General features: G+C 62.0%; 398 protein-coding genes, 8 tRNA genes, 3 other RNA genes and 2 pseudogenes (2 of these 411 running past the window's edge). 165 read left to right on the plus strand and 246 right to left on the minus strand.

Annotated features, from left to right (window positions below; genetic code table 11):
* The 10 genes from J7I12_RS00940 to J7I12_RS00985 form a co-directional block, all read right to left on the minus strand.
* A protein-coding gene (locus J7I12_RS00940) for a branched-chain amino acid ABC transporter permease (RefSeq protein ID WP_118229213.1) crosses the window boundary here: on the minus strand, nt 1-208 show its beginning. It extends 701 nt beyond the left edge of the window; only the first 208 of its 909 coding nucleotides appear in the window; the start codon lies at nt 206-208; the stop codon falls past the left edge of the window.
* Nucleotides 209-388: 180 nt separating this feature from the next.
* Nucleotides 389-1522 carry a branched-chain amino acid ABC transporter substrate-binding protein gene (locus J7I12_RS00945; protein ID WP_302548884.1) on the minus strand — a complete coding sequence of 378 codons (1134 nt, stop codon included), beginning with the start codon at nt 1520-1522 and terminating at the stop codon, nt 389-391.
* A 94-nt stretch (nt 1523-1616) separates the two neighbouring features.
* The gene (gene der, locus J7I12_RS00950; protein ID WP_118229211.1) at nt 1617-3014 is read right to left on the minus strand and encodes a ribosome biogenesis GTPase Der; all 1398 of its coding nucleotides are present in this window, start codon (nt 3012-3014) and stop codon (nt 1617-1619) included.
* Nucleotides 3015-3109: 95 nt separating this feature from the next.
* A complete protein-coding gene (locus tag J7I12_RS00955) occupies nt 3110-4111 on the minus strand; it encodes a pseudouridine synthase (protein ID WP_498793866.1) in 1002 nt (333 codons plus the stop codon).
* Between the two features lie 255 nt (nt 4112-4366).
* The gene (locus tag J7I12_RS00960) at nt 4367-5740 is read right to left on the minus strand and encodes a sensor domain-containing diguanylate cyclase (protein ID WP_118229210.1); all 1374 of its coding nucleotides are present in this window, start codon (nt 5738-5740) and stop codon (nt 4367-4369) included.
* Between the two features lie 140 nt (nt 5741-5880).
* Complete coding sequence (locus J7I12_RS00965) at nt 5881-6630, minus strand: energy-coupling factor ABC transporter ATP-binding protein (protein WP_302548886.1); 750 nt, start codon at nt 6628-6630, stop codon at nt 5881-5883.
* Nucleotides 6623-7384: a cobalt ECF transporter T component CbiQ gene (cbiQ, locus tag J7I12_RS00970; RefSeq protein ID WP_118229208.1), complete on the minus strand. Its 762-nt coding sequence runs from the start codon at nt 7382-7384 to the stop codon at nt 6623-6625. Before cbiQ ends, J7I12_RS00965 begins: the two co-directional genes overlap by 8 nt.
* 10 nt (nt 7385-7394) lie before the next feature.
* On the minus strand, nt 7395-8099 hold the full coding sequence (locus tag J7I12_RS00975; protein ID WP_303193178.1) for a NikL family nickel/cobalt ECF transporter subunit: 705 nt from the start codon (nt 8097-8099) through the stop codon (nt 7395-7397).
* Nucleotides 8100-8127: 28 nt separating this feature from the next.
* A complete protein-coding gene (cbiM, locus tag J7I12_RS00980; RefSeq protein WP_118229207.1) occupies nt 8128-8736 on the minus strand; it encodes a cobalt transporter CbiM in 609 nt (202 codons plus the stop codon).
* Nucleotides 8737-8807: 71 nt separating this feature from the next.
* Nucleotides 8808-9578, minus strand: a complete 771-nt coding sequence (locus J7I12_RS00985) for a DUF4198 domain-containing protein (RefSeq protein ID WP_302548771.1) — start codon at nt 9576-9578, stop codon at nt 8808-8810.
* Between the two features lie 266 nt (nt 9579-9844).
* Here J7I12_RS00985 and J7I12_RS00990 point away from each other — a divergent pair, with 266 nt between their 5' ends.
* The 22 genes from J7I12_RS00990 (at nt 9845) to J7I12_RS01095 (ending at nt 38772) form a co-directional block, all read left to right on the plus strand.
* Nucleotides 9845-10546: a glutamine amidotransferase gene (locus tag J7I12_RS00990; RefSeq protein ID WP_288908264.1), complete on the plus strand. Its 702-nt coding sequence runs from the start codon at nt 9845-9847 to the stop codon at nt 10544-10546.
* A gap of 750 nt (nt 10547-11296) precedes the next feature.
* A complete protein-coding gene (gene hutW, locus J7I12_RS00995) occupies nt 11297-12859 on the plus strand; it encodes a heme anaerobic degradation radical SAM methyltransferase ChuW/HutW (protein WP_302548772.1) in 1563 nt (520 codons plus the stop codon).
* A 2-nt stretch (nt 12860-12861) separates the two neighbouring features.
* Nucleotides 12862-13428: an MptD family putative ECF transporter S component gene (locus tag J7I12_RS01000; protein ID WP_302413197.1), complete on the plus strand. Its 567-nt coding sequence runs from the start codon at nt 12862-12864 to the stop codon at nt 13426-13428.
* Entirely contained in the window at nt 13409-14173 is a 765-nt protein-coding gene (locus tag J7I12_RS01005) for an energy-coupling factor transporter transmembrane component T family protein (RefSeq protein ID WP_302413198.1), read from the plus strand. The genes J7I12_RS01000 and J7I12_RS01005 overlap by 20 nt, the downstream gene beginning before the upstream one ends.
* A 10-nt stretch (nt 14174-14183) precedes the next feature.
* Nucleotides 14184-15608: an ABC transporter ATP-binding protein gene (locus J7I12_RS01010; RefSeq protein ID WP_302413199.1), complete on the plus strand. Its 1425-nt coding sequence runs from the start codon at nt 14184-14186 to the stop codon at nt 15606-15608.
* Nucleotides 15609-15746: 138 nt separating this feature from the next.
* Nucleotides 15747-16250: a heme utilization cystosolic carrier protein HutX gene (hutX, locus tag J7I12_RS01015; protein ID WP_302548773.1), complete on the plus strand. Its 504-nt coding sequence runs from the start codon at nt 15747-15749 to the stop codon at nt 16248-16250.
* Between the two features lie 49 nt (nt 16251-16299).
* Nucleotides 16300-16848, plus strand: coding sequence for a flavodoxin family protein (locus tag J7I12_RS01020; protein WP_302413201.1), 549 nt, complete (start codon nt 16300-16302; stop codon nt 16846-16848).
* Between the two features lie 78 nt (nt 16849-16926).
* A complete protein-coding gene (locus tag J7I12_RS01025; RefSeq protein WP_302413202.1) occupies nt 16927-17133 on the plus strand; it encodes a Flp family type IVb pilin in 207 nt (68 codons plus the stop codon).
* On the plus strand, nt 17133-17564 hold the full coding sequence (locus J7I12_RS01030; RefSeq protein ID WP_302413203.1) for a prepilin peptidase: 432 nt from the start codon (nt 17133-17135) through the stop codon (nt 17562-17564). Before J7I12_RS01025 ends, J7I12_RS01030 begins: the two co-directional genes overlap by 1 nt.
* A gap of 44 nt (nt 17565-17608) precedes the next feature.
* Entirely contained in the window at nt 17609-18445 is an 837-nt protein-coding gene (cpaB, locus tag J7I12_RS01035) for a Flp pilus assembly protein CpaB (protein ID WP_302413204.1), read from the plus strand.
* A 113-nt stretch (nt 18446-18558) separates the two neighbouring features.
* Nucleotides 18559-20010, plus strand: coding sequence for a type II and III secretion system protein family protein (locus tag J7I12_RS01040; RefSeq protein WP_302413205.1), 1452 nt, complete (start codon nt 18559-18561; stop codon nt 20008-20010).
* A 75-nt stretch (nt 20011-20085) separates the two neighbouring features.
* A complete protein-coding gene (locus J7I12_RS01045) occupies nt 20086-20679 on the plus strand; it encodes a hypothetical protein (protein WP_302413206.1) in 594 nt (197 codons plus the stop codon).
* 8 nt (nt 20680-20687) lie between these two features.
* The gene (locus J7I12_RS01050) at nt 20688-21899 is read left to right on the plus strand and encodes a CpaE/TadZ family protein (protein WP_303193184.1); all 1212 of its coding nucleotides are present in this window, start codon (nt 20688-20690) and stop codon (nt 21897-21899) included.
* Nucleotides 21900-21901: 2 nt separating this feature from the next.
* On the plus strand, nt 21902-23170 hold the full coding sequence (locus J7I12_RS01055; RefSeq protein ID WP_498793872.1) for a TadA family conjugal transfer-associated ATPase: 1269 nt from the start codon (nt 21902-21904) through the stop codon (nt 23168-23170).
* Nucleotides 23157-24020: a type II secretion system F family protein gene (locus J7I12_RS01060; RefSeq protein ID WP_302548831.1), complete on the plus strand. Its 864-nt coding sequence runs from the start codon at nt 23157-23159 to the stop codon at nt 24018-24020. Before J7I12_RS01055 ends, J7I12_RS01060 begins: the two co-directional genes overlap by 14 nt.
* 2 nt (nt 24021-24022) lie before the next feature.
* On the plus strand, nt 24023-24919 hold the full coding sequence (locus J7I12_RS01065; RefSeq protein ID WP_302413210.1) for a type II secretion system F family protein: 897 nt from the start codon (nt 24023-24025) through the stop codon (nt 24917-24919).
* 9 nt (nt 24920-24928) lie between these two features.
* Entirely contained in the window at nt 24929-25669 is a 741-nt protein-coding gene (locus tag J7I12_RS01070; protein ID WP_302413211.1) for a tetratricopeptide repeat protein, read from the plus strand.
* Nucleotides 25666-26124: a TadE/TadG family type IV pilus assembly protein gene (locus tag J7I12_RS01075; RefSeq protein ID WP_302413212.1), complete on the plus strand. Its 459-nt coding sequence runs from the start codon at nt 25666-25668 to the stop codon at nt 26122-26124. Before J7I12_RS01070 ends, J7I12_RS01075 begins: the two co-directional genes overlap by 4 nt.
* A gap of 11 nt (nt 26125-26135) precedes the next feature.
* Nucleotides 26136-26711: a TadE/TadG family type IV pilus assembly protein gene (locus J7I12_RS01080; protein ID WP_302413213.1), complete on the plus strand. Its 576-nt coding sequence runs from the start codon at nt 26136-26138 to the stop codon at nt 26709-26711.
* Nucleotides 26712-26727: 16 nt separating this feature from the next.
* The gene (locus tag J7I12_RS01085; protein WP_302548833.1) at nt 26728-28122 is read left to right on the plus strand and encodes a glycosyltransferase; all 1395 of its coding nucleotides are present in this window, start codon (nt 26728-26730) and stop codon (nt 28120-28122) included.
* An 802-nt stretch (nt 28123-28924) separates the two neighbouring features.
* A complete protein-coding gene (locus tag J7I12_RS01090; protein ID WP_487125606.1) occupies nt 28925-36982 on the plus strand; it encodes a beta strand repeat-containing protein in 8058 nt (2685 codons plus the stop codon).
* 83 nt (nt 36983-37065) lie between these two features.
* A complete protein-coding gene (locus J7I12_RS01095) occupies nt 37066-38772 on the plus strand; it encodes a hypothetical protein (protein ID WP_303193138.1) in 1707 nt (568 codons plus the stop codon).
* 209 nt (nt 38773-38981) lie between these two features.
* On the opposite strand, the gene J7I12_RS01100 is transcribed toward J7I12_RS01095, so the two are convergent.
* The 12 genes from J7I12_RS01100 to J7I12_RS01155 form a co-directional block, all read right to left on the minus strand.
* Nucleotides 38982-40619, minus strand: coding sequence for a TadE/TadG family type IV pilus assembly protein (locus tag J7I12_RS01100; RefSeq protein ID WP_487125604.1), 1638 nt, complete (start codon nt 40617-40619; stop codon nt 38982-38984).
* Between the two features lie 87 nt (nt 40620-40706).
* Nucleotides 40707-49133: a beta strand repeat-containing protein gene (locus J7I12_RS01105; RefSeq protein WP_487125602.1), complete on the minus strand. Its 8427-nt coding sequence runs from the start codon at nt 49131-49133 to the stop codon at nt 40707-40709.
* Between the two features lie 245 nt (nt 49134-49378).
* Nucleotides 49379-50566 (minus strand): site-specific integrase, encoded by a 1188-nt coding sequence (locus J7I12_RS01110; RefSeq protein ID WP_487125601.1) that lies wholly within the window; start codon nt 50564-50566, stop codon nt 49379-49381.
* A 307-nt stretch (nt 50567-50873) separates the two neighbouring features.
* Complete coding sequence (locus tag J7I12_RS01115) at nt 50874-51578, minus strand: TetR family transcriptional regulator (protein WP_302413224.1); 705 nt, start codon at nt 51576-51578, stop codon at nt 50874-50876.
* A 535-nt stretch (nt 51579-52113) separates the two neighbouring features.
* Nucleotides 52114-52827 carry a ferrous iron transport protein A gene (locus J7I12_RS01120; RefSeq protein WP_118229204.1) on the minus strand — a complete coding sequence of 238 codons (714 nt, stop codon included), beginning with the start codon at nt 52825-52827 and terminating at the stop codon, nt 52114-52116.
* On the minus strand, nt 52821-54983 hold the full coding sequence (locus J7I12_RS01125) for a heavy metal translocating P-type ATPase (protein ID WP_302548822.1): 2163 nt from the start codon (nt 54981-54983) through the stop codon (nt 52821-52823). The genes J7I12_RS01120 and J7I12_RS01125 overlap by 7 nt, the downstream gene beginning before the upstream one ends.
* The gene (locus tag J7I12_RS01130) at nt 54980-55213 is read right to left on the minus strand and encodes a hypothetical protein (RefSeq protein WP_118229202.1); all 234 of its coding nucleotides are present in this window, start codon (nt 55211-55213) and stop codon (nt 54980-54982) included. The genes J7I12_RS01125 and J7I12_RS01130 overlap by 4 nt, the downstream gene beginning before the upstream one ends.
* Nucleotides 55197-55541: a YtxH domain-containing protein gene (locus J7I12_RS01135; RefSeq protein WP_118229201.1), complete on the minus strand. Its 345-nt coding sequence runs from the start codon at nt 55539-55541 to the stop codon at nt 55197-55199. Before J7I12_RS01135 ends, J7I12_RS01130 begins: the two co-directional genes overlap by 17 nt.
* Before the next feature lie 13 nt (nt 55542-55554).
* Nucleotides 55555-55947 carry a magnetosome protein MamC family protein gene (locus tag J7I12_RS01140; RefSeq protein ID WP_302548823.1) on the minus strand — a complete coding sequence of 131 codons (393 nt, stop codon included), beginning with the start codon at nt 55945-55947 and terminating at the stop codon, nt 55555-55557.
* A gap of 37 nt (nt 55948-55984) precedes the next feature.
* Complete coding sequence (locus tag J7I12_RS01145) at nt 55985-57154, minus strand: hypothetical protein (protein ID WP_118229199.1); 1170 nt, start codon at nt 57152-57154, stop codon at nt 55985-55987.
* Nucleotides 57155-57167: 13 nt separating this feature from the next.
* Nucleotides 57168-57485 carry a hypothetical protein gene (locus J7I12_RS01150; protein ID WP_207287325.1) on the minus strand — a complete coding sequence of 106 codons (318 nt, stop codon included), beginning with the start codon at nt 57483-57485 and terminating at the stop codon, nt 57168-57170.
* Nucleotides 57482-59695, minus strand: coding sequence for a heavy metal translocating P-type ATPase (locus J7I12_RS01155; RefSeq protein ID WP_302548826.1), 2214 nt, complete (start codon nt 59693-59695; stop codon nt 57482-57484). Before J7I12_RS01155 ends, J7I12_RS01150 begins: the two co-directional genes overlap by 4 nt.
* Nucleotides 59696-60243: 548 nt before the next feature.
* Here J7I12_RS01155 and J7I12_RS01160 point away from each other — a divergent pair.
* A complete protein-coding gene (locus J7I12_RS01160) occupies nt 60244-60462 on the plus strand; it encodes a type II toxin-antitoxin system HicA family toxin (RefSeq protein ID WP_302548827.1) in 219 nt (72 codons plus the stop codon).
* Nucleotides 60463-60470: 8 nt separating this feature from the next.
* Nucleotides 60471-60797 carry a type II toxin-antitoxin system HicB family antitoxin gene (locus J7I12_RS01165; RefSeq protein ID WP_288907392.1) on the plus strand — a complete coding sequence of 109 codons (327 nt, stop codon included), beginning with the start codon at nt 60471-60473 and terminating at the stop codon, nt 60795-60797.
* Between the two features lie 78 nt (nt 60798-60875).
* Here the strand turns inward: J7I12_RS01165 and J7I12_RS01170 are convergent, their stop codons facing one another.
* The 19 genes from J7I12_RS01170 to J7I12_RS01260 all read right to left on the minus strand — a co-directional run bounded on the left by J7I12_RS01170 (nt 60876) and on the right by J7I12_RS01260 (nt 76931).
* On the minus strand, nt 60876-61037 hold the full coding sequence (locus J7I12_RS01170) for a hypothetical protein (protein WP_288907393.1): 162 nt from the start codon (nt 61035-61037) through the stop codon (nt 60876-60878).
* Nucleotides 61038-61129: 92 nt separating this feature from the next.
* Nucleotides 61130-61205: transfer RNA gene (locus tag J7I12_RS01175), tRNA-Val, on the minus strand.
* Between the two features lie 21 nt (nt 61206-61226).
* Nucleotides 61227-61658, minus strand: a complete 432-nt coding sequence (locus J7I12_RS01180; protein ID WP_118229196.1) for an ACT domain-containing protein — start codon at nt 61656-61658, stop codon at nt 61227-61229.
* Nucleotides 61659-61685: 27 nt separating this feature from the next.
* A complete protein-coding gene (locus J7I12_RS01185) occupies nt 61686-61898 on the minus strand; it encodes a twin-arginine translocase TatA/TatE family subunit (protein ID WP_118229195.1) in 213 nt (70 codons plus the stop codon).
* A gap of 141 nt (nt 61899-62039) precedes the next feature.
* On the minus strand, nt 62040-63335 hold the full coding sequence (rho, locus tag J7I12_RS01190) for a transcription termination factor Rho (RefSeq protein ID WP_118229194.1): 1296 nt from the start codon (nt 63333-63335) through the stop codon (nt 62040-62042).
* A 177-nt stretch (nt 63336-63512) separates the two neighbouring features.
* Nucleotides 63513-64037, minus strand: coding sequence for a CarD family transcriptional regulator (locus J7I12_RS01195; protein WP_118229193.1), 525 nt, complete (start codon nt 64035-64037; stop codon nt 63513-63515).
* Between the two features lie 396 nt (nt 64038-64433).
* Nucleotides 64434-65033, minus strand: a complete 600-nt coding sequence (gene pth, locus J7I12_RS01200; protein WP_302413230.1) for an aminoacyl-tRNA hydrolase — start codon at nt 65031-65033, stop codon at nt 64434-64436.
* A 133-nt stretch (nt 65034-65166) separates the two neighbouring features.
* Nucleotides 65167-66069, minus strand: a complete 903-nt coding sequence (locus J7I12_RS01205) for an alpha/beta fold hydrolase (RefSeq protein WP_288907394.1) — start codon at nt 66067-66069, stop codon at nt 65167-65169.
* Between the two features lie 88 nt (nt 66070-66157).
* A complete protein-coding gene (locus J7I12_RS01210; protein WP_118229191.1) occupies nt 66158-66763 on the minus strand; it encodes a 50S ribosomal protein L25/general stress protein Ctc in 606 nt (201 codons plus the stop codon).
* Between the two features lie 74 nt (nt 66764-66837).
* Nucleotides 66838-67785: a ribose-phosphate diphosphokinase gene (locus tag J7I12_RS01215; protein WP_118229190.1), complete on the minus strand. Its 948-nt coding sequence runs from the start codon at nt 67783-67785 to the stop codon at nt 66838-66840.
* A gap of 95 nt (nt 67786-67880) precedes the next feature.
* Nucleotides 67881-67955: transfer RNA gene (locus tag J7I12_RS01220), tRNA-Gln, on the minus strand.
* A 5-nt stretch (nt 67956-67960) separates the two neighbouring features.
* Complete coding sequence (gene ispE, locus J7I12_RS01225; protein ID WP_303192739.1) at nt 67961-68866, minus strand: 4-(cytidine 5'-diphospho)-2-C-methyl-D-erythritol kinase; 906 nt, start codon at nt 68864-68866, stop codon at nt 67961-67963.
* A 26-nt stretch (nt 68867-68892) separates the two neighbouring features.
* On the minus strand, nt 68893-69426 hold the full coding sequence (gene hslV / locus J7I12_RS01230) for an ATP-dependent protease subunit HslV (protein WP_118229188.1): 534 nt from the start codon (nt 69424-69426) through the stop codon (nt 68893-68895).
* Nucleotides 69426-70835, minus strand: coding sequence for a beta-barrel assembly-enhancing protease (locus J7I12_RS01235; protein WP_242621218.1), 1410 nt, complete (start codon nt 70833-70835; stop codon nt 69426-69428). Before J7I12_RS01235 ends, hslV begins: the two co-directional genes overlap by 1 nt.
* Nucleotides 70836-71152: 317 nt before the next feature.
* A complete protein-coding gene (gene cysS, locus J7I12_RS01240) occupies nt 71153-72604 on the minus strand; it encodes a cysteine--tRNA ligase (RefSeq protein ID WP_118229187.1) in 1452 nt (483 codons plus the stop codon).
* 27 nt (nt 72605-72631) lie between these two features.
* The gene (gene rpiB, locus J7I12_RS01245) at nt 72632-73069 is read right to left on the minus strand and encodes a ribose 5-phosphate isomerase B (RefSeq protein WP_118229186.1); all 438 of its coding nucleotides are present in this window, start codon (nt 73067-73069) and stop codon (nt 72632-72634) included.
* 44 nt (nt 73070-73113) lie between these two features.
* On the minus strand, nt 73114-73908 hold the full coding sequence (locus tag J7I12_RS01250; RefSeq protein ID WP_302548960.1) for a hypothetical protein: 795 nt from the start codon (nt 73906-73908) through the stop codon (nt 73114-73116).
* Complete coding sequence (locus J7I12_RS01255; protein WP_118229184.1) at nt 73905-75668, minus strand: tetratricopeptide repeat protein; 1764 nt, start codon at nt 75666-75668, stop codon at nt 73905-73907. The genes J7I12_RS01250 and J7I12_RS01255 overlap by 4 nt, the downstream gene beginning before the upstream one ends.
* Nucleotides 75669-76931, minus strand: coding sequence for a sigma-70 family RNA polymerase sigma factor (locus J7I12_RS01260; RefSeq protein ID WP_270229140.1), 1263 nt, complete (start codon nt 76929-76931; stop codon nt 75669-75671).
* 199 nt (nt 76932-77130) lie between these two features.
* On the opposite strand from J7I12_RS01260, the gene J7I12_RS01265 reads away from it, so the two are divergent.
* The 6 genes from J7I12_RS01265 (at nt 77131) to J7I12_RS01290 (ending at nt 83365) form a co-directional block, all read left to right on the plus strand.
* Nucleotides 77131-79539 (plus strand): homocysteine S-methyltransferase family protein, encoded by a 2409-nt coding sequence (locus J7I12_RS01265; protein WP_288907516.1) that lies wholly within the window; start codon nt 77131-77133, stop codon nt 79537-79539.
* A gap of 88 nt (nt 79540-79627) precedes the next feature.
* Nucleotides 79628-80098, plus strand: coding sequence for a TlpA family protein disulfide reductase (locus J7I12_RS01270; RefSeq protein ID WP_118229182.1), 471 nt, complete (start codon nt 79628-79630; stop codon nt 80096-80098).
* Nucleotides 80095-80598 carry an N-acetyltransferase gene (locus tag J7I12_RS01275; RefSeq protein ID WP_118229181.1) on the plus strand — a complete coding sequence of 168 codons (504 nt, stop codon included), beginning with the start codon at nt 80095-80097 and terminating at the stop codon, nt 80596-80598. The genes J7I12_RS01270 and J7I12_RS01275 overlap by 4 nt, the downstream gene beginning before the upstream one ends.
* A complete protein-coding gene (gene hpt / locus J7I12_RS01280; protein WP_118229180.1) occupies nt 80591-81139 on the plus strand; it encodes a hypoxanthine phosphoribosyltransferase in 549 nt (182 codons plus the stop codon). Before J7I12_RS01275 ends, hpt begins: the two co-directional genes overlap by 8 nt.
* Nucleotides 81140-81223: 84 nt before the next feature.
* The gene (locus tag J7I12_RS01285; RefSeq protein WP_130957944.1) at nt 81224-81937 is read left to right on the plus strand and encodes a zinc-ribbon and DUF3426 domain-containing protein; all 714 of its coding nucleotides are present in this window, start codon (nt 81224-81226) and stop codon (nt 81935-81937) included.
* A 36-nt stretch (nt 81938-81973) separates the two neighbouring features.
* Nucleotides 81974-83365 (plus strand): amino acid permease, encoded by a 1392-nt coding sequence (locus J7I12_RS01290; protein WP_118229178.1) that lies wholly within the window; start codon nt 81974-81976, stop codon nt 83363-83365.
* A gap of 327 nt (nt 83366-83692) precedes the next feature.
* Here J7I12_RS01290 and J7I12_RS01295 read toward each other — a convergent pair whose 3' ends face one another.
* The 7 genes and pseudogenes from J7I12_RS01295 to J7I12_RS01325 all read right to left on the minus strand — a co-directional run bounded on the left by J7I12_RS01295 (nt 83693) and on the right by J7I12_RS01325 (nt 90719).
* Nucleotides 83693-84895: a cyclic di-GMP phosphodiesterase gene (locus J7I12_RS01295; RefSeq protein ID WP_270229138.1), complete on the minus strand. Its 1203-nt coding sequence runs from the start codon at nt 84893-84895 to the stop codon at nt 83693-83695.
* Between the two features lie 206 nt (nt 84896-85101).
* Nucleotides 85102-86286 carry an HD-GYP domain-containing protein gene (locus tag J7I12_RS01300; RefSeq protein ID WP_118229176.1) on the minus strand — a complete coding sequence of 395 codons (1185 nt, stop codon included), beginning with the start codon at nt 86284-86286 and terminating at the stop codon, nt 85102-85104.
* A gap of 478 nt (nt 86287-86764) precedes the next feature.
* Nucleotides 86765-87988: an aspartate kinase gene (locus J7I12_RS01305; RefSeq protein ID WP_118229175.1), complete on the minus strand. Its 1224-nt coding sequence runs from the start codon at nt 87986-87988 to the stop codon at nt 86765-86767.
* Nucleotides 87989-88095: 107 nt separating this feature from the next.
* Entirely contained in the window at nt 88096-88578 is a 483-nt protein-coding gene (gene tsaE / locus J7I12_RS01310) for a tRNA (adenosine(37)-N6)-threonylcarbamoyltransferase complex ATPase subunit type 1 TsaE (protein WP_118229174.1), read from the minus strand.
* Nucleotides 88566-89084, minus strand: coding sequence for an NAD(P)H-hydrate dehydratase (locus J7I12_RS01315; RefSeq protein ID WP_498794150.1), 519 nt, complete (start codon nt 89082-89084; stop codon nt 88566-88568). Before J7I12_RS01315 ends, tsaE begins: the two co-directional genes overlap by 13 nt.
* Before the next feature lie 220 nt (nt 89085-89304).
* A pseudogene (locus tag J7I12_RS01320) lies at nt 89305-90345 on the minus strand (NAD(P)H-hydrate epimerase); the annotation flags it as partial.
* A gap of 2 nt (nt 90346-90347) precedes the next feature.
* Entirely contained in the window at nt 90348-90719 is a 372-nt protein-coding gene (locus tag J7I12_RS01325; RefSeq protein ID WP_288907511.1) for a holo-[acyl-carrier-protein] synthase, read from the minus strand.
* A gap of 149 nt (nt 90720-90868) precedes the next feature.
* Here J7I12_RS01325 and J7I12_RS01330 point away from each other — a divergent pair, with 149 nt between their 5' ends.
* The 6 genes and pseudogenes from J7I12_RS01330 (at nt 90869) to J7I12_RS01355 (ending at nt 95823) form a co-directional block, all read left to right on the plus strand.
* Complete coding sequence (locus J7I12_RS01330) at nt 90869-92200, plus strand: UDP-glucose dehydrogenase family protein (protein ID WP_498793889.1); 1332 nt, start codon at nt 90869-90871, stop codon at nt 92198-92200.
* A 163-nt stretch (nt 92201-92363) separates the two neighbouring features.
* The gene (locus tag J7I12_RS01335; protein ID WP_118229170.1) at nt 92364-92567 is read left to right on the plus strand and encodes a dual CXXC motif small (seleno)protein; all 204 of its coding nucleotides are present in this window, start codon (nt 92364-92366) and stop codon (nt 92565-92567) included.
* Between the two features lie 187 nt (nt 92568-92754).
* On the plus strand, nt 92755-93747 hold the full coding sequence (locus tag J7I12_RS01340; protein WP_302548722.1) for an ATP-binding protein: 993 nt from the start codon (nt 92755-92757) through the stop codon (nt 93745-93747).
* 64 nt (nt 93748-93811) lie between these two features.
* Nucleotides 93812-94156, plus strand: a pseudogene (locus J7I12_RS01345) (DUF2201 family putative metallopeptidase); the annotation flags it as partial.
* Nucleotides 94157-94290: 134 nt separating this feature from the next.
* Nucleotides 94291-95148, plus strand: coding sequence for a VWA-like domain-containing protein (locus J7I12_RS01350; RefSeq protein ID WP_498793891.1), 858 nt, complete (start codon nt 94291-94293; stop codon nt 95146-95148).
* A gap of 192 nt (nt 95149-95340) precedes the next feature.
* Nucleotides 95341-95823, plus strand: coding sequence for a hypothetical protein (locus J7I12_RS01355; protein WP_288907506.1), 483 nt, complete (start codon nt 95341-95343; stop codon nt 95821-95823).
* Nucleotides 95824-95831: 8 nt separating this feature from the next.
* Here the strand turns inward: J7I12_RS01355 and J7I12_RS01360 are convergent, their stop codons facing one another.
* Nucleotides 95832-96068, minus strand: a complete 237-nt coding sequence (locus J7I12_RS01360) for a zinc ribbon domain-containing protein (protein WP_118229166.1) — start codon at nt 96066-96068, stop codon at nt 95832-95834.
* Between the two features lie 151 nt (nt 96069-96219).
* Here J7I12_RS01360 and J7I12_RS01365 point away from each other — a divergent pair, with 151 nt between their 5' ends.
* Entirely contained in the window at nt 96220-96801 is a 582-nt protein-coding gene (locus J7I12_RS01365; RefSeq protein WP_118229165.1) for a DJ-1/PfpI family protein, read from the plus strand.
* A 243-nt stretch (nt 96802-97044) separates the two neighbouring features.
* Here J7I12_RS01365 and J7I12_RS01370 read toward each other — a convergent pair whose 3' ends face one another.
* The 5 genes from J7I12_RS01370 to J7I12_RS01390 all read right to left on the minus strand — a co-directional run bounded on the left by J7I12_RS01370 (nt 97045) and on the right by J7I12_RS01390 (nt 101906).
* On the minus strand, nt 97045-97764 hold the full coding sequence (locus J7I12_RS01370) for a flagellar basal body L-ring protein FlgH (protein WP_118229164.1): 720 nt from the start codon (nt 97762-97764) through the stop codon (nt 97045-97047).
* A 47-nt stretch (nt 97765-97811) separates the two neighbouring features.
* Nucleotides 97812-99083, minus strand: a complete 1272-nt coding sequence (gene flgA / locus J7I12_RS01375; RefSeq protein ID WP_303193108.1) for a flagellar basal body P-ring formation chaperone FlgA — start codon at nt 99081-99083, stop codon at nt 97812-97814.
* 14 nt (nt 99084-99097) lie between these two features.
* The gene (flgG, locus tag J7I12_RS01380) at nt 99098-99883 is read right to left on the minus strand and encodes a flagellar basal-body rod protein FlgG (protein ID WP_118229162.1); all 786 of its coding nucleotides are present in this window, start codon (nt 99881-99883) and stop codon (nt 99098-99100) included.
* 33 nt (nt 99884-99916) lie between these two features.
* Nucleotides 99917-100714 (minus strand): flagellar basal-body rod protein FlgF, encoded by a 798-nt coding sequence (gene flgF / locus J7I12_RS01385; RefSeq protein WP_118229161.1) that lies wholly within the window; start codon nt 100712-100714, stop codon nt 99917-99919.
* Nucleotides 100715-100913: 199 nt separating this feature from the next.
* On the minus strand, nt 100914-101906 hold the full coding sequence (locus J7I12_RS01390; protein WP_302548956.1) for a spidroin-2: 993 nt from the start codon (nt 101904-101906) through the stop codon (nt 100914-100916).
* Between the two features lie 335 nt (nt 101907-102241).
* Here J7I12_RS01390 and J7I12_RS01395 point away from each other — a divergent pair, with 335 nt between their 5' ends.
* The 9 genes from J7I12_RS01395 (at nt 102242) to J7I12_RS01435 (ending at nt 108517) form a co-directional block, all read left to right on the plus strand.
* Nucleotides 102242-102826 (plus strand): manganese efflux pump MntP, encoded by a 585-nt coding sequence (locus J7I12_RS01395; protein WP_302413552.1) that lies wholly within the window; start codon nt 102242-102244, stop codon nt 102824-102826.
* 58 nt (nt 102827-102884) lie between these two features.
* On the plus strand, nt 102885-103295 hold the full coding sequence (locus J7I12_RS01400; RefSeq protein ID WP_118229158.1) for an OsmC family protein: 411 nt from the start codon (nt 102885-102887) through the stop codon (nt 103293-103295).
* Nucleotides 103296-103361: 66 nt separating this feature from the next.
* Complete coding sequence (locus tag J7I12_RS01405; RefSeq protein ID WP_118229157.1) at nt 103362-103775, plus strand: OsmC family protein; 414 nt, start codon at nt 103362-103364, stop codon at nt 103773-103775.
* A 36-nt stretch (nt 103776-103811) separates the two neighbouring features.
* Nucleotides 103812-105164, plus strand: coding sequence for a bifunctional UDP-N-acetylglucosamine diphosphorylase/glucosamine-1-phosphate N-acetyltransferase GlmU (gene glmU / locus J7I12_RS01410; RefSeq protein ID WP_118229156.1), 1353 nt, complete (start codon nt 103812-103814; stop codon nt 105162-105164).
* Between the two features lie 269 nt (nt 105165-105433).
* Nucleotides 105434-105679, plus strand: coding sequence for a cell division protein ZapB (gene zapB / locus J7I12_RS01415; RefSeq protein ID WP_092153856.1), 246 nt, complete (start codon nt 105434-105436; stop codon nt 105677-105679).
* A 6-nt stretch (nt 105680-105685) separates the two neighbouring features.
* A complete protein-coding gene (zapA, locus tag J7I12_RS01420; protein WP_118229155.1) occupies nt 105686-105958 on the plus strand; it encodes a cell division protein ZapA in 273 nt (90 codons plus the stop codon).
* Between the two features lie 8 nt (nt 105959-105966).
* A non-coding RNA gene (ssrS, locus tag J7I12_RS01425) (6S RNA) lies at nt 105967-106151 on the plus strand.
* A gap of 210 nt (nt 106152-106361) precedes the next feature.
* Nucleotides 106362-107921: a ribonuclease Y gene (gene rny / locus J7I12_RS01430; protein ID WP_118229154.1), complete on the plus strand. Its 1560-nt coding sequence runs from the start codon at nt 106362-106364 to the stop codon at nt 107919-107921.
* Nucleotides 107918-108517 (plus strand): TRIC cation channel family protein, encoded by a 600-nt coding sequence (locus J7I12_RS01435; protein WP_498793897.1) that lies wholly within the window; start codon nt 107918-107920, stop codon nt 108515-108517. The genes rny and J7I12_RS01435 overlap by 4 nt, the downstream gene beginning before the upstream one ends.
* Before the next feature lie 308 nt (nt 108518-108825).
* On the opposite strand, the gene J7I12_RS01440 is transcribed toward J7I12_RS01435, so the two are convergent.
* On the minus strand, nt 108826-109293 hold the full coding sequence (locus J7I12_RS01440) for a hypothetical protein (protein WP_118229152.1): 468 nt from the start codon (nt 109291-109293) through the stop codon (nt 108826-108828).
* Nucleotides 109294-109556: 263 nt separating this feature from the next.
* On the opposite strand from J7I12_RS01440, the gene J7I12_RS01445 reads away from it, so the two are divergent.
* Nucleotides 109557-109832, plus strand: a complete 276-nt coding sequence (locus J7I12_RS01445; RefSeq protein WP_118229151.1) for a DUF2325 domain-containing protein — start codon at nt 109557-109559, stop codon at nt 109830-109832.
* 165 nt (nt 109833-109997) lie between these two features.
* On the opposite strand, the gene J7I12_RS01450 is transcribed toward J7I12_RS01445, so the two are convergent.
* Nucleotides 109998-111431, minus strand: coding sequence for a radical SAM protein (locus J7I12_RS01450; RefSeq protein WP_464246945.1), 1434 nt, complete (start codon nt 111429-111431; stop codon nt 109998-110000).
* 60 nt (nt 111432-111491) lie between these two features.
* Here J7I12_RS01450 and J7I12_RS01455 point away from each other — a divergent pair, with 60 nt between their 5' ends.
* A complete protein-coding gene (locus tag J7I12_RS01455) occupies nt 111492-112394 on the plus strand; it encodes a M15 family metallopeptidase (RefSeq protein WP_302413590.1) in 903 nt (300 codons plus the stop codon).
* Between the two features lie 174 nt (nt 112395-112568).
* Here the strand turns inward: J7I12_RS01455 and J7I12_RS01460 are convergent, their stop codons facing one another.
* From J7I12_RS01460 to J7I12_RS01490, 7 genes are all read right to left on the minus strand, one after another.
* Nucleotides 112569-113639, minus strand: a complete 1071-nt coding sequence (locus J7I12_RS01460) for an acyltransferase (RefSeq protein WP_303193129.1) — start codon at nt 113637-113639, stop codon at nt 112569-112571.
* Nucleotides 113611-114987 (minus strand): ABC transporter ATP-binding protein, encoded by a 1377-nt coding sequence (locus tag J7I12_RS01465; RefSeq protein WP_303193128.1) that lies wholly within the window; start codon nt 114985-114987, stop codon nt 113611-113613. Before J7I12_RS01465 ends, J7I12_RS01460 begins: the two co-directional genes overlap by 29 nt.
* Complete coding sequence (locus J7I12_RS01470) at nt 114977-115711, minus strand: ABC transporter permease (protein WP_498793900.1); 735 nt, start codon at nt 115709-115711, stop codon at nt 114977-114979. Before J7I12_RS01470 ends, J7I12_RS01465 begins: the two co-directional genes overlap by 11 nt.
* 86 nt (nt 115712-115797) lie before the next feature.
* Complete coding sequence (locus J7I12_RS01475) at nt 115798-118272, minus strand: glycosyltransferase (protein ID WP_483203573.1); 2475 nt, start codon at nt 118270-118272, stop codon at nt 115798-115800.
* Nucleotides 118273-118566: 294 nt separating this feature from the next.
* Entirely contained in the window at nt 118567-119499 is a 933-nt protein-coding gene (locus tag J7I12_RS01480) for a class I SAM-dependent methyltransferase (RefSeq protein ID WP_498793902.1), read from the minus strand.
* Nucleotides 119500-119908: 409 nt separating this feature from the next.
* Nucleotides 119909-123262 carry a beta strand repeat-containing protein gene (locus J7I12_RS01485; protein WP_498793904.1) on the minus strand — a complete coding sequence of 1118 codons (3354 nt, stop codon included), beginning with the start codon at nt 123260-123262 and terminating at the stop codon, nt 119909-119911.
* Nucleotides 123263-123921: 659 nt separating this feature from the next.
* Entirely contained in the window at nt 123922-124512 is a 591-nt protein-coding gene (locus J7I12_RS01490) for a recombinase family protein (RefSeq protein WP_498793905.1), read from the minus strand.
* A gap of 573 nt (nt 124513-125085) precedes the next feature.
* Between J7I12_RS01490 and J7I12_RS01495 the strand changes: the two genes are divergently transcribed.
* The 4 genes from J7I12_RS01495 to J7I12_RS01510 all read left to right on the plus strand — a co-directional run bounded on the left by J7I12_RS01495 (nt 125086) and on the right by J7I12_RS01510 (nt 130805).
* A complete protein-coding gene (locus tag J7I12_RS01495; RefSeq protein WP_464246950.1) occupies nt 125086-126858 on the plus strand; it encodes a type I secretion system permease/ATPase in 1773 nt (590 codons plus the stop codon).
* A complete protein-coding gene (locus J7I12_RS01500; protein WP_302413436.1) occupies nt 126851-128227 on the plus strand; it encodes an HlyD family type I secretion periplasmic adaptor subunit in 1377 nt (458 codons plus the stop codon). The genes J7I12_RS01495 and J7I12_RS01500 overlap by 8 nt, the downstream gene beginning before the upstream one ends.
* Before the next feature lie 2 nt (nt 128228-128229).
* Nucleotides 128230-129300: a hypothetical protein gene (locus J7I12_RS01505; RefSeq protein WP_302413435.1), complete on the plus strand. Its 1071-nt coding sequence runs from the start codon at nt 128230-128232 to the stop codon at nt 129298-129300.
* Between the two features lie 185 nt (nt 129301-129485).
* Nucleotides 129486-130805 carry a TolC family protein gene (locus tag J7I12_RS01510; RefSeq protein WP_302413434.1) on the plus strand — a complete coding sequence of 440 codons (1320 nt, stop codon included), beginning with the start codon at nt 129486-129488 and terminating at the stop codon, nt 130803-130805.
* 226 nt (nt 130806-131031) lie between these two features.
* On the opposite strand, the gene J7I12_RS01515 is transcribed toward J7I12_RS01510, so the two are convergent.
* The 3 genes from J7I12_RS01515 to J7I12_RS01525 form a co-directional block, all read right to left on the minus strand.
* Nucleotides 131032-132303 carry a DUF2207 family protein gene (locus J7I12_RS01515; RefSeq protein WP_302548556.1) on the minus strand — a complete coding sequence of 424 codons (1272 nt, stop codon included), beginning with the start codon at nt 132301-132303 and terminating at the stop codon, nt 131032-131034.
* A 340-nt stretch (nt 132304-132643) separates the two neighbouring features.
* Entirely contained in the window at nt 132644-134473 is a 1830-nt protein-coding gene (gene typA, locus J7I12_RS01520; protein WP_118229147.1) for a translational GTPase TypA, read from the minus strand.
* A 57-nt stretch (nt 134474-134530) separates the two neighbouring features.
* Nucleotides 134531-135409 (minus strand): purine-nucleoside phosphorylase, encoded by an 879-nt coding sequence (locus J7I12_RS01525; protein WP_118229146.1) that lies wholly within the window; start codon nt 135407-135409, stop codon nt 134531-134533.
* A gap of 326 nt (nt 135410-135735) precedes the next feature.
* Here J7I12_RS01525 and J7I12_RS01530 point away from each other — a divergent pair, with 326 nt between their 5' ends.
* From J7I12_RS01530 to J7I12_RS01550, 5 genes are all read left to right on the plus strand, one after another.
* Nucleotides 135736-137103: an ATP-binding protein gene (locus J7I12_RS01530; RefSeq protein WP_242621230.1), complete on the plus strand. Its 1368-nt coding sequence runs from the start codon at nt 135736-135738 to the stop codon at nt 137101-137103.
* A 91-nt stretch (nt 137104-137194) separates the two neighbouring features.
* Nucleotides 137195-139447: an acetyl-CoA carboxylase carboxyl transferase subunit alpha/beta gene (locus tag J7I12_RS01535; protein WP_118229145.1), complete on the plus strand. Its 2253-nt coding sequence runs from the start codon at nt 137195-137197 to the stop codon at nt 139445-139447.
* A gap of 6 nt (nt 139448-139453) precedes the next feature.
* Entirely contained in the window at nt 139454-140104 is a 651-nt protein-coding gene (locus tag J7I12_RS01540; RefSeq protein ID WP_130957949.1) for a biotin attachment protein, read from the plus strand.
* Between the two features lie 62 nt (nt 140105-140166).
* Entirely contained in the window at nt 140167-140505 is a 339-nt protein-coding gene (locus J7I12_RS01545; protein WP_118229143.1) for a hypothetical protein, read from the plus strand.
* Between the two features lie 127 nt (nt 140506-140632).
* Complete coding sequence (locus J7I12_RS01550; RefSeq protein WP_130957950.1) at nt 140633-141193, plus strand: single-stranded DNA-binding protein; 561 nt, start codon at nt 140633-140635, stop codon at nt 141191-141193.
* Nucleotides 141194-141399: 206 nt separating this feature from the next.
* Here the strand turns inward: J7I12_RS01550 and J7I12_RS01555 are convergent, their stop codons facing one another.
* The 4 genes from J7I12_RS01555 to J7I12_RS01570 all read right to left on the minus strand — a co-directional run bounded on the left by J7I12_RS01555 (nt 141400) and on the right by J7I12_RS01570 (nt 150057).
* Complete coding sequence (locus tag J7I12_RS01555) at nt 141400-143727, minus strand: sensor domain-containing diguanylate cyclase (RefSeq protein WP_302413431.1); 2328 nt, start codon at nt 143725-143727, stop codon at nt 141400-141402.
* Between the two features lie 789 nt (nt 143728-144516).
* The gene (locus J7I12_RS01560; RefSeq protein WP_302413430.1) at nt 144517-145713 is read right to left on the minus strand and encodes an aspartate aminotransferase family protein; all 1197 of its coding nucleotides are present in this window, start codon (nt 145711-145713) and stop codon (nt 144517-144519) included.
* A gap of 80 nt (nt 145714-145793) precedes the next feature.
* A complete protein-coding gene (gene dut / locus J7I12_RS01565) occupies nt 145794-146525 on the minus strand; it encodes a dUTP diphosphatase (RefSeq protein ID WP_380059455.1) in 732 nt (243 codons plus the stop codon).
* Between the two features lie 262 nt (nt 146526-146787).
* Nucleotides 146788-150057 carry a DEAD/DEAH box helicase gene (locus tag J7I12_RS01570; RefSeq protein WP_118229139.1) on the minus strand — a complete coding sequence of 1090 codons (3270 nt, stop codon included), beginning with the start codon at nt 150055-150057 and terminating at the stop codon, nt 146788-146790.
* A gap of 118 nt (nt 150058-150175) precedes the next feature.
* Here J7I12_RS01570 and J7I12_RS01575 point away from each other — a divergent pair, with 118 nt between their 5' ends.
* Both J7I12_RS01575 and J7I12_RS01580 read left to right on the plus strand, forming a co-directional pair.
* Nucleotides 150176-151840, plus strand: a complete 1665-nt coding sequence (locus J7I12_RS01575) for a peptide-binding protein (protein WP_464246954.1) — start codon at nt 150176-150178, stop codon at nt 151838-151840.
* 105 nt (nt 151841-151945) lie between these two features.
* Nucleotides 151946-154105, plus strand: coding sequence for a RelA/SpoT family protein (locus tag J7I12_RS01580; protein ID WP_118229137.1), 2160 nt, complete (start codon nt 151946-151948; stop codon nt 154103-154105).
* 198 nt (nt 154106-154303) lie between these two features.
* On the opposite strand, the gene recJ is transcribed toward J7I12_RS01580, so the two are convergent.
* The 7 genes from recJ to J7I12_RS01615 all read right to left on the minus strand — a co-directional run bounded on the left by recJ (nt 154304) and on the right by J7I12_RS01615 (nt 160142).
* On the minus strand, nt 154304-156037 hold the full coding sequence (gene recJ, locus J7I12_RS01585) for a single-stranded-DNA-specific exonuclease RecJ (RefSeq protein ID WP_118229136.1): 1734 nt from the start codon (nt 156035-156037) through the stop codon (nt 154304-154306).
* A complete protein-coding gene (locus J7I12_RS01590) occupies nt 156034-156969 on the minus strand; it encodes a tetratricopeptide repeat protein (RefSeq protein ID WP_118229135.1) in 936 nt (311 codons plus the stop codon). Before J7I12_RS01590 ends, recJ begins: the two co-directional genes overlap by 4 nt.
* Before the next feature lie 87 nt (nt 156970-157056).
* Nucleotides 157057-157818 (minus strand): orotidine-5'-phosphate decarboxylase, encoded by a 762-nt coding sequence (gene pyrF, locus J7I12_RS01595; protein ID WP_130957952.1) that lies wholly within the window; start codon nt 157816-157818, stop codon nt 157057-157059.
* A gap of 21 nt (nt 157819-157839) precedes the next feature.
* Nucleotides 157840-158448 carry a guanylate kinase gene (gene gmk / locus J7I12_RS01600; protein ID WP_118229134.1) on the minus strand — a complete coding sequence of 203 codons (609 nt, stop codon included), beginning with the start codon at nt 158446-158448 and terminating at the stop codon, nt 157840-157842.
* Nucleotides 158445-158702: a DUF370 domain-containing protein gene (locus tag J7I12_RS01605; RefSeq protein ID WP_118229133.1), complete on the minus strand. Its 258-nt coding sequence runs from the start codon at nt 158700-158702 to the stop codon at nt 158445-158447. Before J7I12_RS01605 ends, gmk begins: the two co-directional genes overlap by 4 nt.
* Nucleotides 158703-158705: 3 nt before the next feature.
* Complete coding sequence (locus tag J7I12_RS01610; RefSeq protein ID WP_118229132.1) at nt 158706-159587, minus strand: YicC/YloC family endoribonuclease; 882 nt, start codon at nt 159585-159587, stop codon at nt 158706-158708.
* 479 nt (nt 159588-160066) lie between these two features.
* Nucleotides 160067-160142: transfer RNA gene (locus J7I12_RS01615), tRNA-Lys, on the minus strand.
* 167 nt (nt 160143-160309) lie between these two features.
* On the opposite strand from J7I12_RS01615, the gene J7I12_RS01620 reads away from it, so the two are divergent.
* Together J7I12_RS01620 and J7I12_RS01625 are read left to right on the plus strand one after the other, a co-directional pair.
* Entirely contained in the window at nt 160310-162178 is a 1869-nt protein-coding gene (locus J7I12_RS01620) for a protein-disulfide reductase DsbD family protein (RefSeq protein ID WP_288908256.1), read from the plus strand.
* 140 nt (nt 162179-162318) lie between these two features.
* Nucleotides 162319-162795: a chemotaxis protein CheW gene (locus J7I12_RS01625; RefSeq protein ID WP_118229131.1), complete on the plus strand. Its 477-nt coding sequence runs from the start codon at nt 162319-162321 to the stop codon at nt 162793-162795.
* Nucleotides 162796-163486: 691 nt separating this feature from the next.
* Here the strand turns inward: J7I12_RS01625 and J7I12_RS01630 are convergent.
* The 4 genes from J7I12_RS01630 to J7I12_RS01645 form a co-directional block, all read right to left on the minus strand.
* Entirely contained in the window at nt 163487-163735 is a 249-nt protein-coding gene (locus J7I12_RS01630) for a hypothetical protein (protein WP_118229129.1), read from the minus strand.
* A gap of 2 nt (nt 163736-163737) precedes the next feature.
* Nucleotides 163738-164358, minus strand: a complete 621-nt coding sequence (locus tag J7I12_RS01635; protein WP_118229128.1) for a GDSL-type esterase/lipase family protein — start codon at nt 164356-164358, stop codon at nt 163738-163740.
* Nucleotides 164359-164365: 7 nt separating this feature from the next.
* The gene (locus J7I12_RS01640; protein WP_130957953.1) at nt 164366-167113 is read right to left on the minus strand and encodes a TIGR03960 family B12-binding radical SAM protein; all 2748 of its coding nucleotides are present in this window, start codon (nt 167111-167113) and stop codon (nt 164366-164368) included.
* Between the two features lie 239 nt (nt 167114-167352).
* Nucleotides 167353-167700, minus strand: coding sequence for a hypothetical protein (locus J7I12_RS01645; protein WP_118229126.1), 348 nt, complete (start codon nt 167698-167700; stop codon nt 167353-167355).
* Nucleotides 167701-167802: 102 nt separating this feature from the next.
* Here J7I12_RS01645 and rnc point away from each other — a divergent pair, with 102 nt between their 5' ends.
* Nucleotides 167803-168522 (plus strand): ribonuclease III, encoded by a 720-nt coding sequence (rnc, locus tag J7I12_RS01650; protein ID WP_118229125.1) that lies wholly within the window; start codon nt 167803-167805, stop codon nt 168520-168522.
* A 119-nt stretch (nt 168523-168641) separates the two neighbouring features.
* Here rnc and J7I12_RS01655 read toward each other — a convergent pair whose 3' ends face one another.
* The 14 genes from J7I12_RS01655 to J7I12_RS01720 form a co-directional block, all read right to left on the minus strand.
* Nucleotides 168642-169538, minus strand: coding sequence for a flagellin N-terminal helical domain-containing protein (locus J7I12_RS01655; protein WP_118229124.1), 897 nt, complete (start codon nt 169536-169538; stop codon nt 168642-168644).
* A gap of 303 nt (nt 169539-169841) precedes the next feature.
* On the minus strand, nt 169842-172241 hold the full coding sequence (locus J7I12_RS01660; RefSeq protein ID WP_118229123.1) for a flagellar hook-basal body complex protein: 2400 nt from the start codon (nt 172239-172241) through the stop codon (nt 169842-169844).
* A gap of 89 nt (nt 172242-172330) precedes the next feature.
* Nucleotides 172331-173086 (minus strand): flagellar hook assembly protein FlgD, encoded by a 756-nt coding sequence (locus J7I12_RS01665; RefSeq protein WP_118229122.1) that lies wholly within the window; start codon nt 173084-173086, stop codon nt 172331-172333.
* A 17-nt stretch (nt 173087-173103) separates the two neighbouring features.
* Nucleotides 173104-174963, minus strand: coding sequence for a flagellar hook-length control protein FliK (locus J7I12_RS01670; protein WP_118229121.1), 1860 nt, complete (start codon nt 174961-174963; stop codon nt 173104-173106).
* Between the two features lie 116 nt (nt 174964-175079).
* A complete protein-coding gene (locus J7I12_RS01675) occupies nt 175080-175868 on the minus strand; it encodes a glycosyltransferase family 9 protein (RefSeq protein WP_498793914.1) in 789 nt (262 codons plus the stop codon).
* Nucleotides 175869-176483: 615 nt separating this feature from the next.
* Nucleotides 176484-178274 carry a CgeB family protein gene (locus J7I12_RS01680; protein ID WP_302413010.1) on the minus strand — a complete coding sequence of 597 codons (1791 nt, stop codon included), beginning with the start codon at nt 178272-178274 and terminating at the stop codon, nt 176484-176486.
* Nucleotides 178275-178324: 50 nt separating this feature from the next.
* Nucleotides 178325-179458 (minus strand): FapA family protein, encoded by a 1134-nt coding sequence (locus J7I12_RS01685; protein WP_118229119.1) that lies wholly within the window; start codon nt 179456-179458, stop codon nt 178325-178327.
* 58 nt (nt 179459-179516) lie between these two features.
* On the minus strand, nt 179517-179870 hold the full coding sequence (locus J7I12_RS01690; RefSeq protein WP_118229118.1) for an STAS domain-containing protein: 354 nt from the start codon (nt 179868-179870) through the stop codon (nt 179517-179519).
* A 292-nt stretch (nt 179871-180162) separates the two neighbouring features.
* Nucleotides 180163-181923 carry a long-chain-fatty-acid--CoA ligase gene (locus tag J7I12_RS01695; protein WP_498793917.1) on the minus strand — a complete coding sequence of 587 codons (1761 nt, stop codon included), beginning with the start codon at nt 181921-181923 and terminating at the stop codon, nt 180163-180165.
* Nucleotides 181920-183188 carry a 2-C-methyl-D-erythritol 4-phosphate cytidylyltransferase gene (ispD, locus tag J7I12_RS01700; protein ID WP_118229260.1) on the minus strand — a complete coding sequence of 423 codons (1269 nt, stop codon included), beginning with the start codon at nt 183186-183188 and terminating at the stop codon, nt 181920-181922. Before ispD ends, J7I12_RS01695 begins: the two co-directional genes overlap by 4 nt.
* A gap of 23 nt (nt 183189-183211) precedes the next feature.
* Nucleotides 183212-183572: RNase P RNA component class A (rnpB, locus tag J7I12_RS01705), an RNA gene on the minus strand.
* A gap of 324 nt (nt 183573-183896) precedes the next feature.
* Nucleotides 183897-184676 carry a zinc ribbon domain-containing protein gene (locus tag J7I12_RS01710; RefSeq protein WP_118229116.1) on the minus strand — a complete coding sequence of 260 codons (780 nt, stop codon included), beginning with the start codon at nt 184674-184676 and terminating at the stop codon, nt 183897-183899.
* Nucleotides 184677-184697: 21 nt separating this feature from the next.
* Nucleotides 184698-185489, minus strand: a complete 792-nt coding sequence (locus J7I12_RS01715; RefSeq protein WP_118229115.1) for a Nif3-like dinuclear metal center hexameric protein — start codon at nt 185487-185489, stop codon at nt 184698-184700.
* Between the two features lie 242 nt (nt 185490-185731).
* On the minus strand, nt 185732-186541 hold the full coding sequence (locus tag J7I12_RS01720; protein ID WP_118229114.1) for a phosphoribosylformylglycinamidine synthase subunit PurQ: 810 nt from the start codon (nt 186539-186541) through the stop codon (nt 185732-185734).
* Nucleotides 186542-186800: 259 nt separating this feature from the next.
* Here J7I12_RS01720 and pyrG point away from each other — a divergent pair, with 259 nt between their 5' ends.
* The 9 genes from pyrG to J7I12_RS01765 all read left to right on the plus strand — a co-directional run bounded on the left by pyrG (nt 186801) and on the right by J7I12_RS01765 (nt 194192).
* Nucleotides 186801-188456 carry a CTP synthase gene (gene pyrG / locus J7I12_RS01725; protein ID WP_118229113.1) on the plus strand — a complete coding sequence of 552 codons (1656 nt, stop codon included), beginning with the start codon at nt 186801-186803 and terminating at the stop codon, nt 188454-188456.
* A 269-nt stretch (nt 188457-188725) separates the two neighbouring features.
* Nucleotides 188726-190153 carry an RNA polymerase factor sigma-54 gene (gene rpoN, locus J7I12_RS01730; RefSeq protein ID WP_118229112.1) on the plus strand — a complete coding sequence of 476 codons (1428 nt, stop codon included), beginning with the start codon at nt 188726-188728 and terminating at the stop codon, nt 190151-190153.
* 54 nt (nt 190154-190207) lie between these two features.
* Complete coding sequence (hpf, locus tag J7I12_RS01735; RefSeq protein WP_118229111.1) at nt 190208-190747, plus strand: ribosome hibernation-promoting factor, HPF/YfiA family; 540 nt, start codon at nt 190208-190210, stop codon at nt 190745-190747.
* Nucleotides 190748-190914: 167 nt separating this feature from the next.
* Nucleotides 190915-191844: an RNase adapter RapZ gene (gene rapZ / locus J7I12_RS01740; protein WP_118229110.1), complete on the plus strand. Its 930-nt coding sequence runs from the start codon at nt 190915-190917 to the stop codon at nt 191842-191844.
* A 34-nt stretch (nt 191845-191878) separates the two neighbouring features.
* Nucleotides 191879-192352: a PTS sugar transporter subunit IIA gene (locus J7I12_RS01745; RefSeq protein ID WP_118229109.1), complete on the plus strand. Its 474-nt coding sequence runs from the start codon at nt 191879-191881 to the stop codon at nt 192350-192352.
* Nucleotide 192353: 1 nt separating this feature from the next.
* Nucleotides 192354-192812, plus strand: a complete 459-nt coding sequence (locus J7I12_RS01750) for a PTS sugar transporter subunit IIB (protein WP_118229108.1) — start codon at nt 192354-192356, stop codon at nt 192810-192812.
* Between the two features lie 96 nt (nt 192813-192908).
* Entirely contained in the window at nt 192909-193508 is a 600-nt protein-coding gene (locus J7I12_RS01755) for a hypothetical protein (RefSeq protein ID WP_242621223.1), read from the plus strand.
* A 202-nt stretch (nt 193509-193710) separates the two neighbouring features.
* Entirely contained in the window at nt 193711-193782 is a 72-nt protein-coding gene (locus tag J7I12_RS01760; RefSeq protein ID WP_498794152.1) for a hypothetical protein, read from the plus strand.
* A gap of 122 nt (nt 193783-193904) precedes the next feature.
* Nucleotides 193905-194192, plus strand: coding sequence for a hypothetical protein (locus J7I12_RS01765; RefSeq protein WP_165450904.1), 288 nt, complete (start codon nt 193905-193907; stop codon nt 194190-194192).
* Between the two features lie 9 nt (nt 194193-194201).
* On the opposite strand, the gene J7I12_RS01770 is transcribed toward J7I12_RS01765, so the two are convergent.
* The 14 genes from J7I12_RS01770 to J7I12_RS01835 all read right to left on the minus strand — a co-directional run bounded on the left by J7I12_RS01770 (nt 194202) and on the right by J7I12_RS01835 (nt 207888).
* Nucleotides 194202-194834 (minus strand): protein phosphatase CheZ, encoded by a 633-nt coding sequence (locus J7I12_RS01770; protein ID WP_118229106.1) that lies wholly within the window; start codon nt 194832-194834, stop codon nt 194202-194204.
* Nucleotides 194835-194916: 82 nt separating this feature from the next.
* A complete protein-coding gene (ybgF, locus tag J7I12_RS01775) occupies nt 194917-195921 on the minus strand; it encodes a tol-pal system protein YbgF (protein WP_118229105.1) in 1005 nt (334 codons plus the stop codon).
* A 55-nt stretch (nt 195922-195976) separates the two neighbouring features.
* A complete protein-coding gene (locus J7I12_RS01780; RefSeq protein ID WP_118229104.1) occupies nt 195977-196183 on the minus strand; it encodes a PLDc N-terminal domain-containing protein in 207 nt (68 codons plus the stop codon).
* Nucleotides 196184-196433: 250 nt separating this feature from the next.
* Nucleotides 196434-196916 carry a signal peptidase II gene (gene lspA / locus J7I12_RS01785; RefSeq protein ID WP_118229103.1) on the minus strand — a complete coding sequence of 161 codons (483 nt, stop codon included), beginning with the start codon at nt 196914-196916 and terminating at the stop codon, nt 196434-196436.
* Nucleotide 196917: 1 nt separating this feature from the next.
* Complete coding sequence (ileS, locus tag J7I12_RS01790; protein WP_302548763.1) at nt 196918-199746, minus strand: isoleucine--tRNA ligase; 2829 nt, start codon at nt 199744-199746, stop codon at nt 196918-196920.
* 320 nt (nt 199747-200066) lie between these two features.
* A complete protein-coding gene (locus tag J7I12_RS01795; RefSeq protein ID WP_118229101.1) occupies nt 200067-200318 on the minus strand; it encodes a HypC/HybG/HupF family hydrogenase formation chaperone in 252 nt (83 codons plus the stop codon).
* Between the two features lie 120 nt (nt 200319-200438).
* The gene (locus tag J7I12_RS01800; RefSeq protein ID WP_165450905.1) at nt 200439-200579 is read right to left on the minus strand and encodes a hypothetical protein; all 141 of its coding nucleotides are present in this window, start codon (nt 200577-200579) and stop codon (nt 200439-200441) included.
* Nucleotides 200580-200598: 19 nt separating this feature from the next.
* Complete coding sequence (gene hmcC, locus J7I12_RS01805) at nt 200599-201810, minus strand: sulfate respiration complex protein HmcC (RefSeq protein ID WP_118229100.1); 1212 nt, start codon at nt 201808-201810, stop codon at nt 200599-200601.
* A complete protein-coding gene (locus J7I12_RS01810; protein WP_118229099.1) occupies nt 201811-202929 on the minus strand; it encodes a 4Fe-4S dicluster domain-containing protein in 1119 nt (372 codons plus the stop codon). It abuts the gene before it with no gap.
* 27 nt (nt 202930-202956) lie between these two features.
* The gene (locus J7I12_RS01815) at nt 202957-203928 is read right to left on the minus strand and encodes a nine-heme cytochrome c (protein WP_288907449.1); all 972 of its coding nucleotides are present in this window, start codon (nt 203926-203928) and stop codon (nt 202957-202959) included.
* A 293-nt stretch (nt 203929-204221) separates the two neighbouring features.
* Nucleotides 204222-205181 (minus strand): tRNA (adenosine(37)-N6)-dimethylallyltransferase MiaA, encoded by a 960-nt coding sequence (gene miaA, locus J7I12_RS01820; protein WP_302548836.1) that lies wholly within the window; start codon nt 205179-205181, stop codon nt 204222-204224.
* Nucleotides 205181-205720 carry a pantetheine-phosphate adenylyltransferase gene (gene coaD, locus J7I12_RS01825; RefSeq protein WP_118229096.1) on the minus strand — a complete coding sequence of 180 codons (540 nt, stop codon included), beginning with the start codon at nt 205718-205720 and terminating at the stop codon, nt 205181-205183. Before coaD ends, miaA begins: the two co-directional genes overlap by 1 nt.
* Nucleotides 205717-206268, minus strand: coding sequence for a 16S rRNA (guanine(966)-N(2))-methyltransferase RsmD (gene rsmD, locus J7I12_RS01830; protein WP_118229095.1), 552 nt, complete (start codon nt 206266-206268; stop codon nt 205717-205719). The genes coaD and rsmD overlap by 4 nt, the downstream gene beginning before the upstream one ends.
* Nucleotides 206269-206274: 6 nt before the next feature.
* Nucleotides 206275-207888, minus strand: coding sequence for an MBL fold metallo-hydrolase RNA specificity domain-containing protein (locus J7I12_RS01835; RefSeq protein ID WP_118229094.1), 1614 nt, complete (start codon nt 207886-207888; stop codon nt 206275-206277).
* 199 nt (nt 207889-208087) lie between these two features.
* Between J7I12_RS01835 and J7I12_RS01840 the strand changes: the two genes are divergently transcribed.
* The 5 genes from J7I12_RS01840 to trmFO all read left to right on the plus strand — a co-directional run bounded on the left by J7I12_RS01840 (nt 208088) and on the right by trmFO (nt 211612).
* Nucleotides 208088-208756, plus strand: a complete 669-nt coding sequence (locus J7I12_RS01840) for an LOG family protein (RefSeq protein WP_118229093.1) — start codon at nt 208088-208090, stop codon at nt 208754-208756.
* A gap of 71 nt (nt 208757-208827) precedes the next feature.
* On the plus strand, nt 208828-209262 hold the full coding sequence (locus tag J7I12_RS01845; protein WP_118229092.1) for a nucleoside deaminase: 435 nt from the start codon (nt 208828-208830) through the stop codon (nt 209260-209262).
* A 61-nt stretch (nt 209263-209323) separates the two neighbouring features.
* On the plus strand, nt 209324-209554 hold the full coding sequence (locus J7I12_RS01850) for a hypothetical protein (protein WP_118229091.1): 231 nt from the start codon (nt 209324-209326) through the stop codon (nt 209552-209554).
* Between the two features lie 124 nt (nt 209555-209678).
* Nucleotides 209679-209960: a hypothetical protein gene (locus J7I12_RS01855; RefSeq protein WP_118229090.1), complete on the plus strand. Its 282-nt coding sequence runs from the start codon at nt 209679-209681 to the stop codon at nt 209958-209960.
* A 293-nt stretch (nt 209961-210253) separates the two neighbouring features.
* Complete coding sequence (gene trmFO / locus J7I12_RS01860) at nt 210254-211612, plus strand: methylenetetrahydrofolate--tRNA-(uracil(54)-C(5))-methyltransferase (FADH(2)-oxidizing) TrmFO (RefSeq protein ID WP_242621225.1); 1359 nt, start codon at nt 210254-210256, stop codon at nt 211610-211612.
* Between the two features lie 240 nt (nt 211613-211852).
* On the opposite strand, the gene J7I12_RS01865 is transcribed toward trmFO, so the two are convergent.
* The gene (locus J7I12_RS01865) at nt 211853-213439 is read right to left on the minus strand and encodes an outer membrane homotrimeric porin (RefSeq protein WP_270229203.1); all 1587 of its coding nucleotides are present in this window, start codon (nt 213437-213439) and stop codon (nt 211853-211855) included.
* 517 nt (nt 213440-213956) lie between these two features.
* On the opposite strand from J7I12_RS01865, the gene J7I12_RS01870 reads away from it, so the two are divergent.
* A complete protein-coding gene (locus tag J7I12_RS01870) occupies nt 213957-215486 on the plus strand; it encodes an outer membrane homotrimeric porin (protein WP_302413012.1) in 1530 nt (509 codons plus the stop codon).
* 609 nt (nt 215487-216095) lie between these two features.
* Nucleotides 216096-216284, plus strand: coding sequence for a hypothetical protein (locus J7I12_RS01875; protein WP_288907446.1), 189 nt, complete (start codon nt 216096-216098; stop codon nt 216282-216284).
* 218 nt (nt 216285-216502) lie between these two features.
* On the opposite strand, the gene J7I12_RS01880 is transcribed toward J7I12_RS01875, so the two are convergent.
* The 4 genes from J7I12_RS01880 to hrpB form a co-directional block, all read right to left on the minus strand.
* Nucleotides 216503-217324, minus strand: a complete 822-nt coding sequence (locus J7I12_RS01880) for an MBL fold metallo-hydrolase (protein WP_288907445.1) — start codon at nt 217322-217324, stop codon at nt 216503-216505.
* 13 nt (nt 217325-217337) lie between these two features.
* Nucleotides 217338-217784, minus strand: coding sequence for a MarR family transcriptional regulator (locus J7I12_RS01885; protein WP_288907444.1), 447 nt, complete (start codon nt 217782-217784; stop codon nt 217338-217340).
* Nucleotides 217785-218058: 274 nt separating this feature from the next.
* Nucleotides 218059-218135, minus strand: a tRNA-Arg gene (locus tag J7I12_RS01890).
* A gap of 78 nt (nt 218136-218213) precedes the next feature.
* On the minus strand, nt 218214-220901 hold the full coding sequence (hrpB, locus tag J7I12_RS01895; RefSeq protein ID WP_303192696.1) for an ATP-dependent helicase HrpB: 2688 nt from the start codon (nt 220899-220901) through the stop codon (nt 218214-218216).
* 95 nt (nt 220902-220996) lie between these two features.
* Between hrpB and J7I12_RS01900 the strand changes: the two genes are divergently transcribed.
* The 6 genes from J7I12_RS01900 (at nt 220997) to dapB (ending at nt 231433) form a co-directional block, all read left to right on the plus strand.
* Complete coding sequence (locus J7I12_RS01900; RefSeq protein ID WP_118228735.1) at nt 220997-222076, plus strand: sigma-54 interaction domain-containing protein; 1080 nt, start codon at nt 220997-220999, stop codon at nt 222074-222076.
* Between the two features lie 639 nt (nt 222077-222715).
* The gene (locus J7I12_RS01905; protein ID WP_242621227.1) at nt 222716-225031 is read left to right on the plus strand and encodes a tetratricopeptide repeat protein; all 2316 of its coding nucleotides are present in this window, start codon (nt 222716-222718) and stop codon (nt 225029-225031) included.
* Between the two features lie 367 nt (nt 225032-225398).
* The gene (gene aat, locus J7I12_RS01910) at nt 225399-226208 is read left to right on the plus strand and encodes a leucyl/phenylalanyl-tRNA--protein transferase (protein ID WP_302548575.1); all 810 of its coding nucleotides are present in this window, start codon (nt 225399-225401) and stop codon (nt 226206-226208) included.
* 207 nt (nt 226209-226415) lie between these two features.
* Nucleotides 226416-228449 (plus strand): excinuclease ABC subunit UvrB, encoded by a 2034-nt coding sequence (uvrB, locus tag J7I12_RS01915; protein ID WP_498793927.1) that lies wholly within the window; start codon nt 226416-226418, stop codon nt 228447-228449.
* A gap of 74 nt (nt 228450-228523) precedes the next feature.
* Nucleotides 228524-230638, plus strand: coding sequence for an NAD-dependent DNA ligase LigA (gene ligA / locus J7I12_RS01920; protein WP_118228738.1), 2115 nt, complete (start codon nt 228524-228526; stop codon nt 230636-230638).
* A 15-nt stretch (nt 230639-230653) separates the two neighbouring features.
* A complete protein-coding gene (dapB, locus tag J7I12_RS01925; RefSeq protein ID WP_118228739.1) occupies nt 230654-231433 on the plus strand; it encodes a 4-hydroxy-tetrahydrodipicolinate reductase in 780 nt (259 codons plus the stop codon).
* Between the two features lie 21 nt (nt 231434-231454).
* Here the strand turns inward: dapB and J7I12_RS01930 are convergent, their stop codons facing one another.
* Nucleotides 231455-232333: a DMT family transporter gene (locus J7I12_RS01930; RefSeq protein ID WP_498793929.1), complete on the minus strand. Its 879-nt coding sequence runs from the start codon at nt 232331-232333 to the stop codon at nt 231455-231457.
* Nucleotides 232334-232685: 352 nt separating this feature from the next.
* On the opposite strand from J7I12_RS01930, the gene J7I12_RS01935 reads away from it, so the two are divergent.
* Both J7I12_RS01935 and panD read left to right on the plus strand, forming a co-directional pair.
* Nucleotides 232686-233108 carry a hypothetical protein gene (locus J7I12_RS01935; RefSeq protein ID WP_118228741.1) on the plus strand — a complete coding sequence of 141 codons (423 nt, stop codon included), beginning with the start codon at nt 232686-232688 and terminating at the stop codon, nt 233106-233108.
* A gap of 129 nt (nt 233109-233237) precedes the next feature.
* A complete protein-coding gene (panD, locus tag J7I12_RS01940) occupies nt 233238-233663 on the plus strand; it encodes an aspartate 1-decarboxylase (protein ID WP_118228742.1) in 426 nt (141 codons plus the stop codon).
* 323 nt (nt 233664-233986) lie between these two features.
* Here the strand turns inward: panD and J7I12_RS01945 are convergent, their stop codons facing one another.
* Together J7I12_RS01945 and J7I12_RS01950 are read right to left on the minus strand one after the other, a co-directional pair.
* Nucleotides 233987-235594, minus strand: a complete 1608-nt coding sequence (locus J7I12_RS01945) for a (Fe-S)-binding protein (protein WP_118228743.1) — start codon at nt 235592-235594, stop codon at nt 233987-233989.
* 10 nt (nt 235595-235604) lie between these two features.
* Nucleotides 235605-236543, minus strand: a complete 939-nt coding sequence (locus tag J7I12_RS01950; protein WP_118228744.1) for a respiratory nitrate reductase subunit gamma — start codon at nt 236541-236543, stop codon at nt 235605-235607.
* A gap of 763 nt (nt 236544-237306) precedes the next feature.
* Between J7I12_RS01950 and dapF the strand changes: the two genes are divergently transcribed.
* From dapF to J7I12_RS01985, 7 genes are all read left to right on the plus strand, one after another.
* Nucleotides 237307-238164 (plus strand): diaminopimelate epimerase, encoded by an 858-nt coding sequence (gene dapF / locus J7I12_RS01955; protein ID WP_118228745.1) that lies wholly within the window; start codon nt 237307-237309, stop codon nt 238162-238164.
* 98 nt (nt 238165-238262) lie between these two features.
* Nucleotides 238263-239492 carry an LL-diaminopimelate aminotransferase gene (locus J7I12_RS01960; protein ID WP_130957991.1) on the plus strand — a complete coding sequence of 410 codons (1230 nt, stop codon included), beginning with the start codon at nt 238263-238265 and terminating at the stop codon, nt 239490-239492.
* Between the two features lie 467 nt (nt 239493-239959).
* Nucleotides 239960-241066: a class II glutamine amidotransferase domain-containing protein gene (locus tag J7I12_RS01965; protein ID WP_118228747.1), complete on the plus strand. Its 1107-nt coding sequence runs from the start codon at nt 239960-239962 to the stop codon at nt 241064-241066.
* Nucleotides 241054-242685, plus strand: coding sequence for a glutamate synthase-related protein (locus J7I12_RS01970; RefSeq protein WP_118228748.1), 1632 nt, complete (start codon nt 241054-241056; stop codon nt 242683-242685). Before J7I12_RS01965 ends, J7I12_RS01970 begins: the two co-directional genes overlap by 13 nt.
* 45 nt (nt 242686-242730) lie before the next feature.
* Nucleotides 242731-245031 carry an FAD-dependent oxidoreductase gene (locus tag J7I12_RS01975; protein ID WP_288908091.1) on the plus strand — a complete coding sequence of 767 codons (2301 nt, stop codon included), beginning with the start codon at nt 242731-242733 and terminating at the stop codon, nt 245029-245031.
* 445 nt (nt 245032-245476) lie between these two features.
* Nucleotides 245477-245986, plus strand: a complete 510-nt coding sequence (locus tag J7I12_RS01980; protein WP_118228750.1) for a nitroreductase family protein — start codon at nt 245477-245479, stop codon at nt 245984-245986.
* Between the two features lie 436 nt (nt 245987-246422).
* Nucleotides 246423-247379 carry a UDP-glucuronic acid decarboxylase family protein gene (locus tag J7I12_RS01985; protein ID WP_288908089.1) on the plus strand — a complete coding sequence of 319 codons (957 nt, stop codon included), beginning with the start codon at nt 246423-246425 and terminating at the stop codon, nt 247377-247379.
* A gap of 114 nt (nt 247380-247493) precedes the next feature.
* On the opposite strand, the gene J7I12_RS01990 is transcribed toward J7I12_RS01985, so the two are convergent.
* The 3 genes from J7I12_RS01990 to J7I12_RS02000 all read right to left on the minus strand — a co-directional run bounded on the left by J7I12_RS01990 (nt 247494) and on the right by J7I12_RS02000 (nt 250470).
* Entirely contained in the window at nt 247494-248354 is an 861-nt protein-coding gene (locus J7I12_RS01990; protein ID WP_118228752.1) for a glycine betaine ABC transporter substrate-binding protein, read from the minus strand.
* A 72-nt stretch (nt 248355-248426) separates the two neighbouring features.
* Nucleotides 248427-249269 (minus strand): ABC transporter permease, encoded by an 843-nt coding sequence (locus tag J7I12_RS01995; RefSeq protein WP_118228753.1) that lies wholly within the window; start codon nt 249267-249269, stop codon nt 248427-248429.
* On the minus strand, nt 249259-250470 hold the full coding sequence (locus tag J7I12_RS02000; protein WP_118228754.1) for a quaternary amine ABC transporter ATP-binding protein: 1212 nt from the start codon (nt 250468-250470) through the stop codon (nt 249259-249261). The genes J7I12_RS01995 and J7I12_RS02000 overlap by 11 nt, the downstream gene beginning before the upstream one ends.
* 758 nt (nt 250471-251228) lie before the next feature.
* Here J7I12_RS02000 and J7I12_RS02005 point away from each other — a divergent pair.
* The 3 genes from J7I12_RS02005 to J7I12_RS02015 all read left to right on the plus strand — a co-directional run bounded on the left by J7I12_RS02005 (nt 251229) and on the right by J7I12_RS02015 (nt 252950).
* A complete protein-coding gene (locus J7I12_RS02005) occupies nt 251229-251924 on the plus strand; it encodes a LexA family transcriptional regulator (protein WP_118228756.1) in 696 nt (231 codons plus the stop codon).
* 281 nt (nt 251925-252205) lie between these two features.
* Nucleotides 252206-252826: a lysozyme inhibitor LprI family protein gene (locus tag J7I12_RS02010; RefSeq protein ID WP_130957989.1), complete on the plus strand. Its 621-nt coding sequence runs from the start codon at nt 252206-252208 to the stop codon at nt 252824-252826.
* A complete protein-coding gene (locus J7I12_RS02015) occupies nt 252816-252950 on the plus strand; it encodes a hypothetical protein (protein WP_288908088.1) in 135 nt (44 codons plus the stop codon). The genes J7I12_RS02010 and J7I12_RS02015 overlap by 11 nt, the downstream gene beginning before the upstream one ends.
* Before the next feature lie 214 nt (nt 252951-253164).
* Here J7I12_RS02015 and J7I12_RS02020 read toward each other — a convergent pair whose 3' ends face one another.
* The 11 genes from J7I12_RS02020 to nifH form a co-directional block, all read right to left on the minus strand.
* Nucleotides 253165-254118, minus strand: coding sequence for a hypothetical protein (locus J7I12_RS02020; protein ID WP_302548912.1), 954 nt, complete (start codon nt 254116-254118; stop codon nt 253165-253167).
* Nucleotides 254119-254130: 12 nt separating this feature from the next.
* Nucleotides 254131-254775, minus strand: a complete 645-nt coding sequence (locus tag J7I12_RS02025) for a Fe-only nitrogenase accessory AnfO family protein (RefSeq protein WP_288908086.1) — start codon at nt 254773-254775, stop codon at nt 254131-254133.
* Between the two features lie 303 nt (nt 254776-255078).
* The gene (locus tag J7I12_RS02030) at nt 255079-255927 is read right to left on the minus strand and encodes a hydroxymethylglutaryl-CoA lyase-like TIM-barrel protein (RefSeq protein ID WP_118228760.1); all 849 of its coding nucleotides are present in this window, start codon (nt 255925-255927) and stop codon (nt 255079-255081) included.
* On the minus strand, nt 255920-256840 hold the full coding sequence (locus J7I12_RS02035) for a homocitrate synthase/isopropylmalate synthase family protein (RefSeq protein WP_302548705.1): 921 nt from the start codon (nt 256838-256840) through the stop codon (nt 255920-255922). Before J7I12_RS02035 ends, J7I12_RS02030 begins: the two co-directional genes overlap by 8 nt.
* Before the next feature lie 88 nt (nt 256841-256928).
* On the minus strand, nt 256929-259637 hold the full coding sequence (gene nifB, locus J7I12_RS02040; protein ID WP_118228762.1) for a nitrogenase cofactor biosynthesis protein NifB: 2709 nt from the start codon (nt 259635-259637) through the stop codon (nt 256929-256931).
* A gap of 70 nt (nt 259638-259707) precedes the next feature.
* Complete coding sequence (nifE, locus tag J7I12_RS02045) at nt 259708-261117, minus strand: nitrogenase iron-molybdenum cofactor biosynthesis protein NifE (protein WP_302413020.1); 1410 nt, start codon at nt 261115-261117, stop codon at nt 259708-259710.
* Between the two features lie 77 nt (nt 261118-261194).
* A complete protein-coding gene (locus J7I12_RS02050; protein ID WP_118228764.1) occupies nt 261195-262559 on the minus strand; it encodes a nitrogenase component 1 in 1365 nt (454 codons plus the stop codon).
* Nucleotides 262559-264151 carry a nitrogenase component I subunit alpha gene (locus J7I12_RS02055; protein WP_207287335.1) on the minus strand — a complete coding sequence of 531 codons (1593 nt, stop codon included), beginning with the start codon at nt 264149-264151 and terminating at the stop codon, nt 262559-262561. Before J7I12_RS02055 ends, J7I12_RS02050 begins: the two co-directional genes overlap by 1 nt.
* A gap of 14 nt (nt 264152-264165) precedes the next feature.
* On the minus strand, nt 264166-264543 hold the full coding sequence (locus J7I12_RS02060; protein ID WP_130957981.1) for a P-II family nitrogen regulator: 378 nt from the start codon (nt 264541-264543) through the stop codon (nt 264166-264168).
* Nucleotides 264544-264552: 9 nt separating this feature from the next.
* On the minus strand, nt 264553-264876 hold the full coding sequence (locus tag J7I12_RS02065; RefSeq protein ID WP_118228766.1) for a P-II family nitrogen regulator: 324 nt from the start codon (nt 264874-264876) through the stop codon (nt 264553-264555).
* Between the two features lie 28 nt (nt 264877-264904).
* The gene (nifH, locus tag J7I12_RS02070; protein ID WP_118228767.1) at nt 264905-265726 is read right to left on the minus strand and encodes a nitrogenase iron protein; all 822 of its coding nucleotides are present in this window, start codon (nt 265724-265726) and stop codon (nt 264905-264907) included.
* Nucleotides 265727-266159: 433 nt separating this feature from the next.
* On the opposite strand from nifH, the gene J7I12_RS02075 reads away from it, so the two are divergent.
* Nucleotides 266160-268259 carry a methyl-accepting chemotaxis protein gene (locus tag J7I12_RS02075; protein ID WP_303192968.1) on the plus strand — a complete coding sequence of 700 codons (2100 nt, stop codon included), beginning with the start codon at nt 266160-266162 and terminating at the stop codon, nt 268257-268259.
* 101 nt (nt 268260-268360) lie between these two features.
* On the opposite strand, the gene J7I12_RS02080 is transcribed toward J7I12_RS02075, so the two are convergent.
* The 15 genes from J7I12_RS02080 to J7I12_RS02150 all read right to left on the minus strand — a co-directional run bounded on the left by J7I12_RS02080 (nt 268361) and on the right by J7I12_RS02150 (nt 285772).
* Entirely contained in the window at nt 268361-269641 is a 1281-nt protein-coding gene (locus J7I12_RS02080) for a nickel pincer cofactor-dependent isomerase, group 22 (protein ID WP_303192969.1), read from the minus strand.
* Nucleotides 269642-269659: 18 nt separating this feature from the next.
* Nucleotides 269660-271123 (minus strand): SLC13 family permease, encoded by a 1464-nt coding sequence (locus J7I12_RS02085; protein ID WP_118228770.1) that lies wholly within the window; start codon nt 271121-271123, stop codon nt 269660-269662.
* A 68-nt stretch (nt 271124-271191) separates the two neighbouring features.
* Entirely contained in the window at nt 271192-272343 is a 1152-nt protein-coding gene (locus tag J7I12_RS02090) for a (Fe-S)-binding protein (RefSeq protein ID WP_118228771.1), read from the minus strand.
* A 1-nt stretch (nt 272344) separates the two neighbouring features.
* On the minus strand, nt 272345-273724 hold the full coding sequence (locus J7I12_RS02095; protein WP_118228772.1) for an FAD-binding oxidoreductase: 1380 nt from the start codon (nt 273722-273724) through the stop codon (nt 272345-272347).
* 50 nt (nt 273725-273774) lie between these two features.
* On the minus strand, nt 273775-274533 hold the full coding sequence (locus tag J7I12_RS02100) for an MBL fold metallo-hydrolase (RefSeq protein ID WP_118228773.1): 759 nt from the start codon (nt 274531-274533) through the stop codon (nt 273775-273777).
* Nucleotides 274530-275396, minus strand: coding sequence for a DUF6282 family protein (locus J7I12_RS02105; RefSeq protein ID WP_302549088.1), 867 nt, complete (start codon nt 275394-275396; stop codon nt 274530-274532). Before J7I12_RS02105 ends, J7I12_RS02100 begins: the two co-directional genes overlap by 4 nt.
* Nucleotides 275393-276649, minus strand: a complete 1257-nt coding sequence (locus J7I12_RS02110; RefSeq protein ID WP_270229187.1) for an MFS transporter — start codon at nt 276647-276649, stop codon at nt 275393-275395. Before J7I12_RS02110 ends, J7I12_RS02105 begins: the two co-directional genes overlap by 4 nt.
* A 157-nt stretch (nt 276650-276806) precedes the next feature.
* Nucleotides 276807-278213 carry an SLC13 family permease gene (locus J7I12_RS02115; RefSeq protein WP_118228775.1) on the minus strand — a complete coding sequence of 469 codons (1407 nt, stop codon included), beginning with the start codon at nt 278211-278213 and terminating at the stop codon, nt 276807-276809.
* A 262-nt stretch (nt 278214-278475) separates the two neighbouring features.
* Entirely contained in the window at nt 278476-279351 is an 876-nt protein-coding gene (gene sucD / locus J7I12_RS02120) for a succinate--CoA ligase subunit alpha (RefSeq protein ID WP_302549115.1), read from the minus strand.
* A complete protein-coding gene (gene sucC, locus J7I12_RS02125; protein WP_302413025.1) occupies nt 279348-280544 on the minus strand; it encodes an ADP-forming succinate--CoA ligase subunit beta in 1197 nt (398 codons plus the stop codon). Before sucC ends, sucD begins: the two co-directional genes overlap by 4 nt.
* Before the next feature lie 336 nt (nt 280545-280880).
* Nucleotides 280881-281435, minus strand: a complete 555-nt coding sequence (locus tag J7I12_RS02130) for a 2-oxoacid:acceptor oxidoreductase family protein (RefSeq protein ID WP_118228778.1) — start codon at nt 281433-281435, stop codon at nt 280881-280883.
* Between the two features lie 4 nt (nt 281436-281439).
* The gene (locus J7I12_RS02135) at nt 281440-282237 is read right to left on the minus strand and encodes a 2-oxoacid:ferredoxin oxidoreductase subunit beta (RefSeq protein ID WP_118228779.1); all 798 of its coding nucleotides are present in this window, start codon (nt 282235-282237) and stop codon (nt 281440-281442) included.
* Nucleotide 282238: 1 nt separating this feature from the next.
* Entirely contained in the window at nt 282239-283390 is a 1152-nt protein-coding gene (locus tag J7I12_RS02140; protein ID WP_208360690.1) for a 2-oxoacid:acceptor oxidoreductase subunit alpha, read from the minus strand.
* A complete protein-coding gene (locus J7I12_RS02145) occupies nt 283387-283605 on the minus strand; it encodes a ferredoxin family protein (RefSeq protein ID WP_207287333.1) in 219 nt (72 codons plus the stop codon). The genes J7I12_RS02140 and J7I12_RS02145 overlap by 4 nt, the downstream gene beginning before the upstream one ends.
* Nucleotides 283606-283879: 274 nt before the next feature.
* The gene (locus J7I12_RS02150; RefSeq protein WP_208360688.1) at nt 283880-285772 is read right to left on the minus strand and encodes a sigma 54-interacting transcriptional regulator; all 1893 of its coding nucleotides are present in this window, start codon (nt 285770-285772) and stop codon (nt 283880-283882) included.
* 223 nt (nt 285773-285995) lie between these two features.
* Here J7I12_RS02150 and J7I12_RS02155 point away from each other — a divergent pair, with 223 nt between their 5' ends.
* Nucleotides 285996-286994 carry an Ldh family oxidoreductase gene (locus J7I12_RS02155; RefSeq protein ID WP_130957975.1) on the plus strand — a complete coding sequence of 333 codons (999 nt, stop codon included), beginning with the start codon at nt 285996-285998 and terminating at the stop codon, nt 286992-286994.
* 151 nt (nt 286995-287145) lie between these two features.
* On the opposite strand, the gene J7I12_RS02160 is transcribed toward J7I12_RS02155, so the two are convergent.
* Together J7I12_RS02160 and J7I12_RS02165 are read right to left on the minus strand one after the other, a co-directional pair.
* Nucleotides 287146-291123 carry an AAA family ATPase gene (locus J7I12_RS02160; RefSeq protein WP_208360686.1) on the minus strand — a complete coding sequence of 1326 codons (3978 nt, stop codon included), beginning with the start codon at nt 291121-291123 and terminating at the stop codon, nt 287146-287148.
* Nucleotides 291123-292406 (minus strand): metallophosphoesterase family protein, encoded by a 1284-nt coding sequence (locus J7I12_RS02165; protein WP_208360684.1) that lies wholly within the window; start codon nt 292404-292406, stop codon nt 291123-291125. Before J7I12_RS02165 ends, J7I12_RS02160 begins: the two co-directional genes overlap by 1 nt.
* Before the next feature lie 489 nt (nt 292407-292895).
* Between J7I12_RS02165 and J7I12_RS02170 the strand changes: the two genes are divergently transcribed.
* The 5 genes from J7I12_RS02170 to J7I12_RS02190 all read left to right on the plus strand — a co-directional run bounded on the left by J7I12_RS02170 (nt 292896) and on the right by J7I12_RS02190 (nt 298105).
* A complete protein-coding gene (locus tag J7I12_RS02170; RefSeq protein WP_208360682.1) occupies nt 292896-294992 on the plus strand; it encodes a molybdopterin-dependent oxidoreductase in 2097 nt (698 codons plus the stop codon).
* A gap of 35 nt (nt 294993-295027) precedes the next feature.
* Nucleotides 295028-295486: a 4Fe-4S dicluster domain-containing protein gene (locus J7I12_RS02175; protein WP_207287331.1), complete on the plus strand. Its 459-nt coding sequence runs from the start codon at nt 295028-295030 to the stop codon at nt 295484-295486.
* 221 nt (nt 295487-295707) lie between these two features.
* A complete protein-coding gene (locus tag J7I12_RS02180) occupies nt 295708-296874 on the plus strand; it encodes a sulfite exporter TauE/SafE family protein (protein ID WP_208360680.1) in 1167 nt (388 codons plus the stop codon).
* Nucleotides 296875-297008: 134 nt separating this feature from the next.
* Nucleotides 297009-297545, plus strand: coding sequence for a hypothetical protein (locus J7I12_RS02185; protein WP_208360678.1), 537 nt, complete (start codon nt 297009-297011; stop codon nt 297543-297545).
* A gap of 254 nt (nt 297546-297799) precedes the next feature.
* The gene (locus tag J7I12_RS02190) at nt 297800-298105 is read left to right on the plus strand and encodes a hypothetical protein (protein WP_118228788.1); all 306 of its coding nucleotides are present in this window, start codon (nt 297800-297802) and stop codon (nt 298103-298105) included.
* A 272-nt stretch (nt 298106-298377) separates the two neighbouring features.
* Here the strand turns inward: J7I12_RS02190 and J7I12_RS02195 are convergent, their stop codons facing one another.
* From J7I12_RS02195 to J7I12_RS02230, 8 genes are all read right to left on the minus strand, one after another.
* Complete coding sequence (locus tag J7I12_RS02195) at nt 298378-299478, minus strand: NADH:flavin oxidoreductase/NADH oxidase (protein ID WP_118228789.1); 1101 nt, start codon at nt 299476-299478, stop codon at nt 298378-298380.
* 262 nt (nt 299479-299740) lie between these two features.
* Entirely contained in the window at nt 299741-300610 is an 870-nt protein-coding gene (locus J7I12_RS02200) for an MBL fold metallo-hydrolase (RefSeq protein ID WP_118228790.1), read from the minus strand.
* Between the two features lie 31 nt (nt 300611-300641).
* Nucleotides 300642-301253 (minus strand): rhodanese-like domain-containing protein, encoded by a 612-nt coding sequence (locus J7I12_RS02205; RefSeq protein WP_118228791.1) that lies wholly within the window; start codon nt 301251-301253, stop codon nt 300642-300644.
* A gap of 237 nt (nt 301254-301490) precedes the next feature.
* Nucleotides 301491-303134, minus strand: coding sequence for a chaperonin GroEL (gene groL, locus J7I12_RS02210; RefSeq protein ID WP_130957967.1), 1644 nt, complete (start codon nt 303132-303134; stop codon nt 301491-301493).
* A 42-nt stretch (nt 303135-303176) separates the two neighbouring features.
* Nucleotides 303177-303464, minus strand: coding sequence for a co-chaperone GroES (gene groES / locus J7I12_RS02215; protein ID WP_130957966.1), 288 nt, complete (start codon nt 303462-303464; stop codon nt 303177-303179).
* 266 nt (nt 303465-303730) lie between these two features.
* A complete protein-coding gene (locus J7I12_RS02220) occupies nt 303731-306853 on the minus strand; it encodes a hypothetical protein (RefSeq protein WP_208360676.1) in 3123 nt (1040 codons plus the stop codon).
* A 3-nt stretch (nt 306854-306856) separates the two neighbouring features.
* Nucleotides 306857-307744 carry a DUF3298 and DUF4163 domain-containing protein gene (locus tag J7I12_RS02225; protein ID WP_130957965.1) on the minus strand — a complete coding sequence of 296 codons (888 nt, stop codon included), beginning with the start codon at nt 307742-307744 and terminating at the stop codon, nt 306857-306859.
* 90 nt (nt 307745-307834) lie between these two features.
* Complete coding sequence (locus J7I12_RS02230) at nt 307835-309058, minus strand: calcium:cation antiporter family protein (protein WP_118228795.1); 1224 nt, start codon at nt 309056-309058, stop codon at nt 307835-307837.
* Between the two features lie 439 nt (nt 309059-309497).
* On the opposite strand from J7I12_RS02230, the gene J7I12_RS02235 reads away from it, so the two are divergent.
* The 3 genes from J7I12_RS02235 (at nt 309498) to J7I12_RS02245 (ending at nt 311693) form a co-directional block, all read left to right on the plus strand.
* On the plus strand, nt 309498-310574 hold the full coding sequence (locus tag J7I12_RS02235; RefSeq protein WP_208360674.1) for a YIP1 family protein: 1077 nt from the start codon (nt 309498-309500) through the stop codon (nt 310572-310574).
* A gap of 7 nt (nt 310575-310581) precedes the next feature.
* Nucleotides 310582-310896: a hypothetical protein gene (locus J7I12_RS02240; RefSeq protein ID WP_208360672.1), complete on the plus strand. Its 315-nt coding sequence runs from the start codon at nt 310582-310584 to the stop codon at nt 310894-310896.
* 77 nt (nt 310897-310973) lie between these two features.
* Nucleotides 310974-311693 carry a hypothetical protein gene (locus J7I12_RS02245; protein ID WP_236031354.1) on the plus strand — a complete coding sequence of 240 codons (720 nt, stop codon included), beginning with the start codon at nt 310974-310976 and terminating at the stop codon, nt 311691-311693.
* A 263-nt stretch (nt 311694-311956) separates the two neighbouring features.
* Here J7I12_RS02245 and J7I12_RS02250 read toward each other — a convergent pair whose 3' ends face one another.
* The 11 genes from J7I12_RS02250 to J7I12_RS02300 all read right to left on the minus strand — a co-directional run bounded on the left by J7I12_RS02250 (nt 311957) and on the right by J7I12_RS02300 (nt 323287).
* Nucleotides 311957-312706 (minus strand): ABC transporter ATP-binding protein, encoded by a 750-nt coding sequence (locus tag J7I12_RS02250; RefSeq protein WP_208360670.1) that lies wholly within the window; start codon nt 312704-312706, stop codon nt 311957-311959.
* Nucleotides 312690-313802 carry a FecCD family ABC transporter permease gene (locus J7I12_RS02255; protein ID WP_236031352.1) on the minus strand — a complete coding sequence of 371 codons (1113 nt, stop codon included), beginning with the start codon at nt 313800-313802 and terminating at the stop codon, nt 312690-312692. Before J7I12_RS02255 ends, J7I12_RS02250 begins: the two co-directional genes overlap by 17 nt.
* A complete protein-coding gene (locus J7I12_RS02260) occupies nt 313786-314934 on the minus strand; it encodes an ABC transporter substrate-binding protein (protein ID WP_236031346.1) in 1149 nt (382 codons plus the stop codon). The genes J7I12_RS02255 and J7I12_RS02260 overlap by 17 nt, the downstream gene beginning before the upstream one ends.
* Nucleotides 314919-315671, minus strand: coding sequence for a class I SAM-dependent methyltransferase (locus J7I12_RS02265; protein WP_236031344.1), 753 nt, complete (start codon nt 315669-315671; stop codon nt 314919-314921). The genes J7I12_RS02260 and J7I12_RS02265 overlap by 16 nt, the downstream gene beginning before the upstream one ends.
* On the minus strand, nt 315671-317887 hold the full coding sequence (locus J7I12_RS02270) for a TonB-dependent receptor plug domain-containing protein (protein WP_208360668.1): 2217 nt from the start codon (nt 317885-317887) through the stop codon (nt 315671-315673). The genes J7I12_RS02265 and J7I12_RS02270 overlap by 1 nt, the downstream gene beginning before the upstream one ends.
* Nucleotides 317888-318035: 148 nt before the next feature.
* A complete protein-coding gene (locus J7I12_RS02275) occupies nt 318036-318563 on the minus strand; it encodes an FmdE family protein (protein ID WP_208360666.1) in 528 nt (175 codons plus the stop codon).
* Between the two features lie 191 nt (nt 318564-318754).
* A complete protein-coding gene (gene tilS / locus J7I12_RS02280) occupies nt 318755-319996 on the minus strand; it encodes a tRNA lysidine(34) synthetase TilS (RefSeq protein ID WP_208360664.1) in 1242 nt (413 codons plus the stop codon).
* 149 nt (nt 319997-320145) lie between these two features.
* Nucleotides 320146-320481: a hypothetical protein gene (locus J7I12_RS02285; protein ID WP_208360662.1), complete on the minus strand. Its 336-nt coding sequence runs from the start codon at nt 320479-320481 to the stop codon at nt 320146-320148.
* Nucleotides 320481-321773 (minus strand): glutamyl-tRNA reductase, encoded by a 1293-nt coding sequence (hemA, locus tag J7I12_RS02290; protein ID WP_130957964.1) that lies wholly within the window; start codon nt 321771-321773, stop codon nt 320481-320483. The genes J7I12_RS02285 and hemA overlap by 1 nt, the downstream gene beginning before the upstream one ends.
* 13 nt (nt 321774-321786) lie before the next feature.
* On the minus strand, nt 321787-322614 hold the full coding sequence (gene ccsA / locus J7I12_RS02295; protein ID WP_118228805.1) for a cytochrome c biogenesis protein CcsA: 828 nt from the start codon (nt 322612-322614) through the stop codon (nt 321787-321789).
* Nucleotides 322601-323287 carry a precorrin-2 dehydrogenase/sirohydrochlorin ferrochelatase family protein gene (locus J7I12_RS02300; RefSeq protein ID WP_118228806.1) on the minus strand — a complete coding sequence of 229 codons (687 nt, stop codon included), beginning with the start codon at nt 323285-323287 and terminating at the stop codon, nt 322601-322603. Before J7I12_RS02300 ends, ccsA begins: the two co-directional genes overlap by 14 nt.
* Nucleotides 323288-323601: 314 nt before the next feature.
* Between J7I12_RS02300 and flgB the strand changes: the two genes are divergently transcribed.
* The 13 genes from flgB (at nt 323602) to J7I12_RS02365 (ending at nt 339334) form a co-directional block, all read left to right on the plus strand.
* Entirely contained in the window at nt 323602-324015 is a 414-nt protein-coding gene (flgB, locus tag J7I12_RS02305; protein ID WP_118228807.1) for a flagellar basal body rod protein FlgB, read from the plus strand.
* Between the two features lie 24 nt (nt 324016-324039).
* The gene (gene flgC / locus J7I12_RS02310; RefSeq protein ID WP_118228808.1) at nt 324040-324477 is read left to right on the plus strand and encodes a flagellar basal body rod protein FlgC; all 438 of its coding nucleotides are present in this window, start codon (nt 324040-324042) and stop codon (nt 324475-324477) included.
* Nucleotides 324478-324512: 35 nt separating this feature from the next.
* Nucleotides 324513-324959 carry a flagellar hook-basal body complex protein FliE gene (fliE, locus tag J7I12_RS02315; RefSeq protein WP_118228809.1) on the plus strand — a complete coding sequence of 149 codons (447 nt, stop codon included), beginning with the start codon at nt 324513-324515 and terminating at the stop codon, nt 324957-324959.
* A 285-nt stretch (nt 324960-325244) separates the two neighbouring features.
* Complete coding sequence (fliF, locus tag J7I12_RS02320; protein ID WP_118228810.1) at nt 325245-326882, plus strand: flagellar basal-body MS-ring/collar protein FliF; 1638 nt, start codon at nt 325245-325247, stop codon at nt 326880-326882.
* Nucleotides 326869-327081 (plus strand): flagellar M-ring protein FliF, encoded by a 213-nt coding sequence (locus J7I12_RS02325; RefSeq protein ID WP_236031341.1) that lies wholly within the window; start codon nt 326869-326871, stop codon nt 327079-327081. The genes fliF and J7I12_RS02325 overlap by 14 nt, the downstream gene beginning before the upstream one ends.
* A 43-nt stretch (nt 327082-327124) precedes the next feature.
* Nucleotides 327125-328120, plus strand: a complete 996-nt coding sequence (fliG, locus tag J7I12_RS02330; RefSeq protein WP_118228811.1) for a flagellar motor switch protein FliG — start codon at nt 327125-327127, stop codon at nt 328118-328120.
* 34 nt (nt 328121-328154) lie between these two features.
* Nucleotides 328155-329843 carry a FliH/SctL family protein gene (locus tag J7I12_RS02335; protein WP_208360659.1) on the plus strand — a complete coding sequence of 563 codons (1689 nt, stop codon included), beginning with the start codon at nt 328155-328157 and terminating at the stop codon, nt 329841-329843.
* 9 nt (nt 329844-329852) lie between these two features.
* The gene (locus J7I12_RS02340) at nt 329853-331319 is read left to right on the plus strand and encodes a FliI/YscN family ATPase (RefSeq protein ID WP_130957963.1); all 1467 of its coding nucleotides are present in this window, start codon (nt 329853-329855) and stop codon (nt 331317-331319) included.
* A 390-nt stretch (nt 331320-331709) separates the two neighbouring features.
* The gene (locus J7I12_RS02345; protein ID WP_118228814.1) at nt 331710-334346 is read left to right on the plus strand and encodes a PEP/pyruvate-binding domain-containing protein; all 2637 of its coding nucleotides are present in this window, start codon (nt 331710-331712) and stop codon (nt 334344-334346) included.
* Complete coding sequence (locus J7I12_RS02350) at nt 334346-336073, plus strand: sensor histidine kinase (RefSeq protein ID WP_118228815.1); 1728 nt, start codon at nt 334346-334348, stop codon at nt 336071-336073. The genes J7I12_RS02345 and J7I12_RS02350 overlap by 1 nt, the downstream gene beginning before the upstream one ends.
* Before the next feature lie 67 nt (nt 336074-336140).
* On the plus strand, nt 336141-336524 hold the full coding sequence (locus tag J7I12_RS02355) for a response regulator (protein WP_118228816.1): 384 nt from the start codon (nt 336141-336143) through the stop codon (nt 336522-336524).
* Entirely contained in the window at nt 336524-339076 is a 2553-nt protein-coding gene (locus J7I12_RS02360; RefSeq protein WP_118228817.1) for a PEP/pyruvate-binding domain-containing protein, read from the plus strand. Before J7I12_RS02355 ends, J7I12_RS02360 begins: the two co-directional genes overlap by 1 nt.
* A 48-nt stretch (nt 339077-339124) precedes the next feature.
* The gene (locus tag J7I12_RS02365) at nt 339125-339334 is read left to right on the plus strand and encodes a tautomerase family protein (RefSeq protein ID WP_118228818.1); all 210 of its coding nucleotides are present in this window, start codon (nt 339125-339127) and stop codon (nt 339332-339334) included.
* Nucleotides 339335-339353: 19 nt separating this feature from the next.
* On the opposite strand, the gene J7I12_RS02370 is transcribed toward J7I12_RS02365, so the two are convergent.
* Complete coding sequence (locus tag J7I12_RS02370; RefSeq protein ID WP_118228819.1) at nt 339354-340532, minus strand: hypothetical protein; 1179 nt, start codon at nt 340530-340532, stop codon at nt 339354-339356.
* Here J7I12_RS02370 and J7I12_RS02375 point away from each other — a divergent pair.
* From J7I12_RS02375 to J7I12_RS02420, 10 genes are all read left to right on the plus strand, one after another.
* Nucleotides 340531-340767, plus strand: coding sequence for a hypothetical protein (locus tag J7I12_RS02375; RefSeq protein WP_208360657.1), 237 nt, complete (start codon nt 340531-340533; stop codon nt 340765-340767). The genes J7I12_RS02370 and J7I12_RS02375 overlap by 2 nt on opposite strands.
* A 95-nt stretch (nt 340768-340862) precedes the next feature.
* Nucleotides 340863-341507 (plus strand): FadR/GntR family transcriptional regulator, encoded by a 645-nt coding sequence (locus J7I12_RS02380; protein WP_118228820.1) that lies wholly within the window; start codon nt 340863-340865, stop codon nt 341505-341507.
* The gene (locus tag J7I12_RS02385) at nt 341504-341785 is read left to right on the plus strand and encodes an apoptosis regulator Bcl-2 (RefSeq protein ID WP_208360655.1); all 282 of its coding nucleotides are present in this window, start codon (nt 341504-341506) and stop codon (nt 341783-341785) included. The genes J7I12_RS02380 and J7I12_RS02385 overlap by 4 nt, the downstream gene beginning before the upstream one ends.
* The gene (locus J7I12_RS02390; RefSeq protein WP_208360653.1) at nt 341778-343181 is read left to right on the plus strand and encodes a hypothetical protein; all 1404 of its coding nucleotides are present in this window, start codon (nt 341778-341780) and stop codon (nt 343179-343181) included. The genes J7I12_RS02385 and J7I12_RS02390 overlap by 8 nt, the downstream gene beginning before the upstream one ends.
* A gap of 9 nt (nt 343182-343190) precedes the next feature.
* The gene (locus J7I12_RS02395) at nt 343191-344339 is read left to right on the plus strand and encodes an MBL fold metallo-hydrolase (RefSeq protein WP_118228823.1); all 1149 of its coding nucleotides are present in this window, start codon (nt 343191-343193) and stop codon (nt 344337-344339) included.
* Between the two features lie 90 nt (nt 344340-344429).
* Nucleotides 344430-346277 carry a CobW family GTP-binding protein gene (locus J7I12_RS02400; protein ID WP_302413038.1) on the plus strand — a complete coding sequence of 616 codons (1848 nt, stop codon included), beginning with the start codon at nt 344430-344432 and terminating at the stop codon, nt 346275-346277.
* Nucleotides 346274-347002: a MotA/TolQ/ExbB proton channel family protein gene (locus J7I12_RS02405; protein ID WP_208360649.1), complete on the plus strand. Its 729-nt coding sequence runs from the start codon at nt 346274-346276 to the stop codon at nt 347000-347002. The genes J7I12_RS02400 and J7I12_RS02405 overlap by 4 nt, the downstream gene beginning before the upstream one ends.
* Nucleotides 347003-347425, plus strand: coding sequence for an ExbD/TolR family protein (locus J7I12_RS02410; RefSeq protein ID WP_118228826.1), 423 nt, complete (start codon nt 347003-347005; stop codon nt 347423-347425).
* Complete coding sequence (locus tag J7I12_RS02415) at nt 347422-347940, plus strand: TonB C-terminal domain-containing protein (RefSeq protein WP_165450911.1); 519 nt, start codon at nt 347422-347424, stop codon at nt 347938-347940. The genes J7I12_RS02410 and J7I12_RS02415 overlap by 4 nt, the downstream gene beginning before the upstream one ends.
* Before the next feature lie 210 nt (nt 347941-348150).
* Entirely contained in the window at nt 348151-348837 is a 687-nt protein-coding gene (locus tag J7I12_RS02420; protein ID WP_208360647.1) for an Mpv17/PMP22 family protein, read from the plus strand.
* A gap of 317 nt (nt 348838-349154) precedes the next feature.
* Here J7I12_RS02420 and J7I12_RS02425 read toward each other — a convergent pair.
* Nucleotides 349155-349230: transfer RNA gene (locus J7I12_RS02425), tRNA-Lys, on the minus strand.
* A 147-nt stretch (nt 349231-349377) separates the two neighbouring features.
* Entirely contained in the window at nt 349378-350676 is a 1299-nt protein-coding gene (gene serS, locus J7I12_RS02430; RefSeq protein WP_118228828.1) for a serine--tRNA ligase, read from the minus strand.
* Between the two features lie 273 nt (nt 350677-350949).
* On the opposite strand from serS, the gene J7I12_RS02435 reads away from it, so the two are divergent.
* The 3 genes from J7I12_RS02435 to J7I12_RS02445 all read left to right on the plus strand — a co-directional run bounded on the left by J7I12_RS02435 (nt 350950) and on the right by J7I12_RS02445 (nt 353172).
* Complete coding sequence (locus J7I12_RS02435; protein ID WP_118228829.1) at nt 350950-351537, plus strand: hypothetical protein; 588 nt, start codon at nt 350950-350952, stop codon at nt 351535-351537.
* 64 nt (nt 351538-351601) lie between these two features.
* Nucleotides 351602-352831 carry a tetratricopeptide repeat protein gene (locus J7I12_RS02440; protein WP_208360645.1) on the plus strand — a complete coding sequence of 410 codons (1230 nt, stop codon included), beginning with the start codon at nt 351602-351604 and terminating at the stop codon, nt 352829-352831.
* Entirely contained in the window at nt 352828-353172 is a 345-nt protein-coding gene (locus J7I12_RS02445) for a hypothetical protein (RefSeq protein WP_118228831.1), read from the plus strand. The genes J7I12_RS02440 and J7I12_RS02445 overlap by 4 nt, the downstream gene beginning before the upstream one ends.
* On the opposite strand, the gene J7I12_RS02450 is transcribed toward J7I12_RS02445, so the two are convergent.
* The 5 genes from J7I12_RS02450 to J7I12_RS02470 all read right to left on the minus strand — a co-directional run bounded on the left by J7I12_RS02450 (nt 353157) and on the right by J7I12_RS02470 (nt 356427).
* Nucleotides 353157-353456 (minus strand): Arm DNA-binding domain-containing protein, encoded by a 300-nt coding sequence (locus J7I12_RS02450; RefSeq protein ID WP_208360643.1) that lies wholly within the window; start codon nt 353454-353456, stop codon nt 353157-353159. The genes J7I12_RS02445 and J7I12_RS02450 overlap by 16 nt on opposite strands.
* 161 nt (nt 353457-353617) lie before the next feature.
* Nucleotides 353618-353693, minus strand: a tRNA-Ile gene (locus tag J7I12_RS02455).
* Nucleotides 353694-354153: 460 nt separating this feature from the next.
* Nucleotides 354154-355317, minus strand: coding sequence for a SufB/SufD family protein (locus J7I12_RS02460; RefSeq protein WP_118228833.1), 1164 nt, complete (start codon nt 355315-355317; stop codon nt 354154-354156).
* Complete coding sequence (locus tag J7I12_RS02465) at nt 355314-356108, minus strand: ABC transporter ATP-binding protein (protein WP_118228834.1); 795 nt, start codon at nt 356106-356108, stop codon at nt 355314-355316. The genes J7I12_RS02460 and J7I12_RS02465 overlap by 4 nt, the downstream gene beginning before the upstream one ends.
* Nucleotides 356101-356427 carry a hypothetical protein gene (locus J7I12_RS02470; protein ID WP_118228835.1) on the minus strand — a complete coding sequence of 109 codons (327 nt, stop codon included), beginning with the start codon at nt 356425-356427 and terminating at the stop codon, nt 356101-356103. The genes J7I12_RS02465 and J7I12_RS02470 overlap by 8 nt, the downstream gene beginning before the upstream one ends.
* A 135-nt stretch (nt 356428-356562) precedes the next feature.
* Between J7I12_RS02470 and rfaD the strand changes: the two genes are divergently transcribed.
* Nucleotides 356563-357534, plus strand: a complete 972-nt coding sequence (rfaD, locus tag J7I12_RS02475; RefSeq protein ID WP_118228836.1) for an ADP-glyceromanno-heptose 6-epimerase — start codon at nt 356563-356565, stop codon at nt 357532-357534.
* A 34-nt stretch (nt 357535-357568) separates the two neighbouring features.
* On the opposite strand, the gene J7I12_RS02480 is transcribed toward rfaD, so the two are convergent.
* On the minus strand, nt 357569-358525 hold the full coding sequence (locus tag J7I12_RS02480) for a BMP family lipoprotein (RefSeq protein ID WP_236031339.1): 957 nt from the start codon (nt 358523-358525) through the stop codon (nt 357569-357571).
* A 530-nt stretch (nt 358526-359055) separates the two neighbouring features.
* Between J7I12_RS02480 and J7I12_RS02485 the strand changes: the two genes are divergently transcribed.
* Nucleotides 359056-360447, plus strand: coding sequence for a radical SAM protein (locus J7I12_RS02485; protein WP_118228838.1), 1392 nt, complete (start codon nt 359056-359058; stop codon nt 360445-360447).
* A gap of 96 nt (nt 360448-360543) precedes the next feature.
* Complete coding sequence (locus J7I12_RS02490) at nt 360544-363591, plus strand: hypothetical protein (RefSeq protein WP_165450910.1); 3048 nt, start codon at nt 360544-360546, stop codon at nt 363589-363591.
* Nucleotides 363592-363605: 14 nt separating this feature from the next.
* On the opposite strand, the gene J7I12_RS02495 is transcribed toward J7I12_RS02490, so the two are convergent.
* From J7I12_RS02495 to J7I12_RS02530, 8 genes are all read right to left on the minus strand, one after another.
* Nucleotides 363606-365000, minus strand: a complete 1395-nt coding sequence (locus tag J7I12_RS02495; RefSeq protein WP_208360639.1) for a histidine kinase — start codon at nt 364998-365000, stop codon at nt 363606-363608.
* Between the two features lie 121 nt (nt 365001-365121).
* Nucleotides 365122-365526: a hypothetical protein gene (locus J7I12_RS02500; protein WP_118228840.1), complete on the minus strand. Its 405-nt coding sequence runs from the start codon at nt 365524-365526 to the stop codon at nt 365122-365124.
* A gap of 285 nt (nt 365527-365811) precedes the next feature.
* Nucleotides 365812-366666, minus strand: a complete 855-nt coding sequence (gene sdhE / locus J7I12_RS02505; RefSeq protein ID WP_118228841.1) for an 8-methylmenaquinol:fumarate reductase membrane anchor subunit — start codon at nt 366664-366666, stop codon at nt 365812-365814.
* 4 nt (nt 366667-366670) lie between these two features.
* Nucleotides 366671-367630 carry a succinate dehydrogenase/fumarate reductase iron-sulfur subunit gene (locus tag J7I12_RS02510; protein WP_118228842.1) on the minus strand — a complete coding sequence of 320 codons (960 nt, stop codon included), beginning with the start codon at nt 367628-367630 and terminating at the stop codon, nt 366671-366673.
* Nucleotides 367630-369462: an 8-methylmenaquinol:fumarate reductase flavoprotein subunit gene (sdhA, locus tag J7I12_RS02515; protein ID WP_118228843.1), complete on the minus strand. Its 1833-nt coding sequence runs from the start codon at nt 369460-369462 to the stop codon at nt 367630-367632. The genes J7I12_RS02510 and sdhA overlap by 1 nt, the downstream gene beginning before the upstream one ends.
* A 305-nt stretch (nt 369463-369767) precedes the next feature.
* Complete coding sequence (locus tag J7I12_RS02520; RefSeq protein ID WP_118228844.1) at nt 369768-370370, minus strand: bifunctional nuclease family protein; 603 nt, start codon at nt 370368-370370, stop codon at nt 369768-369770.
* Entirely contained in the window at nt 370364-371713 is a 1350-nt protein-coding gene (gene miaB / locus J7I12_RS02525) for a tRNA (N6-isopentenyl adenosine(37)-C2)-methylthiotransferase MiaB (RefSeq protein WP_208360637.1), read from the minus strand. Before miaB ends, J7I12_RS02520 begins: the two co-directional genes overlap by 7 nt.
* Before the next feature lie 11 nt (nt 371714-371724).
* Entirely contained in the window at nt 371725-372099 is a 375-nt protein-coding gene (locus J7I12_RS02530) for a hypothetical protein (protein WP_118228846.1), read from the minus strand.
* 182 nt (nt 372100-372281) lie between these two features.
* Between J7I12_RS02530 and J7I12_RS02535 the strand changes: the two genes are divergently transcribed.
* Nucleotides 372282-372845, plus strand: a complete 564-nt coding sequence (locus tag J7I12_RS02535; protein WP_118228847.1) for a hypothetical protein — start codon at nt 372282-372284, stop codon at nt 372843-372845.
* A gap of 7 nt (nt 372846-372852) precedes the next feature.
* On the opposite strand, the gene J7I12_RS02540 is transcribed toward J7I12_RS02535, so the two are convergent.
* Nucleotides 372853-373131, minus strand: a complete 279-nt coding sequence (locus J7I12_RS02540) for a DUF5334 family protein (protein ID WP_118228848.1) — start codon at nt 373129-373131, stop codon at nt 372853-372855.
* Here J7I12_RS02540 and moaA point away from each other — a divergent pair.
* The 3 genes from moaA to ruvB are packed head-to-tail and all read left to right on the plus strand — an operon-like array spanning nt 373130 to nt 375799.
* A complete protein-coding gene (gene moaA / locus J7I12_RS02545; RefSeq protein ID WP_208360635.1) occupies nt 373130-374182 on the plus strand; it encodes a GTP 3',8-cyclase MoaA in 1053 nt (350 codons plus the stop codon). The genes J7I12_RS02540 and moaA overlap by 2 nt on opposite strands.
* 4 nt (nt 374183-374186) lie before the next feature.
* Complete coding sequence (gene ruvA, locus J7I12_RS02550; protein ID WP_118228850.1) at nt 374187-374801, plus strand: Holliday junction branch migration protein RuvA; 615 nt, start codon at nt 374187-374189, stop codon at nt 374799-374801.
* A complete protein-coding gene (ruvB, locus tag J7I12_RS02555) occupies nt 374801-375799 on the plus strand; it encodes a Holliday junction branch migration DNA helicase RuvB (protein ID WP_118228851.1) in 999 nt (332 codons plus the stop codon). Before ruvA ends, ruvB begins: the two co-directional genes overlap by 1 nt.
* Nucleotides 375800-376071: 272 nt before the next feature.
* Here the strand turns inward: ruvB and J7I12_RS02560 are convergent.
* The 8 genes from J7I12_RS02560 to J7I12_RS02595 form a co-directional block, all read right to left on the minus strand.
* Nucleotides 376072-376158, minus strand: a tRNA-Leu gene (locus tag J7I12_RS02560).
* A 424-nt stretch (nt 376159-376582) separates the two neighbouring features.
* A complete protein-coding gene (locus J7I12_RS02565) occupies nt 376583-378145 on the minus strand; it encodes a c-type cytochrome (RefSeq protein WP_208360633.1) in 1563 nt (520 codons plus the stop codon).
* A gap of 2 nt (nt 378146-378147) precedes the next feature.
* The gene (locus J7I12_RS02570; RefSeq protein ID WP_118228853.1) at nt 378148-379497 is read right to left on the minus strand and encodes a c-type cytochrome; all 1350 of its coding nucleotides are present in this window, start codon (nt 379495-379497) and stop codon (nt 378148-378150) included.
* A gap of 3 nt (nt 379498-379500) precedes the next feature.
* Nucleotides 379501-380379 (minus strand): c-type cytochrome, encoded by an 879-nt coding sequence (locus tag J7I12_RS02575; RefSeq protein ID WP_208360631.1) that lies wholly within the window; start codon nt 380377-380379, stop codon nt 379501-379503.
* Between the two features lie 191 nt (nt 380380-380570).
* A complete protein-coding gene (gene ybaK / locus J7I12_RS02580) occupies nt 380571-381083 on the minus strand; it encodes a Cys-tRNA(Pro) deacylase (protein ID WP_208360629.1) in 513 nt (170 codons plus the stop codon).
* A complete protein-coding gene (locus J7I12_RS02585; protein WP_208360627.1) occupies nt 381052-383139 on the minus strand; it encodes an ATP-binding protein in 2088 nt (695 codons plus the stop codon). The genes ybaK and J7I12_RS02585 overlap by 32 nt, the downstream gene beginning before the upstream one ends.
* A 140-nt stretch (nt 383140-383279) precedes the next feature.
* Nucleotides 383280-384857, minus strand: a complete 1578-nt coding sequence (locus J7I12_RS02590; RefSeq protein WP_208360625.1) for a dephospho-CoA kinase — start codon at nt 384855-384857, stop codon at nt 383280-383282.
* The gene (locus J7I12_RS02595) at nt 384854-386278 is read right to left on the minus strand and encodes an NlpC/P60 family N-terminal domain-containing protein (RefSeq protein ID WP_208360623.1); all 1425 of its coding nucleotides are present in this window, start codon (nt 386276-386278) and stop codon (nt 384854-384856) included. The genes J7I12_RS02590 and J7I12_RS02595 overlap by 4 nt, the downstream gene beginning before the upstream one ends.
* 130 nt (nt 386279-386408) lie before the next feature.
* Here J7I12_RS02595 and J7I12_RS02600 point away from each other — a divergent pair.
* Nucleotides 386409-386484: transfer RNA gene (locus J7I12_RS02600), tRNA-Glu, on the plus strand.
* 212 nt (nt 386485-386696) lie between these two features.
* On the opposite strand, the gene J7I12_RS02605 is transcribed toward J7I12_RS02600, so the two are convergent.
* Nucleotides 386697-387020 carry a HigA family addiction module antitoxin gene (locus J7I12_RS02605; protein WP_118228859.1) on the minus strand — a complete coding sequence of 108 codons (324 nt, stop codon included), beginning with the start codon at nt 387018-387020 and terminating at the stop codon, nt 386697-386699.
* A gap of 9 nt (nt 387021-387029) precedes the next feature.
* Complete coding sequence (locus tag J7I12_RS02610; RefSeq protein ID WP_208360621.1) at nt 387030-387311, minus strand: type II toxin-antitoxin system RelE/ParE family toxin; 282 nt, start codon at nt 387309-387311, stop codon at nt 387030-387032.
* A gap of 466 nt (nt 387312-387777) precedes the next feature.
* Between J7I12_RS02610 and J7I12_RS02615 the strand changes: the two genes are divergently transcribed.
* The 3 genes from J7I12_RS02615 to J7I12_RS02625 all read left to right on the plus strand — a co-directional run bounded on the left by J7I12_RS02615 (nt 387778) and on the right by J7I12_RS02625 (nt 388572).
* Nucleotides 387778-387909: a hypothetical protein gene (locus J7I12_RS02615; RefSeq protein WP_270229374.1), complete on the plus strand. Its 132-nt coding sequence runs from the start codon at nt 387778-387780 to the stop codon at nt 387907-387909.
* 122 nt (nt 387910-388031) lie between these two features.
* Nucleotides 388032-388280 (plus strand): CopG family ribbon-helix-helix protein, encoded by a 249-nt coding sequence (locus J7I12_RS02620; protein ID WP_208360619.1) that lies wholly within the window; start codon nt 388032-388034, stop codon nt 388278-388280.
* A gap of 40 nt (nt 388281-388320) precedes the next feature.
* On the plus strand, nt 388321-388572 hold the full coding sequence (locus tag J7I12_RS02625) for a type II toxin-antitoxin system RelE/ParE family toxin (protein ID WP_498793963.1): 252 nt from the start codon (nt 388321-388323) through the stop codon (nt 388570-388572).
* Between the two features lie 223 nt (nt 388573-388795).
* Here J7I12_RS02625 and ssrA read toward each other — a convergent pair.
* Nucleotides 388796-389175: a transfer-messenger RNA gene (gene ssrA, locus J7I12_RS02630) on the minus strand.
* A gap of 87 nt (nt 389176-389262) precedes the next feature.
* Nucleotides 389263-389763 (minus strand): hypothetical protein, encoded by a 501-nt coding sequence (locus tag J7I12_RS02635; RefSeq protein WP_118228863.1) that lies wholly within the window; start codon nt 389761-389763, stop codon nt 389263-389265.
* Nucleotides 389764-390076: 313 nt separating this feature from the next.
* Here J7I12_RS02635 and radA point away from each other — a divergent pair, with 313 nt between their 5' ends.
* The 4 genes from radA to clpA are packed head-to-tail and all read left to right on the plus strand — an operon-like array spanning nt 390077 to nt 394726.
* Nucleotides 390077-391420, plus strand: coding sequence for a DNA repair protein RadA (gene radA / locus J7I12_RS02640; protein WP_208360613.1), 1344 nt, complete (start codon nt 390077-390079; stop codon nt 391418-391420).
* A gap of 8 nt (nt 391421-391428) precedes the next feature.
* A complete protein-coding gene (locus tag J7I12_RS02645) occupies nt 391429-392100 on the plus strand; it encodes a class IV adenylate cyclase (protein WP_208360611.1) in 672 nt (223 codons plus the stop codon).
* Nucleotides 392087-392407, plus strand: coding sequence for an ATP-dependent Clp protease adapter ClpS (clpS, locus tag J7I12_RS02650; RefSeq protein ID WP_118228866.1), 321 nt, complete (start codon nt 392087-392089; stop codon nt 392405-392407). Before J7I12_RS02645 ends, clpS begins: the two co-directional genes overlap by 14 nt.
* Nucleotides 392408-392416: 9 nt before the next feature.
* Nucleotides 392417-394726, plus strand: coding sequence for an ATP-dependent Clp protease ATP-binding subunit ClpA (clpA, locus tag J7I12_RS02655; RefSeq protein ID WP_208360609.1), 2310 nt, complete (start codon nt 392417-392419; stop codon nt 394724-394726).
* A 152-nt stretch (nt 394727-394878) separates the two neighbouring features.
* Here clpA and J7I12_RS02660 read toward each other — a convergent pair whose 3' ends face one another.
* The 18 genes from J7I12_RS02660 to J7I12_RS02745 form a co-directional block, all read right to left on the minus strand.
* Nucleotides 394879-395226 carry a BMC domain-containing protein gene (locus J7I12_RS02660; protein WP_118228868.1) on the minus strand — a complete coding sequence of 116 codons (348 nt, stop codon included), beginning with the start codon at nt 395224-395226 and terminating at the stop codon, nt 394879-394881.
* Nucleotides 395227-395239: 13 nt separating this feature from the next.
* Nucleotides 395240-395791 (minus strand): BMC domain-containing protein, encoded by a 552-nt coding sequence (locus tag J7I12_RS02665; protein ID WP_118228869.1) that lies wholly within the window; start codon nt 395789-395791, stop codon nt 395240-395242.
* A 12-nt stretch (nt 395792-395803) separates the two neighbouring features.
* The gene (locus tag J7I12_RS02670; protein ID WP_208360607.1) at nt 395804-397126 is read right to left on the minus strand and encodes a 4Fe-4S dicluster domain-containing protein; all 1323 of its coding nucleotides are present in this window, start codon (nt 397124-397126) and stop codon (nt 395804-395806) included.
* 65 nt (nt 397127-397191) lie between these two features.
* Entirely contained in the window at nt 397192-398298 is a 1107-nt protein-coding gene (locus tag J7I12_RS02675) for a 1-propanol dehydrogenase PduQ (RefSeq protein ID WP_118228871.1), read from the minus strand.
* A 178-nt stretch (nt 398299-398476) separates the two neighbouring features.
* Nucleotides 398477-398761, minus strand: a complete 285-nt coding sequence (locus J7I12_RS02680; protein ID WP_092152868.1) for a BMC domain-containing protein — start codon at nt 398759-398761, stop codon at nt 398477-398479.
* A 363-nt stretch (nt 398762-399124) separates the two neighbouring features.
* Nucleotides 399125-399433 carry a hypothetical protein gene (locus tag J7I12_RS02685; protein WP_208360604.1) on the minus strand — a complete coding sequence of 103 codons (309 nt, stop codon included), beginning with the start codon at nt 399431-399433 and terminating at the stop codon, nt 399125-399127.
* A 7-nt stretch (nt 399434-399440) separates the two neighbouring features.
* Nucleotides 399441-400013 (minus strand): BMC domain-containing protein, encoded by a 573-nt coding sequence (locus J7I12_RS02690; RefSeq protein ID WP_118228874.1) that lies wholly within the window; start codon nt 400011-400013, stop codon nt 399441-399443.
* A 3-nt stretch (nt 400014-400016) separates the two neighbouring features.
* Nucleotides 400017-400307 (minus strand): EutN/CcmL family microcompartment protein, encoded by a 291-nt coding sequence (locus J7I12_RS02695; protein WP_118228875.1) that lies wholly within the window; start codon nt 400305-400307, stop codon nt 400017-400019.
* 8 nt (nt 400308-400315) lie between these two features.
* Complete coding sequence (locus J7I12_RS02700; protein ID WP_165450854.1) at nt 400316-400921, minus strand: hypothetical protein; 606 nt, start codon at nt 400919-400921, stop codon at nt 400316-400318.
* 25 nt (nt 400922-400946) lie between these two features.
* Nucleotides 400947-401774, minus strand: a complete 828-nt coding sequence (eutJ, locus tag J7I12_RS02705; protein ID WP_208360602.1) for an ethanolamine utilization protein EutJ — start codon at nt 401772-401774, stop codon at nt 400947-400949.
* Nucleotides 401775-401776: 2 nt separating this feature from the next.
* Complete coding sequence (locus J7I12_RS02710) at nt 401777-402478, minus strand: phosphate propanoyltransferase (RefSeq protein WP_118228877.1); 702 nt, start codon at nt 402476-402478, stop codon at nt 401777-401779.
* Nucleotides 402479-402544: 66 nt separating this feature from the next.
* Nucleotides 402545-402832: a BMC domain-containing protein gene (locus J7I12_RS02715; protein ID WP_118228878.1), complete on the minus strand. Its 288-nt coding sequence runs from the start codon at nt 402830-402832 to the stop codon at nt 402545-402547.
* Nucleotides 402833-402895: 63 nt separating this feature from the next.
* Nucleotides 402896-404476, minus strand: coding sequence for an acetaldehyde dehydrogenase (acetylating) (locus tag J7I12_RS02720; protein WP_118228879.1), 1581 nt, complete (start codon nt 404474-404476; stop codon nt 402896-402898).
* 6 nt (nt 404477-404482) lie between these two features.
* Nucleotides 404483-405070, minus strand: coding sequence for a BMC domain-containing protein (locus J7I12_RS02725; RefSeq protein ID WP_367950058.1), 588 nt, complete (start codon nt 405068-405070; stop codon nt 404483-404485).
* A gap of 23 nt (nt 405071-405093) precedes the next feature.
* Nucleotides 405094-406026 carry a choline TMA-lyase-activating enzyme gene (gene cutD / locus J7I12_RS02730; protein ID WP_208360600.1) on the minus strand — a complete coding sequence of 311 codons (933 nt, stop codon included), beginning with the start codon at nt 406024-406026 and terminating at the stop codon, nt 405094-405096.
* Between the two features lie 92 nt (nt 406027-406118).
* The gene (cutC, locus tag J7I12_RS02735; RefSeq protein ID WP_208360598.1) at nt 406119-408668 is read right to left on the minus strand and encodes a choline trimethylamine-lyase; all 2550 of its coding nucleotides are present in this window, start codon (nt 408666-408668) and stop codon (nt 406119-406121) included.
* Nucleotides 408669-408690: 22 nt separating this feature from the next.
* A complete protein-coding gene (locus tag J7I12_RS02740; RefSeq protein ID WP_208360596.1) occupies nt 408691-410184 on the minus strand; it encodes an aldehyde dehydrogenase family protein in 1494 nt (497 codons plus the stop codon).
* A gap of 18 nt (nt 410185-410202) precedes the next feature.
* Nucleotides 410203-410799, minus strand: coding sequence for a BMC-T shell protein (locus tag J7I12_RS02745; protein WP_208360594.1), 597 nt, complete (start codon nt 410797-410799; stop codon nt 410203-410205).
* A 385-nt stretch (nt 410800-411184) separates the two neighbouring features.
* Here J7I12_RS02745 and J7I12_RS02750 point away from each other — a divergent pair, with 385 nt between their 5' ends.
* The 6 genes from J7I12_RS02750 (at nt 411185) to J7I12_RS02775 (ending at nt 416050) form a co-directional block, all read left to right on the plus strand.
* Nucleotides 411185-411835, plus strand: coding sequence for a DMT family transporter (locus J7I12_RS02750; protein ID WP_236031320.1), 651 nt, complete (start codon nt 411185-411187; stop codon nt 411833-411835).
* Nucleotides 411836-411842: 7 nt separating this feature from the next.
* Nucleotides 411843-412280 carry a hypothetical protein gene (locus J7I12_RS02755; RefSeq protein ID WP_498793972.1) on the plus strand — a complete coding sequence of 146 codons (438 nt, stop codon included), beginning with the start codon at nt 411843-411845 and terminating at the stop codon, nt 412278-412280.
* Between the two features lie 3 nt (nt 412281-412283).
* Nucleotides 412284-412553, plus strand: a complete 270-nt coding sequence (locus J7I12_RS02760) for a hypothetical protein (RefSeq protein ID WP_118228885.1) — start codon at nt 412284-412286, stop codon at nt 412551-412553.
* 152 nt (nt 412554-412705) lie between these two features.
* Nucleotides 412706-413608: a MerR family transcriptional regulator gene (locus J7I12_RS02765; protein WP_118228886.1), complete on the plus strand. Its 903-nt coding sequence runs from the start codon at nt 412706-412708 to the stop codon at nt 413606-413608.
* On the plus strand, nt 413605-414588 hold the full coding sequence (locus tag J7I12_RS02770; RefSeq protein WP_236031313.1) for a DUF4037 domain-containing protein: 984 nt from the start codon (nt 413605-413607) through the stop codon (nt 414586-414588). Before J7I12_RS02765 ends, J7I12_RS02770 begins: the two co-directional genes overlap by 4 nt.
* Before the next feature lie 22 nt (nt 414589-414610).
* Nucleotides 414611-416050, plus strand: coding sequence for a DUF4125 family protein (locus tag J7I12_RS02775; RefSeq protein WP_208360592.1), 1440 nt, complete (start codon nt 414611-414613; stop codon nt 416048-416050).
* A gap of 51 nt (nt 416051-416101) precedes the next feature.
* Here the strand turns inward: J7I12_RS02775 and J7I12_RS02780 are convergent, their stop codons facing one another.
* The 14 genes from J7I12_RS02780 to J7I12_RS02845 all read right to left on the minus strand — a co-directional run bounded on the left by J7I12_RS02780 (nt 416102) and on the right by J7I12_RS02845 (nt 432482).
* A complete protein-coding gene (locus J7I12_RS02780; RefSeq protein WP_118228889.1) occupies nt 416102-416623 on the minus strand; it encodes a serine/threonine protein kinase in 522 nt (173 codons plus the stop codon).
* Nucleotides 416605-417369 carry a 7-cyano-7-deazaguanine synthase QueC gene (gene queC / locus J7I12_RS02785; protein WP_130957739.1) on the minus strand — a complete coding sequence of 255 codons (765 nt, stop codon included), beginning with the start codon at nt 417367-417369 and terminating at the stop codon, nt 416605-416607. Before queC ends, J7I12_RS02780 begins: the two co-directional genes overlap by 19 nt.
* A gap of 113 nt (nt 417370-417482) precedes the next feature.
* Nucleotides 417483-418208, minus strand: a complete 726-nt coding sequence (locus J7I12_RS02790) for a thermonuclease family protein (protein WP_236031311.1) — start codon at nt 418206-418208, stop codon at nt 417483-417485.
* A gap of 19 nt (nt 418209-418227) precedes the next feature.
* Nucleotides 418228-419994, minus strand: coding sequence for an RNA polymerase sigma factor RpoD (gene rpoD / locus J7I12_RS02795; RefSeq protein WP_118228891.1), 1767 nt, complete (start codon nt 419992-419994; stop codon nt 418228-418230).
* On the minus strand, nt 419981-421708 hold the full coding sequence (gene dnaG / locus J7I12_RS02800; protein ID WP_118228892.1) for a DNA primase: 1728 nt from the start codon (nt 421706-421708) through the stop codon (nt 419981-419983). Before dnaG ends, rpoD begins: the two co-directional genes overlap by 14 nt.
* Before the next feature lie 133 nt (nt 421709-421841).
* A complete protein-coding gene (locus J7I12_RS02805; protein WP_208360590.1) occupies nt 421842-424226 on the minus strand; it encodes an endonuclease MutS2 in 2385 nt (794 codons plus the stop codon).
* Nucleotides 424227-424457: 231 nt separating this feature from the next.
* Nucleotides 424458-424916, minus strand: coding sequence for a GatB/YqeY domain-containing protein (locus J7I12_RS02810; RefSeq protein ID WP_118228894.1), 459 nt, complete (start codon nt 424914-424916; stop codon nt 424458-424460).
* Nucleotides 424917-425009: 93 nt separating this feature from the next.
* A complete protein-coding gene (gene rpsU, locus J7I12_RS02815) occupies nt 425010-425213 on the minus strand; it encodes a 30S ribosomal protein S21 (protein WP_092152961.1) in 204 nt (67 codons plus the stop codon).
* A 252-nt stretch (nt 425214-425465) separates the two neighbouring features.
* Nucleotides 425466-425738 carry an HU family DNA-binding protein gene (locus J7I12_RS02820; protein ID WP_092152960.1) on the minus strand — a complete coding sequence of 91 codons (273 nt, stop codon included), beginning with the start codon at nt 425736-425738 and terminating at the stop codon, nt 425466-425468.
* 112 nt (nt 425739-425850) lie between these two features.
* Nucleotides 425851-426669, minus strand: coding sequence for a 16S rRNA (adenine(1518)-N(6)/adenine(1519)-N(6))-dimethyltransferase RsmA (gene rsmA / locus J7I12_RS02825; protein ID WP_118228895.1), 819 nt, complete (start codon nt 426667-426669; stop codon nt 425851-425853).
* Nucleotides 426670-426676: 7 nt separating this feature from the next.
* Nucleotides 426677-428731: an elongation factor G gene (gene fusA, locus J7I12_RS02830; RefSeq protein WP_236031308.1), complete on the minus strand. Its 2055-nt coding sequence runs from the start codon at nt 428729-428731 to the stop codon at nt 426677-426679.
* Between the two features lie 27 nt (nt 428732-428758).
* Nucleotides 428759-429637, minus strand: a complete 879-nt coding sequence (locus tag J7I12_RS02835) for a hypothetical protein (RefSeq protein WP_208360588.1) — start codon at nt 429635-429637, stop codon at nt 428759-428761.
* Between the two features lie 226 nt (nt 429638-429863).
* The gene (gene argH / locus J7I12_RS02840) at nt 429864-431264 is read right to left on the minus strand and encodes an argininosuccinate lyase (RefSeq protein WP_130957716.1); all 1401 of its coding nucleotides are present in this window, start codon (nt 431262-431264) and stop codon (nt 429864-429866) included.
* A 12-nt stretch (nt 431265-431276) separates the two neighbouring features.
* Nucleotides 431277-432482 carry an argininosuccinate synthase gene (locus tag J7I12_RS02845; RefSeq protein WP_118228898.1) on the minus strand — a complete coding sequence of 402 codons (1206 nt, stop codon included), beginning with the start codon at nt 432480-432482 and terminating at the stop codon, nt 431277-431279.
* 199 nt (nt 432483-432681) lie between these two features.
* Here J7I12_RS02845 and ilvA point away from each other — a divergent pair, with 199 nt between their 5' ends.
* Complete coding sequence (gene ilvA, locus J7I12_RS02850; RefSeq protein ID WP_118228899.1) at nt 432682-434220, plus strand: threonine ammonia-lyase, biosynthetic; 1539 nt, start codon at nt 432682-432684, stop codon at nt 434218-434220.
* Between the two features lie 180 nt (nt 434221-434400).
* Here ilvA and J7I12_RS02855 read toward each other — a convergent pair whose 3' ends face one another.
* The 7 genes from J7I12_RS02855 to J7I12_RS02885 form a co-directional block, all read right to left on the minus strand.
* Complete coding sequence (locus tag J7I12_RS02855; protein WP_118228900.1) at nt 434401-435417, minus strand: bacteriohemerythrin; 1017 nt, start codon at nt 435415-435417, stop codon at nt 434401-434403.
* Nucleotides 435418-436106: 689 nt separating this feature from the next.
* Nucleotides 436107-437261, minus strand: a complete 1155-nt coding sequence (nifS, locus tag J7I12_RS02860; RefSeq protein ID WP_118228901.1) for a cysteine desulfurase NifS — start codon at nt 437259-437261, stop codon at nt 436107-436109.
* A 1-nt stretch (nt 437262) separates the two neighbouring features.
* On the minus strand, nt 437263-438099 hold the full coding sequence (nifU, locus tag J7I12_RS02865; protein ID WP_118228902.1) for a Fe-S cluster assembly protein NifU: 837 nt from the start codon (nt 438097-438099) through the stop codon (nt 437263-437265).
* Nucleotides 438083-438526 carry an RrF2 family transcriptional regulator gene (locus J7I12_RS02870; RefSeq protein WP_118228903.1) on the minus strand — a complete coding sequence of 148 codons (444 nt, stop codon included), beginning with the start codon at nt 438524-438526 and terminating at the stop codon, nt 438083-438085. Before J7I12_RS02870 ends, nifU begins: the two co-directional genes overlap by 17 nt.
* A 22-nt stretch (nt 438527-438548) precedes the next feature.
* Nucleotides 438549-439490 (minus strand): homoserine O-acetyltransferase MetA, encoded by a 942-nt coding sequence (gene metA / locus J7I12_RS02875; RefSeq protein WP_208360586.1) that lies wholly within the window; start codon nt 439488-439490, stop codon nt 438549-438551.
* 170 nt (nt 439491-439660) lie between these two features.
* Entirely contained in the window at nt 439661-440356 is a 696-nt protein-coding gene (locus J7I12_RS02880; RefSeq protein WP_208360584.1) for an ATP-binding protein, read from the minus strand.
* Nucleotides 440357-440368: 12 nt separating this feature from the next.
* Nucleotides 440369-441022 carry an HAD family hydrolase gene (locus tag J7I12_RS02885; protein ID WP_118228906.1) on the minus strand — a complete coding sequence of 218 codons (654 nt, stop codon included), beginning with the start codon at nt 441020-441022 and terminating at the stop codon, nt 440369-440371.
* A gap of 182 nt (nt 441023-441204) precedes the next feature.
* On the opposite strand from J7I12_RS02885, the gene J7I12_RS02890 reads away from it, so the two are divergent.
* From J7I12_RS02890 to J7I12_RS02900, 3 genes are read left to right on the plus strand one after another with little or no spacing between them, the layout of a single operon-like run.
* Nucleotides 441205-442098: a Rossmann-fold NAD(P)-binding domain-containing protein gene (locus tag J7I12_RS02890; RefSeq protein WP_118228907.1), complete on the plus strand. Its 894-nt coding sequence runs from the start codon at nt 441205-441207 to the stop codon at nt 442096-442098.
* On the plus strand, nt 442088-442984 hold the full coding sequence (locus J7I12_RS02895) for a threonine/serine exporter family protein (protein ID WP_236031293.1): 897 nt from the start codon (nt 442088-442090) through the stop codon (nt 442982-442984). The genes J7I12_RS02890 and J7I12_RS02895 overlap by 11 nt, the downstream gene beginning before the upstream one ends.
* Nucleotides 442981-443484: a threonine/serine exporter family protein gene (locus J7I12_RS02900; RefSeq protein ID WP_118228909.1), complete on the plus strand. Its 504-nt coding sequence runs from the start codon at nt 442981-442983 to the stop codon at nt 443482-443484. Before J7I12_RS02895 ends, J7I12_RS02900 begins: the two co-directional genes overlap by 4 nt.
* Nucleotides 443485-444107: 623 nt before the next feature.
* Here the strand turns inward: J7I12_RS02900 and J7I12_RS02905 are convergent.
* Both J7I12_RS02905 and J7I12_RS02910 read right to left on the minus strand, forming a co-directional pair.
* On the minus strand, nt 444108-444359 hold the full coding sequence (locus J7I12_RS02905; RefSeq protein ID WP_498793982.1) for an RrF2 family transcriptional regulator: 252 nt from the start codon (nt 444357-444359) through the stop codon (nt 444108-444110).
* Entirely contained in the window at nt 444292-444543 is a 252-nt protein-coding gene (locus J7I12_RS02910; protein ID WP_498793984.1) for an Rrf2 family transcriptional regulator, read from the minus strand. The genes J7I12_RS02905 and J7I12_RS02910 overlap by 68 nt, the downstream gene beginning before the upstream one ends.
* 323 nt (nt 444544-444866) lie before the next feature.
* On the opposite strand from J7I12_RS02910, the gene J7I12_RS02915 reads away from it, so the two are divergent.
* Both J7I12_RS02915 and J7I12_RS02920 read left to right on the plus strand, forming a co-directional pair.
* Entirely contained in the window at nt 444867-445409 is a 543-nt protein-coding gene (locus J7I12_RS02915) for an RrF2 family transcriptional regulator (RefSeq protein ID WP_118228911.1), read from the plus strand.
* Nucleotides 445333-445680, plus strand: a complete 348-nt coding sequence (locus tag J7I12_RS02920; RefSeq protein WP_118228912.1) for a response regulator — start codon at nt 445333-445335, stop codon at nt 445678-445680. Before J7I12_RS02915 ends, J7I12_RS02920 begins: the two co-directional genes overlap by 77 nt.
* A 200-nt stretch (nt 445681-445880) precedes the next feature.
* Here the strand turns inward: J7I12_RS02920 and hmcF are convergent, their stop codons facing one another.
* From hmcF to J7I12_RS02940, 4 genes are all read right to left on the minus strand, one after another.
* Nucleotides 445881-447275, minus strand: coding sequence for a sulfate respiration complex iron-sulfur protein HmcF (gene hmcF / locus J7I12_RS02925; RefSeq protein ID WP_208360583.1), 1395 nt, complete (start codon nt 447273-447275; stop codon nt 445881-445883).
* A 42-nt stretch (nt 447276-447317) separates the two neighbouring features.
* Nucleotides 447318-447998 carry a sulfate respiration complex protein HmcE gene (gene hmcE, locus J7I12_RS02930; protein ID WP_118228914.1) on the minus strand — a complete coding sequence of 227 codons (681 nt, stop codon included), beginning with the start codon at nt 447996-447998 and terminating at the stop codon, nt 447318-447320.
* A gap of 51 nt (nt 447999-448049) precedes the next feature.
* The gene (locus J7I12_RS02935) at nt 448050-448454 is read right to left on the minus strand and encodes a cytochrome c3 family protein (protein ID WP_118228915.1); all 405 of its coding nucleotides are present in this window, start codon (nt 448452-448454) and stop codon (nt 448050-448052) included.
* Between the two features lie 269 nt (nt 448455-448723).
* Entirely contained in the window at nt 448724-449014 is a 291-nt protein-coding gene (locus J7I12_RS02940; RefSeq protein ID WP_118228916.1) for a hypothetical protein, read from the minus strand.
* A gap of 628 nt (nt 449015-449642) precedes the next feature.
* Here J7I12_RS02940 and J7I12_RS02945 point away from each other — a divergent pair.
* The 4 genes from J7I12_RS02945 to J7I12_RS02960 all read left to right on the plus strand — a co-directional run bounded on the left by J7I12_RS02945 (nt 449643) and on the right by J7I12_RS02960 (nt 454679).
* Nucleotides 449643-450041: a Ros/MucR family transcriptional regulator gene (locus J7I12_RS02945; RefSeq protein WP_118228917.1), complete on the plus strand. Its 399-nt coding sequence runs from the start codon at nt 449643-449645 to the stop codon at nt 450039-450041.
* A gap of 102 nt (nt 450042-450143) precedes the next feature.
* Nucleotides 450144-451106, plus strand: coding sequence for a biotin synthase BioB (gene bioB, locus J7I12_RS02950; RefSeq protein WP_208360581.1), 963 nt, complete (start codon nt 450144-450146; stop codon nt 451104-451106).
* A gap of 37 nt (nt 451107-451143) precedes the next feature.
* Nucleotides 451144-453333: an adenosylmethionine--8-amino-7-oxononanoate transaminase gene (gene bioA, locus J7I12_RS02955; protein ID WP_242621145.1), complete on the plus strand. Its 2190-nt coding sequence runs from the start codon at nt 451144-451146 to the stop codon at nt 453331-453333.
* A complete protein-coding gene (locus J7I12_RS02960; protein ID WP_208360922.1) occupies nt 453330-454679 on the plus strand; it encodes a sodium:solute symporter family protein in 1350 nt (449 codons plus the stop codon). The genes bioA and J7I12_RS02960 overlap by 4 nt, the downstream gene beginning before the upstream one ends.
* Here J7I12_RS02960 and J7I12_RS02965 read toward each other — a convergent pair.
* Entirely contained in the window at nt 454642-454842 is a 201-nt protein-coding gene (locus tag J7I12_RS02965; protein ID WP_208360920.1) for a hypothetical protein, read from the minus strand. The genes J7I12_RS02960 and J7I12_RS02965 overlap by 38 nt on opposite strands.
* A gap of 100 nt (nt 454843-454942) precedes the next feature.
* A complete protein-coding gene (gene lpdD / locus J7I12_RS02970) occupies nt 454943-455314 on the minus strand; it encodes a prenylated flavin chaperone LpdD (RefSeq protein WP_208360918.1) in 372 nt (123 codons plus the stop codon).
* 384 nt (nt 455315-455698) lie between these two features.
* On the opposite strand from lpdD, the gene J7I12_RS02975 reads away from it, so the two are divergent.
* Both J7I12_RS02975 and J7I12_RS02980 read left to right on the plus strand, forming a co-directional pair.
* A complete protein-coding gene (locus J7I12_RS02975; protein WP_118228922.1) occupies nt 455699-457477 on the plus strand; it encodes a formate--tetrahydrofolate ligase in 1779 nt (592 codons plus the stop codon).
* Nucleotides 457478-457686: 209 nt separating this feature from the next.
* Entirely contained in the window at nt 457687-458130 is a 444-nt protein-coding gene (locus tag J7I12_RS02980; RefSeq protein ID WP_118228923.1) for an acyl-CoA thioesterase, read from the plus strand.
* Between the two features lie 59 nt (nt 458131-458189).
* Here J7I12_RS02980 and J7I12_RS02985 read toward each other — a convergent pair whose 3' ends face one another.
* Both J7I12_RS02985 and mutS read right to left on the minus strand, forming a co-directional pair.
* Nucleotides 458190-458615: a DnaJ family domain-containing protein gene (locus tag J7I12_RS02985; protein ID WP_118228924.1), complete on the minus strand. Its 426-nt coding sequence runs from the start codon at nt 458613-458615 to the stop codon at nt 458190-458192.
* Nucleotides 458616-458736: 121 nt separating this feature from the next.
* Nucleotides 458737-461373: the 3' portion of a DNA mismatch repair protein MutS gene (gene mutS / locus J7I12_RS02990; protein ID WP_208360916.1), read on the minus strand. Its footprint extends 150 nt past the window's final position; the window shows 2637 of its 2787 coding nt (coding positions 151-2787); its start codon lies off the right edge, out of view; its stop codon occupies nt 458737-458739.

Genomic DNA, 461373 nt, shown 5'->3' on the forward strand with positions numbered 1-461373 from the left:
GAATGCCGGCCGCGGGAAAGCCGTAGACCCCCAGTACCCCGGCTACCAGCAGGGCCGTGAAGGCCCCCAGCATGTAAATCTCGCCGTGGGCAAAGTTGATGAGCCCGATGATGCCGTAGACCAGAGTATAGCCCAGAGCGATAAGGGCATAGATGCTGCCCCGGGTGAGGCCGCCGAAAAAAAGCTCTATGAAAAATTGGATGTCCATGCCGTCCTGCGCGCGTTGCGGACCGGCCCGCCGGGCCGCACGCCGGTTCTTGTGCCCATGACGGGCGTCTGCTGACCCCTTGCCCACCAAACCGCGACAGCCTGATCGCGGGGGAAGCAGGGGGCGGATATGCGGGAGGGCGCGCAGCAGCCCCTCGCCCTCCCGCAAGACGGCCGCAGGTTAGTTCAGCGTAATGCTGTGGTCGAGTTCCACAAACTTGCCGCCCTGCACCTGGTAGATGGAAAGGCCCATGCCGGCGGCGTCGCCCTGGGCGTTAAAGTTGATCTTGCCCAGAGGCGTGTCCACGAGGTTGTTGCGCAGCACTTCCTTGAGCTTGGCCGTATCCGTGCTGCCGGCCTTTTCAATGGCGGCCAGCAGGCACTGGGTGGCGGCGTAGGCATTGTAGTAGCCGAAACCGGGTTCGCTGCCGAAGGCCTTGATGTGGGCCTCGCGGGCTTCCTTGTACTGGGGCAGGGCGCTGGTGTCCTTGGGGTAGGAGGCGTAGGTGCCTTCGCTGTCCTTGCCGGTCATTTTGAGGAAGGTTTCGTCCTTTACGCCGTCGGGGCCGATAAGCGGCACCTTGAGGTGGTCGCGGCGCATCTGCTGGATGAGCTTGGAGGCCACGGGCTGGTAGCCGCCGAAGACCAGGATGTCGGGCTTGGCGCGGCGCAGTTTGCGCACCACGGCCGAAAAGTCCACGGCGTCGGGGGTCACGGCTTCAAACAGCACGGTCTTCACGCCGGCTTTTTCCAGAATGGCGCGGTTGTTGTCGGCAAAGCCCTTGCCGTAATCGCCGTTGTCGTGCAGATAGGCCACAGATTTGGCCTTGAGCTTGTTGAGGACAAAGTCGCTGGTGAGCTTGGCCTGGGCGTTGTCGTTGGCCACGGTGCGGAAAAAGAGCGGGTTCTTGCCGTCCTCGGTCAGGCCTGGCGTGGTGGCTGTGGGGGAAATAGCAATAATTCCGGCCTGCTGGAACAAGGGCAAAGAGGCTTTGGTGGGGCCGGAGCAGATGGGCCCGACCACGGCTACGGCCTTGTCGGAAATCAGTTTGGTGGCCGCGTTGGTGGCCATTTCGGGCTTGCACTGGTCGTCCTGAGAGATGACCTCAATTTTGCGCCCAAGTACGCCGCCCTTGGCGTTGGCCTTGTCAATCACGATTTTCACCGCGTTGAGGCTGGGCACGCCGTAGGAGGCCAGGTCGCCGGAATGAGCGCCCTGCACGCCGATTTTGATAGAGTCCTCCGCCGCCAGGGCGGGCGCGGCGGTTGCCACGCAAAAGGCCATTGTCGCAAGCCAGGTCACAGCTTTGTTCATTATGCCCCTCCCACGGGAAATAGAGGTGTGCGCACGCGCGCAACGGGATGAAGGCTTTTCTATTGCCCCATTGCTGGCGTGCTGTCAATGCGGCTCATGCTTTGGCTGCGCCGCGCTGGCCTTTATCGCCGCCTTTTTTGTGGCTGGAGCGCAGGTGCAGACGCATGGGCGCGTGGGTGATGCCGAACATCTGCCGCAGGCTGCGTTCCAGGTAGCGCACGTAACTTTCGGGCACGCGTTCGGCGTCGCTGACAAAAAAGACAAAGGTGGGCGGCTCTGTTTCCGCCTGGGTGAGGTAGAAGAACTTGGCCCGCACGCGTTTGACCACCGGGGGCTGGTGGCGGGTGAGCACGGCTTCCATGGCCCGGTTGATCTGGCCGGTGGGGATGCGCACGGAGCATTCTTCATGGATTTTGCGGGCCAGGGGCAGGATTTTGCCCAGGCCCAGGCCCTTAAGGGCGGAAACCGTGAGCAGGGGCACATGCGGGCAGAAGGAAAGAGCCTGACCCACATTTTTTTTGAGCTGTTCCAGCGAGGCGCGCGGCACCAGATCGCACTTGTTGATGACCACCATGAAGGGAATTTTGCGGGTATTGAGCATGTCCATGAGCCGCTTGTCCTGCTGGCTGACGCCCTCGGTGGCGTCCAGGGTGAGCAGGGTCACATGGGCCTTGCTGCCGGACTTGATGGCGGCGTTGACGGAGTAGCGTTCCACACTGTCGGTGATCTTGGTGCGGCGGCGCACGCCGGCTGTATCCACAAAGACGTAGTCCAGGCCGTCGCGGGTCAGGCGCACATCCACGCTGTCCCTGGTGGTGCCCGCCACATCGGAAACGATCATGCGTTCCGTCCCGGCCAGGGCATTAACCAGAGAGGATTTGCCCGCATTGGGGCGGCCCAGCAGGGCCAGCCGCAGGGTCGGGGGCTCCGGCGGCGCGGCGTTTTGCGCGGCTTCTTCGGGCAGCAGGCCGGCCAGGGCCGCCGCCAGAGCGTTAATATTGTGCCCGTGCTCAGCAGAAACGGAAAGCAGCGGAAAACCCAGTACATGAAATTCGGCCAGGTACTCGTCCTCGCGTTCCGCGCCGTCCACTTTGTTGACCACGCACAATGTAGGCAGCCCCTTGCGCCGCACATGCGCGGCCAGGTGTTCGTCCAGGGGCAGCAGTCCGTCCCGGCCGTCCACCACAAAGGCCACGGCCGCCGCCGTGGTCAGGGCTTCCTCCGTCTGGGCCAGAATGTGGCGCTCAAAACCGCGAATGCCTTCGGGGCCCTCCACCACGGCGGCGTGGGCGTCCAGGGTGATGCCGCCCGTGTCCACAATACCAAAGGCGGGCAGGCCATTGCGGCGCACCAGGCCTTCCATGCGGTCGCGGGTGATGCCCGGCCGGTCGTGGGTAATGGCGCGGTTGCTGCGGATGAGACGGTTGAAGAGGGTGGATTTGCCCACGTTGGGGCGGCCCACCAGAACGATGCGGGGCAGGGTGTCGGCCATGATGTATCCTTGGAACCGCGTGATCGGGACGGGGCGTCCCACGCGCGGCAGCCGCGGGCGGGGCCGCCGCCCGGAGCGGGACCGGGTAGGGGGCGTTACTGCAAGGGCGGATTTATAGCACGATTTTTGTCCGGAGGAAAGGGCCCTTCGGAGGCCCCCGCCGGGCCGTACGGCAAGGGATCGGGCATCTGGGTCAGAGCGTGCGGCCCTGTCCAGGGGGGCAGGCAGGCAAAGGCGCGGCCGTCGGGCAGGACCAGCCGCAAGGCGTGCAGCAAGAGCGGGCGGCTGCGTTCCGCTGCCGGACCGTATTTGCCGTCGCCCAGCACGGGGTGATCCAGTGCGGCCAGTTGCGCCCGGATCTGATGGGTGCGGCCCGTAAGCAGGCGTACCTGCACCAGGCTTTCTTCCTGCCCGATGCGCAGGGGCCGGGCCAGGCAGAGGGCTTCGCGCGCGCCGTGCGCGTCGGGGGCCGCCGTGTGCATCTTTTCCTGCCCCAGCCGACCTTCCTTGCGCAGATAATGACGCAGCAGGCGGGTTTCCGCATGGGGCCAATGCCCTCGCACCCACGCCACATATTCCTTGACCAGCCCGCCACTGCGCAGGGCTTCCTGGGCTTCAACCAGGGCTTCGTAGGAGGCCGCCACCAGCAGCGCGCCGGAGGTGTCTTTGTCCAGCCGATGCGCAGGTGTGGGGCGGAAGGGGGCGGCGGCAAAATGTCTGGCCAGGCGCGTGGCCAGGCTGTCTTCATGGCCGCTGCCGGGGTGGGTGGGGAGCCCTGCGGGCTTGTTGAAGACCCACCAGTAGCCCGATGTGCCCAACAGAGGGGGCAGGTTGCCTTCCGGAGCGCAGTCGGGGGCATCGGGCGCGGCTTCGGCCGCGGCCATTTTCAGGGCAAACGGCGGCAGGCGTACACTGTCGCCCGTGTTGACGCGGGTAAAAGGTTTGCAGCGGGCGCCATTGACGCGCACTTGTCCTGTGCGCACCCAGCGGTGCAGCATGGACTGGGGCAGTCCCAGGCGGCGCTGCAGAAACTGGAGCAGCTTCTGACCGCTTTCGGGCTCGCTGACGGGGGGGAATGCGTCGTCCGCCACAGGCATGGATGCCGCCGCCGCAAGGGGGGGGAGCCGGGCGTTGCCCTGGGGGGCCGCAAAGGGTTCCCGCTCGGAGGCCGGGGCGTCCCCTGGGTGGGGGCGGGCCGCTGCCGGAAAGCGGGACAAGGGTGTAGGCGGAGGATTGTCTTCCGATTGCATGGCTGCAGTCTGGCCCAAAGAACAGGCCACGTCAAGGGCCGACGGCCACAATCCGCCCCAGGCTGTTCCGGACCGGAGTCGGGAGAAGGGTTTGGCGTCGGATCAGTTATAACGACTGTCGTCCAGACTGACCGTCACGTCCTGATGGTTTTCGATCCATTTTTTGATCCGCAGGTGCATCTCCGAGCGGGTGGCGAACTTGTGCCGCAACATGGCTCGGTCGGCGTTGGCCAGAGTCTGATGGATGTTCACGTCCTGGCTGTCCGTGCCGGCACAGCCGATGGACAACAGGGTGGGCACCTCGTCGGGGGTGGCGGCGTTGAAGGCTTCCTGCCGTTTGCGCAGATCGTGCACGATGCTTTCGGCTTCTTTCGGCGAGCAGTGGGGCATGAGGACCGCGAACTCGTCTCCGCTCATGCGGGCCACACAGTAGGAGGGGGAGAGGTTCGTGCGCAAAAAAAGGGCCGCACGGCAGAGCAGGGCGTTGCCCTGGGGGTGGCCCAGATAGTCGTTGACTATCTTAAGGCCGTTGACGTCGGTGACGATGATGCTCACGGGCCGGAGGCCCTGCTGCTCCAGCCTGTCCGCCTCCATGCCGTAAAAGGTGCGGCTGCGCAGGCCGGTGAGGGCGTCGTTGCGGACCATATCCTCCAGTTTGGCTCTGTCGCCCTGCGCGGCGCTGATGTCTGTATGCAGGCCGATGATGCGGGTGGCCCGGCCAAAGGCGTCGCGGTGGGTCACGTACCCGCGTGAGAGTATCCAGGCCCAGCGGCCATCCCTGCGCCGCATGCGGTAGGTGTAGGTAAAGGTGTCGCCTGCGTCGGGCGAAGTCACCATGCGCAACTGCGGCAACATCACGTCGTCGTGGTCGTCGGGGTGGATTCTTTCGCTCCAGGAGTCCAGCGTAGGGGCGAATTCACCGGGGCTGTAGCCCAGCATATTCAGATAGGCGGGGCTGTAGTAAACCTCGTTGGTGAGCGTGTCCCAGTCCCAAAGGCCGTCGCCGGTGGCGTTGAGGGCCATGAGCAGACGCCCGGAGTCGTGCGGGGGGTTGGATTCCAGCACCTCCTTGGGGTGCGGCGCGGCCATGATCTGCTGGCGCTGGCAATCCACCTGCGTGCCCGCCATGATGCAGGTGCTGCCCACCACGCGGGTGGCGCGGCCGGCGCTGTCGCGGGCCACGACCAGCAACTGACCGCGCACCAGTTTGTCATGCATGGGAAAGATGCACTCCATGTGCGGGCCGCTGAGGCCGCAGAGCACGTTTTCCAGCACCTGCAACACGCGCACCAGGCGTTCCAGGGGGCAGTGGGTCAGAAATTCCTGCATGCTGCGGGGAGGATCGCCTTCCAGTTGCAGTTTGCACAGGGCGCCGGCGCTGAGAAACAAGCTGTCGGAAGGGACATGCCATTCCCAGATGGGGTCTGGAGAATCCATCTGGATAAGGCATTGCGTCGGGCAAGACTGGTCTGGCATGCGTTGGCCTCCAGCCGCATAACGCCGGCCCGGGCCCCTGTACCGGCCGATGGGCGCGGGCGGGAGCCGTGGGCTGACGGTCTGAAAATTGGGCGAATACAAGAGCTGCGGTTGACAATAAACCGCCTTGGGGGAAAATGCTAGCCGTGATCGTGGGGCCGGTTGCCCAGAGGGTGGGCGTGCAGATGGGCGTGGGCCAGGGAGGGGGCACAGGTGTCCAGGCGGCCGTTATCAATGGTAAGGTATTGGGAAGAGGTGCGCTCCAGAAAGTCCCAGTCGTGCGAAATGGTGATCCGCGCCGTGTCCAGTGTTTGTAGGATTTGAATGATGCGTTCGCGGGCTGCATTGTCCAGCCCGTTGGTGGGTTCGTCCAAAAGCAGGGCTTCGGGCTTCATGGCCAGCACTGTAGCCAGGGAAACCAGTTTTTTTTCGCCGCCTGAAAGGCGGTGGGTCAGGCGTTGTTCAAAGCCCGCGAGCCCCAGGCGTTCCAGCGTTTCCAGAGCCCTGGCGCGGGCGGCTTCGGGCGTAAGCCCCAGGTTCAGCGGGCCAAAGGCCACGTCTTCCAACACGGTGGGGAAAAAAAGCTGATCCTCGGCGTGCTGCAGGACAAAACCCACGGCGCAGCGCAGGACGTAAAAATCTTTTTCGTTGTGCAGCGCGCGTCCGTGAAAACGCACTTCGCCCCGTTGCGGCCGGGCCAGACCGGTGATGCAGCGAAAGAACGTCGTCTTGCCGCTGCCATTGGGGCCGTACAGCCCCACATGCTGCCCCGGCCGAAGGGCAAAGTCCACCCCGCACAGCACGCGCCGCGCTTCTTCTCCCTGCCCGTAGGCGTAATGTACGTCCTCCAGGCAGAAGATAGCCTGCGTCGTTTCCTGCGTTTCAGGCATGCGTCCTCCCCAGATGTTCCATATACAAAATGGCCGTCAGGGCGGCCAGAACCCCCAGGGCAAAAAGCGCGTCCACAGGGCGGGCCCGGAATGCCGCAATCGAGCGAAAATGCCCGGTAAAGCCCCGCAGCACCATGGCCTCCCGTACCCGCAGGGCGCGATCGTAGCTGCGTACCAGCAAAAGTCCCAGCAGGGAAGCCAGCGTGCGGTAAGTGCGCAGGTCGCTGCGGGGGCGAAAACCGCGCAGCCGTGCCGCCACCAGCAGCGTGTGCCACTCCTGCGCCAGCACATGAATATAGCGGGCCGTGAACAGGAACAGAAAGACCAGCTTGGGCGGACAGCCCAGACGTTCCAGGGCGTGCCCGGCCGTGGGCGCGTCCATGCTGGCTGCCAGCGCCAGAAAGGCGCAGACAATGGCGTTGGATTTGACCGTCACCAACAGGGCCAGACGCACGCCCGGAGCCGTAACGCTGAAAAAACCCCACTGCGCCAGAACCGGGCCGGGCATGGTCAGGGGCGTTACACACCATAAAAACAGGATGAAGATGTTGACCGCGCCCAGACGATGCGCCAGGGGCAGGAGCGGCGGCCGGGCAGCCGCCAGAAGAACGCAGCCCAGGGCCAGGCCCAGAGCGCAGGCCGTGAGGGTCTGCAGCGGCGCAAGACACACGGCAAACAGTCCGGCGCAGGCCAGACGCACCCGTGGGTCTACGCCCTGCAGGAGCGAGGGGCGGACAAAGGGCTGGTCAAACACCTTCCCGCCATTACCCCCGGCGGCCTTTGAAGTAAAGCCCCAGACCGGCCAGGCCCACCAGCCAGCCTATGCCCCCCACTATTTCCGTAAGCCGGGGGCCCTGGGTCCGCAGCTGGGCCAGGTCCCGGCGCAGGGGGGCCAGCTTTTGCTCCAGGGCCGTGTCCACGATCTGCCGGACAGTCTCGGGCGAAAGGGGAGCGGAAGCGCCGTCGGCCACGGGCGCGGGGGAAGCGGAATCGGCAGCCGACGGCGCAGAGGGGGCTTGGGTTGCGGCAGTTACGGCGGAGGCGGGGCTTGGGGCAGAAGCCGCCGCCTCCGATGCCGTGGGTTGCGCTGTGGCGGCCAGTTCGGCGGCGTCCAGAACCCACTCGTTCTGGTGCCCCTCCCCGGCGTTGACGCGGATGCGCAGGCCGTGTTGCCGACCTTGCGGCGGCGCGTCAAAACGGAAATTTCCCTGCTCGTCGGTGCGGCCTTCCAGCAGTTTTGCGCCGGTGGCGGCGTCAAAAACGGTGATCAGCCCGTGGCGCACGTTGCTGCCGCCGCTGAAACCGCATTCTACAGCCACCTGCCCGCCTTCCGTCCAGGCAAAGACATTGACCCTGTGGGCCATACCGGGGGGCGGAAACAGCAGCAACAGGCACAGCGCGCCAGACAGCACGGCGGCGGAAAAAACGGCAGGAAGAAAAGAAAAAATCGGCGCACGGAACAGGGACATGGTGCATTCTCCAGACGTATGCAGACCCTCAGACAGCCAGACGCAGCAGCTCTGGCCGGACTTTGGCGATAAAATCCACGGTGAACATGGTGATCAGCCCCTCTACCAGCATGATGGGCAGGTGAGCCAGAAAAAGCAGCCTGGCGGCGGCGGCAAAGCCTTCGTCGCTGGCGCTCAGGGCCAGGGCTGTGAACAGGGCCGCCGCCAGCACGCCCAGCGCGCCACAGCAGAAGGCCGCTGCGCGGCGGCCTCCAGCCGAGGGCATGATCCGGCACAGACCGCGAAACATGTACCAAGAAAGCACGGCGGCAAAGCCCATGGTGGCGGTGTTTACGCCCAGCACGGTGAAGCCGCCGAACTGGAAGAGCAGGGCCTGCAGGGCAAGGCCCGCCAGAATGGCGGGGATGGCCGCCCAGCCCAGGATGACCCCCAGAAGCCCGTTGAGAATGAGGTGGGCGCTGGAAGGGCCAATGGGCACATGGATAAGCGAACCCACAAAAAACGCCGCCGCCAGGATGGCCACGGTCATGAGACGGTCGTAGTCCAGCCGCCGCAGGCCCACGGCCGTGCCCGCCGCGGTAAGGGCATAGCCCGTGAGCAGCACGGCGGGGGAAAGGACACCTTCGGCAATGTGCATGGTTGCGCCTTTTGCACAGACGGCCGACCGGGGATATCCCGCCGCCGGTCGGCCGTCTGTCCGGGGAGGTATTACTTGCGGACCGGTGCGGCAAAGTTGGTCCAGAGCACCGCGCCCAGTTCAATGGGTTTGGCCGTGCCTTTGTAGTCCAGCGTTTCCTTGGCCGTATTCAGGGCGGCAAAGCCCCACCAGCCGGCCCAGGGTACGCCGTAGGCGAACACGCCGTTCTGGTCGGCCCTGACCACCTGGGTCACATACAGCTCATTGGGGGCCGCGTATTTCTTGTCCTTGTTGTAGTATTCCACTTCCACTTCCGCGCCGGGCACAGGCTTGCCGTCCAGCAGCACTTGGCCGCGAAAAACGTTGCCCGCGTAGTTGGCAAAGGGGCGGGTCAGGGACACTATTTCGGTCTTGAGGCCCAAGGGTTCGGCCCAGCCTTCCTCTTCGCCGAAGGCGGCCACCACGGTCTTGGTGTAGTGAACGATATAGGTGTCTTCCGCCGGCTCAAAGTAGGGGGTGGGCTCCACGGCAAACTGGTACACGCCGGGGCGGGCGATTTTGTAGGCGGCCTGCCAGGCCTTGTGGCCCATGATGGCGGCGGGCTTGAGGGTGGCCTTGAGGTCTTCGGTCTTGCCGTCGTGCGTGACGGTAAAGGCTTTGGGCACGGCCATATCCATGCCCTGCAGCTCCATAGGATGGGCAAAGGCGATATCCAGTTTGAGATCAGCGTCTTTTTTGGCGGAAACCGTGGGCGTCGAGGGAATGACCATGCCAAAATGGGCCTCGGCCTGGGCGCTCATGCAGAGCAGCAGGGCGAGCGCGGCACAACAGTTTTTCCACATGGGGGCATCCTGAGGTTGAAGGTGACGGCAGGCATCCCGGGTTGCGCAGCCGCAAACGTTGCTTGCTTGATAACACAAAAAATAAAAAGGTAGCAATAGAAAAAACAGGCATACGTCGGACATTGCGCTTGTGGGGCGTCCGGTTTATAAAAAAATAACGGCGTCGGCGCTTGCGCGCTGGCCCGTTCCTCCTTCCCCCCCGTGACAGCGCGGAGCGGCTTTTTGTTGCTGGCTCCCCAACCCTTTCATCTTCTGTGGAGACGCTTATGAAGCGGTGTGTGGCGGTGCAGCATGTGGCTTTTGAATCTCTGGGCGCTTTTGTGGCCCCGCTGGAACAGGCGGGCTACGCCATAAGCTATGTGCAGGCCGGGGTGGTGCCCCTTGGCCCGGAAATCTGGCACGAGGCGGACCTGGCCGTGGTGCTGGGCGGTCCCATAGGCGTGAATGAAAAGGACCGCTACCCCTTCCTGGGCGCAGAACAGGCCTTGGTGGAGGCGCGTCTGGCTTCGGGCCGCCCCCTGCTGGGCGTCTGCCTGGGCGCGCAGCTTATGGCCGCAGCCCTGGGCGCGGCCGTGTACCCCGGCCCGGCCAAAGAAATAGGCTGGGGCGGCGTGGACCTGACCCCGGCGGGCATGAGCGGGCCCCTGGCTGAACTGGCGGGCGCGCCGGTGCTGCACTGGCACGGCGATACTTTTGACCTGCCCCGGGGCAGCGCCCTGCTGGCCTCCAGTCGGCTCACGCCGCACCAGGCCTTCCGGCCCGGGAAGGGGCAACTGGCCCTACAGTTTCATGCGGAAATGGACCCGGCCATGATGGAAACATGGCTCATCGGCCACTGCTGCGAACTGGCCGCCGCCGGGCTGGACCCCCGTACCATCCGGGGGGACGCCCAAAGCCTGGGCGCGGCCGCCCGCACCGCAGGCCTGGCCTTCTTCCGTCGCTGGCTGGCCGAAGAAGTGCTGGGGTAGGCGGGAAGCTGTATGCGCGGAAGGGGCGGTTGAACGCTGCTGTCTTCGCCCGTAAATTTTACGGTCGCAGGGCTGAGGCAGAACAACAGTTTCCTTCCCAAACCCCACATCTTAGCTTTTTTGCATTGCTGCCGCGGCGTTGCTGGCTGCGGCCTCTTCCCTTTTTTCTCCTTCCTTTTTTATTGTAGCACAAGGCTGTTTTTGCATGGCCTTGGCTCCTGCGTCCTATTCTCCACGTCAGACGCCCTTCTGTGGGGGGAACAATGACGGCCTGTGGGTGCCCTGCAGCACCTTAACGTGCGTGTCCGTGGCACAGCTAAGAAAATAAAAATTTTTAAATTAAATATGTTATGAAATTTTTTTGTCAAAGAAATGTCTGGGCTGGACAAGGGTGGTTGACATTTTTTACCATTTGGATAAAATCTTTTGCACGAAAACAAAAACGACTTTCATTTTTATGTAAAAAATATATAAAATATTTTATCTATAAATATATTAACGCACGCTAACCGCAACGCAATCTGCATGGGCGCGCAGATCTCTCCCCCGATAGAATAAAAATACGTCCAGGCTGGACGCTATGGCAGACCGGACCGTCATGCGTAACAGCATGATGTGCGGCGGCGGAGCAAAGAAAAAATAGTAAATTGAAATTCTATTTATATTGATCATGAATTATGGCCGCGAGGAATTTGCCGGTCTGACCCAAAAACAAGCCGCAGCCGGCGTAAAAAAAGGAGCACGAGGGGAATGTCTTTCAAAGAATTGGGCAACGGGCTTGAGGAAACCTCGGCCTCCATCTCTGACGCGAGCGTGGCGAACCTTGTTCGCTGGCATATGAACATGCTTTCCGGAAAAGATAAAAAGCCCGACTTGCCGGCAGGGCATGGGGGTGGGCGCGCCCACCATCCTCACGGCGTTTCCATTGCCGATCTGATGAAAACCCTGCGCCAGGCCGGCGCGGCGCCGCAGGCGGCCTGGCAGGCTCGCATCGGGGAGGATCCCCTGGCCCACGCCTTTGCGGAGAAAGTCACCGTGCATGCGGGCATGGTGGGCGAGCCTGTGGAGGAAGGGCGCATTCCCGTCCGGATGAGCGAGATTTTTTCCGCGCCGCGCACGGAACGTGCGGTGCTTTACGTGCATTTCCCTTACTGTGTAAGTAGGTGTACATATTGTGGATTTTTTGGCGGAAAATACACCGAAGCCGCAGGGGAGGCCTATGTGCGGGCATTAAAAAAGCATCTTCTGAGTGTTGCCGCCACGGCGGGCGCGCAAGGGTCGGCCATTGAGGCCGTCTATTTCGGGGGCGGCACGCCCACAGAACTTCCTGCCGCAACCTTGTGCGACCTGTTATCCACCATTCGTCAGTACTATCCCTTGGCTGAAGACTGCGAAATTACCATTGAAGGGCGCATTCACAGCCTTACGGCTGAAAAGGCCGCCGCTTGCATTGAGGCCGGGGCCAACAGGTTTTCCATTGGTGTTCAGAGCTTCCAGACGGATTTGCGGCGCTCCATTGGTCGTTTGGACACGCAGGACCACGTCTGCGCCACGCTGGAACAGCTGGCCGCCCTGGGCGACGCCTCCATTGTAGTGGACCTTATCTACGGATTGCCTGGCCAGACGCTTGAAGCCTGGCAGGCCGATCTGGAGCTGTTCAGTTCTTTGCCTCTGGATGGTGTGGACTTGTATCAGCTTATGGTCTTTCCCGGCAGCGCGCTGGCCAAGGCCGTCAAGGACGGCAGCGCCGCGCCTGTGGCGCAGCTGCACGAGCAGGGGGCCTTCTACCGTCTGGGCACGGATTTCATGCAGGCCGGGGGGCACAAGCGACTTTCTCTCTGTCATTGGGGTAAAACTGAAAAAGAAAGAAATATGTACAATCGTTTGTCCAAGCAGCGGGAAAACTGCCTGGCTTTCGGTTGCGGTGCCGGCGGTATGCTCAACGGCTATTTCTACTACAGCAACAGGGCGCCGCAGCAGTACATGAACGCCGTCATGCAGGCGGATGATCCCTTTGCCGCCACGTCACTGCTGGTCGCTCCGCCGCGCAATGCCACAGCCATGCAGCTTATCATCGGTCAGATGGAAATGGGGTATCTGGACGTGACGGCCCTGGCCGACCATGTGGACGACAAGGATCTGGCCGCCATTGAACCTTTGCTGGACAACTGGAAGGACGCGGGCCTGCTGCGGGAAGCCTGCGTCGCCACAGAAGCCGGCGTGCGCCGCCGGGTAGATCTGACCCTGGCTGGGCAGTTCTGGCAGGTCAACCTCAGCCAGGGGCTGGTTTCCACCCTTTGCGGGGCCGCATAGTCATGGCCGAAAATGCTGCATCCTGGCTTCCTCAGGGGCTTCGGCCCCGGTTTACCGTGCGCGATCTTGTCTTTATCGGCATTTTTGCGGCGGTGTCCAAGGCTGCTGTGCTTATCATCGCCCTCGTGGGCGGCGGCATGAACCCATTTTCCCTGGCGCTGAAAAATTTTGTCTACACGGCCCTCATGCTGGTTTTGGCGCACAAGGTGGCCAAGCCCTGGACCCTCACCATGGCCGTACTGGTGTCCAGCCTCATTTCGCTGCTGCTTATGGGGCAGGGCATTTTGCACACGCCGGGCGCTTTGGTTACCTGCCTGCTGGCTGAGCTGCTGATCTATGTCCTGGGCGGCTACGGCAGAACCAGAAATCTTCTGGCGGGCGTGCTTTTTCTGGAATTGGGCGGTAAGGCTGTGAGTGTTCTGGTGGCCTGGTTTTACTATCGGGAGCAGCCCGGCCTGCTGCTGGTGCCACTGATTTTCGTGTCCGTGGGGGCGCTGGGCTCCTTTGCCGGTCTGGCCGGCGGCGTAAAACTGGTCAAGGAATTGCGTCATGCGTCTCTTCTTTCTTAGCGACAGTCCGGCCGACACCCTGGCCGGCCACATGAACATCCGGTCCAAACTTCTGATTTGTCTGACAGCTTCGCTGGCGGCCATCGTGCTCAGCAACCCTCTGGCGTTGGCCCTGCTTTGCGGGGTGAGCACCGTGTACGCGCTTACGGCCTTGAGCTTGGCCGGGCTGCTGCGGGCCTATGTCTTTTTTGCGTTCATGTGCCTTGTTTCGCTTGGATTTACCTGGCTGGCTTCGCTCAGTATGCCGCAGCTCATCACCTGGGAAGCCGGGCGCTTTGCCGTGCCGTACATGCGCATGCTGATATCGCTCAATGCCTTGCTGGTGCTGGCTTTTTCGTCCCGCATCCAGGATCTGATGCACGAGCTGCAGGCTTTTGGACGCATGGCCTGGATCCATGTGCCCCTTACTGTGGCCGTGCGCTTTTTGCCCACCTTCCTGGACGACTGCGTGCAGGTGCGCGACGCTTTCCGCCTGCGCAGCCCTTTGGGTCGGCAAGGCCTATGGACCCGCGCGGCCGCTCTGTGGCGCGGCTTCCTGGTGCCCCTGACCTTCCGCCTGTTACGTTCGGCGGACGATCTGGCCGTGGCGGCCGAGCTCAAGGGCGTGGGCGGCAAAAAACGCGTTTCCCGGCCGCGAACGCCCTTTGGCCGGGTGGATATGGTGACCTTTGGCGTAGGCGCGGCCAGCCTTGTGCTGGCTGTGGCCCTTCAGTCCGTTTATGGCGGCTCCACAAGCATTTACTAGGGGATGGCGCATGCTGCGTCTGGATTCGGTTTCCTACACCTACCCGCAGGCCGCCACGCCGGCTGTTGCGGATGTCAATCTTGCGGTGCGGCCGGGCCAGCTGGTGCTTTGCACGGGGCGCAGCGGCTGCGGCAAGTCTACTCTTGTTCGACTGCTGAACGGCCTTGCACCTCAGTATTACCACGGCTTTCTTACAGGTCGGGCGCTCATCGACGGGCACGACACGCGCGAACGGTCCCTGACGGAAATCAGCGCCCTGGTGGGCACGCTGTTTCAGAACCCCGAGACCCAGTTTTTTGCCCTTACGGTGGAGGACGAGGCGGCCGTTTCGCTGGAGTGCCGGGGGGTGGAGAGCTCCGTATGCGTCACGGCCGTGCGCAATGCCCTGAAGGAACTTGGCCTGGAGAATCTGGCTGCCCAATCTGTCCTCAAACTTTCCGAGGGGCAGAAGCAGAAGGTGGCCTTGGCCGGTCTGCTGGCCGCGCATCCCAAGGCTCTGGTGTTGGACGAGCCTTCCGCCAACCTGGATCCGCAGTCTACGCTGGAGCTGGCGGACACACTGCGGCGGCTCAAGGATATGGGACTGGCCCTTTTTGTGGCGGACCACCGTTTTTCCTGGCTGCGGGATCTGGCCGACCATGTGCTCGTCATGGACGGCGGGCGCATTGTGGCCGAAGGAGATTTTGATCTGCTGGACGACGCCGCCTTGCGGGCGCGTCACGGTCTGCGCTCCGCCATCTGGCACGACCCCCGGCAGGATTTGCCCGGAGCAGAAACCGCGGAGGCCGTTGCGTCTTTTACTATCCATGATCTTTCATTCGCCTTTGGGAAAAAGCCGACGCTGTTCGACGGGCTGGACCTCACCTTTCCCGGTGGGGGCATCACGGTCTTGGCCGGGCCCAACGGCTGCGGCAAAACCACCCTGGCCAGGCTGTCCGCCGGTTTGCTCAAATGCAAGGGGGCGTCCTTTGCCTGGCGGGGACAGAATCTGCCAGAACGTGGGCGCGCCCGGCAGGTGGGGCTGGTGCTGCAGAACGCTGACCACCAGCTGCGCATGGACAGCGTGCGCGCGGAACTGACGGACGCCCTTGCGGGCCTGCCCCAGGACGAATCCTCTGCCCGCGTGGAGGGATTTTTGGAAGCCTATGGTCTGGCCGCGCTGGCGGAGCGACATCCCCAGTCCCTTTCCGGGGGTGAAAAACAGCGGCTGAGCGTGGCCGCGGCCATGATCCGTCAGCCGGGCGTGGTTTTTCTTGACGAACCCACCAGTGGGCTTGACGGGGAAAACATGCACCGCATGGGCGAGGATCTGCGCCGGGCCGCCAAGGCCGGAACGGCCGTGGTCGTCATTACCCATGACCTTGAATTTATGGGCGAAATTTGTGACTGCATCGTGCCGCTGACGGGCAAGGCCGGCACGCAAAGCAACGCATAACTCCAATATAAAATTAAAGCGTTCATTGGAACAGCGGGATGCGTGGCGTCCTGGAAACTGCGGGATGCCCTCCTGTGCAGACCATACACGGCAATTGCGGCAAACAGGTTTTGGGTGCAAGGCCGCAAAGGAGACGTTATGTCGGATTTTGTGCAGAAAGTGCGCCAAAAAGTGGCGGAAAACCCCAGTGTTATGCTTATGACCCTGGCGGTGGAGCTGGGTCGGCCCGAAGGCGACCTGGTGGCCGCCCTGCCCGAAGATATGCGGGTGCAGGGGCGCAAGGAAGATTTTGCGGCCATTTGGGAGGCCATGACCCAATGGGAAAAGTGCACCTTCCTGGCGGTCAATAACGGTTGTGTGGTGGAGGTGGAGAGCAGGCTGCCCAAGGGAACCTTCGGCCACGGCATGTTTAATCTGGCGCATGGAGAAAATGCCCTGAGCGGACATATTTTTGCGGACAGGGTGGAAAAAGTATGGTTTGTGTCCAAGCCTTTCTTCAACAAAGAAAGCCACTCTGTGCAGTTTTTTGACGTCAAAGGCGAGATGATCTGCGCTGTCTATCTTGGGCGGGACGGCAAAAGGGAGATTATCCCGGCCATCAAAGCATCGTTCATGAACATGCGCGAGAGTTTCGCGCAGTAGTGCCGGTTAATTACATCAACAAAGTTTATCAGCTCTGGAAGGGGATGTTATGAAAGATATGCGTTGCGCTGTGGTCTATTCCAGCCGTACGGGCAATACCCGGATGGTCGCCGAAGCCGTTTTGCAGGCCCTGCCTCAGGGTACGGGCATATACCCTGTGGCTGAGGCGCCTGCGCCGGAAGATTTTGACTTTATTGCGCTGGGTTTCTGGGCCGACAAGGGCGGCGTGGACAGCGCCATGCAGAAGTACATGGAGCGGGTGGCCGGAAAAAATCTGCTGCTGGGGCTTTTCGGCACTATGGGTGCCCGACCGGAATCCGGGCATGGTCGCGACATTATGGCCGATGCACGCGCCCGCGTGCCCGGCAATAGCGTACTGTGCGAATTTTTGTGCATGGGCAAGATTGATCCCAAGGTTCTGCAAATGATGGAAACCATGCGCGCCAAAGGCGATACCATTCACCCCATGACGCCCGAACGCGCCGCCACCATCGCTGAAGCGACAAAGCATCCCGACGCGGCGGATCTTGCCGCCGCCAGGGAGTGTTTCACCGCCATGATCCGCAAGGCTCACGCTGCAGAGCCGGCTGCGGATTAAGCCCAAAGGCCTCCCGCCGGATGTTTGCCGGCGGGAGGCGCAACCCCTGTAACATATAACTGCAGAGTGGAGGCAACTATGCAATTGGTACAGTATGTTCTGACGTTCGGCAAATTGTTGAAACAGGACCAGCGCGGCGTTACGGCCATTGAATACGGCATCCTTGCCGCGGGCGTGGCCGTGTTGATCGGTTCGCTGGTGGCTTCGGACGGCACATTTTCACAGACGCTCAGTTCTGTTTTTCAAAACATTCTTAATCAGCTGCCGCAGGCGGAATCAAAATAATGCCCTGGTATCTGGCGGCGGTGGCCTCTGCTGCCGTGGTCTGGGCAGCGGTCAGCGACGCGCTGCGTTATCGTATCCCCAATGCCTGCATTTTGGTTTTGTTGGGGATTGCCGCCGCACACGCCGCCACCCAGGGCTCCTTTGCGGTGCTGGGGATTAAAGAGGCATTGGCGGTTTTTCTGCCCGGATGCCTGCTGTTCTACGGCAAGGCTTTGGGGGGTGGGGACGTCAAGCTCGCCACGGCCTGCATGTTGCTGCTGCCCGGCAGACTGTGGTCGTTTTTGATTGTCATGAGCGTTCTGGGGGGCCTGCTGGCCGTCGCCTATCTGGTCTGCCGACTGTGCACCAGGCGCACCTCCAGATATCTGCCTTACGGAGTGGCCATAGCCGGGGCCGCATTGCTTGAATTTTGCGGCCTGACCATGGTCTGAAGCCGTTCGGAAAGACCTGTGGGGATTTTTAAGTGAAAATAAAAATGAAATTCATAGTGTATTCTGTGGGAGCTGTGGCCCTTATGGCGCTGCTTCTGTCCATGGGCCGCTCCTTCGGGTTTATGACTTCAGAAGGGCCCAAGCAGGTGCGCCACTATCTGGCGGTGGTGCGTGACCTGAGCGTGGGCGATTTTCTGGAAGCCAAGGATCTGGAGTGGCGGCCCGCATCCCCGGCCCTGTCGGCAGAGGCTGCGGCGGCGTACACGCCCAAGGGCAGCCTCAATCTCTCCGACCTGGCCGGGGCAGTTTTGCGCAGCAGTGTTTCCCGCGACAGCTTCCTGTCCGTCCACGACTATATCAAGCCTGGAGAATCCGCCTTTCTCGCCGCTGTGCTGCGGCCGGACAAAAGGGCCATCACCATCAGGGTGGACGACGTGACCGGCGGGGCCGGACTTATCCGCCCCGGCAACCAGGTAGACGTGATCCTTTCCGGCAAGCTGGAAACCGGCGGCGGTCTCAAGGGCCTGCCTTCGGCCAAGACCCTGCTTACGGACGTGCGCGTTATTGCCGTCAATCGGGATGTGGACCCGCGGGCCGTGAGCGCTGCGGACGAGAAGGACAAAATCGTCAAAGGCGGCAGCCAGGATATTTCGCGGGGCACGGTGACGCTTGAGGTTTCTCCCCTTGAAGTGGAGCTTGTTACTGTGGCGCGTAAGCTGGGCGAACTTTCGCTGAGCCTCAGAAGCCTGGAGAACGGCGTGGCCTCGCGGAGAGTGTCCGCGCGGATCACCAAGGCCGACGACATTGTAAAAATTGCCGGTCCCGGGGCCAACGTGGTGACCATTTACGGCACAGAGGTCAACAAGTCCTCCACCAAATAACCCCGTAAAAATATGCTGTTGCCGCCGCAGCGGCAGCGGTTGGCGTCTGAATCCGGGCGGCGTCGGCAGGGGCGCCGCAGAACGTCAATCTTTTTTTCCGTAAAGGATGCTTCATGCGAGTGTTAACTCTTATGGCCGCGCTGTTGACGACCATTATTTTTGGCGTCGAGGCGCAGAGCGCGGGGCGTGTGCAGTCCCCCACAACCACCGTGTCCGTCGCCGTGAGCAAGGGGGTGCTCATTTCCCTGCCTGAAGCGGCCAAGACCGTTTTTGTGGCGGACCCGGAAGTGGCCAGCTTTCAGGTGGCGGGCGAACGGCGGGTGCTGGTTTTTGGGCGCATGCCGGGTCAGACTACCGTATTTGCCCTTGGGGAAAGCGACGACCCCATTTACAGCGCCAACGTCACGGTGGCGTACGACACCAGCCTTATGCACGCGGCGCTGCGGCGGGAATTTCCCTCTCTGAATCTGAAACTCACCCCAGTGTACGACGGCGTGGCCGTCAGCGGCAAAGTGCCCAGTGCTGAAACCGCCGCCCAGGTCATCGCCATGCTGGATTCTTTTGTGCGTGTGCCGGCCGCGGCCACCGGCAACGCCGCCAATACGGCGGAATCCTCCAATAAGGAAGGGGACGGAGACACCACGCCTTCGGGCGCGGGCACCGGATCCGGCACTCTTTCCACGCGCAACGCCAAGATTATCAACCGTCTTACGATAACCATGCCTACCCAGGTCACCATCAGGGTACGTGTGGCCGAAGTGAGCCGGACCCTTTCCGAGCAGTTGGGGGTCAAATGGCAGTTCGGGCGGGAGGCTTTTCTTGGTGGCGAAAAGCTGCTGGTGGGGCTTTCCGGCAGCGCTGTCAGTTCCGGCGTGACCTTTGCCACCAGCACGGGCATTACGGGCTCAACCGGGGGGATGCCTGTGGATCTGGGCGTGCTTATCGACGCCTTGGCCCTGGAAAACCTTGTTTCCATCCTGGCGGAGCCCAACCTTTCCGTTATGTCCGGCGAAACGGCCAATTTCCTGGCCGGCGGCGAGATACCCTTTCCTACCTCTGACGGCGATGGCGGCACTGGAGTGGACTTCAAGGAATTTGGCGTGCTGCTGGGGGTTACGCCCACCATCCTTTCGCCCAACCGCATCAGCCTGCGCCTGCGGCCGGAAGTGAGCGAGCCTTCCACCGCCAACGGCGTGGTTATTCAGGGGGCGGTGGTGCCAGGGTTCACCACCCGCAGGGCCGAAACCACAGTGGAACTGGCTTCGGGCCAGAGCGTGGCCATCGGCGGCCTGCTGCAGAACTCCATCACCAATGAGGTCAGCAAAATTCCTTTGCTGGGCGATATTCCCATTATCGGCGCCCTGGCCCGCTCCAAGGCCTTCAAACGTGGCGAGACCGAGCTGGTTATCATTGCCACGGCCTATATCTCCGAACCGTCGGACGCGGCTCTGGACATCCCCAACGCCAATATTGACGTGCCCAATTTTTTCAACCGCATGTTCCTGGGGCAAAACCCCAGGGTCAGCGCGGGCTCGCTGCGTCCCGCGGATTTCATCTATTATTAGGCAATCTGGGGGGTTGGCGTTGTTTAATGGCGGGCGGGGCCGCCCGCGTAAGGACAGAGGATTCGGGAGGATACGGTGAAAAAAATATCTTTAGTGCTTCTCTGCCTGCTTATGGCGGCGGGCTGCGCCAGGCGCACTTCCGTGCCGCAGAATCAGATGGTCTGGATCAGGGAAGATGTGCCCTGCGTGTTGACCGGCATGCCGGAGGATACCCAGCGGCGGGTTTTGGCCGAAACAATCAAGGCCCTCCGCAGTGGCGATATTTCGGCCGTTATTGCCGCCGGGCCCGATGCGGACCCGCGCAGCCCGGAGCGGGTGCGCGCCACCCTCACGGCTTTGCAGGTTGTCCCACAACGCATTGTGCTGACGCCTTCCACGGGCGACTACCTGGGCGTGACCTTTACCGTGCAGCGTCTGGTGCAGGCCCGGGTGCGGGAGTCTTTTTGGGACCCTTACTGGTTTAACCGCAATGCCGTGGACCCGGAATTCGGGCGGGCCATGGAGGCCAACCTGGGCCGGCAGTATGTGGAAAAACGCCAGCTTGATGTTCCTGAAAGCCTCAGCGACCCCAACCCTGTGGCGGCGGTGGGCGCTGTAGACCGCTACCAGGGCGGCAAGGTGCGGGGGCTTTCGGACCAGTCTGTTGAAGTCGGCACATCAGGACAATAGGGGAAGCAATGAGCAACGCGTTTGAAGGGCGGGGCGAAGACGCCGCGCAGATGTTTCAGGAAGAAGGGCTCAAAACGGCGCTGCTGTTGTCGGGCGAAACGGCTTTTGCCCAGATTCGGCCCGGCCTTGAGGCAGGCTGCATCCCCGTGGGGTTTTGTCTGGATGTGGGGGCAAAGACAGATTTTCTCAAGCACCTGACGCCGGCCAATCTGGCGGGTCATTGCGCCGTGGTGCTCGATGTTTCCCGCCAGGGTTCGCCCCTGGCGCTGCTGCGCGAGCTGCGGGAGCGCTGCCCCGCCCAGATGAAGATCGTGGCCATCGGCAGCGCCAATGACCTCGGATTCTATCGGCAGGCTTTGGCCGCCGGCGCGGATGAATATTTTGCGCAGCCCCTGCCCGTGGACGAATTGCTGCAGGCCATGCGGACGCTGCTTAACCTGGACGCTGCGGCCTGCCCCTTGCGCCTGGGCCGCATGGTCGCCGTGTTCGGCACGCACGGCGGCGCCGGGGCGGGTACGGTGGCGGCTGGGCTGGCCCAGATGTTTGCGCTGGAGCACGGCCGCAGCACGGCGCTGGTGGACTCCAATACCCTTTCCCCCACGGCGGGCAGCGCCGTGGGCAGCGATTTGCCCGGAAACCTGGGTCTTCTGCTGGACGAAGCTGAGGAAATAGACAGCGTGCTGGTAGATCAGATCATCCAGCGCCCCGTGGAGGACCTTGCCCTGCTGGACGGTTATGACGGCATAGACGTGCAGCGCTCCATCAAATCCGCCAATGTGGAGGCCCTTATCGAGCTTCTGGGCAACCGCTACCGCTACCAGGTCTGGCGGGTCAACGGCGGGTCGGGCGCGCTGAAGCCCCTGGTGCTCAAGCAGGCGGATATTGTGCTGCTGGTGCTGGGGGGAGCCTTGCCGTCGGCCCGGGCCGTGCCCGACGTGGTGCAGTGGCTGGGAGAGCATAATCCCGGCGCGCGGCTGATCCTGGTCTACAATACGCCGTCGCCCAATCCGCCGGTGCCGGCGGAGTCTTTTGAAGATCTTACTGGACGTAAAATACATTTTACCATCCCATACCAAAAGACTTTTGGCGAAGATCAGTTGAAGAATGTTCGCTTTAATCAGCCTTCTCACTGTATGCATAAAATTTTTTCGTCCATAACAAATGATATTCTTGGCGTGCAGTGTCATCACTGCAGTTGGCTGCGGAGGCTCTTTAAATGAGTATGAGCAGGCAGAACAAGATTTCTGATGAAACGCACCAGCGTATCCGCACCTATATTATCGAGCAGGTGGACGCCGAAAGTGCGCTCAAAATGGACCCCCGCGTGCTGGAGCGCACCGTGGGTAAAATTGTGGCTGAGGCCGTAGCGGAAATGCGGCTGTTTCTTAATGGCTACGAACAGCGTGCGCTGACTCGTGAGATCGTGGACGATATGGTGCGGCTGGGGCCCATTCAGCCTTGCATGGACGACCCGCAGGTCAACGACGTGCTGGTCAACGGCACGGATCAGGTGCTGGTGGAGCGCGCGGGCAAGCTGGAGCTCACCAAGCACAAGTTTCGCGACCACAACCACCTGCTCAACCTGGCCCAGCGCATTGCCAGCGCCGTGGGCAGGCGCATAGACGAATCTTCGCCCATGGTGGACGCCCGCCTGGCCGACGGCAGCCGCGTGAACATCGTGGGGCCGCCCCTGGCCCTGGACGGCATCTACATTTCCATCCGTAAATTTTCCCGTACGGTCATGACCCTGGATTCGTATGTGGAAAAGGGCTGCATGTCCCGGCGTATGGCGGATTTTCTGCACCTTGCGGCCAAAGCGCGGCTGAACATTCTGGTTTCCGGCGGCACGGGGTCGGGCAAGACCACCATGCTCAATGCCCTTTCGCAGCACATTTCGCGCTCCGAGCGCATCATCACCATTGAGGACGCGGCGGAACTGCGCCTGGACCAGCCCTTTGTCATCCGGTTGGAAACGCGCCCGCCCAGCATTGAAGGCAAGGGCGAGGTGACCCAGCGCGACCTTTTGCGCAACGCCCTGCGCATGCGGCCCGACCGCATTCTGCTGGGCGAAGTGCGTGGCGCCGAAGCCTTTGACATGCTTCAGGCCATGAACACGGGTCACGACGGTTCCTTGTCCACCGTGCACGCCAACACGCCAGAGGATGCCCTGCTGCGGCTGGAGAACATGCTCAATATGGGCGCGCACGCCATGACCTCCGCCCTGGTGCGGCGTCAGCTTTCCAGCGCGTTGGATCTGCTGGTGCAGGTAGAGCGCGACATTACGGGCATGCGGCGCGTTACGCACATTTCCGAAGTGGTGGCTGAAGGGCCGGACGATGTGGCCTGCCGACACATCTTTGCGTTCCGGCGTAAGGCCGAGGGCGGCGGAGAATTTGTGCGCACAGACTACCAGCCGGACTATGACCGCAAAATGATGGCCTCTGAAGTGTACGAAGCCTATCAGGAGGTGATCGGCCGTGACGCTTACTGAACTGCTGCTCATTCTGCTGGTGCTGACGCTGGTGTTGTTTTTTCTGCGCATGAGCCGGCAGCGCAAAAAAAACGCGCTCTACGCGCGGCTGGATTTTCTGCGTCCTGCCCAGAAGGCGGAGGCCGGCACAAGTCGTATCCCCTGGCAGGAGCTGTCCAAACCAGAGGTGCGCATTGCCGCCGCAGGCGTGGTTGTTTCTCTGGCCGTGGCCTTTTTCTTTAATCTGCCGGTCTGGAGTCTGGTGCTGCTGCTCTGCATCGTTTGCCCGGCGGCCTGGTTTCTGGTTCGTCGGTACCGTCTGCGGCGCTTTCGGGCGGAGTTCGCGGAGCGCTTCCCTGAGGCCGTGGACAGCCTCACCCGCGCGGTTCAGGCAGGCGTCCCGCTGGAGCGGGCCCTGGCTTCCATCGGGGCCATCTTTGAGGGTGAAATGGCCCACCGCTTTCAGCACCTGGTGCAGCAGATGGAGATAGGCGTTTCCTTCAAGGAGGCCCTGGACGCCTTTGCCGCAGGGCTGGATTTGCCGGACGTGGACTATTTTTGCGCCGTGCTTGTGCTGCACCGCGAAACCGGCAGTCAGATCACCCCCATGCTCCTTTCCTTAAGCAGAACTCTGAGCGAACGGCGAGTGGTTGCCCGCAAGCTCAAGGCTCTTACGGCGGAATCGCGCGCGGCCGCCAGGGTGCTGTCTTTTCTGCCCCTGTTCATCATCGGTCTGCAGGCGCTGCTTAACCCGCAGCAACTGCAGTTTCTTATCAACGATCCTCTGGGACGCATCGTTATTGGGTACTGCACGCTGAGTATGGCTGCGGGCATCCTGATTATCCGGCGCATGTCCCGCTTGTCGGATTAGCTATGCGTTTGCACCACATCCTTCTTTTTGTGCTCCCTGTGGCGGCCGTGTTGCTGTATGGCGTGGCCGCGCGGCGCATGCGCCGCGCCCGCGTGCTGCACCGCCTGCTTCGGCAGACGGAAGGCGCTGCGCAGGAGAAAAAAAAGAACACGGAATGGCAGATCTGGCTTAAGGCTTTGGCCGTTCCCCTGGCGGGCAGAAAAGAACGGGCCGCCCTGAGCGAAAAACTTGTCTGGGCGGGGTTGCGCACCAACTGGGCTTTGGACGCTTTTTTGGCGGGCAAGCTGTTGCTGGTGCTGCTGACCGTGGCGGCCGGGTATTTCTTTTTTGAAATTCAGATAACGCATCTGCTGGCCCGCCCCTTTGCCTTGCTCAAATATCTGGTGACCATATTTGTGGCGGCCCGTCTGCCGGATTGGTGGCTGGCCAATCAGGTCAAAAAACGGCGCGCCAAAATCAGCCAGAGCGTGCCGCAGGCCATCGACCTGCTGACCATCTGCGTGGAGTCCGGCGTCAGCCTGGAAGAATCTTTTGGCCGCGTGGCCACCAACATTGTCGCCCGCGCGCCGGAGATCGCCCAGGAGCTCGGCACCACCCGCTCGGAAATGCTGGTGATCAACCGGAATGAAGCGCTGAAGCGGCTGGAAAAACGGTGCGGCGTGCGTGAGCTGGAAAAGCTGGCCGGCACGCTCACCCAGTCCCTGCAGTACGGCACGCCCATTGTGGAAGCCCTGCGCGGCATCGCGGCCGAAAGCCGCGCCGAGCAGATGTCCAGCCTGGAGGAAAAGGCCGGCAATATTGCCGCCCGTGTCGGCATTCCGTTGATTGTTCTGGTGCTTTTTCCCCTGGTGGCGCTGATCGCGGCGCCGGCGGCCATTAACCTGATCCGCGTTTTTTAGGAGGCGGCTATGCGCATTGTGTATTGTCTTGTTCTGGCTCTGCTCATGACCGGCTGCGCGTCCAGCCACTCAACCCAGAGGGCTGACGCCAACCTGGCGCAGCTGGACAATTCCTGGGAGTCCAACCTGCGCATCATCAAGGCCGCCGAGGCCAGCGGCTCCGTGGATGTGGCGCTGAACACGGCCCTGAAAGAGCTGCAGACCCGCCCCAAGAACGATGAGGCCCGCATTGTGGCCGCCAGGCTGCAGACGCGCAAGGGGCGTCCCAAACAGGCCTTGACCCTGCTGGAGGCCCTCTCCGGGCCGCCCTCGGCCGAGTCCTGGCTGGAAAGGGGCCGGGCCTTGCTGGCTATGGAAAAGATTTCCGAAACCGGCGAGGCGCTCAAAAACGCCGTGGATACCAAGCCCTCCCCGGCCGTTATGCGCGAGGTGCTCAAGCTGCAGGCCATTTGCCTGGATATTGCGGGCAAGCACAACGATGCGCAGGGCATTTACACCGACCTGCTGGCGGAAAAAGACGAGCCCGGCGTGCGCTATAATCTGGGCAGATCATTTTATGCCAGTAAAAAGTACAGCGATGCCGTCACCGCGCTTATGCCCATTGTGGAGGTGAAGCTCCTGCCGCAGGCGCGGTTGCTGGCCGCTGCGGCCATGGTCAAAAGCAATGACCGTCAAGGGGCGCGCAGCCTGCTGGAAGGCCATGTGCCCGCCGCTGAGATCGACAAGATTATCGGAGGCGTCAGGTCATGACGCGCCTGTGGCGGGATAAGCGCGGCGTTATCGCCGTGGAATTCGCCCTGTGCGTAGCGGTGTTCATTGCCGTGTTTCTTATGAGCGTGGAGGTGTTTCGGGTGCAGATGGCCTCCATGCTGCTGGAGCGTTGCGTTTCTGATATCGCTTACCAGAGTCGTTTGCAGTACGGCCAGGGCTTCCAGAGCATTGTCAGGAGCGTTCTCAAGGACAGAAACTACATGTTTTTTGATCCTGACGACGTCAAGGTTACGGCGCGCAATGCAGAGGATTTTGCCCTGCTGGCGCGCGGGGGCGGCACTACCGGCGCGGTGGGAGCCTCCCGGGTGGTGCGGTTGAAGCTGGAGGCGAACTTGAGCATCTTTAAAGATTTTTTGCCCGACCCCTGGCAGATAACCCGTACCATTTACTACTATTATCAAAATGAAGACTCGGCCAAGGCCCTGGACTACTGACGGAGCGTCGCATGCGGGCATTATTGCGTCACGAGGCCGGCAGCATAGCCATAGAATTGGGTTTTATGCTCCCCATTTTCTTCTTGGTCATGTGGTTTGGCGCAGAGGCGGCCTACCATTTTCGCATTGAAACCAGGCTGCACCGCGCCACGGCCACGCTGGCCGAGATACTCGCCAACGTCAATGTGGACAAGGACGTGGAGGTGGCCCCGGCCATCGTCCAGCAGGCCAACGAGGTCAAAGAGATGCTGGAAGAAATGATGGGAGAGGAAAACGACGGTTCGGTGGGCGTGCAGATTGATTTTCTGGATACTGCCCTGGTCAATGTGGATCCAGAAGATCTGGACGAATCCCGGGTCATATCCTTCAGCGTCAAGCGCGGCATTTCTTGCGACCGGAAGGGCACGGTTCCGGATCTCACAAAGATGATCTGGCCCAACGGCAATCTGACCACGGAAGACAACGCCTCCAAGGCCATGCTGGTGCGGGTGGAGGGCTGCTACAAGCCCAAAGACCGATCAGGCCTTATGGACCTGACATTTCCCAAATCTTATTACAGCAATTTTGTAGTATTACGTAAAAGATAGGTGGGGCGCACCTCTAATGAACATACTTTTCATCCACCAGAATTTCCCCGGCCAGTATGTGCACCTGGCGTCCTACATGGGCGCGCGGGCGGGCAATACCGTGGTCTGCATAGGGGAGGAGAGCAACATCGTGCAGCGGGGCACGCTTCCCGGCGTCACCACTTTGGCCTACCAGACGCCGCAGGGGGCCGGGCCGGAAACGCACCACTATCTGCAGTCTACAGAGGCCGCCGTGCGGCGCGGCCAGGCCGTGGCCCGCGTGCTGCTGGAGATCCGCGAAAAAGGCTTTATCCCCGACGTGGTCTGCGCCCACCCCGGCTGGGGCGAAGCCCTGTTTGTGCGTGACGTGTTCCCCAGGGCAGCCGTCCTGATGTTTTGCGAATACTATTTTCATGCCGGGCAGGCCGACCTGCAGTTTGATCCGGAGTTCACCTACACGCTGGACTTCAGCTTCAGCGTGCGCATCCGCAATTCGGCCCAGCTCATCTCGCTGGCCACGGCCGACGCCTTTGTGAGCCCCATGTACTGGCAGGCCCTGCGCTATCCCCATTTTATGCAGCAGGACATGACCGTTATCCACGACGGCATCAACTGCGCCTACATGGCTCCGGACGACAGCGCTGCACTGACCCTGCAGCCTTTGTCCACCCCTGGCGAAAGCCGGGTGCTGAGCTGCAGCGGCGCGTCGGCCGTTGATGACCAACCGGCCGTGCCTGAGGTGCCGCCCACGGGCGGGGCAGGGCAGGGCGTTCCCGCAGGTCCGCCTCTGGTGCTGCGGCGGACGGACAAGGTCATTACCTACATAGGCCGCAATCTGGAGCCCTACCGGGGGATCCATGTGTTTTTGCGGGCCCTGCCCGAAATCCAGCAGCGGCACCCCGACGCCCACATCCTCATCGTGGGGGCCGACGGCACAAGTTACAGTCCGGCCTTGCCCGAAGGGGAAACCTACAAGGCCAGATACCTCAAAGAAGTGGGGGCACGGCTGGATTTTTCAAAAATCCATTTTCTGGGGCGGATCGCCTACCCGCACTTGCGCGCCCTGTTCCGCATTTCTTCTGTGCACGTCTATCTCACCTATCCCTTTGTGCTTTCGTGGTCCGTACTGGAGGCCATGGCCTGCGGCTGCCTGGTGGCGGCCTCCCGCACGCCGCCGGTGGAAGAGGTGATTCAGGACGGCAAAAACGGCCTGCTGCTGGACTTTTTTGACCGTCAAGGCCTGGTAGATCTGATGGATGCGGCCCTGAGCCGACCGGAGAGCTTTGCCCCGCTGCGCCGCAACGCCCGGCAGACCGTTGTGGATACCTATGAACTGGAAAACTGCCTGACGCGGCATGTGGCCTTGCTGCACCAGGTTTATGAAAACAAGCGCAAAAAACTGGCCCAAGCCATGTGCGGGCCGGGGTTTTAGAGCGGTTAGCGAATGAAATGAGCTAACTGCTCTGCAAGGATTTTCTTGAAAATCCTTGCCACGAAATGCGAGAAGGCAGGCTTTTGCCTGCCGTAAGCGAGCATTTCAAGTGTTAAATGCTCTAGCGTCTGCGCCGCTGCGTGCAACCCGGCGCGGCAGAGCGACAACGTTTTTCCGGCGCGCCTGCAACAGCAGCCCGGCGTCGGCCGCCCCGTGGCGGAAAGAACACATCCGCGCCCTGTGCGCGGCGGCAGTAACGGCCTTGGGGACCGTGCGGAGGGATTCATGTTCAGGCTAGAGCAAGATAAAACTTTTATAAAAATGGAATGCAAATTTATTTACAATTTCAGCGCCACGCGGAACGCCCCGGAGACGGCCAGCATGCCCCATGCTGCGCCGCTCCTCGCGGATTTTGCACAGAGTCCGCGATCTGAAAGCCTTGCAAGACGATTTTGCCTCATCGTTGCGCAATGCTTTCACAGTGAACATCCGCTGGGGGCGGGGGCGCTGCAGGGGCAGACGGCCATAGGCCGCCCTTGCCGCACGCTGGGCCTGCGGGGCCGGATTCGTGCCCTCCCACGAGTCTGGTCCCGCGACCCATACAGGCTTGTTCTGCAACGCGCCGCGCCGCTTGCCCGCCCGCAGGGACGCGTCGGGGCCGACAGTTTGGCGGCCCGCGCCGCGCGGTTGTCCTGTTGTGGCAAAGGCGGACGTTTGTCGGCACGGCATGCCTCCGCCGGTTTTTCCCGGGTCTGACCCGAGTAACGCGCAAATACACCATCATTGTATAAGGGGAGTTTTTATGGCTGCTTTCACGCGAGACGACAAGGACACCATACAGACCCAGCAGGACATTGATTTCGGCAACGGCACGCACAGCATGGTCTTTACGCAAAAGGCCGCCTCCAGCGGTGGCGTTATCACCAAGCAGGGGCTGAACTTCGGCAAGGGCACGGACAAGGTGACGGTTTCTCTGGATGCCGCTGATCAGATCGGCGTGGGCGAGGCCGCCTATATTGATCTGGGCGATGGAAACAATGTGTTTACCGTTGTCGGCGACAGCACCAAGAGCGGCACTGCCGGCATCAAGGGCGGCACAGGCGAGGCTGGGGCCGCTATGGTCCTTGGCGGATCGGGCGGGGACAAAGTGTCTATCAGCGGGGTGGCGATCGGCGTGACCAACGCTCTGGTGGACCTGGGCGACGGCAACAACGTGGTGGACATCAACGCCACTACTGCTGCCCTGGGGGAAGGCGCGGCCATTGTTGCCGGCAAAGGCGCGGACAAGGTGACCCTTACGGGCGCAGTGCAGGGCACGGCAGGTGAGGAATCCGTCATCAATCTGGGCGAAGGAAGCAACAGCCTTACCGTGGTCGGCGCGGTCAGCAATACTGCCATCACCACCGGCGCGGGCGCGGACAAGATCACTATTGACGGTGTTGTGAGCGGGGGCAGCCTTGATGCCGGGGCGGGCAACAACGTCATCGCCGTCAGCGGCGGCCTGAGCGACAACGCCGTGCTTACCACCGGCAAAGGCGCGGACAAGATCAGCATCGGCGGCACGGTGCAGCAGGCCATCATCAACACGGGCGACGGCAACGACAGCCTTGCCCTGGACACGGTGACAACTTCCACCGTTACCCTTGGCCTCGGTAAAGACACGGTCACCATCAACAACTTGGGAGACAACTCGCGATTGACCCTGGGCGCTGGAGGCAACAAGGTCACTGTGGGCAAGGTGGACACGGCTTCCACCATTTCTCTGGGCGCGGGCAACGATACCCTCTACATTGCCGAAGCCCTGGGGACCGGCGCTGTGATTGACGGCGGCTCGGACGACGCCAGCCCGAAAAAAAACATGGACTTGCTCAATGTAAGTCAGCGGGCCGCCCTGACCCTGAGCGACATCTACGGGGAAGGGAGCATCAAGGGCTTTGAGGCCATTGACCTTACGGACAAATCCGCTGGCGGCCTGTATGTGCGCACTGCCGACGTGCAGACGGCGCGGAGCAAGGTCGTCATGGACGACCTGAGCGGGCTCAAGGTCAGCCTGAACAAAAAGTTTGTGGACGGCGAGGGTACAAACAGCCTGTCCGCCCTGTTGCAGACGGCTGACGCCAACATCCTGCGCGTTCACGGTGATACTTCCGACACCGTATATTTTGAGAGCGGCTGGAGCCAGGTCGGCACGGTCAAGGTCAGCGGCACAACCTATAACATCATTGCCACAACCTCCGTCGACAGCGACGGCCAGCAGCGGTTGAAGGCTGCTCCGCAGGTTATGCTGGTAAAAAGCGGCCTCAAACTCGCCTACAATGTGGCCGACGCCAACCTTACCCTGCGTTCCGCCGACAACGAAAGCCTGACGTATGCACTGGACGTGCTGGCTGTGGACGGGCTCACAAAGCAGGATATTACGGATAATGTCAGCGTGACGGGGGGCGACATTCAGGCTGCAACTCTTGTCTATAATAAGGATACGAAAAAATTTACTGCCGGAGGAGATGAGTCCTACGCCACTGTGACTGCCAATGCCGACGGCACCCTGACCGCGACCCTCAATGACAATGTTTACTCCAAAACCAGCTATCAGGCCGCCCTCAAGGCCGCCCAGGCCGAAGCCACGGCGGCGGCCAAGCTTGTTGCCAATAAGAGCGCCCTGCAGAAGGCCGTAACCGCTGCGCAACAGGCTTTGTCCAAAATAACTGATGAGCAATCTGAAGCATATAGCGCAGCATTGGACAAATATAATGACGCAGTGGCCGCTTTAAACGCCGCAAAAGCCAAAAGCGACAGCCTCGCAGAAGTTGCGCAAAAGCTGGCCAACAGCCAGGATGCGGAAGGCAATGACGTCATCATTATAGACGATGCTGTGCTGGCAAAGGGCGCTGACGTGCAGTACGCATACACGGCGGACGGGAATACCTACACCCGCACCGTGCACGTCAATGTGGACGAAGGCAGCTCCTACCGGCTGGAAAGCTCCACCAAAGGCTCCCTTTACCAGGCCACAGGCGACGACGTCTACAAAATCACCGGCTCCGCCAGCAACGGCGACGAAACCGTCTCCATCAACGGCGCGCTCTTAAAGGGCTCAAAAATCGACCTGGCCGCCGGGGAAAATACGCTGGAGGTGGGCATCATCGGCGAAGGCGACAAAAAAACCGCCACCACAGCCACCATCACGGCCAAGGGCGTTAACGACATCACCGCCCAGGGCCTGACCAATGCCGCCATGACCCTCAACGGCGGCAACGATACCGTCACCATCCAGGCCGAAGGCCTTGACGATGACGATGCCCTCATCAAGTGGTCCAGCATCAAACTCGGCGCGGGCAACAACACCCTCGTCGCCAGCACCGAAACCGCCGGAAAGGAATATTCCGGATACGCCGCCATAGGGGTCACCATCATAGGCGGCAACGATGCCTCCACCATCTCGCTCACTGCAAAAAACGGCGTTGATGCAACCAAAATCACCACGGGAAACGGCGATGACGTTATCGGCGTGTATTCCATGGGTAGAGATGAAGTCTCTGGCCAAGCAGAACGTCACCCCCTGGGCACAAGTACCGCCACCTACGGAAGCCAGACGGCCTTGGGGGCGGGCAGCGTCATCAATGCCGGCAACGGCAACAATGAAGTTGTGGTTTCCGTACTCAAGGGCACGGCCATGGCCAGCAAGTCGCAGGTGATAACGGGCTCCGGCAACGACACCATCTCCATCCTGGGCGACCAGGTACCCATTAATTCGGGGTCAGACTTAACAGGCCATAGCACCGGCCTTTCCGGCGCATCTGTCAATGCCGGAAACGGTGACAACGTTGTGCACATTCAGGCCAAGTATGGCATGTACAGCGAAACGAACAGCGCTGGCAAAGTAACGGCCCAGGCCTCGCTGAAAACTGGCACGGGCAATGATAGTGTCTACATCAACGCTGCGGATCCGGTAAATGCCAATATTTATGGCAATGGCGGCAGGGGCAACAGCGTGGGCATGAGCAATGCTGTGTACACGGATGCGGGCGGCAACAACACTTTTGGCATCAATGCCACAGGTGGTGCGGCCATTGCCATGTACAACAGCTCGGTCACGCTTGGTGCAGGCAATGATTTTGTTGATATTTTTGCCAAATACTATTCCATACCATGGGGCTCCACTCCTTCCTATGCCCTGTATGGAAAATCATTGCTAAACGTAGGGGCTGGCGACGATTCCGTGCATCTCACAGGAGCTATTGAGGGGCTTGATTCACGCAATGTAAGCACTGTAAATCTCGGACATGGGAACAATACGCTATATATGGAGAGCAATGCAATGTATATGTCATTGCTTGCTGGAGGAGGAAACGATTCTATAAAAATAGAAAAAGATCCTAATTATAAAACAAAAAGTTATGGTAGTACTGAGATGGTTTTTGGAAACCTGACACACAGTGAGATATCATATACAACAATAGCATTTGGTGACGGCAACAACACATTGAACGCTACCGCCATTATGGACGAAGTTACTATTACGGCCGGAAAGGGCAAGGACGTTATCGACATCACGGGTGAGCTGTCATTCTCCAGCATCAAGGACAGTGCCGGCGATGCCAGCATCGCCGTCACCAGCAATTATGAGGACGCCATTTCCCTGTACTACAGCAGCATCACCACAGGGTCTGGACACGATGCGGTCACTATCGACAATTCCTATAATGCGGACGGCATCGCCATCTTTGGCAGTTCGGCCATAAATGTGGGTGCCGGCAATGACACGGTGACCATCAAGGGCGATGTTCTGGCGCAGAAAATTGAAAACAAAACCTCAATCAACCTGGGCGCGGGCAACAACGAATTGACCATTGACGGCGATGTGGGCTTTTCGCGCTACTACGACCCCAGAAACAGCGTATGGATAGAAAGCCCCACCAAGAGCGGCGTGGTCACCATTGTCGGTGGCGCGCAGTCGGACACCATCAGCATCACCGGCAGCATTATGGGAGCCAGCATTGATGCCGGTGCGGGCAACGACAGTGTTTCTATTGGTCAGAAACTCGGCGCCATGACAGACCTCAAAGGCGGCAAGGGCACGGATACCCTGAACATCTCCGGCCTCGGCATGCAGGTGGACGAAACCATGTACACCCTGCGCGGCGACAAGGGCACGATCACCGGCGATGCGCAAACCCTTTCCGGCTTTGAAGTGCTGGATATCAGCCGAGAAGACGGCGCAGGCACGCGCCTTGTGATCACCGGCGATGACGTTACCGCCATGCTCAAGGGCGAGGCTGCCGTCAAAGTATCCAGCGGCGGCAAGACATACAGCGCCTCGCTGGTCATCAATGGCTCCACGCAGGATTCCTACATGCTGGGCCTGGGCTGGAGCACTATTGGCACAACGATCTGGAACGGCGGGCAATACAATATTCTGGAATGGTCCGGCGGCACGGCTAAAAGATATGTTTTGATCAGCCAGGACGTTGCGTACAACGAAATGTCCAGAATTTCGGACGAGAACTTGTCCTCCTTGGTCGACGGGCAGGCTTGCGAATTCTACGATATCAGCCTTGACCAGGCTTTGCTGAACAGAGCATTGGGCAGCCTTAAATCCACCACGCTCACGCTGGGCGATGGAGCGGACTCACTCACTGTGGCGGAGGGAGAGGCGGCCGGAGCTGACGGCAAGACGGAGTTTTCCTCCATCAATATGGGGGGCGGCAATGACACGCTGCGGTTGCAATCCGCCAAAGGCACGAGCATTGAGCTGGGTTCCGGCAACAATGAGCTTGCGGTCAGCACCTCCGGAACCAGCCTTACAATCTCCAGCGGTGCGGGAGCTGACAGCGTAACTATTGCAGCTCTGGCAAATTCCACCCTTAATCTGGGCGCAGGCGAGAACACGCTTGCGTTGTCTGCCGGTGAGAATATTACGGTTACCTTGGGGCAAGACAAGGACAATGTTACCCTGGGGGATGTGGAAAACGCCAAAATCGAGCTTGGCGGCAGCGCGGGAGGGGCGGATAGCGTGCATGTTACCGGAGATACGGAAGACCTGTATATCTCCAACACTGCAGGCAGCACCGAATTGACCATTGACGGCGGCAAGCTGCAGCAGGGGCTCAACGTTTACATGGGCTCGGGGCGTGACACCCTGAATGTGGGCAGCGAAGATGTCGCGGCCATTTTGAATGATGCCTACATCAATGTTGGCCGTCCGGTGTTTGACAACAGCGGCAATGTCAATAACGACGCCAGTGGCAATGTGGTCAATATGTATCTGCAGAAGGTGGTTGCCGCCAGCAACACGGACCTTACCGTAGCCATTGCCGGCAACGTGTCTTCCGGCAACATTCAGATGGTTACCCCGTCGGATATCCCGGCAGGACAAAAAGCCTTCATGAACATGCAGCTCGGCTCCACAAACAAAGAGGAAGTATCCTACTTTAAGGATACGGACATCACCTTCACGGCCGGGCAGAATACGCTCTCCGTCCTGGGCGTGACCGAACTGAACAACAGCAGTCTGAAGTTTGAGGCACAGTCCACCAACTCCATCACCATGGGCATGGTTAAGGACAGCACCAACGCGATGGTGACGGATCCAGACAGTACCCTCTACTTCGACAACGTCACCATAGAATTTGAAGGCAGCAATTCCAGCACCCTGAATATGCAGGGTACGGACAACTTCAATCACAGACTGAACATCATCAATGGCGTCAGCGGCTCCATCAATCTGGGCAACGGCAATGACACCATTGAATATTCCACAGGCAGCGGCTCATCAAAGATAAGCATGGGAGCCGGCAACGACTCCATTTCGGTCACCACAGGAACAGGAACCAGAGCTCCGCAGATTTATATGGGAGAAGGCAACGACACCATTAATGTAAACGGCAGGGGCAACATAGGCAGCTACTGCAATGGCGGAGCGGGGACGGACTGGCTCATCGGCCTCGGCGGCATGGGTTCCTATATTGATGGCATGGGAAGTACAAAAGCTCTCAGCCTGGCCAGCTCACTCGGGTCGGAGATAGAGTTCTTCGATCTTTCCGAGGGGCGCGCTTCGGAAAGCGACCGGTTTCTCCTCAGGTTCACCGACGCGTATGCCGTGCAGTCGTATGGCTCTGACAGCTTCGCCTATACGGTCACCCTTGCCGGAGGCGGCACGGCGAACTTCAATGACAACGCGCCGCGCGTCGTAGGCAAGGAAGGGGATTCCTTCATTATGGATTCCAACTGGTCGCTGATCGGCACCACAACCGTCAGCCGCAGAACCTGGTACGTCCTGCAGGTAACCAATACTGCGGGCGTGGATTCCCGGGTGCTGCTTGATACGGCCACTTTCAGCCAGTTTGAAACGGAGGACGGCGGAACCTCCATTGCGGAAGGAGAAAACATCTACGGCAAGAGCATTACGCTGAATGACGTGCTTGCCGGCGCAATAGGGGATGTGCGTTATTCGTCCATAGTGGCCACTACGGGCCTCCCCAGCACAAGCACCATCGGGTTGCTTGACTTTTCAAGCGTCACGGTGGGTGCGGGCGACGACGACCTGAACGTTACGGGAACGGTGGCAAACTCCACCATCTCTCTGGGCGACGGGCACAATAGCCTCTCAATTAACAGCGACGTCACCAGCAGCTTCATTTACAGCGGGTCCGGCGACGACAGCCTGCATTTTGCGACCACGGGCTACAGTTACGCCACCGTCGATATGGGAGACGGAAACAACAGTCTGGTCGCCGATGGGCAATTCGGCGGAAATATCACCGCAGGCTCCGGAAATGACACTGTCGAACTGGGCGCGCGCTATACCGGCGGCACCATTGATCTTGGAGGCGGCGTCAACACGCTTGTCGCCACGGGAAGTTCGTTTACCACCAGCGCGGACATCCTGGGAGTGCAGAACGTCACCATAGAAGGCTCCTACATCGGCGACATTCTCCTTGAGGAGGGCGACGGCGCGGCTGCTGTCGAAATCGGAGGTGGGGTCGGTGCGAATCACACGGGCGGCACTTCTTACTACCAGACCGAACGCTACAAGATCTCGCTGACCGATGCGGACGATACCGTCACCCTTGGCACCAAGGGCAGCGGCACATCCATCGTCGGTCATACGGAAATAGACCTCGGCGGCGGCACCAACTTACTGAAAATCTATGCAGAAAGTTGGCAGACCAACTATTTCACCCTCAAGGGCACCGTTTCCGAGGGCAGCGAGATCAGTTTCGGCAATACCAGCCAGGATTCCGGCTACAATGCCATAACACTTGACGATGTGACGTTATTTGACGGCTTTACCGTCAATTTCGGCGCTGCCGACGGCATATCGGGCGGCAAGTCGGGCAGGTTGGTTCTGGGCGACAACATCACGGTCGAAGGCTCCGCGGGAGGAGAAACCGGAACGGCGATTTTCCAGGGCAATACGCAACGCGTGGATACGCTGGATATTTCGCAGCACGGCGGTGACATCACCCTCAAGGATGTTCTGGGCGACATCAGCGTGAGCAGCTTTGAGGTAATAACTCTCACGGGCGTTCAGGAAGGATCCGGCAACGGCAGCTATTACGATCCCACCACGGCCGGCAGGCTTACCCTGACCTACGAGGACGTGCAATTGCTCAATGCCGACGAAGTTGGCGAGGAGGTAACCTACTTTGACGCCAGCGGCCTGGAGGCGGCCATCAGCGCCACGGATACTCTTGTAACTGTGGAGGGCTCCTTCAACCTTGATCGCGTGTTTATGGCCGCCGACGACTGGACCGCAGTCGGTTCTTACAGCAATCAGTACGGCACCACAACGCACGATGTGTACGTTTCCAACCAGGATCCCACACTCTACGTCAAAGTGAAGCAAATGACCGTATAATACCGAAACGGCGCAGGGCATGCCATGGCGAACTTTCCGCCGTGGCATGCCCTTGTGCGCCGTAACTGGCCGAAGACGCGAAGTTGAGCCATTGGTTTCTCGCACGGGAAATGGCTGCCCTGCCGTTCGCACCGTCGTTATGGGGTTTGGTTATGAGAAAATGGTTTACAATACTTGGCGACACCCGCGGCGCCATTGCCATCATGGGGGGGCTGTTGCTGGCCCCGGTGATCACCATGATGGCTATAGGCATTCAGTTGACGGACTCCGTCACCAAGCAGACCCGTCTGCTGCAGGCCATGACTTCCGCCGCCTATGCCATAGCCAAGGAAGGTGAAGGTACAGACGCTGCAGACAAAGATAAACTTTTAAATGGATACATAAATGCAAATATTGCTGCAATAAACGAAAGTGAAGACAAGATCACCCTGAAGCGCGTGTCTGTGGATGTACGTACAGAACGCATTTTAGCGTCATACACTCCAAAATCTGTATTTAAAAAATTATTTGATGTAGCATTACCACATACATTTAAAGAAACACAGGTCACTGCCCTGCGCAAGTTCAAACCCATGGAGCTTGTCATCATCATTGACGGATCTTCTTCCGTCAGCGCTATCTTGCCGCAATTGCGCGAAGGCGCGGCAAGAGTGGTAGACGAAGTCTTTAGCGTCACAAAAGAGAATACCTACATCAGCCTTGTGGCTTATTCCAACTATGTGAATATTGGATGGGAATACAAAGATAAACTTATTACTCCGGAATCACGCAAAATTTATTATAAGGAACAGCGCATGGCCCTGCTGGAGCTGGGGCTGGACAACGACCTGCTATCGCCCAACGGCCCTGAGGGGGTGCGCCAGGGAGCCTGCGTACTGCGCCCCAAATATCTGCCGGAGCGGGCCAACGGGGCCATCATAAAGTCTTATGTAGACGACATAGAAGTGCCGCCGGCCTCTCCAGACCAAGGCTTTACCCTGCTCATGGGCGACGGCAGGCCTGTACCGTTGGAAGGCCCCGATGATGGCACTCGCCAACGGGCCACGGAACTGACACATTTGTTCTTTATGCAAGGCTTGGGTGCGCCCAGCGCGACCCATGTAGATAGCGCTCGTCCCTTTTATGTAAAAAACGGGAAAATTACTGACGTTGCCAGCGTTCCACCGGAATATATTGAAGTTGATGAAGACCAGCGCCCCGATAAATTCTATTATTGGGGCCCGACGCACTCCGCCAACAAGAAAATGGGCAAACCCGGCGGCTTGGCCGGCTGGCAGGAAATGAAAAAAAACGGCGTCCAGCTCTACATCCATGTGCCCTGGGACTGCACCACCATGCCCATGCTGGTGGCCTCGCAGGACAAACAGGAGATACTGGAGCGCATAGATATGCTCAAGGATATGTGGACTACAGGTACGGACGAAGGCATAGCTTGGGCCATGCGCATCCTCTCGCCCAACTGGCGCGACATATGGGACAGGGGCAGTTATCCGGCGGACTATCACGACGGCGTGACCACCAAGCGTATTCTGCTTATCGGCGGCTCCATGACGGCGGGCTATTATGAGGAGGGGCGCAACGCCGTTTCAGAAATGTGCAGCCGCATCAAAGAAAACGGCATTGAGCTCTACATCCTTGTGGATCAAAGCGAAAACCCCAATATCCAAAGCCAGCGCATCTACCGCAAGTGTGCGGAGGAAAACTATGTGCTGGCCCCCAGCGCCCAGGCTTTTCCCGAAATGATGGAAAAGATCGCCGCGCGCACCAGTGTGGTGAGTTTGAGCAATTAAGGCTAGGGGGCTATGCCTGTGGCCCATGCGCCGGGGCAGGGCCCGGAACGGGGCAAGGCGCAGATTTTTGTGCGCTTCTGGCGCGTCAGGAGGGTTGGTCTGGTTATGGCGCTGGTTGTGCCTTAAGGGCAGCACCGTATCGCATTACGCCGTAAGCTGCCCGTGCCTGTCCGTCCGGTGCGGGCAGCTGGCGTTTATTTGCCGGCTTTCTAGTTTGTGAGCCGGGCAATCTGCGCCCGGCGACCCAGCATTTCCATATACTCCGGAAGGGCGCTGCTGGAAGGGGCCAGGGTATAGTTTTCTTCAGCGCATTCTTTGTAAATTTTTTCGCTCTGGGCATTAGGACTTTCACTTTTATCCACAAGAATATATATTTCAACGCCATTTTCTTTAAGCCGTTTGCACATTTCTGAGACGGCATTGCGGCTCTCGGTAAAATACCCCTGGGTCATAGAGCCGCCAAGAAGCATGATACGCTTGGTGGTCACGCCGTCATTATAGTCCGCCGGGTAGGCCCCACGATTCCAGATACGCCGCCAGTTAGGAGAAAGCGCCCGCATGGCCCAGGCTATGCCCTCGTCTGTGCCCGTCATCCAACCGCTGCGCAAGGTGTCCAAGCGGTCAAGAATTTCGTCTTTGTCTTGCGAGGCGATGAGCATGGGCATGGTGGAGCAATTCCAAGGCACATGGATGACCTTGTCCTCGGCCACCAGTTCCCCCCAGTTGGGCGATCCGCCCGGCAGACCGAGCTTTTTGCGGGCATTGTGAGTTTTGCCCCAGTAGTGGAATTTTGAAGGGTTGCGAGCTTCATCGGCCCAAGCATAGGGTGTTTTTTTATCCTGGGCAAAACCAATGGTGGCCACATCGCGTACATCGCCGTTATCAAGGTAGAAAGGGCTGTCGCGGTCAACCGTTGTGGCATTCGGCGCGCCGAAGCCGAACTGAAGGAAATACGTAGTCTGGTCGGTGGCCGAATTGGATTCTTCCAGAGGCACAGGCCGCCGATCGTTCATCAGCAGGGTAAAGCCTTCTTCTGGATTTGTTGGTGGAGTTTCAATAAGATCCACATATTTTTTAATAAGCCCCTGCGTGGTCCCTTTGGAGGGTAACAGCATGGGGCGCAGCACGCAGGCCCCTTCCCGTTTGCCTTCCGGCCCTTGGGGGTCCAGCAGGTCGTCAAAGCCATATTGTGCGGTCAGGGCCCTTTGGCTGGCCGTCCATGGTCTGCGCGACTCTGGGGTGATCAGCACATCTTTATATTCCCAGCCGATATTTACATAGCCAGAGTATGCTATCAGACTGATATACGTGTTGTTGTCGCTGACCCCCATGACATCGTCAATAATTCTGGCCGCGCCCTCTTTGAGCTCTGGCAAAATGGCGCTGACGGAAGACGACCCATCAATGACAATGATAAGTTCCAACGGTTTGAAGGCACGTTCTGCCACTACTTGCGATTCTGTTAAAGCCACGGGCAGGGTGACGTCCAATATTCTGTCAAAAATGGATTTTGGTTCAAACCGTGAAATGATGCGGTTGCTGTCTTGGGTTACCATCGTGCACTTGTTGGTGATTTTGTCCCCGCTATCCCGCACGGCGGAAAGATTGGTCAGGATATAGGCGTTCATCAGGCTGTCGTGCTGGGCCGTTGTGGCCGTGCGGCCTTCTTTGGCAATGGCATATGCGGCGCTGGTCTGCGCCTGCACCAGCCTGGTCTGTTTTGTAAGATAACGGGTCACCTCCACGCTTATGGTTAGCATGGTGATGACAGGGGCCAGCAGCAAAGCCCCCATAATGGCGATGGTCCCGCCCTGATGTTGCAACAGTCGCTTGAGTAACAGCCACATGGTCCTGCTCCGAATTCAAACCCTTTATGCACCAAAAGCAGGGCCCGCGCCGGAATAGTGGTGCGAGCCCTGCCATTTTCATTGATCTTACGCCACGTTTACATCTGACTGCACCAGCAGATAGCGGTTCGCATCCGCTCCTGTGCCCTGGTAGCCTTTGTAGGAGATGTCGCCAATGGTCAGCGAGCCCATGTCCGACCAGCTGTCGGCAAGATTGATGCTGTCGTTCGCATTGCCGGTGAGGTACGATACAAAGCTGTCTTTAGCGATTTCGTGTTCGTCTGCACCGGCGGAATACGTCAGTTTTTCTGCCAGCGTCTCACTGTTCAGGGCTTTCACGTCGTCCAGCGTGAGCGTCAGGATATTGGCCGTGTCACCCGTAAGGTCAATGCTTTCAAAAGACATGAGCTTCAGTTCGTCTGTACCGAAGAGGTCGCCAAAGGTGATGGTTGCACCCATGCCGTCCAGGTTCAGCACGTCAATGCCCGCGCCGCCGTCGAAGCTGCCCTGTCCCGTGGTGCTGCCGGCCAGGGTAAGGGTGTCGGCCCCCGCGCCCAGGTTGACCGTCATTCCTGAAGTCAGGGTGGCATTATCGAACGTCAGCTTGTCCGCCCCGGTTCCGAAGGTCATGGCGCTGTCGATGCTGACCGCGCCGGAAACGGTGAGGTTGTTGGCCGCTGTGGATGTTCCGGCATACACGGACAGCTTGTTGGTCCCGTCGCCGAGATCCACAGCCACGTTGCTGATGGAGGTGACGGCCTTGGCGGAAGTGCCGAAGCTGACCGTGTCGTCTCCCGCTCCCATCCGGATGTCGCTGTTGGCGGCCGAAGTGCTGACAACGAAATTGTCATTGCCCCCACCAAGATCGAACGCCGAACGGGTCGCTGCGCTGCCGGTCAGTTGCGAGACGGTCACCACGTCTTGCCCCAGGCCGAGGGATACGGTGGACATTTGAACCGTTGTAGCGTTTACAATGTTTCCGCCATCGCCCAAGATCATTTTAGAACTGAAGAGCGACACGCCATTGACCGTATTTTTCCCGTCACCGATGTTGATTGATCCGTACCTGTAGGTACCAGTCACGCTGAGGCTATTGTCGCCTTCACCGAGATCAATGACGTTATAGTCATGCCTGTGGGCCGCCAGATTGGCGACTAGGCTCACCGTATCGTTGCCGGAGCCGAATTGCATGGTCGAATAGCTCGTGAGCCCTTTGACGGTGACGTTATTGCCGCCATCCCCGGCCACAAGAGAGGAATCGCGCATGCCCACGGCGGAGTTGGATGCCGCCGTGCCCAGGGTAATGGTGTTGCTGCCCGCGCCCGCCAACAATGTGCCGTAGGCAACGTCGCCCGTGGTGAGTGTGTTGGCCCCGTCGCCCAGGTTGACCGTGGAGGATGTTACCGTACCCAAAGACAGCACGTCAGCGCCGCCCCCGGCCTCGACTGCCGTATGGCCGAACATGGCTCCGGTGGTGAGTGTGCTGTTGCCGTTGCCGAGAGATATATCGCTGCCGGAAACAGCGCCCAACAGATTGATGGAGTCGTTGCCGCCGCCAGTGACGGTTGAGGCCTTGACCGCCCCGGATACATGCAGTGTGTTGTCTGCAGCCGCAAGGTCAAGGGTTGTCCACGAAAGTGAGGACAGCTTGGCGGCGGCGGTCACAGCCTGGGTCAGCGTCACATGGGTATGCGTCAGATCCGCGCCGGAAACTATGACAGAATCGGCGGTGCTGGTGTCGGACGTTGTCTGCGTAAGCACGCTGTCTATCAACAGACGTGCAGAACCTTTCTGCACTACGGTATAGCCTTTGCCATCCACAGTAGTTTCGCCGAGCACGGACCAGCCCTCGCCGAGTTTGAAACTGTCGCCCGCCGCGCCGGTGAGGACCAGGGCGGCTTCGGTGTAATCAGCCCCGCCCACGCTGTAGCTGACGGCCGTGCCGCCCAATGTGGCGGGCGCGTCGCCCGCGATGGTCAGCAGCACGCTGCCGCCGTCGGCGCTGGCGATATTCAGCACTTCAAATCCTGTCACCGTAGTGGGCAGGAGGCCGGAATCCAGGGTCAGCCCCCAATTGTTCACTGCTGTTCCGGTGGTGAGCTGGTTGAGCAGTCCTTCTGCCATGATGACGTCCGAGCCTGCGCCGCCGTCAACATGCAGGGCGTTCAGTCCGGCAAGTTCGCCGGTCAGTTTGATCGTATCATCTCCTTCGCCCATGTTTGCGCCGAATCGCGAGGTAATGGATGTGCCGCTCAGCACCAGCACATCATTGCCGCCCTGCATGGATACCGTGCTGGCGGCGCCGGACGAGAACCGGCCCGTCAGGGTCAGGGTGTCGTTTCCGGCGCTGCCCGTCACATCCAGTTGGGCATCTCCCGCGGTTACGGCATTGTCCTTCATGGCGATAGTCGTAGAACCCTGTATTTGCGCTATGCGCAGTGTGTCCGCGCCGCCTGCGCTGATGTCAATGCTCACGCCTTTGGCTTGCTGCAGGCTGATGCTGTCATTACCGCTTGCCATCGCTATGGAGCCACCCTCCATCAGGCCGGATACAGTCAGCGTATTGTCGCCGCCGGTCAGGCTAAAGCTGGAAGTTGTTACGTCCGCCAATGTCAGCGTATTTGCCCCGCCTGTTGCGGTAACTTTTGTATTGCTGATTGTGCCCTCAACGCTCAGGGTGTTGTTGTCTCCGGCATTGAGCGCAAGCGTGGAGTCGCCAACATTTCCTTCAAATATCATATTATCGTTACCGGTTCCGCCAACGATATTGCCCCCGGTCACTTCTCCGGTAACCTTCAGTTCGTTGGTTCCGGCCCCCATGTTGACGGTGGATACGGCAATATCGTGCAGAGTAACGCTGTCATTGTAGGCCCCCCCAGACAATTTGGCCGAGGTTGTCGTATCGCTCACAGTCAGCGTGTTGTTGCCCTGGCCCAAAGAAAGGCTGGAGTCGGTCATGCTGCCAAGCGTCACCGCATCGTCGTCAGCCCCGGCAGTGACGGTGGAAGACGTGAGGCTTGCGGCTTCAAACACGTTGTTGCCGTCGCCCATAACCACGGTGGAACCGTCGACAGCACCCAGAGACAAAACGTCCGCGTCCTTGCCAATGGTGATGGCTGTATTGCTGACCGTGTTGGCGGTGACGGAGTTCTGCCCATGGCCGAGGGAGACGGTGGATTCCGCCATGGCTTGCACGTTGATACTGTCCTTGCCGGCTCCGGAGGCAAGGGAGGAGGTTTTCAGTGTGCCGGTTATGGTCAGGATATTGTCGCTGTCGTCGTCCAGAACCATTGAGCTCCACCCGAGCGAGGTTATGGAGCGGTTCAGCGCCTCCTCAAGTGTGATTGCCACATGGCTGAATCCCGCACCGGCGGTAACCCCATCCGCACTGCTGATGGCCGTATCGGGCATATAATTCAATTTATTGTCCACCAGAATGCGCGTGGTGGTTTTTGTGTCGTCAGCGGCGGTAACTTCCCGCTGCACAACGGAGTATGCCACGCCGCTCACGGTGGTGGTGCCCACCACGCTCCAGCCGTCCGACAGTTTGAACATGTCTCCTTCATTGCCGGTGATGCGCAGCACAGCCTCTGTATAGGGATCCGTTTTATCGCCGTTTTCGAAGGTAACAGTGTAGGTAAGGCGTACTTCAGCGCCGAGGTTGATGGCACTTTCGCCTGAAATGAGCAGGACGGACTTGTCCGTGCCTTCCAGCTGGCCGATATCAAGTATTTCAAAGCCGGTTGTCTTGGCAAAGGTATAGTCCTTGCCTAGAGCCAGCATGCGCTCGCTGTCGCCGACGTCAGCCAGCAGGCCAGCCGCCTGCAGCACGTCCGTGCCCGCCCCGCCGGTAAGAACAGCGGCCTTGCCGGTGGATGTCGTGGTGATGGCGTTATTGCCCGCAAGCGTAAGCGTATCAGCGCCATCACCCATATTGATGGTAAGCGAAGAGCTGTAAGTTCCATTCTTCAGGGTAAGGCTGTCGTTACCAGCGGCGAGACTTATGGTACTACCACCTCCCGTAATATTTCCGTCTATGGTCAGGACATCGTCAGTGTAACCGCTGCCCACAGAAACCTTGTTTGTTCCTGAACCAACTTTCAGGGTGACATTATCCAGCGCCTTTCCCGTCTTGTTGCTAAGAGAAAGCGAATTGTCGCCCTCGCCCAGGTCATACACCGTATTGATAAAGGTGCCGCTGGTGGCCGTCAGGTTGAGTGTATCGCTGTCGTTGCCCAGTAGAACCGTGGTGTGTCCGGCGGTCGCATCGCTGATCCTCACAATCGCCGAGGTAGTGCGCGTGTCGATGTAGATGGAATCTTCTCCATCGCCCGCGTTGATGGTCAGGTTGGCGATTTTTTCCACGACATTGGTGGTTATGGTCAGGCTGTCGTCACCGGAGCCCAGATTGATGCCCAGCCCTCGTAAATCAGCCACTTTTCCCAATGCCAGGGTCAGAGTATCATTGCCCAGAGGGACGTCGTCCTCCTCAGTAACGCCTTCCAGGCGGTCGGCCAGGGTAATATTGCCCGCTCCTATGCCGAGAACTGTCAGCTTGTTGTCCATGCCCTGCATGCCCCAGGCATCGAATCGATTGGTGAAAACAGTGCCCTGTGTGGCGGAAGCGCCAAGATCGAAGGTAACGTCGTCGAGATAAATGCCGGTATCGGCCATACTTATAGAATCGCCGCCGACATTGATCAGATTGGTGGATGTATCGGCAAATTTAAATGTTGTGTCTGAAAGCTGTGTGGCGCCGTAGATGGACAGCGTATTGACCCCAGCGCCCATGTCGATCGTAGATGCCCCGAGCTTCGTCATTCCATCAGAGAGGGCGGAGCCGATTTGGAGATGCAAATAAGACTGTCTGGCCGCCACCAGGGCAGGGTCTTCAACAATGCTAATGGTCGCTTCGCCCAGGTTGCCGGCCAGGGCAATAACGGGGGCTTCGTACGTCGTATCTGTATAAGTATTGGTTGAACCCCCATTGGAGGTTTGGGAGTGGTAATTGTTGTTTTTGGCGTAGTAGGCTTTCCGCAGATGCACATCCACCACATTTTCGCCATCACCCACATCAAAGTAGCCGCCCGCCAGCATGGCGGCAGTGGCGTTGTCTCCGATACGCAGCGTGTCATTACCGGATCCGAGGGTGGCGGAAACGCTCTTTGCCACGCCGTTAGTAGGCATGTACTCCGTGGGTGTTACGGTTATTGTGTGGGATGTATAGGGATACCCTGTGGGCCCGGTAGTTTCATAAACCTCTCCGGCCTGTGCCGTAAGCTCGGTGTAGGCCCAGCCCGCAATGCTCAGAGAGTTGTCGCCGCTTTGGGTGGTCACGGTGACGCCACTCACGGGGCCGTTGATGGCAAGGGTGTCCTGCCCTGTACCCATGTTAATCGTGAGGTCAGTGCCGCCCCCAAGTGTTGTGCCGTCATTGCCGGCGCCAAGATTGAAGGTGCTGGATGCGGCGTCAGCCACGGTCAGCGTATCCGCGCCACCGCCAAGATCAAATATGCTGTCGCTGGCGGCAGCAATGCGCACCGTGTCGGCCCCATCCCCCAAGTCAAAGGATGATGCGCTTGCCGACGCTACGGTCAGGCTGTTGTTGCCTGCGCCCATGCTGACAGTGGAAGATTCCGTTGCGCCGGAAAGATTCAGGCTGTCGGCCCCCGCGCCGGTATTGATGATGGCCACTCCTGTCCGGCCGGTGACGGTTACGGAATCGTTGTCATCTCCGAGATCCAGCGTGGACCATTCAAGGGAGCCGAATGTTTTTTCAAAGGCTTCCGTCAGCGAGATGGCGACGTCGACAAGGTTTGCGTTATCGGCTATGTCGCCATTAGTGGTGTAGCTGGTAGTTTCCCTTATGGCCATGGCGTTATCCACCAGAACGCGAGCCTTACCTCCCGAATGCTGCAAGACCGTGTACTCCACGCCGCCCACAGTGGTGACGCCGAGCACCGTCCAGTCCGCGCCAAGGCGGTAGGAATCTTCTTCATCACCGGTGATGATCAGAGATTTTTCATTGTAAGTTTTGTTCGTTCCATCTGTTGTGGTGACCGTGTATTTGACGGCGGTATCCACACTCAGCAGTGTGGGCAGGTTGCCAGTGATGGTCAGCAATGTGCTCAAGCCGTCATTACTGCCCACATCCAAGACCTCGAATCCCGATATCTTGCCGGATGAACCAACCAGTGTAGTTGAGCTTGTGTCGAGCAGGTACTGGTCCGTCATGACTTCGGTGGCAATGCCCGCCACGTTCAAGGTGTCCTTGCCTTTGCCGCCGGCCAGAATCGCCTTGTCGCCCAGGGTCTTGCCGATGGTCACACTGTCATTGCCCGCCCCGGCGTTTACCGTGGCCCCGCTGATGGTGCCGGTGACGGCAATGTCGTCCGACTGCGCGCCGCCTGTGATGGTCACATAGTTGTTGGTGGTGGGAGATGCCCACGTGTAGTTGTCTCTATCAACAAGGTAGGTCATAAAACCTACATCGCCATCAATAGTCAGGGTATTATTGCCGGCGCCCAGGTTGATGTTTACAGCTTTGGCAACTTGCGAATGCACGTCGCCGGCTATCTCAACTAGGTCATCCCCTGCCCCGGTGCTAACGCCGGAGCTGCCGAAGATAGCCTTGCCGTCCGTGCCGGATGCAAGAATTTGTAACGTGTCATGGCCGGACCCCAAGGTGACGCTGCTGTTGGTAAGGATGATGCCTTCGGCCGTGGTGCTGGAAAGCGTTATGGCGTTGTTGCCGCCGGCATCTTTGATGGTAGAGGAATCCAGGTGCCCGATGATTTGGGCCGTATCATTCCCCGCGCCAAGCGTCACAGATGAATAGGTAATTTCGCTGCCCGCGCCGTTTTGCTCGCCCGCCACATCGCCGATGGCCAGTTCGTTGTCGCCCGCGCCCAGGTTGATGGTAGCGTAGGATATTTGGGCGGGCTGGAGGGTTGCTGTGCCGTCAACACCATACGTGCCGCCGTTTTCGCCGATGATGCTCACGATATCCTTGCCCGCGCCCCCAGCAATGGTTGCGTAGGCAAGGTTACCCTCAACATTCAAAATATTTTGTCCTGCCCCAAGGTTGACGGCGCTCATATTTTTTTTATTGGTGCCCGTCACATTGCCCTTCAGGGTAACTTTGTCGTCACCAGCACCAGTATCCAATATGGATTTACCATATAGTGTTGTTTGTATAAATCCGTAGAGATTGCCGGAATACACGGACGACATGGTAACTTCATCATTCCCCGCGCCGAGGCTGATGGTGCTGTTGTGCATGCTGACGGCGCCGCTGCCGCCATCATAATTGATGGTGACGGTGTTGGCTCCGCCGGTGTCCTTGATACTGGAATAATACATGCCCACGCCCATCTGACTCGTCAGGCCATCACCGCCGCTAGTGCGGATGCTAATACTGTCGTTGCCTTTTCCGGTAGTCAGAGAAGCCTTGGCGGTAACCCTGCCGCTGGCGTTGGTGCTGCGGCCCAGGCCCACCAGACCTCCAAGCGTGATGGTGTTGTTGCCTTCGCCAGCCGCAATGGAGCCGCCATAAACCGCCCAGCCGTAGCGGGCCAGCGCGGCCACTTCAATGGAATCATTGCCCGTTCCGGCAATAAGTTTGGCATTGCCGGTCATACCGATACCGGTCTGCGTATTGATCACGACACTGTTATCGCCGTTGCCCACATTGATGGTGCCGCCGGAAACAGCGTAGCTGGTGCCTTGGTATGTGCCCGAAGACGGATAGGGAGAAAGGGGTTCTGTAACCACCATGTCGCTGTTTGTGGATGTGATGTTCAGTGTGTCGCTGTCCGCGCCCATGGTCACTTTGGTGGCAGAAATCCCCGTATCGCCAGTCAAGGATATGGACGAGGCATTCTTGCCGCTCAGGATGGTGGAACCCGTTGCCCCCACAGCCACGGACGCTCCGCCCACCTCCAGCGTATTTTCCCCGGCGGCCAGGTCGATTTTTGAGCCCTTTAAGAGCGCGCCGTTGATGGAGACGGTTTCGTCGCCGTTGCTGGCGGAGCCGGTGATTTTGTAGACGTCGTCGCCTGTGGCCTGGTAAAGGGAGCCTTTGGTGGAGCTTTCCAGCCGGTAGGAGCTGCCTTCGTCCACATTGACGTGTACGGTGCGGGTGTAGGTATTCCCGTCCGCCGTGTATGAGTACTGCACGTCAGCGCCCTGCGACAACACAGCATCGTCTATAATGATGACGTCATGGCCTTCCGCATCCTGGCTGTTGGCCAGCTTTTGCGCAACTTCTGCGAGGCTGTCGCTTTTGGCTTTTGCGGCGTTTAAAGCGGCCACTGCGTCATTATATTTGTCCAGAGCTGCGCTATAGGCTTCAGATTGCTCATCAGAGGATGATATATATTCTATATCAATATGCTGAAAAGGGTAGCGGCATATTGGGCACAGCTGCACGGGCACGTTGGCTATGGGATATTTTGTCCCCGCGCTGTCCCCAGTTGCCGGGGCAAGATGATGGGCCTTATTTTTTGTTCCCATGCGGTCAGCTTGCCATGCCGCTGCGGGCAGACAAAAAAGCCCCTGTCATGCATGCGGACAGGGGCTTTTGCAGCAGCGGATCGCGCCGTTATATGAGGGCAATTTCCCTTTGGAATACCCCGTAGTTGCGTAGGCAGACGTCTGCCCCATAGGCATAAGCGCAATTTATTTGCGCTGTTAAGCGCCGGATTGAGGAGGGGTAAAAGTTTTGTGAATGTATAATCTCAAAATTAAAATGCGTTGCGTCAGGCTGTAAGCACTCCTTCCAGAGTCATGGCTGCCTTACGGGCAGAGTCTGGCGAAAGGTGGCTGTAGCGCTGGGTCATTTGCACTGTACGGTGCCCCATAAGGGTACCCACCTGGAAGAGGGGGGTGCCGCGTTCCACATGCCAACTGGCAAAAGTATGGCGCAGGGTGTGGAAGACCACTTTAAGGCGCCGGTCGTCAATGCCGTCATTCAGGCCCAACTCGTTCACGCAGCGTGCAAAAAGGTCTGAAACTTTACTGCGCATTTTGCCGTTACGGCCGGGCAGGAGCAATTCGCCTCTGCCCTGGCCGGCATATCGGCGGCGCAACAGTTGCTGAATCTCTGCCGTCATGTAGACGTGGCGGTTGTAGCCGTTTTTAGGATCCCGTACCGAGATTTCGCCGGTGGTCAGGTTAATGTCGGCCCAGCGTAGCGCATGGATTTCTCCGGCGCGCAGGCCGCAAAAAAGCGACAGCAGGCAACTGTCATATAAAGACTGTGAGCGCTTTTTTATGGCGGAGAGCAACAACCTGGCTTCCTGCGGGGTAAGAAAACGCATGCGTCTGTTGTCGAGCTTGGGTTTTTTGGTGCGGCGTACGGGGTTTTCTCCTGAAAGGATGCCGTGCCCGTAAGCCGTGTTCCAGACTTGTGAGATGATTGCCAGCGCGTATTGGGCTGTGCGCGGGGCCCTGCCGTGTTTGAGCATGTTGCGCGCTACAGCCTCAGCTTGGCCGGGCACAAGACTCTGCAGGGGAACTTCACCGAGAATGGGGCAAATCCAGTTGTTGAACAGGCCCGCTTCTGTTTGCAGGGAGGCCGGAGTCTTCATGTGCTGCACACCTGGCCAGTAGGTGCTGCACCAAAATTCTGCAAAAGTGACAGTGGCGTTGGCGGCCAGTTTTTGCGCTTTTTCCGCCTCTTCACGTGCCTGCATAGCCGCTTTGCGCCGGGCGCGCAAAGAGGTTTCGCCGCGCCCCGTCCGCGCAGATTCCTTAAGCCTGGCCAGTTCCAGACGGGCTTTAGCCAGAGTCATGCCCTGGGAGGCCCAGCCCAGAGCTTCTTCCTGCCGTTTGCCGTCGATTTGATAGCGGATTACAAAATACGCGTCCGGTTTGATGCCATGTCTGCGTGTGGGGTGCTCACGAACGCGGATGCCCTCATCCAATTGCCGCCATTTGTAACGCATATTTGCCTCCTGTAGCGGCAGCGCGGTGCAGCGGTATTGCTGTCCCCGCACTGTCCCCATTTTTTACAGGAAGGAGGGCAGTTGTCGTGCATAGAACTTTCGATTGGTGTGACAGGGTGGAGAGTGTGACGTTTCTGCAGGCCAAGCGGCAGCGACGCGATCCGCGCGCCTTTGCTTTGGAAAAACAGGTCGAACCTGCTGTCAATTCATATCTTTTTTTGCGCGACGGCGCAAGGGCAACCTGCCATTGGCACAGACGGCAGTTGCATAGAAAACGCATGGGCAGAGGGGTCTGCCCGCCGCGACCTCAGACGGACAAATGAAAGATGCGGCAGATGCTGTCTGCCACCATGCCGTCAATGGTGGCCTGAGCGTCGTCGGGAATGCCGCGCCAGTTCATGTGGCGGCATACGGGATAGCCACCGCGAAAAAAAGCCATGACCTGCGTGAGGGCAAGATGCCCAAGCACGCCTACTTCCAAGGACTCCGGCGGTTGCCTTGTGGCTCGTGCGGCCAGCTTGCTCATGGCCCTGTGCAGCGGCAGCAGGACGGCCTCCTGAAGCATGGCGTAAGTGCCGAGATACCGCGCCTGCGGGCTGGAAAGAAGATTAAGGAGAGGTTTGTTGTCCTTTGCAGAAAAAACCCGCAACAGAGCGGGCACCTGCCCCTGGATAAAATTTGCCAGGCGATCGTCGGGCGTTTGGTCCAGTTCTGTGATGTAGGCGTCCAGAAAGGGCATGATGTTCTGGTGCAGTTTTTGGATGCAGTGCTCAAAAATGGCGTCGAGCAAGCCGGAAAGGCTGTTAAAATGGTAGTTGATGAGCGTGTGGTTCACACCTGCATGCTGCGCTATCTTCCGGCTGGTGAGGCCGTAGCCGCCTTCTTCCTGGAGCAGGGCCAGCCCGCTTTCGATAAGATTGTTGCGTGTGGCGATGGTTCTGGTGTCTGGGGATTTAGGGAGCGCTTTGTTCTCATCCTCGGCAAGACAGGATTTGGCAAGCTGTTTACGCACCGTGCGTCTCCGTGCAGTTGCGGTGGGCCGCCCCTGTCCGCAAAAAAACGCCGCAGGCCCGGCAAGTGGTCTGCAAACGTAGCGGGGCTGCCGCCGTGAAGGGGAAAACAGTTTTCTCCTGACCGACATGCAGGCGTGGTGCTACCGGGGGTAACTGACGGTCAGAAAGATTTATTTATCCAGTATTGAACAATGATTGTAATCTGTCAATGCGCTCCCGGCGAACAGGTGCCGCCGTGGTTTGGGCAGGCGGCAGCCTGGGGCACTGCACCGTTGAAATGCCTTAAACGGGATGGCGTTTGGGGCGTCAGACCTGTACGGTAGCATGCGGAAGGAAAGCGCGGCCTGGGCTTGGCGGCGTTTGCAAAAATCCGGAGCGTTAGCGGACGCAGCAGCAGTCTGTGCCGTCTGCCTGGCAGTGTTGCGACAAAGGCCGCATGAAGATTCCGTGGCGGCCGTGGGGTAAGCCCCCGGTTATTGGACCGGGCATGCCGCAAGGGGATCGGCTTCCTCGCTGGAGGCCGTTGCAGGGGCTTCACGCGGAAACGTGGATGCCCTCGGCGTCCTTGGCGTGAAAGTACAGGCGCAGCCCGTCCCGCGTGGAACAGACCACAGGCGTGTGGTGCGCAAAGCTCATGACCTGCGCAGCGGAGACCTGCACCAGGTTCAGCCTGCTGCCCACACGAACGCCCGAAAGCTCCAGGCTCTCGCCGGCGTGCGCGCCCCCCAGAATCTTGCGCACGGTAAACTCCTCGCCCACGCCCACAGAGCAGAACTGGGCCGGGCCCAAGGGCGTATCGCCAAAGATTTTTGCAGCCAGGCCCTCGTTGATCTGAATGGTGGTCGTGTCATCCACCACGGTCTTGTACAGCATGGGGGGCAGCCGCCGCAAAAAGGTGATGCGGTCATCCTCCTTGATGCCCAGGGTAGCCAGGGTTTCTTCAACTCCACGGTGACCGGTAATGCCCTCCACATGGCCGCTGTCGCCAGGGCTGCACTCCAGCAGAGGCTGGCGGCGGTCGTTGTCCAGGTGGATGACGACCCGTGCCGCCATGCCGCCGCCCAGGGTCACTTCCCCGTGCGGGCCGCGAATTTTTGCGGGGCCCACGGCCACACTGTCGTCCAGGCGCGTCAGAGACACGCCTTCATAAAGGCCCAGGCGCTGCAGGCGGGCCGCAAACTCCGGCCCCACAATGCGCTCAATAACCAGCGGCATGCCCACAGGAGCGGCGGCAAGCGTTGTCAGCATAGTTTCTCCTTACTGGGAACAGCGACGGCTTCTTTGGCGGATTCTTTGATGTCCAGGGGGCGGGAGGCTGCCATGGCCGCATAGCCCAGAATGCCGATGGTCGAGGCGTTGTGCAAGAGCGCGGTGACCACGGGCGGCATGCCGGCGGTGGCCATGAGCATGATCAGCGAGTTGCAGCCAATGGTGGCCCCGAAAGTCTGCCGGATGATTCTGATGGTGCGGACAGCCGCCTCGCGCGCCACGACCAGCGTGTGCAGGTCTTCCTGCAACAACAGCACCTGCGCCGCCTCGCGGGCCAGGTCCGCCCCCTTGGGCATGCATACGCCCACATGGGCGGTGACCAGCGCGGGGGCGTCGTTTACGCCGTCGCCCACAAAGGCCAGGACGCGCCCCTCTTGCTTCAGCCGGGCAATGACCGCGGCTTTGTCTTCGGGCTTCAGCTCGCTGTGCAGCTCGTCGATTTGGGGCAACTGGCGGCGCAGGGCCAGCCCCGTATCCTTATGGTCGCCCGTGAGCACCACAATGCGGCTGACGCCCGAAGCCTTAAGCGCCGTGAGCGCCGCTGCGGCCTCTGGACGCGCTTCGTCGCGCAGGGCTATGAGCCCCACCAGCAGGCCCTCCCTGGCCACATAGAGCAAGGATTTGCCCTGTCGGCGCAGTTTGGCGGCGGCCGCTTCCACTTGGGCGCAGGCCACGCCTTCGTCCTCGGCCACAAAATGGTGGCTGCCCACCAGCACATGTTTGCCGCCAATGGAGGCCGCCACGCCGTGGGCCACGATAAAGTCCACCCGGCTGATGGGCGGCAGGGCTATGCGACGGTTTTGGGCTTCGCGCACCACGGCCCTGGCCACGGGGTGGTCGTAATGCTCTTCCGCGCCGGCGGCAAGGGCCAGCACTTCTGCCGCGTCATAACCTTTCTGGGGCAAAATGTCGGTGACGGCGATGACGCCTGTGGTCAGGGTGCCTGTTTTGTCAAAGACGACGGTATCCACGTCGTACAAGGCGTCCAGCGCCGCCGCGCCTTTAAGCAGCACGCCGGCCTTGCCCGCAGCGTACATGCCGGAGCGCACGGCCACGGGACTGGCCAGCTTGACCGCGCAGGAAAAGTCTACGGTCAGTACTGAGGTGGCGCGCCTTACGTCATGGGTGACCAGCAGCATGAGGCCGCTGAGGCCCAGGGTTATGGGCACCAGCTTGTCGGCCAGGGCGGCGCTCTTGGTCTGAGTTTTGGATTTGCCGCGCAGCGACTGGTCGATAAAGCGGCCGATGCGCGCCATGGAGGTTTCTGCCCCTACCCGTTCCACCGTGATGATGAGCCGTCCTTCTTCAATGATCGAACCGGAAATGACCGGATCGCCGGGGCGGATGTGTACGGGCACGGATTCTCCGGAAATGGAGCTCTGGTTTACGGAGGCTTCGCCCTCGGCTACCACGCCGTCGATGGGGATGAGTTCGCCCGCGCCGCAGACGGCCTTGTCCCCCAGCTGCACTTTTTCCACGGGCAGTTGCTGTTCCACTCCGTCGCGCACTACCCAGACGCTGTCGCCGCCGGGACGCATCAGGCCTTTCAAAAGTGCGGTAGAGCGTTGTTCGCTCTGGCCTTCCAGATACTGCCCCAGGGCCAGCATGGTGGTGATGGTGCCGGCAGTGAAGTAGTTGCCCCGCAGCAGGGCCAGGCTTATGGCCGCAGCGTCAAGGGTCTCCACAGTAAGGCCGCGGGAAATAAGACTTTCTATGCCTTTGATGATGTCCCCGACGGCCATGCCCCAGCCCAGGGCTGCCGTGGCAGGGGGGGGCAGGGCCCGGGAAACGAGCGTGAGCAGGGCTTTGGCCGTCACCGCTGCACCGCTCACCGTCTGCTCGGCGTCGTGGTCCGCGGGGAAGGCCTCCTCAGGCATGTGTTTGAGGTTGAAGGCGATTTTTTCCCATGTGGCCGGTTGACCATCGTACGCGACCACCAGGCTGCGCCCGGCGGCGTTGACGCGCGCTTCGGCCACGCCGCCCAGCGATTCCAGCAGCGCCTGAAAGTAGACGGCGTCAAAGGCGGGGTCGGCCAGCAGGGGCGACTTCAGCCGCACTCTCCGGGGCAGGGTGTGGGCCACCCGAAAGTGGCCCACCCGTGCCCCCGGCTCTGGAAAAGCCCGGGCTTGCTTCATGCCTTGCGTCCTTTCATGTGGGCGTTGTTTTGGTACAGCGTCACATGCCAGTAGGAAAAGCCGATGAGCGCCGCGCCGGAGCAGACGTGCAGCGCCCTGGCCCCCTGCTGCCACGGGCCGTTCAGGCGTGAGAGAATGCCGCTGGCCACCAGAGCGCCAAGCGAGAGCGTCATGCCCAGCTTGGCCTGTCTGCGGCGCAGAGCTACGGCGTCGTTATTTGGTATTGGCATCGGCTTTCATGCTCATCTCGGCCTTGATGTCCTCAATCTGCTCCTTTACCTCTTCAACGCTGCCCTGCACCGAGGACCACAGGGCCACTGCGCCCTTGACTACAGCGCGCTGCACCTTGGGGTTGGTCAGCAGGTAGGTGGCGGCCGCGCCAAGCAGCAGCCCCTTGATGTAGCCGGGGTCGTTGAAGGCCAGCCAGCCTTGTGTCCAGGAGGTCTGTGGAACGGGCGCGTAGGCTTGTGGCGTGGGGTAGCCGGTAGGGGCGGTCTGTGCGTACTGCCCGCTGCCTGTCGCATAGGGATAGTTGGGATACTGCGTAAATGTAGACATGACGTTTTCCTGTTCAGGCTTTTTTGGCGGCGGGCTTGGTTGACGCCGGGGCGGGGGCTTTTGCCTCGCAGGCAGCATTGGTCAGCCCGTCGTAAAGATATTTTGTGCCTATGCCCACAGCGGCCATGGTGGCCAAGGCCAGCGGACCGCTGCGGAAAAATGCGCCGGCCGCGGCCGTGCCCACGGCGGTGGCCAGGCCTGTGCCTACGGCTTCTTTAACCACCGTGCCCGCGACTTCGCCCCGGGTTTTTTCTCCGGCTTTGAGGGCCCGCATATCGCGGGCTGCAGTCACGACGCCGCCCAACATGGCGCCCACCATGCCCATGGTGGCGATGGCCCCCACCGGGAGGTTGGTCAGTCTTTGCTGCAGGGGATATTGCTGATTGTACTGATAGGAGGGATACATAGTTGTTCCTTTCCGGTTAAGGATTGGCGCGGGCCGTTCAGGCCGCGGAATCGGGCTTGTCGCCGCCGAAAATGGCGGAAAAAGTTTCGCCCAAGGCGGATTTGACAGAGCTGTTGGTCAGCACAAAGGTCAATAACGCGCCCACCAGAGCGCCTTTCCAGAAGTGCGTGCCGCTTGCCGTGAGAAAAGAAAGGATTTTTGAAGGATCGGCCTTGCCCTGCATGAGTTCGGTGCACATGTGCAGCATTTGCCCGTACTGGTTCTGCAAATGCTGTGGGTCTTCGCCGTACTGTCCGGCCATGGCCGCAAAGGCGGGAGCGCCGAAACCGGGGAAGCCGAAGGGGGCGGCGGCAGGCCCGCTGTGCCCGCTGCAGCCTTCGTGTTCGGGCTGCGGCGCGGGGCCGGTCGGCTGGAATTGCGGCCCGTAAGGCATACCGGGCTGTGGGCCATAGGGCATGCCGGGATTGGGCCCGTAAGGCATGCCGGGAGCATAGCCGGGCTGGGGAGCATAGGGCATGCCGGCAAATTGGGGAGCGCCCTGCGGTGCGCCGGGAAACATGCCGGGCTGCGGACCAAAGGCCATGCCGGGATTGGGACCGGGCTGCGGGCCGTAGGGCATGGCGGGGTTGGCCCCTTGCGGCGCTTCGGGCGCGGCAGAGTGGTGGCCGCAAGTGCATTTGTGCTCGGAGGGCGCGTGCTCTGCCGGGCCTTCAGGATGGCTGTGGGGCGTGGCGGGCCCTTGTGGGGCCGCAGAACCCTGAGGTGCTGCATAGCCCTGAGGTGCTGCATAGCCCTGAGGGGCCGCATAGCCTTGGGGAACGCCGTAGCCCTGGGGCGCGGCATATCCCTGCGGTGCGCTATAGCCCTGGGGCGCGGCAAACTCTTGCGGAGATGCAGCATTGCCGTAAGGAACGCCGTAGCCCTGAGGAGCTGCATAGCCTTGCGCGGGGCCGCCCTGAGGCGCGTCCGCAACAGAGGAAGGGTGCGCGCTGCAGCCGCCTTCGGCCGCAGGTTGTGGCGCGCCCTTGGGGGCTGTTGCAAAACCCTGGCCGATGGAATCCGCCGCCTGGGGCTGGTGTTGCGGTTCGCCCTGCTGCGGCGTGGCCGCCTGTTCGGACCGGCCTGCCGTTTCCTGCCGCGCTGCGCCCTGGGGGCCGCCCGTAGCCGGGGTTTGGGCATAGCCTTCCTGATACGTGGGGCTTTCCATTCCGATTTCTCCTCTATGATTGAGGTGTTACGCCAAAAATTTTGGCGAATTGCTCGGCCAGCGCGGCAACGCGGGCGTCGTCCGTGCCGGCCAAAAATTCTTCCAGAAGGGCTGGAGAAATTTTTGCGCTGTCGTATTCAATGACCAGAGAGCGCGCCAGGGGGTTCAGGCGTGTGGCCAGGATACCGTGCTCATTGGCGCGCAGGTTGCCCAGTTCGGCGGCGGCCGGCAGGGAGCGTACCTGTGGGTCCAGCCGCAGGCGCACGCGGCCTGGAACATGGTGCGCCACTGTAATCAGGGCGCGGATAGCGAGAATTTCTTGCAGAGTCATGCTTTGGCTGATTCCTTTGCTGTGGGGGCGGTCGTTGCGGCGGGCACAGACGCCGCAGGTGCGGGGTGGAGCAGCAGCAGGCGTGAGGAATTGGCCAGCACGCCCAGGGTGTGGACAATATGGATGAGCCCCGCAGCCACGGGAGAGAGCACGCCCAGCGCCCCCGCCAGGGCCCCGCCCAGATTGGTGGATGTGGCTATCCAGAAGTTTTGCCGGGCTATGCTGAGGGCCTGGCGACTCAGGCGGCGCACGTAGATGATGTCGGCCAGATCGTCCCGCACCAGCGCTATGTCTGCCGCTTCAATAGCCACATCGGCGCCGCTGGCGCTCATGGCAATGCCGATGTCGGCTTCGGCCAGGGCCAGGGCGTCGTTGATGCCGTCGCCCACCATAATGACTTTGTGCCCGTCGCGTTGTAGACGGGTGACGATTTCGCCCTTCTGTTCGGGCAGAATGGAGTGGTAGCACTGGTCGATGCCGAGAACGCGGCAGAGGTCGCGGGCGGTTTTTTCCGTATCGCCGGTAACCAGCGCCAGAGTGCTCACGCCGCCGGCCGTAAGTGCGGCCACTGTGGCGGCGGCGTCGGGCCGCAGCTCGTTGGAAAAAGCCAGGGCAGCCAGGAGCTCTGTATTCTTTGCCAGAAAGATGACGGTCAGCCCGCGTTCAATGAGCCCGGCCACTTCCCCGGTGCGTACATCGGTGTTGATGCCGTTTTCGGCAAAATATTTTTTGTTCCCTAGCCGGATTTCGTTCCCGTTGATCACAGCGCGCACGCCTTTGCCCAGGGTGAATTCGCACACGGCGTGAGAGATAGGGTCGATTTCCCGGGCCACGGCCGCGTTGCGGATGGCCAGGGCCAAAGGGTGGTGGTTGTGCATCTCTGCCGAGTAGGCCCAGCGCAGCAGCTCCGTTTCGTCATGAGCGGAAAAATTGAGAATGCGTTCAATGCGGGGCTGGTTACTGGTGAGCGTGCCGGTTTTGTCAAAGCAGACTGTGTCCGCCTTGCCCACGTCTTCAAGATAGCGTCCGCCCTTGATGAGAATGCCCCTTTTGGCGGCGGCGGCAATGGCAGCGGAAACGGCCGTCTGGGCCGAAAGCACCGTGGCGCAGGGGCAGGCCATGACGAGCATGACCGTAAAAGCCCGCCATGCGCTGCCGGTGATCAGCAGGGTAAGGCCGGTGGCGGCCAGACCCAGGCGCACCATGGAGCGGGCCAGGCCGTCGGCCACGGATTCTATGGGGGCTTTGGTGTCCAGCGAGTCTTCCACCTGGCGCATGATGCGGGCCAGGTAGGTCCGGTCGCCTACGCACTGGGCGCGCACATGAATGATGCCCTGGCGCACGTAGGCGCCCGCAAAGACCTTGTCGCCCTCATGCACATGGGCCGCTTCCGCCCGGCCCGTAATGGGCGAATCGTCCAGCAGCGCTTCGCCGGAGACCACGCAGCCGTCCACGGAAATCTTTTCCCCCGTATGCAGCACCACGATGTCGCGCGGTTTGACGGCGGTGACGGGCACTTCCACTTCCACATCTCCCGCCAGAATAAAGGTGTTTTTGGCGGTGAGGTCCAGAATGGCGGAAATGGACTTGCGGGAGCGTTCCGAAACCCAGGCTTTGAGGGTTTCTGCGCCGCTTTGGATCCACAGGATTTCCAGGGCGGTGAGGGCCTGACCGGAAAACGTGGCCGCGGCGCAGCCAGCCGCCAGGAAGCCTTCCAGTGTAAAACGCTTTTCCCGCATGTGGCGCAACGATTGGCGCACAACCGGCACGGCGGCCAGCAGAGAAATGACGCCCAGAGGGGACAGGGCGGTTTCGGCCACGGCGGTTTTCAGCAGCACCTTACGCACAAAGACATAGGCCATGACGCCGGTAAGCGTAAGAAATCGCACCAACTGTCCGCGCACACCTGTTCCCGCAGGCTGGGGCGCAGCGCAGGCGCAACAGCTCGCGCGCGGAGCCGGGGCCCGACTATCCGGCTGCCGCGGTGCGGCAAGGGCCTGCAAAATGGCTTCGGCACTGGTCTGCGCAGGCTGGTAGGTCAACACTACGGCGGCGCAGGCAGGGTTGACGCGCACAGACTGCACCCCAGCCAAGGACCTGCATACTTCTCCCACCTTCTGCGCCTGCGAGGGCGGGGTTACGCGCAGACGCAGGCGACCTTCCATGGCGTGTCGCAAAAAAACTTTGACAGAAGCGGCGTTGTTTCCCATTCCTTCTTCCATGTGTTGTGGCAGCCGCGCAGCAAGACGCCTTTGTGTTGAGGCGCCGTTGCAGGATGCTGAATAATATATAGTTGACGTATTCTATCCTGATTGTACTAATTTAGTCTGATAATAATAGATAATTTAACAACGATTGCACTGCAGTATGTTGCATATGCCGGTTGTTCCCGCAATAGTATTGCTGGATTTAAATGAAAGATAAATCCAATTTTGATTTTCTGTCAATGGTCATTAAATTATATATAATAAATCATGATAAAAATAATCAAAATATAAAAGTTGTCTGTAGGAGCGCAGTCTTGCGTAAGAGTGTCGGTTAACGCCTACCTGGCGGACTGTGCGGCCAAAGGGGGAAACCCCACGCTTGTTTGGGGTGGGGAATGAAAGAAACTGCCGGGAACTGAAAACCGCGTACGAGCGGCAGGCAAGGGTGGGGCAAGGGGCAACCCGTCTGATAAATCACTTTGACATGATATCATTAAACAATATCATATCTACATGAAGGGCAAACATGCAGCCACCCCCCGCGCAAATTTTTGCACGGCCAAGTTCCCAACGGCATCCGGTGGGCAGACATTGAAGCGCTGTTTATTGCGCTTGGGGCAGAAATTAGCGAGAGAGAAGGCTCAAGGGTAAGCGTGTTTTTGTTCGGCGAGATCAAAGTTTTTCACCGCCCACACCCTGCGCCAACTACAGACAAAGGGGCGGTTGCCAGCATCATGCGCTGGCTGGAAGCACACGGAGTAGAACCATGAAGAACGTAATGAACTTTGAAGGCTATAAGGCTGTTATTGCCTATGACCCGGAGATAGAGATGTTTCGCGGTGAATTTGTGGGCCTGAGCGGTGGCGCGGATTTTTATGCAACTGACCTCGCCGGCCTGCGCCATGAGGGTGCTAAATCCTTGCGCGTCTTTCTTGACGAGTGCGCCAAGCATGGCGTTGAGCCACAAAAACAGAGCCGGGGGAACTTTGCCCTGCGTCTTGACCCCGAAGTATACCACCGGGCCAGCATCGCAGCTGCGGCAGAGGGCAAATCTTTGAACGCCTTTATTGCCGACACGGTAAAGCAGGCCGTCGCGCAGCAATAAAGTAGCGCAGCAATAAACGTGAAGGCCGGGTTGCCCCGGCCTTTTTTGCACCCTGCGTCGGCGCGCCGGGCAGTCCCCTCACCTTACCCCTAACGGACGCATCCAGAAGGTCTGGTTGTTCTCCCGCTCCACGCGCCTGCGGGTGCGGGTAAAGAACCCCGGCCGCAGGCTTTCAAACATGGCGTAGCCGATGGCGTAGTCAAAGGCCGTGCGAAACCACCACAGGTTGTTCCCTGGCACGGAGTTCAGCCCAAAACGTACAAAAGGTGTGCAAGATGATGTGTGCAAACAATAAGGGGTTACCCTAATTAAGGATAACCCCTTGATTTATTTGGTGGGCAGTGAGGGGCTCGAACCCCCGGCCCCCGCCTTGTAAGGGCGGTGCTCCACCAACTGAGCTAACTGCCCGGGAAATGCTGTGCCGGGCCGTTACTGAGCGCAGAGCTGCGCGGCGGGCAAGATGGTAAAGTTGTTGGCTTGCAGCACGGTGATGGCCTGTTCCACATTGTCAAAGCGGAAGATCATGACGGCGCTTTCAGCTGCGCGGTGCACAAAAGCGTACATGTATTCCACATTAATGCCGTGGGTGGAAACCAGCTGCAGGACGGAATCCAGGCCGCCCGGCGTATCCGGCACTTCCACGGCCACCACGCTGGTGCGGCCCAGAGTAAAGCCCTTGGCCTTGAGCACGGCCTGGGCTTTTTCGTGGTCGCAGACAATCATGCGCAGGATGCCGAAATCCGAGGTGTCTGCCAGGGAAAGCGCGCGGATGTTGACCCCCGCTTCCGCCAGTGCGTGCGTAACTTCGGCAAGGCGTCCCGCCCTGTTTTCCAAAAATACGGAAAGCTGTTCGGTCATCATGGGGCGATCCTTTGCAACACTGTGTGATCAGGCTTTGTGGCTGGTGTTGTCGTCGTTGTTACTGGACGTTTTTTTGTCCTTGGGGGTGATGTCGATTTCGTCCGGCTCCGACGAGGCACGGCGGAAGTTGCGGATGGCCCGACCCAGCCCGCCGCCGATTTCCGGCAGTTTGTTGGCGCCGAAGATCAACAGCACGACCACCAGAATGAGCAACAATTCTTGCATGCCAATGCCGAACATGCGGCAAGCCTCCGTTGGATGTTGGGCTGCAGGCAGCCTGACGGATTGCTACCATAAGCCGCACGGGCTTTGAGGTCAACCGTGCTGCGGCGGCGGTAAAGCGCGCCGCAAAAGGCCCTGTCGCCCGGAGCTGCGCTCCGGCTATTTGCCCATGGCGTTGAGAAAGTCCTTGTTGGACTTGGTGCCACGCATTTTGTCCAGCAGAAATTCCATGCTGTCGATGGGCGACATGGGGGCCAGAATCTTGCGCAGAATCCAGACCCGGTTGAGTACGTCGTCGGGCAGGAGCAGGTCTTCCTTGCGGGTGCCCGTGCGGTTGATGTCAATGGCCGGGAAGACGCGCTTTTCTGAAAGGTGGCGGTCCAGATAGATTTCCATATTGCCCGTGCCCTTGAATTCCTCAAAGATCACTTCGTCCATGCGCGAACCCGTGTCGATAAGGGCGGTGGCGATGATGGTCAGGCTGCCGCCTTCTTCAATATTGCGGGCTGCGCCGAAAAAGCGTTTGGGGCGCTGCAGGGCGTTGGCGTCCAGGCCGCCGGAAAGCACGCGGCCGGACGAGGGCGTGACTGCGTTGTAAGCCCGGCCTAGACGGGTGATGGAATCCAGCAGAATGACCACATCGCGCTTGCGTTCTACCAGGCGTTTGGCCTTTTCCAGCACCATTTCACAGACCTGAACGTGGCGCTGCGGCGGTTCGTCAAAGGTGGAGCTGATGACCTCGGCCTTCTGCACGGTGCGTTCCATATCCGTCACCTCTTCCGGGCGCTCGTCAATGAGCAGCACGATGAGGTAGACTTCAGGGCTGTTGGCGTTGATGGCATTGGCCAGAGATTGCAGCAAAATGGTCTTGCCCGTGCGCGGCGGGGCCACGATGAGCCCGCGTTGACCACGTCCAATGGGGGCCATGAGGTCGATGACGCGGTTGGAAAGGTTTTTCTCGCCATTTTCCATGACGAGCTGGTGGTCGGGATAGATGGGGGTGAGGTTGTCAAAAAGGACAAGATTTTTGGCGTGTTCCGGGGGTTCAAAGCCGATTTCCGTGACCTTGAGCAGCGCGAAGTAGCGTTCGCCCTCCTTGGGCGGGCGGATCTGCCCCGAAACAATGTCGCCTTTGCGCAAAGAAAACCGGCGGATCTGTGAGGGCGAAACATAGATGTCGTCCGGACCGGGCATATAACTGCACAGCGGCGAGCGCAAAAAGCCAAAGCCGTCGGGCAGAATTTCCAGCACGCCGTCGCCGTAAATGGTGCCGTTCTGCGAGGCACAGGTAGAAAGCAGGGCGAAGATAAGTTCCTGCTTGCGCATGGAACTGGCGTTTTCAATTTCGTACTGCTCGGCCAGGTCCATGAGCTCCTGCATGCTGCGGGTTTTGAGATCCGTCAAACTGAGGGCGCTGTCGGACAACAGTGTGGAAGACGTTTTCTTTTTGCGCATAACAATCCGATCGTTTAGGAAATGTATGCCACATACAGTGCATAGGCACTGCAGTGCGTAAGCGGATAAGATAGGGAACTGAAAAGAGGTGCGAAAATGCGATTAGCCCATCTTTTGCCATATGGCAAGGAAAAATATGGCGCAGCCCGAAAAAAAACTTCATCCGGCAGGCGTCGGTCAGTGCGAAGCCGCCTCCGGCAGAGCCGGCGGGGCCGGCGGGGCGTAGATTTCCAGCAGCTCATCGCGAATGGCGTCTTCGTCAAGCCCCAGCACCTGGGCCAGCTCGCCGGTCACCAAGCTCATGGCCTGTTCCTGCAGGCGGCGTTCGCCGAACGAAAGCTCCTTGCCGCGGCCGATGAGCAGCAGCTCGCGCAGCACCCCAGCCACCACAGCCAGCTCCGGGCTTTTGAGGCGTTCGGAATATTCGCGGAAGCGGCGGTTCCAGTTCTGCCCGGTGTAAACGGTCTTTTCCGTCTGGGCGCGCAGGGCGTCCAGGATCTCCTGCGCGCGGTCCGGCGGCGTGAGCTTACGCAGGCCCACATGGGCGGCGTTGTTCACGGGGACCATCAGCGTGACGTTGTTGGCCTGAATGCGTACAATATAGAACTCGCAGGCCACACCACCGATAACCTGGCTGTCTACGCGTTCTATTTTGCCCACACCCTGGGCCGGGTATACCACGAGATCGTCGGAAGTGAACATGATGCCACCGTGCGTACCATACGGCACGCCCAGCCCGAATTTCGGGCGCATGTGCGGCTGAAAGTCGCGAATGGTTATAGAGAAAAAGGCGAGTCTGATAGCAACTCTTCAGAGAGCCTAGCGCAAACGCAGCGAAGAGTCCAGCCCCAAACCCCGAATCTTTCAGCAGGAGAGGGTAAAAGGGACCTGCAAGGGAAGCTGCATCGGGCTTGCGGCGCGGCGCGCATGGTGCGCCCGGTCTCCCGCAGGACATGGCAACGTCGCAATACCCTGACGATTGTGTCAGCAGACGTCCGCCGTGGAGGCGCAAAGGCAGGTTATTGGCGCGGGTAAGCGCCGGAATGCAGCCGCAGCGTTGCACCTGTTGTCCATCAGTCTCTCCGGCCATTGTGCAGGTTACGTCCCGGCCTGGCGGGCCAGGCGCGTGGCCGCCTCCAGCCCCTTGGCTGCAAAGGCGCAAAGCACATCCAGGGCCAGGGGCAGGGCTGTGCTCATGCGCGCGGCGTCGGCCGCATCGGGGCGGCCCAGCACCCAGTTGGTGACTTCGCCCTGGTGCGGAGGACGACCGATGCCCAGGCGCAGGCGATAGAAATCCGGCGTGCCCAGCTGTTCTGTGATGGATTTGAGGCCGTTGTGCCCGGCATTGCCGCCGCCGCGCTTGAAGCGCAGCTGGCCCGCCGGAATGTCCAGCTCATCGTGGGCCACCACCAGCACTTCCGGCGGCAGGCGGTGCCAGGCCAGCAGAGGCTGTACGCTCTGACCACTGCAGTTCATGAAGGTCTGGGGCTTGGCCACCAGCCACCAGCCCCCCAGTTGCGGCAGGCGCGCCCGCCACAGTTCGCAGGAAAACTTGCCGCCGTTGAGGGCCTCCGCCTGACCATCCTGCCGGGCCTTGTCCAGCAGGGCGTCCGCTAGGGCAAAGCCAAAGTTGTGACGGGTGCCGACGTAGCGTTGGCCGGGGTTGCCAAGGCCCGCCAGCAGTCCTTCATAGTCCATGAGTGTATCCTTGCTGCAACGCTGCAAAAAAAACAGCGGAAAAAGGGCAGACGGCCTGCGCCGGGCACGCCGTTCCGGGGCGTGTTCGTGCGAGGGCGGCGCGCTGCTTCCTATGCTGCCCTCCGGGCCCGTTTTACCTTGGCCATGCGGCTTCTGCCAGCATTTCTTCCCCGGCGCTCAGGCGCAGGGGAAGCCCTTGGCCGGCGCAAAAGGCCGCCGCGTGCCGGGCCAGAAAGGTGCAGGTTTTGGGCTGCATGGCGGCCAGGTGCCCACCGCCGGGCAGCCAGACCAGCTTTTTGGTCGGCGCTTCCAGCAGGGCAAACACACTGTTTGTCAGCGCGGGGGTAAACAGGGCGTCGTCCGGCGCGGCAAACAGGCAGACCGGGCAGCGCGGCCGTGGCGGCACCCTGGCCTGAAACAGACTGGCCAGAAAGGCCAGGGGATAGCTGTAGCGCACTTTGCGGCGGCTGGTGCGCACCCCAAAGGCGTTAGCCGTAATGCGCCTGGCGGAAAGATAGGCCTGTACGGGCAGGGGAAGACGCGGCATCAGGCGCGCGGCCCCGGCGATCAGGCGCACCAAGCCTTCCCGTTGCTGCGCAAAGGCGGCAAAGTGGGTAATGCTGATGGCTTCCGACTGCTGGGGCAATATGGCGCTCACAGGCAAGGCGGCCGTCAGATGGGCGCTGGCCGCCGCGTGCGCCAGGCAGAGGATGCCCCCCTGGCTGTGGCCGCATGCGGCCAAGGCCGTGTGCCCCTGTCCCCGCAGCCAGGCTTCAGCCGTAAATGCGTTGCCCAGCAGGTCGTTGAAGGTGAAGCCCACACGGTGCGGGTTAACCCCGTGCCCCGTATAATGCAGGGCAGCCACAGCCAGCCCCGCCCGGCGCAGGGCCAGGAGCAGGGGGCGGTACTGCAATGGGGAGAGCATGGTGCCGGGGTAAAACAGCACCACGCCTGCGCCGGGGTTGGGCCAGTATTCCAGGCTGCAGGCCCGGCGCCCCTGCCCCAGTCTGTGGGTGTCAACAGCAAACGGCGGCATGGCATCGTGGCGTCGGCAGACGCAAAAACGCGCGGAAGCCCCAGAAAACCAGGCCCTTCCGCGCGTTTTTACGCTGTGCCTGGCGCGTTTAGGCTTCCGCTTCGGCTTCGTCGGCCGCGGCGTCGTCCTTGGCCTTGGCCAGCACGCTCACCACGGCAAAGTTCTGATCAAACACGGCGGCCACGCCTTCGGGCAGTTTGAGGTCCGCCACATTAACCGTGTCGTTGATATCCATTTCGCTCACGTCCACCACGATTTTTTTGGGCATGTTCAGCGGCTTGCTCTGCAAGGGGATCACTTCGCGGTAGATTTCCAGAATGCCGCCCAGCTTCACGCCGCGGGAAACCCCCACGATTTCCAGGGGCACTTCCACGGTGACGGTCTTATTCAGGTCCACGCCGTAGAAATCCACATGGGTGAAGGCCTTCTTGTAGGGATGGGACTGCACCTGCCAGAACATGACGGGGTGCACGTTTTTCTGGCCGTTGTCGTCGATTTCCAGATTAAAGACCGTAGTACGGCCCACTTCTTCAAACAGTTTTTCCAGGGGCAGGGCCGGGGCCTGTACGGCCACGTTTTCGCCCTTGGCGGTGTAGAACACGCCCGGAATCAGCTTCTGGGCGCGCAGACGGCCGGCAGGGCCCTTGCCGCAACCCTCGCGCTTCTGCACAGACAGTGTTTTTTCAATGCTCATGGTCCACTCCTTGGCTTGCCGCCGCCTGAAACGTGCGGAAAAAGTTCGGTACTGACAAAATGTCCTGGCGCAGGCTACACAAACAACACGCTTACCGAGGAGCCGGTATGGATGTTGTGGATGGTTTTGCCCAGCAGGGCGGCCACGGAAATAACCTGCAGTTTGGGGCAGCGTTCCAGCTTGTCGCCCAGGGGGATGGTATCCGTGACAAAAACCTGTGAAAGAGCCCCGGTGCTGTTGATGCGCTCAATGGCCGGGCCGGAGAGCACCGGGTGGGTGGCGCAGGCCACAATCTTGGTGGCGCCGTTTTTGAGCAGCACGTCGGCCCCGGCGCAGAGCGTGCCGGCGGTATCGATCATGTCGTCCACCACAATGGCCACCCGGCCCTCAACTTCGCCGATGACGTGCATGGCCTGGGCCTGATTGGGCTTGTCGCGGCGCTTGTCCACAATGGCCAGGGGCGCGTTGAGCCGCTTGGCGTAGGCACGGGCGCGCTCCACGCCGCCGGCGTCGGGCGAAACAATAACCACGTTGTCTTCGTGCATCTGGCGCAGGGCGTCCAGCATGACGGGCACGGCAAACAGATTGTCCACCGGGCAGTCGAAATAGCCCTGAATCTGTCCGGCGTGCAGATCAATGGTGACCACCCGTTCCGCCCCGGAAACGCTGATGAAATCTGCCACCATCTTGGCGCTGATGGGCGCGCGCGGGCTGACCTTGCGGTCCTGCCGGGCGTAGCCGTAATAGGGAATCACGGCCGTGATGCGGCCCGCGCTGGCCCGCTTGAGGGCGTCCAGCATCAGGCAGAGCTGCACCAGGTTGCGGTTTACCGTGGGCGGACAGGTGGGCTGCACCACAAAAACGTCGTCGCCGCGCACGTTGTCGCCGATTTCAATCCGCAACTCGCCGTCACTGAAAGTGGTAGCCAAGGTGGGCGTCAGCTGACAGCCCAGGTGGTTGCAGATGGCCTTGGCCAGATCCGGATTGGATGACCCGGTAACGATCTTGAGATCGCTGAACATGAACCTGTCCCGCCTTGCGCGCCCAAGGGGCATTTACGGTTGGACACGGCCGCCAGAGCGGCCCAAAGCCGCGTCCAGCGCCGGACGTGGGGCTGTGGCTGGGATGGAAGGGTTCGAACCTTCGAATGACGGAGCCAAAACCCGTTGCCTTACCACTTGGCTACATCCCAGTATTTCACAGCGTAAGCGCGTAGACGCGCCAGCCCTCCTCCTGCAGCACAGCCGCTGCGGCGCGCGCTTCCATCAGGGCTTCCAGGTGAAAGAGTCCCAAAATGGACGAGCCGCTGCCGCTCATGCCCGCCGCAAAGGCGCCCAGGCGCAGCAATTGGGCCTTAATGGCCGCCAGCTGCGGGTGGCGGGCAAACACAACGGCCTCCAGGTCGTTGTGCAGATCCACCACAGGCTGCGCCTCGGAGAGAAACGTTCCATTAGCCCCGGCTTCGGCCTTTGTCAAGTTATTTTGCCCCGCAGGCCCGGCCGCGGTCCCGTCAGTGCGGGCAGCGTCAAAATCCGCATAGGCCTGGGCCGTGCTCACACTGTGCGCCGGGCAGACCAGCACCAGGCGCAGGCCGGCCAGGTGTTTTCCGGCCGGTTCCAGCTGCTCGCCCACGCCGCGCACCCGGCAGGCTTTGAGCTGCGGCCCCGGCTGCAGAAAAAAGGGCACGTCCGCCCCCACCTGCAGGCCTGCCTTTGTCAGTGCCGAGTGCTCCAGGGGCTGCGGCGCGTGGGCATTGAGCCAGCGTAGAAGGGCCGCGGCATCGCTGCTGCCGCCGCCCAGGCCCGACCCCACGGGAATGCCCTTGCGCAGAGTGATTTCCAGTGCCGGCAGGGCCTCCGGCCCCGCTCCCGTGGCCGCGGCAAAGGCCGCGTAGGCTCTGGTGAGGGTATTGTCCTCCGGGTTCAGGTCCGGCGTATCGCAAAGGACGCGCAGGCCGCTTCCTTCCGTGATGCGCAGGCGCAGGCGGTCACAGGGCCGCGGCAGCGGACAGAAAAGCGAATCCAGCTCATGGTATCCGTCAGGCCGCCGCCCGGTGATGCGCAGGCCGAGATTGATTTTGCAGCCGGCCACCAGAGTATTCATGACGCCACCTTTCCGGCACAGGCCGGTTACAGTACCTCTATGGTGATATGGTCGTTGGTGTAGACGCAGATTTCTGAAGCTATACGCAGGGATTCGCGGGCCACGGTTTCGGCGTCCATGGTGCTGTGCCGGGTCAGGGCGCGGGCCGCGGCCAGGGCGTAAGGGCCGCCGCTGCCGATAGCCGCCACGTTGTCGTCCGGCTCAATGACGTCGCCCGTGCCGGAGAGCAGCAAAATGTGCTCTTTATCCGCCAGTAGGAGCATGGCCTCCAGTTTGCGCAGGTATTTGTCCTTGCGCCAGTCCTTGGTCATCTCCACGGCGGCGCGCACCATGTGGCCGCGCAGTTCCTTGAGCTTGGCTTCAAAAAGTTCAAACAGGGTAAAAGCGTCGGCCGTGGCCCCGGCAAAGCCCGCCAGGATCCGGCCGTTGTCCAGGCGGCGCACCTTCTGCGCGCCGTGCTTCATGATCATATTTTGGCCCAGGGTCACCTGGCCATCCCCGGCCAGAGCCGTTTGCCCGTTGGTCCGAACGGCCAGAATGGTAGTTGCGTGCGTGTCCATCAATTTGATTCCCATAGCTCCTTGCGTTCTTTGTAGACATTTTCCAGGCGCTGCAGGGCTCGGGCATCGCCGCCCTTGCCGGCCCGTGCGCGGGCCTGCGCCATGTAGCGTTCGGCCATTTTGCGGTTGTGGGCATAGATGGCGCTGTAGGCCAGGTGAATATAAGCATTGGCCGTATCGCCCGTTTTGCCCAGAGAACGACTGAAGGCCTCGTGTACTTCTGGGTCGTCGGGCACGGCGCGCAGCACGTCCCGGTAGTAGGGCGCGGCCTCGCGGGCGCGGCCCGTTTCGTCCAGCATGCGGGCGTAGAAAAAGGCGGCCATATAGTCGCGCGGATCCTGGCGCAGAGCCTTGCGCAGCAGGTCTCCGGCCAGGTCCATGTCGCCTTTGCGGTAGTGAAAGGCTCCAGCCTCGCGCAGCACCAAGGGGTCGTTGGGGGCGGCGGCCAGGGCCTGGTCAAAGGCCGCGCTGGCCTCATTGACCCGGTTTTGCCGGGCCAGCACCATGCCCGCGCCCATGCGCGAAAGGGCGTCCTTGCCCGCAAAGCGCTGCAGGGCGGCCTGCGGGTCGCCGTAACGCCCCCAGAGCAGGGTTTTGACCCGTAGAAACTGGCGGTTGTCCTGCTTTCTGTCCAGCACGGCCTTGGGCATGGTCTGGATGCGGGCCTGCAAGCCGTTGATGCGGTCGCCGATGGCCGGGTGGGTGGAAAGGTAGGCGGGCACGTTGGTGCCGCTCATCCAGCTTTTCTGGCGCAGGATTTTGAAACCGCCCACCATGCCCGTGGGCGGGTAGCCCGCGGCCACCAGGTACTGCAAGCCAATGTGGTCGGCTTCGTTTTCGTCCATACGGCTGTAGTTGAGCATGGCGGACTGCCCCGCGCCCATGGCTCCCACGGCCAGCGCCCCGCCGCCCTGACCGCCCACAGCTATGCCCGCTACGGCCAGCAGCAGGCTGCCCAGAGTGAGGAACTGGGCGCGCTCCAGACGGGAGGCCACATGCCGCTGGGTCACGTGGGCCAGTTCGTGGGCCAGCACTCCGGCCAGCTGTTCCTCGCTGTCCAGATTCATGAGCAGGCCGGTAAAGACGTAGACGTAGCCGCCGGGCACGGCAAAAGCGTTAAGCGAGTTGTGCAGGATGACCGTTGCTTTGAAGGTGTAGGGCTGGGGCGGCATGGGGGCCGTCAGCCTGGTCACCACCTTGTTGACGTAGAGGCTCACCTCCGGGTCGTCCACCACAGCCAGACTGGCGCGCAGCATGGTGTCGAATTTGCGGCCCATCTCCTTTTCGTCCTTGATGCCCACGCCGCCGAAAAAGAAGGCTGCGGCGGGCCCGGGCGTGCACAAGGTCAGCGCAAAGGCCAGCAGAATCAGCAGCGCGGTACGACGGCGCAAGGCCTCATGCTGGAACACGGGCGATACCTCCATGCCGGGGAGGCCGCCGCAGGGGCGGGCATTCACCAAAGCAAGACCCGTCCCCACGGGACCGCCGCAACGGCGTTATTTTTCGGGAACCGTTCGAGACCGGCACGACCTGCGGCCGGGCAGTCGGCCCAGCGGTCGGCCTGTACCCTGCCGTCGGGCATTGCGCCTGCGTCCCGCTTCCTGAAGCGCGGCCCCTTGCAGCGGCGTACACGTGTTGCATCCCACCGCGGGGCGGTCTCCCAAAGGAAGGGAAACTCTCAGGGATGTGTCCCCCAAACGCCCCATTCTGCCGGACGTCGAGCGCGCTATTCCAGATCCCAGACCTGGCCTTCAGGGGTGTCGCGCACGCTCACGCCCAGCTCCTGCAGGTTTTGGCGCAGGGCGTCCGAGCGATCAAAGTCTTTGGCGGCGCGGGCCGCACGGCGCTCTTCCAACAGGGCCTCCACTTGCGCCAGGTCAATGCCGCGCCGACGGGCGCGCAGGGTGCGCAGGTCGTGGAGAAAGGTTTCCGGTTCCTGGCCAAACAGGCCCAGTTGGGCGTCCCAGTCACGGGCGTTGCCCAGAAATTCCTGCAGCAGGGCGCGGGCTTCCTCGCCGGCGCGCAGCCCGGAGTCTTCCAGCAGACGGTTGATGATCCGGACCTGGGAAAAGATCTGACCCAGGGCCTGCGCCGTGTTGAGGTCATCGTTGAGGGCGGCCTCAAAGGTAGCGGCCAGGGGCCGCCATTCCTCCAGCAGAGCCGGGGGCAGGGGCGTTTTTTTCCATTTGGCGCGGGTCAGGGCGCGGCGGGCCGCCAGCAGTGCACTGTAGACGCGGTGCTGGGCCCTTTCGGCCTCGTCCATGCCTTCGGCGCTGAAGTCCACGGGGCTGCGGTAGTGCTTGCCCAGGAGGAAAAAGCGCAGGGTTTCCGGCAGATAGCTTTCCAGAATATCCCGAATGGTTTTGAAGTTGCCCAGGGATTTGGACATTTTTTCGGCGTTGATCTGCACAAAGCCGTTGTGCACCCAGTAGCGAGCCAGTTCGCAGTGGCAGGCTGCCTCGGACTGGGCAATTTCGTTTTCGTGGTGGGGAAAGACCAGATCCTGGCCGCCGCCGTGGATGTCCAAGGGCAGGTAGGGGGCGCTCATGGCCGAACACTCCACATGCCAGCCGGGCCGACCCCTGCCCCAGGGGCTTTCCCAGGAAGGTTCGCCGGGCTTGGCGGCCTTCCACACGGCAAAGTCCAGAGGATCTTCTTTTTCTTCGCCGGGGGTCACCCGTGCGCCGGAGAGCAGCTCATCCAGACTGCGGCCGGAGAGTCTGCCATAGGCGGGGTAGGCCCGCACCCGGAAGTAGACGTCGCCCGAAGGCGTGGCATAGGCCGCGCCCTCTTGCACCAGTTTGCCGCAGAGTTCGACGATCTGGGGGATGTAGTCCGTGGCGCGGGGTTCCGCATCGGCGCGCTGCACGCCCAGGCGGTCCATATCTTCGTGAAAGGCGTCAATATAGGTCTGGGCCACTTCGCGCCAGTCGCGCTGTTCTTTTTGGGCACGGTTGATAATTTTGTCGTCCACATCGGTGAAGTTGCGTACAAACAGCACCTTGAGCCCCAGGTGGCGCAGATGGCGGGCCAGCACGTCAAAGACCAGGGCGGAGCGGGCGTGGCCGATGTGGCAGTAGTCGTAGGCCGTGATGCCGCAGACGTACATCTGCACCTTGCCGGGGCGCACCGGCACAAAAGGTTCTTTTTTTCGACCCAAAGAGTTGTAGATCTGCATGGCTGTCCTTTAAGGCTTTAACCTGGCTCAGGCGGGCAGGTTGATGCGGTCCAGACGGCGTTGGTGTCGGCCCCCGGCAAAATGGCCGTCCAGAAAGGCGTCGGTAATGGCGCGGGCCAGTTCGTCGCCGATAATGCGCGCGCCCAGGCAGAGCACGTTGGCGTTGTTGTGCTCACGGGCAAGGCGGGCCTGCAGCTCTGTGGCACAGAGTGCGGCGCGGATGCCGGGGTGGCGGTTGGCCGTGATGGAAACGCCGATGCCCGTGCCGCAGATGAGCACGCCCAGGCCTTCGGGTTCCGCTTCCACGGCGGCGGCCAGAGCGTGGGCCAGTACGGGATAGTCGCAGCTTTCCGTGGAGTGGGTGCCGTGGTCTTGCACGGCGTAGCCGCGAGATTCCAGATGCCTAGCCAGCAGGCCCTTGAGGGCAAAACCGGCGTGATCCGAAGCCAGATGAATGGTGCGCATGGGGCCTGTCTCCTGCACAGGGCCGCCGGGCGGGCGGCGGCGCGTTAACGTTGCTTGAATTGTGAAAGGGGCAGCAAGGGCACGTCTTCGGGCAGCGGCAAAGAAAGCTGGGCCTCGGTGAAGGCCTGGGCCGGCTTTTCCCTTTCCTTGACCAGTACAATGGCGCGCTTGCCGTTGCTGTGGGTCAGATTCAGGCGGCGGGGCAGGGGGCTGGCGTCATCCGTATAGAGGATTTCCATGCTCCAGCCTTTCGCGCCGTGGGCGTTTTCACTCCAGGCCACGGGCAGGCCCTGTGCGCTGAGGGTCAGGCTGCCGCCGGGTTTTCCCTCCAGCGTGTACCGGGCCAGGCCGTCGGCCTGGACGGCGGCCTCTGCGTAGTCGCGACCGAAGACCTGGGCGTAACGGCCGTTGAGCAGGTCTGCCAGATGGTCCAGATTGAAGGGTACGGGCACGCCTACCTGCAACAGGGGCTTGTTGGCCCCCTGATGGAAATAGGCTTTGTGTTCGTTGGGCGCAAAAACCAGAAAATGCTGGCCGTCTTCAAGAATGTTGGCCACCGTGGCGCCCACGCCGGCCATAACGTCCATGCGCAGTTTGCGCTGGCCGTTGCCCCAGAACAGGGCCGTGACCCGGCGGGTATCGCCTTCTGTGCCGAAGCGCAGGCTGAGCTGCAGGCGGTAGGGGGCAGGAGCCACGGCGGCGTCGGCGGCCGCGTAGCGCTGCCAGGTTTGTTCCAGGTGGGCGCGGGCCTCTGGCGAGGGCGTTTCCATAGCTGGTTGGCGGGCGCAGGCGCAGAGCAGAACCAACGTGCAGAGCAGGGGGAGGTTGATGTGTTTCATAGCTGTGAAAGGCGCTGCCGGAGGGCTTCGGCATTGGCGGGTTTGAGTTCCAGAGCTTTACTGTATGCGGTGCGGGCTTCGTCCTTGAGGCCCAGACGCGCGGCAATATCGCCGTAATGCTCCCAGATGGAGGGGTCTATCCGTTCACCCAGTTTGACGGCGCGGCGGATCTGGGTCAAGGCTTCCTCCAGCCTGCCGGATTTGAACAGGGCCCAGGCTAGGGAATCGATAATATAGGACTGATTCGGAGAAAGCTCGTCGGCCCGCCCCAACAGCTGCAGGGCCCTGTCCAGGTCGCGGCCCTGTTCCGCCAGGGTATAGCCCACATAGTTGAGGGCCTGGAAATTGTCGGGCTGCAGGGCGATGACCTTTTCCATGATTTCCATGGCGGCCTTTTTGTCGCCCGATTCGTCCAGTACGGAACCCAGCAGAAAAGCCAGCTCCGCCTGGTCGGGCCAGAGGGCCGCCCCGGTTTTGGCGGCGAGAAGGGCTTCGGGCATGCGTTTGAGCCGGGCCAGCAGGCGGATTTCGGCGTCGCAGAGCTCAGGGGCGTCCGCTGTTTTGCGGCGTGCGCGCACGGTGGCCAGGGCGGCTTCGTTCTGGCCCGCTTCGGCCTGCAGTTGGGCGCGCAGCAGGGTGGCGCGTCCGGCGGCTTTGCTCTTGGCCGGGATATGGTCAAGCCAGGCCAGAGCCACGTCCAGTTCGCGGCGTTGGGCGTAGGTGAGGTCCGCCAGCAGCAGATAGACTTCGTCGGGCGCGTTGCCTTGGGCCGCCAGCTGCTTGAGGAGGCGCTCGGCCTGCAGGTAGTGGCGCGAATCCATCAGCATGCTGGCCACGGTGAGCCTGAAGGGCGGCGTGTCCGGCCCCTGGCGCATGTATTTGAGGGCCCGTTCGGGCTGGTTCAGGCGCAGAGAAATGTGGATGAGCCGCAGGAGCACATCCTGGGGCGAGAAATCCAGCTTGAGCAGCTTTTCATACGCTGCGCGGGCCGCCGGGAGGTTGCCGCGCTGCTCGTAGACAAAGGCCAGCTCCGCCAGGGCCTCCACAAAGTCCGGGGCTTTTTTGACGGCCTTCTGCAAGTAGGGGACGGCCGCATCCGGGCGGTCCATGCCCAGCAGAGCGCGGGCGTGGTAGTAGTCCACCAGGGGGGTGCGCTGCTGTTCGGGGATGGCGTCGAGCAGCTCTCCGGCCTCGGTGAACTGTTTGTCCTTGACCAGCAGCAAGGCCAGCTCCAGACGCGCGTCCAGGGATTTGGGGTGTTTTTTGAGGTAGGCCCGCATGAGGGCCACGCCCCGTGCGGCCTGCCCCTGATCGGCTAGGGCTTCGGCGTGCAGCAGGTTGAGGGACATGTCCTCCGGCCAGGTGAGCAGAGCCGCATCCAGATAGGGCACGGCCACGGGGGATTTGCGGCTGACCAGCCAGACGCCGCCTTCCAGCCAGATGCCGGCGGGCATGCGGGCGCGAGACATGAGGGGCGCGGCCGCGGCCAGGGCGCTTTCGTCTTCATTGTTGAGGCCGTGGGCGTAGACGAGAAAGGCGTAGGTGTCCAGGGCGTCGGGCGAGAGGGCTTCAGGAGCGCGGGCCTGGGCCGCCTTTACGTGCGACGCGGCGGGCGCGGCGGTGTCCGTCGCGGTGGTCTGGTCTTTTGCGCCTTCCCCTTCGTGGCGGGAACCGGCGCAGCCGCCGCAGCCCAGAAGGGAGAAGGGCGCCAGGGTTACCAGAACCAGGGCGCAGAGCAGGGCAAGGTGCTTACGTTTCATTCAGGATTGTATCCATGCGTCTGAAAAATCCTTGATGTCCCCGGCCAGGTGCTGGCGGATTTTTTCCAGCAGCCGTGTCTCCAGCTGACGGACGCGCTCGCGCGTGACGTTATACCGTTCGCCTATCTCGCGCAAGGTGACGGGTTCGTCCGTGAGCAGGCGGTTGTTAAGGATGTAGAGCTCTTTTTCATTCAGTTTGGGGATGATGGTCTTGAGCCGGGAACGCAGCAGGCCTGCAATTTCGTCCGAGGCCAGGCTGTCTTCTATGCCGGGGCCCAGGGCGGGCAGAAAGTCCATGCGCGTGGCCCCGCCGCTTTCTTCACCCACCTGGGCGTTGAGGGAGACGTCGTTGCCGGCCAGGCGCTGGTCCATTTCTTCAATTTGTTCCGGGCTCACGCCCAGGCGTTCCGAAAGCATGGCCGCGTCCGGGTCAAAGCCCTGCATGATCAGCTTTTGCCGTTCCCGGTTCAGGTTATAGAACAACTTGCGCTGCACCTGGGTGGTGCCGATTTTGACCATGCGCCAGTTGTCCATGATGAATTTGAGAATGTAGGCCTTGATCCAGAAAGAGGCATAATAGGAAAATTTGATGCCCTTGTCCGGATCAAACTTGTTGACCGCGCGCATGAGGCCCACATTGCCTTCCTGCACCAGATCCAGGACGTTCTGCATCCAGCGGCGCTGAAAATCCATGGCGATGCGCACCACCAGGCGCAGGTGGGAGGAAACCAGGCGAAAGGCCGCGTCCGGGTCGTTGTGGTCGCGCACGCGCAGGGCCAGTTCGTGCTCCTCGTCCGGCTTGAGCATGGGAAAGCGGCTGATTTCACGCAGGTAGAGACGCAGGCTGTCGCGCGGGCCCACGGCGGGCAGGTGTGTGGTGGCCGGGGCCGGCAGGTCGTCGGCCGGTTCCTCCTCCAGGGCCAGGGGCGCAGGGGCGTCGCCCTCGGATGCGGCGTCAGCCGGGGCGTCGTCCGGATCTTCGGGCAGTTCTGCCGGCAGCCCGTCGGGCGCGGCGTCCAGGTCGTCGTCGTGTTCGTCCAGGTCGTCCACGTCCAGCACGGGGCCTTTGGCGGCGGCTTCCGGGGTCCCCTTGGCGGCGGTCGGGGCAGGGCCCCGCGTCCGGCGGCGTTTTTTTTCGGGGTGAGGGGGAGGCAGAATTTCTACCGACGCGGCGTGCGCATCGGGCCGGACGGCGGCGTCCCGTGGCTGTGGCGCGGGGTTTCCGGTGGGGACCGGAGCGGCTGTCTTGCTATTTTTTTTCATGCTGTCCATATTGGGCCATCGCGGCCTGCCGGGCGCGAGGGTCAGGGGCCGGAATTTCAGATTTGTTCTTTGTTCCGTTTTTCAGTACTACAGGGCCTGCCGCGCGGCGGCAAAGCTGAAAAGACAGCATACAGGCATTGCGGGCGGAAAGCAAAGCCCCCCGCAGCCCCTTCCGGCAACCGATTCTGATGAGGCGGTCATGACGTTTTTTCCTCCCTCGGGCCTTGGGCGGCCCCTTCTGCTGGACGGCGCCATGGGCACCATGCTCCAGGCTTCCGGCCTGCCCGCCGGCGTGAGCCCCGAGGAATTTTGCATGGAGAATCCCCAGATTCTCCAGAACATTCACCGCGCCTACCTGGAGGCCGGCGCGGACATCATCACTACCTGTACCTTTGGGGCCAGCGCCTATAAGCTGCCGCGAAGTCTCGACGTCTTCCGTTTTAACAAGCGCATGGCCGAGGTGGCCCGCGCGGCGGCGGCCGCAAGCCCCCGTCCTGACGGCGCGCCGGTTTTTGTGGCGGGCAACGTGGGCCCCACGGGCCAGTTTGCCAAGCCCCTGGGCGCGGTAGAACCGGCCGAGCTGCTGGAGGCCTTTGCCCGGCAGATAGAGGGGCTGGCGGCCGGTGGGGCGGACCTTATTTTTGTGGAAACCCAGTTTGACCTAGCCGAGGCCCGGCTGGCCGTGGCCGCCGCCCGGCGGGTCTGTCGGCTGCCGGTCATGGTTTCTATGACCTTTGAACAGGGCGTCAGCCTGACCGGCTCCAGCCCCGCCATCTTTGCGGAAACCATGCAAAACATGGGCGTGGACGTGGTGGGCACCAACTGCAGCCTGGGGCCGGAGCAGATGCGCCCCGTGGTGGCGGATCTGCTGGGGGCCTGCACCTGCCCGGTCATGGTCGAACCCAACGCCGGTCTGCCGGAGCTGCGCGGCACAACAACGGTCTTTCCCCTGGGTCCGGAGGATTTTGCGCGTGAAACCGCGCCCTTTGCCGGTATGGGGGCCGCCGTGCTGGGCGGCTGCTGCGGCACCACGCCCGCGCACATCGCCGCTCTGGCCCAGACCCTGCGCGGAACAGAGCGCGTGGACGCCGCCGCCGTACCCCGGCCGGGCATCTGCCTGACCAGCCGTTCGCAGCTGGTGCGGGTGGGGGCCGGGGAGCCCATTGTCATCATCGGCGAGCGCATCAATCCCACGGGCAAAAAAGCCCTGACCCAGGACCTGCAGAACGGGGTCTTTGCCACGGCCATGGACCTGGCCGACGCCCAGGTGCGGGCCGGGGCGGGCGTGCTGGACGTGAACGTGGGCGCGCCGCTGGTGGATGAAACGGTTCTTTTGCCGGAGCTGGTGCAGCAGCTTACGGCGCGGCTGACCCTGCCCCTTTCGCTGGACTCGCCCAATGCCCAGGCCATTGCCAACGCTCTGCCGTACTGCCCGGGTTCGTTTCTGGTTAATTCCATCAGCGGCGAGGCCGGGCGCATGGAAGTGCTGGGCCCGCTTTGCCGGGATTTCGGCGCGCCGTTCATTTTGCTGCCCATTGAGGGCGCGCGCCTGCCCAAAAAGGCCGCCGAGCGCATCCGCACGGTGGAAAGCCTGCTGGTCCGGGCCGAGGGGCTGGGCATTTCGCGTCGGCTCATGATGGTGGACATACTGGCATTGGCTGTTTCCTCCAGTCCGGACGGAGCTCGCCAGTGCTTGGAGATGGTGCGCTGGTGCACAGCGCAGGGGTTGCCCACCACGTTGGGGCTTTCCAATCTTTCTTTTGGTCTGCCCGCGCGGGAGCTGCTCAACGCCACCTTCCTCTGCTACGCGGCCGGGGCAGGGCTGACTTCCTGCATAGCCAACCCTTCGGCCCGACGAGTACGCGAGGCCGTGGACGCCCTCAAGGTGCTGGGGGAGCACGACCCCCACGCCGCGTCCTTTATCGGCGGCTACGCCGCATGGAAGGCAGACAGCGGGGCAGTGACCCTGCGCGCGGACGGGGCGGGCGCGGCCCGCACCCTGTCCGAGGCCGTGCTCAATGGCGACAAGGAAAACGTCGTGACCCTGCTGGAGGCTGAGCTGGCCGCCGGAGCGGACCCTTTCAGCCTGGTGCAGGATACGCTTATCCCGGCCATCACCGAAGTGGGCGCGCGCTATGAGCGGCGGGAATATTTTCTGCCCCAGCTCATCCGTGCCGCTGAGACCATGCAGACGGCCTTTGTCCGTCTGAAGCCCCTGCTGGAGGCCGGTCGCGGCCCGGAAAAGCGTCCTGTGGTGGTCATGGCCACGGTGGAGGGCGATATTCACGACATCGGCAAGAATATTGTTTCTCTGCTTCTGGGCAACCACGGCTTTGAGGTGGTGGACGCGGGCAAGGACGTGCCCGCTGAGGACATCGTGGCTTGCGCCCTGAAGCACAACGCGCGTATCATCGGTCTGTCGGCCTTGATGACGACCACCATGGTGCGCATGGAAGATACCGTAAAACTGGTGCGGGATCGCAACCTGCCCATCAAGGTGATGGTGGGCGGGGCCGCGGTGACGCAGGCCTTTGCGGACGCCATCGGCGCGGACGCCTACAGCCCTGATGCCGTGGGGGCTGTGCGGGCCGCCCGTCAGTTTTTGTAATCCCGATTTTCCGTCCTTGCTCTGCAGTTGTACTGCAGGCTTTTGGGCGGCGTCACCTTCAGCAATCAGGTTTGACCTGCGGTGCGGTATGAAAAAAGTCCTTCTGCCCCTCCTGCTTTGTCTGCTTCTGCCCTGCTCGGCCCTGGCCGCCGCGGCGGACGCTGTGCCCAAGCTCAATCTGAGCGGGCTCACGGACCTGTTGGCCAAAAACAAGGGCAAGGTGGTCATGCTCAATTTTTTTGCCACCTGGTGCCCGCCCTGCCGGATGGAAATTCCCGAACTGGTCAAAATGCACAAAAAATACGAAGGTAAGGACGTGGTCATCATCAGCCTTTCCGTGGACGAAAAGCCTGAGGTGGTGCCGCCCTTTGTGCGCAGCATGGGCATGGACTACCCTGTGTACATGGCCGGGCGGGATATTACCCGCGCCTTCCAGGTAAGTAGCATCCCCCACAATGCTTTTTACAGCAAAGACGGTCAGTTGGTGCTTTCCGAGCCGGGGGTGGCCGACGGTGAGATTATGGAGATGGTTTTCAAAAAGCTGCTGAGCGCCCAATGAGCGCATTTACCGTGCGCAAGGCCCGCATGGAAGACGTGCCGGCCATGCACGGCCTGCTGCTGGCCAGTGCGCGTCAGGGCCTGCTGCTGCCGCGCGCGCTCATCCACCTTTACGGGCATGTGCGTAACTTTATGGTGGCCGCAGATGCGGCAGGCCGTACGGTAGGCTGCTGCGCTCTGGCTCCGGTATGGGAAGATCTGGCCGAAATCTGTTCTTTGGTGGTGCAGGACGACCTGCGCCGTCAGGGCGTGGGGCGGCTGCTGGTCCGGGCTTGTCTGGAAGAAGGCCCGACTCTGGGCATAACCAGAGTCTTTGCCCTGACCTATCAGGAAGCCTTTTTTGCACGCCTGGGCTTCGCCGTTGTGGACAAGAGCGTGCTGCCGCAAAAAATCTGGGCCGACTGCGTGCACTGCGCCAAGTACCCGGATTGCGATGAAACTGCTGTTTTTTTGAATCTGACGGCCCCCGTGGCCGGTGTGCAAGGAGGAAACCATGTCTGAAGAGGCCGCCCTGACCCCCGTCAAGGCTTTGAAATCCGTGTTCAGCCAGGAAATGATCGCCGTGCGCGTGCGCGAACTGGCGGCGGAAATCGACGCCCTGTACGGGCAGGAACCCCTGGTGGCCGTGTGCGTGCTCAAGGGGGGCTTCATTTTTTTCAGTGACCTGGTACGCGCCTTGCATAATGAAAAGATGGAACTGGATTTTGTGCGCCTGTCCAGCTATGGCAAAAAGGCGTCCAGCTCCAAGCACGTCATCTTCAGCAAGGATGTGGAGATTGACATTGCCGGCAAGCATGTGCTGATTGTAGAAGATATCGTGGACAGCGGCTACAGCATGCAGTTTTTGCTGGGTCAGTTTGCCGCGCGTCGGCCGCGCAGCGTGCGCCTGGCCGCCTTGGTGGACAAGGGCGAACGGCGAGAGGTGGACGTAAAGGTGGACTTTGCCGGGTTTAAGCTCAAAGAAGGCTTTATTGTTGGCTACGGCCTGGATTATGCCGAGCACTACCGCATGCTGCCCGGCGTTTACGAGGTTACGTTGTAGCCTTCGTTGCGGGGCCGTCCTTTGGCCGCGCCCCGCTTACAGCAGGCCGCCGGCCCCGGCGTCGGCGGAAGACGGGAGAAAAAAATGGAAGTGAAGTGCCCCCACTGCGCCAGCCGTTTCAAGTTGCCGGACCAGCTTGCCAAGCCGGGCGTCAAGCTGCGCTGCTCGGTCTGCTCGACGGTGTTTCCCTATACGCCCCAGGCCGACAATCCGGCTCAGGGGCCGTTGCCGGATATGCCCATGAAGCGCCGCCGCGTGGGCGGCAAGTGGGTCTTGTTACTGCTGCTGGCACTGGTCTGCGCGGGCGCGGGCGGCTATTGGTACCAGACGCGCGGGGCCGCTCAACGAACCCCGCCGCCCACGGAGCAGGAAATCGCCCAAAAGGTGGAACTGCTCACCATGCGCAACGTGCGCCAGTATTATGTGGATAACGACAAGGTAGGCAAGGTCTTTGTTATTGAGGGCCGGGTGGTTAACGAATTTCCGCAGCCCAAGGAATTGGTTACAGTGGAGGCCGCCATCTATGACAAGGACAAGAAACCCCTTTCGGTGAAACGGCAGATAGCCGGGGCGCAGCTTTCGCTCTTTCAGCTGCAGGTGCTGAGTGAAAAGGAGATGGAGGCTTTTCTTACCAACAAGGTGGAAATTCTCACCAACAACAGCAACGTGCCCCACGGGGGCGAAGTGCCGTTTATGGTCTTGTTTTATGCGCCGCCCGAAGGCGTGGCCGAGTTTGGCGTGCGCATTGTGGACGTGCAGGACGCGCCCGCCCCTGCGGCGGCGGGCGGTGACAAGTAACGGCCGCCTTCGGACGCGCCACAACCCCAATTTTTCATGAAAACAGACACCCCCCATCTCAAGCGTGCGTTAAAAAACAGACATATCCAACTCATCGCCCTGGGCGGGGCCATCGGCACGGGCCTGTTTCTCGGTTCGGCGGGTACCATCCAGATGGCTGGCCCCGCCGTACTGCTGAGCTACGCCGTGGGCGGCTTCATCGCCTTTCTGATTATGCGTCAACTGGGTGAAATGATGGCGCAGGAGCCTGTGGCCGGCTCGTTCAGCAATCTGGCCCACAAATACTGGGGCGACTTTCCGGGGCTGCTTTCCGGCTGGAACTACTGGATTTTGTATGTGCTGGTGGGCATGTCGGAACTGACAGCCGTGGCCGTATATGTGCAGTACTGGTTTCCCCAGGTGGAGCCGTGGCAGACCACGGCTTTTTTCTTCTTGTGCATCAATGCCATCAATCTGGCCCAGGTGGGCTTTTTTGGCGAAATGGAGTTTTGGTTTGCGGTCATTAAGGTGGTGGCCATTGTGCTGATGATCGCCCTGGGCTGTTTTTTGCTGGCCAGCGGTCAGGCCGGGCCCGAAGCGGGCCTGAGCAATCTGTGGACCCACGGCGGCTTTTTCCCCAATGGCTGGGCAGGGGTGGTCACTTCTTTGGCTGTGGTGGCCTTTTCCTTTGGCGGGTTGGAACTGGTGGGCATTGCCGCCGCCGAAACGGACAACCCGCGCAAGACCATCCCCAAGGCAATCAATCAGCTCATTTACCGCATTCTTCTTTTTTACATCGGTGCGCTGGCCGTGCTCTTGAGCCTGCACCCTTGGAACATGCTGGGCGCGCCCGTGGACAAGAGCCACTGGGCCGAGGCCATGATCGCCAGCCCCTTTGTGCAGATTTTTGACCTCATCGGCATTCCTTCCGCCGCCGGGGTGCTCAATTTTGTGGTGCTGACGGCGGCGCTCTCAGTCTATAACAGCTGCGTATACTGTAACAGCCGCATGCTTTACGGCCTTTCCCTGCAGGGCAATGCCCCCAAGGCCTTGGGCGAGGTGAGCGCGCGGGGCGTGCCCGTGTATGCCCTGCTGGTGTCTTCCGGGGCCACGCTGGTCTGCGTGCTGCTCAACTACTTTATGCCCAAAAGCGCTCTGGGCGTGCTTATGGGCCTGGTGGTGGCGGCGCTGGTCATCAATTGGGCCATGATCAGTCTGACCCACCTCAAGTTCCGCGCGGCCAAAGAGCGGGCGGGCGAGGCCCTGGTCTTCAAGGCTTTCTGGCATCCTTTCGCCAATTACCTCTGCCTGGCCTTTATGGTGCTGGTGCTGGCCGTGCTGGTCTACATCGGCGAGGGCATTTCCGTACTGCTGGCCCCCCTGTGGATAGGCTTTGTCTGGCTGGGCTACAGGCTGAAGTGCCGCCGTCAGGGGCGGAAGGCCGCATGATATTCCAGGGCAGAGTACCTTTGCGAATATGTATTCGCAAAGGTACGGCACGCTCGTTCCGGCGCTTACGCACGCAAATGCATAGCGCTGCCGTCTTTACCCGTAACTTTTTTCATCGTAATGGGCTAAGCTCCTGCGTTGCAACGGCTGAAGCTGTGCTTGCGCCTCCCCGGCGGACGGCAGCTCACGCAATTGCCAGGGCGTTTTAAAGTTGAAACGCCCTGAAAAGCAAAGGGGACGGCGACAAAAGCTGTTTTGACGGCCTGGGGGGAATCCTTCGGGCTGTCTTTTTTGCGGAGGCAGCGCCGGGGCGCGGTCGGGCAGCGGTCAGGCCTGACCGTAGCGCTTCAGGGGCAGGCCCAGCAGGCCGGGAACATCCAGAGGGGCGCTTTCTTCGCGGGAGAGCGGGCGGGTGATTTCCAGTCCGTTGGCCTGGGTCAGGTCCACTATGCTGGTGGGCTGCAGGGGGCGGCCTGTGGGGTCCAGGGCCAGTTTAACCTGTGGTTTGGCCGGCGACTGCTGATTGGAAGCGCAGACCACGCCGCGCTGGCCGTTGGAAAGCTCCACCGCTGAGCCTACAGGGTAGATGCCCATGAACTTGACGAACAGGTCCACATCCTGTGGTGTCCAGGCCTGGCCGCGCATCTGGTACATGATGGCCAGCACCTGATGGGGCGAAAGGGGCCTTTTGTACACGCGCCAGGAGGTCAGGGCGTCGTACACGTCGCTGAGTGAAAGGACGCGCCCGTACAGGCTGATGTCGTTGCCCGCCAGGCCATAGGGATAGCCCGTGCCGTTGAATTTTTCGTGGTGCTGCAGCACGCCGAGCAGTACTTCGGGCGCAATGGCCTTGTCTGCTTTGAGCCTTTCGTAGCCGCGCAGCACGTGTGAATGCATGATTTCCATTTCCCAGGGCTTGAGGGCTCGGGGCGCGTTGAGGATAGCCGCGGGCACCAGGGCTTTGCCGTAGTCGTGAAGCAGCCCAGCCATGCCCACGGCATACAGGTCGTGGGCATCCAGGCCACGAAAGCGGGCGTAGGCCGTGGCAAAAATGCTGACATTGACGCTGTGCCCGAAAGTATATTCGTCTGAAAGGCGCAACTTTGCGAGAAAAATAAGGGCGTCCAGGTTGCGGTCCAGGCTGCTGATGATGGATTCCACCAATGGCTGCGTGGCCGTCACGTCCAGGGGCGCATTGGTGGCACTGTGCATGAACTGTTTTACGTGTTCCAGCGAGGCCGTGTAGACGTCGTGGGCGCGGTGCAGCTCTTCCTCCAGGGGCACACGGTGCCCCCAGACGGAGTCGGGCGTTGTCAGGCGATCCAGAGCGCCCCCCACCATAGGGCGAAAACGGTCCGTATCATGGTAGATCATTCTGTAACCTTGGTTTGCAATGCGCTGGATTTCCTCCTGCGAGGTGATGTACCCCGGCGTGGCATAAAGCAGGGGCGCCTTGGTCCAGGGAATGCCCACATCCACCACGTACATGCCTGGCTGCAAATTACTAATGGATATTTTTACTATTGGCATGAACATCATCCTTTCACTACGGCGTTACGCAGAAGTTGGGGCACGATCGTGTGCTCCCGTGTTCATGGATGAAAGCGCGGTAAGGTTGGGAGTTCTACGGCTGGCTGCCGTAGAAGAATAACGTGCTTTGCTAACAGAAAACGTTGCTACTGGCAAGGGGGTGGGGCGTCGGCGCGCCAGCAAGTCAGGCGGGTCGCGCTGCGCGTTTAGTCAAGAGGCTTTGCCAGCTGCAGCAGGGTGGCCACGTCCAGAGCGGCGCAGTCCTGAACGGGAAGGGCGCGGGCTACTTCGAGGTCGCGGGTTTTGGACAGATCCAGGGTTTTGGGAGGGAGGGGGCGGCCCTGATTGTCCAGGGCCAGCACGACCTGGGGCCGGGTAGGGAAGCTGGTGTTGGTGCGGCAGACTACCCCGATGCGGCCGTCAGCCAGTTCTACGGGCGAGCCCACGGGGAAAATGCCCATAAATTTGATGAAGTGCTCCACCGTGCCCGGCGCCCAGGATTTATTGCGCATGGTGTACATGATGGCCAGGGCCTGGTGGGGAGGAACGGCGCTTTTGTAGACGCGAAACGATGTCAGCGCGTCGTAGACGTCACTGAGGGAAAGAATGCGTCCGTATTCAGAGATATGCTTGCCGGCCAAACGGTATGGGTAGCCTGTGCCGTTGTGCTTTTCATGGTGCTGCAGCACGCCCTGCAGCGATTCCGGCGTGATGCCGTCCAGCCGGGAGAGCTTTTCATAACCGCGCAGCACATGAGACTGCATGATTTCCATTTCTCCGGGGGTCAGGCGGCGGGGAGCGTTGAGGATTTCCTGCGGGATGAGGGCCTTGCCCAGGTCGTGGAACAGACCAGCCACTCCCATGGACTGCACCAAATCGTCGGCCAGTCCCAGAAAGCGGGCGTAGGCCACGGCGAAGATGGTGACATTGACGCTGTGGGTGAAGGTGTATTCGTCGGTAGTGCGCAGCTTGGAAAGCGAAATGAGGGCGTCCACATTGCGGTCCAGGCTGCCGATAATGGCTTCAACGTATGGTTGGGAGGCAGCCACGTCTATGGGCGCGGCTGGTGACTGCATAAATTTTTTGACATGCTCAAGGGAGGAGGCGTAGGCCTTGCGGGCCTGAACCAGTTCTTCCTCAAACGGCGTCCGGCGGCCCCAGGTGGCGGGCGAGGGTGCTATTTCGGCCGCGTCCGCAGGCAGCGGGCGGAAGCGTTCGGGGTCGTGGAACACTTCGCTGAAGCCCTGCGCTATAATGCGCTCCACCTCGTTCCGCGAGGCGATGGGGCCTTCCTCAGCATAGAGCAGCGGCGCTTTGGTCCAGGGCAGGCCCGTATCGACAACGTACATGCCCGGCTGCAGCGCTGTAATGGGAATTTTACAAGCAGGCATGGCGTACCCTCGTGCGATTGCTTCGTCACGCGGTGTGGGGCCGACCCGCAGGCTGTTCCCGCGACATAAGGCCGACTTCTGCACCGCGCCATAAAGACCCGCACAGGCAAAAATGCCAGGGGCAAGCAGTGCGGATCCTGCCTCAAAGCGGCAGTATGCAATTCAGGGCAGAATCCCTTGTGGATAAAAAAAAGTCAATAAAATTGTCAGGGCATTGCAATGTTGCAATGCCCTGACGGTTGCGGAAGCCGCCGCTCGCCGTGGAGGCGCAAACGCAAGTTATTTGCGCGGTTAAGCGCCGAAACGAGCGTACTGTAAACTTCGAGAATACATATCCTCAAAGATAATATTCTCTAGAGCATTTAACACTTGAAATGCGCGCTTACGGCAGGCAAAAGCCTGCCTTCTCGCATTTCGTGGCAAGGATTTTCAAGAAAATTCTTGCAGAGCAGTTAGCTCATTTTATTCGCTAACTGCTCTAGCCGATATCCCAGTCCAGGCCGAAGGTGTCGTGCAGAATGCGCACGGCCAGTTCCAGATATTTTTCCTGAATGAGCAGGGTGATTTTGATTTCAGAGGTGCTGATCATCAGGATATTGATGCCTTCCTGGGTCAGGGCGGCAAAAGCCCGTGCCGCCACGCCGGAATGGTTGCGCATGCCCACGCCGATGGCCGAAACCTTGGCCACGCTCACGTCGTGCAGCACTTCCGAAGCCCCGGTTTTTTTGGCGACTTCGTCCATGATGCGCAGAGTCTGGGGCAGGTCTTTGCGCGAGATGGTGAAGGTGATGTCCGTGTGGCCGTCCAGGCTGGTGTTCTGCACGATCATGTCCACCAGGACGCCCTTTTCGGAAAGGGGGCCGAACACGGCGGCAGCCGTGCCGGGCACATCGGGCAGGTCGCGCAGGGTCACGCGGGCCTGGTCTCTGTCGTAGGCGATGCCGGAAACAAGTACGGCTTCCATGCTGGAATCCTCCTGGGTGACGAGGGTGCCGGGGTCGCTGCTGAAGGTGGAGCGCACACGCACAGGCACTTTGTATTTTTTGGCAAATTCCACGGAACGAATGTGCAGCACCTTGGCCCCCATGCTGGACATTTCCAGCATTTCTTCATACGCCACGCGGTCCATTTTGCGCGCGGTGGAGCAGATGTTGGGGTCTGTGGTGTACACGCCGTCAACATCTGTAAAGATGTGGCATTCCGCCGAGCCCAGGGCGGCGGCCAGGGCCACGGCCGAGGTGTCGGAGCCGCCGCGCCCCAGCGTGGTGATGCGGCCGTCCTCGGTGCAGCCTTGAAACCCGGCCACCACGAGCACATCATAGTTTTCCAGCTGAACGCGCAGGGCCTTGCTGTCAATGGAGCGGATGCGCGCCCGGCCGAAGTCGTTGTCCGTGGTGATGGGAATCTGCCAACCCAGCAGTGAGCGGGCGCGGATGCCCGCGTCCTTGAGCAGCATGGTGAACAGGCTGATGGAAACCTGCTCGCCCGTGGAGACCAGTACGTCACAGGCCGCCCTGTCCGGCGTAGGCGACCATTCCTCGGCCAGGGAGAGCAGCTTGTTGGTGTCCCCGGCTCTGGCGGAAAGCACGGCAATGACCTTGTACCCCTGGGCAAGGCCCTCCAGCACTTTTGTCTGCACCTGGCGCATACATTCCAGGTTGGCCACGGAAGTGCCGCCGAATTTCTGGACCAGAATTTTCATGTCCGTCATCCATATGTCCGCAAGTGTTCCAAAGGGGCGGGTGCAAGTCCTGCAGCCATCCGTACAGTCGCGGAAACCCTTGCCGCGCCAAGCGCCGCAAGGGTTGTTCAGGCTTCCCCGCCCGGCCATTGGCCGCACGTCTGACGCAACAGGGCTTCGGCCCTGGGGCCGTGGGCCGTCAACGTCAGCAGACGCCCTTTCTCGCACGCATCAACCGATATGTCCAGATATTCTTCAGGTAAAAGCTGCGGCGGCAGGTATTCTGCCCATTCCAGAATGACCTGGCTGCGGCCGTCGTCCAAGGCTTCCTCAAGCTCTTCTGGGGGGCTGCCGGGGCTGCGGTAGAGATCAGCGTGCAGCACGGGCGGCGTGGTGGGGTAGTAGTTGCAGATGGTGAAGGAGGGGCTGCCCACTTCGGCCAGATCGCCGCCGGGCAGGGCGGCCGTCAAGGCTGCGGTAAGGGTCGTCTTGCCGCTGCCCAGAGGGCCGCGCAGCAGCAGGGCCACCGGACCCAGCTCCCGCAGGCCCGCCGCCAGCAGACGGCCCAGGCGGCGCGTATCCGCCAGCGAATGCAGGGTCACCACGGCCATGCCAGCAGATCCTCCGGGCTGCCCGGTGCAGATGCGCGGGGGCAAGTCTGAATGCCGTCGTCGGTTTCAGGCGCGTATCCTGGCGCGTATCCTGGCGCGTATTCAGGCGCGTATTCAGGCGTGAGGTTTTTCGGCGCGGCCCAACGGGCCAGGGCCTGCGGCAGCAGGTCCGCTGTGGCGGAGGCCACATTGCCGCGCAGAGGCCAGGTGTGCGCGGCCTGACGGCCGGCCAGGGCGTGCAGGGCCACGGCCTGGCCCGCTGTGAGTTGGGCCGGGCGCAGGGGAGCGGCATCCTTTGCGTCCGTGGCGTGGGCCGCCAGCAGGCCGCCCAGGCAGCCCGCCAGCACGTCGCCGGAGCCGCCTGCGGCCAGTTGGGGCACGTCGTAAGGGCAAAGCAGCACGGGCGCGCCCGCCTGGCCCACAAGCGTGCCCGCGCCTTTGAGCACCACCACGCCCCGGCAGCGGGCGCAAAGTTCGCGCAGGGCGGCCCAGCGGTCGGCCTGCACGGCGGCGGCGGGGCGGCCCAGCAGCAGTCCGGCTTCGCCGGGGTGGGGGTAAGCACGTCGTCCTTGCGCACCAGATTGAGCAGTTCGGGCTGCGCGGCCATAAGGGCCAGAGCGTCCGCGTCCAGCACTGTGGGGGCCGATCGGGCAGGCGCAGGAGCGCGCCCAGAAAGGCTGCGGCGTCCGGGCTTCGTCCCAGGCCGGGGCCAGCCACCAAGGCGGTGCAACGGGCCGCCAGCGCAACCAGGGCCGGGGGCGGGGCGTCCGGCCAGCAGCCGTGCGGGCCGGGAAGGGCCAGGGTCATGATTTCGGCCCAGCCGTTTTTGATATCCGTCAGGGCGGCGTCCGGAGCCGCGGCCGTGACCAGTCCGGCCCCGGCGCGCAGGGCCGCCCGCGCCGCCAAGTGGGCCGCTCCACCGTAGCCGGGCGCGCCGCCCGTTACCAGCACATGACCAAAGGCGTTTTTGAAGCCGTTGACCGGCAGGGCCGCCAGGGGGGCCAGGCAGCGGCCGTCCAGCAGGTAGGTGGAGCAAGGGGCCGCCCTTTGCACCACGGCGGGGATGCCGATGGGGCGGACGTGCACCGGCCCTGTCCAGGCTCGCGCCTGCGGCGAGGCTAGACCCGGCTTGCCTGCGGCAAAGCTGACGGTGGCCGTGGCCCGTACCGCTTCAGGCTGCGGCGCGCCCGTGCGTCCGTCCAGGCCGGAGGGGATGTCCAGGGCCAGCACAAAGGCGGCCTGCAGGGCGTTGACAGCGCGGATCAACGCCAGCATGTCCGGTCGCAGGGGACCGTGAAAGCCCGTGCCCAGCAGACCATCCACCAGGATGTGGGGTTGGCCTTCCGGCAGGCGGAGCGGCGGTGAGGCCGACGGCAAACCCGCTGCGGCCGGGCCGGAGCGCCGTCCTTGCCGCAAGGGGCGGAAGGGCACGCCCGCTGCCCGCGCCACGCGCATGTGACGGCCGCACTCCCCTTTATAAGAACGCAGGGGATGGGTGTGCAGCACCAGGGGGTCGGCCCCGGCGTCCAGCAGGTGGCGGGCCAGACAGGCGGCGTCGCCGCCGTTGTTGCCGCCGCCCATGAGCAGCCAGACTTTTATGCCCGCCAGGCGCGGCGCAGAGGCGCGCAGCACGTCAAAAGCCGCGCGGGCGGCGTTTTCCATCAGAATGTCCCCGGCAAGGCCCAGATCGACCGCGCCCCGGTCCCAGGCGCGCACTTCGTCGGGCGAGGGCAGAGGAGGCAGGAGCGCAAAGGCGGATGGCGTCATGGTCAATCCTCCAGTACCACCAAGGCTACTGCCGCGCCTCGGTCATGGCTCAGGGAAACATGGCGGCGGCGTACGCCCAGGGCTTGCGCGCGGCGGGCCGCGCAGTCCAGGAAGCGCAGTTGGGGTTTGCCTTCTGGCGTATTGCAGATCTCAATCTGGCGGGGTCCGATGCCCTGGCTGAAGCCCGTGCCCAGCGCCTTGACCGCCGCTTCCTTGGCGGCGAAGCGGCCGGCCAGATAAGCTGCCGGCGCGTGGGGCAGGCGGTGCAGTTCCTCCGGGCTGAGGATTTTTTCCGCAAAGCGGCGGCCGAAGCGCGCGTAGATATTGCGGATGCGGTCCAGATCGGCCAGATCCACCCCCAGGCCCACGATCACAACGACCCCCGGCGCGCGCCCAGGGCGGCGCGCCGCCTTGATTCGGGGGAAGAAATGCCGTATGCAGATTTTTTCATGCCACTATTCTGAACCGTTCACGGCACTGTCGTCAAGGGACGACGGCCGGGAAAGGATGGAGAAAAACTTTTATGAAACTGTGTATCATCGGCACCGGCTACGTGGGCCTTGTCAGCGCCGCCTGCTTTGCGGAAATGGGCAATACCGTCACCTGCGTGGACGTGAACCCGGCCGTGGTGGAAAAACTCAACGCCGGTTTCGTGCACATCTTCGAGCCGGGGCTGGAGCCGCTGGTGCAGCGCAGCCGGACCGACGGGCGGCTGACCTTCACCACCAGGCTGGAAGATGGCATTGCTGACGCGGACTGCGCCTTTATCTGCGTGGGCACGCCCCCGCAGGCCGACGGCTCCTGCGACCTGAGCTACGTGCGCGAAGTGGCGCGGGAGATCGGCCGCCACATGCAGAAGGATCTGGTCGTGGTGGATAAATCTACCGTGCCGGTGGGCACGGCAGACGAAGTGCGCGCCATTCTCGCCGGGGAACTGGCCGCGCGCGGCAAAGACCTGCGGGTGGACGTGGTCTCCAACCCCGAATTTCTTAAGGAAGGCGACGCCATTTCCGACTTTATGAAGCCCGACCGAGTGGTACTGGGCACGGATTCTCCCCGCGCCGCGGCCCTCATGCGCGAGCTCTACGCCCCCTTTGCCCGCACCAGGGATAAAATCATCGTCATGGGGGTGCGCAGCGCGGAAATGACCAAGTACGCCGCCAACTGCATGCTGGCCACCAAAATTTCGTTCATCAACGAAATCGCCACCATCTGCGAAAAAGTGGGCGCGGACGTGCGGGACGTGCGCACGGGCATCGGTTCGGATTCGCGTATCGGCTACCAGTTTATCTACCCCGGCGTGGGCTACGGCGGCTCCTGCTTCCCCAAGGACGTGAAGGCGCTTATCCACACTGCTGAAAAAGCCGGTGTGGAGCCCAAACTGCTCAATGCCGTGGAAGACGTCAACGCCCGGCAGAAAAAGCACATGGCCACGCGCATCATGGAATATTTTGCGCCTCAGGGCGGCGTGCAGGGCAAGACGCTGGCCCTGTGGGGCCTGGCCTTCAAAGCCAATACCGACGACATGCGCGAAGCCGCCGCCATCAGCATCATTAATGAGTTGACCGCTGCGGGCATGCGCGTCCGCGCCTTCGACCCGGTTGCCGCTGACAACGCCCGCGCCATTTTTAAGGACAACCCCCTGGTGGAAGTGGGCACAGACCAATATGAGGTGTGCCGGGGCGCGCAGGCCCTGCTGGTGGTTACGGAGTGGAACCAGTTCCGCAATCCCGATTTTGAGAAGGTCAGAGGGTTGCTCAGCGCGCCCCTGCTCTTTGACGGACGCAACCTGTACTCGCCTTCCTCCATGGCGGAACACGGTTTTGCCTATTTCTGCATCGGCCGCCGCGGCTGAGGCAGGGCAATCGGGCAGGCTCCGGCGGGCGGTGAACGCCTGCCGGCAGGGCCTGGCAGAGCGTTGGCGGCAGAGCAGCCGTACTGTTGCGTTTATGAATGCGGGGCGCGGGCCTTTGCCTGCGCCCCAGGTTTCTCTTCACCCTGTCACCCAAGGAAGTTCCATGGCTCTTTTTGCCGCCCGTGATGCGGAAACCAGCCTTGTCTGCCCCCGCTGCGGGGCCCATCTGCACATTGCCCGCACCTGCCATGAAGTCTACATGCATTGCCCGGCCTGTCAGGCGCGCTTTGCGCTGCAGGAATATATCAGTCAGGCTGATGACGCCATGGAGCACTTTTTGGAAAATGTCTACTGTGACCGTGTGTAGTGACGGCCGCGCCGGTGGCGGCGGCTGACTTTTTAAAGATATTGACATTCACTTTCATTTTTATCATGCTGTGCACGTTAGTGCGTGTTTTTTCAGCGATGTGGTCTGTGTCGCTGTTGACGCGTGCAAGGGCTTCCCGTCTTTGGGCAGTCCATGACCTTGGAAATACGCCATTTCTGGAGCCGGCATGACCCCTTCGCAAATCGTTTCCGCCCTGCGTTCACTCCTTGCCATCCGCCAACCGGCCTTCTTGTGGGGGCCGCCCGGCGTGGGCAAAAGCCAGGTGGTGGCCCAGGTGGCCCGGCAGAACGGCCTGGCCCTGCGGGATATCCGCGCCGTGCTGCTGGATCCCGTGGACCTGCGGGGCCTGCCGCGCATCAGCGCCGACGGGCGGTCTGTCTGGTGCCCGCCGGCCTTTTTGCCCGGCCCGGCTGACCCTGAGCGGGGCATTGTCTTTTTGGATGAGCTTAACGCCGCGCCGCCCCTGGTGCAGGCCGCCTGCTACCAGCTGGTGCTGGACAGGGCCATAGGCGAATACCGCCTGCCCGATGGCTGGAGCATTGTGGCCGCCGGCAACCGGGAGGGGGACAGGGCCGTGGCCTACCGCATGCCCTCGGCCCTGGCCAACCGCATGGTGCACCTGGATTTTACGCCCGACCTGGAGGACTGGCTCGGCTGGGCGCAGGGGGCGGGCATCCGTCAGGAAGTCTGCGCGTTTTTGCGCTTCCGTCCGCAGTTGCTGCACGACTTCGACCCTGCGCGCGGGGAGCGGGCCTTTGCCTCGCCCCGCTCCTGGGAATTTGTTTCGCGCATTTTGGACGCCGCCCCCGCACGGGATGTGGAGGCGGCATTGCTTGAAGGCGCGGTGGGCGCGGGCTGCGCGGCGGAGTTCAGCGGTTTTCTGGCTGTCTGGCGTGAGCTGCCCACGGTGGAAGAAATTCTGGAAGCTCCGGAAGGCGTCCCGGTGCCCGAAGAGCCCGCCGCCCTCTACGCCACTTGTGAGGCCTTGAGCCTGCATGCGGACCAGGACACTATGGAGGCCCTGGCCACCTATGCCGCGCGTCTGCCTGCCGAGTTCGGCGTACTGCTCATGCGCGACGCCGTGGAGCGGGACGCTGCTCTGGTGGAATCGCCGGCTTTTGCCCGCTGGGCGGAACAGAACGCCGCCGTGCTCATGTAGGGGCAGGCGCGTGTCCGTCCTGTGTGCCGCACAGCAAAGCCTGAGCCTTCGGGCCGAACGGGCCATGCGCCGGGCCCGATCCGCCCTGGTGCTGGACCATCCTTTTTTTGGCGTGCTGGCCCTGCGTCTGCGCCTGCGGGAAGATACGACCTGCCGCGACCTGTGGACGGACGGTCTTACCCTGGCCTACAACCCGGCCTTTGCCGCCACCATTCCGGAAGCTGCCCTGGTGGGGGCCCAGGCCCACGAAGTGCTCCACCTGGCCTTCAATCACCATCTGCGCCGTCAGGACAGGGACAAAGATCTTTGGAACCGGGCCTGCGACCTGGCAGTGAACCAGATTTTGCTGGAGGCGGGTTTCAGTCTGCCCCAGGGGTTTTTCCATGACGCGGCCTATGCGGCAATGGCCGCCGAAGAAATTTACGCCGAGCTGGCCGGTCTGCGGGAAGACCCGGCTCCGGGCGTGGACCTGGGGGTCGGGCGCGGGCCGGCGGTCCCGGCGGCACAGGGGCCTCCGGCGGCGGCGCGTCGGACGGAGCGAGCGTGCCTTTGCGCCCGTCCGCCCAGATGCGGCATGCGCCCACCCGGCCCCCCAGTTCCACGCCCGGAACGGGCGACCAGCAGACGCGCGCTGGGGCGCGCCCCAAACCCAAAAAAGAAGAAAACAGCCCAAAAAATGGCGGCCAGAGCGGTTTTACGGGCGAAGTGCGCGATCACCCCGGTGCGGGGCAGGAGGAAAGCCCGGCTTTTAAAGATGCGGAGCGTGAGGCCCAGGCCGCTCTGCACCAGGCGCTGCGGCGGGCGCGGCACATGGGCGATTTGCCCGCTGGCCTTAAACGGCACTTCACCGACCACGCCCGACCGCATCTGCACTGGCGGGCCCTGCTGCAGCGCTTTCTGGAACAGTGCGCGCACAGCGACTACACCTGGACCACCCCCAACCGGCGCTACCTGTTTCAGGATATCTACCTGCCCTCGCGGCGGGAGGCGCGCCTGCCCTTGGCAGCCTTGGCCGTAGATTGTTCCGGCTCCGTGGACGCGGCCACGCTGGCGTACTTTATGGCCGAACTCGCCGGCGTGCTGGACGCTTACGATACCACCCTGGCCATACTTTTTCACGACAGCCAGGTGCACGGCCCGGAACTGCGCACCCGCATGGACAGGGACGCACCCCTTACGCCCGTGGGCGGCGGCGGCACGGACTACCGCCCTGTGCCCGCCCGCCTGGAGCAGGAAGGCCTGGCCCCCGCCTGCCTGATCTGGTTCACAGACCTGCAGTGCAACCGTTTTCCGTCGCCGCCGCCCTATCCTGTACTCTGGGTCTGCAGCGACGCCGCAGCGGAACCGCCGCCCTTCGGCAGCCTGCTGTTCCTGCCGCAGGCAGGGGAGGAAAGGGGGTAAGGAGAAAAAGTTCCTTCCCCCCCATCCTTCAAAAAATTTTTTTCGCATGTGATGCGCCGGGCGCGTCTTGAATGGGGATGCGGTTTTTTCCTACAGGCTGGTCCGGGACAGTGGGGAGAAATGCCGGCTTCCGTCGGCGTTGCAAAGCCGGAATGTTTTGGCGTTTCCTGAATAGAGGAAGAGAGGAAGGATATGCGTATTGAGTGGAAAATAACAAAAAAGCGCGGCAACCTGCGCCCCGTCCTCCACTACAGTGTGGAGCTGGAAGAACACGAAAAAGCCCTGGCCCTGCCCACGGTGTCCGTTCTTTCCAGCATCCCGCAGCCGGAAGAAGGACGGCAGGACTACTGCTATCCCGACATGCTGGAGCGCGCGGCAGGCTACAGGCCCACGGCCTTCCATACTCTGGAGGCCCCGTCGCACAAGGGCCATTCCTGGACCCATACGCTGTTGTTGCCCTGGCGGGCAGACAATGCCTACCCGGAGGTGGAAGCCTCATTCAGGCAGCTGCGCGAAGCCCTGGAAAAAGAACTGGAGCGCGCCTATAACAGCGCGCCCCTGCTTCTGAACGGCGCGGAACGAACCTCGCCCGCGCTGCGGCGTGTGCTGGCGCCGGGCGTGCTGGGCGCGCGTCTCCTGCGCGCCGCCGCCAGCCGGGAAAATGCCGCGGATTAGCCGTTGTTTCAGGAAAAGCCGCCCGTGCCGCAGCCTCCGGAGGCGCAGCTCGGCGGCCGTCCCTGGCCCATGGGCCGCACCGGGCCCGGCTTGAAGGGAAAGGCCCCGGTTTTGAGGGGGCTCGGCGCACTTACCTGGCGCTCTGTGGCGGCCCCGCAACGGGGGCAGGGCGGCGTGGCCTCGCCGCTGACCAGGTCTTCAAAGGTGTGCCCGCACGCGGTGCAGACAAAATCATACATGGGCATGAACACTGCCTCCTGTTGGAAAAATGGCGCAAAAACGGCACGGACCACCCTCGGCAAGGCACTTGCCCAAGGGCTTCCCAGCCCTATATAAGTATGTATGCGCGCAAGGCAAGCGCGCCAACCGCTCCCTGGGAGCCTGATGGAGGACACAATGAAAAAAATTCTGGTACTGGCCGGCGACTATGTGGAAGACTACGAGGTGATGGTTCCTTTCCAGATGCTGCAGATGCTGGGCTATGAAGTCCACGCCGTCTGCCCGGGCAAAAAGCCTGGCGATACGGTGCGCACGGCCATCCACGATTTTGAGGGTGACCAGACCTATTCCGAAAAACGCGGCCACAACTTCGCCATCAACGCCGACTTTGATCAGGTGAAGGTGGCGGACTACGCCGGCCTGGTCATCCCCGGCGGACGCGCGCCGGAATATCTGCGCCTCAATGCCCGCCTGCTGGAAATCGTGCGGGAGTTCAACGACGCCAAAAAACCCATTGCCGCCGTGTGCCACGGCCCGCAGATTCTGGTTTCCGCCGGGGTGCTGCGCAACCGCCAGTGCACGGCCTATCCCGCAGTGAAGCCCGATGTGGTGGACGCGGGCGCTACCTGGTGCGATTTTAACGAAACCCTCACCAGCGCCACCGTGGACGGCAACCTGGTGACGGCCCCGGCCTGGCCCGCGCATCCGGCCTGGATTGCCGCTTTTGTCAAACTGCTGGGCGCAAAGATCAGCATCTAGAGCAGCTAACGAATGAAATGAGTTAACTTCTCTGCAAGGATTTTCCTGAAAAATCCTTGCCACGAAATGCGAGCAGGCAGGCTTTTGCCTGCCGTCATCGAGCATTTCAAGTGTTAAATGCTCTAGCAGCGCAGCGTCTGAAAGAGCAGGGGGCTGCCCCCGGTGAGGATGGCAGTTTTCTGCAGGCCGGGGAGGAGGAACGTTTACGTTTCCCCCTCCCCGGCAGCCGTTTTTTACCCCATCTTAAAATGGCCAGATATTGTCCATGAGTCTGGTGAACCAGCCGGGCTTCTGCTTGTCCGAGAGCACGCCCTTGCCGTAGTATTCAATGCTGGCGTCGGCGATCTGGGTGGAGAGCACGCTGTTGTCGGCACTCACGTCCTTGCTGCGGATCATGCCGCGCACCACCATATATTCGGTTTCTTCATTGACGCGGATTTCGCGCGCGCCTTCAATTTCCATCAGTCCGCCGGGCAGCACGCGAATGACGCGAGTGGCCAGGGCGGTGGTCACGTAGTTTTCGCGTTTGGTCTTGCCGGTGCCGGTGAGGTCGCTTTTGGAGCCGGTGTTCAGCACGGGCAGGCCCACGGTGCTCTGGGGGCCGATGCCGGTGAAGGGAAGGAAGCCCACCTTGCTTTTGCCGAACATGGCGCTCACCTGGTAGTCGTTGCTGCTGTCCTTGTCTGCCGTGGTTTCAGCCTTGTTCTGGGCTTTGGTGCTTTCCACCAGTTTGACCACCACCAGGTCGCCCACGCGGCGGGCGCGACTGTCGGAAAAGAGCGTGTCCTGTTCGCTGGCGGCAAAGATGGAGCCGGGGTTGTCCGCGGCGTTGGTTTCCTGCCGGTATTCCTGGGGCGGGGCCGCCGGGGGGTGCAGGGCGGGCCGCCGGTGAGGGCTGCCGCCGCAGGCGGCGCACAGCATAAAGGTCAGCGCCAGAAGGGGGATGGTGTAACGTGCCTGCATGGCCTTCTCCTGTTGGGCAGGGCGCGGCATCCGGCAAAGGACGCGCGCTAGTGTATTTCCACGGTGCTGCCGTCGCGCACTATGGCATAGACCTGCTTTTTGGTTTGCAAATTCCGCACCGGAATAGTGGCTCCCGGTTCGCCGTCGTTCAGGGCCTGGGCCTGGGTAGTGATGCGCAGGTTGCCGCGCGCGTAGATCAGGTTGACCACGTCGCCGCGCCGTACCATAAGCTGGCTGGCCAGGTCGCTTTGCAGTATGGGTTCGCCCGCGCTGAGCCCGCGCGTGAGCTGCCAGGGGCCGCCGCGCCCGTCCCAGGGCACGGAACGCAGCTGACTGGCATTGACCTTGAGAAAAGTGACGGACTGGGCCGTGAGGGCGTCGCCCTTGTTCATGGCCTGAACGGCGGCAGGCACCGTGACCCAGAGGGTCAGGTTGGCCGTGCCCGCCAGGCGGCGCAGCACCGTGCCGTCGGCTTCTTCCACGGCAAAACGCAGAGAAACGCGCCCCGGTGAAAGGCGGCCCGGCTCCAGCTGTACGCGCTGTCGGCTGTGGGCCAGAAAAATATAGTCAGGCAGGCGAAATTCGTTCAGCTCGGCTTCGCCGGGCATGGCGGCCAGCTGCGGCGTCAGGCTTTTGACGACGTAGGCCCGCAGATCATCTTCCTGAAAGACCAGACCGCCGCGCTGGATGGACAGCGATGTGGGCAAAATGCAGCGGCCGGCCACCTCCGGCCCCAGGGCCTGGCGCAGGGCGTAGGAAAGTCGTGAACGGTTGACCTGCAGGGGTTTGCCCTCCTGCGTGGGAGCGGGCCACAGCGGCTTGGCGCGCAGCTGCTCCCAGAGGGATTGGTCCATGCGGCCCAGGGGCACGGCTATTTCGCCCAGCAGCACCGTGTCGGCGTGGACCACGGCGGCGGGCAGGATTTTAAGCCGCCAGTCGTCCTGTTCAAGGATGCTGACCTGGCCATCGGCCGCCAGGGGCGTCTGGCCATTGGCCAGCAGAGTCCCGGTCCTGGCGGCGCGTACCTTTTGGGCGTCGGGGGGCAGGGCGATGCGCGCCACGTTGTCTTGTTGGCCCAGCTGGTGTTTGATCTGGCTGGGGGAGCGCCGATGGTCGCGGTCGTTGTCCTGCCATACGGCCTGCGGCACGCCGCCCATGGGGCCGGCCAGGGACGGCCGCGCCGACACAGAGAGCAGCAGGGTTGCCGCCAGCAGGAGGGGCAGGGCGCGGCGTCCGAAGCTGTGGAGCCGTGCGGTTGCAGGCGTCGGGGCCGTGCCGAAAACCGGTCTGCCGTAAAGGGATAGCAGGGCGCGCCACATAGTCCGCATCCGCCTTAGCTGCGCTTGAGCTGCACCGCGATGCCCAGCATGGAGTCAGAGGTCTGGATGGATTTGGAATTGACCTCATAGGCGCGCTGGCCCACGATCATGTTGACCATTTCGTCCACCACTTCCACGTTGGACATTTCCAGAAAGCCCTGAGCCAGGGTGCCCACGTTGTCCGTGCCGGGCACGCCTTCCACGGCGTCGCCGGAAGCCTCGGTGGGGGTAAAGAGGTTGCGGCCGCGCGCGTCCAGCCCGGCAGGGTTGATAAAGGTATAGAGGGGTATTTCGGCCCCGGCCAGTTCCTGCCCCTGGGCGTCCAGAGCCGCAATGTGTCCGGAAGAGGAGATGGAGACGGTCTTGGTTTCGGCGGGCACGGCAAATTCCGGCTGGAGGATATAGCCGTTGGCCGTGACCACGGTGCCGTCCTGGTTGAGCTTGAAGGAACCCGCCCTAGTGTACATGAGCTCGCCGTTCACATCCACCTGAAAGAAGCCGTCGCCTTCAATGGCGACATCCAGGGCGTTGCCCGTATTCTGAAAGTCGCCCTGGGTAAAGAATTTGTGCACAGCCGTGGGGCGGGTGCCCAGGCCCACCTGAATGCCTACGGGCAGACGGTTGTCGCCTTCAGTGATGGACCCGGCCATGCGCATGGTCTGGTACATAAGGTCTTCGAATTCAGCGCGGCTTTTCTTGAAGCCCGTGGTGTTCACGTTGGCCAGGTTGTTGGAAATGACGTCTATGTTGAGCTGTTGGGCCACCATGCCGGTGGCGCCTGTCCAGAGAGAACGCATCATAAGAGAAGCTCCTTGCTGTGCGGCGCGTCGGGGTTAGCCCTGGCGGCGGCCGACCTTTTCCGTGGCGTTGCGGTCCAGGCTGTCGGAGGTCTGCATGACTTTTTGATAGGCCTCAAACTGCCGCTGCACTTCGATCATGTTGACCATTTCCGAAACCACCTCCACGTTGGCCGCCTCGGTAAACCCCTGTTCCAGACGCGCGCCGTCCAGGTAGGCGTTGCCTTCGGCCACCTGCACATTCTGCCGGGGCCGGTAGAGGTTGTCGCCCTGTTTTTCCAGATTCTGCAGGTTGTCCACATTGACCAGGGCCAGCTGGTCCACCAGCGCGCCGTCGGCCAGCACTTGCCCGTCGCCGCTGATCTGAATGTTGCGCGTGCCGGGCGGGATGACGATGTTGCCGCCGCCCAGCCCCTGCACCGTATAGCCCTGCGGCGTCATGAGCACGCCGTCGGCATTGAGCGAGAAGGCTCCGTTGCGGGTAAGAAAGGCCCCGTTGGGCGTGGTCACGCGGAAAAAGGCGTTTTCGCCGTTGATGGCCACGTCCAGCGCGTTGCCGGTAAACTGCATGGACCCCTGCGAGAAGTCCGTGCGCGCTACGGCTATGCGCGCTCTGGCGGCATTGTGCGGCTCCGGGAACAGGGGCTTGGAGCGCAGGTTGAGAATGGGCTCACGGATTTCGTCATGGGCGTAGGTGACCATGGTATCCTTGAAGGCCAGGGTGTCGCGCTTGTAGCCGCGCGTGTTCACGTTCGCCAAATTATTGGCGATGAAATTCATCCGGTGTTCGGTGGTCAGCGCGCCGAACAGCCCGCTGTACATGCCCGCCTGCATAGTCTTGCTCCTTGGTTGGCAGCCCCGCGCCGTAGGGCGACGCGGCTGTCGTGCGCGGACCTGACGGCCCTTGGCAGATTTGTATGCAAAGAGCGAGCCAGAAAAGAAAAAAAACGGAACGCCCCGGCGCTTGCGGCGGCCGGGGCGATTGCTGCGGGTAAAAATTGACGAACTGTTCCGCCGCTGGGGCGGGTGCGGCCTACTGCGCCAGACGCAGCACAAAGGGCAGGCTCTGGCGTACCAGCAGAAAAAAGATGGCCAGGAAGTTGAGCCAGAGAATGCGGCGCGGCGCGCGCAGCGCGAAAATCAGAATCCAGCAGGCAATGGCCAGGGTCAGGGGCGTCAGGCCCAGAGCCTCCGCCGCCACGTCCGGGGGCAAGGGGCCGGGCCGCAGAGAAATGCCCACAAACAGGCCCCAGCGGTCCAGACAGCGAGGAATGTAGCCGAGAAAGGCCCACAGGGCGCACCAGCGCCCGGCCTTGCGTAAGGCATCCGTTTCAAGGGGCGTGCCTTCCGGCCCCTTGCGCAGCCGGGTCAGAACCAGCAGGGCCGCCGCGCCCGCCGGGCCCAGAGCGGCGAACAGGTCGTGGAGGGATGTGGAAAACACGGCCTGAGCCGCCGTGCTCAGTTCCATACCTTGCGGCAGCCCGGCAAAGGGCCAGCGCGGCAGGGTCAGGGCGGTAAAAAAGCAGATCAGCGCCGCCAGAGCCAGACACAGGCGGCTGCGAAATTCCGGTTCTTCCCATTGGCTCAGGGCCGGGTCCGGGGCGATTTTTTTGCCCTTGGCGCGACGCTGGTCCACCGGCGGCAGGGCGGGCAGGGGGGCTGCGGCGTCTGCCTTCAGATAAAAAAACAGGCAGACCATGCCCGCCAGCCAGGCCAGCACGGCAGTGGTGGCGGGCAGCATGACCGGGTGCAAGGGGTAAAGGCCCGTAAGCCCGGCCGGGCCGCGCAGTTGCACCAGCAGGCCCAGGTGCTCGCCCAGCGTGCAGACGATGCCCAGGGGGGCCAGGCGGAAGGCCAGCCGGGCCATGCGCCCGGCCCCGAAGGCGCAGAGACGGGCGTTGCCGCGCCGCCCGGCCAGCAGGGTCAGGATCAGGATGCCGGGCAGGCCCGCAGCGGCCGCCGCCCCCAGGGAAAGGATGCTTAACAGCCACTGCCAATAGAGAAACCAGGTGGAAAACGTGTGCATGGCCGCTCTTGTATCTTGTAGCGGCTTTGGCCGCAAGGGCGGGGGCCGTGCGGCCATGCCCGCAGTGCTTCCGCGTTGGGTGTTTCCAATAGGACCGGCCACCCCGTGGTGCAGGCGCGACCGCAGCCGCCCGACCCTTGCAGGCTGCCATGTGCGGCCAAATCTGCAGCGTCCGTGCGCCCGGCCAGAGCCGGACAAGTCTGAACGTCGCGGAACCAGTCCGTACAGATGCGGGTCGGCAAGGCCGTGGGCCACGCTCTTGCGGGGTGTTCCTTCCTGACTTATACTCATGGCTTGCGGCCCGTTGCGGGCCATGGGTCGGAAGAAGGAGCGTTATGTCTGTCCTCGCCATTCTTGGGTTGGCCCTGGCCCTTTCCATGGACGCCTTTGCCGTGGCTGTGGCTTCGGGCTGTGCGCTGCGCGCGCCCAGTGCTGGGCAATATTTGCGGCTTTCAGGGGCCTTTGGTTTTTTTCAGTTTGCCATGCCGGTGCTGGGCTGGGGTCTGGGCCTTTCCGTGCGGGGCTACATGGAGGCCTGGGACCACTGGATAGCCTTTGCCCTGCTGGCCTGGATCGGCGGCAAGATGGTGTTTTCCGGCTCTGCCGCCTGGCGGGGGCGTGCGGCCTGTGCGCGCCCCGCTGTGGACCCGGCGGCCGGGCGCAATTTGCTGTTGCTGAGCGTGGCCACCAGTGTGGACGCCCTGGCCGTGGGTCTTTCCTTTGCCATTCTGGGCACTCCGGTCTGGGGTCCGGCGTTCTGCATCGGCCTGGTCTGTGCATTGGTTACGGCCTGCGGCGTATTTCTGGGCAAGACTCTGGCCAATATCTGTTCGCTCAACGCCTGGGCCGAACTGCTGGGCGGGCTGACCTTGCTGGCCATAGCCTGTAATATCCTGCGGGAGCACAGCGCCTTCGGCTGAGGCTTTGCTCCGGCCGTCCCGGCGCAGCATGGTTTCATCTACTGATGGAGGAATTGTTATGGCAACCGTCAGCGCCACGTATCTGGGGGATCTGCGTGTGGAATGCGTCCACAACCAGAGCGGCACCAGAATCATCACCGACGCCCCCACGGACAATCAGGGCAAGGGCGCGTCCTTTTCGCCCACGGACCTCTGCGCCACAGCTCTTGGGGCCTGCGCCATGACCATCATCGGCATTTATGCCCAAAGCCACGGCGTGGACATTACTGGCACAACCATGAACATCACCAAGACCATGAGTGCAGACCCGCGCCGCATCGGCAAGGTGGAAGTGGTCTTTGACATGCCCGACAGGGACTATTCCCAGAAGGAAAAGACCATTATGGAACGCTGCACCCAGACCTGCCCCGTGCACTTGACCCTGCACCCGGACGTGGAGCAGGTCTTTACCTTCCACTGGCAACGCTGACGGGGACGGCCCGTCTTTGCGCCCTTTTGCCGCGCGGTCGCACCGCGTGTTTTTATGGAGGTTCCCATGAGCAACGCCAGAATCAAGTACCTTGGCAATATGCGTATGGAATGCGTGCACCCCGGCAGCGGCGCACGACTGGAAGTGACGCCCACCAAGGATCACGGCGGCCAGGAAGACAGCTTCTCGCCCGTGGATCTTTGTGTGGCCTCCCTGGGCTGCTGCGCTTCCACGGTGATAGCGGGCTACGCCGCCCACCACAACCTGGACGTGACGGGTATGGAAACGGACGTGAACGCCGTCATGCACGAAGGCTCGCCCGCGCGTCTGGGGCGGGTGGAAGTGGTCTTTCATATGCCGGATCGGCCCTTCAGCGCCAAGGACAAGACCGTGCTTGCGCGCGTGGTTCAGACCTGCCCCGTGCACCACAGCCTGCACCCCGATGTGGAGCAGGTCTTTACCTTTGATTGGAAGAAGTAGCGGACGCGCAGTCCGTTATTTTTCAAGGAGCAAACCATGCCGAAGACTGCGGCGTTGATTCTGGCGGCGGGCAAGGGCACCCGCATGCATTCCGACAAGCCCAAAGTGCTGCAAACCCTTCTGGGCGAGCCCATGCTGGCTTGCGTGCTGGAGGCCCTGCGCCCCGTTTTTGGCGAGGACGTCTGGATTGTGGCCGGGCACCGGGCCGATCTGGTGCAGGCCGCCTTTCCCCAGGCGCGCTTCGTGCTGCAGAAGGAACAGCTGGGCACGGGCCACGCCCTGCTGCAGGCCTTGCCCGCGCTGACAGAAGCGGGCTGCAGCCAAGTGCTGGTGGTCAACGGCGATGTGCCCTTGCTTTCTGAAAGTCTGGTGCGCCAGTTCCTGGCCGAGGGCATGGGCGCAGACCTGGCCTTCGCCACCATTGAGGTGGACAATCCCGGCGCTTACGGGCGGGTGGTGCGGCGGGACGACGCCGTGACCGCCATTGTGGAAGCCAAGGATTACGACCCCGCCCTGCTGGGCCCCGCAAGTAACGAGGTCAACGCCGGCATGTACCTGTGCGATCTGGCCGCCGCGGCGCAACTGCTGCCCCAGGTGGGCAACAAAAACAAAAGCGGCGAGTACTACATCACAGACCTGGTGGCCCTGGCCGTGGCCCGCAAGTACCGGGTGCGCGGCGTGCGCTGCGGGCGGGACGCGGCCCTGTTGGGCGTCAATGCGCCGCGGGAGCTGGCGCAGATGGAAGAGACTCTGCGGACCAGAATAGTGGAAGGGCTGCTGGACGCCGGGGTCATGCTGCACGCCCCTGACGCCGTGCGGGTGGGCCCCAGGGCGCTGGTGGAGCCGGGCGCGGAGCTCACCGGCCCGTGCGAAATCTATGGCGTGAGCCGCGTGGCCCGCGGGGCCAGTGTGGCTTCGCACTGCCTAATCCGGGATTGCGAGCTGGCCGCCGGGGCCGAAGTGCGGTCTTTTTCGCATCTGGAAGGGGCTGTGGTGGGGCCCGGCGCGCTGGTGGGGCCCTTTGCCCGCCTGCGGCCCGGCGCGGTGCTGGAAGAAGCCTCCCATGTGGGCAACTTTGTGGAGCTGAAAAAAACCCGCCTGGGCAGGGGGGCCAAGGCCAACCACCTCACCTATCTGGGTGATGCGGCCATCGGTGCGGGCAGCAATATCGGCGCAGGCACTATTACCTGCAACTACGACGGCAAGCACAAATACCAGACCTTCATTGGCGAGCGCGCCTTTATCGGCAGCAATACGGCCCTGGTGGCGCCCGTCAGCGTGGGCGAAGGCGCCCTGGTGGGGGCGGGTTCAGTCATCACCAAAGATGTGCCCGCGGGCGAGCTGGCCATAGCCAGGGGACGACAAAAAAACCTGCCCCGCAAAGGCTAGAGCAGTTAGCGAATGAAATGAGCTAACTGCTCTGCAAGGATTTTCTTGAAAATCCTTGCCACGAAATGCGAGAAGGCAGGCTTTTGCCTGCCGTAAGCGAGCATTTCAAGTGTTAAATGCTCTAGTGCGGCTCTCGCGGCATCGCGCCGCAAGCTGCGCGGTAAAGGTTGCACCGCCTGTAAAAAATCCCCGGCACGCTCCGGGGTTTTTTATGACCTTGGGGCATCTCCTTTCTTGCCAAGGGCCTGCCTCGGTGCTAGATTGGACCCATGGAACTTCTGGAACAGCTCGAAAAGCAAGTCGCGGCACTTTTGGACAGGCTCGACCGCCTCAAGACGGAAAATGCGCGTCTGCGCACGGAGTCTGCCGCTATGGGGGCGGACAAGGCCGCATTGGAAGAGGAAAACCTGAGACTGCTGGAAGCTCTTGAAAAAGAGGAGCAGACGCGTAAGGCGGCCCTGGGCCGCATCGACGCCCTGCTGCACGATATTCAGGAGCACGACAGCGTCGAGTAGGTCTCTGTGAATCAGGATGCCATCAACCTCTCCGTTCTCGGGTTGAGCGTCGACTTCAAGCCCGGCGCGGACATGAAACGCGTGCGGGAAGCTGTCCGGCTGTTGGAAGAACGGTATGCTGACCAGGAGCAGAGGTTCTCTAAAGGGCAGACCAAGGATATTCTGCTGACCTTTTTGGCCCTTGGGCTGGCGGATGATTTGTTGCAATCGCAGAAGGAGCTCGCCGCGTTGCGCCACGGGGTGCACGGCCTGCTTTCAAAGATAGAGGAGTCCGCGTGACTCCCGGCGTTTCCCTGGGGTGTGCGTGATTTATGCCTCGGTGCTAACCTGACAAGTATTGTTAAAGGGAGCCGTCACTGTCTCTTGTGTGCACGCCCGGCGCGACCGGGAAGCCTGAGAGGGGCACACAGGCGCCCGACCTGGGTATCCAGGTTTCTGTACCGCAAGCATGACACGGCGCTCTGGGGAAGCGTCAATCTTTCCCGGTTGTTGTGGTGTTCCGGCTCCGGCCGGAACGCTTTTTCTGTGCAACGCCATCCTTATGCCGCGTTCGGCGGCGCATCCAGCCAGGGCAGCAGCCCCTTGGGGCGCTATTGCTACGGCTTCCGACGCCAGTCGGTTGCCGGTGTTCTCCGGGCCGACCCCTGGTCGGTCCCGTCTTGATAAAAGAGAGGCTGGATTCATGGACCCATTGTTGATTCTTGCGCTGGCGGCGGCAGCCGTGTGCGGCGTTGCGCTGGGCGTGGTCGTGGACCGACGCGCCACAGCAAAACGCCTGGGCGATGCCGACGAACTGGCCAAGCGCATAGTGACCGAGGCCCGCAAGGAGGCTCAGGCGCAGAAAAAAGAAATCCTCGTTCAGGGGCAGAACGATCTTTTCAACCAGAAGCGTGAGCTGGAAAACGAATTCAAGGAGCGGGAACGCGAGCTCAAGGCCCGCGAACGTAAACTGGAGGAAATGGGCAATCGCCTGGAAGAAAAGCTGGAAAAAGCCACCGCCAGGGAGCAGGACCTCTTGGCCTCCGAAAAAGACCTGGCCCGCAAGGAACGCCAGCTTGTCGAATCCGAAACCTTTTTGCAGACCCGCATTGAGGAGCAGGAACAGCGCCTGGCCCAGATTGCCGGCTTCACGGCCGAAGAGGCCAAGGCCAAACTTTTTCAGGAGATTGAGGCCAAAACCCGGCACGAATCAGCGCGCATGATCCGCCAGATCGAAATGGAAGCGCACGAAACAGCCGATCGGAAAGCCAAGGAAATCCTCTGCAACGTCATTCAGCGCTACGCCGGCGACTATGTCAACGAGCAGACCGTCACCGCCGTGACCCTGCCCAGCGAGGACATGAAGGGCCGCATTATCGGCCGTGAGGGCCGCAATATCCGCGCCCTGGAGGCTGCCACCGGCGTGGACCTGATCATTGACGACACGCCGGAGACCGTCATCCTTTCCGCCTACAGCCCCCTGCGCCGCCAGGTGGCCAAGATGGCCCTGGAACGGCTCATCCAGGACGGCCGCATCCACCCTGCCCGCATTGAGGACGTTGTCCAGAAATGCGAACAGGAGCTGGACGCCCAGGTGCGTGAAGTGGGCGAACAGGCTACCTTTGACGCCGGCGTGCACGGCATCCACCCGGAGCTGGTCCGACTGCTGGGACAGCTGCGCTACCGCACCTCCTTCACCCAGAACGTCCTGCAGCATTCCCTTGAGGTTTCCGCCCTCTGCGGCATGATGGCTGCCGAGCTGGGCATGGACGTGAAAAAAGCCAAACGCGCTGGCCTGTTGCACGATATCGGCAAAGCCGTGGACCACGAAGTGGAAGGCCCCCACGCCCTCATTGGCGCAGACTTGGCCAAAAAGTACAATGAAAGTCAGGAGATCGTCCACGCCATTGCCGCACACCACGAAGACCAGCGCCCCTCTACCGCCCTGGCCGTGCTGGTGCAGGCCGCCGATTCCATTTCCGGCGCTCGCCCCGGCGCCCGCAAGGAACTGCTGGAAAACTACGTCAAGCGTCTGGAAGACCTGGAGGGCATCGCCACCAGCTTCTCCGGCGTAAGCAAGGCCTACGCCATTCAGGCTGGGCGCGAAATCCGCGTCATGGTCAATTCCGACCAGGTGGACGACGACGCCACCTATCTGCTCTGTAAAGATATTGCGGCCAAGATCGAAAAGAACCTGACCTACCCCGGCCAGATTCGGGTCACGGTTATCCGAGAGCGCAGGGCCGTGGAGCTTGCCAAGTGACCTTAAGCGCTACGGGCTTTGGCCCGCTGCTTTTCCTTGATTTGGCGGCCGGCTTTATGCTGGCCGCCGCCGCATCCTGCCTGGCGCGCACGGGGGGCGCCCGCGCGGGCGGCGCATTGGCCCTGGCCTGCCTGGCCGGGTTGGCCCCGCCCTTGCTGCGCGACGCCCTCCTGGGTATGCCCCTCCTGGCCCTGGACCAGCCCGCCTGCCTTGCTGCAACCCTGGCGGGCGGCCTGCTTGGCCTGCCGGCGGCGCGCTCTTGCCGCTCCGGGCGGTTTTTTTTTCTGGCAGACGCCTTTGGTCTGGCCCTGGCTACCGGCCTGGCCGCCGCCGAAAGCGCTGCCCTGGGCCTGGAAGCCACAGGCGCTTTGATCCTGGGCCTTGGCGTGGGCCTCGCCGGCAGCCTCGTGCGCGATATCCTTCAGGGGAATACCGCTCTGGCTCTGGAGGAAGACCTCTACGCCACCGCAGCCGCCCTGGGGGCTGCCGTCAGTCTGGTCCTGGTCCGTCAGGTCCATTTGCCCCCCTGGCAGTGCGCCCTTGGCGGTGCAGCCTGCATTTTGCTGCTGCGCGCTTTTCGCCTGCGCCGGTGGTAGGGAAGATATTGTGGGGGGAAGGGAACTTTTGTGGACAAAAGTTCCCTTCCCCCCACGCCCCCCATCCTTCAAAAAACTTTTTTCAGGTAATGCGAAGCCGCGCCCCGGCCGGAAGCAACGAGGAAGGGGTTGGTCTTGTCCCTTTAGTGGCCATCAGCCTTTCAGGGCATTACAATTTTGCAATGCCCTGATGCTTGCGTAAGCAGCCGTCCGCCGTGGAGGCGCAAGCGCAATTTATTTGCACGCTTAAGCGTTGGCACGAGCGTGCCGTGACCGTTGAGAATACCAATTCGCAAAAATAACCTGCTCTAATGCACGGCTATAATCCTACGCAGCAGCGCGTCCACGGCCGGGTCTTTGCCCTTGGCCGAGTTCAGGGCCGTTTTGAGGTCTTCAGGCCACTGGGCGCGCCGCATATCCGTATACATGGTAATCATATGGTCGGCGTCGGCCAGGACGGTAACGGCATAGGGAACGGAACGCCCCGTGACGTTGAAACTCCAGGCCCCGTCTGCAGCGCGTACAGCGCCGCCGTTCTGATTGGCGGCCAGCGTGGCGGCGTAGGCTGCCGGATCCGTGGCGGCGTCCACGGGTTTGATATCCAGGGTAAAAAAGTGGTTGTTGTCGTCCTGGACAAAAATGGCCCCTTCACGCGGCATAAAGTGGCAGGAATCGGGAATGTCCATGGTGACGAAGGTAAACTGGTACTCTTTGGCCTGGGCCGCGCCAACAAGGCAAAACACCAGGGCAAAGAGCAAAAGGCCGGAACGGAGCATGGCTTCCTCTTGCAGTAGGTGGTGAAACGCGCGTCCAAGGGGGCGCGCAGGGAACCGGGGCAGCATATCGTGGGGGGCGCGTTTCGCCAAGTCCTGGGCATGACCTTGAGCCGCCGCGGGAGCTGGGGCAAAAAAATATGGATGATAGGAAAATAATCGGAAATTTTGCTTGACTTTGAAATTCAATTTCAATTATACAAAGGGCAACGACAACGTCAAAACAGCAAGGGGCGTCGTAGACGACGGCCAGGCAGGAGGACAAAATGTGCGTTACCCTCATCGGCGGTATGGACCGACTGAAAAAAGACTATATGGCGGCGGCGGAGCAGGGTGGGCATTCCCTCAAGTTCATCACCCGCAACGAGCGAAATTTTGTGGACAAGATCGGCAACCCGGATGCGCTCATTGTCTTTACCAACAAAATTTCCCACGAGGCCAAGCGCAAAGCTGTGCAGGTGGCCAAGTCGCGCAATATCCCCTTGCAGATGGTGCATTCCTGCGGCGTTTCTTCTCTGCGGGAATGTCTGCGAACCGCTTAGGGCCGTGCTCCGGGCCGCGGTCAGGCGCGGCGTCCGTGGGGGCGTGCAGGCCTTTAGAAGTAAACGCTGCCATATGGGCGGAAGTGCGCGGCAATCCTTGAGGGATTGCCGCGCACTTTGACGTCAGACTCTGGGGGCCGTGAACTGTTGTAATATGCGGGCGCGTCAGGACGCGGAGCCCGCAGGCAGCACTTCCACCAACAGTTCTTTTTCCAGCACAGCCACGGGGCGGACGGGCAAAAGCCCGTTGGTATCGTGGCTTTTTTCTTGTGCTGTGGCGGTTGCCGGTGCTGGGCGCAGGCGGCAGGCGGCGTAGTATTCGTTGACGCCGTGGATCAGACCGCCTTTTTGCCCGGCGGGCGGGCCGCTTTGGCGGGCGTCCGGGGCCAGAAGCATGCGGGGCAGGGTCAGCTGGGCTTGCAGAAAAGCCTGCTGTTTGCGGGCCGCCAGAGCGCGCAGGCGTGCGGCGCGTTCCAGCTTTTCCTTGTGGGGCAGCTGGTCGGCAAAGCGGTCTGCCGCCGTACCCGGCCGTCGTGAATAGGGAAAGATGTGGGCATAGGTGAGGGGCAGGGCCGTCAAAAAATCTTCCAGCAGGCGCACGTCCGCTTCCGTTTCACCGGGAAAGCCCGCAATGATGTCCGCCCCCAGGCCCATGCGCGGCCAGTGCCGGGCCAGCGCCTCCACGGCGTGGGACAGCATGGCGGCGGTGTAATGGCCGCGCCCCATGCGTTTGAGCACGCTTTGGCTGGCGTGCTGCAGCGAAATGTGCAACTGCGGGCAGAGCAGACGGCAGGAGCACAGGGCGTCCAGCCCGCGTTGGTCCAGCTGGCCCGGCTCCAGAGAACTGATGCGCAGGCGCGCCCGCCCCGCATACTCCGGGGCCAGGGCAGCGTCCAGGGTGGTCAGCAAACTCCAAAAGTCCCCGGTAGCCGCATCACGCCCGTACTGGGCCAGGTTAATGCCCGAAAGCATGATTTCCGCGTGTCCGGCCGCCAGCAGGCGGTGGGCTTCGGCCACAATGTCCGCCACAGGGCGGCTGCGCGGGCGGCCGCGGGTCAAGGGCACGATGCAGTAGGTACAGCGGTGGGCGCAGCCGTCCTGCACCTTGAGCACGGGGCGGGCACGCTTGAAGCGCGCAATGCTGAAGGGCGGAAAGGCGGCGTCCGGAGTTGCGTGCGGAACTGCGGCGGGGGGCCTGCCGCCCGGCTTGTCGGGGAAAAGGGCCGTCGCAGCGGGCGCGTCAGGGGCGGGCCAGGGGCCCTGCAGGAGCAGGCTTTTGTGTTCCTGCGGCAGCAGCAGGTCCGGTGCGGCCCAGAAAGCGCCGGGGCGGGGCTTATAGTCCGCGAACAGGCGCGCGGCGCAACCCGTGAGGATCAGACGCGCCTGTGGGGCCGTGCGCCGCAGGCGGTAGACGGCGTTGCGGGCGTCTCGCTCGCCTTTGGCGGTGATGGCGCAACTGTTGACGCAGATTACCGCAGCCTGGGCCGGGTCGTCGCATTCCTCGCCGCCCAGGCGCTGCCAAGCCTCGCGCAGGGCTTCGGTTTCGTATTGGTTGACCTTGCAGCCGAAGGTGACAAGAAAGAATTTCCAGGGGGACATGGCGCAGGTGTACGCAAAAGCGCTTGCCTTGACAAGGCGGCGGCGCGTAGGCTTGTCCGCATGGCGCGTTATTTTTTCTTCATCGTGTTGGTGCTGTGTGGGGCGCTGCCGCAGGTTACGCGGGCCGCACCCCTGGAGGATGCGGCTGCCGCCCGCTCCGAGGAGGCCGCCGTCCTGGATCAGCTGGACGACGCGGCCGTGGCCCGTCTGGACCTTTACTGTCTGCGTATGGCGTATCCGCAGATAAAAGGCTTTGCCGACGACGCGGAGGGCCGCTGGCTGCTGCTGAAGGACGGCCGGCGCGTGCTTTACGCCGCGCCTCTGGCGGCCGACGCGGCCGCTTTGGGGCTGGCGCTGGCGGATCCCGACGCCGACGCCCTTTGGGATGTGGACGTGCGCAGCAGTATGGCCGAGCCCTACCCGTTGGAGCCGGACAGGCCGGAAACGCCCCTGGGCGTCTCGCCGGGGCGGCGGCGTTCCTACGCTCTCTTGCGCGCGTTGTACGGCGAAAATCAAGCGGCCGTGCGCGCCGGGCTGCAGGCCGCGCGTTTTCTGGGGCAAGGGCTGCAACTGGCCGCGCCTGCGGCCAGGGCCCTGCGGGACGTGGACGCGCGCCTTGCCCTGGCGGTGCGGCAAACGCCCGCCCTGCGCCCCCTGCTCAAGATGGACGGCGGCTTCACCTGGCGGCGCATTGCCGGCACCAGCCGTCTGAGCCCGCACGCCTTCGGCATTGCCCTGGACATCAGCCCCGGCATAGCCACCTACTGGCGCTGGAGCCCCCTGCGGCCCCATCCCCTGCAGAAGGGCTACCCCTCGGCCATTGTGGCGGCCTTTGAGGACGCGGGCTTTATCTGGGGCGGCAAATGGCACGAGTACGACCTTATGCACTTTGAATACCGGCCTGAACTCGTCTGCAAGGCCCGCGTGCTGCGTGGCGTGTGCAAGACACTCCCCACTGACTAAAACCGTTTACAAATGAAATGAGTTAACTGCTCTGCAAGGATTTTTCTGAAAATTTTTGCCATAAAATGCGAGTAGGCAGGAGTTTTTTTGCCTTAAGCGAACACTTTACGTGTTAAATGCTCTAGAAATTTTTTTAGGGAGAGGTAAGGCCGAATTATGACATATACCGTAGCGTTATCGTGTCCAGGGAAGAAAACGGGTAATAAGGATTCCAGCTTGGTAAAGTGGAATTGAAACGATAGCAGACAAAATATAAACGAGTAGTGTTATAGCTGGTATTGCTATGAGTTGGTAGTTTTCTATCGCCATATTTTTGTAGATAAAATTGAGAATAAGTACGTGTATTAAATATATATTGTATGAAAGTTTGGAAAGGACCACAATGTAAGGATTTGTTTTAGGTTGTGAACTTTTTATAAATAAAAAAAACATCATAGATTGTACAAATACAAATATCGAAAAGTGCTCAAAGAAAAGCTCTGACGGTTTTCCCAAATATTTTGAATAGATTTTTGTTAAGGCACAAATCAGCAGGCTGGATGCAAAATATCCGCATAGATATACTAAGCTGTTTTTGCTGAGTTTTTGTTGTAATGATTCATTGCGTAATGCACCACCAAACACAACATAACCAGTAAAACAAAAAAAGTTAAAAATGCCAAATGGATCGTTATTTTTTCCAGATAGTGCGATATAGAACTGAAAAATAATACTTCCAGAGAACCATAACATTATAAAATAATTTTTTATATATTTATTTTCTGTAGTTAGGAATAAAGAATTTAAAAATGGAATAAAGAAATATATTCCAGAAATTACATACACATACCATAAATGAAAATCGACTTCATTACGTAGCAGTTTTACTAAAAAAATAGATGCTGTATCATCAGATTGCATGTAATATATGAACATGACAATAAAGAAGGGAATAAGAATTTTTGTCAGCCTGCGGCGTAAAAAAATATATGGATATTCATTTTTGTTGTTAAGTAGTAGATATCCAGTAATTATAGCAAATAGAGCTACAGACATGCGTGCTGATGATTCATAAAGAATACAGATATTCCAACTTGCGGTGAATGTGTAAAACTGCTTTGAACACACATGAATAAGGACAACAAAAAAAGCTGCTGCGGCTCTTATCCAGTCCAGACTAGCATCCCTTTGAGGTTCTACATTTTCAAAAAACGGAATAAGATGCTTACCACAGCGCTTAATCGCACGAGCAGGTTGCGTTAGCATTTTTGTGGTCGCCCCCTTTGCGTAGGGTTATTTCCAGCATGGGGATTCCTACCAGCCCGCTAGCACAGCTTGAGGAGCGAGAAACGAAAATAAGCGCCTCGTGCATCCATTGGTGCTGTACGTGATCTTGTGGTGTACCTTCAGCCACGGCTACGGTCACGCAGTATTCTGCTGGAGCCAGAATGGGCATGCGGAAGGCAAATGCAGCGTGGAAAGATTCTCCGGTTTGCAGGGATACGGGCGTATTTTGGCAGGCCAGATAGGTATTGTCGCCAAAAAGCTGCTGGCCAAATTTGTTGCAGACCAGGAATCCAACTATTGGTTTTTCGATTGGTTGCCGGGCTGTGCAGGCCACATGCAGCCGAACGCGCTCTCCCCCCACGACCCAGTGCAGGGGGCGGTTCTGTGCGTCCGCCAGCCAGACTTGGTTTATGGCTGCGCCACCCGTGCCAAAGGCCGGGGAGGCTGGGTTAAAGCGAAATACTTCTATGTCGTTGCGCAGGTTGCTGGCATTGAACAGGTCTGCGCGCATATCCCGGTATTCCAGGTCGGAGAAACTTGCGCCCATATGGGCTGCTTTTTGCGGGATCCGGTGCACTTCCCCCTGCCGTTCTTCATATATTTCTTCAAGGTATTTCCGTGTAACGTCGCCAGGCGAGCCGTCCAGGGCAATGCCGCCATTTTGCAGAAAGATGGCGCGGGTACAGAGGCTGCAGACGGCGTTGGCGTCGTGGCTGACGAAAATGACAGTTTTCTCCTGCATAAAGCTGCGCAGAAAACGCATGCATTTTTGCGTAAAAAAAGCGTCGCCCACGGCTAGGGCCTCGTCGATAATCAGAACATCAGCGTCCACATGGGCGATGACTGCAAAAGCCAGGCGCAAGGTCATGCCGCTGGAATACATTTTAACAGGTTGTTCAATAAAATCGCCAATGTCGGCAAAAGCGACGATGTCGTCAAAGCGTGCGGCGATTTCCTGTTTGGTCAGGCCAAGTATGGCGGCATTGAGCAAGACGTTTTCCCGCCCGGTAAATTCAGGATTAAAGCCACTGCCCAATTCCAGCAGGGCTGCCATGCGGCCGGCAACGCATACGCTGCCGGAGGTCGGGGTCAGGGTACCTGCAATAATCTGCAGCAGCGTGCTTTTGCCGGCTCCGTTGCGGCCCACAATGCCCACGCATTCGCCTGGAGAGACCGTAAAACTTACGTCGCGCAGCGCCCAATATTCCTTAAAAAATTTGCGTCGTCCTCGGCAGAGCATTTGCAACAGCCTGTGCCGCGGCTTGGCGTAGATTTCAAAATATTTGGAAATATGGTCAATGCGGATGGCAGGGGTATCAGAGCACATCGGCAAAGCCTTTTTTTGTTTTTAAAAACCAGAGCAAGCCCAGGTGACAGACAAACCACGAAACCAGCCAAAGCAGGGCGCAGGTTTGCCAGTCGGGTGGGCGACCGAAAAGCAACACCGCCCGGATTTGGTCTACCATGGGGGTCAGAGGATTACACAGCAGGATAAAACGCAGGCGTTCCGGCACCATATCTATGCGGTAGAAAATGGGCGTCATAAAAAAAAGCACCTGTGTGGCAATGGCCGTAAAGTGGGGCATATCACGCAGGTAAACTGTGGTGGCGGCGACAAAGTAGCCCAAACCAAGCGAAAACAGCATAAGCGGCAGCAATAGCGCGGGGAACAGCAATATGGTCCAGGTAAGCCGCATCCCCAGCGCCAGCGCGCCAGCCAGCAGCAAGACGAACCAGGACAGGCTGAGAACCGTGGTGGACAAGAGCTGCGCCAGCGGCAAGATTTCCAACGGAAAAATAACTTTTTTTACTAAATTTGCGTTGGTGATGACGCATTGAGTACAACCGTTTACGGTTTCTGAAAAAATATTAAAAACGGCCATGCCGCAAAACATAACCACCGCAAAATCGCCGGTGCTGTCGTTGGGGTCTGTTCCCCAGCGGGACTTGAATACGACGCCGAATACAAAAGTATAAATGGTCAGCATCAGCAGAGGGTGCGAAAGCATCCACAGGTAGCCGAGAGTAGAGCCGCGATAGCGCGCGGCCATTTGCCGCTGGGTAAGCTGGCAGAGCAGAGCGCAATGACGGCGGGCGACGGCAAGCAAAAGGAAAGGATTCAGGGCTTGCAGCGCCGTCATGCCGTCCCTGCCTCCTGCATGGGTTCGGGGTGGCGGGCCACCATGCGTCGGGCGTCCAGGGCCAACAACGCCTTGTAGGCTCCGGCGGCAGAGATTTCATCCGCCAGTAGGCCGTGTTCCCATTTCCCCACACGTTCGCCCTGGGCCCCTAGGTTAAAGGCCACCAGAGGCAGGCCCAGCTGCATGCACTCCTGCACCACATAGCAGAATGTTTCCGGCCAGACGGAGGGAACAAGGCCTACGGTGACGCCATATTTTTTGAACAGCTGAGGCAGCTCTTCTCTACGGTAGGGCCCATGTACTGTCACGTTTTTTAAGGGCAGGACGGTATCTTCAAGAGAACCGATAACGACGAGCGACTGGTCTGCCCGAAGCATCCCCGCCAGTTGGGCAACGATGTTCGCGCCTTTGTGCCGGCCTATTTCGCCCACCACGGCGACGCGCATGGGCGCATGCTGCGGCACGGCGTAGCCTCCACGCCACAGTGTCAGGGGCGCGTGCGGCGTAAGTGCAACCTTGTCGGGCGTAATGGGGTAGATTTTACAAAGAATATCCAGCGATGATTGGGAAAACACGCGCACGGTCGATGCCGTTTCCAGGCAGCGCGCCCAAGCCGCGCGCCATTGGGTTATGTCAAAGTTGGCCGGGATATCGAACTCGGATCTATGCAGGCAGGCCGCGCAACGGGTCGCATCTGCCGAAACGCCGCAATAGCGCCCGGCCGCATCCAGCAGGCAATAAGAGGGACAGATGGCGTAAAAATCGTGAATGAGCACTTCCAGGGCGGCGTTATCCCTTGCGGCCAGGCGACAAATGCACTCCAGCAGCTCCGGCAGGGCGATGAAACTATTTTGCTGCAAGCCGTCCACAGCGCGTGACCACAGCACAAGTTCATTAAGGATGATTTTATCAAAGCGCAGAAAGTCACAGGCCAGGATATCCTCAAGATTGTTCGTTTGAAATTCAAGGGGATAGCCTGCCCGCGCGGCTGGAGTGGGGTAGGCTGTGGCTACACAACGGCGTTGATAAAAATCCCAGGTAAGCAGCAGCACGCTGTAACCATCGGCGCGCAGCTCTGCGATGCGTTTTTGCCTGTAGCTGTTCGCGCCGCCGCCGTACATGTGGTCAATGATGCAAACGGCCTTACGGCCATTGAAGGCTGCCGCCAGTGGACGACGCAAGGCGGCGCGGCGCGTGGGATCACCCTTGCTGATATCGGCCAAGCAGGGCAGCGCCACGGCCTGTCTTTCCTCTACTTTGTTGTTAAAGATGCAAATCTTATGGATAATGCCCTTGAGCCCGTGGGCCCTGAAGGCGGCGTACAGTTTGGCTATGGCCTGGGGCCCGGCCCGGCGTAAGCCGCCGTGGGTGCGCACATAGATTTTTGTGAGCGCACAGCCCTTGGAAATGCGGTGGATATTTTTATAAAAAAAAGCCTGTGGTCGCCCTGAAAAAGTTTTTTTGTAAAAAGTCAGATAGCATTCGTCCCGACAACCTGCTTGGAACGGATCGGGGAAGCGTTCCTGTATGGAGATATTGTTGCGGTAATACAGCCGCATGGCATCCGTAATGGGCGTTCCATCGCTGAAAAACATGCCTTGCCAACGCAGATCCTTCATCGCCGCGTGTCCGCTGGCCTCCAGGCGTTGGGCGTAGAGATCCCACAGTTCCGTAATGGCCGGCATGTCCGCGCCATAGATGGACGTCATGGTTTTGCCCGCGCCGGAGTCGTAGCCGGTAAAGTGGTAAAAGCGCAGCGGCGTATCGTTGGCCATAAAAACGCCGTCCGCGCGGCGGGTGATGGTCCTATCCGTCAGGTTCCAGGAAGCCGCGTTGCAGCCTGGGTCGCGGACGATATGCAGGCGGGGAAAAAAGGCCGGGGCCAGGTCACACCAGCGCTGGTCCGTAAAAATGCCGTTGGGGATATCGTCATAGCAATAGTCATAGAGCCTGTCGCGCCACCAGCGGCAAAAGGCCGGACCTTGGCCCCGATTGGCCACGGCCGCAAAGCCCAGGTTGTAGACGCCGTGTTTCAGCGAGCAGATTTCATTATCAATGACGGCCCGCGGTGTTTGCTGCGGGGCAAGCTGGTGGGGGGTCAGCAATATGTCGTGCTGGTCCAGGGCTGTTTCAAGGGGGGCAAGAGAGTGCAGCACCATGATGTCCGGGTCCAGGTACATGACTTTGTCCTGCCTTTCCACGGAAATAAAGTAGTCCATAGCCGGACCTTTGGCTGCTGTGCAGATTTCCACAACCCGGTGGCGGAACAGCCATGCGCGGTATTCGGGAATGGGCAGTTGGTCAAAGGTCAGTAGGCGGTCAAAGGGTTCTCGCTCCAGGTCAAAACCTTCGGGTGGGGCTTCCCCCAGCAGAAGACAAAACTCCCAATCGGGATGAAAGGATTTGAGCGAGGCGGCCAGAACGCGCGCCTTGGGGATGTAATTGCAGGTGCAGGAGGTAAAAACAAGCATTACGGCCTTCCCACTAGAGCGTTTAACACTTGAAATGCTCGCTTACGGCAGGCAAAAGCCTGCCTTCTCGCATTTCGTGGCAAGGATTTTCAAGAAAATCCTTGCAGAGCAGTGAACTCATTTCATTTGTTAACTGCTCTATGGCTGTTAACTTTGAGAATATAGATTCTCAATAATTTTACTACACTCACTTCTGTGTTTAACAGCGCAAATAAATTGCGCTTACACCTGCGTAGTTGACCTTTACTCACACAATCGTCATAGTAATTTTAAGGCGGAAATTCTCTATGGAAGTTATTTTATCAGTTGTCTGAAGTAATTTGCAATCGCTCGCAGCGGTCTGGTCAGTTTCCAAGATTTGCTTTCACTGTAGCTGCGTATGGCGATAGTGTGATCCATCCGCAGTTTCTCCTGGTCTTGCAGCGCAGCCACAAGGTGCATTTCACTTTTTTTCAGGCTTTCCTGGGCAGCCTCCAGGGCGCGTTGGCGTTCCAGAATGTTTTCATACAGCGCGCCCAGGCGGCTGAAATGCCCGCGCACATAGGCCGCCCTGGCTTCGTCCCTGCCCCCTTCCACCAGCAGGCGCAGGCGTTGCGGCGGGTTTTTGCCCGGCAGCACTACGCCCAGGCCGTAGCCGTGGGCAAAAGCAAAGCAGGGGAAGCGTCCGGCGATTTCCTCCCAGGCGCGCACCCCGCCGTAGCCTGGGATGCGTGCATTGATATCGTGCATGAGGATGACGCCGCCGGGAGAAACCTTGGGCAACCATGCTTCAAAATCGTGCAGCATGGCTTCGCGGCTGTGGTATCCGTCAATATGGATCAAATCCACACTGCCGTCCTGGAACAGCTCCAGCGCATCGTCAAAGGGCGCGCGCACGCAGTAGGCAAAGGAAGGGTAGGTGCGCTGCAGATAGGCGGTGATGTCGTTGAACACGGCATCGCCGTAGTGGCCCATGTTGTCGTCGCCCTGCCAGGTATCCACGGCGTAGCAGTTGGTTTCCAGGCCCAGGCGGTCTACCTGCTGACAAAAAGCGCCGAACGAAACGCCCGTGTAGGTGCCCAGCTCTACCAGCAGGCGCGGCCGCAGGGCCTCCATAAGCCAGAAGGCAAAGGGCACATGGCTCATCCAGTGGCTGTGCGCTAGCCGCCGAGGGGGCAGCAGGTATCCCGTTGCGGTGAACAAAGCCGAGAAATCGTCGGAAGCGGAGGCGGATTGCGAATCGGGCATTGAAAAATCCTTGTACTGTGGGGCTGCGCGGCGGCGAGGTCAGGCCGGACGGAGTGCGGCAGTTCGGGCGTTCAGCCTTTTTCGGGCTCAATCGCCTGGAGCTGCGCCAGCTTGTTGGCGAGGCAGACGTCCGCAGCAAACCAGGCAGGATCAGCCATAGCCTCTCTCTCAAAAAAAATGGCGTGGTTATCAGTGTTGCTCCGCGCGTTGCTATACGGCGCTGTGCTGCTAAAAAGAGGAGGAATACTGGTCTGTTGCAGGCGTGTAAGCCTTCCCCAGATGGCAAAAAAGACCGCCCGCCCTGAAAAACGCAGGCCCCAGAGCCGGGCGGGGCGGTTAAGGCCCTATGCGGCCCGCCGCTGCTTGCACGGCGGGCCGCATACCTTTGGAGGTTTGGTCAGGTTAAGGGTTAGGCGGTGAAGTCAGCAGCCGTGCAGCTTGAAAGGTCAATCAGGCCGACCAATTTTACCGTGGCATCGGTGGCCTCCGTATAGGTGCTACCATTAGTCGAGTCTGCAACTACATATGTATTGCCCTCAAACTGGAACCACGTAATGATAGAGGCAGTTCCACCATCACCAGCAGCAGCAAGATTCTTAGCTGCGTCAAGAGTTGTTGCGGTGCTTACGTTAACTGCAGCCTGAGTGAAGATTGCAGCCCCATTAGTGCCAGAGAATTCCAATTTGTCCGTTCCAGACGTAAAGCTTTGGATGATATCCACACCATTAGCGGTTTCAGGCCCCACTTTTACCTTATCCACACCAGCGCCCAGGGTGATGTTGTCGTCGCCCGCTTTGCCCTCGATGGTGCCGCCGCCAACAGCCGCCACCAGAGTATCAACCTTAGAGCTGCCGGTGATGTTGGTATTGGCGACAGCGTTGCCTGTAATGGTCAGGCCGGTCATGTCAAGAGCCGCATCGGTGGCGGCTATGATGGTGACCGTCTCGGCATTGGCGATGGTGCCGGTCATGTGGGTAGCACCCGTGGCCGTAATGGTCACATCATCATCATTGCCAACGCCAGTGTCGATGGACAAGTTCATGGTGGTGGTGGTGCCGGTAGCATCCGTCAGGCCCGTCAGGTCCACCGTATCCTTGCCCAATCCGCCGGTGAAGGTCAGGTTGTCCGCCGTGATGGCGCTTGTGGTGAAGTTGTTGGCCGCGATTTCCGAGCCCTTGATGGTCACGGTTTCGGCTGTGATGGCGCCGATGGTGGCGTCAACAGCGTCGTTGTGGGAGCCGCTGATCGCCCCAAGGTAGCCGCTGGCGTCCAGGGTGACGGAGGTGCCGGTGCCGGTGCCGGTGCCGGTGATCTTGCCGATCGTCACATCGCTGCTGCCGTCGAAGCTGATGGTGGCGCTGTGATCCTTTGCAATGGAGATGTCGCCAAGGTGAAGAGCATCAATCGCAGCTGAGCCGCCACGGATGCCCATGCCGTCAATAGTCACATCGCCCGTGGCGGTGATATCACCCAGCTTGGTGGTGCCCAACTGCGCGGCGTTGACGGTGATGTTGTTGCCGCCCACAGTGGTGGTATTATTCACATTGCCGGTAACCTCGGTCAGGTCCAGGGTCACGTCGCCTTCGCCGGCTTTGACTGCGCCGAAGGTGAAGCCGCCCGCCAGGCCGGTGGCCGTGACGTTGATGTCATAGCCGTGGGCGTCGCTGCCGAGTTGATCCACGGTGATGGCAGATGCTTTGCCTTCCGCCGTGCCCTCGCCGGAAACGGTCAGGGTGTTGATGGCGTTAAAGGCAACGTCGCCGATCAGCGCGCCAGCGTTCTGGGTCAGGGTCACGGTTTCCGCCTTGGCGAAGTCGCTGCCTGCCAAGTCCATAGCCGCGCCGGCGGTGATGTTCACGTCCTTGGCTGCAGCGGCCCGAATCTTGGCAGCTCCGCCGTTGGCGGCGTCCACAGTTACGGAACTAGCCTTGGCCACGTTGAAGGCGGCAGCAGCAGTAGTAGTAGTATCACCCAGCGTGCCGTCCGCGTCCACGGTCAGGGACGTGGCAGTATCGGCGCTCACCGTGCCGTCAAATTTGGTCGTTTCTTTCCCGTCTTTGTCAAGGCCGGAAGCCACATTCACCTGCAGGTCGCCGCTGAGCTTGCTGAGGGTAAGCGTGCCGCTGGTAGCGGTGTACTCGCCCACGTTGATGGTGGCAGAAGCGGCTTCGGCAGAGGCGGTGACGTTCAGTGTAACGGCTTCAGCGGTTTTGGCCTCGACCTTGTCCTCATCGGCTTCCGTATTGATGGTCAGGTTGTTGACGGCAGAGGCGAGGGTAAGGGTGGCCTTGGTGGTGGTGGCGTCGCCGGTGCCCAGACCGGTGACGGTAAAGTCCGTGGCGTCCAGGTTGGCCAGGGTGACAGTGCTCACGCCAGTCAGTTCCAGGCCGGTGAGGTCCTGCACGTTTTTGGCGGAAAGGGTCAGGGTGTCGCCGTTAGTGCCGTTAATCTGCACGGTTTCAAAACCGGACATGGTGGGCTGCAGCGTGCCGGACATGTTTTTCAGCACCAGGGTGTCGTCACCCGCGCCGCCTTCCAGGGTGGCGTTGGCGGCCAGTTTGGCGACCGCAAAAGCGTCGTCGCCCGCGCCGCCCTTGACGGCGGTGAGAGCGGCGGAACTGTCGAGGTCGGCTTCCACAGCGCCGGTGGCGGCAGAGGCGTCAAAGCTGGTGACCTTGCTGCCCACAGCATTCACGTCCAGCGTGCCCGCGCCGGTTACCGTAATGGACTTGGCATCGGCCACGCCGGAAAGATCCACAAGGTTTTGGCCCGTGGCCTTGACCGTCAGGTTTTCAATGCCGGTTACCGTGGGCGTAACATATTTGTCGGCGGCGCTGCCTTCCCCAACGGTGCCCACGTCTTTCAGGCCCAGAGTCAGGGCGTCGCTCGTGCCTTTCACCGCATCGGTGGTAAAGCCAATGGTGGTGGCGCCGGAAGCCTGGTCCTTTACATTGACGGTAATGCCGGCGGCAGCCAGATTGGACAGGTTGATGGCGGCGGTTTCTGCATTAAGGGTGTAGGTTTCCACGCCGCTGATGTTGGCGGCGTTAAAGGTGCGGGCCAGGGTGCCCGCGTTGGTCAGGTTGACGCTTTCCACATTGACCAGCTTGCCGTCGCCGGTAAAGCCGGTGAAGTTGCTGTTCATGGTCACGTTCAGCGTGTCGTTGCCGGCCGCGCCGTCGAGCTGGTCGCCGGCGTTGAGGGTGGCTTCCTTGGTCAGGCTGGAGGCCACACCGTTGAAGGTGTCGTCATTGACCGTGCCGGTGATGGTATCCACCGCGGTGGTCAGCTCATAGGTTTCGCCGGGGGTGCCGGGGGTGGAAGGCGTATAGGGGTTGTAGTTGGTGCTCACCTGCTCTTCCGCCGGCACGGCGGGGATGCTGGCAAGGTTCTGGTCGGGGTCGGTGAGGGGGCTGCAACCGGCGGCCTTGAAAATGGCTTGGATGTCGGCGGCGGTCCAGTCGGTGCGGCCTTCCCACTTGGCCGCGTTGAGCAGCTCGGCCTTGTCTTCAAAATAAGCGCTGGTATCCAGAGCGTTGGAGGGGTTTACGCCCTCGTACTGGCCCACCTGGTTGTAGTGGTCCCACGCGCTTACGCCGTATTTGGCCATCTCGGCCTGCACGGCGGCTTCGGTCCAGTCCGTTTTGCCCTCATAACCTTGCCCATCGTTCATGGCGTTCATCTGGTCGGCCTTGGCCTTGAGGTACTCCGCCACGTTGAAGTAGCTGTTGGGGCTGATATTTTCGCTGTTGCCCTGGGCCACAAAGTGCTGGTAGGGCGTGGCGCTGTATTTGGCCAGCTCCGCCTGCAGCAGGTCAGGCGTTCAGCCCTTTTCGGGTTCAATAGTCTGGAGTTGCACCAGCTTGTTGGCAAGATAAGCGTCTTCATCAAACCATTTCGGATCAGCCATTGTATCCTCCGCAGGATAAAAATTTGGGCATGCCGCAGCACGCTGTTGTCGCATTGCCGCAAGTCGGCATGCACTCTTGGGACATCCTCAAAGCCAACTTCTCAAGGGCCGGTGGACAGTAAACACCTTCCTTCCCATGACCCCGGAGTCGCCACCACTTGCGAGGCGTTTTTGTCGGATTTTCCGCCCACATCCGCTGCGCCACGCAAGTCTACCTGTCGGGCTGGCGGGTCTGAACTCGCAGTAGCAACGCGTTGTGCCGCTGCCATTAGCCCTACGGACCAGCCCGCCGACGTCCTTCTCCGTATGGCAAGGAGCGCCCGCCCGACAGGTTCACCCAGCCGTTGGTCTTGGACCCACGTTGCGATAGAGTACACCCCAGCGTGACACCAAGAAACGACAGGTATGTGATAGCCCGGTTGCTTCGCCATTGTCAATATCTTTCAATAGGAACAGCGGATAAAACTTCCGCCCTCGCTATCGCCTGAAGAGCGTTGCTTTCAGCTGCCACGTTACTGTTTGTCGTTCTGACCGCCAGAATTTGTCCACTCTGGCACGCGATTGCGCAGACTTCTATATATAGTCTGCCGCGAAATTCCGTATTCGTGAGCCAGGTGCGACACCCGCTCCTTATGCGTCAGGCGCTGCACAATCTCTTTCAATTGTTTGTCGCTGAGCGAGGCTTTACGCCCTTTATATTTACCCTTTGCCTTGGCAATGGCAATGCCTTCCCGTTGTCGTTCACGAATAAATGCTCTTTCAAATTCCGCAACAGCGCCAATAATTTGTAGGTGTAATTTTTGAAATGGCGATGCCTCATGCGAAAAAACGAGCTTTTCCTTATGGAAAACTACTGAAATATTTTTTTCAGACATCTCTTCCAATAAATGTAATAAATCGCTTAGATTCCTAGTAAGTCTATCTATACTGTGTACATGCAGTGTATCACCTTCTTTGAGTTCTGCAAGACATCTCTGGAGTTCAGGTCTATTTATGTCTTTACCGCTTATAGCATCCTTATATATTCTATCCAGCAGTACTCCTTCCAATTGTCTGTCCATGTGCTGATCAAGCGTGCTGACCCGTATATATCCTATATTCATGCTTATAAATCCCGTTTACATTCATATGTATCTATAGCCAATGATACAAAATTGATTTTAAGTTTTCTGCAATTTGCACAATGGCTATTTATCAATCATTCTATTAACAGCATTTTTATCAACTTTTCTCCACATATCTTAGCAGCATTTTTGTTTCTGTAAAGTGTACCCAAACGCGACAAGAAGATTAGAAAAGTATGTATATATTATTTTTATGTATAATATGTACTTAGCTGAACTCAAAGATGTTTTGTTGCTGCTTTTGGTGCAGTGGAGGTCTACGGAACAATAAAAAACGTCTTCCCGGTTTGCTGCTTTTGATGGTCACACACATCCCTCTGTCGTTGTGGCCGCCGTGCCCCTGCAATGGGCGTATACTGATTGTGCATTGTTCGCAGCTTTTTTAGGTCGAGAGCTTCAGGCTCGTCGACCTCTTCCTGTTTGTGCGCTGTGCTATGGACAATCCACAAGTCCGGTAGTATATGGGGCGACATATTTGCGGCCTGCCCGGTGCCCGCGCCTGAGGGAAGGCGCGGGGCGTTTCCGGCGGCGCGCCCAACCGGGAAGACGTTTATGCAAAAATTTTTGCGCGCGTGTCGGCAGTTTTTTGGTTACGCCTTTTTTTTCAGCTTTTTCATCAATATCCTGCAGTTGACGTTTTCCATCTACATGCTGCAGGTGTATGACAAGGTGCTGACCAGCTTTAACCTTTCCACTTTGGCGGTCATCACCGTGGCGGCAGTCATCTGTCTGGTGGTTATGGCCCTGCTGGAATGGATACGCTCGCGGCTTTTGGTGCGCGCGGGCATCGAGTTTGATCACCTGCTGGGCGAAACGGTGCTGCGCCGCAATCTGCTGGATGCGGCCGCCCCGGCGGGCGGCATACGGCAGGAGGCCAAAGGCTCTTTGCGTGATGTGCAGCTTTTGCGCAACTTTCTGGGGGGTAATGCGGTTTTTGCCTTTTTTGACCTGCCCTGGATGCCCGTCTATTTTCTGTTCATCTTTATTCTGCACACCTCGCTGGGCGTGGTGGCCGTGGCTGGCGGTGCGCTGGTGTTCATTCTTGGCGCAGTGACGGAACGCCTGACCCGCAAACGTCTGGAAGCCGCCAACCAGATCAACGCCCACGCCGGCAGCTTTACCGGCGCGGCCATGCGCAACGCCAGCATTGTGCGTTCTATGGGCATGGTGGGCAACATCAGCACCCGCTGGCGCAAGCTCAACGACGTGACCATACGCCTGCAAACCTACGCCAGCCGTGCCGCAGGCTTGGTGCATGCCGTAAGCAAAGCCCTGCGCGTGGGCCTGCAGGTGACCATCTATGCCGTGGGCGCGTACCTTACGGTTATGCACGAATCCACCGCCGGCATTATGATCGCCGCTTCCATTATTATGGGCCGCGCCCTGGCCCCCATAGATCAGGCCATGGCCACCTACCGGCAATCGCTGGAAGCCTGGGCCGCCTACAAACGCCTGGACCGCATGCTTGCCGCCCCGCCAGACCTGCCCTCCATGGATCTGCCCGCCCCCAAGGGAGAACTGGCGGCTGAAAATCTTTTTTTTGCTGCCGGCGGGCGGCCCATCATCCGTAATGTTTCCTTCCGCCTGCCCGCGGGCCAGTCCTTGGCCATTATCGGCCCCAGCGCGGCGGGCAAATCCACTCTGTGCAAGTTGTTGCTTAATATCTGGACGCCCGATGCGGGTAAGGCCCGCATCGACCGCGCGGACATCCGTTCTTGGGATTCGGAAAAGCTCGGCCCCCATATCGGGTATCTGCCCCAGGATGTGGAGCTGTTTGCCGGATCTGTGGCTGAAAACATCGCCCGCATGGGCGAGGTGGATTCGCAAAAAGTTATCCGCGCCGCACAAATGGCCGGCGTGCACCACATGGTGCTGGCCCTGCCCAAAGGCTATGACACGCAGATAGGCGACCACGGGGCTGCCCTTTCCGGCGGACAGCGCCAGCGCATAGGCCTGGCCCGCGCCCTTTACGGCGACCCCAAAATCGTCGTCCTGGATGAGCCCAATTCGAACCTGGACGAAGAAGGCGAAGCCTGCCTGGTGCGGGCCATCCAAAATCTCAAGAGCCTGGGCTCTACCGTCATTATCGTCACCCACAAGCCCAATATCCTTGCCGCCGTGGACAATATTGCCGTCATGCAGGAAGGCCAGATAGCGCTCTGCGGCGGCCGCGACGCCGTGCTGCGCAAAATGGAGGAAATGCGCCGCGAACAGGCGGCTCGCCAGGCAAAACTGCGGCAGGAAGAACTGGAACGGCAAGCGCAGCAACAAGCAACAGGGGAAGACGACGCCCCCGTCATCGTTACGGAGGCTGGCCATGCATAAACTTGTACATAAAGCCCTGTCAGTGATCGAAACCACCGCCATCCGCCCTATTGCCAGTGTCCTTAGCAAAGAGAATGACGAAAACATAGAATCGCCTAACCATATCATTCGTCAGGGCCTGCTGATAGTGGGCCTGTTTTTCGGCGTGCTGGGCCTGTGGGCCGCCTTTGGGCACATCAGCGGCGCAGTGGTGGCCCCCGGCAAAATTAAGGTGGAAAGTGAGCGCAAAACTGTCCAGCACCTGGAAGGCGGCATTGTGGATGCCATCTTGGTGCGCGAAGGCGACAACGTGGCTGAAGGTCAAGCGCTGATTGTGCTGGAATCTGTGCAGGTGGACGCCTCCGCCAGCATGTTGCAGAAACAGCTTGTGGCCCAGCAGGCAGCCCTGTATCGCAGCACGGTCGAAAAAAATCTGCGGAACGAATTCGCCTGGCCTCAAGACTTGATAGACCGCGCTCAACAGGCCCAGTGCCCCGACGTGCTGGACAGCGAACAAAAAATCTTTGTCGCCCGCACGGAGGCCCTGCGCGGGCAAATATTCTTGCTGGAAGCCCAGATTGCTCAGATTGTCGCCCAAATAGGCGGCTATGAAGACCAAATCACGGCCGAGGGCAAAATTATCGCTACCCTGCAGGAAGAACTGCAGGCCAAACGTCAGCTTTTTCGTGAACGCTACCTGGAAAAATCTCAGATCCTGGAGCTGGAACGTGAGCTGGCCACCCACCAGGGCAGTCTAGGCAGCAAAAAACAGGCCGTGGCTGAAGCCAAACAGCGCTCCATGGAATTGCGCCTGCGCATCGAAGACGCCAAAAATCGCTTTGTGGAACAAGCCACCAGCGAAGGCGGCAAGCTGCAGAACGACATTATCCAGACTGAAGAACGCATCCGCCCCCTCAAAGATATTAAAAAACGTCTGAAGGTGGTCGCCCCCGTGGCCGGCCGGGTAGTGGACCTTAAGGTGCATTCCAAGGGTGGCGTGGTGCGCGCGGGCGAGCCCCTTATGGATATCGTGCCCGACGCCAACCCCCTGGTGGTGGAAACCCACGTGCCGGTCAACAAAATTACCGAAGTTTTTCTGGGGCAGGACGCCCTGGTGCAGTTGGACGCCTTTGACGCGCGCCTGGTGCCCCACATCCGCGCCAAGGTCACCTACATCTCGGCAGACCGCCTGGAAGACCGCACGGCCTCCGGCACTATGCCCTACTACCTGTGTTATGTGGAGGTGGACCCCAAAAGCCTGAAGGAGGAAAATGCCTACCTTACCCCAGGCATGCCCGCCACTGTCTTTATTACCACTAAGCAGCAAACGGTGCTGCAGTATATGCTCGACCCCCTGCTCAAAAGCTGGGACAGGGCTCTGAGGGAGTAAGCGTGGGCAGGCGGCTGACCGCAGTGTGCCTGGGGGCGGCCCTGAGCCTGGCCCCCGCGCCTTGCCCCGTGCAGAGCATGGTGTCGGGCCCTGTCTCGGATGCCTGGGCCTACGCAATACGGCTGTGGGCGGGCGTTGCTCCGGCGGACGCCGCCGTCAGGGCAGAAAGCCCCACCGCCCAGGCCAGCTATGCCGTGCTTGCCCCCGGCAGCCTGTATGCGGCCAGCCTGGGGCATGGGGTGGAAGTTCGGCTGCGCCTGCTGGAAAACCAGTTTTTCGTCCTTACCCAGACCCGCCCCAAGGGTGATAACGGCCCCCCCCTGTGCCTTACGGGCCGTTGGGCGCAAACGTCCGGCGGCGCGCTGCTGCAACTGAGCAACAACCACGGCTTGGCCCTGTGCTTTAACGTAGGCGGCGGGGGTAGCCTGTACGGTACATCTGTGGGCAGGCCCGGCCTGCCGCCCCAAAGTCTGACCCTGCGTAAAAAGCCCCATACGCCCGCGCCGTTTATCATTATGGGCAACCTGGAATTTCGAAACGGGCAGGCCGTGCTGACGGACAGCGCCTCTGGCGTGGCCTTTGCCCCGGTAACGGGCAAGGATCTGGACGCCCTGAACAAAAGCGCCCCCGTTTTTGTAGAGGCCGAGGTAAGCCCACTGAAGCGCGGCCTGCGCGTGGAGCGCCTGCGCAGCGCCACGGAGCGCGGCCCTTCCGCCGCCGCCCCGGCGGAAGAGCGCTTTGTCGATGTGGCGGGCAAGGGCGTGTGGCTGGCCCCGCCCCTGCCGGGCGTGCCCGCTACGGCCTGTTTTTTTCACCCCGCGGGCCAGGGCAGGGGCACGGTGGAAATTACCGGGCCGGGCGTGCGGCTGACGGCCGCCTATCAGGAACTGCCGGGGCAGAAGCTGCTGTTCCGCGTGGCCGAGGCCGAGGCCCGCAACGCCAGGGATGGCGGCGCGGGAGCCCTGCTGGACTTTTTTGGCGGCGAAGCAGCCTGGACGCGGGCCGGCGGCGCGCTGCTGCTGCGGGCCGCCGGCCGCAGCCTGCAGCTGGAACGCGCGGGCGGCCGCCGCTGAGGGCCCCGGAGCAAGGGCCCGCCGCAGCGCACAGGTCGCCGCGTCTGCTGTGAACAGGTCGCCGGGGCGTCCTTTGTAACGGGCCGTTGCGGGCGCTGCCGACAGATCACCGCGTCTGCCGGGCGCGTCTTATCCGCCATAAGCGGCCACAACTCTCTTGCACCCACGCTATAAAAGGAACCGCCATGCATATGCGATACGCCGCCCTGCTGTTCTGTTTCGTCTGGCTGTGGAGCACCGCCGCCCAGGCCGATGCGCTCACCTTTACTTTGAAACAGGCTGTGGACCACGCTATGGAAGCCAACCCCGGCGTGGAGGCCAAGCAGCTTATTCTGGAACAGGCCAAAATGAACGTGGGCGTGGCGCAAAGCTATTTCTGGCCCCGTCTTTCTCTGGTGGCGGGCACCAACCGCATTGAAAACATCAGTCCGGAGCAGATCAACTACGGCAGCAGCGACTTTTCCAGCTACAACTGGAACAAGGGCTTTCGGGCCTCGCTTTCCCTGTTTGCCGGTTTTGCCCACCTGAACAATCTGGAAAAATCGAGCCTTTCCGTCCAGGTGGAAAAGGCCCGGCATATGCAAGCTCGCCTGGAACTGGGCTGCAATGTACAGTTGCAGTTTTTACAATTGCTGAAACAGCGCGAAGACCTGAAAAGCGCCAAGGAGGCCCTATCTCGCATCCAGAAACAACTGGACGCCGCTGAAGCCTTTGTCAAAGTTGGCATGGCCCCCTATGTCAATGTGCTGCAGAATAAAGTGGAGCTTTCCCGCGCGCAGCAGCAGATTATCCGCGTGCGCAATGATATCCGCAACTCTGAAGTGCAGCTGAACAAGTATCTGGGCTTCCCCCCTGACACGCCCGTAAGCTATGCAGGCGACCTGAAAAACTTTGCCTCCACCGTGGGCTATACGGAAGAGCGCGCCATAGACACGGCCTTGCGCAAACGTCCGGACTTGGTCGTGGCCCAAAAATCCGTAGATGTGGCCTATAAGGACATGCATATCTCTATGGGCGGTTTTTTGCCCCGCGTGGACGCCACCTATGAGGATATGAGCGTCAGCAAAGACTACGACAACGCCAGCTATGGCGACTACAACCGGCATTACTGGTCTGCGGGCCTGAACTTTTCTTGGGAATTTTTCTCCGGCGGCGGCACCACATTTGATACCTTGGCCCAGCGCAAAAAAGCCCAGTCACTGCAAAAAGATTATGAGGACGCCATGTCCGCCGCACGCACCGAAGTTATCCGCTCGTTGCTGGACATCCAGGCCGCCAAGGAGCTTATCGCTACCACCCGCATCGGTGTGGATGCCGCGCGTGAGAGTTACGGCATGGCCAACAAACGCTATATGACCAACACCGGCACCATTACAGAACTGCTGGACGCCCAATTGAAACTGACCCAGGCTGAAACGGACGCCAGTCAGGCCTTGATGGAATTCCATACGGCACGGGCTAAATTTTATTACTATATTGGGTTGGAAAATCCAGGTCTTAATTAGAGTATTTAACACTTGAAATGCTCGCTTACGGCAGGCAAAAGCCTGCCTTCTCGCATTTTGTGGCAAGGATTTTCAAGAAAATCCTTGCAGAGCAATTAACTCATTTCATTCGTAAACTGCTCTAGCTGAATTTTAAAATAGTATTATCGAAATCCAGGTTGTTTTTGGGTGCGGCTATCTTAACATACCGTGGCGCAAAGGGATTACGCGCCGCTGCCCACGCTGGTCAGGCGTCGCTGTCCGCAAGGCCGGGGAGACTTTTCCGGGATGCGGGCCTGGGAGAGGCCATGGCCGCGTCCACTGCCTGTCTGAAGCTGCGCAAAAAGTGTCCCCAGCCGCGTCGGGTCAGGTCCGCGTCCACGGCCACGTCTTGCAGCGCGGCGACGTCCCGCGGGGCGGCACAGCGGTCACACCAGGCTTTTTCCAGCCCCAGGGCCAGGGCATAGGGCAGCAGGCGGCGGAAGGCGGCGGACGGGGGCTCCAGTCCGGCCGTATGGTCGGTGCGTTCCCTATCCGGGCTTCCGGCGTCGCGGAGATACAGGGCAAGGCCTTCAATGCCGTCCAGGGCTGTTCGCGCGGCCTGGCTGGGCGTTTTGAGGGCGGCCGTGAAGATCAGGGCCGTAAGCAGCGTAAGCGCGGGCAGTACCCACTGCACGCTGGGCAAAAATCCCTGCACATGGAGCGCCCACAGGCCGCCGCAGAGCAGTCCGCCCGCCGTCAGCCCGATGAGGCAACGCCAGGCCGTCCCCCTGGGAGCCATCGCCAGGGACGTGGCCAGGACCGTGCAGAACAGGCCGCAGACGGCGGCTGGCGTGGTTTCCGGCGGCAGCCCAGCCGCGGCCGTCAGGCCCACAAGATCCGTCTCCAGCACGCTGACGACGAGCGCCGGCGGCAAGAGCACAAACCAGCCCGCCACCGCCGCCCGCGTCTGGAGCCTCCAGGCGGCGGGAAAGCGACGCTGCAGGCAGTGACGTGCTGCGGCCGCTATGGCGCGCAGGCCAGCCTGGCAGGGGCGCAGGACCAATCTGCCGTCGTCGGCCTGGCGGATCAGGGCGTCGTAGACCGCGCGTTCTTCGTCGGCCAGAGCCTGCGCTGTCCGTTCCGGCAAGGGGCGCGGTTCCAGAACGTAGCCGCCTGTGTCGGCCCTGTGGACGGCGCACAGGCCCTTGAGGGTCAGGTCCAGAAAGGCGGCGGCCAGGCCACGGCCGCTGATGCGGGTGGCGTTGCGCAGATAATCCACAGCCAGGGGGGAAAGGGGGGAGGCGTCCGCAGACGTTTCGCGGCAGAGCTGCCCGGCAACAGGCGGGCAGGAGCGGGGGGTGATGGCGCCCTTGGCCGGGGCGGGCCCCAGCTTTCGCCAGAACAGAAAAAAGTAAAGAAAGACCGCGCAGAAGGCCAGCATCTGCACGGGAAGGCGCGGATTGTCGGCAAACAGGGCGGCCAGCGGCCCCAGCGTTACAGCGTCGGCAGTGGGAAAAATGGCGGCAATCCGGTTCATGGGGATGAAAGCCTCCGTACAACGGCACAAAATACGAGGGCGCGCGTTGTTGCCGCACGCCCTCGCGAGGTACACTATGAAAACCGGCTCATCCTGCACGGGCAACCGCTTTCCCCAAGCGTCTTTGGGAAGAACCGCCGGGCCGGGCTCAGAACAGGTTATTTTTGAGAATTTCTGTTCTCAAAATTTCAAGCGGCCCAGTCCGGCTGTGGACAGCGCAACTGCCCGGTGCTGCTGTCTTTGCCCGTAGCTTCCTTCGTCATAACGGGCCAAGCCGCGCTTACGCCTTTATGGCGGATATCGGCGCGCGCAGCCGCCAGCTCAATTTCAACGTCACGCGCTAGCTCTTGGCTTTTTTGCCGGCCATCTGGTAGCGCTTCTGGGCGGAAAGCTCCAGTTTGCGCAAACGGAGGGACTGCGGGGTCACTTCCACCAGCTCGTCTTCACGCACAAAGTGCAGGGCGTGCTCCAGGGTCATTTTTTTCACCGGAGTAAGGATGACGTTTTCGTCCTTGCCCGCTGCGCGCAGGTTGGTGAGTTTCTTTTCTTTGGTGGCGTTGACGTCGATATCGTTTTCACGGTTGTGTTCGCCCACGATCATGCCCTCGTAGACCGGGTCGCCGGGCTCCACAAAGAGCACGCCGCGCGGTTCAAGGTTGAACAGGGCGTAAGCCACGGCGCTGCCGGGTCTGTCCGCCACGATGGAGCCCGTGTAGCGGGAGGGGAAATCGCCGCGCCAACGGTCGTAGCCTTCCAGGTAAGAGTTCATGATGCCGGTGCCCTTGGTGTCCGTAAGAAATTCGTCGCGGTAGCCAATAAGCCCGCGCGACGGTACGGAAAATTCCAGCCGCACCCGGCCCGTGCCGTTGTTGACGCAGTTGAGCAGGCGGCCTTTGCGCTGGGCCAGCTTGTCCGTCACCACGCCCATAAAGGTTTCGTCGCAGTCCACATAGAGGCGTTCTACCGGCTCAATGACAGCGCCGGTTTCGTCCTTTTTCAGAATAACCTGCGGCCGCCCCACGGAGAGTTCAAAACCTTCGCGGCGCATGGTTTCGATAAGGATGGCCATCTGAAATTCGCCCCGGCCCTTGACCAGAAAGGCGTCCTTGTCCGCCGTGTCTTCCACGCGGATGGCCACGTTGCGCAGGGTTTCCTTGATAAGCCGGTCATGGATGGCGCGGCTCTGCACGATTTTGCCTTCGCGTCCGGCCAGAGGAGAGGTGTTGATGCCAAAGCGCATGGCCACGGTGGGCTCGTCCACGCGGATGCGTGGCAGGGCGCGGGGGTTCTCTCGGGTGCAGATGGTGTCGCCGATGGTCACGTCCTCAATGCCGGCCATAACCACGATGTCGCCGGGGGTGGCTTGTTCCACCTCCGCCAGCTGCAGGCCGTCGTAGACCTGAATTTTGGTGGCGCGCAGGGGGCGGGCCTGGCCGCCTTCGCCAATGCAGGCCAAGGTGTCTTTGGCGTGCACGGTGCCGTGCATGATGCGGCCCACGGCCAGGCGGCCCAGGTAGTCGGAATAGTCCAGATCCGCCACCAGCATCTGGAAGGGCTGGTCCGGGTCGTGCACCGGTCCGGGAATATGGCTGAGGATGGCCTCAAACAGGGGGGTAAGGTCTTTTTGTTCGTCGTCCAGGGCATTCATGGCCACGCCCTTGCGCCCGATGGCGTAGAGCACGGGGAACTCCAGCTGATCTTCGCTGGCGTCCAGGTCGATGAAAAGGTCATAAATTTCGTTGAGCACTTCCTGAGGGCGAGCGTCTTTGCGGTCGATTTTGTTAATGACCACCACCACGGGCAGCCCGGCTTCCAAGGTTTTGCGCAGCACAAAGCGGGTCTGGGGCAGGGGCCCCTCAGAAGAGTCCACCAGCAGAATGGCCCCGGTGGCCATGGAGAGGGAGCGCTCCACCTCGCCGCCGAAGTCGGCGTGGCCGGGCGTGTCGATAATGTTGATTTTTACGCCGCGCCAGGTGACGGCGCAGTTTTTGGCGGCAATGGTGATGCCGCGCTCGCGCTCCAGATCCATGTTGTCCATGACGCGCTCGTCCACCTGCTGGTCAGCGCGGAACACGCCGGCCTGCTTGAACAGCGCGTCCACCAGAGTGGTCTTGCCATGGTCTACGTGGGCGATGATAGCCACGTTACGAAGATGTTCGTTGTGCTGCATGAAAAGGTGCCTCTATTATCTCTGCAAAAATGTGTAGGGGGCGCTTGTACGCATTTTTCAGAGTTTTGTCATCAGGGCGCGGATAAGCCGGCCCAGCTGCTTGCCCGTGGTCTGCGCCACAGCGATGACTTCTTCCAACGGCGTCGGGGTCATACAGTCGGGACGATTTTTATTGGTCAGACAGGAAAGCCCCAGCACCCGCATGCCCAGATGTCGGGCGGCAATGACCTCCAGCACGGTGCTCATGCCCACGGCGTCCGCCCCCCACTGGCGGTAGAGGCGCGTTTCCGCGGGGGTTTCCATTTCCGGGCCGTGCACGCCAATGTATACGCCGCGCTCCAGGCGCAAGCCCATCTTACAGGCCGTTTCCAGGGCCAGGGCACGCAGGTCGGGGTCAAAGGGTTCGCTCATGTCGGGAAAGCGCGGCCCCCAATCCGCGCAGTTGGGCCCGGCCAGAGGAGTGGCCCCGGTGTGGTTGATCATGTCGCTCATGCACATGATGGAGCCCACGTCAAAATTGGGGTTGAGGGCCCCGGCGGCGTTGGTGACAATGAGCGTGCGCACGCCCATGGCGGCCATAACCCGCACGCCCATACAGACCTCGGCCGGGTTGCGGCCTTCATAAAGGTGGCAGCGGCCCTGCTGGATGAGGGCCGTGCGGCCCTGGCCGTCGTCTTCGCCACAGCGTGCGGGAAAGCGTCCGCACACAAAGGCCCCGGCGTGCGAGGCCACGCTGGATGCGGGAAAGCCCGGCAGCTCGGCATAGGGAACGGCAATGGGGTCGTTCATCTTTTCCGCCAGGCCGGAAAGCCCCGTGCCCAGAATGACGCCCACGGGAGTCTCCTTTGCAGAGGTTGTGGCGAGGCTGCGGCGGCCAGCGGCCATGCGTCGGGCCAGCTCTGCGGCCACGCTCTGGACTTCCTGCGGATTTTGCATAACATTATCCTTCCTTGGGCATGTACCCGTGGCGCGCGTTCGGGGCTGCGCGAATTTTGCGCGGAGCCCGACCCGCGCCTGTGGATTTTCCTGTCGAAAGCGGCTATATTGAGCAGCTGCAGCGTATGTATAGCCCGCACGGCCCCGTCCCACAAGGGCCGAGGGCGTATGCGCCCGGGGTCGGCGGCACTGCGCCGGCCGGAACAACCGCCACTGAGCGCCGCCCGGCGCGGATTTTTTACAGGAGATACGGCTTGGATACCGTTCAGGAAGGCACTGCCTTGCAAAACCACAAAGTCCTGGTGGCTAACCGGGGTGAGATAGCCATGCGCATCATGCGGGCCTGCGGCAAGCTGGGCCTGCCTTTTGCCGCCGTGTACACAACGGAGGATATGGCCTCCGGCCATGTGCGCCTGGCCCGTGAGAGCGGGGGCGAAAAAAGCCTCTACCGCGTCGCTTCCTACCACGACGCCAATGAGCTTATGGCCGTGGCCGACGATGCGGGCTGCACCGCCGTGCATCCCGGGTACGGCTTTTTTGCCGAAGACTTCCGCTTTGCCCGGCGCGTGACCAAGCGTGACCGCAAAATGATTTTCATCGGCCCCTCGTGGAAAATCATCCGTGAGCTGGGCGATAAAATCAACACCAAACGCCTGGCCCGCAGCCTGGGCGTGCCCACGGTGCCGGGTTCAGACAGGCCCATCTACGATGAGATGGAAGCCGAGCACATCGCCAAAGATATTTTCGAGTTCCAGGCCCAGCAGGGCATTAAGCGGCCTCTGGTGTTGGTTAAGGCTTCGGCGGGCGGCGGCGGCATGGGCATTGAGGAAGTGTACGACCCGGACCAGTTCCGCTCTGTGTTCCGGCGCGTGCGCAGCTACGCCCTGCGCCAGTTCAAGGACGAGGGCGTGCTTATCGAGCAGCGCATCACCGATTTTAATCACCTGGAAGTGCAGGTGGTTTCTGACCGCAGCGGAACAAACCCGGTGCATTTCGGCACGCGCAACTGTTCCATTCAGTCCACGGGGCGGCAGAAACGCATTGAGGTGGCCCCCGGCTTTGCGCCTGAAACTCTGGAGTACACCTTTGACGCGGCCAAGGTACTGCACGACATTGTAGACTACTCCCTGACCATGGCCCGCAAGGTAGGCTACGACAACGTGGGCACCTGGGAATGGATCGTGACCCGGCAGGGCGACCCCTTCCTCATGGAGGTGAACACCCGCATCCAGGTGGAAAACGGCGTTTCCGCCCGCATTTCCAAGGTGCGCGGTCAGGGCGACGTAGACCTTATCGCCGAGCAGATCCGCATCGGCCTGGGCCAGCCCCTGGGCTATGCCCAGGCGGACATAGAGTTTGAAGGCGTGGGCATAGAATACCGCCTTATCGCCGAAGACCCGGACAACAGCTTCACCCCCTGGGTGGGGCGCATTGAACGCTTTGCCTGGCGTGACCAGCCCTGGCTGACGGTGCTGACCCATGTGCCCGGCACCGAGCCTTATGAAATCCCCACTGAGTTTGACCCCAACCTGGCCTTGGCTATCATCTGGGGTAAAAACCTGGAGGAAGCCAGGGCGCGCGGCCTGGAATTTTTGCGCGACCTGCGCCTGGAAGGGCACAACAACGCGGGCGAGGCCCTCAGGTCCAACGTGGGCTTTCTGACGGCCAATACGGAACGCATCCTGCGTTTTTAACGTGCGGTATGCGGTTTTTGCCCGGCGACAGCGGCGCGCATGCGAGCCTTTCGCCCATTTCAAAAAAACAGTCTAGCTGGCCGTACCCATTATGGACAATACGATAGAAAAGCATATTCAGAATCTGCGTGACAGACTCACGTATCTGGCAGACATCTTTGTCGGCAAGCACAGGGACAATGCCCAGCTGCTGGAAGAAAAACTCGCGGCTTTTGAGGCCCGCGCCCGCGCCGGCCAGCTGGAGGACCCCTTTGCCGAGCTGGCCACGGTGGAAGACCTCTTTGGCTATGTGGAACGCCGCCTGGAAGCGAGCATTACCCCCATGGATCGGGTGCGCATTGTGCGCCACCCCCAGCGCGTCTGCCTGCGCGACATTCTTGAAAACGTCTACGACAACTTTACCGAGGTGGGCGGCCAGGACGAACACAGCCTGGACCCCAGCATGCTCATTGCCCGCGCGGTGATTACCCGCCGCCGGGGCAAGAAGACCTATACCCAGTCGGTTATGGTTATCGGTCAGGAAAAGGGCCACGGCGCGGAGTTCCGCAACGGCGGTTCGGTAAAGCCCTGGGGCAACGCCAAGGCCCAGCAGTATATGCGCGTGGCCGAAACCGAGGGCATCCCCATCCACACCTACATTTTTACGCCCGGCTCTTTTCCCATTGAGGACTATCCCGGCGCGGCCCAGCAGATCGCCCGCAACATTTACAGCATGGCAGGGCTGCGGGTGCCGGTCATTACGGTCATTTCCGAGGGCGGTTCCGGCGGGGCCGAGGCCATTGGCCTGGCGGACAAGCGGCTGATGCTTTCGCACGGCTACTATTCGGTCATCTCGCCCGAAGGGGCCGCCGCCATTGAGGGCCGCCTCAAGGCCGGGCAGCGCGCCACGCCGGAGCTCATTGAGCACTGCGCCGATCACCTCAAAATCACCGCCCAGGACAACCTGAAATTCGGCTACATTGACCGCATTGTGCAGGAGCCCCCCCTGGGGGCGCGGCCCTGGCATTTTGATTTTTTTCGCCAGCTGCGGCAGGAAGTGCTGCGAGCCACGGACGAAGTGGTCATTTCCACGCGCAAAATGCCCGTGCTCAAGCGTCTGGCTCTGGCCCGCGTGCGGCGGCCCGAAGCCAACCTGGACGACATGTACACCCGCTGGGGGCTTTCCTCTGCGGCCAAGGACCGCCTGCGCGAAAAGCGGCAGCAGAAGTTTCTGCGCCTTTCGCGTCAGGCTGCGCGCGACCGTCGTCCCTTTCTCACCAAGATGGCCGCCGCCACCTGGGATTGGGTTTCCAAACCCTGGATCAGCTTCAAGTACGATTTTTACCGCAAGCACCAGCGGCAGATCCGCACCTTTGTGGAAGAAATGGGCAATGAGTGGGAGGTCTTTAAGGGGCGGCTGCTGGCCCCCTGGCACAAACTTACCCACAAGCTGCCCAGCGCCCGTACCGAAAGCAAGGCCAAGGAGCTCACGGCTCTTTCCACCTGGTCCGACGACGGCCGCCGCAGCAAGTGGAATTACATTTCGCCGCGCTACAAAATCGATCGTGCCGTCACCTGCCCCAACAGCGCCTCGTACGGCTGCCTGGACCTCTGGGGACCGGACCTTTTTGCCGAATTTGCCGGGGTGTGCAGCCACTGCGGTTACCATTTCCCCATGGAACCGGAATGGTACGTGAAAAACGTCTTTGACCTGGGCTCGGTCTTTGAGTTCAACAGCGAGATCGAGGCGGGCAACCCGCTGGACTTCCCGGACTTTGGCGCGCGCATCGCCGCCGCCCAGAAGAAGACCGGGGCCAAAAGCGGCTGCATGACCTTTGAGGCCCGCATTGACAACATAAAAATGGTGGTGGCCATGCTTATGGGCACCTTCCGGGGCGGCTCCGTGGGCGCGGCCGAAGGCTACAAGTTTGTGGAGGCCGCCCAGCGCGCCGCCAAAAAGCGCTATCCTTTCCTGGCCTATGTGCACGGCACCGCCGGCATCCGCATTCAGGAGGGCACCCACGGCGTCATTCAGATGCCGCGCTGCACCGTGGCCGTGCGTCGTTATATTGAATCCGGCGGCCTGTACATGGTGCTCTACGACACCAATTCCTTTGCCGGGCCCGTGGCCAGTTTTCTTGGCTGCTCGCCCTACCAGTTCGCCGTGCGCTCGTCCAACATCGGCTTTGCCGGGCCGGGCGTCATCAAGGAAACCACGGGCATGGACGTGCCGCCCAAATACCACCGGTCCTATCGGGCCCTCTCACGCGGGCACATCCAGGGCATCTGGGACCGACGGCAGATTCGCGCCAACCTCAAGCAGGCCCTGCTCACCATCGGCGGGCGGAACCTGTATTATCGTTAGGACGTTATGATCAATATCTCCGCACTGCTGGACGAAATCAAGGCCGCGCCCTACCGCGAAATCGTCATCAGCACCCCGCATACGGGGCGCGTGACCTTCGCCGGACTGCACCAGGGGGACATGGCCCTGGGCCCGCAAGGCCTCTGGAAGGAAAAACCCGGCTCCCTTGTGGCCACGCTGGAGCGCGAACGTAACCCCAAACCCATCTGCGCCCCTGAAAAAGGGGAAGTAAGCCATATTTATACAGATCTGGAAGGCACGTTTGTGGAGGCGGGCACGCCCCTGGCCGTGTTGCGTCACAAACTTACCCGCGCCGAGGTGGAGCACATTATTCTGCAAAAAGCGCTGCACCTCTTTCTTGCGCCGGAGCGGGCCAAGTACTACTTTACCCCTGAGGTGGACAAAAAAATCCGCGCCGCCGACGCGCAGTCTGTAGCGGTGCGCGACGGCATGGAAATCCTGATCATGTCGCGCATGAAACGGGAGGTTCCCCTCAACTATGCGGGGCCGGACGGCGTCATCTATGCCGTCTACTTCAAATACAATGAAAATATGGACGCGGGCGCGCCGCTCATCGGCGTCTGCCCCAAGGACCAGCTGGCCGCCATTCAGGAGGTGGTTATGCGTGTGCGCACGGAGTGGACGGAAACGGACTAGCCTGCGCCGTAGGCTGTTTTTTGGGGCGCGGCCCACAAGCCATGCTTTTGAGGAGGGCGTTTATGGGCAAAGCCCTGCAGATACGCGTCACAGCCGTGACCTGGAATGAAGACCTGCTGGAGCAGCTCTGGCCGCAATTGAGCGAACTGGCCTTCAGCGTTCCCATCAAACACGAAAACCACGGCGTGCTGGAGATGGTGCGGGCCCTGGACGAGGGCCTGCAGTTTCTGCCCTGGTCCCAGGCCCGACGTGCGGCTCTGGGCCCCGGCATCCATGAGGCGGCCCGCATCAAGGCTGCGCTGGAAGCCGCCCTGGCCGACTGGCAGCCGCGCGAGGCCAATGTCTTGAGCGATAAGCTGGAAGACGTGCTGGATGACCTGGAACGGGCCTTTGTGGCCTGATTCCGGGTTGCGCTAGCCCTCGCCATAACACGCCCCCTTTGCCGCGTGCCCGCGCCTGCGGCACGGGCGGCAAAACCGCAACAAAAAAACTTTCGCAAAGGCACAATGCCCCAACGGAGAAGACTCCATGCTGAACAAAGTCATGATTATCGGGCGACTGGGCCGCGATCCGGAGCTGCGCTACACCCAGAGCGGCTCTCCTGTGGCCTCGCTCAATGTGGCCACGGACGAATCTTATGTGGACCGCGACGGCAACAAAGTGGAACGTACTGAATGGCACCGCGTTTCCGTGTTTCAGCGGCAGGCTGAAAATTGCGCCACCTACCTCAGCAAGGGCAGTCTGGTCTATGTGGAAGGCAGCCTGCAGACCCGCAAATGGCAGGACCAGCAGGGGCAGGACCGCTACACCACGGAAATCAAGGCCCAGCGGGTGCAGTTTCTGGACCGCAAGGGCGACGGCCCGCGCGGCGGCGGCCAGGGCGGGTATGAGGACGACTACGGCGCACCGGCGCAGCACCGCGGCAGCCCGCGCAACGCGCAACCCGCAGGCCCGCGCGGCGGACAGGAAGGCGCGCCGCGCAGCAATCAGGGCGGCAGGCCACAGGCCCAACCACCCCGCCAGCAGGAAGAGGATTTGGGCCCGGCCTTCCCTTCGGAGGCGTCCAATATGGACGATGTGCCCTTTTAGAGCAATCCGCGTCGGCGGCAGCGCAGTGTAACGAAGCGCCCCATGGGCCTGTTGATCAGGTCTGCGGGGCGCTTTGCTTATGGCAAACGTGGGTGGGACGCGCTTTGCGGCATGCAATCAGTGGCGTGGGGGCCTGTCCGCCATGACCGCCGCCTTGGCGCAGGCAAGGCCCGCTCGCCGTGGGGCATCACACGTCCGCGCTTGGGTCAGTCTTCCAGGAGAGGCACGGCATCGTCGGCGTTTTTTGTTGTCGCAGCGCGCACCGCCGCCGGACTCGTCGCATCACCGACGCCTAACTCGTCAAAAAAGACACAGCGGTTCCGGCCTTGACGTTTGGCTTCATAGGTGGCCATATCCGCATGGTTGAACAGGGTGGCAAAGTCTTTGCCGTCCTGCGGGTAGCAGGCCACCCCCAGGCTGGCGGTAAGCGAGAGGCTGTCTTCGGAGGCGCGGCACTGGGTGTGCAGCTGGCTGACCAGCTGCCGGGCGCGCTGGCGGATCTGTTCTTTGTGCATTTTTGCCGTGCAGAATACCAGAAATTCGTCCCCGCCTACGCGGCCGGCAATATCCGTATTGCGAAAATTTTTGCTGATGATCTGGGCCATCTCAAGAATGGCTCTGTCGCCGGCCGCGTGCCCCAGTCTGTCGTTAATGCTTTTAAAGTTGTCAAAATCGATCATAAACATGGCGTAGCCTTGGGCATCGTCGGGGACTTCTGCATGTCTGTTGAGCATATCCAGCACCCGCGCGGCGGCCTGTTCCGTGGCCATTTTATTGCGCATGCCCGTGGCGCTGTCCCGATTGGCCTGGGAGCGGAGCTGCAGCTCCAAGGCCTTTTGCTGGTCAATATCTGTAATGATGCCAAAAATATAAATGGGCTTTCCCTGGGCGTTGGTCAGGTTTGAGGCCTCAATGCGGTACCAGCGAAGGTGCCCTGCAGCGTCGTGCAGACGCAGCTCCAGTGATGTTTTGACGTGGTGCGCTTCCTGGCGTACCGCATTCTGGAAAACAGCCAGGCGTGTCCGGTCGTTTTTGTGCACAGGAATAAGGGTGTGCCGGGGATCGGGTTCCAGAATGTTGAATACGCGGCCGAAGGTCTGCAGCCATTGGGCGGAGCAGGAAAAATGCCCTGTTTCCAGATTTTGTTCAAAAATGATGATGTCGTGCTGCTCCAGAATAAAATGGTAGCGCTCGTCTGAAATGCGCTTGGCCTGGGCGGCTTCTCTGTTGTGGGTAATGTCAAAAATAATGCTCTGGATGTAGGGGGCGCCGTGGTCCACACTGACCGGTGAGCCTTTGTGGCATATCCAGATGAGCGCGCCGCTCTTGGAACGTATGCGGTATTCCACGTCAATGTGCAGTCCGCTTTCCAGCTGTTGTTCCATCGTGCGCAGGGCCATATCCCTGTCGTGTTCGTAGATGGTGGCGGAAAAGTCGTTGCCGAACAGGCGCAGGAATTCTTCTTTGCCGTAGCCGAGTAACCGTAAAGAATTGGGGCTGAGAAAAAGGAAGGGCCCGTGCAGCCCGGCGAACTTGATGACCCCACCGGAAATACTGGAGATAATGGAGCGATAATCTTCCTGCTGCAGGCGCATTTTGTGCAGTGTCCGTCGCGCCAGGAAAAGCAGCCCCAAGGCCAGCAGCGCTCCCACCAGAATGATGCGCCAGACAAGTGTGGTGGTGATGGCGTTTTGCCGGGCTACAAGGGCAGTTTCCACTTTCTGCGGCAGCAGAGAAACCACCTGCCAGCCCGTTTCCGGCAGCGGACTGTTACATAGGTACAGCCCGCTGCCGGAAGCGGCATCTTCAAAATGCACCACCTCATTGCGGCGGCCCTTGGTAAAGCGCTGCTGCAAAAAATCGCGCAGCGATGGCGGCAGCCCCTGTTGGGCAAACAAAGGCAGCAGGTCTTCCATGCGTTTGTCCGGTGGGGGCGTCCAGAATAACGATCGTGCCTTGCTGTCCAGCACAAGGGTATAGATGCTGCTGCCGAAGGCCAGCGATTCCAGCCGCTGTTCCAGCCTTTCCGGCTTGGCGCCGCCCATAAGCACTGCCGCGACAATACCATTGCGGCGCACGGGCACGGCCATGATTAGACATCGGTTCTGCGGCTTGTCTTCACGCACGCTGAAGCCGACGTCGCCCGCTTTGGCCCGCAAAAAAGCCGGCGTGCGGCTGTGGTCCACCCTTGCGCCGTCCAGGTCCGTTCCTTGGCCGTCCAGGTCTACAAGGCTGAAGCGCCGCACCCCCTGGGCGCGCAGTACGGGGCCCAAGGAGACCAGCACGCGGTCTGCTTCTTCCATGGATTTGTCGTTCAGTACGGCGGCCACGCCTTTGAAGGCCGTAAGTTGTTCGGCAATAGCCCTGACGAAGCTCTTGGCGTGGCGCTGATGTATTTCCTGCAGCCTGGTGACTATACCCTGGTTAAGATTGCCGGTAGTTTCGTTGGCGTAGTCGTGCACAAAAAAAAACAACACCATAAACAGTGCCGGCAACAAGAGCGCAGCGGCTATAGTGGTAACAGGCTTGGACATGCGTACATCCGATTGTAAGGTCGCTACAGATTACTATTTTTGTCAACCAAAGGGAAGTGTTCGTCCCCTTCAGGAAATGGATTTTAGGCCTAAAAAATGTAAAAAAGGGCTTGTAAACCCAAAATGGGAGCTTTGGTGCCCAATTGTGGGAAGAGCCGTGCTTGAGGGTGTGTCGCACTGTCCACAAGCTGTTGCTGTTTGCAATAGTCGTGGCAATGCTGCAGGCAGCCAGGTATCAATATTTTTTGATTAACTGATAGTTATTAATAAATCATTGCTGCGGTATTTCGACTTGGTGGGGGATGCTGCAAGCCAGGGCTGCAACGCCGGTTACGGTTAGAGGCAACCGCGTCCTGCTATTCGTTGTGGCGCGTCTGGGGCGCTGCCCTTGTCCACGCAGCCGCCCGCTACGCAGGTATAAACGCAGCTTCAGTCGTTGCGACGCAGGAGCTTGGCCCGGTATGACGGAGGAAGTTACGGGCAAAGACAGCAGCGCTCTGTAGTTGCGCTGGTAACCACATGGGCTAACATAGCAAATTTTTGAGAATGTCTATTGTCAACGTTGCAATGCTCTGGAGAAGAAAACAGAGGCCGCAGCCTTGCTGCACGGGCATGCCATAAACCGCGTGGTGCGGACATGCGCGGTTTGTGCGGACTGCGGGGAAGCCGTTTTGTATGTGAGGGGGAGGCGGCGTGAAGATGGATGGCGCATGACATATTCCCGCAGCCAAAAGCCGAGGCTTCCGGCTGCGGGAATATGAGTATGCCGCAAAAATGCTGTGTGGTTGGTCAGCTGCGCAAAATGGCTTCCAGGGTGGCGGTGAAAACGTCCAGATCGGCCTCGTCAATGGTCAGAGGGGGCAGGAGGCGCAAGGTGGTGCCGTGGCTCAGGTTGCAGATGATGCCCCGGCGCAGCAGTTCCTCCCACACGGCCTGAGCGGGCACGGCCAGCTCCACGCCGATCATCAGGCCCAGTCCGCGCACTTCGCGAATTTTGTCCGGCAGGGCGGCCTGCAACCCCCGGAGTGTCTCCAGCAGGCGTCCGCCCAGCGCGGCGGCCCGGTCTGCCAGATGGTCGCGTTGCATGATCTCCACCACTTTGGCCGCCACGGCGGAGGTCAGGGCGCCGCCGCCGAAGGTGGTGGCGTGGCTGCCGGGGCCGAAGCCTTTGGCCATTTCGTCCGTGGCCAGCATGGCCCCCATGGGCAGACCGTTGGCCAGGGACTTGGCTATGCTGATGGCGTCCGGGGTGAGCCCGAAGTTCTGGAAAGCCCAGAACTTGCCCGTGCGGCACATGCCGGCCTGCACTTCGTCGCAGAGAAAAAGGATGTCGTGGCGGCGGCAGAGGGCCTCTACCCAGCGCAGATAGGCTGCGGGCAGGGGCACGATGCCGCCTTCGCCCTGCACTACCTCCACCAGCACGGCTGCGGTGGCCGGGGTGACGGCGGCCTCCAGAGCCGCCAGATCGCCCGTGGGCACCTGCACAAAGCCTTCTGGCAGAGGGGTAAAGCCCTCACTCAGACTCTCGCGCCCCGTGGCCGCCAGGGTGCCCAGGGTGCGCCCGTGAAAACAACCACCCAGTGAAATAATGGTGTAGGCGTCCCGTTTTTTGACCGTGCGCATGTAGCGGCGGGCCAGCTTGATGCAGGCTTCGTTAGCCTCGGCCCCGGAATTGCAGAAAAAGGCCTTGCCGTGGTGGCTGGTGGAAAGCAGGCGGCGGGCCAGATCCAGCTGTTCCTCCTGATAAAAGAGGTTGCTCACGTGCCAGAGTTTGCGGGCCTGCTGTTCCAGCGCGGCGCAGATTTCGTCGTTGCAGTGGCCAAGGGCCGTCACTGCAATGCCGGCCAGCAGGTCGATGTATTCCTTGCCGTCCACGTCCCAAAGTCGCGCGCCTTTGCCTCGGACCACAGCCAGGGGATAACGGCTGTACGAACGGCAGAGCAATTGCTCTTCTGCGGCTTTGACGGCGGCAAAGGCTTGTGACATGGCGGTGCTCCTTTTTGAAGGACGGCAAAGGGTTGGTAAAAGGCCGCAGCCAAAGAAAAACGGCGCGGCAAGGGGGCGGATCAGCGGCCCGTGTGTCCGAATCCGCCCGCGCCCCGGGCCGTAGCGGCCAGGGACGGGACTTCGCGCCAGCAGGGGCGCGTTATGGGCTGAAAAATGAGCTGGGCTACGCGGTCGCCGCGTTTAATGCGCAGGGGGTTTTCCGACGTGTTCAGGAGGTAGACCAGGATTTCTCCGGTATAGTCCGGGTCCACCACGCCCACGCCCTGCGCCACGGTGAGGCCGTCGCGCGCGCCCAGACCGCTGCGGGAATAGATAAAGCCCGCCACGTCCGCGCAGTGCGGCTGCACGCTCAGCCCCGTGGGCACTGCCAGCCGTGCGCCGGGCCGCACCACGGCCTCGTCGGCCGTAAGGCAGGCGCGCAGATCCAGGCCAACGGCCTGGGCTGTGGCCGGGGCAAGGCCGGCCTCAGGGTCGGCCAAATACAGAGCCCGTGCGGCGGGAGACACAAAGGCCACGTTCACGTCCAAGGCGGCCGTGGCGGCGGGAGGCACAAAGGTGGGGTGGGGCGTGTTCATGCCCGTGTAGTAGCGCAGGTTGCCCCTGGGGGCAAGCGCGGAATGGCGGCCCGCCCCGATGCTCCGGGTTTTTGTCTGTCCCGCCGCGGCAACGGCCTCCCATAGCGGGGCAAAGTCCGCTGCCGGGGAAAAGCATTCCCGGCCGCAGACTTTTGGACAGGGGGCAAAACCGCCCGTCAGGCGGCTCTCCAGGTGTCCTTCTGGAGCATTTAACACTTGAAATGCTCGCTTACGGCAGGCAAAAGCCTACCTTCTCGCATTTCGTGGCAAGGATTTTCAAGAAAATCCTTGCAGAGCAGTTAGCTCATTTCATTCGCTAACTGCTCTGACCGCGCGCCCGGCCGCATTGCCTGCCGGTGCGGGGCAGGCCAGGGTATGTCAACGTTGCAATGCCCTAGCGGTTGCGTACGCGCCGGAACGAGCGTGCCATAACCTTTGAGAATATCTATCCTCAAAGGGAATCTGCTCTAGTTCGGCCTTACACCTCGAAGAGCATTTCCAGATCCTCGCGAGTGAGGGACTTCCAGGCGTCCTGACCGGGGATGATGGCTTCGGCCACGCCGCGTTTGGCCTCCTGCAGCTTGAGGATTTTTTCCTCCACCGTGTTCTGGCAGATGAGCTTGTAGGAAAAGACCTGCCGGGTCTGGCCGATGCGGTGGGTGCGGTCTGTGGCCTGGCTTTCCACCGCCGGATTCCACCACGGGTCGTAGTGGATGACGTAGTCCGCCGATGTGAGGTTAAGGCCTGTGCCGCCCGCCTTGAGCGAAATGAGGAAGATGGGAATGTCCGGGCTGTTGTTGAAGCGATCCACCTGGTCAAAGCGGTCCTTGCTGGCTCCGTCCAGATAGCAGAAGGGCACCTGCGAGAATTCCAGCCACTGCCGGATGATATGCAGCATCTGCACAAACTGCGAGAAGACCAGCACCTTGTGCCCGCCCTCCACGATTTCCATGACCATGTCTTTGAAGGCGTCGAATTTGCCGGAAGGCAGGTTATTGGAAAAACCGGGCAGGTCCAGTTTGAGCAGGCGCGGGTGGCAGCAGATCTGGCGCAGCTTAAGCAGGGCGTCCAGGATGGACATCTGGCTTTTGGCCAGGCCTTTTTCGTCCACGTCGGCCAGCACCTGGGCGCGCAGTTTGCGGGCCAGGGCGGCGTAGAGTTCGGCCTGGGCGTCCTCCAGGGCGCAGCAGGTGACGCTTTCCACCTTGGGCGGCAGGTCTTTGGCCACCTCGGCCTTGGTGCGGCGCAGGATGAAGGGCCGCACGCGGGTGCGCAGGTAGTCCAGGGTTTCGGCGTCGCCGTCTTTGATGGGCTTGACGATGCCGCGCTGGAAGGCATGCTGCGAACCAAGAAAGCCGGGCATAAGGAATTCAAACAGGGACCAGAGCTCAAAGAGGTTGTTCTCAATGGGCGTGCCCGAAAGGCAAAGGCGCATGCGGGCGTTGATGCGGCGCACGGCACGAGCCGTGATGGTATTGGGGTTTTTGATGTTCTGGGCTTCATCCAGAATAACGGTGTTGAACTCGTATTTTTCCATCTCCTCCAGGTCGCGCCGCAACAGGGCGTAGGTGGTGATGATCAGATCCGAGCCTGCAATGTGTTTGAACATGCCCTCGCGCCTGGTGCCGTAAATGGTCAGGCGCTTGAGTCCGGGCACAAACTTTTCCGCTTCCCGTTCCCAGTTGGGCAGCACGGATGTGGGCACTACAATAAGGTTGGGGCCCTCGTACCGGCGTTCCGCCATGTACTGGATAAAAGCCAGGGTCTGTACGGTTTTGCCCAGGCCCATTTCGTCGGCCAGAATGCCGCCGAAGCCGTATTCCGACAGAAAGTTGAGGTAAGAAAGCCCCTGCGCCTGGTAGGCGCGCAAATCGGCGTTGAGGCCCTTGGGCGGGGCAATGGGCCGCACCTCGCGGAAGGAGCGGATTTTTTCGCGCAGGTTGTTCCAGAAGGAGTCCGTGGCCGCGCCGGGCAGATCTTCCAGCAGGCTGTCCAGCACCGGGGCCTCGAATTGTTTGAACTTCTGCTGCGGCGGCTTGCTGGGGTCCAGGCCCAGGGCCGTGAGCTTGTGGGCCAGCTTTTCCAGCCAGGTTTCGGGCAGGCTGGTGTAGGAGCCGTCCTTCAGCTGCACATAGCGCTTGCCGCGCGTCCAGGCCTTCCAGATTTTTTCCAGCGGCAGGGACTGGCCTTCGTAGTCCACGGTAATATCCAGCGAAAACCACTTTTCCTTCTCATTGCTGGTGACCTGGGCCGTGATGTTGGACATGGCCGTGCGCACCTTGTAGCGCGAGAGGGCCTTTTCACCATAGACGCGGTAGTTTTCCACCAGCTTGGGGTAGGAATCCAGCAAAAAGGCAATGGCCTCTTCCGGTTCCAGAAACCAGAGTTTGCTGGAGCGGGCCTGGAAGCCCATGCCCGTCAGTTCGCTCATGAGCTGGGCTTCTTCTTCCTGGTGGCGGCGGACCAGAAAAGTCTGTCCTTCATAGCCGTAACTGCCGGTCTGGAAGTCAGGGTTGGGCCCGTTGAGGGTGAATTCGCCGTGGCGGGTTTCATAGACGTTGTCGATTTCCAGGGTCAGCAGGCTGCCTTCTTCATCCAGAAAGAGCTTGGGGTTGTAGGTGGCGGGCTGGAAGACCGGCTCCATGAGCTTGAGGAACTGCTGCGGCTCATAGAGCTCCGAGGCGGGCAGGCGGGTCCAGACCCGGTCCAGAAATTCCGAAATTTCTTCGTGGGGCACTACGGGGCGTTCATAGATCAGGTTGCGCACCAGGGAAGGGTAGAGGCCCGTTTGCACCGGATAGAAATTGTGCTGGTAGCAGACCCACAGGGGCATCTGCCCGTGAAAGGTGATGGGCGCGTCTTCGGGGGCAGAGCTTTCAGGCTGGCTGCTGCCGCGTTCGTTGCCCGTGATGCGGCCGGCCCGGATGGGCAGGGGCGGGCGACCCTCCCGCTTGAGCAGCACGTCAAAGTGAAAGCCCGAGTCGTCCAGAATGGGCCTGAGCTTGAGGGAAAAGGGCGTGCTCTCTATCCGGCAGGGCATGTCCGTGTCTTTCCAGAGCAGGTAATATTCCTTGCGCACAGACCAGAAAAACCAGGAGGTCAGCCCCTGGGGGATTTCCACCCGGTGGCCGTAGTAGTCGAGGTGCTGGCCGATCTGCCGGGCCACGTGCGGCAGCTGGGGAGAGAATTCGCACCATTCAGGGTTCTGGATGATCTGCTCCAGCGTGATTTCGTTGTGCACGCTGGACAGGCCGGATTTGTTCTGCCTCCCCCGGAAAAAGGAAACCAGCAGCCGCCCCTGTTCCGGTTCGAAACGGAAGATGAGATAGTGGCGGCCGGGTTCCGGCTCCATGTCCGTGGAAAAAAAGTTGCGGAAGCTCTGCTTCCAGTCCGTGCTGGGGGGCGGGGTGTCTTCCGGGTCGCCCTGTTCCTTGCGCAGTTCTTCCACCAGGCGCAGAGCCAGGGCCGCCACATGGCGGCAGATGCCCGTGAAAGCGTCGGAGCAGTTGCACTGGTGGCGCGTGCTGCGGTCGGTGATGGTAAAGCTCAGGCTGGGCGTATAGACCTGCAGGTCGCCGCCCTGGATGACGCCCTGCACGTCCCAGGTCTCGCCTTCCTGGATATTTATTTTTTGCACCTCTCCCTCGGAGAGGATATAGTAGGCCGCGTCGCGGATGTACTCCGGCACGCTGTCGTGCAGGAAAGTCTGGCACATTTCGCGAACGACGCTCTGTTCTGATCGGCTCATGCGTTCCTCAAAAAAGCCCCTGAATTCGCGTCCGGAACGACAGCTGCGGGGCGATGTTATGACGTTTGCGACAAATAGCACAGGTGGGGGGGCAAAAGCAATATGAAGTGTCTGGCAGATGGAAAAAATATTTTTTGAGCGCTCAATCAAGGCGCTGACCGCGCTGCACGTGGCCTTGGTGGCCCTGGTCTGCGCCGCAGCTTTGTGGTGCGCGTCGGCCGCAGTTGCCGCCGCGCATGGGGAAGCCGCCGCCGCGCCTGTGGACGGCGGGCGCATTTTGTTCGGCACCATTGGGGAGGCTTCCAACCTCATCCCTTATCTTACGGCCGATGCGCCTTCGCATGAAATTGCCGACCTGCTCTACGTGGCGCCCCTGCGCTACGACAAAAATCTGCAGCCTGAACCCTGGGCCGCCCAGAGCTGGAGCCTGGAGGACGGCGGCAAGCGTCTGCGTTTTACCCTGCGCAAGGGCATCCTCTGGGAGGACGGCAAGGAACTGACCACCGCGGACGTGGCCTTTACCTGCAAGCTGGCGGCGGACCCGGCTACGGGCAGCCCCTATGCCGAGGATTTTTTGCGCATCAAGGATCTGCGCATTATCGACCGCTATACCTTCGAGGTCACGTACGATCAGTTTTTTGCCCGGGCCGTAGCTACCTGGATGAACCCCATCCTGCCCAAACATATTCTGGAGGGGCAGAACATCCGCACCACGGATTTTGCCCGCAAGCCTCTGGGCGCGGGCCCGTACCGACTCACGTCGTGGGAATCGGGCAGCCGCATGGTGCTGACCGCTTCGCCGACCTATTTTATGGGGCGACCGCACATTGATAAGATAGTCTACCGTATTATCCCCGACACGGCCACCATGTTTATGGAAACGCGGGCCGGGCGGCTGGACGTCATGGACCTTTCGCCCCTGCAGTATCTACGGCAGACCTCCGGCCCGGTCTGGGAGCGAGAATTTCGCAAATACCGCTATCTGGCCTCCATGTATGTTTTTCTGGGCTTTAACCTGGAGCACCCCTTTTTCAAAGATGTGCGCGTGCGGCGGGCCATTTCTCTGGCTCTGGACAGGGACGCCCTGATCAAGGGCGTGCTGCTGGGGCAGGGCATTCCGGCTTTCGGCCCTTTTAAGCCCGGCACCTGGGCCAGCCACCCCACGCTCAAGCCCCTGCGGCAGGATTTGGCCGCCGCCCGCGCTCTGCTGGCTCAGGCCGGCTTTGTCGACCACGACCACGATGGCATTCTGGACCGGGACGGCAAACCCCTGGCCTTTACCATCCTTACCAACCAGGGCAACGAACAGCGTATCCTCACGGCCACGGTCATTCAGTCCCAATTGCGGGCCATAGGCGTGGACGTGCGCATCCGTACGGTGGAGTGGGCCGCCTTTATCCGTGAATTTGTCAACAAAGGCCGCTTTGACGCCGTACTGCTGGGCTGGACCATCCCGCAGGACCCGGACATCTATCAGGTCTGGCATTCCTCCCAGGCTGTGGAGGGGGGCCTCAACTTTACCCACTACCGCAATCCGGAGGTGGACACACTGCTGGAAGAGGCGCGCTCCCTGCCGGACCAGGACCAGCGCGCCCGGCTCTACTGGCGCATTCAGGAAATTCTGGACCGGGATCAGCCCTACTGCTTTCTTTTTGTTCCTTACGCCCTGCCCGTGGTGCAGCGCCGCTTTCAAGGCATAGAACCGGCCCTGGCGGGCATCATGTATAATTTTGAACAATGGTGGGTGCCCAAGTCTCTGCAGCGCAGCGCCCTTGAGCCCTGAGCCGCCCGCGCGGCCTTGTCCCTCATTGACAAGGCCGCGCAAGTCGGCACATAGTTTATGCAAGGCCGCCTCTCAGCGGCATTTTTGTCCGCAATGGGGCTATGCATGATCCGTATCCAGGAAATTCTCGACAAAGTGGCGGCCAACAACAACGACGCCGATCTGGAGCTTATCCAGAAGGCCTATGTGTTTGCCGCCACAGCCCACGCGGGTCAGACCCGCCTTTCGGGTGAGCCCTACCTCTCCCACCCCTTGGCCGTGGCCGATACCCTGGCCGAAATGGGCTTTGACGAACCCACCGTTGTCGCTGGTCTGCTGCACGATACGGTGGAGGACACCAAAGCCACCCTTGAGGAGATTGAAGAAAATTTCGGCGAAGAAGTAGCCGACATTGTTGACGGCGTTACCAAGATCAGCAAAATTTCTTTTGAAAACAAAGAAGAAGCCCAGGCGGAAAACATCCGCAAGATGATTCTGGCCATGAGCCACGACATGCGCGTGCTTATGGTCAAGCTGGCTGACCGGCTGCACAACATGCGCACCCTGGACTTTCAAAAAGCCTACAAGCAAAAGCGCATCGCCCAGGAGACCATGGATATTTACGCCCCGCTGGCCAACCGGCTGGGCCTGTATATCATGAAGCGCAATCTGGAGGATCTGAGCTTCAAATACCTGCGGCCGGACATCTACAACCAGATCGACCACTGGCTGGACAAACACCAGGTGGTGGAAAAGCAGATTATTGAAAAGGTGGTGGCCCTGATCAAGGATCTACTGGCCGCCAACGATATCATTGGGCAGGTCTACGGCCGCATCAAGCACAAGTACAGCATTTACAAAAAAATGCAGTCCCAATCGCTGACCCTGGACGAAATGCACGACATTATGGCTTTTCGCGTGTTGGTCAAGGACATCAGGGACTGTTACGCCGTGCTGGGGCTGGTGCATTCTCAGTGGCGGCCCGTGCACGGACGCTTCAAAGACTATATCTCCATGCCCAAAGCCAATGGCTACCAGAGCCTGCACACCACGGTCATTGGCCCCGACGGAGAACGTATTGAAATCCAGATTCGGACTGAAGATATGCACCGTCAGGCCGAACACGGCGTGGCCGCCCACTGGCTGTATAAAGAAAAAGGCCGCGTCAACAGCAAAGATCTGGAGCAGTTTGCCTGGCTGCGCGAAATTTTTGAGCGCCAGAGTGAAGAGAGCGACTCCCGCGAGTTTATGCACTCCCTGAAGATGGATCTCTTCAAGGACGAGGTTTACGTCTACACGCCCGCCGGCGACGTGAAGGAACTGCCCGAAGGGGCCACACCGCTGGACTTCGCTTTCATGATCCATACCAACGTGGGCCAGCACTGCGCCGGGGCCAAGATCAATGGGCGGCTCATGCCCCTGGGCACGGAGCTCAAAAACGGCGACGTGGTGGAGATCGTCACAGACCCGTCGCGCAATCCCAACCGGGACTGGCTCAAGATAGTCAAGACAGCGCGGGCGCGCAGCCGCATCCAGCGCTATCTGCGCACCGAAGAACGCAGCCATGCCGTAACCCTGGGCCGCGACCTGCTGGAAAAGGAAGGCCGCAAGGTCAGCATTAACGTGGGCAAGACCGCCAAGGAAGGGCAGCTGGCCCTGGTGGCCCAGGAGATGAATTTTGACAGCGTGGACGACCTGGTGGCTGCCGTGGGGTACGCCCACCTGACGCCGCGTAAGGTGCTCAACCGCCTCTATGCCGTGCTCCACCCAGAGGCGGCTGCCGCGGCCGAACCCGCGCCGCCTTCGGTCAAGGAAAGCAAGGAGGCCGCCGCCCGCAAAACCGAGGGCGTGGGCATCTCCGGCGTGGACGGCGTGCTTATGCGCTTTGCCAAGTGCTGCAACCCCGTGCCCGGCGACCCCATCATCGGCTACATCAGCCGGGGGCTGGGCATCAGCGTGCACCGGGCCGACTGCCCCAATGTGGCCAATATGGAGCCGGAACGTCTCATTTCCGTCCACTGGGACGGCATGGAAGAAAAACCCTACGAGGCCGGCATCTTCATCATTGCCAAAAACGAACAGGGCGTGCTGGCCACCGTGGCGCAGACCATGGCTAAAAACGGCGTCAATATCACCGGCCTGAACATGGATAACCTGGTGGACGGCCGGGCCAAACTGCGCTTTACTGTGGAAGTGCGCGACGCCACACAACTCTACCAGCTCATCGAAGCCATCCGCTCTCTGCCCGCCATCCTCGAAGTAGTGCGCGACGCCGAAGACGCCTGAAGCCCGGCACACGGGGCAGCCGTGCCGTTCAGACGTGTGCCCGCTGCTTTTTGCGTAGCTCCCCGCGAAAAATTTTTCTTTCTGCCAGGGTACGTCCGGCGCGTTCCCTGAGGGAAAGAAGTTTTTTGAAGGATGGGGGGTGTGGGGGGAAGGGAACTTTTGTTCACAAAAGTTCCCTTCCCCCCACAAAATTTTCCCCTAAACGGGCTGCCAGTCTTTGATGCCTACGTCTACGGAGGCGACGCCGTTGTAGGTATCCAGCCTGGGGGTATAGGCCACGCGGATGCGGCGGCCCACCAGGGCGGGGGTGAGGTCTTTGCCCAGACCCCAGGCTTTGGCGCTGAGGGTGACGCCGCAGTTTTCGTCCTGGAGGCGCAAGCGGGCGTGTTCCGGGTTGCGGCCCAGGGGGGCGCGGTCGCGCACCAGCAAAGGCGGGGAGGCGAAGACGGGTTCGGCATTGCCGGGGCCAAAGGGGCGCAGCAGTTCCAGCTCTTTGAGAAAGTTGCGGTTGCTGGCTTGGTCGAAGCCCAGTTCGCCTTCCAGGGTGAGGCTGGGGATGAGGGGGGTAGGGCCGAGGATATCCGCGCACACGGCTTCAAAAGCGGCGCGGAATTCGGCGATTTTTCCAGGGGTGAGGCGCACGCCGGCGGCCAGACGGTGACCGCCGAAGCCCAGCAGGCAATGGGCCGTGCGGGCCAGACCCGCGTGGAGGTCAAATTCCCGCACCGAGCGGCCGGAGCCTTTGACGCCGCCGCCGTCATCGCAGAGGATGACAGTGGGGCGGTAGAATTCTTCCACCATGCGGGAGGCCACAATGCCCACCACGCCGGGGTGCCAGTCCTTGCCGTAGAGCACCAGACCGGCGCGGGGTTCGCGGCCCAGCAGGTCCAGGGCCTGGGCGCGGGCGGCAAGGTGGATGCGTTCTTCTTCTTCGCGGCGGCTGGTGTTGAGGGCGTCCAGCTCCTGGGCCAGGGCGGCGGCCTGGGCGTGGTCTTTTTCCCGCAGCAGGCGCAGGGCAAGGGCCCCCTGGCCCATGCGGCCAGCGGCGTTGATGCGCGGCGCCAGGCGAAAGACGGCCTGTCCGCTGCTCAGGGCGGCGGCGGGGTCCAGTTTGCTCACGGCCTTGAGGGCAGCCAGGCCAGGCCGGGCCGTAGCGGCCATGTGGGCAAGCCCGCCGCGCACCAGAATGCGGTTTTCGCCCTTAAGGGGCATAACGTCCGCCAGTGTGCCCAAGGCCACCAGGTCCAGCACGTTGTCCATGCGATGGCGGCGGCCCGTGTGCGGGGCCAGGGCTGCGTTGAGCGCGCCCATAAGATAAAAGGCCACGCCCACGCCGGCCAGGTGGGGGCAGGGCAAGTCCGCCTCTGCGCAGAGGCGGGGGTTGCAGAGGGCCTGGGCCGGGGGCAGGTCCGGACCGGGCAGATGGTGGTCTGAAACCACCACGGTCATACCCAGTTCGCGGGCGCGGGCCACGGCGGCCACGTCGGCAATGCCGCAATCCACGGTGAGCAGCAGGCCGCAGCCCTGGGCGGCCAGAGCTTCCATCTGGGGCACGTTGAGGCCGTAGCCTTCGCTGCGGCGGTCCGGGATGTGCCAGTGGGCATGGATGCCGTGGCCTTCCAGCACGTCCAGCACCAGGGTTGTGGCTGTGATGCCGTCCACATCGTAGTCGCCCCAGACAGCCAGGGATTTGCCGGCCAGCAGCTCGCGGGCCAGGAGGTCGGCGGCTTCGGGAATCTGCGGCCAGCGCGAGGGCGGGGTAAGGGATCCCAGGCGGGCGGAGAGGAAGGCGTCTATGTTCTCTTTGCAGGTAAAGCCCCGTCGCCAGAGCAGTTCCAGAAGGGGGAGGGAAATGCCCAATTCTTCGGCCCAGGCCGGGGGCGGCGCAGGGGGCTGCCCCGCGGGCGCTTGCCGTTTGTGCCAGATTTTCACGATGGCGTTCCGCCTCTCGGTGAAGGCAGAGGCGCGGCAGCGGGAGCGGCTTGCGCGGCTGCGGCGGCCGGTGCGGCGGCTTTGCTGGCGGCCTGGAGGGCCGCGCGCACATCGTCCACCCGTTCGGCGGGCACTAGTTGCTTCTGGATGAGCCAGGCCAGGAATTTGAGTGAGGGTTCGTGGCGGGGGGCTAGGCGTAGGGCGTGCAGCAGGTTGTCGATGCAGCTTTGCAGATCTTTGGCTTCCAGCTGCACGCGGGCCATATTCATGTAGAGATTTTCGTCGTTTTGGGTCAGCTCCAGGGCGCGGCGGTAGTAGGCCAGGGACTGCTCCAGCATGTGGTTTTTGCGCAGGTTGATGCCGAATTCGTTGAAGAGGTGTTTGTGCTCAGGCTCAAAGGCCCCATCCAGCTTAACCAGGCGCTCGAAAATATCCTGGGCGCGGGCTGTGTCGCCGCGTTCCAGGTAGGTGAGGCCGATGCCGAAGTTGGCCCGCACATTTTCTTCGTCGATTGTAAGGGCGTGGTCGTATGCGTATTCCGCAGTGAAGGTATCGCCTTTTTCGCGGTGGCTGTCGCCGTTTTCCACGCTGCGCTGCAGTTCCATCATTTTTGGAAACACGGAATTGAGATAAAATTCCGGTTCCGGGGCGAATTTGCTGAGCAGTTCGTCCAGGGTGATTGTGCGCTTGGGGCCGCTGGGCACATAGTTGGGGTTGAGGGGTTGGCACTGGATGACGTTGCCCTGCTGCTCCACAAACCAGAAATTTTTTTGCACGGTTTTGCGGGTGGTGGTGCCGGTGCCCACCTTGCGCACCTCTTGGGTGGAAAACACGCCGCGCACCTGCGTTTTGCCGTTGGCGGCAGGGGCGGCGCCGGGCGCGGGGGCCGTGGCGGCGGGCTTGGGAGCGGATGTGGGATCGGATGCGGCCATGATTTCCTCGTCTGCCGAATTCCGGCCAGAAAAGGCTGGCCGGAAGGCGTGCAATGTACGTCCGGAGCGCGGTTGCGGCCAGGGGCCTTATGCCGGTGCGCCGCCCGGACCGGAAGGCTGTTGCCCGGTAAAATCCGTGGCGGCCAGGCGGATGGCGTCTGCCATGTCTTGCGCAGTCTGAACCGGGTCCGGCGCGGTAAGAATGGGCCTGCCGACCACCAGGTAGTCCGCCCCGGCAGCCACGGCCATGGCCGGCGTCATGACCCGGCGTTGGTCGTCGGCGGCAGCGCCCGTCGGGCGGATGCCGGGGCAGAGGCAGCGCAGGTCCGGACAGCGTTGTTTGATCTCCGGGGCCTCGTGGCCGGAGCAGACCACGCCGTCCAGGCCCCAGGCCGCTGCGCCCTGGGCCAGGGAGAGGGCGAATGCCCTGGGAGTGGCGGCAATGCCCGGCATTTCGTCCTGGGCAAAACTGGTAAGCACCGTGACGCCGAAGAGCAGCGGCCCGCCGTTGGGCAGGCCCGCAGCGGCCTCGCGCGCCGCGCGGCACATGCGTTCCCCCCCCTGGCAGTGCAGGGTGAGCAGATCTGCGCCGCCGGCAGCGGCAGCCTTGACGGCCTGTGCCACCGTGTGGGGAATGTCATAGAATTTCAGGTCCAGAAAAACCTTGAAGTCCAGGCCGCGCAGGGCTTCCAGCAGGGCTGGGCCAGCCAGGGTAAACAGCTCCATGCCCACCTTGCACCAGGGCACGATGCCGCGCAAGCTCCGGGCCAGGGAGAGGGCACGGTCTTTGTCGGGCAGGTCCAGGGCCGCCACCAGTTGGGGGCAGGGGAGGGCGCGGGTCGAGGGCATATTTTCCTCAAACATACGGTTTCAGCGGGTCAGCAGGGCGTCCACCAGGCCGGGGTTGCGCGCCGGGGCCAAGGTGGCCGCGAGGTACACGGCCCGCAGCTGGTCGTAGGCTTGATCCAGGTCGTCGTTAACCACCAGAGCGTCGTACCAGCGGGACGCGGCCATTTCCTGCCGGGCATTGGCCAAACGGCGCTGAATGCTCGCCTCATCGTCCAGCCCCCGTCCGCGCAGGCGGCGTTCCAACTCGTCCAGACCGGGCGGCAGGATGAAGACAAAGACGGCCTCGGCGAGGCTGAGCTTGAGTTGGGCGGCGCCCTGCACGTCGATATCGAAAAGCAGATCCGTGCCTTGCCGCAGAGTCTGCTTTACCGGATCCAGCGGCGTGCCATAAAGATTGCCGTGCACTTCGGCCCACTCGGCAAACTGCTTTGCGGCGCGGCGGCGTTCAAATTCCGCGCGCTGCAAAAAGTGGTAGTCCTTGCCGTCCACCTCACCCGCACGGGGGGGCCTGGTGGTGCAGGAAACGGAGTAGGCAAAGCCGGGAAATTCCTGCTGCAGACGCTTGACCAGGGTGGTCTTGCCTGCGCCGGAAGGGGCGCTCAGAACCAGGGCGATGCCTTGGCGGGTCATCGGGTTTCTTCCTCTTGCGCAAAACGTTGACTGATGGTCTCCGGCTGAATGGAGGAGAGGATTACGTGGTTGGAATCCGTTACCAGAATGGAGCGGGTTTTGCGCCCCTGGGTGGCGTCGATGAGCCGCCCTTCGGCCCTGGCGTCCTCGCGCAGGCGTTTCATGGGCGAGGAGGCGGGGCTGACAATGCCCACCACCCGGCCCGCCAGCACATAGTTGCCGAAGCCGATGTTGATAAGTCTGTCACGGGGCATGGATTATTCCAGATTCTGGACCTGTTCGCGGCATTTTTCCAGTTCGTTCTTAAAGTCCACCACCAGGCGGGAAAGCTGCACGTCGGGCAGTTTGTTGCCGCAGGTGTTGATTTCGCGAAAGCATTCCTGCAGGGTGAAGTCCAGCCGTCGCCCGGCGTCGCCCCCGGACTGGAGCAAATCGTGCAGCCGGGCCAGGTGTGTGCTGAGGCGAGTGAGCTCTTCGCTCACGTCCAGTCGGTCGGCCAGGGTGACGATTTCCTGCAGAAAGCGGCCTTCGTCCAGCTCCTGACCATTCTGGCCCAGGGCCTCGGCCAGGCGATCGCGCAGCTGGACGGTTCGTTCGTCGCGGATGGCCGGCGCGCGTTCGGCGATAAGGCCGGTCCATTCCTCCATGCGCAGAATGCGGGAATGCATGTCCGTGGCCAGGGCACGGCCTTCGGCGGCGCGGGCTTCGTTCCAGTCTTCCAGGGCCAGAGACAGGCCTTCTTCCAGGGCGGCGGCGGTGTCTTCGTCCAGTTCTTCGCCGTTGTCGCCCCACAGGGCGCTGATGCCCAGCAGCAGGTTGTAGTCCGGGGTAAAGTCGTCCCCGCGGGCCAGGGCCAGGGCCTGCAGGCCGTCCAGCATGGCCGCGGCCTGGGGCGCGTCAAAGCGCGTGGCCGGCGCGCCGCCCGGGGCGTACTGGAGCATAAGGCTGATGTCCACCCGGCCGCGCGAGGCATAACGCCGCACGACCTTTTCCAGCCGCGCCTCCAGGCTGCGCAGAGCGGGGGGCAGACGCCATTTGAGGTCCAGGTGGCGGCTGTTGACGCTTTTTACTTCCCACTGCTGGGTGAAAAGGGGGCTTTCCACCACACAGCGGCCAAACCCGGTCATACTGCGAAGCATGGGGATCCTTCCTGCATTTAATTAAGCAAGTGTAGGCCAAGGCAAGGGCGAATGCAAGTGGCCCGCCGGGCGGAGGCTGTTCCGCCTGCACGGGAGGGCGCAAACCGTTTGGAGCGCAGACCGGGCCTGTCGTCAAAAAGGGGCAGAGCGGTCCGGAGAAAGCGCTTGCCCCTGTCGTTGAGGTACTCCGTAAACCGTGGATATCCACTTTGACGCTGCGCTGCCCGGCATGATAAAAGTGGCCTAGCTGATGGTTATGGCGGGGATGTATGCAAGCTGGCTATCGGTTGTCATGGCCAATAGTGCGATTTTATTGTTAATACGCTTGGTCATGCTGGCCTGGGCCGCACCTGGTGAACCGTGGCGTCACAGAGCGGCGGGAAGCCCAAAGGCAGTGCAGGAGTATTCGGAATGAGCCCTTCTCAGAGAAATAAAATAAAAAAAGGACTTAGATTTTACTCTAAGTCCTTGCTTTTCTTTGGTGGGCCATCAGGGACTCGAACCCCGAACCAACTGATTAAGAGTCAGCTGCTCTACCAATTGAGCTAATGACCCGTGCAACGTGAAAAGGGGTTTACCCGCATGGGCCGTCTCTGTCAAGAGAAAAGGAAAAAAATTTGTCAAAACGGTGTGATTTAGTGAAACAAGAGCAGGGCCTTCCCGCAGAATCGGGCGTTTTTTCCCGGCCTGAAGCACGGCTGTGGGCGGCATGTCTGGGCGTTTTGGCGCTGCTGCTTTTGTGCGGGCTTGGGCGGCCGGGCGCGGCTGATGCCGCCAGGCTGGGGCGCCAGCTGGAGGTGGCCCGCGACGGCCAGAACCTGGTGTTGGCCCTGCGGCTGCACATTCCTGAAGGCTTCCACGCCTATAGCCATGAGCCGGGCGACGCGGGAAGGCCCACGGTGCTGACCCTGGAGCCTGCGGGCGGGCCGGCCGCGCCGGTCTGGTATCCGACGGGGGCCGTGCAGCGCGACTATTACGACCCTTCGGTGACGGTTTCCGTATATGAGGGGGAAACCCTCCTCTTTGCGCGCGTGCCCGCGGCAGCGGCGGGCAAACCGTATACGGGCGCGCTGAGCCTGCTTTTATGCTCTCCGCGTCAGTGTCAGCCCGTGGACGAAACCCTGCAGGGCGCTCTGCCTGCGGACCCGCCCCCACTGGAGGCGCAACCCTGGGCCGGTCAGTGGCGGCGGGTAAGCGCGCAGCCGCCGGCCCAGGCCACAGGTGAAGAGACGGCGCAGGAGGACGGTGCGGCAATACCGCCGGGCGCTGTCCGTGCCCCTGCTCCCGGCACGACTGTCGGTCTGCCCCCTGGCGACGTCCTCACAGCGCCGCAGGCCGCCCTGCCGCCGCCCGACGGCTTTGACCTGAGCCTCACGCCGCGCTATCTGGACGCCAGTCTGGAAATTTCCGGTCTGGGCAAGGCCTTGCTGTTTGGCATGCTGGCCGGGCTTTTGCTCAATATCATGCCCTGCGTGCTGCCCGTACTGACCTTTAAGGTCAGTGGGCTGCTGCTTATGGGCGGCGGCGGCAAGGAGGGCCTGCGGCGCTTTCGGCAGCACAATATCTGCTTTGCGGCCGGGGTTATGACCTTGTTCAGCGCCCTGGCCCTGGTTCTGGGCCTGGCGGATCTTATGTGGGGGCAGCTGTATCAGAATCAAGCCGTGCTCATGGTTATGCTGCTGCTGGTTTTTCTTATGGGGCTTTCCATGCTGGGGGTGTTCACCCTGCCGGTCATCGACCTCAAGGCGGGCGCACAGAGCAAAAATCCCTGTCTGCAGGCTTACGCCAGCGGGCTGGTTTCCACCTTTCTGGCCACGCCCTGCAGCGGGCCTCTGCTGGGGGGCGTGCTGGGCTGGGCCTTTACCCAGCCGCTTATCGTGGTTGTTGTTGTGTTCTGGTCCGTGGGGCTGGGGATGGCCTTGCCCTATGTTTTGTTCAGCATCTGGCCGAACCTGGCCCGCATTTTGCCCAAGCCCGGCATGTGGATGCGTATTTTTGAGCGCATGGTGGGCTTTTTGCTGCTGGGCACAGCGCTCTATCTGCTTTCCATTCTGCCGGTGGAGCGGCACATGCAGGTACTGAGCATGCTGCTGGTGGTGGCGCTTTGTGCCTGGCTGTGGGGGCAGTTTTGCGGTGTGGACGCGCCGCCCCTGCGGCGGCGGCTGGTAGGCGGCCTGGGCGGGCTTTTGCTGGCTACGGCCATGGTGCTGGTTTTGCGGCCCGTGGCGCCTTTGCCCCAGTGGCGGACGTTCAGCCCGGAAGTTTTCAGCGCCTCGCTGGGGCAAAAACCGTTGTTGCTGGAATTTACGGCGGACTGGTGCCCCAACTGCAAATTTATGGAAGCCACAGTGCTTACTGACGAGCGTATGCGTGGCCTGCAGGCCCGTTACGGGCTGGAACTGGTGCGTGTGGACCTGACCCGCGCCGACGCCTATGCTGTGCGCCTGCTGGAGGCTTTAGGCAGCAAGAGCATCCCGCTCACCGCGCTTTTCCCGGCCGGGGCGGGTGCGTCGCGTCCCCTGGTGCTGCGTGACGTGTACGGCGTGCGGGCTCTGGAGTCGGCTTTACAGCGGGCTTTTGACGGGAGCTGATTTTTTTATGGTCTTGAGGCCTATGGTTTTTTACGGTCAGGCCGATACAAACCAGTGTGTGCCACGAGGGCCCGCGCCGCGGCCTGCCCGCCGCAGCGGCACGGTTGTGCGTGGCTTGGCGTTCTGACAAGGGAGCGGATATGGATCTGAACCAGAAAAAACAGGAAGACGAACTTCTGCAGCTGGTGACCTTCAGCATCGGCGAGGAAGAGTTCGGGGTGAATATCCTGAAAGTGCAGGAAATCATCCGCACTATGGAGATCACCAAGGTGCCCCGGGCTCCGGAATTTGTGGAAGGCGTCATCAACCTGCGCGGCAAGGTCATTCCGATCATCGATCTGCGGCGGCGTTTCGGCCTTGCCCCCAAGGCCCACGACAAGAACACGCGCATCATCGTGATCGAAATCAACAACATTATTGTGGGTTTTGTGGTGGACGCCGTGTCGGAGGTGCTGCGCATTCCGGCAAGCACGGTGGAACCGCCGCCGCCGGTGGTGGCCGGGGTGGACTCGGACTACATCAGCGGCGTGGGCAAACTGCAGGACCGTCTGCTGATCATGCTGGATCTGGACAAGCTGCTTTCCAGCGAAGACATGGACATGTTGAGCGCCGTTTAAAGCCGGTTGCCTTGCGAGAGGCCAAGGCCCGCAAGCGCTTTGGCGGCGGAACCTGCTCACGCAACTGCCGGACCGATTCCGGAAGGGCATTGCTCCGTCGGGCAGGCTCCTGCCCCATACCGAACAGTGCCGGTGGAACGCGCGTTCCACCGGCACTGTTGTTTTACGCGACAGCCTGTTTTTTTTGCTAGAGCATTTAACACTTGAAATGCTCGCTTACGGCAGGCAAAAGCCTGCCTTCTCGCATTTCGTGGCAAGGATTTTCAAGAAAATCCTTGCAGAGCAGTTAGCTCATTTCATTCGCTAACTGCTCTAGAGTGTAAGCATATTACCTTTAAGAATATGTATCCTCAAAGTTGAACAGGCTCGTTCCGGCGCTTGTCCGCGCAAATACCCAGCGGTACTGTCTGCATCCGTAACTGGTGCTGCTGTCTTGGCCTGTAACTTCCTTCGTCGTAACGGGAAGCTCCTGCGCCGTAACAGCTGAAGCTACGCTTGCGCCCCACGGCAGGCATCTGCTCATGCAGTCGCCAGGGCAATTTCAAAGTGAAATTGCCTTATTACAGCCGCCTGTGCCCGGCTGGGCGCACAAACGCCGCGGCCGCGCGTCTTTCACGGCATATTTTACGGGCGGCATCCCCCGGGAAAAACAGCGCAAAAAGCAATAGCGCAAAAACCAGCGTCCTGCGAATTACAGCCTTACGGAGCGCAGCGCCGAGGCGTGGCCGCCCTTGGCGCGGCGGGAGGAACGCAGACGCAGCTCTTCCACAATCAGGCGCTCATAGTCCGGGGCAATGGTGATTTCCGTGTGCAGTTCCGCGCTGATCATACACTCAATCTGCTGGGTTTCTTCCCAGATTTCCAGCAGTTCGTCCTCAGCCAGGTTTTTGACGCGTTCGGCAAAGGGCTTTTCGTCGGGAAAGGGCATACAGGATCCCATGATCATGCTCCTGATAAGCTGAAAAAACGGCGTACGCAGGGTTGCGCCAAAAGGGTTTTTGCCATAAGCGCGCAGCCTTGGGGGCCGGGGTGCAGGCCGTCGCTCAGGTCTTGCAGATAGGTTTTGTCGGCGGCCAGAGCGCTGTATGCCTCCGCAAAGGGCAGGCCCAGGTCGGCGCAGATTTTTTTCTGGCCCGCATTCAGGGCGGCCAGACGTTGCCGCGTGTCCGCGTCGGCCACCGGCGGCGGGCTGACCACCAAGGTGGGGGCCAAGGCCTGGGCTGCCGTCAGCATAGGGCGCAGGTCCGCCAGGACTGCATCCTGGTTGCGTGGCGTGCCGCCTCCGGGCGCGGCCATATCCACTACCCCCACACAGAACACCAGGCGCGGTTCCATGCCGGGGATGCGCCGGGCCTCCATTTCTGTCCGCCAGCGGCGCGCCACGTCCGCCGTGCCTTGCCGCCGTGCGCCCAGATTATAGAAGGTGGCGCGGGGGATGCCGTACAGACCGACTTCACGCCCCAGTACGGCCAGCCGGCTGACCCAGCCGCCGGGCATCTGGTCGTCGTTCACTCCCAAAGTGAGCGAATCTCCAAAAAAGAACCAGGTCGGCGTACGGGACATGGGCTCCTCACGGACGGGTCTGCCCGTCGGCAAAGATTTGCGCGGTCTTGCACAGATGCAGCCGGGGCTGCAGGGAAGTTTCTTCCCCCAGAGGCTCCAGAATGGCCAAACACAATTTTAAAGGCGACAGATATGCACTACCCCAGTCGGCCACAAATGTCACGGCACCGTCGCCTTTCGCCACATCCCAGCGCGCCAGCAGGGGGCGCAGGTCTGTGGTGCGCGGTCCCTTTTTGGTTTCACGGCTGCGGGGGCAGGAATCCAGAGCGGCAAAGGCGGCAAAGCAGTGGGCGACCTCGCGGTTTTCCGCTGCTGTGGGCAGGCGGCAGCAAAAAGCCTCGGCCACGGCCTGTTCTGTGCGCGCCTGTTTGGTAGTGCGTTCCACAGCGGTCACTTCCATGCCCAGCGGCAGGTGCGGGGCCAGCTGGGCGGCCACGGCTTCGGGCGGCAGGTTCTGGTGCAGGGTCAGGGCAAACCATTCCGCTGCGCTTTCCACGCCCACGGGCAGGGCGCGGCCAAAGGACACCAGCGGCATGGGGTGGAAGCCCTGGGAAAAGGCCAGGGGCAGGCGCGCCCGGCGGAGTGCCCGGTCCAGCACGGCCTGCAGCTCCAGCTGACTCAGCCAGGCGCTGCCGGCGACCCTGCTGTGCCAGACGCGGTACTGAGCCGCCTTGACGGTCAGCTCCGGCGCCACGCCGGGGGGCCGGTTGCCCTGAACGCGACAGACAATGCGGCCGGTATCGTCGCGTCGGGGCTGATGGGCCGCCTGGTCGCGCTGGGCAAAGACCAGGCGGTTGCAGTGCCGGGCGGCGTCGGGCCAGGCCGGCGCGCCGAAGGGACTGTCCGCCTGGCGTGCGGGGGGCGCGTCTGCGGTTGCCGTTGCCGGTGCGGCCTGCATGCCGTCCGCGTCCGTGGGGTACGCCGTTTCCGGTGTGGGCGTGTGGGGCAGACGGGAAGAACCGGCCCTGGTGTCGCAGGCCCCGCACTGACGGCAGGCCCCGTAGCGGCAATCGTCGGTGATTTTGCCGTCCAGGGCGCGGCGGTATTCACGCAGCAGAAAGTCTTCGGAAACTCCGGCTTCCAAATGGCTCCAGGGCAGGGGCGCGCCGGGCTCGCGCGGGCCGGTATAATCCTCGGCCCTGAGGCCGCAGGCTTCCAGGGCTTCCAGCCAGGGGTTCAGGTCAAAGCCTTCGGCCCAACTGCAGAACACGGCCCCTTTGCGGTAGGCCAGCTCCACCACGTCGGCCATGCGCCTGTCCGCGCGGGAAAGGATGCCCTCCAGGTGGCTCATGGCGGGTTCGTGCCAGCGCAGTTTGAGGCACTTCAGCCCGCGGAAGGCGTCGCGAACCAGGTTTACCCGGCGGCGGATTTCGTCCTGACTGCTCTGCGCTACCCACTGGAAAGGGGTGAAGGGCTTGGGCACAAAGGGGGAGAGGGCGGCGGTTACCTGCAGGCGGGGGCCGCCGGGGCCGGCGGCGTCGCGCACCTTGCGGCAGAGGTCGGCAATGGCCGTGAGGTCCGCGTCCGTTTCCGTGGGCAGGCCGATCATGAAGTAGAGCTTCACCTGCCGCCAGCCATGTTCCAGCAGTTTTTGCACGTGCAGCAGCAGGCCTTCTTCGCTTACGCCCTTGTTGATGACGTCGCGCAGGCGCTGGCTGCCGGCCTCTGGGGCCAGAGTGCAGCCTGTGCGGCGCAGCTCGGCCATGCGTTCCATGATGGCGTCGTCGATGGAGCCCACCCGCAGCGAAGGCAGGGAAAGGCTGATCTGTTCTTCGGCGCAGCGGTCCAGCACGCTCAGGCTCAGGGTCTTCAGGGCGGAATAGTCTCCGGTGCTCAGAGAGAGGAAGGAAATTTCGTCAAAGCCTGTTTCGTCCAGGCAGCGGCGCAACAGGCTGTGAATATTTTCCAGGGAGCGCTCTCGCACAGGGCGATAGACCACGCCGGCGTGGCAGAAGCGGCATCCGCGCGTGCAGCCGCGGGCGATTTCCAGCGAGAGCCGGTTGTGCACGGCCCCCACGGGCACCACTTGGCGCACGGGATAGGCGGCCTTATTGATGTCTGCCACAATGCGCCGTGCCGGGCGGGCATAATCCGCCACAAGGGGGCGCAAAGGCGCGCCGGGCGCGGCCGACACGGGCGTGAACAGAGATGGCACGTACACGCCGGGGATGCGCCGTGCCGCGTGGAGCAGTTCCTTTCGGGTCCAGCCCCGGTCGCGGGCTTTTTCCAGCAGTTCCAGCACGTCCGGCAGGCTTTCTTCGCCGTCGCCCAGAACCATCAAATCCACAAATGGGGTCAGGGGCTCGGCGCTGAGCAGGGCCCCGCCGCCGGCCATCACCAGCGGACAGGCGTCCAGACTTTCTGGCCGGTCCGCGCTACGCAGGGGAATACCCGCCAGGTCCAGCATATAGAGCACGTTGGTATAGCACAGCTCGTGGGTGATGGAAAAACAGAGGGCATGCGTGCGGACAAGGGGGGTATCCGACTCCAGGGTGGCCAGGGGGGCGTTGTGCTCGCGCAGCACCTGCGCGGCTTCACGCTCCGGAGCCATAACCCTTTCAGCCCACCATTGGGGCCGGGCGTTGACCACGCCGTAGAGGATCTTCTGGCCCAGGTAGGACATGCCCACCTCGTAGGTATCGGGAAAAGCCAGGGCTACGCGCAGACGGACGCGGGTGGGATCTTTGCGGCAAACGTTGTCTTCAATGCCCGCGTAGCGGCTGGGGCGTGGCAGCAGGGGCAGCAGCTCGCGCATGTCGTTCCTTGGTTAGGGGTACAAAAAGGGCGGCGCAGGGCCGCCCGAAAATAGCGCAAAATGCGGTGGGAGAATTTTTTGGCGGTGCGGCGCGTCTGTCGCGCAGCGGCCAGGATTCTTTGGTGAGCCAGTATGACGCCAAAACATTTTACCGCTGAGAAAGCCAATTCTCAACGGTAAAATGTCCCCAACAGGTTTTTGGCGTAAAGGGCGCACAGGCCGGGAAAGCCCGGCGGAAATTATTTGATGAGGCCGCCGCCCGCGCCGCCGCCGGCAAAGGGCTCTGAACCGAACTGCAGCTTGCCCAGGCCCCCGGCCACGGTGAGGTTGGTGCAGGCTTCGATATATTTGTCCTGCAGTTCCTTGGGGGTGTTGGCGTAGCGGTAGAGGAAATTTTTTCCCTCAAGAACGCCGGTAAAGTCCGGCTCAAAGGGATAGCCATAGGGCAACATCATCATCTGCACGCCCTGCTGGGTGGGAATGCTCTGAATGGCCGCCACTTCAGTGAGGCTGTCTTTGGCGGCGTCGTATTTGCCGATGACCAGTTCGCCGGTCACCAGTTTCATCAAGCGGATGTCATAAGCCATGCCTTTCTCCTACAGGGTTGATGGGCCATAGGTAGGCGCTGGCGTGGCGCATGTCAAGGCATTTTCTGTTGCCAAGCGGCGCGAAATGGCTACAGTACGGGCATGAACAAGACGCAAGCAGAGGCCGTCCCCACCCCTGACCCCCGCACTTTGCTGGGGCACGTATTTGCGCGTCCGGAGCTGCTGGAGAGGGCTTTGACCCACAGTTCCTGGGCCAACGAGTACGGGGCGGGGCCGGAACACAACGAACGGCAGGAATTTCTTGGCGACGCGGTGCTGGAACTGTGCGTTTCGTGGGAGCTGTACCGACGGTTTCCCGACGCGCGGGAGGGACAGCTGACCCGGCTGCGCGCCAGGCTGGTGAGCACCACAAGCCTGGCCGAGAGGGCGCGAGCCCTAGGGCTGGACCAGTGCATCAAACTGGGTCGGGGCGAGGAAAGTCAGGGCGGGCGTGAGCGCGATGCCGTGCTGAGCGACGCGCTGGAGGCAGTGCTGGCCGCCATTTATGAAGACGGCGGCGAGGTTGCGGCCAAGGCGGCGGTGGGGCGTCTGTTTGCCCAGTGCTGGCCGGAAGCGCCGCAGGCCACGGTGGTCAAGGACTATAAAACGCGGCTGCAGGAAGCCTCGCAGCAGCGTTTCGGCCAGGCCCCACTGTACACCCGGCTGGGGAGCAAGGGGCCGGAACACGCCAAAACATTTGAAGTGGGTTTGCGTCTGCCGGACGGGCGCGAGTTTCGGGCCACGGGCAGCAGCTGCAAAAAAGCGGAACAGACCGCAGCGCGTACGGCGCTTGCGGCTTTGCAATTAAAAGACCAGGACTGAGCGCGCCGCCTATTGGGGGGCGAGAGCGGCACAGCGACGGTCTTCTGGACCGGTCCGGGGGCAGATGCCCCCGGACCTCCCGTCTTTGGTCTGCCTCTGCCGCTATGCGCTTTCGGGGGTTAACCGCCGATGAGCTGCATGGCCATCTGAGGCAGCGAATTGGCCTGAGAAAGCATGGCCACGGCCGACTGGCTCAGGATCTGGTTGCGCACAAATTCCGTCATTTCCGTGGCCACGTCCACGTCCGAAATACGCGATTCGGCGGCCTGCAGATTTTCGGCCTGGGTGTTCAGGTTGGTGATGGTGTTCTCCAGCCTGTTCTGCATGGCGCCCAGGTGTGCGCGGATATTGTCCTTGGAAACAATGGCGTTGGTAATACCCACCAGAGCGCTTTGGGCAGCCTGCTGGGTGGACACGGTAAAGGCCATGGAAGTGTTGGGGTCTGCGCTGTTGCCCACGCCCAGGGCCGAAGCCGTGCTGTTGCCGATTTTGATGTAGTAGTAGTCCTCGGCGGAATCATTGCCCGTGCCGAAGTGGATCTTCATCTTGCCCGTGGCGGTGATGCCCGACCCATCGTGGGTGTCGTCGGAAAGGGTGCCGTCGAGCAGGTGGATGCCGTTAAAGTCCGTAGCGTTGGCGATACGGGTAATTTCCGAAGCCATGGCCTGGTATTCGGAATCGATCATGAGGCGTTGGGTGGAATCGTAGGTGCCGGTGGCCGCCTGTTCCGCCAGTTCCTTCATGCGGGTCAGTTTTTCGTCAATGACGCTCAGAGCGCCGTCGGCGGTCTGGATCATGGAAATGGCGTCGTTGGCGTTGCGCGCGCCCTGCTGCAGGGTGGCGATGTCGGCCCGCTGCAGTTCGCGGATGGCCAGGCCGGCGGCGTCGTCCGCCGCAGAGTTGACCCGCAGGCCGGTGGAAAGCCGCTGGGTGGATTTGCTCAGTGCCGCATAGTGACTGTTCAGATTTCTGGCCGTGTTGGCGGCCATCATATTGTGGTTAATGACCAAAGACATGGGACACCTCCTGGTGGGTTATGCTGCCCACCGAAATGCAATCCATGTGCCAAAAAAAAATACTTAATAATAACACTGCATTGAATATCTATTTTGTGCACGAGGAAAAATTTTCCAGGTGTGCTGCGGGCTTTTTTGACGCCGCGGGGCTGGGGCGCTGGTGGTTTTTACAACAAAAAACGCCGGTCCCGGATGATTCCGGAACCGGCGCTCCACGGAGGGAAAAGGCGCGGCGCTATCCCCAACGCCGTGGGGGAAGGGGTAAACCCCAGCCCCCGGCCTTGTGCTCTTATTCCTGCATGCCTACCGCTTCATGCCGATGACGGTTTCCAGCATGGTGTCCACGGTGGTTATGCCCTTAGAGTTGGCCTGGAAGCCGCGCTGGGTGGCAATCATCTGCACAAACTCAGTGGTCATGTCCACGTTGGACTGCTCAATGTTGTAGGCCTTGGTGGCCCCGAAGCCGTTATCCCCGGCCACGCCCACGCGGGGCTCGCCCGAATCCTGGGTGGCGGAAAAGAGGTTGCCGCCTTCGCGGTAGAGACCCTGGGTGCACTGGAAGTCGTAGAGAGCTATCTGATAGAGCGGAATGGTCTTGCCATTGGAATAGATGCCGTAGACCACGCCGGCTTCGTCAATATCCACATTGCTCAGCGTGCCGGAGGCGTAACCGTCCTGGCTGCTGGATTGCACGGTGTAGGATGTGGTATTGGCCGCGCTGGCGTATTCCTGCCGCTCCACGGTGGCCATGGTAGGCACAGTTGAACCGTAACTGATGACGTTCTTGAACTGGGGGATGCCCGAACTTGAACCCGTGGACTTGGATATAGTGGTCAGGCTGGCCAGGCTGTTCTTTTCAGAGGATGTGACGGCCTGCAGGCGCGTGCTGTCCAGAGGGGCAGTGGGGCTTTCGGGCTTCACGGCCGTGGTGGTGATGGCGGTAAATTCGCTGCTGGTCACATCCTGGCGCGTGCCGGAACCGTCAGTGTAGTAGTACCCCGTAGAGTCGTGCAGCACGTTGAAGCCGTTTGCCGTACCGTAGACGTCGTCTGATCCGGCCTTATAATACCAGCCGTAGCTGTTCTGGTAGGCGGGCGTTTCTGCGCCTGAAACTACTGTGGTGTTGTAGCACTTTGTACCGCTGTCGTCGATGTAGTAAGCGCCGTCATACATGACCTCTGTCCCGGCACTGGTCGTTCCGTAGATTTTATTTGTGCCGTCATAGTAATAATAGCCGGTGCTGTCGGCATAGACGTCGTGGCTACCGGAATCCTGCCCATACAGCTTTTCGTCGCCCACTTCCTGGTAGTAGCCGTATTTGTCCATCCCCATGCTGACTTCTGTGGCAGGGGCAGAGGGCCAGGTGCCGATAGGGTTGCCGGAGCTGTCTGTCTTGACCGTGGTGGCCGTGGGGTTGTTCCAGGCCGGGTTGCTCAGGTTTTTGAGGCCGAAATCCAGCTCTATGATATAGTCCTGGGCCTGACTCACGGGCGTGCCGCCGGCGCTGGTGCGCATGGTTTCGCTCACGCTGTTGGCCAGGGGCTGGCCGGAAAAGTTGGCTGTGAACACGGGCACGCCGTTGCTGGAGGTCTTGGTGGGCTGCCAGGACTTTTTGTCCGAGGGGTCCACGCTCACCTGGTCGTTGGCATCGGGCGTTTCCGTGGCCCCATAGCTGTAGGCCGTTTGGTTGACCAGCTGACCGCTGGCGTCAAAAATCATGACGCCGCTCATCAGTACGCCGGCATTTTTATTGGTGCCCTTGACGGGGTCGTCGTAAAACGACGTGGGTTCTGTGCCCCAGGTGTTGGTGGCGGGGTCGTAGTCCTGGCCGCCATAGCTGCGCCGATCTTCAGAGGGCGGAACGGTTACCAGGTATTCATACATGCTGTAGCCCGCGGGCAGCCCCTCAATGCTGTACAGGGTGTTGCCGTTGGAGTCCGTCTTGCTGGTGTCCACCTGGTCGTAATAGACGGTAAGGGTATGGGTGGCGCCGCCTTCGTCATACACGTCGATGCTGGACTGGGTGGCGTAGGCCGTGTCCGCCAGGGGCGGTTCGCTGGCGCCGTTCCAGAGGTCAAACAGGGCCGTCATGGGGCTGGTTTCACTGGTGGTGCGGTCGCCCGTGCCGTCGTTGGTCAGGCCCATGGTAAAGGTGACGTTGGTGGTTTGCTGGGGCAGGATGTTCCAGCTGTCCAGCACGATGTCTGTGGGCGTGCCGGAACCCACATAGGCGGATTCGCTGCTGCTGGCCGTGCCCAGGTTGGTGGAGCCGCTGTTGAAGGTGAGCTTTTTTTCGTTGTTCACCTTCCAACCCTGCAGCAGATAGCCTTCAGGGTTCTGCAGTTCGCGGTCATTGTTGAAATAGAAGTCGCCCGCGCGGGTGTAGTATTTTTCTTTGCTGTTGGTCTTGCGCACCTGAAAAAATCCGTTGCCGTCAATGGCGAGATCCGTCACCGAGTTGGTGCTTTCAAAGGAACCGGTGGAATAGTCGCCCAGAATGGCGTAAACGCTGGCGCCCGCGCCGATCTGCGAAGTGCCGCTGGCCGTGCCGGTGCTGCGGTACAGATAGTCGTTGAAGTCCATGCGTTGGCTTTTGAAGCCGATGGTGCTCACGTTGGCGATATTGTTGCCCACCACGTTCATCTTCTGTCCGTGGGAAAGCAGGCCTGAAACGCTGGCCCACATGCTGGCTGAAAGACCCATAACTTCCTCCGTGTCTGCTTGGGGATAGGGGGATATTTGTGTTGGCCGGGGCGCGCCTGGGGCGCGGCCGCCTGGCCGGAGTTTTGCCGTTAACTGCCGCTGCTGGCCTTCGAATCTGTGCTTGTGTCGGTATCCGTGCTGGTAGTGCTGGGCAACATAACCTGACGCACGTCGGAAAGGGCCATGAGCTGGCCGCCCTCCAGGCCCAGGTACACGGTGCCGTTGTCCGTAACCACGCCCGTGACTGTGGCGTCTACCACCTGATCGGAAAGTACGGCTTCGCCCGAGCTGTTGAGCAGAGAGAGGCTCACCGTGTACACGCCGTCCGGGGCCGTGGCGCCGGAGCTGGTCTGGCCGTTCCAGTTGAATTCATATGTGGTGCCGGAGCTCAGCGTGCCCAGGGTCTGGGTATAAACGGCCTTGTTGTCGCTGTCGCGCACAGTGATGGTGCCGCTGGCCACGGCGTCTGACGGCGCATAGCGGAAGCGGGTGATGGTGGCCGTCTTGGTTTCGGCGTCCGTAACCTTGCCTATGGCATTGCCCGACACGGTGACGTTTTTGCCGATGTAGGAAGTGGCGTTGATCATCTGCTGGTTGTTGGTGGCGGTGGTCAGCCCTTCCATGCTGTCGTTCAGGTTCATGAGCTGCTCAAGGCTGGAGAACTGGGCCATCTGGGAGATGAACTCCTTATCTTCCATGGGATTGAGCGGATCCTGATACTTGAACTGGGTGACCAGCAGGAGCATGAAGGAATCCTTGTCCAGGCTGGAGCCGCTGGTCTGACTGCTCAGGGCCTGGCTGAACTCGTTATTGGTCTGAGTAATGGATTGCGTTATGCTGGACATGGTGTTCTCCCAACCGTTCAGGCCACCACATTAAGAGTTCCGGCGGCATATCCTGCCGCTCCGCCCAAAGAATGCACAGGCTGTTCCAATGTTGCAGATGTATCATTTTTGTTGTTATTACGAAATGTTGCCAAGTTTTTCAGACGGGCAAGCTCTTCCCGGCGGGCATCTTCTTCCTGCCAGGAATTGTGCTGCTGCAGGTCTTGCCAGGCAGAAGCGTCCTGCTGGTTTGAATCCAGCCGCACTTCCACCTTGTCTACCTTGAGGCCTTGTTGCTCCAGGTTAAGGCGGATATGCTCCACCTGGCGGTTGACCATGTCGGCAGTTTCGCTTTTTTCAGGACGGATCAGGGCGGTAACCTCGCCATTGCGCACGGTGAGGCTCAAGGTAATGGCCCCCAGCTCCTGCGGGTGCAGCTGCAGGTCCAGGCGGGTGCCGCCGTTCTGCATGGATGCAAGCAAGCCGCTCTCCACCTGTCCCGCCACCTGGCGCGCCAGTTGTGGCGGCGTTGCGGCGGCATTGGCGACGGCGGCGGGCGTTTCACCGGCAAGGTTCTGCGCGGCGTAAAGGGGCGCCTGGGCGTCGGCGCGCGCCGTGCTTGTGGCGGGGGCGGTCTTGACGGCAACGGTCTGCAGCAGGTCACTCCAGGCGTCCTTTTTGCCTGTGTTATCCTCTTTGCCTGCGTTATCGTCGGTTGCAGGCTGATCCTTTTTGCCCGTATTTGTCTGTTCCCCGCCCTGCAGTGCGCTGCTCTGCACGGACCTGGTCTGCTGCTGCAGGGATGCAGCGCCAGCATCGGCGCTTTGACGCGCGGCATTCGTCTGATCCGAAGGCTGCCCGGTTTGCCGCGCTGTGGCCTGCTGTGCTGTAGACTGCCCCGCAGCCGTGTTGGCGTCGGCTGTTCCGGTTTTCGTCACCGTTTGCTCCAGCACCTGCCGGCTTTTTTGCTGTACGGTGTCGTCAATGACGGCTTTGCTCTGCTGGGCTTTTTTGTTCTGCAGGGCGTAAGCCTGTTTTTCTTTTTCCGTGCGGGCGCGGGCCTTGGCCAGCATGGGCTGCAGGGTATCCTTGAGGGCTGCGTCCAGGGTTTTTTGCGCAGTCTTGGCGGCGGTAAAATAGTCCGTGGCCGGGGCCAGCAGATTGCTCAGCTGGGCAGGCGTGGAAAGCAGTTCCGTGGCGGTGCCGAACTGGTTCTGCAGTCCCAGCAGAGCCGAAGTGGAAAGCCCCAGCCCTTTGCCCAGGGCCAGGGCCTCGGTCTGCGTTACCGTAATGCCGGTGCTTTGGTCCAGCCTGGCGACAAAGTTCTGAATAAGCGCCAGGGCTTCCGCGCCGTTGCCCTGCAGCATGAGGGCCTGGGCGTTGTCGTCCAGCACGCCGGTGGGATCGATTTTTTTCAGCAGAGAAGTAATGGCGGACTTTTCGTCGTCGCTCAACTGCGGCGTGCTGCCGCCGGTTTTGAGGCTGGCCAGCACCATGGCCAGGCTTGCGCCGTCGGGCTGATCGGCCAGGGCGTCCAGGCGTTCCAGGCCTTCATCTGAAACGCCTGCCTTGGCCAGTTGCTGGCGTAGGTTCTGGAGCTCCTGTTTGGTAAAGCAGACTTCCTCCAGCGTATAGGTGACGCCGTTGGAAGTGGTGCGGGTGTAGGGGCTCTGCACCTGCGTTGTGGCGGCGGTGCCGGTGGTGGCGACAGCGGCGGTATTCTCCTGGGCCAAGGCCGCATCAGCGGAGACGCTTTCGCCGTTTTCCGCGTTGTCCATGGCTGTGTGCATGGTCTGAAGATATTCGGCGAAGCCATCGGCGCTCCGGGCAGCGCTCTGGGCGCTCCAGAGGGCGTCGGTAGCGGCGGCGGCGTCGGTGGCGATGGGCAGAATCTGCATGGTCCTCTCCTTGCGCACCGGTACGATTCAAGGAGTGTTCCAAAAAAAATTATAATTATATTTTAATAAGATAAAAATATACTGTGGGAGTAATGGGCAAGTCTTGCCGCCGTACTTCAGCCCAGCCTGGATGCGAGGTCGGCCAGGCGTTCCAGGGCCGTGCGCCAGGCGCGGCGGCTGTAGCTGGCGTTTTGCAGATAGAGGTGCAAAAAGCCGCTGCCCAGGCGGGCCAGGGGCGGCTGGGAGTTCCAGAAACCTGGGGGCAGGCTGCGGGCGTCATTTCTGAGGGCTGCGGCGCAGTGGGCGCAGACCTGCGCCAAAGCTGCCCCAAGACGCGTCTGCAGTGCGGGGAAGCGCGTGTGCAGGGCCGTCAGGCGAGTTTGCAGCAAGGGTGCCAGAGCGGGCTGGTAGATGTACAGAAAAACCGCCTGCCAGAAGTCTTCCAGTACGGGACGACAGGAAGGTGAAGTGCTGCCCACGGCGGAGAGGCTGTGCAGGCCCAGGACGTCGCGGCCCGTGCGCCAGAGGCGCAGGCCAGGCCTGGACGGCAGGGCGGCAGGCAGGCCGAGGCAGGGGGTCTGCAGCAGGGCCAGCACCGTGTCCGCCACGGCCGCCGGGCTGAAAGCCCCTTTGCAGTACAGGCGGCCGCGTCCGCACTGCCAGCAGCCCACACAGCTCATGCCCGCGCGCAGCACCCACTGGCCGGGAGCGGTGGGGCCCGTTTCCCGCGCGTGCACGGGGCCCATGGAAAGGTTGAGCACGGGCACGCCCAGATAGTCTGCCAAATGCATGGGGCCCGTATCCGGTGTGACGCAGAGGTCCAGGGTGCGCATCAGGGCCGCCAGTTGGCCCAGGTCCAGCCGACCGCAGGTGTTGGCCTGGGGCAGACCGGCCTTGCGGGCCACTGTTGCCCCCAGCGCGGCCTCGGCCGGGCCGCCCAGCAGCAGAGGGGGGCGCCGGCCGAAGCCAGCCGTCGCGCCAGCCGTGCCCAGAAATCCGCGTCGGGCCGTTTGGCCGGGGTGCTGGCGCCCAGCACCAGGCCCACACGCCGCGCCCCGGCGCGGCGCGGCGCAACGGCGCGTGGGGCACGGCGCGCAGATCTGGAGTGGGGGCAAGGTCCAGCAAATGCAGGTCCGCCCAGTGGAAGGCGTTGTTGTGGTTGTTTTGGGTTAGCGCTGTCCGGTACAGCTGCCAGAAGCCGCGCACATGCAAGCCCTTGCGGCCGGCCACGGGGCCGAGCTTGCGCTCCGCCCGCAGGGTTGCCATGCACTGGGCTGCTGCGGGTGCGCTGCAGAGATTGAAGGCGGCCTTATAGCGGGCACGGGCCAGGGTCGCGCAGTGGGACGGAGGGAAAAAAACCACCTCCGGCGCTATGGCCGTGAGGGGCATAAAAAACTGCGGTTCGGCCACCACCCAGAGGGGGCGCTCCGGCCACAGTCGTTGCAGGCGCAGCAGCAGGGGAAAGGTGAGCAGCAGATCCCCCATGCGGTGGAGCTGAAAGATGAGGATGGGGTCCGCGTTCACGTCATGGGTCCGGGGGGGGGCGCTGGTGTAGCGTCCTGAACGCTTTTTACGCCGTAAACCGCGCGCATCTGGTGGAGCAGGGTTTGCAGACGATGCCGCCAGGTGTGGCAGGCCAGCACCCGCCGCCGTCCGGCCGTGACCAGGGCGCGACGCTGGTCCGGATGGGAGAGGAAGTGGCGGGTCAGATCCGCTATTTCTTCCGGCTCATGGTAGACGGCCATTTCGTCCGGTTCAAACAGGCGTTCCATCTGCGGACGCCAGTCGGTAAGCACAAAACCGCCGGCGGCGGGGATGTCAAAAATACGCTGGTTCACGGCCCCTTTCATCTGCTTGCTGGTGCAGTTAAAGTTGAGGTCTGAACAGCCGTAAAAGGCGGGCAGCTCCGTATAGTAGCTCAGGGCGGGCAGATAACGGGGCTGCGCGGATTCGTGGCGGAATTCCGTCTTCCAGCCCGCGTCGCCCACAAGGAGCGGGTGAAAGGGCAGCAGGCGGCGCACGCAGCCATTGCGGTAGAGGCGGGTGGCCTGCCAGGTGACGGCCGTCTCATAGGCCAGCCTGGCTTCATTGTCCGGCAGGGCCAGGTAGCGGGCGTGTACATCGGGAAAGTCCCGCTCCAGCAGAGCGGGCACCGAACGCAGTTCGCTTTCCATAAAGGCCCGCGCCACGGTTTTGAAGGGCAGCAGCAAGGCGCGGGGAAATCGGCCGTTTTTGAGCCTTCCGCCCACCTTGTAGAGCATGGAATTGCCCACAAAGGAGATTGCCGCGCGCCAGGCCGCCGGGGCGTCACGTTCTTTGCCGGGGCAAAAGCGTTCCGGGTCCGTGCCCAGGGGCAGATAGAAGACATGTTCGAAGCCCGCGGCGTGCAGGCTGGGGATATTGTCGCTGTCCCAGGTGAACAGGGCTGTCCAGGGGCTCACGCAGCGCGTGTAGAGGTGGATAATCAGGTGGGGATTGTCCACAAACCAGGAGGCCAGGGGCAGTTGCAGCCGGGCCAGCAGGTCCATGAGCACGCCCTCCACGTCCACGCCCATGTGGTTGAGCGTCAGGCAGCAGTCGGGGCGGAATTCCAGTACGGCCCGCAGCAGGCGGCGCACAAAATCTGCCTGGGCCACATCGCCGTCGCCTACGGTGAGAAGCCGGTATTCCAGGTTCAGCTGGCGGCAGGCGGCTTCGATTTCGCCCATAAGAAAGTAGCGGCTGGTGAGCAGTAAAAGGCGGGGGCGGGCGCTGGTAAAGCGCGGTTCCACGGCGCGGCTCCAGAAGTCAAAGCGGGCGCTGGCCTCGAGCTTTTGGCGCAAAAAGCCGTAGTAGGCCGCGTCCAGACGCTGATAAAACGGCAGGGCCACAGGCAACAGACGGCGGCCGCCGTGTTCCGCCTGCCAGCGGGTCAGGGCGGCCAGGGCAGATTCCGCCTCCGGATCGGCAACCAGAACAATGCGGGCGCGCTCTTGCGGGCTGAGGGCGGCCAGCGCGCCGCTGCAGTCTTGCAGAGCCCGTTCTTTTTCCACTACCGCCAGCGGGCCCGTGGTGCGGGCCAGCAGCAGGCGCAGGGCGTGCCCCAAGCCGCAGCCCAGAAGCACGGGCAGCGTTGCGGACAGGGCCGGGGCCGGGCCGACGGCCATCGGGTCGAAGCGTGCGGCGGCCGTGTCGGGGCTCTGTGGGGCCGCAGGCGGCGAAAGTCTGTTCAGGGCGGCGCGCACGGCTGCAGTTTCGCGCTCCGGGCCGCCCGCCCCCAGCATACGCAGCGTACGGCCGTCGGGCAGAAGAGCTTCCACATCAAAGGACATGCCCCTTACCGTTCCGGGCAAGGGGCGGAAGCGGGGCGCTGCGCCTGGGGTCATGGGCGCTTGCTCCGGAGGGCAACGGGCAGGGGCTCCACCACAATATCGTCCTTGTCCAGGCGAAAGAGCACATTCTGTTGCAGGCGTTCCACTTCCATAAAGGTACGCCCAATGGAAATTTCCACCCCCGGATAGATCGTGCCCGGCACCAGCAGCCGGCAGCCCTGCATGGCCTGCTCGTCCTGAGTCAGTCGGCTCCAGAGTTGTTCACGCTTTTTGAGCAGATCGTCATACTGCCGGCGCTGGACCTGGAGTTTGCGCGTGATTTCGTTGGTTTCCGGCGGTAGATGTCCGGCCACAGCATTGAGGTGCAGCACGGCCTGGGAAAGGTCTTTGAGGATTTTGTCCAGCTTTTCCAGCTGGCGGATGCTCACGGGGTCGTAGCCCAGAAAAACCTGGGTGGGGATGGCAGCCTTGTTGCCCAGCTGCCGGCCCACATACACGCTGCCGTAGGCGTTGATGACGCCGCCGTAGGCCAGTTCGCGCACCACCAGGTTGCTGCCCGCGTACACGGTGCAGTAGAGGCAGGTTTTGTCCACCACCATGCTGTCACGGGCGCGGGCGTCCACGCGTTCCATAAATGGGGTCAGCAGTTTGCCGCCGGCGTCCACCTTGCTGTGCCTTCCCGCGCCGCCGCGCACGCCCCCTTCAATAAGCAGGTTGCGCCGGGCGCGGACCACGCCGCCCTCCACCATGCCCATGATGCGCACGTTGTTGCCCTGGACGGAAAAGCCCGCGCGTACGGAGCCGTGCACGGCCATGTCGCCTACAAAAAAGATGTTGCCGGTCTGAAAGCTCACGTCTTGGCGCACGTTGAGCAGTTTTTTGACCGTGATCTTTCCGTGGAGATAAAAAACATAGCCATTGGCGGCGGCCAGCAGGTATTCGGGGTGTTCGGGGTCTACTCTGGTGTTGGCCCCGGCGGGAAAAACCGGAGATTCCAGAATAAAACGCAGATCCGTTTTTGTGCCGACGGCCTCCAACGGCACCAGGCGGGCCAGTACCTGCCCATTGATGACGTTCTGCACGTAGCCCAGGCTGTAGACGTCGGACGAACCGCCAGCCTCTCCCGGCTTGAGGTTGAGGTGGTCGAAATCGGGATTGAAGTAGTGTTGCAAATAGTATTGCACCGTGCACCTTCCGCTGGAGCACCGTCACAGGGCGCTCTGCCGGGACAGCCGTGGCCGGCTATTCCGCTGTGTCGGGGATGTAGCCTTTGAGTTCCTCTTCGCTGTAGAAGGTGGGGAAAAATCCCTCAATTTCGGATTTGCGTAAAAGATCGGTCACATGGGGCGCAGGCGTCAGCAACACCAGGCGTCTGCCCTGACTGCGGCCCTTGGTGCTGGCGCTCACCAGGACGCCCAGACCGGAGGCGTCCAGTTTGTTCACCTCGCTCAGGTCCAGCACCACCTGCCGAATGCCCGGGGCCAGGATATAGGCGTCCAGTTGCCGGCTTAGGTCAGGCACATCGGGCAGAACCATGTCGCCTGCAAGGCGCAGTACGGTGACCTTGTTGTGGGATTCCGCCTGAAGGGAAAACATGGGGGGGCCTCCGTCAAGGTACATCCACAGAGTAACGCGCTGGCCGGGTAGGGGACGGCACGGCCGCGTACTTCCGAATAACCCGCCTGCCGTGAACAAAACCGTTGCAAACAAGATCGCAAGGCTGGACGCCGGCCTCGCAGCCGACCCGGGATCGCCCCCAAAGACGGACCACCGGCCGGGGCTTTTTATCGCAACTGTCATACACTACGCCGACGCGGCGAGATTCGTCAACCATGCCGCCGGGAAAGGCGCACGCTGTAGCAAAGGCGTCCAGGGCGTGTCCCTGCGTTCAAGCGTGTCCCAGCGGTTCTTCTGTTGTTCCAGCAGGTTGCGCTGCGTCCGCGTCATGACGACGTTTCTTGCGTTGGGCGCGCTTCTGTTCTTCCTCTTCCCGCAGGGCGCGGCGCAGCACCTTGCCCACAATGGTCTTGGGCAGACTTTCACGAAATTCCACCAGGCGCGGCACCTTGTAGTTGGCCAGCTTTTGCCGACACCAGGCAATGATGTCCGCCTTGGTCAGGGTTTCGCCCTGACGGGGCACCACATAGGCTTTGAGCACTTCGCCGCGCAGGTCGTCGCCGATGCCCACGCTCACGGCTTCCAGCACCTTGGGGTGTTCCAGCAGCACTTCGTCCACCTCGCGGGGGTAGACGTTGTAGCCGCCCACCAGGACCATATCTTTTTTGCGATCCAGGATGTAAAAGTAGCCGTCTTCATCCATGCTGGCCAAATCGCCAGTGTAGAGCCAGCCGTTGCGCAAGGCGCTGGCCGTTTCGTCGGGCCGCCGCCAGTAGCCGTGCATGACCTGCGGCCCCTGCACCACCAGTTCGCCCATCTTGCCGGGGGGCAGGGTCAGGGAGCCGCCCTCCATGTCCACAATGCGGGCGTCCGTGCCTGGCACGGGCATGCCGATGGAATTGGCCCGCTGCCCCTGTTTGCCCAGAGGGTTGATGTGGGTGATGGGCGAGGCTTCGGTAAGGCCGTAGCCTTCCAGAATGGCCGCGCCTGTGGCTTCCTGAAAGCGGCGGAAGATTTCGCGCGGTAGGGGCGCGGATCCGGAAACGCATATCTGGATGCTGCCCAGGTCGAATTTGTTCAGCTTTTTCTGCTGCAGCAAGGAAATGTAGACCGAGGGCGCGCCGGGAAAGATGGTGGGCTTGCGCTTGTCAATAAGGCGCAGCACGTCCTGCGGCACATAGCGCGGCAAGGGCAGGGTGGTGGAGGCCAGGGCCATGGGGATGATCAGCCCCGTGGTCAGGCCGTAGACGTGAAAGAAGGGCAGCAAAGAAATGAAGGTGTGGTGCGTTTCGGGGCGGACATTGATAATGTTCAGCACCTGGCGGCAGTTAGTGCCCAGGTTGGCGTGGGTGAGCACGACGCCCTTGGGCAGGCCGGTAGTGCCCCCGGTGTACTGCAGCATGATGGGGTCGCGCTGGGGGTCGGCAATGGGCGCCGCATAGCGTCGCGCCCCTTTGCAGAAGCTCTGCCAGGCAAAAACGTTTTTGTTGTCGTAGGGGATGGGGGCTTTGTTGCTGCGACGCTTTTTCAGCTTGTACAGCCAGTTGAGAGGAAAGGACAGAGAATCCGCCGCACTGGTGACAATAAAGTTGCGCAAAGGCAGGCGGTCCCGCAGAGCGTCTATGCGCGGCCAGAGCATATCCAGCAGGATCATGTGCTCCGCGCCGGAATCCTGCATGTTGGCCACGATTTCCTTTTCCATATACAGGGGGTTGGTCATGACCACCACGGCCCCGGCCTTGATGACGCCCCAGAAGGCGATCATGGTCTGCGGCAGGTTGGGCAGCATGATGGCCACCCGCTGTCCGGAGCGCACGCCCATGCGCCGCAGTGCGCCGGCAAAAAGTTCGGCCCGCTCCCGCAGTTTTTTGTAGGTAATGCGCGTGTTCTGAAAAATGAGCGCGTAGCGGTTGGGGTATTTTTCCGCCGCTTCGTCCAGCATGGCGTAGAGGGGTTTGTTCCACACGCTGGCGGTGTGGGGCACAAAGGCATCATAGTGGTCAAACCAGGGGCGGGTAAGTTCTGTGCTCATAACCGTTCGGCAGTGGGGTTCAGGGGGGAGGAATGTTCCGCAGCGTCCAGGGGCGCGGCCTGTGCGCTGACCACGGCATAGGCCTTGATGCCCTCAAGCCGGCCGGTAAAGCCCAGGCCTTCTTCGGTGGTGGCCTTAACATTGACGCAGCTCTGGGGCAGGCCCAGCAGCCGGGCCACGTTTTTGCGGATAGCCGCGCCGTGGGGAGCCATGCGCGGTTTTTGGGCCACAATGGTCAGGTCCGCGTGGCAGGGCGTGACGCCCGCCTCGCGTACCATAGTCAGCACCCTGTCCAGCAGCAGGGCGGAAGAAACGCCCTCCAGAGTGGGGTCGCTGTCGGGAAAATGCCGGCCAATGTCGCCCAACGCGGCGCAGCCCAGCAGGGCGTCGGCCAGGGCGTGCAGCAGCACGTCGCCGTCCGAGTGGGCTACTACCTCAAAGCCGCCTTCTATGGGCACGCCGCCCAGGCGCAGGGGGCGGCCAGAGCCGTAGCGGTGCACATCATAGCCCATGCCGGTGCAGAAGCGCGGTATGGGGGTGGCAGGGCGCAGCAAATCCAGGTCTTGGGGATGGGTCAGTTTGACATTGACGGTTTCGCCTGGCACTACGCGCACCTCCTCGCCCAGGGCTTCCAGCAGGGCTGCGTCGTCCGTGGCCGGGCCGCCGGGGGCGGCCAGAGCCGCCGCATGGGCGCGGCGCAGGGTCGCGCAGCAAAAGCCCTGCGGGGTCTGCACGGCCGCCAGGCTGTGCCGGGGCAGGGTGGCAAGCACCTTGCCTTCCGCCACGGTTTTAATGGTATCGGTGACGGGCAGAGCGGGCACTACGCCCACTGCGCCTTCCCGCAAGGCCGCACAGACGCGCTGCACCAGGGCCGGGCTCACAAAGGGGCGGGCCGCATCGTGCACCAGCACCCAGCGCGTGCGCGCGGGCAGGGCGGCCAAACCCTGGCGTACGGAATCCTGCCGGGTTTCGCCGCCGTCGGCGCAGACCCAGGGCAAGCCGAGGTCGTGGCTGCGGCACAGGGCGCGCAGGCGCTCTTCTTCCGCCGCGCGGCGCTGGGGCGGAAAAACAAAGACCAGACCGGCCGTCAGGCCGCTGCGGCTCATGGCCTGGGCTGCGTGCCAGTAGAGGGGCAGGCCGCGCCAGGGCAAAAACTGTTTGGCTTCGCCGCCTGTGGCGGCCGCCATGCGACTGCCGTGCCCGGCGGCCAGCACCAGGGCCCAGGGAGCATCTTCGGCGTCGGACGTGAAAACAGGTTGGGGCATGGGCGTGCTCACAGTATAAAAACAACGGGAGTGGGACGATAAGCCGGGTTCTGTCCACGCGGCAAGCGCGCGTGACCGTCATTCCTCTAGGAGCGCAGTTGCCTGCGCCCTCCAGCAACCTACCCGGAAGGCATGGGCCGGGCCGGCCGCCTTCCCTATTTGGTCTTGCTCCAGACGGGGTATGCCGAGCATGCCGCGTCACCGCGGCATCTGGTGGGCTCTTGCCCCACCGTTTCACCCTTACCCCGCACGCGGCGGGGCGGTTTGCTTTCTGTGGCGCTGTCCGAGGGTCGCCCCTCCTGGGTGTTACCCAGCGTCCTGCCCTGTGGAGCCCGGACTTTCCTCCCCGGGCACGCGGCCCGCGGCGACGGTCTGTCCCACTCCCGTTACTTTGTGTTGCGGTCTTGCGTGCAGACCACAGCAAAACCGTACGGCTGCAGTTCAGGGCATTGCAACGTTGCCCTGCCCTGGCGGTTGCATAAGCAAACGCCCGCCGTGGAGGCGCACGCGCAGGTCTTTGCGCGCTTGAGCGTCGGGACAAGCGTGCCGTAACCTTTGGGAATACATATTCTCAAAGCTAGGCGGCTCTGGCGCTCCGGCGGCAGCGTAAACCCGCTTGCCTCAAGTGGCTGCTGCGCCTGCGGGGCAATAACCAGCCGTTGTGTCGGCTCCGGTTCCCACGCAGGCCGGTGTGCCGGGCAAGCGGCCTCAGGCCTGGTCGTTGGCCGGGGCCTGCGGTGCGCACTGGGGCTGCTCCGCATCCTGAAAATGTTCGCACCAGAAAATCAGGCGCTGGCAGTTGGGGCAGCTCAATATCTGCTGGCCGCGCTGCAGCTCGATGAAGGTCTGCGGCGGCACGGCGATGTGGCAGCCCGTGCAGACGCCTTCCCGCACAGCCACGATGACCGGGTGATCCAGCCGCTCACGGATGAATTCGTAGCGCAGAAAAACCGGGTGGGGGATGGCCGTGCCCACATTGGCGCGTTTGGCGTCCAACTGCACCAGACTGGCCTGGGCTTTTTGCAGCCGGGCGTCCAGATTGCTGCGTTTGTCTTCCAGTTCGGCCTTGAGGGCGTTATAAGTTACGTCCAGTTCGGCTAGGGCGTCGTTCTGGCTTTGGACTTCATCCAGCAAGGTCATTTTTTCTTCTTCGCGGGAGCGATTGACCTTTTCCATGCTGTCCATTTCGCGCAGTACGGCGTGATATTCGCGGGTATTGCCCACCAGGGTGAGCTTGTTTTTGCTTTTTTTGATGCGGGCCGCGTCATCGTCGATTTCGAGCGAAAGACGCTTCTGCTGCTCCTGCAGGTGGGTCAGCTTGTCCAGCACATAATTGCGTTGGGTTTCCACCGCGGCAAAGCGCTGTTCCAGGGCTTCCAGATCGCCGGGGGCGCGGTCCAGCTCCTGCCGGACTTCGTGGATGGCGTCGTCAACTTTTTGCAGTTCAACAAGTTGACGGATTTGTTCAAAATAGACGGCACTGCTCATGGAAGAGGTCCTCCTCGCGGATCAGGAAAAAACAACAGGGCGGAAGGGCGATCGCGACGGCACAAAGTGTACGGCCACGCCCGTCAAGGTCTGTTGCAGCAACAGGCTCATGTGGCGCATCATTTCTTCTTCCAGGCTATGGTGCCCCACGTCCAGAAGGCAGACGGCGGCTTCGAGAGCCGCGTGATACTTGATGTCGCCGGTAATATACAACTGTGCGTCGGCCTGGGCCGCCGCGTCCATCAGAGAGGCGCCCGAACCGGTGCAGTAAGCCACCCGGCGCACGTGGGTCGCCTGCGGGCCGCAGCAGACGGCCGTGCTCAGGTCCAGCCGCCGCGCCAGGCGTGCGGCCAGATCAGCCACGGAACAGGCCTGGGGCAGGTCGCCCGCCAGGCCGTAGCCGGGGGGCAGCTCCGTCCCCTGGGCCGGGGCTGCGGGTTCCAGCACGCAAAGGTTGTTGAGTTCCAGCTCCCGCGCCAGCCAGCCCGCCGGTCCGTGGGGGTTGACGTCCAGCGACGTGTGCGCGGCGTAGAGGGGCACATCCGCGCTCAGCAGCAGGCGCAGGGCCTCGTGGTAGTTGTTGCAGCAATTGGGCAGGGTGGGCTTGAGGGTCAGGGGATGGTGGCTGAGGACCATCTCCGCCCCTTGAGCTAGGGCGGCGGCCAAGGAGGCCGGCGTGGGGTCCAGGCACACGGCCAGACTGCGCACTTCTGTGCGGCGGGCCGCCACCTGCAGGCCGGAAAGATCCCAGGACGCAGCCTGCCCCAGAGGCGCAATTTTTTCTATGGCGTCAATAATTTCAATCAGTTGCATGTATTTCACCGGGAATAAAAAAGGCACTTTCGCGCTCTGTGCTACAAAAGTGCCCTTGGTGCGGCGGCAAGAAAACGTTGTGCGACGCTTGCGGCAATGGAATGACACACCTCTGTAAACAGGTGGGGAGCTGTTCCCGACCCGCATGCTCTTAATCGAGGAAGGATAGAGAGAGAGCCGGGTATTGTCAAGCCGCGTTGCCGACCAAGGCCAGGCTCATGGCCCGCAACGCGGCGCAAAACTTACAGCTCACGCAGATAGCGCACAGCATTGACGAAAAGCAGCGTGCCCGGCGGGTCCAACTCACCCCTGGTCCAGCCCGGGTGGTTGGTGACATGGTGAAATGCCTCAGGGTGGGGCATAAGGCCCAGCACGCGGCCGGTGGGATCCGTGAGGCCGGCGATGGCCAGGGCCGATCCATTGGGGTTATAAGGATATTCCTGGGTGGGCAGGCCTGTCTTTGGGTCGGCGTACTGCAGGGCGATAAGGTTTTCTTTCTGCAGGCGGCTCAGGCAATCCGCGTCGCGGGGCACCAGCTTGCCCTCGCCGTGGCGCACGGGCATGGCCAGGGGGGGCAGGCCTTTGGTGAACACGCAGGGGCTTTGGGCGTTGGGCGCAAGGCGCACCCAGCGGTCTTCAAAGCGGGCGGAGTCGTTGTGTCCCAGCGAGACCTGGCGTTCGAAGCGGTGGCCGTCCAGGGCGGGCAGCACGCCCAGCTTGACCAGCAGCTGAAAGCCGTTGCAGATGCCCAGCACCAGCTTGCCGGCCTCAAGAAAGCGGTCCAGTTGCTCCCGCAGGGGCACGCCCGCAGCGTCTTCAAGGTAGCGCCAGCGCATAACGGCGGTCTGGGCCGCGCCCAAATCGTCGCCGTCCAGAAAGCCACCGGGAAAAATAAGGAAGTGATAGTCGTCCAAGTGGACCTTGGCGGCCACCAGGTCGGAAAAGTGCACCACGTCGGCCCGGTCGGCTCCGGCCAGGCGGGCGGTGTGGGCGGTTTCCAGATGCGAATTGGTGCCGTAGCCGGTGATGACCAGCGTATTGACCGTGCCCATGCGGGGAAAGCCTCCTTGACAAACAGCGCCGCCTGCCGACCCCTGCCGGCGACGGCATACGGCAGCGGGGCCCGGCGCGGCCGGCCCGCCGCAAGCGCGGGAGGGGGCCCCGTACGGGATGCCCGTCTGCATGGGGAATACCACACTACGTACCTTGCTTTGGATAGTCAATGCTGGCAAAAAAAATCGTCTTGGTGTATGTAGACGAAGATGTGCTTGGGGATGTGCCTTGGCACGCCACAATCAAGGTTGAGAGGCCATGAAAACAAAGTATATTTTTGTGACGGGCGGTGTGCTTTCGTCACTGGGCAAAGGCCTGGCGGCCGCTTCCCTGGGCGCGTTGCTGCAGACGCGCGGGCTGACGGTCACCATCCAGAAGCTGGACCCGTACATTAACGTGGACCCCGGCACAATGAACCCTTTTCAGCACGGCGAAGTCTTTGTCACCGACGACGGCGCCGAAACCGACCTGGACCTGGGCCACTATGAGCGCTACCTCAACGTGCCCATGTCCCGCAAGAACAACACCACCTCCGGGGCCATTTACAACCACGTCATTGCCAAAGAGCGCCACGGCGACTATCTGGGCGCCACGGTGCAGGTGATTCCCCACATCACCGATGAGATTAAGAGCGTGGTGCTTTCGCTGGCTGAAGGCGATGACGCGCCAGACGTGGCCATCATCGAAATCGGCGGCACCGTGGGCGACATTGAAGGCCTGCCTTTTCTGGAGGCCATCCGCCAGCTGCGTTCGGAGCTGGGCCGCGACAATTGCCTGAACATCCACCTCACCTTGGTGCCCTACCTGCGCACGGCGGGTGAGCACAAGACCAAGCCCACCCAGCACAGCGTCAAAGAGCTGCTCTCCATCGGCATTCAGCCGGACATCATCCTCTGCCGCTGCGAGCAGAGCATCCCCGAAGAGCTGCGCCGCAAGATCGCCCTGTTCTGCAATGTGGACCAGGACGCCGTGTTCTCTTCGGTGGACGTAAACAACATTTATGAAGTGCCCCTCAAGTTTTATGAGGAGGGCTTTGACCAGAAAGTGGCCATCATGCTGCGCCTGCCCGCGCGCAATGCCCACCTGGAAGCCTGGGAAAAGCTGGTCAGCGATTGCGCCAATCCCAAAGGCCAGGTAACCATTGCCATTGTGGGCAAGTATGTGGATCTGAAGGAAGCCTACAAGAGCCTGCACGAGGCGCTCATCCACGGCGGGGTGGCCAACCGGGTGGATGTGGAGCTGCGCTACGTCAATTCAGAAAATGTGACCGAGGCCAATGCCGCCGGGCACTTTGAGGGCTGTGACGGCATCTTGGTGCCCGGAGGTTTCGGCTACCGGGGGGTGGAGGGCAAAATTGCGGCCATCCGCTACGCGCGGGAAAAGGGCGTGCCTTTCTTCGGCATTTGCCTTGGCATGCAGTGCGCCGTCATTGAATTTGCCCGGCACGTGGCCGGGTTGGAAGATGCCAATTCCGAGGAATTTAACCCTCTTTCCGACCACAAGGTCATTTACCTCATGACGGAATGGTACGACTTCCGTACCAAGAACGTGGAGCGGCGCGACGCCGGCAGCGACAAGGGCGGCACCATGCGCCTGGGCGCGTACCCCTGCAAGCTGCTGCCCGGCACCAAGGCGCACGATGCCTACAAAAAAGACCTGGTGGAGGAGCGCCACCGCCACCGCTACGAGTTCAACAACGCTTTTCGCGAGATGTTCGGCCAGAAGGGCATGGTCTTCAGCGGTACGGCTCCGGACGACTCACTGGTGGAAATCATTGAGCTGCCGGACCATCCCTGGTTTCTGGGCTGCCAGTTCCATCCGGAATTCAAATCCCGGCCCATGAACGCGCACCCTTTGTTCCGCGAGTTTATCGGCGCGGCCAAAAAATACGCCAAGGGACACGGCAGGAGCTGAGCTTCGGCCTTTGCGCCCGGCTTGTACAGGGCCGTTCCGTGAAGGGCCGCGCGGCGTCGCGCCTTTCGCGGAACGGCTTTTTTGGCGCCAAAGGGCGGCTTGGGCTGTGACGTGCAGCGTCCCTTGGCGGCGACTGGGCCACCAAATCGCGGGGGCGGTCCATTGCGCCCGCACAACTGCTGGCTATTGCATAATTTTTATAGCTGTGGCACATTCCTTGTAAACAAAAATCAGGTAGTTTTCTCGTCGCTTGAGGGCGGAAGGGACACATGGCACTGGAACTTCGGCAGCAACTAAAGCTGGCACAACAATTGGTGATGACCCCGCAACTGCAGCAGGCCATCAAATTGTTGCAGCTCTCTCGTCTGGAACTTCTGGAAACGGTCCAGCAGGAGCTGGTGGAAAACCCGTTTCTGGAGGAATCCGGCGGCGAAGAGGCCGGGCCGGAAACCGTGGCCGAAGACGGGCGCGAACCCGTGGCCGAAGAGGTCTATGACCGTGAGCTGGCCAAGGACGCCGACTGGGAAGATTATCTGGGTGAATTTGCCAGTACCCCCCGCCTGTCGCAGTCCCGCGAGTACGAGGCCGCCGAAGAAATTTCGCCCTTGGAGGCCCGCTACGCCGCCAAGCCCACCTTGGAAGGCCACCTGCTCTGGCAGCTCCGGCTTTCGCAGTTGACCGACGCACAGAAGGCCATTGGCGAGGTGATCATCGGCAACCTTTCTTCATCGGGCTATTTGCAGGCCAGCGTGGAGGAAGTGGCGGAGATGGCCCACGCCGCGCCCGACGAGGTGCGCGCCGTTCTTGAAAAGGTGCAGCATTTTGACCCTGTGGGCGTGGCCGCCCGGGACGCGCGGGAGTGTCTGCTGGTGCAGATCCGCAATCTGCACTATGACCGCGACCCCATCCTTGTGGAGTTGGTTACATCCCACCTGGAAGATCTGGAGGCAAAACGTTACAAGCCCCTGCTGCGCAAGTTCAAGCTGGATATGGAAGGCCTGCGGGAGTATCTGGACATCATCCAGAGCCTGGACCCGCTGCCCGGCGCCAGCTTTGGCGGGGGCGAGCCCACCTATGTGAGCCCGGACGTTTTTGTCTACAAAGTGGGCGATGAGTTTGTGATCCTGCTCAATGAGGATGGTTTGCCGCAGCTGCAGCTTTCGGCCATGAGCGGGATGGATCTGACCGCCGCTTCGGAGAAGGAAAAGGAATACTGTTCCGAAAAAATCCGCTCCGCTTCCTGGCTGATTAAAAGCCTTTACCAGCGCCAACGGACCCTGTATAAAGTGATGGAGAGCATTGTGCGTCACCAGCGGCCTTTTTTTGAAGAGGGCGTCACCAGGCTGGCCCCGCTCATCCTCAAGGACATTGCCGACGATATCGGCATGCACGAGTCCACGGTAAGCCGCATCACCACCAACAAATATGTGGCTACGCCCCACGGCATTTTTGAACTGAAATTTTTCTTCAACAGCGGGCTGGAACTGGACGACGGCAGCCAGGTGGGCTCTGAAAGCGTCAAGGCGCTGATTAAAAAATTTATTGCGGATGAAGACCCCCACGCGCCCTTGAGCGACGAACGCATCGGCGAAATGCTCAAAGAGCGCCTCAAGGTCAACATCGCCCGACGCACGGTGGCCAAATACCGCACCGCTCTCGATATTCCTTCTTCATCACGGCGCAAGGAGCACTTTTAGGCCCCTGTCTGGTCCGGCCTTAAGCGCCCCGGCGCCCCACACCAGGAGGACTTCATGAACATCTCCTTCGCCTTCAAAAACTTCGACGCCTCCGACCATCTGAAAAAATACGCTCGCCGCCGCATGGAAAAGCTGGGGCGGTTTTTTGGCAAATCCGCCGGTCTGGACGTGGCCGTGGTGCTGACCGTGGACAAATTCCGCCATCGCTGCGAGGTTACCGTCACCGGCGAGGGCCTGCACATTAATGCTTCAGAACAGACTTCGGACATGTACGCCGCCATTGACCTGGTGACGGACAAGGTGGAAGCCCAGATCAAGCGTCAGGTTTCACGGGTCAAGGAGCAGCGCCGCAAGGCCCGCAACGCCGAAGTGGACGTGTTTACCTATACCGTGGACGCCGAAGGCGAGGCCCCGCAGCCTGTGGAGGGTACGGACCGGCTGGCCACAAAACCCCTGCATCTGGATGAGGCGCTCATGCAGCTGGATTCCATCGGTAGTGATTTTCTGGTCTTTTTTAATGCGGAGAACAGCCGTATCAATGTGGTTTATCGTACGCGCGCCAGCGGGTATGCGTTGATTGATCCCGTATTATAGGCGCAAGTGCTTCCTGGGCGGGGCTTTCCTCCGTCCGAAGTAAGCCTTTTGCAGGGGCCGCTCGGTTGGAGCGGCCCCACGCGGCTGCATACGGCGGGTTTCCCTGCAGCGGCAGGCGAGAGATCGGGGCGGCCGTGGACGAACCGGCCTTGCCGCGAGAGGGCGTTATGAGCAAAACCGTAGCGGCGGCTGCCGCCTCCACATCCACAAGTGCGCCGGCCTCTGCGCCGGTGCGGGTCTGCGTGGTTACGGGGCTTTCCGGTGCGGGCAAGAGCACCGCGCTGAAAGTGTTTGAAGACATGGGGCACTTTGTGGTGGACGGCCTGCCCGCCAGCCTGGCGCCGGAAATGGCGGCCATGATGTCCCGCCCTTCAATGAGCCATTTTCAGGGCATTGCGCTGGGCATGGACCTGCGGCAAAGCACTTTTCTGGACGACCTGAACGCCTCGCTGGAGGCCCTGGCCGCGCAGAGCATTCGCCCCACCTTGCTGTTTCTGGAGGCCTCGACGCAGGAGCTTATGCGCCGGTACGCCACCACCAGGCGGCCCCACCCCCTGGAGCGGGAGGGCATGGGCCTGGAGGCGGCCCTCAAGGCGGAGCGCGACAAGCTGCGTCCTTTGCGGGAGCTGGCCGATCTGGTGGTGGATACTACGCGGTTTTCCATCCATGACCTGCGCAGAGCCATTCAGAAGCGCTGGGGCAGCAGCCGGGGCAGACTGCGGGCCATCCGGGTCAATGTCATTTCCTTCGGCTTCAAGTACGGCGTACCGCGTGAGGCGGATTTGGTTTTTGACCTGCGCTTTTTGCCCAATCCCTATTTTCTGGAAAATCTGCGCCCCCTCTGCGGCCGGGACAAGCCCGTGGCCGACTACGTTTTTGCCACGCCCCAGGCGCGGGAATTTCGCGCCAAGTTGTTGGACCTGCTGTTTTTCATGTTGCCGCTCATGGAAACAGAAGGGCGTTACAGGGTGACCATTGCCGTGGGTTGCACCGGCGGCCGCCATCGCTCTGTGGCCATGGCCGAGGCCCTGTGGCAGGCGCTCCGGCAGGCGGACTATCCGGCCTCTCTTGAGCACCGGCATCTTGAACTTGGTTGAAAAAGCTGGCACGCTCAGCCCTGCGAGGTTTGTCATGACGGACGAAAATACTGCAAACGTCGAAAACGGCGAGCAGGACGCCGGCGGTCGGGTCGGCGTTATTGTGGTTTCCCATGCCGACTACGGTTCGGCCATGCTCCGCACGGCGGAATTTATTCTGGGGCCGCAGAGCGACTGTTGCTCCATTAGTGTGGACGTGGCCCACGAAGTGTCCGAAACCGTGCGCCGTCTGGACGACGCAGCCCAGCGCCTGGACAAGGGTGCCGGCGTCATTGTGCTTACGGATATGTTTGGCGGCACGCCTACCAATCTGGCCCTTTCACTGTTGGCCACCCACAAGGTGGAGGTGGTCACGGGGGTGAACTTGCCCATGCTCCTCAAGGTCTTTACGTCACGGGACAAGGAGCTGGAAGAACTGGCCCAGCTGGCCGGTGAAGCCGGGGCCAAGGGCATTGTGGTGGCGGGCAGCATGCTGCGCAACAAACCTCGTGACAAGAATGCCGGTTAGTATGTGGTTTCGGGTGGACAACCGGCTGGTGCACGGACAGGTTATTGAGGCGTGGCTGCCCTATACGGGGGCGCGGCATCTGGTGGTGGCCAACGACGAACTGGCCACGGATTTTTTGCGGCAGCAGATCGTGGCCCTGGCCGTACCCCAGCGGGTGGCGGTCCATTTTATTCCAGTCAGGGAGTTGGCAGCTACCCTCAATAGCTGCGGCGAGGAGAGTTTTGTGCTCTTTGCCACCTGCCAGGACGCGCGTCGCGCCTGTGACGCCGGAATCGTCATGGAGGTGCTCAATATGGGCAACCTGCACTATGGTCCGGAAAAATTGCAGATTCTACCCAATGTAGCCTTGTCGCTGCAGGACAGGGAAGATTTGCGCGTCCTGCGGCAGCACTTGGTGCAGTTCGACTTTCGGTCTGTACCTTCGGAGACTGTGCGAGGCCCCCATGAGCAGCTTTTCTGATCCGTCCGCAGTGGCGACGCTGCTTACGGTGGGGACGCCCTACGCTTTTTTTTTGCCCTGGCCGGGGCGGCCCGCTTTACCTGCATAGCGGGCCTGGTGGACAGGCCCTTGTGCCTGGCCCTGCTCACGAGCTGGTGTACGGGAGATTGGGCCCTGGCCCTGCCGTTGGGCATTATTTTTGAACTGCTCTGGCTGGACACGCTGGAGCTGGGCGGCGTGGTGCCGCCCTACGGCGGGCTGAGCTTTCTGCTGGCCTTTCCTCTGTGCCGTCACTTTGGCCTGACCCAGGCGGGCGCAGCCCTGCTGCCGCTGTTTCTCTCCATGCTGGCGGCGTACGCGGCAACCTGGCTTGAGTTGCGGCAGCGGGCGGCGCAGAACATCCTTGCCCCGTCTCTTGAATCCTGGTGCGCGGGTGGCCGCGGCATATCCCCTGCCAGGGCTGTTCTGGGGGCCGCCCTGCGCCGCGCCATCTGGCAATGGGGCTTTTACGCCCTGTGGTTCTGTACGCTCTACCTGATTCTGGCGGTCCTTACAGCAGGGGGGCATTGGCCCCGCCTTTCACTGGTGACCTGGCCGGTGCTTTACGCGGCGGCTCTGCTGGGTGCGGTGCTCTCGTTACGGACCCGACAGGCCTATCTGGTGCTCATGGCTTCTCTGGGCGGTCTGGCCCTACTGTTTTTCTGGCGGGGGGCGTAACCGCGCCGCAGCAGAGCGTCGGCGGCCGCTGTACTCGCCTGGGCGGGGGCCCCTGCTTGGCACAGATGGGGAACAATGCTGATGCGGCGTTGTTGTGGGTTCCTGCCAGGCCGCTGAGTACCCCCTGGTGACTACACGAAAGGTTAAAAATTTGGCTGCTTTTGTGGGCAGCAATATTAGCCAGCTTCGCCGCAGTAAAGGCATGACCCAGGCCGAACTTGCAGAGCGGCTTGGCGTTGGCAATGATTCTTTTTCTAGAGCATTTAACACTTGAAATGCTCGCTTACGGCAGGCAAAAGCCTGCCTTCTCGCATTTTGTGGCAAGGATTTTCAAGAAAATCCTTGCAGAGCAGTTAGCTCATTTCATTCGCTAACTGCTCTAGAATAGAGAAAGGAGTGGTAGCCCCAAGATTTCAGCGGTTGGAGCTTATTGCTGAAGTCCTGGGGTGTACAGTTTCGGAATTGTTTGTCTGTAAAAACGAGGAAGTAGCGGCAAAGATATCTGTTATTGAAGATGTTCTGCTGCGGCTGCCGCAGGATGTCCGCAGCGAAGTGCTGCAGGTAATTCTGAACTTATTGTACAGCTTTCAGAAACTATTGCCTGTCTGCAGCATGCAGGCAGAAAAAGAATCGCAACGCGCAGAGCAAAACAGGGTAATGGTGGGGAAACCACCGTCTTCCTGAAAAGTGCGGCTACATCCCCAGCTGGGCGAGCATAGCGTCGATGGCAGACTGGGAAACCCCGTTTTTATCCGGGCCTTTGAGGGCCTCCTGACGGCGCTGCTGGAAAGTCTCCAACGCTTTGTCGGCCTCGTCCCGCAGCTCGGCAGCGGTTTTGTGGGGGTTGGTTTCCGCGCCTTCCAGCATGAGGCCGGAAGAAATGTACAGCTCCACCACGGTATTTTCGATCTGGTTCAGAGCGTCCACCACGCGTTTGATGCGCTGGCCGGTGATGTCCTGAAAGCTCAGGGTGGTAAGCAGGGTGGTTAAATCGTCGCCCAGCCGGTTGTTGTTGTCTTCCAGCCTGCACACCTGTGAAGGCGTGGCCGCGCCCTGGCGCACGGCGGCCAGCATTTCGGCGTTTTGGGCCTGCAGGTCCAGATGGCGCTCTACAATTTCCATGATGCTCATGGTGGCTGTTTCTGTGGCCTTAAGCACTTCGTTCAGTTGGTCCGAGGCTTCGTGAAACAGCGCGTCCGTGGCAGGGCCGGGCAGGGGCTGGTCTTTGGACGCGGTGTAGATCTGGCGGTAAATTTCTCTGAGACCTTGGCGCATGTCCGCAGTCAGCTCTTTGTACACGGCGGGTTCGTCAGCCTTTTTGCTCATACCCTGCCCTTTGCGCGTGGCGCGGTTGTGGTAAAACTTGGCGGCGGCCCCGTGCGCTTGTCACACCCAGGGCCGCCAGGCCTCACTTGTTGGTCTTGAGAAAGGTTTTGGCTCGTGCGGCTTCGGGTGAGCTGGGGTATTTTTTGATCAGTTCCTGCATGCGGGCCTTGGCCGCCGCCCCCTGATTGAGCTTGCTGAAGCTGATGCCCTGCTTCAAGTAAGCGCCGGGCGCGCTGGACGACTTGGGGTACTTTTTGATGACGGTATCGTAGGCCAGGGCCGCGTCGGCAAACTGGTTGCGCTGGAAGTAGCACTCCGCCAGGTAGTACTGAGCTTCCGGGGCCTGGCTGTGGTCTTTATAGTTCTTGAGAAAGTCGGAAAAAGAACGTTGGGCCTCTTCGTATTTGCGGGAGTTGAAGGCATTGACGCCCGCGTCAAAGAGGGCCAGCGAAATATCCTTTTGCGGAGCCTGCACCTGCGTCTGCGGCTGGGGTGAAGGCTGGCCCCAGGTGCTGGCGCTGGGCGCCTGGGCCGGACCAGCCGCAGCCGGACCAGTCGCCGCAACGCCGGCAGCAGCGCCGGCCGCAGCGCCGGCAGCGGCCGCCTGGCCGTATGTGGGTTGGCCGTACGTGGGGCTCTGACCATAGGCGGGCGTCTGTCCATAGGCTGGGGTTTGCCCGTAGGCGGGCTGGGCTTGCGGCGCGGCCTGCACTGCGGGCGCGGCCGCAGCGCCGCCGGAAGCGGCGGTCATGGGATCGCCCAGGTTCAGGTTCAGGGCCATGCTGCGCTCCACCTGGCGCAGGGCTTCGTCATGGGTTTTGACGCGTTCCACCAGGACGCGCGCGCCGCCCACGTTATGCAGGTCGTCCATTTGTCCTTTCAGCGTGTTCAGCTCTTGGCGCATGGCCTGCAGCTGATTCCAGGCGTCGGCCTGGGCGGGCTGCATCTGCCGCAGCTGCACGTCGTGCTGCTGCACCTGTTGTTCCAGGCTCAGGCTGCCGCTGCCGCTGCTGCTGCCCATGCAGCCACTCAGCGGCAAGGCTGCGCAGGTCAGGGTCAGAATATACAGGGAACGGAATGTGCGCATATATCTTCCTCATCTTCAAAGACGTTGGGGTTGTGGCGCGCCGCAGCGGTGCGGTTCAGGACTGCACCTCGCCCAGAGCTTTTTTGCGACCGGTAAAAATATAAATGATGCCGCCGAGGACCGGAACAAATACTACCAGCAACAGCCACAGCACGCGCTGTTGGGGGCTGGCGAACTCATGCCCCCAGATGTGCAGAATGCTCCACAGTGAAGGGATCATGGGCACCATCAAGATCAGCACATGCCACCAGTGAAAAATCATACAACCTCCTCGGGATGCGGCTGCCGCGCGCGGTGCGCCGGGACAGAAGCGTATTGCCCCTGCGGAAGGGCCCGCCCGCCGACACTTTGCCGCCCAGGCCTGCGTCATGCGCTCTTTTGCGGCGGGCGTCCCCGGGACCAATTTTTGCGCTGCTCCGTCCCGCCCACAAGAAGCGCGTTTTTGTCCCGCAATGCTTAATACTGCACACGGCAAAGCGGCGTGCAGTAAGCCGACATAAGGCGTGCCGCCATTACTTTTGTGTTGGCGGCTTGCGCCAAAGCACCAGGCAGGTCAGGGCTACCCCCACAAATATGGCGGCATCCGCCACATTAAATGCGGGCCAGTGCCAATCTTTCCAATAAATGTCCAGAAAGTCCACTACCGCGCGAAACCGCACCCTGTCCACCAGGTTGCCCAGCGCGCCCCCCATGATGCAGCCCAGGCCGGTCAGCAGGCAAGGGCCGTTTTCTTCGCTGCGGGCCACCAGCAGGATGGCCCCCACCGCCACGATGGTGGCGGCCAAAAACAGCCAGAACTGCCATTCCATGTCCGAGCGGTTCAAAAAGCCGAAGGCCGCGCCCCGGTTACGGATGTTGACCAGATCAAATAACCCCGCAATCACCGTGACCGGGCGGTGTTCCGGTATCAGGCGCATGACGGCCCATTTGCTCAACTGGTCCAGAAATAGGACCAGGGCGGCCACAGAGCCCAGCAGAGCATAGCGACGCGCCATATCAGCTCCGGCTGTTGTCCTGAGCGCAGACTACGGCCGTGCAGCGCGGGCAGAGGGCGGGGTGCTCCGCATTGCGGCCCAGCTCCGTACTGTATATCCAGCAGCGCTCACACTTGGCCCCCTGGGCTTTGCCGACCTCAATGCTCAGGCCGGACACCTCCGGGTCGCTGTAAGCGCCCTGGGGCGCGGCGGCCAGCGGCTGCAGGGCCAGCTGGGAGACGATGCACACGGCCCGCAGGTCCGTATCCAGGCCTTCCAGGCGCTGGCGCAGTTCGTCGGCTACATAAAGGGTCACCCGCGTGTCCAGGGCGTGCCCCACCACGCCGTCGCGGCGCAGGGGCTCAATGGCGCGGGTTACCGCGCCGCGCACGGCCAGCAGCACGTTCCAGTCATCGCGAACGCCGTCCGGCAGCAGAAAGGGGTCGAGATCGTCCAGCGGCGGCAGGGCAAAGACCGTGGCCTGCGGCACGCGCAGCCCTTCGGGAAGATGGCTGAGTATTTCCTCCGCCGTAAAAGAGAGTACCGGGGCCATATCGCGCAGCAGCAGGCGCAGGATGTGCCAGAGAGCCGTCTGGGCCGAGCGGCGTTCCACTCCGGTCCGGGACGAGGCGTAGAGGCGGTCCTTGAGAATGTCCAGATAGACGGCGGAAAGGTCGGTGACGCAGTAGTTGTGCAGGCAGTGGTAGACCTTGTGGAAGTCGAAATCCATATAGGCCTGCTGCACCCGCTGGTGGGTGCGGGCGGCCGTGTCCAGAGCAAAGCGGTCCAGGGGCAGCAGGCCCGCCACGGGCAGCAGATCCTCGCGGGTCAGGTCGTGGAGGTTGCCCAGGATAAACCGGCAGGTGTTGCGGATGCGGCGGTAGGCGTCCACCAGCCGCCCCACGATTTCATCGGAAAGGCGGATATCCTCGCGGTAGTCCACCGAGGAGGCCCAGAGGCGGACGATTTCTGCGCCGTATTTTTCGGTGAGCTCTTGCGGCGCAATGATATTTCCCACGGATTTGGACATCTTGTGCCCTTCGCCGTCTACCACATAGCCGTGGGTGAGCACGCTGCGGTAGGGCGGGCAGCCCCGGTTGCCCTCGCTGACTAAAAGGGAACTGTGAAACCAGCCCCGGTGCTGGTCGGAACCTTCCAGGTACAGGTCCGCCGGGAAGGCAAGCTCCGGACGCTGTTCCAGTACGGCGGCAAAGCTGGTTCCCGAATCGAACCAGACGTCCAGGATGTCGGTTTCACGTTTCCAGTGGCTGCCGCCGCAGTGCGGGCAGGTCAGGCCCTGGGGTACAATATCCTTGATATCCGCCTCATACCAGTAATCGCAGCCCGTGGGGTGGGCGGCGAAGCGGTCGCAGAGGCCTTCCATCCACTGGGGGTCGTTCCAGGCTTCCCCGCAGTCTTCACAGAGCAAGGCCAGAATGGGCACGCCCCACTGACGCTGGCGCGAGATGCACCAGTCCGGGCGCAATGCCACCATGTTGTGGATGCGCTCCCGGCCCCAGGCCGGAATCCAGCGCACCTGCTCGTCAATAGCCTTGAGGGCGCGGGCGCGCAGGTCATTTTTTTCCATGCTGATGAACCACTGGGTAGTGGCGCGGAAGATGACCGGTTCCTTGCAGCGCCAGCAGTGCGGGTACGAGTGTTTGATACGCCCCTTGTGCAGCAGCGCTCCAACTTCTTCCAGCTTTTCCATAACGTTGGGGTTGGCCTCAAAAACATTGAGCCCGGCAAAGAAGGGCACTGTGGGCAAAAACCGCCCGGCGTCGTCCAGGGGGGAGAGGATGTCCAGCCCGTAAGCCAGGCCCACCTCGTAGTCTTCGCGGCCGTGGCCCGGCGCGGTGTGCACGCAGCCCGTGCCCGCGTCCAGGGTAACGTGTTTGCCCAGCACCAGGGGCGATTCCCGGTCGTAAAAGGGGTGGCGGGCCTTAAGGCCCGCGAGCTCCGCACCTGTGGCCCGGCCCAGCACGGCGGGGTTCGCCCAGCCGAAGCGCGCGGCGCAGTCTGCCAGCAGTTCGGCAGCCAGCAGGTACTGTGCGTCCCCGGCCTGCACCAGCACATATTCAAACTCCGGATGCAGGCACACGGCCATATTGTCCGGCAGGGTCCAGGGGGTGGTGGTCCAGATGACCACAAAGGCGCGGGCCGGGTCAGCCTGGGGGAAAAAGTTGCGCAAAGCGTCGTCGGGCAGGGCGAAGCGCACATAGATGGAGGGCGAGGTGTGGTCGGCGTATTCCACCTCGGCTTCAGCCAGGGCCGTGTGACAGGAGCAGCACCAGTAAATGGGCTTTTTGGCGCGCATGACGCCGCCCTTGGCCACAAAACGGGCCAGTTCCCGTGCGGTGGCCGCCTCGTAGGCGGGCTTCATGCTCATATAGGGATCTTCCCACAGGCCCAGTACGCCCAGCCGTTTAAATTCTTTGCGCTGGATGTCGATCCACTTGGCGGCGTATTCGCGGCAGAGCCGCCGCACCACATGGGCAGGCAGGGATTTCTTTTTTTCTTTCAGTTCCTGTTCCACCTTGTGCTCAATGGGCAGGCCGTGGCAGTCCCAGCCCGGCACGTAACGCGAGGCGTAGCCCGCCATATTGCGGGATTTGACAATGATATCCTTGAGGATTTTGTTCAGGGCGTGGCCCATATGGAGGTGGCCGTTGGCGTAGGGCGGGCCGTCGTGCAGTACATAGCCGCCCTTGGAGCCGGAAGCGGCGGCCATAAGTTCCGCAGCGTTGATGGCGTCCCAGCGTTTGATGGCGTCCGGTTCTTTCCGGGCCAAATCGGCCTTCATGGGGAAGCTGGTCTTGGGCAGGTGCAGGGTCTTTTTATAATCGCTCATTCTGGCTCCGGCGGTAAAAACGCCACAAAATCATCCACATGGATAAATAACATAAAGAAAAAAACCATCCTAGTGTGGGCAAAGAGCGCCCCAAAGTCAAGACTGCCCTGCGGCCGCAGGGCCCTTGCTGAAAAAAGGCCGCGCCACCGGCGTGGAACGGCCGCAACGCGTGGCAGCGGCATAATCCTGCCGCCAAAGCGGCGGAAGCATATGGGGCCGTATTATGTCAAAAACTACGCCTGGCTGCGGTGCGCACAGCGGCGCAACCGAGCAGCAGGCGTGCTTTTACGGCTGCAGGCAAGAGGTTTGCGGCGTAAGCCTTAAAACGGAGCCGGCGTGCCCTCCATAGCCTGGGCCAGTTCGCGCAGGGCGGAGAGGCTCTCCTGGGCTTCCTGGGGGGTCATAGTGTGCAGGGCAAAACCTGCGTGGACAATAACATAGTCCCCCACAGAAGGCGGTTCCGGCAAAAGCATGACGGAAGTGGTCAGAAAGGTCTGGCTTTCGCCCACGCGTACGCGGGCCATGCCGTTTTCCTGCAGTTCTTCGATTCTGGCGGGTATGGCGAGACACATGACGGTCTTCAGACCTCCTCAATGCGGATTCCTTACAGGATACGCATTCCCCGGCCCGACGGCAAGGTGTGGGGGGGCAAAAAAAGGGGGGCTTGCGGCCCCCCTTTGTACAGTTGTGGATCAGTCGTGCTTTTTGCTCTTCTTGTCAGGGAAGAGGATGAAGTTCCAGTACCACACATAGAGCGGCAGCACAATGAACATCATCACATAAGCCCAGCTCTTGGTGTAGAGGAAGTATTGATAAAAAGTATGGAATTCCATGGCAATCTCCTCTTGTGTTCTAGTGCGCATCCCTGAAGTCGGGGTGTTCGTAGAGCACGGGCATATGGTAGACGATGAAGCGGTACACCGTCACGATCATGGTCACCACAAATATGGAGATGCAGATTTCCCAGATGCTGGGGAAATAGCGCTCCGACGACGGCAGGGCGTAGTTGAAGGCGATCATGCTCACGTTGAAGCGGTTGAGCACAATGCCGATCACGGTATTGGCGGCGGCAAAGCGGCAGAGGCCCAGGCGGCGTTCCCGAGCGCCCTTGGCGTAGAGCAGGGCGGGCAGCAGCACAAAGCCCAGCATCTCCACCATCCACCATGCGCCGTAGCCAGTGAAGAGATAGGGGATGTTGGCCTGCACCAGCATATCAATGAGCTTGAGCATGAAGTAGGCGAAGAGAATGAACGACGCGGCCCGCGCAAAGCTGAAGACCACCTGGTCCGCCTCGCGCAGATGGGTCTTGTCCATATACTGGTGCACGCCTTTGTGGGCAAACATGCCTTCAAAGATGACCATGGACGCGCCTGCGGCCATGGAGCTCACAAAGAAGAACATGGGCATGAAGGGCGAGTACCACAGGGGATACAGCTTGCCGGGAGCGATAAGGTAGAGCGAACCCAGCGAAGACTGGTGCAGGGTGGACAGGGTCACGCCAAAGATGGTCAGCGGAATGGTCATCTTGATGACGACCTTGCGCCATTTGACCAGCCAGGGGAAGCGGGAGGCCAGCCATTCCATGGGTGCCACGGAAAACTCCACAAAGAGTACCGTGAGGTAGGTGGCCACGCACAGGCCCACTTCAAACAGCACAGACGTGGTGCCGGGGAAGAAGAACATGAAGGGCAGCCGCAGCGGGTGGCCCAGGTCGTACAGCAGGGCTATGACCACAAAGGCGTAGCCCAGGAAGGCCGTGGTCACGGCCGGCCGGATGGCCGAGTGGTAGTTGACCCCCATAATGTAGCAGGCCACGGTGGTAAAGTAGCCGCCGGCGGCCAGACACACGCCGCAGAGCAGATCAAAGCCGATCCACATGCCCCAGGGTTGGTTGTCGCTCAGATTGGTGACCGAGCCAATGCCCATGGTGAAGCGGATGATGGTGATGGTCAGCCCTACAGCCAGAATGATGGCAGTGATGATGTTGCCGGGTGTGGGCCGGAAAAATTCGCCCAAATTGAACAGCTTGTCCCTGGTGGGAATAACGATGCTGTGCTCAGCCATTTACTTATCCTCCCCGTGTTCCTGGCTGCCGGCCACTTCACGGGCCTTGAGGGCCTCGGTCATGGCGCGGCGGGCCGTATCGGCGGCGCCCGGTCCCTGGGTTTCCTCAATCTTGCGTACGGCGGCGTCCACAGCGGCGGCCACGTCTTCGCGGGCCTCCTTGGCGTGCTTTTCCTGCTCCGCTTTGTAGATGGACTCGCGGCGCTTGGTGATGGCGTAAGCCCCACCGAAGAGCACGGGCCAGAAGGCGACAATCATGGGCACGGTGCCCAGTGCGCCGTAGGTCAGCTCGCCCATGGGCTGGGTGCCCAGGTGGGTATCCAGACCCAGCTGCTTCCATGTGTCCGGGGCGTGCGCGTCCTTGGCGGGGGCGTCTTTGTCCGCAGCGGCCGGAACAGCCTTGGGCGCGGCCGGGGCCAGCACCATCCAGGCGGTGCCGCCGGCGTCCGCTTCGCCGTAGACGTAGTTGGTGTAGCGTTCGGGATTTTCGGCAATGCGCGCGCGGGCAATCTTGAGCAGGTCGCTGCGGCGGCCGAAGGTCAGGGCGTCCATGGGGCAGGCTTCCACACAGCCGGGCAGCTTGCCTTCCTTGAGACGCGGCTCGCAGAAGGTGCACTTCTGCACCAAGGGGTCAAAGGCTTCATCATATTGGAAGCCCGGCACATAGAAGGGACAGGCGACCATGCAGTAGCGGCAACCCACGCACTGACTGCCATTGTAGGATACGGTGCCGTCGGGCAGTTTTGTAAAGCATTTGGCAAAGCAGGCCGATGCGCAGGCCGGATCGTTGCAGTGGAAGCACTGCAATTTACGGAATACAGGTTTGCCGTCGACTTCGTATTTGTTTACCACCGTCCACTCGTAGGCCGAGGTACGGCGGCGCGTGGCCGTGACGGAAACGTCGGTAAAGGGCGTTTTGGGCTTGGGCAGGTGGTTGACCTTGTTGCAGGCCTCTTCACAACGGCGGCAGCCGATGCAGCGCGTGGTATCGTGCAGCACGCCGTAGCTGTCTGCATAGTAGGGGAAGGTGTGCACCCCGGCTTCGGCCACCTTGGCCGTGCTCAGGGCCGAGACCACACCCGCGCTTCCCATAAAAGTCAGGAATTTTCTGCGATTCATATGCGATTCTCCGTGCTCTGGGGCGCGCTACGGGCGCGCCTTGTGGCAGGTGGTGCAGTCGGTGTTTCTCGGGCGTCCCACATTCATACCCTGGTGGCAGCCCATGCACTGAAGGTGGTAGGCGGCCTTGAGGCTGGGACGCTGCGGATGCGCCGGGTCGATATCCTTGGTGTGGCAGCTGGCGCACTTGGGCGGCGTGGCCGAAAGCGGGCTTCTGTGATGGCAGGTGGAGCAGAGGATTTCCGGCTGGTTATGGAAGGCCTGGGCCAGCTTGTCGTCCTTGATGCGTTCCATGAGCGAGGAAAGGTGCCGACGATGGGAGAACACGGCGGGCTCATAAGTTTCGGCGATGGCGTCGATGGTGACCTTGTAGGGGGCGTCCGTGGGCGCGAGGTTTTTGACGGGCTTGTGGGAGAGCACGGTCTCCGCGGCCAGTTCCTCATTGCGTTCGGGCGGCAGCTTGTCGGCAATGCCTTGCTGCAGGTCGGCGGGCGTCATGGAAGGCGTCACGTTGTGGCAGGTGGCGCACCAAGCCTGGCTGCGGCTGGGGGTCACGATTTTGTGGCAGCCCGCGCATTCACGCCGTTCTTTGGTCTGCTGTTCGTGACAGCTTACGCAGCTCACGGGCGTGTTGCCCTTGGCGCGCTTGGCGATGTTGGTGGCGTGCATGGCGCGGTCAAGCGTAATGAAATTGCCTTCGGCCTTGCCCTCCACCGTGTGGCAGGTGGTACAGGCGACGGGGTCTCCCGTGTGATGGCAGGTTTCGCAGTTTTCAACCTTTTTTTCATGGATGAGATGGTTGAAGACCACAGGTTTCATGGCCGAGCCCTTGGGATTGGGCTTCTCGCTGACCGGGAACATGACCTTGGCCGAAGGCGCGCCGCTGTCAGTGGGTTCCAGGGTGGCGGCCACCGCCGTTCCAGCCCCGGTACCCGAGAGACACGCCGCGCCCGCCAGGGCCAGAGCCGCCAGCAGTAGCAGTGTTGTGCCGTTCCTCATGTGCTTGTCCTTTTGCATTCAGACATTTCCCCAAGGCCCGTTGCGCATGGCGTAGCGGGCTTCCTCCGGCCCCGACGATCCCTGCGGGGGCGACACGCAGATATCCGAACGGTACTCCACAGCCGACAATCCGTCAAGGCGTTCAGCCTGTTGGAACGGTTTCTTATGCTTGGAAAAACAAGATGATTGAGAAAATTTTCTTAAAATAGCGGGTGTTGCCCGGTGTGGTTATGCAACGGGCCGGGAAAAAGGTGGTTTTTCCGCGCCATGGGGGAAAGATTCTGCGGGGAGTATTATGGAGTGCCCTTGTGCAGTTTTTCCCAACTGCGTGCGGCCTCGGCGGTTATAGCCGCCCCATTGTCCGGCGGCAGAAAGACGGCCTCGCTGCGGGCGCGGAACCAGGTGCGCTGCCGTTTGGCGTAGGCCCGCGTGTTGCGCAGCCAGAGTTCCCGGCACTGGGTGAGGGTACAGCGGCCCTGCAGATGGGCCAGGGCCTCGGCGCAGCCTATGCCCGTCCAGCCGGGGGCGGCGGGATTACTGCAGTTTTGCAGGGCGGCGCGGGCTTCGTCCAGAGCTCCTTGCTCCAGCATGAGGTCCATACGGCGGGCCAGGCGCGGTTCCAGCCATGCTAAGGGGGCGTCCAGCACCAGCAGCGGGCCTTGGCACAGAGGCGCTTCGGCGGCATGGGCGTGCCACCAGCTGAAGGGGCGGCCCGTGGCCAGGCGCACTTCCAGCGCGCGGACAATGCGTTGGCGGTCGTTGGGGTGGATGCGTGCGGCGTAGCCCGGGTCCTGGGCGGCCAGTTCTGCGTGCAGGGCGGGCGCGCCTTCCGCTTCCAGGCGGGCTGTAAGGTTGGCCGTAAGGGCGGGATCCACGGGCGGGATGCGGGCCATGCCGCGTAGCAGGGCCTGGAAATAGAGCCCGGTGCCGCCCACCACCAGGGGCGTGCGGCCGCGTTCTAAAATCGCCGCAATGGTGCGGCTGGCCGCTGCCGCCCATCTTCCGGCGCTGATTTTTTGTTCTGTGGGAAGAAAGCCGTAAAGATGGTGGGGGCAGTGGGCCTGCTCCGCTGCCGTGGGCTGGGCCGTGATGCAGGGGAAGTCGGCGTAAACCTGGCGCGAGTCGGCGTTGACCACCTCGCCGTTGAGGGCTGTGGCCAGGGCCAGGGCTGCCGCGGTTTTGCCGGAACCCGTGGGCCCGGCCAGGCAGATGACCGGCAGCGGAAGGACGCAGGGGGGAGCGCTGCCGGGCATCAGAGCACGCGAAAGCCGCCGTAGGGCGGGGCCAGGCAGGGGGTGCCCTGGCGGACCTCTCCCTGCTGGTATTTTTGCAGCAGGGCCTGACGGACGTTTTCCGGCACCAGGCCCTTGATATCCGCCCCGTGGCTGGCCGCCGCCTTGACGATGGTGGAGCTGATGAACAGCCACTGGTAGTCGGTCATGAGAAAGATGGTCTGGATGTGGCGCTGCAATCGGCGGTTCATGAGCGCCAGCTGGAATTCGTACTCAAAATCCGAAACGGCGCGCAGCCCGCGCAGCAGGGCGCAGGCCCCGCGTTGGGCGGCGTATTCCACCGTCAGCCCGGAAAAGGGCTCTACCGTCACGTTGGGCATATCCTTGAGGGCCTCGCAGGCCATGCTTACCCGCTCTTCATGGCTGAACAGGGGTTTTTTGGGCGTGTTGTCGGCCACGGCCACGATGAGGTGGTCAAAAACTTCGCAGCCGCGGCGGATAAGGCTCAGGTGCCCGTTGGTCAAAGGGTCGAAGGTGCCGGGATAGAGGGCTGTTTTCATGGCATGGTCCAGATGCGGATACGGGTTTGGCCCAGCAGTCGGTCCACCTCCGGGCGCAGCTCCGGCGGTGGGGAAAGTCGGGCTTCTTTTTCCACTTCGGCGGTCACAAAGGCCCCGGGCGCAAGCCAGCCGCGCTGGACAAGCAGACGCAGGGCCGGGTCTGCCAGGCGTTTGCGGTAGGGCGGGTCCATGAACACCAGGTCATAGGGCGCGTCCGGCGGGCGCTTGAGCACGCGCAGTACGTCTTCGGCCAGCAGGCGTACCTGGTCCTGCAGGCCCAGGGCCGCCGTATTGGCTGTAAGGCAGCGCACGGCCTGGGGGGCGCTTTCCACCAGTAAGGCGTGCGGCGCGCCCCGGCTCACGGCCTCGAAGGCCAGGCTGCCGCTGCCGGCAAAAAGGTCCAATATCCGCGCTGTGGACCAGTTCAGGCCCCGCGCCGCCAGCATGGAAAACAGCGCTTCCCGCGTTCTGCCCATGGCCGGACGGTAGCCTTCGCCTTCCACGGTTTTGAGCAAACGTCCGCCCAGGCGTCCTGCAATAATGCGCATGGCGGGCTACATCCGTGAAAGCAGGCGGGTAAGGGCGTAGTCCAGCTTTTCCACGGCGTCCTGCAGGTCGGTCTGCTCCAGCCAGGGGCGGCCTTCCACGTCTGCAAGCCGCCCTTTGAACAGGCCCCACTTGCGTTCCACTTCGCTGGTAAGGAAGTTCCAGTCCACCCTGGGGTGGGCCTGCGTTTCGTGGCTTACGGTGGTGGCCACGTCGCAGCCCTCCAGGACCATTTCCTCCAGATAAGCGGCGATGAGGGGCCGCACGCCGAATTTCTGCTCCATGAGCCCGGCCAGGATGGTCTGGGCCTTGATTTCGCCGTGGGTCAGCACCACCTTGGCGCAGTGGCCGGTCACCAAGGGGGCCAGCCAGTCCAGCAGCTGGCTCTGCCCTGCGTGGGCGGAAAAGCCGTTGATGGTGAAAATGCGCGCGGCCACGTCCACGTCTTCGCCGAACAGGGTAATTTTTTTTGCTTTTTCCACAAGCTGCCGACCGGGGGTGCCCGCAGCCTGGTAGCCCACAAAGACGATGCTGGCCCCGGGCCGCCAGATATTGTGGCGCAGGTGGTGGCGCACGCGGCCCGCGTTGCACATGCCGCTGGCTGAAATGACGATGGCCGGGCCCTTGTAGACGTTGATGGCCTGCGACTCGCTGGCGGAAAGGGTGTAGTGCAGGTTGGGCAGGGCAAAGGGATTATCGCCGTTGTTGAGCATCTTTTGGGCGTTGTCGTCAAAAAGCTCGCGGTGGCGTTCAAAAACTTCGGTGGCGCGGATAGCCAGAGGGCTGTCCACAAAGACGGGCATGTCCGCCGGCAGCTTGCCCTGCTTATTGAGCACATGCAGGCAGTAGAGCACCTCCTGGGTGCGCTCTACCGCAAAGGCCGGGATAATGACCTTCTCGCCCTTGCCGTAGCTGTAGGCAATGGCTTCGGCCAGTTCCGCATCGCTCAGGGCCTCATCTTTGTGGTCGCGGTCGCCGTAGGTGGATTCCATGAAGACGTAGTCCGCCTGCGGGGGCTCTTCCGGGTTGCGCACGATAAGGGACTGGGGCCGCCCGATGTCGCCCGAAAAGATCATACTGGTGGTGCGTCCGTTTTCGTCGGCCTCCAGACGCAGGCTGCCCGAACCCAGGATGTGCCCGGCGTCGTAGTAAGTGACGCGGATGCCCGGTGCGGGCTCAAAGGTCTTGTGGTAGTCCACGGGCTGAAAGAAGCGGGCGGCTTTTTGTGCGTCCTCGGTGGCGTAGAGGGCGGCGGGCGGGTTGGTCAGGCCGCGCCGCAGATACTTTCTGGCTTCGCTCTGCGCTTCCATTTCCTGAATATGAGCGCTGTCTTCCAGCATGAGCTCCAACAGTTCGCCCGTGGCGCGGGTGCAGTAGATGGGCTTGGCGTAGCCCTCGCGCACCATCTTGGGCAGCAGGCCGGAGTGGTCGATGTGGGCATGCGTGACAAGGATGAAATCGATGTCTTGGGGCCGGTAGGGCTTGGTGTCCCGGTTGCGGGCTTCAATCGCCTTATTGCCCTGGTGCATGCCGCAGTCCACGCAAAAGCGCTTGCCGTTGGCTTCGATCATATAACAGGAACCGGTCACGGTCTGCGCCGCGCCCAGAAATTGAACTTTCATGCTGGCCTCCGCAAGTTGTCGCCCCAAGGCGGGCCTCCCCCGCATCCGGATGCCGGAGTGGGGAGAAGGCTTTTCCATAGCCGCAAGGGACGCGCAGCGTCAAGCAAGCCCCGTTGCCTTTGGCGGCTCCCCCATTTATACTGTGCGTTCAAATTCGGGATGCGGCCTTGGGCCGCCCCGTTCATATGAAGGAGCCGCTATGCCGGAACTGCAACAGAATATTGTGGACGATCTTGCTTCCGTTACCACCGAATCCTGGCGTACCTTCCGCATCATGGCCGAGATGGTGGAGGCCCTGGATACACTCAATGCCTTGAAGGTCAACTGCATTTCGCTGTTCGGCTCCGCCCGCTGCACCCAGGATATGCAGGAATATCAGGATGCTGAGAAAATAGCCCGGTTGCTGGTGCAAGCGGGCTTCGGCATCATTTCCGGCGGCGGCCCCGGCGTAATGGAGGCGGCCAACAAGGGGGCGTTCGACGCGGGGGGCGAATCTGTAGGCCTGCACATTCAGCTGCCCCACGAGCAGGGCTGCAACCAGTATGTAAAGACGCGCTGCAACTTCCGCTATTTTTTCATCCGCAAATTCATGTTCGTCAAATACGCCATGGCCTATGTGGTCATGCCTGGGGGCATGGGCACCATCGACGAGCTTTCCGAGGCTTTTGTGCTGGCGCAGACGGGCCGCACCCGCGCTTTTCCCATTGTGCTCTACGATTCCAGCTTCTGGAGCGGCCTGCTGGAGTGGCTGCGTAAGAGCATGGCGGGTCGGGGCTTTATCAAGGAAGCGGAAATCGACAAGCTCATTACTGTCTGTGATACGCCGGAAGAAGTGGTCAGCCACCTGTGCAAGATTGTGATCCTTTGAGGGCGGCGCGGGTTTTTGCTCCGGCTGGTCCGCGCACGCCGCCGCCGCCGGGCTGGACCTGGGAAGGGCTCATGGACCTGGCCCTGGAGGAGGCCCGCCGCGCTGCCGCAGCCGGTGAGGTGCCTGTGGGCGCAGTGCTGGCGGCGGCGGACGGCCGCCTGCTGGCGTGCGCCGGCAATGGCGTGGTCCGGCGCAACGACCCCACGGCCCACGCGGAGATTCTGGCGCTGCGCCAGGCGGGCGCGGCCCTGGGCAATTACCGTCTGGGCGGCTGCGTGCTGGCTGTCACCCTGGAGCCCTGCGCCATGTGCGCGGCGGCCTGTGTGCACGCCCGGTTGGCGGGGGTTGTTTACGGCGCGGCAGATCCGCGCGCCGGGGCCGTCATTTCCCGCGTCGAGTACCTGGACGCGCCTGAAGCCAACCACCGGGTCTGGCATATGGGCGGCGTGCGGGGAGAAACCTGCGCCGCAATCTTGCGCGCCTTTTTCGGGGAGCGGCGGCCGTAGCGCCGGCCCCTTGCGCCATACGCCCGAACAGGCTATTTTACGGCAAACAGGGAGGAGCTCCATGGAATTCACTGTCGTGAGCCCCGTAAAAAGCAGTGAAAACGTCCTGCGCATCCTGGGCAACAAGATGGCCAGCGGAAGGGAATTGACCATGGCTGAAAACCTCATGGCCATGACGGCTTCCGGCCAGATTCTGGGCAACAATTATGGCCCCGGCCCGGCGGAGATGGAGGTTTCTACCCCCCAATTGCCGGAAAACATCAAGGGGCTGCTGGCCAACTATGCCGGATGACCCGCAGGCGCCGACGCGGCTTCAGGCCGCGCGGACCGCGACCCGTGCCTGAGGTTTTGCCGCTGTGTCGTAGAGCGGCAAAGGAATGGGGCTTTGCGGCCCAAGGGATGCAAGAGAGGAAATTTTGAACGAAAGCATTGACGACCTTACAGTACAATTTGAGGAAAACGGCCAGACCATAGTCAATGAACTGGACAAGGTCGTTCTGAGCAAGGGGCTCTGGACCACCATCCTGTTCCGTTATCAGGTCTGGCAGCCGGAGAAAAACGCCTTCGGCCCGGACATGTTCGTCATCCGGCGCTACAAAAAGTCCGGCGGCGAGTACCGGCAGCAGTCCAAGTTCACCATTTCCAGCGCTGAGCAGGCCCGTAAGATTGTGGACGCCCTGAGCGGCTGGATCAACTAGCCCGTTTTTTCTCCCAGGGGCCCGGCCGCAAGTTTTGCGCCGCGCTTCGGCGGGGGCTGGGCCGCACGGCGGCGCGCAGCGGCATTGCTGCTGCGGCGCGGTCTGCGCAGGCTTTACAAGCGGTTTCGGGCAAGTCTTGCCGGGCCGCTTTTTTTATGCCTGCCACAAGGCTGCGGCGCATTGCGCCACATGGGGCTTGCTCCCTGCGTCAAAGTTGGGCAAGCTGCCTGCCTGAGTTTCATCATGTCTTTTTTCCCGACAATGTTTTTTCCGCAAACCGGCTGGAGTTCCCTATGCCTTTGCAATCCATAGCCGTGGTAGGCGGCGGTCTGGCCGGGTGTGAATGCGCCCTGCATCTGGCCGAAGCCGGCTTGGCCGTCACCCTTTTTGAGCAGAAGCCGGGGCGGCGCTCTCCGGCGCATATCAGCGACAACCTGGCCGAACTGGTCTGCTCCAATTCCCTGCGCTCGGACGAAAGCAGTTCGGGCGTGGGGATGCTCAAGGCCGAGCTGCGCGCCCTGGGCAGCCGTTTTATGGCCGCCGCCGACGCCTGTCGCGTGCCCGCGGGCAAAGCCCTGGCCGTGGACCGTGAAGCCTTTGCCGCCATGCTCACGGCCCTGGTGGCGTCCCAGCCGCGCATCCGCCGGGTGGAACGCAATGTGTGCGGCCTGGACGACCCCGTGCTGGCTCCGTTCCGCACTCCGGAAGGGACCGTGGTCATCGCTGCCGGGCCCCTGGCCTCCGAAGAGCTTTCCGCTTCCCTGGCTGCGGCGGTGGGTGCGGAGCACTGCTACTTTTACGACGCCATTGCGCCCATTGTCTGGACCCATTCGCTGGACATGAGCGTGGTCTTTCGCGCTTCGCGCTACGGCCAGGAACAGGGGGACGCCCCCGGCGAAGGGGATTACCTGAACTGCCCCATGAGCCGCGAGGAATACACAGCCTTTTATACTGCCCTGCTGGAGGCGCGTACGGTACAGGCCCACGCCTTCGAGTCGGAGCGGCACTTTGAAGGCTGTATGCCCATTGAAGCCCTGGCCCAGCGCGGCGACCGCACCCTGACCTTTGGGCCGCTCAAGCCCGTGGGCTTTGTGGACCCGCGCACGGGCCGCCGCCCCTGGGCCATACTCCAGCTGCGGGCCGAAAAAGCCAATGGCGAAGCCTGCAACCTGGTGGGTTGTCAGACAAAACTGGTGCAATCTGAGCAGGCCCGCATCTTCCGCCTGGTGCCCGGCCTGGAACAGGCGGAATTTGCCCGTTACGGCAGCATGCACCGGAATACCTACGTCAATGCGCCCACGGCCCTGACCCCGGACCTGGAGCTGCGCGCCGCGCCCGGCGTTTATCTTGCCGGGCAGATCACCGGCGTGGAAGGCTATGTGGAGTCCGCTGCCTGCGGCCTTTGGCTGGGCATGCTACTGGAAGCCCGCGCCTACGGCCGGGACCTGCCCACGCCGCCGCCGGAATGCGCCCTGGGCGCGCTGCTGGGGCATCTGCGCACGCCCGCCAAACGCTTTCAGCCCTCCAACGTGCACTTCGGCCTCATGCCCCCCCTGGACGAACGCGCCCGTAAAAAAGACCGCAAGGCCCTTTACGCGGCCCGCGCCCAGGCTGCCTTTGCCGCTTGGCGGGCGGCAGCGGGGCTGGCCTGAAGGAGAGACCCCCTCGCAGGACGGAAAGAGGGCAGGGGCAAGGTCGACGCACGCACGGATGCCGTCGGAAAAACGGCCAAAAGCCGCCAGAACATTCCATACTTGAAATGCCCTGGCGGTTTATAAACAGACGCCGCCGTGGAGGCGCAAGCGTAGCTTCAGCTATGTATTTGTGCGGTTATGCGCCGAAACGAACGTGCCGTAAACGTTGAGAATACAGATTCTCAAAGGTGATCTGCCCTAGAAAGCGTAGATAACGTTCAGCGAGGCTTTCCAGGCGTCCTTCATGTTCAGGCTGGTGCCGGCAATGTTCTGGTATTGGCCCCAGACGTCTTTGTCCAGCCAGAGGTGGATGTAGCCCAATTCGCCCACAAAAGTCAGGTTCTCGGTGGCCTTGTATTTGCTGTCCAGGTTGACTTCAATGCCCGTGTCGGAAGTGGTGAGGTAGGTGCCGAAGGAGTTGAAGTCCGTATTGTTGCGGTAGATCTGGCGGCCGTCGTTGTCGCGTCCCTGGCGGCCCGTGATGTAAGAGGCCATCTTTGTGTTGTTGGTGCCGCCGAAGTAGTTGACGCGCAGGGTGTGGGTGAGGTTTTCCAGCGAAGGAACGTCCTTGACGCGCGCGCCCACGCCCCAGGTGCCCGATGGGTTGGTGCCCAGAATGCCCTTGCCGCCGCCCATGATGGGGTTGCCCCGGTAACCGAAAGTGGACAGGGAGTTGGTCAGGTTGTTGGACGTGACTACGTAGGGCAGGCGCTCCGAACCGTTGTCGGGATTGGCGTCGTCGCCGCTGAAGTACCAGCCGTAGAGGCCGGGCAGGCCCCAGTCCGTGGCGTATTCGGCCACCAGCATGCCGTACCAGCCCTGGCGGTTGAGGTATTCCCGTCCGTGGTCCACGCTGCCGTAGGTAAAGTCCCAGGTCAGCCGGAAGGGGTCGAACAGGGTCCACTGGCCGGTAAGGCCGCCCCAGGCCATGGTGCTGTATTCACTGCTCCAGAGAGTGGATTGGGGCCGTCGGCTGCTGAAGGCCGCCGGGTACAGGCCGTCGCGGATCTGCAGCCCGTCAATGCCCTGCTGGCTGTTGTGGTTGGCCAGGGTAAAGGCTTTACTGCCGCCGGGCCGGTTGACGACCATGTTGTTTTTGTAGACGGAGTTGGGCCCCATGCCTCCGGCCATGCCCCAAGGCGTGATTTTAAGCCCTTCAAAGGTTACGGGCAGGCTCAACACAAACAGATCAAAGTTGTCCATGTAGTTGGCCGGGCGTTTGTTGTTGCCGGTCCAGTTGTCGTTATAGGGCCGCATCCACACGCCCGTTACGCTCACATGCGGGTTAAATTTCCATGAAGCGGTAATGCCGGCCACATCGTCCTGAAATACCGGACTGTCAATGGCGTAGCCCGGCAGTTTGACGCCCTGCAGGCCCATGCGCAGTTTGAGAGGCGTGTGCGGAACCTTCCAGTCGATATACGACTGCTTGACCTTGACCACTGTGCCGTCCGCGCCCAGTGCGCCGCCCTGGGAATCCATGCCCCAGCGCTGTTCGCCGATTTCAAAAAACACTGTGCCCGAAAGATTTTCCGAGGCGATGGCGTGCAGTTGCACATGCATGCGCTGAATGGCTTCAAATGCGTCGCGTTGCTGCCGCATGGCGGCCCATTGCTGCCCGATGGTGTGGTTTCCGGCGCGGTCTTTCCCCATAAAGTTGCCGCCGTTGATGTAGTCAAAGGCAAATTGCCAGCGTCCTTTGATCTGAAAGTCCACCGCCAGGCTCTGTCCCGCCGTCCCCAGCAGCATGGCCGCCGCCAGCAGAAGTGTCGCCAGTTTCCTCATCCCTCGCCTCCTTCCTTAGTATGGGTTGTGTCTGCGACCCGCGTCACGCCACGGTCAGGTGTAAAAGGGGCGGGTCGCCCCACCGCCTGGCCGTAAAACAGGCAAATCCGTACGCCCAGGCCACTGGGCAGCGCAGATATACAACGGCATTGTCAGACGGTATTCGGATGTAACTTATCGTCATTAATATAAAAATAAAACGATGACACGGGATTGTAATAAATAGGGAGAATTGTTTCAGGTAATGTAAACAAAATCGCAGTGATGCATTTCGTCAGTGGCAGCCTTTGGACGCGCTGCGTGCTGGGAGCCCTGTGCCGGCGCATCCCCTGGGTGGAGCGGGCATCCTGACGGGACGCACAGCTGCCGGTGTGGCTGTTCGGTCGTAAAAATGCGCTGGAAAAAAATCATGAATAGGCATAGTAATAACAACCCCCCTGTATAATCTGAATCCGGGATGACAATGCGCTGCTGCGGCAGTGTGTTCAGGAAAGGCAACCAAATTGAAGGAGGCGGGATGAAAAGGGTTGTTGTGCTGCTGCTGGCTGCCGGGATGTTGTGTGCGCTGCCGGTTGGCTCCAGCGCTATTGATTTTACTGCCAAAGGCCGTTGGGCATACAATTTTAACTATGGACAGAACGGCAATTTTACGTCCGGCGGCAAGCGGACGGGCTTCAGCAGTACCGAAGACGAATTTGAAGCGGCCCAGCAGGTGCGTCTGCAGTTGGACGCGGCGGCGTCCGAGCGTCTTTCCGGCACCGTACAGATCGAATTGGGCGGTTATAACCGCGGCATGGGGCAGTACTGGGGTTCCAATGCCAGCGGCGGGGCTCTGGGCGCGGACGGCGACTGGGTAAAAATTAAGGGCGCGTATCTGGACTGGATGCTGCCGCAGGCGGACCTCAAGGTGCGCATGGGTATTCAGCCCATCCAACTGCCCGACTTTATCAACAACAGCCAGGTACTGGCTGACGATGCGGCGGGCATTACGGCTTCCTACGCAGTTACGGAAAATGTGGGGTTGACGGCTTTTTGGGTGCGCGTTCTCAACGACAATTCCACCAGTGCCACCAACCGCAACCCAGGCTACATGGACAACCTGGACGCCGTGGGCCTGACCGTGCCGCTGACCTTCGACGGGCTCAGCCTGACGCCGTGGGGCCTGTATGCCGGCATTGGTCCGGCCATCAACTATGACAATGTCAACGAAGCCCAGATAAGCCGTTACAACAGTTATGCCGCTGGTTCAGGGCTGCGGGCAGGGCTCTTGCCCCTGCTGCCGCCCAAGGGAGGGGCGCATGCCGACCGCAGACTCAGCGAATACGGTAATGCCGTCTGGGTGGGTTTGCCCGGCCAAGTTACGGCTTTTGAGCCTTTCAGGATTTCGTGGGACGCGGTGTACGGTTCCGTGCAGTACGATAATTCTTCTTTGAATCGTTCCGGCTGGCTGGCCTCGCTGCTGCTTGAGTACAAGCTGGAGTGGAGCGTGCCCGGCATTTATGGCTGGTATACCTCCGGCGATGACGACGACCTGGGCAGCGGTTCGGAGCGCATGCCCAGCATCCACCCCAACAATCCCAATGGCTTCTCGGAATTTGCCTTCCACGGCGACCCTATCATGGGGCGTGACAGCCTGCTGGGCAAATCCATGGCCGGCACCTGGGGTGTGGGCGCGCGGCTGAAGGACATGAGTTTTGTGGAGAACCTCAGCCACACTTTGCGCGTTAATTATATCGGCGGCACCAACGACCCCGGCGTGCTCAAAAAACTGCACAGCGCCACGGGCAGCTGGATGGCCCCCAACGACAACGCTGGCTATGCCGGACGCGAAGGCCTGTACCTGACCCGCAACGACGGGCTGCTGGAAGTGGGCTTGAGCAACAAGTACAAAATGTATGAGAATTTTACCATTTACAGCAGTCTGTACTACGACGCTCTGTTTCTGGACAAATCCGATTCCGTGTGGGGAAACAGCTGTATGAATGGTGAAAACGACCGCACGGCCGACGCCTGGAACGCCAGCGTGACGTTTGTCTATCAGTTCTAGCGCGTTGTGCCGTATTCGCCTTTGGCGGCGCGGCGCTTTTACACGGCGTCTGTGCCGGCTTTTGACAACAAAACGCCCATGGCTCCCATGGGCGTTTTGTTGTTCCACGTTGCGGGGGTCGCTGGGCGCTCTGCTTCCGCAGTAGGCCGGGGCAGGGGGTTGCACAAAAGAGCGGCCCAGCGGAGCGACGCGGTCGGGCTGTGGCGAACCGCCGCCGGAACGGCGTGGAGGGATACCCTGCCACGCAGGTAAAAAAATAAAATTTTATTGCATGTTCCGCAGAATGTGTGTAGATAATGAAGATGAAAAAAGAATTATGTGAACAAGAATCACAATTGAGTAAGGATTTGCGGGGCGTAAATTTTGAAGAGGCTAAAGATTGGTGGCAGGACAAAAACCTTTTGGTATTTCCGCTAACCAATTGTGAGAAACATATTTATGCGTGCATAAGAATGCTTAATGAGAGATATTGGACCGCATTGATTTCGCTTCACAGTGGATGCACCCACCTGATTTCAGTGCGTTTGGCCAGAAAAGACGAGGTACAGATATATGAAAAATGCTGCCAATAATAATTTTGAGGAATATTTTGATAATGGCGGAAGCGTTATGCCTTTTGCCAATATGGCGCATGCCGTCAAGCCCAACAGCCCCATGTGCATTGATCTTGAACTTCCCATCTGGATGGTGGAAGCACTGAACCAGGAGGCCCAGCGTCAGGGAATTTCACTGCAATCCCTATGTAAAATGTGCCTGGACGACCTTATTACGGAAAAGGCTAAACGAATCTCCGCGTAAGGCAGATTTTTTCCCCTCAGATCTGGCCGCTCGCGCGGCTCTTTCCTGCATCCTACGCCAAAAATCATACCAGCAAGGCCTGAAGACGCCATTGCAGCCGCCGCTGCGAGGCCGGTTGCGCCGTCATGCTGCACTCCTCGGCGCGCCGCGCAGCCGAACGCTTGGCGGTGGCAGGCGTGCCTTTGCGCACGCCTGCCACTCCGTTTGCGTGACGGACTTCAGACGAATATCTGAGAACCGGCGGAAGCGTATTCAATTTTTTTACCCATCAGTTTTTTCAGTCTGGCAAAAACCTCCTGGCCTGTGCAATGCCCGGTATAAAAGACCGTTTTGCGGCGCAGCAGTTCTTGGGCGATGGCGGCAACCAGTTCCGGGCTCTCCGGCGTCTTTGTAATGGGGTCAAACAAATGGAATCCCGAAAATACAAAATCAAATTGCGTCTTGCAGATGTCTTCTCCCCGTTCCAGAATATTGACGATGCCGTTGTGGGCGCAACCGCCAAAAAGGAGCTTTTTCCCTTCTGATTCCACCACAAGGCACTGTTCGTGCTCAAAGTCGTCAGGGACGATTTCTTGCTGCGTTTGTTTGCAGAGGCAGGCGTTGAGCGGTGACGTCAGCTTTCGCCCCAGGATTTTGCTGAACAGGGAAAGTTCTGCATCAAGGCGTATAAATCCGTCCACAAGTCTGACCTGTGGATGCGTTTTTAATGCCCGATTCAGCCCTATTTCCTGTTTTGTATTGCCGGTTACAGCATAATATTTTTCAAAAGCACTTTTTTGCAGGTAAATTGTGGCCGTAGAATTATTTTCCAAAAAAATATCCAAAGCGCCGCCATGGTCAAGATGCGCATGCGATATGACAACGGTATCAACCTGGTCCAGGTGGACATCCAATTGCTTTGCATTATATACTATATTTTCATTTTTACCCACATCAAAAAGTATTTTGTGCTGTTGCGTTTCTATATAAAAAGAAAGACCGTGATTGGCCCTGAAGGTGTCATTGAGGGCCGTATTTTCCACAAGAGTTTTAATAATCATTTTGCGCTCCTGATTACAGATGTTCTTTGGCCATATTGAGGGCATGCTGCAAAAAATCTATGTATTCGCGGCGTACAGAAGGCTTCTTGGTTGCCAAAAAACTGTAGAATTCGCGTGAAAGTTCTTGATGGTAGCGCTCATGCAAGGCAAAGACCTTCTGGCCGGATTCGGTCAGGTACAGCGCTATGTCTCTGTTGTTATCCGGCTGTTTTGTCTTGCGGATAAACCCTTTCTTTTCAAGCTGCACTAAAATTTTGTGGGTTACCCCTCGCGTAATGCCAAAAAATTTTGCCAGCTCTGCGCTGGTAATCCCTTCCGATTGGCCGATAAGGGCGATGCTATGCAGCTCGCGCCGGTAAAAAATGTCTTTTCCAAAAACCACGGGCCGCCTGGCCAGCGTGGTTACGGTTTCGATCAGTTCCAGAAATAGGTGGGCTATTTTTTCGTTCTCGGCGTTCACAACCACTCTCCATACCGTGATGATCAAAATTGTATGCTAGGCATACAAAACTGGCAATCTTTTTCTCAAAGCCTTTCTGTGCTGGTCTTCCGTCGTGTGGGTTTGCACGTTCTGCTTTTGCATGACGTACATTCTTATGTTATGTGACGCCACATATGAGGCCGACCAGCGCGCCCGCTTGCTTCTCCAAAATTTTTGCGCAGATTGGTCATCAGGCGGCCACCAAATCAAAAAAGGGATGCACGGAAAAACCGTGTATCCCTTTGAAATATATTGGTGCGCCCAGCAAGAATCGAACTTGCGGCCTACAGCTTAGGAGGCTGTCGCTCTATCCAACTGAGCTATGAGCGCGACGGGATTTGTGTAGAGGGTCTTGGGCCGCGTGTCAAGGCGGACGGCCTGTGGGGGCGGGGCAGGCGCGGGACTTTTTCAGCCCTTTTTGGCCGTGCGAGCGGCCATGCGTTTGGCGCTGAGGGCGGTGGCCGGGGCTGTTGTGGGGTCTTCGGGCCAGGGGTGGCGGGGGTAGCGCCCACGCATTTCGGCCCGCACGGCAGGGTAGCCGTGCCGCCAGAAGTGGGGCAGGTCGCGGGTTATCTGCAGGGGTCGCCCCGCTGGCGAGTTGAGGTGCAGGGTCAGGGGCACGCGGCCATCGGCAATGGCTGGGGTTTGGACGCAGCCGAAAAATTCCTGCAGTTTGGCGGCCAGCCAGGGGCCGCCGTCATCGCCGTAAACAATGGGCCGTAACGCGCCTGACGGCACCTGCCAGTGGGTGGGGGCCGCCTGTGCCAGACGCCGTCCAAGCTGTCCGGGCAAAAGGCTGTGCAGAGCCGTGCTCAGGGCCTCGGCATTCAGGTCCGTCAGGGCGGTACAGCCGGCCAGCGCCGGGGTCAGCCAGGTTTCCAGGCCTGTCAGCAGCGCGGCGTCGCTCAGGTCTGGCCAGGGCTCGCCTTCCAGGTCGCGCAGCAGGGCCACCCGCGCGCGCCATTGGCGGGCCGCAGCGCCCCAGGGCAGCGCATTGAGGCCACGGTGGCGCACATAATCGCAGAGGGCGGCCGCGCACAGTTCCGAAGCAGGGCGCGTCAAGGGGACGTCCTCCAGCAGCAGGGCGTCCAGCCGGGTTTGCCGCCGGGCCGTAACCTGCCCGCTGGGGCTGACGGCCACGTGCTCTTCCGTCACCATCTCCTCGTTGAACAGGGCGGTCAGGTCTCCGGCTTCCAGAGGCGCGGCCAGACGGATGCGACAGTGCGGGGAGGCCCCGTCCGCCACGGCTATGGCCAGAAAAGGGCTGCGGCTCAGACTGTCCGCAGCGGGCAGACGCGCTGCGCGGCCGCAGCGCATGAGATAGGTGACGCCGGGCCGGGCTCCGCCGACCGCATCCGGCGCGCCGTCCCTGGTTTGCCGCTGGGCCGTCAGTTCTGGCCAGCCTTGGGCCAGCACTGGGCCGGCGTGTTTGTGGTCCGCTGCAGCGACGGCAAAGATATCTTCTTTTAGGCGCAGCAGTCCCGCCAGGCGCAGGGCCTGGCGGCGCAGGCGGGCCTGTGCGCCGCCCCCATGCCCCATACCGTCTGAAAGGGGTGACCGGTCCTGCCGGCCTGCCCGGGCAGGTCGGCACAGCCAGTCCAGGCGTTTGCCCAGGTCGGCGCTATTTTCTCGCATGATGGAGCCGGCGGCGCGCTGGGGGGCCTCTGCGCGGGCCAGAGGGTCGCGTTCCGCCAGCAGGGCAGCCAGACAACAAGCCAGGGGGCCGTGCCCTTGGTCCTGTGCGCCCAGAAGCATCCGAGCCGGACGCGGGTCCAGCGGCAGGGCGGCCATGCGCCGCCCCAGAGCCGTGGCGCGGCCCCTGGGGTCCAGCGCGCCCAGGCGTTGCAGGGTCTGGCGGGCCGCGGTCAAAGCGGCGGCAGGAGGCGGGTCAAGCCAGGGCAGGGCCGTGGGCTCCGCCCCCCAGACGGCCAGTTGCAGGGTCAGGCCGCAGAGGTCTGCCTCCAGAATTTCCGGCCGGGCGGTCGGGCGCAGGCCGTGGTCCTCGGCATGGCGCCACAGGCGGCAGCACAGGCCCGGTTCCGTACGTCCGGCGCGTCCGGCGCGCTGCACTGCTCCGGCCAGAGAGACCCGCTCCGTCACCAGGCGGGTCAGGCCGCTGGCCGGATCAAACCGGGCCAGCCGGGCCAGGCCGCAGTCCACCACCATGCGCACGCCGTCAATAGTCAACGAGGTTTCAGCAATGGCCGTGGCCAGCACCACCTTGCGGCGTCCCGGCGGGGACGGGGCCAGGGCCGCGTCCTGCGCCTGGGGAGAGAGGTTCCCGTAGAGCGGGTAGAGATCTGTATGGGGCGGCAGGCGGCCTTCCAGCAGGGCCGCCACTTGTCGGATTTCGCCCGCGCCGGGCAGAAAGGCCAGCAGGCCGCCCGGCTCTGTGCGGCAAAGTTCGCCAATGACTGCGGCCATGTGCCGCCACAAGAGGGGCGCTCCGCCGGGAGATCTTGTGGTTTCGGGCCTGGGGGGCAGATAGCGGATGTCTACAGGATAGGCGCGGCCGGGGCAGGTCACCACCGGGCAGTTGCCCAGCAACGCGGCCACGGGCGCGGCGTCCAGCGTGGCGGACATGACCACCAGGCGCAGGTCCGGGCGCAGGGCTGCTTGGCTTTCCAGGCACAGGGCCAGGCCCGTGTCCGAGGTGAGGGAACGCTCATGAAATTCGTCAAAAATCACGCAGGCCGTGTCGGTAAGTTGCGGGTCCGCCTGCAGCAGGCGGGTAAGCACCCCCTCGGTGAGCACCTCCAGCTTGGTGGCGTGGCTGACGCGGGTTTCGTCCCGCATGCGCAGGCCCACGGTGCGGCCCACGTCTTCGTCCAGGGCGCGGGCCAAGTAGCGGGCCAGGGCACGGGCGGCCACACGGCGGGGCTCCAGCAGCAGGATGCGGCCTTGCTTGTCGTGCTGCCGCAGCCAAGGGGCGGCCAGCAGCCAGAGGGGCAGGCGAGTGCTTTTGCCCGCACCGGGCTCGGCCTGCAGGACTAGGCTGCGGCCCAGGGCCAAGGCGCTGTCCACCTTTGAGCGTACCGCGTCCAGCGGGCAGGGCGGTAAAAGCGCTGGTTGGGGGGTGGGGACGGCAGAGGTCATGGCGGCGTGGGCTCGTGCGGGTGCTTTTTTACTGGCAATCCGGTCCGTGTCAGTGTATTGACACAAAAGAAAGCCTTCAGGTGGAGACGTTATTCATGGATGTGAACACCAGCGGCATTATCGGGCAAAGCACCACCTTGGCCGAGGTCTTCAAAGTGCTGGGCAAGGTGGCCCCTACGGACAGCACCGTGCTTGTAACCGGAGAATCCGGAACTGGCAAGGAGTTGCTGGTCCGCGCCCTGCACGCCAACAGCCAAAGGGCGGAAAAGCCCTTTGTGCCCATCAACTGCGGGGCCATTCCCAAGGATCTGCTGGAAAGCGAGCTTTTCGGCCATGAGAAGGGGGCCTTTACCCACGCCATTCGTTCCCGGCCCGGCCGGTTTGAAATGGGCGACGGCGGCACGGTTTTTCTGGACGAAATAGGCGAGATGGATCTGAGCCTGCAGGTAAAGATTCTGCGGGTGCTGCAGGAAAAGGAAATCGAGCGGGTGGGCGGCACGGGCAGCAAAAAAGTGGACGTGCGCATTGTGGCGGCCACCAACCGCGATCTGGAAGCCGAAGTAGCGGCCGGGCGCTTTCGTGAAGACCTCTACTACCGTCTCAACGTCATCCCCCTGCACCTGCCCCCGCTGCGGGAGCGCGGCGGCGATGTGCTCTTGCTGGCCCGGCATTTTCTCAACCATTTCTGCGCCAAAAAAGGACGGCCGCCCCTGGGGCTGTCCCCGGACGCCCGGCGCGTACTGGTGGCCTACGCCTGGCCCGGCAATGTGCGGGAACTGGAAAACTTCATGGAGCGGTTGAGCATCCTGGTGGACGGGGATACCGTCTTTCCGGACGATCTGCCGCGCAAAATTCTGGACCAGGTGGGCGACATCGCCGCACTGCCGGAACCGGTTGAGGAAGCGGCCCCGTCCGCAAGTCCCGCCGTTCCGGCCGTCTCCCGCGACGTGCGGACGGGCGCGCCGACACCTGCGGGCACAGGGGCCTTTGTCTGGCCGGACCTGGCCGTGCTGAGCGACCAGGGGCTGAATCTGAAAGACTTTCTGGACGCGGTGGAAGGTCGCCTTATTGATGAGGCTCTTGGTTCGGCCCAGGGCGTCAAAAATCAGGCCGCCGAGCTTTTGGGCATCAAACGCACTACCCTTATTGAGAAGCTGAAAAAACGGCAGGCCTAGGCACTTTTTTTGCATAATGCAGCGCGCCCGCATGGGCGGCAAAATTTTTATGTTCGGCGGGAACAGGTGAATCAGAATACGGCAGCCGCCGCAGACCGGCTACAGACACGCATCGCAAAAGACACGGCCAGACCGCGCCGTCGCGGGCGGGGCCTCTTGCGGCGTGGACTGCTGTCGGTGGGTCTGGCCCTGACCTTAACGGGCGTTGGCCTGCCTTCCCGTTGCGTGGGGCCGGCCTTTCTGCGCGATGTGTCCGCAGCCCAGACCGCGCCGGAAATGCCCGGAGGCCGCCAGAGCCTGCGCAGCCCCGTCAATCCCGGCGGGCCGGAAAACTGGCCTCCGGAGAAGTTCCTCTCCACCACCAGGGGCGCTGGGCCCGGCCCCGCCAGTGCAACGCCTCCGTCCGGCACGCCGGCAGAGGGGGACAGGCCTTCTCCAGATCCTGCGGCGCAACCCCCTGCGGCCGTAGCTGCGCCGTCGCCCAAGGGGGCCTCCCCGCAAACTGCTCCCCAGGGCACGCCCCCTGAACGTGCTTCCAGATCGGGTCCGGAGCAGCCGACAGCCCCAGGAATAAGGCCGTCGGCCAAAGCCGCGGCGCCCGGCGCGCCGTCCCCGGCCGCCCCTGGCGCGGTTGCGCCTGTGCAGCCATCGCCGTCGGCCTCGGCATCCTCACAGGCTGCGGCCCCGCCGCCGGCCACTGCCGGGAGCCCGGAAGTTTCCGGCAAGGTGAGCGGTAAGGTGCTTGGCCTACCCGAAAAAACACCGGAAAAAGAGGAAGCGGCGACTACAGAAGCGCCGCGTCCGGTCGTCTATGTGGACGAGCAGGGCAATCCCGTGCCCAAACCGGCAGATCCGGCCAAAATGCTGGCCGAAGCTGAGCGCCTGCTGCAGGAGCGCAAGTATGATGAGGCCTTGCCCCAGTTGGAGCAGATCCGCAACTTGCCCAACCTGACGCCGGAGCAGCGGGAGGCGACCCTCTACCACATCAGTGACTGCCTTTGGGCCCGTTACGTCAACGATCCCCTGGCGGGCTTTGAGCCCATTGTGTCCGCCACCAGCGAGGCCATGCACGCCAACCTGCGTTCGCCGCGCGTGCCCGACGCCCTGCTGCGTCTGGGGCTGGCTAACGTCAATGTAGGCAATCTGGTGGACGCCGGTGGCTATCTGGCGGCTCTGTATCGCCGGTATCCCGATTATCCCGGCGTGGCGCAGGGTTTTACGGCCCTGGGGCAGGCGCAGATGGCCAAGGGCCGCAATGCGGCGGCAGAGCAATCCTTTGCGCTGGTATTGGACAAGTATCCGGAATCTTCCGCACTCATGGAGGCCTCCGTGGGGTTGGCCACAGCCCTGCATCAGCAACAAAAATATGACAAGGCACAGCTTATTCTGGACTTCATCAGCAAGCGCTGGCCCCGTCACTATATAGACCAGCCCGACTTTTTGCTGCTGCAGGCCCGTAACAACGAGGCGCTGGGGCATCCCGAAGCGGCCTTGCCCATGTATTGGCTGTACCACAACCTGGTGCCCAAGGCTAAGGGGACGGATGCCCTGCTGCTTAAAATGGGCGACATGTATTCCCGTCTGGGCGCGGACAAGGCTGCGGATTTTGTTTATACGCGCACGCGGGATCTGTTCCCCGGCACGCTTGCCGCCTGGGTGGCGCGTCTGCGTCTGGCGGAAGGCGGCATTTACGATGCGCCCATCAGCTATGCGGCCATGAGCCAGGTGTTTGCGCGTGCCGCTGACAAAAATATGCCCAAGTTCTACAGTGAATTGGCGTCAGCGGGCGGCGAGGCTCCGCAGGCGGTGCTGGCCCGGCTCAAAGAAGCCATGTGGCAGTACTGGAATGGGCACTATACTGAAGCCATGGGCAAGGCTGCGGACTTTATTGACGCCTATCCGGAAAACTCCTGCGTGCCCCAGGCCCGTGACCTCATCTGGATGGCGTTTCAGAAGGAACTGGCCAATGCTCTGGCCGAAGGCAACTACGGCCGCATCCTGATCCTCTGGAACGGCTTCCCGCTGGTGCGCGAACGCTACGGCCAGCCGGATCCGCGCCTGCGCTACGCCCTGGCCCAGGGCCTGCTGGAGCGGGGCGAGGAAAAACGCGCTCTGGAGATGCTCAGCCCCTTCTTGGCCTCCCCCATGAACCCGCAGTACGGTGAAGGCGCTTTTGTGACCTTTTTTAACCGCTATCTGCAGGCCGGCGCGTGGGACAAGATTCTGGATCTGGGCAGGCTGGTTTCCACCTGGCCGTTGCGCCCCCAATTGCGCAACCAGCTGGACTACGCCATGGCTCTTTCAGCCCAGAATCTCAACCTCAACGGTCCGGCCCTGGCCATGTGGCACAAACTGGCGGACAAGCCCGACATCCCCCTGTACCAGCGGGCCTACGCCACCTATTTTCTGGCGCGCGACGCCGAACAGCGCAAGGATATCGCCGCTGCCTACCAGCTGAACAGGAAGGTGGTGGAGCTGTTCACCCGGCTGCACGACGAACGTTCGGACAAGGCCGACCCCCAGCGCATCAAGGACGCTATGCTGGCCCTCATGGACATCTGTGAAGTGGGCAACCGCGTGCCTGAGGCGCTGCAGTGGCTGGCGCGCTATAACGCTTTTGTGCCGCAGAATTCGCCGGAATACCCCGGCCTGCGCTTCCGTGAGGCGCGTCTGTACCGTAAACTGGGCGATGCCACCAGGGCGCAGATGCTGCTGGAAGCCATTGTGCGCGATTATAAGGATTCTCCCTTTGCCCAGGCCGCCGCGGCCGAGCTGCGCACCTTTGCCGTTTCGCGCGATCTGCAGAGCTTTATGCCCGGCAATGCGCCGACAAGTCCCGCTGCGGGCACGGCCGACTCCGGAGCGGCATCGGGCGCTGCTTCCGGCCAGACCTCTGCGCAGAATCCGGCCCAGCCCCCCGCGCCAAGTGCCCCGTCCGCGTCCCAGAGCAAGTAAGACGCCCACTCCGGCACTGCGCAAGCGCAATTTATTTGCGCGGTTAAGCGCCAGAACGAGCGTGTCTTCACCGTTGAGAATACATATTCTCAACGGTAATCTGTTCCAGGGCATTTCAAAGATGAAATGCCCTGGCGGTTGCGTAAGCAGCCGCCCGCCGTGTAGGCGCAAGCGCAATTTATTTGCGCGTTTAAGCGCCAGAACGAGCGTGTCTTCACTGTTGAGAATGCATATTCTCAACGGTAATCTGTTCCAGGCGCGCGCGTGCTTGAAGTGTCCTCCCGAAGTGGGTACACAAAGGCATGAGCGTCCTGTTGCCTGTTCCACCGTCGGCCGGTTTTTGGGCGGCCCCAGGGGTGGTCCTTTGATGCGTTACGGCGCGGTGGCGGCGCTGGCCGCACAGTTCCCGCCCCTGGAGACGGCCCATCCGGACGGTTTCCTGTGCCTGGGGGGTGACCTGCGGCCCGAACGCCTGCTGGCGGCCTACAGCCGGGGCATCTTCCCCTGGTATGAAGAGGGCCTGCCCGTGCTCTGGTGGTCGCCAGATCCGCGTTGCGTGCTGCCGCTGGAGGCCTTTCATCTGCCCCGGCGCAGCGCCCGGACCCTGCGCCGCAGGCCGTTTGCCCTTACCCTGGACCGGGCTTTTGGACGGGTCATCCGATCCTGCGCCGCACCGCGCGCCGCCGCGCCCGGAACCTGGATCATCCCGGAGATGATTGCGGCCTATGAGCGCCTGCACGCCCTGGGCTATGCCCACTCCGTTGAAGCCTGGCGGGACGGCGCGCTGGCGGGCGGCCTTTACGGCGTGGCTCTGGGCCGGGCTTTTTTTGGCGAATCCATGTTTCACACCGAAGCCGAAGCCTCGCGCGCGGCCCTGGCTGGTCTGGTGGCTCTTTTGCGGCAGCGCGGGGCCATACTGCTGGACTGTCAGCAGGAAACGCCCCATATTATGGGCATGGGCGGCGTGCTGCTGCCGCGCCGCAGGTTTGTGGCCCGGCTGCGGGAAGCTCTGGGAGAGCGCCGAGAGGCGGCCCCTTCGTTTTCGGCCCTGTCCGCAGCAGCGCCCGACACCGCCGCAATGCCCTGGGCGCCCTGGCGTACGTCCTATGTCTTTGACGCCGCAGCCGGCGTCTGGCTGCCCGAATCGCCGGAACAGGGCGGCCCCGTGTCGCGCTGATTGTCCGCGCCGACGCGCGGCCCGGTGGTTTGGAGCGGCTGCTCTTTGTACAATGCACTTGCGCAGCGATAATCAGGACGCCGTCGTGCCGCAGACGCGGACAAGCCCGTATGCGCGCCCAGGCCACAGGCGTCCGCAGTCGCCGCAGTGGCGCGCAGCCCACGGTTTTCGCCGTCAAACAAGCCTGCAACAGGCAGAATACACGTCATGGACACACTTTCCTCTCCGCCGTTCAGCCTGGAAACGGCCTATACCCCCACAGGCGACCAGCCCACGGCCATTGACGCCCTGACCGCCAACCTGGAAGCCGGCGTGCCCGCGCAGGTGCTGCTGGGCGTCACGGGCTCCGGCAAGACCTTTACCATGGCCAACGTCATTGCCCGCTGCAACCGTCCGGCCCTGGTGCTGGCCCCCAACAAGACCCTGGCCGCGCAGCTTTACGGCGAGTTCCGCGCCCTGTTCCCGCGCAATGCCGTGGAGTATTTCGTCAGCTATTACGACTACTACCAGCCGGAAGCCTATGTGCCCGCCTCGGACACCTATATTGAAAAAGACTCCTCCATCAACGACAATATAGACAAGCTGCGCCACGCCGCCACCCATGCTCTGCTGACCCGACGGGACGTGGTCATTGTGGCCTCTGTTTCCTGCATTTACGGCCTGGGCTCGCCAGAATACTACGCCAAGATGGTCATTCCCGTGGAGGTGGGCCAGCGCTTTCCCATGGACGCCCTCATGGCCAGACTGGTGGAAGTGCACTACGAGCGCAACGATTACGACTTCCACCGCGGCACCTTTCGTGTACGCGGCGACGCCCTGGAGGTCATCCCGGCTTACCACCACGAGCGCGCTCTGCGGTTGGAATTTTTTGGCGACGATATCGACAGCATGCGCGAGATTGACCCTCTTACGGGCGAGGTGCTGGCCGAAGTGGGCAAAACCGTGCTCTATCCCGCCAGTCACTATGTTTCGGCTCAGGACAACCTCAAGCGCACGGCGGACGACATCCGCGACGAACTGGCCGCGCGTCTGGCTTGGTTTCAGGAGCACGGCAAACTGGTGGAAGCCCAGCGCCTGGAGCAGCGCACCCAGCTTGACCTGGAAATGATTGAGGAACTCGGCTACTGCAACGGCATAGAAAACTATTCGCGCCATCTGGACGGCCGTAAGGCCGGGGAGCCGCCTTCCTGTCTGCTCAACTATTTTCCCAACGATTTTATATTGTTTGTGGATGAATCCCACATTACCATTCCCCAGGTGGGGGGCATGTACAAGGGGGATCGCTCCCGCAAGCAGACCCTGGTGGACTTTGGCTTCCGTCTGCCCTCGGCTCTGGACAACCGTCCCCTGCGTTTTGACGAGTTCACGGCCCTGCTCAATCAGGTGGTCTACGTTTCGGCCACGCCCGGCAAGTACGAGCTGGACCAGGCTCAGGGCATTGTGGCGGAGCAAATCATCCGTCCCACGGGCCTGGTGGACCCGGAGGTGGACGTGCGTCCTACCAAAGGGCAGATGGACGACCTGTTGGGCGAATGCAAGGCGCGCGTGGAAAACGGTGAGCGGGTGCTGGTAACCACGCTCACCAAGCGCATGGCCGAAGACCTTACGGAATACTGCTGCAACATGGGCGTCAAGGCCCGCTATCTGCATTCGGATATCGACACTCTGGAGCGCATGCAGATCATCCGGGCCCTGCGCCTGGGCGAATTTGACGTGCTGGTGGGCATCAACCTGCTGCGCGAGGGCCTGGATATTCCGGAAGTCGCCCTGGTCTGCATCCTGGATGCGGACAAGGAGGGTTTTCTGCGCTCCACAGGCTCGCTTATCCAGACCTTTGGCCGGGCCGTGCGCAATGTACAAGGCAAGGTCATTCTCTATGCGGACAAGGAAACGGATTCCATGCGCGCCGCCATGGGGGAAACCGCCCGCCGCCGCGCCATCCAGGCCGCCTACAATACGGAACATCAGATCACCCCGGTGAGCACGCGCAAGGGCCTTGAATCTCCGCTGGACAGCCTGTATGTGGAAGACGGCGCGGGCCGTGGACGCGGACGCGGCAAAGGGCGCGGCAAGGCGCAGGAAAGCGCAACGCCGCTTACAGCCGAGGATACGGCTGCCCTGGTGGTCAAGCTGGAAAAAGAGATGCGTCAGGCCGCCCGCGACCTGGAATTTGAACGCGCGGCAGAGCTGCGCGACCGCATCCGCCAGTTGCGCACCCGGCTCATTGCCCTGCCGGAATAGGCGGCACAGGGTCGCTTCTCAAAAATCACACACTGACGCAGCGCCGTCAGCACTCGTCTCAGGAAGGTTTCCGCATGGCTTCACAGTCCCCGTCCACGCCGCGGCAGCATAGTCTGCCGTTTTCCGGTCCCAGCGCGGCCGAGCGCGAACGCGCCCATTGGCTCGCCGCAGAGCTGGAGCGCCACAACTACCTCTACCATACGCTGGACGCGCCAGAAATCAGCGATGACGCCTACGACGCCCTGTTCCGTGAGCTGACGGCCCTGGAAGGGCGCTGGCCGGAGCTGCGTGCCCCGGATTCGCCCACCCTGCGCGTGGGTGGCGGCCTTTTGGGCGGCCTGGACAAAAAGGCCCACAGCCGCCGCATGTACGGCCTGGACAACGTGTTTTCCTCCGCGGAATGGCGGGAATTTGTGGAGCGTATGCGCCGCGCCTGGGATGCGGACCTTAACGGGCCACTGCCCCTGGCCTTCTGGTGCGATCCCAAGCTGGACGGTCTGGCTCTGGAAATTATCTATGAAAATGGCGTGCTGTGCGAAGCGCTTACCCGCGGGGACGGCTTCACGGGCGAGGTGGTCACGGCAGCCGTGCGCACCATCCGCACCGTGCCCCTGCGGCTGCGTGGAGAGGGCCCCTTTCCCGCCCGGCTGGAAGTGCGCGGCGAAGTGGTCATGTACAAACAGGATTTTGCCGCCCTCAACGACCGGCAGGAGGCGCTGGGGCAGAAGCCTTTTGCCAACCCGCGCAACGCCGCCGCTGGAACCCTGCGTCAGCTGGACCTTTCCGTCACAGAGGCGCGTCCGCTGCGTTTCCTGGCCTACAGTCTGGGCGAGGCGCAGTGGCCCCCGGCCACGCCCTGTCGGCTGCAGTCCGGGCTTATGGCCCGGCTTGCGGACTACGGCTTCCTGACGCCGCCCCAGGGGCGGCTCTGTCGCAGCCTGGAAGAAGTGGACGACTATGTGGCCTGGGTGCGCCAGGAACGGCCCGACTTTCTTATGCAGATCGACGGGGCCGTGGCTAAGCTGGACGACCTGGAGGCGCAGGCGGCCCTGGGCTATACGGCCCGCGCGCCGCGCTTTGCCGTAGCCTTCAAGTTTCCGGCCATGCAGGCGCAGACCCTGCTCAAAACCATTGAAGTGCAGGTAGGGCGCACGGGCGCGCTCACGCCCGTGGCCGTGCTTGAGCCCGTGGCCGTGGGCGGAGCGCTGGTTTCCCGCGCCACTCTGCACAATGAGGACGAAATCCGCGCCCGCGACGTCCGGGTGGGGGATACGGTCATGGTGCAGCGCGCCGGCGACGTCATCCCCGAAGTGGTGGGCCCTGTGCTGGAAAAACGGCCCGCCGGGGCTGTGCCCTTTGTCTTTCCCCGTACCTGCCCGGCCTGCGGGCAGCCCGTATACCGGGAAGAGGGCGAAGCCGCCTGGCGTTGCGAAAATCTGACCTGCCCGGCCATCCGCCTACGGGCCATCACGCACTTTGTGTCCAAGGCCGGGCTGGACGTGCAGGGCGTGGGGCAGAAGTGGATAGAACAGCTGGTGACCAGCGGACGGGTGCAGTCCCCGGCCGATCTTTTTACGCTGACCGCGCAGGAATTGCTGGGCTTTGAGCGCATGGGCGAGGTGCTGGCGCAGAAGTTTGTGGACGCCCTGGATGCGGCTCGGCATACGGCTGATCTGCGGCGACTGATCAGCGCCCTGGGCATCCGCCATGTGGGCGAGCAGACGGCGCGCACCCTGGCCGGGCATTTTTGCGATCTGGACGCGCTGGAAAACGCTTCGGCCGCAACCTTGCAGGCCCTGCCCGACGTGGGGCCGGAGGTGGCTTCCTCCATCCGCAATTTTTTTGACAGCCCGGCTAACCGGGAAACCTTGGCCCGCCTCAAGACCCTGGGCCTCTGGCCACAGAGCGGGGAGGGCGACGCTGCCGCTGCGGCGCGGCCTTCCGGGCCGCTTGCGGACAAGCGCGTGTTGTTTACCGGCTCACTGGACATGCCCCGCGACAAGGCGCAAAAACTGGCCGAGGCCGCGGGAGCCATTGCCGTCAACAGCGTGAGCAAAAAACTGGACTATCTGGTGGTAGGCGACAAACCGGGAAGCAAGCTGGACAAGGCGCGCGACCTGGGTGTGGCCGTTTTGGATGAAGCGGCATTTAAGGACTTGTTGCACCAATCCGGCGTCGCGCCGGAATAATAGAGAGGAGACGCCATGAGCACGGCAATCATCGTCGTAGGGGCCAACGGCCGCATGGGCCGGACCATCAGCCATCTGGCCGCCACGGAACCGGGCTACAGCCTGGCGGGCATGGTGGACAGCAAGGAACACCTGGGCAAACTCGCGGGCGCGGCCTGCCCGGTGGCGGACACTCTGGCGGCCCTGCTGCCCCAGGCGCCGGGGGCTGTGGTCATCGATTTTACCGCGCCGGTGGTGAGCCTCAATTCGGCCAAGGCCGTGGCCGCCGCGGGCAGCGCCCTGGTCATCGGCACCACGGGATTCAGCGATGCGGAAAGGGCGGAACTGGAAGCCCTGGCCCAACGCGCGCCCATTTTCTGGTCTTCCAACATGAGCATCGGCGTCAATGTGCTGCGCAAGGTACTGCCGGAGCTGGCCCGCGCTCTGGGCGAACCCTATGACATTGAAATTGTGGAGCTGCACCACAATCGCAAGAAGGACAGCCCCAGCGGCACGGCGCTGACCCTGGGCGAAGGCCTGGCCCAGGCGCGCGGCTGGAAGCTGGAGGATGTGCGTTGCTCCTCGCGGGACGGCATTATCGGGGCGCGGCCCAAGGCGCAGATCGGCATCCAGGCCGTGCGCGGCGGGGACGTGGTGGGCGTGCACACCGTGTACTTCATGGGGCCTGGTGAACGCATTGAAGTAAGCCACCATGCCCATTCGCGCGAAACTTTTGCGCAGGGGGCTTTGCGCGCCGCCGCCTGGCTGGCGGACAAAAAGCCCGGCAGGCTCTACGGCATGCCGGATATGTTTTAGGCCGTCTTCCTTTTTCCCCCCTTACCGCTTGTTGCCGTAGAGGACCGCACCCAGGATGAGTGCGCCGCCGAAGAGGGTGCGGGGGCCAGGGGCGTCGCCGAAGAGCAGCCAGGCCATGAGGATGGCATAGACGGGCTCCAAGGTGATGATGGTGGCGGCTTGGCGGGCCTTGAGGGCCGTGAGGCTGCCCACGTAGAGGCTGTAAGCGAGGGCTGTGCAAAAAAGGCCCAGGCAGGCTATCCACAGCCAGTCCAGGAACGGTACGGCGGGCAGGGCGTGGGCCGTGAAGGGCAAAAGGCAGGCGAGGATGACCACGTTTTGCCACCAGCAGGTCCGCATGCCGGATATGGCGGCGGCCGTGCGCCGGTTGGCTATGGCCACCAGGGCGTAGACCGCGCCGGAGAGCACCGCCCAGAGCAGGCCGTGGGTGGCGGAGCTGTTCAGAGAAAAAGCGGGGGTCAGGCAGATAAGCCCTAGGCTCACGGCGGCCAGGCCCCAAAGTTCGGCAGCGGTGGGGCGTTCGCGGTAGGCCAGGGCTTCGAAGAGGGTGGTGAAGGCGGGAAAGCAGGCAAAGCCCAGGGTGCCCACGGCCACGCCGCCCAGCTTGATGGCCTGGAAGAAGGTCACAAAGTGTACGGTGAGCAGCGCGCCGCTCAGGGCGAGGCCCGTGAGGTCGCGGCGGTTCAGACCGCGCCAGGGCGCTTCGTGTCGCGAAAGACAGAGCAGGCCCAGAGCCGCCACGGCAAAGAGGGCCCGACCGCAGACCAGCACCGGTGCGGAGCTTTGGCACAGTTTGCCCAAAATGCCGGAAACGCCGAAGAGCACCGTGGCCGCGTGCATGCGGACCAGAGCGGCGTGACGTGAAAGAGCGGCGGGGGAAGTGGCTGACGCTTGGGACATGGTCGCTGTTCTGTACTCCCCGGCTCGCCGGGACGCAAGGGCCAGCGCGTGCCACGCGCTGGCGTGGCGTCAGGCGTGGTGTGCAGAACAGCCCCTCGGCAGGGGGCAGCACTGTGGTGCTGGATAATTTTTTTGATAATATCTTTATTTTATAAAGAATATTTTTGAGGCCGTGTCCGTTTCAGGAATACGGCTTGACAGCCTGCGGGGAAATGACGGAAAATATTTTGGGTGTAAAGTCTAGATTTTATCTTGAATTTTTATTCAAGCTGGTGTAGCGCAAGGAAAAAGAGCGCGCGTAAGGCCCGCGGCACCCATTGCCGCAGGCCCGCAGCGCCGGATTGGGGGCCCCATGCCGCAGGTTGCCGCACGCATTAATGATGAACAGGAACGCTGGCTCAAGGACTATTTTCGCACCAAGAGCGCCGGGGCGGAATTTATTCTGCCTTGGGCCGTGGATACGTTTTTTCGGGCCATCGCCAACATCAAGCACATGTTCAGCGCGGCGGAGTTGAAGACTATTGTGGAAGCCCACAAGGACATGAAGCTCATGCCCGACCACACGCGCCTTTCTTATCTGATGCTGCGGGTGGACGACGCCTGCGAGCTCAACGGCGTGCATTTGCGCCACGGGGCCAGCAAGTCCAGCCTGGAGGCCAAACTCAAGGGTCTGGACGATACCCAGGCCACGGCGCTTATGGTCTGGGCCTCGGCCTTCTGGGTCAGCCGCAACTGCTCGGCTGAAAACCTTGACGAGTACATCAAGGCGTATTAGTTCCGTTTTCGGCCTTTTTTCCATTAACAGTCCTTTGGGGACCACATGTCTGCGTTGTCGCGCTGTGGAGGGCCGGGAGGCTTTGTCCGCAGGGGCACGCTTTTTCTTTTTGCTCAAGCGAGAATCACTATGCTGCAAATTTTGCGGGCCAAACTGCACGGCATCCGGGTCACGGGGTGTGCGCTCAACTATCACGGATCCGTGACCTTGGACCCGGAGCATTGCCGTGCGGCCGGCATCTACCCCTTGGAGTTCGTTAATATATGGAACAAAAACAACGGACAGCGCCTTTCCACCTACGTCATTTACGGTGAGCCGGGTTCACGCTGCTGCGTGCTCAACGGGGCCGCCGCACGCGCCTGTGAGGAAGGGGATGAGGTCATCATCAGCGCCGTGGAGTTTGTGAACGGCCCGCACGAGATTGCCGGGCGCAGCCCCGTGGTGCTGACCTTCAACCCGGACAACAGCGTGCGCGAAACCCTGCGCTATGTGGTTACGGAAGGGCCGGAAGGCCTGGACTTTGCCGTGGAGCAGGGCGCGCCGCAAGACAGGTAAACGCCGCCCGGCGGTCTGTTGGCGTGAAGGTTTCCGCCGGCTGCAGGCCTGGGCGTTTTGCGCCGCGTGCGCAACCGTGAACGTGTGGGGGCTGCCCCCCCTGTACAAAGGCAAAGGCCCATTCCGGAAATTCCGGGATGGGCCTTTGCCGTGTCTGATCAGGGCCGTCTTGGGGCGTCCCGATCCTTTATTTGTTCTGCTAGAGCATTTAACACTTGAAATGCTCGCTTACGGCAGGCAAAACCTGCCTTCTCGCATTTTGTGGCAAGGATTTTCAAGAAAATCCTTGCAGAGCAGTTAGCTCATTTCATTCGCTAACTGCTCTAGGCTTCGGCTTCTTCCTCGGCGCCTTCAAACTTGATGTAGCCGGGGTTCACGTTGGTCATGGCGTTGACGATGAGCTCCACCAGGCCGCCGTAGGCGAAGTTGTTTTTGGTGTACAGGTCGTTGTGCTCCAGAATTTCGCGGATCTGGCCCTTGCAGTTGGAGCAGGGGGCGCAGATGTACTTTTTTGTTTCCGGTCCCAGGCAGTCTTTGAAGGCTTCGCTGATCTGCCACATCTTTTTGCGGCCGGAGATGTTGCCGCGCCATTGCTCAATGTTGTTGCGGGTCATGATAGCAAAGCCGGAGCCGCCGCCGCAGCAGTAGTTATCGACGCCGTGGCAGGGCATTTCACGGAACTGGGGCGCAATTTTGCGCAGGATTTCGCGCTGCGGCTCCACAATGCCCATGAGGCGCACGATGTTGCAGGGGTCGTGCAGGGTCACGGGAAAGTCATTGCGGGCCGGGTCCAGCTTGAGGCGGCCGCTCATGACGATGTCGCGCAGGGTTACGTAGCAGCTTTCGCGCGGCACCTGGTATTCAAAGGGGATGACGCGGTCGGCAATGACGGTGAGGGCCTTGTGGGCGTGGCCGCATTCGCCGATGACAATCTTTTTCACGCCCAGTTCCTTGGCGGCCATCATGTGCTGCAGGGCGATGCGGGCGGTCTGGGCGTCGTCGTAAAACACGCCGTAGTTCACGCCATCATAGGCCATGGCGTGGCTGGAAAGCGTCCAGGAAAGGCCGGCCTCCTGAAAGATGAGGGAGAAGGCGGCGATGTTTTCGGGCCAGGCCATGATCTCGCCGGCATTGTGCAGCAGCATGATGTCCGCGCCCTTGACGTCGAAGGGCGTGTGGATGCCCACGCCGGTGATCTCTGTGTAGTCTTCGTCAATGAACTCCACGTTGTCTTTGACCACCTCAGGCGTCATGCCCGTGGAGGAACCGCACTTCATCTGGTTCATGGTGCCTTTTTCGTGCAGTTCCTTGGGGTAGATGCCCATCTCCTGGCTGAACAGCTTGCGGATTTCGCGGGCCAGCAGGCCGTTGTCCACGCCGATGGGGCAGGTCTGGGCACAACGGCGGCAGAGGTTGCAGCGGTAGGCCAGCTCGCCCAGGCGCGCCACGGTCTTCCAGTTGAGGTGCATGTCGCCGTAGCGCCACTTGGCCAGGGGCTCCTTCTTCACATACTGCTTGTAAATGCGGCGAAAGATCTCGGAGCGGAAGTTGGGCCGGTACATTTCGTTTTTGCCCGACATCTCATAAAGATGACAGGCCTCAGAGCAGGAGTTGCACTGGGCGCAGTAGTCCATGCTGGTTTCCAGCATGGGCAGGAAGGTCCAGTTGTTTTCCTTGCTGAAAAGTTTGCGCAGGCCGGTGAGAAACTTGTTGACCAGTTCCTCCTCTTCTTCCTTGCTCTTGGGTTTGGGGATGTTCAGCACACAGACGTCGTCGAGAATACAGGCGGTCTCGGCCTTCTGCTCTTCGGTAAAGGGCTTCCAGGGCATGGTGGCCATGTCCACGGGCAGCTCCGGGATGTCTTTGAGGTCAATGCTGACCATCTGCCCTTCGGCGGTGGAAACGTCGGTCAATTGCAGGTTGTCTTTCATGTGGGACTCCCTAGTCTTTCTTTTCAGGGGCTGCGGGGTTGGTGGTAGCCACGTCCACCCAGGATTTGGGCGCGCCGTCGCCGGCAATGTGGCTGGCGGCCCAGGTGACCTTGTACTGCAGGGCTTCGCTGATTTTTTCCTGATTCTTGGCGCTGTAGGTGGTGGGCTCGTCACCCCAGCGGATGTCGTGGTAGGTGAAATATTTCATGAAGACATGGCCCATGTGGGTCATGGGGATCCAGATCAGCAGGAAAAAGCCCACCAGCAGGTGCAGCACAAACAGGCTGTTCTGGGGCAGCACAAAGTTGGCGGTGAGCAGATTGTAGATAAAGCCGCGCGCCAGCTCGAAGTAGGAGGGAGCGGTGGCCCAGGCGGCCAGACCCAGCGCGCCGAAGAGCACAAAAATCAAAAGGTTGAAGTAGTGCTCCGGGGTGCTGTAGCGGCGCAGGCCAGGGTCGCTGCGCCGGCGCTGCACCAGGGCAAGACCGCCCGTGATGATACAGACGGAACCCACCAGCACCATGGCGTTGATGACGTTGCCCACAAAGATCATCAGCCCGCCCTGGGGGGCCAGGCCGCAGATCTGGGCGACGGCGGCGCAGAGCACAATGATGGTGCCGCCCATGAGCATATACATGCCCACATGGAAGGGGTAGGTGCGCACCCAGAGTTTGATGTTGTGCTCAAAGGTGGCGTGCAGAAAAAGCACTTCGGTCAGCAGGGCCTTGACGTCGCCCAGGTGGGCCACGTGGCGGGGCTTTGTCCACCAGTCTTTTTCTTCCATGAAGCTGCCGCCGTAAACGGTTTTAACGCCTTCATGGGGCACGGGGTACAGCTCCCAGCGCACATGCAGGGGGCTGGACGCCAGGTAGGCCCGGATCTTGATATAGGCCATGCAGAAGAAGCCGACTACCGCCAGGTAGCCCAGGACGTAGAACACAATGCTCATGAGTTTTCTCCCGTGGGTCGTGATGCCGCTGATCTGGGTTTACAACGCGGGCTGCACCGGATTGTTGCCGGCGCTGCCACGCGCCTTGGGCGCTGCTTTATCCGTGACTTTAATATGACCGCTTTAGTCGGGAATTGATCACAGTAAGCGGCAAAGTCAAGCGGCGTGCGGAACACTCGTGATAGCCAAATTTGGAAAAAATGCAAAGATGTCAGGATGATTGAATTGTAACTTTTAATCTTGATTAAATCAATTTTATTTAAAAAAATCAGATAGATTTGCTGTGAAAAATTTTTTTTGTGGTCTGGAAAAATTTTTTCTGTGCTGACGTTTCCCGGCGGATAAAGCGCACCACAGGGCATGCCTGTGCGGCGCATTGTGGAGTGCATCAGGATGCCGTATGTAAAATTAGCTAAAATATATAAATAATTATTTACTCAGCTTGTTTAGCAGCGACGCCGCCCCGCAAGGGGCTCAGTCTGCGCACGGCGTTGCGGACCGGATGCGCAGCGGCAAAGCTGCCCGTCACTGTCTGCCTGACGGCGCGGGTTGTGTCGTGTGCAAGGCGCGCAGGGCAGAGGGGGCGCCGTGGCTGCAGCCTTGGGCGGGAAGCGCAGGCAAAAAAGCGCAACAGCGCGGCCCCGGCCTTCTCTAGGCGGGCGCGCGGGTTTACTTTTGCCGCAATGGAGCGTACCCTGTACATTGTGGAATTGCCTACAAGACGCTGTGTCCTGTGCGTTTTTTTGTCCGCAAAGGAGTTTTTATGACCGCTGCAGTGCGTTTTACCAAGATGCAGGGCATTGGCAACGATTATGTCTATATCAACGGCTTTGAGGACCGGGTGGAAAACCCCGGCGAGCTTGCCCGGCGCATCAGCGACCGGCATTTCGGCGTGGGATCAGACGGCCTGGTGCTCATTCTGCCTTCCGGCACGGCGGACGTGCGCATGCGTATGTTTAATGCCGACGGCACGGAAGCGGAAATGTGCGGCAACGCCATCCGCTGTGTGGGCAAGTATGTGCACGACCACGGCATCCTGAGCAAGGACGTCATCCGGGTAGAAACCCGCGCTGGTGAAAAGGTGGTGCGGCTGCTGTCAGAGGGCGGCGAAGTGTGCGGAGCCACCGTGGACATGGGCGAACCTGAGCTCAATCCGGCCCTCATCCCCGTGCTGGACGAGCAGCCCGACGGCAGCCAGCGTTTTGTGGCTCGCCCCGTGGCAGTGGGGGGGGCAACCTACGCGGTCACGGCCGTGTCCATGGGCAATCCGCACGCCGTGGTTTTTCTGGAGGGCATTGACGCCCTCAATCTGCCGGAACTGGGGCCGCAGTTTGAGCACCATCCGCTTTTTCCACAGCGTACCAATACGGAGTTTGTGGAAGTGCTTTCTTCCACGGCTGTGCGTATGCGGGTCTGGGAGCGCGGGGCGGGCGAAACCCTGGCCTGCGGCACCGGGGCCTGTGCCGTGGCGGTGGCTTGTGTGCTCAACGGCCGCACCGGCCGCCAGGTGGAAGTGCGGCTCCGGGGCGGCGTCCTTAAGGTGCACTGGGACGAGAGTTCCAACCACGTCTACATGACGGGGGGGGCCGAAACCGTCTTTTCCGGCACATATCCTCTGTAATTGCACTGTCGTCAGTCGCGCTCTCGCCCGGCCCGCACACGGGGGCGGGCCTTTTACGCGCCGCTCCCGTCACCATGAAGCCATTAAGGATGCAGCCCATGCAAACTACGGTCAACGGTAATTTTCTCAAGCTCCAGAGCAACTATCTTTTCTCTGACATCGCCCGCAAGGTGGCCGCGTTCAAGGACGCCAACCCCGACCGCCGCGTCATCAGCCTGGGCATAGGCGACGTGACCCGTCCGCTGGTCCCCGCCGTCATCGAAGCCCTGCACAAGGCTGTGGACGAAATGGGCGACGCGGCCCTTTTTCGCGGGTACGGTCCGGAACAGGGCTACGCCTTTTTGCGCGAGGTTATTGCGGAATATGACTACAAGGCGCGCGGCGTGAACCTGAGCCCGGACGAAATTTTTGTCAGCGACGGGGCCAAGTCCGACGTGGGCAACTTTCAGGAGCTGTTTGCGGCCGAGAGTGTGGTGGCCGTGACGGACCCGGTCTACCCCGTGTATGTGGATTCCAACGTCATGGCGGGCCGGGCCGGCATAATGGCCGGCAAGCAGTGGAACCGTCTGGTCTATCTGCCCTGCCTCAAGGAAAACGACTTTGTGCCGGACTTTCCCAAAACCCGGCCGGACATCATCTACCTGTGCTACCCCAACAATCCCACGGGTACGGTGCTCTCTCGCCAGGCCCTGCAGGGCTGGGTGGACTACGCCCGGCGCGAGGGCTGCGTGATCCTCTACGATTCGGCCTACGAGGCCTTTATCACCGAGGCGGACGTGCCCCACAGCATTTATGAGCTGGAAGGCGCGCAGGAAGTGGCCGTGGAGTTTCGCAGCTTTTCCAAAACCGCCGGGTTTACGGGCCTGCGTTGCGCTTATACCGTGGTGCCCAAGGCCCTCAAACTGCGCGACGGTCAGGGCGGCGCCGTGGCGCTGAACGGCCTGTGGAACCGCCGCCAGTGCACCAAGTACAACGGCTGCCCTTACATTGTGCAGCGGGCCGCGGCCGCCACCTACAGCCCCGAAGGCCGGGCGCAGATCATGGGCGTCATCGGCGGCTACCAGCGCAACGCCGCCCAGTTGCGCAGCGCCGTGAACGCCCTGGGCCTTGCCGTCTACGGCGGGGTGAATGCCCCGTATATTTGGGTAGAAGTGCCGCAGGGCAGCACCTCCTGGGGCTTTTTCGACCATCTGCTGGAAAGCTCGGCTCTGGTCTGCACACCGGGCGCGGGCTTCGGGCTCACGGGCGAAGGCTATGTGCGGCTCACGGCCTTCGGCTCCGCCGAAGACACGGCGGAGGCCATCCGGCGGATGGAAGCGTTGCGGTAAGAAAAACGACAGCAGTTTTCTCCGGCGGGCAGGGCCGCTGCAAGCCACGGCCTGCAGCGGCCCGCCTGCTAACAGAATGCGCCGCCGCCCGGTTCGGCCGCACCGGGAAAAACCTGCATTTATTTCTTGCCCATCGTTTTTGTTTGTAGCAATATTGCCTTCCCCCCTCTGCCAGAGTGCAGCCTCCGCCAGGGCTGAATGACGGCATCGCAGTGCTGCGGGCCTCCGTCTTTGCGGGACGCCGGACCGCACACTTCGCCAGTACGCGGCTGTTTGCGCAGCCGCATTCGTTGCACACACCCCTCCGGTTGCGGTCGTAGGGCGACTGTCAGCGGCTTTCCGCGCGTTTGGGCGTGGTTCCGCCACTTTTGTCGTCGGCGGACCGCGCGTCCACAATGGGCATACCAGCGCCTCGGCCGCCTTTATGCAAAAGGCTGGACCGCGACGCATCTTCCAGAGGTTACGCTATGTGCAGAATCGGCTCCATCAAAAGCAGAACGCCCGTGCCCCCGGCCCTGGCGCTCAATCTTATGCTGCCGCAGCAGGAAGGGCACGACAATTCGGGCTTTGCTATGGTCATGCAGGACCTGGAGGGCGTGTTTGGGCATTACAAGGACAAGCCCCTGCTTTCCCTGGCCTGTACGGCCAAGGGCGTGCAGCTTGTGGACGACTACATGGAAAAGCACGGCTTTGTGCAGGTGGCCCAGTGGGTGCCGGAGGTGGACAAACGTCCCGGCCTGCGCATCAAGGCCATGCCGCGCTATGTCTTCCGCAATTACGACTACCCCGAAAGTTTCCGGGACGAGAGCCGCGAGGCGCGTGAAGACCTGCTGCTGGACACGCGCCTGGCCCTGCGCGCCCTGCTGGAAAAAGACGGCAACGGCTTTGTCTACTCCTTCTGGCCGGACGTGCTGACCCTCAAGGAAATCGGCGACCCGGCGGACATTGCCACGTACTTCCGTCTCTGGGACGATACGGATCGCCTCACGGCCCGCAACATCGTCACCCAGTGCCGCCAGAACACCAACTATGATATTGTGCGCTATGCGGCTCATCCCTTCTTTTTGCAGGGCTACACCCTCTGCGCCAATGGCGAAAACACCTTTTTCACCAAGAACAAAGAATTCCAGAAGTCCCTGCACCGGGGCTATGTGGGCTTTGAGTCCGACTCGCAGAATTTTCTCTACACCCTGCACTATGTGCTGCACGAGCTGCGCTGGCCCATCAAATACTACAAGCACGTCATCACGCCCCTGCCCTTTGTGGAGGCGGAGCAGCGTGAAGACCGGCAGGTGCTGGGCCTTATCCGTGAATCCCTGGCCCACCTGGAGATCAACGGGCCCAACACCATCATCGGGCTTTTGCCCGACGGGAAAATGATAACCTGCTGCGATTCCAAAAAATTGCGGCCTGTTGTGGTGGGCTGTGACGACAACATGGTGGCCATCACCTCCGAAGTCTGTGGGCTCAACGCCATTATGCCGCAACGCGACATCGCCGGCGATATCTACCCCAACGAGCGGGAAATGGTGGTCATCGACAACGACCTGGCGGTGCAGAGATGGAAACAGTAAGAACCCAGGACGTGAGCGTTAACGATCTGCGCTGGAAGATCGAATACCGCCCGGAATTGTGCACCATGTGCGGTTCTTGTGTGGCGGCCTGTACGTTCAACGCCCTTGAAGTGGACATGATGCGCCGCAGTGTGACCCTTTCGCGCAAGGCTTTTCCCGACCCCAGTCAGGAGCACATGGCCCGGCCCGTCATTCAGCAGCAGCACAGTGTGGCTCAAGCCTGCGTGGGCTGCGGCATGTGCGAAAAAATCTGCCCTAACCGGGCTATCCGCCCGGTGCGCAATCCGGACACCCGCTTCCCCCTGTTGGCCCGGCACCACGGCCCCATCAAGCGCGGCGGACGCACCAATCTGAACCCGCCCCGCACCCTGGACGCCATCGTGGTGGGCCGCATCAGCCAGATGACCGACCCGGCTCTGGATTCAGAGCGCCACACCTTTGACATCCGTTCGCCCCTGGGCCGCGTCATGCTGGCGCAGGAGCTGCCGCTCACTGTGGACGGCGACAACCTGGTGCTCAACGGGCGCACCCCGCCAGTGCACTGGATTTATCCGGCCATTTTCAGCGATATGAGCATCGGCGCGCTTTCCACCCGCGCCTGGGAGGCCCTGGCCCTGGCTGCGGCCTACCTCAACGAAAAATGCGGCATGCCCGTGCGCATGTGCTCCGGCGAGGGCGGCATGCCCATCAAACTGCTGGAGTCTGAACAGCTCAAGTACATGATCCTGCAGATCGCTTCCGGCCACTTTGGCTGGAACCGCATCATCAAGGCCATGCCCCGCATGAAGACTGACCCCGCGGGCGTGCTGATCAAAATAGGGCAGGGGGCCAAGCCCGGCGACGGCGGCCTTTTGCCTGCGGCCAAGGTGGCCCCGCACATCCAGGCCATCCGTGGCGTACCCAAGGCTACCCTGCATTCGCCGCCGAACCACCAGGGCCTCTATTCCATTGAAGAATCGGTGCAGAAAATGCACCTTTCGCTCAACGCCGCTTTCGGCTTCCGCGTGCCCGTGGCCATCAAGTGCGCCGCCTCGGCCACGTCCGTTTCCGTATACAACAACCTGCTGCGCGATCCCTACAAAATCTGCGGCGGGTTCTTTATCGACGGCATCCAGGGCGGCACGGGCGCGGCCAACGAGGTTTCGCTGGAGCACACGGGCCACCCCATCGTTTCCAAACTGCGCGACTGCTACCAGGCGGCCGTGGCGCAGGGGTTGCAAGGCCAGATTCCCCTCTGGGCCGGCGGCGGCATCGGCATGACCGGCAATGCCGCGGCGGACGCCTTCAAGATGATCTGCCTGGGCGCCAACGGCGTCATTATGGGCAAGATCCTCATTCAGCTTCTGGGCTGCGTGGGCAACGAGCACGGCCGCTGCAACGCCTGCAACACGGGCAAATGTCCCACGGGCATCTGCACGCAGGATCCCCGTCTGGTCAAACGGCTGGACGTGGACCGGGGCGCGCAGAACGTGGTGGACTATATGCTGGCCTTTGACGACGAACTGCGCAAGCTGCTGGCCCCCGTGGGCAACAGCTCCCTGCCGGTGGGGCGTTCCGACGCCCTGGTTTCCACGGACAAGGCCGTGGCTGACAAACTGGGCATCCAGTATGCCTGCTGACCCCTTGTCCCGGTTGACAAGAGTAGAAACGCCGAGGAGCGGAACATGCTGCGCGTAAGCACGGTGCACGAACACGAACGCATGTCCACCCAGGACCTGCTGCTGGCCATTGAAGCTGCAGTGGCCGCCGGTGAGACGGACTTTCATATTGAAGCCTCGGGGCAGCACGATATCGGCGGCCCCCTCTGGAATGCGGAAGGCAAAAAGCTGACCTTCACCGTACGCAATCCCGGTCAGCGCGTGGGTTCCATGTGTCTGGAAAACACGGAAGTGCTGGTGGAAGGATCGGCCCCGGCCGATGTGGGCTGGCTCAACGCGGGCGGCCGTATTGTGGTGCGCGGGGATGCGGGCGACACCGCAGCCCACTGCGCCGCGGCCGGCGTGGTCTATATTGGCGGCAGGGCGGGCACCCGCACGGGTTCGCTCATGAAGCACGACCCCATGTACGAGCCCCCGGAGCTTTGGGTGCTCAAAAATGTGGGCAGCTTCTCCTTTGAATTCATGGGCGGCGGCAAGGCCGTAGTCTGCGGTTGTGACTGTGCGGATTTGCCTTCCGTGCTGGGCGAACGCCCCTGTGTGGGCATGGTGGGCGGCGAAGTCTATGTGCACGGCCCTGTGGGCGGCCTGCCCGCCGACGTGCGGGTTGCCGCGCTGGAGGCGGACGATCAGGCCTGGCTGGCTCAGGGGCTCAAGGACTTTCTGGCGGCCGTAGGTCGGCCGGAGCTGCTGGACGGGCTGCGCAACTGGGCGCAATGGCAAAAGATTGTGCCCCTTTCCTTTGACGTGCGCAGCCATCTGGCTGATAAGCCCTCTCTGAGCGACTTCCGCGCCAGAGAATGGATTGCGGAGGGCATCTTCAGCGATGTGGCTCCGGACGACTTTAAGGTCAACGGCTTGGTGGCCCACGGCGATTACCGCCTGCGCGTGCCTATCTGGGAGAACGCCCACTACGCGGCCCCCTGCGAATTCAATTGCCCGGCCTCCATCCCCACGCAGCGGCGGCTCAACCTGCTGCGCGAGGGCAGGGTGGACGAAGCCTACCGTCTGGTGCTGGACTATACGCCCTTTCCCGGCTCGGTCTGCGGCAGCGTCTGCCCCAATCCCTGCATGCAGGACTGCACGCGAGGGCTGCTAGACAGCCCCGTGCAGATCGGCAAGCTGGGGTCCTGCTCGGCCGATATCCGGGTGCCCAAACCCGCCAAACGCACGGGCAAACATGTGGGCGTCATCGGCGGCGGGGTGGGCGGCCTCACAGCAGCCTGGCAGCTGGCCCGCATGGGCCACGACGTGACCGTGTACGAGGCCGACAGCGTCATGGGCGGCAAGCTGGAGCAGGTCATCCCCCGCGCCCGTCTGAACCACGATTTGCTGCGCAAGGAGCTCAAGCGCATTGAGGATATGGGCGTGCGCTTTGTTACCAACTGCAAGGTGGACGCCGCCAAATTCGCTGAGCTGCGCCAGAGCCACGATGCCCTGATTGTGGCCACGGGTGGGCACGAGCCGCGCATTTTCGACTGGCCTGGCAAAGAAAAAATCGTGCCCGGCATCGACTTCCTCAAAGCCGTGAACAAGGGCGAAAAGCCTGCCGTGCCGGACGAGGTCATTGTCATCGGCTGCGGCAATGCGGGTATGGACGCGGCCGCCGGGGCCTACGCCATGGGCGCCAAGCATGTGACCTGTATCGACGTGCAGCAGCCTGCGGCCTTTGCCCATGAAATCAAGCATATTGAAGACCTGGGCGGCAAGCTGATCTGGCCCGTGCAGACCAGGGAAATCACCGATAAAGGCATTATCGTGCAGGATGGTCGGCTCATCCCCGGGCAGATGGTCATCATCACCATCGGCGAAGCGCCGGACCTCTCCTACCTGCCCGATGGCCTGGAGAAGTTCCGCCAGTGGCTCAAGCCCAAGCCCGACCAGAGCATCATGGACGGCGTGTTTGCCGTGGGCGACGTCATCAAGCCCGGCCTGCTGGTGCACGCCATCGGTTCGGGGCGTAACGCGGCCTTTGCCGCCGCCGCATGGCTCAAGGGCGAGACCTATACGCCGGAGAAAAAACCGCTGGTGCCCACCACCAGACTGCACACGGCCTATTTTGCCAAATGTCATGACAGCGATCTGCCCAGCCCGCAGGAGGAATATGCCCGCTGCGTCAGCTGCGGCACTTGCCGCGATTGCAAAATGTGCCTCAAGTCCTGCCCGGAAAAAGCCATTGACCGTAAGGAGACCGAAGACGGCGGGTTTGAGTATGTTTCTGATCCGCAACGCTGCATTGGCTGCGGCATCTGTGCCGGCATCTGCCCTTGCGGCATCTGGACTATGCACCCCAACTGGGATATGTCTTAGAAAAATATGTGTGCAGGCAGGCTGTTGCCTGTCGTAAGCGAACATTTCAAGTGTTACATGCTCTAAAAACAGCGCTGTAAGAGGGCACAACCCTTTTGCGGCGCTGTCTTCAGGCGGATTGCTGCATGCATCCCTGCAGTGTTCCGGCTGCTGCGCAAAGCGATTGCCCGCCGCAAAAGCGCGCTTGCAACCTGCCCCGTGCAATCTGCCGGCGGTGATGCGCCTGAGAGGGCGTTGCACCAGACTTTGGGAATGCTTGTTCTCAAAGGTAATCTGCTCTTGGGCATTGCAACGCGGCAATGCCTTGGCGGCTGGCGTAAGCCGCCGCCCGCCGTGGAGGCGCAAGCGCTATTTATTGGCGCGGTTAAGCGCCGGAACGCGCGTGCCGTAAACGTTGAGAATATACAATATTCTCAAGGGTAATCTGCTTCAAGGAGGAGACATCATGGACGTGTTGGAAGCCATTTTTACTCGGCGCAGCATCCGCAAATTCACGCCGGATCCCGTGAGCGAGGACGATGTCAACACCCTGCTCAAGGCGGCCATGTGTGCGCCCAGCTCGCACAATTCCCGTTCCTGGCACTTTGTGGTGGTGCGCGATCAGGCTCTGCGCCAAGGCATTGCCCAGCGTCACCCCTATGCCAAAATGGCTGCCGAGGCCCCGGTGGTCATCCTGGTCTGCGCCAATCCGGCCGAGGCTAAGGAGGCGGGCTTCTGGCAGCAAGATTGCGCCGCAGCCCTGGAAAATATTCTGCTGGCCGCGCGCGGCAGGAATCTGGGCACGGTCTGGTGCGGCATGCACCCCATTGAGGATCGTGTGCGCCCTATCCGTGAACTTTTGCAGGTGCCGGAGGATATTAATATCCTGGGCCTGGTGGTGGTGGGGCACCCTGCGCAGCCCTTCAAGGAAGCGGACCGCTTCGATCCCGCCAAGGTCCATCACGACCGCTGGTAGGCAGGGTGCGCAGGTGGCGGGGCAGGCGGACGCCTTGGGCCGGAGCAGATGCCCCGGAAACACGATGGCCGGAAGTGCTGGCGGGGCAGGCGGCGCGTGTCGCCCCGCTTGACAAAAACAGCCTTTTTGCGCTTATGGCGTCAGAGGCGGATTTTTGCTGCGTGCGTGCCAACGCAATGGCGCGGATGCCCTGCGGCCTGCGCTCCTTATTGTTCTTGCCGGTCTAAAGGTGTACGCTGCCCTCGTTGGTATGCGTCGGCAAAAGGCCGTTTGACGCTGAAGGCCGAAACGGCTAAGCCACAGTGACGCCCACGCGGGCGTTTGTCGGGGCAGCGCTCCGGCGGCGGCAGTTTTTCGCCGTACTGTTTGTTTTTTCAGCCGACACGCCAGGCAAAGCCGGTTTCGGCGGCCGCAATCATCTGTCTTCGGGGGTAGCATGCATCTGCGCAAACGGGTTCTGGTCACCGGCGGTTCCGGTTTTTTGGGTTCGCATCTCTGCGGGCGACTGCTGGAGGCGGGGCACGAAGTGCTCTGCGTGGACAATTTTTTTTCCAGCGCTCGCGCCAATGTGGAAGAGTTTCTGGACAACCGCCGTTTTGAACTCATCCGCCACGACGTGACCTTTCCCCTCTATGTGGAAGTGGACCAAATCTATAATTTGGCCTGCCCGGCCTCGCCCATCCACTATCAGCATGACCCGGTGCAGACCATCAAAACCTGCGTGCACGGGGCCATCAATATGCTGGGTCTGGCCAAACGCCTGCGTGCACCCATTTATCAGGCTTCCACCAGTGAGGTTTACGGCGACCCGGACGTGCACCCCCAGCCGGAGAGCTATTGGGGCCATGTGAACCCCAACGGCATCCGCTCCTGCTACGATGAAGGTAAACGCTGCGCCGAGGCGCTTTTCTTTGCCTACTGGCGGCAGGGAGGGCTGCCCATCAAGGTGGGGCGCATCTTTAATACCTACGGGCCCAAGATGCACCCCAATGACGGCCGGGTGGTTTCTAATTTTATTATTCAGGCCCTGCAGAACAAACCCATCACCATTTATGGCGATGGCAGCCAGACGCGTTCTTTCTGCTATGTGGACGACCTGATCGAATGCATGCTGCGTTTTATGGCTTCGCCCGCCGATTTTGTGGGGCCCATGAACATGGGCAACCCCGGCGAATTTACGATCCGCCAACTGGCCGAAATGGTGGTGGATATGACCGGCAGCCGCTCCGCCATTGTGTGCGAGCCCCTGCCCGGCGACGACCCCAGACAGCGCCGGCCCGATATCTCGCTGGCGCGGGAAAAACTGGGCTGGGAGCCTCGCGTGACGCTGCAGGACGGCCTGAAGAAAACCATCGCCTACTTTGAAGAGCAGCTGCGCACGGGCCAGGCCTGACGTCCATTTTATGGCGCGGCGCGCCGCGCGTCCTTAAAAAAATGGCCCGAACCGTTGCAGTTCGGGCCATTTTGCGTCAGCGGCGGCCGTGGGGCGCGCCGGAGCGCTCAATCCCTATTTTCCCTGCTCCAGCCAGGAATTTACCTGCTCCGGGTACGCTTTCATAAAGCGGCGGGCGTTTTGCAGCGGATCCGTGCCTTTTTCCTGGTTCCAGGCCATAAGCTGCTGCAACTGGTCTGCGCCCGTGTAGCTGAAGTGGGTCAGGAAGGCCCAGGCTGCGGGATGGTCCTTTTTCAGACCCTTACGACCCACTTTATAAATGCCCTCTTCCCTGCCCAGGCTGGCTTTGGGATCGTCCAGGTAGTGGAGCTGCCAGCGACCGAACATCCAGTGCGGCGACCATGCCGTGACCACGATCCATTCCTTGTTGCGGATGGCGTCCGCCAGGCTGGAGGTCATGATGGTGCCGCTGCCTTCCACCAATTCCATATTTTTGATGTTGTAATCCTTGAGCAGTTTTTCCGTCAGTTGCATGATGCCCGCGCCGGGGTCGATGCCTATGATGCGGTTTTTGAACTTGGCGGCGTTGGCGCTCAGTTCCTCCACTGATTTAAGGGGCACGTAGTCCGGTACAGCCAGGCCCAGGCGCGCGCCGCCCGTGAGCTTGCCCAGCATTTCCACCTGGTTTTTGACTTTGGCGTACATCTCTTTGTGGGTGTCGGGCAGCCAGGCCGTGACCATGGCGTCAGCGTCGCCGCTGGCCAAGCTGGTCCAAAGAATGGGCTGAGTAACGGGCAAAAGTTCTACCTTGTAGCCCAGGCGGTCTTCCAGTACGGCCTTGGCCAGGTTGCTGGAAGCCGTGGCGCAGTCCCATTCCACATAAACTATTTTAAGGGTTTTGTTTTCCTTGGCCTGTACGGGCAAGGCCCAGCAGAACAGGAGCGCCAGCGCGGCGCAGAGAATTGCTTTGTTCATGGTGTCCTCCTTAAGGAACGGTTGACGGGGGGACGTCTCCCCGTTGTGGCCCAGGCGGCGGAGACGTCGGGGCTAGCGGGTGCGGCCTGCGCTTTTGCGGGCCAGGGCGCGGAACAGGCGGTCCAGGGTGATGGCGACAATAACAATGCCGAGGCCGGCCTCAAAGCCGCTGCCCACCTGCAGGCGCTGGATGGCTTTCCATACTTCGCCGCCCAGGCCGCGCGCGCCGATCATGGCCGCGATGACGGCCATGGAAAGGGCCAGCATGATGGTCTGGTTTACGCCGGCCACAATAGTGGGCATGGCCAAGGGCAGCTCCAGCTTGCACAGGCGCTGCAGGCGGGTGGCCCCAAAGGCTTCGGCGCATTCCACCAAATCGTGGGGCACCTGCTGGATGCCCAGGCAGGTCAGCCGGATGGCCGGCGGTACGGAAAAAATGACCGTGGCCACTACGGCGCTGACCTTGCCGATGCCGAAAAAGGGAATGGCCGGGATAAGATAGACAAAGGCGGGCATGGTCTGCATGACGTCCAGCACGGGCATGACCACCCGGCGGACCCAGGGGCTCATGGCCGTAAGGATGCCGCAGGGCACGCCCAGCAGTACGGAGAGCAGGGTGGCCGCCAGCACCAGGGCCAGGGTGCTGATGGTGGGGGCCCAGAGGCCCAGGTTCCAGAGCAGCCCGAAGCCCAGCAACACAAATACCGGCAACCCCGGTCGCCTGGTGGCCCACCAGCCCAAGGCGGCCAGCGCTACAATGAACAGCCAGGGCGGCGGCAGCAGCAGCGCGTGTTCAAAATGATCCAGCAGAGAGAGCATGACGGCGGAGCCGGCGCGGGTAAAGCCGGAAAAAAGAACGACCAGTTCCTCCACCAGGCTGTCAATGGTTTCGGCCAGCGGGATTCTAGGCAGCATCGAGAGTTCCCCCCGTGTCGCGGTGTTCCACCAGCGCGCCCAGCAAAAGTCCCCGCACGATAACGCCCTGCAGACGGCGGTTTTCGTCCACCACGGCCAGGGCATGGGGCAGATCGGCCATGAGGGGCAAGAGTTCGCTGACGGGAGCGTCCGGCCGCACAGTGGCAATGTCCTTGTGGGTGATGGCCTCCAGATCGGAACGGCCTTCACTCACCAGACGCTCGGCCTCGACGGCGTGCAGTATGCCCACAAAGCGGCGATGCCTGTCCAGCACAAAGAGCGAAGCCAGGGAGTGGACGCGCATTTTACGCAACGCGGAACGCGGTCCGTCCAGACCCAGCACGGCGCAGGCTTCCGAGCGCTTCATGACGCTGGCCGCGGTAAGCACCTGCGAGGCGTCCGCCGAGGCCACAAAGCGGGCCACATAGTCGTTGGCCGGAGACTTGAGAATGTCCTCTGCCGTGCCCACCTGCACCACTGCGCCGTCCTGCAGCAACACAATACGGTCGCCCAGCTTGAAGGCCTCGTTAAGGTCGTGGGTGATGAAGACGATGGTCTTGCGGATATCTTCCTGCAGGGCAAGCAGTTCGTCCTGCATTTCTTGACGGATAAGCGGGTCCAGCGCGCTGAAGGCTTCGTCCATAAGCAGTACTTCCGGCTCCAGGGCCAGGGCGCGGGCAAGCCCCACACGCTGCTTCATGCCGCCGGAAAGTTCCGCCGGGTAGGCGTTGTGCCACTGGGCCAGGCCCACACGTTCCAGGGCGGCTGCGCTTTTACGCAGCCGTTCCGCCTCCGGCACGCCCATAACTTCAAGCCCAAAGGCCACATTGTGCAGCACCGTGCGGTGGGGCAGCAAGGCAAAATTCTGAAAGACCATGCCGAAGCAGCGCTGCCGCATGCGCCGCAGGTTGCGGGCGCTCATGGCGGTAATGTCCTGATCGTCCACCAGCACTTTGCCGGCGCTGGGCATGATCAGGCCATTGAGGCAGCGCAGCAGGGTTGATTTGCCGCTGCCGGAAAGTCCCATGACCACCAGCAGCTCTGAGGGAGAAATATCGAGGGTGATGTCGCGCAGGGCCAGGGTGGACTTGGTCTGCCGCAAAATATCCGCGCGGGATGCGCCCTGCAGCGCCAGCTTCAGAGCGTGCTCCGGGTGAGGACCGAAGACTTTTGAAAGATTTTGGATGGAAATTTTTGCCATATACTCTCCTTCGCCGTGGCATAAATGTCGCGGGTGTAGCCCCAGATGGAGCGAGTATATGGAAGCACAGCCAAAAAGGCCGTCAAAACGAACGTACTGGAGCCGTCAGCGTTGACCTCACCAGTACAGCGCCGCCTCCTCGGTATTTACCGAACTTCCATAAAACAGTGTATGCACCATTGCAGTAATCGCCAATACCAATGTTTGCATGCCGCGATATTGTCCACGGATGCCGTAATGCACGACAACAGGAGGAACACGCTGTCCCTTGCGTCGTTTGGGGGCATATTGTGTTAGTTAATAAAAAAATTGTGCTGTGCGCAGAAAATATACGTTTAAAAAATTATAAACAATTTTTATTGTTTTAAATTGTTTGTAATTTTTATGTAACAGTATTGTATAATCCTGATGAATTTACCTTATATAAAATACAGTCTGCGCTGAAGACCATTGCAAAGGCCTTTGTTCTCTGGCAGCACCACGCGGATAGCTCACATATCCCTTTCGAAAAACAAGCCTACGGCAAAAAAATCTCTCTGGCAAGCCATAAGTTTTTTCTTTCTGTCATTCATAAAAAGTTTATTTTCTTTAGTTAGATAAGTTTTTTCTTGCTTTTTCTGGTGAGGTTGGCTAAATATCAATAAAAGCTGTTCAACCCGTGCAAATTTCGCGCGGCGCGTCTGTGGGCGCCTGACGGTTTGCGGGTGCCGCTCCCTGTCCGGCGCCCTGTCGGGTTCCCTCCTGACGGAGGACCGCATATGTCTCATACTGTTTCTTTTCAGTGCAATGCTACATTGCAGCGTCTTATGCAGGCGCTTGGCGCGCAGACCGATGCCGAACTGGCGCGTGCTTTGGGCATTACGCCCCAGTCCGTCAGCGGCGCGCGAAAGCGCGGTGAAGTGCCCCCGGCCTGGGTGCAGACCTGCGCCGCCTCTACCGGCGTCAATGCCCATTGGCTGTTTTTTGGGCGTGGCCCTATGCGCCTGCCAGAAGCGGCGGAAGGGGAGCTGCCCAGCACGCAGGTGGATTGCGAAAGTGAGCTGATCATCGTGCCTTTGGCTGAAGCGCGGCTTTCGGCCGGAACCGGCAGCCTTGAGGTGAGCGCGCACAGTGAAGGGGGCTATGCCTTTCGCGGCGATTTTCTGCGGCGCAAGGGCAACCCACGGCGTATGGTGCTTATGCGGGTTTCCGGCGACAGCATGGTGCCGGAAATTTTTGATAACGACCTGGTGCTGCTGGACCGTGGTCAGACGGAAATCAGCCCCGGCCGCCTTTACGCAGTGGGCTTTGAAGACGCCATTTACATCAAGCGGATCGACAAGCTGCCGGGCAAAATCGTGCTGCACAGCGTCAACCCTGCCTACCCGCCAGTGAGCCTTGATCTGCGCGGCGACTGTGCGGACCAGTTCCGCGTCATTGGCCGGGTGCTCTGGTCCGGACGTGAATACCGCTAGTAGTGTTGCCTGGACCACAGTTACTAGATTTTTCTTTTGACAAATTTTGTTTTGCAGATTTTATTTTTTTATATAATATAGAGTAATATATCTGTAAAATTGTTTTGATAGCTGCGTGGACAGATACCCGCAGCGCAGAAATAAGGGCAACGCATTGGCGTATTGCAACGCCGGTGCGGACGTGCCAGTATAGACATTGCGAGCGCCTGTTCACAAAGGTACGCTGTATTATTGGAATGCTGTATTCGGGGAACAGGCTGCTTTTTGCAAGGAGTTTTCCCATGTCTTTGTCGCGTGGTCCCTTGGTAGTCAGGACGTTGCCCGTGGTGGCGCTGCTGTTGCTGTATGCGGTGGCCGCGTCGGCCGTGGCGGAAAGATCGCCCGTGCAGGCCGCTTTGGAAGACGCTGCTGCGCAAAGAGTTGGGCCGCCCCAGGCCGACCAGGCTTCTCCGTCCGCTATCGTTGCGGGCGCGGCCCCTGAGGTGGGGAACACGCCCGCCGCACCCGCCGTTGCGGCCCCGCCGCCCGCAGCGGAGGAATCCGGCCCGGAGGCCCAGCGCGGACAGGATTCTCTTTTCAGCCCGGCCTACCAGAGCTGTATGGACGATGCCGCGGGCGTAACCACAGCAATGCAGACCTGCATGGAAACGGAGCAGACCCGATTGGAGCGGTACGTCGCCATTCTGCGCCAACGCCTGATGCAGGCTTTGCCGCAGGAGCGGGCCGCAGCCCTTGGCAAGGCGCTTGAAGCCTGGGAAAGTTTGCGGCAGAACGGCTCCGTAGCCATGTATGCGCCGGAAGGGGGCAGCCTTTCTCCTTTGATGGCCTCGCTTTGGTACCTGGAGCAGACCGCCCGCACGGCCCGTTGGCTGGAAGGACTGACGGAAAATCTTGATCAATGACACCAAAATATTGACTTCTATGACTCTGGAAGAACTGTGGCGGCGTTTTCCCATAGTTCTTGGGCAGTTCAACGTTGAACTGCCCTGGCGGTTGCGTACGCAGCTGCCCGCCGTGGAGGCGTAAGCGCAATTTATTCCGGCGTTTCTCATGCAAAGGCCTTGCTGCACCTGTGTGGCGGGCGTCTGCGTGCGCAGATACCAGGGCAATTTAAAAGTGAAACCATTTTCATTGTAGGCGCCCAACGGACAAAAACGGGGTGCGCCGGGGGCCCTGCCCTCTGCGCCGCCGGAGCCGTTTATGGCGGCGTTTCGCGCCGGTTTGTGCGGTCAACATGGGGTCAGCACGGGGCGGCCGAGCACTGCGGGCGCAAATCCGGCAGAGGGGTGAAGGCCGTGGCTGTGAGCGTCGCAGTGGGCGCGGTGCGCAGGCTGCGGCCGTCGTCCATATGCGTCAGACCGTCCGGGGTAAAGGTCAGACGTAGGGGCACAACCACAGTGCGGCGCATGGTGAGTTGGTCCAGTTCCAGGCGCGGGGTCAGGGTGTGCGGGCCCTGAGCATCGGTCCAGCGCAGGCGGGCGGTGGTGGTAAGTCCGCAGACCGTGCCCGGTTCGGTGAGACGCAGAGAGTTGACGTCGCCGCAGATGGCCGTCGCTGTGGGGTCAAAAGCCGTGATGAGCCCGGCCGGTGTAACCACGGGCAGGGGGCGGGCCGGTTCACAGCTGCGCAGTGCGCCGCTTTCGTAAAAGGCGCAGCCGTTGCGCACGGGCAGGGGCCCCAACACTGTAGGCAGGGTAAGGCGTTCGCCGGGCCAGAAGGTGACGCTTGCGCAACGCCCGGAGGGATAGAAGCGCAGGCCCTGCACCCTGGCCCGCAAGGGCCCTGCAGGCAAGTCCAGGGCGCAGACGTGGGCCAGCCGTCCTTCGTCCTGCTCGGTCCAGTAGCCGCTGGTCTTCCCCTTGCGCAGCAAGACGCGCTTAAGCGTGCCGTTGGGGTGCCAGGCCAGCCATTCCACAGGCAGTTCGCCCATGGGCGTGGGCACGGGGCACTGGCTTTGCAGCTCCAGACTGCGCCACATGCCGTTGGGGTAGAGGCTGAAGCTCCTGTCGCTGGTGCGGCGCACATCGTCCGTGGTGTAGAGAGGCGGCAGCCAGCCCTGTGGGGTGGCCACGGTGTCCGGGCCCAGGCAGCGGCAGTCGCGCGGCGTGCCGTCGGGCCAGCGGGTGAGGATGTGGACGTGGCGGACCGCGCCGTAGGGAGTCAGCACCGTGGACTGGACGTCAAACGTGGACATGACGTGCCTCCTTTAAGAGTTCTGCGGAGTTTCATTGCAGAGGGTGTGGGTGATACGCGCCCGCAGGTTTCCGTCAGGCAGATGGCTGCGCGCGCAGGTGAGCCGGTGTTGGCGCATATGTTCTTCCAGCCAGGGCGGCATGTGCCCACAGATGAGGTCCAGCTCCACAAAGGGCGTGGAAGCCAGAAAGGGCTGCAGGGCCTTTTTGGACGAGATTTCCGGATGCGCGGCCATGACTTCCATGAGGTTGATGCGGTAGACGCCGGGCGTTGCTGTAGCTACCGGCCCTGTGGGCACGGGGGCGTCCTCCTGCGCTTTGGCTTCTATTTCCGCTGCCAGAGGCTCCAGTACAGCGGGGGTAAAGGCGGCGAGTTCGCAGAGGCAGAAGCCAAGGCGGCTCAATTCATTGTAGGCCAGACCGGAAATGCCCGTGGCCACCAGGGCTGCGCCCTGGGGCAGCCGTCCCGCCAGTTGCCGCAGCCGCTCGCGCAGGGCGGCCATGCTGTCGCAGCCTGCCAGAGAGAATGGCAGGGGGGGGCCCTGTGTCCAGTCCCGACCTGCGGCAGCGCGGGTCCAGAGCACGATGGCGGCGCAGGTTTCCACCCCAGCCAGGGCCGCATCAGCGGTTTGCATGACGGCAATATGACTACAGCGCATGGCGTTCTCCTTTTGCACAACAAACATACAGTTCCGTCGGGGCAATGGCGTTGTGGTCTGGCGACTGCGAGAACAAACGCCCGCTACACAGGTGTAAGCGCAATGTCTTTGCGCGGTTAAGCGCCGGAACGAGTGCGTCTCAAATTTTGATAATCCATATTCTCAAAGGTAATCTGCTCCAGAGCATTTAACACTTGAAATGCTCGCTTACAGCAGGCAAAAGCCTGCCTTCTCGCATTTCGTGGCAAGGATTTTCAAGAAAATCCTTGCAGATCAGTTAGCTCATTTCATTCGCTAACTGCTCTAATGACTGAAGGGCCGACGCGGCCCGAACCCCCAGGCGTCCAAAGCGTGGGGCGGCAGCAGGGCGGCGGCTTCCTGCTCCAGATTTCGTGCGGCCTGGGGGGCCACGGCGCAGGCCGCGCCTCCAAGCCGGGCCACGGCATGGGTAAAGGCGGCCAGTCCACAGTTGCCGGCCCGTTCTCCTATGCCCCAGAGGGTTGTGTTTACGTAAGCCGCGCCCGCGCTGGCAGCCATGAGGGAATTGGCTACGGCCATGCCCAGATCGTTATGGGCGTGGATTTCCACATCCAGCCCCGCCTCACGCAGTACGCGCACAGCGCGCCAGACCTGGTCCGGCGTATAGGCCCCCACGGTGTCGCTGCAGCGCACGCGCCGCACGCCGGCCTGTCGTGCGGTCAGGGCCGCCTGACGCAACTGGTCCGGTGTGGCGTGGGAGGCGTCCTCAAACCCCACGGTCACTTCCGCGCCCCGACTGGCGGCCAGTGCCACGCAGCGGCGCAGCAGGTCCAGCACCAGCGGCCGGGTGGACTTGAGCTTTTCTTTGATTTGTCGGTCCGAAATGGGGCAGCACAGGTGGATGATGTGCGGGGCGCAGTCCAGGGAGTGGCGGATGTCCGCCTCCCGCAGGCGGTTCCAGGCGGAAACGCGGGCCTGGGCGCAGGCCGCGCGCACGCCGCGCACCACATCCCGTTCTGTGGTGCCCATGGCCGGAACGCCGGCTTCTATCTGCCCCACGCCCGCCGCGTCCAGAAGGCGGGCCAGACGAATTTTGAGTTGGGGGGCGAAGGCAAAGCCGGGGGCCTGTTCGCCGTCGCGCAGGGTGGTATCCACCAGAATGATTTCAGGCATGGTCCGCCTCCGCTGATGCGCCCGACGGCGTCCGGGGTTTGGCAATGGCGGGGGGAAGATGGGCACGGCACAAAGCTGCAAACTGGGCGTCGTTCAGGCTGCCCTGACGTTGTAGGGCCAGAGCCTGGACGGCCTCCAGCACCGGGCGCGCCGCCGCTTCGGGCAGGGCAAGGCCCAGTTGGCGGGCCTTGAGGCGCACGGCCCCCAGGCCCGAATGGCGGCCCATGACCACGCGGCGGGCAAGGCCCACGGTTTCCGGCTTGAAGGGTTCGTACAAATGCGGGGCCTTGGCGATGCCGTCCACATGGATGCCCGATTCCACAGTAAAGATATCCGCGCCCAGCACGGGCTTGTGGCGTGAAAGGGGCAGACCGGCCCGGCGCAGCAGCTTGGCGGCCTCGGGCAGCAGGTCCAGGCGGGTAAGGCCCGTATCCCGCCCTTGGGCGGCCAGACACAGGGCCACCTCCTCCAGGGCTGGACCGGCGGCTGGACCGTGTACGGCGCTGCCGCCAATGGCGCCCGCCACGCGCATGCCGCCGTGGGCGAGCCAGAGCACGGCCAGGGCCGTGGCGCAGCCCGTGGTGTCGTCGGGGCAGAATTCGACGCGTTCTCTGAGCGGTGCGTAGCGCGCCAGAAAGGCCGGGGCGTCGCGCAGAGCGTCGCAGCAGCCCCCCAGCCGGGCGTACATACTGTGTGGCGCCGCTCCGGCCTTACGGGCACGCGGTCCGTGAGGGGCGGCGTGGCGCAGGTCTGCGGGCACCTCCACCACAAAGCCCATGCTGTGGAGCAAATCCAGCCATTCTCCGGCCCAGAGGGCAAAGGCGTCTCCTGTGCGGTTGTTGCCGTGGATAGCCAGGCCGGGCGGGGGAGAGGCCCGGAACAGGGTAAGCGTACTATCGACCAGATACGGCATGGCGGCCTCCAGCAGTGCCGGTCAGTGCCGGGAAAAGGCCCGGCCGGAAGGCGTGCTGCCCTCCGGGCCGGGGGGGACAAGGTCGGCCTCAGCCGCAGAGCGCCTTGGCAGCCTCGTTCACGGCCTTGTCCACAGTTTCGTACAGGGTAAACACGCGGATGCCTTTTTGTTGCAGCTTTTCCAGGGGGCTCTGGCCGATGCGCAGGGCCAGCACGCCTTTGCAGTCCTCCACGGCGGCCAGAATGCCGTCCATGCGTCCGGTTTTGCCGGATCCGCAGTTGTCCATGCCGTGGCAGTAGCGGGATACGCTGCGGGTTTCCAGGTAACGGGCGGCGGCGCCGTCGCTTTCATAGATGTAGAACTGGTCGGTCTGGCCAAAGTGCTGGTCCACCGTAGCGCCCGTTTTGGAGGCCACGGCAATGCGGATGCCTCGCGCCACCGGGGTGGCCGGAGCTTCCTGTGTCGGCTGCGCCGCTGCCGGCGGGCGGTAGTCTATGGAGCGGTCGTCGCCCAGAAGGCCCACGGCGTCGGCGCGGCACTGTTTGCAGTGGTACATCTGGCGTAGGGTTGGTTCGCAGCTTTTGCGCAGGTCCATGAGTTCCTTGTTGCTGACCAGGGGCAGATTTTCAAACACGCTGCCCTTGACTGGGATGAGCTGCATGATGTTGGTCAGCTCTGCGCCCAGGTCGCGCACGGTTTCCACCACTCGTGGGATATGGGCGTCGTTGATGCCTTTAAGCATGACAGTGTTGACTTTGCAGACAATGCCCGCGCGGGTCAGGGCACGCAGCCCGGCCATCTGGTTGGCCAGCAGCAGGGCGGCGGCGGTTTCGCCTGTGTAGCGCCCGCCCCGGTATTCCGCATAGCGGTAGATCTGCGCGCCAATGGCCGGGTCCACGGCATTGATGGTAACCGTGGCGTGGCTCACGCCCACGCGGCGCATGTCTTCCACAAATTCGGGCAGAGCCAGGCCGTTGGTGGACATGCAGAAGGTGATCTCCGGGTCTTCCCTGCGGATCAGTTCCAGGGTGCGGAAGGTGGCTTCGGGGTTGGCCAGGGAGTCACCGGGCCCGGCAATGCCCACCACGGTAAGGTTGGGCATGTCGCGTTTGACCTGGAGAAAGCGTTCCAGGGCCTGCTCCGGAGTGAGTACGGCGGTAGTGACGCCTGGGCGGCTTTCGTTGGGACAGTCGTACTTGCGCAGGCAGTAGTTGCAGCTCAGGTTGCAGCGCGGGGCTATGGGCAAGTGCAGCCGGGCCGCGCTGGAACAGGCCCCGCAGGTAAAGCAGGGGTGTGTTTTGGTGCGTGCGGCGTTGGATGCGGCGCTGGATGCGGCGCCGTCCTGGAGGTCTGCAGCCGGTGCGGCTGTCGCGGGCCGGTCGGCATGACTGACGGGAGCAATGCGGCGGGCGTCCAGGCCGGCGGGCGTATCTTTGTAGTATTTGTTGTAGAGTTCCTGCCGGAAGGCGCTTTCGGTCTGGCGCAGCATGGCGTTGGCCGTGGCTTCCATGAGGCTCAGAGAACCGTCGTAGAGCAGTAGGCGGGTGCGCTGGCCGCCCACCTGGTCGTGGATGGGGAAGCCGTAGCGCAGCAAGGGGATATGGCGGCGCTCCTCAATGCGGCGTCCGTCGGAGTTGCCCAGCATGAGGTTGGCCTTGCGCGCCAGCAGGGCGTTTTCAATAGCCGTAAAGTCCGCGAAGTCCAGGATGTCGAAGCCTGCGATGAACTGGGTTTCGGCCGCGGCGGTCATGGCCGGGCGCAGGGCCGCATCCAGGCCGGGGCAGCGGCTGCCCGTGGCGGCGACCACGGGCACGGCCCCGTGCTCACAGCAGGCCCGCGTCATGCCCAGCACGGCGTCCGGCTCGCCGAAGAGGACGGCGCGGCACTGGGCATTGTATTTGTGCGCATCGATCATGGCGTCCAGATAGCGGGCGCGTTCCTCGGCCAGAGAAGCGGGCAGGGTTGCGCCCAGGGCTTCCAGGGTGGCCGCAAAGGCGTCCGTATCTTCCAGGCCTATGGGCAGATTGAGGCGCAGGAGGGGGACGCCGTAGGTTTCGCGCAAATACGCGCCGGGGGAATATTCCTCCGGGCAGAGGGGGGCCAGCTCCAGGGTTATGCGCGCCCCGGCCATGAGGCTGATGCGGGGAAAGGGCGTGCCGTGCTGGGGCAGGCGGTTGTAGGTTTCTTCGTGGCCGCCGTCCAGATTCTGGGAGAGGTCGGGCAAGAGGATGTAGTCCAGGCCGCCGGCATCCAGCAGGGCCTTGAGGGCGCGGGTGTCCGCGGCGGAAAGGTGCCCGGTGATAATGTTGACGCAGCTGTTGGGCGCGGGGTTCATGGGCGCGTGGCGCACAATGGCGTGCAGCGCACGGAAAAAGCCTTCGTACTGCGATCCGCCGTAGCCCGGTGAGGCCACGGGGATGATGTGGGCCGTGACTTCCGGGTGGCTTTCCTTGAATTCCCTGATGATGGCGGGCACGTCTTCGCCGATGGTTTCGGCCAGGCAGGTGGTGGCCACGCCGATGACTTCGGGGTTGTAGAGTTTGATGAGGTTGCCCAGACCGGCGAGCAGGTTTTTGGCGCCGCCGAAGACCGTGCCTTCTTCTGTGAGGGAGGAGGAGGCGATGTCCACGGGTTCGTTATAGTGCGTGGCCATGTGGCGTCTGATGTAGGTGCTGCAGCCCTGCGAACCGTGCAGAATGGTCATGCCTTTGCGGATGCCGTAAAAGGCGCTGGCCGCGCCCAGGGGCATGCACATTTTGCAGGGATTGGTATTGAGGTTGACGAGATTAGCGCTCATGTGTCTTCTCCTTCGGGGGCGGGGCGCCCCAGGCGGGCTCAAAAATCCTTTTGTTTTGTGCTGCGGTTGCTCAGATCCCGGCTGCCAGGGCCTGGCGCACCTGTGCTGCCTGTCGGGCGGCTGTGGCCGCATAGCTGTTGCGGCCGCGAGTGAAGCGCCAGACCGGGCTGTTGAGGGAAAGGTTCACTTCACGGGTGAAGTTTTCCACTCCTTCAAAGCCGCCCAGGGCGTGTTTGCGTTCGTGGTTGTGGTCGCAGAAGGCCATGCCCAGCTTGTAGGCCAGGGGCCTTTCCTTGACGCCGCCCACCAGGATGTCCGCGCCTTTTTCGCGCATAAAGGTTTCCAGCTCCGCGGGGTTGGCGTCGTCCAGGATGACCGTGCCGGGGTTGACCAGGCTTTCAATGACTTCGTAGTCTTCGGGCTTGCCCGTCTGGGTGCCTACCACCACGGTTTCGATGCCCATTTCATTGAACTGCCGGATGAGGGAAATGGCCTTGAAGCCGCCGCCCACAAAGATGGCGGCTTTTTTCCCGACGAAGTGGGGTTTGTACCGCTCCAGAAAATCTGTAGCCCTGGCCGCGCGTTTCCTGATTATGGCTTCAGCTTTGGCTTTGGCTGTAGTGTCGCCCAGGCGTTCCGCCACCTGCCGCAAGGCGGTGGAGGTGTCTTCCACGCCGAAGAAGCTGGCGCGCATCCAGGGCACGCCCATTTCATCCTCCATGCGACGGGCCAGGTACATCATGGAGCCCGCGCACTGCACAATGTTGAGCTGGGCCGCCGGGGCGCGGGTAAGGGCCGCATACGAGGCGTCGCCGGTCATGGTGGCCACCACGGGGATGCCCATTTCTTTGAGGTAGTTTTTGATGATCCACATTTCGCCGGCCAGGTTGTAATCGCCCAGGATGTTCACGCCCTTGGCGCGGGGCTGGTCTGCATGGGGTTGCATGAGCTGTATGAGGGCGTTGCAGGCCATGCGGTAGCCCGTGGATTTGGTGCCGGAAAAGCCCGACGCTTTGACCGCAATGACACGGATGCCGTGCCGCTCCTCGGCCCGGCGGCACACGGCCTCCACATCGTCGCCGATGACGCCCACAATGCAGGTGGCGTAGACAAAGATCAGCCTGGGCTTGTAGTGATCCACGGCTTCGTCGATGGCGCGGGTGAGTTTTTCCGCGCCGCCGAAGACAATGTCTTTTTCCTGCAGGTCTGTGGAAAAGCTGTTGCGATACAATTCCGAACCACTGGTGAGGCTGCCCCGGATATCCCAGGTGTAGCTGGCGCAGCCAATGGGTCCGTGCACGATGTGAAAGGCGTCCGTAATGGGGTTGAGCACCACGCGCGCGCCGCAGTAGACGCAGGCCCGCTGGCTTACGGCCCCGGCCACGCTGGCCGTATCGCAGCGCAGGCCGTCGCCGCTGCAGCAACTGCGGCCTTTTTCCTGTATGGAGGTGCGGCGTTCTTCCAGAATTTCCATGCTCATGACAACCCCCTTGGGGAGGGCGGGGGAGTATCCCCCGGCCCTTGTTTGTGTGCCGTATGGCGTGCGGCCTTGCGGCCTTACATAACCAGATCCATGTCTTCGTCGGCGCAGACGCGGTCGTATTCGTCCATGAGCGCGTCGGCAATGCGGGTGGCCAGCAGAAAGGCCCCCCGGTAGCCCACCAGGGGCAGGGAGGGGTGGCCGTACCTGTCCAGAATGGGAAAGCCCGCCCGCACCAGCGGAATGCCCTCGGCCTTGGCTATCTGTTTGCCGTGCGAATTGCCCAGCAAGAGGTCCACCGGCGCATTTTTGATGTGCTGGTGCAGGTCAACAAGGTCTTTGGCGGCAAAGGCTTTGCATTCTTCTTCCTTGCCGTATTCCTTGAACAGGGCCGTGGCGAGCTTGACAAAAGCCTCGCCGGGCGTGCCCGTGAGGACGTAGCTGGGCGTCATGCCCAGTTCCAGGCAGAAGCGGGCCAGGCCCAGCACCGTATCCGGGTCGCCGTACACGGCCACTTTTTTGCCGTAGTAGTAGGGGTTGGCGTCCAGCATGAGATCCAGCAGACGGCCGCGTTCTTCTTCCAGGGCGGCGTCCACCTCCCCACCGTTGAGGTTGGCCAGGGCCATGATGAAGGTGTCTGTATCGGCCAGGCCGATGGGCAGCGGCAGCAGGTCGTAGTCCACAGCACACTTGCGCTTGAGCTGGGCGGCGGGTTCGTCGCTGGTGAGGCGCCCCAGGGCCAGCACCTTGCGGCAGGAGCCCAGAGCTTTGATCTCCTCAATGGTGGTGCCGCCTTCGGGGTACATCTGGTACTTGCCGGTCATGGGCGCGTCCATGACGTTGCTGCAATCTGGAAACATGATGCTCTTGAGCTTCATGTGCCGGAGCAGGTGCTTGTATTCGCGCACGTCGCCGGGGTTGACGAAGCCGGGGAACACAGCCACGTTTTGCGTGGCCGTGCCTTTGGCGGCCAGGTATTTGATAAATCCCGCCATCATGTTGCCGAAGCCCGTGATGTGTGAGCCCACATAGCTTGGCGTGTTGCAGTGCACCACATATTTGCCGTCGGGGATGTCCATCTCCTCAATATAGGTATTGAGGTCGTCGCCGATGGTTTCGGAAAGGCAGGTGGTGTGCACGGCGATGATGTCCGGGTTGTAGACGTCAAAGGCGTTTTTGACGCCCTGCCGGATGTTGGGGCCGCCGCCGAACACGCAGGCGCCTTCGGTGAAGGAGCTGGTGCAGGCTATGGCCGGTTCTTTAAAGTGTCTGGTGAGGTAGGTGCGGTGGTAGGAAACGCAGCCCTGGGAACCGTGGCTGTAAGGCATGCAGTTGTGCACGCCCAAGGCCGCAAAAAGCGCGCCCACGGGCTGACAGGTCTTGCACGGGTTGATGAGGATGCCGGTGCGGTTCAGATGGGTTTTGGGGGTGAGGTCAAGCATTACTTTTCTCCCACAGAGCCTTGCAGGGTGGCGCGGGTCTTCCAGGGCGGGGTGACCATGTGCCACGCGGGGGTGAAGTAGCCCATGCAGACGTCGTGGCCGAACTGCACGGCGCCCTTGAAGCCCGCATAGGGCCCGCTGTAGTCATAGCAGTGCAGCTGGCGGGAAAGGGTTCCGGCCTTTTGCAGGGCGTATTTATCCTTAATGCCGGAGAAGAAGATGTCCGGCTTGAGCACTTCCACAAACTTATCGGCCTCGTACATGTTCAGGTCGTCCACCACATAGGATCCGGCGGCCATATCGCGGATCATGCCATCGTACTTTTCCAGCGGGATGGTTGCGGCCAGCTTGTCGTACTGCTCCTGGGTGAGGAAGGCATGGTATTTTTGTTCGTCTTTGCTCACTTCCAGGTGTTCGATGTTTTTACTGTCCGCGTCTTCCTTGATATTGGGGAGGATTTCGCGGCCTTCGTAGTCGTCGCGGTGGCCGAATTCGTAGCCCGCCAGCACGGTGCTTACGCCCAGTTCCTTGAGCAGGCCCTGGTAATGGTGCGAGCGGCTGCCGCCCACAAAGAGCGCGGCGGTCTTGCCATTGAGGCGGGCTTTGTAGGCGGCCATCTGGTCCTGGATTTCGGCCAGTTCTTCGGCGATGACTTCTTCCGTGCGCTGGATAAGGGCCGGGTCGCCGAAGTAGGCGGCCATGTGCCGCAGGCTTTCAATGGTGCCTTCAAGGCCGATGAAGTTGACCTTAAGCCAGTCCACGCCGTACTTGGTTTTCATCATTTCGGCGATGTAGTTGATGGAGCGGTGGCACTGGACCAGGTTGAGGTTGGCCTTGTGGGAACTGGCGATGCGCTCCACCGAACCATCGCCGGTGAAGATGGAGACCACTTCATAGCCGATCTTCCTGAGGACGCGTTCCTGTTCCCAGCCGTCGCCGCCGATGTTGTATTCGCCAAGAATGTTGACGGTGTACTTGGTGGCCGGTTCGTAGCTGCCGGTGCCGATGACTTTTTTCATCAGGCCGTTGTTGGCGATATGGTGGCCGGCGGACTGGCTCACGCCTTTATAGCCTTCACAGCTGTAGGCCACGCAGCGGATGCCGTATTCCTTTTCCGCTTCGGCGGCTACGGCCTGGATGTCGTCGCCGATGAGGCCCACGGGGCAGGTGGCGGCAATCATGATGGTCTTGGGGTGCATAAGCTCCATGACTTCATCAATGGCTTTCTTGAGCTTCTTGGTGCCGCCGAAGACGATGTCCGGCTCCTGCAGGTCGGTAGTGAAGCAGTACTGGATGAAGTTGGGGTCGTCCCCTTCGGCCTTGGCTTTGTTGCGACGGGTGCCCCAGCTGTAGAAGCCGCAGCCCACGGGGCCGTGGGTGATGAGAACCATATCCTTGATGGGGCCCAGCACCACGCCTTTGCAGCCCGCGTAACAGCAGCCGCGGTTGGTCATGATGCCGGGAATGGCGCGGGTGTTGGCGATGATTTGCTGTTCCGCCGCGGGATCAACCCGGAGCATATGCTCCTTGCGGTTTTTGAAAACTTTGGCGTTGTAGCGCTCCAGCACTACGGCGTTGGCGTCCATTGTCATACTCGTTACCTTCCTTATGCGTCGGTGCGCTCACCGGTGCGGACCACATAGGATTCCCCCACCGGCATGACGAAGATCTTTCCGTCGCCGGGATGGCCCGTGCTGTTGGCGGCGATGATGGCCTGCACCACGGCTGCCGCTTTGTCGTCGGGCACGCAGATGTTGAACAGGCGCTTGGGGATAAGGCGGCCCACTTCTGTAAGGGCTTCGCCGTCGGGGGTTCGGGGCAGTTCGCCGCTTTCCATGACCATGCGCAGGGTCGCGGGGTCCATGCCCTTTTTGCCCCGGCCCAGGCACTTCATGCACGTGAAGGAGGGGCAGCCCGCCTTGGCCAGGGCCTCCTTGGTGGGGGCCACCATATTGGCGCGGACCATTGCTACTATTTCCTGCATGACGGCCTCCTAAAGCCCGGACTTGCCGCTGCTGATGGTCCAGGATTCGTTTACGGGGGCCACAAAGATGCGGCCGTCGCCGTAGTGCCCGTCGCCGGTTTTGGCAGTGCGCAGAATCACGCGGACGGCGTCGTCCTTATCCTCGTCGCTGACCACCAGCATGAGCATCTGCTTGGGGATTTCGTCATACTGAATGTCGCCGACCATGATGCCCTTTTGTTTGCCCCGGCCCACCACATCGAGCTTGGTCACGGCGGGGAAGCCCGCGGCCAGCAGCTCGGAAAGCACTTCTGTGGTTTTTTCGGGGCGGATGATGGTGCGGATCATTTGCATGGGGGTTCTCCGTAATGGCTTGGGGGTGTTAGGCTTCCAGCAGACCGTGTTCCATAAGCAGCTCTTCCAGGCGTTCCTGGGAGAGGGGCTTGGGCACCACAAACATATCGTTGCCGTCTATCTTCTGGGCCAGGGTGCGGTACTGACCGGCCTGCGTGCAGGAGGGGTCGAACTGGATGACGGTCTGCTTGTTGATTTCCGCGCGCTGGACCATGTTGTCGCGCGGGACAAAGTGGATCATCTGCGTGCCGATCTCCTTGGCCACGGCGGAGACAAGGTCGGCCTCGCCGTCCACGTTGCGGCTGTTGCAGATGATGCCGCCCAGGCGCACGCCGCCGGTGTTGGCGTACTTTTTGATGCCCTTGCAGATGTTGTTGGCCGCGTAGAGGGCCATCATCTCGCCTGAGGCCACGATGTAGATTTCCTGGGCTTTGCCTTCGCGGATGGGCATGGCAAAACCACCGCAGACCACGTCGCCGAGGACGTCGTAGAAAACGTAGTCCAGATCGTCGGTGTACGCGCCCAGGCGCTCCAGCAGGCCGATGGAGGTAATGATGCCGCGCCCGGCGCAGCCCACGCCGGGTTCGGGCCCGCCTGATTCCACACAGCGGATGCCCTTGAAGCCTTCCTTCAGAACCAGATCAAGGTCGATGTCCTCGCCTTCCTCACGCAGGGTGTCCAGCACGCTCTGCTGGGCCAGGCCGCCCAGGATAAGACGGGTGGAGTCGGCCTTGGGGTCGCAGCCCACGATCATGATGTTCTTGCCCATCTCGGCCAAGCCGGCGTTAAGGTTTTGTGTGGTGGTGGACTTGCCGATGCCGCCCTTGCCGTAAATAGCTACCTGTCGCATGTTGGTTCCTCGTGGTTTAACGTTGCGCGCCTGTGCGCTGTTCACGCTTTGTGCAGAAAGTGTGCCGTAATTATAACTTGCCTAAATATAACAATATTTTTATTATTTGTGCGCGCAATTAAAACAATTTTGTAAAAAATAACTTTAATGTTGAAAAAAGCTGTTTCATATAACATTCTGTAAAAACACAGTAAAAATTTTGAGTTCAGTCTCAGACATTTTACGCAAAACTATTTTGTACTGTCGAATTTCGTGATGTGTATGGTACTAAAGAAATTTTACGATATTACGAAAAGGTACGAGGGGGCGAGTGGTGTAGCCTGATTGCCAGCATCTGCGGCATGTTGAGAGGGGGGTGTCCCTTGTCAAAAAGGATTCGCGGGAGTACGTCTGCCGACCGGAAATCGTGTATATTTTAAGGGGAGAGAAGGGCGTGAAAATCGGTTTGTTGAAAAAAATATTGTTGGGAATACTGCTGCCGGCCATTGCCGGGCTGCTTCTGGTGGCGGGGGTAAGCTACAAAATGGCGGAGCAAGCCCTGCGCGGGCAGATCCGTACGGATATGACCGCCCTGCTGGAAAGTCAGAGCATTGGTCTGAACGGCGTCTTCCTGGGGCTTACGGAATCGCTGAAGACGCTTTCAGAAAATCAGCGTATCAGCGATTACATCGACGCCTATGAGCGCGGCGACGATCCGGATCTTTTGCAGGGCAGGCTGGCCCAGCGCACGGATCAGGCCCTGCGCTCCTTTACGGACAACAACCGCAGCGTTTATTTTGCCGGGTTGCTGGCTCCGGATGGCACAGTGCTGGGGCACCATCTCAAAGGCGCGACCCAGGCCAGCAAAAAATTTGTCGGCACCAGCTTTGCCGACCGGAGCTACTATGCCAAGGCACGGCAGGGTGAGTCCTGTGTTGAAGGCATCATCAGCGCTGCTACGGGCAAGACGGCCACGGTAGTGGCTTTTCCCATCAAGCGCGACGGCAGGGTGGCGGCCATTGTGATGGCGGGCATTGCCAACGCCGACTTGGCTGCCGGCACCACCAATTTGATCAAGGTGGGCAGCAAAGGGCAGGTCTATGCCTATGATCTCAAAGGCCATATGGTGCTGCACTCCGACATCAAGCGCATGGGCAAGGACGAAAGCGCCAGCCCCCATGTGCAGGAACTGTTGCGGCAGGGGCAGGGCCGTACCCGTTTTGTCAACGCGCAAGGGGAGGAAAAGGGCCTTTATTACAAAACCATGCCCGTGGAAGGCTGGGTTTTGTGCGTGGAGTTTGACCGGGAAGAAATTTTCAGCCCCGTGCGCGATATGCTGGGCAACAGCGCATTGCTGACTCTGGGCTGCGCGTTGCTGGTGGGCTTTATTATTTTTTGGGTCGTGCGGGGCATCGTGCGGCTTTTGGGCGGCATTTCCTCCTTGGCCGAAGCCGTGGCCGGGGGCCGTCTGGAGTTGGACGCCAAGGAAAATGCCCTGCTGGATACGGCCCGGCGTCGCGGGGACGAATTCAGCGTGCTGGGGCAGGCCATGGGCCACATGGTGGGCAACATCAAACAATTGCTGGACGAAAGCGCAGCCAAGACCCAGGCGGCGGAGCAGGCCGGGGAAGAAGCCAGACAGGCCACGGCCAGGGCCGAAGAAGCGGCCCGACAGGCCGAAAGCGCCAAGCAGGAAGGCATGCTTGCCGCCGCCGGCCAACTGGAAGAGGTGGTCAGCGTTATTTCCAGTGCATCCAGTCAGCTGGCGGCCCAGGTGGAGCAGGTCAACCGGGGGGCCTCCGCCTCGGCGCAACGCCTGGGCGAAGCCGCTACAGCCATGAACGAAATGAACGCTACCGTGCAGGAAGTGGCCAAAAATGCCGCTGATGCCTCCGGCGCTGCGGAAAACACCCGTGTCAGCGCCACCAATGGAGCCGAAATCGTGCGCGGCGCTCTGGAGAGCATTGGCGAAGTACATTCCGTTTCTCTGGCCCTTAAGGACGACATGGGCAAACTTAACGAGCACGCCCTGTCCATCAGCAAGATTATGGGCGTCATTTCGGATATAGCGGACCAGACCAATCTGCTGGCCCTCAATGCGGCCATTGAGGCGGCCCGCGCCGGTGAGGCGGGGCGCGGCTTTGCCGTGGTGGCCGACGAAGTGCGCAAATTGGCCGAAAAGACCATGGCCTCCACCAATGATGTGGGCAACGCCATCAAGGCCATTCAGGAAAGCACGGCCCAGAGCGTGGAGGCCATGGATTCAGCTCTGGGCGCGGTGGAAAAAGCCACCAGATATGCGCAGGATTCCGGCGCGGCCCTGCACCAGATTGTGGAGAGCGTAGGCGGCGCGGCGGACCAGGTCAGCGCCATTGCCACGGCCAGCGAGCAGCAATCCGCCGCCAGCGAGGAGATTAACCAGTCCATAGTCCAGGTCAACGACATGTCCGGGCAAACTGCCACCGCCATGGACGAAGCGGCCAAGGCTGTGGCCGAACTGGCGGCCCAGGCCCGCCGTCTGAGCGATCTTGTCGCTGATATGAAACGGGGCTAAGCCCACAAGGCTTTTGCAAAGCACAACCGGCGTCACGCCGCACGGGCATTCCTTCGTGCGACGTGACGCCGATTTATATTGCATATGTCAATGGATGGGCATCAATCCTGGTGGGGTCTGCCGATGCGGTCCAGCAATTCTCCCTGGGCGTCAAAGCGTACCGGGCGCGGCTCGTGCACCAGGCTAAAACGTTCTGTATCCGTAAGTTCGCGCAGTACGGCCTCGGTGGCAAAGAATTCTGTGAGGTAGAGGGTGTTGGGCACCCGCACCAGACGCAACTGATTCTCTGGAATGCTCCGCAGGCAGAACATCATGGTTTCCAGGGCTTCCTGCTCCGTGTCATACCACGTGGGCAGAAAGGCCCGGGTCACAAAGGTGGTGGTGAGGTTGTTGAGGTAGGTGGCCTTACGGTCCACCTTGTCCACCAGCTTCTGGGTAGTGAAATCCACCAAGCCTATGCCCGTGGCGTTGCCGTGGGATTCCTCCGTGAGGTCCAGCACGGAAACGTAACGGATCTTCGGGCTTGCCGGTTCGGCTTCGCCGGTAATGCGCAGGCGGCCGATAATGTTGGTGTCTACCCCCGTGCCGCTGAAGTTTTTGCCCATTTCTTCCACCACCAGGCCGTGCAGGCTGTCCACGGGCAGGGCGGGCATGAGGGTCTTGGACCAGGCAAGCAGCTCCACTTCCCGCTCAATCATGGCCTCAGCGGGCAGGGCTTCAATAAGCGCTGTTTCTTCATAGGCATTTTCCACAATGGCCACGCCGCCGATGACGGGCATCTTTTTCAGAATGATCTTGGCCACATCTACCAGCAGGCGCGGCAACTGGGATTGCCCCAGGCTGTGAAACTGCCCGGCCCCGCCAGGGCCGCCCAGACCCACCACCAGTTTTTTGCACATGCCGCTTTCCACACAGCCCTTGAAGGAGGTGTGGGTCTTGACGCGGTTTATAGGGATGATGGCGTCCACGGAAAAGGCCGAATCCAGCATATAGGCCACGAGCCCGTCCGGAGTCTGGCCGATGCTGCGGCAGGTGTCGCAGGTAATAACCTTGACGCCCATGTTTTGTTCGGTAATTCCCAGACTGTCGAGAACCTCTTTCTGCCCCTGGGCCGTGCCGCCGCCGTGGCTGCCCATGGCGGCCAGCAGCACGGGGGTTGCGCCGCACTCGCGCACCACGGCGATGGCGGCTGCCAGCATGGGGCAGATGTTCTGGATGCCGCGGCTGCCGGCGGTAATGCCCACTGTAGCGCCGGCCTGGATGCGCGGCGCAAGGCGACGCATCTGGGCAGTCATTGCGGCAACGGGGTCGTCCACCCTGGGGCGCGTGAAGCTCTGGCGCACGCGGGCCATGGGCGGTAAGGGTTTGCGCGTTGTACTCATTTTTGCTTTGTCTCCTTGTCAGTACAGGCCGATAATGGGAAACCAGGCCACAGCGGTGAGCGCCCAGGCCGCCCAGGCAAATAGGCCCACGGCAAAGGCGGCCTTGAGCTGGTCGCTTACCGTGTAATAGCCTGCGCCGAACATGATGATGTTGCCCATAGTGTTGAAGGGCAGGAACAGGGCGTAGCCCATGAGGATGGCCTGGGGCAGCACAAAGCCGGCCACGGGAAAGCCGAAGCTCTGCGCCAGACCGATGTAAATGGGGATCATGACGCCGGCCATGGCCGTGGTGGTGGACCAGATGATGTGGCTGAAGATGGTAAAACCCATAAGGCCGATCATCAGAGGCATCATGTCCACATGGGTCAGGCCCAGGCCCGTGATGCCGGACTTGATGACCCACTCAAAGGCTTTGGTCTTGGTCAGTACGTTGCTCAGGGTAATGACGCCGCCGAAGTAGACGAACAGCTCCCACGGGATGGATTTTTGCGCTTCCTTCCAGGAAAGCACGCCCACCTTGGGCAGCAGGATGAGCGTGCTGACCACAAAGGCCACCATGGTGGAATTGAAGTGGTGCCACATATCCGAGGCCCAGAGGATGAGCGCCAGGCTGAAGAAGAGCAGGGCCTTTTTTTCGCGCGGGCTGGTGGGCCCCATGGCGCGCAGTTCGGTTTCCACATATTCCAGCCCGCCGGGGATGGTTTTCATTTCGGGCGGGAAGAGCCAGCGCACCACGTACTGGCTGCCGATGAGCACGATGAGCGTGGTGGGTAGGGCGGCCAGCGCCCAGAAGCCCCAGGAGGTCACGGACGCGGCCGTGCCCAGGGCGGCCACAATCATGCCGATGGCAATGGGGTTGGGGATGGTGGCCGTGAGAAAGCCGCCCGCCGTAATGTTGGAGGCAAAGGTATTGGCGAGGAACAGGGCTTTGCCGAAATTGCTTTTGCCGGGCTCCACGCGGTAGGCCTGGGCCACGCCCTCAACAATGGGCAGCATGGCGGCGGTGCGGGCGGTGTTGGAGGGGGTCAGGGGCGCCACCAGCAGGTTGGCGATCATGGGCGCGAGAATGGCCCCGCCCGGCGTTTTGCCGAACATGCGCATAAGGTGCAGGGCCACCCGGCGTGCCATGCCCGTTTCCGTCATGGCAATGGAAATGATGAAGCCGGTGATAAGCATCCACAGGGCCGGGGAGGCGAAGCCGGAAAGGGCGAAGCCCGCATTGTGGACCAGCGAACCGCCCTTGAGAGCGCCCTCGGCGTTGCCCACCCAGAAGTAGAGCAGGGAAACGATGATGAAGCTGCTGGTGGCCACGGATACGCTCAGTGTTACCCAGAGGATGACCGCGCCGGAAAAGATGCTCAGCAGCTTGTGCTGGGTCAGGTTCATGCCTTCCGGTGTGGGCAGACACCACACCAGCAGCGCCACCAGCACGGCGACCACAGTGCCGTATTTTTTACCGTATTCTTCAAATTTATTTGCCATTAAGGCGCCCCCTCATCCGCCCAGAAGGCGGGGTTAGCGTGTATTTTTTTTCATTGTCGCGGGCTCGGTCAGGCTCCGGCTTCCACGGCAACGATATCCAGCCAGTGGCGTACCTCCTTATTTTTTGCGGTGGCCACGGAAGAAAGCTGCATGACGCAGCCGCTGCAGCCGGTGATGACGTGACGGGCCTCAGGAGCAAAGCCCTCCAGGCATTTGCGGGCCATGTCCATGGAAAGATCCGGATTGCTCATTTTCAGAATGCCGCCCATGCCGCAGCACAGGCCCGCGCCTTTTTTCAGCTCCGGCAGGCCCTGTTGGAGCAAGGGCAGGTCCGGGTCGGCTGTGCCCCAGTGGCAGGGCTGGTGGTAGGCCACCGCGGTTGGCGCATCCGCTGTGGCGTGCAGGCGGGGCTGCTCTAGCAGGGCCGACAGACCCCGGCATTTTTCCTTCCATTGGGCGGCTTCGTCTTCGGGCAGCACCGCGGCGTATTCGTCCAGACTGTGTTTGCACGAGGCGCAGAAGCTCGCCACCAGGGGGCGGCCGAGGTCGCGCCAGACCTGGATATTTTTTTGGCGCACCTCGTCCTGGGCCTTGTAGCGTCCCGCGTGGTGCAGGGTGCCGCCGCAACAGGTAAAGCCGGAGCTGTCCAGCACCTGGTAGCCCCAGGTGGCGAGCAGCTCCCGCGCCTTGGCGATCCAGCGCGGACGGGCGTTGACGGCGGTACAGCCGCTGAACAAGACCACGGGCGTGCCCGGTTTTTTTTGTGTCGGCGTCAGGATGAGCCAGGGCTTAATGGCGGGCAGATCCACCAAGGCACGGGCTGTGGCCAGAGAGGAACGCAGCCCTTCAGGCACGGCCGCGTCGGGCGCGAGCATGGCGATTTTTCCGGCCAGGGGCCAGAGGGGCCCGGCCCGGCGGATCCATATCTCCCAGAGGTTCTGCGTCCAATGGGGATTTCTGGCCCGCGCGTCGGCCAGCAGCTCACTGGTGGAGAGCTTGCGCGCGCAGACGCGCTGACAGCGTCCGCAACCGGCGCAGAGCCGGGCCAGCTGGCGGACGCGCTCCCAGGAGAGCTGGGCCGTGGCGGCGTCGCCGTATTCGGCGTCCAGGGGTTCCATAAGCAGACGTTTGCCCTTGGGGGCGTATTCTTCGCGCTTGAACAGGGCATAGACCGGACAGACGTTGAGGCATTCACCGCACTGTGTGCAACCGCGTTTCATCTTAATACCCCTTGCCGGGATTGAGGATGCCGTGAGGATCAAAGACCCGTCGCACGGCGCGCATCAGGGCGTGTTCCTCCTGACCCAGCTGTTTGCCCACATCCTTGAGGCAGCCGCCGCCGTGTTCGCCGGAAAGGCTGCCGCCAAATTCCAGAGCGGCGTCGTCGAGCTCGTGGTGGGTTTTCTGGGTGCGGCGGGCGTCGTCCGGGTCTGAGGCGTCGTAGTGCAGATTCGCGTGGATGTTGCCGTCGCCCGCGTGGCCGAAGCCGATAAGGCGTTTGCCGTTGGCGGCGGCTATTTCCTCAAAGCGGCGTACGGCCTTGAGGATGGAGCCGCGCGGTACGGCCATGTCGCCGCCGATGCGGTCCGGCCCCAGCACATAGGAGGCTGCCGAAACCCTGCGGCGGTAGGCCCAGAGTCTGTCCTCCTCTTCTTTGCCCACGCCTTCCATGCGCCAGAGGGCGTCGTCCAGCTGTTTGGAAAGCCGGGCGTTTTCCAGGGGCACGGTGTCGCGGCTGCCGTCCACCTGAAAAAGCAGCAGGGATTTGACCGTGTCCGGCCAGGGCACTTCACCCGTTTTGGTCAGGATTTCCAGCACGGTTTCGTTCATAAATTCCACGGCGCAGGGCAGAATGCCCGCCGCAAAGACCTTGCCCATGGAGGCCAGCGCCGCGTCCAGCGAGGGATAGCCCACCAGCACGGAGGCCGAGGCTTCGGGTTTGGGGATGAGCTTGAGGGTGAGCTTGGTCACAATGCCCAGGCTGCCTTCGCTGCCCACAAACAGGCGTCCCAGGTCCAGGCCAATGACGTCCTTGTGTGAGCGGCCGCCGAACCTGACCAGCTTGCCGCCGGGCAGCACGGCCTCCAGCCCTAGCACGTAGTCGCGGGTAACACCGTACTTGACGGCGCGCAGGCCGCCCGCGCAGGTAATCACGTTGCCGCCCACGCTGGTGGCCTTGCCGCTGGCGGGGTCCGGCGGATAAAACATGCCCAGCTTCTCGCACTCTGCTTGGAGCAGAGCGGTGTTGACGCCGGGCTCCACTACAGCCACAAAGTCTTCTTTGGAGATCTCCAGAATGCGGTCCATGCCCAGCATGGAAACCACAATGCCGGGCACCGTGGGCACGCAGCCCCCGGAAAGACTGGTGCCGCGCCCGCGCGGGTGGACGGCCACACGCTCCGCATCGGCCCAGCGCATGAAGGCGCAAAGTTGGTCCGCATTTTCCGGCCGCACCATGGCCAGCACCGTGCCCACGCGCAGGCTGGCGTCAGATGCGTAGACGCGCAGTACCTCCGGATCAAAAGACGCGCCATCCTTGAACAAACCTTGCAGAAAATTTTTGTGCTCGTCCGTGAGGGAGGTTTTATATTCCTCTGACATGATGTCCTCCAGTATGTTGCGAAAATATAAACATTTTTCAGCTGTATGGCTTACGGAACAATTGGCAGCGCGCTTGCGGGCAGGTTCAGGGCCACACGATCGGAACTCCCCGGCGGCACGCAGCCGGCAGCGTAGACAAGGTTCAGCGGAGAGCCCTCGGCAGCCTCAATCCTGTCGGGAAAGACGTGCAGAATGCGGTCGTGACCGGGCACGACCACGGCCGCCTGTCGGCGGATTTTGCGTATGGAAGCGGCGGCCGCTTCCGGCAGCGTGACCATGGGCATGCGCCCGGTGGCCAGTTCCGCCAGATTTTTTACCGCATCGCCGGCCAGCACTGTGGGCGGCGCGTCGGCTTCTTCCAGAAGCAGGGCGAGGCAGCCCGGCGTATGCCCCGGCACAAACAGGACGCTGACGCCAGGTGCCGGGCTGTAGCCTTCTTCCACCCCTTCCAGGCGGCCGCTGTCCGCAATGGCCCGCGTCAGAAAGTCCTGATAAGCGAATTCGTCCGAAGCGCCGTGCAGGGCGTGGTCAATCTCCCGGTTGTGCGCCACAATGCGCGCATGGGGGAACAGATCAAAATTGTAGGCGTGGTCGTAGTGCAGGTGACTCAGCACCACCAGGTGGATGTCTTGGGGCGCAAGGCCGACCGTCTCGCGCAGCCTTTGCGGCAGCCGCTGCCGTTGCGTGGCAAAACCCGTGTCAAAAAGAATGTTGATGCCGCCGCTGCGCACGCAGGCACAGCTTGGCCATGAAAGATAGTCGTGCTCAAATTTGGCGGGCAGCCCTTCATACAGCACATGCACGCTCATGGCCGGGCCTCCTCAGTGCCGGAGGGACACGGCTGCAGGCCTAGCAGTGCGGCCGGGGCGTCGCAGACCATGTGCCGCAGCTGGTCATGGGACAGACCGCAGCCGGCCAGCCGATGCAGAAAGTTCGCCAGAGCCACTGCGGGCGCGGGATTTTCCGGTTGCCCCATGTCCGACGAAATCACGGTGCTTTCATGGCCGACAGCCAGAATCTGCGCGGCAACGGCTTCTACGGGCAGATGCTGGCGGGAATTGCTGGCATAGAAGCAGCGTTCAAAAAAGACCCCCTTGGCGGCCAGCTTTTTTTGCATGTCCGTGGGCATGTCCACGCATTCAAATTCCGGATGGGTCACCAGAATCTTTTTTACGCCGCAGGCCTGGGCTATACCCACAAGCCGCACGATTTCGGCCGGGCTCAGATGGCCGGTGCCAAGGATAATATCTGCCTGGGCAATAAGTTCCAACACTTCCTCAAGATGCGGCACAGGCTTTCCGCCGTTAAAAATAGGCACGGCACGGTCCAGCGCGCCCTCAAAATGGCGCAGGTGCTGGACTGCGGAGATGGTGGGCATCCAGATCTGTTTTGCGCCCATGGCGCAGGCCGCCGTCACTGCCGTGGGGTTGACGCCGCCCACGGCAGCATTGAGGACCAGCCCACCAAACACCTTCACGCCGTTTACGGCGTTGTCCGCACAGGCGGCCACCCCGTAGGTGGGGCTCTGGTGGCATTTGAGCAGGATGGCCCGCATATCGGCGGCGGCCGCCGCCTGGGCGGTTTCAAGAGCATTCATCTTGCGCGGCGTGGTGTCGGGCCCAAAATGGATGTGCAGGTCGCATGCGCCGTGCAGCAGTGTGGCGTCCGTCATTCTTGCAGCTCCTGTCCCTTGGTTTCCGGCAGTAAAAAGATGATGCCTATGCCGCAAAGGTAGAACAATGACGTGATGAAGAGGGACGTGCCAATGCCGAAGTGCGTGGCCAGACTGCCGATAATGATGGGGGCGAGGGCGCTGACGCCGCGTCCGGTGTTATAGACAAAGCCCAGCCCAGCGCCGCGCAGGCGAGTGGGAAAAAGCTCCGACAGCAGCACGCCAAAGCCGCTGAAATAGCCTGAGCCGAAAAAGCCGATGCAGGGGCCAAGGATAAAAAGCCATGCAGGGTTGCGCAGGCTGCCGTAAATGGGCACCAACACGGCGGCAATGGCCAGAAAAAAGATGAAGGCCGTTCTGCGGCCCCATTTGTCCGCAAGAAAGCCAAAGGCGGAATATCCTGCAAGCGCGCCCAGCTGCATGGCAAAGATCCAGCCGGAGGTCTTCACAATGTCCATGCCCGCGCCGCCGTTGGCCACAGGCGTGGACAAAAAGCCCGGCAGCCAGGTGAACAGACCCCAGTAGGCCAGTTGCAGGAAGGAGGTAAACAGCACACCGATGAGCGTCAGGCGGCGCAGGGGACCCTTGAATATGTTAAAAAAGTTGGCTTTTTCAGTCTTGGCGACCGGCGTAAGGCGCTGCTTCTCCCGATAGTTCAGCCAGACCTGAGGCTCTTCACAGGCAAAAAAGATGAAAATAAGAATGATGGAAGAAGGGATGATGCCTACAAGGAATAACATGCGCCAGCCGTGATCGGACAGGATTATGCCGGAAAGCACCGCCGCCAGCATGTACCCAAGGGCCCAGCCTGCCTGCATGAAACCCGAAGCCTTGCCCCGGTGTTCCGAGGGCCATGTTTCGTTGACCAGCAGCGCGCCCGCAGCCCAGGCGCCGCCCATGCCCAGGCCCAGGATGGTGCGGTAGAGAACCAGCTCCGGCACGGAGCGGGCCAGGGCGCTCAAACCGGTACAGGTGGTATAAATGGCAATGGCGATTAACAGCGATTTTTTTCGCCCGATTTTGTCGGCTACAATGCCAAAGAGAACGCCGCCAAAGGCAGAGGAGAGCAACGTTACAGAAGCTAGCATGCCGGCTATGGCCATGCTGATTTGAAATTCTTTCATAATTGTCGTCAGCGACATGACATATAAAAGCATGTCCATGGCGTCCATCGTCCAGGCGCCGAGCCCACCTATGAGGGCATAAAGGTGGCGTTTTTCCATGAAAGAATACCAGGGGCTGTTGTTACTCACGGAAGTTCTCCTTTGGCTTGTGTCACAAAACGTTGTGCGTCGGGCTGTGCCTTGTCGCGCTGGCGGAAGGGTACAGAGCGTAACGCCCCAAAAACTGCCGGAGAGGGCGTCAGTTCCGTCCCGTCGCGGGCGGCAGGGGCCGCCCACGACGAGAGCGTTATTTGAACATGCCGATCCAGGTCCAGTACGTATAGACCATAAGGCTCATGAAGATGGCGCCGAACAGGCTCATGACTGCGCCTGTCTTGATGAGTTCGCGCGGGGTTATTTCTTCCGTGGCCAGGCCGATGATATTGGGCAGGTTGGACACGGGCAGCAGGTACTGGTGCAGCATATTCATGCCCACCAGCAACACAAAGGGCGTGGGATCGATGCCTTGGGTGGAGGCATAGGCGATGACCACCGGCGTGAGGGCCGTGGTCTTGGGGCCCGCGCCCGTGAAAAGACACTGCAGGACCAGCATGATCCAGATCAGGATGACCACCTGCGTCTTGATTTCAAATCCGGCCAGGGGGCTAAAAAACGTATTGGCCATCCAGGCCGCCGCCCCGGAGGAGACCAGCACCGCGCCCATGGAAAGGCCGGCGCCGTAAACGATAAAGATGTTCCAGGGGACCTTTTTTTCCGCCTGTTTCCAGGTCATGATCTGCTGGCGGCCGGGGGCTATCATGGCCAGCACCGAAAGCATGGCCACCAGGGTGGGGTTGATGTGGTGGAAGGTGTCTGTGGCCCACAGGGCCAGCGTCAGAAGAAAAACCGTCATGGTGTACTTTTCAATAAAGGACATGGGGCCAAGGGATTCCAGCTCCTTGCGCACAAAGGCCTGGCCGGCGCTGATGTCCTTGATCTCCGGCGGCCACATCCAGAGCAGAATGGGCACGGCCAGCAGGCCACAGACAAAGGCCGGCGGCGCGCCGATTTTAAACCACTGCCCCCAGGTGACGGCCTGCCCCGTGGCTTTCTCCAGCAGGCTGGCAGTAATGGGGTTGGCCGCGTGCGAGGTCATGATGCCAATGCAGTACATGGTGCCGGTAATGGTCACCACAAAGATAAGCCCTTTGACCATATTGCTTTTGCCCTGTTCTGCGCCGAAGGCGCGGCCCATCTGCGCGATGATGGGCATGAGCAGAAGCGTTTTGGCCCCCAATGAGGGGATGAAAAACGTCATGACCAGGGTTATCAAGGCCACTGCCCAGTACATTTTGACGGGAGAAGCCCCGGCCAAGCTCACCATGTTGAGGGCCATGCGCCGTGAAAGGCCGCTCACCTCCATGCCCGCCGCCATGACCAGCCCCAAGGCCACGATCCAGACGCCCGTGCTGGCGTAGCCGGACAGCGCCTGACCTATCTTGGCGGCCCCCAGCAGGACGAGAAAGGCCACAATGCAGAAGCCGCTCTGCGCATCGTCCAGCGCCTGGGTCACCCAGACGATGATAGCAAAAACGCCCACGCCGAGAGCAGCCTTGCCTTTGGGACTCAGGCCTTCCATTTCCGGAGACAGAAAGGCTATCCACAACATGGCCGCTACAGCTGCAATCAGAGATATAAGCTGTTTTGTTTTCACAGAGGCTCCTTGTTCCCCGGTCTGCGCCGCGCCGCCGTGCGGCCCGGGTCTTTTGCCGCGCGGCGTCCGTGCTGGAAGTCCCAGCCTTTTCCCCGCAGTCGGCGGCCTGTATGTGACAGACACTGCCTGAGGTCGGGAGAATCCTTTCCTTTGCCTTTCCGGCAGTGCGGCCATGGGCGGCTGCGGGGCGTGCGGGGGGTGGCATGATTTCCCCCCGCACGCGGTCAGGAGGGTATGAGGTATGTATGATTGTCCTGCGTCCTTATGCCCGTAATTTTTTGGCCACGGTTTCGCCCAGGAGGCCCAGTTCGTGGATGATGGTGACGCCGGCGGACGAAAGGGCGGCGATTTTGTCTTCGCCGCGGCCTTTACCGCCGCTGATGATGGCCCCGGCATGGCCCATGCGCTTGCCCTTGGGGGCCGTAAGCCCGGCAATAAAGCCGAACACGGGCTTGGGATAGGCGCTTTTGCGGATGTAGGCGGCGGCTTTTTCTTCTCCGTCGCCGCCGATTTCGCCGATCAGGCAGACGGCTTCGGTTTCCGGGTCATCCCGAAACATTTTGAGCAGGTCCGTAAAGTACAGGCCCGGCACCGGGTCACCGCCAATGCCCACGCAGGTGCTTTGCCCCAGGCCCTGGGCCGTGAGCTGGTGCACGGCCTCATAGGTCAGGGTGCCGGAACGGCTGATGACGCCCACAGAGCCGGGTTTGTGGATATAGCCGGGCTGGATGCCGATTTTGCACTGGCCGGGCGTGATGACGCCGGGGCAGTTGGGGCCCACCAGCTGCGTGCCCGTGTCCTTGAGCCGGGCCTTGACCCGTACCATGTCCAGCACGGGGATGTGCTCCGTAATGCAGATAACCAGGCGCACGCCCGCGTCCGCCGCTTCGCACACGGCGTCCGCCGCCACGCTTGCGGGCACGAAAACCACGCTTACGTCCGCGCCTGTTTCCCGCACGGCCTTGGCCACGGTGTTGAACACGGGCACGCCCAGGACGGTTTGCCCGCCCTTGCCCGGCGTGCAGCCCGCCACCACCGTGGTGCCGTAGGCCTGCATCTGCTCTGTATGGAAGCGGCCCTCGCGTCCCGTAAGGCCCTGCACCAGTACGCGGGTATTTTTGTCGACCAGAATGCTCATGCCGTACCTCCGGCGGTTTGGGCCGTATCGCTTCCGGCGGTGAGGGCCGCAATTTTGTGCGCCGCCTCGCTCATGGAGGCCGCCGTTGCAAAGTTTAAGCCGCTTTCCCTGAGGATGCGGCGGCCTTCCTCCACGTTGGTGCCTTCCAGGCGCACCACCAACGGCAGGTGCAGGTCCACCTTGCGGGCCGCGTTGACCACGCCCTGAGCCACAATGTCGCAGCGCAGGATGCCACCGAAAATATTGATAAGTATGCCCCGCACGTGCGGGTCGGAAAGCATGACCTCAAAGCCTGCGGCCACCATCTGTTCGTTGGCCCCGCCGCCCGCATCCAGAAAATTGGCGGGCTCAGCTCCGGCCTGCTTGATGGCGTCCATGGTGGCCATGGCCAGGCCGGCGCCGTTGACCATGGTGCCCACATAGCCGGACAGGCGCACGTAGTTTACGCCCAGTTCCCGCGCCTTGCGCTCCAGGGGGTCGCTCTCCTCGGGGTCGTCCAGGGCGGCCACGTCCGGATGGCGTTTGAGGGCGCTTTCGTCAAAGTCCATCTTGGCGTCCAGGGCCACCACGTTTCCGGCTGCGGTCACGGCCAGCGGATTGATTTCCACCAGCACAGCGTCTTTTTCTACGGCCAGGCGCACCAGGTTCTGCACCAGGGCCGCGCCCTGGTTGACCTGCTCCGGCGTGAGCCCGCAGCCAAAGAGCAGTTGCCGCGCCTGGAAGGGCCAGATATGGTGGCCGCCGTCCAGTCTGGCGGTAAAGATGCGCTCTGGCGTGCGCGCGGCCACCTCTTCAATGTCCATGCCGCCGTCGGGCGAGGCCATGACCGTCAGGCGCTGTGCGCCCCGGTCCAGCACTACGGCCAGGTACAGCTCACGGGCAATGTCCGTGCCCTGTTCTACCCAGACCTTATGGACCTTTTTGCCTTCTGGGCCGGTCTGGTGCGTCACCAGCTGCATGCCCAGAATGTGTCGGGCAGCGGCCTCCACCGCGTCCAGACTTTTGCAGACCTGCACGCCGCCGCCCTTGCCACGGCCGCCGGCGTGGATCTGCGCCTTGACCACCCAGACCGGGCCGGGCAGGGCGCCGGCGGCCGCGCGGGCTTCGGTCGGCGTGGCCGCCAGCGCTCCCGTGGGCACGGGCACGCCAAACTGGGCCAGCAGGCCCTTTGCCTGGTATTCGTGAATATTCATGGAGAAACCTTTTATGTGTTGGTGTTGGGGACGTCCTTTCTTGCGGAAGGGGGGGGCCCTGTTGAAAAAGGCCTCCTCCCCCCGCGTTCCCACCCCCAAAACGTTTTCTTCATTCAGGGAACGCCCAGGGCATCCCCTGGCCGGGGGAGGGGGAAAACATCGGGAAGGGGTTTCAGGGGGCGTGCCCTTGTACCCCTTTGCGCCTGTGCCGCTAGAGTATTTAACACTTGAAATGCTCGCTTACGGCAGGCAAAAGCCTGCCTTCTTGCATTTCGTGGCAAGGATTTTCAAGAAAATCCTTGCAGAGCAATTAACTCATTTCATTCGTAAACTGCTCTAGGCCGAAGGCGCGGCCTCGCGGGCCATGTCCGCACCCAGGTGCAGGGCTTTTTTGTTGCTTTCGTGGAAGGCCGGGGCAAAGCGGTCGGCCAGGGCTTTTTCCAGGGATTCCAGACGCACGGCCTTGGTCAGGGCCGCCAGGGCCCCCAGTACGCAGATGTTGAAAGCCTGGGTTTTGCCGTTGAAGGTTTCCTTCACGGCGTGGAACAGGGGCAGACCCACGCGGCGGGCGTCAATGCGGGCCGAGGGATGGACCAGATCGCTGTCATAAAGGCACATGCCGCCGGGGCGGATGAGCGGCAGGTATTTGGTGGCGGATTCGTCCGTGAGGGCCACCAGCACGTTGGGCTGATTGACCTTGGGGAAGAAGATTTCGCTGTCCGCGATGATCACGTCCGAGCGGGTGGCCCCGCCGCGGGCTTCCGGCCCGTAGGACTGGGACTGCACAGCCACCAGACCTTCGTAGAGGGCTGCGGCTTCAGCCAGCAGAATGGCCATGGTGATGATGCCCTGGCCCCCGGAGCCGGAGAGAAGAAAACGGTATCTTTCCATGGGGCTACTCCTTGTGGGCCTTGGCGATGATTTTGGCGTATTCCTCGCAGTATTCGGGGCGTTCTTCGTCCACAAACACGCCGCGGGGGATGAGGTGCGGGTTCTCCTCCAGTTTTTTGGAGCCCAGGGGCGCGGTATTGTCTCGGTACCATTCCAGCATCTGCACGGCCCCGCCCATTTTGTTTTTGCGCCCGAAGTAGGTGGGGCACTGGGTGAGGATTTCCACCACGGAAAAGCCCTTGTGCGCAAAGGCTTTTTTAAGCAGGCTGACAATCTCTTTGACGTGGAAGGTGGTGGTGCGGGCCACAAAGGAGGCCCCCGCGCCTGCGGCCAGCTTCACCGTGTCAAAGGCGTGGTCAATACTGTGGTAGGGCGCGGTGGTGGCCAGGATGCCCTCACCGGAAAGGGGCGAATACTGCCCGCCGGTCATGCCGTAGATGCGGTTGTTCATAATAATGGCCACCATGTCGATATTGCGGCGACAGGCGTGGATAAAGTGGTTGCCGCCAATGGCCATGGCGTCGCCGTCGCCCATGGGCACCACCACGTTGAGTTCGGGCCTGGTCATCTTGATGCCCGTGGCGCAGGCTAGGGCCCGGCCGTGCATGGTGTGCATGCTGTGAAAGTCCACATAGCCCGAAATGCGCGCTGAACAGCCAATGCCCGAAACCATGCACATGTTGGAGGGGTCGATGTTCAGCTCCTGCACCGTGTGCAGCAGGTTGTTGAGAATGGTGCCGTGACCGCAGCCCGGACACCAGATGTGGGGGAAGAACCGCTCTCGGATATTCTGCACGCTCATCTCAGAACCCCCTTCCTTCGATAACCCGCATGACTTTGCCTATGTCTGTGGGCGTGACCATGATGCCGTCCATGCGGTTGACCAGGAACACGCGGTCCGGCCGCTGTACCACCTGTTTTACCTGGGTGGTGATCTGCCCCATGTTCATCTCCACTACAAAAATGTTGCGGGCCTTGGCGGTCTTTTCCCGCACCAGCTGGGCCGGGAAGGGCCAGATGGTCTGCAGCTCCAGCAGGCCGATGCGGTCGCCCTTGGAGCGGCGGGTTTCCACCAGATGCCGGGCGCTGCGCGCTGAAGAGCCGTAGGAAATGATGATGTGCTCCGCGTCCTCCAGGTAAAATTCTTTCCAGCGGGCCAGCAGGTGGGCGCGGTTTTCAATCTTGTCCACCAGATGGTAGAGCAGTTTGCTGACCTGTTCGGGGTTTTCTGTGGGGAAGCCCCAGATATCGTGGAACAGGCCGGTAACGTTGTAGCGGTGCACGCCGCCGAAGTCTGACATGGGCAGGCGGCCGTCTTCGCGCGGCAGGTAGGGGTGGTAGTTGACCCCGGCGGCCACGTCCGTGTGCAGGCGCTCCACCACGGGCAACTCGCCCGCCGGCGGCACAAAGAGCTTTTCACGCATGTGGCCCACCACCTCGTCAAAGAGCAGAATGACCGGCGTGCGGTAGGTTTCGGCCAGGTTGAAGGCCTCTACCGTGATGCTGAAAACGTCCTGAATGGTGGAAGCCGTGAGCACGATGATGGCGTGGTCGCCGTGGGTGCCCCAGCGGGCCTGGTTCACGTCGCCTTGGGCCACCTTGGTGGGCAGGCCCGTGGAAGGGCCGCCGCGCTGCACATTGACCACCACGCAGGGAATCTCGGCCATGACCGCATAGCCGATGGCCTCCTGCTTGAGGGAAAAGCCCGGCCCGCTGGTGGCGGTCATGGCCTTGGAACCGGCCAGAGAAGCGCCGCAGACCGCGCACATGGAGGCAATTTCGTCTTCCATCTGCACAAATTTGCCGCCCACACGGGGCAGCTGCTCCGCCAGATGTTCGGCCACCTCGGTGGACGGAGTAATGGGATAGCCCGCAAAAAAACGCACCCCGGCGTACAGAGCGCCGCGCACACAGGCCTCGTTGCCCTGCACGAAACGGATTTCACCCTCGCTCATGCGGCCTCCTTGCCGTTGCCGGCTTTACCGGCCTTGGCGGTCTTTTCCACCGTCACGGCCAGATCGGGACAGTATTGTTCGCACATGCCACACTCCACGCACAGCTCCGGATTGTGACAGGCCTTGCCCGCGTCATCCAGAGAGAGCGCCTTTTTGGGGCAGAAGGCCACGCAGATGCCGCAGCCCTTGCACCATTGGCGGTTGATGTAGACCATCAGGAATCCCCATTTGGGTGTTGCGCCGCAAATGCGGCTGGTTCAGAAGCCAAGCGGGCGAGCTTTATGTTTTGCGCGCCTCGGTTCCTTGGGAGGAGATGAGCAATCTTTGTGCCAAGCGGCAAATATTTTTAAATAAAGTAAGGCTTTCGGCAGGATGGTGGAAAGGTTGTGGTATCAACTTAATGCTATGCTACATATATGATAGCATCGTGCAACAATATGCAACATTATGATGCAAATTGTGTCATGAATGACACAGAAAAGAGAGGGTTCAGCGAAGCCCCAGCTTGCGCATTTTGCGGAACAAGGTGCTGCGGCTGATGTGCAGCAGCCTGGCTGCATTGCTCTGGTGGCCGTGGCAGGCGGCGAGTGCTGCGCGGATGCGCGTACGCTCGTCGGTTTCTTCCGGGACGGAGAGGGGAGGGGCTTGCTGCGGGCAGGGCGCGGCCTGTGGATGGAAGGAAGGGAGAAGCTCGGCCTTGAGGGCCTGTGCGTCCAGCCGGGCCGGGCTGGTTATGCGCAGCCTTTGGATAAAATAGCGCAATTCGCGCACGTTCCCGGCCCAGGGGTGGGCGCGCAGCACCGCCAGGGCCTTTTCATCCAGGGGCGGACTTTCGTTGTCCTGATCGAAGAAGTGGCGGGCCAGCAGCTCTATGTCGCCGGGGCGTTGGCGCAAAGGCGGCAGGGAAAGCACCAGTACGGAAAGGCGGTAGAACAGGTCTGCGCGGAAGCGTCCCTTGCGGACCCGTTCCCACAGGTCGGCATTGGTGGCGGCAATGACCCGCACGTCTACCCGAATGTTGCGGGTGCCGCTGATGCGCAGCACACATTGGGTTTCCAGTACGCGCAACAGGCGTTGCTGGGCCCGGAGGTCCATTTCGCCGATTTCGTCCAGAAACAGGGTGCCCATGTGCGCCATTTCAAAAAGGCCGGGTTTGCCCTTGCGGCTGGCGCCGGTAAAGGCGCCGTCCGCATAGCCGAAGAGCTCCGATTCCAGAAGCGACTGCGGCAGAGCGCCGCAGTTGACGGCCACAAAGGCCTCCTGACTGCGGGGGCTGGCGTTGTGGATGGACTGGGCAAAAAGTTCTTTGCCGGTGCCCGTTTCACCTTGAATCAGCACGGGCTGTCGCGCTGTGGCGAATCTGCGCGCCCTGGCTATGGCCGCCAGGATGTCTGGCGATGCGCCCAGAATATCCCCAAAGGTGTGCTGGGCCGTCATGGCGGCGTCTTCATGGCGGATTTTGCTCTCTTTGGCGGCAATGGCACGGGGTTCCTGAAAGGTGATGACAGCGCCGTGCACGAAGCCAGCCACATGAATGGGAATGGCCGAGAACAGCAGTTTGCGGCCTTCCACCGCCACCATTTCGTCTTCCACGCTGGCCCCGAGCAGCAGGCAACGATCCAGGTGGGGCAGGTCCAGGATACTTTTGAAGGCATAATGGGTGATGTCGTTTTTGAGACGGAGCATGCGCCGGGCCACGGGGTTGACCAGAAGCACACGCCCCGCGGCGTCCAAAGAAACGATGCCGTCGTGGGAATGGTCAATGACCGTTTTGAATTTGAGGCTTTGGGCCTGCTCCAGCTCACGGGCGTAGACAATACGCTGGGCCTCCAGCAGGGCCTGACGGACGGAGGTCTCGCCGCAGATCAGCAGCTGGCTGCACAGGCCCAGGCTTTCGGCAATATTGACAGAGGTTTCGCCGCCTATGACCACGTCCACGCCGTCTTCGGCAGCCTGGGCGATGGCCGCACGCATCTCTTCGGGTTGGCCGCCGCTGGGGTAGATGCGCAGATCCGGGCGCAGCAGGGTGCTGATGGCGGCCAGCTCCTTGTGCAGCTGCGGGTAAGCTACAAAGCCCAGGCGTGGATGCTTCTTGGGCGATTTGGCCGCCGCCTGGTTCAGGACATAGACCAGGTCGCGCATGCTGATGGGCAAAAACACCACAGGAACCTTAATGCCCGCTTCAATGATCTGATTGGCGGACCAGCCGCGCACCACAATAACCTGCGCCCCTTGCTCTTCAGCTTGACGGGCTACGTGCAGCGAACGGCTGAGGCCAGTGAGGTGCAGACGGATTTTGTCCTGCAGGCCCAGTTCAACGGCAACCCTTTGGGTTATTTGGTAGCTGGCGCTTTCAGGAGCGATGACGACAATAGGGGGCATGGTTTCCTCGTCTGGTGCTATGAAAACTATAGGTGGCGGCGGGCAAATGCGCAAGACGGCGGAGGTCGGTGATTTTTTACTCGACCTCCAGGCGTGGATTTGCCAATCTGAAGGGGTACGAAGGCGTAAGCGCAAGGTATTTGCGCTGTTACAGGTCGGGGCGCACGCCGCTCCGCGGGGCCTTTGATAAAAGCATACGAACAGCAACCAACGGAACGCAGCCATGCCAGACATCTCTTTGGGCGACGCCCGCCGACTGGGCGTACGCCTTCTTACCCGGCACAAGGTCAGTGAAAAAAATGCCGCTCCCACGGTAGAATCCCTGCTGCGGGCAGAAATGGAGGGCATTCCCTCCCACGGTTTTTCACGTATTCCCTATTACGTGGGCCAGACAGATACGGGCAAGGTGGACGGCCATGCCGAGCCCGCCGTAACCCGTCCCAAGCCCGGCGTGGTGCGGGTGGACGCCCGTTGCGGCTTCGCCTTCAGAGCTTTTGCCGAGGGCCTGCCGGAGCTTGCCGCCGCTGCGCGCGAACAGGGCATAGCCCTGATGGGTGTATGCAATTCGCACCACGCCGGTGTGCTGGGCTTTCCCGTGGCCGACCTGGCGGCCCAAGGGCTGCTGGCCCTTGGTTTCGCCAACAGCCCGGCCTCTCTGGCGCCCTACGGCGGCTGCAAAGGAGTTTTCGGCACCAACCCTCTGGCCCTGGCCTGCCCGCGCAAGGCCGCGCGGCCGCTGGTCATTGATCTTTCCATGGGGTTGCTGGCCAGGGGCAAGGTCTTGCAGGCCGCCAAAAAAGGTGAGCTCATCCCTGAAGGCGCGGCAGTGGACGCCGAAGGAAAACCCACGCGGGACGCAGCTAAAGCCTTTGCCGGTGCTTTGCTGCCCTTCGGCGGGCCCAAGGGCTACGCCCTGGCCCTGATGGTGGAAATTCTGGCCGGGCTGTTGCCCGGTGCAGCCCTGGCCATGGAGGCTTCTTCCCTGTTTACGCCCGAAGGGCCCGCGCCGCGTCTGGGCCAGAGCTTTATAGCCATAGACCCCGGCAGCCTGGCGGGTGCGGATTTTGCGGACCGGCTGGAGAGCTTGCTGCGGGCCATTACGGAGCAGCCTGGCGCGCGCCTGCCTGGCGACAGGCGTATCCAACGGCGGGAGGCCGCCTTGGCCGCCGGCGGCATTACCCTGCCCGACGAGCTTTACGCGCAGTTGTGCGGTCTGGAGTAATGCGACGCCCTGCCGTGCGCCTTTGTCTTGTACACGGCGGAGTATGGTCGGAAGGCGCGCGTCAACCGCGCCGCAGGCGTAAAAAAACGTTGCAACCGCGTGGGGGCAACGTTTTTTTACGCCTGCGGACGCCGAAGAGTCTGCAGACAGATCAGGCCGGGCGGATGCGGCCGTCTTCCACCAGCAAGAGCGCCGCGCCGGGGTCGGCCTTGCGCAGCAGGTCCACGGTGTGCGGCTGGCAGGTGAAGTAGAGCAGTTGGTGGGCCGCTTCGGGGTCGCCGCCCGTGAGGTCTACAAAGGCTCTGGCTGTGCGTTCGGCGCGCTGGGGGTCGAAGTTGACCAGCACTTCGTCCATGATCACAGGCAGGGGCGTGGCATGGACCGCATGGTTTTTAATGTAGGCCAGGCGCAAGGCCAGGTAGGCCTGCTCCCGTGCGCCGCGACTGAGGGTTTCCGGCCCGGCGGCTTCTCCTTCGGCAGGCAGGATGCGCAGGCTGGCGTCCTCCAGTGATGCGCTGATGCCCCGCCAGCGGCGGCCCGTGATACGGCAGAAGATCTGGGAGGCCAGGCGGATGACTTCGGGCTGGCGCTCCTGTTCAAAGGCGCGTTTGGCCGATTCCAGCAAGGCTCGGGCCAGGGCGGCGCGACTCCAACCTGCGGCCAGGCGCTCCATGCTTTCCAGCAGAGAGGCCTCCTGCTGCCGCAAGCGGGAGAGCGCGTCCGCACGGGAGAGAGCTTCCGCGCGGTTCGCCAGTTCCCCTGTCTTTTTGACCAAAGCATCCTCCCGCTCCACCAGCGCGGGCAGTTCTTCGTCAATGGCGGCGCAGCGCCGTTCCTGACTCTCCTGATCTGCCGCCTCGAAGCCGGCCAGAAAATCTTCCAGCGGCGCGCCGTCGGCAGCCTGGCTCAGGGCGTCTTCCAGGTATTGCCGACGCTGGCGCAGGGCCGTGCGTTCTTCATGCAGGGCCGCCAGGCGCAAAAAGTGTTCCGCATCCTGTGCGCCTGCCAGGGCCAGCAGGCTCTGCCGGGCCAGGTCGGCGGCTTCCAGGGCGGCTGTGGCCGCAGCTACGCTATCCGCCTGCTCCACGGCGCGGCGTTCCAGAACGTCGTGCTGGGCCTGCGCTGCGGCGGCGTTTTCCGCTGCGGTCAGGGCGGCGTCCAGACTTTCCAGCCAACGGGGCGTGCCGTCGGCGTCGCGTTCCGGTTGGCGCTGCAGTTCATGAAGCAGACTTTCCAGCGGTTCGCGCAGGGCGGACAGTTCTGCCCGGCTCTGGGCCAGGACCGTTTGGGCGCGCTCCAGTTCGGCAGCGGCGGCCAGGCAGGTGTCCATGGAGGCAAAAGCCTGGCGCACGGTTTCCGGATTGAGGTCCGCGCCCAGCCCCAGTCCCTCCAGGCTGGCGGTCCAGGTTTGCCGGGCGGCGGCCAGGCGTTCTTCAGCCTGCTGCTGCGCGGCGGCGGCCCGGTTTTGGCGGTCTGTGGCGCGCCGACATTCGCTCTGGGCATTGTGCAAGGCGGCTTCGGCCTTGATGCGCTGCTCCCGCGCGGCTTCAGCATCGCGGCAGGCGTCCAGCACCTGGCGTACGGCGCGGGTCAGGGCTGCCGCGTCCGCCGGCTCCGGCAAAAGATCCGCCACGGCGGGCACGGTGCGCAAGCGTGTTTCCTGTGCGCACATATCCGCTTCCAGCGCTTCCAGTTCTGTTCGGGCGGCGGCCACCCCGCCAAGAGCCAGGCGGGCCGCCTCCACCTTGGCGAAAAAGGCGGCTGCGCCTTCAGGGGCGGGCACGGCGCCCACATGCAGGGCCAGTAAAAACTCGTGCCAGCGGCGGCGCACCTGCTGCACCTGCGCCTCGGCCGCCGCATGGACGGTCTGCAGGTGGGCCAGTTCCGCGCGGGCCTGGTCCAGGGCCTGCCGGAGCGTTTCCATATCCTTGCGGGCGCGCTCTTCTCGGAAGCAGAGTTCCCTTTCCCGTTCCAGCCGCACTTCCGTGGCTTCCAGGGTGACCATATCCAGGTCGGGCACGTCCGCCGTGGCGCAGAGTTGCCGGGCCTGTTCCTTCAGCTCGGCCACATGGGCGGCGCAGGCGTCGCGGCGGCTCTGCAGGTGGGCGAATTCGTTCTTGCGGCGGCGGCGTTCCGGCCCATCGTGGGGCAGGCCCGCCGCCAGAAAGCCCACGCCGCAGAACAGGATCAGATACCCTGACCAGAGATTGACCGGCATCTCAAGCCCTTGGGTCAGAGGCAGGCTGGTGACGCCCAGCCGCCAGGCGGCCAGGAGCGTGCCGGCTCCAGCCAGGAACAACGCGGCGCCCAGAAGCAGCAGGGGCAGGTTTTTGATGCCGCGGGCGGGCGTTTCGCTGATAAGGCGACCTTCCAGCTCGGCCAGGCGTTCATGCTCTGTGGCGAGCGTGGAGGAAAGAGCGCGCAACTGGCGCAGGGCTGTGGTCTGGCTCTCCAGCACCTCGCGGGCCGGACCGTTGAGGGCGCGTTGTTCTTCACGCAGCCGCTCCATGCGGTTTCTGACGTCCGCAACATCGTCTTCGCTCCGGCGCACGTCCTGGGCGGCGGTTTCGGCCTGGGCCAGCTGCGTCTGGACTGCCGCGGCCAGTTGCAGAGCCTCGTCCTGACGGGCCAGCAGGTTGTCCAGAATGCGCCCGGCTTCCTGCTCGTCCTTTTCATCCGCAGTCGCGCCGCCAAGCCGTAACGGGGCATAGGCGCGGGCAAAGGTTGTGCGGGCTTCCTGTACCGCAGCCAGACGCCCCGGGCGCTGGCGGGAGGCCTCTTCATGGCGGGCAAGCGCCTGGCGCAGATCGTCGCGGGTCTGGTCGTCCACGACCGCCGTCGGGGTGGGCAGCAATTCCAGCGCCTGCGCTGCCGTGGCGGCCTCGCGTTCCGCTGCGGCCGTTTCCTGATTGCACTGGTGCAGGGTGCCTACGGCGGCCTGGTGGGCGGACATGGCGGCGTCCATTTCCCTGGCCTGTTTTTCCAGATCTTCACGGGCGAACAGGGAGCGGTCCGTGGCGCGGATACGTTCGCAGGTCCAATCCGGGCCCAGCCGGGCGAGCTCGCGTTGAAGATTTTCTTCCGCCCGTCGGCAGGCGGTTTCCTGGGCGGCCAGCGCGCCTTCGGCCTGGCGGAAGCCGCTTTTGCGCTCCGTCAGGCGGCGTAGGGCGGGCAGGGCGGCCAGCAGGGGCGGGTCCAGCGTCACGGCGTCCCGCCGTTCTCGCAGCAGACGCAATTTTTCTTCTTCCGCAGCTAGTTGGCGGCGGCAGCTTTCCCCTGCCTCCTGGGCGCGGGCCAGTCGGGCCCGGCCGTCTTCGGGAAAGGCCGCGCCTTCCGGCTCCAGGCGCTCCAGCTGCGTGCCGGCCATGCGCCATTCGTTCCACTGCAGCCAGACGTTGCGGCGACGCTCCAGCTGGCGGCGTTCCGCTTCCAGAGCCGTGCGGCGGTGGCGGGTCTGGCGCAGATGTTCCCGGCTGGCGGCCAGTTCTGCGGCCAGGGCGTCGTAGCCCGCACTTTCTTGCTCCAGTTCAGCCATTTTTTTGCGCAGGTCTGTGAGCTGGCGCAGGGCTTTGTTGAGCTGTGGCACGCTGCCGCCGGGTTTGAACAGGGCTGCTTGCCGGGTTTCAAGAGCTTTCAGCGCCTCGGCCGGCGAGCGCAGGCCGGGGCCAAAGCTGGCGCCGTAGAGGGCGTTGCGCACGCCTTCGCCCGTGAGGCTTTTGAGATCTTCCAGTTCCGTAAGGCTGAAGCCGAAGACCTTGCGGTAGACCTCCCGATCCACGCCGGCCAGCAGGCGCTGCAGAACATCGGCCTCCAGCGGATGGCCCGCGTTGTCCAGCAGGGTCAGGCCGCCCGCGCCGGGGCGCCTTGTGAGACGCAGCAGGCCGGTTCCCCGGGCATTGAGAGTAAGGCTGCCGCCGGCCCTGCCGCCCCGCAGAGGGCCGGGCAGGGCCTTGCCTTCATTGCTGTGGGGTGAGGGGTAGCCCGTGAGGGTTGTGCGTAGGAATTCCAGGCAGGTGGATTTGCCGGCCTCGTTCTCGCCCAGAAAGATATTCAGGCCGGGAGAGAGTTTTTCCACGCCGATGTCGGCAAAAATGCCGAATCCATCTATGTGAAAGGACTGTATATACATCAGCGCGCCTCCAGCAGGTCGGTGCACAGGCGTCGGGCTTCTTCCAGCAGGGCGCGCCGGTTGGCGGCATCCACCGGGGAGAGCAGTTTGCGCAGTTGGCCATGCCCGTACAGGGGGGCCAGGGCCGTATCCGCCAGGGCGGCGAGAGCTTCCGGTTGGTCCTCCAGATTCTGGGCCAGCCGCAGCACCTCTCCCAGCAGATCTTCGCGGGCCAGGGCGGCTTCCATATCCAGCAGAGGGCTGGTGGACGCCTGCATATCCTTGATCCAGACGCCGGGGGTGGCTGTTTGCAGGGCTTCCAGGCGTTCAATGAGGTCGGTCTGATGGGTTGGGTCGCGCAACAGCGTATCCAACCCTGTGCGGCCGCACAGCCGCAGCCGGGCAATAAGGGCTTCGCAACCGGGGGGCGTGGCTTCGGCCGCCGCTTCCAGGGCGGCGGCAAGGCGCGTTTCGACCACATCCAGCTGCTCTACGCCGTCCAGGTCAGCCTCTACAAGGGCCCACTGCACGGGCCCCAGGCGTACCGGTTCGGCCTGGCAAACGTATCCGCCCTCCGGCGTGGGGCGGGCGCTTACCCGCAGGCAGCCGCGCGGGCCGGGTTCGTTGATGTGCAGACCCTGGGCACTGCCGCTGTAAGCTACAAAGGGAGTCTGGGACAGGATCTGACCTTCGTGCACATGGCCGAGGGCCCAGGCGTCCAGCCCGGCGGCCTTGAGGTCTTCCAGGGAGCAGGGCGCGTAGCGGTCCGCCTTGGCCTGTCCTTCGAGTGTGCAGTGGAGTACCCCCAGCTGAAAGCAGCCCTTTTCTGCATCCCGGCGGAAGAGACGGGCCAGATTGCGGTTTTCGCGCAGACGGGCGTGGCTTATGCCGTGGACCACCGCCAGTGGGCGGCCGTCCTGCTCCACCGTGCGGCTTTCCACCTCCGGCCCGAACACGGTGACGTTGTCCGGCCAGGTAAGCGTTGTGAGCTGCGAGTTGAGGGGGTCATGGTTGCCGTGCGCCAGAAACACGCGCACGCCCACGGCTTCCAGACGGCGGCAGCCGTCGCGCAGGGCCAGTTGGGCTTTGACGCTGTGGTTCTCTTCATTATAGATGTCGCCGGCCAGGACGAGGAAGTGGGGTTTTTCCGTTTCACAGAGGCGAAACAGTCGCTCCAGGGCGGTGAAGGTGGCCTCGCGCAGAAGGCGGGCCAGATGTTCGCCCTGGGCCGTTTCGCGGGCAAGGCCGAGAAAGGGCGTGTCCAGATGCAGGTCCGCCGCGTGGATATAACGTACAACGTCCATGGCAAGCCTCGGGTTGTGCCGGATAGGCGGTTGCCGCGGCGCGGGGCGCGGTGATTCTGTCGGGCCGCATGTGCCGGGCCTGCGGCAAAGCCGTATGGGTATGCCGGAGGCCATAATCTAGACTTTTTCAATACCTATGACAAGAGGGCGGACAATGCCGCGCAGGGGCGTGGTTCTCTCTGCGGGTGCTTTTTGGAGTAAAAAAAATATAAAATGTTTAATAACAATTTGTTATGTAAAATATACGACATCGATAAAGTAAAAAAAGTAAAGAAAAGTCCGGCAGGGGGCTGGTTTTTGTTAGAAAAAATTGATACTATTAATGCCTTAGCAATGTTGCCGACTTTGGGGGGCTTTCATTGTCCTTTGTACGTCGGCATATAACGACGCTCTATCTTGTGAAAAATTTCAGACCATGCGGCGCTGGGGGAGTGCCGGGCAGGGGAGCGGCCTTGAGATGGTCTGGAGCAAGCATTGCGAGAGGTCGGCATGGAAGTGAATCATCAAATTCACAGTGTCTGCGGCATGTGCAGCGTGCGCTGTCCCATTACTGTGGAAGAACGCAACAATACCATAGCCATGATCTATGGGAACAAGCAAAGCCCCCTCAAAGGGGCCTTGTGCGCGCGCGGCGTTGCCGGCAAGGCCCTGGAAGAGGATGCAGAACGGCCCCACGGCCCGCTGATCCGCGCTGGGGAGCGCGGCGAGGGGAAGTGGCGCGAGGTCTCCTGGGACGAGGTTTTTGACTATGTGGCCCGCAAGGTGGCCGCAGCTCAGGAAAAGTACGGCAAAGAAACTGTCCTCTGGTCAGACCGTGAAGGCCCCTTTACCGACCTGTACCGCGCCTTTATGCGCGGGCTGGGTTCGCCCAACGTGTGCACGCACAGCCCTTCCTGCGACCTTAATACGCACCACGCCTGCAAGGCCGTGTTTGGCTACGGGCGGGGCATGATGGTCTACGACTACGCCAATTGCAAACATATTGTGCTGCAGACCCGCAACATTTTTGAAGCTCTCAATGTGGGCGAGGCGCGCACCGTGATGCGGGCCCTGCGCGGCGGCTGCAAACTTTCCGTCATAGATATCCGGCATACTGTCACGGCCTCCAAGGCCGATAACGTCTTTGTCATCCGGCCCGGCAGCGACTACGCCTTCAATCTGGCAATCATCAACACCCTCATTGCCCAGGGCCTCTATGATAAGAATTATGTGGCCGCCCATACTACCGGTTTTGAGGAGTTGCGCGCCTTTGTCGCCCCCTACACGGCTGCCTGGGCCGCCAATGAATGCGGCGTGGAGGCCCAGGCCATCGAAAATCTGGCCCATATGCTGGCGGAAGCAGCCCCGCACGTTATCTGGCATCCCGGCTGGATGACCTCGCGCTACAGCGATTCTTTTCAGGTGAGCCGCACCGCTCTGGTGATTACCGCCCTGTTGGGCGGCTTTGCCACGCCAGGCGGCATTCTGCCCGGCCGTACCCCCAAGGACTGCGGCAAGCCGGACCTCAAAAAATTTACGGATCTGTACACTGCCCCCCAGAGCCCCAGGGCCGATGGCCTGGGGCGGGACAACAAGGCCTTTGACACTGGCAAGGGCATGCTGCACCGGGCCTTCCGGGCCATCAACAATCCTGAAGGCACCCCGCCCGTCAAAATTTATTTTGCCTGGCGGCACGACCCCCTGCAGGGCTTCCCTGACCCGGACGCCATGCGCAAGCTCTTTTCTGGTCTGGACCTGCTGGTCAGCGTGACCTTTTCCTGGTCCGACACAGCCTGGTTTGCCGACGTGGTGCTGCCCCTTTCCACCTATCTGGCCAGAGACAGCATCATCGCGGGCAAAAAGGGCCTGAAACCCCAGTTTTTTGTGCGGCGGCAGGCCGTGCGCCCCAAGTTCAACAGTAAGGCCGACTGGCAGATTATCGGCGGGCTTGCCCAAAGGCTGGGGCTGGACGCGCTGCATTTTGCCCGCGTGGAAGACGTCTGGAGCTACCAGCTGCGGGGCACCGGGCTGAAAATCGCGGATTTTGACGCCAAGGGCTTTGTTTCCCTGACCAAGGAACCTCTTTACGCCGACCTTGAAACCTTAAAGCTCCCCACAGCATCCGGCAAGATTGAGCTGGCCAGCACGGGCTACGGGGCCAAGGCCGGCCTGAACATGCTGCAGCCCTATACGGCCCCCACGCCGCCGCCGCCCGGCGCTTTTCGCATTACCTTTGGCCGGGCCGCTGTGCACACCCAGGGGCACACCGTCAACAACCCCCTGCTGCTGGAGCAGATGCCGGAAAATACCGCCTGGATACATACGGAACGGGCCAGGGCCGCCGGGCTTGTGCCGGGTGACCGGGTGCGCGTTCTGGACGCCACGGGCGTCAGCATGGGCGAGGTGGGCCTTAAAATTACGGATCTCATCCATCCGGAGGCCCTGTTTGTGGTGCACGGCTTTGGCCATAAATTGCCTTGTGAAAGTCGGGCGTTTCACAAGGGCGTTTCCGACAGCATTTGTCTACGCGGAGGACTAGCCATGGAAGACGAAGCCGGTGGCGGGCTCTCCCTGCAAGAACATTTTGTCACCCTGGAAAAGGTTTAGATTTTTCAGATTTTTTTCATAGCTGGAGGAGATGCATGAATAAAGTCGGCATCACACATATACATGCGGAGTGTATAGGCTGCAAAGCCTGTGAAGTGCAGTGCCGCAGCATTCACGGAGATCAGATCGTCAGCCCCTTTTGTCAGATTCGGGAGGCGCTGCACAAAAAGCAGCGGCCCCATGCCGTGGAGTTTACTTATCTTGCCTGTTTTCACTGCAAAAAACCCAAGTGCGTGCCCGCCTGCCCCACAGGAGCCATGCGTGCGCGTGCCGATGGGCTTGTCTACCTGGAGGCCGACCTCTGCGATGGCTGCAAAGCCTGCATTGCGGCCTGCCCGTGGCACATCCCCGTATGGAATCCCCGGACCGGCAAAGTGGAAAAGTGCGATCTGTGCAAAGACCGCATTGACCAAGGCCTGGAACCGGCCTGTGTGGCTACCTGCGCCATGAGTTGTCTGCACTTTTCCGGCGTGGACGCTGCACAACCGCACTAGGCAGGGCAGCAGCCGCACGGCGCAGAAGATTTACAGCGCAAAGGCAAGCCGCATAGCAAGGCAACCAAAGCGGCGTCGTCAGGCCCGTCGCCACCGCGCCCAACGGCAGCAGCGCGCGGTACAGGGGCGGAGCGGGACAACCCGCAGGCGCAACCCAGGGACCGGAGCCGCGTGGCCCGCACCCCGCGCCATAGCACAGTAACCCGAGGAGGTCGTATCTTATGAACCGCAAGAGATTCGTTCTGGGCATCACCACCCTGTTCCTGCTCGTCATGGCAGGGCAGGCCTTTGCCGCGGGCAACGACGGCATCAGCGCCGCCATTGCCAAGCAGCTGGCCGCCGCGCCCGGCAGTATTGACGCCAACGCCGCGCCCGGCTATCTGGGCATTCCCGGCGGACCGCATGTGAGCACCTTGCTGGCCTTTGGCTGGGCCCTGTGGGTGGGCTGGATCTTCTCCACTGTGGGCGCCTTTGGTGGTGTTATGGCTGCTGTGGGGCACATGAGCGTTTACGGCCTTGGCGCCTACGCCAAGTCTTTCCCCAAAATCATGAATGCCGACGGCAAGCTGGTGAACGCGCCGCTCAACGCCACGGTTACGGACTCTGTACGCGCCTCCAACCAGATGCTGGTGGGGCTTTCTTCCGTCATCAGCACCTTTACCTACTACCGTATGAAGCGCCTGGTGTTGCCCCTGGGCATTGCCCTGGGTCTCGGATCCATCATCGGCGCTTTCGGTTCCGCCACGCTCACGGCCGGCAAGCTGAATTTCTCGTCCTATCAGGGCTATTTCGGCGTTTTCGTGCTTATGCTTGGCCTCTACCTGACCTGGGAAACGTCCCCCGCCGGGCAGCGCTCCAAAAGTAAGGCCAAAGAAGCCGCCAAGGCTTTTGAAGCCGCGGTCAAAAGCAAAAAAACCGATGGCGGCACGGCCCCCACGGGCGTGCAGATCATCAAATTCACGCCGACCACCTGCCAGTTTACCTTCTGTGGCGTGGAATTTGCGTTTAACCCGCTGCTTCCCTTCCTGGGCGGTCTGGTCATCGCCAGCATCGCCGCCTTTCTCGGCGTGGGCGGCGGTTTTCTGCTGGTACCCTTTATCACCAGCGTGACTCAGCTGCCCATGTATCTGGCCGCCGGCACCTCCGCCCTGGCCGTGCTGGTGAGCATGATTACCGGCATTACCACCCTGATGCTCCACGGCGTCATGGTGGACTGGCAACTGGTGGGCATAGAACTGGCTGGCGTGGCCGTGGGGTCCATTGTGGGTCCCTACACCTCCCGCTTCTTCTCCGACCTCTGGCTGAAGCGCATCTTCATTCTTCTGGCCCTTTATGTGGGCATTGACTATGTGTTGCGCGGCTTCTTCAACTACCGCATCTTCGGCTAACCACTGACGCGCCGCAGCGCGCAACAGGCTTTTCACCGCCTTGGGCCGACATTGGCAAAGGCGTCAGGATCAAGGGCGGCGGGCGAACACCATTGCGGTTGCTCGCCGCCCTGATTTTGCAGGTCGGAATCTCCATGAAAGCACTGCTCATCTGGCTCGACGTTTTTTTTATCCTCCCTTATCGCCTGGTGGATGAACCTGTGGCGGCCTATTTGCTGGGCACGGCAGCTTTGGCCCTGCTGGCCGCGGTGATGGGGGTCTGTACACTGAATCTGGCCCTGCGCCTGCACGGAAAACGCCTGGAAAAATATCAGAACGACATGCAGCACTACAACGCCCTGGGCGAAACCGCCCTGCAGGGCGGCAGCAAGGAAACTTTCAAAGTCGTCAACCGTCAGGGCCACGAAGCCTTCGGCTACTACTTCTCCTTGAGCGGCGCGCTGTTTGTGGCATCCCTCTGGCCTGTGCCCCTCATCCTGGCCTGGATGCAGCTGCGTTTTGGCGAGACCAGCCCCGTTCTGCCTTTCTCCCTGCCCCTCTTCGGCAACAAACCGGGCATGGTTTTCTGGTTTCTTATCCTCTATATTCCTCTGCGCATGCTCTGCACCCGCGTCTGGCGTCGCCTGCGCTGCAGCCGCCCCGCGCCGGAACTGCGCGCGCCGCAGGCCTGAAGAAAGAAATTTTTTGTTGGGGCGGGATAGAAATGCTTTGTGGAGGGGAAGGGAACTTTTGTGAATAAAAGTTCCCTTCCCCTCACACCTTCCATTCTCAAAAAACTTTTTCCGTTCAGGCGGTGCGGACGGTATCCAGGTTACGACTTCTTTCGGTAAGAAAATCGGGCCATTTGAAATGAAATTCTTTTTCATATAAGATGGACAATCGCAGGAGCCGACAGCTCCCGCAGATCTTTGTAAGGAGAAGCCGCATGGACAACCGTTTCGGTACCACAGAGGACATGATCATCCAGCCTGTTGAGGAAAACGGCGCAACTTACATGCTGGCCATTGACAAGGCCGGCCTGTACATGACGACAGCCACCTATGTGGGGAGCGTTATGGCGGACCGCAACCGCTACAGCTCTGACCGCAAAGGCGTCAAGGCGCGTCTGGTCGCTTTGGGGCTTGACCCGGAGGAGCTTTTGAACGCCAATCAGCACCGCATCAAAAGTGAGACTGTGTCCGCCAAGAAGGTGAATCCCCTCAAGGCTTCCAAGCGCGGGTCCAAGGGGTAAAGGGCGGTTTTGCCATCGTACAATCCCTGCGGAACACTCCGCCGGGCGCAAAAACGGCTTGCCTTCATGAAGGCAAGCCGTTTTTGCGTGTGCATCAGTTACACGAACGGACAGGTCTGCGCTTGCAGGGCGCTCACAGGGGATGCGTTTGAAAGCCCAGGGGCGGGCTTCAGGGGCATTGCAGACGCCCCTGCGTGGCGTACGCAAGCATGCCCGAAGGCGGGCGGGCGTTCGGCCTGGCCTTGAGAGGCGTCTGTTTTACGGCAACAACGCTAGTCGGCAAACAATTCCTTCACATTGTGCGGCTTGGAGCGCAGGTAGGGACGCGGTGCGCCGGGGATGGTCAGGCCCAGGGCAGCGGCGGCGTGCCAGGGCCAGCGCGGGTCATAGAGCATGGCCCGGCCAATGCCCACCATGTCCGCCTGACCTGTGCCCACAATGCTGGAGGCCAGTTCTGCTTCGGTGATGAGGCCCACGGCTATGACCGGCAGGCCGGGCACGGCAGCCTTGATGCGGGCGGCCAGTCCCACCTGATAGCCGGGGGCGAGCGCGATGCGCTGGTCCGGCGTGAGCCCGCCGCCCGAAACATGGATATAGGCCGCACCGCCCTGGGCCACGGCCTGGGCAAACACGGCGCATTCCTCCACATCCCAGCCGCCGGCGGCAAAGTCTGTGCCGGAAACGCGCACGCCCACGGGCAGTTGCGGCACGGCGGCGCGCACGGCCGCCAGCACGGCCAGGGGGAAGCGCATACGGTTTTCCAGGCTGCCGCCGTAGACGTCCGTACGCTGGTTGCTCAGGGGAGAAAGAAACTGGTGCATCAGATAGCCGTGGGCCGCGTGCAGTTCAATGGCGTCGTAGCCCGCCTGCGCGGCGCGTTGGGCCGATTGGGCAAAGGAGGCTGTGAGCCGTTCCAGGTCGGCGGCGCTGAGGGCCGTGGGGGTCTGGTGGCCGGGGGCGTAGGGCAGGGCCGAGGGAGCACATATTTCCCAGCCGCCCTGGTCCGGGGCAAGCGGCCCGCCGCCTTCCCAGGGGCGGCCCGTGGCCCCTTTGCGGCCAGAATGACCCAATTGCACGGCAATGGGCGTGCGGCTGCCGCACTGGCGGATAAACTGCAGCATGGTTTTGTGTGCCGCCTCTTGCGTTTCGTCCCAAAGACCAAGGTCGTAGGGCGAAATGCGCCCGGCGGGTTCCACCGCCGTGGCCTCCACAATAAGCAAACCCGCGCCGGAAAGCGCCAGATGTCCGTAGTGCATACTGTGCCAGGGCATAGGGCGTCCGTCCTGGGCGGAATATTGGTCCATGGGCGGGATAACAATGCGGTTGGCCAAATTGAGGCCGCCGACGGAAATGGGGGTAAACAGAGGGTTCATAGTGCCTCCTGGGATTGATGCCGAATCATACAGAAAGACTTTTCTTTTGTTAACTCATTTTAATATCAATATGTTATCATATTTTTTGGGGTTTGTGGACGCGGCACATACGGTTTTTGCCGCCCAGAAGGCGTCCTGGTGGGAGAGCTTTTGGCTGCCGTTGCCTTGGCACGGGAAAAGGGGTCGCGTAACTTTTATCCATCCTGCTCTGGCTACGAGCGCTGCAAAACAGCTGGGAGCGGGTCTGGCGAAAAGTTTTTCTCTACACTTTGTTCACGGGCAGTTTGACGTACTGGATGCCGTTGACGGCCGCGCCGAACTGGCCTGTGCGCATATTGGCCTGGATAGACGGCAAAATAAGCGGCGGTACAGCCTTGCCGGTATCGTCGGCCCGGCGGCGGGAGACAAAGGCGGTTTTGTCTATGCCCATGTGCAGGCGCACGTTGTGGGCTTTCTGTTCGGCCACAGTGGCCATGCACTGGGGGCCGCGCGCGCCGTCGGGCGGGTAGTCGTGGCCCACATAGATGCGGCAGTTGTCCGGCAGAGCAAAGAGCTTGCGGGAGGATTCGTAGGAATCCTCGGCGCTGCCGCCGGGAAAGTCGCAGCGGCCGGAACCCACATCGGGGAGAAAAATGGTGTCGCCCACAAAGGCAGCGTCGCCCACAATGTAGGTGGTGTCTGCCGGGGTGTGCCCAGGGGTGTGGATGATCCTGGCGGGCATGCCGGCCAGGCTGAATTCTTCGTCATTGGCGAAGAGGTGGTCAAACTGGGAACCATCGGCCGGGGTGTCGTCCATGGTCTGGAAAATGGGCACCCAGGTGGCGATGATGTCCAGGATGTGGCGGCTGATGGCGATTTTTCCTCCCAGTTGCGCTTTGATGTAGCTGGCGGCGGTAAGGTGGTCGGCGTGGATGTGGGTTTCGAGAATCCATTCCACGGTCAGGCCCTGGGCGCGCACAAAGGCGATGACCGCATCGGCGGAAGTGGTGGCCGTGCGGCAGGAGGGCAGGTCGTAGTCCAGCACGCTGTCGATGACGGCGCAGCGGTGCTGAGAATCTTCAGCGGACCAGACCACATAGGTCCAGGTGGCGGTAATGGGATCAAAAAAACCACGAACGAGAGGCGCGGACATGGTAAACTCCTTTGGCCTGGGGGTGGAACGGTTACTGGCAGCTGGCGCCGGGGCTTTTGCCGCCGCCGATGGCGCAAGAGCCCGATGCGCAGGCGGTTTTTTTGTTCCAGGGGGCGCGCATGAGCAGCATGGCCAGGCCGCACCAGTTGGTCAGACCGGAGAAGACCTGCCCCGCGCCCACAAACAACGCGCCCAAGAAAAAGACGCCGTGGACAAAGATGCCCAACAGGATGAAGAGCAGAGAGAGCGCGCCGGCCGCCAGGCGCACCTGACGGTCCAGAGCCGGGGAGGTTTCGGCTGTTTTGGGCTGACCTTGGCCGGTGGTGGGCAGGCCCGCTTCCTGGCAAGCCGCCAGGCCGCCTTCAATGACGCGCACGTCTGTAAAGCCGGCCTCCATAAATTTGGCGGCTGCGGTCTGGGCGCGCCGACCGCTGGCGCAAAGGGTGAGGATGGGGGTATCCTGGAGGACGCCGCTGCGCAGGGCCAGGTCCTGTGGGTTCAACTCCGCTACCGGAGCAAAGGCTGTGGGCCGGGCCAGACGTTTTTCGGCGAACTCCATAGGGGTGCGCACGTCCACGATGAGCATCTGCTGTAGATCCAGGGCGTGCAGGTCCTTGGCGCTGATGGTGCGTACGGCGGACATGAAGCCTCCTTGGGCATATGCCTTTGCAGTGGATGATAAGACAATGATAGCAATTCCTGTTCTTTTTAACTATGCCAAAGTTTGTCGTCTTTTTCAACTGTGAAATGGAAAGCGTACGGGTGGGGGGCAGGCCTGCGGCGCAAAAAAATCCCCGTCTGGGCGGGGGAATCCGTACAAAAAGCGGGGCCTCCGCTTGCGCAGAGACCCCGCCGGAGAGGGGCAAAGGGAAGAGGAGGCCTAGTACATGCCGTCCATACCGCCCATGCCGCCCATGCCGCCGGGCATGGGGGCGTCCTTCTTGGGTTCGGGCTTTTCGGCAATGGCGCACTCGGTGGTCAGCAGCAGGGAGGCCACGGAAGCGGCGTTCTGCAGGGCCGTACGGGTAACCTTTTTGGGGTCGATGACGCCGGCCTTGATGAGGTCTTCGTATTCGCCGGTGGCGGCGTTAAAGCCGAAGCCGTCCTTGCCCTGACGCACTTTTTCCACCACGATGGAGCCTTCAAAGCCCGCATTGTGGGCGATCTGGCGCAGGGGCTCTTCAATGGCGCGGCGCACAATGTTCACGCCGGCCAGTTCGTCGTCGTCGGCGGGCTTGATGTCGCCAAGCACCTTGCCCACGCGGATGAGGGCCGTGCCGCCGCCGGGGACGATGCCTTCCTCCACCGCAGCGCGGGTGGCGTTAAGGGCGTCTTCCACGCGGTCTTTCTTTTCTTTCATCTCCACTTCGGTAGCGGCGCCCACATGGACGACGGCCACGCCGCCCACGAGCTTGGCCAGACGTTCCTGCAGCTTCTCGCGGTCGTAGTCGGAGGTGCTTTCTTCAACCTGGGCGCGGATCTGCTTCACGCGGGCCTTGATGTCTTCGCTCTTGCCGGCGCCGTCCACAATGGTGGTGTTTTCTTTGTCCACCACAATGCGTTTGGCGGTGCCCAGCTGGGCCAGGGTCATGTTCTCCAGCTTGGAGCCGGTTTCTTCGGAGGCCACTTCGCCGCCGGTAAGGATGGCGATATCCTGCAGCATGGCCTTACGGCGGTCGCCGAAGCCGGGGGCCTTAACAGCCACCACCTGCAGGGCGCCGCGCAGCTTGTTGACCACCAGGGTGGCCAGGGCTTCGCCTTCCACGTCCTCGGCGATGATCATGAGCGGACGATTAACTTTGGCAACCTGTTCCAGCACGGGCAGCATGTCTTTCATGCTGGAGATTTTCTTTTCCGTGCACAGGATGTAGGGGTTGTCCATCTCGCAGACCATCTTTTCGGCGTTGGTCACGAAATAGGGAGAGAGGTAGCCGCGGTCAAAGCGCATGCCTTCCACCACGTCCATGGTGGTTTCCAGGCCCTTGGCTTCTTCAACGGTGATGACGCCTTCCTTGCCCACCTTGGCCATGGCCTCGGCAATGATGTTGCCGATGGTGGCGTCAGAGTTGGCGGAAATGGTGCCGATCTGGGCGATTTCTTTCTGGTCGCGGGTGGGCTTGGCCAAGTTGGCGAGTTCGGCGATCAGGGCTTCAACGCCCTTGTCGATGCCGCGCTTCACGGCCATGGGGTTGCGGCCGGCAGCCACCAGCTTAATGCCTTCATGATAGATGGCCTGGGCCAGAATGGTGGCGGTGGTGGTGCCGTCGCCGGCGGCGTCGGAGGTCTTGGAAGCCACTTCCTTGACCAGCTGCGCGCCCATGTTTTCAAACTTGTCGCTCAGCTCGATTTCTTTGGCTACCGTCACGCCGTCCTTGGTGATGACGGGCGCGCCGAAGGATTTCTCAATGGCCACGTTGCGGCCTTTGGGGCCCAGAGTCACCTTAACGGCGTCGGCAAGTTTGTCCACGCCGCGGGCGAGCTTTTCACGGGCTTTAACGTCAAAAAGAATTTCTTTAGCAGACATGGGGATATTTCCTCCTGAAAATGAAAAACGCTGAGGGGAGAGCTACTCAATAACGGCCAGGATGTCTTCTTCGCGCATGACCAGGTGGTCAACGCCGTCCAGCTTCACTTCCGTGCCGGCGTATTTGTTGAACAGCACCATATCGCCGGGCTTCACGGCCAGAGCCACGCGCTCGCCCTTTTCCCCAACCTTGCCCGGGCCCGCAGCCACAACCTCGCCCTTGGAGGGCTTTTCTTTGGCCGTATCAGGAATGTACAGGCCGCCGGCGGTCTTTTCTTCGGACTCAAGGCGCTTGACCAGCACTCGGTCGTTGAGGGGTTTCAGCTTCATGACGTCAAATCCTCCCGGAAATATTGTTTTTCTTGTCCCTTGTGGGGACACGGCGAAGACCGCTCTGAAGCGGCCGGGCCGGAAATATTGATTGCGCGTAATGGGCCGTGGCGAAAGAGCGCCGTGGTACGGCCCCGCACCGGCATACAGATAAGACATGCAAACGGCTTGAGAAGGGGGGAGGAAACAATTTTTTTAAGATTTTTTTTGAAAAAACAGGCTTGGTAAATTAAATTAATATGTTGTATATGACATGGGAATTATTATTAAAAATGACAAGCGTCGGGGCAGTTGCATTTTTGTGCGGCGTCGGCGCGCAAATCGCGCAGGTAGCTGCGGTTGTTCTGCAGGTAAAAGGCCAGGGCGCGGGCAAAATCGTGCTCCAGCAGACCGTTGAGGATAAGGGTGCTCACCTGGCGCTCCAGGCCCAGCAGGGCGTGCAGGCCCAGCACTATGCCCCGTTCTTCGGGCGGCGCGGCGCGCATTTTGCGCCAGAAGACCTGACGCGCGCGTGGCTGATAGTACCACATGTAGAGCATGTCCAGCAGGTGGGCCACGGCTTCGCGCGCCACGGCCGGGTCTTTGGCGAAAAGCTGTTGCCAGTAGCTTTCGGGATGTTCCAGCATCTGTTCCAGGTCACGGTGGGGGAAAAGCAGTTCCTGCCTGGTGAGGTTGGCGTATATCTGGCGCAGTTTGCTGTCGTAATCGCATTGGCGCAGGCGCAGGTAGACGTTGCGGTCGGCAAAACCTTCAATGACGGCCGCCACCATGTCGGAAGCGCATTTGGCCACGATAGCCGCGCAGTTTTGCAGTAGTGCCAGTGGGTTGGGCAGCGCGAGGAGTGTGAAGACGCCCAACAGTCCCTGCCCCAGCAGCACGGACAGGGGGATGGACAGGGCGCTGCGAAAGAGGTTGCCGATGACGGCCTCGCGCGGCAGCCCGCGAAAAAGATTGTGACCGGAGATATAGGCGCTGTTGACCAAGGCGATGACCGTGTACACGACCAGAGGATTGGTGGCCACAGTGACGCCCAGAAGATCCTGCAAGAGCCAGAGCCGCACCCCCACCTCCAACAGGGGCACGGAAAGGCCGGTGTAGAGCAGAGAATCGGCCATGCGGCCCCAGCTTACAAAGCGCTTCCATGGCAGGAGCAGCGAACGGGTAAAGGCCCCGCCGCCCACCACGGACTGCGCCACATTGCGTACGGCCGTAATGGCAAACCAAGTCAGCGCGCCGAACCAGGTCAGTACCCACCAGCCGTCCACATACCAGAAGGCCCATTGCGCAGCCAGAAAGCCCGCCAGAATTTTCAAAAAATTGGCCAGCGTGCTGTTGCAGCAGGCCAAAGCGCGGGGCAGGGTCCAGGCTTCTTCCTGCGACAGGTTGCCGTCGGCGGCGTCGCGGCTGATGCCCCGGTTGTCCACGCCGCCCAGGGTCACCAGGTTGCCGTCGCGGCCCACGCTGGTGGTTGTTTTTTCCAGCCCCCAGCCCCGCACGCTCTGGCAGCCCAGATTGCCCAAGCCCGGCAGCCGCCGCAGCGCCTTTTGCCACCAGGGTTGCGGCTGGGGTGGCTCATGGTGTTGCACAAAGCGGTAGATGTCCGTGTGCACGGGCAAGGTCAGGCGCTGGGTATTGCGCTCCCGCTGCAGCACGGCGCGGGCCTTGGGGGGAAGGGTTTCCACAAAGACCAGCCCCATGCCGTGCGTATGGTGGGAACTGCTGGTGGAATCCGTGCCGATGCGCGAACCCAGGGGAGCGAGGGCGTACCACTCCCGCAGTTGGGGCAGTTGCCCAAGAATGGTTTGGAACAGGGCCTGCCGGGGGGACTGGGCCGGTTCGTCATGAACGATCCGGCGGATGACGTGTTTGAGCCTGGGCGTGCTGCCTTCGTTGATGGCTCGTTGCAGGGTGTTGATGGCCGTCACGTGGCGCAGCTGGCCTTCGTTCCATTCCCGCAGATTGAAGAGCTCCAGGTGGGTGATGCGCCCCTGACAGCGCCAAAGCAGCTCCAGCACGTCCTGGGCCGTCAGATCGGCGAGGTTAAGAATCATCTGGCAGGGATGCAGGGGGACGAGGCTTTCCAACAGTTCTTCGGGCGTCTGGCGCAGGATGGTCGGCAGGGTCGGATGGGGCCGAAGGGGAAAGACAATACCAGGGTTGGTTTCCGGGCCGAGCCAGTCTTCGCGCAGGCCGTCGGGCACCAGATTGTCCAGCTGGTCCAGGCGGTCCTGCAGTTGCTGCCGCTGGTGGGGGTCTGTGGCCGCGGCCAGGGCGGCGGCGGTTGCCGCGCGCTTTGCCTGCAGCAGGGGGCGCCACTCCTGATAGATGTATTCGGCCAGGTGCAGAGAAGAGGGCTGGCGCTGCCCCACATAGGCCAGAAAGGCGGCTTCGTCCAGGGGCGGCGGCGTTTCCAGCCCCCAGCGGGCGGCCAGGGCCGGGGCATGGCGCTGATTCCAGGCGCGCAGCAGCAACAGCACGTGGCTGCGCATCCAGGCGTTGACCGGGGCGTGGGCCGTCAGCACGGCGGCTACGTCTTTGCGCCGGATCAGTTCCGTAAAGGTTTTGGAGGTTTCCGTATTGAGCGGCGACCAGGTGAATTCGATGAGCTTGTCCTTGAAGGCGGCCCTGAATTCGATGCCGATGCGCACCGTGATGCCCATGATGCGCGCGGCCCGCAACAGTTCGCGAGCGGCCTCCGGGTCCACCGTGTTGTAATAGACCACGGTAAGAAAACGGATGCCCTTGATCCAGGCGTCCATAACCAGGTGCGTAGGGCTTTTGCGGCCCTTGGTGTTGGCGTCGTGCACATGGTGGTCAAAAGCGTGCTGGTTCCAGGCTTCGGGCATTTCCAGCAAATGGTAGCGCCGCAGCAAGGCACGCACGATGCGCGGGGAGCCCTCTACGGCGCGGTGAAAATCGTGGGCCAGGGGCAACTGGCGGGCGGGGTCCGGGCTGGCGCGCACCAGGTCTTTCATGATCTGCACCAGCACCCGCGCGGTATTGTTCTGCAAGGGCGACTGGGCGGAGTAAAGCACCTCGTCGTGCAGACGACGCAGGGCGGTAAGGCGTTCGCTGGGCCCGCCGGCCTCCAGGCTTTCCAGCAGGACAATAGCGGCTCTGGCCATGCGCAAGCCGTGGTCGGAGGTCATTTCAATAATGCCGTGGGGGTGCAGGCCCGGTTCGGGCTGCGGCAGGGCGCGGGCGTGAGCCCTGGCCGCCACAAAGCTGTTGACCAGCTTGATGAGCTTGTGGTCCTTGGGGTCAAAAAACCAGCGCGAACGTCCCGGCGCGCGTTGGCGGGCGGGCGGGCCGGAAGGTGGGGCTGCTGTTGTCCCAGCGGCCTTCGGGGCGGGCGGCTGCAGTTCGGAATTGATAGGCGCGGCGCACACGGCCTAACGGCCCCAAAGACGCAGCAAGGGCCGCGCGGGCAGGAGTTCTTCCAGAGGGATGGTGACCTTTTGCGCCCCGGCGGCCCAAGGAGCCACCTGATAGGGCTGGAAGTTCATGCGCACGCCTTCGGGCACCAGGGTAAGGCTGGCGAAATTTTCCGGCACGGGGGTGAGGCCCGTGCGCAGGGTTTGCTCCTGCCGCATGCCGCCCAAACGCTGTGAGAGCTTTTTGTAGGCCCAGGCAGACATAATCTGCAAGGCCGCGTCCGGATCTTCAAACAAATCCACCAGGCCCAGGCGCTGCCCCGTGAGCAGGCTGTAGTTGAGGGTGAGCACATCCAGATTGCCGTGCGCGCCGCCCGTATACGTCCAGATTTCAAAGGTCAGACTCAGGCCCGCAGGCGAGGGGGCAGCAATGGCGTAAGATCCCCAGAGCTCGCTGGGGAGGGGATCCTCCACGCCGGGCAGGGTGAAGGCCGTGGCATTGGCGGCAAAGGCGTCGGCCAGGCCGGTGACCCACTGGCGGATGTCCGCATCAATTTCCTTGCTGCCTACCGAGGGATAATTGATGTGGATCTGCAGGCCGGGCGCGTCCGTGGCGCCGCGAACCAGAGAGTGCTCAATGATGCCCGGCCGGCGCGAACCGGAAATAGCCGCAGCGGCGGCGCTGCGCTCGGCCTCGCTGGCTTGCGGGGTTTCTTCCTCGGCGGGCGGCGCAGTAATATCAGCGCCTGCCCCGGCGTCGAGCAGTGCTACAGAGGGCGGCAGGCCGCCGACGGGCGGGACTGTCCGGTCCGGTTCCCTGGCGGCGACGTCGGTCAAGGCCGCGGCTTCCTGGGCGCGTTCGCCCAGCAACAGGACGCACAGGAGCAAAAGCAGCAAACGGGGCATGAAGAGTACCTTGATCCCGGCGGCGCTTCAGGGGCGGCGGTCGGGTTGGCGACGCGCCGCCCGAGGGCCGCGAGGTTATATGCTATCACATTAAACTTTAAAGCCCAAGCGCAGATCCCGCACCTTGCGCCAGTTTCTGAGCAGCAGCACTACGGCCAGGACAATATAGACCTTGGCATAGAAAAAGTGCAGACGCAGAGGATCGTGGGGCAGACCCAGCAGCGCTTCCAGCTGCGCGTCGTACAGGGGCGAAAGCAGCTGCGCCAGAAACAAAACCAGCAGCCAGAAGGCCTCACGCACGTGCAGCCGCAAATCCACCAGCAGAGCCACGGCAAACAGGGACTGCCCTGCTGTCAAGAGTATTTCTTGAAACTGATGCGTGTCAAGGTTGATGGGCGGAGTAAGCCCGCCCGAAGACAGGGCGTAGACGCCGGGGATCATGCCCACCAGCAGGGTCCACTGATTGAGTTTGGACGAAAGCAGGCTGCCCAGGGCCAGGGCGGCGTTGCCGCGCGAGGCGAACATAAGGGCAATGATGAATTCCGGCGATTCCGAGGCGATGGGCGCGAGCCACTGCACCAGCAGAAATTCGTTGACGCCCAGCAGTTTGCCGCTGGCCACCAGATTTTCACTGAAGGGTTCAGCATTGCACAAAATGACCAGGGCCGCAAAAATGAAGATGGCGATGACGCTGCGCAGGCGCACTCTTTTGGCAAAACGGGCCAAAACTGCGGCCGGGCCTTCGGGCTCTTCCTCCTCCACAGGGCGGCGGGCCACGATGCAGATATACCAGATATAGATGCCCAGCAGCACAAGGCCGTCCACCCAGGTCAGAGAACCTTTAAGGGGAATGCACAAAGCGTAAAGGGTGGCCAGGCCCAGAAAAAGCACATCCGTACGTTTGTCGTCGGGCAGGTGCACGCCTTTATGGAAGCGCCCGGCAAAGAGCAGCACTATGGCCGACCAGCCCACGCCGATGAGCAGCCGGTTGGCCCCGGTCATATTGGCAATGGCGTAGTGGGAATAAGCGCTTTCGGGGTGCTGCCCGGCCATCCAGGTAAAGTACATGTCCACGGCGTATTCCGGCAGCACGGCAATAAAGGCCACCACGGCCACGGCCACGGCCTGCGGAATATCCATCTGGGCTACTTCGCAGGCCCAGGTGAGCAGGAAGGATGCCCCCAGAATGGCTATGCCGGAAAGCAGGGCCACCACAATGGGCGACATGCCCGTGTGGTCGATAAAACGCAGTCCCACGCCGGGCAAGGTTAGCAGCACGGCGATGATGTAAGGCCGCAAGGAACGGATGGTCATGGTGTTCTCCGGGTAAAAATAAAAAAAAGACCTTGGCATTGCTGCCAAGGTCTCACTCATCGGTCAGGGTTGCGGCCCTTGCGGCGCTGTGGCCGCAACTATCCGCAAAACGCCATGGGCACGGCAGGACACGCAAACAGGTTTGCGCCTGCGCCTTTATGGCGGGCTTCCGCTTGCGCGGATGCCGGAGCATTGCACGGGCTGAATGCTCCAAACCGACGACGGCACCAGGCCGGGGGGGCCATGCTGTTGATGCCGTCCGGGTTACAGGAACCCAGTTACTCCCCTTGTGGAGCAATACCGTACGGGCCGCCCGGCGGCTTGTCAAGCCGTCGGGCTCTTGCCAGCGCCGGGGGCTGCGGCTACTATGGCCTGAAACTTTCTGCCGGATGGCCCGCCCTGTGGCGAGAGCCTCCGGCGGCTTTTTGAGGAGAATTTTGTGAACATAACCTGTCCGCGTTGCGGCTTCAGCCGCTCCCTGCCCGACGACCGCCTGCCGCACCGTCCGGTTATTGCCACCTGCCCGCAGTGCGCCTGTCGGTTCCGATTTGCGCCCGACGCGGGCGTGCTGGAGGTGCTTTCCCCAGCGGCGGAAGAATCCCAGACTCCGCCAACGGCGCCGCACGCCGACGCGGGCGGCGGGGACGACCCCCTGCCCCCCGGCGCCATTGTGCCGGGCCGCCTTGCTCCATCAGAACCGCATCCACAGGACGCCGCTGCCGCCCCCGCAGACAGCCCGGAGCACAGCCCCACCGGCAATGCGACGAAGGACGAAGCCCCGCGTCGCCAAGAGGCAGGCGAGCCCCGGAGCGCGCACCGCACTGCCGGCCGCGCGAGAGAAAGCGTTGCCGACCGGGCCGCGAACCGCACTGCGGAAGCGGGTTTCGGGCAGGACGCGGGTGCGGACAACCCCTGGATTGACGCGCCGGAGCCGGACGGCTGGCCGGCCGCCTTCTACCATACCTGCATGCGGGTCATGTTCGGCAGCCAGCGGTTTTTCGGCAGTCTTCGTCCCGGCGAGGCTCAGACGCGGGCCCTGGTGTTTTATCTGATCATCAGCGCCGTAGAGGTGACTGTAGAGCGGGTCTGGTCCGGGGTCTTTCTCTCGCTTATGGCCCCCAGCGCCGCTTCTGATCCCCAGCTGGAAAAAATGCTTCTCCTGCTTTCGCCGCAGATGAGTCTGCCCATGACTGTGCTGCTCAAACTGGCCGTGTCTGTGGCGCAAATCTACATTCTCAGCGCGCTCATTCAGTTTACCTACGGTTTTGTCACAGGCAAGCGACAGGAGTTTTCTCTGGTCTTTCAGGTGATGGCCTACGCCGCCGCGCCGGGTCTGCTTTGCGTGGTGCCCCTGCTGGGCTCGGTGGTGGGCTTTATCTGGAGCTTTGCCTGCATTCTGGTGGGTTGCCGCGCGGCCCTGCGTCTGAACTGGCCGCAAACCCTCATGGGCCTCGCGCCCATTTTGCTCTTGCTGGCCCCGCTTTTGCTGCAGATGGCGCAGGCCACGCAATTCTGAGCACGTTATGGGCCGTGTGCGGCAGTGGTTTGTCAGCTGGTGGCGCGCATTTTGCATCCGTCGAAAATATGGCGCGGCCATCAGTCCGGCCGCCATTGCCGCCCAGGCTCTTGAATTGGCCGCCTGGGCCGAGGAGGCCGGACGGGGCGCGTTGTTTTCGGAAGCGGAACTGCGCCGCGTGGCCCGCGCGGCTGCAGGCAGACCCTTCCGGCGCTTGCCGCCGCAACGGCGGCTGGATCTGCACATGCGCCTGAGTGCGACCAGGGCCAACTTGCTCGCCACCCTGGGCCAGGCGCGGCTTATGACGGAGAAACGCCAATGAACGCTCGGTGCCCAATTTGCCGCAATGCCCCCAATCCGGCCGCCGCACTCTCCCCCCACCCCCCGCTGCGGAAAGGCGTGTGCCCCTGGCCGCTGCTGCTGGCGGCGCTTTTGTTTGTCCTTCCGGTCCTGGGCTGCAGCAGCGCGCCGGACGACAGCCGCAGGACACTCAAGGTCTCCGGCGACTTCAGCACGCCCTTCCAGGTGCAGGTCAACAACTTTGTGCGCCGTCAGCCGCCCGCAGTCTATGTGGCCCCACGTGAAAGTCTCAACCGTCGACCCCGAGCGCTGTTCGTGCCCCTGCGTATGGTGCAGCAGATCGCAGACCCCGTGAGCTTCAGCACCATGTTTTCTCGTCAGATATGGCAAGTCTGGCTTTCGCTCAACGCCTTCCAGACCCTGGAATACGCTGCCGATGCCGGCCCTTACGAACCCAGTCGCGCCATGGCCCTGGCCCGCCGACGCGGGGCGGAAATGGTCGTGGGCGGCTACATCAACCACTACATGGACGGCGGCTCCGGCGGCACCAGCTCCCTTTCTCTGGCTCTGGAAATCTACGACGCCCGCACCGGCACCCTGCTCTGGTCCATGGCCCAGGGCGGCCTCATGGAAGCCAGGCAAGTACACGATTTTTATCTCTTCTCCATCAAAGAACGCAACCCTGGCGACCCCGCGGGCTTCATCGCCCGCTCCCTGGCCTGGGATATGGGCCGCCAGGTGCTGGCCTGGGTGGATCCCGACGCCGTGCCTCCCAAAACCTCCCTGTGGGACTCTGTATTCGGCGGCAGCGCTTTTTGAGGAACAGCCCCCACGCCCCCATCCCTCATCAAAAAACTTTTCTCTCACAGCACCGCGCCGGGCGTACCCTGCACAGGGAAAATTTTTTCTTGTGCAAGGGGGGGCTTCCGCTTGCCATGCGCGGTTATGCCCCAGCGGCGCAGTGGCCTGCTTCTGCCGGGATTGGTGTTGTGCAGCCCCTCTGATTTTTTTGTATATCCTCTGGTGTCGTTTTTACGACGTCCAGGGTCTGGAAGACGCGCTGTATGCACCCAAAAACAGCGTTACACCAGCGCGTAACGGATGCCGTCCACATCCTGGAGGCGCACGGCGATGCCGTAGGCGGTGCTGAGGGTCTGGGCCTGCAGGTCTGTCGGCGGTCCAAGAAAGAGGCTTTGCCCCTGGTGCAGCAAGAGTACGGCGTCGGCGTAACGCAAGGCGAAGCTCAGGTTGTGCAGCACTACCAGACTGCGCATCTGGCGGGTGCGGGTCAGCGTGCGCACGGTCTGGAGGATTTCCACCTGATTGCGGATGTCCAGGTGGTTGACGGGTTCGTCCAGGACCAGCACGGGCGCTTCTTGCACCAGGGCGCGGGCAATGAGCGTTTTTTGCAGTTCGCCGCCGCTCAGGCCGGTGACGCAGGACGCACTGAGGTGGTCCAGGCGCAGTTCCTGCAGCATGGCGGCGGTGCAGCGGCGGTCCTGGGCCGAGGGCAGCCAGGCCATGTGGGGGCGTCGCCCCAGGAGGACGGCGTCAAAAACGCTGCAGGGCACCGGGGTGACGCTCTGGGGTAGCCAGGCCACTTGCCGGGCGCGGGCTTTGCGGTCCAGGCTGTTGAGCGGGCGGTTGTCAAGGAGGATGCGCCCGCTGTGGGGGCGGATGAGCCCGGCCAGGGTTTTGCCGAGGGTGCTTTTGCCCGCGCCGTTGGGGCCCACCACGGCCAGCAGCATGCCGGGGGGCAGGCTGAAGCTCACGTCGTGCAGCAGCACGCGGCCGTGGCGGCCTGTTACGTTCAGATTACACACGTCCAGCATGGCGCGCCGCCCCCCGGAACAGCAGGAAGAGAAAGACCGGCGTCCCCGTAAAGGCGCAGATAATGCCAATGGGCAGCAGTACGGGGTAGAGCAGACTTTGGGCCACAAGATCGGCGGCCAGCAGAAAGACCCCGCCCAGCAGGGCCGCGGCGCAGAGCAGATACGCGTGCCCCGCGTGGGGAAAGAGGAGCCGTACGGCGTGCGGGGCCACCAGGCCCACAAAACCGATTACTCCGTAAAAGGCAGTGGCCACGGCGGCCATAAGCGCCGCCGTGAACAGCGCAGCAAAGCGCAGCCGTCGCACGTTTACGCCCAAGGCCGTTGCCTGGGCGTCGCCCCAGCGCAGCACGTCAAAGTCCAGGCTGCGGCCGAGGGCAAAGGCCAGGCCGCCCGCAAAGGTTACGGCTACCACGGCGGCCTCGCGCCAACCGCCCTTGCTCAGGTCGCCGAAGGTCCAGAACACGGTGGCCGCCACCTGACTATCCGAGGCAAAATACTGCAGGGACATGGTGGCCGCGCCGAAAAAAGAGGAAAGGGCCACGCCCGCCAGGATCAGCCCCTGGGCCGTCATGCTGGGAACCAGGCTGCAGGCCAGCACGCAGAGCCCGGCGGCCAACGCGCCGGCCAGGGCTCCCAACGCCACCAGACTCAGGCCCGCCAGCCCACCGGCCGTGGCCAGGGCAATCATGACAAAACTGGCCCCAAAGGCCGCGCCCTGAGAGAGTCCCAGGGTGAAGGAAGAGGCCAGGGGGTTGTTGAGCACGTTTTGCAGGACAACGCCGGTGACAGCCAGGGACGCGCCTACGGTCAGGGCAGCGGCCACGCGGGGCAGGCGCAGATAGAGGACAAAATAGCGCAGGTCCGCGTCGCCGGTGGAATCCCACAGGGCGGCGGCCAGATCGCGCCAGCCGCAGTCCGTGGCGCCGGACTTCATGCCCGTGGCGGTCAGGACCAGGGCGGCCAGGGCCAGCAAGGCCAGAAAAACGGCCCGGCCCGTGGGCCGGAGGCCACACGCAGGAGGCGCGTCCGCCTGGTGCGGGCGCGTCTGCGTCGCCGGGGAATGCGGGCCGCAGGCAGGCTTAAGGAGCGGACTCAAGCCCAGCCTCCGTGAGTTGCAGTCTGCCGGGGCGTCCGCACAACCGTACAAAATCCTTGTACTGCGGCGCGCCGTTGAAGAGCGTGAAGATGGCGTCGGCCTCGGCTTCCGGATTCATCGTGGCGTAGTGTTCCGGGTAGGCGGCCTTGGCCATGAAAAAGGCGTTGATGTAGAGAATCTCCGGATTGTTAAAGTAGGCCGTGTGGGGCAGCACCAGCCATACGCGGCTTTGGTTCAGAGCCTTGAGCCGGCGGTAGTAGCCCGGATCCGTGCGCAGGCCCTCGCGGATGAGGGGCAGGCCGTTGGCGTCGATGAAGATCAAAGGCGGGTTGGCGGCCAGCAGAAATTCCTTGTTCACAAAAAAATGCCCGGCCCGGCCCGCGCTGTCCGCCACGTTGTCCAGCCCGGCCAGTTCCAGGGGCAGAAAGCGGCCCGCAGTGCTGCGCAGATCCTGATTGCCCTTGTAGGAAAGGCCGCCCACATAGGCTTTGCGCCGCTCCTGCGGGCTGGGGCGGTAGGCAAGGCGCTCGGCCAGATGGTGGATGCCCTGGATGAGTTGGGCGGCCCGGTCCTCCCGGCCCAGCACCTGCCCCGTAAGGCGGATGGACTGGAGGAAGATTTTCTGATCAAAACGCGGCTGCCCCTGGCTTACGGCCACCACAGGCCGCCGTAGTTTGCGTTGGATAAGGTCCGGTTCGCCGGGGTCGGTGGAAACGATAAAGACCACGTCGGGCCTGAGAGCCACAATGCGTTCGTAGTCGGGCAGGCGCACGGCCCCGGCCTTGCCTATCACGGGCAGGTCGCGGAAGCGCTCCCGGTTGCGGAGCACATAGGGTTTGGCCAGGTCGTCGCTTTTATCAAAGTCTTCCACGCCCACCACCAGGTCCTGGGCGTTCAGGTAGGTGATGAAGGCCATGCTGCTGCCCAGGGCCACCAGACGGCGGATGTGGTTGGCCGGGGGCAGGTGAACCGTGCGCCCCAAGGCGTCCGTGAGGACGCGTGTCGGCGCGGCCGTCTGAACCGGCGCTTCCGGCGCGGCGTGGGCTGCGGCGGCCAGCAGCCCTGCCGCCAGGAACGTACAGCACAGCAGCAGGGCGCAGCAGCGGCAAAGGTCGTTCAGGAATTTTGCCACAGGAGCATCTCGATGGTGTAGTCCGTGCGCTCCACATACGCGCCGGAAGCGTCGCGAAAGGCCGCCATGTGGGCGGCGATACAATTCCGGTCCGGATCCACGCCGTAGTGCTGCAGGGTTGTAACGCAGACGTCCAGGGTATCTTCCCGGTTGCGGGAAACCGTCCATTGCCCCTTGACGGGCAGGGCCGTGCAGCGGATGCCGCGCGTCGTAAGCCACTGCTCCATAATCTGGGCATTGTTGAACACGCGCGGAGTAATGCCATAGTGCGCGTAGAGGCCCTGCATGAGGTCCGAAGCCATGCGGTCCAGAAAACCCATGTAGACTACCCAACCGGCAGCGCAGGCCAGCAGTTTTTCTTTGCCGGCTTCGCTGTCCAGGGCCGGGGTCATGGAGGCAAAGACCACTTCATAGCGCCGGTCAGGGGTAAAATTCTCCCAGTCTGAGCGCACGGTGCGTATGTTGGCGAGGCCGTGGGCGGCCGCATCCTCTTGCAGCAGGCGGAGCATTTCGTCCGAAATGTCCACGGCTGTTACCTGCGCCGCCTCCTGCGCCAGACGCAGGGTGTACATGCCGCTGCCCGCGCCCACATCCAGCACGTCCTTGTCGGCAAAGACCACGCCGTGGTCTCTGGCCCGGCGGAGCATGCCGGCTTCATAGGTCTGGTCGCCTTCCTCGTAGCGGGGAAAGGTGCGGGCCCTGGCGTTCCAGTAGGTGCGGCCGTCTTTTTTGTCCATTACAGTTCCCATTTGAGGCTTACCCCCGCGTTGAAGCCCAGGGCCGGATAGCCCCAGGACTCGGCGTATTGCGTGTTGGTGATGTTATCCGCGTAGGCTTCCAGGGTGAGGTGCTCGTCCAGCCGGTAGCTCAGGCTCGCGCCCAGGGTGGCGTAGTCGTGCAGGGTGCCCTTGTCCAGTTTGGCCGTGTTGACGTAGTACTGGCGTGGCCCCACATAGGTGAGCGCCGTATCCAGGGTGAGCTCGTCCGTTATTTTCCACACCGCACCCAGGGTGGCCTTCCAGTTGGGCACATATTCCAGCTTGTCCATGACGCCGTCCGGGTCGGCGGGGTCGTTGCGCTTGCGGCTGTCCTGCCAGGTGACGGCCGCGCGGGCCTGCAGGTCGTCGCGCAGAGCGTAGCTGCCGCTGAGGGTGGCCCCGTAGATTTCCGCGTCCGTATTATAGGCGGCCCAGGCCTGGTAGCTCTGGGGCCGGTCCACATATACGGCTTTGTGCACGATATAGTCCTCTATATTATAATAAAATCCGGAAAGTTTGACAAAACCTTTGTTTTCAAAGGCGTATTTGTAGGCCAGGTCCGCGCCGCGCGCCGTTTCCGGCTTGATGTCCTTGCCTTTCAGGTAGGGCACGTTGACCGTGGGGTCGCTGGAAGAAGCCTGCGAGTTCCAGTACAGTTCGGGAATGGTGGGGGTGCGGTAGTTCTGGTACAGGGCCAGGGAGGCGGACTGGCTCTCGGTAAAGGCGTAGGTAAGCATGAGCTTGGGCGAAAGGGCCGTGTGGTTGAGGGTGCGGTTGCGGCCTTCGGGGCTGTAGACAAAGCTGTCCAGGCGCAGGCCCACGTCCACGGTCAAGGCGTCCGTAAGGTTGAACTTGTCGGCCAGAAAGGCCCCGTAGACCTGGGCGGCGCGCCCGGCGGACTGGGAATCCATCTGCCCGGTAAACTTGTTGGGCCCGGCTTTGTTGTAGTTTTTGTCCACATATTCCACCGTGATGTCGCCCGGCTGCAGCAGCTTGTATTCAAAACCCGCCAGCAATTGGTGCCCCATGACCGTGCCGCCGGTTTTGGCCTTGAAGCCGTAGGAGGTATCCACCACCACATTACGGTCCAGTACCAGGTCGCTGTCTCTGGTAAGGGAAGGATCAAATTTTTTGGCGGCCGGCATCTTGCCCGTGTCCAGCAGCATACGGCCAGCCACGTCCGCATAGTTTTTTTCGCGCCGGTTTTCATAATTTTTGAAAGCCAGGAGTTCAAAAAAGCCCGTCTCCAGAAATTCCTGTCGGTAGGTGGCGTCCAGCAGGTGACGGTACTTGGTCCAGTGGGCGTCGTCGCCGATGACGGTCATGGACGGCGTGGGCGACCCACCGGCAAAACTTTCGCCGTTGGCCAGGGGGTAGTCGCCGTTGATGGTATTGCTGAAGCCGGGGCGGTCGGGGTCGGCGTCGCTGCTGGGGTTGCCGTCCGCGCGATTGCTGCGGATAAGGCCGCGTTCTGTTTCGCTGTAACTGTACCCGAGGGCAAGTGCGCCCCGCCAGGGCAGATCCAGGTAGACTTTGGGATTGAAGTGAAAGGAATTATAATAGTTGTTGCGCAAAAAAGGGTCGGCGTGCTGGTGGCTCAGGCCCAGGCTGACCCCCAGAGCCCGAAACTTCTGGGCATAGGAACCACGCACGTTGTGGAAGTCGTAGACGTCGTTCCAGCCGCCCATGGTGGCGTAAGCGCTCAGGTAGGGGGTTTCCGTGGGTTTGCGGGTACGGGCGTTGATGACGCCGCCCAGGGCGCTGTTGCCGTATTCTACGGAGCTGCCGCCTTTGATGACCTCAATGCGTTCGATATTGTCCAGCGGAATGGTGCCGAAGTCGATATAATTGCCGCCGGACATGCCCGTGGAGCCTATGTTGCGGCCGTCCAGATTGAGCATGATGCGTTTGGATTCCATGCCGCGAATGGAAATGATGTCGCTGCTGTCGCCAAAGGCTGCCTTGCGTTTGAAGGAGATTTCCGGATCGCGCACCAGATAGTCTGCCACGTTGTTGCTGCGGTTTCGTTCTACCACAATGGCGGTGGTGCGATCCAACTTTTCTTCTTCCAGTTGGCCGGTAACCGTAACGGGATCCAGAAGAAAGACGTCCTGCATAAGGTTGTCGTCCGCGGCTTGCGCCGTGAACGCCGGAGAGCAGAGCAGCAGGGAGCCGAGCAGGAGCGTTTTTTTCATGACGCCTCCGTAGAGCGATGTGTGCGGTTGCAAGTGAATATTTTTTAAAACGTGCTACCGTGCCATAAAAAAGCGTGGAAGCCGGCCGCACGCGCCTTAGCCAAACCCCGGCGGCGCGGCATGTGTGGTAGGGTTTTTGCTTTTGCCGCTACCAGCGGCGGGCGTAGGTCTGCTGGCAGTCCAGGCAGACTTTTTTGCCGTTTTCCAGTCGGATGGCGTGCTCGGCCGCGCCTTCGCCACAGATCTCGCAGACCACGGTGGGGAACAGCCGGGGCGGTTCCGGCACGGCATAGGCGGGTACGGAGAGGCTGAACAACGCTTCCAGCGGCAGGGTCAGCAGGGCTTGCTGCCATTGTTCCCGGTTCTGGTCCGGGTCTTTCTGCTTTTGCAGACAGAGGCGCAGGGCAGTGCCGCTGTTGCGGTCAAAAAAAGCGTAGGCGTGTTTGGCCACGGGGCGCAGGATCAGGTTGCCTTTGCCTGCGGAGCAGCCCAGCAGGCACTGTATGGCGTCTACGCCGCAGGCGTCGTTTTCCGTCACGCAGACCAGTGTGCCGTAAGGCGCTTTGCCCAGAACAGGCTCTTGCAGTACAGCTTCCACGGCGCGCAGGCCAATGACCAGACCGGGGCAAAGGTGCCCGTGAAAGGCCACGGCTTTCTCCAACAGGGTGTTGTCCATGCGTCTTCCTTTGGGTGTTCGCCGGGCCGCACGTCCAGAAGGGGCTGCGGCATAGCCGATGAACTTGGTATTATTTTTTTTAAAAACGTAGCACACCGTGGCAATTCTGGCAAGCCTGCAGTCGCCCGGCAGGGACACTGCGGGACAAAATTGCGCGTATGGCGGGTAAGTTGGCCTTGTGCGGCCAGGGTTCAGCGTTGGCGCGGTTTTTCGGGGGGCGGCGGGGCGCAAAAGCGCACGCCGCCCTTGACTATGCGGGCGCTGACGCCGCCGGGCAGCTGGAAGAGGCTCTGCCCTCGGCCCTGGATCAGGGCCGCATCCAGGGCCAGCAGGGTACGGGCTCTGGCCTGTCCGTCGGTTTGCGCAGCTGTTCGGGGGTGGGGTGGCGTGGAGGCGAAGGTTTGGCCCATAGTGGGCAGCGCGTCGCTGTGCAGATGGGCAGGGGCGGAGCCGTCGGCTTTCGCGTCGTCAGTCAGGCCGGCAAGCGCTCCAGCCGCCCTGCCGTCCGGCGTGGCGTCCGGCGCAGCGTCTGCGCTTCCGCACAGGCGGCGTACGGCCCGCAGATACAGGCGCAGGCGCGCCGCTGGGTGCAGCGGCTGCAGCAAAGCCGGGGGCAGGTATACCTGGCGGCCCGCCGCAGCGCTGCTTTCCTGCCAGGGGCAGTTGGCCAGGGCCGCGTCCGTCTGCTGCCGCCAGTAGTCGGCGTCCTGCTGCGCCAGTTGCCAGAGGCTGCCCAGGCTGCGGTCCAGGGAAGGGTTTTCCGCCCGCAGCAGGGGCAAAACCGTATGCCGCAGGCGGTTGCGGAGGAAGCGCGTGTCGTGGTTGCTGGCGTCCTCGCGCCAGGTCAGGCCGCACAGTCGCAAAAGTTGGCGCAGGGCGGCGGGGTCCGTGTGCAGCAGGGGGCGGAGCAGGCGGCGCGCGTCGTCGCGGGCGGGCATGCCGCCCAGGGCGGGCCAGCCCGCACCCCGCAGCAGACGCAGCAGCACGTCTTCGCTCAGATCTCCGGCGTGGTGCCCCAGGGCAATAAAATCCGCCCCGCAGGCCTGCCGTTCTTCTTCCAGCAGGGCATAGCGCAGACGGCGGGCCGCGTCTTCCAGTCCGCGTCCTTCCCGTGCGGCCAGCCCACGCACGTCCGCCTGCCGGATGCGGCAAGGCAGGCCCAGACTGTGGGCCATATACCGGGCCTGGGCGGCGTCGGCTTCGGCTTCCGGGCGCAGGCCGTGATCCACGCTCAGGCCGTGCAGACGCAGGTCCAGTCGGGGGGCCAGGGCGTGCAGCACCACGGCCAGGGCCGTGGAATCCGCCCCGCCGGAAAGGCCCAGTACCAGAGAAACCCCGCGCGGCAAGGCCAGCGCGCCGCGACAGAAGCGCTCCACCTCAAGGCAGAGGCGGGCGGCGACGGGCGGCAGGGACTGCAGGGTCAGGGGCGTCATGCCATGTTTCCGGTCAGGGGCGAGGACGGCAAGGTTGTGATACTTGGGGCGCCAGACCCGGCTGCGGACGTGAAGGCCGCCTGGGCGGCAGCATTCGCCCTAGGGAGGCGGGCGCGGCAACGTGGTTCGGAAGGGCGCGGGGAGTGCGGTCAGGCATCGCTGACGGCATCATTGAGCAGGCGCTCCAGCCATGCGATCATGTGCTCACGCAGGGCCGGACCGGCATAGTGCACGCAGTCGCAGCGCAGCCGTCCGCGTGCCCGCACCAGCAGTTCCAGGCGCAGGGACGTTTCTTCCAGTTCCAGGCCCATGACGTAGGGGCCGCAGCTTTCCGCGTGTTCCCGCTGCAGGGGGGAGAGCAGGTCGTCGGGCGGGGGCAGCCAGTACAGGCCGTCCATGCCCGCAGCCAGGCCCATCTGCGTAAGCAGGGATTGCAGACGCGCGGTTTCCTTTTCCGTCAGATCGTCCACGGCGTACCAGCGCATCACTGTTCCTCCATGTACTTACAGTCTGTTTTGTCCAGACCGAAGACCCGGCGCGTCAGGCTGATGCGCTGGCCGTTGCCTTCCTGGGCCATGCCCCCGTTTTTGAGAAACATGATGGGGTCGTGGTTCATCTTGCGCACCAGGGAGCCTACCAGGGCCTCCAGAGCCTCGCGGGTTTCCTCATCCACCGGGCCCAGGCGTTTGAGCGTCTTGGCCAGCTCTTCCTGCGCCATGCGTTCGCTGCGTTCGATAAGCGCCACAATGGTGGGCTGCACGTCCAGCGAAGACAGCCAGTGAGAGAAGGCCAGCACTTCCTCATTGACGATTTCCGCCGCTTTGGCGGCCTCGTCTCGGCGGGAGGCCAGGTTTTCTTCAACTACTTCTTTAAGGTCGTCGATATCGTAGAGGTAAACGTTGTCGAGGCCGTTGACGTCCGGGTCGATATCGCGGGGCACGGCAATGTCAATGAAGAACATGGGCCGGTTTTTACGGGCCTTGAGCACGGCGCGGATGTCGCGGGCGCGGATGATGGGCTCCTGCGAACCCGTGGAGGTGATGATGATGTCCACGCTGGTGAGGTGTTCGGCCATGCTGTCAAAGGGTACAGCGCGGCCTTGAAACTGGCGGGCCAGCTCCTGACCGCGAACCAGGGTGCGGTTGGCCACCAGAATTTCGTCAATGCCCGCCTGCAGCAGGTGCATGGCGGCCAGCTCGGCCATTTCGCCCGCGCCCACCAGCAGGGCCTTGTGCCCGTGCATGTCGCCGAAGATGCGTTTGGCAAGCTCCACGGCGGCATAGCTGATGGATACAGCGCTGGAGGCCACGGCCGTTTCGGTGCGCACGCGTTTGGCCACAGAAAAGGCCTTGTGCAGCAGCCGGTTGAGGATGACGCCCGTGGCGTGGCTCTGCACGGCTTTGCGGTAGGCGGTCTTGAGCTGCCCCAGAATCTGCGGCTCGCCCAGCACCATGGAATCAAGGCTGGAAGCCACGGAAAACAAATGCCGCACTGCCTCCAGATTCTTGTGCACATAGACATAGGGGGCCAGCTCTTCCACCCTGGCGCCGCGCGCGCCGGCCCAGCATTCCAGCATCTGGCCGGGCACGTCGCCCGTGCCCGCCGCCAGCAGCTCCACGCGGTTACAGGTGGAGAGTATCACGCTTTCGCTCACCGCGCCCGTACAGGGCAGGGCCCAGTGCTCAGGGTCGCAGCAGTTGACCAGGGCAAAGCGTTCGCGCACGTCAACACCGGCCGTGCGGTGGTTCAGGCCCACAAGAAAGATGTCGCAGTCCATAGCTATAGCCCAGTCAGCGCCGGATAAAGGCGTGGTGCGTTTCCATAAAGGTGTTGACCACCACAATGGAAAAAAGACAGAGGATGAAGATGAACACCGCCAGCTGCGCCGGTTTGCGGCCCCGCCAGCCCTTGGTGATACGGTTGTTGAACAGCACGGACAAAAGCGCCCAGATGACGATGCTGACAACCTCCTTAGGGTCGCCGGTCACCACGCCGCCGAACACGGGCTTGGCCCAGATAAGCCCCGCCACAATGCCCAGCGTGTAGAGTGGAAAGGCCGTGAGCACGGTAAGGGCGTTGATCCTGTCCAGCATGGACAGGGCGGGCATGTCCTGCCAGAAGCCTTTGACCGATTGCTTGCTCTTGATGCGGCCTTCCATAAACAGGAACAGCGCTCCGGCGGCAAAGGCCAGGGCCAGCAGGGCCAGACTCAGAAAGAGCGCGCCGATGTGCAGGGCGTAGAAGGGCGCCTTGAGCGAAGGCGGCACAGGCACTACGGCCCCCAGATAGGGGGCGGACATGGCAAAAAGCATGAGCCCCAGCGGCGCGGCGAAAACCAGGGGAACTTCCTGCTTGAGCTTGCCCCAGGCCGCTATGCCGCAGAGCACCACAAACCAGGCCATGAGCTGCAGATAGGCCCCCAGGCTCAGGCCGCCGGGCAAAGCCCGGTGAAAACCCAGAACCAGCATGCCGGTCTGGCACAGAAAACCGGCCACGGCCAGCCAACAGCCCGTACGCCGCCAGAGGGCGCTGCGCGCCAGCATGCCGGCAATGCCCGCCGTACTGGCCAGGCCATAGAGCAGCAGGGTGACGCCGGTGGAAATTTCAGGGGAGATCATGCAACAACTCCGCTAGATGCGCGTGCAGGGCCGGCGGCAGCGCTTCCTGCAGCCAAAGGCGGCAACGTTCCGTTTCGTTCCGCTCCAGCCACTGCTGCAAAGGGGATTCCGCCAGCTTACGGAATAATAGGGTATTCTGCCCTGTTTCCGCGCCCAGGGCAAGGATCAAAGGTCGCAGCCGCCCCATAAGGACGGCCATGCGCGCGCGCGGGACCAGCCAGGTTTCCAGCTCTCCCCGCCAGCGTCGGGCCAGGGCCGGGCTGGCTCCGCCGGTGGAAAGGGCTACGCCCAGAGGGGGGCGGCGGGCCACGGCGGGTGCCTGAAAGCCGCCTTCCTCCGGCGCGCTGGCACAGTTGCAGAGCACGCCTGCCCGACGGCACCAGGCGGCCACGCGGCGGTTTTCCGCGGTACTATTCGTGGCGGCAAAAACCAGAACGCGGCCCGCCACATCCTTTTCCGTGCAGGCGCGCCGGGCAAAACACACCCGTGCGTCGCGCAGCAGGGGGGCAGCGGCTGCCGCGGGCGGGGCCGTATCCAGCACCAGCACCGAGGCCGGGCCGCAGTCCAGCAGGCCCGCAAGTTTGCGCCTGCCCACCTGCCCCAGGCCCACCACCAGACAATGGCGGCCCTCCAGAGCGAGAAAAACGGGGTAGAGCGGAGCATTGTGCGTCATGGCGACCCTGGGTTGGCAGAAGAGCTGCAGCCGTAAGGGTAGCGCACGAAGCGCCGTTTGCAAAGGGGCGGGCCGTCAGCATCCTGACGGCGACAATCGTTCAGCCCGGATTGGGTTGTAAATTTGTCTATAATATACTGTTATTATATGAAAAAATATTTTAGGCACATCCTTTGCTTACTGGCGGCAAGCGTCTTTGCAGACCCTGCGGGCACAGACAGCCCTGCCGTAGTGTACGCGGGACAGCGCCTGAGGGTTTTGTAAAAAATTCAAGTATAACTTGAAATATGTACCGGGAAGATGCGGGAGGAACCATGAAGACCCTGTTTTCCATGCCCATAAATCTGACGGGCAAGGTCATGGACATGCAGTTGCAGCGGCAGAATATCATTGCCGGCAACATCGCCAACGTGGAAACCCCGCGCTACAGGCCGCGCGAGCTGACTTTTGAAAAAGAGCTGCAGGCGGCTCTGGGCCTGGATGCCGAAGGCAAACTGAGCCTCACCAGCAAGGCCCACATGCCCACGGCCTTTGACCCCAATACCTTTGGACCGGAATGGGACAAAGAGCTCAAGCCCCGCGTCATCCACGGCGAGGACAGGGTCAATATTGATAAAGAAATGGCCCGGCACGCCAAAAACCAGCTGCAATACACGGCGTTGACCCAGATCATGGCCAAGTCTTTTGAAGGGATCAGCTCCGTCATTCAGGACGGCAAGCAGGTGTAACGCCGCGCTTGAGGGAGGTTAGTCATGGATTTTCTTACAGCATTCGACATCAGCGCTTCGGGCCTTGCAGCGGACCGCACGCGCATCAATACCATTTCCATGAACCTGGCCAACGCCAAAACCACCCGCACGCCCCAGGGCGGCCCTTACCGGCGGCGCAGCGTGCTGCAGCAGACCGCGGATGTGGATGATCCCTTTTCCATCCATATGCGTTCGGCTCTGGACCGGGAGGTCAAAGGCGTGCGCGTTATGGCCGTGACCGTAGACAACCGCCCGCTCAAGCGCGTCTACGAACCGGGGCACCCGGATGCCGACGCTCAGGGATATGTGTCCTACCCGGACATCAACGTGGTGGAGGAGATGGCCAACCTCATGACCGCCCAACGCAACTATGAGGCCAACGTCACCACGGCGGAGGCGCTTAAGGGCATGTACGTCAAGGCTCTGGAAATAGGCAAATAACGCGGTATGCCGCCGCGCCGGACGGAGAAAAGCATATGAGCATCCAGACAGTGGGCATGCGGGCGTACAGCGACGCCCTGCGGCATTTCACCCAGGTGCAGAGTTCGTTGCAGCAGGGTGCGCCCGTGAGCAGCGAAACCCTTTTTGCCAAAACTCTGGACCAGAGCCTTTTGCGCGACACCGTGGACAAAGGGGAAAATTTCGGCGCGCAGGCCGACTTCATCGCCTATCCCACCCAAGCCCACACGCCCGCAGCTCCGGCCAACAGCTTTACAGACACGGCCAAACAGTCCCTCAACCGCGTCAATGAGCTGCAGCAGGCCAAAGATCAGGCTATTGTGGACTTTGCCTCGGGCCGCAACCAGAATGTGCACGAGCTTATGATCACCATGCAGAAATCCAGCCTGGCCATGAAGCTCACCACCGCCGTGCGCGGCAAGGTGCTGGAAGCGTACAAAGAACTTTCCAAAATGCAGTTCTGACGCCATCTTTCATGCTTCTTCACACACGGTAAGGCGGCCCCGCCATCCTCCGGTGGGCGTCGCCTTTTTTGCGTGCGGCTGCGAGCTGATCCAGCAGCGAGGCGAGGGCCGCCCTGTCGGGATTTTTCAGAAGGCCTGGCGTGTTGGCGCATAAAGGTTGCTGCGCGTTGCCTTAAAGGTGATCTGCTCTAGGAAATTGCCGTATTTTGGCACAAAGATTGCTTAATAATTGCCGGACACGCCTTGGTGTCGAAAAATTAGCGCACCCCTGCGCAGGAGCGGACCATGCCGGCTTTTCTTACCCAACTCCTGGCCTCCTTCAAAAATTTCTGGACGCGCCTGCAGACATGGCAGCGTTTTGCCCTTTTGGGCGGCATAACGGCCCTCATGGCCGGGGCCCTGGGCCTTTCGGTCTGGCTGAGCCGGCCGGACTACCGCGTGCTCTATTCCAACCTGGGACCCGAAGACGCCGGCGTGGTGCTCAAGGCTCTGCAGGCCGACAAAGTTCCCTATAAAATTGCCGACAAAGGCGGCACCATCATGGTGCCCAAGGAAGCCGTGTACGACCAGCGCATCAAGATCGCCGGCGAAGGCGGCCTGGTGGGGCAAGGCATCGGCTTTGAGATTTTTGACAAGATCAAGGTGGGCCAGACGGACTTTGTGCAGAAGGTCAACTACACCCGCGCCCTGCAAGGGGAGCTGGCCCGCACCATCAGCGAGTTTCCCAGTGTGGAAAGCGCGCGCGTGCACCTGGTCATCCCCCGGCGCAGCCTGTTTGTGGAAGAGCGGCAATCGCCCTCAGCCTCGGTGGTGCTCAAGCTCAAGCGCCCCAGCGCCAAGCCGGACCAGAAGGAAATCAACGCTGTCGTCAACATGATGCTTATGGCCGTGGAAGGGCTGGACAAAGGCCACCTTTCCATTACGGACAACGGCGGCAAGGTGCTCTATCAGCCGGAGGAAGACAGCCTGGCCGGCATGAGCACCACGCAGATGGAATACCGCAACCAGATGCAGCGCAACCTGGAGCGCCGCATTGAAGAAATGCTCCAGCCCATCTTCGGCCCCGGCCGGGTCATCGCCAAGGTTAATGCCGAGCTGGATTTCAGCCAGAAGACCATCCGGCGTGAGCTCTTCGACCCGGAAAAAACCGTGGTGCGCAGCGAGCAGCGCAGTGAGGAATCCCAGCAGGGCCGTGCCAACCTGGAGGCCGGCTCCCCGGACGTGAACTTTCGCGGCGACGGCATCACGGGCTCCGTGTCCGACCAGAACGGCAGCCGTGAAACCCGCACCACCAACTACGAAATAAACAAGGAAGAGCAGCAGATCGTGGCCAATGTGGGCGACGTGCGCCGCCTGACGGTTGCGGTTCTGCTCGATGGGACGTATGAGAAGAGCAACGGCGCCTGGACTTTTGTGCCGCGCAAGCCTGAAGAGGTTGAGCGCGTGCGGCAGCTCGTATCCAACGCCGTGGGGCTGGACACGGGGCGCGGCGACTCCCTGGAGGTAAGTTCCGCTCCCTTTGCGGATTCGGAACCGCCCAAGGATCCCAATTTCGCCGACATGCTGGCCGACTATGCGGAACGTCTGGGCAAGCCCCTGCTTAAGGCGCTGCTGGCCTTCCTTTTCCTCATGCTTATTGTGCGGCCCGTGGTGCTGGCGCTGATCCGGCCCAAGGTGGAGGCCGGCGAAATGGTGGAGGGGCTGGAAGGCCTGCCCGCCGCCGAAGAGCAGCTTGCGCTCTACGAGGCCCTGGAAGAAAAAGCCAAGACCGACGAAGAAGCCCCGCAGGAAGAGGACGACGACGAGCTTATTTACAAAGATATTGAAGCCCTCAAGGCGCACATCTTCACCCTTTCCGACAACCATATGGAGCAGGTGGTGACCTTGGTGCGCGGCTGGATGAAAAACGATGCAGCAGCCTAAACAGCAAAAAACGGCGCGTCTGCCCGCCGCTAGCAGCGGCGCGGCCCCCTCGCTCACGCAGTTGCGGGCGCTGCGCCTGGCGCAGAAAGAGAGCAACCAGCGTATTGAGGAACTGAAAATGCGGCTTTTTCGCATTACAGAGCAGCATATGGACCAGGCCGTACGTTTGGTGCGGCGCTGGATGACGGACAAGGAATGAGCGTCCGGGGCCTTTGGCGTGCCCCCGGTGAAGGAGTTGGGACATGGAGTTGACCGGCAAACAGCGCATTGCTGTGCTCTTGCTCGCCATGGGCGACAAGTTTACGGCCGACGTGTTCAAGCGCATGGACCGGCAAGAGATTGCCGAAATCTCCAAGGCCATTGTAGAGCTGGAGCCCGTGCCGCGCGAAACCGTTGAGGAAGTGCTGCGCGAGTTTCACGAATCCCTGGTAGAGGGCGTGGACATGATCGCCGGCGGTTCCGACACCCTCAAGCGCCTGCTGGTCAAGAACGTGGACCCCGAAACCACCAAGTATATTCTGGATTCCCTCAATCTGGACACGGGCCCGGCTCCTTTCCGCGAGCTGGAGCAGGTCAGCCCCCGGTTGCTGGCGCAGATCCTGCGCAACGAACACCCCCAGACCCTGGCCCTCATCCTTGGGCACCTCAACCCCGACCAGGCCGCCAATTTGTTGACAAACCTGCCTGCGGGCGTGCGGGCCGAAGTGCTTATGCGTCTGGCCCGGCTGGAGGCCGTGCCTGAGGATATGCTTATGGAAGTGGACAGGGTGCTCACCAGCCAGCTCATCGCCATGGGCGGCAAGGAAGGCAAAAAGGTGGGCGGCGTGCAGTCCGTGGCAGAAATCCTCAACGCTGTGGACCGTGCCACCGAAGAGGAAGTGCTTTCGGAAATTGAAGAAGACTCCGCCCAGATGGCTGAAGACATCCGCAACCTCATGTTTGTCTTTGAGGACTGCAAGAATATTGACGACCGCGGCATGCGCGAACTGCTCAAGGAAGTGCCCAACGAACAGCTGACCCTGGCCCTGCGCGGCGCCAGCGACGAACTGAAGGAAAAGTTCTTCAAAAACATGTCGGAGCGTGCCGGCAACATGATCCGCGAAGAGCTGGAATTTATGGGCCCCACCAAACTTTCGGACGTAGAGGGCGCACAGCAGGATATCGTCAAGATCGTGCGCCGCCTGGAAGGAGAAAACAAACTTGTCGTCAGCCGCGGTGCGGGCGACGTCTTTGTGTAGCCCCACCGCTCACTTCTAACCTGGATACGTCGTCATGGCCGCGGACCAACTGCGCAAAAAATGGGGCACTGTCTTCATGGGCGAGAGGGAAGCCTCCGAGGCCCAGCTCGATGCCCTGCAAGAACCGGCCCTGCGCCAGCGCCGCCGGCAGCAGCAGGAGGAAGACTACCTGGCGCGGGTGCGCGCCAGAGCCGAGGAGCGCGCGCGGGAAATTCTGGGGGCCGCCTATGCCGAGCGTCAGAAGGTGCTGGACGAGGCCCGCGACGAAGCCGTGGCCGCCGCCAAGGCGCTGACCCATGAGGCGACAGAGCTGCGGGACCAGGCCCGTGCGGCCCAGGAAGCGGCGCGGCAGGAACGCGAATCGGCCGTACAGCTGCGGGAAGAAGCGGCCCGCCTGCGCGAGGCCGCCCATGACGAGGGCTTTCAGGCCGGTATGGACGCCGCCGGAGCAGAACTGACCGCCTTTCGGCAGGAGCTGGGCCAGAGCCTCGCCACGCTGCTGCGCCGTCTGGAAAAGCGTCAGGACGCCCTCTGCGCCTCCTGGCGCGAAGATCTGACGGCTCTGACCCTGGCCGCCGTGGAGGCGGGCACGGGCTGGCTGCTGCACAGCGAGCATGAGGCCGTTCTGCGCCGTTTGGTGCTGGAGGCCGTCAACCTGCTGGAAGATCGCACCAGCATCAGCGTGCGCGTGCACCCTGATGACGAGGCCTCTGTGGGCGGATTGTTTCAGGCCGCGCGGGAGCGTGCGCCCGAACTGCGTCAGTGGGTGGTCACGGGCGACCCGAACCTGGAACCCGGCGATCTGGTGGCGGAAAGCGGCAGCGGCAGCGTGGATTGTCGCCGGGCCTATTTCAGCGATATGGTGGCGGGCGTGCTGACCCACCTGACCCTGCCCCAGCGCCCCGAAGAAGCTGCGGAAGCCGCCGCCCTGGGTGACCTTGTGGCTCAGGAGGCGGCGCGTCTGGCCGCGCCGGAAGCTGTGCCGGACGCCCCTGCGGGAGCAGAATCCCCTGCTGCAGCAACCCTACACGCGGTGGCGCCGGAGGCCGCGCCTGCAGCTCCGGAAGGACCTGCCAGCGAACTTTCCGCCCCCGACGCGCCTTTGTCGCAACCTGCGGCCCCGACGGCTTCTTTGGAACAGGGTATTCCCCCTGTCGCGCCGGGACCGACTTCTCAGACCGCTGCGCCCCCGGCAGACAGCTCTTTGTCCGCGCCTGCCGCATCCGGCACTATGCCTGCAGAACTCCCCGCCACGGACCCCTCCGCGCCGGCCCCTCACACGGCGACTGTGGCGGCATCCGCCGTGCCTTCTGAGTCCCCTTCCGTTGCCGCAGCAGCAGAATCCCAAAGTGTGCCGCCTCTGGACGAACCTCTGGCGCCAGAAACGGTTGGCGCTGCGCCGTCGGCCCCTGCTGCCGCGCCCTCTGTGGACGGTGCCGGCGCTGCTGTTTCCGCCGGAGCGGACGCCGCTGCGCCGTCGGCCCCGGCGGAAACCGTCACGCCTTCCGGTCTGGCCGCGTCGTCCGGTTCAGGTGTGTTGCCTTCCGCCGCAGCAGCGCCGCAGCAATCGGGACCGTCCTCAGCGCATCCGGCCGCAGCGGTTGCGGCCGAACCCAGCCTCGCCGAACTGGAAGAAGAACTTTTTCCGCTGGAAGAAGACGATGCGGCCCGCAACGTGCTCACTCAGGGCGGCTTTCTGCCCGGTGCGGACCATGAACGCTGAGGGGGCGGCATGAAGCTGGACCCGCAAGCCTGCGCCAAACTGCTGCGCGCCGGCGACCCCGTGCGCCTTTACGGCAAGGTCAACAAGGTGGTGGGCCTGGTGGCCGAGGGCAGCGGCTTGCGCGCCCCCTTGGGCGCGGTCTGCCACATGTTGCCTGACGACGGGGAAGAAAGCGGCATTGCGGCCGAGGTGGTGGGCTTTCGCGACGGCAATCTGCTATTCATGCCCTATGGGGACATGCGCGGTATCCGCCCCGGCAGCCGCATCCGCAACACCAGCCTTCCTCCGGTCTTTCCCGTAGGGCCGGATTTGCTGGGCCGGGCTTTTGACGCCTTTGGCACGCCCCTGGACGCCGGGCCGCCCGTAAGCGCGGAAATATACACCTCGCCCCTGCCCGTGGGGGAGGCCGCGCGGGCCGATTTCTCCCGCCAGATGGAAGAACAGCGGCCGTTTGCGCCCACATGGGCGGCGGAGGCCCGCCAAAACTGGCAGCCGGAGCTGGCCCCCATCTATACCGACCCGCCGAGCCCCCTGCAGCGCCCCCGCATCACGGACATTCTGGACGTGGGCGTACGTTCGGTGAACAGCCTGCTCACCTTGGGCAAGGGCCAGCGCGTGGGCATCATGGCCGGGTCCGGCGTGGGCAAATCCACCCTCATGGGCATGATGGCCCGTTACACCCGCGCGGACGTTAACGTCATTGCCCTTATCGGCGAACGCGGCCGCGAAGTGGTGGAGTTTATGGAGCGCGACCTGGGCCCCGCGGGCATGGCCCGGTCCGTGCTGGTCATCGCCACCTCCGACCAGTCTCCTCTGGTGCGCATGCGCGCGGCCTATGCGGCCACCGCCGTGGCGGAATACTTTCGCGACAAGGGCATGGACGTGCTCCTGATGATGGATTCCGTCACCCGCTTCGCCATGGCCGCCCGCGAAGTGGGACTGGCCGTGGGCGAACCCCCCACCACCAAAGGCTACACCCCCTCGGTTTTCGCCCAGCTGCCCAAGCTGCTGGAGCGGGCCGGGCGTTCGGCTTCGGGCACCATTACCGGCATCTATACCGTGCTGGTGGACGGCGACGACTTTACCGAACCCATTGCCGACGCCGTGCGTTCCATCCTGGACGGCCATATTGTGCTCACCCGCGACCTGGCCGACCAGGGGCACTTTCCCGCCATCGACGTGCTGCGCTCCATCAGCCGTCTGCGTTCGGACATTTGTCAGCGGCAGGATGTGCAGGCGGGCCGTGTGGTTACCCGCCATATGAGCACCTTCCGCCGGGTGGAGGATATGGTCAATATCGGCGCTTACGCCAAGGGCTCCAACCCGGAAATCGATGCCGCCATAGTCAAGATGCCCGCCATCAACGCCTTTCTTCAGCAAGACGTGGGCGACCCTCAGAATCTGGAACAGAGCATGGCCCTGCTGCGCGCTCTGGCCGATATGCCTGCCTCCCCTGTGCCTGTTGCGGAGGCGTAAGCGCAACAGGGCTGTCCGGTGCAGCGCCGGAGTGGGGTTTACTGAACATAGTAAATAATTTTTATAAATTAACTGAATTTTATGTACAGATAATATATAGTAAACTATATAATTAAAGAATTTTGTTACAGCCATCGGTTTGCTGTTGCAGCCTGATCCAAAGAATAAAAGTTTCAGGGGAGGAGGCGCGGCAGCCCCTTTTTCAAACGGGTTCTTCCCCGCAAAGCGTCGCGGCTCTGCACGGCCCCAAGGGGCTGCGACGAAAAAACTTGCGCTTTTCGGCACATGCGCTTGAAGGCCGTGGCGGCCTGTGCTAGCGTCAAAGACGTACCCGGCCCGGCACGCCGTGTCCGGGACCAATTCGGGCACATCTGCGCCAGGGGAGCCGCCATGTCCCTCAGCCGTTTGCTGGGCTTTTTTCTGCCTTCCGCCAAACGCCAGGAGCGGTCCGAAGTCCGTTCGCCCGACGAGGCCGAGCGGCTTTTTGCCTTGCGACACCATTCCTTCAAACTTTTCCTTACGGCCTGGAATACCTTTCAGGAAACAATGGCCGATGTGGAATATACCCTTTGTTGCGACCATCCTTTTGGCCTCTACCGGGTGCGCGCCCTGTGCACCAAGGTGGCCACCCAGGTCTTTCAGTGCATCCAGCAGCTGGAGCGGCTGGACCCAGGCCCCTGCGCCGCGCTGTATGAGCGCTTTGACCAGTTGCAGAAGCTGGTGGCCTGTGAGGTCTACGAGCCGGAATCCTGTTTGCTGGGGCCCTTGACCCTGCCCCTGGGCCAGGGGCAGGGGGCGTTGCACGAGGCCCAGGTGGATCCGGCCACACTGCGGCTGGAGGCCTTGCGCGGGCGCTTTCCTGAGGCTGTGCCGCAGGGCTTTGTCCTCACCGGCGCAGGCTGTCGGCATTTTTTCCAGCACGGCGACCTGCAGAGCGAAATCAACCGGCGCATCCAGGCTGCCGGGGGGCTTGCCCCCATGCATCTGGCCAAACTTTCCCGCCAGCTGGGCCAGTTGGTGGAGGCCACCCCCTTGCCGGAGGAACTGAGCGACGCGATTCTGACGGAAGTGGCGCGGCTGCGCCAGGGCTGCGATCCCGCGTCCATGCGGCTGTTGCTGCGTGGCCGGGTCTGGCCGCCCGAAGCCCCCACGGAAGAAGGCTGCGGCATGGTGCTCTGGGGACCGCCCGTGCCCCTGGACGCGCCGGACGCGGCCATTCTGGAGGCTGTGCACAAAACTCTGGCCGGCAAACAGCGCGCTCAGGCCCTGGTCTACCGTCGGGCGCGCGGGCTTACGGAGGGCGGGGCAGGGCTGTGCGTCACCTGCCTGGCGGTGGAGGCAGGCTGCTGGGGGGGGCTGGTGCAGTCCGCCGCGCCTTTGCGCCCGGAGAGCCCTTACGTCCACGTCTACGCCTGTGAGGGCCTGCCACAGGATCTGGAATATTCTGCCTTGCCCGTGGATACGGCGCAGGTAACCCGTGCCGCGCCGCAGCGCGTGGTGGAGCGTCATCCGCACCGGGTGTTGCGCCCTGTGCTGGACGAGGCCACGGCGCTGCAGGCGGCCCGTCTGGCCCTGGAGGTGGAAGAAGCCGAGGGCGCGCCCCAGGCCGTCACCTGGGTGCGCACGCCGGCGGGGCAGGCGCGGCTGCTCATGACCCGTCCCATGGTCCGCCCTCCGGCCGCGCTGCCGGAGGAAGCCGCGCCCCCGCCGGAGCTGGACGACGCCATATTGCTGGAAGGGGGCTTTACGGTCAATCCAGGCAGAACCTGGGGCCCGGCCTGGGTGGCGCGTCGCTGGGACGACGCCCGGCGTTTCCCCACGGGCGGCATCCTGGTGCTGCCGGACGACAACTACATGTGGGGCGCGCTTATTGACCGTGTGGCCGGGCTGGTGGTGGAGCGCGGTTTTCAGGGGTCGCGCCTGGCCTCGCTGGCGCGGGAGTTTGGCAAGCCCGCCGTGTTTGGCATGGCCTGGGCCACGGAAGTGGTGGAGAACGGCCAGCCCGTGACCCTTTGCGCGGACCTGCGCACGGTCTACATGGACCGCCGCGAAGCCGTGCTGCCCAACACCCCGGCGGGGAAGGACTATATGCCCGGCAGCCCTGTGTACCGCATTCTGCAGAACGCCTCGCGCCATATTCTGCCCCTGACTCTGGAGGTGGACAGTGTGGACTTCAAAGCCGCCAACTGCGCCACCTACCACGATATCGGGCGTTATTGCCATGAGCGGGCCGTGAGCGCCATGTTCAGCCTGGGCGCGGCCAAGGCCTACGCGCCGCAGCGGGTCAAGCAGCTTCGGGACAAGGTGCCCAAACAGTTCTGGGTGGTAAACCTGAGCGACGGCTTTCGCGTGACGCCGCCGGGGCCGGTCATCGACGTGGAGGACATCGCCTCGCGCCCCATGCTGGCCCTGTGGCGCGGCATGAACGCCTGGCCCTGGCAGGGGCCACCGCCCGTGGATGGCAAAGGCTTTTTGTCCGTACTGTTTGAGGCCACGGCCAATCCGCATCTGGACCCGGCCTCGCAAACGGCGTATTTCACTGAAAAGAACTATTTTTTGGTTTCGCGCGATTATTGCAGCCTGCACTCGCGCTTTGGCTTTCATTTTGTTTCGGTAGAGGCGCGGCTTTCCGAGCGCGTTTCCGAAAACTATCTGAATTTTCAGTTGCGCGGCGGCGCTGCGGATATTGAGCGTCGTATGCTGCGAGTGCGTTTTGTGGCCGATATCCTTTGGGAATTCGGCCTGGCTCCGGCCCTGCATAACGACGCCGTGAGCGCCACCCTCAAGGGCTTTGAACCGGAGGAAGGCGCGCGTCTGCTGGCCGTGGCCGGCTATATGACCATCCACACCCGCCAGCTGGACATGATCATGCAGGACGCGGCCCAGGTGGCTGTCCGGCGGGAAGAAATGCTGCAGCACTGCCGGGCCTTGTACCGGGGCGAACCGCTTAGCGGATCACCGGCCAGGGACGCAGCGCAAAAGGCCGCGTCCGTGACCGCCGCGCCCGACGGCGGGGAGGGAAACTGATGTCTGTGGTGGCCGCCGCGCCCCTGCGCGGGTACAAAGTCATCTATCGCCGCCTGTTGGCGACCCTGCTGCTCATGGCCCTCACGCCTCTGGTGGCGCTGGGGCTGTTTTGCCTGGACCGCCTGGGGGCTATTTATGATGAAAAGATCAGCGCGGGCATTGAGGCTGTCATCAGCAGCAAGCACCGCGCCCTGGACACCTTCATGGTGGAGCGTGTGGCCCAGATCAAAACGCTGGCCTTCACCCACAGCTATGAAGAACTGAGCGACCCCGCGCGCCTGAGCGCCATTTTCAGCGTCATGCAGTCCAACAGCCGCTCCTTTGTGGATGTGGGCATCATCGGCATGGACGGCAGACATGTGGCCTATGTGGGGCCCTTTGACCTGCGCGCAGCCAATTATATGGAAGCCGACTGGTTTGGGGAGGTGCTGCGCAAGGGCGTGTATGTGAGCGACGTGTTTCTGGGCTACCGCCATGTGCCGCACTTTATTGTGGCCGTACTGCGCCATGTGGGCGGGCGGAGCTTCATTCTGCGGGCCACCATCGACATGGACGCCATCGACGCCCTGCTGCGCCGCGTCTACTCCGGCCCGCACAGTGACGCTTTCATTGTCAATTCCAAGGGCGTACTGCAGACCGCCTCCCGCTACCACGGCGGCATCATGAGCCGCTTTGACCAGCCCCTGCCGCCGACGGGCCGGGCTGGCGTGGTCACCAGCCGCATCACCACGCCGGACGGACAGGAAATGCTCAGCGCCATGATGCCCCTGGAATCCATGCCCTGGGTGCTGGTGGTGCTGGACGACGTGCGTGAAAGCCTGCGCCCCTTGCGGCAGCTGCGGGCTCTCATCACCTTCTTTATGCTTTTGGGCGGGGCGCTGGTCTGCGTGGGGGCGGAGCTCTGCACCAGGCGGATGGTGGCCTCGCTGGAGGCCGCAGACCACCGCCAGGCCCACATAGACGCGCGCATGCTCCAGTCCAGCAAGATGGCGGCCCTGGGCAAGATGGCCGCCGGCGTGGCCCACGAGGTCAACAATCCCCTTATGCTTATTCAGGAAAACGCCGGTTGGATCCGCGACCTGCTGGAGGACGAAGACCCGGCAAAAATGAAAAATTACAAAGAAATTTCAGAGAGTACGGAAAAGATTGAGCAACATGTCAAGCGGGCCAAGGGTATTACCCAACGCATGCTCGGTTTCGGCCGCCGCATGAACCCAGGTCGGACGGAAATCCTTATTAACTCCTTGCTGGACCAGGCCGTGGACATGCTCAAAACCGAGGCCACGGGCCGCAATATCGCCATTGTCAAAGAATACGACAGTCAGACGCCGGTCATTCTTTCCGATCCGGCCCAGCTGGAGCAGGTCTGCATCAATATCATCGACAACGCCATTGACGCTATGGGCAAGGACGGCAGCCTGACCATCCACACCCGGCCCCATAAGGACGGGGTACAGGTGCTCTTTACAGATACCGGCCCCGGCATGGATCAGACTACCATGAAACAGATTTTTGACCCCTTCTTTACGACCAAAAAGGTGGGGGAGGGCACGGGCCTGGGCCTGGCCATCTGCTTTACCATTCTGGAAAAACTGGGCGGGCGCATTGAGGTGCGCAGCACCCCCGGCGAGGGCAGCACTTTTATCGTCACCCTGCCGGCGGAACCGCCCCAGGCCGCGGTGGAAGCTCCCGTCCAGGACGAAAACGAAGACGCGGGTACGCTGTAAGCGGGGGGTCGCCCCAAACGGCGGACGACAAAAACGGCAACAGCGGCAAACGTGGCAAGGAGGCCCCATGCGCGCACTGTTTGTGGACGACGAAGTGGAATTTCTGGATCTCATGCACAAACGCCTGACCCGGCGCGGCATGGAGGTAGTCACCGCCCCGGACGGCAAAACGGCCCTGGACCTTTTGGAGGCCTCTCTTCAGCCGGGGGGCGCCGCCTTTCAGGTGGTGGTCATGGACGTGCGCATGCCCGGCATGGACGGGCTGGAAACTCTGCGCCATGTGAAGGAAAAAGCCCCCGGGCTGCCCGTCATCCTGCTGACGGGGCACGCTTGCATGGGCGTGGCCGTACAGGGGCTGGATCTGGGCGCGTATGATTATATGCTCAAGCCCGTGGCCATCAGTGAGCTGATCATCAAGATGGAAGAAGCGGTCCGCTCCGCTGCAAGCTGATGGCTGTCCTCAATGCTCTGCGCCGTTGGCTGGGCCGCGGTTCTGCCGAGCCGGATCCGGAGGCCCAGGCCCGGGAGGAGGCGCTCAAAGCCCGCCTCAGAGAGCGCTGCGCGCGCTTCCGGCGGCTGCTTGCGTCCAACAAGAGCGCCCTTGAGGCCATGAGCGAAGTGGAGGAGCGGTTGGCTAGTCCGCGCCCCTTTGGCATGGACTCGGTGCAGGCCGTCTGTACCCGCGCCGTCACGGCGGTGTTCCAGATGGTGCGTGAGCTCAACGCTCTTTCCGACAATGCCTACCTGCCTCTGCAGGAAGCCTTTGAGCGCATCCGCGCCCAGATGGAGGCCCTGCTGGAGGAGCCGCCGCACCCAGAGGGGCCGCTGGTGTTGCCCCTGCCGTTGGTCCGGCTGGAAGATATGCCGCAGGTGGGCGGCAAAATGGCCAATCTGGGCGAAGTGGCGGCCCATGCGGGCCTGCCGGCGCCCGACGGCTTTGCCGTTACCGTAGCGGCGTATTACCGCTTTATGGAATACAGCGGCCTGCGCGAGGAGCTCAGCCGCCGCATCCAGGCTACAGATATGCAAAGTCTGGACGCGGTGTTCAGCCTCTCCGCCGCGCTGCAACAAGCCGTGCTGGCCGCGCCCCTGCCTCCGGAACTGGAAAAAGCCATGACAGAACAGGTGGCGGTCATACAGGCGCGGACAGAAGGGGAGCTGCTTCTGGCCCTGCGCAGCAGCGCCGTGGGCGAAGACGCCCTGGGCGTGACCTTTGCCGGACAGTACCGTTCAGAACTGAACGTGCCGCCCGAAGAAGTCTGTGAGGTCTGGAAGGAGATTGTGGCCAGCAAGTACGCCGTCACGGCCATGAGCTACCGTTTTCAGCACGGCATTCCGGACGACGCCGCGCCCATGAGTGTGGGGGTGCTGGCCATGGTGCCTTCGGCCGCGGGCGGCGTAGTCTACAGCCGCGACCCTGTGGCCGCCGCCAGAGGGGAGGAGCGCGTGGTGATCAACGCCGTGCCGGGCCTGGCCAAGGCCGTGGTGGACGGGGCCGTGACGCCGGACGTCTTCGCTTTTAGTCATGAGCACCCGCCGCGTCTGCTGCGCAAAGATCTGGCGGGCCGGAAGTCCAGCCTTACGGATGCCCAGGCCGCAGAGCTGGCCCAAATGGCCCTGGCGCTGGAAGAGTATTATGCCGAACCCCAGGACGTGGAGTGGGCCCTTGATGCCCGAACGGGCCGCTTGACGGTTCTGCAGAGCCGCCCCCTGCACGGGCTGGAAGCCGTGGCCGCGGCGGACGCCGCTCAGGAGGCGCTGCCCGAAGGGCTTGTGGTCCTGGCGCGGGGCGGCGTGGGCGTGAGCCCCGGCGTGGCCTTGGGCCAGGCCGTGGTTGCGCGTAAAGAGGCGGACATGCTCTCCTTTCCCAAGGGCGGCATCTTGGTGGTGGAACGCGCCCTGCCGCGCTGGGCGCCCCTGCTTTCGCGCGCGGCCGGGCTTGTCAGTGAAACCGGCGGTATGGCCGGGCATCTGGCTTCGGTGGCGCGGGAATATGGCGTGCCCGCTCTGTGCGGCCTTGCCGGGGCCTGCAGCCTGCTGGAAAAGGCCGGAGAAGTGACCCTGGACGCCGGACGCAACGCGGTTTTCGCCGGGCTGCAGTCACAGCTGGTGCCCGCCCTGGCGTCCAAACCCAACCTTATGGCGGGCAGCCCCGTGTACCAGCGCCTGGCGGCTTTGGCCAGGCTGATGGTGCCGCTGCGGCTGCTGGACCCGGAAGCGCCGGAATTCGCGCCGGAGTATTGCCGAAGTCTGCACGATATCACGCGCTTCTGCCACGAAAAATCTGTGGAGCTCATGTTTAGCGACAATGCCGGTCTGCCCGGCCAGATGGGTAAGCAACTGCGGGTGGGGGTCAAGCTGCAGTACTGGCTGGTAGACATGGGCGGCGGCTTTACGGAGCCGGTCACCGGGCCGGTAGTGGAGCTTGAACAGATCGCCAGCCTGCCCATGCTGGCCCTCTGGGACGGCATGGTCGCCGTGCCCTGGGCCGGGCCGCCGGCCGCCAGCGCTTCGGGATTCATGAGCGTCATGATGGAAAGCGTCATGAATCCCGACCTGGAAAGCACGGCCCCCAACGCCATGTCGCAGCGCAACTTTTTTATTATTGGCAGCGGCTATATGCTGTTGCAGGCCCGGTACGGCTACCATTTCTGCACAGTGGAAAGTCAGGCCGGACCGGATGGGTATGAGAATTTTGTCAGCTTCCAGTTCAAGGGCGGGGCGGCGGACAGCCAGCGGCGGCGGCTGCGCGCGGCCATGCTGGCGGATTTGCTGGAGGGGCGCGGCTTTCGTGCGGACGTGAAGGACGATTCGCTTTTTGCCGTGGCCGAGGGCGAAGCGGCAGAAGCGGTGCTGCGCAAGACGCGCCTTCTGGGCTATCTGCTTATCCACACCCGGCAGGTAGACATGATCATGCTGGACGCGGGCCGGGCCGCGGCCCTCAGGGAAAAGCTGTCTGCGGACATGGACGGCCTGGCCGACCGACCGCTGCCCTGTCGCTGACCTCACACCCAACAGCCCGGATGAAAAACTGTCCTTTGGAGACGCCTTATGCCCTATGTCAACATCAAGGTCACGGGCGGCGCGGAAGCGCCCACCACGGAACAGAAAGCGGAACTCATTCAGGGCGTGACCGATCTGCTGGTCCGCGTGCTGGGCAAAAACCCCGCCACCACTGTGGTGGTCATTGACGAGGTGCCCATGGAAAACTGGGGCATCGGCGGCGCTGCCGTTGCCTGCCGGCGGCAGCAGCGCTGCTGATGCGCGGGCGGCGGCTGGTTCAGGGCTTTTCCCGCCAGCGCCGGGCAAGCGCGCCGAACGCCCTGACCACATCCGCATAGGCCGTTTCCGCACTGGCGTCAAAGGCGTTTGCTTTTCGGCTGGTCAGGATCAGCACGGCGCGCAGACCGTGTTCCGAATAGAACGGTTTTGCGAAATAGGAACGGACGCCTTGCGGCGCGAACAAGGCCCAGTCAATGGATTTAACGCTGTCCAGCGTGTCTTCCACCATGAGCGAATGTAGGCCGAAGCGTTCCACATCCTGCGCAATGGTGCCTTCATAGGCGTGCTGCATGCCCCATTCCAGGCTTTCAAAGACCTTTCCCACCCCATAGACGGCCACCCGTCCGCTGTTCATCTGGATATGTGAGAGCATAAGGCCGTCCACTTCCGGGCCGCAGGTGGCGTACAGGTCCTCCAGGGCCGGGCGCAATTCGCCCGGTTGGAGGGCCGCCAGGCCGTCGTCCGCCACGGGCTGCAGCCTGGGGTCCACGCTGATCAGCGCGGCCCGTACCACCTGCAGGTCCTGGCCGCCCCATAAGGTCAGTCGCGCATGGGCGGAAAACAGCCCTCGCTCCCCATTGCCCAGCAGCAGCTTACCGGCCCATGCGTCGTGCTCCACCGCTTTGCCCGCCGCACGGAAGAACTGCGCGCGCTGTTCTTCCGGCACCACATCCTCCAGGGTCAGTTGTCGCCCGGTCTGGTCTTCGCCGATAAACAGCGCCCGCGCCGCGTCATTGGCGTCGGCAAGCCGGCGGCTTTTACTGTCGACCGTGAAAACAGGGTAATCCGCATCGCCCACCCGCATGCGCAGTTGGGCCTTGTAGCACTCCGATTCGTAGCCGCCGGGCAAAAAGGCTTCTTTTAAAAAGCCACTGTAAATATCCTGCTCTGGTTCGGGCCAGCCTTGCAGCATCAGGGGTCTGCGCCCCTCATCGGTCTTAAGACGGAAAATGGCTGCCGCCGGTCGCGCCGCATGGATCATATCCCAAAATTCCATAAGCAGGGGATAGTCCTGCTCCATAACAATCTGTTTGCGGTAGGCGGCGTTTTTGAGCAGTTGCGGCGCGTCAAAACCGGCGTCGTTCCATTGTGTAAAAAGTTTCAGGCGCGACTCGCGCCGGCAGATGCTCCACATCAGGCCGGGAAAGCCTTTGCGCCATTGGTGAAAACGCGGCATGACTGCTTCCTTGTTTGCCGGGGCTGCGGCGAAAGCCGCTGACCAGCCAGTAAAATGGATTCCTTGTTCGGCGCAAGCCTTTTTTTTCATTATTGGTCATACCAATTTTTTTTACGGAGATAATCAGGGCAAAACAGCGGGCATTCTGCAGCATACAGCAGGACAATATGCTAAAAATAAAGTTTTGGTCATACCAAGAATATATTTTTTCTTAATTAAATTATCATGGTTATAGAATGCTAATAATAAATTAAGGAATTGTTGCCAATTTTTTCACGTGGAGCAATATGGAGGCAGACAGCGTCACGGACGTTTTGCCTGGAGGCCGCCATGCACACGCCGGCAACAGCGGAAAGTATTCTGGAACAGGCCCTGCTGCAGGGCCGCTGGACGTTGTTTGAGCGCCTGCCCGCCGAACGGCGTCTGGCCGAGGAACTGGGCATCAGCAGGGCTACATTGCGTACGGCCCTGCGTACTCTGGTAGGCCGGGGCATTCTGGAAACCCGGCGCAACAGCGGCACCTTTGTGCGGACCTTGCCCTGTGCCCCGCAGACCTCCGGCCCGGACGACAGCCTGCAGGCCATGAGCGTTGTCATGCCCCCTTTGTTGTCGGCTGTGGCCGGCTCGTTTGCGCCATCGGTCATGCTGACCCTTGAGCGTCTGCTGCCTTCGGTGGGCATGGCGCTGCACAGTGGGGACATGCGGCTTCTGGCCCGGCACCATCTGCATTTTTTTTCCACCTTGCTGCAGGCCGTACCCAATGCCCGCCTGGCTCAGGCCGGAGCGTGCACCCTGCCCGACGAACGCACCCTGACCCGCCTGCTGGAAGGTTGCAGCCAGGCCCGGCTGGAGGAGCTTTTCAAGCATCTGGCCCGCACACTGCATGGTTTGCGTCACGCCGACCCTCAGGCCAGTGTGGCCGCCGTAACGGCATACGTTTCCTGTCTTTTGCAATATCGGGAGGAGAGCCGATGAACCGGCGCGCTTTTTTACGAGGGGACTGGCGGCCGCCTTGCCCCGGCAGTGCCGACGATGCCGCTGCGGCATGGGCTGTGGGCGACGAGGGGACGCCGCAGTTGCCCCCGGACTTTACGCCGGCGCTGTTGCGCCTGGAAGGGCTGCGTCTGGGGCTGCCCGTGGACCGTATGAGCAAAGAGGCATTGGTTTACGCCGTTGCGCGAGCCTTGCGCGCCGGAACGCGCGCGCCCGCGGCAACGGAAACCCCGCAAGCCCAAGGAGGCTGCAATGGCTGATCTTAACATCCCTTATCTTGAAGAGCGTAAACTTGTTAAGCGGTGGCAGGGGCCTTGGCCGGTACTGGCCAACATGGTGGTGACACTTTCCATTTTTGCCGTTACCTGGTGGATTTTTCAGGACCCGCGCGGCATCATGCGTTTTTACACGCCCTATGTGGGGTACAACTATTGCCGTTGGTGGCTGATCATCCTGATCTGGATGGCCTACATCTTTGATTTCTGGCCGTTCAAACGGGCATGGGTCCGTAATGCGCATCCCTTACAGAAAGGGCTGGTGCTTTCGCTGGTTTCCGTCGGCATCATGATTATGATGATCCACGGCTTTTTTGAAGGTATTCTGGGCAATTTTGCCTTTGCGTACTTTAATCCGCACCAGTTACAGAAGCTGCCGGGCCTGACTGAATTTTACTCCACGGAGTACGCGGCCCAGGCCTGCATGATGTTCGCGGTCATTGCCTCGTGGATCAGCCCGGCCTGGATCGTGGCGCTGGAAGGCCACCCGTGGCAGAACGAACGCCAACCGGTCAAAGGCTTCAGCATTTGGCTCGGCACCTTTTGCCTCAGCCTGATCATCTATTTTATGACCATGCACAACCACATGGGCATTCTGTATTACCCCTGGCAGTATTTCACAGCCATCACTCCGCCGTACTGGGAAAATTTCGCGCATACGGTTTCGGCCAACTTCCATGTGGCCTGGATCATGTGCTGCACGGTAGTGGTCTGGTTTATGGAAGGCATTTGGGAGCGTTACCCTTTCTGCCTCATCAAAACGCCGTGGCTGCGGCGTTGCGCGCTCTTTTTCGGCATTATCGCCATCTCTGTGGCCCTGTGCTTCTTCTTCTGGTATATGCAGGAGCTGGTGTGGGGCGACGCCATCCGCGGGCACCGGCGCGACGCCGCTCCGGACTGGCGCTGGCTGCATGTGGGCGAAACGGCCATTTTCTTTCTGGTGCCGGCTTTGTTTGTGCAGTTTTATTGCGGCAACTGGCCCCATAAGTTCAGCACACCCGTCAATATGCTTGTCCGCACGGTTCTGGTGGCCCTGGGCGGCATTGCCCTCTACTGCCTGTACTACAAGTATGCCCACTTTGTGCTCGGCACCCAGAAGGGCTTCTCCCACCCGCAGCAATTTCCCATGATCCCCACAATCTGGCTGATAGACATCTGGTTGATCAACTGGTGGTTCATGGACGGCTGGCCGGGCTGGAAGCGTGAAATCCGCAGCACTGATGAAGTCCACGCCGAAGAGCAGGCCTTTATTGCCAGAAATGCCTGGAGCCCGGCAATGGCGCCCGGCTTGCTGGTGGGCATTGTTGTCGGCGTTCTGGTCTATTTTGCCATTGTGGCTGTGTTGCCCTGGTGCAGCGCTCACTTTACCCTGGTGCAATAGGGGGATTCCATGAACAGACGTGAATTCATCAAAGGCGCGGCATTGGGTGTGGGCGTAGGCGCCATAGGCGCTATGGGCGTATATTCCTATTCGCCCATGCGCCGGGCCTTTCTCAAGGACGTCAAGCGCGGCCAGACCGAAATCGGCCTGTGCAAATCCGTGAAAGTAACCAATATTTCGGAAACAAGCTGGTTCGACAACGGCATCTTTATGCAGGACGTCACAGGGGCTGGCGGCCTGCTGGTGGACCAGTACACTTTCAACTGGGCCCCCTTTGGCAACGGCAAGGGCATAGGCAAGGGTAGTTATGAGGAAGGCATGAAAAAGATCAGACACCTCTTGCCCCACAAACTTGACGAAGCCTGGGACATTGCCAAGGAAAACAGCGTGCACGCCGACAATGCCGGCGGGTTTTCCTGCCTGGTGGAAATTGAAGACATGGAGGGCAAGGTAACAAAATACCTGTTTGATACGGGCTGGAATTATCAGTGGATGGATACCTGCTACAAGCGGGAAGGTATCGACACCATGCTGGCCAATAACGAAATTGCGGCCATGATCCAGACCCATGAACACATGGACCACTATTTTGGCCTGCCCGCCGTTACCAAATACAATCCAAATATCCATATTTATACGCCCAACACCTTTTACCCCAACGGCAAGCAGTATCTCAAAGATTGCGGGCACCGGGGCAAGTGGACCGAAGTGCCCAAGGGTCTGTTCAAACTTCAGGAAGGCGTAGCTCTGTACGATTTTGACTGCCCCATCATCTTTAAGGTGTTTGGGGAAATGTCCATGTACTGCAATGTGAAGGATGTGGGTCTGGTCAGCATTACAGGCTGCTGCCATCAGGGCATCATCCTGTTTGCCGACACGGCCTACAAGACCATAGCCTATGAGAAGGATCAGTTCTACGGGCTTTATGGCGGCCTGCATATATCGCCCTTTGATGACTGGGATCCCAAGTACGACGATCTGGTCATCGGCCTCAAAAAGTGGGAACTGCAAAAGGTGGGCTGCAACCACTGCACGGGCCTCATCACGGCGCAGAAATTCGTGGATGCGGGCTATCCCGTGGTCAAGGGCACGGCCCGATTCCGTTCCAAGACCACCAACTATCTCGGCAACGGCGACGTGATCAAGTTCCCTACCTAAACAGACAGCAAGTCCGGGGCGCGGGGATATCCGCTGCGCCCCGGACTTGCCTGTATGCCGCAGCCCCCTGCAGCCCAAGGGAGTTTTGCCATGCATCTTGCCGCCTTGCTGCCCCGACCGCTCACCCCCGAAAACGGTCCGGAAAGCCCCACCATCATGAACTGTCTGCTGACCGGCGTGCACCTGGAGCGTCGTCGGGCCAGAGCCGTTGGCTGGCGCGGCGTGCGCGCCTCGGCCGGAGGGATGCCCGCCTGGACTTGTCGTGTGGCGGGCACGCCGCATGTCTATGGCCTTGTGTTTTGTGAGGAACACAGCAACGGCGAGGCCCTTCACGGCGAATTTGCGGCTTATGTTTTTCCAAAGGCCGAAGATCCCCTCCTGGATGTTTTCCCGCTTCGGGCTTTGGCCCTGGCCCTGGGGCCTGACTATGAAGATGCCGTGCGTGAACTTTCTGTGCACGCGCCTGCCCTGGACGCCTTTCTTCTGGGCCATGTGGGCCTTACTGCCGCTCTGGACGGGAGCGGTCTGGCCCTGACGCTTGCCGCGCCGGCCCGTTGTCGGCGTGTATCTGCGGAAGGCGTGGCCGCGCCCGCGGGCACAAAAAGAACAACAGCCTGGATTGTCCCCCCCGGCGGCCTGGAATACGATGTGCCCGCCTTTCGGCTGCTGCTGCGTCCTTTTGCGGCTTTGGCGTCCACAGCTGGCGTGTTATTGGGTGATGAGCCCCGGCTGCGGATCGGCGTTGCGCGGCATGCTGCCCCCGCAGCGGGCTGCCGTGTTGCCGCACCAGGCTCCTCTGCAGCGGAAGAAGTCTGGCTTACGCTGCGTGCAGCCCTTGGTGCGTCGGACATATCCTTGTCGGCGGCCAAAGCCGAAAAAAGTGAAGAAAAGCTGGTGACCAGTCTGCCGGAAAAGGGCAGGGCGCTTTCCCGTTTGCCCGGACGGCACCGGCCGCGGGGCGAAGAGGAAAGCGCCCTGCCGGTTATGCATGTGCTCACCGGCTTTCTTGGCGCAGGCAAAACCACATTTTTGCGGCGCTGGCTTGATTATCTGAACGGGCGTGAACAGTTCGCCGCCGTCATCCAGAACGAGCTGGGCAGCATTGGCCTGGATGCGGCCCTGACCAGGGGCGAAACCCACGTGGAGGCGCTGGACGCGGGCTGTGTATGCTGCACTCTGGCGGACAGCCTGCGCCCTGGCCTGCAACGTCTGCTGGACGCGGCCCCGGCAGAGCAGATCATTCTGGAAACCACAGGCGTGGCCAACCCGGCCAATGTGTTGGCATCTCTTGCGGAGCTGGACGATCTGGTCCGTCCCGGACTGGTGATTACCGTGGCCGATGCGCTGGCCTGGGACAGTCAGGTGGACGGCGTCCGTCTGGCCCAGGCTGCACAGGCCGACATTATCATTGCCAACAAGGCCGACGCCGTATCGGAGGAAAGGCTTGCGACCGTACTGGCCGACCTGCGCCGTCACAATCCTCGGGCCGTCATTTTGCCTGCCGTGGAGGGCAATATTGTCTTTGCCAGGCTGGACGCTCTGTACGCCGCATGGCTGGATGCGCAGGGTCGTCCGCCTTCACGCGTCCCGCAGTTGGGGCCGATGCGTGCCGCGCCTGTGGCCAGGCATATGGATGAAGGCATAACCACATGCTGCCGCCTCATGACCGGACCGGTCAGCGAAACGGAACTGCGGCTTCTACTGACTGCGGCCGGGTCTGGTCTGTGGCGTGCCAAGGGGATTGTGGACCTGCGCGGTGACGGCGGCACGCGCCCGGCCGTGGTGCAGTACGCTGCCGGACGCCTGGAGTTTGAAATTGCGCCCGATGACGCGCCCGAACGCTATCTGGTCTTTATCGGCGTTGCTCTTGATCCGGCGCTGGGGAGCGTGCGCGAGGAACAGTGCGCACAGACGGAAGCCGCAAGGAGGCCACAATGAACATCATGACTCTGGGGGGCTGGATGATGTGGCCCCTGCTTGTGGTTTCCATCCTGGCGCTGGCCGTCATTGTGGAGCGTTTTTTGCTCTACGCCGCCTGTCCCTTGCCGGACGACGCCTTGCGGCGGGAAATGCTGAAGGCTTCCGGCTCCGGCGATCTCGGCGTTGTGGCGGCGCGCATGGGGGGCGTGCCTTTGCTGCGGCCATTTGCCGCGCTGCTGGCTGGTGCGTGCCTGCAGCGCGACGCCGCCCTGAGGCTGGCCGGGGAACAGATTCTGGAGCAATTGGAACGTCGTCTGGGGCTCTTGGCAGCCATTGCCCGCCTGGCGCCCCTCATGGGCCTGCTGGGGACAGTCAGTGGTATGATTACCATTTTTTCCCGTCTTGCGCACGCCGCCGGCGGCGTGGATTTGTCTATGCTGGCCGACGGCATTTGGCAGGCTTTGCTGAACACGGCGTCTGGCCTGAGCATCGCCATTTTTGTTCAGTTTTCCCTGGCCTTTTTTCATGGGCGGCTCAAGAGCGTAGCCGCCATGCTGGACGCGGCGGGCAATGCCGCTCTGCTGCGGGATGTGAACAACGGCCCGGCTCATGGCCTGGCTGACGGCCTTGCCGGCGGCTCAGGTGTTCCAGATTCCGACCTGCCCGGCCACGTACCTTCTGCCGTTGCGACCGGGGACGGCCACCGCCGGGGCGCCCCCGTTTCCGGCGGGGGGAGGCGTTGAATGCTGCGTCTTTCCAAACGCCTGGAACCTTCCTATGAGTACGACCTGATTCCGCTTATAGACATGCTGTTCATCCTGCTCATCTTTTTTGTGCTGGCGGCGGCCTTTGCCGTGCGGGGGCTGGAGGTGGATCTGCCCCCGGCCCGCAGCAGCAAAGCCCTGTCCGGCAGGGTGGTGGAGCTGCGCCTGGCGGCGGACGGCGGCATTTTCTGCGAAGGGCAGCCCCTGCCGCGCCCAGAGGTTCGGGACAGGCTGCACGAAATCGTGCGCGGATTCCGCAGTCGGCCCGGTCGGCTGGTGCTGGTGGCCGAACCCCAGGCGCCCGTGGAAGGACTGATTTTTTTGGTGGATGAAGTACGGATGCAGGGTGGGGAAAAACTGCTTATAGCCACATCCGGAAAGGAGCGGCCGGAACGGCCATGACCAGCGGCGAACGCTTTTGCGCCGCACTGGCCTTTTCCTGCATGGCCCACTGGGGGGCCCTGCACCTTCTGGCCGCCGGGCACGGGGCGGAGCCGTCCGCTGGCGCTGTGGAGGTTCGCATAGATGCCATAGGTACGGATGTCGCCGTCATGGGCGGGGGCGGGGGCATCAGTATGGAGTCGGCCCCGCCGCCTCCGGAACGGGCCGACACGGCGGACAAAAGGCGGCAGGCTTTTTTTGCCTATCTGGAAGATATTGACGCCGCCGTACACGCACACAGGCTGGACGGGGGCGATCAGGGGTTGATTGGTGTGGCCGTATTTGCCTTTTCCGTGCGCCCGGACGGCAGCTTCAGCACGCCTGCGCTGCGGCAGACATCTGGATCAGAAATACTGGATACGGCGGCCCGCAGGGCCATTCTTGCCGCCAGCGGTACGGTGAAGCGGCCTCCCATCCTCGGTGAGGGGGATATCCCTGTGGTCCTGCACGTCAAATATCAATACGGGCTGCGCTGAGGGGCGTTTGCGAGATGCCCGGCTGTATCTGAATCCGCAGCATAAACCATACCGCCCTGAACGTGCAGGTCCGCCTTTGCCGCGCCGCAGCGTCCTAATTCCGTGAAAAACGGTTTACCTTAAACAAGTATGCCGTTATCCTCCCCAAACCCGGCGCTGCGTCGGATAGCCCGCGCGCGGCAGGGGACAAGTACATAAAGGGAGGGATGTATGCGGCTGACGGACAAGATTTTGTGCGGCATCGGGGTGGCGGTTATCCTGGGTATGCTGGTCATTCCCGGGGCCATGGACGGCTTTATCGCCCTGACGGCGGCCTGTCCTTTTGGCATGAGCTTTATCAAATTTGCCGTGCTGGCCACCTTGGGCGAGTGCATTGCCTTGCGCATCACCACAGGGCAATACAACCGGCCGGGATTCGGCGTGCTGCCCAAGGCCGTGGTTTGGGGCTTTCTGGGCATGGGCTGCAAGGTCGCCTTTACCATTTTCGGCGGCGGCACTCCCAAGCTGCTCATGGAAATGGGCCTGCTCACGGCCGGGGCCACGGGCTTTGGGGCCAAACTGCTGGTGGCCTTCGGCATCAGCGTCTGCCTGAACATCCTGTTCGCGCCACTGCTGATGATCAGTCACAAGCTCACGGATATTCACATCACCCAGAATGGCGGCAGCCTTTTGAGCCTCGTCCGCAAGCCGGACGTGGCGGCCTTGCTGCGCGCCGTGGACTGGAACAGCATGTGGGGTTTTGTGCTCAAAAAGACCGTGCCCCTGTTCTGGATACCCGCGCACACCATCACATTTATGCTGCCCGCGCATTTTCAGGTGCTTTTTGCCGCTTTACTGGGCGTGGCTCTGGGCGTCATCCTGGCTTTTGCTGGTCTGCGGGCTCAAAAAACAGCCTGACGTTCTGCACGGCTGCGGCTGGCTGCGTTTCGGCAAAGCGCCGGCCTGCCGTTGTGTTGCCGCTGGAGTTTTGGGGACAGGGGCGGCATGAGGCGGGGAGTGGCGGATCCCAAAATTCGGACAGGTATGATAGCTACTGACCGAAGTGAGGAGATCAACCATGCCCAAGAGAAAAAATCATGCCCCGGCGTTCAAGGCGAAAGTGGCGCTTGCCCCCGTCTTTGGTGTAGACCCGAACTAGTGAGAAGTCGAAATGGCATAAAAGCTAAGCCCCGCAAGGCTTTTAAGGCTTTGCGGGGCTTTATGAGAAGTAAATTTGGTGGGTCGTGCGGGGATCGAACCTGCGACTCTCTGCTTAAAAGGCAGATACTCTACCTACTGAGTTAACGACCCGTTTGAGAAGCGCAATATATCCATGGCCCTTGCGGCTGTCAAGGAATTTTTACAAGAAGTTCAGTGCGTATTCCATATTCGCGTGGCAGAAGGTCGGGCAGCCTGATTGCAGTCCGCGTCTTTATGGGCGGAACAGCCTGGTCGCGGCTATTTTTTGCCCTGGGCGCTGTCTCCGGCGGGTTCAATACATTCCTGACCATCCATATAAGGAACCAGAGCCTTGGGCAGGCGCACGCTGCCGTCCTTTTGCTGGCAGTTTTCCAGCAGGGCGGCCATGGTGCGGCCCGTAGGCAGGCCGGAGCCGTTGAGGGTGTGCAGGTAAGCCGCCTTGCCGCCCTTGGGCTTGAAGCGGATATTGGCTCGGCGGGCCTGAAAATCCGTGCAGTTGGAGCAGGAAGATATCTCGCGGTAGGTGTTTTGCGTGGGCAGCCAGACTTCCACGTCATAGGTCTTGGCGGCGCTGAAGCCCATGTCCCCGGTGCAGAGGGTAATGACGCGGTAGGGCAGTTCCAGCAGTTCCAGCAGACGGCAGGCGTGGCCGCGCATGGTTTCCAGCTGGTTAAAGCTGTCCTCCGGATGGGCAAAGCGCACCATTTCCACCTTGGTGAACTGGTGCATGCGGATGATGCCGCGCGTATCCTTGCCCGCGCTGCCCGCTTCAGAGCGGAAACAGGGTGTGGCCGCACAATAGGCGCGCGGCAGCTCGGCTTCGTCCAGCACTTCGCCGGCGTGCAGGTTGGTCAGCGGCACTTCGGCGGTGGGGATGAGGTAATAGTCCCATTCCCGCAGCTTAAAAAGATCTTCTTCAAACTTGGGCAACTGGCCCGTGCCTGTCATGGTGGCGCGGTTGACCATATAGGGCGGGCAGACTTCTATATAGCCCTCATTCTTAGTGTGCTGATCCAGGAAAAAGTTGACCAGCGCCCGTTCCAGGCGGGCGGCCCAGCCGCGCAGGACCACAAACCGACTGCCCGTCAGGCGGGCGGCGCGTTCAAAGTCAAGGCCATCCAGGGCCGCGCCCAGCTCGCCGTGCTCACGGGGCGTGAAATCAAAGGCCGGCGGGGTGCCCCAGCGGGCAACCTCCACGTTTTCCGTTTCGTCCTTGCCCACGGGCACGGAGGTGTCCGGCAGGTTGGGTACGCGCATAAGCCAGGTTTCCACCTCGGCTTTGGCCTGGGCGGTTGCGGCGTCCAGTTCCTTGATGTGCTCGGCCAGGGCGGCTGATTGGGCCAGAATATCTGTCGCGTCTTCGCCCTTGCGCTTCAGTTCGGCCACCTTGGCCGAGGCCGCGTTGCGCTGCTGCTTTAGACCTTCCACCTGGGTCAGCAGGTTGCGCCGCCGGGCGTCCAGAGCCAGAAATTCCTGGATATCCAGCCCGGAATGCCGGTCGGCAAGGGCCTTGGCCAGCAAGTCGGGCTGGCGTTGCAGCAGTTTGAGATCCAACATAACCGCTCCTCTCGCAGGCTGAAAAAAATTCTGTCGCACGGCCCCGCGTTTCCATTTTGCGGGAATGCCTTCCGCAACGCCGACGGCAGGCGCCATGGCGCAATGGCGGGCGCGCCGCACTGCACCGCAAGGCTGTAGCACGGCCTGCCGCCGCCTGCAAGACGAAGAGCAGGGGCGGGGGACCGTGCCGGCAGTCAGCCTTGCCAGAAACACAATTTCCGTATATAGAGAGCGGAGTAATCTGGAGAATCTCTATAAATTCGCGAGGCCGTCATGAAACTTTTTCGTTTTGCCCTGTCTTGTTCCCTGCTGGCCTTGTTGCTCACGGCCTGCGGTCCCAGCAACACTGTCCGGCTGCTTTCACCGCCGCCTTTGGACGGTTCTGTGCTGCCTACGCCCAACGCGCCGCGTGTGACCGTGGTCATGTTTGAAGACAAGCGTATGGACCAGACTACCTTGGGCCAGCGGCGCGACAAAAGCGCCTTTGTGACCGGCGACAACGTGCCGCAGTGGATCAGCAAGGCTCTGGCTGACGAATTGGCCCGCAATGGTCTGCAGATCTCCTATTCGGGGAGCGTGACCGAAGCCCGTAAAGGCAACCCCGATTACCTGGTCACCGGTCAGGTGGACGAGGCCTGGATTGCCGAAACTTCCAGCACGGACATGAATACCTCTCTGCGAGTTAATTATGTGCTGGCCAACCGTCAGGCCCGCCTTGTACGCGAGTCTCTCAACGCTTCTCAGTCGCGTACGGGCCTGCCTTCGGGCAGCGCCGCAGACAACCTTATGCTGGAAACCCTGCGCGATCTGGTCAAGCCTATGGCCCGAAAAATAGTGCAGACCATTGAGACCAAAAAATAATTCTTTGCGAGCCCCGCACCGTGCTTTTGGCTTGCTCCCCTCGCTTGCGAGAGGGCTGGCCGCAGTGCCGCCGGTCCTTGTGGCCGGCGGCCTGCTGTTGGGCGCCGTGCCGGACGTTGCAGCTGCGCCGGACCCTATTCCGCCGCAGGCGGTGACAACAACGGCGGCCTGCCCTGCCGGTCCCGGTTTTAACCCCCGCGCTAACCCCCGCCTGAACCGGGCTTGCGCGGAAGTTGCGGCCTATCTGGAGGCTCTGAACCGCGCCGCGGTTCGGCTGGGGCAACGGAGCGACGTTGCCCTGGGCCTGCCTGCGGCAGACGAACGGGCCGCCTTGGCCGTAGGGCTGTATACGCCAGTGCTGCGTCCGGCCGGAGCGGGAAGGGTGGAAGTGACTCTTGCCCCCCGTCCGGATGAAAATGCACGTATTGCCGCAATGCTGCGTCGTCCGGAGTTTCTGGATCTCTGCCAACGCTTGCTCCGGGACGGTGCGGATCTACTCGCCGCCGTGCGCGCACCGGATCCGGCCGCCAGGGGCGGGGCTTGGTATCGGGCGCCGGCGTCTCCCCCCACCGACACGTCCGCGTCGCCCCAGACGGACGCCGATCTGGAGATAAAAGACCGCCTTACCGAACAACTGGAAGCTGTCTTCATAGCTTTGTCGGCCCTGCAGCCGGGTGCGGAAGACTGGTACGCGCGGCCCGATGCCCTGCAGAATCTGGAACGTACGGCTGCGGCATTGCCCCGGAGCGCCGCAATCCTGCTTTTGCTGGCTGAGGCCCGCTTGCAGCACGATTTGCCGCAACAGAGCATTACAGCCTGTACCGCAGCTCTGCGTCTGGCTCCGGAGTTGAACCGCGCCCGCTATGTGCGTGCTCTGGCCCATTGGCGCTTGCAGCAACTGGCCCTGGCCGAGGACGATTTAAGCGCTTCGCTCGCGGGCTGGCACGGGCGTGCCCCACAGGGGCGTGAGCGGGCTCAGCGCCTGCAAGCTCGCGGCGCAGTGCGCCAGTTGCGACGCGATCCGGCAGGCATGTGCGCGGATTTTCTGGCGGCCTGCGCCTTGGGCGACTGCCGAGGGCTGGCCGCGGCCCGGACGCAGGGCCAATGCCTGGCCGCAAGCGCCATGCCGAGGACAGGAGTCGATGGGGACGCTGCCGCTGGCGAGGGAGTCGCGGCCCGTCAGCCGATACAGCCGCCGGATCCGGCTGCGCAGGATGACGCCGCGGCGCCAGCCGCACCAACAACGCCCCCCTCCACAACCAACGGGGCCGCACCCCTTCCGGACAAGCCATGAATCAGGATATCCTTCTCAAGGTCTACGGCCATATCTATCCTGTTGATGCGGAAGAGTACGCGGCTCTGACTGCGGCCTGCGCCGGGGCCATGCCCACTACAGACGACGTGCCCGTGCTGGAACTGGACGGCGATATGGCCCGTATTTCCTTTGAAGGCTGTTACTTCCCCGTGGACGAAGTACTGGTGGCCATACGCGCCCGCCTGCGTCCGCAGCAGTGCGGCAAGCTGGATGTGCTGGACCTGGACGCCTGGCGTCTGACCCGGCATACATTTGAGGGCGGGGCAATCCACAGCCACAGCGCCCCTCTCAACAATGTGCTGGACTATTCGGGGTTCTGAGCCGCGGGCTGCAGCGTTCTCCGCTGGACGGCCGGACCACCTCTGGCAATGCCATGGGCTAGGATTTTTTTTGTATCTTCCCTGCGCTCTCTGGCTTCCTTAAGCCCAATGGTTGGGTAGGTTCCCAGGGAGATTCTTTTTTCCTTGCTCTGAAAGCGATATTTGAGCCGCCACCACTTGCCCCCGCTGGGGGCAACCTCAAGGTACAGCCCTCCGCCGTCAAAGTATTTGGCGGTCTTAGAGGTCGGTTTTATGGCGCGGATTGCGGTATCGGTGAGGGGCATGGGGGCAATATCTCCAGGGTGACTTGATGTTGACCTTAAAGTTGCCCCACAGGTTGCGGCTGTCAACGAACCTAGATGGACCTAAAAGAAGTGCGCTTCTCCATAAAAGCAAAGTCCGTCAAGGTCTTGCGGACTTTGACGGACTTTGACGGAACAGTTCTTGGTGGGCCCACCAGGACTCGAACCTGGGACAAGCCGGTTATGAGCCGGAGGCTCTGCCAACTGAGCTATAGGCCCAACACTGTAAAATATTCCAAAAAACAGTCCCCGTCAAGACGCCGCCCGGTTCGCCCTAAAGTAGAGGCCTGCTCCGCGCGGGCGACCGTTTTTTTCTTGCTGCAAGGTTTTGTCGGCGCACAGCAGCGGTCCGATATCAGATGTCGTGTCGCGCCAGGGCTCTTTTGCCGGTCTGCAAGGTTTTGCAAACGCGTGGCGCCCTGGCGCAGAGTGTGCTCACAGGGGGCAGCCGTCGCAGCACGGCGTTACAACACCGCGCAGGGACAATCTCCATGCGCCGAGGGCCCCTGTGGTCTGAGAGTTTTGCCGCCTCTGCCATTTCAGGGGCAATCTCCGTGCGCCGTGGGCCCCTGATCTGGACGGCCCAGACGGCCCCTCTGGCAGGACAATGCCCGTGTGCCAGGGGGCTCTCACCGCCTGGACAGCGCAAACCAGTCTTTGGGGCAATCCCCGGGTTTCCCTACATGCCCTTATGGGCCTGGAGCAGGGAAATCTGTGCGTCCATGGCCTTTTTGAGCGGGGCGGGCAGGCCCATAATCTCCACGTTGAGAAAGCCGCGCACAATGGTGGCGGCGGCTTCGTCCTCGTCCAGACCGCGGGCCATGAGGTATTCGATTTCCTCCTGGGCTATCTTGCCCACGGCGGCTTCGTGCGAGAGCTCCACGCCGTCCTGGTTGCTGTCCAGCTCCGGGATGGCGTGCATGCGTCCGCCGCCGAGGATAAGGCCCTTACACTCCAGATGCCCCTTGGCCGGGGCGGCGCTGGCTCCGATGAAGCCCCGGTTGATCACTTCACCGCCCGTGGTCACCACGCGCGAGATGATTTCGCCCCTGGTGTGGGGGGCGTCCAGGTCGATGCGGTTGCCGCTGTCCACATGGGAGCCCTCCGGAGCCACGATGACGGAGTTGAAGCGGGCCACGGCCCCTTCGCCCACCAGCCGGATGCCGGGGTACATCTGCAAATCGCCCACGGGCTTGAGCAGGATGTAGTTATTCTGAAATTCGCCGCCCGTTTCCACGCGCCCGGCGGAGCGGGGCCGCACGGCGGCGGTTTCGCTCCAGTTGTGGATCATGGTAAAGGTGAGCTTGCCGCCTTTTTCCACAAAATATTCGGTAATGCCCAGATGGGCCACCTCGTGGGCGTTGTGGGCCGTGGCGCAGCCGCCCAGAACGTGCATTTCAGCGCCTTCTTCCACAATGACGATATTGTGGATGCTCTGGCCCGCGCCGTCCCCCTTAATGAACATACAGGACTGCACAGGCTGCTGCACTTTGACGCCTTTGCGCGCCCGGACAAAGTAGCCGCCGTTGCAGTGCTCACGGGTAAGGCGGGTGTAGGCGTCCTTGTCCGGATCCAGCAGTTGCCAGTAATAGCGGGGCAGGCCGTCGTATTTTTTCAGAGCGGCGCGGATGTCCATAAGTTCCAGCCCGTCCTGGCGGGTTTCGCAGTGCACGCCCGCGTGGTTGAGCTGCATAAAGGCCCCGCTCACGCTGCGGTCGTTGACGTCGATGCCGGCCAGCACCAGGCGGTCCTGGTCTTCGGCAGGCAGGCTGGAGAGGTTTTCGATGGGGGCGGCATTTTCGCCGCCGTCAAAGGCGTAACGGGAAAGATCGAGCGTGCTCATGGACGAGGAGCCTCCGCAATGCGACCGTACGTGTCGCCGGACAGACAGCGCAGACATTCCTGATAGCCGTGCTGGGCGATGTGGTCCAGAATGTCGCGCGGGTTGGCCTCACAGCAGAGCCGGCCGCGGTACATGACCTGGCCCCGGTGGGCGTTGACGTATTTCAGAATGTGGCCGGTGTGGGTGATGATCAGCCCGCTGGTGGAGCGGGACTGGTGCTGCTGGCGCAGGGTGGTGGCGGGCTGGTCCGGCATGCCGTCCAGAAGGTAGCGCACGGTGTTGCCCACCAGGGCCATGTTTTCCAGGTCCACGCCCGATTCCGGCTCGTCAAACAGGATCAGGTCCGGCTGCTGGGCCATAAGTTGCAGCAGTTCGGAGCGTTTGATTTCCCCGCCGGAAAAACCGGCGTTGACGTCCCGGTCCAGAAAACGGTCAAAGTGAACCCTGCGGGCCAGATCGGGCAGATCCAGATTGCGACCGTGCGCGCAGAGCTCCGTCAGGCGGCCGGTGGTCAGCCCGTGGATGGTGGGGGGCCGCTGAAAGGACATGCCGATGCCCATGCGCGCCCGTTCGTACATGGGGGCATAGGTGATGTCCTTGCCCTTGTAAACGATGCTGCCCTGGGTCACCGTGTAGCCCGAAACGCCCATGATAGTCATGAGCAGCGTGGTTTTGCCGGAACCGTTGGGGCCGAACAGGATGAACGTTTCGCCCGGAGGAATGCGCAGGTCGATGCCGTTGAGGACAGGCGTGTCGCCCACGCTCACATGCAGATCGTGGATTTCAAGCATCGTTTTCCCCGGTTTCGCCAAGATATTCCAGCACATCGTAGTGCACATGGTCCAGGATGTGGGTGAGCAGCGAAACGCACTCTTCCCCCACAGCCCGGCCCAGCAGTTCCACAATAAAGGCGGCCCTTTTGGCGTTGACCAGGGCATCGTAGCCGGGGTCCGTGCTGTACGGGATGGCCTGCACTGCGGCACTGAAGGCGCGCAGCTCATCCTCGTTCACATTTTTAATGGGTTGGGGGGCGTTGTCCAAATAGACGATGCCGTCCCGCAACTCCAGCATGACGGGCTTGCCGTGCAGATAGGCGATGCACACTTCCATACGTTTCCCCTTGGTTGTGAGGCCCTCCATACTGGCAAACTTGGCCGGTCCTGTCCAGCTGTCACGAAGGGAAAGGCAGGGAAGAACGCTTGCGTCAGAGGGGCATCCTGGCTAGCATGCCAAAGGAGGTGTTGCATGCTTGTCATAACCGGAGGCGCGGGTTTTATCGGCAGCGCCCTGCTTTGGGAGTTCAACCGGCTGGGGCTGGACGAAATCGTGGTGGTGGATAATCTGGCCGAAACCGAAAAATGGCGCAATCTGGTTAAGCGGCAGTATGTGGATTACCTGCACCGCGACCGTTTTTACGACCTCCTGCGTCGGGACGCCCTGCCGTGGAAAATCAGCGCCGTGGCGCATCTGGGGGCCTGTTCCTCCACCATTGAGCGGAACGCGGATTTTTTGATGGAAAACAACTTCCATTGCAGCCGCGATCTGTGCCGTTACGCCCTGGACAAAGGCGCACGCTTCATCAATGCCAGTTCTGCCGCCACATACGGAGACGGCTCTCTGGGCTTCAGCGACGCTGCGGGCTTGGTGCCCGGCCTGCGGCCTTTGAACATGTACGGCTATTCCAAACAGCTGTTTGACCTCTGGCTGCTGCGGGAGCATTTGCAGAGCGAGGTGGCCAGTCTCAAATTTTTTAACGTCTACGGCCCCAATGAATACCATAAGGGCTCCATGCAGAGCGTGGTGGCCAAGGCCCACCGCCAGATCCGCACTGAAGGGCGGCTCTGTCTTTTTAAATCCGACGTGCCTGGTCTGGCCCACGGCGAACAGAAGCGGGATTTCGTCTATGTCAAGGATTGCGCGGTATTTATGGCCTGGCTGCTGGACCGGCGGGACGTCTGCGGCATCCGCAATGTAGGCACGGGCACGGCCCGCAGCTTTAACGACCTGGGGCGCGCCGTATTCCGGGCCCTGGGCAGCCCCTGCCGTCTAGAATATGTAGATATGCCCCCAGGGCTGAGCGGGCGGTACCAGAACTACACCCGCGCGGACATGAGCTGGCTGAACGCGGTGGACTGCCCCCTGACTTTCACGCCGCTGGAAGACGGCGTAACCGACTATGTGACCAACTACCTGGAAACCGCGGACCCCTATTTATAGCTTCCGGCCAGATGTGCCGGACCCGCGCCGCGGCCTACAGGCAATCGCAGAGCGTGCGTGCCCGCATGGAGGGCAGACGTACGCCGCCGCGCAGCACCTCGCCGCGCAGCTCCTGCACCCGACGCTGCAGATCCGGCGGTGCACCGGTCCCGGCGGCCGCGCTGAAGACGGCCGGATCCGTAATATCCACGCCACCGTTGGCCAGATCGCGCACCAGAATTTTCTTGCCCTGAAACTTCCCCGATGCGGCGGCGGCAATGAGGTCATAGACGGCTGCATCTCCGTGCTTGAGTACGGAGGTAAGCACATGGCCGGGGAAGCGCGCCCGCTGGTCCGCATCCATACCCACCATATAGGCATTGCGTGCTTTCACGGCAGCCAAAGCCGGGCCGTTGCCCAGGCCCGCGGCCAGCACCAGCACGTCCGCACCTTGATCCAGCAGGCTTTGCGCGGCCTTGCCGCCAGCGGCGGCGTCCGCAAAGGAGCCGCTCACGGCCTGGATGACCCGCACTTCCGGGTCCACCAGGCGCGCGCCTTCCTTGAATCCGTTAAACAGCGAGCGCAGGGCGGGCACATCCTCGCCGGAAACCCAGCCGAGCGTTTTATCCGCATTGATGCCGGGCAGCGCCTTGGCCGTGGTCAGCATGGCCGCGGCGGCTCCAGCCAGAAAGGCCGCCTGCTCGTCCGCGAAGGTGATGCTCATAATATTGGGCGCGCGTATGCCCGCGTCGATGCAACCGAACATGGTCCGGCGGAAATTGGCGGCGTTGTTGCGCAAAATTTCGTGCAGGCGGTCAGAGGCCACCAGCACCAGGTCATTCTCCTGCGCTGCCTGGCGAAAGAGCGCTTCCAGCGCTGCCGCATCGGCTCCCGGTTGAGGAATAAGGGGCGTAGCCTGCACAGGCAGGGTTTCCGCCGCCCGCCGCAGGCCGGCCAGCAGGCTGTCGGTCCAGCCGCCGTCGCCACCGGCATGCTCCAGCACCAGAGCCACGCGTAGCGGCTCGTTTGCCGCCGCCGGGAGAGGGAAAAGAAGGAAAAACAGGGCTGGCAGAAAGGCCATCAAACGACAAAAGCGTAAGAAAAAAGAGGGCATGGAAAACTCTGGGGCTGGAAGGTGAGGCGGGGGTGGTGGCTGTCGCAAGGCTGCCTGCCCGGACAACAATCCGCCGCTGACAGGCTGTGTATATAATCCAGACAGCCGCGCCGCAAGGGCGGCGGACCATTGCAAAAAGCAAGGCCAATACCGGCCGAAGGTTTGGGTGGGATGGCGCCCCGCAGACCTCCTGAACAAAAGCAGTTTGTTACGCCTGAGGCTTTGCCGCCGGCGTGTCGGGACAGCTTTTTTATTGCGCTAACGTATAACAACTAAAAACAATTTTCTTATGGTGAAAAGCCTTGACAGTACTCTGTGAAATAAATAACTTTTATGTGCCGACAAAAAAGAGATGTTTTGGGGTTTTTTGAAAGTTAATTTCAGTGAAACACCCATATTGCTCATAACAGCTGCAAGGATGGTCAATCATGTCCACGGAAAAGTTGCCGCACTGGCTGGATGTCAAGGCTATTGATACCGCTTTGAGCTGTACGCGCATTCCGGATAAGGCGGAACTTCGTGATATCCTGGACAAGTCCCTTTCCCTGACGCCGCTGACGGTGGACGAAACTGCGGCCCTCATGCGTGTAGAGGATCCGTCCGGCCTGCGCCGCATCATGGCCACCGCCGACGCCGTGAAGCAGCGCGTCTACGGCGACCGCATGGTGCTCTCGGCCCCGCTGCACCTTTCCAACCACTGCGGCAGCGAGTGTCTGTACTGCGCCAACCGCAAGGGCAATACCACGGTGGAGCGCAAATACATGACCTCGCCGGAGATCCGCGAGGCCGGCCTCAAGCTGGCGCGGCAAGGGCACAAGCGGGTGTTTCTGGTGAGCGGGCAACTGCCCAATGCCGATGTGGAATACCTGGCCGAAGCGGTCAGCATTCTGTACACGCTGTTTGACGGCGTAGGCGAGATCCACAGCGTCAACGTCAATGTGGGGCCCTTGAACGCGGAGCAGTACCCCGTGCTGCTGGACGCTTTTGTGGGTACGGTGCTCATTTATCAGGATACCTACCACGAGCTCAGTTACCGGGCGGCACATGTGGCCGGCCCCAAGAGCAATTATGTGGCCCGCCTCAACGCGCCGGACGTGGCTCTGGAGGCGGGCGTGCCCGACGTGGGCGGCGGCCTGCTGCTGGGGCTGGGGCCCTGGCGCTACGATTTGCTGGGGCTGGTGCTGCACCAGGAACATCTTTTGCGCGTGTACGACGTGGCCTGTCGCACCGTCAGCCTGCACCGCATGCGCCCGGCCCCCGGCAGCCAGATGGAAGCTCCGTACCCCGTAAGCGATGCGGAATATCTGCGTTGCGTGGCCATTGCCCGGCTGGCTATCCCCTATGCCGGTCTGGTGCTCACCACCAAGGAACCTTCCGGCCTCTGGCGCGACGGCTGCGGCGTAGGGGCTTCGCAACTGCTCACGGGCAGTGTGGCCAATCCCTATGACGGCTGGTTTCTGGCGCCGGGGCAGAAGGTGCCTTTTCCCATCGGCGAGGCCTGCCATGTGGATGAAGTGGTGCGTTTTCTTCTGGAGGAGGCCCGGCACCTGCCTTCCTTCTGCGCGGCCTGTCCGCGTTTGGGCCGACGGGGGCAGGAGTTTTTGTCCATGGTGCGCGAGTGCGGCATGAAAAGCCAATGCGGGCCCAATTCTGAAGCCTCGTTTGAGGAATTTTTGCTGCACTTTGCCACACCCCGCACCCGTGAGATGGGCGAACGCCTGCTGGTCGACAAACTGGATCATATGACCGCACAGGAGCGCGGCGCCGCCGAAAAGCTGCTGCAAAAGGTGCGCGCCGGGCGTATGGACGAATTTATCTGAGAGCTTATGTCATGCGTTTGACGCCGGCTGCGGGGTGGGATAGGTGTAAAGTATAAAAACCCACGCCGCGCCGCAGCGGCGGACAAAGGAGGCGGCGTGGCGGGCGCGCTCTGGCACGGCATTTTTTTTGACAGGCAGGACAAGGAAATCCTGGCCCTGGTTAATCGCATTCTGGAAACAGACGCCCGCCAGGCCGACGCCAGCCTGGTGGAGCCGGATCTGCACCCCCATGGCATCAAGGAGCTGGTGGCCTCGCCTGTTTCCCGCATGGCCCACGCTGTCATTAACCTGCTGCGCAACCTGCGGGAAGGCCAGACCCAAGCCAGGGGTCGGCTGCGCGCCCTGCAGACGCTCTATGACGAGGTGCTCAACAGCGCCCATTCCACCCTCCGCCGTAATACAGCACGCGTGCTTATGCAGATCATGAAGGACATGGTCCGCGCCCACGGCAACCAAGGCAAACAGCTGCGGCTGGCCCACGACTTTCGTCGTACCGTGCAGGGCACGCCCCGGGCCGTGCGCCAGATGCTGGCCCGCTACCACCTGCCGGAAATGCCCGAGGAGTGGAACCAGCTGGCCTTTGACGACCACGTTTACGACGCCAATACCCTCGGCCGCAAAAGTCCCACCCACCTCATTATGGACGCCTGGATCAAAGGCCTGCGTTCCTTGACCGTGGCCTACGAATACTGGGTGCAGCCTGAGGCCGCCCGCGAGATTTTGCGCGCGGCGGAAATTACGGGCATTGCCGTGCGCATCGGCCTGGAATTTCATGTGCCCTTTTATGGCCGCTGCATCAGTCTGTTCTGGATACCGCGCGGCTTCAGTTCCAATGAGGATTTTCTGGAGTTTCTGCACAATCCCAAACTGGTGGAGATCATGCAGCGCGGCCGGGAAGTGCTGCGCTGGCGGCGGCGGCGCGTGCTGCAGAGTCTGGCCCTGTGGAACGCGCGCCAGCGTCCGCAGCTGGAGGCCACGTTGGGCTTTGCCGTGCCGGAGTTGACCTCAGAGGCCTTTTTGCGCTTTGTGGGGCGTGGACAGGCCTCGGCCCAGCACCTGGCCGAGGCCCTGCACCGGCATATGCTGCCCGTGCTGCGCCAACGCGCGGCGCACCTGGCCGCCCTAAACACGGAAGAAGCGCGCGCCGAACTCCAGGCCCTGGACGCCTTTGGGGTGGAGGACGTGTTGGAACAGTGGCTTTCCCCTTTGCGGCATCCGGAAATGCCGGACCTGAGCAACCCCGCCACGGCCAGGGATTTGCCCGCGCTCATGCAGCTTTCTGTACAAGAACTGACGCGGGAGCTGGCCGACCTTAACCCCGGTTACCGGCTGGTGCTGGGCACCCAGGATCTTAAGGCCGAAGACGTGGCGGAACTGCTGTGGGACAGCCAGGGCTGCATCAGCCATCTGGAAATTTTCAACATGAAGGGTTGGATGGAGGGACGGCAAGCCCACCTCAAGGAAATCAGCGAACTGCAGCAGGCCCTCAACGCAGGGTTGGGGCCGCGCGTCAAAGAGCTTATCCGCCGCATGGCCCGGCGCATGGACAATCAGGACGAAGTGCGGGCGGCCAAATTCCGGCAGATACTGCTCAACGTGCCCAAACTTTGGGCCCATTATCGGGACAGGCCCCTGGGGTCGCGTCTGGGCACCAACTCAACCAGCCGGGCTGCTTACTACGGCATGGGCTTTGCCCTCAAAGAAACCTTGCCCCGGCGCAGCGTGCGCGCTCGCGCGCGGGAACGTTTTCAGCCTGATATCCCCATCTGCTCGCCTGTGGAGGAATGCGTGCGTTATCGCAGGCCGTCCAATCCCACGGTCTGGCAGAGCGCGCAAGCCTGCCTGCGCTGGCTGCCGGGCTGCCGCCACCTGGGTATGGAGCGCCGCCGCGCCTGGAAGACGGCCAGCGAGGGCTTCCGCGTCTGCCCACAAGGCAATGTTATGAACCTGGGCGGCCTGAACCGCCGCACGGGCAACGGTCTGCAGGAAACCGTCGTGGCCGGTCCCGAATCCTGCCCCGGCCTCAGTTGCCTCAACCGGCGCATCAGCAACGGGCTCAAGGTGCTGTTGGGCTTTTGCCCGGCCTTTTTCTCTTTTTTGTACACACAGGACTGGTGGTTCCTGGCCTGGTGCGGCACCTTCCTCTGGTTCGGCATTACCGGCGTGCGCAACGTAGTGCAGATGGTCATGGCCGCCAAAGGGGCCACGCGCGACACTCTGATCCACTGGAAAGACCAGGTCAGTGTAAGCCGCTTGTGCGATTCGCTCATGTACACGGGCATTTCTGTGTTTTTGCTGGAAGTGGTGGTGCGCGTCTGGCTGCTGGAAGACTATCTGGGGCTCAGCGCGGCGAAGGCCCCTCTGCTGGTTTTTACCGTCATCAATATCGTCAACGGCGTGTACATCTGCGCGCACAACGTGTTCCGCGGCTTTCCCAAGGAGGCCGCCATCGGCAATCTTTTCCGCAGTGGGTTGGCCATCCCCATATCATCGCTGTACAACAGCGTGCTGTACATGGGCGCCGTGTTTTTTGAGGTGACGGATCCCGCTCTTTATCTGGTGCCCAGCGCGGCCGTCATTTCCAAAATGGCGTCGGACACGGTGGCGGCCCTCATTGAGGGCTACGCCGACAGTCAGGTGAACCTGCGCATGCGCCGCTGGGACTACAAAAGCAAGCTGCACCGGCTGTTTGACTGCTACACACGTCTGGAATTGCTTTTTCCCGACGAGGATGGTCTGGTCAAACTGGCTCGTCCCGGCGGACTGAAGGGGCGAGGTGGAGCCCTGGGACGCGAGCTGGAGCAGGCCTTTATTGTCCACGCCCTGGACCTCATGTACTTCTGGTTTTACCAGCCCCGCGCTCAGGAGGCCTTCCGGCAGATTATCCGCACTATGCCCGAAGCCGACCGCAGCGCCTTGGTGCGGGCCCAATTGGTGCTCACCCGGGAGCGCGAAATCAGTCAAATGCTGGTGGACGGATTGCTGGGGCGTAATTTTTCCCGTCCGCTGGCCTTTTTTCTGGATAAGCACAAGGGCTATCTGCGCAGCCTTCACCGGCTTTGTCGCCCTTTGCGGCCGCGCGAACCCGGCAGTACGGCCAAGCTGCGCCAGGTCCAGGCGGGCCCAAGCTGCCCCTTGAGGTAACGCGGCCCTGAAAGCTATTTTTTGCCGCGGGCCAGCCGCCAGGTATATTGCATGATCGTGATGAGGTCGCCCAGGCCGGATGCCTGGCCGGAAGCCGCCTCGGTTTCCAGCGGCAGCAACAATTGTGGGGGGGCAGGGGACGTTTTGTCCGCTGTGTCTGCAGATGGCATCGCGCCCCAGGGAGCCGCCACCGGGGTCTTCTGGCCGACGCCGGGAATCGGAGGCCGCACCCTGCCGGCCCCCGGTGAGGCGTCAGCGGCCGTACGGGGCGGCGTTTCCTGCGTTTTTTCCGCAGTTGCGGCGGCCCTCCGTTCTGCGGCGGCCGCGCGGGCCGCGCGCCACTGGCGTTCGGCCTGTTCTTCACGACGATGGGCCTCAGCCTGGCGGCGCAATTCTTCCAGACTGGCGCGGATGTCGTCCGCCAAGGGCCCGGCCTCCGGCCCCAAGGCGCGCTGCAGCCCTGCTTCCAGCCCCTGCAGCATGGCCTGCGGTTCCGTAGCGGACAGGCAGACGTCCGCCACCCTGGCGCTCAGGTGCGCGCGGGGCGTAACGGGCGCGGCCTGCACCAGCACTTCGGCGGCCTGGTCATACGCGCCCTGACGCATGAGCTGGACGGCCTCGGCGAGGAAGGGATTTTTGGCCGACGGGTCCGAGCGCAGCAGCCGCGCATAGACCTCCCGCGCCCGGTGCCACTGGCGGGCGCGTACAAAAGTGGCCGCGGCCTGCCCCAGATATTCCCGATAGCGGAGCATATCCTCCTTGCCCTTCCAGGCCACGGCCATGCCCAACTGCGCCTTGCCCTCCAGCAGCGCGCCGTGCAGGGCGCGTTGAAAGGCGGCAATGGCATGATTCCACTGCCGTTTTTCCAGACAGCTCATGCCTACCCTGAAGTAGTCTTCGGGGCGGCGCACGGGCTTGAGCAGCAGAGCATAGGTTTCCAGGGCTCGATCAAAGGCGCGGGTGTCGGTCAGTTTTTTGGCCCGTTCCAGTTCTTCTTGGCCGGTGCGGGCCGCGGTCAGCGCGGTCAGGTGCTGTTTGAGCAGGCGTACGGAATAGGGGCGGGCCAGCAGGGCGCTGGCCCCGCAGCCAAGGGTTCTGAGTTGTTCCGCCTCGCTGTCGCTGGGCAAAATGAGCAGCACGGGCAGGTCCAGGAGCAGGGGGTGCAGGCGGAGCATGGCGCAGAACTGTTCGCCGTCCATATCGGCTAGACGCTGGCTGCAGACGACGGCCTGTGGGAAAAAATCCGGCAGGGGAGGCACGATCCGGGCCAGAAGACGGGCGGCCTCTACGCCGGAGGTGCGGCATTCCACCCGGTCCGCTCCGGCCTCGCGCAGGGCGCGTCTGTCCAGAGCAGCCTTGGGCTCGCTTTCCGCCAGAAGCAGAATATGGAGTGGTGGAGAATTGGTCATGCCATAGGTGTTCCTGTCTGGAGCATAGCCGTCAGGGCCGTGCGGCGCAAGGATGAAACTGTCCCGCCGACCTGGCGCGCAGGGCGGAAAAACGTCTTTGACAAAGGCAGGACCGGGCGTTTCAGCGCCCGAAGGGCAGAATGCGGGCGTGCCGCAACGCCCCGGAATTGGCGGGCGTCTCCTGACAGCCGGGGCGGGGGTACAGGGCGTGACAGTAAGGGCAGCACAGGGCCGTGCCCGTGGGGTACAAGCGGATGAGCCCGCCGCCGTTTTCCTGGCACTGAGGGCAGAAGGGCCCCAGTGAAACCCCTTGACTGCGCAGCCAGTAGAGGCCCTGGCGTTGATACAGGTCGCGTTGTATCTGCACGGTGTCTTCCAGGGTCTGCAGGCGGGTGCGCAGCAGGTCCAGTTCGTCGTCCTGGGCCAGGCAGCGGGACTGCAGTTCCAGCAGCAGCCGCCGCGCTCCCGTAGTGTGGCCGGCAGCGAGGAGAGCATCGATTTTTTTGAACAGACCGTAGTCACACATGGGGCACCTATGGGGCTTGGCAGTCGGGACGCGGCGCTGGCTGCCGCGCGGCCTGACAGTGTTATCGGTCAGGTCGCGCAAAGCCTTTAGGGCAGTGATTGTCTGTAATCTTTATAGGTTGCAAAAATATTCAACGTGCCGGCAATTATCTAGAATAATTGTAGAAATATCACGAAATTATGGACAACAACGGAAGACGGAGGGGGAAGGGGGCAACGCCGGGCCTTGTGGGGTGGAAAAAGCCCGGAACCGCCCTTATGGCGGCTCCGGGCGGACGGAGAGAGGTTAGCCAAGTTTTGTGGCGTCGATGACGTTGTAGTCGAGGCCCAGTTGCTTGGCAGGCAGCCCCAAGGCCAGACCCACCAGTTGCGAAAGGTGCAGCACGGGGAGGCGGGCTTTGGAGTTGTGCTGCTCCTGCGCGTTGTCCTGATAGATGTCCAGCTGCATCTGGCAGAGCGGGCAAGGAGTGACTATGCAGGAGGCTTCGCCGGTGGCGGCGCTGTTGACGATTTCGCTGGTCATGAGCATGACGGATTTTTCTGCCGGGTACACGGCGTGGAAGCCGCAGCAGTCCAGCCTTTTGGCAAAAGGCACGGTGCGTGCGCCCAACGCCGCCACAATGGTTTCAAAGCTCGTGGGGTTTACCGAGCTTTCAAAGCCCAGGGCAGATTCGGGCCGCAGGCTGTGGCAGCCATAGAAGGCGGCCACTTTGAGTCCGGTGAGGGGCCTGGTCACTTTGGCCTTGAGGGCGTCGGCGTTCCGCGCCAGCTCCCAGAGCAGGCTGGTTACCTCGCTGGTGCCCTTGTAGGTCATGTTGCCTTTGGCCAGAAAGGTATTGATGCGTTCTTTCTGCCCGTCGTCCAGCTCTTGTTTGGCGCGGCGCAGCATGAGCAGACAGGTGCTGCACGAGGTCAGCACGGGCAGGCCCATCTGTTCGGCCAGGGCCAGATTGCGGGCATTGGCCACGAGCGTTGCCAGGTGATCCACGTCCTGAGCCTGGGAAGCGCCACAGCAGCTCCAGCCGGGGATTTCCCTGAGCTTCAGACCCAAAGCCGGGGCTACGGCTTCAAGGGCCATTCTGGATTCCTTGGCGGCCTGAGTCAGCACGCAGCCGGGGAAAAAGGCGAATTCGGTCTGCATACGACTACTCCTTTGCGGCGGTGTGGGCCGCCTCAATCATCTTCACCAGGGCGTCATGCCCTTCAATGGTTTCGCTGCCGAAAGCCTCCAGCGGGTTCATCTTGCCCTGCCGCAGCAGGGTGATGGCCATGCCCGCGCGGGCAATGGTGCTGACGCCTTCGGTGCGCAGGGCCAGCCGCACCTCATTCAGGCGGCCGGAATCCTCCACCAGGTCGGTATAGAAGGACTGGGCGTGGGCCGGGCCTACGCCGTCGGTCATGCCTTTGGCCATGACCATGGCCCGCAGGCCGGCAATGTCGTCGGCGGGGCTGATGCCCTTGGGGCAGCGGTTGGCGCATTCCTGGCAGTGTACGCAGTTCCACAGGCCGCCCGCCACGGCTGGTTTGCCGTGCAGCAGCGGGTCTTTGCTGCGCGAGTCATTGGCCACGCGCCAGGCGTGGGTGAAGACAAAGGGCTCCATATAGTCGCTGCGGTCAGCGGTAAGTTTATTGCATTCCGAAGCGCAGCAGCCGCAAATAATGCAGTCCCACTGTTTTTTGATGCGGTCGAATTCGGCCTGGGTCTGACGGCAGCCCTCCTTTGCGGAAAACTGGTCCTTGGCGGCCATGCCGGGGTGGATTTTGCGCAGATTGTCCACAGCGGGCTCCCAGTCCACCACCAGATCGGAAATCACCCGGAAGTTGGCCAGCGGCGCAATGTGCAGACTGTCTGTGCCATAAGTTTTGAAAAGGTCGTCCATCTTGGTGTCGCAGGCCAGCACTGCGTGCCCGTTGACCCGCACGCCGCACGCGCCGCAGATGGCGCAACGACAGGAGGCCGTGAAGTTCAGCGTGGGGTCCTGGGTTTGCTTGATGAACAACAGGGTATTGAGCAGGGTTTTGCCCGCCACGTCGGCGGCTGCAAGGGTGTAGGTCTGCTCGTAGCCTTTTTTGCCGTCAAAGCGGTTGATAATAAGCGTAGCCATCAGTATTTCCGCTCCTCAGGCTTGAAGTTGGCGATCTCCACAGCCTTCCAGCCCATGTGCAGCCTGCCGCCTTCATCCATGGTGACCATGCTGTGTTTAAGGAAATTGGCGTCGTCGCGTTTGGGGAAGTCCTCTCGGGTGTGCGCCCCGCGGGATTCCCTGCGTGCTGTGGCGGCCAGACAGGCGGCTCTGGCCAGTTGCAGCATATTGCCCAGTTCCACGTATTCAGTGAACACGGAATTGTACACGGGGTTGGCATTGGGGATGCGCAGGGCGTCGTAACGCGACTGCAGGTCGTCCAGCGTGCCGGCCAGGGCGGCGAGTTTGGCCTGCGTACGGAAAATGCCCATATTGTCCCAGAGCTGCGCGCCCATTTCTTCCCGAATGGCATACATCTGTCTGGCGTCGCCGCCTTTGGTCACGCCCACAAAGCGGCTTTTCCACTGCCCGGCCAGATCAACCAGGCGCTTGCCCGCGCTGTATTCCGTTGTTCCGGCGTAGGCAGCCGCGCCGTCGCCGGCGATTTTGCCGGTAACCACGGCATCGGCCAGCGAATTGCCGCCCAGACGGTTGGCCCCGTGTATGGACACGCAAGAGGCTTCGCCAGCCGTGAACAGGCCGGGCAGGGTGGTGGACATATCATCGAATTTGTCCACATCAATACCGCCCATGGAATAGTGGGCCGTGGGGCGGATGATCATGGGTTTTTCCACCAGGTCGATATTTTCAAACAGTTTGCCCACATGGCGGATCTGCGGCAGGTCGTTGACGATCTTTTTCTTGCCCAGGTGCACAAGGTCGAGCAGCACATAGGCTTCGAGCCCGTGGCCGAAGCCCCGGCCTTCGCGGATTTCGGTTTCAATGGCGCGGGCCACAATGTCGCGTGGGCCCAACTCCATTTTGGCGGGCGCGTAGTTTTTCATAAAGCGCTCGCCCTTGTTGTTGAGCAGATACCCCCCCTCGCCGCGTGCGGCCTCGGTAATGAGCACGCCGCCGTGTACCACGCCCGTGGGGTGAAACTGGATCATCTCCGGGTCTTTGAAGGGCACGCCTGCGCGCAGGGCCGCGGCCACGCCGTCGCCGGTGGAGATGTAGGGGGTGGAGGTGCGGTTCCAGAAAATGCGGGTGTAGCCGCCCGTGGCCAGCACCACGGCTTTGGCGCGCACGGGCGAGATTTCACCAGTGCGGATATTGCGCAGCACAGCCCCTTCGCAGCGGCCGTCGGCCGTTGCAATATCCAGCAGCTCATGGTCCATGAGGAACTTGACGCCGTGGGTCAGGGCTTCGTCCAGACAGACGTGCGCCACAATGTGCCCGGTCTTGTCGGCCGAGTAGTTGCAGCGCACCTTGGAAGCGCCGCCGAAGGGCCGCGCTTTGACCCGGCCGTCCTCCGTGCGGGAGAAGGGCATGCCCAGGTAATCCAGCTCCAGAATGGCGGGCCCGGCCTGCTGGCAGAACTTGAGGGTGGATGTCTGGTCCACCAGGTAGTCGCCGCCCTTTACGGTATCATAGCAGTGCAGTTCGTACGAGTCGCCTTTGCTGAAATCAGTGACGCCGTTGATGCCGCCCTCGGCCATACAGGTGGCGTTGCGCGAGGGCATGCATTTGGTGACCACCACCACGTTGAGTTTGGGATTTTTTTTCATGGCGGCCACGGCCGCGCGCAGCCCCGCGCCGCCCGATCCAATGATCAGCACGTCACAGGTGGCCATTGGTCCCGAACCAGAGGCCGCTGCCAGGGCTTTTTCGAGGCCGCTCATGTTCACCGTCAGCGCGCTGATGGTGATGCAGGCCGATTGCAGAAATTTTCTGCGGGTAATCTGTTGTGTCATAAGGGATTCCTTGATTGGATAGATGCCGCGTCGACCGTATGGGGTGCTAAACGCCGAGGACCGGCATGGAAGAGGTGTCGTGCGCCATAACTTTTACGGTGTGCTCAACCTGCGCGCGACGAAGAACAAGTAAAAAATACGCAACTTTTTTTCAAGAGTAAAGGTCAATGATGCGTAAGTAAAATACAGCACTCTTGCATTGTTATGCAAAATGACGTGGAAGGGCAAAAGCGGACTGTCTGGCGGAAAGCGTGGTGGGGTATGACGGGAAGGACAAAGACCCGGCGCGAAGCCCTGGCAAAAAACTACATTTTGCGGCGAGAGGCGGGCTCCAGCGAACGCAGCATTTCACTGAAGCGCTCTGCATCCGCTTCTTCTTCCGGCGGCAGACTGCCTTCACGCAGCAGGCGTCCGCCCAGGTGGTCGGCATCCTTTCGCGCGCCCGCCTGGCGCAGCATGTCTGTGGCGGCGTCGGGCACGGGGGCTTCCACGTGCGGGCTTTGCCGCCGGTCTTCCCAAGAGGCGGCGCGGCGCAGCACGTCTTCAGCCACCATGATGGGCGCCTGGGCCCGCACGGCCAAGGCGATGGCGTCAGAGGGGCGGCAGTCCACGCGCACCCGGCCTTCCCGGCTTTCCAGCAGGAGCATGGCGTAGAACACGCCCTCGCGCAGATCGCTGATCTCTGCCCGCAGCAGTTTGGCCTTAAGCGCGCGCAGGGTCAGAAGCATGAGGTCGTGGGTCAGGGGGCGGGGCAGGTTTTCGTTGTTGAGCGCCAGAGAAACGGCCATAGCCTCCACCGCGCCCACCCAGACGGGCAGCACGGTTTCGCCGTCCAGTTCGCGCAGCACCACGATGGGCGATTTGCTTTCCGGGTCGAGGGTCAGGCCAAACACGTGCATCTCTACCATAGGGCCCCCTGCACCTGGGCCATCAGGCTGTGTTTTTTTGCTTCTGTAATGCGCACCCGTGCCATTTTGCCGCTGTAGTCCTGGCCGGCAGACAGGGGCACGTGCACGAGCGCGCCGTGAGGGTCGCGGCCCTGCCAACTGGGAGCCGCCGCGTCCCCTTCACGGGGGCTCGGCCCTTCAAGCAGCAGCGTTGTGCTCGCGCCTACGCGGGCCTGCAGCCAGTGCGCGCCCAGGTCATCCTGCAAGGCTTGCAGACGCAGCAGGCGTTCTCTGGCCACGGCCGGGGGGATTTTGTCCGGCAGCAGGGCGGCGCGCGCTCCGGGGCGGTCCGAGTAGCAAAAGGAAAAACTGGACATGAAGCCGCAGGCCCGCACCATCTCCAGCGTAGCGGCAAAGTCCGTCTCGCTTTCGCCGGGAAAGCCCACGATCAGATCCGTGGAAAGGGCCAGATCCGGACGGGCCGCACGCAGGCGGGCCACCAGGTCCAGGTAGGCGGCACTGTCGTAACGTCGGTGCATGCGCCTGAGCACCACATCTGATCCGGACTGCAGGGGCAGGTGCAGCCGTGGACAGAGCTGGGGCAGGGCGGCAAAGGCTTCCACGTCTTCTGGCCCCATATCTTTAGGATGGGGCGTGACGTAGCGCAGCCGTTCCAGGCCGGGAAGCTCCGCCACCAGGGCGAGCAGGCGGGCAAAGCTGGTGCCGTCGCCGTGTTTGTCCCGGCCAAAGGCATTGACATTCTGCCCCAGCAGGGTGATCTCACGCGCGCCGTTTTCCAGGGCGGCGCGGCAGTCGTCCAGGATGGCGCCGCTGGCCCGGGATTTCTGACGGCCACGGGTGTAGGGCACGATGCAGTAGGTGCAGAAGTTGTCGCAGCCCTGCATGATGTTCACATAGGCTACAGGATTGGCCGGGCCGGGCGCGCCGGCTTCGCGCTCCACATAGCTGTCCGTGAAATCCAGCAGAGAAAGGCGCAGGTCCGGTTCTTCCAACAGGCGTTCCACTGCCGCCGGGGCCGCGCCTATGCCGTCGCTGCCGGCCACCAGGCGCACCTGCGGTTCTTTTTCAAAAAACGCCGTGCCCAGCTGTTGCGCCACACAGCCGGCCACCCCCACCAGCACGCGCGCATCGCCTCCCGTGACCTGCCGGATACGCCCCAGGGCGCTCATGACCTTTTGCTCAGGCTTTTCACGCACAGAGCAGGTGTTGACCACCACCACCTGGGCGTCCTCCAGGGGCGCTTCGGCAAAGCCGCGCGCCCGCAAGGCCCCCCCCAGCCATTGAGAATCGTGCACGTTCATCTGACAGCCGAACGTGATGATATGAAAGGTTCTTTCCTGCATGGGGCGGCGGCTTACTGTTCAATATCCAGGTCGGCGTCGTACATACCGGGCGCGCCTTCTTCTTCCAGGGCGGCCACGCGGTCTTCCAACCATTCCAGCACGGCGCGGGCCGTGTGGTAGTTGAGCAGCACCCGGCTGTGCACAAAGCGGGTTACCTCGCGGGAATCCTCTTCGCCGGGGATGATTTCGTGCCCGATGGAGCCGTCCGGGGCCACGAGCTGTTCCGAGTACGGGGGCAGCGTGTCGCTTTCATTATAAAAATTCATTTCAATTTCACCCTGGGGGTTGATGCCCCCCCAGACGCCGTGGGCGGTCTGGAGCCGGGCCGCGGCGTCCACCGCATAGGTGTAGCGGATTTTAGCGGGGTGGCCGTTGGCATTGTTCATGGGCGCTCCTTTTGATAGGGTCATGGCGATGCTGCCTGTGAAGGCATATGATAAAAAAGTGCCCCTGCCAAGTAAAGGCGCGCGGGCCCATGGCCTTGACGGACTTTTGTCCCTGGTTACAATACAGGACGAGCCCGCCCTTTTGGCGGGCGGCGTCACCGCCTTACCACAAGGAGCGCACGTTGAGCGAGGCACAGATCAAGGAACATCCCCTGCGGCCCTATTTTGACATGGAAGGCTTCATGACCATGAGCCACGAAACCCGCCTGGGTGGCGCAGTGCTGCAGCGCCTGGTGGATTTGTGGGGCCAATGGCTGCCCAAGCTCAAGGTTTGCGAAATCAGCACGGGCAAGATCGCCTATCTGGCCGTATGGCTGCCTGAAGAGGTGGAGGAACTGGTGGACGCGGCCTGGGAAAAGTCCGCCTCTGACGGCTTTATGGTCAACAACCTCGCCCAGTTCATGTGCATGGCCGCCGTACAGGAGCTGCTGCCGGAAGTGGAAAACGCGGGCTGTGCGCCCTCGCCCAGGCCCACAGAGGCCTTGCGCGCAGCCTTGGCCGGTCTGGGCCTGGAATACCGGGAAGGGGCCGCGACTCTTGCCCGGCGCTACGCGGTGGTGACCCACTATCCTTTTAGGGGCGGCTGTGAGATCTGCCACCTGCAGGACCAGTGCCCCAAGGGGCAGGGCCAGGCTGAAAGCGCCAGCGTCCTCTTGCCGGGCTATGAGCCGGGGGCAGGGCAGTAGCCGGCGGTCAGCGGCCTTCCATGACCAAGGTGCGGGTTTTGCCCTGGGGGTTGCGCACCACCAGCTCCACTGTGCGGGGATTGCGGCTGACAGCCTCCACCAGACAGGTTTCGGTCGTATCGCTATCGTAAGAACGCACGTCCACTGTTTCCCCCCGTGAGGGGACACGGTCGGGTGTGACTTCCACCAGGTCGGCGGAATCGGCATCAAAGCCATCCCAGGCCAGGGCGGGCAGCGGCAGGAGTATCCAGCCGGTGAGGGCCGCCCCCAAGAGCAGGTGTTTCATGTCCGCAGGTGTAAATCCATTTTCGTCTCTTGGCAACATGGGGGCGGCGGACGGGCCGTTGCGCGATCAGTATGGGCGAGAGGTGCACTATCTGCGCCTTTCCGTGACGGACCGCTGCAACCTGCGCTGCGTTTACTGCCGCAGTGAGGCCCGGCAGACCTTCATTCCCCACCCGAAGGTGCTGCGCTATGAGGAAATGGTTCGTCTGGTGGGTGTGCTGGCAGGCCTGGGCGTGCGCAAGGTGCGCCTCACCGGGGGCGAACCCTTTGCCCGCAAGGATTGCGACACCCTGCTGGCCCTGCTGCACCAGCGGTACCCGCAGCTGGACCTGCGCCTGACTACCAACGGCACGCTGCTGGAGCCGCACATTCCCCTGCTGCGGCGGGTAGGCGTGCGCGCCGTGAATCTTTCTCTGGACAGTTTTGACCGCGAAACCTTTGCCCGCGTCACCGGGCGGGATCTGTTACCCGCCGTGCTGGCTTCGCTGGACGCCCTGCTGCGGGCGGAAATACGGGTCAAGATCAACGTGGTGGCCATGCGCGGCGTCAACGACGGCCAGATGGACGATTTTGCCCATGCCGTGCGGCACCTGCCCGTGGACCTGCGTTTTATCGAGTTCATGCCCATGGGCAACGGCACCCTTTGGGGCCCGGAAACCTTCTGGCCCGCCGACCAAATCCGTGAAGAGGCCCAGCGTCGCCTGCGCCTGACGCCCGAAAAAGACCAGGAGGCCGAGGCCGGTCCGGCGCGCATGTATCGGGTGGAAGGCGGCAAGGGGCGCATGGGCTTCATCACGGCCATGACCTGTCAGTTCTGCGGATCCTGTAACCGTTTGCGGCTCACCAGTGATGGTCATGTGCGCACCTGCCTGTTTGACGACAAGGAATACCGCCTGCGCGGACTGTTGCGCCATCCTCGCTGCAACGATGCGGACCTGGTGCGCGTGCTGCGCCTGGCCTGTGCGCAAAAGCCGCTGGGCGCGGAGATCCTGGCTGCCCGGCGGGCCGGGTGCGCCGTGGCCGGCAAACAGATGGTGGGTATAGGAGGGTGAAGCCGTGATTGCCTATGTGGAAGGACGTCTGGCGCAGGTCTGGGGCAATACCGCCCTGGTGGTCACCCAGGGCGGCGTGGGCTATGCCGTGGGCCTGCCGGCCCATACCCTGGCTTCCCTGCCGGGGCGTGGAGAGGCCGTGGCCTTTTACACCAGCCTGGCCGTGCGGGAAGACGCGCTGGAGCTGTTCGGCTTTGCCAGTTTTGAGGAGCGGCAGACCTTTGAAGTGCTGGTGTCCATTTCCAAGGTGGGCGCGCGCACGGCGCTGGGCATTCTGTCCATTTTCCGGCCCGACGATTTGCGGCGTCTGGTGCTGGAAGACGACGTGCTGGCCCTGACCCGCGTTTCGGGCATCGGCAAAAAAACGGCCGAGCACATTTTTCTGGAACTGAAATATAAGCTCAAGGTGGACGACGCGCCTCAGGCGGCGGCGCTCGTCGGCAGCGGGGTCCGGCCCGGTTCTGTTTTTCGGGATGTGCTCGACGGCCTGGGCAATCTGGGCTACAGCGAGGATGCGTGCGCGCCCATGGTGAAAAAAATCTTGCTGGAAGAGCCGGACCTTGATGTAACCGGCGCCTTGCGGGCCGCGCTCAAGACGCTGGCCAAGGGGAAGGTTTGATGGCGGAAGACTACGACGAGCGGCCGCCGCTCGGGGAAGGGCTCGCTGGCGTAGACGAAAGCGTGCGCCCGCGCAGCCTGGAAGAATTTATCGGACAGGACGAGCTGCGGGCCAATTTGCGCGTCTATCTGGACGCCGCGCGCGGGCGGGGCAAGGCTCTGGACCATACTCTGTTCTACGGCAATCCCGGTCTGGGCAAGACGACCCTGGCCCAGATCATGGCCGCAGAACTGGGCGTGAACCTGGTCTGCACCTCCGGCCCAGTGCTGGAGCGCAGCGGCGACCTGGCCGCCATCCTCACCAATCTGGGGCGACACGACATCCTCTTTGTGGACGAAATCCACCGCATGCCCATTGCTGTGGAAGAAGTGCTTTATCCGGCCATGGAGGACTTCAAGCTGGATCTGGTCATTGGTCAGGGACCAGCGGCCCGCACGGTCAAAATCGATCTGGAGCCTTTTACTCTGGTGGGGGCCACCACCAGAGTGGGGCTTATTTCCTCCCCCTTGCGTGACCGCTTCGGCATTGTGGCGCGGCTGCAGTACTACAGCCCCGACGACCTGGCCCGCGTGGTGGGGCGTACGGCCCGTATTCTGGGTGTGGAGATGACCGGCGAGGGCGCGCGAGAGATCGGCCGCCGCGCGCGGGGCACGCCGCGTATTGCCAACCGGCTGCTGCGCCGGGTGCGCGACTTTGCCCTGGTGCACGGTGACGGCCGGGTGACCAAGGAGGCAGCCGCCTCGGCCCTGACCCGCATGGACGTAGACCAGGAAGGTCTGGACCAGATGGACCGGCGGTTGCTGGAGGTGCTGATTAAACACTACGACGGCGGTCCGGTGGGCATCAAAACTCTGGCTGTGGCCTGCTCCGAGGAAGTGCGCACCCTTGAGGACATTTACGAGCCCTACCTCATCCAGTGCGGCTTTCTCAAGCGCACGCCGCGCGGCCGCGTGGCCACGGCCCGCGCCTACCGCCACCTGAATATTCTGCTTTCCTGAAACAACGTCGTCTTTTGTCTTCCGGCAGAAGATCCCCAAATATTTTCAAAACGGCTGCGGGGGCCACCGGCGGCCGTTCTGTTTTTGCGTCCTGTACAAGATTTTTCAGACTTGCCGGGTCGCTACCTTAAGAAAAGAGGCATAGCGGTTCTGAGAAAGCGCTTTTGTCCCTGTCTTTGGTGTAGCCCCTGAAAGCGCGACCACAGCATGACATGGTATACAAATTTGAGACAAAAAAAGGGCCTGCTCTTGAGCAAGCCCTTGATTTAACTTGGTACCGGGAGCGAGACTTGAACTCGCAAGGTGTTGCCACCGGCGGATTTTGAGTCCGCTGCGTCTACCAATTCCACCATCCCGGCACGAAGGCGTACGCTTGTGTACAGCGCCTTGCCGCAGCAAGCGTATAGCGCAGCGTCGGCAAGGCGTCAAGAAAAAGCGTGTGCCCAAAGTGTGCCTGGCTCGTCTCAGGGCATTTCAATTTTGAAATGCCCTGGCGGTTGCGCAAGCAGCCGCCCCCCGCGGAGGCGCAAGCGCAGCTTCAGCCGTTGCAACGCAGGAACTTGGCCGTCGCGACGAAGGAAGTTACGAGCAAAGACAGCAGCGCTCTGTAGTTGCGCGGTTAAGCGTCGTAACGAGCGCGCCTTGAACGTTGAGAATACGCATCCTCAAAGGTAATCTGTCCTAACAAACAGGGCGTAGTGGCCCGCAAAAGCAGTTATCTTTTTTGGCGCAGGCCCCCTCCGTTTGTTTTCTTAACGACAATGCGGGAACGACAATCCGAGATCAAGGCTTGCCCTGTGGCAGCTGTACCCGGAACAGGCCGCTGATGACGGCCAGGTCGTCCAATATGGGTGCGGGCAGGTGGCGGAAGGGCTGCATGACCGTGCCGGGGTAGCCTTCGGTAATGACGTGCAGGGCGCGCTGGTGGCTCACGCTCAGACGGCGCAGGTCCGGCGGGGCCGGGCGCAGGGTTTTGCCGAAGTCCGACACCGCACCGTTGGCCGCGTGGCACACGGCGCAGACGTCGATCCAGACCGTAAGCGCCTGGGGCGTGATGTCGTGCGGCGGCTGGGGCGTGTCTGTCAGCATGCTGTAACGTTTGTCCAACGTATCCAGCACGCCTTCCAGTTTTTTACGGTCGTACAGTCGGAAGTAGGGCATACCGGAACCGGGCACGCCATCGCGGATGAGCGCATAGGCGTAGCCTCTGTCCGCACGGATGGCGGCCAGGTCTGCGGCGGGAATGCGCAGGTGGCGCGCTTCCGGGCCCTGGCCGCGTCCGTCGAGTCCGTGACAGGGCGCGCAGGCCCCGTCATAGATGGTGTCGCCATTGTCATAGACCGTGCGCAGCTTGAGCGCAAAATTTTCCAGGGCCTTTTGGCTGAAGGGGGCCAGTGCAGCCGCGCGGGCCTCTCGGGCGGCCACGGCCGTGTCGTGCATGGGGGCCAGGGCAGCATCCTGCAAAAGCTGCCGGCCTGTGAGCATGGCCGCAAAAACCACAGGCAGCAAGGCCAACAGCGCCGGCGGCGCCGTACGTCGTCCCGTGCGCCGCAGCACCAGCAGCACGCCCAGAGTCGCCAGCACGCCCACGGCCAGACTGGTCAGCACCGGCCCGTTCCAGCTCGTCCGCACAGTGAGCAGCAGCCCCAGGCCCAGAACCAGCTGGGCCAGCAGGCTCCACCACAGCCAGCGGCGCAGCATGAGGGCTTTGCGGGGCTGGTCCTTGGTGGAAAAAAAGAGGTGGAAAGCCGCGCCCAGCACCAGCGCCGCGCCCAGCACATGCAGGTAGCGCAAGAGCCAGTGGAGGGCCGGCGGCGCTTGTGGGCCAAAGCCCGCAGCAGCAAAGACGGGCCAGAGCTGGGGACGCTCCATAAGGGCCAGCGCGCCGGTGAATACGGCGGGCACGGTCATGAGCGCGCCTACCCCCAGCATGCCGCAGACAAAGGCCAGCAAGGCATTGCCAGTGAGCTTGTGCCCAAAGGCGTCGATAAGCAGAAAGGCCAGAATCAGCAGAGGGATGATGGCCAGCCAGCTGTACGAAAACAGCCCCGTTGTGGTAAAAAAGGCATAAGAATAGCGAACCTGCATCACCAGCAAGGGGGCCACGCCCAGCACCACGGCCAGGCTTTTGAGCCCCAGGTGGCTGTGCACCAGATGGCTGTTCCAGGGTTGCTGCGCCGTGTTGTTGTGGAGCAGGGCGTGCAGAAACAGGGCCAGGCCCAGCATGGCCGTACCCAGCATAAGCAGCACGAACAGCAGATGCAGGCCGAAGCTGATGAACAGCAGGGCGTCCAGCACGTTTTCAGAAACGGGCAAAGCCAGAAAGAGGTCGTTCCACTGCGGCATGGCTACTTCTCCCCCACGGTGTGGCGGGCTTTGTCGTGGGCCGCGGCCAGGCCGTAGATATACTGCGCCAGAAGCAGGCGCTCCTCTTCCGAACCGGTAAAGGGCGTCATGTAGGGGGCCAGGCGCTGGGTTATGCCTACCATGGCCACCACCCCATCCAGACTGCGCCCGGTCAGGCGTTGGTCAATGCCGTTGATACCGCTTTCCGCATGACAGACGCCGCAGTTGGCGGCAAACAGGGCCCGACCGGCGGTTTCACCGGGGGAGAGGCCGGCATCCGTATTCAGCCAGCGGGTGCGCGGCAGGAGGGGGGCATTGCCGGCCAGCAGGGCTTCATTTTCCGTCAGGGGAATCTGGTTGGCGTACATGTAGCCGGGCACCAGGTAGGGCCCGCGCACAAATTCGCGTACCCGTTCAAATTCCATAAACAGCGTCACGCAGCAGAGCAGGGCGGGGATGCAGAGCGCGCGGCTGAGCAGTGGGCGGCGGCCCAGGCCCGCCAGAGCCGCCAGCACAATGCAGAGCGCTGCTGCCGTATTGAGCAGCGGCAGAAAGTCCGGCAGTTGTGAAAGGTAGGATGTGGCCACCGCAAACTTCCAGTGGGTCAGATACGTATCCGGAATGCGGGCAAAGTAGATCCAGGCGCTTACGGCCGTGACCAACGCCGCGCCCAGCGCCGCGCCCCCGGTGCAGCGCAGCGCTTTTGCGCGTTGCACCGCCGTGCCGTCAAACCGCCAGGCTGTCCAGCCCAGGAGCAGCAGCGCCCCCAGGCAGAGGCCGGCGCCCAGGCGCAGAAAGACCTGGGGAATAAAGGTGGGGTTGAAGTAGGCATCGGTAAAGGAGCGTCCCCAGGGCCAGCCGTCCGGCGTGAGCATAAAACCCAGAATGCCGGAAATGAGCACGGCGGAAATGACCGCCATGCCCACATAGCTCCAGCCCACGGCGGCCAGCAGTCCGGGACGGGTTTCTTGCAGCTTGTCCCAAAGGTAGTAGTAAATGAGCAGAAGACAGACCTCGGAGGTAAAGGCCATCCACTCAATGAACCAGGGCCAGAAAAAGAGGTGGATGAGCGCGCCTATGCCTTCCGGAGCCAGAGCCCCGGTGATGAACCAGATGCCCACGCCCGTCACCGCGCCTACAGAAGTGGTAATGACCACGGCTGTGCCCAGCAGGCGACGGGTGATGCGCGCCCAAAAGGCTCCCTTGCCGCGCCAGGTCAGCGTCTGGAACAGGACGAGCATGGTCATGAAGCCTATGGCCATCCCGTGACTGATGAGCACATGCAGCACGGCGTCCAGGGCTATGGTCATGCCGTCGCCCAGGCCGGGAATATGCAGGATGGGAAAGACCATGGCCTATTTTCCTTTCGGCAGGGGGATGACCCGCTCGATGACTTCAGGGTGACTGGCGACGAACTTGGGCCGAGGACGGCTATTGACAAAGGCGGCCACGTCCAGAGCCTCTTCCTGCTTGAGCGAGGGCGCGCTCTTGGGCATGAATTTCCAGGTGAACACGGCAAAGGTGCGCACCCGGTGCATGCCGGCGCCGTCGTTATAGGAACCGTCGCCCCAGAGGGCCGGGGCAATATCCGTGCCCTGCCCGTCGCTGCCGTGGCAGCGGGCGCAGACTTCGGCGTACACGCGCTCACCTGCGGCCGCATCGGGCTGATGGGCGTTTTCGAGGCTGTGGGGCAGGGCCCAGGGCAGCTTGGCGTACACGGGAATATCTTTGGAAATCCACTGTAGATAAACCAGCAGGGACTGCATGATCTGGCTGTCCAGAGCCGGGGCCTTGCCGTTCATGCTGCGCTCAAAGCAGTCCTGCACGCGCAGGGCCAGGTCTGTGGTATACTTCTGCCGGCTGCGGTACTGGGGATAGGTGGCCCCAGACCCCACCAGCGGAATGCTCTCAAGGCTGCGGCCGCCGTCAAAGTGGCAGCTGGAACAGGAAAGGCCGTTGCCCACGTACTGCCCGGCGTACTTCTGGGTTTCGGTCATGATTTTGTAGCCCAGCAGAACCTGGGGCCGGATTTTTTCCGGCGCGTCCTCCGGCCGGGGAGGATTGAACAGGGCCTGCTGCGCCGTCGGCGCTGCGGATGCTGCGGCAGCCGGCGCGGGAGACGTCGGAGCCCGGCGTACAGCCACACTGGTGCGGAAGAAGGAAAGCATCCAGCCCCCCAGCAGCAGCAAAAAAGTGACCAGAACCAGAGTCAGAAGCAGATTGCGGTTTTTCATAGAAGCTCCGGTAGAATGAGCAGGACCGGCCTGCCTGGAAAACACGGCAAGCGACCGCCGCAGTAGCGGAGGGCGTGGCTTTGCATACTCTTTTTAGAGTACGCAAAGCGCTCCGGATGTCAATAAGAGTGCGGAGCTGTGAAGAAAAGTAAAGGAAAAACGCCGGCTTGTTAGTGTAGCAATATGCAGGATTACGCTTCTACGGACGGGGGAGCGGCTTTGGCCAGCGTGGCAAACGCGCCGTGCACGGCACGGAGCAGGTCTGACGGGGCAAGGCGCAGTTGGACGCCGCGCAGACCGGCGCTGACAAATATAGCCTCTTGCCGGGCGGCGCTGGCGTCCACAAAAACAGGCCAGGCTTTTTTGCCGCCCAGGGGCGAACAGCCGCCGCGCACATAGCCGGTAAGCGGGCGCACTTCCTTAAGAGGCACCATGTCCACATGCTTGTTGCTGGAAGCCGCTGCCAGGGCTTTGAGGTCCAGCTCGGCGTTGGCCGGGATGCAGGCCATGAGCACGCCGGTTTTGTCCCCACGCGCCACAAGCGTTTTGAAAACGCATTGGGGCGGCACGCCCAGATTGTGGGCCATGGTAACAGCGGAAAGATCCTCTTCGTCCACCGGCGCGCTGTGCAGAGAGTAGGCAATAGCCAATTTTTCCAGCAGGCGGGCGGCGTTAGTTTTGGGAATTTTGGGATGCGATGACATGGTTATGGACAGCTGGTTGCAGCCAGCGGCTGAGTTTTTTGCGCAGCACGGCCAGATTAAACGGCTTGGCGATGTGGTCGTCCATACCGGCGGCGATCATTTCGTCCACGTTTTCGGGCAACGTTACGGCGGTCATGGCGATAATGGGCAGGTGCTTGCCTAGGGCATGGCGGCTGAGGTATCGGCGTATTTCTCTGGTGGCGTGCAGGCCGTCCATGACGGGCATATAGACGTCCATGAGCACCAGATCATACGGGGTGGTGCGCACCATGCGCACGGCTTCGCTGCCGTTTTCAGCCAAATCGCAGTGCAGACCGGCCCGCTGCAGCAAAGCCCGCGCCACTTCCTGATTGATTTCATTGTCTTCTACCAGCAGGATGCGGCTGTTGGGGGGGAGGTCCGGCAGTGGCTGGGCATCCTCTTCCTCGGACGGGCAGTAGGTATTGCGGGCCAGGCTGCAGGGAATGCGCAGGTGAAAGATAGAACCTTTGCCCAACTCGCTTTCGCACCAAAGGCTGCCTTCCATAAGTTCCGCCATGCGCTTGCAGATGGTCAGGCCCAGGCCCGTGCCGCCGAAACGGCGGCTGATGTTGGAACTGGCCTGGGTGTAGGGCTCAAACAGGTGCTGTTGGTATTCCTGGCTGATGCCCATGCCCGTGTCTTGCACATAAAAGTGCAGAAATTCGTCGCTGGCGTCGCTTTCGCGGCAGATGCGCAACTGTACGCCGCCGCTGGCCGTAAATTTAACCGCATTACTCAGCAGGTTGAGCAGCACCTGTTTGAGCCGCAGCCCGTCGCCCCAGAGTTTGTGCGGTACGTCTGCCTCCACCTGACAGTCAAAGGACAGGCCTTTTTGTTCCAGAGGAAAGCGGATGGAGGTATGGGCGAATTCCAGCACTTCGTCAAGGCTGTAGTTGGCACTGTCCAGCTCCATTTTGTTTGCTTCAATTTTGGAAAGGTCCAGAATGTCGTTGATGATGTTCAGCAGACTGGTGGCGGAAGTCCGGATTTTTTGCAGATAGTCGCGTTGTTCTGGGTTGGGTTTGGACTGCAGAGCCAGCAGGGTAAGGCCGATAATGCCGTTCATGGGCGTGCGGATTTCATGGCTCATGTGGGCGAGAAATTCGCTCTTGGCCTGCGAAGCCAGCACGGCCTTTTCTCGCTCGCGCTGATTGTGTAAAAGGTCTGTGACGTCTGTGGCGATGGAAAGCCGGACCAGCCTGTTGTTGTCCCAGCGAATGGCCTTGTCCATCACGGAAAAGGAGCGGCGGCTTTTTTCGTCGGTATAGGTCCAGTGGTAGGGCTGGCCCGCCTGTCGGGCAATGATGTCATTGGTGCAGAAGGGGCAGGGGCTTTCACGCCCCATAATGCGGCGGTAACAAAGGGTGCTGCGGGCAGAAAGCTCCCTGGCGCTTTCTTGCTGCTTTCTGTTCATGAACAGGACTTCGTGCGTTTCCATGTCTACAATGCTTATGGGCTCACTAAAGGCATTGAGGATGTCGCGCAGCTGCTGGTGCTTGCGTTTTATTTTGTTGTAAAGACGAAAATGGATCAAGGAAATGGCCAGAATATTGCCCATAAGGTGGCAAATGCTGGATTCTTCCAGCGTCCACGGCGTTTGGGAAATACGCCGGGAAAGGCATATGCCCCCGTAGAGATCCCCTTCATGCAGAATAGGAAGACAGTAGGCTGAAAGCACCTGCCGGAATGTGAAAAGTTTTTTAAGGGGGCCTTCGGGCAGGTCGTTGGCATTTTCCACAACCAGGCTTTTGCGCTTGTCGAAAGCCTCCAGCACCGGCGCAAGGTCATCCAGCGCCGGATCCGGCAAGGGGGGATTCTGCACGGGGTTCTGCCAGGTGGCGGGCACATGCCAATGCCCGTCCTGTCGTTCCGTCAGAGTGACCTGACCACAGTGCAGGGCTTCACCAATCGCTGCCAACGCGCTGCGCAGAAAGTCATCCTTGTTGTCGTGCAACAGGGCGGCACTGGTGATTTCCAGAGCCAACACCAGAGGGTTGGCACAGGCAAATTCCGTAAACTGCGGACTGTCCGGCATGAGGCAACTCGAACTTGTTGGTATCATTTAGTATAGTGTGTGAGCTATAACTCCTCTTGCAGAAAATTGTCAAGAACACCCCGAAAAAAATACAAAAATCCGAAATGTCGTCATTGCTTGCGGTAAAGCGTCACCTGCGGTCATTGCCACAATGCAGCAATTTCCCGCGCGCGTGCGGCTTCGTCCGCGCGCGTTGCAACCGCTATATCCTGAAGCAGTTTTTGGGCGGTGGTGCGCAGGGTTTCCCTGTCGCCCGTATTGTCCACCACCAGATCGCAAGCCGCCAGCTTGCGCGGCTCCGGCCACTGCCAGGACTCCAGCGCGGCCAGCTTGTCGTCAGCCCAGCCGCGCGTCGCACGGATGCGCCGGTCGCGCAATTCTTTGGGGCAGTGTACGCCTACCACCAGAGGTGCGGGAGAAAAGACGTCCTGCCAGCCGCTTTCAAAATACAGCGGCACTTCGGCCACGGCCAGGGCATGGCCCGCAGCCTCGGCGGCATTCCAAAATTCCTCCACAGCCGCGCGCACCAAGCCGTGCACCAGCTGTTCCACCTCTCGACGCAAACCGGGATTGTCGCGCATGGCCGCCAGCAGGGCGGCCTTGTCCACCCCGCCTTGGGCTGTGAGAATGCCTGCGTCCGGGGTCATACGGTCCAGCCACGGGCCGGCGGCCCCGTCTGGAGCGTACAGTCGGGCCACAAGAGCGTCGGCGCTGATGGCAGGCACGCCTGTGGCGGCAATATTCTCCGTGAGGGCGGATTTGCCGCTGCCGGGGCTGCCCGTGATCACCATACGCCGCATCCGGCGTGTGGCCGCCAGGGCAGTCTCCAACAGATCTTCCGGCGGCGGGCAGGAGAAGCGTAAAAGCGCGCCGTCCACAGGGTGGGGCAGCTCCAACCGCCAGGCGTGCAGCATCTGGCGTGGGGCCAGGGCCCGCACGTCCTTGGGGGCATAGAGCCGGTCGCCCAGCAGGGGGTGTCCCACATGGGCCAGATGAACGCGGATTTGATGGGTGCGGCCCGTAAATATCCGGACGGCCAGCAAAGAGCAGCGCCCGTCCGGCGCGCTCCAAAGCCGCCTCCAGGCAGTGTGGGCGGGTTTGCCGCCGCGCGCTTCAGGCAGCACCGCGCGTTTGACTTTTGCCGTGGGGTGACGGCCGAGCGGTTTGCGGCATTCGCCCGCGTCCGCAGGGCGGCCCCACACCAGAGCCAGGTATTCCTTGTGCACTACACGGCCGGCAAAGGCGGCGCTCAGGGCCAGACGGTCGGCCTCAGTCAGGGCCACCGCCAGAAGGCCGCTGGTGTCCTTGTCCAGACGGTGAACAATGCCGGGCCGCAGCCCTTCCAGCTTGGCCAGTTGCGGAAAACGCGCCAGCAAGCGCTGCACCAGGGTATGTTCCGGACAGGACGGGCAGGGGTGCACAGTAAGCCCGGCGGGTTTGTTGCACACTGCCAGGTGTTCGTCGTGCCAGAGAATTTCCAGATGCCCCTCTTCAGCCCGCAGGGACGAGCTTGCTTCCGGCGTCTGAAGTTCCACCACCTGCCCCTCGCGCAGGCGGCAGTCCGGCTGGTTTTGCGTAAGGCCGTCAACCCGGCAGTACCCGGCTTTGATGGCCTTTTGCAGGGCCGCACGAGAAATTCCGGTCAGTTCCTGCCCCAGTACCCGGTCCAGGCGTTGCCCCGCAGCTGCGGCCGGGACGCACATGTGCAACGTGTTCACCGCAGGGTATCCGCAGGAGTGGACAGGGTGCGCAGCCTGTCCGCAAAGGTCACGGTGCGGTAGAGATTCGGCAGTTCCGCACCGGGCGTAATGGACGTGATCACCACCCGGCCCAGCACCAGCCGGGCGTCGTCGTCGCCGTCCTGCACCACCCGTACGCCCCAGACGTCGTGGAGAATGGCCGGCCGCCCACGGTAGTTGCCCACATAGAGGGTAATGTGTCCGCGCATGCCCACCAGACTCAAAAAGGGGACGCCGTAACGCAGTATGGCGGCTTCTTTTTCCGCGGTGCTCATGCCTTCCAGGGGCAGGACAGACCCGGTGCGGGCCTGGGCCACGGAATTGCGCGGCAGCCAGATGCCAAAAGGGGCCAACAGGTCGCGGGTCATGGCAGAGCAGTCGCGCAGGCCGAACATGCCGCCCCAGCCGTAGTGTTGCCCCATCATGCGATTGCCCAGCCGGGCGATGTTGCCGGGCGTGGGCGGCAAGGGCCAAGGGGCGGCGTCCGCGGCCGCAAGGGTAACGGCCTCAGTCCGTGCCATGCCGTCGGGCCCGCGTTGGGGCAGCAGTACGCGCATATGGTCTTGCCCATTCTGATTATCGTTACGCAGAGGCAGCAGCGCGCCGATGCCCGCCGTAGCCGTCGTCCCCCCCGCTGTAACCAGGCGCACCGGATCGCGCACCAAGGCGGCAAACGGGCCGTCGCGATAGGTGTGCGCAAATGCGGCGTCCACGGCGGCCACGTCGTCGGCAGCTACCCAACCAGCGGCGATGGGGCACTCCACAAAATGCCAGCGTCCGTCCCTGGTGGTATGGGCAATGAGCAGCGGCGTACCCACGGGCAGGAGAGAATACTGAAAATAATCAAAAGGATTGGCGCGCGGGTCGGGCGTGGGCTCGGCAAAGCGGGTCTGGCTGGTGGGCATTTCACGCAGGTCGGTAGCACGCACGGTGATGGCCCATGTGCTGCGGGACGGAAAAGCGCCCATGGCCGCGTTGCGGCTTATGGCGTCCCACTCTTCCTGCGTCCAGCGGACGTCGTCGTATTTAAATCCACGCGCGCGGTGGAAAATGGCGGCGGCGTCGCGCCGGCTTACCGAGGTTTTGGTCATTTCCCATGGGCCAAAATAGATGCGCATGAAGCGGGCTACCTGGACGCTTTGCTCCGCCGCGGAGAACAGTTCCTTGTCCTTTCCGGCGCGGGCGGCGTAGCCATTCAGATCCTGCGGAAAACGGCGCAAGTCCTCCACCGTGCCCATCCAGGAGGGCAAACCGGCTTCGTGCGGCTGGTGGGCCTGACGTCCGCCGCAGGCCTGCAGCAGCAACAGGCACAAAAGCCCAAGCAACAGCCCGGACAGCCGGGCCAAACCTGGGGCAGAACCGCAATAGATGCCCGCAAAGCTCCTCCCAAAATGACGCATGTGCTCCCTCCTTATCTGGCGGAGAAAACATAGCATCAGGGGTGCTGACAGGGCAATGCCCGTATTTTTGCTTTTTGCGACACATATTGCTTGACAAACGCCACTTCTGCCCGTAAACACATACCTCGCTGTCACCATCGTCTATCCGGTTAGGACGGCGGCCTCTCAAGCCGCTAAGACGGGTTCAAATCCCGTTGGTGACGCCACTCTTCACAAAAGCGCAGAAATTCGCCCAGTTGGGTGAGCCTCTGCGCTTTTGTCTTTTTCCCAGAAAGCTCTCATGCGTACCCGGGTTCCTGCCCGCGCGCATGGGGGCTTTTGCATTTTTGCGTTGTCGATCCGCAGGACGTCTTTTCTTTATCCAAAAGGGACCACCTCTGCCTTGCGCTGCGGGTGACCAGCTATCAGGGCAACAAGGTTATGGAAGAGTCGGGACATTAACACGAGCGGAATGAGGATGCACACGAGACAGGATTTCATCGCGCTTGCCGGAATAGGCCACCATGTCCAGCTCATAAGAGACCTGGCAGTTGAGCCAGAACTCCGCGCTGTTGCCAAAGTAAGCGGCCAGACGCACCGCCGTGTCGGCGGAGATGCCGCGCTTTTCGGCGATAATGCCCTGGATGCGGCTCTGTGGCATGCCGGTGTCCAGCGCAAGGCGGGTCTGGCTTATGCCCATGGGCTTCAAAAATTCTTCATTCAAAATTTCGCCCGGATGCACGGGCAGCATGCGGTCAGTCATGGCGTTCTCCTAGTGATAGTCGACGATTTCAACGGAGTAGGCGTTCCCGTCTTTCCAGACGAAGCATATCCGCCATTGGCTGTTGATGCGGATGCTGTGCTGTCCGGCCCGGTTTCCTTTGAGAATTTCCAACCTGTTTCCGGGAGGAACACGCAAGTCGTTCAGCGAAACGGCGTTGTGCAGGACTTTGAGCTTACGCATGGCAACGCGCTGGATGTCCGGCGGCAGGCCAGCGACATGCATCCCTTGGAACAAACCCTCCGCCCGGCCGTCTTTATAGCTCAGTATCATGACAACAACGTAACACTAAAAAGATGTTACTTCAAGCGTATAATTCGGACAGGGGCGGTCCCGGTTGTCCGGACAGCCAATAGCGCTTTGTTAGCTAGTTGTTTTACCTGGGGTAGTCTTGATTAGATCTGACAGTAGCCCTTGAAAAAAGGCTCACGGGTCTTTGTGAGACACCGTGAGCCTTGGTGAAATTGGGGGTTGGTGGAGGCGGCGTCCACCTAAAAATATGATTAACTGGTTATAATAAAAGAAATAAAATTTTTATTCATATTTACTTACTCAAATTCGTACTCAAATGAAAAATTTTTCTATTTGGTAGCGTGATACGGACCTGAGTTCGATGGCGTGATCACCCGGTCAAAGAGATCTGCTGTCTTTTGGGGGAGAAAATGCGCGAACGATTCTTGATATTCTCTAGACAGTTATTCGCGTTCTAACATGTATAACCTTCATATAGGAGTTGATAATGGCAGATCAGAAAATCGGCAGAGATGCAGGCTCAGGCAAATTCATCCCGGTTAAAGAAGCTGAAAAAAGACCTAAAACTACTGTGATTGAGACTAGTAAGAAGGATCGGAAAAAGAGCGGAAAAAAATGAGATTGGAGGCAGGGACTTGAGAAATCGAGTCCCATTTTTATTTCGGACCTTGCCAAGTCAATTGGAAGTATGTATTCTCTAAGCATACATAAGGATACATAAGAACATGCAAGGGAGTACGTATGCAACCAACGACAACGACAATCCGGCTCGACCCGGAAATACGCGTCCAACTGGATACAATGGCCGAGCAGATGGACAGGCCTCGCGCCTGGATAATCAAGGAAGCCATTGCCCAATACCTTGAGCGTGAGGCATGGTATCTCGCCGGAGTACAAAAGGGAATAGATGATGCGGACGCGGGCCGGGTAATCAGTCATGAAGAAATGGGAGCGCGGCTAAAGGCGAAGGGCTTCAATGTCGCCCCGTAGCCCACTGATAATTCACTGGACTGAAGCCGCTGCGAAAGACATGGGCGGCATAACTGACTATCTATTTGGCGAAGGCTTGGCTTTTGACGCGGTAGAGGACTATGTGAAGCGCATTTACAGCGCACCCCACCACCTCGCCACGCTTCCGGGTGCAGGCAAGCCGGGGAGAGTACCCAGCACCAGAGAATGGCTCGTCAAAGACACGCCATATGCACTTATTTATCGCGTACTGGCTGATAGAGTGCAGATTTTGCGCGTTATGCACGGTAGCCGCCAGTTTCCAGAGCAATAAACCCGCCATGAAGCTCGCACAGGTGTCTTAGGCTCTACTTGTAACTGCTCCTAAAAATGGGAGGATTACCGAAGTTTCTGGAATTCATTTCTACTCAAATTCTTATCAAGGCAATTGAGTACAAAGGCACTTTGGGCCGGATTCTGTCGGACAAAGAGAAAGGCCAAAACCCTTTATTTGCAAGGTGTTTTGGCCTTTTCTGTCCATCGTTGGACTGAGCTGTTGGTGGAGGCGGGGGGAGTCGAACCCCCGTCCGCGAACATTCCACACGAAGCATCTACAGGCTTAGGTCGAGTATGGCTTTCACCGTCCTGATGGCCCCCGACCAGGCGCAGGACGGCAATCCCGCCGGTAACCTCCTCGCAGAAGACCCCGGTGGGCACCGGTCTCTGCCAGCCTGATAAATGTCGCCGCACGGGGTTATCAGGCGTGGCCCCGCGCGACGTGACCGCCTAGGCGGTCTTTGCCTCGCTGTTATTAGGCAGCGTAAGCGTAGTCGTAATCGTTGTTGGCAATTACTTTTGTTGCCGCTTTTTACGAGGCCAGCGGCGCCTCGGCCTGCCGCTCCGGTTTCTACGTCCCCGTCGAAGCCAGTGCGCCCCCCCAATGGGTTCTTTTGGAAGATAAGCCTCTCGCCGCCATTTGGCAAGGGCTCTTGGGGGCATTGGGTGGCGTAAGCCCGTGAAAGGCTCAACGCAGATAAAAATGTGAAAGCGATCCTTTAAGGCACATTTGATAGCGCCCCAACAGGGCGGCATTATCCGCCAGGGCGGTCACATTCTCTTCCGCAGCGGCACAGGCCTGCGCAGTCACTTCCATACCGTGGGCCAGCACGGCCAGGCGGGCCATTTCGTGAAAATGCACGCTCAAATCCTGATGTTCCGCAAACAGCGCGTAAAGCCCGGCAGCCTCGTCCTCTTCGCCTTCAACCAGCACGGCGTTACCCCCGGCTACAGAAAGGCGCAACCGCCCCTCCGGGGCAAGGCCGCGCGCCTGCATCAAGAGCGTCAGCCGGGCCAAAAAATCTTCCTGCAGGGCATCGAGGCGGGCTTCCAGGGCAGGCAGTACCAGCGGATAGATGCGGGAAAGGCTGTCCAGAGCACGCCGGGCCGCCGGGTCCAGGGGGGGCGGCGCAGCAAAGGCGTCTCCGTCCTCCGGGGATGCCGCAGCAGGGTGGCGCAGATGGAGCATATTCCGAACTTGGTTTTGACTGCTGGTAGTCACAAACGCCCCCTTGACAGTTTATTGCCGCACAATTCTCACTGGCCTGCCCCAGTTGCCGCGCGCCCGCATCTATGGGGAAAGCGGGCGGCGAAAAATGCCGCCTCAAGCCATTGGCGCAGAATAAAGCAAGATGGGTGCCAGAATCTGAAAACTCTTGCGCGGAGCGGATTTTCTAGAGAAAGTCAAAAATATGGCAACAAAGGTACTCTGGGGACGGCAAGACTTGCCGTCTGACCCGCGCCGCCTTGCCAGTTCCGGACTTTTTCCGTAGGCTTGAGGCATGGCAAAAATACGTGAAGTGTACCGCTGTTCCTCCTGCGGGGCACAGACCACGCAGTGGCGCGGGCAGTGCCCCAGTTGCCACGAGTGGAATACCCTTGAAGCTGTGACCCAGCCCAAGACCGCCGTTAGGGCGCCGCACCGAACAGGTGTCGTGGGCGCGGGCGGTCGGGCCGTACCCCTGCACGCCGTGGCGGACGAAGGGCACGAGCCTTTCGGCAGCGGCCTTGCGCCGCTGGACCGCATTCTGGGCAAGGGCTTGGTGCCCGGAGCCGCACTGCTCATGGGCGGGGAGCCGGGCATAGGCAAGTCCACCCTGTTGCTGCAGGTGGCGGGCATGGTGGCGGCCGGGGGGCGTACAGCGCTCTATGCCAGCGGGGAGGAATCCTTGCCGCAGATTCGGGGCCGGGCCGAACGTCTGGGCTTGCTGGACTCCCGTCTGCTGGCCTTGGCCACCTCTCGCGTGGAAGACGTGCTGGAAGCGGCTACGGCCGCCGCGCCCGCCTTGCTGATCGTAGATTCCGTCCAGACCCTGACCAGCCTGGAGGCCGAGGGCCTGCCCGGCAACGTCACACAGGTGCGGGCCGTGGCCACGGCCTTGGTGGAATTTTGCCGCCGCGCGGACTGCACGCTCATTCTGGTGGGGCATGTGACCAAGGATGGCGTGCTGGCCGGGCCGCGCCTGCTGGAGCATATGGTGGATACGGTCCTTTCTCTGGAGGGCGACCGCCGCCAGATGTTCCGTCTGCTGCGGGTGTTTAAGAACCGCTTTGGCCCCAACGAAGAGCTGCTGGTCTTCCGCATGGCGGCCCGTGGCCTGCAGGTGGTGGACGACCCCGCAACCTTTTTTCTGGGCCAGCGCGACGCGAGCCTTTCGGGCACGGCGGTAGTTATGGCCGTGGACGGCCAGCGCCCCCTGGCCGTGGAGGTGCAGGCTCTGGTTTCGCGCACTTTTTTGAGCATTCCCCGGCGGGCCGCCCTGGGTTTTGATGTGGGGCGGCTGCATTTGCTGCTGGCCGTGCTGGAAAAGCGCCTCAAGCTCAATTTCGGTCAGGTGGACATTTATGCCAAGGTGGGCGGCGGCATGAAACTTAATGAGCCGGGGCTGGATCTGGCGCTGGTGGCCGCTGTGCTTTCGTCGTATTATGACGTGGCCCTGCCGGAAAAGTGCGTGCTGTGGGGCGAGGTGGACCTGAACGGCCAGGTGCGGCCCGTGGCGGCGCAGGATCTGCGCTTGAAGCAGGCCCGCCGTCTGGGGTTCGAGCCCATTTTGCATCCGGCCGCAGGGCAGGGAGGCGTGGGCACCATCGCGGCCCTGCAGCAGCGTTTGTTTCACCGCAAGTGAGGTCGGCCATGCCCCTGGAAGTGGAACGTAAATATCTGCATGTGGATTTACAAGCCTTGCGTCAGACCCTGGCGGACAGCGGCGCGCACTGCCTGGGCGCGCATTTTGAGAGCAACTGGGTCTTTGACGCGCCCGACCGCGCCCTGCTGGAAAGCGGCCGCCTGCTGCGTTTGCGCAGTCAGGAATGGCCGGACCGTACCCGCCATGTGCTCACCCTCAAGCGGCCCGCGCCCGCGTCCGGCTACTATAAGGTGCGCGAGGAGCTGGAAACGACGGTAGAGGACGGCCCAGCCCTGCACGCCATTCTGGCCGGGCTGGGCTACACGGTGACGGCCCGCTACGAAAAGGTGCGCGAGCCCTGGCGGCTTGAAGATGTGGAAGTGGAGTTGGATGCGCTTTCCTTCATAGATGTGGTGGAGTTGGAGGGGCTGGCCGCGCATATTGATTCGGTGCAGCGCCGCCTTGCTCTTGACAAAGCCATAATAAGCACCAAAAGTTATCATGAGCTGCACCAGGAATGGCTGCGGCAACACCACCAGCCGCCGCAATTTTCTTTCGTGTTTGACGCGGCGCAGCGGGCCGCGTGGCGGCAAAAGCTGGGACTTCCGGCGGATATCCCTGCGCCGGACGCGCCCGGCGGCGAGAACACCGTGTCGGAGCCTTCCCATGTCGTGGAATGACGCAAACCGTAGCGACGGCCAGAGCCGTGTGGCGGTGGAGCAGGAAATCAAGGAACCGGAACGCTACCGGGTGCTGCTGCACAACGACGACTATACCAGCATGGATTTTGTGGTCAGCGTACTGCGCAACATCTTTCATAAAACCCCCGAAGAGGCTACGGCCATCATGCTGCTTGTGCACCATCAGGGTGTGGGCCAGTGCGGTGTGTTCACCCAGGAAGTGGCGGAAACCAAGGTCCACAGGGTGCGCACTACGGCCAGGGCCGCGGGGTATCCCCTCAAATGCACTATGGAAAAAGTCCATTGAGATACGCCTATGCTGAGTAAAAGTGTTCAAAGCGTCATCCGTGACGCGCTCATGGAAGCCCACCGCCGTCGGCACGACCTGCTGACCGTGGAGCACGTGCTCTTTGCCCTTACCAACAACATGCGGGGACGCATCATTCTGGAGGGCAGCGGCGCCAGCGTGCCGGTGCTGCGCGAACAGCTGGAGGAGTTTTTCAGCCGGGAGCTGGAGTCCGTGCCCCTCACGCGCAACCATGAAGTCTCCCAGACCGAGGGCGTACAGCGCGTACTGGACAGGGCGCTGGCGCATATCCGCTCCTCAGGACGCGACACGGTAGAACTGGGCGATCTGCTCATTTCCATCATGGACGAAGACGAGAGCTACGCCCTATTCTATCTGCGCAAGCAAGGGGTAGAACGCCTGGACGTGCTGACCTTTGTGTCGCACGGCCTGGAAGAGGGCGGCGGTTCGCGCGGCGTGGAGCAGGCCGGCGCCGAGGGCGGCAAGGAGGCCAAGGCCGCCGATCCGCTTGCCCAATATACGGTAGACCTCACCGAGCGGGCGCGGGAGGGCAAGATCGACCCCCTGGTGGGCCGGGAGGCGGAGCTGGACCGCGCCGTGGAGGTGCTCTGCCGTCGCCGCAAGAACAACCCGCTGTTTGTGGGCGACCCCGGCGTAGGCAAAACCGCACTGGCCGAGGGCCTGGCCTTGCGCATCGTGGAGGGCCGTGTGCCCGAAATGTTTGCCCAAACCCACCTTTACGCCCTGGACATGGGGCTCTTGCTGGCGGGCACCCGCTACCGCGGCGATTTTGAAGGCCGCCTCAAGGCCGTGGTGCAGCGGCTTAAGGAACAGCCCGATTCCATCCTGTTTATTGATGAAATTCACACTATTGTGGGGGCGGGTTCCACCTCCGGCGGCTCCCTGGACGCCTCCAACCTGCTCAAGCCCGTGCTGGCCGGAGGCGAACTGCGCTGCATCGGCTCCACCACCTATGAGGAATTCCGCAACCATTTTGAAAAAGACCGCGCCCTGGCCCGGCGTTTTCAGCGCATCGACCTCACCGAACCCAGTGCGGAAGAGTGCCTGCGCATTCTGCAAGGGCTGGAAAAGCGCTACGCGGACTACCACAAGGTGCGTTATGTCCCGGCGGCCCTTAAGGCTATGGTGGACCTGACCGCCCGGCACGTGCGCGACCGCCTGCTGCCGGACAAGGCCATTGACGTGCTGGACGAGTGCGGCGCGGCCGTGCGCCTGGGGCGTGGCGTGCGGCCGGCGCGCGGAGAAGAAACCCCGCAGGTGGGCGTAGGCGATGTGGAGCGCGTGGTGGCCCGCATGGCGGGCGTGCCCGTGCGCACGGTTTCCGGCAAGGAACGCACGCGCCTGGCCCACCTGGAAAAGGACCTCAAGCAGCTGGTGTTCGGCCAGGAAACCGCCATTGAAGTCACCGTGCGGGCCATTTTGCGGGCACGCGCCGGCCTGGGGCAGGAGCAGCGTCCGGCCGGGGCCTTTTTATTCTACGGGCCCACAGGCGTGGGCAAGACCGAAGTGGCCCGCAGCCTGGCCAAGCTCATGGGCGTGGAATTTCTGCGCTATGACATGAGCGAGTATATGGAAAAACACGCCGTGTCGCGGCTTATCGGCGCGCCTCCCGGCTATGTGGGCTTTGACCAGGGCGGTCTGCTCACCGAGGCCGTGCGCAAGGCGCCTTACTCTGTGGTGCTTCTGGATGAAATGGAAAAGGCTCATCCGGATATCTTTAATGTATTGCTTCAAGTTATGGACTACGCCACGCTCACGGACAACACCGGACGCAAGACGGATTTTTCGCACGTGGTGCTGATCATGACCTCCAATGCCGGAGCCTTCGAAATGTCCCGGCCCAGTATGGGCTTTGCGGGTTCCGTGCCGCAGGACGCGGCCCACAAGGCGCTCAAGGCCGTGGAAAACACCTTCAGCCCGGAGTTCCGCAACCGGCTGGACGCTCTGGTGCCCTTTGGCAGCCTGACGGAACCCATGATGCTGCGCATTGTGGACAAGTTTTTGAGTGACATCCACCAGAGCCTGGAGCAACACAGGGTAGAATTGACCGTAACCGACGCGGCCCGGCGCTGGCTGGCCCGCAAGGGTTTTGACCCGGCCATGGGCGCGCGGCCCCTGCGGCGGCTGCTGCGTACGGAGCTGGAAGACCGGCTGGCCTCCGCCCTGCTGTTCGGCAACCTGAAGAAGGGCGGCAAAGCCCGGCTGACGTGCTCCAACGACGGGCTGGAACTGGAAAGCGGACCCGCCCCCAAGGCGGCGGGCAAGGCCCCAAAAAACACCAGGAATGCGCTAGCCTGAGGCCGGTGCGGTAGTAGGCAAAAAGGGAAAGCCCACGGGCTTTCCCTTTTTGTATGCTTTTATAATGTTGATTGCTTACGCCTGATGGTGCGTCTGCACAGTGCGGTCTTCCTGTATAGCCTTTGTGCGCTGGCCTGCGGCGCGCAGCCGCCTCAGGAGTGGGTCAGGGCCGTAAGGGCGTAGTGCAGGGTGGCGTCAAAGTAGTCCAGCACGGCGCGCAGAGCGGCTTCTACGCTGGCCACGTCGCCCGTAAAAAGCAGGGAGCCGCCCACGCGGTCCAGAAAGCCCACCTCCACGGCGGCGGCCTTGGTGGCGATGTCCGCCGCGATAATTACGCCTTCGCTGGGGGTGATGGTCAGAATGCCGATGGCCGAGGCCTGCCGGTCGCCCAGCCCCAGATTGTGGAAAAGCGTCCGCTGGGGGCTGGCGATGAGGTGGGCCAGGGTAACCTGACGGCCCGGCACATGTTCCTGAATTATGCGCTGCTTGTGGTCTTCCATAGGGGCATCCGGGCTAGAGCAGTTGCCGCTTCAGTTCTTCGCTGGGGGAGGGGATGACGATTTTGCTGACTACGGGATTTGCCGCAGCTGCGTTGGCCGCCCCGGCCTCTACGGAAGAGCGCACGGCGCTGACCTCGCCGGTCATGACCACAAAGGCCTTGCCGCCCAGCCCGGCGGAAAGCCGTAGCTCCAGCAGGCTCACGTCGCCGGCTTTGGCCGCGGCGTCAGCAGCCAGCACGCAGGAGGCCGCCGTATAGGTTTCAATAACGCCCAGGGCGTTGATGGGGCCGGGCAGGGCCGTGCCGTTCATGGCCGGGACCACGTCCGCATGCACATTGGGGATGACGAAGCTGTCCACCACCATGTCGCCGCCCAGGCGCAGGCCGGTTTCCACGGAGTCAGTAACCGCGCCGGTGTCGCCCGTGATGATGATCAGGTACCTGCCGGGGCAGGTGGTGCGCGCCAGCACCAGTTCCACCTGGGCCGCCTTGACCATGGCGTCTGCCGTTTCCATGCCCAGCCCGATGCTGTTCAGTTCTACACAGCCGATAGTGCGTACTCTCATGATGCTGTCCCTTTAAGCCCTGATGGTGATAAAGCCGTTTTCCACCGCACGTATTGTGCCGCTGATGCTGGCGTGTACGCGTGCGCCCATGGCGCCTTCGGGGATTTCCCCCAGCAGATCGCCCACGTGCACCTGCCGGCCCACTGTTACTACAGGCACGGCGGGCGCGCCGATATGCTGGCGCAAGGGAATGCGCACCTCCGTGGGCACATAATCGCCCACAAAGGGCGGGTGGGCCGCATAGTCGCTCAGGCCCAGACGCTGCACCAGGCGGCTGGTGGGGATGCGCCGCTCCTCCCGAAAGCGTGACGGGTGCAGGGGGCGTCCGTCGTATTGCCAAGCAATGCGGGCCTTGCCCAGTTCTCTTTTGAGCTGAGCGTTGACCTCGCGTGGGGAAAGGCCCAGCGGACAGGCGAATTTTTCGCAGATGCCGCACTCGGAACAGAGCAGGGCCTCTTTGGCCACAGGAACTTCCGTCGCCGTCGTCCCGGCGGACACGCGCATGAGCTTGTGCGGATGCAGGCTGTGCCCCAGCAGGTTGCGCGGGCAGAGGTCTGTGCACAGGGAGCACTGACAGCAGACTGTGTTGGTCAGCCGCCGCACAGTGCGTTCGTCCATGATTTTGCGGGCCACCACCGTATGGTCCGGAGGCAGCACCAGCAGGCCGCTGGTGGTCTTGGTCACGGGCTGCTGTGTATGGGGCAGCACCCGGCCCATCATGGGGCCGCCGTCTACTACTTTATACTCCGTAAGGGTGGGGCCGCCCGCAAAGCGCAGCACCTCGTCCACGCAAGTGCCCACAGGCACGCGCAGCACCATGGGCCGGGCCACTGCACAGCCCACGGTAAGGTAGCGGTGGGTCACGGGTTTGCCCTCCAGGGCGCGCGCCACATTGCAGAGGCTTTCCACATTGCTGACCACAGCGCCCACCTGCAGGGGCAGGCCCCGCTCCGGCACCACAGCGCCCAGCACTTCGTAGACCATGACCTGTTCGTCGCCGGCGGGGTAAAAATCGCCCAGTTCAAAAACGTCCATGTCCGGACGGTCGGCCACGGCCTGACGCACTTGCCGCAAAGCCGCCGCGTGCTTGCCTTTAAGGCAGACCACGCCCCGTTGCGCGCCCGTGCAATCCATCATGGCCCGCAGCCCGCGCAACAGTTCCTCGGTGCGGCATTCCAGCAGGTAAGGGTCGCTCATGAGCAGGGGCTCGCAGCTGGCGCCATTGACCAGAACCGTGCCGACGCTGGCGTCGGCCTTTACGTGCGTGGGCAGCCCGGCGCCGCCGGCGCCCACCACACCCGCCTGGCGGATGGCCTCCACAATCTGATTTCCCATGATACACTCTCTTTTATCGAACCGTTTTCCTATGGCGGCGGGCCGCGCCTGTGGCCCGGCGGCGTTTACCAGGCCCGCAGCAGCAGTTCCGCCAGATCGTCCAGCGAGGGCATGCGGGGGTTGCTTTGGGTGCAGATGTCTTCCAGAGCGTTGGCGGCCATGGAGGGCAGATGAGCACGGTACTGGACGGCATCCACCTTGAGCTGGCGCACCTGGGCCGGGATGCCCAGGGCGGTGTTGAGTTCGCGCACGGCGGCCACGAGGTTATGCGTGCCTTCTTCCACCGTGGGGGCGGCAATGCCCGCCATTTCGGCAATTTCTTTGTACTTCACGCCGGCGTCGAACCGGTTAAACAGAATAGCGTGCGGCAGCAGCACGGCATTGGCCAGGCCGTGGGGAATGTGAAAAAGCCCGCCCAGACTGTGGGCCAGACTGTGCGTGATGCCCAGACCGCTGTTGGTAAAGGCCAGTCCGGCCATGCAGGAGGCAATGAGCATGTTGTCGCGCGCCACCATGTCGTCGCCGTGGACGTAAGCCCGGCGCAGGTAGGTGAAGACGTGGCGGATGGCCCGTTCTGCATAGATGGCCGTAAAGACGTTGCTGTAACGGGAGGTGTAGGCTTCTATAGCGTGGGTCAGCACGTCCATGCCGGTGGAGGCCGTGACGGCCGGGGGCACGGTGCGGGTGAAGCGCGCGTCCAGAATGGCCACATCGGGGATAAGCAACTCGTCGTTGAGGGGGATTTTGACCGCCTGCTCCTTGTCCGTGATGACGGCTATGGAGGTCACTTCCGAACCCGTGCCGCTGGTGGTGGGTATGGCCACCAGCAAGGTCTGTCGGCTCTGGTCCGCCTTGCGGCCGAAGTAGGAAATGGCCTTGGCCATGTCTATGGCCGAACCGCCGCCCAGGGCCAGGATAAGGTCGGCCCGGCTTTGCAGAAAGAGCTTGGTGGCCGCCACCACGGCCTGCAGGGTGGGGTCTGGCTCCACGCCGGAAAAAAGGGTGTGGCCTACGCCCTTGCGCTTGAGGTGGCTGATGGCCTGGTCCGCAAAGCCGCTTTTGACCATAAAAGGGTCTGTCACTACAAAGGCTTGCGTGGCCGGGAAGGTTTCCAGCATTTCCAGGGCATAGGGGCCGTAGCAGATTTTTGTCTTTCCGTAAAACTGGGTCACTCTTTCCTCCGGAAGGCCTTGGGGGCCGCCGCGAACCGGGCGGATTCGGGCCGGGATGGAGCCGGATTGGTTTTTTTGTGTTCAGAAACGCGTTGCGTCGCCGCGGACGGGGTTTTGCCGTCGCGCCGGAACCGGTCAAACCGGCTCCGGCCACGACCTGCCGCTCATGGCAAAGGCTTTAGCGGCGTTTGGGCAGGATCATTTCCACTTCTTCGTGCGGGCGGGGGATGACGTGCACGCTCACCAGCTCGCCCACGCGGGAGGCGGCGGCCGCGCCCGCGTCCGTAGCGGCCTTCACGGCCCCCACATCGCCGCGCACCATGACCGTTACCAGACCGGAGCCCACTTGCTCCTTGCCGATGAGGGTCACGTTGGCGGCCTTGACCATGGCGTCGGCGGCTTCCACCGCGCCCACCAGACCTCTGGTTTCAATCATGCCCAGGGCATCCGTCATTGTACTCATTGTATTCTCCTTATTGCTGCAAAAGTGTTGTTGTCAGGGGCGCGCCAAGCATTGCAACGTCGCAATGTCCTGGCGGTTGCGTAAGCAGACGCCCATAATGGAGGCGCAAGCGCAGCCGCAGCCGTTGCGACGCAGGAAACTACGGATGAAGACAGCATCGCTATGTTTTTGCGCAGGTAGGCGCCGGAACAACCGTGCCATAATCTTTGAGAAGACATATTCTCAACGGTTCTCTGCTCTAGAGCATTTAACACTTGAAATGCTCGCTTACGGCAGGCAAAAGCCTGCCTTCTCGCATTTCGTGGCAAGGATTTTCAAGAAAATCCTTGCAGAGCAGTTAGCTCATTTCATTCGCTAACTGCTCTAGTGCAGGCCCTTGCCGATGGCAGCCACGGTTTCCAGGGTAACCTTTTTAAGATCCTCCGGATCGGTGATGCCGTAGTGCTGTTTGATGATGGCGGCCACACCCACCAGCAGATCCGTATCCGCCGGAGTAGTGGCCGCGTGAGCGGCGCAGGTCCCAGCCGGAGCCGCGTCGTAGACCACGTCGACGCCGCGTCGGGTGAGTTCGTCCCGTGCGCCGGCGGTGAGGATTTTGTCCGCATCCATATTCAGGCGGTTGTCGTGAATAAAGTCCTGAAGGTTATCCACGGTTATCAGCGTCTTGCTCATACACACCTCATTCTCCCGCCGGGGCGGGGTTAGGTTTGGCCACGCCCGCAAGGGCCTGGGTTACTTCCGGCTCCGGGCGCGGCAGGACCACTGCCCGCAGCAGGCTTTTGCCCAGTTCTGCCGTGGCCGTGTCCACAGCCTCGCGCACGGCGGCCACGTCGCCCGTGAGCACAAAAAAGGATTTGCCGCCTATGCCCTGGCCCAGCACCAGCCGCATGAGGGCCACCTGGGCCTTTTTGACCGCAGCGTCCGCCGCCATGACGCCGTCTGCCGCGTTGCGGCATTCCACCACGCCCAGGGCCTGCCCGGCCGCGGGCTGGGGCCGACGGCGCAGGGCCGCCTGCACCTGCGGGTCCACGGGAGAGATAATGTAGCTGCCCGCCAGGGAGGCTTCAGCTTCACGCGCGGTCCGTACGGCCGTTTCCACAGCTTCGCGATCGCCTTCCACCACAATGAGCAGCCTTCCGGCGCAGACCACTGAAGCTCGCACCAGGGTCACGGCCGCGGCCTTGAGCATGCTGTCGGCCAAGGCCGTGCCCGCGGCTATGCTGCGGCTGTCCACTATGCCCAGCGTGTCCACGGCCTACTCCTTGCGCGGGGCCTTGCAGCCCATCATGTCTTCCTGGTCCAGAATGCCCACAATGGCGGCGTCCACGGGAGCCTCTTCATTAAACAGCGCCTTGCGGGCGGAGCTGCCCGTGGTGATGAGCACTTTTTCGCCTGTGCCCGCGCCCACGCAGTCTACGGCCACAAAACTTTCGGCCAGTTTGTTGTGGGCGAGGTCCAGCCGCTGCACCACCATGAGCTTCAGCCCATTGAGGGCGTCTTCCTTGCGCGTGGCCCAGACGTTTCCGACGACAATGCCTACCAGCATGGCGCCCCCTACAGGTTTTGCAAGATGGTCAGATGTTGTTCCGCTGCCGCCTCACGGGCCAGCGGCGTAACAACGGCCCGGCGGGGAACGCGCAGCACGCGCGCGCCCTGACGGACGGCCTCGGTCACGTGGGCGGCCGCCACTAACTCCCGGCGGGAGAGCAGGGCCTCCGGGGCCGCCGGGGGCAGCTCCGTAAGCCCGTAGGAGGCCAGTGCAGCTTCATAGCCTTGATACAGACGCCACAGGGCCTCAGGGGCCGTGGCCTCGTGCGCACGGTAAGCAAAGCCCAGGGTGCGCACGGCGTTGCCCGCCAGAAGAAGATCCAGCACCCTGGCCAGGGCCAGACAGGAGGCCCGCCCCTGGGCCAGGTCGACCATTTCTGAACAGCTCAGTTCCGGGATGACGTAGAAGTCTGGTCGGGGGCCGTGCCCGGCCGGGTCGCAGCGCACCCGCGCCTGGGGCAGCCTTTCACGCACGGCTGCTGCCAGACGAAGGTCTTCCGGGGGCAGCAGCGCCGCTAAAGGCCCGGCTTCGCCCGCGGGGGAAGGGCGGCCCAGAGCTTCCAGCACCTGGCCTACCACGGCGGCGACAATGTCCTGCATTGGGGCGTTCATGGTTCAGAGTCCTTGCTTTGTCCGCTCAGGCGGACGCGCCGCAACCCAAGGCAATGCCCAGGGGCGTAACCAAAAAGGGATTGGCGGGCTTGCGGGCCGTAAGGCCCGTGTATCTGGCGATGACCGTTTCCATGCCTGGCAGGCAGCAGGTGCCGCCCACCAGGTAGAGGGTCTGTACGCCGCGTCCGGCCACATGGCGTTGGATAATGGCCCCCATCTTTTCAATGACGGGCCGCACCACGGGCAGGATTTCCTTTTGGCGGGCAGGGTCTTTTTTCAGGGCCTCGGCCGCCTCAAAGTCCACATCGTAGTTGCCGGCCAGCACCAGGGAAAGGTGCGTGCCGCCCGTGGGTTCGTCCGCCACATAGGTCACTTGGCCGCCGCGCAGCACGGCAATGCCGGTAGTGCCGCCGCCGATGTCCACAATGGCCCCGTCGCGCACGCCCAGCACATTGTTGGCGGCCGTGGGTTCATCCAGCAGGGCGGTGACCTCCAGTCCGGCCCCCTCGGCCACATGCCGGTGGGTAGCGCAGTCACGTTCGCCGGTGCCGGGGGGCACGGCTATGGCCGTTTTTCCCAGCTTGCGGCCCAGGCTGTCTTCCAGCTGTTCCCTGAGGGCGCGCACCATGCGCAGACCGCCGGCGTAGTCCACCACCAGGCCGTCGCGCACCACCTGGGCGCTCTGCACGGCGCAGGCCACGGGCCGTTGTCGGCTGTCCACCACGGCCAGCACAATATAGGCCGTGCCCAGGTCCAACCCCACGGCAAGGGGCTCTGTGGGACTGACCTTGCACGGTTTGGCACGGGTGGCCTCCAGGGCGGCAATGCGCTTGTCGACGGCGGTAAAATCCATGCTCAGCTCCTGTGCAGGGCGATAACCACGCCCGTAGCGCCAGGCTTCCAACCGGCGCTGTTGCCTTCGTCAGCATCAATATGCATGGCCAATTTGAAGTCCGGGCTTACCCGGACCAGGACGTTTTCCAGGATAACCGGGCGTTCCGTATCCAGGCGAACGTCCACCATGTCTTTATCTTTGAGGCCGAAGCGGGCGGCGTCGTCCGTGTGCATGTGGATATGGCGCGAAGCCACGATGACGCCAGATTCCAGCCCCACAATGCCCGTGGCCGAGGCCAGGATGATGCCGGGGGAGCCCGCAGTGTCGCCGCTTTGGCGTACGGGCGGATTAATGCCCAGGGCGCGGGCGTCGGTTTTGGAGATTTCCACCTGTGAAACGTCCCTGACCGGGCCCAGCACGGCCACGTTGTCCATGACGCCCTTGGGGCCGATGAGACGCACGCGTTGGGTGCTCAGAAACTGGCCCGGCTGAGAGAGAGGCTTGTGGGGGCGCAGAGCCTCGCCAAACAGGTTGATGGCGTCGGCAGTGCTCAAATGCACGTGGCGGGCGGATATTTCCACGGGTATGGGCCCGGCGTTCATGGGCGCGAGGCCGGGGGCCGTGCCGGCGGCGGGGGTTGCGCGCGTTTCAGCGAGCACGCCGCGCACCAGGCGTTCCAGAAGGTCTTTGATATTCTGTTCTGTGCAGGTCTGTGCGGTCATGGTTGCTTCCGTTTACGGCTGGCGGGGCGGGGGCGCCCCGCCGCCGGTACCGGGTTGATAATTGGGTTAGGCTTCGCGCTGGGGCAGGATCATCTCCACTTCGCTGTGCGGACGGGGGATGACGTGCACGCTCACCAGTTCGCCCACCTTTTTGGCGGCAGCGGCCCCGGCGTCCGTAGCGGCCTTGACTGCGCCCACGTCGCCGCGGACCATGACGGTGACCAGGCCCGCGCCCACCTGGCTGCGGCCGATAAGGGTAACGTTGGCGGCCTTGACCATGGCGTCGGCGGCTTCAACAGCGCCCACCAGGCCACGGGTTTCGATCATGCCCAGGGCGTTGGAAGAAGTGGTCATAGCGGTTTCTCCTTTACAGTTGCGATAGATATGTGGTTAACGGCGTAGGGGATTGCGCCGGAATCAGAGGGCTTTTTTCAGTTCGGCCACAATCAGTTCGGTAATGGCGTTAATGTCCAGATTGCCGCCAGGGGCGGGGGCCGGGGTTTGCGGGGCCACGACCGCATCGTGGTTGGCGGCATGGCCGCAACAGTTGCTCAAAGCGGCCGAGGGCGGGCATGGCCGTGCTGCCGCGCCTGGTACGGAGGAAACGCCGCAGGCGCTTGATGCGGTGCAGGCGGGCTGGCCGCGGAAGTCGCAGGGGGTGTGCAGGTCGTAGGCCACCCGCCGCACGTTGATGAGGTTCAGGGGCGTTACGTTGTCAGACGTGGCGCTGCCGCCCACGGCCCCGCAGCCCAGAGTAAAGCTGGGGAAGAGCCCGGTGGAGATGCCCACAGCCCCCTGGGTGGAAGGCGTATTGACCAGCATGCGGGAAACGGGCTTGCGCAGGCCGAATTCGCGGATCACGTCCTCATCGCGGGAGTGGATGGACAAGGAATGCCCCACGCCGCCGTTGTGCAGCAGGGCGGTGCACACTTCGCAGGCTTCGCGCCAGTCCTCCACCACATAGAAGCCCAGCAGTGCGGTGAGCTTTTCCTTGCTGAAGGGGTACTTGGGGCCGATACCCTTTTCATCCGAGATGAGCAGGCGGGTGCCGGGCGGCACCTCAATGCCGGCAACGCCGGCGATGGTCACGGCGTCGCGGCCCACGATGGCCGGGTTCATGCTGCCGTTGCCGCGTTCCATGACGGTTTTGACCTTGGTCAGCGCTTCTCCGGTGAGGAAGTAGCCGCCCTGTTCCTGCAGGGCCGCGCGCACCTGGTCGGCGATGCAGGCATCAGTGACGATGGACTGCTCCGAGGCGCAGATGGTGCCGTTGTCAAAGGTTTTGCTGCTCATGATCTTGGCAACGGCGTCTTTGACGTCGGCGCTGCGCTCAATGTAGGCGGGCACGTTGCCAGCGCCCACGCCCAGGGCCGGCGTGCCGGAGCTGTAGGCCGCCTTGACCATGCCGGGGCCGCCGGTGGCCAGAATAAGGTCCGCAATCTTCATGAGTTCATTGGTGCCCTCAATGGTAGGCAGGCTGATGCTGCTGACCAGGTCGGGCGCGACATCGCAGGCGCGCAGTGCGCCCTGGATGATCTCCACGGTACGGGCAATGCACTTTTTGGCGCTGGGGTGCGGGGTGAAGACAATGGCGTTGCCCGACTTAAGCGCGATGAGCGACTTGTAAATGACCGTGGAGGTAGGGTTGGTGGAAGGCACGATACCGGCGATAACGCCCACGGGCACGGCAATTTCCACTATCTTGGAGGCCGCGTCGGCGTGCAGCACGCCCACTGTCTTCATATCCTTGATGCGGGCGCAGACCTTTTCGCTGGCCAGCAGGTTTTTGATTTTTTTGTCTTCGGGTTTGCCGAAGCCGGTTTCATCCACAGCCATGCGGGCCAGGGATTCGGCCTGGGATGCGGCGGCCTCGGCCACGGCGCAGACCACGCGGTCCACGCGCTCCTGCGAGAGCCGCGCAAACTCCGGCTGCGCTTTGCGCGCGGCGCGCACCAGGGCGCGGGCCTCCTGAATGGAAAGCAGATCCTTATCAACCATTTTTCATTACTCCTTTTCCTTTCGTGTCGCGCGCTCAATGGCGTTCAGCAGGGTTTGCCTGTTGGCGGCGGCTATCTGGGCGCTGCTCAGGTCCGTTTTCAAATCCGTGGCCAGACGGCGCAGGGCTCCCATGCTCATGGCTTTGGCCTTTTCCCGGTCAAAGAGGATAGGGGGGGGCGGCGTTGCTGCCGCGTTTTCTGGCATGGGTATGGCGGCTTCGGCAGCGGCGTCTGTTGTGGCAGGAGCGTCGGGGGTTGCCGCAGCGTCGGGGGCAGCCGTAACCGGCGATTCTTCTTCCGTTGCGGCCTGGGCGCAGGGGGGCTGCAACTGCAGGATGCGCTCCAGTTCGCCGTCCGGGCGGGGAATGACGTGGCAGGAAATGCGGACGGCCCCGTCCAGACGGTCCACGGCGGCCCGCGCCGCCTCCACGGAGGATTGTACGGCGCTTACCTCGCCCGCGATGGTGATGGTGACGAGCCCGCCTGAGGCCAGTGATTTTTCCAGCAGGCGCACGTCGGCGGCCTTGAGCATGACGTCCGCCGCCTCTATGGCGCCCACCAGCCCTTTTGTTTCCACAAGTCCCAGTGCCAGCATGATTTTCCTCCAGTGGGCGGGCATCAGTGTTTGATAACCCTGGCCGCGAGGCCGTAGCTTAGTAAAATTTTCTGGATGCGTTCCAGATCCGTATCGTCCAGGGCCGGGTTGCCTTCAATGGCGTAGTCCCGGTCCAGCTGGGCGTATTTGCTCACACCCAGGCGGTGGTAGGGCAAAAGATCAATGCCCTTGAGGTTTTTTCGTTCCGCATGGCAGGCCAGAAAACGCCCAACAGCGTGTATTTCTTCATTTTCGTCATTATAGCCCTTGAGCAGGGGCATGCGGATGTTGACGGCGCAGCCGTTTTCCAGCAGCCATTGCAGGTTGGCCAAAATGTGTTCGTTGCGCACACCCGTGAGGGCGTAGTGTTTGTCGGCGTCCATATGCTTGACATCAAAGAGAAACAGATCGCAGATTTCCGCCAGTTGGCGTACTACCTCCGGTTTGGCGTAGCCGGAGGTTTCCATGGCTGTGTGGATACCCTTCTGCTTGCAGGCCAGCAGCAGATTGGCCAGGGCTTCGTGCTGCAGCATAGGTTCGCCGCCGCCCACGGTGAGGCCGCCGCCGGAATTTTCATAGAACAGCCAGTCCTGCTCCACCACTTCCAGCAGGCCGGAGATGCTCTTCCGCTCTCCGGCAATGGCCAGGGCCGCCTGCGGACAGGCGCGCACGCAGGCTTCGTAGCGGATGCAGTCCTTGCTCCTGTCCACCATATGGGTACTTTGAGCATTGACCATACTGTGAATGCCCACGGGGCAGACGGGCACACAGGCCCCGCAGTGGACGCAGAGGTCTTTTTTGAACAAAACCTCATGGCGGCCGTGCTGGCTCTCCGGATTGGAACACCAGAGGCAGCGCAGGGGGCAGCCCTTGAAAAACACCAGGGTACGGATGCCCGGTCCGTCGTACATATTGTACTTCTGGATGTTGAATACGTTGGCCTTGCGCTCGATCACTGTGTTTCCTCTGCCGTAAGGGGGTGTGTGCTGTGTGTACTTGCTGCTCTGGGGCGGCGGGGGCCGCCGTAAGGGACGGCCCCCGGTTGCCGCTAGAGGTTTTTGAGCACGGTTCTGCTGATGATTTCGTCCTGCACGTCCTTGCACAGTTCCACAAAGAAGGCGCTGTAGCCCGCCACGCGGACTACCAGGTCACGGTAGTCGCCGGGATGCTGCTGGGCCTCCAGCATGGTTTTGTTATCAAGGTAGTTGAACTGCATTTCGCCGTTACCCAGGATGCTGGCGGAGCGGAGCAGGGTGATGAGCCCCTGTTCGCCTTCGGGCGTGTCCAGCAGGCCGGGCAGGAGCTTAAAGTTGTGCACCATGCCGATGTTCATGTTGTCATTGGACATTTTGGACACGCTCTTGATGATGGCTGTGGGCCCTTTGCAGTCCGCGCCCTGAGTGGGACTGATGCCGTCGGAGAGGGGCAGCCAGGCTTTGCGCCCGTTGGCCGAGGCCCCCAGCATCTGCCCGAAGGGCGTGTTGTTGGAGATGGAAAGGGTGCCGTGGCTGAGGACGGAGTAGAGCGTGTGGTACTGGCGGTGCTCCCTTTCAGTAAAGGCAATGAGGTCGGCGGCTATGCTGTCGGCATAGTCGTCGTCATTGCCGTATTTGGGGGCGGCCAGGCAGTCGGCGCGCAGGCTTTCGTAGCCTTCAAAGTCGGCCTTGAGGGCCTCATTGAGCTGCTGCAGGGTGTATTTTTTGTCGTCGTAGACCAGCTTTTTGATGGCGGCCATGGAGTCCGTATAGGTAGCAAGGCCGCTCCAGACCACGCCGGGGCCGAAGTTGTACATGGCGCCGCCGGCGGCCACGTCGCGTCCGTGCTCCATGCAGCCCTCGTACATGATGGACATAAGGGGCTTGGGGGCCAGGTCGCGGTGCACGCGCTGGGAAATGACCGTGGCCACGCTGGACCATTTGGTGATGTAGCGGATCTGCTCCTTGACGGCGGCGTCAAACTTTTCAAAGGTGTCAAACTGACTCGGATCGCCCAGGTCCGGGCAGACCTGCTTGCCGTACCACAGGGGCACGCCGCGGTTGAGCACCAGCTCAATGCAGATGGGCCACTGGGTGTAGGCGGTGGAGGTCCACTGATAAAGACGACCGGATTTTTGCGGCTCCACGCAGCCCATAAGGCAGTAGTCGCGGGCGTCTTCCATATCCACGCCCTTGGCGAGCATCATTTTGATGTGGGTGTCGTCAAAGTGCACGGCGGGAAAGCCCATGCCGGAGCGGATGACGGAAACGATTTTTTTCAGGTATTCCTGCGGCGAGGTATTGTGCACGCGGGTGGCCAGGGAAGGTTGGTAAATGCGCACATGGCGCACGGCGTCCATGAGCAGGTAGGTCAGTGCGTTGGTGGCGTCGCGCCCTTCGCGGGTAACGCCGCCCACGCACATGTTCACAAAAGGCTGGTAGCCGGCAAAGAACTTGGAGCTGCCCTCGCTGGTGAGCCACATCATTTCCGACATCTTGATGAGCATGCAGCCCGCCAGATCAAAGGCCTCGTAGGGCGTAAGGCGGCCTGCTTCCAGATCGGCCTTGAAGAAGGGGTACATGTACTGGTCTACGCGGCCGATGGACATGCCGGTCTGGTTTTCTTCCACCACCAGCAGGGATTCCACGGTCCACACGGCCTGGATGGCCTCCCAGAAAGTGGTGGGGGCGTGAGCGGGCACGCGGGCGTTGACCGCGGCGATTTTTTCCAGTTCGGCCCGGCGTACGGGGTCGCTTTCAGTGGCGGCGCGCTGGGCCGCGTATTCCGAAAGGCGCTTGGCATAGCACATGACGCCTTCGGTGGTTTCGATGACCGATTTGTAGAAGTAGATTTTGTCGATGTCTTCGGGCTTGTCGTAGTCCAGCTGGGCCAGATGCTCGCGGGCCTCGCGCTGGATGTCCAGCATGCCTTTTTTCATGAGGATGACATCGTAGCCGGGGTTGGAGTCGCCGCCGCCGTTAAGGGCGTGGTAGGAGCAGTCGGAAACAAAGGATTCGCCCGAAAGTTCCCACAAACCGGCTTCGCGGTACTGCGCCTCGCAGTATTCGTCCACAGATTTTCCTTCCCAGTAGGGGAAGATCTCTTCCAGCAGAACTTTTTTATCTTCCTCCGCAAGGTGAAAAGGGTCTTGCGGGCGGTTGGCAATGGTTTCCAGCTCGTCCCTGAGCCAGCGCCAGGAAATGTCCGGCGAAAAAGCTCCGGCGCGCGGCGCGCCATTGGGCGCGCCCACGATGAGCTCGTGGTCCTGAATGACCAGGGGGGCTGTTTCGCAGCAGTAGCGGAAGGCCTTGGCGCGCAGCAGAATACGCGGCATGCCGGGGTTTTCTCTGTCGATTTTGGTAATGGCCCGGGCGCGGTGGATGGTGATGCTGGGCTGTTGTTTGAGGTAGTTTTCCTTCAGCAGCACATGGCGGCGGGTGGGCCCTTCGGGCACGCCCGTGCCCGCCGCTGCGGGGGCAAGCGCAGCAGCGGATGCGTGCGCGGCGGCCATGGCGCCCGTTGGGGCGGTGTGGGCAAAAAGCTCACGCAGTTGCCGGCGTTCGTCCGGGGAAAGGCTATTGGCGACTTCCGCTATTTTTTGGGAAAATTCGTGCAGGTCCACTTGTATCCTCCATGGGTGCGGGTCAGGGGCGTGTACGGCCGCGGGGCGCGGGCGCTGTTTCCAGCGCGCGGCGCAACACGGCGCGCAAAAGTTCCAGAGGGTCTTCCTGCGTGGGGGGCGCAGGATTTGCGCTTTGCGGCGCGGCAAAGTCCGCCAGACAGTCCAGGCCGCGCACGCCGTACCCCACCGTGCGGCGGTAGATAAGGTTGTAGGGCGAAATATTGTCCGACGTGATGCCGTAACCCGCGATGCCGCTGCCCTGCGTCATGGCGGGGGTGAGGTTGGTGGTGAGGCCCATGCCGCCGAAGGCGGCCCCGGTATTGACCAGCAGCCGGGCCACAGGCTTTTTGAGGGCGAACTGGCGGATGACTTCGGCGTCCTGACTGTGGATGGTCAGGGTTTGGGCGTGGCGCTCCTGCAAGAGCAGCTCCAGGCATTTTTCACAGGCGTGGCGCCAGTCCGGCTCCACATAGTAGCCCAGCACGGGCGTAAGCAGTTCGCGGGTATAGGGGTCGGCTCCGGCGACGTAAAGGCGCGGGGCCAGCAGTACGCGCGTATCCTGAGGCGGAACGAAGCCGGCTTTTTGCGCCAAAGCCTGGGCGGACTGGCCCACCATGTGCCGCCGCCGACGGCCGTCGGCGTGAAAGAGCACGGCAATCACGGCATCGGCTTCTTCAGGGCTCATGAAATAGCCGCCACGGTCCTGAAAGGCCCGGCGCACCCGCGGTTCCACGCAGCCGTCCACAATGACGCACTGCTCGGCCGAAGGGGCCAGGCCGTTGTCAAAAGCCTTGCTGGCCAGGATGTCCGCCACGGCGGTTTCCAGCCTGGCGCTACGCTCGATAAAGGCCGGGCCGTTGCCCGTGCCGCCATAAATAAGGGGCTTGCCGCTGGCGCGCGCGGTTGGGAACATGCCCAGCACGCCGGTAACCAAGACCAGGGCCACATCAGGGTGGCGCATAAGCTCTTGCGTGCCGCTTTTGGCCACCATATCCATATAGGATACGGCCCCTTCGGGCATGCCTTGCGCGCGCCCGGCGGCGCAGAGCACGTCCAGAGCCGTGCGCATGCTTTCCAGCGCGCGCGGATGCAAAGAAAAAACAATGGCGTTGCCGGATTTTATGGCCAGAAGGGCGTTGCAGATGGCGGTGGAGATGGGGCTTGTCACCGGGCAGAGGGCCGCGATGACGCCCAGCGGCACCCCCACTTCCTGAATGCCGGAGGCGGGATCCTCCCGCAGGGGTCCCACACAGCGCAGGCCGCGCAGGCTTTGGCGCACCCGGCGGCAGACAAACAAAATTTTAACCAGCTTGTCCTGCCATACGCCGCAGTCGCTCTCTTCCTGACTCATGACGGCCAGGGACTGCGCCTGGGCTTCCACTGCGTCGGCCATGGTTTCTACCATGGCGTCCAGGGCTTCCTGGGGCATGGCGGCCAGCTTTTTTTGCGCTGCGGCGGCATTTTCGGCCAAAATGCGGGCCTGCTGCATGGAAATGAGGTCTTTGTCGCCTATCATGAGTCCTCCGGCCGGGCCTTACGGCAGCACGTACCTTCTGACCAGCTTGACAAGATGCGGGTGGGGAGTAGGGATGACGCAGCGGCTGTATACCTCTGCGCCCATGGCGTGCACGGCGCTGACGCCGGCCGCCACTGCGGCTTCACAGGCGGCCACATCCCCTTGCGTCAAGGCGGAGCAGTAGCCTGAAGCCACGTTTTCGTAGCCGATGAGCTCCACGTCCGCAGCCTTGATCATGGCATCGGCCCCTTCCATCAGAAAGACAATGCCAAAGGTTTCTATCATGCCCAGGGCGCGCAGGCCGGGGTCGTCTTCCGGCACGGCGTCCAGCGCGTGGGCTCTGACAATGCCGCCCACGCCGCGCACGGGGCGGGGCATGACGTTCTGCGCTGTGAGCTTGCCCACAGAGGCAGCTGCTGCGGCTCCGGCGGCCACGGAGGCGCGCACGGCCGCCACGTCGCCCTTGACCATGATGGTCACTAGGGTGGAGCCCACGTTTTCGTAGCCGACCAGTTCCACATCGGCGGCCTTGAGCATGCTGTCCGCACCATAGATAGCGGGAACCATGCCCAATGTTTCAATAAGGCCCAGAGCTTCTTCACCTCTATACTGCATAACGGCTCCGCTGCTGTTATTGTGTTGCGCACTCCTTTCGTAAGGACGAGAGAAGAGCATGATTACGTTGTAACCTTTCCCCTGTGGGGGAAGGTCAAGGGGTTTGGAATCTTTTTTTCAAAAAAAAGTTGTCGGACCCCTGGAGGGAAATTTATGATTGAACAACCAATCAGAAAATGTATACTGAATTCTTTGCAATTTTGCCGCAATCGCCTTTTGTGTTGCTGTATAGAAAGTCATGTCAGGGATCGGGGAATGTAGGGGGAGGATCGATTTTTTTCCCGCAAGGCCATATTTTTACTGCGCACCGCATTGACCTTCCTCCGCGGGGGAACCTTAGACTATCTACAAGTAGCGATATCATCCCTGCATCAAGGAGAGTGCCATGGATCAAGCGGTACACTGCAGCACGGCCACGGCTGGTGCAAACGCCACGGTTTTTGAGGCTAAAAGAAAACTCGCCGGGCAGTTCCGGCGTCGGGGTATGGCGGTAGCCACCATGTCCGGCGTGGCCTACGGCGTGTATACGGCCTTTATGACCCTGGCCATGACTATGGGCGTATGGGCGGTATGGTATGGGGAAAATTCCGGGCTTTCCGATTTTGCCAAAATGTTTTTGCTGGGCGCGTTGGGGGCGGCCACTACAGATACCTGCAGCGCCATCTGGGCGTTGCTCATTGCTGGATTTAAGGGAAAGTTGGGGGATTTTGCCCGCAGCATCACCACTAAGCCCGGCGCGGTGCTTATTGGCGCCGCCGTCATCGGGGGGCCCCTGGCCAGCACCTGCTACGTGCTGGGGCTGCAGAGCGCCGGTTCCATCATCGTGCCCATCAGCGCGCTGTGTCCGGCCATCGGGGCCATTTTGAGCCGTTTTCTGTACAAGCAGCCCCCTGACCCCCCGCATGGTGCTGGGCATTTTCATCTGTTTTGCGGCCAGCGCCATGATCGGCAGCACAGGGCTTGCCGACAACGCGCCCCCCAATCTTTTTCTTGGGCTGATGTTTGGCTTTTTGGCCGCCTTTGGCTGGGGGCTTGAGGGCTGCGTGGGCGGTTACGCCACCTCCATGGTGGACCCGGAAATCGGTATCACCATCCGTCAGGTTACGTCTGGACTGACCAATCTGTTGGTGCTGGTGCCGCTTTTTGCCATGTTCGGCGGGGCCGACGCCTTTACCATGGTGCGCACGGCCTTTACCGACACCCAGGCCATGCCCTGGTTTGCGGTAGCCGGTTTTGGCGCGTATTTCGCCTTTATGCTCTGGTACAAGGGCAACGCCATGTGCGGCACGGCTTTGGGCATGTCCTGCAACGGAGCCTTTTCCTTCTGGGGTCCCTTTTTCTGCTGGCTGGTGCTGGGGCTCTGGTTCGGCATCGACGGCTACGCCCTGGCCCCCATCGCCTGGCTGGCGGCGGTGGTCATGGTGGTGGGCATCTTTACCATCGCGGTAAACCCGGTAGATTTTTTCAAAAGGAAGGGATAGGGTATGAAAAGGCCGCTGAACTTTGCCATCCTTAAATACATGACAACCGTGGAAGAGGCCTGCCCAGAGGATGTATTGGCCGCTCTGGCCGCTGAGTACGGCTCCTTTCGGGCATACAACAAGGCCGATATGCTGACCGCTCTGCTGACGGCCGCCGCTAACGGTCTGCTGGAGGAATCCCGCTTCGATCTGGATGAAGCCGGCGAGCTGCGTCTGTACTTCCGGGCGCACGAGGCCGGGGCCGCCACCATCAACGCCTATATTCCCAACTGATAGGATCAGGACGCTCCGGAGCGCAGCGCTCCGGAGCGTCCCACCCCCGTGAGCCCCAGGGGCACGGGCGCTTGCCGCTCTGCGCACTCCTCCCTTCTTTTCCGCGCGGGGCAAACCCTTCCAATCCCGAAGAAAAGTATTGGGGTGTCGCTATGACCACCAACACGCAAGGCTATACCATCAGCCAGATGAGTTCCATTTCCAAGATTTCTAAAAAAGCCCTGCGGTTTTATGACGATCTTGGACTTATCGCCTCCAAACGCCACGGGGGCAACAACTACCGCTACTATACCCACGACGACCTGCTGGCCGTGCCGCCGCTCAAATACTACAAGCAGATGGGTTTTCATCTGGCGGAAATACGCACCGCTTTTGAAGTGGGCGGCAATACCAGCCTGAGCGCCCTACGCAAACTTTTTCTGAAAAAAATACAGGCCTTGCACCATGAGGAGCGCATCCTGCACCTGCGGCTCACTTCGGTGCACGACTGGCTGGAACTGCTGCACGAAGCGGAAATGGTGCTGGAAAACGACATCCAGACCGTGTCCGTCAAATATCTGCAGCCCGAAAGTGTGCTCTTTCACGACCAGAACTACCGTGAGGACATCAAGTCTTCCATCATCAACATTGATTTCACCAATTATGTTGAATCCATAAAGAACAATATCACCGGCCCGGTCATGATTCTGTTTTCCTCCATGGAGCGCCGCAGGCAGCACCAGGAGCAGCCGGTAAAAATTTTGCAGCGGACGGTTTTTCCCTGCGAAGACGCGCTGACCACCACCTGGGGCGGCTTTCTCGTGCTCAGTTGTTACCACATCGGCGCGCACGACAGCATAAGCGAAACCTACGGAAAAATCGCCCGCTGGGCCAAGGCCAACAACTATGTGCTCGATTCTGGCTGCTGCGAGCGCTACGTTACGGACTACTGGACCACCAACAACGACGCCTTGTTCGTGACGGAGGTGTTGGTGCGGGCGGCGCGGCGCGGCGCGCCGCTGGCCCATGCCGACAGCACGGGGCCGCAGAGGACCTGGCTGGGGCAGGACGCATGAACATGCGGCTTCCATCAGAAGCGGTCGTGCCCGGCGCTGCGAAATCTGGCCAGGACCTGGCCCGCGACTTCTATACGGCCTGCCGTCCATCGCTGATGGCGGACATTCCCGAAATTATGGCCCGCGCCGCTGTGGGATTGGCAGGGGAGGGCTCGGAATGCTTCGGCTGCGACGACGCCCTCTCCCGCGACCACGACTTTGGCCCCGGATTCTGCCTCTGGCTGCCGCAGGCCGAACTGGCGGCGGCCCTGCCGAAGCTGGAAAAGGCCCTGGCCCGGCTGCCCCAAGAGTTCGGCGGCTACGCCAGTCGGCTTGCCCCGCACGCGCGCCAGGGCAGGGTGGGGCCCCTGGCGCTGGAACGGTTTTATGCTTTTTTTACCGGTCTGGAGCAGCCCCCCACCGGCAATTTACAATGGCTGACCATTCCGGAATATCAATTGGCGGCCTGCACCAACGGCGCGGTCTTCGAGGACCAGGCCGGGCTGTTCAGCTTTTGGCGTGCGGCCCTGCTGGCCTATTATCCCGAAGACGTACGGCTGAAAAAGCTTACGGCCCGGTGTATGGTTATGGCCCAGGCCGGGCAGTACAATCTGCCGCGTTGCCTGCGGCGGGGCGACGGCGCGGCGGCCCTGCTGACCCTGGCCCGATTTGCCGAGGCGGCACTTTCCCTGGTCTACCTCTGCAACCGGCGCTACATGCCCTTTTATAAATGGGCGGCTCGGCTGGCGGCCCCACTGCCCGTGCTGGGTGCGTCCGCGGCCGACCTGTTGCGGCGGGTGAGCGCCACGCCCCTGTTGGGGGGTCCGGACCCGGCGGCCATCCTGAACCCGGTAGAGGATTTTTGCGCCCAGACGGCCTCCTGGCTGCGGGGGCAAGGGCTCAGCGACGCACAGGGCGACTGGCTCTGGGCGCACGGGCCGCGCATTCTGCGCCATGTGGCGGATGCAGAGCTGCGGCGCATGGATCTTTTACAGGCCTGACGGCAGGTTGGGGAGAAAAACCATGAACATGGCAGAAGAGACGGCAGTGCGTAAGGAGTGGTCTACAGCTCTGAGCGCGGCCCTTGCCCCCTTGCGCGCAGGACGCCCGGCAGAAAGCGTTGAGCGCCTGCGTGCCCTGCTGGTGCGCCTTACACCCGACGAAGCCGTGCGCGGTCGGGTGCTGGAGGCCTTGGGGCGCGCCTTGTTTGCCGGCGGCGCAGGACAGGCGGCGGAAGCCGCCCTGCGGGAGAGTGTGGACCTGCTGCGTCGCAGCCGGGGCGCGGCTTCGCCCGAGGCCCTGGGCGCGCTCCAGAATCTGGCCCATCTGCTGCTGGAGCAAGGCGACCTGCGGCAAAGCGCAGCTTTGGGACAAGAGGCCGTGCGGCTGTGCGAAGCGGCCGAGGGACCCCGTTCGCCCCGGCTGGCTTCGGCCTTGCTGCACCTTTCCGCAGCCTGTTATCGGCAACGGGATTTTGCCGGGGCCGAGGCTTGCCTCACGCGGGCACGGGATATTTTCAGCGTCCAGTCCCCTCCCAATCCGGAACTGGGGACCTGCCTGAACAATCTGGCCCGGCTGCGCGAGGAGCATGGCGACGCACGGGAAGGCATTGACCTGCACCGGCAAGCCCTGGCCCTGCGGCAGCGCCTGCTGGGCGAATGCCATGAGGACACGGCTTTTTCCCTGGGCAACCTTGGCGTGGCCCTGGCCAGCGACGGCCAATGGGCCGAAGCTGCCGATACCCTGGCGCGGGCGCTGGACTGCTATGGTCGTCTGGGCCGGGCGGATGGGCCAGAGGCGCAAGGCTACCGGCACAATCTGGAGGTATGCCGCCAAGCCTTGGGCGCGACGGAAGCTGCGCCCGCTGCGGCAGGCCCGGAGGGCCAAGAGCCCGATACCGCGCATGCGGCCTTGCTGGATGAGATTGTGGAACGGGAGCTGGCCATGTTTTTGAGTACGCCCAACGAAGGCGGGCCGGCCGTCTGCCAGCAGCGGCCCGAAGGCTTCCGGCTTATGCGGCGCACGACCCTGGCGGTGCTGAGTACGGCCACGCTGGCCGCCTATGCCGCAGATTTACGTCGTGCGGCGGACGCGGGACGCAACCTCATGGTGGAAAAATATGCCCGGATGGACGAGCGTCTGCCGCCCCTGCAGGCGGATCCGCGCATCGACGTTATTACCGCAGCCGAGAGCGCCTTTATGGACGCGGCCGCCACGGCCTGCCCCCATGTGGTCCAACGGGACGCCGGGGGCGGTTTTGCGCGCTATTTGCGCTGCGAGCTGGAAACGCTTTCGCCGGTCACCCTGGCCTGCTATCTGGAGGACGTGACCCGGGCCCAGGAGCAGGGCCGCAACTTGGCTGTGGAGCGCTGCCGCGTATTGGCTCGGCTTTTGGGCAAGCCCGATCTTGAAAGCCTGGAGGCTGCCGCCGCCGGGGCAAAAGCCGCAAGCGTTCCGCACTGATTGCGGGGAGCGGGCTGCTCCCCTTCTCTGACGTCGCTGCGGTTCCTGCGGCTACTCCGCCAGGATTTCATACTGCTCCAGCTTGTCCCACACGGCGCTGATGACCAGGGCCATGACGGCGGCCAGCCGGGCCTGCACCCTGTCGTCCAGGGCCGGGGCCGTACCCCGTGCGGCAGCCAGCGCCGCGGCCAGACTGGTGCAGAACAGCTCCGGGCACTGGGCCTGCCGGCCTTGCGCCAGCAGGGGCATGTAGCGGGCAAAGGGTCCGTCCACAAAATCTTCCAACCGCACGTCGCCCTGGGGCACGTCCAGGGCCAGCAGATTGCCGGTTTCGCGCAGGTAGGCCAGCAGCACACTGTTAGGGGCGTGCTGCATGAGCCCGGCCGTGACCACGGCGTGGATAAAAGCCCGCCATTCGTCACAGAGCAGGGCAGCCCCCGGTTCCCGCAGATACTCTTCCGGCAGCAGGGCCTGTCGGGCCATGCCCAGAATGGCCGGGGCGCGGCTGTTGAGTTCAAAAAGAATGCAGGCCGCTTGCGTGCCCTGGGCGGCGCTCAGACGTTTTTTGCGCATGCTGCGGGTGTTCCTTCCTGTGCCCCTGGCCCTGTGCCGGCCTTGGCGCGCACATAGTTCGTATACCCCGCAGCGCGCAACCGGCAGGCCGGGCAGCTGCCGCAGCCGTAACCCCAGGGGTGACGCTCGCCGCGCGTGCCCAGATAGCAGGTGTGGCTGCGCTCCACGATGAGATCCACCAGCCGTTCGCCGCCCAACTGTTCGGCTAGGGTCCAGGCGTCTTTTTTGCTGCGCCACATGAGGGGCGTGTGCAGCACATAGGCTGTGTCCATGCCCGTATTGACGGCCACCTGCATGGCTTTGATGCTGTCGTCCCTGCAGTCGGGATAGCCGGAGTAGTCGCTCTGGCAGACGCCCAGCACCAGGTGGCGGATATCTCTGGAGTAAGCCCAGGCCGCTGCGTGCAGGATAAAGATGAGGTTGCGCCCCGGCACAAAGGTGTTGGGCAGGCCATCGGGGCCGTGCTCCTCAATGGGGGCGTCAGACGTGAGGGCCGTATTGGCCAGGTCGCGAAAGATATCCAGGCGGAGCAGCGTGTCCGGCCCCAGACGCGCGGCCCACTGCGGGTTGAGGGCGGACAGGCCCTCGCGCAAGGCCTGTCGACAGGAAAGCTCCACGACATGACGCTGGCCGTAGTCAAAGCCCAGGGTCTGCACCCTGCCGAAGCGGCTGAGCGCCCAGGCCAGACAGGTGGCCGAATCCTGTCCGCCGGAAAAGACCACCAGGGCCTGCTGGTCAGCCAGCATATCGGGCAGCATATCGGGCAGCACATCGGGCGCGGGCAGCGTCGCAGGCTGCGGGAGCGCTGCGGGATCGGGGGCCGTTGTTGTGGAAGCAATAGAATTTTTCATAATGTCATTCATGGAACAAGCGGCCAGAAAGGGCAGACCCGCGCCGGGGCGTACCCCGCCATAAACGCGTCCATCAAGTTGCCGAAATAGACCCGGTTACGCGGTTTGATATGTTGCACGGCGGCGCAGTCCGTGGGGAAGAAGCGCAGGGATTCCTTGTTGCCCAGATAGGTGGCCTGGGCCACGGGCAGACTCAACAGCCGCGCCCACAGGCCGCGTTTTTGCGCAATGGCCTCCCGCTGCGCAGCGTGCAGGCGTTCCTGCAGCTGTGGGCTCAGGTCGCGGTGGGGATAAAAAAAGGCCGTCCCCTCGCGCACCAGGATCTCGTTAAGGGACTGACCGTTGGCCAGCAGCACTTCGGCCAGCCAGCGGCCGTGGGGGTCCTTGTGCTTCACGCCGGCCGCCAGCAGGGTCACTGTTTGCCCCCGGACCAGATCCGTGAGCCTGTCACGGGCCTCCCTGGCGTAGTACTGAGGCTTGCCGCCTTTTGAGGCGTACAGCTCTGGGGCGTCCAGGCCCGCCAGGCGCAGCACGCGCCGGTCTGTGAGCTTGAGGGTATCGCCGTCAAAGCAACGGGCCACCGTGGCCTGCGGCTTTGGCAGGGGCTTGTCCGCAGCAATGCAGGGGGCCGCCAGAACCAGGGCGCAGGCCCAGAGCAGAAGCGCAGTCCAGGCCGCAAGGCGACGCGGATTTGTGTCGCAGAGGATGGCGCGGCGCGGGCAAAGGCACGGCACGGCGGGCGCTCCTTTGGCCTCAGTTCTCATAATAGGAGCGCAGGGGCTGGCTGCGCACCGGGTGGCGCAGCTTGCGCAGGGCCTTGGCCTCAATCTGGCGAATGCGTTCGCGGGTCACGTTGAAGAGCTTGCCCACTTCTTCCAGGGTATGGTCGCTCTTTTCAGCGATGCCGAAGCGTTTGCGCAGCACCTGTTCCTCGCGGGGGGTCAGGTCGGCCAGCACGGCGGCCAGCTGTTCGGACAGTTTGGTATTGATGACTTCCTCGGCCGGGGCCACGGCCTTTTTATCCTCAATGAAGTCGCCTAGGCTGGAATCTTCTTCGTCGCCGATGGGCGTTTCCAGCGAAATGGGCTCCTTGGCGATTTTGAGCACTTTTTTGACCTTTTCCACCGGATATTCCATGCGCTCGGCGATTTCTTCCGGCGTGGGGTCACGGCCCAGCTCCTGCACCAAGTAGCGGGAGGTACGGATGAGCTTGTTGATGGTTTCGATCATGTGCACGGGAATGCGGATGGTGCGAGCCTGGTCCGCTATGGCGCGGGTGATGGCCTGGCGGATCCACCAGGTGGCGTAGGTGGAGAATTTGTACCCGCGCTGGTATTCAAACTTGTCCACGGCCTTCATGAGGCCGATGTTGCCCTCCTGGATAAGGTCCAGAAACTGCAGGCCCCGGTTAGTGTATTTTTTGGCGATGGAAACCACCAGGCGCAGGTTGGAGCGGATAAGCTCCTGCTTGGCGCGCATGGCGGCGTTGTTGCCGCGTTTGATGCGCCAGAGCACTTCCTCCAGGTCTGTCACGTTGTGGCAGCATTTTTCCTGCAGGCGCTTGAGGATTTCAATTTTGCCAATGATCATTTCCTTGAAGGAAAAGAGCTCGTCCACGCTGAGCTTGAGTTCGCGGGCGGCGTCCACGGGGTTGACCTCGCGGTTGTCCAGGCCGTCAAACAGGGCCTGGATTTCCGCCTGGGTGCGGCCTGTGGCAAGGATGTAGGCTGAAAGGTCGCGCTGGCAGTTGTGCATCTGGCGCACGTAGTCTTCCACCGTCTCGATAATGCGGTCAATGAGGGTTTTTTCCAGCTTGATGTCGCGCAGACGGGTGACAATTTCTTCCTTGTAGCCGATGATTTCCTTCTGGATGGCCGTCACGCGGCGGTCCATACAAGCGCAGCTGTCCAGTTTTTTGTAGATCTTGCGCTTTTTTTTGTAGGTCTGTTTGATTTCGTCCAACAGCAGGATGACCCGTGAGCGCTGGTTCATCTCGTCTTCACTGGGGTCATCTTCTTCAATAGTTTTAACCACATCCTTGAGTTTGATGCGATTTTGGCGCAGGTCTTCGCCCACGTTGATGAGTTCCTCAACGGCCACGGGCACTTCTACCAGGGCGTAAAGCACGTCCTGTTCGCCCATTTCGATTTTTTTGGCGATAACCACCTCGCCATCGCGGTCCAGCAGGGGTACGGCCCCCATCTCACGCAGGTACATGCGCACGGGGTCTGTGCTGCGCGAGGAATAGTCGGCGGATTCCTCATCTTCGGAAAGGTCCAGAGAGCCTTCGGCTATTTCTTCGTCGTTTTCAGCGGCGGCGGAAATTTTTTTGCCGTCTTTTTCCGTATCCACTATGGCGATTTCCAGCTGCTCAAAAATGCCGATTATTTCTTCAAAATATTCCGGCGTGTTCATTTCCACGGGCAAGGCCTTGTTGACCTCTTCAAAAGTCAGAAAGCCGGCACCTTTGCCTTTGGTAATAAGAGACTGTATTTGCTGGATATCTTTAAGATTGCTCATGGCCTTTCTCCAAAGTTTCCTTAAGTGCGCGAAGGTAAGCCAAATCGGCCGCAAAGTCACCTGTGCCGGTATTGGCCTGCAGGGCCGCCGTCAGGGAAGAGCGCTGGGCTTTGGCATAGTAGTCGTTCATGTAGTGGCGCAGGGCTTCAAGCTCCCTGTCGCCTTGGTCGCGCGGGGCCGCCTCCGGCCCGCAACAGTGGTACAGGAATTGTTTTTCCTTCTGGTCCAGCTGGTAGACAAAGTCCTCCGGCCCGTGGCGTTCGATTTTATCCCACAACTGCCGCCCCAGGGCACTTTGCAGGGCCAGGTCCGCGCCCAGAGCGGCCAGGTCCGTCAGGCGATGAGGATAGCGCAGGGCGTACATGAGAATTTCTCTGTCGCGCATGCTGCGCCGGCTGGGCCCGGAGGCGGCGGCTTCCCGCGCTGCGCCGTCGCGTCGGGGAGGGGCGAGGCCTTCCCGCAGGTCCGCTTCCGAAAGCTGCAGCTGGGCTGCCAGGCGCGAAACGTAGGGGCTGAGCAGTTCCGGCAGGGTCACCTGGCGCAGGAAGTTGCGGGCCCACTCCACGGTTTCGCGCGGGGCCAGGGCTTTGAGCACGTCCACGCAAAAGCGCAGCCCGTCCGGGGCTGCGGCACGCAGTTGCTCAAAAGCCTCTGGGCCAGAGCCGCGCAGCAGGCTGTCGATGTCCTCGCTTTCGGGCAACAGCACCACCTGGCAGGAAAGCCCCCTGGTAAGGAGCATTTCGCAGGAGCGCAGGGCCGCCTTACGCCCGGCGCGGTCGCCGTCAAACAGCAAGGTGATGCGCGAGGTAAAACCCGAAAGACGCTTGATCTGCTCCGGCGTGAGGGCCGTGCCCAGGACGCCCACGGCATTGTCGTAGCCGAACTGGTGCAGGGTCAGCACGTCCATGTAGCCTTCGGTGAGCAGGGCTTCGCCCTTGGTGACGATGCCCCGCCGGGCCTGAGCCAGGCCGTAGAGGTGCTCGCCTTTCTTGTACAGGGGCGTGTCGGCGCTGTTGATGTATTTGGCCTCGTCCGCATCATCAATAATCCGCCCGCCGAAAGCGATGATTTGGTTGGAGAGGTTTTTGATGGGAAAGATGAGCCTGCCCCGGAAGCGGTCGTAGGCCCGCCCTCTGTCCGAGCTGCCCAGCAGACCGGCCTCCACGGCCATGCGGTCGTCAAAACCGGCGCGGCGCAGGACCTCGGCCAGAGATTGCCACTGGCGCGCGGCCCAGCCCAGGCCAAAACGCTCCATAATCTCGGCGCTCAGGCCGCGCCGGGCCACGTAGGCCTGGCAGTCCGCAGCCGTAGGCGCGCGCAGCCCGGCGGCAAAATGCGCCGCCGCCAGCTCGTACATGCGCAGCATCTGCTGCCGCACCGAACGGCGGCGGCGTTCTTCGCCCTGGCGTTTCGGGTCGGCCGGGCCGCGCTCCAGGGCAATGCCCGCCTCGGCCGCCAATTGTTCAAGGGTTTCTTTAAAGTCCAGTCCGTTAATACGGCCGTAAAAATCGAAAACGTCGCCCGAAGCGTGGCAGCCAAAACAGTAGAACAGGCCCTGGTCCTCGTTGACGGAAAACGAAGGCTTGGTTTCCTGATGAAAAGGGCAGGGGGCCATCCAGCGCGGACCGTTGCGCTTCAGCTCCACATAGCGGCGCACCACGTCCACGATATTAAGGCGCTCTTTGATGGCGCGGATGGCGTCTTTGCTTTGCATGACGGCGACGTTCCACCTGGGTTGTTTGAACAGCCTGTGATCGAGAGGCCTGGGGACGGCGGGTTCGGGCGCGGTTGCGCCCTGAACCCGCGCTGACGACTGCGAGGGCGGGCACACCGCCTTCACCAGCGAATTACCGCAGTTGGACAATGGTCATGCCGTCGCCTCCGCGGTCTTCGGGCGCAACGGCAAACCCGGCCACAGCCGGGAACGCACGCAAAAATTCGTGCACCTGACGGCGCAATGCTCCCGTGCCGCGTCCGTGCACCACTTCCACCTCGGCAAAGCCCGCCAGCAGGGCCTTGTCCAGAAAACGCTCCAGCTCGGCCAGGGCCGCATCGGCCCGCTGCCCGCGCACGTCCAGGCTCAGGGAGGCGGGCTCACCGCCGGAAACCGGCGTGCGGCTGACGTTTGCGGCGGGCCTGTCCAGGGCGGGGGCCGGGGCCGTGTCGGGCAGACGCACATCCTTCATGGCGGCCCACAGGCTCACCCCGTTGAGGTCCAGGCGTACCCGCTGGCGGCGCGTGTCCACATCGGTAACCACACCACGCTTGTTGAACACGGCGTGCAGCACCTGCTGCCCCGGCGTGAACGCCTGTGGCACGGGCAGCACCGAGGGTTCCTCCACGGCGGGACGGGCCAGTTCGGCGCGCAGGCGGGACATTTCCTTCAGAGCCTGCTTGTGGGTAGCACGGCCTTCCTTCCAGGCGCGCATGAGCTCACCGGCCTTGGCCCGCACCGCGTCGTGCAGGACGGCACGTTCCCGCTCCTGACGTTCGTGGTCCTGCCGGGCCCGCGCACGGATTTTTTCCTGCTCGGCGCGCAGGGCAACGATTTCGCCTTCGCGCTCTGCCGCCAGAGCGTTGAGCCGGGTCAGCAGGGCCGTAGCGTCCTGGCCGTCCTGCAGCAAATAATGCTCAGCCCGGCGAATGATGCTGTCCGCCAGGCCGTGTTCGCGCGCCACATCCAGGGCCTGACTGGCCCCCACCTGGTCGTAGGCCAGCTTGAACAAAGGCTTTTTGCTCTGCGGGTCAAACAGCATGGACGCGGCCCTGGCCCCTTCGCGGGTCAGGGCGTAGCTTTTGAGCGCGGGAAAATGCGTAGCTGCCAGAACAAAGGTATGTTTGTCCAGCAATTCGTCAAGTACCGCCTGGGCCAGAGCCGCGCCCTGGGCCGGGTCCGTGCCCGCGCCGAATTCGTCCAGCAGCACCAGACCACTGGCGTCCAGATGCTTCCAGGCTTTGGCCAGATGCTCAATCTGCGCCGTGAAGGTGGAAACGTTGTCCGCAAGGCTTTGTTCGTCGCCGATAAAGGCGTCTACCCGGCTGAACCAGGGCAGTTGCGAGCCTTTGCCCACAGGCACGGGCAGACCGCTCAGGGCCATGGCCGCAATAAGCCCCAGGGTCTTGAGGCATACGGTCTTGCCGCCCGCGTTGCCGCCAGTGATGACCAAGGCGCGCTCGCCCGGGCGCAGCACAATATCCAACGGCCGTACGGCCTCGCCGATCTTGCCGCCGCCCCCCTTTCCTCCGCTTTGCCTCACTTCGGCCTGGCGCAGGGCCAGCAGAGGATGGCGGGCTTCCAGCAGCTGAATGCCTTCCTCCACCGGAACCAGGGGCAGGCTGCGGGCCTCAAGGCGCTGCGCCAGCAAACGCTTGGCCTGCAGCAGATCCAGCTGGGCCAGCAGATCCTGGGCGGCGCGCGCGCCCGGCAGCTCGGCCGTCAGCAGGTCGCGCAGATAGGTCAGCACCTTGCGTTCTTCTTCGCGTTCTTCGCGCTTGAGTTCCTGCAGACGGTTGTTGATTTCCACCAGGAACATGGGCTCGAAATAGCAGGTTTCCCCCGTCTGGGACCAGTCGTGGATGATGCCCTGCATGCGGCCCTTGAAGTTGGCCTTGAGGGGCAGCACATAGCGGTCTGAAGAAAGGGTCATGAACTCGTCCTGCAGATAGGCCAGCATGTTGTACTGCAGGGCGTAATCCTTGACCCTGCGCATGCAGTTCTGGTGCAGGCGGCGCAACTCCGTGCGCAGACGGTAGAGCTCCGGCGAACTTTCGTCGCGCAGCAGGCCATCGTCTGAAACGCAGCGCAGCAAGGCGGCAGTAAGCTGCACGGGCAGGGGCGCGGTTTGGGCCAGGGCCAGCAAATGGGGCCAGCGCTCCTGGGCTTCAGGCGTGACAATGGCGGCGTGGGCGTCACGCGCCAGGCGCAGCATCTGGCGCAGGGCCCAGAAGGCGTCCACATCGGGCTGATGGGCGTGAGCTGCAGCCACGCCGTGCAGCAGACCGCTTACGTCGGGAAACGCGCCAAAGCTGAAAACGGCGCCGCCCGGCAAAGGCGTAGCCGCCCAGACCGCAGCTTCCTCATACAGGCGCGCGGCCAAGGTAACCTCTTCTGCCGTGGGCAGGGGAGCTACCTGCAGGGCCCGTTGTCGGCCCACATCGGAAACGCAGTGGGTGGCCAGTTGTTCGGTTATACGAAAAAATTCAAGGGACTGCAGCGTGCGGGCATGGATCATGCGACTGCCTCGAAAAAGAATGACCGGGGTGCACGGGCGCAAGCCCGTGAAAGCGCGTATCCGACTGTGCGAAAAACGGCGGAACGCGCTTGAGGGAGGGCCGCCGCAAAAAAATGGCGCTGAGAGCTCTTTGGCGGGAGCCCTGGCCGTAGCGCAAACGAGGCCGCTGTGCCCGGCCGACGTGCGCCGCAATGCTGATCCGCAGGGTCAGACCGGCAAAAGACGCAAGGATCAGCCCTGCAGGCGCGCTTTGACCGCTGCGGAAAGGATCTTGCCGTCCACACGGCCCGCGTACTCGGCCATGATGGCCGTCATGACGCGCCCCATGTCCCGTGGAGAGGCGGCCCCAACCTTGGCGATGGTGGCGTCCACCAAGGCGTGCAGTTCGTCCTCGCTCAAGGGCTGGGGCAGATATTCCTTAAGAATATCCCATTCGGCGGCTTCTTTTTCCGCCAGATCGGGACGCTGGGCCTTGGTGTACTGTTCGATGGAATCCTGCCGCTGTTTGCCCTCTTTGATGATGACTTGCAGCATCTCGGCGTCCGTAAGAGCGCCGCCGGGGCGCTTCAGCTCTACCAGCCGGTTCTTGGCGGCGGTTTTCAGCAGGCGCAACACGCTCAGGCGAACGCTGTCCTTGGCTTTATACGCCCGGATATAGTCTTGATCGATTTGAGCAAAGAGGGTGGTCATGGCAGGCGGTGGGTAAAAGTGTGAAAACGCGGAAAGTGCGGAAGGCTCGAAAGCCTCCCGCACGGCCAAACTCACAAAGGCCCGCGCAGAAGGCTAGGCCATGTTCATCTTGCGCATTTTTTTCATCAGCCGCTTCCGGGCGGCGGCCTTCTTCTTCTTGCGCATGACGCTGGGCTTTTCGTAGTGCTGGCGCTTCTTCATTTCAGAAAGAATGCCGGCCTTTTCCACCTGCTTCTTAAAGCGGCGCAGCGCAATATCGAAGTTGTAGTCGTCGTCGTTAAGAAAAACTCCGGGCAAAGAAATCACCCCCTTCGGCGGCGGGCCTCGCATGGAGCGCCCACAAAATATGAAAGGTGCTTATAGCCTGCCCGGAAGCAAAAGGCAAGGCGTATTTCACAAAAAATCGTCAGCCGCAGGAGCGGGGGGCAGCACTCTGGATTGATGGCAACACCGCAACCGGGCTGCAGCCCCGTGGGAGGCGCAGGACACACGGCACAGGCCTGGCTGGCCGCTATGGAACACGACCGCCGAGGAACCGACGGCGCGGGATCAGTTCAAGGAATCCTTGAGCATTTTCCCGGGACGGAACTTCAGAATCTTGCAGGCGGGGATAGTCAGGGTGTCACCGGTACGGGGATTGCGCCCCTGCCGGGCTTTGCGGGTTTCCACCGCAAAGGTGCCGAAACCCGTGAGGGTCAGCTTGGCGTCTTTGACAAGAGCGTCTTCAACCGAGGCCAGAAAAGCGTTGAGGGCGCGTTCGGCGGCAGCCTTGGTAAGGTTGGCCTTAGCGGCGATTTTTTCAACCAGATCAGCCTTTGTCATCAGCATATCCTCCTGAAAACTTCCCACATTGCGCATTCATGCCGCCTTGGGCGGGGCCCGCAACGGCTCCCCGGCGCGCACCGCGGGTATTTATGTCCATACTCAAAACTTTTTAAGCCTGCTTGTCAAGCTGTGCGGCCCATAAAGCACTCAGACGCTGCCATTGGCCCACGCCAAGGGCTTCGGGGCGCAAGCCAGGGTCGATTTCTGCCTCGTGCAGGGCTTGGGCCAGGGACTGCTCTCCGCTGCGCCGGATAATCCCGCCCAGCTGTTTGCGCCGCTGCTGGAAGCATATCCGCAACAGGCGGGCCAGCAGCTGCGGGTGCTCCGGCCGTGAGGCCAGGGACAGCGGCGTAAAGGAAAGCACGGCCGAATCCACCTTGGGCGGTGGATTGAAGGCCCCTGGCCCCAGCGTAAATTCCAGGCGCGGGGCAGCGTAGCTCTGCACCCAGACCGAAAGCGCCCCGTACTGACCGTTGCCGGGGGCGGCGGCCAGGCGCAGCCCTACTTCTTTCTGTACCATGAACACGGCGCGCGTGCAGCCCGTGGCCTGCGAAAGACAATCCCAGATCAGTGGAGAGGCCACATTATAAGGCAGGTTGCCCGCCAGTTTCCAGGGAAAGGCCGGGGTGATGCGCGCCCAGGCAAAGCGCAGCGCGTCCGTAAGCACGGCCTGGGTGCCCGGTTGGGCTGCACGCTGGCGCTCCCCGGCCCAGTAACGGTCTTTTTCCAGCAGCAACAAACGGGCGTGGGGCAGGGCCTCCAGGGATCGGGTCAGAGCGCCGGGCCCCGGCCCTATTTCCAGAATGTTGTCCTGGGCCGTCGCCTCCAGCAGGGCGGCGATACGGTCGCATATATCTGGATTTTTAAGGAAGTGTTGCCCAAGACTTTTTTTGGCGCGGGGGGCCGCTGCAGGATGTGGTTGGCGCATGGGGGCCTCAGGGCAGGTCAAAGCGGGCAAAGCTGAGCACCAACCCGGCCCGGCCCTGGGTGGCGGAACGCAGGGCAGTGGAAAAGCCGAAAAGCCGTCGCAAAGGGGCCGTGCCGCGCAGAAGTTTGCGCCCGCCGTGGTCTTCCAGTTCCTCCACCTTACCGCCGCAACTCGTGAACAGATTGATGGCAGCGCCCAGAAAATCTTCCGGCGTGGTGATCTCCACGCGCATGAGGGGTTCCAGCGCTACAGGCGAGGCCGCCGCGAGGGCCTCGCGCAGGGCCTGCGCCGCAGCCATGTGGCAGCCGGGGGCGGTGGTCAGGCCCTCCTGCCGGGTAACGCCGGTCACGGTCACAGCCACGTCCGTCACAGGGCAGCCGGTCAACTCTCCGCTTTGCAGGGCGTCACGCACGCCTTCGAGAGCAGCATCCAGCAAGGCCGGGGGCAAAATTTTGCGGGCATCTTCGGCCTTGGCGGGCAGAAAGTCGCCCACCGTCACACTGTTGCCCGCGCCGCGCGGGCGGGGGGCCACGTGCAGGGCCACCCGGCCTTGATGGCGCTCCTTGCCCAGTTCGCGGTCAAAGGTCACGTCGGCATCGGCTGCGGCCCGCACGCTTTCGCGCAGCACTACCTGCGGGTTGCCCGCGCGGGGGCCGATGCCGTATTCGCGCCGCATGCGCTCCAGCAGCACATCCAGGTGCAGTTCGCCCATGCCGGAAACCATGCGTGCACCGCTTTCTTCATCAGCCTGCACCAGCAGGGTGGGGTCTTCTTCGCTGTAGCGGGCCAGGGCCTCATCCAGAATTTTGCCTTCGTCGGCGTTGCGGGGCTCCAGAGCGCGGGTAAGCACCGGGGCGTAGGCTTCGATGCTTTCCAGAGAAAGGCACAGCCCGCGCCCTGTGTACGTTTCGCCCGTATGGGCCGAACGCAGCCCCACCACGGCCACGATTTCGCCGGCAAAGGCCGCGGCGATCTGTTCGCGCCGTTCGGCGTGGGGCCGATAAATGCGGCCCAGGCGGTCTTCTTTGCCCCGGTTGACGTTGCGCAGGCTTTCGCCTTCCTTGATCTGCCCGGCATAGAGGCGCAGAAAGGCCAGTTTGCGGCCGTTTTCCAGCAGCACTTTAAAGACCAGGGCCACGGCCGGAGCATCCGGATCCGGCGGCACGGGCCTTTCATGTCCGGCTGCGTCGCGGCCCACGGGGGCGGGCACGTCCAGAGGAGAGGGCAAAAAGTCGCACACGGCGTCCAGCACGGGCTGCACGCCCATATTGCGCAGGGCCGAACCGCAGAGCACTGGCGTGAGCGTCCTGGCCAAGGTGGCGCGGCGCAGAGCCGCCAAAATGTCCCCCTGGCTGTAAACGCCTTCCAGATAGGGCTCCAAAAACGCCTCGTCCGCTTCGGCCAGCTTTTCCAGAAGGGCGTCGCGCCAGGGCGCGGCCAGGGCCGCCTCTTCGGGTGTAAAGGGCAGGCGTTGCACGCTGCGGCCCTGGTCCTGCGGAGCGAAGGTCAGGGTCTCCTGCCGCACCAGGTCCAGCACGGCGCGGAAGTCTTCGCCCTGACCCAGGGGCGCGGCAACGGCCACGGCATTGGCCCCCAGGCGCGTGCGCATGGCTGCCAGCACGGCCGCAAAATCCGCGCCGGGCCGATCCATCTTGTTGACAAAAGCGACCTTGGGCACGCCAAAGGCCTCGGACTGCCGCCAGACCGTTTCGGACTGCGGCTCTACGCCGCCAACCGCGCAGAACACGCCCACGGCACCGTCCAGTACGCGCAGGGCGCGTTCCACCTCAATGGTAAAGTCCACATGGCCGGGGGTATCCACCAGATTGATGGTGGCCTCCCGCCAATGGCAGGTGGTGCAGGCTGACATGATGGTAATGCCGCGTTCCTGCTCTTCGGGCAGGTAGTCCATGGTGGCCGCGCCGTCGTGCACCTCGCCCATGCGGTGAATTTTGCTGCTGTAGAACAGCATGCGCTCACTGAGTGTGGTTTTGCCCGCGTCAATATGGGCAATAATGCCGATGTTGCGGATTCGGGTCATGGCAGAGGATGCGGTGGACATGACAGCTCCGGGCGCGCCGCCGCGCGGTTACAGGAGGCCGAAGGCTTGTCGGCGCACGCGAAAAAAGTCCGGATCAAGGCCAGGATGCAGCCAAAAACCCTCACAGCCGGGCGTCAGGGCCGGGGCCCCGCTGCAGGGGAAGGGGCCGCCGCGCCGCTCCCGACAGTGGCTGCGGGCCGCGCCGGGAGAAAGGTACAGGGCGTCGGGGGGCCGACGGTCCACAGGTTCCAGCGCGGCTTCCAGGGCCGATCCCTGGGCAAAGGCCAGCAGTTCCAGATCAAAGGCGTCGGGCTGCGGCAGGCCCAACAGAGGGTCGCGCCGTTCCTGCCAGCAGGGCAGGCCCAAGGCGGCGGCCGCGCGGGCCACGGCGTCCAGCTCTCCACGGTGCAGGAGCACAAGGCGGCCAGGTCCGGGCTGGCATTCCTCCAGCAAACGGCAGATCCCGGCCTGGTCCAGAGCAAAGACGTCTTCCACGCCGGAAAGTTCCAGGCTGACCAAGGCCGCCGGGTGTGGGGCGCACTGTTCCGGCGCGTCCGTCACGCAGACGGCTCCCACCAAAGGCACGCCAGCCAGCTGGGCGGGCACGCAGGCCGCCGCCAGACGGGCCGCCGCCGCGTAGTCCGGGGTAAAAGCCAGAACCGCCCAGGGCGCAGCGTGGCTGATGCGCCGCCGCCAGAAGCCCAGCCGGGCGTTGCGTACGGATTCGACCCTGCTTTCCGTGCCTTCGCCGAAATGGGCGCAGGCCAGGGCCAGGCCGGTTTTGACGGCGGCCCGGCAAGGAGCAGGAATAGCTTCGTAGGCCGCCGCGCTCAGCGCGTCGTCCAGCCGCGCCGCAGCGACCCACCGGGGCCAGCGGGCAACGGCGTCCTGTTCAGGAAAATTGCGGCTTTGCGTGGTGTGCGGCATGGCGTTTAGTCGGGGCGGCCCCAAGGGTTACAGGGTGTTGCATGGCGGACGACTGCGGAGCCGCGGCCTTGCGCCGTACGGACCGCCATTCTGTAGCAGAAAGCCCGGCCCGGCCCGTCACAGGAAACGCGGGCCGGGCCGGAATGCTCTGTCTGCGTGCTAGCCGTCGGCGGTTGCCTGACGACGGTTTTTCGGGCAGCGCGCGACGCTTCACAATAATGGCCTGTCAGCGTGTTTCCAGGGGAAAGTGGTGCAGCCAGTCTTTCAATTGCTCCAGCTGACGGCTGACCGAATGGGGGCCGGTGCCGCCGGGGGTTTCCCGCCGCCGCACGGCCGCCGTATAGGCCAGAACGTTGTAGACGCTGTTTTCAATGCGCGGTTCCAGAGCCTGCAGTTCCGGCAGGGTCAAGTCTTCCAGGCCTTTGCCCGCCTTTTCAGCGGCGGCCACAGCCTGCCCCGTAACGTGGTGGGCTTCGCGGAAGGGCAGGCCTTTGCCCACCAGATAGTCGGCCAGCTCCGTGGCGTTGAGGAAGCCCAGCTTGCAGGCTTCGCGCATGCGCTCCGGCCGGAAGACCAGCTCTTCCAGCAGACCGGTCATGATGCGCAGGGAGGTCTTCACCGTGCGGTCGGCATCCAGAAAGCCCTCTTTGTCTTCCTGCATGTCACGGTTGTAGGCCAGGGGCAGGCCCTTCATGACCGTAAGCAGACCTAGCAGCGCCCCGTAGACGCGCCCGGTCTTGCCGCGCATAAGCTCGGCTACGTCGGGATTCTTTTTTTGCGGCATGATGGACGAACCCGTGGCGTAGGCGTCGGGCAGGCGCACAAAGCCGAAAGCCGGGTTGGCCCAAAGGATGATTTCCTCACACAGGCGTGAGAGGTGCATCATGATCAGGGAGCCGTCAAAGAGGGCCTCCAGGGCAAAGTCCCGGTCTGAAACTGCGTCCATGGAATTGCCGTAGATGCCCGCAAAACCCACTTCCTCGGCCACGCCGGCCGGGTCCAGAGGATAGGTGGTGCCCGCCAGGGCAGCCGCGCCCAGGGGCGACACGCGCACCCTGACCAGGGTATCGGCAAGGCGTTCCACATCGCGGCGGAACATCCAGGCGTAGGCCAGCAGGTGGTGGGCCAGGCTTACGGGCTGCGCGGGCTGCAGATGGGTGCAGCCGGGCAGAATGGCGGCGCGCTGCTCGGCGGCCCTTTCCAGCAGCACACTGCAGAGGGCCATGGCACTCTCTTGCCAGCCGCGCAGCTTTTCCGCCACAAACAGGCGGAACGTCAGCCCCACCTGATCGTTACGACTGCGCCCGGTGTGCAGTTTTTTGCCCACCTCGCCGGTAAGTTCCGTCAGCCGCGCCTCAATGTTCATGTGCACGTCTTCGAGTTCCGGCCGCCAGACAAAGCTGCCGTCCTCAATCTCCCGGCGTACGTTATCCAGGCCCTCCACCAGGGTGCGGGCCTCCTGGGGCGTGATGACGCCCTGGCGGCCCAGCATGCGGGCGTGGGCTTGGGAGGCGCGGATATCCTGGGCGTAGAGGGCGCGGTCAAAGGTCTGCGAATCTGTATAGCGGGCCACAGCTTCCGCCGGTCCCTCGGAGAAGCGTCCGCCCCAGCTCTGGTTAGTGCTCATGCCGCCCCCGGCCTATGCGCCCAGCTTACGCTGCACGGCGGCAAACTGCCGCAGGCGCAGGCTGTTGAGGCGGATGAAGCCCGCCGCGTCCTTATGGTCATAGTCGCCGCCTTCAAAGGTGGCCAGATCTTCGGAAAAGAGCGAAAGGGGGGAGGTGCGGGCCAAGGGCCAGACGCCGCCCTTGTAGAGCTTGGCGCGCACGCTGCCCGTGACCGTTTCCTGCGCCTTGTCCATAAAGACCTGCATGGCTTCGCGCTCCGGCGAATACCAAAAGCCGTTGTACACGCACTGGGAGTAGCGCACGGCCAGCATATCGCGGATGCCCAGCAGCTCCCTGTCCATGCAGATGCCTTCCAGGTCGCGGTGCAGCTTGTAGAGCAGAGTGCCCGCCGGGTTTTCGTACACGCCGCGGCACTTCATGCCCACAAAGCGGTTTTCCACCATGTCGTCGCGGCCGATGCCGTTGCGACCGGCCATTTCACTCAGCACGCGGATGACCGCAGCCGGGGAGAGTCGTTCGCCGTTAACGGCCACAGGGTTGCCGCGTTCAAAATCCACACTGACAATTTCGGGCGTATCCGGAGCCTGCTCTACGGGCACGCAGCGTTCGTGGCAGGAGGCGTCCGGTTCGTTGCCGGGATTTTCCAGCTCACTGCCTTCAAAGCTGGTGTGCAGCATGTTGGCGTCCATACTGTAGCGTTTGGCCCCGCTGGAAATGGGGATGCCGTGCTTTTCGGCAAAGGCGGTGAGCGCCGTGCGGGACATGAGCTCCCATTCGCGCCAGGGAGCAATGACCTGAATATCCGGGGCCAGGGCGCTGACGGCCAGCTCAAAACGGACCTGGTCGTTGCCCTTGCCCGTGGCGCCGTGGGCCACGGCGTCCGCGCCTTCCTTGCGGGCCACATCCACCAGGGCCTTGGCGATGAGCGGACGAGCAATGGAGGTGCCGAGCAGGTAGCGCCCTTCGTAGCGGGCCGCGCCGCGCATCATGGGGAAGACAAAATCTTTGGCCATTTCTTCGCGCAGGTCCAGCACATAGGCTTTGGACGCGCCGGTTTTGAGGGCCTTGGCCTCCACGCCGGAGAGGTCTTCGGGCTGGCCCAGGTCGGCCGTGACAGCGATGACTTCGCAGTGGTGGGTTTCAATGAGCCACTTGAGGATGACGGAGGTATCCAGACCTCCGGAATAGGCAAGAACGACTTTTTTTACTTTTTGCATGGTCAGGCTCCCCTTACAGATTCGGGAAGGAAGTATTGCCCAAAACAGCTCTCGGCGCAAGTGTCGGGACTCTGGGCACTTGAGCCCCGCGCCGGGGGGGTATATAGCTTGAGGTCACACTCACGCGCGCCAGAGGCGGCTGCCGGGCAGCCGCCTTCCGGATTGTTGACCGGCGCCGTACAGCCGCAAGGACCGTTTCATGGACAAGCACAGCGAATATCTGCACAAAATTTTATTGAGCCGCGTTTATGACGTGGCGGTGGAAACGCCTCTGGAAGAGGCCGTGACCCTTTCGCGCCGTTTGGGCAATACAGTGCTGCTCAAGCGCGAAGACCTGCAGCCGGTATTTTCTTTCAAGCTGCGGGGGGCCTACAACAAAATGGCCCACCTTTCGCGGGACGAGCTGCGGCGCGGGGTGATTACGGCCTCCGCCGGCAACCACGCCCAGGGTGTGGCCCTGGCGGCCCGGCGGCTGGGCTGCGAGGCCACTATTGTCATGCCCGTGACCACGCCCGCCATCAAGGTGGAGGCCGTGCGGCGTCTGGGCGGGCAGGTGGTGCTTTCGGGCGAATCCTTCAGCGACGCCTGGCAGCACACGCTGGACTTGATCCAGGAAACGGGCTGCGTTTACATTCCGCCCTTTGACGATCCGGACGTCATTGCGGGCCAGGGCACCATTGCCATGGAGATTCTGCGCCAGCACACGGGGCCCATCCATGCGGTCTTTGTGCCCATTGGCGGCGGCGGCATGGCCGCAGGCATTGCGGCCTACATCAAGAACCTGCGGCCGGATATCCGCGTCATCGGCGTGGAGCCCGTGGATTCTGACGCCATGCGGCGTTCGGTCATGGCCGGCAAGAGAGTGGAGCTGCCCGAAGTGGGGCTGTTTGCCGACGGCGTGGCCGTGAAGCTGGTGGGGGAAGAGACCTTTGCCATCTGCCGCGACCTGCTGGACGACATCATCACCGTGGAGACGGACGCCATTTGCGGCGCCATCAAGGATATTTTTGAAGATACGCGCGTGGTGGCCGAACCGGCCGGGGCGCTTTCTCTGGCTGGGCTGCGGGCCTACGCCAAGGCCGGCGGCCTGCGCGACGCCACCCTGGTGGCCGTGGTAAGCGGGGCCAACATGAATTTCGACCGCCTGAGCCATGTGGTGGACCGCTCCGAAATCGGCGCGCAACGTGAGGCTTTGCTGGCCATCAACATTCCCGAAGCCGTGGGCAGCTTTCGACAGCTTTGCGCCGCTTTCGGCAGCCGCAACATCACGGAACTCTGCACGCGCTATTCCGACCCGGAGCGGGCCAGGGTGCTGGTGGGCATTAAGATCAACGGGCGGGAAGACGTGGCCGAGGTGCTTGGCGAACTGCGTGGTCAGGGCTTTGAGGCCGTGGACCTTACGGACAATGAGCTGGCCAAGGTGCACCTGCGGCACCTGGTGGGCGGCAATGCCCCGCAGGTGCTGCACGAACGCCTGCTGCGCTTTACCTTCCCTGAACGGCCCGGCGCGCTGCTGGACTTTATGGACGCCATGCGGGTGGATTTCAGCATTACCCTGTTCCAGTACCGCTACCACGGCGCGGATTTTGGCCGCGTGCTGGTGGGCTTTGAGGCCCCTGAAGAAAAACGGGCGGACTTTGAGGACTTTCTTGCCCGCGTGGAGCGCATGGGCTACCCCCATGTGGAAGAAACCGCCAACCCGGCCTACAGGATGTTTTTGGGCTGGCACGAAAATTAACCGCTTTCTTTTACGCGCGGCCTCAAAATTGTAATTGGGGCCGCGCGTAAGATGTCCTGGTCAATCCTCTGGTCGGGGCAATGATATTTTGAAATTGCGCCGATGGTCTGTAGCGCAGGGGGAGCGCATCCGGTTTTTGTGCATGCGGTGGGCTGCCGCCATGAAAGCATCGCTGGGCGGTCAGGCATGTTCATCCATGCGTTTGCGCACATATGGGGCATAGCCCGTGTCCATGCCCTGAATGTGCTCTATGAGCCAAACTTTCAAAAATTCCAATAGATTAATATCAATATGGGCCCTACCTTCGTCCAAAGCCTCACGGAATTCAGCCACAGTCTGGCGAAATTCACGGTGCTTGCGGATATGCTTGCCGGCCTCAGTGTAGCCGGATGCGGCAAAGAAAATTTCCTCAGTATTGAAATGGGTGAAGGCATAGCCCGCCAGCGCGTCCAAAATTTCCAGCAGTAGGGCAGGGTCGCTGCCCTGGCTGACGTTGCGGGCCAGTTTATTGATGTAGGAGAGCAACAGCTTGTGCTGGCCGTCGATAACGGGCACGCCCGTGGTGTAGCTTTCGGACCACTGAAAAAAATCCTGTTCGTCGGTTTCGGCCTTTTCCCCCGCCGTCGGCGTTTCACCCAAAAAAACGTTCATCTGATCCAGATAGTTGGCGCAGTATTCCAGCTCTCCCCGCGCGTTCTCCAAGGCTTCCGTCACAAAGACGCGACAGGCGCGGGTGTGCGCGTCCTCCTCCGGTACGGCCTCCTGCGGCAGGCGGGCGGCAAGGCTCTTCAGCTTGTCCGCCACTTTGTCCAGGGTGGCGCGGACCATCCGCTGCCCCGTGATGGCTACCGAATATTTTTCGTGCCACTCCACGGCTTCCTGAAAGTTTTCTTCTTTCTCATGCAGCATCCGGGCAAAGTCTTCTTGCCGGTGGTGTTCGCGCTCCTGCAGGGCCGTGAGGGCTTCCCGCAGAAGAGGGCAGGCCCCCTGAACATTCAGAGGGGCGTCGCCCGCAGCGCGCGCGCTGGTCGTCAACCGCCGCAGGGGGGTGAGCAAACTGCGGTAGACGAGCAGCAGGCCGCCCCAGGTGAGCACGGCAGCCAGAACAAGAGGCACGAAAATAAAGGAACGGGGAAGGAGCAGGGCGCTCAGCCCTACAAACGGCGCGGCAAAAAGCAAAAACACGGCAACGGGCATGGCATATCCTTGTGCGCCGGAGGCGCGGCAAAGGCCGGGGTCTGCGCGGAGATGACCTGTGGTCGCAAACCCGGTGGCGGAGCAGTAGCGCAACGCAAGGTTACACTTGCAACTATAGCATACACAAATTTTGTGAAAATAAAAATATAGTTATGTTCTATGACACGGAGTTGAGACTTTATCCACAGCATTTCTTATACGTCAAATTGGTATCTGAAGCAAGCATGGCGTCTGGAGCAGATTACCTTAGAGAATATCTATTAAAGTTCACCGCAGGCTCGTTCTGGCGCCTAATCGCGCAAATAAATAGTGGTGTTGTCCTCATCCATAACTAGCGCTTGCTGTCTTTGCCCGTAATTTCCTGCGTCATAACGGGCCAGGCGCCGACGTCGCAACGGCTGAAGCTGCGCGTGCGCTTCCACAGAAGCTAGAGCAGTTAGCGAATGAAATGAGCTAATTGCTCTGCAAGGATTTTCTTGAAAATCCTTGCCACAAAATGCGAGAAGGCAGGCTTTTGCCTGCCGTAAGCGAGCATTTCAAGTGTTAAATGCTCTAAAAAGGCCTATGCCACGTATGTCGGCAATCTTTCCACCAAGTTGCTTGCATCGGGCAGTTTGCATAAAGGCCCCTCCGGTTTTACTCCGAAGGGGCCTTTATGCAAACGCCGCTGTTGCCGGGGTGCGGTGAAATCAGTCCTTATAAGGAGAAATGTCCCGCAGGGTTTTGATGACGTCGGGGAAGTGGGCGATCACAAAGTCCACCTCGTCCTGCGTGGTGTAGCGCGAAAGGGAAAGCCGCACCGAACCGTGGGCATAGTTGAAGGGCACGCCCATGGCCCGGAGCACGTGCGAAGGCTCCAGACTGCCCGAAGTGCAGGCAGAACCAGAGCTGGCACAGATGCCCAGCCTGTCCAGCATAAGCAGGATGGCTTCGCCCTCCACATTCTTGAAGGCGATGTTGGTGGTATTGGGCAGGCGGTTTGCTATATCGCCGTTGACCATGCATTCGGGGATGACGGCAAGGAGACCCTGCTCCAGCCTGTCGCGTAAAAGGGCCACGCTTACGCGTTCTTCTTCCATGTGCGTAGCGGCCAGTTGGGCGGCCACGCCCAGACCTACTATGTAGGGCACGTTTTCCGTACCGGCGCGGCGACCGTTTTCCTGATGTCCGCCCCGCAGGAATGGACGGAAGCGCACGCCTTTGCGCACGTAGAGCACGCCTATACCTTTGGGCGCGTGCAGCTTGTGGCCGGAAAGGGAGAGCATATCCACAGGCAGGTGGGCCATGTCTATGGGAGTTTTGCCCACAGCCTGCACGGCGTCGGTGTGGAAGAGCAGACCGCGTTCCTTGGCCATTTCCGCCAGCCGCTGCACGGGGTAGATATTGCCCACCTCATTATTGGCGAACATGACGGAAACGAGGGCCGTATCCGGGGTAAGGGCCGCTGCGTATTCGTCCAGGTCCAGGCGGCCTTTGGCGTCCACGCTCAGGTATGTAACGTGGTAGCCCTGACGTTCCCAGTACTGCATGACGTTGAGCACGGCGGGGTGTTCCACTCGGGTGGTAACCAGATGGCGCTTTTCCGGCTGGGTCTGGATGGCCGCCCAGATAGCGGCGTTGTCGCTTTCCGACCCGCAGGAGGTGAAGATGATTTCATCGGGCTTGGCGCCAAGCAGATCGGCCATACGCGCGCGGGCCGTATCCACGGCGCCGGCCACCTGGCCGCCGAAGGTGTGCATGCTGGAAGGGTTGCCATAAAGCTCGCCCAGATAGGGCAACATGGCCTCGCGCACTTCCGGGGCGATGGCCGTGGTGGCGTTGTTGTCCAGATAGATGGTTTTCATGTTAGGCCTCCTCCACCACGATTTCCGGCTCCACGTGTTCGCGCAGGGCCTTTTGCACCAGGTCGCGGATGGTGACGTCGCTGGCGCGGCACTGGGAGCAGCGCCCACGCAGGGAAACCACCACCCGCGGGCCGTCCACGTCCACCAGCTCTATGTCACCGCCGTCCACGCTCAGGCGGGGCCGGATTTCTTCATCAATGGTCTGCAGCACCTTCTGCATGCGCTGCACGTTGGTAAGGCGTGGCCGGGGCTTAAGCTCCACCAGGGGCTTTTGCTTGAGTTCCGTGGCGAGAATCTCGGCGATCTCGTCCAGGCACTCTCCACACGCGCCGCCGGCTTTGGTGTAGTTGGTGATTTCCTCCACAGTCTTGAGGCCGTTTTCACGGATGGTGCGGATGATCTGGGCGTCTGTGACGCCGAAGCATTTGCAGACCAGCTTACCTTCCTCCTGAGCGTGGGGCATGGGGGGCTCGCCCTTCCACTGGCGGATGGCGGCTTCCAGGGCTTCCTGGCCCATAACGGAACAGTGCATCTTCTGCCGGGGCAGGCCGCCCAGGGCGTTGACGATATCCTTGTTGGTCAGCTTGAGGGCGTCTTCCACGCTCATGCCCTTGACCATATCCGTGAGCACGGAGCTGGAGGCAATGGCACTGGCGCAGCCAAAGGTCTCAAAGCTGGCATCGCGGATGACGCCTTCCTTGTCGATCTTGAGATAGAGTTTTAGGGCGTCGCCGCAGGCCAGACTGCCCACCTCGCCGATGGCGTTGGCGTCTTTAAGGGGCCCCACATTGTGGGGATGGAGAAAGTGGTCGTGTACGGTCTCAGTGTAATTCCACATAATTGCCTCCTGAAGCGACAGGCTTCTCTGAATCGATGATGTTCTGCAGGCTGCGCTGCCGCAAAAAGCCCCGGATGTGCTCGTCCAGTTCACTCCAGAAGCCCCTGGTGGAGCAACGGGTTTCACGCAGGCAGTGGCGCCCTTTGGTCAGGCAGCGGACCGGAGAAATTTCGCCCTCCAGGTGCTGAAAAACCTCTTCCATATTGATGTCCTGTGGGGGCTTGGCCAGAGCGTAACCGCCGCCGGACCCCCGCACGGCCCGTAAAATGCCCATGGGCCTGAGCGCGCGGACGATCTGCTCCAGATAGCCGGACGAAATGTTTTCTTCTTTGGCTACCTGCCCCAGTTGCAGCAGACTGCCTTGGGGCTGGGCGGCCAGACGCAGCAAAAAGCGTAATCCATAGCGGGTTCTGGTGGAAAATCGCATAGCTTTCCTCGCACTTTTGCGGTCAGGCGCCCTGGGTCTGGCGTTTTTTGGCAATGGCCGTAAGGCTGAAGGGCGTTTCCTGATACACATAATAGTTGAGCCAGTTGCTGTAAAAAAGGTGGGCGTGGGCCCGCCAGTGCATGGTCGGCATGGCCTGCGGGTCGTCGCCGGGGTAGTAGTGCTGCGGCGTCGCGGGGTTCAGTCCACGCTCCAGATCGCGCTGGTATTCCTGGTCCAGGGTGCCCCGGTCGTATTCCAGATGCCCGGTCATGAATACCTGGGAGTGGTCCACATTTTCCAGCAGGGCGAGCCCGGCTTCGTCCGAACGGGCCAGAACGCGCAGACACGGTTCCTTGCGTGTGTCTTCTTCACGCACTTCGGTATGACGGGAGTGGGGCGCCAGAAAGGTGTCGTCAAAGCCCCGGAACAGCCGGCAGGCCGGCTGCAGCACCTGATGTTCAAAAATGCCGGAAATCTTGGCAGGCAGCACGTGCTTGGGAATATTATAAAAATGGTAGAGCGCCGCCTGGGCTGCCCAGCAGATGTACAGGGTGGAGTAGACGTGGTGCTGGGCGTAGTGCATTATTTCAAGCAGCTCATGCCAGTAGTCCACATCCTCAAAAGGCAAGTGCTCCACAGGCGCGCCAGTGACGATCATGCCGTCAAAGGTGCCGTGGCGGATCTCAGAAAAGGTCTTGTAAAACCGCTCCAGATGCCGGACCGGCGTGTTTTTGGACTGGTGCGCCTCAGTACGCAGCAAGGTGATGTTGACCTGCAGGGGGCTGTTGCCCAAAAGCCGCAGCAGCTGCGTTTCTGTGGCGATTTTGGTGGGCATGAGGTTGACGATGACGATCTCCAGAGGGCGGATGTCCTGCTGCACGGCGCGGTCTTCCGTCATCACAAAGATATTCTCGCCCTCCAGGGCTGCGCAGGCCGGCAGGTCCGCCGGGATCTTGATGGGCATGGTCTCCTCGTTCTTTCCTCAATGTTTTGGGCAGTAGGGGGGCAGCGGCTTTGTCCCCCAATGCCCCGCGTCAAAAACATAGCTCTTTACTATGTTTTGTCAAGGCATGTGTACACGGATTCTTTTACAGGAATCCTGTTGTGGGGCCTCTGGCGCATTGGCCGCGCTGCTCACAGGCGCACCACGGCGCAGCTTACGGGCAGGTTCAGGCCTGCCGCAGCGTTGCGGGCCAGCCGCTCCAGTCCGCCGCAGCAGGGCACGCTCATGCGCAGCACCGTAAGGCTCTGAACCCCGGCGGCCAGCAGGGCCGTGAGGCGCTCCTGCAGCAGAGCGTTGTCTTCCAGCTTGGGGCAGGCAATGATGGGTATGCGTCCGGTAAGCCAGTCCTGGTGCAGGCCGGGCAGGGCAAAGCCTGCACAGTGGGCCGCCAGCAGCACATGGGCGCCGCGCAAAAAGGGGGCGCTGGGCTGCACCAGCCGCAACTGGATGGGCCAGGAAGGCAGCCGGGCGGTCAGCTCTGCGGGGGCATCGGCGACGGGGGCGGCCAGAGGGCGCAAGGTACGCGCGGCCGCGCCGGGACAGCCTCTGTGCGGGGCAACGGCAGGGGGCCGCTGTGGAGCAGTGGCGGCAGATCCGTCCTTGGCCGCCAGGGCTGCGACTTCGTCAAAAGGGGCGGCCTCGCGCTCAGTGAGTTTGAGCGCGCCCTGGGGACAGTTCAGACAGGCCCCAAGACCGTCGCAAAACACGTCGCTCACCAGTTTGGCCTTGCCGTCCACAATGGCCAGAGCGCCTTCTGCGCAGTCCAGCACGCACTGGCCGCAGCCGTTGCACTTGTCTTCATCAATTTCAATGATCAGGCGTTTCATGAGGGCTCCGTATCAGGGCAGATCCGGCAGATGGCAGGGGGCCGCCAGCACATGTTCCGCGCCGGCGGCTTCAAGCTCGGCCGCGCCGCGAAAGCCCCAGCCCGCGCCCACGGCCGTCATGCCGGCGTTGTGGGCGGTAAAAACGTCCACATCGCTGTCGCCCACATAGCAGGCGTCCGCAGCCGGGACGTTGAGAGCGGCGAGCATTGCGCGCGGAACGGCGGGGTCCGGCTTGAGGGGCGCGTCATCCCGCGCGCCGCGCACAAGGGCAAAGGGAACGGCGGGGAAATAGCGGCGTACCAGATCCTTGGTAAGTTCGTCGGGTTTGTTGGAAAGTACGGCCAGCACGCGGCCTTGATCGCAAAGGCTTTGCAATGCCGCGTCAAGGCCGTCGTAAGGTCGGGTGTGTTCGCACATATGGCCGCCGTACCAGGCGCGGGCCTCGTCCACCAGGGCCCGCAAGGCCTCCGGCGAGGTCCGGTCCAAAGTGGCGGCGGGCAGGGCACTGCGCACCAAGTAGTCAAAACCCCGCCCCACCATTTGTCGATAGGCCGGCAAGGGGTGCTCCGGCAGGCCGTGCCGGCGCAGCACGGTATTGCAGGCCAGGGCAATGTCTTCCAGGCTGTTGAGGAGGGTGCCGTCCAGGTCAAAAAGAAAAACTTTCATGTTCGCTCCCTGTGCAGATACCTCAAGTGTAGCGGAAAAGCCCCCTATACCACAAGCCCGGCAATACTGGACAGGGGGAAAGGGCCTTGATAATCTGAAATCCTCTGCGGGATTGGGGTTGATCGGGCGCACAAGGCGCGCCGGCCCGACGGTTCTGTGGAGTCCACTCTTATGGAGGCCGTATGGCGCGACACATCCTGACCATCAAAGATTTGGGCGAAACGGCCTGCTGGCTTCTGGTGCAGCAGGCCCTGGGCATGCCGGATCCCAAACTGCAGACGGATTTCATGACCCAGCGCGTGGCTCTGCTGGTTTTTGCCCAGCATTCCCTGCCTGAACGTCTTTGCGTCTCCGCCGCCGTGCGGCAGATGGGCGGCTCCGTGGTCTACGAGGGCAACCGCGGCATCTGGCGGGCCGAAATGGACGACTACCGCGAGCAGCTTTTGCCCATTTTCGGCTACTATCTGGACTGCATGTACGTCTACGGCCTGCCCGTGCGGGGCTGGGACGCAAAATCCACTGAACCGCGTTTTCCCGTCATCAATGCCGGCAGCCCGGACGCGCACCCCGCCCACACCCTGGCGGACATTTCCTGCATGTTGCGCTGTTCTCGTTATCTGGACACCATAAACTGCGCCTGGATCGGCTGCGTCAACGGTACGTTGCATTCTCTGATGGAGGCCACGGCCTGGTTTCCGTTCCGGCTGCGTGTGGCCCTGCCGACCCAGGCGGACCGTCGCCCCCTGCAGGAGGCCGTCGAGCGCCTGGGCTCATCCGTCACTTTTGTGGACAGCCCGAAAGAAGCCGTCAAGGGTGCCAACTATGTGTTTGCCGGTTGCCGCAGTGGACTCACGGCCGAGGAACGCGCCTGCTGGAGGGTGGACGCCGGGCTTTTGTCCCTGGCCGAACCCAACGTGCGGCTGCTGTTGAGCGCCTCGCCCGTGTCGGCCATCGGCGTGGCCGACGAAATCCTTGCCGGCAAGGCCTCTTTGCTGGTGCAGCAGGCAGAATATCGCTTGCGGGTGCACAAGCGCATGCTGCATTGGGTTTTTCTGGATAACGAACGTGAGCTGTAGGATGGGCCTCGCGTTTAACGGCAACGCTGCCCGCCGGGAGGCCGTCGGAGAAGACGGCCTTTCCCGCGGGCCCTGCGACAGACAGGCCGGGGCGCAGTCGGCCTGCGTCTTGCCCACAGCCCGCGAGCTTATTGAATTTTTACAGGGCTTTTGCTCCACGCAGCTGGCTGCCGGCGCGCAGACCAGCCGGGTGGATCGCAATGCGACACGCATTGCCAAGGCTTACGGCTTTGCCGTGGAGCTGGCCATGCTCTCCCGGCATTTCATGATTTCTGTGGTCAAACCGGCGGCGGACGGCATTCCTCAGGAACGCCACACCGCCGTGTGCGCCATTGTGTCCGGCGCTCCCAATTTTCAGCGGGTAGCGGCACTGAACGCTTTGAGCTGGAATATCGGCGATGAAAATCTGAGCCTGGACGAAGCCCGGCGGCGGTTTGACGCCATTCTGGCCCTGCCGGCCCTCAACCCCGTATTGCTGCGTTTTCTGGTGGCCTGCGCCAATGCCGCTTTCTGCCGGCTTTTCGATGGTGACGCCGTGGCCATGGGCTTGGTCTTCGGCGCCACTCTGGCGGGCTTTTATCTGCGCCAGAAGCTGCTGCACTGGGGCATGGACGTCAAGATTACCTTTTTTTGCTGCGCCTTTGCTGCCTCGCTGCTGGCCTCGCCGGGGCTCATCTTCGGCTGGGGCGCAACGCCGCAGACGGCCATGGCCGCCAGCGTGCTCTTTCTCATCCCTGGCATCCCCCTGATCAACGCCATGATGGATATCCTGGACGGACATGTACTTATGGCTGTGTCCCGCCTGGTTCAGGCCAGCACGCTTATTGTCTGCATCGCTCTGGGCCTTGCCCTGACCATGCTGCTGCTGGGGGTGGATTCACTGTGAGCTCCTTGCTCTACTATTTGGGCGACGGCTTTTTCGCCGCAGTGGCCGCCGTGGGCTTTGCCGCCATCTCTCGGCCCACGCTGCGCATTGCCCTGGTGGCGGGGCTGCTGGCCGCTCTGGGGCACATCTGTCGCACGCTGCTGCTGCACGCCACGGTCATGGGCATCAGCAGCGCCTCCTTGTGCGCCGCCGCCTGCATTGGTCTGATCAGCATTCCCTGCGCCAACCGTTGGCACACCCCGGCGGAGATGTTCGTTTTCCCTGCCTTGCTGCCCATGGTGCCGGGCATGTTCGCCTACAAGGCCATTTTGGCCATTCTGCAGTTTCTTGGCGCCAGCGGCGTCCAACGGCAGGATCTGCTGGTGAGCATAGTCTTTAACGGGCTCACGGCCTTTTTTATCATGAGCGGCCTGGCCATCGGCGCGTTGCTGCCCCTGCTGTTGCTGCACAGGGACGCGCCCTTGCCGCGCGCCTGGCGGCGGCTTTTGCGACGCGGCTGACGCGGGTTTATCCGGCAAGCCTTGTGCGGGGTGCTGTGAAACGGACGCCCGCCGTAGAAAAGGCAAAAGTGCATTAGCCCATTGCGCGAAGGAAGTTAGCCCGTTGCGGCAAAAAAACGTTACGGGCGGCAACAGCCGCAGCAGCGCCAGATCGGGCTCAGAAAACGCTAAAGACCTTTACCCGCCTGCGGGGCAACGACAACCCACCCTGGATTTTTTCCCCTTGAAGCGCTCTGGCGGCGCAGATGACCTCTGCCACAGCTCTCCTCACGGCTCATTTACGCAATCACGCGCCACCGCGGATTCCTTTCCTGCATTTGCCAACAGGCAACTAACAATGCCATTTTTCCGGGCAGATACCTTTGGGAAGATGTATTCTCCAAGTTTAAATACGCTTGTTTCGACGCTTACCCCCGCAACTACATACCGGCGTTATCTTCATCCGCAGCTAGCGCTGCTGCCTTTTTGCCCGCAATCAGCGCTGCTGCCTTGGCCCGTAATTTCCTTCGTCGTGACGGGCCAAGCTCCTGCGTCAGATCCGCTTGCGCCTTCACCGCAGGCAGACGGCGGTGGCGGGCGTCTGTTTACGCAACCGCCAGGGCGTTGTAACGGAGCAACGCCCTCTAGCTAAGCGGGCCTCCCGACGGTGGGGCGGAGGAAAGTATCCTGTCGTCCTGCATGAGGTCGCGCAGAGTGATGGATTCAAAAACGCCGTCCAGGGTGGCCTGCAGATTTTCCCAGGCGCGACGTACTTCGCAGCCGTCAAAACGCACGCAGTTGCCGGGTTTTTCCAGACAACCGGAAAGTTCAATACCCCCCTCCATGAGCTTGACTATGCAGCCGAAGGTCAGGTCTTCGGGCTTGCGCAACAGCACATGCCCCCCGCGCGCGCCTCGAATACTGCCCGTAATGCCCGTGACGTAAAATCTGCTCGATAAATTGAGAGCTGATGCCCGTTTGTGTGGCGAGCTTGCTGGAAGAAATGGGCCTCTCAATACCGTATTTGGCCAGGTACAGCAGTATCCTGGCGGCATAGCGGGTTTTTGCGGAGAGTTTCATTCTATCTGTCCCCCCATTGGGCTTTTTGAAAGCTGGTGGTCGGCTCTGCCGTAATCACGGGGTCGGCTGTGCCGGGCAAACGGTCATGACGCCTCAGTATACGCTTAAACACGGCGGGTTTGCATCCCCTCCAGTTTTTATTTTCGGAAATTAAGAAAATATTCACAACTCCATGGGTTTTGCCCGTCCCGAAAAAGGCGGCAAGTTGCCCCTAAGGCTTGACGGCCCACAGCCCATAAAGTAAAGATGAGTAAAACAGTCTAAATTAGACACCTCAAGTATTGATAGCAATAACATTACAGTAGTAAATTCAAGGAATTATCATGCGCATTTCCACTATGGCCTGTCATGCCCTGCACTTGCTGTTGTGCCTTTCTGAACAAAGTGACGCCATCCCGGCTTCCGCTTCGGAGCTGGCGGCCTGTACCGGCATTTCGGAAAAATTTGTGCAAAAAATTATGCGCTTGTTGCAGGCCGAGGGAATAGTGAAGAGTCTTCGGGGCATAGCTGGCGGCCATATTCTGGCGCGCAGCCCCGACGCCATTACCCTGGCGGATATCATTGCCGCCGTAGAAGGCGGCATAACCCTGCCCGGCGTTGCCCCCGAAGCACCGCGGGGCAAAACCGCTCTGGACGTCTGGGACAAGGCCGCGCGTTCTTTGCAGCATTCTCTTACCCTGGTGACTCTTGGTTCCGTGCGGCAGGGCAGGGCGGCCCAGCACTCCGCCTCGCGCCCCCCTGCAAAAACAGCTAACCGAAAGCCGCCGGAATCGCCGGCGGGAGGCCCGCATGCAAAAACATATTCTCTTGGTCGACAGCGATGCCGCAAGTCGAAGCAGGCTGTCACAGGCGCTCCTGCAGCATGAATATCGGGTAAGCGCCGCCTGCAGTTGCGACCAGTGCCTGGCCCTTTTGGAACAAGACCTCCCGGACTGCATCATTTTTGATGTGGATCTGGAGGGCACGTCCGGCACCATTATGTACAGCCGTTTGCGCCGAAACAGCCGCACCAGGCATATCCCCGCCATCGTCTGTACCAATGTGGGCCCGCGCCTCGGCACCAAGGCTCCGGTACTGCGCAAATCCTGTTCATGCGAGGATCTGCTCTGCAGCGTGGAGGCTGCGCTGGCCTCCTGAACTGATCCGCTTTCGTCGCCGGGCCGGGCACGGGGATCGTCGTCGCCCGGCCCGGCGATATTGCGGCATTGGGAAAAGCGCGGCCCGCAAAAGGACGGGAAACCCGGCCGCGTCTTCCTTTTTTGCCCTGTGTCCGCTTCCGCCCCGGCTAAAACCGCTCTCGGCCTTTGTGGGGCGGACGCCGCGGGACTGGACTTCGTCTATTCGCCTTCAGGCGGATTGTGCCTGATGTGGGGCGGCACCACCATCATGTCCACCAGTAGGGGCTTGAGGAACGACCACTTGATGTTGTGCTCCTCATATACTTCCATCATATCGCGGATGGCGTCCCAACAGTTGTGGCAAGGGGTGATGACCAGCTCCGCGCCAGTGGCCCTGATCTGGTCCAGCTTGTTTTTCAGACCGATGTTGCGCTCCTTGCGGTAGAGGCCGATGCCGTTGAGGCCGCCGCCGCCGCCGCAGCAGAAGTTGTGGTCGGCGTGGGGCGACATTTCGCGAAAATCTTCGGCAATATAGCCCATGATTTCACGGGTGGCTTTGCCGAGCCCGTGGTTGCGCACATAGTTGCAGGAATCCTGCAACGTGCAGGGAACCTTAATTTTTTTGGCCGGATCGATTTTCAGCTTGCCCGTGCGCAGCATCAGCGCCACCCACTCCACATAGTGCAGGAAGGGCACCGGCGGGTCGCCGCTTTCCTGTCCGGCCCAGTAGGGACCTTCCACCACGGTGCCGCGGTGGGCGTGCCCGCATTCGGTGCCTACCACCATCTTGGGCTTAATGCGGTCAATGGCGGCGTAGATGCGCTTGACGTTCTGGGCACAGCCGTCCCAGTCGCCAGCGAACATGGTCAGCGAGGTGTTTTCCCAACCTTCGCGGGGCACGGTCCAGTCTGTGCCGGTAACGTGAAAGAGAATGGCCGCCTGGGCGATGTCTTCCGGGTAATGCTTCACCTCACGGGCGTTGAGGATGTACATGACGTCCGGGCTTTCTTTTTCCACGGGGATTTCCAGGTCGGGCCATTCGTCCTGGTTTTCTTCCACCATCCATTCGCAGGTTTCCAGCCAGTCTTCTTCGGTCACGTCCATCTGCGCACCGTAGACACGGTGCATGCCCGAACCAATCTTCATTTCCCACGGTACAAAGCCGTGTTTGAACAAAATGCCGCGCAGATAGCTGAACATGACGCCCGTATCGATGCCGTGGGGGCAGTACAGGGCGCAGCGGTTGCAGCAAGTGCACTTGCCCCAGGCCGTGTCCATGCACTGCATCATAAATTCCGTATCCACCTTGCCCTTGCGGCGCAGCATCTCGCCCAGGGTGGATTGGATTTTATACGAAGGAATCTGCTTGGGGTCGTTATTGTTAGTTTTGTAAAAAAAGCAACTGTCCGCACACATAGCGCAGTGGGCACAGATTTTGAGCCAAGTGCGCGTGCGGGATTTACAGGTTTTTTCCAGATCGCGGGCCAGAGCTTCCTGGTCCACTTTCATTTCTTTCATCTGACTGTAATATTGTGCGCCGCCCTTGTCCTTCAACAGATCAAGGATGCCTTCCTTGGTGGTGACAGGGATGTTGTTGCACAGGGTCTGGGACATTGTTTGCTCCTTTCCGGCAAAAAAATATTCCGGTGAGCCCGGCTACCAGGGAAACGCGCCGCCACGGGTGGCGCCGCCGCGCTTGATGGCGAAATCCATGCCGATCTGGGCGCGGGACATGAAGAAGAGCACGATGTGCGAGAGCTTGGTGAAGGGCGCCAGAATGAGGAACAGTTCGCCGCAAAGCACGTGCGCGATCATCCAGCTTTCATAGGAGGCAGTGTTGAGCCGGGCCATAAGCCCGGTGGCGAAAGGCAGAAAGGTCAGGAGCAGGATGAACCAATCCTGGCCGCTGTTGAGCTGGCGCAGGGCCGGAACAGCCAGCCGACGCAGGGCCAGCAGCACCAGGCCGACCACTGCGGCGATGGAGAGAATGTCCGCCAGGGCGCCGGGCAGGGCAGGCAGGCTGATGCCCGTATAGTATTCCAGCAGCACCGTATGGCCCAGCAAAAACAAAGGAATAAGCACCGCGCCGCAGTGCAGGAGGAAAAAGAGCAACGTGGCCACGGGCTGGGCGCGCCAACCGCAGGTGCCACCGGGGATGAGCCATTTGAAGATGGACGTGAGCGCGCCAGGGATGGAGCGGTCCGCATGGTAAGTGTAGGCCACCCGTTCCAGCTTGGCGTCCAGACCGCGCACATAAAAAATAGCGCGGAGCAGAAGACCAACAAAGAACACGGCAAGAGAAATAACAAAAAGGGGTCCGGTAATGAAATCAAGCATCTGATTCTGCCTCCTCACATAGACTGCAAATAATGGCGCACCACCGGCCGATCATTGTTTACCGGCATGTTCAGATGCGATGGTTTCACTATGGCAGGTCCGACAGGACACAAGGCGCGGGCCTTTGCCGGCCTTGACATGGCACGCGGTACAGGTGGCGTGCATGTACTCCACCTGCTTGGCGGCAGGAACGGCGGTCACGTCCTTGAGGGATTCCGAAAGACCGGCGTCCGTCATGTTGTGGCAGGTGGAACAGTCGCCGTCCACGCCTTCCACATAGGCCATGTGAGCGTCATGGTTGAAAAACACCTGCGGCATTTGTTTGGCCTTGACGGCAGGGGTGGTAATGGGGATGCGCTCCGCACTGTAGGCCGCGCCTGACGGCAAGGCCAGGGCGAAGCACACGAACAGCAGGCAGGGGAGGGTGGTTCTGCATCCGAAAGGTTTTTCCCGCATGATAGTTCCTTGCTTCCTGACAGGTCCTGGTGGTTTTTCCCCGGTTACAAACCAGCGCCGGGTATAAAGGTAGGAGCAATTCCACTTTGAAACAGCTCCGGCGGCTGCGGGGGCTACATCCGCCGTGCGGGCGCTGACGCAAGCCTGTTGCGCCGACGCCCGCGCGGCGGGGCCTGCAGCTTTTGGGCGGGTCGGGCCCAAAGCTCCGCTACTTGAAGGAAACCCCGCGCACCTGCAACGGGATTTCCCCTGGTTCCGTAAAGTGGCGGTCAGGCCCGGGCTTTGTCGGCCAGGGCCGTGGCTGCGCTGCGCATGAAGACGGCGCATTTGTACGTATCCTGCTTCATACAGCGCATGGCGTAAGCCGCGGCCATATAAAGGAAGAGGCGGGATTCATAATCCAGTTTGCCTGTCTCAAGCCAATGGTCGTGCGGCTCCTGATCACCGGCAAACCTGCGCGCCAGATCCAGGTCGGCCTGAGCGGACTCTTCACCCGTCAAACGGGAGTACAGGGCGCACATTTCCTCGGCCAGAAACTCACGGTCGGACAACGCTGACATGGCAACTCCCTTGCGTCACACGCGGCTGTGCCCCACAATATATATGAGGCAGATGGAAAGAGCAATTAAATTGTAAAAAACACGATGGAATTAATTCCTACAAAATTATTCTCATATTAAATATACCACGTCAAGGCCTGGGGAGGCTTTTAATCCAAAAAAACAGTATAGTTCCCTCATTTTCAAGAGTGCCTATGTCTGCATGAGAAAAAAATAACAATTAAAAACAACGTCACTAACGTCAAAGGGTTACAAAATACCAAGTTACATAGTATGCAGCTTGGTATTTAGGACTTTTTTGCGTGCGAGTGACCATACTTGCAACAGCATAGCAATGCATTGGAATTGCCCCGTGTTGTCCCAAAAGAATGGTCAATGGCGGACACAATTTGCTTTTGTGAAAATATTATCAATTTCAAGGCTGATTTTTACCCCGGTAGACACAGGTCTTTTACGGGCATGCCTCATAATTATTTATTCATGGAGCGCGAAAACATTGACGAAGCAATAGCTCCTGTGTATGGTGCCTCCATTGGAGAATCCAACTTATATTGTTTCATTTGGAAATGTCACTGTTGCCCACTGCAACGCTAAGACGGCGTCGTGGTGCTAACAAGCAGAGGTAGCTATGGATGATTATCTGAAAGAGGCGCTGGAAATTACCAGGGCACAGGCCGGCGTACGGGTAATGAGCGAAGAGGAGATCGCCACCTTTATTCAGAAAGTGGCTCAAGGCATCCGCGCCGTGGCTGAAGGCGAAGCTCCAATGGAGATGGACAGCGCAGAAATGGCGCAAGAAGCCCGTAAGTCGGTAAAAGAAAAGTCCGTCACCTGCCTTGAATGTGGCAAAAGCTTCAAAATTCTTACCAAGCGCCATCTTGCCAGTCATGGCATGACCACTGCGGAATACCGCGAAAAGTGGGGCTTCAAAAAGGACGCGCCCCTGGTTTGCAAGGCCCTGCAGCGCGAACGCCGCAAAAAGATGAAGGACATGAAACTGTGGGAAAAGCGCCGCAAGGTGCAGTAGGCTCACAGGCCGCCACATTTCGCGCCGCTGTTCTGCCGACCCGGCCGTTGCGTCGGGGGCAGCGGCGGCGAACCCTGTTTTTGCTTTCAGACTTTTTGAATTATGATCAAATCTCTGGCAGTCGGCACGCCGATACAGGCTCTGGATTTGTTGGCGCTGCCGCTTTCCCGTCTTCTGAAACAGGCTACCGCCCTGCGCGAGGCGACTTTCGGTCGGCGCATTGTGCTCTGCGCCATCATCAACGCCCGTAGCGGCAACTGCGCCATGGACTGCCGGTTCTGCTCTCAAAGTCGGCATAACCACACGCCCATTGACATTTTTCCGCTTTTGCCCGACGCCGAGCTGCGGGAGCGCATCCTGCGCATGGCCGCTCTGCCCGTGGCGCACATCGGTATCGTCACCAGCGGCGCAGCCTTGAGCGGGGAGGAATTTTCCCGTCTGCGCGCCTGCATCGCCGCTCTGCCCGCAGCCGTGAAGCCGCGGGTCTGCGCTTCACTGGGCCGTCTTGCAGCGGAACAGCTCACAGACCTGGCCGCCGCCGGTCTCAGCCGCTACCACCACAATCTGGAAACCTCCCAGGCCTATTATCCGCACGTCTGCACCACCCAGACCTGGGAACAGCGGCGAGAAACCGTGCTGCGCGGCATGCGCGTCGGGTTCACGGCCTGTACGGGTGGCCTGTTCGGCCTGGGCGAAAGCTGGGAGGACAGGGTGGCCTTTGCCTTCAGCCTCAAAAAGCTGGGGGTGCGGCAGGTGCCCATGAATTTTCTGCACCCCCACCCGCAAACGCCGCTGGCCGGGCAGCCTCCCCTTACGGCGGAAGAGGCCCTGCGCATCGTGGCCTTGTTCCGGCACATTCTGCCCACGGCCACCCTGCGCATCTGCGGCGGGCGTCCCGTAGTGCTGGGCGACAGGCAGGCCGAAGCCTTCGCCGCTGGGGCCAATGCCCTCATGACGGGCGACTATCTGACCACGCACGGCCAGTGCCTGGAAAGCGACCTGAATATGCTGGCCCGTCTGGGCCTGGAGGTGGACGGTGACGGCGTCTGCGCTGCGGCGTCCTGAGAGCGCGGTTGCGTGGACAGGACCGCGCGGCCTGTTTGTGAGCGGATCCGGCACGGATGTGGGCAAAACGGTGACCACAGCGGCCTTGCTGCGAGCCCTGCGCCTGGGCGGATGGGCCGCACAGGCCGTGAAGCCCGTGCAGACCGGCGTCCCCCCCAAAAACCTGTCCAGCGCGCCCCTGGCGGACATGAGCGTTTACGCCGCAGCTGTGGCCGACCTCTCCCCCCGGCTTTTCCCTTCCGTCTCTCCCGCCGCCTGTCTGCACTGCTTTCCCTTGCCGGCTTCGCCGCATCTGGCCGCCGCGCGGTCCGGCGCGCGTCTTACCTGCGCCGGACTGGCAAAGGATGTGGCGCAGCAAGCTCACGCCAGCGGCGCAGCTGTTCTCCTGCTGGAAGGGGCCGGGGGCCTGCGCGTACCCCTCAACGATGACGAAGATCTGCTGGACCTGATGGCTCTGCTGGGGCTGCCGGTGCTGCTGGTGGGCGGCAATTGCCTGGGCGGCATCAACCACATTTTGCTTTCGCTGGACGCCTTGGCCGCGCGGGGGCTGCCCCTGGCGGGGCTGGTGCTCACGCCCACAGAGCGTCCCGACGCCGGTTGCCCCGGCGTGGATGTGCCCGCCATGCTGGCCGATACGGCTCGCCTGCTGCGCGTGCGTCTGCGGGCCGCCGGATGGTCGGACGCCCCGGTGCTGGAGCTGCCCCGCGTGCCGCAGCTGGACGCGGCCGCCTGGGATCTGCTGGCGCGCCGTCTGGAACCGCTGGCCCGGCAATGTGCTGCGCTGGCGGCCCCTCTGGATATGCCGACCGGCCACGCCGGCGCGCCCGCTGCTTTGGCGCGGGCCAAGGCCTGCGTCGCGTCAGCCCTTGGCCTAGCTGATGCCGTCAAACCGTGCGCCCCCGCAGAGGCTGCCGCCGGTCCCAACGCCACGGCAGCGGACGCCGCCGCTTCCCTTATCGCACGCGACCACGCTGCCGTCTGGCATCCCTACGCTGCCGCCTGCCCGCCACCAGTACTGGACGCGGTGCGGAGCACATGCGGCAACCGCATCCTGCTGCAGGACGGGCGAGAGCTGGTGGACGGCATGTCCTCCTGGTGGGCGGCCATCCACGGCTACAACCACCCACGTCTGCTGGCGGCCCTGCAGGCCCAGGCCCGATGCATGCCGCACATTATGTTCGGCGGGCTGACCCACGAACCGGCCGTGGCCCTGGCCGAGCGCCTGCTTGGCCTCATGCCCTCAGGGCTTGGCAAGGTTTTTTTTGCCGATTCCGGTTCCGTGGCGGTGGAGGTGGCTCTCAAAATGGCCCTGCAGTGCCAGCGGGGCAGGGGGGAAGCACAGCGCACACGCTTTCTCACTCCACGCGGGGGCTACCACGGCGACACCTTCGGGGCCATGTCCGTCTGCGACCCCGTGACGGGCATGCACAGCCTGTTTACGGCCGCGCTGCCCCGGCAGATCTTTATGGAACGGCCCGCCTGCCGCTTTGATCAGCCCTTTGACCCCTCCAGCCTGGACGACGCCCGCCGTCTGCTGGCAGCCCACGGGCCGGAGGTGGCCGCCGTCATCCTGGAACCCGTGGTGCAGGGAGCCGGGGGCATGTGGTTTTACCATCCGGACTATCTGCGCGGCCTGGCCGACTTGTGCCGAGAGGCCGGCGCGCTGCTCATCCTGGACGAAATCGCCACGGGCTTCGGCCGCACGGGCAAAATGTTTGCGGCGGAATGGGCCGGGATATGTCCGGATATTCTCTGCTGCGGCAAGGCGCTCACGGGCGGCATGCTGACCCTGGCCGCTACGGCCTGCACGGACAGCGTGGCAGAAGACATCTGCCGCCACAACGGTGTGCTCATGCACGGCCCCACCTTTATGGCCAACGCCCTGGCCTGCGCCGTGGCCGGGGCCAGTCTGGACCTGCTGGCCGAAAACGCCTGGCCGGAACAGGTGGCCGGGCTGGAAGCGACCCTGCGCGCGGGGCTCGCCCCCTGCGCCGCGGAGCCCGATGTGGCGGACGTGCGTGTGCTGGGGGCCATAGGCGTAGTGGAAACGCGCCGCCCGGTCCACACGGCCCGACTGCAGCGCTACTTTGTGGAGCGGGGCGTGTGGCTGCGCCCCTTCAACCGGCTCATCTACATTATGCCCCCCTATAACACGCCGCCGGAAGACGCGGCCCGGCTGTGCGCGGCCGTGCGAGGAGCGCTGCGCGAGGGGGCTCACCGGCCGTGACTTTTTTGGTCTTCTATTTCGCCGTCCTGTTCTTTGTGGCCCTGTGGTCCACCCGCAATGGCGTGGACGCGGCCACCTATTTTCTTAACGGACGGCGCAGCACGGCCTTTGCAGTGGCCCTTTCCATCGTGTCCTCCTGCGTGGGCGGTTCCGCCACCATGGGCATGGCCGGTCTGGCCTGGCAGGTGGGCACTCCGGCCTTCTGGTGGCTGGGCTCCGGGGCTGTGGGCCTTACCGTGCTGAGCCTGTTTCTGGCCCAAAAAGTACGGGAAAGCGGGGCCGTGACCATGCCGGAAATGCTCACAGCCTTTTTGGGAGAACCAAGCCGTCCCCTGGCCTCCGTGATCATTGTCACGGCCTGGCTGGCCATCCTGGCCGCGCAGTTCAGCGCCATGGCGGCCATCATCATGCCCCTGACCGGCCTTGCCAAAGGTCCGGCCGTGCTGCTGGGCGCGGCGGCGCTTTTGGCCTACACCCTGGTGGGCGGGCAGGCGGCGGTCATGAAGACCGACGTGTGGCAGTTTTCCGTGCTCATGGCGGCCCTCTTGCTGGCCCTGGCCCTGAGCGTCAAGGCGGGCGGCGGGCATGCCCTGGCGGCCGTGCCGTTGGAAGCGGTCAATGCGGACTTTCCCCTTTCCAAGCTGCGTTATTACCTCTGCATTCTGGGTGGCAGTTATGTGGTCTGCCCCATGCTGTTCGGGCGTCTGCTCACGGCGCGGGACGCGGCAGCCGCCCGCCGTGGCGGGTTGTGGGCCGTGGCGGGGCTCACCATCACGGCAGCCATCATCGTGGCCCTGGGCATAGCCTGCCGCGACCTGGTGCCCGCAGGCACGCCGCCGGAGCAGGTGCTCAGTGCCGCCCTGCTGACCCATCTGCCGACCTGGGCCTCCACGCCTATTTTGCTGGGCATTTTCAGCGCCATTATTTCAGCCGGAGATTCCTGCATCATCACGGCGGCCTCAGTGTGCAGCAACGATATTCTGCGCCGTCCCGGCGTGGCGGCCTGCCGTCTGTGCATGCTGGGCGCGGCGCTGGCCGCCATGGTGCTGGCCCTCTACGGCAAGGGCATCCTGGCCCTGCTGCTCATGGCCAATGATATTTACGTCTGCGGCGTGGTGCCACCCGTGTTTGTGGGCATGCTCCTCTACCGCAAGGCCCGCTTCCGCCCCTGGGGCGTGGCTGCCGCCATGGCGGCCGGCGGCCTGCTGGGCCTCACGGCTACTCTGAGCGACAACAGCGCCTGGAGCTTTGCGGGCCTTGGCGTGTCCCTGCTGGGCAGCCTGGCTGCGGCGCGCCGCAGGGAGCCCGTCAGGCCGAAGGCGGCAGAGGCAGACCCCGGAATATGAGCCTGGTGGCTGCCGCATCGGCCAGGTCCGCCACATCCATAAGTTTTTCCAGCAGTTCCAGCAGATAGTGACGGTCGTGTTCACAACCGTCCACAAAATCCTCCTCCAACTGGCCGGAATTGATGTATGCCTCCAAGGCTTCCAGGTCCGCGACGGTCAGCATGCTTTCTCCTTGCGCATCGTAACTAGCGCTGCTGTCTTTGCCCGTAACTTCCTTCGTCGTAACGGGCCAAGTTCCTTCGTCATACCGGGCCGGGCTGAACTTACGCCTCCGGATCGGACGTCTGCTTGCGCAAAGCCACGAGGCAGCGTTGGGTCAAAACGTCGGCAAGCGCCTCCACCACGGCGATTTCTTCGCGCGTGATGGCCGGATAGTGGATGCCCGCGCTCACGCATACGGCGCAGCCGAGGCCATCGGCCAAGGCGGTGGCCGTGCGCAGGGCCAGGACGTCCTCCCGGTGGCCGGGCAAAACCAGCAGCCGCCCCTGGGCCTGGGCCCCCGACGCAGGGGCATAGGCCAGGGCTACGGCCCCCAGATGGGCCGTGCCGCCGCCCAGCAGCACCTGCAGGTCGCCACCCTGGCGGCAAACGCGCAACTGCAGGCAGATTCTGCCCTGACGGGCGGTAAAACGCATATTTCCTCCCAGACAATGGCGCAGGCCTCCGCCGCCACAGCTTTCCCGCCCGGCGCAAGGGTGGTTGCACGCCCTTTGCAGCGTCGTCGCGCCGCTGCTATTCTACCTTCCCGGGCCCGCAGCCGCAAGGCCGCTGTCTTGACGCTGCCGCCCGCTGCCCGTACCATCCGCGCATCCCCCGCGCCGCATTCCCGCATCCCTGCGGACGCGCCGCTTTTGGAACAGATTGCCTTTGAGAATAGGTATTCTCAAAGGTTACGACACGCTCGCTCCGGCGCTTAACAGCGCAAATAAGTTGCGCTTGCGCTTCCCGGCGGGCGTCTGCTTACGCAACCGCCAGAACATTTCAACGTTGAAATGCCTACTGCAAGACCTGGAGACGTCATGACCCTGGATCCCACCCGGCACCCCGATTGGCAACTGGCCCAGGAAGCCGAATCCCATATGAAGCCCATCCTCACGCTGGCCGCGGAAATGGGCCTGGAATCTTCTGAAATTCTGCCCTATGGGCACTATATGGGCAAGATTGAGCAGCAGGCCGTGCTGCAGCGTCTGGCGGACAAGCCCGACGGTCTTTATATAGATGTGACGGCCATCACCCCCACGCCCCTGGGCGAGGGCAAATCCACCACTACCATTGGTCTGGTACAGGGCCTGGCCCGACGCGGACTGCGCTCTTCGGCGGCCATTCGCCAGCCTTCGGGCGGCCCCACCATGGGCATGAAGGGTTCGGCTGCCGGTGGGGGGCTTTCGCAGTGCATTCCACTGGCGCCCTATTCTCTCAACTTCACAGGGGACATCCACGCCGTGGGCGCAGCCCATAACCTGGCCATGACCGCCCTGACGTCCCGCATGCAGCATGAGCGCAACTACGACGACGCCACCCTGGAACGGCTTTCGGGCATGCGCCGCCTGAACATTGACCCCACCCGCGTGAACACGGGCTGGGTGGTGGACTTCTGCGCCCAGGCCCTGCGCCATGTGGTCATCGGTATAGAAGGCGAAGGCCGCCGCAATGACGGCTTCATGATGCGCTCGCACTTTGACATCACCGTGGCCTCGGAGGTCATGTCCATCCTTTCGGTGGCGCGTGATCTGCGGGATCTGCGGCAGCGCATGGGCCGTATGGTGCTGGCGCTGGACCGTGACGGCAAGCCCGTGACCACCGCCGACCTGCAGGTGGACGGAGCCATGACCGCCTGGCTGGTGGAGGCCGTGAAGCCCAACCTGATCCAGACCATGGAAGGCCAGCCCGTACTGGTGCACACAGGGCCTTTCGGCAACATCGCTCTGGGGCAGAGCTCCGTCATTGCCGATCGGGTGGGCCTCAAACTCAGCGAGGCGCATGTGACCGAATCGGGCTTTGCCGCCGAAATGGGCTATGAAAAGTTCTGGAACCTCAAATGCCGCTACAGCGGTCTGACCCCGGACGCGGCAGTGCTGGTGGCCACAGTGCGCGCGCTCAAATACCACGGCGGCGCGCCGCAGCTGCGCCCCGGTCAGCCCTTGCCCGAAGCCTATACCCACGAGGATCTGGCCCTGGTGGAGGCCGGTTGCGTCAACCTGCTGCACCATCTGGGCATTGTGCGGCGCTCCGGCGTGCCGGCCGTGGTCTGCCTCAACCGCTTTCACACCGATACCCAGGCGGAGCTGGATACGGTGCGCCGCATCTGCGAAAAGGCCGGGGCGCGGGTGGCCGTTTCCGACCACTGGGCGCGGGGCGGCGAAGGCGCGCTGGAGCTGGCCGACGCCGTGCTGGACGCCTGCCGCACGGACCGCCGCGCATTCCGCCCCCTGTACGACTGGAATCTGCCCCTGCGGGAACGCATTGTGCGCATCGCCCGCGAGGTTTACGGCGCGGACGGCGTGGATTTTGAACCCCTGGCGGCCCAGCGTCTGGCCGCCTTACAGGAACGGCCCGACGCGGCTGAGCTGGGCGTCTGCATGGTCAAAACCCAGTATTCTCTGTCCGATGACCCCAGCAGGCGGGGCGTGCCCGCCTCCTGGCGGCTGCACGTGCGCGACGCACTCCTGTTTGGCGGCGCTGGGCTGGTGGTGCCGGTAGCGGGCGACATCAGCCTTATGCCGGGCACGGGCTCACGGCCGGGTTTCCGCAACATTGACGTGGATGTGGAAACGGGCCAGGTTTCGGGGCTGTTTTAGCGCCTTTTCCCTTTGAAGTTGCTCTGGCCACGGCCTGAACAGACGCCCGCACACAGGTATAAACGCCGTTTATTTGTACTGTTAAACCCCGATCATTCCGGGATTGCAGCGCGTGAACCGCAGCGCCTGTATGGTGGATGGCCGTCCTGCATTGCCGCCGGACGGTTCAAACCTGCGCGGCTCTGCAGCCCTGCGACAAAGGAAGAACAATGTACCGTTATTATATTGAGAAGATAACCGTGACCGAGGCGGATATGGACATGCAGGGCAGAGTGAGCAACCTGCGCTATGTCCAGTGGATGCAGGATCTGGCCGTGGCCCATTCCGCAGCCAACGGCTGGAGCATGGAGCGCTATGCGGCCGTGGGCCAGGGCTGGGTGGTGCGGCAGCACCGCATTACTTACCGCAAACCGGCAGTAGCGGGGCAGGTCATCAGCGGGGCTACCTGGGTAGCCGACTTTGCCTCGCGCCAATGCACGCGACGCTATCTTTTTTGGCGCGGCGCGGATGCGGCTCTCCTGGCGGAAGCGGAAACCCTCTGGATCTATATTGATTATGCCAGCGGACGGCCCGTGCGCATTCCTGAGGAACTCAGCCGGGACTTTGCGGCAGCCGAGGAAGCGGAAGTGCGGGCAGCCCTGGCCGCGGGGTAAGAGGGCGTCGGCCCGCAAACAGAAACAGGGTCGTGTCGCCCTTTGGCGCAGGCCGATTGTCAGCGCGGCTTTCCCCCGGCCTTTCCGGACTGGCCGTCTGCGCGGGAGAGGCGTTCCAGCAGGCGGTCGTAGTAGGGGTCGTCCTGCTCCAGATGGATGGGCCGCTGAAAACGGATTTGCGCCCGCGTAATCATAAAGCGCAGCCGCTGCATCTGGCGTACGCGCTCCTGCTCGTCCTCACACTGCTCCAGCAGGTCCACCAGCCGGTTCAGTTCTTTGCGCTGCTCCAGCTCCGGCGGCAGGCAGCCGGCGTTGCTCAGAATTTTGTAGGCCATACGCAGTTCTTCGGGCACGTGGCTCATGTCCTCCAGCTCCAGGGGGCGACCCGTGCCGGGGAGGTTGTCAAAAACTCCCTGGGCCTGGGCCTCGGCGATGCGTTGCTCAGCGATGAACTGGATGACGGAAAAGGGATTGGCTTCGGCCATGACGGTGGACCTTGCGGACGGGCGCGCGGATTTTTCCGCCCGGTTGTTTTGCGCAGGGCGCGCCAGGCGCGGACCTGCGCGAGAGAAATTTTTTTGAGGTTTTTTCCCCAAAACCGCTCTGCTATTTTTCTTCTCCCGGCAAGGACGGCGGTTCGGCGTCGGGCTCATCATCTGGCCCGTCACCTGGCGCGCCGCCTATCGGGCCTGTGGCCGACGGAGCGGGCTGCGGGGCGTCGGCCCAGAGTTTTTTCCATTCCATAAGCAGGCGGAGGGCCTCCAGGGGGCTGAGGGCTTCGGGCTGCAGCTCACGCAGCAGGCGTACCAAGGGGTGTTCCAGATTTTCAGGCGGGGTGGGCTCCGGCAGGGCTTCCGTTGCAGCGGGTTCCGGTTCCGGCAGGTCCAGGCCCGGCAGGGCCACAGCCGTTACCACGGTTTTGCGCGCGCCTTCCCGGCCCCGTTCCAGGCCAGCCAGAATGGTTCTGGCCCGCTGCACCACAGACCCCGGCACGCCGGCCAGGCGGGCCACCTCCACGCCGTAGCTGCGGTCCGAGGGGCCGGGCACCAGTTTGTGCAGAAAAAGGATGTCGTTATTGTATTCGCGGATGGCGATATTCATGGTGAACACGCCGGGCACGCGGCCTTCCAGGGCGGTGAGCTCGTGGTAGTGGGTGGCAAAGAGGGTGCGCAGTTCACCGCCCGCGCGGCGGGCCAGGTCTTCCACCACGGCCCAGGCCAGGGCCACGCCGTCGTAGGTGCTGGTGCCCCGACCGATTTCGTCCAGAATGATCAGGCTGCGTCTGGTGGCCTGCCGCAAAATGCGGGCCGTTTCCATCATTTCCACCATAAAGGTGCTCTGGCCCTGGGCGAGGTTGTCCGAAGCCCCCACGCGGGAAAAGAGGCGGTCCACCAGGCCGAGACGCGCCGCATCCGCCGGCACCATGGAGCCCATCTGGGCCAGCAGGCAAATGATGGCCACCTGACGCAGCACCGTGGATTTGCCCGCCATGTTGGGACCGGTAAGCAGGCAAAGGCGGCGGCGCTCGTCCAGGACAAAATCGTTGGGCACAAAGTTGGCCCGGCCCTGGATGGCTTCCACCACGGGGTGGCGGCCCTGACGGATTTCCAGGTGGGCGTCGGCGGTAAGTTGCGGCATACGCCAGCCCTGGGCGCGCCCCACCTGGGCAAGGCTCTGCCAGTAGTCCAGATGGGCAATGCAGTCGGCCATCTGGATAATGCGCGGCCGCTGGGCCGCCAGTTGAGCGCGAAGCTCCTGAAAGAGGCTATATTCCAGGCTTTTACGCTTTTCCGCCGCGGAGAGCAGTTCCTCTTCCAGTTCTTTCAGCTCGGCGGTGGTGAAGCGTTCCGCATTGGCCAGACTCTGACGGCGGATAAAATGGTAGGGGACCGGCCCACTGTGGGCCGCGCGGGAAATTTCGTAGTAGTAGCCGAAAACGCGGTTGCAGCCCAGTTTGAGGCGGCTGATGCCGGTTTTGGCCTGTTCTTCGGCCAGCATGGCCTGCAGCTTCTGCTCGCCGTGCTCCACCAGGTCCAGCAGGCGGTCCAGCTCCACATTGTAGCCAACTTTGAACAGCCCGCCCTCCGTGATCACGGCGGGCGGAGCATCCACCAAAGCGGCATCAAGGAGGGCGGCGCAGTCTTCCATGCTGTCCCAGGCGCGGAGTATTTCTTCTATGGCCTTGGGGGGCGCGGCATCCTGTTCGCCCTGATTGGGCGGAAAAGAGTCCTTCAGGGCCGCCAGCACCTGGGGCAGGGCGGCCAGACTCTCCCGCAGAGCAATGCAGTCGCGCGGCGCACCCTGATTTAGGCTGATGCGTGTGGAAAGACGTTCCAGATCGTAGACCCGGTCCAGAGCCGCGCGCAGGGCCTCGCGCCGGGCGTCGCAGGCGTGGAAAAAGACCACAGCCTCCTGAATGCGTCTGATGGGTCCGGCCTCGCGCCAGGGGTGGCGCAGCATGTCCTCCAGCAAGCGACCGCCCATGGGGGTGAGGGTCTGGTCCAGCACATGGCGAAGCGTACCCTTACCTCTACGGCCGTTGAGCCGGACAAAAATTTCGAGATTGCGTTCGGTGACGTCGTCGATGATCAGGCGACGGCTCAGGTCCAGAGGCCGGAAGGGCTGGAGGTGGTCCGGGCTGCGCATCTGCGTTTGATTGAGATAAAGCAGGAGCGCGCCGCAGGCGCGGACAAGCTCCGGCCTGCCTTCCAGCCCCAGGGCCCCCAGTTCGCGCACGCCTTGGGCGGTCAGCACGCGCTCCGTGGCGCGCTGCACGTCGAACTGCGGACGCGGCAGGCGCACCAGGCGCACGCCGTCCAGCAGCGTGCGGGGTGGCGGTTCCAGCCCTTCGGGCGTAAGCAGTTCGCGGGGAGCCAGCTTTTGCACCCACTGCCAGAGCTCGGCGGGGCGCTTAAATTCCAGGCCGGACCACTGGCCGGTGGAGATGTCCGCCCAGGCAAAGGCGCCGCCCTGGTCCGGCGCGGCGGCATAGAGCGCGCCCAGATAGTTGTGGCTCTTGGTCTGGAGGTTGGCGTCCTCCAGTACCGTGCCCGGCGTGATAACTCTGGTGACGGCGCGTTTGACCAGGCCCTTGGCGGCCTTGGGGTCTTCGGTCTGGTCGCAGATGGCAATCTGGTAGCCCTTGCCGATGAGCTGGGCCACATAGCTTTCCACGGCGTGCCAGGGCACGCCGCACATGGGTACGGGGTTTTCCGCGTCGCGGCTGCGGCTGGTGAGGGCAAT

Source organism: Desulfovibrio diazotrophicus (genome assembly GCF_902498985.2).
In the GTDB taxonomy this organism is placed as follows: Bacteria; Desulfobacterota; Desulfovibrionia; order Desulfovibrionales; family Desulfovibrionaceae; genus Desulfovibrio; species Desulfovibrio legallii.

Excerpts from the sequence above, each read along its gene's own strand:
- J7I12_RS00945 (WP_302548884.1), bottom strand. The coding sequence starts at position 1,522 with ATGAACAAAGCTGTGACCTGGCTTGCGACAATGGCCTTTTGCGTGGCA.
- der (WP_118229211.1), bottom strand. The coding sequence starts at position 3,014 with ATGGCCGACACCCTGCCCCGCATCGTTCTGGTGGGCCGCCCCAACGTG.
- J7I12_RS00955 (WP_498793866.1), bottom strand. The coding sequence starts at position 4,111 with ATGCCTGTGGCGGACGACGCATTCCCCCCCGTCAGCGAGCCCGAAAGC.
- J7I12_RS00960 (WP_118229210.1), bottom strand. The coding sequence starts at position 5,740 with ATGCCAGACCAGTCTTGCCCGACGCAATGCCTTATCCAGATGGATTCT.
- J7I12_RS00965 (WP_302548886.1), bottom strand. The coding sequence starts at position 6,630 with ATGCCTGAAACGCAGGAAACGACGCAGGCTATCTTCTGCCTGGAGGAC.
- J7I12_RS00975 (WP_303193178.1), bottom strand. The coding sequence starts at position 8,099 with ATGTCCCTGTTCCGTGCGCCGATTTTTTCTTTTCTTCCTGCCGTTTTT.
- cbiM (WP_118229207.1), bottom strand. The coding sequence starts at position 8,736 with ATGCACATTGCCGAAGGTGTCCTTTCCCCCGCCGTGCTGCTCACGGGC.
- J7I12_RS00985 (WP_302548771.1), bottom strand. The coding sequence starts at position 9,578 with ATGTGGAAAAACTGTTGTGCCGCGCTCGCCCTGCTGCTCTGCATGAGC.
- J7I12_RS00990 (WP_288908264.1), top strand. The coding sequence starts at position 9,845 with ATGAAGCGGTGTGTGGCGGTGCAGCATGTGGCTTTTGAATCTCTGGGC.
- hutW (WP_302548772.1), top strand. The coding sequence starts at position 11,297 with ATGTCTTTCAAAGAATTGGGCAACGGGCTTGAGGAAACCTCGGCCTCC.
- J7I12_RS01000 (WP_302413197.1), top strand. The coding sequence starts at position 12,862 with ATGGCCGAAAATGCTGCATCCTGGCTTCCTCAGGGGCTTCGGCCCCGG.
- J7I12_RS01005 (WP_302413198.1), top strand. The coding sequence starts at position 13,409 with ATGCGTCTCTTCTTTCTTAGCGACAGTCCGGCCGACACCCTGGCCGGC.
- J7I12_RS01010 (WP_302413199.1), top strand. The coding sequence starts at position 14,184 with ATGCTGCGTCTGGATTCGGTTTCCTACACCTACCCGCAGGCCGCCACG.
- hutX (WP_302548773.1), top strand. The coding sequence starts at position 15,747 with ATGTCGGATTTTGTGCAGAAAGTGCGCCAAAAAGTGGCGGAAAACCCC.
- J7I12_RS01020 (WP_302413201.1), top strand. The coding sequence starts at position 16,300 with ATGAAAGATATGCGTTGCGCTGTGGTCTATTCCAGCCGTACGGGCAAT.
- J7I12_RS01025 (WP_302413202.1), top strand. The coding sequence starts at position 16,927 with ATGCAATTGGTACAGTATGTTCTGACGTTCGGCAAATTGTTGAAACAG.
- J7I12_RS01030 (WP_302413203.1), top strand. The coding sequence starts at position 17,133 with ATGCCCTGGTATCTGGCGGCGGTGGCCTCTGCTGCCGTGGTCTGGGCA.
- cpaB (WP_302413204.1), top strand. The coding sequence starts at position 17,609 with ATGAAATTCATAGTGTATTCTGTGGGAGCTGTGGCCCTTATGGCGCTG.
- J7I12_RS01040 (WP_302413205.1), top strand. The coding sequence starts at position 18,559 with ATGCGAGTGTTAACTCTTATGGCCGCGCTGTTGACGACCATTATTTTT.
- J7I12_RS01050 (WP_303193184.1), top strand. The coding sequence starts at position 20,688 with ATGAGCAACGCGTTTGAAGGGCGGGGCGAAGACGCCGCGCAGATGTTT.
- J7I12_RS01055 (WP_498793872.1), top strand. The coding sequence starts at position 21,902 with ATGAGCAGGCAGAACAAGATTTCTGATGAAACGCACCAGCGTATCCGC.
- J7I12_RS01065 (WP_302413210.1), top strand. The coding sequence starts at position 24,023 with ATGCGTTTGCACCACATCCTTCTTTTTGTGCTCCCTGTGGCGGCCGTG.
- J7I12_RS01070 (WP_302413211.1), top strand. The coding sequence starts at position 24,929 with ATGCGCATTGTGTATTGTCTTGTTCTGGCTCTGCTCATGACCGGCTGC.
- J7I12_RS01075 (WP_302413212.1), top strand. The coding sequence starts at position 25,666 with ATGACGCGCCTGTGGCGGGATAAGCGCGGCGTTATCGCCGTGGAATTC.
- J7I12_RS01080 (WP_302413213.1), top strand. The coding sequence starts at position 26,136 with ATGCGGGCATTATTGCGTCACGAGGCCGGCAGCATAGCCATAGAATTG.
- J7I12_RS01085 (WP_302548833.1), top strand. The coding sequence starts at position 26,728 with ATGAACATACTTTTCATCCACCAGAATTTCCCCGGCCAGTATGTGCAC.
- J7I12_RS01090 (WP_487125606.1), top strand. The coding sequence starts at position 28,925 with ATGGCTGCTTTCACGCGAGACGACAAGGACACCATACAGACCCAGCAG.
- J7I12_RS01100 (WP_487125604.1), bottom strand. The coding sequence starts at position 40,619 with ATGTGGCTGTTACTCAAGCGACTGTTGCAACATCAGGGCGGGACCATC.
- J7I12_RS01105 (WP_487125602.1), bottom strand. The coding sequence starts at position 49,133 with ATGGGAACAAAAAATAAGGCCCATCATCTTGCCCCGGCAACTGGGGAC.
- J7I12_RS01110 (WP_487125601.1), bottom strand. The coding sequence starts at position 50,566 with ATGCGTTACAAATGGCGGCAATTGGATGAGGGCATCCGCGTTCGTGAG.
- J7I12_RS01120 (WP_118229204.1), bottom strand. The coding sequence starts at position 52,827 with ATGCTGACAACGCTTGCCGCCGCTCCTGTGGGCATGCCGCTGGTTATT.
- J7I12_RS01125 (WP_302548822.1), bottom strand. The coding sequence starts at position 54,983 with ATGAAGCAAGCCCGGGCTTTTCCAGAGCCGGGGGCACGGGTGGGCCAC.
- J7I12_RS01130 (WP_118229202.1), bottom strand. The coding sequence starts at position 55,213 with ATGCCAATACCAAATAACGACGCCGTAGCTCTGCGCCGCAGACAGGCC.
- J7I12_RS01135 (WP_118229201.1), bottom strand. The coding sequence starts at position 55,541 with ATGTCTACATTTACGCAGTATCCCAACTATCCCTATGCGACAGGCAGC.
- J7I12_RS01140 (WP_302548823.1), bottom strand. The coding sequence starts at position 55,947 with ATGTATCCCTCCTATCAGTACAATCAGCAATATCCCCTGCAGCAAAGA.
- J7I12_RS01145 (WP_118229199.1), bottom strand. The coding sequence starts at position 57,154 with ATGGAAAGCCCCACGTATCAGGAAGGCTATGCCCAAACCCCGGCTACG.
- J7I12_RS01150 (WP_207287325.1), bottom strand. The coding sequence starts at position 57,485 with ATGACTCTGCAAGAAATTCTCGCTATCCGCGCCCTGATTACAGTGGCG.
- J7I12_RS01155 (WP_302548826.1), bottom strand. The coding sequence starts at position 59,695 with ATGGGAAACAACGCCGCTTCTGTCAAAGTTTTTTTGCGACACGCCATG.
- J7I12_RS01165 (WP_288907392.1), top strand. The coding sequence starts at position 60,471 with ATGAACTTTGAAGGCTATAAGGCTGTTATTGCCTATGACCCGGAGATA.
- J7I12_RS01180 (WP_118229196.1), bottom strand. The coding sequence starts at position 61,658 with ATGATGACCGAACAGCTTTCCGTATTTTTGGAAAACAGGGCGGGACGC.
- J7I12_RS01185 (WP_118229195.1), bottom strand. The coding sequence starts at position 61,898 with ATGTTCGGCATTGGCATGCAAGAATTGTTGCTCATTCTGGTGGTCGTG.
- rho (WP_118229194.1), bottom strand. The coding sequence starts at position 63,335 with ATGCGCAAAAAGAAAACGTCTTCCACACTGTTGTCCGACAGCGCCCTC.
- J7I12_RS01195 (WP_118229193.1), bottom strand. The coding sequence starts at position 64,037 with ATGTTCACTTCCGACGATCTCGTGGTATACCCGGCCCAGGGTGTGGGC.
- pth (WP_302413230.1), bottom strand. The coding sequence starts at position 65,033 with ATGGACTATGAAGGACTGCTGGCGGGCCTTGGCAACCCCGGCCAACGC.
- J7I12_RS01205 (WP_288907394.1), bottom strand. The coding sequence starts at position 66,069 with ATGCCGCCGTTTGCTGTTGACACCCACAGACTGGGGCAGGGGCGCCGG.
- J7I12_RS01210 (WP_118229191.1), bottom strand. The coding sequence starts at position 66,763 with ATGAGCATTGAAAAAACACTGTCTGTGCAGAAGCGCGAGGGTTGCGGC.
- J7I12_RS01215 (WP_118229190.1), bottom strand. The coding sequence starts at position 67,785 with ATGTTCAGCGATCTCAAGATCGTTACCGGGTCATCCAATCCGGATCTG.
- ispE (WP_303192739.1), bottom strand. The coding sequence starts at position 68,866 with ATGAATACTCTGGTGGCCGGCTGCAAAATCAATCTCGGCCTGCGCATC.
- hslV (WP_118229188.1), bottom strand. The coding sequence starts at position 69,426 with ATGGACACGCACGCAACTACCATTCTGGCCGTTCGGACCAACGGGCAA.
- cysS (WP_118229187.1), bottom strand. The coding sequence starts at position 72,604 with ATGCAGATCTACAACTCTTTGGGTCGAAAAAAAGAACCTTTTGTGCCG.
- rpiB (WP_118229186.1), bottom strand. The coding sequence starts at position 73,069 with ATGCGCACCATTCATCTGGCTTCGGATCACGCCGGTTTTGCCCTCAAG.
- J7I12_RS01250 (WP_302548960.1), bottom strand. The coding sequence starts at position 73,908 with ATGAAACACATCAACCTCCCCCTGCTCTGCACGTTGGTTCTGCTCTGC.
- J7I12_RS01255 (WP_118229184.1), bottom strand. The coding sequence starts at position 75,668 with ATGAAACGTAAGCACCTTGCCCTGCTCTGCGCCCTGGTTCTGGTAACC.
- J7I12_RS01260 (WP_270229140.1), bottom strand. The coding sequence starts at position 76,931 with ATGAAAAAAAATAGCAAGACAGCCGCTCCGGTCCCCACCGGAAACCCC.
- J7I12_RS01265 (WP_288907516.1), top strand. The coding sequence starts at position 77,131 with ATGACGTTTTTTCCTCCCTCGGGCCTTGGGCGGCCCCTTCTGCTGGAC.
- J7I12_RS01270 (WP_118229182.1), top strand. The coding sequence starts at position 79,628 with ATGAAAAAAGTCCTTCTGCCCCTCCTGCTTTGTCTGCTTCTGCCCTGC.
- J7I12_RS01275 (WP_118229181.1), top strand. The coding sequence starts at position 80,095 with ATGAGCGCATTTACCGTGCGCAAGGCCCGCATGGAAGACGTGCCGGCC.
- hpt (WP_118229180.1), top strand. The coding sequence starts at position 80,591 with ATGTCTGAAGAGGCCGCCCTGACCCCCGTCAAGGCTTTGAAATCCGTG.
- J7I12_RS01285 (WP_130957944.1), top strand. The coding sequence starts at position 81,224 with ATGGAAGTGAAGTGCCCCCACTGCGCCAGCCGTTTCAAGTTGCCGGAC.
- J7I12_RS01290 (WP_118229178.1), top strand. The coding sequence starts at position 81,974 with ATGAAAACAGACACCCCCCATCTCAAGCGTGCGTTAAAAAACAGACAT.
- J7I12_RS01295 (WP_270229138.1), bottom strand. The coding sequence starts at position 84,895 with ATGCCAATAGTAAAAATATCCATTAGTAATTTGCAGCCAGGCATGTAC.
- J7I12_RS01300 (WP_118229176.1), bottom strand. The coding sequence starts at position 86,286 with ATGCCTGCTTGTAAAATTCCCATTACAGCGCTGCAGCCGGGCATGTAC.
- J7I12_RS01305 (WP_118229175.1), bottom strand. The coding sequence starts at position 87,988 with ATGAAAATTCTGGTCCAGAAATTCGGCGGCACTTCCGTGGCCAACCTG.
- tsaE (WP_118229174.1), bottom strand. The coding sequence starts at position 88,578 with ATGGCCGTGGTGACCCTGCATTCGCTGGCGGATACGCGCCGCCTGGGC.
- J7I12_RS01330 (WP_498793889.1), top strand. The coding sequence starts at position 90,869 with ATGAAACTGTGTATCATCGGCACCGGCTACGTGGGCCTTGTCAGCGCC.
- J7I12_RS01335 (WP_118229170.1), top strand. The coding sequence starts at position 92,364 with ATGGCTCTTTTTGCCGCCCGTGATGCGGAAACCAGCCTTGTCTGCCCC.
- J7I12_RS01340 (WP_302548722.1), top strand. The coding sequence starts at position 92,755 with ATGACCCCTTCGCAAATCGTTTCCGCCCTGCGTTCACTCCTTGCCATC.
- J7I12_RS01355 (WP_288907506.1), top strand. The coding sequence starts at position 95,341 with ATGCGTATTGAGTGGAAAATAACAAAAAAGCGCGGCAACCTGCGCCCC.
- J7I12_RS01360 (WP_118229166.1), bottom strand. The coding sequence starts at position 96,068 with ATGCCCATGTATGATTTTGTCTGCACCGCGTGCGGGCACACCTTTGAA.
- J7I12_RS01365 (WP_118229165.1), top strand. The coding sequence starts at position 96,220 with ATGAAAAAAATTCTGGTACTGGCCGGCGACTATGTGGAAGACTACGAG.
- J7I12_RS01370 (WP_118229164.1), bottom strand. The coding sequence starts at position 97,764 with ATGCAGGCACGTTACACCATCCCCCTTCTGGCGCTGACCTTTATGCTG.
- flgA (WP_303193108.1), bottom strand. The coding sequence starts at position 99,083 with ATGTGGCGCGCCCTGCTATCCCTTTACGGCAGACCGGTTTTCGGCACG.
- flgG (WP_118229162.1), bottom strand. The coding sequence starts at position 99,883 with ATGATGCGTTCTCTCTGGACAGGCGCCACCGGCATGGTGGCCCAACAG.
- flgF (WP_118229161.1), bottom strand. The coding sequence starts at position 100,714 with ATGCAGGCGGGCATGTACAGCGGGCTGTTCGGCGCGCTGACCACCGAA.
- J7I12_RS01390 (WP_302548956.1), bottom strand. The coding sequence starts at position 101,906 with ATGCACACGTTTTCCACCTGGTTTCTCTATTGGCAGTGGCTGTTAAGC.
- J7I12_RS01395 (WP_302413552.1), top strand. The coding sequence starts at position 102,242 with ATGTCTGTCCTCGCCATTCTTGGGTTGGCCCTGGCCCTTTCCATGGAC.
- J7I12_RS01400 (WP_118229158.1), top strand. The coding sequence starts at position 102,885 with ATGGCAACCGTCAGCGCCACGTATCTGGGGGATCTGCGTGTGGAATGC.
- J7I12_RS01405 (WP_118229157.1), top strand. The coding sequence starts at position 103,362 with ATGAGCAACGCCAGAATCAAGTACCTTGGCAATATGCGTATGGAATGC.
- glmU (WP_118229156.1), top strand. The coding sequence starts at position 103,812 with ATGCCGAAGACTGCGGCGTTGATTCTGGCGGCGGGCAAGGGCACCCGC.
- zapB (WP_092153856.1), top strand. The coding sequence starts at position 105,434 with ATGGAACTTCTGGAACAGCTCGAAAAGCAAGTCGCGGCACTTTTGGAC.
- rny (WP_118229154.1), top strand. The coding sequence starts at position 106,362 with ATGGACCCATTGTTGATTCTTGCGCTGGCGGCGGCAGCCGTGTGCGGC.
- J7I12_RS01440 (WP_118229152.1), bottom strand. The coding sequence starts at position 109,293 with ATGCTCCGTTCCGGCCTTTTGCTCTTTGCCCTGGTGTTTTGCCTTGTT.
- J7I12_RS01445 (WP_118229151.1), top strand. The coding sequence starts at position 109,557 with ATGTGCGTTACCCTCATCGGCGGTATGGACCGACTGAAAAAAGACTAT.
- J7I12_RS01450 (WP_464246945.1), bottom strand. The coding sequence starts at position 111,431 with ATGTCCCCCTGGAAATTCTTTCTTGTCACCTTCGGCTGCAAGGTCAAC.
- J7I12_RS01455 (WP_302413590.1), top strand. The coding sequence starts at position 111,492 with ATGGCGCGTTATTTTTTCTTCATCGTGTTGGTGCTGTGTGGGGCGCTG.
- J7I12_RS01460 (WP_303193129.1), bottom strand. The coding sequence starts at position 113,639 with ATGCTAACGCAACCTGCTCGTGCGATTAAGCGCTGTGGTAAGCATCTT.
- J7I12_RS01465 (WP_303193128.1), bottom strand. The coding sequence starts at position 114,987 with ATGTGCTCTGATACCCCTGCCATCCGCATTGACCATATTTCCAAATAT.
- J7I12_RS01470 (WP_498793900.1), bottom strand. The coding sequence starts at position 115,711 with ATGGCCGCGCGCTATCGCGGCTCTACTCTCGGCTACCTGTGGATGCTT.
- J7I12_RS01475 (WP_483203573.1), bottom strand. The coding sequence starts at position 118,272 with ATGCTTGTTTTTACCTCCTGCACCTGCAATTACATCCCCAAGGCGCGC.
- J7I12_RS01480 (WP_498793902.1), bottom strand. The coding sequence starts at position 119,499 with ATGCCCGATTCGCAATCCGCCTCCGCTTCCGACGATTTCTCGGCTTTG.
- J7I12_RS01490 (WP_498793905.1), bottom strand. The coding sequence starts at position 124,512 with ATGAATATAGGATATATACGGGTCAGCACGCTTGATCAGCACATGGAC.
- J7I12_RS01495 (WP_464246950.1), top strand. The coding sequence starts at position 125,086 with ATGCAAAAATTTTTGCGCGCGTGTCGGCAGTTTTTTGGTTACGCCTTT.
- J7I12_RS01500 (WP_302413436.1), top strand. The coding sequence starts at position 126,851 with ATGCATAAACTTGTACATAAAGCCCTGTCAGTGATCGAAACCACCGCC.
- J7I12_RS01510 (WP_302413434.1), top strand. The coding sequence starts at position 129,486 with ATGCATATGCGATACGCCGCCCTGCTGTTCTGTTTCGTCTGGCTGTGG.
- J7I12_RS01515 (WP_302548556.1), bottom strand. The coding sequence starts at position 132,303 with ATGAACCGGATTGCCGCCATTTTTCCCACTGCCGACGCTGTAACGCTG.
- typA (WP_118229147.1), bottom strand. The coding sequence starts at position 134,473 with ATGCAGCACAACGAACATCTTCGTAACGTGGCTATCATCGCCCACGTA.
- J7I12_RS01525 (WP_118229146.1), bottom strand. The coding sequence starts at position 135,409 with ATGCAAAATCCGCAGGAAGTCCAGAGCGTGGCCGCAGAGCTGGCCCGA.
- J7I12_RS01530 (WP_242621230.1), top strand. The coding sequence starts at position 135,736 with ATGCGCATCATGCGGGCCTGCGGCAAGCTGGGCCTGCCTTTTGCCGCC.
- J7I12_RS01535 (WP_118229145.1), top strand. The coding sequence starts at position 137,195 with ATGGACAATACGATAGAAAAGCATATTCAGAATCTGCGTGACAGACTC.
- J7I12_RS01540 (WP_130957949.1), top strand. The coding sequence starts at position 139,454 with ATGATCAATATCTCCGCACTGCTGGACGAAATCAAGGCCGCGCCCTAC.
- J7I12_RS01545 (WP_118229143.1), top strand. The coding sequence starts at position 140,167 with ATGGGCAAAGCCCTGCAGATACGCGTCACAGCCGTGACCTGGAATGAA.
- J7I12_RS01550 (WP_130957950.1), top strand. The coding sequence starts at position 140,633 with ATGCTGAACAAAGTCATGATTATCGGGCGACTGGGCCGCGATCCGGAG.
- J7I12_RS01555 (WP_302413431.1), bottom strand. The coding sequence starts at position 143,727 with ATGTCCAAGCCTGTTACCACTATAGCCGCTGCGCTCTTGTTGCCGGCA.
- J7I12_RS01560 (WP_302413430.1), bottom strand. The coding sequence starts at position 145,713 with ATGTCACAAGCCTTTGCCGCCGTCAAAGCCGCAGAAGAGCAATTGCTC.
- J7I12_RS01570 (WP_118229139.1), bottom strand. The coding sequence starts at position 150,057 with ATGAGCCGATCAGAACAGAGCGTCGTTCGCGAAATGTGCCAGACTTTC.
- J7I12_RS01575 (WP_464246954.1), top strand. The coding sequence starts at position 150,176 with ATGGAAAAAATATTTTTTGAGCGCTCAATCAAGGCGCTGACCGCGCTG.
- J7I12_RS01580 (WP_118229137.1), top strand. The coding sequence starts at position 151,946 with ATGATCCGTATCCAGGAAATTCTCGACAAAGTGGCGGCCAACAACAAC.
- J7I12_RS01590 (WP_118229135.1), bottom strand. The coding sequence starts at position 156,969 with ATGGCCGCATCCGATCCCACATCCGCTCCCAAGCCCGCCGCCACGGCC.
- pyrF (WP_130957952.1), bottom strand. The coding sequence starts at position 157,818 with ATGCCCTCGACCCGCGCCCTCCCCTGCCCCCAACTGGTGGCGGCCCTG.
- gmk (WP_118229134.1), bottom strand. The coding sequence starts at position 158,448 with ATGACCCGCCAAGGCATCGCCCTGGTTCTGAGCGCCCCTTCCGGCGCA.
- J7I12_RS01605 (WP_118229133.1), bottom strand. The coding sequence starts at position 158,702 with ATGCCCCGTGACAGACTTATCAACATCGGCTTCGGCAACTATGTGCTG.
- J7I12_RS01610 (WP_118229132.1), bottom strand. The coding sequence starts at position 159,587 with ATGCTTCGCAGTATGACCGGGTTTGGCCGCTGTGTGGTGGAAAGCCCC.
- J7I12_RS01625 (WP_118229131.1), top strand. The coding sequence starts at position 162,319 with ATGGATCTGAACCAGAAAAAACAGGAAGACGAACTTCTGCAGCTGGTG.
- J7I12_RS01630 (WP_118229129.1), bottom strand. The coding sequence starts at position 163,735 with ATGGGATCCTGTATGCCCTTTCCCGACGAAAAGCCCTTTGCCGAACGC.
- J7I12_RS01635 (WP_118229128.1), bottom strand. The coding sequence starts at position 164,358 with ATGTCCCGTACGCCGACCTGGTTCTTTTTTGGAGATTCGCTCACTTTG.
- J7I12_RS01640 (WP_130957953.1), bottom strand. The coding sequence starts at position 167,113 with ATGCGCGAGCTGCTGCCCCTGCTGCCACGCCCCAGCCGCTACGCGGGC.
- J7I12_RS01645 (WP_118229126.1), bottom strand. The coding sequence starts at position 167,700 with ATGGCTTATGACATCCGCTTGATGAAACTGGTGACCGGCGAACTGGTC.
- rnc (WP_118229125.1), top strand. The coding sequence starts at position 167,803 with ATGAACAAGACGCAAGCAGAGGCCGTCCCCACCCCTGACCCCCGCACT.
- J7I12_RS01655 (WP_118229124.1), bottom strand. The coding sequence starts at position 169,538 with ATGTCTTTGGTCATTAACCACAATATGATGGCCGCCAACACGGCCAGA.
- J7I12_RS01660 (WP_118229123.1), bottom strand. The coding sequence starts at position 172,241 with ATGGGTCTTTCAGCCAGCATGTGGGCCAGCGTTTCAGGCCTGCTTTCC.
- J7I12_RS01665 (WP_118229122.1), bottom strand. The coding sequence starts at position 173,086 with ATGTCCAGCATAACGCAATCCATTACTCAGACCAATAACGAGTTCAGC.
- J7I12_RS01670 (WP_118229121.1), bottom strand. The coding sequence starts at position 174,963 with ATGCAGATTCTGCCCATCGCCACCGACGCCGCCGCCGCTACCGACGCC.
- J7I12_RS01680 (WP_302413010.1), bottom strand. The coding sequence starts at position 178,274 with ATGTCCTTTGATGTGGAAGCTCTTCTGCCCGACGGCCGTACGCTGCGT.
- J7I12_RS01690 (WP_118229118.1), bottom strand. The coding sequence starts at position 179,870 with ATGTTTTCCCTTCAGGCGGAATCCCACAACAAGGTCACCGTACTGCGC.
- J7I12_RS01695 (WP_498793917.1), bottom strand. The coding sequence starts at position 181,923 with ATGAGCACAGAACTTACCCGCCCCTGGTTTGACCACTATGATGCCTTT.
- ispD (WP_118229260.1), bottom strand. The coding sequence starts at position 183,188 with ATGCCCCAACCTGTTTTCACGTCCGACGCCGAAGATGCTCCCTGGGCC.
- J7I12_RS01710 (WP_118229116.1), bottom strand. The coding sequence starts at position 184,676 with ATGAGCAGTGCCGTCTATTTTGAACAAATCCGTCAACTTGTTGAACTG.
- J7I12_RS01715 (WP_118229115.1), bottom strand. The coding sequence starts at position 185,489 with ATGCAACTGATTGAAATTATTGACGCCATAGAAAAAATTGCGCCTCTG.
- J7I12_RS01720 (WP_118229114.1), bottom strand. The coding sequence starts at position 186,541 with ATGGGCACGGTCAATACGCTGGTCATCACCGGCTACGGCACCAATTCG.
- pyrG (WP_118229113.1), top strand. The coding sequence starts at position 186,801 with ATGAAAACAAAGTATATTTTTGTGACGGGCGGTGTGCTTTCGTCACTG.
- rpoN (WP_118229112.1), top strand. The coding sequence starts at position 188,726 with ATGGCACTGGAACTTCGGCAGCAACTAAAGCTGGCACAACAATTGGTG.
- hpf (WP_118229111.1), top strand. The coding sequence starts at position 190,208 with ATGAACATCTCCTTCGCCTTCAAAAACTTCGACGCCTCCGACCATCTG.
- rapZ (WP_118229110.1), top strand. The coding sequence starts at position 190,915 with ATGAGCAAAACCGTAGCGGCGGCTGCCGCCTCCACATCCACAAGTGCG.
- J7I12_RS01745 (WP_118229109.1), top strand. The coding sequence starts at position 191,879 with ATGACGGACGAAAATACTGCAAACGTCGAAAACGGCGAGCAGGACGCC.
- J7I12_RS01750 (WP_118229108.1), top strand. The coding sequence starts at position 192,354 with ATGTGGTTTCGGGTGGACAACCGGCTGGTGCACGGACAGGTTATTGAG.
- J7I12_RS01770 (WP_118229106.1), bottom strand. The coding sequence starts at position 194,834 with ATGAGCAAAAAGGCTGACGAACCCGCCGTGTACAAAGAGCTGACTGCG.
- ybgF (WP_118229105.1), bottom strand. The coding sequence starts at position 195,921 with ATGCGCACATTCCGTTCCCTGTATATTCTGACCCTGACCTGCGCAGCC.
- J7I12_RS01780 (WP_118229104.1), bottom strand. The coding sequence starts at position 196,183 with ATGATTTTTCACTGGTGGCATGTGCTGATCTTGATGGTGCCCATGATC.
- lspA (WP_118229103.1), bottom strand. The coding sequence starts at position 196,916 with ATGGCGCGTCGCTATGCTCTGCTGGGCTCTGTGGCCGCCCTGGTCCTA.
- ileS (WP_302548763.1), bottom strand. The coding sequence starts at position 199,746 with ATGAGCGATTATAAAAAGACCCTGCACCTGCCCAAGACCAGCTTCCCC.
- J7I12_RS01795 (WP_118229101.1), bottom strand. The coding sequence starts at position 200,318 with ATGTGTCTCGCCATACCCGCCAGAATCGAAGAACTGCAGGAAAACGGC.
- J7I12_RS01800 (WP_165450905.1), bottom strand. The coding sequence starts at position 200,579 with ATGGAATTCCATACTTTTTATCAATACTTCCTCTACACCAAGAGCTGG.
- hmcC (WP_118229100.1), bottom strand. The coding sequence starts at position 201,810 with ATGGCTGAGCACAGCATCGTTATTCCCACCAGGGACAAGCTGTTCAAT.
- J7I12_RS01810 (WP_118229099.1), bottom strand. The coding sequence starts at position 202,929 with ATGAATCGCAGAAAATTCCTGACTTTTATGGGAAGCGCGGGTGTGGTC.
- J7I12_RS01815 (WP_288907449.1), bottom strand. The coding sequence starts at position 203,928 with ATGAGGAACGGCACAACACTGCTACTGCTGGCGGCTCTGGCCCTGGCG.
- miaA (WP_302548836.1), bottom strand. The coding sequence starts at position 205,181 with ATGCCCGGCAGCGCTCCCCCCTGCGTCCTTCCGCTGCCGGTCATCTGC.
- coaD (WP_118229096.1), bottom strand. The coding sequence starts at position 205,720 with ATGAAAACAGCCCTCTATCCCGGCACCTTCGACCCTTTGACCAACGGG.
- rsmD (WP_118229095.1), bottom strand. The coding sequence starts at position 206,268 with ATGCGCATTATTGCAGGACGCCTGGGCGGACGTTTGCTCAAAACCGTG.
- J7I12_RS01835 (WP_118229094.1), bottom strand. The coding sequence starts at position 207,888 with ATGAAAGTTCAATTTCTGGGCGCGGCGCAGACCGTGACCGGTTCCTGT.
- J7I12_RS01840 (WP_118229093.1), top strand. The coding sequence starts at position 208,088 with ATGCCGGAACTGCAACAGAATATTGTGGACGATCTTGCTTCCGTTACC.
- J7I12_RS01845 (WP_118229092.1), top strand. The coding sequence starts at position 208,828 with ATGGACCTGGCCCTGGAGGAGGCCCGCCGCGCTGCCGCAGCCGGTGAG.
- J7I12_RS01850 (WP_118229091.1), top strand. The coding sequence starts at position 209,324 with ATGGAATTCACTGTCGTGAGCCCCGTAAAAAGCAGTGAAAACGTCCTG.
- trmFO (WP_242621225.1), top strand. The coding sequence starts at position 210,254 with ATGCCTTTGCAATCCATAGCCGTGGTAGGCGGCGGTCTGGCCGGGTGT.
- J7I12_RS01865 (WP_270229203.1), bottom strand. The coding sequence starts at position 213,439 with ATGAGGAAACTGGCGACACTTCTGCTGGCGGCGGCCATGCTGCTGGGG.
- J7I12_RS01870 (WP_302413012.1), top strand. The coding sequence starts at position 213,957 with ATGAAAAGGGTTGTTGTGCTGCTGCTGGCTGCCGGGATGTTGTGTGCG.
- J7I12_RS01875 (WP_288907446.1), top strand. The coding sequence starts at position 216,096 with ATGCCTTTTGCCAATATGGCGCATGCCGTCAAGCCCAACAGCCCCATG.
- J7I12_RS01880 (WP_288907445.1), bottom strand. The coding sequence starts at position 217,324 with ATGATTATTAAAACTCTTGTGGAAAATACGGCCCTCAATGACACCTTC.
- hrpB (WP_303192696.1), bottom strand. The coding sequence starts at position 220,901 with ATGACCTCTGCCGTCCCCACCCCCCAACCAGCGCTTTTACCGCCCTGC.
- J7I12_RS01900 (WP_118228735.1), top strand. The coding sequence starts at position 220,997 with ATGGATGTGAACACCAGCGGCATTATCGGGCAAAGCACCACCTTGGCC.
- aat (WP_302548575.1), top strand. The coding sequence starts at position 225,399 with ATGCGTTACGGCGCGGTGGCGGCGCTGGCCGCACAGTTCCCGCCCCTG.
- uvrB (WP_498793927.1), top strand. The coding sequence starts at position 226,416 with ATGGACACACTTTCCTCTCCGCCGTTCAGCCTGGAAACGGCCTATACC.
- ligA (WP_118228738.1), top strand. The coding sequence starts at position 228,524 with ATGGCTTCACAGTCCCCGTCCACGCCGCGGCAGCATAGTCTGCCGTTT.
- dapB (WP_118228739.1), top strand. The coding sequence starts at position 230,654 with ATGAGCACGGCAATCATCGTCGTAGGGGCCAACGGCCGCATGGGCCGG.
- J7I12_RS01930 (WP_498793929.1), bottom strand. The coding sequence starts at position 232,333 with ATGTCCCAAGCGTCAGCCACTTCCCCCGCCGCTCTTTCACGTCACGCC.
- J7I12_RS01935 (WP_118228741.1), top strand. The coding sequence starts at position 232,686 with ATGCCGCAGGTTGCCGCACGCATTAATGATGAACAGGAACGCTGGCTC.
- panD (WP_118228742.1), top strand. The coding sequence starts at position 233,238 with ATGCTGCAAATTTTGCGGGCCAAACTGCACGGCATCCGGGTCACGGGG.
- J7I12_RS01945 (WP_118228743.1), bottom strand. The coding sequence starts at position 235,594 with ATGAAAGACAACCTGCAATTGACCGACGTTTCCACCGCCGAAGGGCAG.
- J7I12_RS01950 (WP_118228744.1), bottom strand. The coding sequence starts at position 236,543 with ATGAGCATTGTGTTCTACGTCCTGGGCTACCTGGCGGTAGTCGGCTTC.
- dapF (WP_118228745.1), top strand. The coding sequence starts at position 237,307 with ATGACCGCTGCAGTGCGTTTTACCAAGATGCAGGGCATTGGCAACGAT.
- J7I12_RS01960 (WP_130957991.1), top strand. The coding sequence starts at position 238,263 with ATGCAAACTACGGTCAACGGTAATTTTCTCAAGCTCCAGAGCAACTAT.
- J7I12_RS01965 (WP_118228747.1), top strand. The coding sequence starts at position 239,960 with ATGTGCAGAATCGGCTCCATCAAAAGCAGAACGCCCGTGCCCCCGGCC.
- J7I12_RS01970 (WP_118228748.1), top strand. The coding sequence starts at position 241,054 with ATGGAAACAGTAAGAACCCAGGACGTGAGCGTTAACGATCTGCGCTGG.
- J7I12_RS01975 (WP_288908091.1), top strand. The coding sequence starts at position 242,731 with ATGCTGCGCGTAAGCACGGTGCACGAACACGAACGCATGTCCACCCAG.
- J7I12_RS01980 (WP_118228750.1), top strand. The coding sequence starts at position 245,477 with ATGGACGTGTTGGAAGCCATTTTTACTCGGCGCAGCATCCGCAAATTC.
- J7I12_RS01985 (WP_288908089.1), top strand. The coding sequence starts at position 246,423 with ATGCATCTGCGCAAACGGGTTCTGGTCACCGGCGGTTCCGGTTTTTTG.
- J7I12_RS01990 (WP_118228752.1), bottom strand. The coding sequence starts at position 248,354 with ATGAACAAAGCAATTCTCTGCGCCGCGCTGGCGCTCCTGTTCTGCTGG.
- J7I12_RS01995 (WP_118228753.1), bottom strand. The coding sequence starts at position 249,269 with ATGCTGCCTAGAATCCCGCTGGCCGAAACCATTGACAGCCTGGTGGAG.
- J7I12_RS02000 (WP_118228754.1), bottom strand. The coding sequence starts at position 250,470 with ATGGCAAAAATTTCCATCCAAAATCTTTCAAAAGTCTTCGGTCCTCAC.
- J7I12_RS02005 (WP_118228756.1), top strand. The coding sequence starts at position 251,229 with ATGTCTCATACTGTTTCTTTTCAGTGCAATGCTACATTGCAGCGTCTT.
- J7I12_RS02010 (WP_130957989.1), top strand. The coding sequence starts at position 252,206 with ATGTCTTTGTCGCGTGGTCCCTTGGTAGTCAGGACGTTGCCCGTGGTG.
- J7I12_RS02020 (WP_302548912.1), bottom strand. The coding sequence starts at position 254,118 with ATGTCCACGTTTGACGTCCAGTCCACGGTGCTGACTCCCTACGGCGCG.
- J7I12_RS02025 (WP_288908086.1), bottom strand. The coding sequence starts at position 254,775 with ATGCGCTGTAGTCATATTGCCGTCATGCAAACCGCTGATGCGGCCCTG.
- J7I12_RS02030 (WP_118228760.1), bottom strand. The coding sequence starts at position 255,927 with ATGCCTGAAATCATTCTGGTGGATACCACCCTGCGCGACGGCGAACAG.
- J7I12_RS02035 (WP_302548705.1), bottom strand. The coding sequence starts at position 256,840 with ATGCCGTATCTGGTCGATAGTACGCTTACCCTGTTCCGGGCCTCTCCC.
- nifB (WP_118228762.1), bottom strand. The coding sequence starts at position 259,637 with ATGAGCGCTAATCTCGTCAACCTCAATACCAATCCCTGCAAAATGTGC.
- nifE (WP_302413020.1), bottom strand. The coding sequence starts at position 261,117 with ATGAGCATGGAAATTCTGGAAGAACGCCGCACCTCCATACAGGAAAAA.
- J7I12_RS02050 (WP_118228764.1), bottom strand. The coding sequence starts at position 262,559 with ATGCTTGACCTCACCCCCAAAACCCATCTGAACCGCACCGGCATCCTC.
- J7I12_RS02055 (WP_207287335.1), bottom strand. The coding sequence starts at position 264,151 with ATGACAATGGACGCCAACGCCGTAGTGCTGGAGCGCTACAACGCCAAA.
- J7I12_RS02060 (WP_130957981.1), bottom strand. The coding sequence starts at position 264,543 with ATGCAGGAAATAGTAGCAATGGTCCGCGCCAATATGGTGGCCCCCACC.
- J7I12_RS02065 (WP_118228766.1), bottom strand. The coding sequence starts at position 264,876 with ATGCAAATGATCCGCACCATCATCCGCCCCGAAAAAACCACAGAAGTG.
- nifH (WP_118228767.1), bottom strand. The coding sequence starts at position 265,726 with ATGCGACAGGTAGCTATTTACGGCAAGGGCGGCATCGGCAAGTCCACC.
- J7I12_RS02080 (WP_303192969.1), bottom strand. The coding sequence starts at position 269,641 with ATGAGTACAACGCGCAAACCCTTACCGCCCATGGCCCGCGTGCGCCAG.
- J7I12_RS02085 (WP_118228770.1), bottom strand. The coding sequence starts at position 271,123 with ATGGCAAATAAATTTGAAGAATACGGTAAAAAATACGGCACTGTGGTC.
- J7I12_RS02090 (WP_118228771.1), bottom strand. The coding sequence starts at position 272,343 with ATGAAACGCGGTTGCACACAGTGCGGTGAATGCCTCAACGTCTGTCCG.
- J7I12_RS02095 (WP_118228772.1), bottom strand. The coding sequence starts at position 273,724 with ATGTCAGAGGAATATAAAACCTCCCTCACGGACGAGCACAAAAATTTT.
- J7I12_RS02100 (WP_118228773.1), bottom strand. The coding sequence starts at position 274,533 with ATGAGCGTGCATGTGCTGTATGAAGGGCTGCCCGCCAAATTTGAGCAC.
- J7I12_RS02105 (WP_302549088.1), bottom strand. The coding sequence starts at position 275,396 with ATGACGGACGCCACACTGCTGCACGGCGCATGCGACCTGCACATCCAT.
- sucD (WP_302549115.1), bottom strand. The coding sequence starts at position 279,351 with ATGAGCATTCTGGTCGACAAAAATACCCGCGTACTGGTGCAGGGCCTT.
- sucC (WP_302413025.1), bottom strand. The coding sequence starts at position 280,544 with ATGAATATTCACGAATACCAGGCAAAGGGCCTGCTGGCCCAGTTTGGC.
- J7I12_RS02130 (WP_118228778.1), bottom strand. The coding sequence starts at position 281,435 with ATGGAAAGATACCGTTTTCTTCTCTCCGGCTCCGGGGGCCAGGGCATC.
- J7I12_RS02135 (WP_118228779.1), bottom strand. The coding sequence starts at position 282,237 with ATGAGCGTGCAGAATATCCGAGAGCGGTTCTTCCCCCACATCTGGTGT.
- J7I12_RS02140 (WP_208360690.1), bottom strand. The coding sequence starts at position 283,390 with ATGAGCGAGGGTGAAATCCGTTTCGTGCAGGGCAACGAGGCCTGTGTG.
- J7I12_RS02145 (WP_207287333.1), bottom strand. The coding sequence starts at position 283,605 with ATGGTCTACATCAACCGCCAATGGTGCAAGGGCTGCGGCATCTGCGTG.
- J7I12_RS02150 (WP_208360688.1), bottom strand. The coding sequence starts at position 285,772 with ATGCCCCCTATTGTCGTCATCGCTCCTGAAAGCGCCAGCTACCAAATA.
- J7I12_RS02155 (WP_130957975.1), top strand. The coding sequence starts at position 285,996 with ATGCCAGACATCTCTTTGGGCGACGCCCGCCGACTGGGCGTACGCCTT.
- J7I12_RS02160 (WP_208360686.1), bottom strand. The coding sequence starts at position 291,123 with ATGTATATACAGTCCTTTCACATAGATGGATTCGGCATTTTTGCCGAC.
- J7I12_RS02165 (WP_208360684.1), bottom strand. The coding sequence starts at position 292,406 with ATGGACGTTGTACGTTATATCCACGCGGCGGACCTGCATCTGGACACG.
- J7I12_RS02170 (WP_208360682.1), top strand. The coding sequence starts at position 292,896 with ATGGAAGTGAATCATCAAATTCACAGTGTCTGCGGCATGTGCAGCGTG.
- J7I12_RS02175 (WP_207287331.1), top strand. The coding sequence starts at position 295,028 with ATGAATAAAGTCGGCATCACACATATACATGCGGAGTGTATAGGCTGC.
- J7I12_RS02180 (WP_208360680.1), top strand. The coding sequence starts at position 295,708 with ATGAACCGCAAGAGATTCGTTCTGGGCATCACCACCCTGTTCCTGCTC.
- J7I12_RS02185 (WP_208360678.1), top strand. The coding sequence starts at position 297,009 with ATGAAAGCACTGCTCATCTGGCTCGACGTTTTTTTTATCCTCCCTTAT.
- J7I12_RS02190 (WP_118228788.1), top strand. The coding sequence starts at position 297,800 with ATGGACAACCGTTTCGGTACCACAGAGGACATGATCATCCAGCCTGTT.
- J7I12_RS02195 (WP_118228789.1), bottom strand. The coding sequence starts at position 299,478 with ATGAACCCTCTGTTTACCCCCATTTCCGTCGGCGGCCTCAATTTGGCC.
- J7I12_RS02200 (WP_118228790.1), bottom strand. The coding sequence starts at position 300,610 with ATGTCCGCGCCTCTCGTTCGTGGTTTTTTTGATCCCATTACCGCCACC.
- J7I12_RS02205 (WP_118228791.1), bottom strand. The coding sequence starts at position 301,253 with ATGTCCGCCGTACGCACCATCAGCGCCAAGGACCTGCACGCCCTGGAT.
- groL (WP_130957967.1), bottom strand. The coding sequence starts at position 303,134 with ATGTCTGCTAAAGAAATTCTTTTTGACGTTAAAGCCCGTGAAAAGCTC.
- groES (WP_130957966.1), bottom strand. The coding sequence starts at position 303,464 with ATGAAGCTGAAACCCCTCAACGACCGAGTGCTGGTCAAGCGCCTTGAG.
- J7I12_RS02225 (WP_130957965.1), bottom strand. The coding sequence starts at position 307,744 with ATGCCCCGTTTGCTGCTTTTGCTCCTGTGCGTCCTGTTGCTGGGCGAA.
- J7I12_RS02230 (WP_118228795.1), bottom strand. The coding sequence starts at position 309,058 with ATGACCATCCGTTCCTTGCGGCCTTACATCATCGCCGTGCTGCTAACC.
- J7I12_RS02240 (WP_208360672.1), top strand. The coding sequence starts at position 310,582 with ATGGGCCGTGTGCGGCAGTGGTTTGTCAGCTGGTGGCGCGCATTTTGC.
- J7I12_RS02250 (WP_208360670.1), bottom strand. The coding sequence starts at position 312,706 with ATGCTGGACGTGTGTAATCTGAACGTAACAGGCCGCCACGGCCGCGTG.
- J7I12_RS02265 (WP_236031344.1), bottom strand. The coding sequence starts at position 315,671 with ATGGACAAAAAAGACGGCCGCACCTACTGGAACGCCAGGGCCCGCACC.
- J7I12_RS02270 (WP_208360668.1), bottom strand. The coding sequence starts at position 317,887 with ATGAAAAAAACGCTCCTGCTCGGCTCCCTGCTGCTCTGCTCTCCGGCG.
- J7I12_RS02275 (WP_208360666.1), bottom strand. The coding sequence starts at position 318,563 with ATGGACAACACCCTGTTGGAGAAAGCCGTGGCCTTTCACGGGCACCTT.
- tilS (WP_208360664.1), bottom strand. The coding sequence starts at position 319,996 with ATGACGCCCCTGACCCTGCAGTCCCTGCCGCCCGTCGCCGCCCGCCTC.
- J7I12_RS02285 (WP_208360662.1), bottom strand. The coding sequence starts at position 320,481 with ATGCGCTGGTACGCCGTGGACGATCTGACGGAAAAGGAAACCGCGCGT.
- hemA (WP_130957964.1), bottom strand. The coding sequence starts at position 321,773 with ATGGACTGCGACATCTTTCTTGTGGGCCTGAACCACCGCACGGCCGGT.
- ccsA (WP_118228805.1), bottom strand. The coding sequence starts at position 322,614 with ATGATCTCCCCTGAAATTTCCACCGGCGTCACCCTGCTGCTCTATGGC.
- J7I12_RS02300 (WP_118228806.1), bottom strand. The coding sequence starts at position 323,287 with ATGACGCACAATGCTCCGCTCTACCCCGTTTTTCTCGCTCTGGAGGGC.
- flgB (WP_118228807.1), top strand. The coding sequence starts at position 323,602 with ATGAAGACCCTGTTTTCCATGCCCATAAATCTGACGGGCAAGGTCATG.
- flgC (WP_118228808.1), top strand. The coding sequence starts at position 324,040 with ATGGATTTTCTTACAGCATTCGACATCAGCGCTTCGGGCCTTGCAGCG.
- fliE (WP_118228809.1), top strand. The coding sequence starts at position 324,513 with ATGAGCATCCAGACAGTGGGCATGCGGGCGTACAGCGACGCCCTGCGG.
- fliF (WP_118228810.1), top strand. The coding sequence starts at position 325,245 with ATGCCGGCTTTTCTTACCCAACTCCTGGCCTCCTTCAAAAATTTCTGG.
- J7I12_RS02325 (WP_236031341.1), top strand. The coding sequence starts at position 326,869 with ATGCAGCAGCCTAAACAGCAAAAAACGGCGCGTCTGCCCGCCGCTAGC.
- fliG (WP_118228811.1), top strand. The coding sequence starts at position 327,125 with ATGGAGTTGACCGGCAAACAGCGCATTGCTGTGCTCTTGCTCGCCATG.
- J7I12_RS02335 (WP_208360659.1), top strand. The coding sequence starts at position 328,155 with ATGGCCGCGGACCAACTGCGCAAAAAATGGGGCACTGTCTTCATGGGC.
- J7I12_RS02340 (WP_130957963.1), top strand. The coding sequence starts at position 329,853 with ATGAAGCTGGACCCGCAAGCCTGCGCCAAACTGCTGCGCGCCGGCGAC.
- J7I12_RS02345 (WP_118228814.1), top strand. The coding sequence starts at position 331,710 with ATGTCCCTCAGCCGTTTGCTGGGCTTTTTTCTGCCTTCCGCCAAACGC.
- J7I12_RS02350 (WP_118228815.1), top strand. The coding sequence starts at position 334,346 with ATGTCTGTGGTGGCCGCCGCGCCCCTGCGCGGGTACAAAGTCATCTAT.
- J7I12_RS02355 (WP_118228816.1), top strand. The coding sequence starts at position 336,141 with ATGCGCGCACTGTTTGTGGACGACGAAGTGGAATTTCTGGATCTCATG.
- J7I12_RS02360 (WP_118228817.1), top strand. The coding sequence starts at position 336,524 with ATGGCTGTCCTCAATGCTCTGCGCCGTTGGCTGGGCCGCGGTTCTGCC.
- J7I12_RS02365 (WP_118228818.1), top strand. The coding sequence starts at position 339,125 with ATGCCCTATGTCAACATCAAGGTCACGGGCGGCGCGGAAGCGCCCACC.
- J7I12_RS02375 (WP_208360657.1), top strand. The coding sequence starts at position 340,531 with ATGACTGCTTCCTTGTTTGCCGGGGCTGCGGCGAAAGCCGCTGACCAG.
- J7I12_RS02370 (WP_118228819.1), bottom strand. The coding sequence starts at position 340,532 with ATGCCGCGTTTTCACCAATGGCGCAAAGGCTTTCCCGGCCTGATGTGG.
- J7I12_RS02380 (WP_118228820.1), top strand. The coding sequence starts at position 340,863 with ATGCACACGCCGGCAACAGCGGAAAGTATTCTGGAACAGGCCCTGCTG.
- J7I12_RS02385 (WP_208360655.1), top strand. The coding sequence starts at position 341,504 with ATGAACCGGCGCGCTTTTTTACGAGGGGACTGGCGGCCGCCTTGCCCC.
- J7I12_RS02390 (WP_208360653.1), top strand. The coding sequence starts at position 341,778 with ATGGCTGATCTTAACATCCCTTATCTTGAAGAGCGTAAACTTGTTAAG.
- J7I12_RS02395 (WP_118228823.1), top strand. The coding sequence starts at position 343,191 with ATGAACAGACGTGAATTCATCAAAGGCGCGGCATTGGGTGTGGGCGTA.
- J7I12_RS02400 (WP_302413038.1), top strand. The coding sequence starts at position 344,430 with ATGCATCTTGCCGCCTTGCTGCCCCGACCGCTCACCCCCGAAAACGGT.
- J7I12_RS02405 (WP_208360649.1), top strand. The coding sequence starts at position 346,274 with ATGAACATCATGACTCTGGGGGGCTGGATGATGTGGCCCCTGCTTGTG.
- J7I12_RS02410 (WP_118228826.1), top strand. The coding sequence starts at position 347,003 with ATGCTGCGTCTTTCCAAACGCCTGGAACCTTCCTATGAGTACGACCTG.
- J7I12_RS02415 (WP_165450911.1), top strand. The coding sequence starts at position 347,422 with ATGACCAGCGGCGAACGCTTTTGCGCCGCACTGGCCTTTTCCTGCATG.
- J7I12_RS02420 (WP_208360647.1), top strand. The coding sequence starts at position 348,151 with ATGCGGCTGACGGACAAGATTTTGTGCGGCATCGGGGTGGCGGTTATC.
- serS (WP_118228828.1), bottom strand. The coding sequence starts at position 350,676 with ATGTTGGATCTCAAACTGCTGCAACGCCAGCCCGACTTGCTGGCCAAG.
- J7I12_RS02435 (WP_118228829.1), top strand. The coding sequence starts at position 350,950 with ATGAAACTTTTTCGTTTTGCCCTGTCTTGTTCCCTGCTGGCCTTGTTG.
- J7I12_RS02445 (WP_118228831.1), top strand. The coding sequence starts at position 352,828 with ATGAATCAGGATATCCTTCTCAAGGTCTACGGCCATATCTATCCTGTT.
- J7I12_RS02450 (WP_208360643.1), bottom strand. The coding sequence starts at position 353,456 with ATGCCCCTCACCGATACCGCAATCCGCGCCATAAAACCGACCTCTAAG.
- J7I12_RS02460 (WP_118228833.1), bottom strand. The coding sequence starts at position 355,317 with ATGAGCACGCTCGATCTTTCCCGTTACGCCTTTGACGGCGGCGAAAAT.
- J7I12_RS02465 (WP_118228834.1), bottom strand. The coding sequence starts at position 356,108 with ATGCTTGAAATCCACGATCTGCATGTGAGCGTGGGCGACACGCCTGTC.
- J7I12_RS02470 (WP_118228835.1), bottom strand. The coding sequence starts at position 356,427 with ATGGAAGTGTGCATCGCCTATCTGCACGGCAAGCCCGTCATGCTGGAG.
- rfaD (WP_118228836.1), top strand. The coding sequence starts at position 356,563 with ATGCTTGTCATAACCGGAGGCGCGGGTTTTATCGGCAGCGCCCTGCTT.
- J7I12_RS02485 (WP_118228838.1), top strand. The coding sequence starts at position 359,056 with ATGTCCACGGAAAAGTTGCCGCACTGGCTGGATGTCAAGGCTATTGAT.
- J7I12_RS02495 (WP_208360639.1), bottom strand. The coding sequence starts at position 365,000 with ATGACCAATTCTCCACCACTCCATATTCTGCTTCTGGCGGAAAGCGAG.
- J7I12_RS02500 (WP_118228840.1), bottom strand. The coding sequence starts at position 365,526 with ATGTGTGACTACGGTCTGTTCAAAAAAATCGATGCTCTCCTCGCTGCC.
- sdhE (WP_118228841.1), bottom strand. The coding sequence starts at position 366,666 with ATGCAGACCGAATTCGCCTTTTTCCCCGGCTGCGTGCTGACTCAGGCC.
- J7I12_RS02510 (WP_118228842.1), bottom strand. The coding sequence starts at position 367,630 with ATGGCTACGCTTATTATCAACCGCTTTGACGGCAAAAAAGGCTACGAG.
- sdhA (WP_118228843.1), bottom strand. The coding sequence starts at position 369,462 with ATGACACAACAGATTACCCGCAGAAAATTTCTGCAATCGGCCTGCATC.
- J7I12_RS02520 (WP_118228844.1), bottom strand. The coding sequence starts at position 370,370 with ATGGTAGAGATGCACGTGTTTGGCCTGACCCTCGACCCGGAAAGCAAA.
- miaB (WP_208360637.1), bottom strand. The coding sequence starts at position 371,713 with ATGCAGGAAAGAACCTTTCATATCATCACGTTCGGCTGTCAGATGAAC.
- J7I12_RS02530 (WP_118228846.1), bottom strand. The coding sequence starts at position 372,099 with ATGAACAATGCCAACGGCCACCCCGCTAAAATCCGCTACACCTATGCG.
- moaA (WP_208360635.1), top strand. The coding sequence starts at position 373,130 with ATGTCCGCAGGTGTAAATCCATTTTCGTCTCTTGGCAACATGGGGGCG.
- J7I12_RS02540 (WP_118228848.1), bottom strand. The coding sequence starts at position 373,131 with ATGAAACACCTGCTCTTGGGGGCGGCCCTCACCGGCTGGATACTCCTG.
- ruvB (WP_118228851.1), top strand. The coding sequence starts at position 374,801 with ATGGCGGAAGACTACGACGAGCGGCCGCCGCTCGGGGAAGGGCTCGCT.
- J7I12_RS02565 (WP_208360633.1), bottom strand. The coding sequence starts at position 378,145 with ATGCCGCAGTGGAACGACCTCTTTCTGGCTTTGCCCGTTTCTGAAAAC.
- J7I12_RS02570 (WP_118228853.1), bottom strand. The coding sequence starts at position 379,497 with ATGGTCTTTCCCATCCTGCATATTCCCGGCCTGGGCGACGGCATGACC.
- J7I12_RS02575 (WP_208360631.1), bottom strand. The coding sequence starts at position 380,379 with ATGAAAAACCGCAATCTGCTTCTGACTCTGGTTCTGGTCACTTTTTTG.
- ybaK (WP_208360629.1), bottom strand. The coding sequence starts at position 381,083 with ATGTCATCGCATCCCAAAATTCCCAAAACTAACGCCGCCCGCCTGCTG.
- J7I12_RS02585 (WP_208360627.1), bottom strand. The coding sequence starts at position 383,139 with ATGCCGGACAGTCCGCAGTTTACGGAATTTGCCTGTGCCAACCCTCTG.
- J7I12_RS02595 (WP_208360623.1), bottom strand. The coding sequence starts at position 386,278 with ATGCGTCATTTTGGGAGGAGCTTTGCGGGCATCTATTGCGGTTCTGCC.
- J7I12_RS02605 (WP_118228859.1), bottom strand. The coding sequence starts at position 387,020 with ATGACTGACCGCATGCTGCCCGTGCATCCGGGCGAAATTTTGAATGAA.
- J7I12_RS02610 (WP_208360621.1), bottom strand. The coding sequence starts at position 387,311 with ATGATACTGAGCTATAAAGACGGCCGGGCGGAGGGTTTGTTCCAAGGG.
- J7I12_RS02615 (WP_270229374.1), top strand. The coding sequence starts at position 387,778 with ATGGCAGATCAGAAAATCGGCAGAGATGCAGGCTCAGGCAAATTCATC.
- J7I12_RS02620 (WP_208360619.1), top strand. The coding sequence starts at position 388,032 with ATGCAACCAACGACAACGACAATCCGGCTCGACCCGGAAATACGCGTC.
- J7I12_RS02625 (WP_498793963.1), top strand. The coding sequence starts at position 388,321 with ATGGGCGGCATAACTGACTATCTATTTGGCGAAGGCTTGGCTTTTGAC.
- J7I12_RS02635 (WP_118228863.1), bottom strand. The coding sequence starts at position 389,763 with ATGCTCCATCTGCGCCACCCTGCTGCGGCATCCCCGGAGGACGGAGAC.
- radA (WP_208360613.1), top strand. The coding sequence starts at position 390,077 with ATGGCAAAAATACGTGAAGTGTACCGCTGTTCCTCCTGCGGGGCACAG.
- J7I12_RS02645 (WP_208360611.1), top strand. The coding sequence starts at position 391,429 with ATGCCCCTGGAAGTGGAACGTAAATATCTGCATGTGGATTTACAAGCC.
- clpS (WP_118228866.1), top strand. The coding sequence starts at position 392,087 with ATGTCGTGGAATGACGCAAACCGTAGCGACGGCCAGAGCCGTGTGGCG.
- clpA (WP_208360609.1), top strand. The coding sequence starts at position 392,417 with ATGCTGAGTAAAAGTGTTCAAAGCGTCATCCGTGACGCGCTCATGGAA.
- J7I12_RS02660 (WP_118228868.1), bottom strand. The coding sequence starts at position 395,226 with ATGGAAGACCACAAGCAGCGCATAATTCAGGAACATGTGCCGGGCCGT.
- J7I12_RS02665 (WP_118228869.1), bottom strand. The coding sequence starts at position 395,791 with ATGAGAGTACGCACTATCGGCTGTGTAGAACTGAACAGCATCGGGCTG.
- J7I12_RS02670 (WP_208360607.1), bottom strand. The coding sequence starts at position 397,126 with ATGGGAAATCAGATTGTGGAGGCCATCCGCCAGGCGGGTGTGGTGGGC.
- J7I12_RS02680 (WP_092152868.1), bottom strand. The coding sequence starts at position 398,761 with ATGAGTACAATGACGGATGCCCTGGGCATGATTGAAACCAGAGGTCTG.
- J7I12_RS02685 (WP_208360604.1), bottom strand. The coding sequence starts at position 399,433 with ATGAGCAAGACGCTGATAACCGTGGATAACCTTCAGGACTTTATTCAC.
- J7I12_RS02695 (WP_118228875.1), bottom strand. The coding sequence starts at position 400,307 with ATGCTGGTAGGCATTGTCGTCGGAAACGTCTGGGCCACGCGCAAGGAA.
- J7I12_RS02700 (WP_165450854.1), bottom strand. The coding sequence starts at position 400,921 with ATGAACGCCCCAATGCAGGACATTGTCGCCGCCGTGGTAGGCCAGGTG.
- eutJ (WP_208360602.1), bottom strand. The coding sequence starts at position 401,774 with ATGGATTTTACCGCCGTCGACAAGCGCATTGCCGCCCTGGAGGCCACC.
- J7I12_RS02710 (WP_118228877.1), bottom strand. The coding sequence starts at position 402,478 with ATGACCGCACAGACCTGCACAGAACAGAATATCAAAGACCTTCTGGAA.
- J7I12_RS02715 (WP_118228878.1), bottom strand. The coding sequence starts at position 402,832 with ATGACCACTTCTTCCAACGCCCTGGGCATGATCGAAACCCGTGGCCTG.
- J7I12_RS02720 (WP_118228879.1), bottom strand. The coding sequence starts at position 404,476 with ATGGTTGATAAGGATCTGCTTTCCATTCAGGAGGCCCGCGCCCTGGTG.
- J7I12_RS02725 (WP_367950058.1), bottom strand. The coding sequence starts at position 405,070 with ATGCTGGCACTGGGACTTGTGGAAACAAAAGGGCTGGTGGGCGCCATA.
- J7I12_RS02740 (WP_208360596.1), bottom strand. The coding sequence starts at position 410,184 with ATGATAGGCGACAAAGACCTCATTTCCATGCAGCAGGCCCGCATTTTG.
- J7I12_RS02745 (WP_208360594.1), bottom strand. The coding sequence starts at position 410,799 with ATGCAGTATAGAGGTGAAGAAGCTCTGGGCCTTATTGAAACATTGGGC.
- J7I12_RS02750 (WP_236031320.1), top strand. The coding sequence starts at position 411,185 with ATGGATCAAGCGGTACACTGCAGCACGGCCACGGCTGGTGCAAACGCC.
- J7I12_RS02760 (WP_118228885.1), top strand. The coding sequence starts at position 412,284 with ATGAAAAGGCCGCTGAACTTTGCCATCCTTAAATACATGACAACCGTG.
- J7I12_RS02765 (WP_118228886.1), top strand. The coding sequence starts at position 412,706 with ATGACCACCAACACGCAAGGCTATACCATCAGCCAGATGAGTTCCATT.
- J7I12_RS02770 (WP_236031313.1), top strand. The coding sequence starts at position 413,605 with ATGAACATGCGGCTTCCATCAGAAGCGGTCGTGCCCGGCGCTGCGAAA.
- J7I12_RS02775 (WP_208360592.1), top strand. The coding sequence starts at position 414,611 with ATGAACATGGCAGAAGAGACGGCAGTGCGTAAGGAGTGGTCTACAGCT.
- J7I12_RS02780 (WP_118228889.1), bottom strand. The coding sequence starts at position 416,623 with ATGCGCAAAAAACGTCTGAGCGCCGCCCAGGGCACGCAAGCGGCCTGC.
- queC (WP_130957739.1), bottom strand. The coding sequence starts at position 417,369 with ATGCTGGCTGACCAGCAGGCCCTGGTGGTCTTTTCCGGCGGACAGGAT.
- rpoD (WP_118228891.1), bottom strand. The coding sequence starts at position 419,994 with ATGAGCAATCTTAAAGATATCCAGCAAATACAGTCTCTTATTACCAAA.
- dnaG (WP_118228892.1), bottom strand. The coding sequence starts at position 421,708 with ATGCAAAGCAAAGACGCCATCCGCGCCATCAAAGAGCGCCTTAATATC.
- J7I12_RS02805 (WP_208360590.1), bottom strand. The coding sequence starts at position 424,226 with ATGATCCATGCCCGCACGCTGCAGTCCCTTGAATTTTTTCGTATAACC.
- J7I12_RS02810 (WP_118228894.1), bottom strand. The coding sequence starts at position 424,916 with ATGACCACCCTCTTTGCTCAAATCGATCAAGACTATATCCGGGCGTAT.
- J7I12_RS02820 (WP_092152960.1), bottom strand. The coding sequence starts at position 425,738 with ATGACAAAGGCTGATCTGGTTGAAAAAATCGCCGCTAAGGCCAACCTT.
- rsmA (WP_118228895.1), bottom strand. The coding sequence starts at position 426,669 with ATGCGCCAACCACATCCTGCAGCGGCCCCCCGCGCCAAAAAAAGTCTT.
- fusA (WP_236031308.1), bottom strand. The coding sequence starts at position 428,731 with ATGTCCACCGCATCCTCTGCCATGACCCGAATCCGCAACATCGGCATT.
- J7I12_RS02835 (WP_208360588.1), bottom strand. The coding sequence starts at position 429,637 with ATGCCGCACACCACGCAAAGCCGCAATTTTCCTGAACAGGACGCCGTT.
- argH (WP_130957716.1), bottom strand. The coding sequence starts at position 431,264 with ATGAGCACTAACCAGAGCTGGGGCGGACGCTTCTCCGAGGGACCGGCG.
- J7I12_RS02845 (WP_118228898.1), bottom strand. The coding sequence starts at position 432,482 with ATGCAAAAAGTAAAAAAAGTCGTTCTTGCCTATTCCGGAGGTCTGGAT.
- ilvA (WP_118228899.1), top strand. The coding sequence starts at position 432,682 with ATGGACAAGCACAGCGAATATCTGCACAAAATTTTATTGAGCCGCGTT.
- J7I12_RS02855 (WP_118228900.1), bottom strand. The coding sequence starts at position 435,417 with ATGCCCGTTGCCGTGTTTTTGCTTTTTGCCGCGCCGTTTGTAGGGCTG.
- nifS (WP_118228901.1), bottom strand. The coding sequence starts at position 437,261 with ATGAAAACCATCTATCTGGACAACAACGCCACCACGGCCATCGCCCCG.
- nifU (WP_118228902.1), bottom strand. The coding sequence starts at position 438,099 with ATGTGGAATTACACTGAGACCGTACACGACCACTTTCTCCATCCCCAC.
- J7I12_RS02870 (WP_118228903.1), bottom strand. The coding sequence starts at position 438,526 with ATGCGATTTTCCACCAGAACCCGCTATGGATTACGCTTTTTGCTGCGT.
- metA (WP_208360586.1), bottom strand. The coding sequence starts at position 439,490 with ATGCCCATCAAGATCCCGGCGGACCTGCCGGCCTGCGCAGCCCTGGAG.
- J7I12_RS02880 (WP_208360584.1), bottom strand. The coding sequence starts at position 440,356 with ATGAAACGCCTGATCATTGAAATTGATGAAGACAAGTGCAACGGCTGC.
- J7I12_RS02885 (WP_118228906.1), bottom strand. The coding sequence starts at position 441,022 with ATGAAAGTTTTTCTTTTTGACCTGGACGGCACCCTCCTCAACAGCCTG.
- J7I12_RS02890 (WP_118228907.1), top strand. The coding sequence starts at position 441,205 with ATGGCGCGACACATCCTGACCATCAAAGATTTGGGCGAAACGGCCTGC.
- J7I12_RS02910 (WP_498793984.1), bottom strand. The coding sequence starts at position 444,543 with ATGAAACTCTCCGCAAAAACCCGCTATGCCGCCAGGATACTGCTGTAC.
- J7I12_RS02915 (WP_118228911.1), top strand. The coding sequence starts at position 444,867 with ATGCGCATTTCCACTATGGCCTGTCATGCCCTGCACTTGCTGTTGTGC.
- J7I12_RS02920 (WP_118228912.1), top strand. The coding sequence starts at position 445,333 with ATGCAAAAACATATTCTCTTGGTCGACAGCGATGCCGCAAGTCGAAGC.
- hmcF (WP_208360583.1), bottom strand. The coding sequence starts at position 447,275 with ATGTCCCAGACCCTGTGCAACAACATCCCTGTCACCACCAAGGAAGGC.
- hmcE (WP_118228914.1), bottom strand. The coding sequence starts at position 447,998 with ATGCTTGATTTCATTACCGGACCCCTTTTTGTTATTTCTCTTGCCGTG.
- J7I12_RS02935 (WP_118228915.1), bottom strand. The coding sequence starts at position 448,454 with ATGCGGGAAAAACCTTTCGGATGCAGAACCACCCTCCCCTGCCTGCTG.
- J7I12_RS02940 (WP_118228916.1), bottom strand. The coding sequence starts at position 449,014 with ATGTCAGCGTTGTCCGACCGTGAGTTTCTGGCCGAGGAAATGTGCGCC.
- J7I12_RS02945 (WP_118228917.1), top strand. The coding sequence starts at position 449,643 with ATGGATGATTATCTGAAAGAGGCGCTGGAAATTACCAGGGCACAGGCC.
- bioB (WP_208360581.1), top strand. The coding sequence starts at position 450,144 with ATGATCAAATCTCTGGCAGTCGGCACGCCGATACAGGCTCTGGATTTG.
- J7I12_RS02965 (WP_208360920.1), bottom strand. The coding sequence starts at position 454,842 with ATGCTGACCGTCGCGGACCTGGAAGCCTTGGAGGCATACATCAATTCC.
- lpdD (WP_208360918.1), bottom strand. The coding sequence starts at position 455,314 with ATGCGTTTTACCGCCCGTCAGGGCAGAATCTGCCTGCAGTTGCGCGTT.
- J7I12_RS02975 (WP_118228922.1), top strand. The coding sequence starts at position 455,699 with ATGACCCTGGATCCCACCCGGCACCCCGATTGGCAACTGGCCCAGGAA.
- J7I12_RS02980 (WP_118228923.1), top strand. The coding sequence starts at position 457,687 with ATGTACCGTTATTATATTGAGAAGATAACCGTGACCGAGGCGGATATG.
- J7I12_RS02985 (WP_118228924.1), bottom strand. The coding sequence starts at position 458,615 with ATGGCCGAAGCCAATCCCTTTTCCGTCATCCAGTTCATCGCTGAGCAA.